This window comes from Arthrobacter sp. NEB 688 (genome assembly GCF_013201035.1).
GTDB lineage: Bacteria > Actinomycetota > Actinomycetes > Actinomycetales > Dermatophilaceae > Phycicoccus.
Genome location: NZ_CP053707.1, coordinates 3573658 through 4035030, shown reverse-complemented (window position 1 = coordinate 4035030; position 461373 = coordinate 3573658). Strand labels below are relative to the sequence as shown.

Annotated in this window: 413 protein-coding genes, 1 tRNA gene, 1 other RNA gene and 1 riboswitch (3 of these 416 running past the window's edge); of the genes, 230 read left to right on the top strand and 185 right to left on the bottom strand. The window is 74.2% G+C overall.

From position 1 onward, the window contains the following. The 9 genes from HL663_RS18915 to HL663_RS18875 form a co-directional block, all read left to right on the top strand. Positions 1-867, top strand: partial view of a pseudouridine-5'-phosphate glycosidase gene (locus HL663_RS18915; RefSeq protein ID WP_173029873.1) — the 3' portion only. Its footprint begins 75 nt before the window's first position; 867 of the gene's 942 nt are visible here — the last part of the coding sequence; the start codon falls outside the window, past its left edge; its stop codon occupies positions 865-867. A gap of 119 nt (positions 868-986) precedes the next feature. After that, positions 987-2276: a phosphopyruvate hydratase gene (eno, locus tag HL663_RS18910; RefSeq protein ID WP_173029872.1), complete on the top strand. Its 1290-nt coding sequence runs from the start codon at positions 987-989 to the stop codon at positions 2274-2276. Positions 2277-2299: 23 nt separating this feature from the next. Beyond that, complete coding sequence (locus tag HL663_RS18905; protein WP_173029871.1) at positions 2300-2914, top strand: FtsB family cell division protein; 615 nt, start codon at positions 2300-2302, stop codon at positions 2912-2914. Next, complete coding sequence (locus HL663_RS18900; protein WP_173029870.1) at positions 2911-3465, top strand: DUF501 domain-containing protein; 555 nt, start codon at positions 2911-2913, stop codon at positions 3463-3465. The genes HL663_RS18905 and HL663_RS18900 overlap by 4 nt, the downstream gene beginning before the upstream one ends. Then, a complete protein-coding gene (locus tag HL663_RS18895) occupies positions 3462-4412 on the top strand; it encodes a Ppx/GppA phosphatase family protein (protein ID WP_173029869.1) in 951 nt (316 codons plus the stop codon). Before HL663_RS18900 ends, HL663_RS18895 begins: the two co-directional genes overlap by 4 nt. Positions 4413-4442: 30 nt before the next feature. Further along, positions 4443-4877, top strand: a complete 435-nt coding sequence (locus HL663_RS18890) for a hypothetical protein (protein ID WP_173029868.1) — start codon at positions 4443-4445, stop codon at positions 4875-4877. 42 nt (positions 4878-4919) lie between these two features. Beyond that, positions 4920-4994: transfer RNA gene (locus tag HL663_RS18885), tRNA-Leu, on the top strand. Between the two features lie 239 nt (positions 4995-5233). Continuing rightward, a complete protein-coding gene (locus HL663_RS18880) occupies positions 5234-6058 on the top strand; it encodes a Bax inhibitor-1/YccA family protein (protein WP_173029867.1) in 825 nt (274 codons plus the stop codon). Between the two features lie 26 nt (positions 6059-6084). After that, positions 6085-6387, top strand: coding sequence for a hypothetical protein (locus tag HL663_RS18875; RefSeq protein WP_173029866.1), 303 nt, complete (start codon positions 6085-6087; stop codon positions 6385-6387). A gap of 12 nt (positions 6388-6399) precedes the next feature. On the opposite strand, the gene HL663_RS18870 is transcribed toward HL663_RS18875, so the two are convergent. Continuing rightward, complete coding sequence (locus tag HL663_RS18870) at positions 6400-7623, bottom strand: acetyl-CoA C-acetyltransferase (protein WP_173029865.1); 1224 nt, start codon at positions 7621-7623, stop codon at positions 6400-6402. A 191-nt stretch (positions 7624-7814) separates the two neighbouring features. Between HL663_RS18870 and HL663_RS18865 the strand changes: the two genes are divergently transcribed. Next, on the top strand, positions 7815-8207 hold the full coding sequence (locus HL663_RS18865; RefSeq protein ID WP_173029864.1) for a RidA family protein: 393 nt from the start codon (positions 7815-7817) through the stop codon (positions 8205-8207). Positions 8208-8231: 24 nt separating this feature from the next. Here HL663_RS18865 and HL663_RS18860 read toward each other — a convergent pair whose 3' ends face one another. Next, complete coding sequence (locus HL663_RS18860; RefSeq protein WP_173029863.1) at positions 8232-9281, bottom strand: SGNH/GDSL hydrolase family protein; 1050 nt, start codon at positions 9279-9281, stop codon at positions 8232-8234. A 212-nt stretch (positions 9282-9493) separates the two neighbouring features. Here HL663_RS18860 and HL663_RS18855 point away from each other — a divergent pair, with 212 nt between their 5' ends. The 3 genes from HL663_RS18855 (at position 9494) to HL663_RS18845 (ending at position 13524) form a co-directional block, all read left to right on the top strand. Next, positions 9494-10870: a cystathionine beta-synthase gene (locus HL663_RS18855; protein ID WP_173029862.1), complete on the top strand. Its 1377-nt coding sequence runs from the start codon at positions 9494-9496 to the stop codon at positions 10868-10870. A gap of 87 nt (positions 10871-10957) precedes the next feature. Further along, a complete protein-coding gene (locus HL663_RS18850) occupies positions 10958-11437 on the top strand; it encodes a DnaJ family domain-containing protein (protein ID WP_173029861.1) in 480 nt (159 codons plus the stop codon). 59 nt (positions 11438-11496) lie between these two features. Next, positions 11497-13524 carry an NADPH-dependent 2,4-dienoyl-CoA reductase gene (locus HL663_RS18845; protein WP_173029860.1) on the top strand — a complete coding sequence of 676 codons (2028 nt, stop codon included), beginning with the start codon at positions 11497-11499 and terminating at the stop codon, positions 13522-13524. Between the two features lie 23 nt (positions 13525-13547). On the opposite strand, the gene HL663_RS18840 is transcribed toward HL663_RS18845, so the two are convergent. Genes HL663_RS18840 through HL663_RS18825 form a run of 4 tightly spaced genes read right to left on the bottom strand, consistent with a single transcriptional unit; the run spans position 13548 to position 17800 of the window. Next, positions 13548-14756, bottom strand: a complete 1209-nt coding sequence (locus tag HL663_RS18840; protein ID WP_173029859.1) for an amidohydrolase — start codon at positions 14754-14756, stop codon at positions 13548-13550. Positions 14757-14797: 41 nt separating this feature from the next. Next, positions 14798-16414 carry a carbohydrate-binding domain-containing protein gene (locus tag HL663_RS18835; RefSeq protein WP_173029858.1) on the bottom strand — a complete coding sequence of 539 codons (1617 nt, stop codon included), beginning with the start codon at positions 16412-16414 and terminating at the stop codon, positions 14798-14800. Between the two features lie 10 nt (positions 16415-16424). Then, complete coding sequence (locus HL663_RS18830; protein ID WP_173029857.1) at positions 16425-17189, bottom strand: VTC domain-containing protein; 765 nt, start codon at positions 17187-17189, stop codon at positions 16425-16427. After that, positions 17186-17800 (bottom strand): DUF4956 domain-containing protein, encoded by a 615-nt coding sequence (locus HL663_RS18825; protein WP_173029856.1) that lies wholly within the window; start codon positions 17798-17800, stop codon positions 17186-17188. The genes HL663_RS18830 and HL663_RS18825 overlap by 4 nt, the downstream gene beginning before the upstream one ends. Positions 17801-18006: 206 nt before the next feature. Between HL663_RS18825 and HL663_RS18820 the strand changes: the two genes are divergently transcribed. Continuing rightward, a complete protein-coding gene (locus HL663_RS18820; protein ID WP_173029855.1) occupies positions 18007-19002 on the top strand; it encodes a phosphodiester glycosidase family protein in 996 nt (331 codons plus the stop codon). An 11-nt stretch (positions 19003-19013) separates the two neighbouring features. Then, positions 19014-20081: a bifunctional glycosyltransferase family 2/GtrA family protein gene (locus HL663_RS18815; protein WP_286175794.1), complete on the top strand. Its 1068-nt coding sequence runs from the start codon at positions 19014-19016 to the stop codon at positions 20079-20081. 65 nt (positions 20082-20146) lie between these two features. Here the strand turns inward: HL663_RS18815 and HL663_RS18810 are convergent, their stop codons facing one another. Further along, positions 20147-20755, bottom strand: coding sequence for a TetR family transcriptional regulator (locus HL663_RS18810; protein WP_173029854.1), 609 nt, complete (start codon positions 20753-20755; stop codon positions 20147-20149). A 73-nt stretch (positions 20756-20828) separates the two neighbouring features. Here HL663_RS18810 and HL663_RS18805 point away from each other — a divergent pair, with 73 nt between their 5' ends. From HL663_RS18805 to HL663_RS18795, 3 genes are all read left to right on the top strand, one after another. Further along, positions 20829-21338, top strand: coding sequence for a MarR family winged helix-turn-helix transcriptional regulator (locus HL663_RS18805; RefSeq protein ID WP_173029853.1), 510 nt, complete (start codon positions 20829-20831; stop codon positions 21336-21338). Then, positions 21335-23035 (top strand): MDR family MFS transporter, encoded by a 1701-nt coding sequence (locus HL663_RS18800; RefSeq protein WP_173029852.1) that lies wholly within the window; start codon positions 21335-21337, stop codon positions 23033-23035. The genes HL663_RS18805 and HL663_RS18800 overlap by 4 nt, the downstream gene beginning before the upstream one ends. Positions 23036-23403: 368 nt before the next feature. Further along, positions 23404-24432 (top strand): hypothetical protein, encoded by a 1029-nt coding sequence (locus HL663_RS18795; RefSeq protein WP_173029851.1) that lies wholly within the window; start codon positions 23404-23406, stop codon positions 24430-24432. 472 nt (positions 24433-24904) lie between these two features. On the opposite strand, the gene msrA is transcribed toward HL663_RS18795, so the two are convergent. Continuing rightward, entirely contained in the window at positions 24905-25603 is a 699-nt protein-coding gene (gene msrA / locus HL663_RS18790) for a peptide-methionine (S)-S-oxide reductase MsrA (RefSeq protein WP_173029850.1), read from the bottom strand. Positions 25604-25640: 37 nt separating this feature from the next. On the opposite strand from msrA, the gene HL663_RS18785 reads away from it, so the two are divergent. From HL663_RS18785 to HL663_RS18755, 7 genes are all read left to right on the top strand, one after another. Continuing rightward, positions 25641-26645, top strand: coding sequence for a GNAT family N-acetyltransferase (locus HL663_RS18785; RefSeq protein ID WP_173029849.1), 1005 nt, complete (start codon positions 25641-25643; stop codon positions 26643-26645). Positions 26646-26694: 49 nt separating this feature from the next. Then, positions 26695-27873, top strand: a complete 1179-nt coding sequence (locus HL663_RS18780) for a cystathionine gamma-synthase (protein ID WP_173029848.1) — start codon at positions 26695-26697, stop codon at positions 27871-27873. 189 nt (positions 27874-28062) lie between these two features. Further along, positions 28063-29010 carry a dioxygenase family protein gene (locus tag HL663_RS18775; protein WP_173029847.1) on the top strand — a complete coding sequence of 316 codons (948 nt, stop codon included), beginning with the start codon at positions 28063-28065 and terminating at the stop codon, positions 29008-29010. Positions 29011-29021: 11 nt separating this feature from the next. After that, complete coding sequence (locus HL663_RS18770; protein WP_173029846.1) at positions 29022-30338, top strand: glutamate mutase L; 1317 nt, start codon at positions 29022-29024, stop codon at positions 30336-30338. A gap of 32 nt (positions 30339-30370) precedes the next feature. Then, positions 30371-31375: an ATP-binding cassette domain-containing protein gene (locus tag HL663_RS18765; RefSeq protein WP_173029845.1), complete on the top strand. Its 1005-nt coding sequence runs from the start codon at positions 30371-30373 to the stop codon at positions 31373-31375. Further along, complete coding sequence (locus tag HL663_RS18760; RefSeq protein WP_173029844.1) at positions 31372-32229, top strand: ABC transporter permease; 858 nt, start codon at positions 31372-31374, stop codon at positions 32227-32229. The genes HL663_RS18765 and HL663_RS18760 overlap by 4 nt, the downstream gene beginning before the upstream one ends. 60 nt (positions 32230-32289) lie before the next feature. Continuing rightward, positions 32290-33132, top strand: coding sequence for a PhzF family phenazine biosynthesis protein (locus HL663_RS18755; protein WP_173029843.1), 843 nt, complete (start codon positions 32290-32292; stop codon positions 33130-33132). A 222-nt stretch (positions 33133-33354) separates the two neighbouring features. Here the strand turns inward: HL663_RS18755 and greA are convergent, their stop codons facing one another. Both greA and HL663_RS18745 read right to left on the bottom strand, forming a co-directional pair. Next, positions 33355-33840 carry a transcription elongation factor GreA gene (greA, locus tag HL663_RS18750; protein WP_173029842.1) on the bottom strand — a complete coding sequence of 162 codons (486 nt, stop codon included), beginning with the start codon at positions 33838-33840 and terminating at the stop codon, positions 33355-33357. 189 nt (positions 33841-34029) lie between these two features. After that, positions 34030-34404, bottom strand: a complete 375-nt coding sequence (locus HL663_RS18745; protein ID WP_173029841.1) for a DUF4307 domain-containing protein — start codon at positions 34402-34404, stop codon at positions 34030-34032. Positions 34405-34496: 92 nt separating this feature from the next. Here HL663_RS18745 and mca point away from each other — a divergent pair, with 92 nt between their 5' ends. Both mca and HL663_RS18735 read left to right on the top strand, forming a co-directional pair. Beyond that, complete coding sequence (gene mca, locus HL663_RS18740) at positions 34497-35435, top strand: mycothiol conjugate amidase Mca (RefSeq protein ID WP_173029840.1); 939 nt, start codon at positions 34497-34499, stop codon at positions 35433-35435. Then, positions 35432-35683: a hypothetical protein gene (locus HL663_RS18735; protein WP_173029839.1), complete on the top strand. Its 252-nt coding sequence runs from the start codon at positions 35432-35434 to the stop codon at positions 35681-35683. The genes mca and HL663_RS18735 overlap by 4 nt, the downstream gene beginning before the upstream one ends. A gap of 66 nt (positions 35684-35749) precedes the next feature. Here the strand turns inward: HL663_RS18735 and trhA are convergent, their stop codons facing one another. Next, entirely contained in the window at positions 35750-36466 is a 717-nt protein-coding gene (gene trhA, locus HL663_RS18730) for a PAQR family membrane homeostasis protein TrhA (RefSeq protein ID WP_173029838.1), read from the bottom strand. Positions 36467-36614: 148 nt separating this feature from the next. Here trhA and HL663_RS18725 point away from each other — a divergent pair, with 148 nt between their 5' ends. From HL663_RS18725 to HL663_RS18715, 3 genes are all read left to right on the top strand, one after another. Beyond that, complete coding sequence (locus HL663_RS18725) at positions 36615-37379, top strand: isoprenyl transferase (protein ID WP_173029837.1); 765 nt, start codon at positions 36615-36617, stop codon at positions 37377-37379. A 224-nt stretch (positions 37380-37603) separates the two neighbouring features. After that, positions 37604-38944, top strand: a complete 1341-nt coding sequence (phoH2, locus tag HL663_RS18720) for an RNA 5'-3' helicase PhoH2 (protein WP_173029836.1) — start codon at positions 37604-37606, stop codon at positions 38942-38944. A 159-nt stretch (positions 38945-39103) separates the two neighbouring features. Then, positions 39104-39829, top strand: a complete 726-nt coding sequence (locus tag HL663_RS18715) for an aggregation-promoting factor C-terminal-like domain-containing protein (protein ID WP_173029835.1) — start codon at positions 39104-39106, stop codon at positions 39827-39829. Between the two features lie 90 nt (positions 39830-39919). Here HL663_RS18715 and coaA read toward each other — a convergent pair whose 3' ends face one another. Then, positions 39920-40921, bottom strand: coding sequence for a type I pantothenate kinase (coaA, locus tag HL663_RS18710; protein ID WP_173029834.1), 1002 nt, complete (start codon positions 40919-40921; stop codon positions 39920-39922). A gap of 117 nt (positions 40922-41038) precedes the next feature. On the opposite strand from coaA, the gene glmS reads away from it, so the two are divergent. From glmS to tsaD, 9 genes are all read left to right on the top strand, one after another. Beyond that, positions 41039-42898 (top strand): glutamine--fructose-6-phosphate transaminase (isomerizing), encoded by a 1860-nt coding sequence (gene glmS, locus HL663_RS18705; protein WP_173029833.1) that lies wholly within the window; start codon positions 41039-41041, stop codon positions 42896-42898. Positions 42899-42931: 33 nt separating this feature from the next. Then, positions 42932-43294: a holo-ACP synthase gene (locus tag HL663_RS18700; RefSeq protein ID WP_173029832.1), complete on the top strand. Its 363-nt coding sequence runs from the start codon at positions 42932-42934 to the stop codon at positions 43292-43294. Next, positions 43291-44745, top strand: coding sequence for a bifunctional ADP-dependent NAD(P)H-hydrate dehydratase/NAD(P)H-hydrate epimerase (locus tag HL663_RS18695; protein WP_173029831.1), 1455 nt, complete (start codon positions 43291-43293; stop codon positions 44743-44745). Before HL663_RS18700 ends, HL663_RS18695 begins: the two co-directional genes overlap by 4 nt. Before the next feature lie 484 nt (positions 44746-45229). Beyond that, entirely contained in the window at positions 45230-46411 is a 1182-nt protein-coding gene (alr, locus tag HL663_RS18690; RefSeq protein WP_173029830.1) for an alanine racemase, read from the top strand. Continuing rightward, on the top strand, positions 46411-47562 hold the full coding sequence (locus tag HL663_RS18685; RefSeq protein ID WP_173029829.1) for an alpha/beta fold hydrolase: 1152 nt from the start codon (positions 46411-46413) through the stop codon (positions 47560-47562). The genes alr and HL663_RS18685 overlap by 1 nt, the downstream gene beginning before the upstream one ends. Beyond that, positions 47559-48059, top strand: a complete 501-nt coding sequence (gene tsaE / locus HL663_RS18680) for a tRNA (adenosine(37)-N6)-threonylcarbamoyltransferase complex ATPase subunit type 1 TsaE (RefSeq protein WP_173029828.1) — start codon at positions 47559-47561, stop codon at positions 48057-48059. Before HL663_RS18685 ends, tsaE begins: the two co-directional genes overlap by 4 nt. Further along, positions 48053-48718 (top strand): tRNA (adenosine(37)-N6)-threonylcarbamoyltransferase complex dimerization subunit type 1 TsaB, encoded by a 666-nt coding sequence (tsaB, locus tag HL663_RS18675; protein ID WP_173029827.1) that lies wholly within the window; start codon positions 48053-48055, stop codon positions 48716-48718. The genes tsaE and tsaB overlap by 7 nt, the downstream gene beginning before the upstream one ends. Continuing rightward, positions 48715-49188, top strand: a complete 474-nt coding sequence (rimI, locus tag HL663_RS18670; protein WP_173029826.1) for a ribosomal protein S18-alanine N-acetyltransferase — start codon at positions 48715-48717, stop codon at positions 49186-49188. Before tsaB ends, rimI begins: the two co-directional genes overlap by 4 nt. Further along, entirely contained in the window at positions 49181-50224 is a 1044-nt protein-coding gene (gene tsaD, locus HL663_RS18665) for a tRNA (adenosine(37)-N6)-threonylcarbamoyltransferase complex transferase subunit TsaD (RefSeq protein WP_173029825.1), read from the top strand. The genes rimI and tsaD overlap by 8 nt, the downstream gene beginning before the upstream one ends. Before the next feature lie 39 nt (positions 50225-50263). Here the strand turns inward: tsaD and HL663_RS18660 are convergent, their stop codons facing one another. From HL663_RS18660 to arr, 3 genes are all read right to left on the bottom strand, one after another. Then, entirely contained in the window at positions 50264-51964 is a 1701-nt protein-coding gene (locus HL663_RS18660; protein WP_173029824.1) for an NAD(P)/FAD-dependent oxidoreductase, read from the bottom strand. A 49-nt stretch (positions 51965-52013) separates the two neighbouring features. Then, a complete protein-coding gene (locus tag HL663_RS18655) occupies positions 52014-53261 on the bottom strand; it encodes a glycoside hydrolase family 3 N-terminal domain-containing protein (protein ID WP_286175791.1) in 1248 nt (415 codons plus the stop codon). Positions 53262-53343: 82 nt separating this feature from the next. Then, positions 53344-54282 (bottom strand): NAD(+)--rifampin ADP-ribosyltransferase, encoded by a 939-nt coding sequence (gene arr / locus HL663_RS19485; protein ID WP_353654106.1) that lies wholly within the window; start codon positions 54280-54282, stop codon positions 53344-53346. 338 nt (positions 54283-54620) lie between these two features. Here arr and HL663_RS18645 point away from each other — a divergent pair, with 338 nt between their 5' ends. The 3 genes from HL663_RS18645 to HL663_RS18635 are packed head-to-tail and all read left to right on the top strand — an operon-like array spanning position 54621 to position 58170. Then, positions 54621-55736: a glycosyltransferase family protein gene (locus HL663_RS18645; RefSeq protein WP_173029823.1), complete on the top strand. Its 1116-nt coding sequence runs from the start codon at positions 54621-54623 to the stop codon at positions 55734-55736. Next, entirely contained in the window at positions 55736-56779 is a 1044-nt protein-coding gene (locus HL663_RS18640; RefSeq protein ID WP_173029822.1) for a glycosyltransferase family protein, read from the top strand. The genes HL663_RS18645 and HL663_RS18640 overlap by 1 nt, the downstream gene beginning before the upstream one ends. Further along, complete coding sequence (locus HL663_RS18635; protein ID WP_173029821.1) at positions 56776-58170, top strand: glycosyltransferase; 1395 nt, start codon at positions 56776-56778, stop codon at positions 58168-58170. The genes HL663_RS18640 and HL663_RS18635 overlap by 4 nt, the downstream gene beginning before the upstream one ends. Here HL663_RS18635 and HL663_RS18630 read toward each other — a convergent pair. From HL663_RS18630 to HL663_RS18620, 3 genes are all read right to left on the bottom strand, one after another. Beyond that, positions 58158-58784, bottom strand: coding sequence for a hypothetical protein (locus HL663_RS18630; RefSeq protein ID WP_173029820.1), 627 nt, complete (start codon positions 58782-58784; stop codon positions 58158-58160). The genes HL663_RS18635 and HL663_RS18630 overlap by 13 nt on opposite strands. A 184-nt stretch (positions 58785-58968) precedes the next feature. Then, positions 58969-59250: a YlcI/YnfO family protein gene (locus tag HL663_RS18625; protein WP_216842634.1), complete on the bottom strand. Its 282-nt coding sequence runs from the start codon at positions 59248-59250 to the stop codon at positions 58969-58971. A gap of 157 nt (positions 59251-59407) precedes the next feature. Next, positions 59408-60280: a tyrosine-type recombinase/integrase gene (locus HL663_RS18620; protein ID WP_173029819.1), complete on the bottom strand. Its 873-nt coding sequence runs from the start codon at positions 60278-60280 to the stop codon at positions 59408-59410. 503 nt (positions 60281-60783) lie between these two features. Here HL663_RS18620 and HL663_RS18615 point away from each other — a divergent pair. After that, positions 60784-61080 (top strand): putative quinol monooxygenase, encoded by a 297-nt coding sequence (locus HL663_RS18615; RefSeq protein WP_173029818.1) that lies wholly within the window; start codon positions 60784-60786, stop codon positions 61078-61080. A 668-nt stretch (positions 61081-61748) separates the two neighbouring features. Here the strand turns inward: HL663_RS18615 and HL663_RS18610 are convergent. Both HL663_RS18610 and HL663_RS18600 read right to left on the bottom strand, forming a co-directional pair. Beyond that, positions 61749-62510: a class I SAM-dependent methyltransferase gene (locus tag HL663_RS18610; RefSeq protein WP_216842633.1), complete on the bottom strand. Its 762-nt coding sequence runs from the start codon at positions 62508-62510 to the stop codon at positions 61749-61751. Positions 62511-63550: 1040 nt separating this feature from the next. Continuing rightward, positions 63551-64441, bottom strand: coding sequence for a LysR family transcriptional regulator ArgP (locus HL663_RS18600; protein WP_173029815.1), 891 nt, complete (start codon positions 64439-64441; stop codon positions 63551-63553). Positions 64442-64510: 69 nt separating this feature from the next. Here HL663_RS18600 and HL663_RS18595 point away from each other — a divergent pair, with 69 nt between their 5' ends. Both HL663_RS18595 and HL663_RS18590 read left to right on the top strand, forming a co-directional pair. Continuing rightward, positions 64511-65275: a LysE/ArgO family amino acid transporter gene (locus HL663_RS18595; protein WP_173029814.1), complete on the top strand. Its 765-nt coding sequence runs from the start codon at positions 64511-64513 to the stop codon at positions 65273-65275. A gap of 66 nt (positions 65276-65341) precedes the next feature. Beyond that, the gene (locus HL663_RS18590; RefSeq protein WP_173029813.1) at positions 65342-65653 is read left to right on the top strand and encodes an antibiotic biosynthesis monooxygenase family protein; all 312 of its coding nucleotides are present in this window, start codon (positions 65342-65344) and stop codon (positions 65651-65653) included. 431 nt (positions 65654-66084) lie between these two features. Here HL663_RS18590 and HL663_RS18585 read toward each other — a convergent pair whose 3' ends face one another. Beyond that, positions 66085-66813, bottom strand: coding sequence for a class I SAM-dependent methyltransferase (locus tag HL663_RS18585; protein WP_173029812.1), 729 nt, complete (start codon positions 66811-66813; stop codon positions 66085-66087). Positions 66814-67011: 198 nt separating this feature from the next. On the opposite strand from HL663_RS18585, the gene HL663_RS18580 reads away from it, so the two are divergent. After that, positions 67012-67239: a hypothetical protein gene (locus tag HL663_RS18580; protein ID WP_173029811.1), complete on the top strand. Its 228-nt coding sequence runs from the start codon at positions 67012-67014 to the stop codon at positions 67237-67239. 115 nt (positions 67240-67354) lie between these two features. Here the strand turns inward: HL663_RS18580 and HL663_RS18575 are convergent, their stop codons facing one another. Next, complete coding sequence (locus tag HL663_RS18575) at positions 67355-67855, bottom strand: hypothetical protein (RefSeq protein ID WP_173029810.1); 501 nt, start codon at positions 67853-67855, stop codon at positions 67355-67357. Between the two features lie 234 nt (positions 67856-68089). On the opposite strand from HL663_RS18575, the gene HL663_RS18570 reads away from it, so the two are divergent. Next, the gene (locus tag HL663_RS18570) at positions 68090-68287 is read left to right on the top strand and encodes a hypothetical protein (RefSeq protein ID WP_173029809.1); all 198 of its coding nucleotides are present in this window, start codon (positions 68090-68092) and stop codon (positions 68285-68287) included. Here HL663_RS18570 and HL663_RS19515 read toward each other — a convergent pair. Next, the gene (locus HL663_RS19515) at positions 68257-69018 is read right to left on the bottom strand and encodes a DUF7002 family protein (RefSeq protein WP_502709035.1); all 762 of its coding nucleotides are present in this window, start codon (positions 69016-69018) and stop codon (positions 68257-68259) included. The two genes, HL663_RS18570 and HL663_RS19515, sit on opposite strands and share 31 nt — an antisense overlap. Positions 69019-69381: 363 nt before the next feature. Then, on the bottom strand, positions 69382-69843 hold the full coding sequence (locus HL663_RS18565; protein WP_286175790.1) for an SGNH/GDSL hydrolase family protein: 462 nt from the start codon (positions 69841-69843) through the stop codon (positions 69382-69384). A gap of 620 nt (positions 69844-70463) precedes the next feature. Between HL663_RS18565 and HL663_RS18560 the strand changes: the two genes are divergently transcribed. Together HL663_RS18560 and HL663_RS18555 are read left to right on the top strand one after the other, a co-directional pair. Next, positions 70464-70742 carry a hypothetical protein gene (locus HL663_RS18560; protein WP_173029807.1) on the top strand — a complete coding sequence of 93 codons (279 nt, stop codon included), beginning with the start codon at positions 70464-70466 and terminating at the stop codon, positions 70740-70742. A gap of 717 nt (positions 70743-71459) precedes the next feature. Further along, positions 71460-72287, top strand: coding sequence for a M23 family metallopeptidase (locus HL663_RS18555; RefSeq protein ID WP_173029806.1), 828 nt, complete (start codon positions 71460-71462; stop codon positions 72285-72287). Between the two features lie 300 nt (positions 72288-72587). Here HL663_RS18555 and HL663_RS18550 read toward each other — a convergent pair whose 3' ends face one another. The 4 genes from HL663_RS18550 to HL663_RS18535 are packed head-to-tail and all read right to left on the bottom strand — an operon-like array spanning position 72588 to position 78893. Continuing rightward, positions 72588-73343, bottom strand: coding sequence for a PP2C family serine/threonine-protein phosphatase (locus HL663_RS18550; RefSeq protein ID WP_173029805.1), 756 nt, complete (start codon positions 73341-73343; stop codon positions 72588-72590). Between the two features lie 5 nt (positions 73344-73348). Then, on the bottom strand, positions 73349-74131 hold the full coding sequence (locus HL663_RS18545; protein WP_173029804.1) for a vWA domain-containing protein: 783 nt from the start codon (positions 74129-74131) through the stop codon (positions 73349-73351). 36 nt (positions 74132-74167) lie between these two features. Next, entirely contained in the window at positions 74168-76390 is a 2223-nt protein-coding gene (locus tag HL663_RS18540; RefSeq protein WP_173029803.1) for a protein kinase domain-containing protein, read from the bottom strand. Between the two features lie 10 nt (positions 76391-76400). Continuing rightward, positions 76401-78893 carry a hypothetical protein gene (locus tag HL663_RS18535; RefSeq protein ID WP_173029802.1) on the bottom strand — a complete coding sequence of 831 codons (2493 nt, stop codon included), beginning with the start codon at positions 78891-78893 and terminating at the stop codon, positions 76401-76403. A 561-nt stretch (positions 78894-79454) separates the two neighbouring features. Between HL663_RS18535 and HL663_RS18530 the strand changes: the two genes are divergently transcribed. Genes HL663_RS18530 through HL663_RS18520 form a run of 3 tightly spaced genes read left to right on the top strand, consistent with a single transcriptional unit; the run spans position 79455 to position 83282 of the window. Then, a complete protein-coding gene (locus tag HL663_RS18530; protein WP_286175788.1) occupies positions 79455-80411 on the top strand; it encodes a nucleoside hydrolase in 957 nt (318 codons plus the stop codon). Beyond that, entirely contained in the window at positions 80408-81238 is an 831-nt protein-coding gene (locus HL663_RS18525) for a PfkB family carbohydrate kinase (RefSeq protein WP_173029800.1), read from the top strand. Before HL663_RS18530 ends, HL663_RS18525 begins: the two co-directional genes overlap by 4 nt. Positions 81239-81296: 58 nt before the next feature. Beyond that, complete coding sequence (locus tag HL663_RS18520) at positions 81297-83282, top strand: acyl-CoA dehydrogenase family protein (protein WP_173029799.1); 1986 nt, start codon at positions 81297-81299, stop codon at positions 83280-83282. 6 nt (positions 83283-83288) lie between these two features. Here the strand turns inward: HL663_RS18520 and HL663_RS18515 are convergent, their stop codons facing one another. Continuing rightward, positions 83289-84551 carry a class I SAM-dependent methyltransferase gene (locus HL663_RS18515; protein ID WP_173029798.1) on the bottom strand — a complete coding sequence of 421 codons (1263 nt, stop codon included), beginning with the start codon at positions 84549-84551 and terminating at the stop codon, positions 83289-83291. A gap of 246 nt (positions 84552-84797) precedes the next feature. On the opposite strand from HL663_RS18515, the gene groES reads away from it, so the two are divergent. From groES to HL663_RS18485, 6 genes are all read left to right on the top strand, one after another. Next, a complete protein-coding gene (gene groES, locus HL663_RS18510; RefSeq protein WP_173029797.1) occupies positions 84798-85091 on the top strand; it encodes a co-chaperone GroES in 294 nt (97 codons plus the stop codon). Between the two features lie 126 nt (positions 85092-85217). Continuing rightward, positions 85218-86834: a chaperonin GroEL gene (gene groL, locus HL663_RS18505; protein ID WP_173029795.1), complete on the top strand. Its 1617-nt coding sequence runs from the start codon at positions 85218-85220 to the stop codon at positions 86832-86834. A gap of 102 nt (positions 86835-86936) precedes the next feature. Further along, on the top strand, positions 86937-87632 hold the full coding sequence (locus HL663_RS18500) for an aspartate/glutamate racemase family protein (RefSeq protein WP_173029794.1): 696 nt from the start codon (positions 86937-86939) through the stop codon (positions 87630-87632). A 66-nt stretch (positions 87633-87698) separates the two neighbouring features. Then, entirely contained in the window at positions 87699-88232 is a 534-nt protein-coding gene (locus HL663_RS18495; RefSeq protein WP_173029793.1) for a PadR family transcriptional regulator, read from the top strand. Continuing rightward, positions 88229-88954: an ABC transporter ATP-binding protein gene (locus HL663_RS18490; RefSeq protein ID WP_173029792.1), complete on the top strand. Its 726-nt coding sequence runs from the start codon at positions 88229-88231 to the stop codon at positions 88952-88954. The genes HL663_RS18495 and HL663_RS18490 overlap by 4 nt, the downstream gene beginning before the upstream one ends. Continuing rightward, complete coding sequence (locus HL663_RS18485; protein ID WP_173029791.1) at positions 88951-90363, top strand: FtsX-like permease family protein; 1413 nt, start codon at positions 88951-88953, stop codon at positions 90361-90363. Before HL663_RS18490 ends, HL663_RS18485 begins: the two co-directional genes overlap by 4 nt. Before the next feature lie 87 nt (positions 90364-90450). On the opposite strand, the gene HL663_RS18480 is transcribed toward HL663_RS18485, so the two are convergent. Continuing rightward, positions 90451-90678 carry an RNA-binding S4 domain-containing protein gene (locus tag HL663_RS18480; protein ID WP_030528816.1) on the bottom strand — a complete coding sequence of 76 codons (228 nt, stop codon included), beginning with the start codon at positions 90676-90678 and terminating at the stop codon, positions 90451-90453. A gap of 234 nt (positions 90679-90912) precedes the next feature. Continuing rightward, positions 90913-91203, bottom strand: coding sequence for a WhiB family transcriptional regulator (locus tag HL663_RS18475; RefSeq protein ID WP_173029790.1), 291 nt, complete (start codon positions 91201-91203; stop codon positions 90913-90915). A 206-nt stretch (positions 91204-91409) separates the two neighbouring features. On the opposite strand from HL663_RS18475, the gene guaB reads away from it, so the two are divergent. Together guaB and HL663_RS18465 are read left to right on the top strand one after the other, a co-directional pair. Continuing rightward, positions 91410-92999 (top strand): IMP dehydrogenase, encoded by a 1590-nt coding sequence (guaB, locus tag HL663_RS18470; RefSeq protein ID WP_286175787.1) that lies wholly within the window; start codon positions 91410-91412, stop codon positions 92997-92999. A 51-nt stretch (positions 93000-93050) separates the two neighbouring features. Beyond that, positions 93051-93977: a serine hydrolase gene (locus tag HL663_RS18465; RefSeq protein ID WP_173029789.1), complete on the top strand. Its 927-nt coding sequence runs from the start codon at positions 93051-93053 to the stop codon at positions 93975-93977. Positions 93978-94179: 202 nt separating this feature from the next. On the opposite strand, the gene HL663_RS18460 is transcribed toward HL663_RS18465, so the two are convergent. Continuing rightward, positions 94180-95238 carry a P1 family peptidase gene (locus HL663_RS18460; protein WP_173029788.1) on the bottom strand — a complete coding sequence of 353 codons (1059 nt, stop codon included), beginning with the start codon at positions 95236-95238 and terminating at the stop codon, positions 94180-94182. A 68-nt stretch (positions 95239-95306) separates the two neighbouring features. Next, entirely contained in the window at positions 95307-96956 is a 1650-nt protein-coding gene (locus tag HL663_RS18455; protein WP_286175786.1) for a DHA2 family efflux MFS transporter permease subunit, read from the bottom strand. A gap of 205 nt (positions 96957-97161) precedes the next feature. Between HL663_RS18455 and HL663_RS18450 the strand changes: the two genes are divergently transcribed. The 6 genes from HL663_RS18450 to HL663_RS18425 all read left to right on the top strand — a co-directional run bounded on the left by HL663_RS18450 (position 97162) and on the right by HL663_RS18425 (position 103344). Continuing rightward, positions 97162-98283: a GuaB3 family IMP dehydrogenase-related protein gene (locus HL663_RS18450; protein ID WP_173029786.1), complete on the top strand. Its 1122-nt coding sequence runs from the start codon at positions 97162-97164 to the stop codon at positions 98281-98283. Between the two features lie 251 nt (positions 98284-98534). Then, positions 98535-100115 (top strand): succinic semialdehyde dehydrogenase, encoded by a 1581-nt coding sequence (locus tag HL663_RS18445; protein ID WP_173029785.1) that lies wholly within the window; start codon positions 98535-98537, stop codon positions 100113-100115. Continuing rightward, positions 100112-101893 carry a GMC family oxidoreductase gene (locus HL663_RS18440; RefSeq protein WP_216842632.1) on the top strand — a complete coding sequence of 594 codons (1782 nt, stop codon included), beginning with the start codon at positions 100112-100114 and terminating at the stop codon, positions 101891-101893. Before HL663_RS18445 ends, HL663_RS18440 begins: the two co-directional genes overlap by 4 nt. Positions 101894-101985: 92 nt before the next feature. Continuing rightward, positions 101986-102177, top strand: a complete 192-nt coding sequence (locus tag HL663_RS18435; protein ID WP_173029784.1) for a hypothetical protein — start codon at positions 101986-101988, stop codon at positions 102175-102177. Between the two features lie 90 nt (positions 102178-102267). Further along, entirely contained in the window at positions 102268-102567 is a 300-nt protein-coding gene (locus tag HL663_RS18430) for a DUF1905 domain-containing protein (protein WP_353654105.1), read from the top strand. A gap of 72 nt (positions 102568-102639) precedes the next feature. Beyond that, a complete protein-coding gene (locus HL663_RS18425) occupies positions 102640-103344 on the top strand; it encodes a DedA family protein (RefSeq protein WP_216842631.1) in 705 nt (234 codons plus the stop codon). An 8-nt stretch (positions 103345-103352) separates the two neighbouring features. Here the strand turns inward: HL663_RS18425 and HL663_RS18420 are convergent, their stop codons facing one another. Genes HL663_RS18420 through HL663_RS18410 form a run of 3 tightly spaced genes read right to left on the bottom strand, consistent with a single transcriptional unit; the run spans position 103353 to position 107425 of the window. Beyond that, positions 103353-105128 carry an ABC transporter ATP-binding protein gene (locus tag HL663_RS18420; protein ID WP_173029783.1) on the bottom strand — a complete coding sequence of 592 codons (1776 nt, stop codon included), beginning with the start codon at positions 105126-105128 and terminating at the stop codon, positions 103353-103355. Then, a complete protein-coding gene (locus tag HL663_RS18415; RefSeq protein ID WP_173029782.1) occupies positions 105128-106843 on the bottom strand; it encodes an ABC transporter transmembrane domain-containing protein in 1716 nt (571 codons plus the stop codon). Before HL663_RS18415 ends, HL663_RS18420 begins: the two co-directional genes overlap by 1 nt. 51 nt (positions 106844-106894) lie before the next feature. Then, positions 106895-107425, bottom strand: coding sequence for an MOSC domain-containing protein (locus HL663_RS18410; protein ID WP_286175784.1), 531 nt, complete (start codon positions 107423-107425; stop codon positions 106895-106897). A gap of 349 nt (positions 107426-107774) precedes the next feature. On the opposite strand from HL663_RS18410, the gene HL663_RS18405 reads away from it, so the two are divergent. The 7 genes from HL663_RS18405 (at position 107775) to HL663_RS18375 (ending at position 115362) form a co-directional block, all read left to right on the top strand. Further along, the gene (locus HL663_RS18405; protein ID WP_173029781.1) at positions 107775-108536 is read left to right on the top strand and encodes an SURF1 family protein; all 762 of its coding nucleotides are present in this window, start codon (positions 107775-107777) and stop codon (positions 108534-108536) included. Positions 108537-108612: 76 nt separating this feature from the next. Next, positions 108613-108903, top strand: coding sequence for a DUF3817 domain-containing protein (locus HL663_RS18400; protein ID WP_286176072.1), 291 nt, complete (start codon positions 108613-108615; stop codon positions 108901-108903). Positions 108904-108970: 67 nt separating this feature from the next. After that, on the top strand, positions 108971-110560 hold the full coding sequence (gene guaA / locus HL663_RS18395; protein WP_173030288.1) for a glutamine-hydrolyzing GMP synthase: 1590 nt from the start codon (positions 108971-108973) through the stop codon (positions 110558-110560). 89 nt (positions 110561-110649) lie between these two features. After that, a complete protein-coding gene (locus HL663_RS18390; protein ID WP_173029780.1) occupies positions 110650-111576 on the top strand; it encodes an alpha/beta hydrolase in 927 nt (308 codons plus the stop codon). Between the two features lie 243 nt (positions 111577-111819). Next, positions 111820-113118, top strand: coding sequence for a Mur ligase family protein (locus tag HL663_RS18385; protein ID WP_286175783.1), 1299 nt, complete (start codon positions 111820-111822; stop codon positions 113116-113118). Then, on the top strand, positions 113115-113879 hold the full coding sequence (locus tag HL663_RS18380; RefSeq protein ID WP_173029778.1) for a type 1 glutamine amidotransferase: 765 nt from the start codon (positions 113115-113117) through the stop codon (positions 113877-113879). The genes HL663_RS18385 and HL663_RS18380 overlap by 4 nt, the downstream gene beginning before the upstream one ends. Positions 113880-114096: 217 nt before the next feature. Beyond that, positions 114097-115362, top strand: a complete 1266-nt coding sequence (locus tag HL663_RS18375) for a M18 family aminopeptidase (RefSeq protein WP_173029777.1) — start codon at positions 114097-114099, stop codon at positions 115360-115362. A 7-nt stretch (positions 115363-115369) separates the two neighbouring features. On the opposite strand, the gene HL663_RS18370 is transcribed toward HL663_RS18375, so the two are convergent. Both HL663_RS18370 and HL663_RS18365 read right to left on the bottom strand, forming a co-directional pair. Then, positions 115370-116443: a lysylphosphatidylglycerol synthase transmembrane domain-containing protein gene (locus HL663_RS18370; RefSeq protein WP_286175782.1), complete on the bottom strand. Its 1074-nt coding sequence runs from the start codon at positions 116441-116443 to the stop codon at positions 115370-115372. Beyond that, the gene (locus HL663_RS18365; RefSeq protein WP_173029776.1) at positions 116440-117297 is read right to left on the bottom strand and encodes a PIG-L deacetylase family protein; all 858 of its coding nucleotides are present in this window, start codon (positions 117295-117297) and stop codon (positions 116440-116442) included. Before HL663_RS18365 ends, HL663_RS18370 begins: the two co-directional genes overlap by 4 nt. A gap of 8 nt (positions 117298-117305) precedes the next feature. On the opposite strand from HL663_RS18365, the gene HL663_RS18360 reads away from it, so the two are divergent. Then, positions 117306-118451: a glycosyltransferase family 4 protein gene (locus HL663_RS18360; protein WP_173029775.1), complete on the top strand. Its 1146-nt coding sequence runs from the start codon at positions 117306-117308 to the stop codon at positions 118449-118451. 14 nt (positions 118452-118465) lie between these two features. Then, complete coding sequence (locus HL663_RS18355; protein WP_286175781.1) at positions 118466-119134, top strand: NUDIX hydrolase; 669 nt, start codon at positions 118466-118468, stop codon at positions 119132-119134. Here the strand turns inward: HL663_RS18355 and HL663_RS18350 are convergent. Both HL663_RS18350 and HL663_RS18345 read right to left on the bottom strand, forming a co-directional pair. Then, positions 119131-119529, bottom strand: coding sequence for a hypothetical protein (locus HL663_RS18350; RefSeq protein WP_173029774.1), 399 nt, complete (start codon positions 119527-119529; stop codon positions 119131-119133). The genes HL663_RS18355 and HL663_RS18350 overlap by 4 nt on opposite strands. Positions 119530-119531: 2 nt before the next feature. Beyond that, the gene (locus tag HL663_RS18345; RefSeq protein ID WP_173029773.1) at positions 119532-120881 is read right to left on the bottom strand and encodes a PspC domain-containing protein; all 1350 of its coding nucleotides are present in this window, start codon (positions 120879-120881) and stop codon (positions 119532-119534) included. Positions 120882-120996: 115 nt separating this feature from the next. Between HL663_RS18345 and HL663_RS18340 the strand changes: the two genes are divergently transcribed. From HL663_RS18340 to HL663_RS18330, 3 genes are all read left to right on the top strand, one after another. Next, entirely contained in the window at positions 120997-122262 is a 1266-nt protein-coding gene (locus HL663_RS18340) for an ATP-binding protein (protein ID WP_286175780.1), read from the top strand. Beyond that, positions 122259-122972, top strand: a complete 714-nt coding sequence (locus HL663_RS18335; RefSeq protein ID WP_173029772.1) for a LuxR C-terminal-related transcriptional regulator — start codon at positions 122259-122261, stop codon at positions 122970-122972. The genes HL663_RS18340 and HL663_RS18335 overlap by 4 nt, the downstream gene beginning before the upstream one ends. Positions 122973-123088: 116 nt before the next feature. After that, complete coding sequence (locus tag HL663_RS18330) at positions 123089-123445, top strand: hypothetical protein (RefSeq protein ID WP_173029771.1); 357 nt, start codon at positions 123089-123091, stop codon at positions 123443-123445. Positions 123446-123564: 119 nt separating this feature from the next. Here the strand turns inward: HL663_RS18330 and HL663_RS18325 are convergent, their stop codons facing one another. The 3 genes from HL663_RS18325 to HL663_RS18315 all read right to left on the bottom strand — a co-directional run bounded on the left by HL663_RS18325 (position 123565) and on the right by HL663_RS18315 (position 126168). Then, positions 123565-124548 carry a quinone oxidoreductase family protein gene (locus HL663_RS18325; protein WP_173029770.1) on the bottom strand — a complete coding sequence of 328 codons (984 nt, stop codon included), beginning with the start codon at positions 124546-124548 and terminating at the stop codon, positions 123565-123567. Positions 124549-124721: 173 nt separating this feature from the next. Beyond that, positions 124722-125294: a GNAT family N-acetyltransferase gene (locus tag HL663_RS18320; RefSeq protein WP_173029769.1), complete on the bottom strand. Its 573-nt coding sequence runs from the start codon at positions 125292-125294 to the stop codon at positions 124722-124724. A gap of 40 nt (positions 125295-125334) precedes the next feature. Beyond that, positions 125335-126168, bottom strand: coding sequence for a uracil-DNA glycosylase (locus HL663_RS18315; RefSeq protein ID WP_173029768.1), 834 nt, complete (start codon positions 126166-126168; stop codon positions 125335-125337). A 76-nt stretch (positions 126169-126244) separates the two neighbouring features. Here HL663_RS18315 and HL663_RS18310 point away from each other — a divergent pair, with 76 nt between their 5' ends. Next, positions 126245-127180 (top strand): NAD(P)/FAD-dependent oxidoreductase, encoded by a 936-nt coding sequence (locus HL663_RS18310; protein WP_216842630.1) that lies wholly within the window; start codon positions 126245-126247, stop codon positions 127178-127180. A gap of 28 nt (positions 127181-127208) precedes the next feature. Here the strand turns inward: HL663_RS18310 and HL663_RS18305 are convergent, their stop codons facing one another. The 3 genes from HL663_RS18305 to ligD all read right to left on the bottom strand — a co-directional run bounded on the left by HL663_RS18305 (position 127209) and on the right by ligD (position 130207). Next, entirely contained in the window at positions 127209-128705 is a 1497-nt protein-coding gene (locus tag HL663_RS18305; RefSeq protein WP_173029767.1) for a peptide MFS transporter, read from the bottom strand. A gap of 69 nt (positions 128706-128774) precedes the next feature. After that, positions 128775-129221: an alternative ribosome rescue aminoacyl-tRNA hydrolase ArfB gene (gene arfB, locus HL663_RS18300; protein WP_173030283.1), complete on the bottom strand. Its 447-nt coding sequence runs from the start codon at positions 129219-129221 to the stop codon at positions 128775-128777. Continuing rightward, entirely contained in the window at positions 129218-130207 is a 990-nt protein-coding gene (gene ligD, locus HL663_RS18295) for a non-homologous end-joining DNA ligase (protein ID WP_173029766.1), read from the bottom strand. The genes arfB and ligD overlap by 4 nt, the downstream gene beginning before the upstream one ends. A gap of 118 nt (positions 130208-130325) precedes the next feature. Between ligD and HL663_RS18290 the strand changes: the two genes are divergently transcribed. The 3 genes from HL663_RS18290 (at position 130326) to pcrA (ending at position 134009) form a co-directional block, all read left to right on the top strand. After that, the gene (locus HL663_RS18290) at positions 130326-130667 is read left to right on the top strand and encodes a PadR family transcriptional regulator (protein WP_216842629.1); all 342 of its coding nucleotides are present in this window, start codon (positions 130326-130328) and stop codon (positions 130665-130667) included. 10 nt (positions 130668-130677) lie between these two features. Then, positions 130678-131391, top strand: coding sequence for a hypothetical protein (locus tag HL663_RS18285; protein ID WP_173029764.1), 714 nt, complete (start codon positions 130678-130680; stop codon positions 131389-131391). A gap of 185 nt (positions 131392-131576) precedes the next feature. Next, complete coding sequence (gene pcrA / locus HL663_RS18280; protein WP_173029763.1) at positions 131577-134009, top strand: DNA helicase PcrA; 2433 nt, start codon at positions 131577-131579, stop codon at positions 134007-134009. A gap of 78 nt (positions 134010-134087) precedes the next feature. Here pcrA and HL663_RS18275 read toward each other — a convergent pair whose 3' ends face one another. Both HL663_RS18275 and HL663_RS18270 read right to left on the bottom strand, forming a co-directional pair. After that, positions 134088-134864, bottom strand: a complete 777-nt coding sequence (locus tag HL663_RS18275; protein ID WP_173029762.1) for a M23 family metallopeptidase — start codon at positions 134862-134864, stop codon at positions 134088-134090. 397 nt (positions 134865-135261) lie between these two features. Beyond that, positions 135262-136191, bottom strand: a complete 930-nt coding sequence (locus HL663_RS18270) for an esterase/lipase family protein (RefSeq protein WP_173029760.1) — start codon at positions 136189-136191, stop codon at positions 135262-135264. A 237-nt stretch (positions 136192-136428) separates the two neighbouring features. On the opposite strand from HL663_RS18270, the gene HL663_RS18265 reads away from it, so the two are divergent. The 3 genes from HL663_RS18265 to sucD all read left to right on the top strand — a co-directional run bounded on the left by HL663_RS18265 (position 136429) and on the right by sucD (position 140805). Then, entirely contained in the window at positions 136429-138486 is a 2058-nt protein-coding gene (locus HL663_RS18265) for a M4 family metallopeptidase (RefSeq protein WP_173029758.1), read from the top strand. 212 nt (positions 138487-138698) lie between these two features. After that, positions 138699-139877 carry an ADP-forming succinate--CoA ligase subunit beta gene (gene sucC / locus HL663_RS18260; RefSeq protein ID WP_173029756.1) on the top strand — a complete coding sequence of 393 codons (1179 nt, stop codon included), beginning with the start codon at positions 138699-138701 and terminating at the stop codon, positions 139875-139877. Between the two features lie 34 nt (positions 139878-139911). Further along, the gene (gene sucD / locus HL663_RS18255; RefSeq protein WP_173029754.1) at positions 139912-140805 is read left to right on the top strand and encodes a succinate--CoA ligase subunit alpha; all 894 of its coding nucleotides are present in this window, start codon (positions 139912-139914) and stop codon (positions 140803-140805) included. A 132-nt stretch (positions 140806-140937) separates the two neighbouring features. Here the strand turns inward: sucD and HL663_RS18250 are convergent, their stop codons facing one another. Then, positions 140938-141726: a hypothetical protein gene (locus tag HL663_RS18250; RefSeq protein WP_173029752.1), complete on the bottom strand. Its 789-nt coding sequence runs from the start codon at positions 141724-141726 to the stop codon at positions 140938-140940. Beyond that, positions 141719-142243 carry an RNA polymerase sigma factor gene (locus HL663_RS18245; RefSeq protein WP_173029750.1) on the bottom strand — a complete coding sequence of 175 codons (525 nt, stop codon included), beginning with the start codon at positions 142241-142243 and terminating at the stop codon, positions 141719-141721. The genes HL663_RS18250 and HL663_RS18245 overlap by 8 nt, the downstream gene beginning before the upstream one ends. A gap of 188 nt (positions 142244-142431) precedes the next feature. On the opposite strand from HL663_RS18245, the gene HL663_RS18240 reads away from it, so the two are divergent. The 4 genes from HL663_RS18240 to purH all read left to right on the top strand — a co-directional run bounded on the left by HL663_RS18240 (position 142432) and on the right by purH (position 146532). Further along, positions 142432-143673, top strand: coding sequence for a cell division protein PerM (locus HL663_RS18240; RefSeq protein WP_173029748.1), 1242 nt, complete (start codon positions 142432-142434; stop codon positions 143671-143673). 20 nt (positions 143674-143693) lie between these two features. Next, entirely contained in the window at positions 143694-144272 is a 579-nt protein-coding gene (gene purN, locus HL663_RS18235) for a phosphoribosylglycinamide formyltransferase (RefSeq protein ID WP_216842778.1), read from the top strand. After that, positions 144263-144688, top strand: a complete 426-nt coding sequence (locus HL663_RS18230; RefSeq protein ID WP_173029746.1) for a pyridoxamine 5'-phosphate oxidase family protein — start codon at positions 144263-144265, stop codon at positions 144686-144688. The genes purN and HL663_RS18230 overlap by 10 nt, the downstream gene beginning before the upstream one ends. 109 nt (positions 144689-144797) lie before the next feature. Continuing rightward, positions 144798-144875, top strand: a riboswitch (ZMP/ZTP riboswitch). Positions 144876-144906: 31 nt separating this feature from the next. Then, positions 144907-146532, top strand: a complete 1626-nt coding sequence (gene purH / locus HL663_RS18225; protein ID WP_173029744.1) for a bifunctional phosphoribosylaminoimidazolecarboxamide formyltransferase/IMP cyclohydrolase — start codon at positions 144907-144909, stop codon at positions 146530-146532. A gap of 28 nt (positions 146533-146560) precedes the next feature. On the opposite strand, the gene HL663_RS18220 is transcribed toward purH, so the two are convergent. From HL663_RS18220 to HL663_RS18195, 6 genes are all read right to left on the bottom strand, one after another. Then, entirely contained in the window at positions 146561-147340 is a 780-nt protein-coding gene (locus HL663_RS18220) for a formate/nitrite transporter family protein (RefSeq protein ID WP_173029742.1), read from the bottom strand. A 114-nt stretch (positions 147341-147454) separates the two neighbouring features. Beyond that, positions 147455-148027, bottom strand: a complete 573-nt coding sequence (locus tag HL663_RS18215; protein WP_173029740.1) for a hypothetical protein — start codon at positions 148025-148027, stop codon at positions 147455-147457. A gap of 149 nt (positions 148028-148176) precedes the next feature. Then, positions 148177-148851, bottom strand: a complete 675-nt coding sequence (locus HL663_RS18210) for a DUF1989 domain-containing protein (protein WP_173029738.1) — start codon at positions 148849-148851, stop codon at positions 148177-148179. Continuing rightward, positions 148848-149606 carry a guanitoxin biosynthesis heme-dependent pre-guanitoxin N-hydroxylase GntA gene (gene gntA / locus HL663_RS18205; RefSeq protein ID WP_216842628.1) on the bottom strand — a complete coding sequence of 253 codons (759 nt, stop codon included), beginning with the start codon at positions 149604-149606 and terminating at the stop codon, positions 148848-148850. Before gntA ends, HL663_RS18210 begins: the two co-directional genes overlap by 4 nt. Positions 149607-149708: 102 nt before the next feature. Beyond that, a complete protein-coding gene (gene bar, locus HL663_RS18200; protein WP_173029736.1) occupies positions 149709-150836 on the bottom strand; it encodes a barbiturase in 1128 nt (375 codons plus the stop codon). Between the two features lie 12 nt (positions 150837-150848). Beyond that, positions 150849-151784, bottom strand: coding sequence for a carbamate kinase (locus tag HL663_RS18195; RefSeq protein WP_173029722.1), 936 nt, complete (start codon positions 151782-151784; stop codon positions 150849-150851). Between the two features lie 202 nt (positions 151785-151986). Here HL663_RS18195 and HL663_RS18190 point away from each other — a divergent pair, with 202 nt between their 5' ends. Further along, positions 151987-152922, top strand: coding sequence for a DMT family transporter (locus tag HL663_RS18190; protein ID WP_173029720.1), 936 nt, complete (start codon positions 151987-151989; stop codon positions 152920-152922). A 260-nt stretch (positions 152923-153182) separates the two neighbouring features. On the opposite strand, the gene HL663_RS18185 is transcribed toward HL663_RS18190, so the two are convergent. Further along, positions 153183-154682 (bottom strand): carboxyl transferase domain-containing protein, encoded by a 1500-nt coding sequence (locus HL663_RS18185; RefSeq protein WP_173029718.1) that lies wholly within the window; start codon positions 154680-154682, stop codon positions 153183-153185. Further along, positions 154679-155887 (bottom strand): CaiB/BaiF CoA transferase family protein, encoded by a 1209-nt coding sequence (locus HL663_RS18180; RefSeq protein WP_286175777.1) that lies wholly within the window; start codon positions 155885-155887, stop codon positions 154679-154681. Before HL663_RS18180 ends, HL663_RS18185 begins: the two co-directional genes overlap by 4 nt. Positions 155888-156220: 333 nt before the next feature. Between HL663_RS18180 and HL663_RS18175 the strand changes: the two genes are divergently transcribed. After that, positions 156221-159133, top strand: coding sequence for a M36 family metallopeptidase (locus HL663_RS18175; protein ID WP_173029714.1), 2913 nt, complete (start codon positions 156221-156223; stop codon positions 159131-159133). 82 nt (positions 159134-159215) lie between these two features. On the opposite strand, the gene HL663_RS18170 is transcribed toward HL663_RS18175, so the two are convergent. The 13 genes from HL663_RS18170 to HL663_RS18110 all read right to left on the bottom strand — a co-directional run bounded on the left by HL663_RS18170 (position 159216) and on the right by HL663_RS18110 (position 174874). Continuing rightward, positions 159216-160058: an SDR family oxidoreductase gene (locus HL663_RS18170; protein WP_173029712.1), complete on the bottom strand. Its 843-nt coding sequence runs from the start codon at positions 160056-160058 to the stop codon at positions 159216-159218. Then, complete coding sequence (locus HL663_RS18165; protein WP_286175776.1) at positions 160058-162049, bottom strand: hydantoinase B/oxoprolinase family protein; 1992 nt, start codon at positions 162047-162049, stop codon at positions 160058-160060. Before HL663_RS18165 ends, HL663_RS18170 begins: the two co-directional genes overlap by 1 nt. Further along, positions 162046-164157, bottom strand: a complete 2112-nt coding sequence (locus HL663_RS18160) for a hydantoinase/oxoprolinase family protein (protein ID WP_173029710.1) — start codon at positions 164155-164157, stop codon at positions 162046-162048. The genes HL663_RS18165 and HL663_RS18160 overlap by 4 nt, the downstream gene beginning before the upstream one ends. 109 nt (positions 164158-164266) lie before the next feature. Further along, a complete protein-coding gene (locus HL663_RS18155; protein ID WP_173029708.1) occupies positions 164267-164971 on the bottom strand; it encodes a GH25 family lysozyme in 705 nt (234 codons plus the stop codon). Positions 164972-165112: 141 nt separating this feature from the next. Beyond that, positions 165113-166666: a flotillin family protein gene (locus HL663_RS18150; RefSeq protein WP_173029707.1), complete on the bottom strand. Its 1554-nt coding sequence runs from the start codon at positions 166664-166666 to the stop codon at positions 165113-165115. A gap of 109 nt (positions 166667-166775) precedes the next feature. Next, complete coding sequence (locus HL663_RS18145; RefSeq protein ID WP_173029705.1) at positions 166776-167273, bottom strand: NfeD C-terminal domain-containing protein; 498 nt, start codon at positions 167271-167273, stop codon at positions 166776-166778. A gap of 311 nt (positions 167274-167584) precedes the next feature. Then, complete coding sequence (locus tag HL663_RS18140) at positions 167585-167809, bottom strand: hypothetical protein (RefSeq protein WP_173029703.1); 225 nt, start codon at positions 167807-167809, stop codon at positions 167585-167587. 82 nt (positions 167810-167891) lie between these two features. After that, on the bottom strand, positions 167892-168791 hold the full coding sequence (locus HL663_RS18135; RefSeq protein ID WP_173029701.1) for a carbon-nitrogen hydrolase family protein: 900 nt from the start codon (positions 168789-168791) through the stop codon (positions 167892-167894). Then, a complete protein-coding gene (locus tag HL663_RS18130; RefSeq protein ID WP_173029699.1) occupies positions 168791-169465 on the bottom strand; it encodes an SRPBCC family protein in 675 nt (224 codons plus the stop codon). Before HL663_RS18130 ends, HL663_RS18135 begins: the two co-directional genes overlap by 1 nt. Continuing rightward, a complete protein-coding gene (cutA, locus tag HL663_RS18125; protein WP_173029697.1) occupies positions 169462-171864 on the bottom strand; it encodes an aerobic carbon-monoxide dehydrogenase large subunit in 2403 nt (800 codons plus the stop codon). The genes HL663_RS18130 and cutA overlap by 4 nt, the downstream gene beginning before the upstream one ends. Then, positions 171861-172373 carry a (2Fe-2S)-binding protein gene (locus HL663_RS18120; RefSeq protein ID WP_173029695.1) on the bottom strand — a complete coding sequence of 171 codons (513 nt, stop codon included), beginning with the start codon at positions 172371-172373 and terminating at the stop codon, positions 171861-171863. The genes cutA and HL663_RS18120 overlap by 4 nt, the downstream gene beginning before the upstream one ends. After that, positions 172370-173239, bottom strand: coding sequence for an FAD binding domain-containing protein (locus HL663_RS18115; protein WP_173029693.1), 870 nt, complete (start codon positions 173237-173239; stop codon positions 172370-172372). Before HL663_RS18115 ends, HL663_RS18120 begins: the two co-directional genes overlap by 4 nt. Positions 173240-173374: 135 nt before the next feature. Continuing rightward, complete coding sequence (locus HL663_RS18110; protein ID WP_173029692.1) at positions 173375-174874, bottom strand: uracil-xanthine permease family protein; 1500 nt, start codon at positions 174872-174874, stop codon at positions 173375-173377. A gap of 223 nt (positions 174875-175097) precedes the next feature. Between HL663_RS18110 and HL663_RS18105 the strand changes: the two genes are divergently transcribed. Continuing rightward, the gene (locus HL663_RS18105) at positions 175098-175634 is read left to right on the top strand and encodes a 2'-5' RNA ligase family protein (RefSeq protein WP_173029690.1); all 537 of its coding nucleotides are present in this window, start codon (positions 175098-175100) and stop codon (positions 175632-175634) included. After that, positions 175631-176020 (top strand): hypothetical protein, encoded by a 390-nt coding sequence (locus tag HL663_RS18100; RefSeq protein WP_173029688.1) that lies wholly within the window; start codon positions 175631-175633, stop codon positions 176018-176020. Before HL663_RS18105 ends, HL663_RS18100 begins: the two co-directional genes overlap by 4 nt. Positions 176021-176110: 90 nt before the next feature. On the opposite strand, the gene HL663_RS18095 is transcribed toward HL663_RS18100, so the two are convergent. Next, entirely contained in the window at positions 176111-177427 is a 1317-nt protein-coding gene (locus HL663_RS18095; protein ID WP_286175775.1) for a PucR family transcriptional regulator, read from the bottom strand. Positions 177428-177503: 76 nt separating this feature from the next. Here HL663_RS18095 and HL663_RS18090 point away from each other — a divergent pair, with 76 nt between their 5' ends. The 5 genes from HL663_RS18090 (at position 177504) to HL663_RS18070 (ending at position 183431) form a co-directional block, all read left to right on the top strand. Then, positions 177504-178313, top strand: coding sequence for an oxamate carbamoyltransferase subunit AllH family protein (locus tag HL663_RS18090; RefSeq protein WP_173029685.1), 810 nt, complete (start codon positions 177504-177506; stop codon positions 178311-178313). Next, positions 178310-179800 (top strand): AllF/FdrA family protein, encoded by a 1491-nt coding sequence (locus HL663_RS18085; protein ID WP_173029683.1) that lies wholly within the window; start codon positions 178310-178312, stop codon positions 179798-179800. Before HL663_RS18090 ends, HL663_RS18085 begins: the two co-directional genes overlap by 4 nt. Continuing rightward, positions 179797-181203: a YlbE family protein gene (locus tag HL663_RS18080; RefSeq protein ID WP_173029681.1), complete on the top strand. Its 1407-nt coding sequence runs from the start codon at positions 179797-179799 to the stop codon at positions 181201-181203. The genes HL663_RS18085 and HL663_RS18080 overlap by 4 nt, the downstream gene beginning before the upstream one ends. Positions 181204-181432: 229 nt before the next feature. Next, positions 181433-182314, top strand: a complete 882-nt coding sequence (locus HL663_RS18075) for a bifunctional methylenetetrahydrofolate dehydrogenase/methenyltetrahydrofolate cyclohydrolase (protein ID WP_173029680.1) — start codon at positions 181433-181435, stop codon at positions 182312-182314. Position 182315: 1 nt separating this feature from the next. After that, complete coding sequence (locus HL663_RS18070; RefSeq protein WP_502709050.1) at positions 182316-183431, top strand: calcium:cation antiporter; 1116 nt, start codon at positions 182316-182318, stop codon at positions 183429-183431. 87 nt (positions 183432-183518) lie between these two features. Here the strand turns inward: HL663_RS18070 and HL663_RS18065 are convergent, their stop codons facing one another. The 3 genes from HL663_RS18065 to HL663_RS18055 form a co-directional block, all read right to left on the bottom strand. Next, a complete protein-coding gene (locus HL663_RS18065; RefSeq protein WP_173029678.1) occupies positions 183519-184508 on the bottom strand; it encodes a malate dehydrogenase in 990 nt (329 codons plus the stop codon). A gap of 119 nt (positions 184509-184627) precedes the next feature. Then, complete coding sequence (gene aqpZ / locus HL663_RS18060) at positions 184628-185443, bottom strand: aquaporin Z (RefSeq protein WP_173029676.1); 816 nt, start codon at positions 185441-185443, stop codon at positions 184628-184630. Between the two features lie 153 nt (positions 185444-185596). Further along, positions 185597-187813: an NADP-dependent isocitrate dehydrogenase gene (locus HL663_RS18055; protein WP_173029675.1), complete on the bottom strand. Its 2217-nt coding sequence runs from the start codon at positions 187811-187813 to the stop codon at positions 185597-185599. A gap of 252 nt (positions 187814-188065) precedes the next feature. On the opposite strand from HL663_RS18055, the gene HL663_RS18050 reads away from it, so the two are divergent. The 3 genes from HL663_RS18050 to HL663_RS18040 are packed head-to-tail and all read left to right on the top strand — an operon-like array spanning position 188066 to position 190729. Then, positions 188066-189223 (top strand): glycosyltransferase family 4 protein, encoded by a 1158-nt coding sequence (locus HL663_RS18050; protein WP_173029673.1) that lies wholly within the window; start codon positions 188066-188068, stop codon positions 189221-189223. After that, positions 189220-190092: a sulfotransferase family protein gene (locus HL663_RS18045; protein ID WP_173029671.1), complete on the top strand. Its 873-nt coding sequence runs from the start codon at positions 189220-189222 to the stop codon at positions 190090-190092. Before HL663_RS18050 ends, HL663_RS18045 begins: the two co-directional genes overlap by 4 nt. Continuing rightward, the gene (locus tag HL663_RS18040) at positions 190085-190729 is read left to right on the top strand and encodes a sugar transferase (RefSeq protein WP_286175774.1); all 645 of its coding nucleotides are present in this window, start codon (positions 190085-190087) and stop codon (positions 190727-190729) included. The genes HL663_RS18045 and HL663_RS18040 overlap by 8 nt, the downstream gene beginning before the upstream one ends. Positions 190730-190736: 7 nt before the next feature. Here HL663_RS18040 and HL663_RS18035 read toward each other — a convergent pair whose 3' ends face one another. The 8 genes from HL663_RS18035 to HL663_RS18000 all read right to left on the bottom strand — a co-directional run bounded on the left by HL663_RS18035 (position 190737) and on the right by HL663_RS18000 (position 200449). Further along, entirely contained in the window at positions 190737-191843 is a 1107-nt protein-coding gene (locus tag HL663_RS18035) for an aminotransferase class I/II-fold pyridoxal phosphate-dependent enzyme (RefSeq protein ID WP_286175772.1), read from the bottom strand. A 50-nt stretch (positions 191844-191893) separates the two neighbouring features. After that, positions 191894-192961 carry a hypothetical protein gene (locus HL663_RS18030; protein ID WP_173029669.1) on the bottom strand — a complete coding sequence of 356 codons (1068 nt, stop codon included), beginning with the start codon at positions 192959-192961 and terminating at the stop codon, positions 191894-191896. Between the two features lie 130 nt (positions 192962-193091). Beyond that, complete coding sequence (locus HL663_RS18025) at positions 193092-194318, bottom strand: hypothetical protein (RefSeq protein ID WP_173029667.1); 1227 nt, start codon at positions 194316-194318, stop codon at positions 193092-193094. After that, positions 194302-195228, bottom strand: coding sequence for a glycosyltransferase (locus HL663_RS18020; RefSeq protein ID WP_173029665.1), 927 nt, complete (start codon positions 195226-195228; stop codon positions 194302-194304). Before HL663_RS18020 ends, HL663_RS18025 begins: the two co-directional genes overlap by 17 nt. A 125-nt stretch (positions 195229-195353) precedes the next feature. Next, entirely contained in the window at positions 195354-196484 is a 1131-nt protein-coding gene (gene wecB / locus HL663_RS18015; protein WP_173029663.1) for a non-hydrolyzing UDP-N-acetylglucosamine 2-epimerase, read from the bottom strand. Further along, the gene (locus HL663_RS18010) at positions 196484-197584 is read right to left on the bottom strand and encodes a polysaccharide biosynthesis C-terminal domain-containing protein (protein ID WP_173029661.1); all 1101 of its coding nucleotides are present in this window, start codon (positions 197582-197584) and stop codon (positions 196484-196486) included. Before HL663_RS18010 ends, wecB begins: the two co-directional genes overlap by 1 nt. Next, positions 197581-198621: an SDR family NAD(P)-dependent oxidoreductase gene (locus HL663_RS18005; RefSeq protein WP_173029659.1), complete on the bottom strand. Its 1041-nt coding sequence runs from the start codon at positions 198619-198621 to the stop codon at positions 197581-197583. The genes HL663_RS18010 and HL663_RS18005 overlap by 4 nt, the downstream gene beginning before the upstream one ends. A gap of 73 nt (positions 198622-198694) precedes the next feature. Continuing rightward, positions 198695-200449 carry a nucleoside-diphosphate sugar epimerase/dehydratase gene (locus HL663_RS18000; RefSeq protein ID WP_286175771.1) on the bottom strand — a complete coding sequence of 585 codons (1755 nt, stop codon included), beginning with the start codon at positions 200447-200449 and terminating at the stop codon, positions 198695-198697. A gap of 187 nt (positions 200450-200636) precedes the next feature. On the opposite strand from HL663_RS18000, the gene HL663_RS17995 reads away from it, so the two are divergent. Then, positions 200637-201230, top strand: coding sequence for an arsenate-mycothiol transferase ArsC (locus HL663_RS17995; RefSeq protein WP_173029656.1), 594 nt, complete (start codon positions 200637-200639; stop codon positions 201228-201230). A 12-nt stretch (positions 201231-201242) separates the two neighbouring features. Here HL663_RS17995 and HL663_RS17990 read toward each other — a convergent pair whose 3' ends face one another. Beyond that, a complete protein-coding gene (locus HL663_RS17990; RefSeq protein WP_173029654.1) occupies positions 201243-202628 on the bottom strand; it encodes a tyrosine-protein kinase domain-containing protein in 1386 nt (461 codons plus the stop codon). Positions 202629-202787: 159 nt separating this feature from the next. On the opposite strand from HL663_RS17990, the gene HL663_RS17985 reads away from it, so the two are divergent. Together HL663_RS17985 and HL663_RS17980 are read left to right on the top strand one after the other, a co-directional pair. Then, positions 202788-203750: a WD40/YVTN/BNR-like repeat-containing protein gene (locus HL663_RS17985; RefSeq protein ID WP_173029653.1), complete on the top strand. Its 963-nt coding sequence runs from the start codon at positions 202788-202790 to the stop codon at positions 203748-203750. A gap of 43 nt (positions 203751-203793) precedes the next feature. Next, positions 203794-204591, top strand: a complete 798-nt coding sequence (locus tag HL663_RS17980) for an exodeoxyribonuclease III (protein ID WP_173029651.1) — start codon at positions 203794-203796, stop codon at positions 204589-204591. A gap of 28 nt (positions 204592-204619) precedes the next feature. On the opposite strand, the gene HL663_RS17975 is transcribed toward HL663_RS17980, so the two are convergent. The 3 genes from HL663_RS17975 to cysC are packed head-to-tail and all read right to left on the bottom strand — an operon-like array spanning position 204620 to position 207523. Then, the gene (locus HL663_RS17975; RefSeq protein ID WP_173029650.1) at positions 204620-205384 is read right to left on the bottom strand and encodes a 3'(2'),5'-bisphosphate nucleotidase CysQ; all 765 of its coding nucleotides are present in this window, start codon (positions 205382-205384) and stop codon (positions 204620-204622) included. Next, positions 205381-206376 carry a sulfite exporter TauE/SafE family protein gene (locus HL663_RS17970; protein WP_216842625.1) on the bottom strand — a complete coding sequence of 332 codons (996 nt, stop codon included), beginning with the start codon at positions 206374-206376 and terminating at the stop codon, positions 205381-205383. Before HL663_RS17970 ends, HL663_RS17975 begins: the two co-directional genes overlap by 4 nt. Next, positions 206369-207523 (bottom strand): adenylyl-sulfate kinase, encoded by a 1155-nt coding sequence (gene cysC, locus HL663_RS19265; RefSeq protein ID WP_216842624.1) that lies wholly within the window; start codon positions 207521-207523, stop codon positions 206369-206371. Before cysC ends, HL663_RS17970 begins: the two co-directional genes overlap by 8 nt. Positions 207524-207632: 109 nt before the next feature. Here cysC and cysD point away from each other — a divergent pair, with 109 nt between their 5' ends. Both cysD and HL663_RS17955 read left to right on the top strand, forming a co-directional pair. Further along, positions 207633-208544, top strand: a complete 912-nt coding sequence (cysD, locus tag HL663_RS17960; RefSeq protein WP_173029649.1) for a sulfate adenylyltransferase subunit CysD — start codon at positions 207633-207635, stop codon at positions 208542-208544. Then, complete coding sequence (locus HL663_RS17955; protein WP_173029647.1) at positions 208544-209785, top strand: sulfate adenylyltransferase subunit 1; 1242 nt, start codon at positions 208544-208546, stop codon at positions 209783-209785. The genes cysD and HL663_RS17955 overlap by 1 nt, the downstream gene beginning before the upstream one ends. An 88-nt stretch (positions 209786-209873) precedes the next feature. Here HL663_RS17955 and galK read toward each other — a convergent pair whose 3' ends face one another. Next, the gene (gene galK / locus HL663_RS17950; protein ID WP_173029646.1) at positions 209874-211031 is read right to left on the bottom strand and encodes a galactokinase; all 1158 of its coding nucleotides are present in this window, start codon (positions 211029-211031) and stop codon (positions 209874-209876) included. A 33-nt stretch (positions 211032-211064) separates the two neighbouring features. Between galK and trpS the strand changes: the two genes are divergently transcribed. Further along, positions 211065-212099 (top strand): tryptophan--tRNA ligase, encoded by a 1035-nt coding sequence (trpS, locus tag HL663_RS17945; protein WP_173029644.1) that lies wholly within the window; start codon positions 211065-211067, stop codon positions 212097-212099. Between the two features lie 9 nt (positions 212100-212108). Further along, complete coding sequence (locus HL663_RS17940) at positions 212109-212621, top strand: 2'-5' RNA ligase family protein (RefSeq protein WP_173029642.1); 513 nt, start codon at positions 212109-212111, stop codon at positions 212619-212621. Between the two features lie 18 nt (positions 212622-212639). Here the strand turns inward: HL663_RS17940 and HL663_RS17935 are convergent, their stop codons facing one another. Beyond that, positions 212640-213821: a glycosyltransferase family 4 protein gene (locus HL663_RS17935; protein WP_216842623.1), complete on the bottom strand. Its 1182-nt coding sequence runs from the start codon at positions 213819-213821 to the stop codon at positions 212640-212642. An 89-nt stretch (positions 213822-213910) separates the two neighbouring features. Between HL663_RS17935 and HL663_RS17930 the strand changes: the two genes are divergently transcribed. Next, positions 213911-214987: a mannose-1-phosphate guanylyltransferase gene (locus HL663_RS17930; RefSeq protein ID WP_173029641.1), complete on the top strand. Its 1077-nt coding sequence runs from the start codon at positions 213911-213913 to the stop codon at positions 214985-214987. Between the two features lie 151 nt (positions 214988-215138). Next, positions 215139-216788 carry a hypothetical protein gene (locus tag HL663_RS17925; protein ID WP_173029639.1) on the top strand — a complete coding sequence of 550 codons (1650 nt, stop codon included), beginning with the start codon at positions 215139-215141 and terminating at the stop codon, positions 216786-216788. Between the two features lie 61 nt (positions 216789-216849). On the opposite strand, the gene HL663_RS17920 is transcribed toward HL663_RS17925, so the two are convergent. Together HL663_RS17920 and HL663_RS17915 are read right to left on the bottom strand one after the other, a co-directional pair. Next, positions 216850-218448 (bottom strand): ABC transporter permease, encoded by a 1599-nt coding sequence (locus tag HL663_RS17920; RefSeq protein WP_173029638.1) that lies wholly within the window; start codon positions 218446-218448, stop codon positions 216850-216852. Next, positions 218445-219359, bottom strand: coding sequence for an ABC transporter ATP-binding protein (locus tag HL663_RS17915; protein WP_173029636.1), 915 nt, complete (start codon positions 219357-219359; stop codon positions 218445-218447). The genes HL663_RS17920 and HL663_RS17915 overlap by 4 nt, the downstream gene beginning before the upstream one ends. 54 nt (positions 219360-219413) lie before the next feature. Between HL663_RS17915 and HL663_RS17910 the strand changes: the two genes are divergently transcribed. The 5 genes from HL663_RS17910 (at position 219414) to HL663_RS17890 (ending at position 224163) form a co-directional block, all read left to right on the top strand. Next, positions 219414-219941: a GbsR/MarR family transcriptional regulator gene (locus HL663_RS17910; protein ID WP_173029635.1), complete on the top strand. Its 528-nt coding sequence runs from the start codon at positions 219414-219416 to the stop codon at positions 219939-219941. Between the two features lie 96 nt (positions 219942-220037). Further along, positions 220038-221255, top strand: a complete 1218-nt coding sequence (locus HL663_RS17905; protein ID WP_216842622.1) for an amidohydrolase — start codon at positions 220038-220040, stop codon at positions 221253-221255. Between the two features lie 50 nt (positions 221256-221305). Then, the gene (locus tag HL663_RS19260) at positions 221306-221662 is read left to right on the top strand and encodes a cytidine deaminase (RefSeq protein ID WP_216842777.1); all 357 of its coding nucleotides are present in this window, start codon (positions 221306-221308) and stop codon (positions 221660-221662) included. A gap of 114 nt (positions 221663-221776) precedes the next feature. Continuing rightward, the gene (locus tag HL663_RS17895; protein ID WP_173029633.1) at positions 221777-223066 is read left to right on the top strand and encodes a thymidine phosphorylase; all 1290 of its coding nucleotides are present in this window, start codon (positions 221777-221779) and stop codon (positions 223064-223066) included. After that, complete coding sequence (locus tag HL663_RS17890; RefSeq protein WP_173029632.1) at positions 223066-224163, top strand: adenosine deaminase; 1098 nt, start codon at positions 223066-223068, stop codon at positions 224161-224163. Before HL663_RS17895 ends, HL663_RS17890 begins: the two co-directional genes overlap by 1 nt. A 95-nt stretch (positions 224164-224258) precedes the next feature. Here the strand turns inward: HL663_RS17890 and HL663_RS17885 are convergent, their stop codons facing one another. Beyond that, the gene (locus tag HL663_RS17885; protein WP_286175769.1) at positions 224259-225092 is read right to left on the bottom strand and encodes an RDD family protein; all 834 of its coding nucleotides are present in this window, start codon (positions 225090-225092) and stop codon (positions 224259-224261) included. Between the two features lie 52 nt (positions 225093-225144). Here HL663_RS17885 and HL663_RS17880 point away from each other — a divergent pair, with 52 nt between their 5' ends. Continuing rightward, positions 225145-226140 carry a stage II sporulation protein M gene (locus HL663_RS17880; RefSeq protein WP_173029630.1) on the top strand — a complete coding sequence of 332 codons (996 nt, stop codon included), beginning with the start codon at positions 225145-225147 and terminating at the stop codon, positions 226138-226140. On the opposite strand, the gene HL663_RS17875 is transcribed toward HL663_RS17880, so the two are convergent. From HL663_RS17875 to HL663_RS17835, 9 genes are all read right to left on the bottom strand, one after another. Beyond that, the gene (locus HL663_RS17875; protein WP_173029629.1) at positions 226044-226841 is read right to left on the bottom strand and encodes a RibD family protein; all 798 of its coding nucleotides are present in this window, start codon (positions 226839-226841) and stop codon (positions 226044-226046) included. The genes HL663_RS17880 and HL663_RS17875 overlap by 97 nt on opposite strands. A 61-nt stretch (positions 226842-226902) precedes the next feature. Further along, the gene (locus HL663_RS17870; protein ID WP_173029627.1) at positions 226903-227358 is read right to left on the bottom strand and encodes an HNH endonuclease signature motif containing protein; all 456 of its coding nucleotides are present in this window, start codon (positions 227356-227358) and stop codon (positions 226903-226905) included. Further along, positions 227247-228404 carry a hypothetical protein gene (locus tag HL663_RS17865; protein WP_173029626.1) on the bottom strand — a complete coding sequence of 386 codons (1158 nt, stop codon included), beginning with the start codon at positions 228402-228404 and terminating at the stop codon, positions 227247-227249. The genes HL663_RS17870 and HL663_RS17865 overlap by 112 nt, the downstream gene beginning before the upstream one ends. Positions 228405-228613: 209 nt before the next feature. Further along, entirely contained in the window at positions 228614-229906 is a 1293-nt protein-coding gene (locus tag HL663_RS17860; RefSeq protein ID WP_173029624.1) for a DUF58 domain-containing protein, read from the bottom strand. After that, positions 229906-230889, bottom strand: coding sequence for an AAA family ATPase (locus tag HL663_RS17855; protein WP_173029622.1), 984 nt, complete (start codon positions 230887-230889; stop codon positions 229906-229908). The genes HL663_RS17860 and HL663_RS17855 overlap by 1 nt, the downstream gene beginning before the upstream one ends. Then, entirely contained in the window at positions 230886-232073 is a 1188-nt protein-coding gene (locus tag HL663_RS17850) for a DUF4350 domain-containing protein (protein ID WP_173029621.1), read from the bottom strand. The genes HL663_RS17855 and HL663_RS17850 overlap by 4 nt, the downstream gene beginning before the upstream one ends. Further along, a complete protein-coding gene (locus HL663_RS17845) occupies positions 232070-232765 on the bottom strand; it encodes a DUF4129 domain-containing protein (RefSeq protein ID WP_173029620.1) in 696 nt (231 codons plus the stop codon). Before HL663_RS17845 ends, HL663_RS17850 begins: the two co-directional genes overlap by 4 nt. Continuing rightward, on the bottom strand, positions 232744-233985 hold the full coding sequence (locus HL663_RS17840) for a DUF7847 domain-containing protein (RefSeq protein WP_173029618.1): 1242 nt from the start codon (positions 233983-233985) through the stop codon (positions 232744-232746). Before HL663_RS17840 ends, HL663_RS17845 begins: the two co-directional genes overlap by 22 nt. A gap of 32 nt (positions 233986-234017) precedes the next feature. Continuing rightward, complete coding sequence (locus HL663_RS17835) at positions 234018-234659, bottom strand: uridine kinase family protein (RefSeq protein WP_173029617.1); 642 nt, start codon at positions 234657-234659, stop codon at positions 234018-234020. A gap of 126 nt (positions 234660-234785) precedes the next feature. Between HL663_RS17835 and HL663_RS17830 the strand changes: the two genes are divergently transcribed. Beyond that, positions 234786-235310 carry a hypothetical protein gene (locus tag HL663_RS17830; protein ID WP_173029616.1) on the top strand — a complete coding sequence of 175 codons (525 nt, stop codon included), beginning with the start codon at positions 234786-234788 and terminating at the stop codon, positions 235308-235310. A gap of 48 nt (positions 235311-235358) precedes the next feature. Here HL663_RS17830 and HL663_RS17825 read toward each other — a convergent pair whose 3' ends face one another. The 6 genes from HL663_RS17825 to HL663_RS17800 form a co-directional block, all read right to left on the bottom strand. Next, complete coding sequence (locus tag HL663_RS17825) at positions 235359-235952, bottom strand: GNAT family N-acetyltransferase (RefSeq protein WP_173029614.1); 594 nt, start codon at positions 235950-235952, stop codon at positions 235359-235361. Between the two features lie 259 nt (positions 235953-236211). Further along, positions 236212-237120: an aldehyde dehydrogenase family protein gene (locus HL663_RS17820; RefSeq protein WP_173029612.1), complete on the bottom strand. Its 909-nt coding sequence runs from the start codon at positions 237118-237120 to the stop codon at positions 236212-236214. After that, positions 237117-238565 carry an aldehyde dehydrogenase family protein gene (locus HL663_RS17815; protein WP_173029610.1) on the bottom strand — a complete coding sequence of 483 codons (1449 nt, stop codon included), beginning with the start codon at positions 238563-238565 and terminating at the stop codon, positions 237117-237119. Before HL663_RS17815 ends, HL663_RS17820 begins: the two co-directional genes overlap by 4 nt. Before the next feature lie 37 nt (positions 238566-238602). Next, entirely contained in the window at positions 238603-239592 is a 990-nt protein-coding gene (deoC, locus tag HL663_RS17810) for a deoxyribose-phosphate aldolase (RefSeq protein ID WP_286175765.1), read from the bottom strand. A gap of 355 nt (positions 239593-239947) precedes the next feature. Next, positions 239948-241621 carry a phospho-sugar mutase gene (locus HL663_RS17805; protein WP_173029607.1) on the bottom strand — a complete coding sequence of 558 codons (1674 nt, stop codon included), beginning with the start codon at positions 241619-241621 and terminating at the stop codon, positions 239948-239950. A 10-nt stretch (positions 241622-241631) separates the two neighbouring features. Next, positions 241632-242471 carry a purine-nucleoside phosphorylase gene (locus HL663_RS17800; RefSeq protein WP_173029606.1) on the bottom strand — a complete coding sequence of 280 codons (840 nt, stop codon included), beginning with the start codon at positions 242469-242471 and terminating at the stop codon, positions 241632-241634. A 148-nt stretch (positions 242472-242619) separates the two neighbouring features. Here HL663_RS17800 and HL663_RS17795 point away from each other — a divergent pair, with 148 nt between their 5' ends. Together HL663_RS17795 and HL663_RS17790 are read left to right on the top strand one after the other, a co-directional pair. Beyond that, positions 242620-243033, top strand: a complete 414-nt coding sequence (locus HL663_RS17795; RefSeq protein WP_173029604.1) for a MarR family winged helix-turn-helix transcriptional regulator — start codon at positions 242620-242622, stop codon at positions 243031-243033. 2 nt (positions 243034-243035) lie between these two features. Then, entirely contained in the window at positions 243036-243521 is a 486-nt protein-coding gene (locus HL663_RS17790) for a DUF2306 domain-containing protein (protein WP_173029602.1), read from the top strand. A 123-nt stretch (positions 243522-243644) separates the two neighbouring features. Here the strand turns inward: HL663_RS17790 and HL663_RS17785 are convergent, their stop codons facing one another. Genes HL663_RS17785 through HL663_RS17770 form a run of 4 tightly spaced genes read right to left on the bottom strand, consistent with a single transcriptional unit; the run spans position 243645 to position 247597 of the window. Further along, positions 243645-244721, bottom strand: a complete 1077-nt coding sequence (locus HL663_RS17785) for an ABC transporter ATP-binding protein (RefSeq protein WP_173029601.1) — start codon at positions 244719-244721, stop codon at positions 243645-243647. Beyond that, complete coding sequence (locus HL663_RS17780; protein WP_173029599.1) at positions 244718-245572, bottom strand: ABC transporter permease; 855 nt, start codon at positions 245570-245572, stop codon at positions 244718-244720. Before HL663_RS17780 ends, HL663_RS17785 begins: the two co-directional genes overlap by 4 nt. Continuing rightward, the gene (locus HL663_RS17775) at positions 245569-246462 is read right to left on the bottom strand and encodes an ABC transporter permease (RefSeq protein WP_286175764.1); all 894 of its coding nucleotides are present in this window, start codon (positions 246460-246462) and stop codon (positions 245569-245571) included. The genes HL663_RS17780 and HL663_RS17775 overlap by 4 nt, the downstream gene beginning before the upstream one ends. Then, complete coding sequence (locus HL663_RS17770) at positions 246455-247597, bottom strand: ABC transporter substrate-binding protein (protein WP_173029598.1); 1143 nt, start codon at positions 247595-247597, stop codon at positions 246455-246457. The genes HL663_RS17775 and HL663_RS17770 overlap by 8 nt, the downstream gene beginning before the upstream one ends. A 145-nt stretch (positions 247598-247742) precedes the next feature. On the opposite strand from HL663_RS17770, the gene HL663_RS17765 reads away from it, so the two are divergent. The 3 genes from HL663_RS17765 to HL663_RS17755 all read left to right on the top strand — a co-directional run bounded on the left by HL663_RS17765 (position 247743) and on the right by HL663_RS17755 (position 249750). Further along, positions 247743-249143: an NAD(P)H-quinone dehydrogenase gene (locus tag HL663_RS17765; RefSeq protein ID WP_173029596.1), complete on the top strand. Its 1401-nt coding sequence runs from the start codon at positions 247743-247745 to the stop codon at positions 249141-249143. A 104-nt stretch (positions 249144-249247) separates the two neighbouring features. Then, on the top strand, positions 249248-249520 hold the full coding sequence (locus HL663_RS17760; protein ID WP_173029595.1) for an antitoxin: 273 nt from the start codon (positions 249248-249250) through the stop codon (positions 249518-249520). A gap of 8 nt (positions 249521-249528) precedes the next feature. After that, positions 249529-249750, top strand: coding sequence for a hypothetical protein (locus tag HL663_RS17755; RefSeq protein WP_173029594.1), 222 nt, complete (start codon positions 249529-249531; stop codon positions 249748-249750). Between the two features lie 114 nt (positions 249751-249864). Here HL663_RS17755 and HL663_RS17750 read toward each other — a convergent pair whose 3' ends face one another. Both HL663_RS17750 and HL663_RS17745 read right to left on the bottom strand, forming a co-directional pair. Beyond that, on the bottom strand, positions 249865-251661 hold the full coding sequence (locus HL663_RS17750; RefSeq protein WP_173029592.1) for an acetyl/propionyl/methylcrotonyl-CoA carboxylase subunit alpha: 1797 nt from the start codon (positions 251659-251661) through the stop codon (positions 249865-249867). 81 nt (positions 251662-251742) lie between these two features. Beyond that, positions 251743-252228 (bottom strand): MarR family winged helix-turn-helix transcriptional regulator, encoded by a 486-nt coding sequence (locus HL663_RS17745; RefSeq protein ID WP_173029590.1) that lies wholly within the window; start codon positions 252226-252228, stop codon positions 251743-251745. A gap of 39 nt (positions 252229-252267) precedes the next feature. On the opposite strand from HL663_RS17745, the gene HL663_RS17740 reads away from it, so the two are divergent. The 3 genes from HL663_RS17740 to HL663_RS17730 all read left to right on the top strand — a co-directional run bounded on the left by HL663_RS17740 (position 252268) and on the right by HL663_RS17730 (position 255185). Next, a complete protein-coding gene (locus HL663_RS17740; RefSeq protein WP_286175763.1) occupies positions 252268-253263 on the top strand; it encodes an EamA family transporter in 996 nt (331 codons plus the stop codon). A 162-nt stretch (positions 253264-253425) separates the two neighbouring features. Further along, entirely contained in the window at positions 253426-254691 is a 1266-nt protein-coding gene (locus tag HL663_RS17735; RefSeq protein WP_173029589.1) for a DUF2157 domain-containing protein, read from the top strand. Then, on the top strand, positions 254688-255185 hold the full coding sequence (locus HL663_RS17730; RefSeq protein WP_173029587.1) for a GDYXXLXY domain-containing protein: 498 nt from the start codon (positions 254688-254690) through the stop codon (positions 255183-255185). The genes HL663_RS17735 and HL663_RS17730 overlap by 4 nt, the downstream gene beginning before the upstream one ends. Positions 255186-255211: 26 nt before the next feature. Here the strand turns inward: HL663_RS17730 and HL663_RS17725 are convergent, their stop codons facing one another. Genes HL663_RS17725 through HL663_RS17715 form a run of 3 tightly spaced genes read right to left on the bottom strand, consistent with a single transcriptional unit; the run spans position 255212 to position 258533 of the window. Next, positions 255212-256582 carry an FGGY-family carbohydrate kinase gene (locus HL663_RS17725; protein WP_173029585.1) on the bottom strand — a complete coding sequence of 457 codons (1371 nt, stop codon included), beginning with the start codon at positions 256580-256582 and terminating at the stop codon, positions 255212-255214. Continuing rightward, positions 256579-257586, bottom strand: a complete 1008-nt coding sequence (locus HL663_RS17720; protein WP_173029584.1) for a LacI family DNA-binding transcriptional regulator — start codon at positions 257584-257586, stop codon at positions 256579-256581. The genes HL663_RS17725 and HL663_RS17720 overlap by 4 nt, the downstream gene beginning before the upstream one ends. Further along, a complete protein-coding gene (locus HL663_RS17715) occupies positions 257583-258533 on the bottom strand; it encodes a 1-phosphofructokinase family hexose kinase (RefSeq protein WP_173029582.1) in 951 nt (316 codons plus the stop codon). Before HL663_RS17715 ends, HL663_RS17720 begins: the two co-directional genes overlap by 4 nt. Positions 258534-258616: 83 nt before the next feature. Between HL663_RS17715 and HL663_RS17710 the strand changes: the two genes are divergently transcribed. The 3 genes from HL663_RS17710 to HL663_RS17700 all read left to right on the top strand — a co-directional run bounded on the left by HL663_RS17710 (position 258617) and on the right by HL663_RS17700 (position 261972). Continuing rightward, positions 258617-259645, top strand: coding sequence for a beta/alpha barrel domain-containing protein (locus HL663_RS17710; protein ID WP_173029581.1), 1029 nt, complete (start codon positions 258617-258619; stop codon positions 259643-259645). 519 nt (positions 259646-260164) lie between these two features. Further along, entirely contained in the window at positions 260165-261025 is an 861-nt protein-coding gene (locus HL663_RS17705) for a tryptophan 2,3-dioxygenase (protein ID WP_173029580.1), read from the top strand. Between the two features lie 29 nt (positions 261026-261054). Further along, positions 261055-261972: a PfkB family carbohydrate kinase gene (locus HL663_RS17700; RefSeq protein ID WP_173029578.1), complete on the top strand. Its 918-nt coding sequence runs from the start codon at positions 261055-261057 to the stop codon at positions 261970-261972. Positions 261973-261981: 9 nt separating this feature from the next. On the opposite strand, the gene HL663_RS17695 is transcribed toward HL663_RS17700, so the two are convergent. After that, positions 261982-262386, bottom strand: coding sequence for a MerR family transcriptional regulator (locus HL663_RS17695; protein WP_173030269.1), 405 nt, complete (start codon positions 262384-262386; stop codon positions 261982-261984). Positions 262387-262525: 139 nt separating this feature from the next. Between HL663_RS17695 and HL663_RS17690 the strand changes: the two genes are divergently transcribed. Continuing rightward, positions 262526-263713, top strand: coding sequence for an acyl-CoA dehydrogenase family protein (locus HL663_RS17690; protein ID WP_173029576.1), 1188 nt, complete (start codon positions 262526-262528; stop codon positions 263711-263713). After that, positions 263710-265287, top strand: coding sequence for an acyl-CoA carboxylase subunit beta (locus HL663_RS17685; RefSeq protein WP_173029575.1), 1578 nt, complete (start codon positions 263710-263712; stop codon positions 265285-265287). Before HL663_RS17690 ends, HL663_RS17685 begins: the two co-directional genes overlap by 4 nt. 129 nt (positions 265288-265416) lie before the next feature. On the opposite strand, the gene HL663_RS17680 is transcribed toward HL663_RS17685, so the two are convergent. The 6 genes from HL663_RS17680 to HL663_RS17655 all read right to left on the bottom strand — a co-directional run bounded on the left by HL663_RS17680 (position 265417) and on the right by HL663_RS17655 (position 271553). Further along, positions 265417-265734 (bottom strand): winged helix-turn-helix domain-containing protein, encoded by a 318-nt coding sequence (locus HL663_RS17680; protein ID WP_173029574.1) that lies wholly within the window; start codon positions 265732-265734, stop codon positions 265417-265419. Next, positions 265731-266222: a hypothetical protein gene (locus HL663_RS17675; protein ID WP_173029572.1), complete on the bottom strand. Its 492-nt coding sequence runs from the start codon at positions 266220-266222 to the stop codon at positions 265731-265733. The genes HL663_RS17680 and HL663_RS17675 overlap by 4 nt, the downstream gene beginning before the upstream one ends. A 221-nt stretch (positions 266223-266443) precedes the next feature. Continuing rightward, positions 266444-267103: a Maf family protein gene (locus tag HL663_RS17670; protein ID WP_173029571.1), complete on the bottom strand. Its 660-nt coding sequence runs from the start codon at positions 267101-267103 to the stop codon at positions 266444-266446. 30 nt (positions 267104-267133) lie between these two features. Continuing rightward, a complete protein-coding gene (locus HL663_RS17665; protein WP_216842621.1) occupies positions 267134-269032 on the bottom strand; it encodes a cation:proton antiporter domain-containing protein in 1899 nt (632 codons plus the stop codon). A 67-nt stretch (positions 269033-269099) separates the two neighbouring features. Further along, positions 269100-269705: a TetR/AcrR family transcriptional regulator gene (locus HL663_RS17660; RefSeq protein WP_173029569.1), complete on the bottom strand. Its 606-nt coding sequence runs from the start codon at positions 269703-269705 to the stop codon at positions 269100-269102. A 159-nt stretch (positions 269706-269864) separates the two neighbouring features. After that, on the bottom strand, positions 269865-271553 hold the full coding sequence (locus HL663_RS17655; RefSeq protein WP_286175762.1) for a DUF885 domain-containing protein: 1689 nt from the start codon (positions 271551-271553) through the stop codon (positions 269865-269867). A 64-nt stretch (positions 271554-271617) separates the two neighbouring features. On the opposite strand from HL663_RS17655, the gene HL663_RS17650 reads away from it, so the two are divergent. Next, positions 271618-272280 (top strand): MOSC domain-containing protein, encoded by a 663-nt coding sequence (locus tag HL663_RS17650; RefSeq protein WP_286175761.1) that lies wholly within the window; start codon positions 271618-271620, stop codon positions 272278-272280. A 250-nt stretch (positions 272281-272530) separates the two neighbouring features. Here the strand turns inward: HL663_RS17650 and HL663_RS17645 are convergent, their stop codons facing one another. The 3 genes from HL663_RS17645 to HL663_RS17635 all read right to left on the bottom strand — a co-directional run bounded on the left by HL663_RS17645 (position 272531) and on the right by HL663_RS17635 (position 275533). Continuing rightward, complete coding sequence (locus HL663_RS17645; protein ID WP_173029567.1) at positions 272531-273457, bottom strand: putative endonuclease domain-containing protein; 927 nt, start codon at positions 273455-273457, stop codon at positions 272531-272533. A 205-nt stretch (positions 273458-273662) separates the two neighbouring features. Then, the gene (locus HL663_RS17640; protein WP_173029565.1) at positions 273663-273905 is read right to left on the bottom strand and encodes an acyl-CoA carboxylase epsilon subunit; all 243 of its coding nucleotides are present in this window, start codon (positions 273903-273905) and stop codon (positions 273663-273665) included. Further along, positions 273905-275533: an acyl-CoA carboxylase subunit beta gene (locus HL663_RS17635; protein ID WP_216842620.1), complete on the bottom strand. Its 1629-nt coding sequence runs from the start codon at positions 275531-275533 to the stop codon at positions 273905-273907. Before HL663_RS17635 ends, HL663_RS17640 begins: the two co-directional genes overlap by 1 nt. A 23-nt stretch (positions 275534-275556) precedes the next feature. Here HL663_RS17635 and HL663_RS17630 point away from each other — a divergent pair, with 23 nt between their 5' ends. From HL663_RS17630 to HL663_RS17615, 4 genes are read left to right on the top strand one after another with little or no spacing between them, the layout of a single operon-like run. Beyond that, a complete protein-coding gene (locus HL663_RS17630) occupies positions 275557-276327 on the top strand; it encodes a biotin--[acetyl-CoA-carboxylase] ligase (RefSeq protein WP_286175760.1) in 771 nt (256 codons plus the stop codon). Positions 276328-276341: 14 nt separating this feature from the next. Then, positions 276342-277448 (top strand): adenylate/guanylate cyclase domain-containing protein, encoded by a 1107-nt coding sequence (locus HL663_RS17625; RefSeq protein ID WP_173029564.1) that lies wholly within the window; start codon positions 276342-276344, stop codon positions 277446-277448. Positions 277449-277461: 13 nt separating this feature from the next. Next, the gene (locus HL663_RS17620) at positions 277462-278142 is read left to right on the top strand and encodes a response regulator transcription factor (protein ID WP_173029563.1); all 681 of its coding nucleotides are present in this window, start codon (positions 277462-277464) and stop codon (positions 278140-278142) included. Between the two features lie 6 nt (positions 278143-278148). Further along, positions 278149-279132: a sensor histidine kinase gene (locus HL663_RS17615; RefSeq protein ID WP_286175759.1), complete on the top strand. Its 984-nt coding sequence runs from the start codon at positions 278149-278151 to the stop codon at positions 279130-279132. A 12-nt stretch (positions 279133-279144) separates the two neighbouring features. Here HL663_RS17615 and HL663_RS17610 read toward each other — a convergent pair whose 3' ends face one another. Continuing rightward, positions 279145-279621: a GtrA family protein gene (locus HL663_RS17610; RefSeq protein ID WP_286175758.1), complete on the bottom strand. Its 477-nt coding sequence runs from the start codon at positions 279619-279621 to the stop codon at positions 279145-279147. A 40-nt stretch (positions 279622-279661) separates the two neighbouring features. On the opposite strand from HL663_RS17610, the gene HL663_RS17605 reads away from it, so the two are divergent. Both HL663_RS17605 and purE read left to right on the top strand, forming a co-directional pair. Continuing rightward, the gene (locus HL663_RS17605; protein WP_173029562.1) at positions 279662-280846 is read left to right on the top strand and encodes a 5-(carboxyamino)imidazole ribonucleotide synthase; all 1185 of its coding nucleotides are present in this window, start codon (positions 279662-279664) and stop codon (positions 280844-280846) included. Continuing rightward, the gene (gene purE, locus HL663_RS17600) at positions 280843-281379 is read left to right on the top strand and encodes a 5-(carboxyamino)imidazole ribonucleotide mutase (protein ID WP_173029561.1); all 537 of its coding nucleotides are present in this window, start codon (positions 280843-280845) and stop codon (positions 281377-281379) included. The genes HL663_RS17605 and purE overlap by 4 nt, the downstream gene beginning before the upstream one ends. Positions 281380-281390: 11 nt before the next feature. On the opposite strand, the gene HL663_RS17595 is transcribed toward purE, so the two are convergent. Further along, positions 281391-281846 carry a CoA-binding protein gene (locus HL663_RS17595; RefSeq protein ID WP_173029560.1) on the bottom strand — a complete coding sequence of 152 codons (456 nt, stop codon included), beginning with the start codon at positions 281844-281846 and terminating at the stop codon, positions 281391-281393. A gap of 61 nt (positions 281847-281907) precedes the next feature. Then, entirely contained in the window at positions 281908-283077 is a 1170-nt protein-coding gene (locus tag HL663_RS17590; RefSeq protein ID WP_286175757.1) for a nucleotide sugar dehydrogenase, read from the bottom strand. Between the two features lie 70 nt (positions 283078-283147). On the opposite strand from HL663_RS17590, the gene HL663_RS17585 reads away from it, so the two are divergent. Together HL663_RS17585 and HL663_RS17580 are read left to right on the top strand one after the other, a co-directional pair. After that, positions 283148-284209 carry an LLM class F420-dependent oxidoreductase gene (locus HL663_RS17585; protein ID WP_173029558.1) on the top strand — a complete coding sequence of 354 codons (1062 nt, stop codon included), beginning with the start codon at positions 283148-283150 and terminating at the stop codon, positions 284207-284209. 19 nt (positions 284210-284228) lie between these two features. Continuing rightward, a complete protein-coding gene (locus HL663_RS17580; RefSeq protein WP_173029557.1) occupies positions 284229-284753 on the top strand; it encodes a putative immunity protein in 525 nt (174 codons plus the stop codon). 109 nt (positions 284754-284862) lie between these two features. Here HL663_RS17580 and HL663_RS17575 read toward each other — a convergent pair whose 3' ends face one another. Both HL663_RS17575 and HL663_RS17570 read right to left on the bottom strand, forming a co-directional pair. Further along, positions 284863-285423, bottom strand: a complete 561-nt coding sequence (locus HL663_RS17575; RefSeq protein WP_173029556.1) for an NYN domain-containing protein — start codon at positions 285421-285423, stop codon at positions 284863-284865. 79 nt (positions 285424-285502) lie between these two features. Further along, positions 285503-286210, bottom strand: a complete 708-nt coding sequence (locus HL663_RS17570; RefSeq protein ID WP_173029555.1) for a TetR family transcriptional regulator — start codon at positions 286208-286210, stop codon at positions 285503-285505. A gap of 92 nt (positions 286211-286302) precedes the next feature. On the opposite strand from HL663_RS17570, the gene HL663_RS17565 reads away from it, so the two are divergent. Next, on the top strand, positions 286303-287466 hold the full coding sequence (locus HL663_RS17565; RefSeq protein ID WP_173029554.1) for an acyl-CoA dehydrogenase family protein: 1164 nt from the start codon (positions 286303-286305) through the stop codon (positions 287464-287466). Between the two features lie 12 nt (positions 287467-287478). On the opposite strand, the gene HL663_RS17560 is transcribed toward HL663_RS17565, so the two are convergent. Continuing rightward, a complete protein-coding gene (locus HL663_RS17560; protein ID WP_173029553.1) occupies positions 287479-288873 on the bottom strand; it encodes a PAS domain-containing sensor histidine kinase in 1395 nt (464 codons plus the stop codon). Positions 288874-289148: 275 nt separating this feature from the next. Between HL663_RS17560 and HL663_RS17555 the strand changes: the two genes are divergently transcribed. Continuing rightward, positions 289149-290387 (top strand): EAL and HDOD domain-containing protein, encoded by a 1239-nt coding sequence (locus tag HL663_RS17555; protein WP_173029552.1) that lies wholly within the window; start codon positions 289149-289151, stop codon positions 290385-290387. Between the two features lie 21 nt (positions 290388-290408). Here HL663_RS17555 and HL663_RS17550 read toward each other — a convergent pair whose 3' ends face one another. The 6 genes from HL663_RS17550 to HL663_RS17525 form a co-directional block, all read right to left on the bottom strand. After that, the gene (locus HL663_RS17550; RefSeq protein ID WP_173030263.1) at positions 290409-291836 is read right to left on the bottom strand and encodes a PepSY-associated TM helix domain-containing protein; all 1428 of its coding nucleotides are present in this window, start codon (positions 291834-291836) and stop codon (positions 290409-290411) included. Positions 291837-292010: 174 nt separating this feature from the next. Then, a complete protein-coding gene (locus tag HL663_RS17545) occupies positions 292011-292595 on the bottom strand; it encodes a hypothetical protein (protein WP_173029551.1) in 585 nt (194 codons plus the stop codon). 34 nt (positions 292596-292629) lie between these two features. After that, positions 292630-293130: a Fur family transcriptional regulator gene (locus HL663_RS17540; protein ID WP_173029550.1), complete on the bottom strand. Its 501-nt coding sequence runs from the start codon at positions 293128-293130 to the stop codon at positions 292630-292632. A gap of 1 nt (position 293131) precedes the next feature. Next, complete coding sequence (gene nicT / locus HL663_RS17535) at positions 293132-294307, bottom strand: Nickel transporter NicT (protein WP_173029549.1); 1176 nt, start codon at positions 294305-294307, stop codon at positions 293132-293134. Positions 294308-294472: 165 nt separating this feature from the next. Next, positions 294473-294742 carry a hypothetical protein gene (locus tag HL663_RS17530; protein ID WP_173029548.1) on the bottom strand — a complete coding sequence of 90 codons (270 nt, stop codon included), beginning with the start codon at positions 294740-294742 and terminating at the stop codon, positions 294473-294475. Then, positions 294739-295362 carry a superoxide dismutase gene (locus HL663_RS17525; RefSeq protein WP_173029547.1) on the bottom strand — a complete coding sequence of 208 codons (624 nt, stop codon included), beginning with the start codon at positions 295360-295362 and terminating at the stop codon, positions 294739-294741. Before HL663_RS17525 ends, HL663_RS17530 begins: the two co-directional genes overlap by 4 nt. 216 nt (positions 295363-295578) lie before the next feature. Here HL663_RS17525 and HL663_RS17520 point away from each other — a divergent pair, with 216 nt between their 5' ends. Further along, positions 295579-296037, top strand: a complete 459-nt coding sequence (locus HL663_RS17520) for an Asp23/Gls24 family envelope stress response protein (RefSeq protein ID WP_173029546.1) — start codon at positions 295579-295581, stop codon at positions 296035-296037. Further along, positions 296034-296768: an aquaporin Z gene (gene aqpZ / locus HL663_RS17515; protein WP_173029545.1), complete on the top strand. Its 735-nt coding sequence runs from the start codon at positions 296034-296036 to the stop codon at positions 296766-296768. Before HL663_RS17520 ends, aqpZ (HL663_RS17515) begins: the two co-directional genes overlap by 4 nt. Before the next feature lie 75 nt (positions 296769-296843). On the opposite strand, the gene HL663_RS17510 is transcribed toward aqpZ (HL663_RS17515), so the two are convergent. Then, entirely contained in the window at positions 296844-298361 is a 1518-nt protein-coding gene (locus tag HL663_RS17510; RefSeq protein WP_286175755.1) for an LCP family protein, read from the bottom strand. A 117-nt stretch (positions 298362-298478) separates the two neighbouring features. Next, entirely contained in the window at positions 298479-299774 is a 1296-nt protein-coding gene (locus HL663_RS17505; protein WP_173029544.1) for an LCP family protein, read from the bottom strand. A gap of 220 nt (positions 299775-299994) precedes the next feature. Here HL663_RS17505 and HL663_RS17500 point away from each other — a divergent pair, with 220 nt between their 5' ends. Together HL663_RS17500 and HL663_RS17495 are read left to right on the top strand one after the other, a co-directional pair. Then, the gene (locus tag HL663_RS17500) at positions 299995-301428 is read left to right on the top strand and encodes an LCP family protein (RefSeq protein WP_216842619.1); all 1434 of its coding nucleotides are present in this window, start codon (positions 299995-299997) and stop codon (positions 301426-301428) included. 8 nt (positions 301429-301436) lie between these two features. Beyond that, positions 301437-302450 (top strand): glycosyltransferase family 2 protein, encoded by a 1014-nt coding sequence (locus HL663_RS17495; RefSeq protein WP_286175754.1) that lies wholly within the window; start codon positions 301437-301439, stop codon positions 302448-302450. Positions 302451-302453: 3 nt separating this feature from the next. On the opposite strand, the gene HL663_RS17490 is transcribed toward HL663_RS17495, so the two are convergent. Together HL663_RS17490 and HL663_RS17485 are read right to left on the bottom strand one after the other, a co-directional pair. Further along, positions 302454-305255, bottom strand: a complete 2802-nt coding sequence (locus tag HL663_RS17490; RefSeq protein ID WP_173029541.1) for a glycosyltransferase family 2 protein — start codon at positions 305253-305255, stop codon at positions 302454-302456. Further along, positions 305252-305614 (bottom strand): hypothetical protein, encoded by a 363-nt coding sequence (locus HL663_RS17485; RefSeq protein ID WP_173029540.1) that lies wholly within the window; start codon positions 305612-305614, stop codon positions 305252-305254. Before HL663_RS17485 ends, HL663_RS17490 begins: the two co-directional genes overlap by 4 nt. Before the next feature lie 27 nt (positions 305615-305641). Here HL663_RS17485 and HL663_RS17480 point away from each other — a divergent pair, with 27 nt between their 5' ends. Next, the gene (locus HL663_RS17480) at positions 305642-307690 is read left to right on the top strand and encodes a glycosyltransferase family 2 protein (protein ID WP_173029539.1); all 2049 of its coding nucleotides are present in this window, start codon (positions 305642-305644) and stop codon (positions 307688-307690) included. Here HL663_RS17480 and HL663_RS17475 read toward each other — a convergent pair. The 4 genes from HL663_RS17475 to HL663_RS17460 are packed head-to-tail and all read right to left on the bottom strand — an operon-like array spanning position 307687 to position 313515. Beyond that, positions 307687-309759: an acyltransferase family protein gene (locus HL663_RS17475; protein WP_173029538.1), complete on the bottom strand. Its 2073-nt coding sequence runs from the start codon at positions 309757-309759 to the stop codon at positions 307687-307689. The two genes, HL663_RS17480 and HL663_RS17475, sit on opposite strands and share 4 nt — an antisense overlap. Then, positions 309756-311840, bottom strand: coding sequence for a glycosyltransferase family protein (locus HL663_RS17470; protein WP_173029537.1), 2085 nt, complete (start codon positions 311838-311840; stop codon positions 309756-309758). Before HL663_RS17470 ends, HL663_RS17475 begins: the two co-directional genes overlap by 4 nt. Beyond that, positions 311837-312430, bottom strand: coding sequence for a hypothetical protein (locus HL663_RS17465; protein WP_173029536.1), 594 nt, complete (start codon positions 312428-312430; stop codon positions 311837-311839). The genes HL663_RS17470 and HL663_RS17465 overlap by 4 nt, the downstream gene beginning before the upstream one ends. Further along, the gene (locus HL663_RS17460) at positions 312427-313515 is read right to left on the bottom strand and encodes a glycosyltransferase (RefSeq protein WP_173029535.1); all 1089 of its coding nucleotides are present in this window, start codon (positions 313513-313515) and stop codon (positions 312427-312429) included. The genes HL663_RS17465 and HL663_RS17460 overlap by 4 nt, the downstream gene beginning before the upstream one ends. 98 nt (positions 313516-313613) lie before the next feature. Between HL663_RS17460 and HL663_RS17455 the strand changes: the two genes are divergently transcribed. From HL663_RS17455 to HL663_RS17445, 3 genes are read left to right on the top strand one after another with little or no spacing between them, the layout of a single operon-like run. Next, a complete protein-coding gene (locus HL663_RS17455; RefSeq protein ID WP_173029534.1) occupies positions 313614-314876 on the top strand; it encodes a nucleotide sugar dehydrogenase in 1263 nt (420 codons plus the stop codon). Continuing rightward, complete coding sequence (locus HL663_RS17450; RefSeq protein WP_286175753.1) at positions 314860-315768, top strand: ABC transporter permease; 909 nt, start codon at positions 314860-314862, stop codon at positions 315766-315768. Before HL663_RS17455 ends, HL663_RS17450 begins: the two co-directional genes overlap by 17 nt. Further along, the gene (locus tag HL663_RS17445) at positions 315755-317485 is read left to right on the top strand and encodes an ATP-binding cassette domain-containing protein (protein ID WP_173029533.1); all 1731 of its coding nucleotides are present in this window, start codon (positions 315755-315757) and stop codon (positions 317483-317485) included. Before HL663_RS17450 ends, HL663_RS17445 begins: the two co-directional genes overlap by 14 nt. An 89-nt stretch (positions 317486-317574) precedes the next feature. Here HL663_RS17445 and HL663_RS17440 read toward each other — a convergent pair whose 3' ends face one another. The 3 genes from HL663_RS17440 to HL663_RS17430 all read right to left on the bottom strand — a co-directional run bounded on the left by HL663_RS17440 (position 317575) and on the right by HL663_RS17430 (position 319955). Continuing rightward, a complete protein-coding gene (locus HL663_RS17440) occupies positions 317575-318447 on the bottom strand; it encodes a glycosyltransferase (protein ID WP_286176070.1) in 873 nt (290 codons plus the stop codon). A gap of 65 nt (positions 318448-318512) precedes the next feature. Beyond that, positions 318513-319172, bottom strand: a complete 660-nt coding sequence (locus HL663_RS17435; protein ID WP_173029532.1) for a CoA transferase subunit B — start codon at positions 319170-319172, stop codon at positions 318513-318515. 3 nt (positions 319173-319175) lie between these two features. Further along, a complete protein-coding gene (locus HL663_RS17430; protein ID WP_173029531.1) occupies positions 319176-319955 on the bottom strand; it encodes a CoA transferase subunit A in 780 nt (259 codons plus the stop codon). Positions 319956-320153: 198 nt separating this feature from the next. Here HL663_RS17430 and HL663_RS17425 point away from each other — a divergent pair, with 198 nt between their 5' ends. The 3 genes from HL663_RS17425 (at position 320154) to HL663_RS17415 (ending at position 326546) form a co-directional block, all read left to right on the top strand. Further along, positions 320154-322529, top strand: a complete 2376-nt coding sequence (locus HL663_RS17425; RefSeq protein WP_173029530.1) for a cell wall-binding repeat-containing protein — start codon at positions 320154-320156, stop codon at positions 322527-322529. Then, positions 322526-324727 carry a cell wall-binding repeat-containing protein gene (locus HL663_RS17420; protein WP_173029529.1) on the top strand — a complete coding sequence of 734 codons (2202 nt, stop codon included), beginning with the start codon at positions 322526-322528 and terminating at the stop codon, positions 324725-324727. The genes HL663_RS17425 and HL663_RS17420 overlap by 4 nt, the downstream gene beginning before the upstream one ends. A gap of 211 nt (positions 324728-324938) precedes the next feature. Next, the gene (locus HL663_RS17415; RefSeq protein ID WP_173029528.1) at positions 324939-326546 is read left to right on the top strand and encodes a peptidoglycan-binding domain-containing protein; all 1608 of its coding nucleotides are present in this window, start codon (positions 324939-324941) and stop codon (positions 326544-326546) included. 55 nt (positions 326547-326601) lie between these two features. Here the strand turns inward: HL663_RS17415 and HL663_RS17410 are convergent, their stop codons facing one another. Continuing rightward, positions 326602-327327, bottom strand: coding sequence for a TIGR03089 family protein (locus HL663_RS17410; RefSeq protein WP_173029527.1), 726 nt, complete (start codon positions 327325-327327; stop codon positions 326602-326604). 44 nt (positions 327328-327371) lie between these two features. Here HL663_RS17410 and HL663_RS17405 point away from each other — a divergent pair, with 44 nt between their 5' ends. Next, on the top strand, positions 327372-329417 hold the full coding sequence (locus HL663_RS17405; RefSeq protein WP_173029526.1) for a thioesterase domain-containing protein: 2046 nt from the start codon (positions 327372-327374) through the stop codon (positions 329415-329417). Between the two features lie 28 nt (positions 329418-329445). Here the strand turns inward: HL663_RS17405 and HL663_RS17400 are convergent, their stop codons facing one another. After that, positions 329446-330240 (bottom strand): inositol monophosphatase family protein, encoded by a 795-nt coding sequence (locus HL663_RS17400; protein ID WP_173029525.1) that lies wholly within the window; start codon positions 330238-330240, stop codon positions 329446-329448. Between the two features lie 200 nt (positions 330241-330440). On the opposite strand from HL663_RS17400, the gene HL663_RS17395 reads away from it, so the two are divergent. The 8 genes from HL663_RS17395 (at position 330441) to HL663_RS17360 (ending at position 338572) form a co-directional block, all read left to right on the top strand. Further along, a complete protein-coding gene (locus HL663_RS17395) occupies positions 330441-330782 on the top strand; it encodes a PadR family transcriptional regulator (protein ID WP_173029524.1) in 342 nt (113 codons plus the stop codon). Positions 330783-330793: 11 nt separating this feature from the next. Continuing rightward, complete coding sequence (locus tag HL663_RS17390) at positions 330794-331531, top strand: hypothetical protein (protein ID WP_173029523.1); 738 nt, start codon at positions 330794-330796, stop codon at positions 331529-331531. 77 nt (positions 331532-331608) lie between these two features. Continuing rightward, positions 331609-332595, top strand: coding sequence for a DNA topoisomerase IB (locus HL663_RS17385; RefSeq protein WP_286175751.1), 987 nt, complete (start codon positions 331609-331611; stop codon positions 332593-332595). A gap of 352 nt (positions 332596-332947) precedes the next feature. After that, positions 332948-334024, top strand: coding sequence for a glycosyltransferase family 2 protein (locus tag HL663_RS17380; RefSeq protein ID WP_216842618.1), 1077 nt, complete (start codon positions 332948-332950; stop codon positions 334022-334024). Continuing rightward, positions 334017-335894 (top strand): glycosyltransferase family 4 protein, encoded by a 1878-nt coding sequence (locus tag HL663_RS17375; protein ID WP_216842617.1) that lies wholly within the window; start codon positions 334017-334019, stop codon positions 335892-335894. Before HL663_RS17380 ends, HL663_RS17375 begins: the two co-directional genes overlap by 8 nt. Positions 335895-335898: 4 nt before the next feature. Continuing rightward, positions 335899-336834 (top strand): lysylphosphatidylglycerol synthase domain-containing protein, encoded by a 936-nt coding sequence (locus HL663_RS17370; protein ID WP_173029521.1) that lies wholly within the window; start codon positions 335899-335901, stop codon positions 336832-336834. Further along, positions 336831-337637: a class I SAM-dependent methyltransferase gene (locus HL663_RS17365; RefSeq protein WP_173029520.1), complete on the top strand. Its 807-nt coding sequence runs from the start codon at positions 336831-336833 to the stop codon at positions 337635-337637. The genes HL663_RS17370 and HL663_RS17365 overlap by 4 nt, the downstream gene beginning before the upstream one ends. Then, positions 337637-338572 (top strand): DNA-3-methyladenine glycosylase family protein, encoded by a 936-nt coding sequence (locus HL663_RS17360; protein WP_173029519.1) that lies wholly within the window; start codon positions 337637-337639, stop codon positions 338570-338572. The genes HL663_RS17365 and HL663_RS17360 overlap by 1 nt, the downstream gene beginning before the upstream one ends. Before the next feature lie 124 nt (positions 338573-338696). Here the strand turns inward: HL663_RS17360 and HL663_RS17355 are convergent, their stop codons facing one another. Together HL663_RS17355 and cofD are read right to left on the bottom strand one after the other, a co-directional pair. Beyond that, positions 338697-339788, bottom strand: coding sequence for a coenzyme F420-0:L-glutamate ligase (locus HL663_RS17355; RefSeq protein WP_173029518.1), 1092 nt, complete (start codon positions 339786-339788; stop codon positions 338697-338699). Then, positions 339785-340759 carry a 2-phospho-L-lactate transferase gene (gene cofD, locus HL663_RS17350; RefSeq protein ID WP_173029517.1) on the bottom strand — a complete coding sequence of 325 codons (975 nt, stop codon included), beginning with the start codon at positions 340757-340759 and terminating at the stop codon, positions 339785-339787. Before cofD ends, HL663_RS17355 begins: the two co-directional genes overlap by 4 nt. Before the next feature lie 247 nt (positions 340760-341006). Between cofD and HL663_RS17345 the strand changes: the two genes are divergently transcribed. From HL663_RS17345 to HL663_RS17335, 3 genes are read left to right on the top strand one after another with little or no spacing between them, the layout of a single operon-like run. Then, entirely contained in the window at positions 341007-341282 is a 276-nt protein-coding gene (locus HL663_RS17345) for a WhiB family transcriptional regulator (protein WP_030527629.1), read from the top strand. A gap of 58 nt (positions 341283-341340) precedes the next feature. Further along, positions 341341-344430 (top strand): glycosyltransferase, encoded by a 3090-nt coding sequence (locus HL663_RS17340; protein WP_173029516.1) that lies wholly within the window; start codon positions 341341-341343, stop codon positions 344428-344430. Next, a complete protein-coding gene (locus HL663_RS17335) occupies positions 344427-345899 on the top strand; it encodes a DUF5719 family protein (protein WP_173029515.1) in 1473 nt (490 codons plus the stop codon). Before HL663_RS17340 ends, HL663_RS17335 begins: the two co-directional genes overlap by 4 nt. 27 nt (positions 345900-345926) lie before the next feature. On the opposite strand, the gene HL663_RS17330 is transcribed toward HL663_RS17335, so the two are convergent. Then, entirely contained in the window at positions 345927-346271 is a 345-nt protein-coding gene (locus HL663_RS17330; RefSeq protein ID WP_173029514.1) for a metallopeptidase family protein, read from the bottom strand. Positions 346272-346402: 131 nt separating this feature from the next. Between HL663_RS17330 and HL663_RS17325 the strand changes: the two genes are divergently transcribed. The 5 genes from HL663_RS17325 to HL663_RS17305 all read left to right on the top strand — a co-directional run bounded on the left by HL663_RS17325 (position 346403) and on the right by HL663_RS17305 (position 351182). Then, on the top strand, positions 346403-346774 hold the full coding sequence (locus HL663_RS17325; RefSeq protein ID WP_173029513.1) for a DUF3499 domain-containing protein: 372 nt from the start codon (positions 346403-346405) through the stop codon (positions 346772-346774). Positions 346775-346920: 146 nt separating this feature from the next. After that, positions 346921-347520 carry a TadE/TadG family type IV pilus assembly protein gene (locus HL663_RS17320; protein ID WP_173029512.1) on the top strand — a complete coding sequence of 200 codons (600 nt, stop codon included), beginning with the start codon at positions 346921-346923 and terminating at the stop codon, positions 347518-347520. A 32-nt stretch (positions 347521-347552) separates the two neighbouring features. Further along, on the top strand, positions 347553-348068 hold the full coding sequence (locus HL663_RS17315; protein WP_216842616.1) for a TadE/TadG family type IV pilus assembly protein: 516 nt from the start codon (positions 347553-347555) through the stop codon (positions 348066-348068). Continuing rightward, complete coding sequence (locus tag HL663_RS17310) at positions 348065-349702, top strand: pilus assembly protein TadG-related protein (protein ID WP_173029510.1); 1638 nt, start codon at positions 348065-348067, stop codon at positions 349700-349702. Before HL663_RS17315 ends, HL663_RS17310 begins: the two co-directional genes overlap by 4 nt. 49 nt (positions 349703-349751) lie before the next feature. Continuing rightward, the gene (locus HL663_RS17305) at positions 349752-351182 is read left to right on the top strand and encodes a phosphomannomutase/phosphoglucomutase (protein ID WP_173029509.1); all 1431 of its coding nucleotides are present in this window, start codon (positions 349752-349754) and stop codon (positions 351180-351182) included. 30 nt (positions 351183-351212) lie between these two features. Here HL663_RS17305 and HL663_RS17300 read toward each other — a convergent pair whose 3' ends face one another. Then, positions 351213-354323 carry an AfsR/SARP family transcriptional regulator gene (locus HL663_RS17300; protein ID WP_173029508.1) on the bottom strand — a complete coding sequence of 1037 codons (3111 nt, stop codon included), beginning with the start codon at positions 354321-354323 and terminating at the stop codon, positions 351213-351215. Between the two features lie 200 nt (positions 354324-354523). Here HL663_RS17300 and HL663_RS17295 point away from each other — a divergent pair, with 200 nt between their 5' ends. After that, the gene (locus HL663_RS17295) at positions 354524-354730 is read left to right on the top strand and encodes a Trm112 family protein (protein ID WP_173029507.1); all 207 of its coding nucleotides are present in this window, start codon (positions 354524-354526) and stop codon (positions 354728-354730) included. A 13-nt stretch (positions 354731-354743) separates the two neighbouring features. Next, the gene (locus tag HL663_RS17290; protein ID WP_173029506.1) at positions 354744-355907 is read left to right on the top strand and encodes an SIS domain-containing protein; all 1164 of its coding nucleotides are present in this window, start codon (positions 354744-354746) and stop codon (positions 355905-355907) included. A gap of 19 nt (positions 355908-355926) precedes the next feature. Here the strand turns inward: HL663_RS17290 and HL663_RS17285 are convergent, their stop codons facing one another. Next, on the bottom strand, positions 355927-356463 hold the full coding sequence (locus HL663_RS17285; RefSeq protein ID WP_173029505.1) for a YbaK/EbsC family protein: 537 nt from the start codon (positions 356461-356463) through the stop codon (positions 355927-355929). Between the two features lie 40 nt (positions 356464-356503). Between HL663_RS17285 and HL663_RS17280 the strand changes: the two genes are divergently transcribed. Beyond that, entirely contained in the window at positions 356504-357577 is a 1074-nt protein-coding gene (locus tag HL663_RS17280) for a cation diffusion facilitator family transporter (protein WP_173029504.1), read from the top strand. Between the two features lie 155 nt (positions 357578-357732). Beyond that, positions 357733-359184: an adenosylhomocysteinase gene (gene ahcY, locus HL663_RS17275; RefSeq protein WP_173029503.1), complete on the top strand. Its 1452-nt coding sequence runs from the start codon at positions 357733-357735 to the stop codon at positions 359182-359184. 88 nt (positions 359185-359272) lie between these two features. Here the strand turns inward: ahcY and HL663_RS17270 are convergent, their stop codons facing one another. From HL663_RS17270 to HL663_RS17250, 5 genes are read right to left on the bottom strand one after another with little or no spacing between them, the layout of a single operon-like run. Continuing rightward, the gene (locus HL663_RS17270; protein WP_173029502.1) at positions 359273-360520 is read right to left on the bottom strand and encodes a lipopolysaccharide biosynthesis protein; all 1248 of its coding nucleotides are present in this window, start codon (positions 360518-360520) and stop codon (positions 359273-359275) included. 14 nt (positions 360521-360534) lie between these two features. Further along, complete coding sequence (locus HL663_RS17265) at positions 360535-361416, bottom strand: glycosyltransferase family protein (RefSeq protein WP_173029501.1); 882 nt, start codon at positions 361414-361416, stop codon at positions 360535-360537. Beyond that, positions 361413-363326, bottom strand: a complete 1914-nt coding sequence (locus HL663_RS17260; protein ID WP_173029500.1) for a bifunctional glycosyltransferase/class I SAM-dependent methyltransferase — start codon at positions 363324-363326, stop codon at positions 361413-361415. The genes HL663_RS17265 and HL663_RS17260 overlap by 4 nt, the downstream gene beginning before the upstream one ends. Further along, positions 363323-364324, bottom strand: coding sequence for a glycosyltransferase family 2 protein (locus HL663_RS17255; protein WP_173029499.1), 1002 nt, complete (start codon positions 364322-364324; stop codon positions 363323-363325). Before HL663_RS17255 ends, HL663_RS17260 begins: the two co-directional genes overlap by 4 nt. Further along, a complete protein-coding gene (locus HL663_RS17250; RefSeq protein WP_286175750.1) occupies positions 364321-365370 on the bottom strand; it encodes a glycosyltransferase in 1050 nt (349 codons plus the stop codon). The genes HL663_RS17255 and HL663_RS17250 overlap by 4 nt, the downstream gene beginning before the upstream one ends. 193 nt (positions 365371-365563) lie before the next feature. Between HL663_RS17250 and HL663_RS17245 the strand changes: the two genes are divergently transcribed. Continuing rightward, positions 365564-367297 (top strand): hypothetical protein, encoded by a 1734-nt coding sequence (locus tag HL663_RS17245; protein ID WP_173029498.1) that lies wholly within the window; start codon positions 365564-365566, stop codon positions 367295-367297. 1 nt (position 367298) lies between these two features. Here HL663_RS17245 and HL663_RS17240 read toward each other — a convergent pair whose 3' ends face one another. Then, complete coding sequence (locus tag HL663_RS17240; protein ID WP_173029497.1) at positions 367299-368807, bottom strand: hypothetical protein; 1509 nt, start codon at positions 368805-368807, stop codon at positions 367299-367301. Between the two features lie 7 nt (positions 368808-368814). Further along, positions 368815-371022, bottom strand: coding sequence for a hypothetical protein (locus HL663_RS17235; RefSeq protein ID WP_173029496.1), 2208 nt, complete (start codon positions 371020-371022; stop codon positions 368815-368817). Between the two features lie 57 nt (positions 371023-371079). On the opposite strand from HL663_RS17235, the gene HL663_RS17230 reads away from it, so the two are divergent. Beyond that, on the top strand, positions 371080-372447 hold the full coding sequence (locus tag HL663_RS17230; RefSeq protein ID WP_173029495.1) for a hypothetical protein: 1368 nt from the start codon (positions 371080-371082) through the stop codon (positions 372445-372447). 1 nt (position 372448) lies between these two features. Here HL663_RS17230 and HL663_RS17225 read toward each other — a convergent pair whose 3' ends face one another. Further along, positions 372449-373852, bottom strand: coding sequence for a hypothetical protein (locus HL663_RS17225; protein WP_173029494.1), 1404 nt, complete (start codon positions 373850-373852; stop codon positions 372449-372451). A 208-nt stretch (positions 373853-374060) separates the two neighbouring features. On the opposite strand from HL663_RS17225, the gene HL663_RS17220 reads away from it, so the two are divergent. The 7 genes from HL663_RS17220 to HL663_RS17190 all read left to right on the top strand — a co-directional run bounded on the left by HL663_RS17220 (position 374061) and on the right by HL663_RS17190 (position 380932). Then, on the top strand, positions 374061-374240 hold the full coding sequence (locus HL663_RS17220) for a Flp family type IVb pilin (protein ID WP_173029493.1): 180 nt from the start codon (positions 374061-374063) through the stop codon (positions 374238-374240). 94 nt (positions 374241-374334) lie between these two features. Then, the gene (locus HL663_RS17215; protein ID WP_286175749.1) at positions 374335-374535 is read left to right on the top strand and encodes a Flp family type IVb pilin; all 201 of its coding nucleotides are present in this window, start codon (positions 374335-374337) and stop codon (positions 374533-374535) included. Between the two features lie 111 nt (positions 374536-374646). After that, a complete protein-coding gene (locus HL663_RS17210; protein ID WP_173029492.1) occupies positions 374647-375426 on the top strand; it encodes an RcpC/CpaB family pilus assembly protein in 780 nt (259 codons plus the stop codon). Next, a complete protein-coding gene (locus HL663_RS17205) occupies positions 375423-376604 on the top strand; it encodes a CpaE/TadZ family protein (protein ID WP_173029491.1) in 1182 nt (393 codons plus the stop codon). The genes HL663_RS17210 and HL663_RS17205 overlap by 4 nt, the downstream gene beginning before the upstream one ends. Continuing rightward, positions 376601-378004 carry a TadA family conjugal transfer-associated ATPase gene (locus HL663_RS17200; protein ID WP_173029490.1) on the top strand — a complete coding sequence of 468 codons (1404 nt, stop codon included), beginning with the start codon at positions 376601-376603 and terminating at the stop codon, positions 378002-378004. Before HL663_RS17205 ends, HL663_RS17200 begins: the two co-directional genes overlap by 4 nt. Then, positions 378001-380019 carry a type II secretion system F family protein gene (locus HL663_RS17195; protein ID WP_286175748.1) on the top strand — a complete coding sequence of 673 codons (2019 nt, stop codon included), beginning with the start codon at positions 378001-378003 and terminating at the stop codon, positions 380017-380019. Before HL663_RS17200 ends, HL663_RS17195 begins: the two co-directional genes overlap by 4 nt. Before the next feature lies 1 nt (position 380020). Beyond that, positions 380021-380932, top strand: coding sequence for a type II secretion system F family protein (locus HL663_RS17190; RefSeq protein WP_286175747.1), 912 nt, complete (start codon positions 380021-380023; stop codon positions 380930-380932). A 224-nt stretch (positions 380933-381156) separates the two neighbouring features. Here HL663_RS17190 and HL663_RS17185 read toward each other — a convergent pair whose 3' ends face one another. Continuing rightward, positions 381157-381813: a response regulator transcription factor gene (locus HL663_RS17185; protein ID WP_216842615.1), complete on the bottom strand. Its 657-nt coding sequence runs from the start codon at positions 381811-381813 to the stop codon at positions 381157-381159. Positions 381814-381832: 19 nt separating this feature from the next. Beyond that, on the bottom strand, positions 381833-383431 hold the full coding sequence (locus HL663_RS17180) for a sensor histidine kinase (RefSeq protein WP_173029489.1): 1599 nt from the start codon (positions 383429-383431) through the stop codon (positions 381833-381835). 113 nt (positions 383432-383544) lie between these two features. On the opposite strand from HL663_RS17180, the gene mtrA reads away from it, so the two are divergent. From mtrA to HL663_RS17145, 7 genes are all read left to right on the top strand, one after another. After that, complete coding sequence (gene mtrA, locus HL663_RS17175) at positions 383545-384222, top strand: MtrAB system response regulator MtrA (RefSeq protein ID WP_173029488.1); 678 nt, start codon at positions 383545-383547, stop codon at positions 384220-384222. 2 nt (positions 384223-384224) lie between these two features. Beyond that, positions 384225-385934: an MtrAB system histidine kinase MtrB gene (gene mtrB, locus HL663_RS17170; RefSeq protein ID WP_286175746.1), complete on the top strand. Its 1710-nt coding sequence runs from the start codon at positions 384225-384227 to the stop codon at positions 385932-385934. Continuing rightward, positions 385931-387679 (top strand): LpqB family beta-propeller domain-containing protein, encoded by a 1749-nt coding sequence (locus tag HL663_RS17165; protein WP_173029487.1) that lies wholly within the window; start codon positions 385931-385933, stop codon positions 387677-387679. Before mtrB ends, HL663_RS17165 begins: the two co-directional genes overlap by 4 nt. Before the next feature lie 148 nt (positions 387680-387827). Further along, positions 387828-388598 (top strand): ComF family protein, encoded by a 771-nt coding sequence (locus tag HL663_RS17160; RefSeq protein WP_216842614.1) that lies wholly within the window; start codon positions 387828-387830, stop codon positions 388596-388598. A gap of 145 nt (positions 388599-388743) precedes the next feature. Next, on the top strand, positions 388744-389370 hold the full coding sequence (hpf, locus tag HL663_RS17155) for a ribosome hibernation-promoting factor, HPF/YfiA family (RefSeq protein WP_173029486.1): 627 nt from the start codon (positions 388744-388746) through the stop codon (positions 389368-389370). 77 nt (positions 389371-389447) lie between these two features. Next, complete coding sequence (locus tag HL663_RS17150; protein WP_286175745.1) at positions 389448-390155, top strand: response regulator; 708 nt, start codon at positions 389448-389450, stop codon at positions 390153-390155. Next, on the top strand, positions 390148-391350 hold the full coding sequence (locus tag HL663_RS17145; protein ID WP_173029484.1) for a winged helix-turn-helix domain-containing protein: 1203 nt from the start codon (positions 390148-390150) through the stop codon (positions 391348-391350). Before HL663_RS17150 ends, HL663_RS17145 begins: the two co-directional genes overlap by 8 nt. Positions 391351-391361: 11 nt before the next feature. Here the strand turns inward: HL663_RS17145 and HL663_RS17140 are convergent, their stop codons facing one another. Continuing rightward, positions 391362-392510: a GNAT family N-acetyltransferase gene (locus tag HL663_RS17140; RefSeq protein WP_173029483.1), complete on the bottom strand. Its 1149-nt coding sequence runs from the start codon at positions 392508-392510 to the stop codon at positions 391362-391364. A 181-nt stretch (positions 392511-392691) separates the two neighbouring features. Between HL663_RS17140 and secA the strand changes: the two genes are divergently transcribed. Further along, entirely contained in the window at positions 392692-395559 is a 2868-nt protein-coding gene (secA, locus tag HL663_RS17135; protein ID WP_173029482.1) for a preprotein translocase subunit SecA, read from the top strand. Positions 395560-395668: 109 nt separating this feature from the next. Here secA and HL663_RS17130 read toward each other — a convergent pair whose 3' ends face one another. Then, a complete protein-coding gene (locus HL663_RS17130) occupies positions 395669-396208 on the bottom strand; it encodes an Rv3235 family protein (protein ID WP_173029481.1) in 540 nt (179 codons plus the stop codon). Continuing rightward, a complete protein-coding gene (locus HL663_RS17125; protein ID WP_173029480.1) occupies positions 396205-396930 on the bottom strand; it encodes a LysM peptidoglycan-binding domain-containing protein in 726 nt (241 codons plus the stop codon). The genes HL663_RS17130 and HL663_RS17125 overlap by 4 nt, the downstream gene beginning before the upstream one ends. 214 nt (positions 396931-397144) lie before the next feature. Here HL663_RS17125 and HL663_RS17120 point away from each other — a divergent pair, with 214 nt between their 5' ends. Further along, positions 397145-397687, top strand: a complete 543-nt coding sequence (locus HL663_RS17120; RefSeq protein WP_173029479.1) for a hypothetical protein — start codon at positions 397145-397147, stop codon at positions 397685-397687. 5 nt (positions 397688-397692) lie between these two features. Here the strand turns inward: HL663_RS17120 and HL663_RS17115 are convergent, their stop codons facing one another. After that, positions 397693-397929 carry a helix-turn-helix domain-containing protein gene (locus HL663_RS17115; RefSeq protein ID WP_173029478.1) on the bottom strand — a complete coding sequence of 79 codons (237 nt, stop codon included), beginning with the start codon at positions 397927-397929 and terminating at the stop codon, positions 397693-397695. Positions 397930-398057: 128 nt separating this feature from the next. Here HL663_RS17115 and HL663_RS17110 point away from each other — a divergent pair, with 128 nt between their 5' ends. The 5 genes from HL663_RS17110 (at position 398058) to pruA (ending at position 403621) form a co-directional block, all read left to right on the top strand. Further along, positions 398058-398720 carry a CpaB family protein gene (locus tag HL663_RS17110; RefSeq protein ID WP_173029477.1) on the top strand — a complete coding sequence of 221 codons (663 nt, stop codon included), beginning with the start codon at positions 398058-398060 and terminating at the stop codon, positions 398718-398720. Then, positions 398717-399982 (top strand): nucleotide-binding protein, encoded by a 1266-nt coding sequence (locus HL663_RS17105; RefSeq protein WP_173029476.1) that lies wholly within the window; start codon positions 398717-398719, stop codon positions 399980-399982. Before HL663_RS17110 ends, HL663_RS17105 begins: the two co-directional genes overlap by 4 nt. 12 nt (positions 399983-399994) lie before the next feature. Further along, positions 399995-401440 (top strand): WS/DGAT/MGAT family O-acyltransferase, encoded by a 1446-nt coding sequence (locus tag HL663_RS17100; RefSeq protein WP_173029475.1) that lies wholly within the window; start codon positions 399995-399997, stop codon positions 401438-401440. Between the two features lie 22 nt (positions 401441-401462). Next, the gene (locus HL663_RS17095; RefSeq protein ID WP_173029474.1) at positions 401463-401891 is read left to right on the top strand and encodes a DUF6912 family protein; all 429 of its coding nucleotides are present in this window, start codon (positions 401463-401465) and stop codon (positions 401889-401891) included. 101 nt (positions 401892-401992) lie between these two features. Next, positions 401993-403621, top strand: a complete 1629-nt coding sequence (gene pruA, locus HL663_RS17090) for an L-glutamate gamma-semialdehyde dehydrogenase (protein WP_173029473.1) — start codon at positions 401993-401995, stop codon at positions 403619-403621. A 176-nt stretch (positions 403622-403797) separates the two neighbouring features. On the opposite strand, the gene HL663_RS17085 is transcribed toward pruA, so the two are convergent. From HL663_RS17085 to HL663_RS17075, 3 genes are all read right to left on the bottom strand, one after another. Then, the gene (locus HL663_RS17085; RefSeq protein ID WP_173029472.1) at positions 403798-404292 is read right to left on the bottom strand and encodes a DUF2505 domain-containing protein; all 495 of its coding nucleotides are present in this window, start codon (positions 404290-404292) and stop codon (positions 403798-403800) included. A 67-nt stretch (positions 404293-404359) separates the two neighbouring features. Further along, a complete protein-coding gene (locus HL663_RS17080) occupies positions 404360-404881 on the bottom strand; it encodes a hypothetical protein (protein WP_173029471.1) in 522 nt (173 codons plus the stop codon). Beyond that, positions 404878-405198 (bottom strand): hypothetical protein, encoded by a 321-nt coding sequence (locus HL663_RS17075; protein ID WP_173029470.1) that lies wholly within the window; start codon positions 405196-405198, stop codon positions 404878-404880. Before HL663_RS17075 ends, HL663_RS17080 begins: the two co-directional genes overlap by 4 nt. 76 nt (positions 405199-405274) lie before the next feature. On the opposite strand from HL663_RS17075, the gene HL663_RS17070 reads away from it, so the two are divergent. From HL663_RS17070 to HL663_RS17055, 4 genes are all read left to right on the top strand, one after another. Then, positions 405275-406447 carry a M20/M25/M40 family metallo-hydrolase gene (locus tag HL663_RS17070; protein ID WP_173029469.1) on the top strand — a complete coding sequence of 391 codons (1173 nt, stop codon included), beginning with the start codon at positions 405275-405277 and terminating at the stop codon, positions 406445-406447. After that, positions 406437-407858 (top strand): aminotransferase class I/II-fold pyridoxal phosphate-dependent enzyme, encoded by a 1422-nt coding sequence (locus HL663_RS17065; protein WP_173029468.1) that lies wholly within the window; start codon positions 406437-406439, stop codon positions 407856-407858. The genes HL663_RS17070 and HL663_RS17065 overlap by 11 nt, the downstream gene beginning before the upstream one ends. A 162-nt stretch (positions 407859-408020) precedes the next feature. Next, complete coding sequence (locus tag HL663_RS17060) at positions 408021-412934, top strand: NAD-glutamate dehydrogenase (protein WP_173029467.1); 4914 nt, start codon at positions 408021-408023, stop codon at positions 412932-412934. Positions 412935-412960: 26 nt separating this feature from the next. Then, on the top strand, positions 412961-414442 hold the full coding sequence (locus tag HL663_RS17055; RefSeq protein ID WP_173029466.1) for a sensor histidine kinase: 1482 nt from the start codon (positions 412961-412963) through the stop codon (positions 414440-414442). Positions 414443-414490: 48 nt separating this feature from the next. On the opposite strand, the gene HL663_RS17050 is transcribed toward HL663_RS17055, so the two are convergent. Further along, on the bottom strand, positions 414491-414739 hold the full coding sequence (locus tag HL663_RS17050) for a WhiB family transcriptional regulator (RefSeq protein ID WP_030527568.1): 249 nt from the start codon (positions 414737-414739) through the stop codon (positions 414491-414493). A 300-nt stretch (positions 414740-415039) separates the two neighbouring features. Between HL663_RS17050 and HL663_RS17045 the strand changes: the two genes are divergently transcribed. After that, entirely contained in the window at positions 415040-415453 is a 414-nt protein-coding gene (locus HL663_RS17045) for a hypothetical protein (RefSeq protein ID WP_173029465.1), read from the top strand. A gap of 143 nt (positions 415454-415596) precedes the next feature. Next, complete coding sequence (locus tag HL663_RS17040; RefSeq protein WP_173029464.1) at positions 415597-418611, top strand: carboxypeptidase-like regulatory domain-containing protein; 3015 nt, start codon at positions 415597-415599, stop codon at positions 418609-418611. Here the strand turns inward: HL663_RS17040 and HL663_RS17035 are convergent. Then, a complete protein-coding gene (locus HL663_RS17035; RefSeq protein ID WP_173029463.1) occupies positions 418595-422671 on the bottom strand; it encodes an FtsK/SpoIIIE domain-containing protein in 4077 nt (1358 codons plus the stop codon). The two genes, HL663_RS17040 and HL663_RS17035, sit on opposite strands and share 17 nt — an antisense overlap. Before the next feature lie 147 nt (positions 422672-422818). Between HL663_RS17035 and HL663_RS17030 the strand changes: the two genes are divergently transcribed. From HL663_RS17030 to HL663_RS16995, 8 genes are all read left to right on the top strand, one after another. Further along, the gene (locus tag HL663_RS17030) at positions 422819-424048 is read left to right on the top strand and encodes a TadA family conjugal transfer-associated ATPase (RefSeq protein WP_173029462.1); all 1230 of its coding nucleotides are present in this window, start codon (positions 422819-422821) and stop codon (positions 424046-424048) included. Then, the gene (locus HL663_RS17025; protein WP_173029461.1) at positions 424045-424914 is read left to right on the top strand and encodes a type II secretion system F family protein; all 870 of its coding nucleotides are present in this window, start codon (positions 424045-424047) and stop codon (positions 424912-424914) included. The genes HL663_RS17030 and HL663_RS17025 overlap by 4 nt, the downstream gene beginning before the upstream one ends. Beyond that, entirely contained in the window at positions 424911-425840 is a 930-nt protein-coding gene (locus tag HL663_RS17020; RefSeq protein WP_173029460.1) for a type II secretion system F family protein, read from the top strand. Before HL663_RS17025 ends, HL663_RS17020 begins: the two co-directional genes overlap by 4 nt. A gap of 17 nt (positions 425841-425857) precedes the next feature. Beyond that, positions 425858-426064 carry a hypothetical protein gene (locus HL663_RS17015; protein WP_173026457.1) on the top strand — a complete coding sequence of 69 codons (207 nt, stop codon included), beginning with the start codon at positions 425858-425860 and terminating at the stop codon, positions 426062-426064. A gap of 11 nt (positions 426065-426075) precedes the next feature. Continuing rightward, the gene (locus tag HL663_RS17010) at positions 426076-426462 is read left to right on the top strand and encodes a TadE family protein (protein ID WP_286175744.1); all 387 of its coding nucleotides are present in this window, start codon (positions 426076-426078) and stop codon (positions 426460-426462) included. A 47-nt stretch (positions 426463-426509) separates the two neighbouring features. Next, positions 426510-426938, top strand: coding sequence for a pilus assembly protein (locus tag HL663_RS17005; RefSeq protein ID WP_173029459.1), 429 nt, complete (start codon positions 426510-426512; stop codon positions 426936-426938). Continuing rightward, positions 426935-427399, top strand: coding sequence for a pilus assembly protein TadG-related protein (locus HL663_RS17000; RefSeq protein WP_173029458.1), 465 nt, complete (start codon positions 426935-426937; stop codon positions 427397-427399). Before HL663_RS17005 ends, HL663_RS17000 begins: the two co-directional genes overlap by 4 nt. 135 nt (positions 427400-427534) lie before the next feature. Beyond that, on the top strand, positions 427535-427879 hold the full coding sequence (locus tag HL663_RS16995; RefSeq protein ID WP_216842612.1) for a hypothetical protein: 345 nt from the start codon (positions 427535-427537) through the stop codon (positions 427877-427879). A 334-nt stretch (positions 427880-428213) separates the two neighbouring features. On the opposite strand, the gene HL663_RS16990 is transcribed toward HL663_RS16995, so the two are convergent. Next, on the bottom strand, positions 428214-428951 hold the full coding sequence (locus tag HL663_RS16990; protein WP_173029457.1) for a FadR/GntR family transcriptional regulator: 738 nt from the start codon (positions 428949-428951) through the stop codon (positions 428214-428216). 156 nt (positions 428952-429107) lie between these two features. Between HL663_RS16990 and HL663_RS16985 the strand changes: the two genes are divergently transcribed. The 4 genes from HL663_RS16985 to HL663_RS16970 all read left to right on the top strand — a co-directional run bounded on the left by HL663_RS16985 (position 429108) and on the right by HL663_RS16970 (position 432776). After that, the gene (locus HL663_RS16985; RefSeq protein ID WP_216842611.1) at positions 429108-429635 is read left to right on the top strand and encodes a gluconokinase; all 528 of its coding nucleotides are present in this window, start codon (positions 429108-429110) and stop codon (positions 429633-429635) included. Next, positions 429632-431035, top strand: a complete 1404-nt coding sequence (locus HL663_RS16980) for a GntP family permease (RefSeq protein ID WP_173029456.1) — start codon at positions 429632-429634, stop codon at positions 431033-431035. Before HL663_RS16985 ends, HL663_RS16980 begins: the two co-directional genes overlap by 4 nt. A gap of 94 nt (positions 431036-431129) precedes the next feature. Next, positions 431130-432248 carry a peptide chain release factor 2 gene (gene prfB, locus HL663_RS16975; protein ID WP_173029455.1) on the top strand — a complete coding sequence of 373 codons (1119 nt, stop codon included), beginning with the start codon at positions 431130-431132 and terminating at the stop codon, positions 432246-432248. Positions 432249-432251: 3 nt separating this feature from the next. Next, on the top strand, positions 432252-432776 hold the full coding sequence (locus HL663_RS16970) for a TY-Chap domain-containing protein (RefSeq protein ID WP_173029454.1): 525 nt from the start codon (positions 432252-432254) through the stop codon (positions 432774-432776). Positions 432777-432789: 13 nt separating this feature from the next. Here HL663_RS16970 and HL663_RS16965 read toward each other — a convergent pair whose 3' ends face one another. Beyond that, a complete protein-coding gene (locus HL663_RS16965) occupies positions 432790-434874 on the bottom strand; it encodes a cell wall-binding repeat-containing protein (RefSeq protein ID WP_173029453.1) in 2085 nt (694 codons plus the stop codon). A 296-nt stretch (positions 434875-435170) separates the two neighbouring features. On the opposite strand from HL663_RS16965, the gene ftsE reads away from it, so the two are divergent. The 5 genes from ftsE to HL663_RS16940 all read left to right on the top strand — a co-directional run bounded on the left by ftsE (position 435171) and on the right by HL663_RS16940 (position 440861). Continuing rightward, on the top strand, positions 435171-435893 hold the full coding sequence (gene ftsE, locus HL663_RS16960; protein ID WP_173029452.1) for a cell division ATP-binding protein FtsE: 723 nt from the start codon (positions 435171-435173) through the stop codon (positions 435891-435893). 1 nt (position 435894) lies between these two features. Further along, positions 435895-436800, top strand: coding sequence for a permease-like cell division protein FtsX (ftsX, locus tag HL663_RS16955; protein ID WP_173029451.1), 906 nt, complete (start codon positions 435895-435897; stop codon positions 436798-436800). Between the two features lie 138 nt (positions 436801-436938). Then, the gene (locus HL663_RS19425; RefSeq protein ID WP_173029450.1) at positions 436939-438330 is read left to right on the top strand and encodes a M23 family metallopeptidase; all 1392 of its coding nucleotides are present in this window, start codon (positions 436939-436941) and stop codon (positions 438328-438330) included. Positions 438331-438399: 69 nt separating this feature from the next. Beyond that, positions 438400-438891: an SsrA-binding protein SmpB gene (gene smpB / locus HL663_RS16945; RefSeq protein WP_173029449.1), complete on the top strand. Its 492-nt coding sequence runs from the start codon at positions 438400-438402 to the stop codon at positions 438889-438891. Positions 438892-438893: 2 nt separating this feature from the next. Then, the gene (locus HL663_RS16940; RefSeq protein WP_173029448.1) at positions 438894-440861 is read left to right on the top strand and encodes a DUF2207 domain-containing protein; all 1968 of its coding nucleotides are present in this window, start codon (positions 438894-438896) and stop codon (positions 440859-440861) included. Between the two features lie 100 nt (positions 440862-440961). Here HL663_RS16940 and HL663_RS16935 read toward each other — a convergent pair whose 3' ends face one another. Together HL663_RS16935 and HL663_RS16930 are read right to left on the bottom strand one after the other, a co-directional pair. Further along, complete coding sequence (locus HL663_RS16935) at positions 440962-441135, bottom strand: CsbD family protein (RefSeq protein WP_173029447.1); 174 nt, start codon at positions 441133-441135, stop codon at positions 440962-440964. Between the two features lie 208 nt (positions 441136-441343). Further along, positions 441344-444727, bottom strand: coding sequence for a pyruvate carboxylase (locus HL663_RS16930; RefSeq protein WP_173029446.1), 3384 nt, complete (start codon positions 444725-444727; stop codon positions 441344-441346). Between the two features lie 162 nt (positions 444728-444889). Between HL663_RS16930 and HL663_RS16925 the strand changes: the two genes are divergently transcribed. Then, the gene (locus HL663_RS16925; protein ID WP_173029445.1) at positions 444890-445456 is read left to right on the top strand and encodes a hypothetical protein; all 567 of its coding nucleotides are present in this window, start codon (positions 444890-444892) and stop codon (positions 445454-445456) included. Between the two features lie 133 nt (positions 445457-445589). After that, positions 445590-445957: a transfer-messenger RNA gene (gene ssrA / locus HL663_RS16920) on the top strand. A 78-nt stretch (positions 445958-446035) separates the two neighbouring features. Here the strand turns inward: ssrA and HL663_RS16915 are convergent. Together HL663_RS16915 and HL663_RS16910 are read right to left on the bottom strand one after the other, a co-directional pair. After that, positions 446036-446650: a YgjV family protein gene (locus HL663_RS16915; protein ID WP_173029444.1), complete on the bottom strand. Its 615-nt coding sequence runs from the start codon at positions 446648-446650 to the stop codon at positions 446036-446038. Then, complete coding sequence (locus tag HL663_RS16910; protein ID WP_173029443.1) at positions 446647-447267, bottom strand: SIMPL domain-containing protein; 621 nt, start codon at positions 447265-447267, stop codon at positions 446647-446649. The genes HL663_RS16915 and HL663_RS16910 overlap by 4 nt, the downstream gene beginning before the upstream one ends. A gap of 83 nt (positions 447268-447350) precedes the next feature. Between HL663_RS16910 and HL663_RS16905 the strand changes: the two genes are divergently transcribed. The 8 genes from HL663_RS16905 to HL663_RS16870 all read left to right on the top strand — a co-directional run bounded on the left by HL663_RS16905 (position 447351) and on the right by HL663_RS16870 (position 457531). Then, the gene (locus HL663_RS16905; protein ID WP_173029442.1) at positions 447351-448778 is read left to right on the top strand and encodes an NAD-dependent malic enzyme; all 1428 of its coding nucleotides are present in this window, start codon (positions 447351-447353) and stop codon (positions 448776-448778) included. Continuing rightward, positions 448775-449155: a VanZ family protein gene (locus HL663_RS16900; protein ID WP_216842610.1), complete on the top strand. Its 381-nt coding sequence runs from the start codon at positions 448775-448777 to the stop codon at positions 449153-449155. Before HL663_RS16905 ends, HL663_RS16900 begins: the two co-directional genes overlap by 4 nt. 217 nt (positions 449156-449372) lie before the next feature. Continuing rightward, positions 449373-451583, top strand: coding sequence for a DEAD/DEAH box helicase (locus tag HL663_RS16895; RefSeq protein ID WP_173029441.1), 2211 nt, complete (start codon positions 449373-449375; stop codon positions 451581-451583). Further along, positions 451580-452137, top strand: coding sequence for a YqgE/AlgH family protein (locus tag HL663_RS16890; RefSeq protein WP_173029440.1), 558 nt, complete (start codon positions 451580-451582; stop codon positions 452135-452137). Before HL663_RS16895 ends, HL663_RS16890 begins: the two co-directional genes overlap by 4 nt. 48 nt (positions 452138-452185) lie before the next feature. Then, positions 452186-452494 (top strand): DUF3039 domain-containing protein, encoded by a 309-nt coding sequence (locus tag HL663_RS16885; RefSeq protein ID WP_173029439.1) that lies wholly within the window; start codon positions 452186-452188, stop codon positions 452492-452494. Between the two features lie 202 nt (positions 452495-452696). Next, entirely contained in the window at positions 452697-453689 is a 993-nt protein-coding gene (locus HL663_RS16880; protein ID WP_173029438.1) for a zinc metalloprotease, read from the top strand. Between the two features lie 95 nt (positions 453690-453784). Further along, the gene (locus tag HL663_RS16875) at positions 453785-455551 is read left to right on the top strand and encodes a DEAD/DEAH box helicase (protein WP_173029437.1); all 1767 of its coding nucleotides are present in this window, start codon (positions 453785-453787) and stop codon (positions 455549-455551) included. 171 nt (positions 455552-455722) lie between these two features. After that, on the top strand, positions 455723-457531 hold the full coding sequence (locus HL663_RS16870; RefSeq protein ID WP_173030248.1) for a bifunctional metallophosphatase/5'-nucleotidase: 1809 nt from the start codon (positions 455723-455725) through the stop codon (positions 457529-457531). A 78-nt stretch (positions 457532-457609) separates the two neighbouring features. Here the strand turns inward: HL663_RS16870 and HL663_RS16865 are convergent, their stop codons facing one another. Next, positions 457610-458104, bottom strand: a complete 495-nt coding sequence (locus HL663_RS16865) for an Lrp/AsnC family transcriptional regulator (protein WP_173029436.1) — start codon at positions 458102-458104, stop codon at positions 457610-457612. Between the two features lie 107 nt (positions 458105-458211). Here HL663_RS16865 and hppD point away from each other — a divergent pair, with 107 nt between their 5' ends. After that, a complete protein-coding gene (hppD, locus tag HL663_RS16860) occupies positions 458212-459450 on the top strand; it encodes a 4-hydroxyphenylpyruvate dioxygenase (RefSeq protein WP_173029435.1) in 1239 nt (412 codons plus the stop codon). A 62-nt stretch (positions 459451-459512) separates the two neighbouring features. Here hppD and HL663_RS16855 read toward each other — a convergent pair whose 3' ends face one another. After that, positions 459513-460346: a DUF427 domain-containing protein gene (locus HL663_RS16855; RefSeq protein WP_216842609.1), complete on the bottom strand. Its 834-nt coding sequence runs from the start codon at positions 460344-460346 to the stop codon at positions 459513-459515. A 52-nt stretch (positions 460347-460398) separates the two neighbouring features. Continuing rightward, positions 460399-461373, bottom strand: the 3' portion of a protein-coding gene (locus HL663_RS16850) for an APC family permease (RefSeq protein ID WP_286176068.1). The gene runs 48 nt beyond the window's last position; the window shows 975 of its 1023 coding nt (coding positions 49-1023); its start codon lies beyond the right edge, outside the window; it ends in the stop codon at positions 460399-460401. Beyond that, positions 461340-461373 carry the end of an amino acid permease gene (locus HL663_RS19420; RefSeq protein WP_286175742.1) on the bottom strand. Its footprint extends 527 nt past the window's final position, so 34 of the gene's 561 nt are visible here — the last part of the coding sequence; its start codon lies beyond the right edge, outside the window; its stop codon occupies positions 461340-461342. The genes HL663_RS16850 and HL663_RS19420 overlap by 82 nt, the downstream gene beginning before the upstream one ends.

Sequence of the window (461373 nt, the reverse complement as noted above, 5' to 3'; positions counted from 1 at the left end):
CGGCCGGTCGTCGCGCTCGAGTCGACGATCATCAGCCACGGGATGCCCTACCCGGCCAACGTGGCGATGGCCCGTGAGGTCGAGCAGATCGTCCGCGACGGCGGCGCGGTGCCGGCGACCATCGCCGTCATCTCGGGCCGCCCCACCGTCGGGCTCTCCGACGAGGAGCTCGAGATGTTCGGCGCCGACGGCGGCATCCGCAAGGTGAGCGTCCGCGACATCCCGCACGTCGTCGCCACCGGCGTCCACGGCGCCACGACGGTCGCGAGCACGATGCGCATCGCGGCGCTCGCCGGCATCCGGACCTTCGTCACCGGCGGCCTCGGCGGCGTCCACCAGGGCGCCGAGACCTCGATGGACGTCTCCGCCGACCTCACCGAGCTTTCCCGCACCGAGGTCGCGGTCATCTCCGCCGGGGTCAAGTCGATCCTCGACATCGGCCGCACCCTCGAGGTCCTCGAGACCCTCGGCGTGCCCGTCGTCGGCATGGGCACCGACGAGTTCCCCTCGTTCTTCTCGCGCTCCAGCGGCATCGCCGTCCCCATGCGCGTCGACACCCCCGAGCAGGTCGCCGAGCTGATGCACGCCTCCTTCGGGCTGGGCCTGGGCGTCGGCATCTCCATCGCCAACCCGGTGCCGGCGGAGCACGAGATGGCGCACGCCGACATCGACGACGTCATCGCCCGGGCCCTGGCCGAGTGCGACGAGCAGGGCGTGACCGGCAAGGACATCACCCCGTTCCTGCTCGGCCGTCTCGTCGAGCTCTCGGACGGCCGCTCGCTCGAGACCAACCTCGCGCTGGTGCGCCACAACGCCCGGGTCGGCACCGCGATCGCCGTCGCGTACGCGGCGGGCGCCACCGCCTGAGGACCCCCTGGGCGCCCCGGCCGGTCCGGGGCGTCCGGGGAGCGGGTCGGTCCCGGGCGACCCGCTCCACCCCGGCTAGGCTCGGGAGGAAACGTGTCCCCACCTCCCCGGGAGTTCCTGTGGCCAGCATCGAGGCAGTAGGCGCGCGCGAGATCCTCGACTCGCGCGGCAACCCCACCGTCGAGGTCGAGGTCGCCCTCGACGACGGCACCGTCGCCCGCGCGGCGGTCCCCAGCGGCGCGTCGACCGGCGCGTTCGAGGCGGTCGAGCGCCGTGACGGCGACAAGGGCCGCTACGGCGGCAAGGGCGTCGAGAAGGCCGTCGACGCCGTCATCGACGAGCTCGGCCCCAAGCTCCTCGGCTTCGAGGCCAGCGAGCAGCGCCTCGTCGACGCCGAGATGCTCGCCATCGACGGCAGCGCGAACAAGGAGAAGGTCGGCGCCAACGCCATCCTCGGCGTCAGCCTCGCGGTCGCCCGGGCGGCCGCCGAGTCCGCCGACCTGCCGCTCTTCCGCTACGTCGGCGGCCCGAACGCGCACGTCCTGCCGGTGCCGATGATGAACATCCTCAACGGCGGCAGCCACGCGGACTCCAACGTCGACATCCAAGAGTTCATGATCGCGCCGATCGGCGCCGAGTCCTTCCGCGAGGCCCTGCGCTGGGGCGCGGAGGTCTACCACGCGCTCAAGGGCGTCCTCAAGGAGAAGGGCCTCGCGACGGGCCTGGGCGACGAGGGCGGTTTCGCGCCGAACCTCGAGTCCAACCGCGCCGCGCTCGACCTCATCCTCGAGGCGATCGAGAAGGCCGGCTACACCCCGGGCACCCAGATCGCGCTCGCGCTCGACGTCGCCGCCTCCGAGTTCTACGCCGACGGCTCGTACACCTTCGAGGGTGGCTCGAAGTCGGCCGACGAGATGGTCGACTACTACGCCGACCTCGTCGCGTCCTACCCGCTGGTGTCCATCGAGGACCCGCTCAACGAGGACGACTGGGACGGCTGGAAGGCGATGACCGACCGCCTCGGCGCCCAGGTCCAGATCGTCGGCGACGACCTCTTCGTCACCAACCCCGAGCGCCTCGACCGCGGCATCAAGAGCGGCACGGCCAACGCGCTCCTGGTCAAGGTCAACCAGATCGGCTCGCTGACCGAGACCCTCGACGCCGTCGACCTCGCGCACCGCAACGGCTACCGCTGCATGATGAGCCACCGCTCCGGCGAGACCGAGGACGTGACGATCGCGGACCTCGCGGTCGCCACGAACTGCGGCCAGATCAAGACCGGCGCCCCGGCCCGGTCCGAGCGCGTCGCGAAGTACAACCAGCTCCTGCGCATCGAGGAGGAGCTCGACGACGCCGCGGTCTACGCCGGCGCGAGCGCCTTCCCGCGGTTCGCCGCCCGCCAGGGCTGAGCGGGGCCGGAGGAACCAGGTCGATGGCCACGAGCCGCAGCACCGGACCCGCGTCGCGCCCGCCGCGACGCGGGTCCGCCGCACGCCCCGCCGCCCGCTCCGGGTCCGCCCGGACGGGGGCGCGGGCGTCCTCGACGCGCTCGAGCTCGGCGGCGCCGCGGCCCTCGACCACCGGCACCACGACCGCGAAGGTGGTGCGCCGCACCCCGACCGGCTGGCGCAGCCAGGTCGGCGGCGCCATGTCGAACCGGATGGTCCGACGCACGGCGGTGCTCGCGAGCATCGCGATCTTCCTCGTCGTGCTGCTCACCTCGTCGGTCGCGGCGTGGCTGCACCAGCAGGGCCAGATCGCCGCGCTGCGCGACAAGGTGAGCACGCAGGAGGCCGACGTCGCCGCGCTGCGCGAGGAGCGCCAGCGCTGGGAGGACCCCGCATACGTCGAGCAGCAGGCCCGCCAGAGACTCAAGTTCGTCCGTCCCGGTGAGCGGGCCTACACCGTCCTCGACCCCGAGGCGACCAAGGACTCCGGCCCCGCCTCGACGGGTCCCGGTGCGGGAGAGGACACCCCGGCGTTGCCCTGGTACGACGGCGTCTGGCAGTCGGTGCGCACGGCCGACGCCCCCGGGGCCCGGCGGTGACCGCCCTCCCGGACCTGCCGCCCGTCGCGCAGGAGGACCTCGACGCGGTCTCGCGCCAGCTCGGCCGTGAGGCCAGAGGCGTCGCCGCCGTCGGGCACCGGTGTCCCTGTGGTGAGCCCGACGTCGTCCGCACCGAGCCGCGGCTGCCCGACGGCACCCCCTTCCCGACATCGTTCTACGCGACCTGCCCCCGCCTGACCGGGGCGATCTCGACGCTCGAGAGCCAGGGCGTCATGCGCGAGATGACCGACCGTCTCGGCACCGACGACGCCCTGCGCGCCGGGTACGAGGCCGCCCACGCCGACTACCTCGCCCGCCGCGCCGAGCTCGGCGACGTGCCCGAGGTCGCCGGCATCTCCGCCGGGGGGATGCCCACCCGCGTCAAGTGCCTCCACGTCCTCGTCGCGCACTCGCTCGCCGCCGGCCCCGGAGTCAACCCGCTCGGCGACGAGGCCCTCGAGCTGCTCGACCCCTGGTGGGAGCGCGGCTCGTGCGCCGCCGACGCGGCTGCTGCCGCCCCGGCGTCCGGCGCCGACGCGGGGTCCGCGTGACCCGTCGGGTCGCCGCCGTCGACTGCGGCACCAACTCGATCCGCCTCCTCGTCGCCGACGTGGGCGAGGACGGCCTGCTGACAGACGTCGTGCGCCGGATGGAGGTCGTCCGGCTCGGCCAGGGCATCGACCGCACCGGCGTCATCGCGCCCGAGGCGATGGAGCGCACGCTCACGGCCGCCGCCGGGTACGCCGCGACCTGCCGCGAGCTCGGCGCGCAACGGGTGCGCTTCGTCGCGACCTCGGCCTCCCGCGACGCCCGCAACGCCGACGACTTCGTCGCCGGGGTGCGTGAGGCCTTCGGCGACCTCGACGTCGCGCCCGAGGTGGTCGCGGGCGAGGTCGAGGCGCGCCTGTCCTTCACCGGCGCCACCGGCGACCTGCGTCGGCTCGGCGTGCCGGGGCCCTACCTCGTCGTCGACCTCGGCGGGGGCTCGACCGAGCTCGTCCGCGGCACCGACGACGTCGAGGCCGGCCGCTCCGTCGACATCGGCTGCGTCCGGATGACCGAGCGCCACCTCGCCGGTGACCCCCCGAGCGCCGAGCAGGCCGAGGCCGCCCGCCACGACGTGCGCGCCGCGCTCGACCTGGCCGAGGAGGCCGTCGACCTGCGAGGGCTCGCCGCCGTCGTCGGGCTCGCCGGCTCCATCACGACCGTCACGGCCCACGCGCTCGGTCTCGGCGGGTACGACCGCGACGCCATCCACCTGGCCGAGGTGCCGCTCGCGACCCACCGCGCGTCGTGCGCCGAGCTCCTGTCGATGCCGCGGGAGCAGCGGGCGGCCCTGCCGTACATGCACCCCGGCCGGGTCGACGTCATCGGCGCCGGCGCCCTCGTGTGGGACGAGGTGCTCGGCCGGGTGGCCGACCGCTCGCCGGGCGTGCGGGTCGTCACGAGCGAGCACGACATCCTCGACGGCATCGCCCTGTCGGTCGCGGACGCCTGACCGGCGCTGCCTGTGGCAGGCTCCCGACCCATGGGCGATGCGGAGCAGGACGACGCGGGGAGGGACGGAGGGCGGCGGCTGCGCCCGAGCCTGCTGCTGGCGCGGCTCATGGCCGCGACGTCCGCCGTGCTGACCCTCGCGCTCGTCGCGGTCGCCGTCCTCGTGCCCGCGTCGTCGGCGGTCGTCGTGCTCGCCGGGGCCGTCGTCGGGCTCGTGGGGGTGGTCGGCTGCGTCATCCTCGCCGCGGGCCTGCGGCGTGGTGACCCCGCGGCGGCCCTGCGGGGCAGCGCCGTCGGCGTGCTCATGCTCCTCGCGGCCGCGGTGCTGCTGGCGCCGGCGGTCGTCTGGCTCGTCGCCGGCGTGAGCGAGGCGTTCACGACGCTCGGGCTGAGCACCGTGGCGCTGCCGGCGGTGGTCGCGGTCGTGGCGGTCCTCGCGGGGCCGGGGCTCGGGCGCGACGGCTGAGGTGCCCCCGGCGCGGCCGCGGGGTCGCGCTACGGTGTGCGCGCCCCCGTAGCCCAACCGGCAGAGGCAGGCGCCTTAAAAGCGCTCCAGGTGCGGGTTCGATTCCCGTCGGGGGCGCGCAGCGCCCCCGAGGGGAATCGGGAGGCGCCCGAACGCAGTGAGGGCGACGGGTCCCGTCGGGGGCGCTTCTGCCTTTCCCCGAACGTGTGTGAAGAGGGGCGGCATCCCGACGTTCTTCGCACACGTTCGCGGCAGGGGCGGCACGCGGTCTCAGCGGGAACTCAGCAAGAGGCTCGGACGTCTAGGCTGGTACGAACGACGGTGACCCCCACCGCCTTGACCAGCACGGAGGAACGATGGCCAACAACCCGGCCTTCAACCGGCTCGAGCAGGATGCCCGCAAGGGGTACGCCGGCTTCGGGTCCGCCCCCGCCCCGCAGCAGGCCGACCCGATGAGCCCCCAGCAGCTGCAGGACATGTACAACGCGCCGTCGGCGCTGCGCCCGGGCACCGACCGCGCCGTGACGATGGACGACGTCATGATGAAGACGCTGGGCCTGTTCGCCCTCGTTCTCGTGACCGGCACCGCCGGCTGGCTGATCGCCGCCGCGAACCCGTCCGTCGGCGCGCTCGTGTGGATCGGCGCGATGGTCGCCACGCTCGTGCTCGGCCTCGTCATCGCCTTCAAGAAGACGCTCAGCGTCCCGCTCATCATCGGGTACGCGCTCTTCGAGGGCCTCTTCGTCGGCGCGGTCAGCCAGTTCTTCGACCAGCGCTACCCGGGCATCGTCGTCCAGGCGGTCCTCGCGACGGTCGCGACCTTCGCCGGCATGCTCATCGCCTACAAGACCGGCCTGATCAAGGTCACCGCGAAGTTCCGCCGCATCATGACGATGGCGCTCATCGGCTACGCGATCTTCGCCCTCGTGAACTTCGTCTACGCGGTCGCGACGAACACCCAGTTCGGCATCGGCGGCTCCGGCGCCCTCGGCATCGGCATCTCGCTCTTCGCGGTCGGCCTGGCGGCGTTCACGCTGGCGCTGGACTTCGACTCGATCGACTACGCCATCCGCACCGGTGCCCCGCAGAAGTACTCGTGGCTCCTCGCGCACGGCCTCATCGTCACCCTCGTGTGGCTGTACATCGAGTTCCTCCGCCTCCTCGGCCGGTTCCGCAACTGACCGGGAGCAGCGACGACGACGCCGGGGTGGCCCACGCCACCCCGGCGTCGTCGTCCCAGGACGTCCTCGCGGGCGCGGCTCGCACCGAGCTCGAGCGCATCCGGCGCCGCTGGTCCGAGCTGCCGCTCACCACGGCGCAGGCGCACGCCCCGCAGGTGCGGGCCGTCGTCGAGCGGCTGGCGGCGGCGACCGCGCCGGGCGCGGAGCTGCCGGACCTCGGCCCGGCCGTCCTGCTCGACCAGCTGGCCGTCGTCGCGTGGGACGCCGCTGCTGCGGGGGCGGCGGACGTCACCGCCGAGCTGTCCGCCCTGCGCCGCGACCTGCCCTGAGGCCCGGGTGGGTCAGGAGAGGCGCTCGACGACGATCGCCATGCCCTGGCCGCCGCCGACGCACATCGTCTCGAGGCCGAACTGGCCGTCACGCGCCCGCAGGCCGTTGAGCAGCGTCGTCATGATGCGGGTCCCGGTCGAGCCGAACGGGTGGCCGAGCGCGATGGCGCCGCCGTGGACGTTGAGCTTGTCGAAGTCCATCCCGAGGTCGTCGGCGCTCGGGAGCACCTGCGCGGCGAAGGCCTCGTTGATCTCGTAGAGGTCCATGTCGTCGATGGTCATCCCGGCGCGGGCGAGCGCCTGGCGGGAGGCCTCGACCGGGCCCAGGCCCATGATCTCGGGGGAGAGGGCCGAGACACCGGTGGAGACGATGCGCGCGAGCGGGGTCAGGCCGAGCTCCCGCGCGCGGGTGTCGCTCATGACGACGACACCGGACGCGCCGTCGTTGAGCGGGCAGCAGTTGCCGGCGGTCACCGTGCCGCCCTCGCGGAAGACCGGCTGCAGGCCCTGGACGCCCTCGAGCGTCACCCCGGCGCGGGGGCCGTCGTCGCTGGAGACGACGGAGCCGTCGGCGAGGGTGACGGGGAGGATCTCGCGGGCGAAGAAGCCGTCGGCGATGGCCTTCTCGGCCCGGTTCTGGCTCGTGACGCCCCACTCGTCCTGCCGCTCGCGGGAGACGCCGCGCAGCGTCGCGACGTTCTCGGCGGTCTGGCCCATCGCGAGGTAGACGTCCGGCAGGCCGCCCTGCTCGCGCGGGTCGGACCACGTCGTGTTGGCGGCGGCCATCGCGGCCGAGCGCTCCATCGCCTCGGCGAAGGCGGGGTTGAGCGCGTCGGGGTCGGACTCGCCGGCGCCGCGGAAGGCCGCGTTCGTCGAGACCGACTCGACGCCGCCGACGACGAACGCGTCGCCCTCGCCCGCCTTGACGGCGTGGAAGGCCATCCGCATCGTCTGGGTCGAGCTGGCGCAGAAGCGGTTGACGGTGGCGCCGGGCAGGCCGTCGAGACCGGCGAGGACGCCGATGACGCGGGCCATGTTGTTGCCGGCCTTGCCGCTGGGGTCGGCGCAGCCCCAGTAGAGGTCGTCGAGGGTCGCCGGGTCCAGGCCGGGGAGCTGCTCGAGCAGGCCGCGGACCACCTGCGCCGACAGGTCGTCCGGGCGGACCTCGCGCAGGGACCCCTTGAACGCGCGGCCGATCGGGGTGCGGGCGGTGGCGACGATGACGGCCTCGGTCACGGGGTCCTCCTGGCGGTGGTCGGCAGGTGGGCCGCGGGCCCACCCGAGGTGGTGAGCGAGCGCTCACCACGGGTCGCACCAGCCTAGGCGCCGACCCGGGCGGAGGGAACCGGGAGGCCGCGTGGGGTGGGTCTCGTCGGCGGCCCTCCGGAGGGGTCGTGCGAGCGGGCGCGGAGGGACATGATGGCTCCATGGGCACCTCGCGCAGCCGGGCATCCTCAGGGTCGCCGTACGAAGCGACGGTCGGGTTCGCCCGGGCCGTGCGCGTCGGCTCCCACGTCGCCGTCTCCGGCACGGCACCGATCGGTGAGAACGGCCAGGTCAGCAAGGACCCCGGCCAGCAGGCCCGCCGCTGCTGGGAGATCGCGCTCGGCGCGCTCGCCGAGCTCGGCGGGCGTCCCGAGGACGTCGTCCGCACCCGCCACTACGTGACCGACCTCGACGTCGTCGACGCCGTGTCGGCCGTGCACGGCGAGATCTTCGGCGACATCCGACCGGCGAGCACGATGGTGCGCGTCGCGGGACTGATCGACGAGCGCTGGCTCGTCGAGGTCGAGCTCGACGCCGTCGTCGACGACGCCTGACCGCCGCCGGACCGGCGCTGCCGGTCAGCCGGAGGTCGGCGTGCCCTCGTCGACGACCGTCGGGACGGGGGCCTCGGCCGGGCCGGCCGCGTCCGGGCGCCGGCGCAGCCGCACGGCCCACCGGCCTCGCGGGCCGCGGTCCTGGCCGGCGATCTCGGTCGGGGCGACCTCGGTGCCGGCCTCGCGGACGGCCTGCCCGGCGGCGACCGCCACGGGCCCGACGCCCTCGCCGCGGCGCGGCTCGGGGGCGCGGTCGCCGGTGTCCTCGCCCCAGACGCGCAGGGCAGCACAGACGCTCGGCAGCAGGTGGGCCGCGGCGCGGGCGTAGCCGGCGGCGGACGGGTGGAACTGGTCGGCGCTGAACATCTCGCGCGGGCGGGCCCGGAACTCCGGCCCGAGGAGGTCGCCGAGCGAGACGGTGCGGCCGCCGGCCTCGACGACGGCGACGGTCTGGGCGGCGGCGAGGTCGCGCGACCAGCGCTTCATGAGGGTGCGCAGCGGCTGCTGGATCGGCTCGATCGTGCCGAGGTCGGGGCAGGTGCCGACGACGACCTCGCAGCCGAGGGCGCGGATGCGGCGCACGGTCTGCTCGAGGTGGCGCACGGCGGCGGCGCGCTCGATCCGGTGGGTCACGTCGTTGGCGCCGACCATGACGAGGACGACGTCGGGGCGCATCACGTCCTCGAGGGCGTTGGCCAGCTGGCGCTCGAGGTCGGCGGACTCCGCGCCGACGACGGCGCGGTTGGTCAGGCGCACCGGGCGGCCGGTGAGGGCCGCCACGCCGTTGGCGACGATCGCGCCGACGGTCTCGTGGGGCTCGTCGGCGCCCATCCCGGCGGCGGAGGAGTCACCGAGGACGACGACCTCCCACGGCGTCCCGTGCCCGGCGCCGTACACCCCGTCGTCGTCCGGGGAGGTGTCGAAGGGGCGGCCGATGAGGCGGCGCGCGATGGCCGCCTCGGTCTTGATGACGCCCCAGCCGAGGGTCCCGAGGGCGGCTCCGGCCACGGCGAGGCCGCCCCCGCCGTACGCGGCGGTGGCGGCGATCCTGCGAGCCCTGCGTGCGCGGCCCATCGATCCTCCTGCCGTGGTGGACGTCCACCGTAGCCCCGGCGGCCGGCCCCACGGGACGGATGGTGCGCGCCGGGGGCACAGCGTGGACGGACGGGTCCTAGGACCGGCCGGACGGCCGAGGGGGAGGACCCGCCGTTGCACCGGGGCGCGGCCCGGGGGAGGTGCCGGCCGGAGGAGACGGCCGGCGGCGCCGGGCGTGACAGGATGGCGCGGTGAAGTACGCCGAGCACATCGCAGACCTCGTCGGGGACACCCCCCTCGTCAAGCTCAACTCCGTCACCGAGGGCATCGGGGCGACCGTCCTGGCCAAGGTCGAGTACCTCAACCCGGGCGGGTCGGTGAAGGACCGCATCGCGCTGAAGATGGTCGAGGCCGCCGAGGCCTCGGGCGAGCTCCAGCCGGGCGGCGTCATCGTCGAGCCGACCTCGGGCAACACCGGTGTCGGGCTCGCGCTGGTCGCCCAGCGCAAGGGCTACACCTGCATCTTCGTCTGCCCGGACAAGGTCTCCGAGGACAAGCGCAACGTGCTGCGCGCGTACGGGGCCGAGGTCGTCGTCTGCCCGACGGCCGTCGCGCCCGAGCACCCCGACTCCTACTACTCCGTCTCGGACCGGCTCGTCCGCGAGACGCCGAAGGCCTGGAAGCCGGACCAGTACTCCAACCCCAACGGCCCGCTCTCGCACTACGAGAGCACCGGCCCGGAGATCTGGCGCGACACCGACGGCGAGCTCACCCACTTCGTCACGGGCGCCGGCACCGGCGGCACGATCAGCGGCGCCGGTCGCTACCTGCGCGAGGTCTCGGCCGAGCGCGCGAGCGGCCGCATCCAGGTCGTCGCGGCCGACCCCGAGGGCTCGGTCTACAGCGGCGGCACGGGCCGCCCCTACCTCGTCGAGGGCGTCGGCGAGGACTTCTGGCCGAGCGCCTACGACCCCGCCCAGGTCGACCGGGTCGAGGCCGTCTCGGACGCCGACTCCTTCGAGATGACCCGCCGCCTGGCCCGCGAGGAGGGCCTGCTCGTCGGCGGCTCCTGCGGGATGGCCGTCGTCGCCGCACTGCGCGTCGCCCGCGAGCTGCCAGACGACGCGGTCGTCGTCGTCCTCCTGCCGGACTCCGGTCGCGGCTACCTCTCGAAGATCTTCAACGACGACTGGATGGCGTCCTACGGCTTCATGAAGGCCGAGAACCAGCGCACCGTCGGCGACGTGCTGCACGCCAAGGCCGGTGACCTGCCGGCGCTCGTGCACACGCACCCGAACGAGACGCTGCGCGACGCCATCGAGATCCTGCGCGAGTACGGCGTCTCGCAGATGCCCGTCGTCAAGGCCGAGCCGCCGGTCGTGTCCGGCGAGGTCGCGGGCGCGGTCTCCGAGCGCGCCCTGCTCGAGGCCCTGTTCACCGGCTCGGCGCATCTCGCCGACCCGGTCGAGAAGCACATGAGCGCGGGCCTTCCGCTCGTCGGGGCCGGCGAGCCGGTCGCCACCGCGCGGCACGAGCTCGAGGCATCCGACGCCGTGCTCGTCGTCGAGGACGGCAAGCCGGTCGGGGTGCTCACCCGCGCCGACCTGCTCTCCTTCCTCGCCGACTGACGGGACCGTTCCTCGCCGGTTCGAGGTGGAACACGACCGTGACGCGGTCGGGTTCCACCTCGACGCGTCTCGGGTGAGACTGGGGTCATGGTGGACCGGCCCCGCTACGAGTCGCCGGTCGAGCGCGCCATCCGCGAGGCCCAGGAGCGCGGCGAGTTCGACGACCTGCCGGGCGCCGGCAAGCCGCTGCGCCTGGAGCACCCGGACGACCCGATGTGGTGGGTGCGGCAGCTCGCGGAGCGGGAGCAGATCGACTTCACCGGCGCGCTGCCACCCGCCGTCGCCCTGCGCAAGGAGGCGGCGACCTTCCCCGCCTCGCTCGTCGACCTGCGCACCGAGGAGTCGGTGCGCGCCGTCCTCGAGGACTTCAACCGCCGCGTGCGCCGCGACCGGCTGCGCCCGCCGGAGCCCCGGATGCCGTCGCTGCTGGCCCCGACCGTCGACGTCGACGACCTCGTCGAGCAGTGGCGGGCGCTGCGAGCATCCTCACAGCGCCCCGAGGTTGACCCGCCGGTAACAACGGGGGAGGCTCGCCCGAGGCGCCGCTGGTGGCGCCGCCGGCGCTGAGCCGCCCACCCCCGCGGTCGGGGCCGCCGCGCTCGCCGGTGCCCGACGAGGAAGGCCCGATGAGCCACTACCCGCACCTGCTCGCCCCGCTCGACCTCGGCCACGTGACGCTGCCCAACCGGGTCGTCATGGGGTCGATGCACACCGGGCTGGAGGACCGCGCGAAGGACTTCCCGAAGCTCGCGGCCTACCTCGCGGAGCGGGCCGAGGGCGGGGCCTCGCTCATCGTCACCGGCGGGTTCGCGCCGAACGTCGAGGGGACGCTCTACCCGGGGGCCTCGAAGCTGAGCAGCCGGCGCGAGGTCGCGCGCCACCGCCTCGTGACGGACGCCGTCCACGCGGCCGATGGGCACATCGCCCTCCAGCTGCTGCACGCCGGCCGCTACGCGTTCACGCCGTGGTGCGTGGCCCCGTCGGCGGTCAAGAGCCCGATCAGCAGGTTCCGTCCGAGGGCTTTGTCCGACAGGGGAGTCCGCCGGCAGATCCGCGCGTTCGCCCGGTCGGCGCGCCTGGCGCGGGAGGCCGGGTACGACGGCGTCGAGGTCATGGGGTCCGAGGGGTACCTGATCAACCAGTTCCTCGCACCGCGCACCAACCGGCGCACCGACCGCTGGGGCGGCAGCCCCGAGAACCGCCGGCGCCTCGCCGTCGAGGTCGTGCGCGCGGTGCGGGAGGCGGCCGGCCCGGACTTCCTGCTCGTCTACCGGATCTCGGTGCTCGACCTCGTCGAGGACGGCCAGACCTGGGACGAGGTGGTGGCCCTGGCCCGGGAGGTCGAGGCGGCCGGCGCGAGCATCCTCAACCTCGGCATCGGCTGGCACGAGGCGCGGGTCCCGACGATCGTCACGTCCGTGCCGCGCGCGGCCTTCGCCGACCACGCGGCCCGGCTGCGCGAGCACGTCGGCATCCCGGTCGTCGCGACCAACCGCATCAACACCCCCGAGGTGGCCGAGCGCGTGCTGGCCGGTGGCGCCGACCTCGTGTCGATGGCCCGCCCGTTCCTCGCCGACCCGCAGTTCGTGCGCAAGGCCGCCGAGGGTCGCGCCGACGAGATCAACACCTGCATCGCCTGCAACCAGGCCTGCCTCGACCACACCTTCGTCAAGCAGCGCGCGACGTGCATGCTCAACCCGCGCGCCGGCCGCGAGACCGAGCTCGTCATCGGCCGGGCCCCGGTGCGCCGCAAGGTCGTCGTCGTCGGCGGCGGTCCGGCGGGGATGGCCGCAGCCGTCACCGCGGCCGAGCGCGGCCACGAGGTCGAGCTCATCGAGGCGCGCGACCACCTGGGCGGCCAGTTCGACATCGCGATGCGCATCCCCGGCAAGGAGGAGTTCTCCGAGACGATCCGCTACTTCACCCGGCGCCTCGAGGTGCTCGGGGTGACGGTGCGCCTCTCGACGTGGGCCGACGCCGACGCGTTGGTGGCCGACGGGGTCGACGACGTCGTCGTGGCGACCGGTGTCACACCCCGGCTGCCCGACATCCCGGGGATCGACCACCCGTCGGTCGTCACCTACGACCGACTGGTGCGCGGTGAGCGCGTGGCCGGCCGGCGCGTGGCGGTCATCGGCGCCGGGGGAGTCGGGGTCGACGTGTGCGAGTTCCTCACGACCGACCGCTCACCCTCGCTCGACGTCGACGCGTGGCGGGCCGAGTGGGGCGTTGGCGACCCCGAGCGCACCCGGGGCGGGGTCGAGCGGCCGCGGCCGGAGGCGAGCCCGCGCGAGGTCGTGCTGCTGCAGCGCAAGGCGACGCCCATCGGCAAGGGGCTCGGGAAGACGACGGGCTGGGTGCACCGGGCGTCGTTGCGCGCCAAGGGGGTCGAGCAGGTGGCCGGCGTCGTCGAGTACGAGCGCATCGACGACGAGGGGCTGCACGTGCGGCTCGGCGAGGACGGGGCGGAGCGCCGAGTCGTCCCCTGCGACACCGTGGTCGTCTGCGCCGGACAGGACTCGGTGCGGACCCTCGCCGACGTGCTCGCCGAGCGCGGCCTGCGCGTGCACGTCGTCGGGGGAGCGGACGTCGCCGCCGAGCTCGACGCGAAGCGCGCCATCCGGCAGGGCACGGAGGTCGCGGCCGCCCTCTGACCTCGCGGTGGGGAGGGGGCGGGTCAGGCGGAGAGCCAGGCGCGCGCGCCTGCGACGAGCGCGGCCACGCCGACCGACAGGGTCGGGTCCGGCACCGGGGCGAAGTGCGGCGAGTGGTTCGAGGGCAGGGTCCCGACGACCCGCACGAGCTCCTCGGGGGTGCTCGCCCCGGCGAAGGCCGCGGGGTCGGCTCCGCCGAGCAGCCAGAAGACGAGCGGGGCGCCGAGGGCCTGCGCCAGCACCCCGACGTCCTCGCTGCCGGTGACGGGACCGGGCTCGACGACGCGGCCCGCCCCCACGACCCCGGCGAGGGCGCTGCGCACGCGCTCGGTGGCGGCGGCGTCGTTGACGACCGCCGGCGCGGACTCGGTCGGGTCGACCTCGGGCTCGCGCGGGGCCCCGGACGCCGCGGCCTCGGCGTGGACGATGCGGGAGACGGCGCCCAGCACGCGCTCGCGCACGGCCTCGTCGTAGGTGCGGACGTTGACGAGCAGCTCGGCGTGGTCCGGGATGATGTTGGGCGCGCTGCCGGCGTGGACCGCCCCGACGGTGACGACGGCGGTCTGGGTGCCGGCGACCTCGCGGGCCACGATGCCCTGCAGCCGCAGGACGGTGGCGGCGGCCATGACGACGGGGTCGACGGTCGTCTCCGGGCGCGAGCCGTGCCCGCCACGGCCCCAGAGGGTCACGCGCAGCGAGTCGCTCGCGGCGAACGCGGCGCCCGCCCGCAGCCCGAGCATGCCGGCCGGGAGCGGGGCCACGTGCTGGCCGAGCACGACGTCGGGGCGGGGGACCCGACCGGCGAGGTCGTCGGCCACCATCGCCCGGGCGCCGGAGACGGTCTCCTCGGCGGGCTGCAGGAGCAGCACGAGCGTGCCGGACCAGGCCGGGTCGGCCGCGAGCTCGGACGCCGCGCCGAGCAGGCAAGTGACGTGGACGTCGTGCCCGCAAGCGTGCATGACCCCGGCGACCTCGCTCGCCCACGCCAGCCCGGTCTCCTCGGCGACGGGGAGGGCATCCATGTCCGCGCGGAGCAGCACGGCCGGGCCCTCGCCCCGCCGCAGGAGGCCGAGGACGCCCGTGCCGCCCACGCCCTCGGTGACGTCGAAGCCGTTCTCCCGCAGCCAGGTCGCGGCGAGGGCCGCGGTGCGGACCTCCTGGCCGGACAGCTCCGGGTGTGCGTGGAGGTCCCGGTAGGTGTCCGTCAGCCGTGCCAGGAGGGACGCATCCATGCTCGTAACCTACTCCCGCTCCACCCGGCCCGGCGACGGGCTCAGGGGCGGCCGCCGCCCTGGCCGCCGGTGTGCACGTCGGCGGTCACCGTCCCGAGCTCGGAGCCTCCGTCGGTCGAGCCGCCGAGGGCGAGCCCGCCGACCGCGGTGCCCGACGGCGTGCCGTCGACCCAGATGTCGTACGACTCGCCCGCGGTGATGGCCGCGGACGAGAAGACGAGCGACGAGAAGGTCTTGCTCGCGGTGAAGGACGCGATGACCGTGCCGTCGTGCACCACCTGGACGACGGTGCCCTCCGCGTACCCGGAGTCGAAGGTCGCGGACACCCAGCCCTGCGCGGAGTCGGTCGACGGCGCCTCGGCCATCCCGGAGGACCCGGCCGCGAGGAGGGTGCCACCCGAGATGCTCAGGCCGCCGTTGGTGTCCAGGGCCCCGTTGCCGTTGCCCGTCGGGCCGCTGACGACGATGGTGCCGCCGGTGATCGACAGGGAGCCGTTGGAGTCCAGCCCGTCGCCCTCGGCGTCCACGAGGAGCGTGCCGCCGCTGACGGTCACCGAGACGCCGTCCTGTGCCGACATGCCGCCTCCGCCCATCCCGCCGCCGGAGCTCGAGCCGTCGGTCGCGTTGACCGCGTCGTCGGAGCTGGTGATGGACAGGGTGCCGCCCGAGACGGTCACGACCTTCCCCTCGAGGCCCTCGCCGGACTTCGTGACGGTGGTGCTCCCGCCACCGACGGTGGCGCTGACGTCGCCGTGGATGCCGTCGCCCTCCGCCGAGATCGTCGTCGTCCCGCCGCCGACCGCCGCGTCCGTGGCGGCGCTGATGCCGTCGTCGCCCGCGGTCAGCGCGAGGGTTCCGCCGAGCACCGCGACGTAGCCGCGGTCGGCGTCCTCGGCGTTGTCGGACTTCAGGGCGTCCCCGCCGCCGGTCGCGGTGAGGGTGCCGCCCTCGACCCGCACGTAGTCCTTCCCGCGCACCGCGTCGTCGACCGCCGTGACGGTGACGGTGCCACCGAGGACGACCAGCCCGTCCTGCGAGCCGATGCCGTCGTCGGTGTTGCCGGTGACCGTGAGGGCGCCGGTGCCGGCGATGGTGAGGTCGGCGGCCGAGTACAGCGCGGCGTCGGGCTCGCCCGCACCGTGGGCGTAGCCCGAGCCGTCCTCGAGGGTGTTGGTCGAGCCGTCGGCGAGCACGACGACGGCCTCGTCGGCCGCGGTGACGGACAGGGCCGGACCGGTCGAGGACGTGACGTGCGCGTCGTCGAGGACGACCTGGACCGTGCCCTCCGCGGAGGAGTCGACGACGACCTGGCCGGCCAGCGTGCCCGTCAGCAGGTAGGTGCCGGGCGCGGTGATCGTCACCGTCGAGCCGTCCACGGTGGCCCCGTCGCCGGAGACCGTGGCGGTGGACCCGGACAGGGTCACCGTGGTGGCGCTCGCGGCGTCGTAGGTCCCGTCGTCGGCCTCGGCGTGGGACTCCTGGTTCGCGGCGAGCACCGCCTCGACCGAGGCCCCGGGCGTGGCCGTGGCGGTGGTCGTGGTCGTCGTGCTGCTGTCGTCGACGGAGGCACCGGTGACGGCCCCCGCGACGCCGCAGCCGGTCAGGGTGGCGGCGAGCAGGGCGGCCGTGACGGCGGCCCGGGCCTTGGTGAGCTTCATCGTGGTCTCCTCAGGGACGGACGTGGTCGCGCAGGGTGCGCGCCCAGCGGTTGGCGGGCAGGGCGGGGTCGAGCGCGGCCAGGCCGGTCGCGTACTTGCTCATCCGCCGGGGGCGGTGGCCGAGCGACCACAGGACGCGGTCGAGGGAGGACGGGCGGCCCGGGCCCTTGGTCTCGACGACGACGAGGTCGGGTCGCTCCAGCACCTGGCCGTCGGGCCGCTCCCAGCGCAGCGCGCGGTCGACGGTGACGCGGGCGCCGTCGCCGGCGAGGTGCAGCGTCGTGCGGTCGTAGCGGATGTCGAGCGCCGGGGCGAGGTCGACGACGGTGCGGTCGTCGATGCCCGCGGCGGCGAGGGCGTCGATGACGAACTGCGCTCCCGCGCAGTCGAGCCGGTCGTGCTCGAGGTGCACGCCCTCCAGCCGAGACTTGACGGTGCGCTCGCCTTCCCGGGTCTTCACCTCGAGGTACGCGGCCCCGGTCAGGTCGTAGCGACGGGACCGGACCTTGAACCGGCGCCGCCGACCGTGGGCGGCCAGGCGCTGGGTCAGCAGCCCGTCGGTGTCGAGGTAGCGCGTGGTGTAGCCGAGGGTGCGGTGCCCGTCGATCTCGAGCACCCGCGTGCCGGCGGGCGCGAGGGCGGTCAGCATCCCCGCCTCGAGCGCGGTGAGGACGTACTTGCGGTCGACCCGGGTCAGCAGGCCGCTCGTCGCGACGAGCTCCTCGAGCCCGACGGCCGGCAGGCCCTCCAGCCGGGGGAGGGTGGCGGTGCTCACGGGACGAGCACCGTCGTGCGGCGGACCGGTCCCGACGCGTCGAGGGCGCCGTCCGCGGGGGTCGGCGCCACCGGCGCCCGGAAGCGCACGTCGACGGTCGTCGAGTCGTTGACGTGGTCGACCTTGAGGACGGACACCCCGATGACCGGTCCGCCGAGCCGCCCTTCCAGGGCGGTGACGACGTCGCGCTCGTCGTCGTACGCCCGGTCGAGCACGACGAGGCGGCGGCGGTGCCGGGGCAGCATCCGCGGGTGGTCGCCGAGCCAGAGGGCGCCGACGACGACCACCATGAGCGCGACGGGCAGCCACACCGGACCCACCGCGAGGCCGCTGAGGAGCCCGAGGGCCAGGGCCGCGAAGTAGTAGGCGACCTCGTGCTGCGCGAGCTCCTCGGAGCGCAGCCGGATGATCGAGAGGACGCCGAAGAGCCCGAGACCGAGGCCGGCGCCGACCGCGCTGTCGAGCAGCGCCGAGGCGACGGCCATCACCCCGATGTTCACGCCGAGGTAGGCGACGACGAGGTCGCGGCGCCCGTGCCGGGGCACGTAGAGGGCGAAGACGAGGAGGCAGATGGCCACGACGTTCGCGGCGTAGACGATCAGGGTGCTCACGGGAGGCTCCTGGGTCGGAGGGAGTGGGTGTCGAGGACCATCAGGCCGGGCGCCGCTGTGGGGTGCCTGTGGCAGGTCGATGCCCCGTCTTTGGGTATCCCGTTGCCGGTCAGCGAGATCCGAGGCTCCCCGCCTCCGTCGCGGTCATCGGGCGCCCACCGGGCGGGGACAGGAGGGGCACAGGGGTGGGCTCGACCGTGGTGCCCATGAACGAGCCCACGAGCACCCTCGCCCCCGACCGCACCCCACCGCCGCCGGCCGCGGGTCCGCCCCGCCGCGTCGGCCGGCGCGCCCTCCTCGGCGGCGGGCTCGGGCTGGCCGCCCTCGCCGCGACCGGGACCGGCTGGGCCCTCGAGCGGTACGTCGTCGACCACGTCGAGGTCGCCTCGGCCAGTGCCTACGAGGCGAGCCAGGGCGTCGCCTCGGCGGCGACGGCCTCGACCGGCGGGAGCGTCTCGGCGACGACGTACACGAGCGACCTCGCGACGGTCGACATCTCGAGGACCGTGGTCGGCAGCGGCGACGACCAGCTCGTCTACTTCACGGCCGACCTGCGGCTGCAGGACGCGACGGTCCTGCGGTCGGCGTTCGCGGACGACGAGTTCGGGCAGAACATCATCGAGGTCCCGAGCGCGATCGCCGCCACCGTCGGCGCGGTGTGGGCCGTCAACGGCGACTACTACGGGTTCCGGGACGACGGGATCGTCGTCCGCAACGGCGTCGCCTACCGCGACGCGGGTGCCCGGCAGGGCCTCGCCTGGTACCGCGACGGCTCGATGCGCCTCTACGACGAGACGGCGACCAGCGCCAGGACCCTCGTCTCCGACGGTGTGTGGCAGACGCTCTCGTTCGGCCCCGGGCTCGTCGACGACGGGGCGGTGGTCGACGGCATCGACTCGGTCGAGGTCGACACGAACTTCGGGAACCACTCGGTGCAGGGCGACCAGCCGCGCACGGGCATCGGGCTCGTCGACACCAACCACCTGCTCGTCATCGTCGCCGACGGCCGGTCCGTCGGCTACAGCCGCGGCATCGGGATGAGCGAGCTCGCGCAGGTCTTCGTCGACCGCGGGGCCCGGGTGGCCTACAACCTCGACGGCGGGGGCTCGAGCGCGATGGTCTTCGACGGCGACCTCGTCAACGACCCGCTGGGCCGGGGCCAGGAGCGCGGCACCTCGGACATCCTCTACGTCGGGGCCTGAGGGGGCGCGTCGTGATCGTCCTCGTCCCCGCCTACGAGCCCGACGGCCGGCTCGGCGCCCTCGTGGCCGACCTGCTGGCCGCGCAGCCGGACCTGCACGTTCTCGTCGTCGACGACGGCAGCGGGCCCGCGTCGGCCGGGGCCTTCGCCGACGCCGCGTCGGCCGGGGCGGTGGTCGTCCACCACGAGGTCAACCGGGGGAAGGGCCGCGCGCTGAAGACGGGCTTCCGCGAGGCGGCCCGGCGCTGGCCGGGTGAGGACGTCGTGTGCGCCGACAGCGACGGCCAGCACACGCCCGGCGACGTGCTCGCGGTCGCCGCCCGGGTCGCCGGCTCACGCCGCGCGATGGTCCTCGGGGTGCGGCGCTTCTCCGGGCCGGTCCCGGGACGCAGCCGGCTCGGCAACGCCGTGACCCGGCGGCTGTTCGTGCTGACGACGGGGATCGACCTGTCCGACACCCAGACCGGGCTGCGCGCCTACCCCTGCGAGATGCTCGGCTGGCTCTGCCGCGTCGAGGGTGAGCGCTTCGAGTACGAGCTCGAGCTGCTCCTGCGGGCGCACGGGGCCGGGCACGCGGTGGTCGAGGTCCCCATCGCGACGGTCTACCTCGAGGGCAACGCGTCGTCGCACTTCCGTCCGGTGCGCGACTCGCTGCGCGTCTACGCGCCGATGGCCCGGTTCGCCGCGTCCTCCCTCCTCGCCGCGGCGGTCGACTACGCGCTGCTCGTCCTGCTCCACGTGCTCTCCGGGAGCCTGCTGCTCTCGGTGGTCGGGGCCCGGGTGGTCAGCGCGAGCGTCAACTACCGGACCAACCGGCGCTTCGTCTTCGGTCGCGGGGGGCGGCACGCGGGGCTGCGCTACGCCGCCCTCGTCGCGGTGGTCCTCGCGGCCAACGCGGCGCTCATGCAGGTCCTCGTCGGCCGGCTCGGCCTGGCGCTGCTCGTCGGCAAGGTCCTCACCGAGGCGGTGCTGCTGACGGTGTCCTTCGTCGTCCAGCGACGGTGCGTGTTCGCCGTCGCTGGCCCGGCGCCGGGAGTGGCGGAGGCGGCACGTGCCCCCGCCCTGCGCGAACGTGTGTGAACCCGCCGGGGATCCCCGGCGGGTTCACACACGTCCGCGGTGGTGAGGCCGCGGGGGAGCGGGGCTCAGCGCAGGCCGACGGCGTCGAACGCGGCCTCGAGCCGGTGCAGGAGCGAGCCCGTCGAGCCCGCCGCCCGGTGCTGGTGGAACGCCGCGCGCAGGGCGGCCATCGCGGTGCGCGCGGCGAGCCCGGTGGCGAGGTCGTCGGCGGCGGTCGTGCCGGCCCGCTCGTGCGCGGCCTCGACGAGCGCGCTCTCGAGGCGGTGCCCCGCCCCGGCGATGCGCGCCTCGAGCTCGGGGACGCGGGCGGCGAGCTCGCTGCGCATCCGCCACAGCTCCGGCTCGTCGGCGAAGCCCCGCACGTGCTCGGTGAGCACGGCGCGCAGAGCCTGCGGCACCGACTCGTCCGCGGGGCGCGCGAGCACCGCCTGGCGCAGCTGCTCGGTGCGGGCCGGGTCGGCGCCGACGAGCGCGGCCTCCTTGGTCGGGAAGTAGTTGAAGAAGGTGCGGGGGGAGACGTCCGCCTCGGCCGCGATCTGCTCGACCGTGACCTCCTGCATCCCGTGGGCGAGGGCCAGCCGCACGGCCGCGGTGTGCAGGCGCTGGCGGGTGGCCTCCTTCTTGCGGTCGCGCAGGGAGGGGGTCGCCTCGGCCGTCGCGGTACCCGGAACCATGCCGCCAGTATGCCGCGTTCCTGCAGGACGAGCAAAGTTGCAGATTCTGCAACAAAGGACATATGCTTGTGTCATGCAAGCAACCGCCGACCCGCTCGTCACCGAGCACCTCTCGGCGATGTTCGGACTCCTCAACAGGGCCCACGTCGTCGAGGGACCGGTGACCCGCCCCGAGTACACCCTCCTGGCGCTGACGGCCAAGCGCGGCCCCGGCCGCGCCTGCGCCCTCGCCGACGCCGTGGGCCTGGACCAGTCGACGACGAGCCGGCGCGTCAGCGCCCTCGTCGACCGCGGCTTCCTCGAGCGCACCCCCGACCCCGACGACGGCCGCGCCCAGCTCGTCGGCCTGACGGACGACGGCCGTGAGGTCCTCGTGCAGGAGCGCCGCCGCCGCGAGGAGCTCGTGGGCGTCGCCCTCGAGGACTGGGACGAGACCGACCGACGCACCCTGGCCGACCTGCTCGGCCGCCTCCAGACCTCCCTCGCGCGCGTCGCGAGGGACACCGACCACCCCGTCCGCAGCGTCGCGGGCCCCACCGACCCCGCCCCCGAGGCGGCCGACCGCGAGAGGACCACTGCATGACCACCGCGACCGCCACGGCTCCCCAGCCGTACAAGCTCAGCCCCGCCTCCCGGCGGGTGTTCCTGGGCCTGATGCTCGGGATGCTCGTCGCCTCCGTCAGCCAGACCATCGTCGGGCCGGCGATGCCGCGCATCGTCTCCGAGCTCGGCGGGATGGACCACTACAGCTGGGTCGCCACCGCCGCCCTCCTCGTCTCGGCGATCACCGTCCCGATCGTCGGCAAGTTCTCCGACCTCTACGGCCGCCGCGGCTTCTACATCGCCGGCCTCGTCGTCTTCATGGTCGGCTCGCTCGTCGCCGGCTTCGCCCAGTCCTTCTGGGTGCTCGTCGCCGCCCGCGCCATCCAGGGCCTCGGCATGGGCACCGTGATGCCGCTGTCGCAGACCATCATCGGCGACATCATCCCGCCGCGGCAGCGCGGCAAGTACCAGGGCCTCATGGGCGCCGTCTTCGGCGTCACGTCCGTCGCGGGGCCGCTCGCCGGCGGGTTCATCACCGACCACTGGGGCTGGCGCTGGCTGTTCTTCGCGGGCATCCCGATCGGCGTCGTCGCCACCGGCTTCATCCTGCGCTTCCTCCACCTGCCGCACGAGCGCCGTGAGGCCAAGGTCGACAGCTGGGGCATCGCCACGCTGGCGGTCGGCCTCACCGCGGTCCTGCTCGCCACCTCGTGGGGCGGCACGTCCTACCCGTGGGGCTCGGCGACCATCATCGGTCTCTACGTGGTCGGCGTCGTGGGCCTCGTCGCCTTCGTCTTCGCCGAGAACCGCGCCGAGGAGCCGGTGATCCCGCTGCGCCTCTTCCGTTCCCGCGTGTTCACGGCGGCCAACATCGCGAGCTTCGGCCTGGCGATGGTGATGTTCGGCTCGATCATCTACATCCCGGTCTTCGCCCAGGGTGTGCTCGGTGTCGACGCCACGAACTCCGGCCTCATCCTCGCGCCGCTCATGGTCGGCCTCATCGTCATGGGCATCCTCACCGGCCTCGCCATCACACGGACCGGCGTCTACAAGCCGTTCATGGTCGTCGGTGTCGTCGTCATGGGCGCCGGCATCTGGCTCCTGACCCGGCTCACCTTCGAGTCGACGCAGACCCAGCTGACGCTGGCGATGGTCGTGCTCGGCATCGGGATCGGGATGGCGATGCAGCAGTACACGCTCGTCGTCCAGAACGCCTCCGAGAAGCGCGACCTCGGGGTCGCGACGGCCTCGAGCCAGTTCTTCCGCAACGTCGGGTCGACGGTCGGCATCGCCGTCTTCGGCACCGTGCTGACCAGCGGGCTCGGCGGCGCCATCGCGTCCCACCTCCCCGCCGGGGCCGCGGCCTCGATGCCCGAGGGCGCCGCCAGCGCGGGGTCCGTGCTCGACCCGGCCGCGCTCGCCCAGCTGCCGCCGGCCGTCGCGACCGCGGTGCGCCAGGGCCTGGCCGACCAGCTGCACGAGGTCTTCCTCATCGGCCTGCCGGTCGTCGCGCTCGTGCTCCTGGCGACCTTCGCCATCAAGGCGCTCCCGCTGCGCGACAGCAACCACGACGACACCCCGGCCGTGGCCGCGGAGCACGCCGGCCACGAGATGCTCGACACGATGTCGCAGTCCAGCCCGGAGCCGGTGACCACCCCGGCCCGCGCGACGGACGTCGACGTCGACACCGACCGCGACGCCGCGGTGGGCCGCCAGCCGGAGCCCGCCGTGCGCTGACCGCCCGGTCCCTCGCACCACACGAGGCCCTCCGCCCGACAGGGACCGGAGGGCCTCGTGCGTGCCCGGTGCACAGGCCCATGTGCCGGAACCCCGCAGGTGCGGGGTTTTCGTGGTCGGGGGTGGGTTCGGGCAGCGATAACCCGGCACGTGCGGGGTTTTCGTGGTCGGGGGTGGCCGGGCAGCGACAACCCCTCACGTGCGGACTTTTCGTGGTCCGGGAGGTGGCCGGGCAGCGATAACCCCTCACGTGCGGGCTTGTCGCGACCGGGGTGCATCTCGGACAGCGATAACCCCGCACGTGCGAGGTTCCGGAGCCTGTGGATGACGCCAGCGGCGACCGGGCTCATCGGGGCAGTCTCGACCCTGTGACCGACGAGCCGCTCGACACCTCCCGCCCGTTCCTCGGCGTCGAGGCGATGGCGCGCGGCCTCGCGACCGAGGCGTCGCTGCGGGGCCCGCGCTTCCGGCGGCTCGTGCACGGCGTGTACGTGGACGCAGGGGCTGCCGTCGACGCCCGCGTCCGGGCCCGGGCGGCGATGCTCGTCGCGCCGGCGGCGACCGTCGTCTCGCGGCACACGGCGGCCGCGCTCTGGGGCGGCATCGCCCCCGATGACTGGCAGACCCACGTGACGACGCTCCGACCGGACGCCGTCGAGCGGATGGCTTCGCGGGAGGCGCGCTCGCGGGCGAGGGGCGGCGGCGCGGGCTGTTCGACGAAGGCCCGTCGGCTGCTCGAGTGGGGCCGGATGGACGTCGACGGCGTCGACGCGCGCGTCTCGTCGGACCGCTCGGGCATCACCACCCGTCACGGCCTGCGGGTCACGACACCGGAACGCACGTTCCTCGACTGCGCCGAAGACCTCGATGTCGTCGAGCTCGTCGTCCTCGGCGACAGCCTCGTGCACGCCGGATCTACGACGCCGGATGCGCTCGTCGCCGCGGCCGCGACGACGGGCCGGCACCGGCGCCTGGCCCGCCGGGCCGCTTCGCTCGTCCGGGTGGGTGTCGACTCGGGGCCCGAGTCCCGCACCCGGATGCTCCTCCTGCTCGCCGGGCTCCCGGAGCCGGAGACCGACCTGCGCTTCCACGACGAGGACGGGGCGTTGCTGCGGCGGGCCGACATGGGCTACCGCGCACGCAAGGTGAGCGTCGAGTACGACGGCCGCCAGCACGCGGAGGACCCCGAGCAGTGGGCGGGCGACATCCGGCGGCGTGAGGAGTTCGACGGCTGGGGCTGGCGGATGGTCGTCGTCACCTCCCCGGGGCTGTGGGTCGAGCCGGAGGCCACCGTGCGTCGGGTCGCCACCGTCCTCACCGAGCGTGGCGAGCGCATCACTCGCCGGTCCGACGAGTGGCGCCGGTACTTCGGGCCACGGCACCTGCGCAGCGCCTGAGGCCGAGCCGACCCCGCACGTGCGGGGTTTGCGCAGTTCGGCAGGTGATCGGACAGCGGTATCCCGGCACGTGCGGGCATTTCGTGGTCCGGGAGGTGGGCGCAGAGCGATGACCCGGCACGTGCGGGCATTTCGTGGTCGGCGCCGGGGGCGGTCCGCGGGGCAAGTCGGCACGTGCGGGGTTTTCGTGGTTGGCGAGGTGAGCGGACAGCGATATCCCGGCACGCGCGGGCTTTTCGTGGTTGGAGAGGTGAGCGGACAGCGATATCCCGGCACGTGCGGGCTTCTCGTGGTTCGGGAGGTGGGTGGACAGCGATAACCCCGCACGTGCGTGCATTGCGGGATCCGGAGTGGGGCCGGACAGCGATAACCCCGCACGTGCGGGCTTGTGGTTCGGCCGCCGGATTCGTCCGAGAGACGACGAAGCCCCCTCCCGGGCGGGTAGGGGGCTTCGTCGAGGTGGCCGGGTGGGTCAGCCGCGCGGGGGCGCGACGTCCGTCTGGGCCGGGAGGTTGGCGACGCCGACGGGGCAGGTCAGCCCGTTCGGGCCGTGGTTGCAGTAGCCGCCGGGGTTCTTGTCGAGGTACTGCTGGTGGTAGTCCTCGGCGTAGTAGAACGGGCCGGCCTGCTCGGCGGTGGCGATGGTCGTCGTGATGGTCCCGCGGCCCACCTTGGTCAGCTCGCCCTGGAACGCCTCGAGCGTCGCCTCGGCGGCCGCGGCCTGGCCGGGGGTCGTCGTGAAGATCGCCGAGCGGTAGGCGGTGCCGACGTCGTTGTACTGCCGGTTGCCCTGCGTCGGGTCGTGGTTCTCCCAGAACGCCTTGAGCAGCAGCTCGGGGGAGGTGGCGGTGGGGTCGTAGGCGACGAGGACGGCCTCGGCGTGGCCGGTGCGCCCCGTGCAGGTCTCCTCGTAGGTCGGGTTGGGGGTGAACCCGCCCATGTAGCCGGCCGCCGTCGTCACGACGCCGGGCAGCTTCCAGAAGATGCGCTCGACGCCCCAGAAGCAGCCCATCGCCACGTACAGCACCTCGGTGCCGTCGGGCCACGGACCCTCCAGGGGGGTGCCGAGCACCGTGTGGGTCGTGGGCACCGGGAAGATGCGGTGCTCGCGGCCCGGCAGGGCCTCCTCGCGGGTGGGGAGGGTGGTCTTCGCACTCGAACCGAAAAGCATGTGGGGTCCAACCGCCGGGGATGGCACGGTGTTCCGCGTGACCTCCCTCGTCCCGGTCTCCGGACTCGACACCGACCCCGCCGAGCGCGCCCGCTTCGATGCCTGGGCCCGTGTCCTCGAGGACGTCGCTTGCGACGAGCAGGGCGAGGACCACGACGCCTGGAGCGCCGAGGAGCTGCGCGGGCTCGAGGGGTCGGCGTCCAAGCGCCGCCTCCAGGTGCTCGCGCTCGACGGCGACGAGCCCGTCGGGGCGGCGGGCGTCATCGCCCCGCTGCTCGACAACGAGGGCACCGCCCAGCTCTTCGTCGCGGTGCTGCCGGCGCACCGGCATCGGGGCGTGGGGGACGCGCTGGTGCGCTGGGCCGTCGGCGAGGCGCACACCCTGGGGCGCACCACGCTGCACGCCGAGACGCAGTGGGGCGCCGACACGGATGACGACCCGTTCGCCGGATGGGTCGAGCGGCACGGCTTCGAGCCGGCGCAGACGGTGCTGCGCTCCGACCTCCCGGTGCACGAGGGCGAGGTGCCGGAGCCCGTCGTGGCCGACGGCTACCGGCTCGAGACGCACGTCGACGCGATGCCCGAGGCCGACCTCGCCGACCGCGCGTTCCTCGCCCGCCGGATGTCGACGGACGTGCCCCTCGGCGACCTCGAGCTGGCCGAGGAGGAGTGGGACGAGGAGCGCGTGCGCGGCGAGGACGAGCGCACCCGGGCGATGGGACGCCGCGTCGTGTCGACCTTCGTGCGCGACCTCGGCAGCGGTCGGCTCGTCGGCTACACGAGCATCCAGTGCCCGCAGGCCACGCCGCACCTCGCCTTCCAGCACGACACCCTCGTCACCCGCGAGCACCGCGGCCACGGGCTCGGGCTGGCGCTCAAGCTGGCCAACCTGCGGGCCCTCGCGCAGGCGCTGCCCGAGGTGCGCACGGTGCGCACCTGGAACGCCGAGGAGAACGCGCACATGCTCGCCGTCAACCGGGCCATGGGCTTCCGGCCCAGCGGCCGCCTGCGCACCTGGCAGCGGCACCTCGACCGAGGGTGAGCGCACCCCGCGGTCCCGCCGGGCCCCCCGCGGCCCCTACGCTCGGAGGATGACTTCCGAGAACCTCGGCTTCTCCTCCCGCGCCATCCACGCCGGGCAGGAGCCGGACCCGCTGACCGGCGCCGTCGTGCCGCCCATCCACCAGGTGAGCACCTACAAGCAGGACGGCGTGGGCGGCCTGCGCGGTGGCTACGAGTACTCGCGCTCGGCCAACCCGACGCGCGCCGCGCTCGAGGAGTGCGTCGCCGCGCTCGAGGGCGGTGAGCGCGGCTTCGCGTTCGCGAGCGGCCTCGCCGGCGAGGACACCGTCCTGCGTGCGCTGCTCGCGCCGGGCGACCACGTCGTCGTCCCGTCCGACGCCTACGGCGGCACCTACCGGCTCTTCAACCGCGTGCTCAAGCCGTGGGGTGTCGACCACTCGATCGCGAAGGTCGCCGACGTCGAGTCGGTGCGCGCCGCGATGCGCCCCGAGACGCGGATGGTGTGGGTCGAGACCCCGACCAACCCGCTGCTCGGCATCGCCGACATCGAGGCCATCGCCACGCTGACGCACGAGGCCGGCGCGCTGCTCGTCGTCGACAACACCTTCGCGTCGCCCTACCTGCAGAGCCCGATCGCGCTCGGCGCCGACGTCGTCGTCCACTCCACGACGAAGTACGCCGGCGGCCACAGCGACGTCGTCGGCGGCGCGGTCGTCGTCGCGCCGGGAGCCACGACGCGCGACGGCGAGTCGGTGGCCGAGCGGGTCGCCTTCCACCAGAACTCGATGGGCGCCGTCGCCGGCCCGTTCGACGCCTGGCTCGTGCTGCGCGGCCTCAAGACGCTCGCCGTCCGGATGGAGCGCCACTGCGACAACGCCGAGGCCGTCGTCGACTTCCTCCGGGGCCACCCCGGCGTCACCGCGGTCCACTACCCGGGCCTGCCCGACCACCCGAACCACGACGTCGCCCGGCGCCAGATGAAGCGCTTCGGCGGGATGGTCGCCTTCCGCGTCAAGGGCGGCGAGGACGTCGCGGCCAAGGTCTGCGGCGAGACGCAGCTGTGGACGCTCGGCGAGTCCCTCGGCGGCGTCGAGTCCCTCATCGAGCACCCCGGCCGGATGACGCACGCGTCCGTCGCGGGCACCGAGCTCGAGGTGCCGGCCGACCTCATCCGCCTGTCGGTGGGCATCGAGGACGTCGAGGACCTCGTCGCCGACCTGCGCCAGGCGCTCGACCGCCTCACCTGACCCGCAGCTCACGGGGCCGAGAACCCCCTCGAGAGAACAGAACACGCCGCGTGCGCCCCTGGCCGCGCGGCGTGTCCTGTTCGCTCGACGGGTGGGAGGCGGTCACAGACGACGCACAGCGAGGACACACGGTGCGGCTCGGTGCGCTTCCTACGGTCGTCGGGACGACACCGACCCGGAGGTACCCCCATGACGCACACCGACGACCGCCCCACCTACGAGGGCCGTCCGCTGCCCCGCCCCGACGACGAGGTCGTCGACCAGGGCCTGGCCTTCGACCTCGGCACGCTCCTCGACCGCCGCCGGATGCTCGCCGTCCTCGGCATCGGCGCCGCCGGCACCGCGCTCGCGGCCTGCGGGGCCTCGACCTCCTCCAGCGGCTCGAGCGCCACGACCTCGTCCGCCGCGACGGCGACCGCCTCCGCTGCGGCCAGCGACGCCGCCGACACGACCCTCACCGAGATCCCCGACGAGACGGCGGGCCCCTACCCCGGCGACGGCTCCAACGGCGCCGACGTCCTCGAGCAGAGCGGCGTGGTCCGCTCCGACATCCGCAGCAGCTTCGGCACCTCGACGACGACGGCCGAGGGCATCCCGATGACGTTGCGGCTGACCGTCCTCGACATCGCCGGGGGCGGCGGCCCGATGGCCGGAGCGGCCGTCTACGTCTGGCACTGCGACCGCGAGGGCCGCTACTCGATGTACACCGACGGCGTGACGCAGGAGAACTACCTGCGCGGCGTCCAGGTGACCGACGACTCCGGCGTCGTCGAGTTCACGAGCATCTTCCCGGCCTGCTACGCGGGGCGCTGGCCGCACATCCACTTCGAGGTCTACCCGGACGAGGCGAGCATCACCGACAGCGCGAACGTCATCGCCACCTCGCAGGTCGCGCTGCCGAAGGCGACCTGCGACACCGTCTACGCGACGAGCGGGTACGAGCAGTCGGTGCCCAACCTCGCGCAGCTCTCGCTGACGAGCGACATGGTGTTCGGCGACGACGGCGGCGTGCACCAGCTCGGCACCGTCTCCGGCGACACGAGCAGCGGCTACACGGTCGCGCTCACCGCGCCGGTCGACACGACGACGCAGCCCACCGGGGGAGGCGCCCCCGGCGGCGGTGCCCCCGGCCACTAGGGTCTCGGAGCGTGGGTGCGGTCCTGTGCGTCGACGTCGGGTCGACCTTCACGAAGGCGTTGCTCGTCGGTGACGACGGCGAGGTGGCGGGGCGCGCGTCGCACCCCACGACGGTCGCGACCGACGTCATGGACGGGGTCGACGCGGTCCGCGCCGCGCTCGCCGACGGGCGCGAGCCGGAGCGCACGCTCCTGTGCTCGAGCGCCGGCGGCGGGCTGCGCGTCGCCGTCGTCGGCTACGAGCGCGAGGTGACGGCGGAGGCCGGCTTCCGGGTCGGCCTCTCGGCGGGCGGACGCGTCGTGCACGTCGCCTCCGGGCCGATGGCCGGCGCCGACGTCGCCGCCCTGCGCGCCGACCGTCCCGACCTCGTCCTGCTCGTCGGCGGCACCGACGGGGGCAACGCCGACGTCCTGCTGCGCAACGCCCGTCGGCTCGCCCGGGCCCGGGTCACCGCCCCGGTCGTCGTCGCCGGCAACGCCGACGCCGCGGACGCCGTCGTCGCCGAGCTCGAGGCGACGGGGCGGCGCTTCACGGTGACCGACAACGTCCTGCCGCGCATCGGCGAGGTCGCCCCCGACGCCGCGCGCGCGGCCATCCGCGAGGTCTTCCTGCGCCACGTCATCGGCGGCAAGGGCCTCTCGCGCGGGCGCGGGTTCGCCGAGCTCGTCCGGGCCGCGACCCCCGATGCCGTCCTGCGGGGCGTCGAGGTGCTGGCCGAGGCGCGCGGCGAGGACGTCCTCGTCGTCGACGTCGGCGGCGCGACGACCGACGTCTACTCCGTCGTCACGCCGCAGGGCGAGGACGCCGCCATCCACCGCGAGGTCGTCGGCCCGGTCTGGCACGCCCGCACCGTCGAGGCCGACCTGGGCATGCGCTGGAACGCCGAGGGCATCGTCGAGGCGGCCGGGCGCGAGCGGATGCCCGTCGCCGCCGAGGTGGCCGCGCACGCCGCGCGGGTCGCGGCCGACACCGGTGCGCTGTCGGGCACGCCGGCCGAGTGGGCCGCCGACGAGGCCCTCGCGACCGCCGCCGTCACCGTCGCCCTGCGCCGCCACGGGCGTCCGGCCGCGGGGGAGCGGCCGCGGCCGCTCGCCGACGTCGGGATGCTCGTCGGCTCCGGCGGCGTCCTGCGGCACGCCCCCGACGGCACCGCCGAGCGCGTGCTCGGGGCCGCGCTCGCCGACCACGGGGGTGGCTGGCGGGTGCCCGACCGGGCCGTCGCCGCCGTCGACCGCGACTACGTCCTCTTCGCCGCCGGGCTCCTCGCCGACGTCGACCCCGCCCGGGCGTCCGCGCTGGTCGGGAGGTTGTCACCGAAAAGGGGGTGACCTCTGTCGGCGGTCACCCCTACGGTCGGTGCATGACGACCAGCGGCGCGGCCATCGAGGCCGTCGACCTCGTGAAGACCTTCGGGGACTTCACGGCCGTCGACGGCGTGAGCTTCTCGGTGCCGGAGGGCACCGTCTTCTCCATGCTGGGCCCCAACGGCGCCGGCAAGACCACCACCGTCCGGATGATGACGACGCTCTCGGTGCCGACGAGCGGCACCGCCCGGGTCGCGGGCCTCGACGTCGTCCGCGACGCCGACGCCGTGCGCCGCCGGATGGGGCTGACGGCGCAGTCGGCGACCGTCGACGAGCTGCTGACCGGCCGCGAGAACCTGCGGCTCGTCGGTGACCTCTACGGCCTCGACCGCCGCACGGTGCGCCGCGTCGCCGACGAGCTGCTCGAGCGGTTCTCGCTGACCGACGCCGCCTCCAAGGTCGTCAAGGAGTACTCCGGCGGGATGCGCCGCCGGCTCGACCTCGCCGCCAGCCTCGTCGCGACCCCGCCGGTCCTCTTCCTCGACGAGCCGACGACGGGCCTGGACCCGCGCAGCCGCGTCGAGCTCTGGGGCGTCCTGCGCGACCTCGTCCGCGAGGGCACGACGCTCTTCCTCACGACGCAGTACCTCGACGAGGCCGACCAGCTGGCCGACCGCATCGTCGTCGTCGACCACGGGCGGGTCATCGCCGACGGCACGCCGCTCGAGCTCAAGGACCGCTCGGGCGCCGCGAGCCTCGTCGTCGCGGTCAGCCGCCCGGCCGAGGTCGAGCGGGCGGCCGACATCGTCCGCCGCGAGGTCGGCGAGATCCACCTCGACCGCGGCGCCCGCCGCATCACGGCTCCCGCCGAGGGGGTCGGGGCGCTGACCCGCATCGCGGCCCGGCTCGACGAGGCCGGCATCGACCTCGACGACATCGGCCTGCAGCGCCCGAGCCTCGACGACGTCTTCCTCACCCTGACCGGGCACCGGGCCGAGTCCGAGGCCCCCGACGCCGGTGGTCCCGCCGCCGACGCGAGCGCCGAGGAGGCCCTCCGATGACCGCACCCACGACGACCTCCGCCGGCCGCCCGTTCCACGCCGAGCACCCGAGCGCGACGGGCACGAGCCCCCTCCGGCAGGTCTCGGCGCTGGTGCGCCGCAACCTGACCCACATCAAGCGCCAGCCCGAGATGCTCACCGACGTCACCATCCAGCCGGTGATGTTCGTGCTGCTCTTCGCCTTCGTCTTCGGCGGCTCGATCGTCGTGCCGGGCGTCGACTACAAGGAGTGGCTGCTGCCGGGGATCATGGCGCAGACGATGACCTTCAGCGCCTTCATCGTCGCGATCGGCCTCAACACCGACCTCGGCAAGGGCATCGTCGACCGGTTCCGGTCGCTCCCGATCGGCCGCTCGTCGGTCGTCGTCGCCCGCAGCGTCTCGAGCCTCATCCACTCCTCGATCGGCATCGTCGTCATGTCCGTCACCGGGCTGTTCGTCGGCTGGGGCATCCACCACGGGGTGCTGCGCGGGCTCGCCGGGTACGGGCTGCTCCTGCTCTTCGGCTTCGCGATGATCTGGGTCGGCATCCTCTTCGGGTCCGCGCTGCGCTCGGTCGAGGCGGTGCAGGGCGTCATGTTCACGACGGTCTTCCCGATCACGTTCCTGTCCAACGCCTTCGCGCGGACCGACGTGATGCCCGACTGGCTGCGCTTCCTCGCCGAGTGGAACCCGATCAGCTCCCTCGTCCAGGCGCTGCGCGAGCTCTGGGGCAACGACGGCATCCCGCTGCCCGCCGACTCGGCGCTGCCGCTGCAGCACCCGGTGCTCACGACGGTCATCTGGTCGGTCGGGCTCTCGGCGGTGCTGGCGCCGCTGGCGGTCCGCTCGTTCGTCAACCGGACCCGCGACTGACCGAGGTCGTCGGCGCCCACGCCGTCACCGGCGGGGGCGGCGACGTGCTTCGATGACGGCATGACCGCCGTGCGCCTCGTCGACGTCTTCTCCGAGCGAGCCTTCCGGGGCAACGCCCTCGCCGTCCTCCACGACGCCGACGGGATGTCCGACGACGAGATGCTCGCCGTCGCCCGGTGGACCAACCTCTCGGAGACGACCTTCCTCACCGCCCCGACAGACCCGCGGGCCGACTACGGCGTGCGGATCTGGACGATCGGCGGGGAGCTGACGTTCGCCGGCCACCCGACGCTCGGTAGTGCGCACGCGTGGCTCGAGGCCGGGGGAGTGCCGCGCACCGAGGGCGTCGTCGTGCAGGAGTGCGCCGCCGGGCTCGTCGAGGTCCGGCGCGGCGCCGACCGGCTGGCCTTCGCGGCCCCGCCGCTCGTGCGGTCCGGGGCGGTCGAGGGCGACGAGCTCGCGCGGGTCGTGGCGGCGCTGGGCGTCGCGCCGGGCGACGTCGTCGACGCCGCCTGGGTCGACAACGGGCCGGGCTGGCTCGCGGTGCTGCTCGCCTCGCCGGAGGCCGTCCTGTCGGCGGCACCCGACCCGGTGCTCGCCCGCGGGATGAAGGTCGGGCTGGCCGCCCGCTACCCGGAGGGCGTGGGCACCGACGGGGTCGACCTCGAGGTGCGGGCCTTCTTCTCCGACGAGCGCGACTTCGGCGAGGACCCGGTCACGGGCAGCCTCAACGCGGGCCTGGGCCAGTGGCTCGTCCCCGCCGGGTACGCGCCCGAGCACTACGTCGCGGCGCAGGGCACCGTCCTCGGCCGCGAGGGCCGGGTCCACGTCGACGTCGAGGACGGCGTCGTCTGGGTCGGCGGGGCGACGCACACCCTCGTCGAGGGCTCCCGCCCCGCCTGACGCACGCAGGCACCGGGCATCCCGCCGGGGTGCCCGGCCGGGGCGACCTCGTCCCGCCGAGGTGGTCTCGCCCGGCCGGGGTGCCATGGCACACCGGCACGACGAGGTGGGGGCGGCACGGCGAGGGCAGGGCGGCACCCCCGGGATGAGGCGTGGACGACGGACGGCCCGGCCCCCACGAGGGGGGCCGGGCCGTCCGTCACGTCGCCGGGGCGGCGGGACTCAGCCGGTGTACGGCGTCGCCTTGAGGATCTTGACCGCGATCTGCTTGCCGTTGGGGGCCTCGTAGGAGACCTCGTCGCCGACCTTGTGGCCGTTGACGGCCGCACCGATCGGGGACTTCTCGGAGAACACCTGCATCGAGGAGTCGGTGATCTCGCGGGAGCCGAGGAGGAACTCCTCCTCGTCGCCGAACATGTCGACGGTGACGATCATCCCGGGCTCGACGACCCCGTCGTCGGCCGGCGTCTCGCCGATGACCGCGTTCTCGAGCAGCTGCGTCAGCTGGCGGATGCGGGCCTCCATCTTGCCCTGCTCCTCCTTGGCCGCGTGGTAGCCACCGTTCTCCTTGAGGTCGCCCTCCTCGCGGGCCGCCTCGATCTTCTTGGCGATCTCGGTGCGGCCGGGGCCGGTCAGCTCGTCGAGCTCGGCGCGGAGGCGGTCGAAGGCCGCCTGCGTGAGGTAGCTCTGGTTCGTCGTCTCGGTCACGGGTCATCAACTCCTGCGAAGGTGCATGGGGCGCCGGACCCTCGCGGGCTCGCCGCGGGGTGCTTACGGCAACGGGCCCGGGCCGACCGCCGATTCTCGGCGCTTGCGTCGGCACGGACCCGAACGTGAAGCCGTCAGTCTAGCAACGTGCGGCGCCGGCGCCACACCCGCGCACCGCGTCGTGCGAGGTCAGCCCGCCGTGAAGCGCACGCAGGACTCGACGACACCGGTCACCGCGCGGGCGCTCGTGCGCACCTCGACGACGCGGTGGACGATCGCCGGCCCGTCGGCGGGGATGGCGTCCTCGACCGTGCCGACGCGCCCCTTGGAGCCGTCGAGGCCGCTGACCCGGCACGTGACGGCCGTGCCCTCCGGCCGGACGAGGTCGTAGCCGACCCGCACGAGGGCGTCGGACTCGACGCGGTACCCGGTGACGGTCGGCCGCACCTGGCCCGCGGTGGCGCTCCATCCGTACCAGGCGATGCCGGCCACGGCGAGGACCACGGCGGCGATCGCGAGGAGGGCGCGACGGCCCGCCGGGTCGTGCGGGTCGGGCAGGCGCACGGCTGCTCCTTCGACGGTCGGCGGGCAGTGAGAGGATGGTCCTCGGTCCATTCTCGGGTACCGCCCGAGCCCACCTGCACGAAGGGTCTCTCATGTCCGAACGGCTCCGGCTCATGTGCGTCCACGCGCACCCTGACGACGAGTCGAGCAAGGGCGCGGCGACGATGGCGAAGTACGTCGACGCCGGCCACGAGGTGCTCGTCGTCTCCTGCACCGGCGGTGAGCGGGGCGACATCCTCAACCCGCGGCTCAAGGAGGACGTGCACATCCTGCGCGACCTCGCCCAGGTGCGCCGCGACGAGATGGCGCGCGCCCAGGAGATCCTCGGCGTCCAGCACACCTGGCTCGGCTTCGTCGACTCCGGCCTGCCGGAGGGCGACCCGCTGCCCCCGCTGCCCGAGGGCTGCTTCGCGCTCGAGCCGCTCGAGGTGACCACCGAGGCCCTCGTCCGCGAGATCCGCCGCTTCCGCCCGCACGTCGTCACGACGTACGACGAGAACGGTGGCTACCCCCACCCCGACCACATCATGTGCCACGACGTGTCGGTCAACGCCTTCGCCGCCGCCGGCGACCCGGACGCCTTCCCCGAGGCCGGTCCGGCGTGGCAGCCGCTCAAGCTCTACTACAACCAGACCTTCAGCCGGGCGCGCATCGAGGCCTTCCACGAGGCGCTGACCGGCCTCGGCCGCGAGAGCCCGTACGCCGAGTGGCTCGAGAACTGGACGCGCACGGAGCGGGTCGTCACGACCCGCGTCGAGTGCTCCGCCTGGTACGACCGGCGCGACGCGGCCCTGCTCGCGCACGCCACGCAGGTCGACCCCGACGGCACCTGGTTCCAGGTGCCGCGCGAGCTCCAGGCGCAGGTGTGGCCGATCGAGGAGTACGAGCTCGCGCTCTCCTTCGTCCCGGTCGCCGACGACGAGGACGACCTCTTCGCCGGTCTGCCGACCGACCTCGCCGAGGCCGACGCCCTCGCGACGAGCCCCGAGCTCGTCCTCGTCCACGACACCGTCACGGAGCGTGCCGCATGAACGACTCCCCGCCCGACGTCTCGACCGGCTTCCTCGCCTTCATCGCGTTCACGTTCCTCGCGCTCGCACTCTGGTTCCTCATGCGGAACATGAACGCGCGGATGCGCCGGATGTCCTACCGCCAGCAGCGGGCCCACCGCGGCAGCGACGAGCCGCAGGCCGGCCCGGCCGAGGTCGAGCCGGAGGCCGACGGCGGGACCACGCCCACCGACGGCCGGCGCGACGACGGGTCTCCCGGACCCGCCTGAGCGCCGCGGCCCGCGCGCTCCGTCCTCGGTCCGCGTGCTCCGTCCCCACCGGGGACGGGCGCGGGCTCAGGCCTGCGGGCCGGTCAGGGCGAGCGAGGCCGCGACGAAGTGCGCGGTGAACGCGAGCACGGTCAGCGCGTGGAACACCTCGTGGAAGCCGAACCAGCGCGGCGAGATGTTGGGCCGCTTGGTGCCGTAGACGATGGCGCCGAGGCTGTAGAGCACGCCGCCGACGACGACCCAGGCCATGACGCCGCTGCCGGCGTGCTGGACGAGGGGGCCGAAGTAGAAGACGGCGACCCAGCCGAGCATGAGGTAGGCCGGCACGTAGAGCCAGCGCGGGGCGCCGGTCCAGAAGACCCGGAAGGCGACCCCGAGCAGGGCGCCGCTCCAGACGATGACGAGCATCCGGCGGGCCTGGTCGGCGGGCAGCATCAGCGCGAAGGGCGTGTAGCTGCCGGCGATGATGAGGAAGATGTTCGAGTGGTCCCAGCGGCGCAGGAACGCGCCGACGCGCGGCGACCAGGTGCCGCGGTGGTAGACCGCCGAGGTGCCGAAGAGCAGGACGGCGGTGCCGGCGAACACGGCGGCCGAGATCTTGCCCTCGGTCGTCGACGCGAGGAGCACGAGGACGACGCCCGCGACGAGCGCCACGGGGGTCATCCCGGCGTGCAGCCAGCCGCGCAGCTTGGGCTTGACGGTGACGAGGGCGGCCTCGACGCGCTGCTCGAGCGCCTCGAGCCGGCGGGGCTCCAGGGCGGGGTCGGGCTGCTCACGGGTCATGCGTCCACGGTAACCTACGCGAGCGTAGGTTAGGAAGCGGAACGACCCGCCCGCGTCGTGAGGTCGGGCACGGCGGCGCGGAGTACCGTGGGCCCGCGACCGCCCCGCCGGGCGGTCGGATCCGGAGCGCACGGGAAGGGCGGCTGGCATGCGGCGGCTCAGCGACGTCCTCTACGCCGCGTACGCCAAGCGGGTGGCCCGTCAGCTCGGGGGAGCGCCGGTGCCGCGCCACGTCGGCGTGCTCGTCGACGGCAACCGGCGCTGGGCCAAGCAGCGCGGCGCCGGGACCGAGGAGGGGCACCGCGCCGGCGCCGACAACATCCTCAACCTGCTCACCTGGTGCGACGAGGTGGGGGTCGAGCTCGTCACCCTGTGGCTGCTCTCGACCGACAACCTCAACCGCCCCGAGGCCGAGCTGCGCCCGCTGCTCGGCATCATCGAGGACTCCGTCGACTCGATCGGGGCGACGCTGCGCTGGCGGGTCAACCCCGTCGGCGCGCTCGACCTGCTGCCGGCCGCGACCGCGCAGCGCCTCAAGGCCGCGGCCGAGCGCACCCGCGAGGTCGACGGGATGCTCGTCAACGTCGCCGTCGGCTACGGCGGCCGGCGCGAGATCGCCGACGCGGTGCGCAGCCTGCTCCACGAGCACGCGACGCGTGGCACGAGCATCGAGGAGCTCGCGGAGGTCATCGACGTCGAGCACATCGCCGAGCACCTCTACACCAAGGGCCAGCCGGACCCGGACCTCGTCATCCGCACCTCGGGCGAGCAGCGGCTCTCGGGGTTCCTGCTGTGGCAGAGCGCGCACAGCGAGTTCTACTTCTGCGAGGCCTACTGGCCCGACTTCCGCAAGGTCGACTTCCTGCGGGCCCTGCGCGCGTACGGGGAGCGTCACCGCCGCTACGGCGCCTGACCCGCGCCCGGCGCCGGGCTGCCACAAGACCGGGTGGACGGTCGGCCGATCCCGTGTGAACCCCGGGTGACCTGCGGGGACGAACGGATGACATTTCGTCCCAGCCGTCACACCGGTCACTGCAGCCACCCCCGCACCGACACGCCGGACCGCTCCTCCCGCCCTCTCCCCGGGGCGGTCGTAGCGTCGAGCCACGATCCTCCGTCGACCACCAGGAGCGAGCCATGACCCCGAGCACCGTGACGGCAGCCAGCACGCGAGCGGGGGAGGACGGGCCGCGCCGCACCTTCGTGCTCGACACCTCGGTCCTGCTGTCGGACCCCCGGGCCATCCTGCGCTTCGCCGAGCACGAGGTCGTGCTCCCCGTCGTCGTCGTCACCGAGCTCGAGGGCAAGCGCCACCACCCCGAGCTCGGCTACTTCGCGCGCCAGGCGCTGCGGATGCTCGACGACCTGCGGATCAAGGCCGGCCGCCTCGACGCCCCGGTGCCCGTCGGCGAGGTCGGCGGCACGCTGCGCGTCGAGCTCAACCACACCGACCCGATGTCCCTGCCCGCCGGCTTCCGGCTCGGCGACAACGACACCCGCATCCTCGCCGTCGCCCGCAACCTCGCGAACGAGGGCCACCTCGTCACGGTCGTCAGCAAGGACCTGCCGATGCGGGTCAAGGCGTCGGCGTGCGGCCTCGAGGCCGAGGAGTACCGCGCCGAGCTGGCCGTCGAGTCGGGCTGGACCGGCATGGCCGAGCTCGACGTCTCGGTCGAGGAGATGGACCACCTCTACGAGTACGGCCGCCTCGAGCACGCCGGCGCCGCCGAGATGCCGTGCCACACCGGCCTCAAGCTGCTCTCGCCGCGGGGCTCGGGCCTCGGGCGCGTCGGCCCGGACAAGCAGGTGCGGATGGTGCGCGGCGACCGCGACGCCTTCGGCCTGCACGGCCGCAGCGCCGAGCAGCGCATCGCCCTCGACCTGCTCCTCGACCCCGATGTCGGCATCGTCAGCCTCGGCGGGCGGGCCGGCACCGGCAAGTCGGCGCTCGCCCTGTGCGCCGGGCTCGAGGCGGTCATGGAGCGGCGCCAGCAGCGCAAGGTCGTCGTCTTCCGCCCCCTCTACGCCGTCGGCGGCCAGGAGCTCGGCTACCTGCCCGGGTCCGAGGCCGAGAAGATGAACCCGTGGGGCCAGGCGGTCTTCGACACCCTCTCGGCGCTCGTGTCGCGCGAGGTCGTCGACGAGATCCTCGACCGGGGGATGCTCGAGGTGCTGCCGCTGACCCACATCCGCGGACGCAGCCTCCACGACGCGTACGTCATCGTCGACGAGGCCCAGAGCCTGGAGCGCAACGTCCTGCTCACCGTGCTGTCGCGGATCGGCCAGAACTCCAAGGTCGTCCTGACCCACGACGTCGCCCAACGCGACAACCTGCGGGTCGGGCGGCACGACGGCGTCGTCGCGGTCGTCGAGGCGCTCAAGGGGCACCCGCTGTTCGCCCACGTGACGCTGACGCGCTCCGAGCGCAGCCCGATCGCGGCCCTCGTGACCGACCTGCTCGAGGGGCTCGAGGTCTGACCGAACGGCCCCTGACCTGCTCGTCTGAGCGGATGCTCAGGGGCCGATTTCGGTCCGGGACCGGTCTGGACCTAGGCTAAGGTCTCGATTCAGTAACGCCGCTCGTGGCTGCACCACGCCCGAGCCGCACCCACCCCTCGGAAGGTCCGCCGGTCCCTCATGGCCCGATACACCCCGCGTCACGCCCCGCGCCACGCCGCTCCCAAGCGGTCGCTCGGGCGGACCGCCGTGTCCGTGGTCGGCCGGCCGCTGGTCTCGACCAGCCTCGTCGCCGCCGTCGTCACGAGCGGCATCGCCCTGAGCGGCACCTTCGAGGACTCGGCCAACGCCGACGCCGTCGGCCTCGCGTTCGACGACTCGGCCACCGCCAGCTCGACGCAGGAGAGCCAGGTCGCCCTCGAGGACGCCGCCCGCGTCGCCTCGGACCGCTCTGCCACGAACGTCCAGAAGTCCGTCGTCGCCGCCAAGGCCGACGCCACGCAGAAGGCCGAGGCCGCCGCGCTCGCCAAGAAGCGCCGCGTCGCCCAGGAGCGCGCCGCCCGCGCCGCCGAGCGCAAGAAGGTCCTCGAGAACGCGCAGGAGGACCCCAAGTCCGTCGCGCGCCTGCTCCTGCCCGAGCACGGCTTCGGCTCCGACCAGTGGGGCTGCCTCGAGCAGCTGTGGATCGGCGAGAGCGACTGGCGCTGGTACGCCGAGAACTCCTCCTCCGGCGCCTACGGCATCCCGCAGTCGCTGCCCGCGAACAAGATGGCCAGCGTCGCGAGCGACTGGCGCACCAACCCGGTCACCCAGATCACCTGGGGCCTGGACTACATCAAGCGCTCGTACGGCACCCCGTGCAACGCGCTCGCGCAGTGGCAGGCGCGCTCGCCGCACTGGTACTGAGCACCCCCGCACGCAGACGAAGGGCCCCGGCGCACGCCGGGGCCCTTCGCGCGTCGCGGCGCGAGGTGCCTCGCCCCGGGGCGTCGCTCGTCAGATCTTGCGCAGCCGGATGTGCGTGACGGCGTGGTCGGCGCCCTTGCCGAGGACGAGCGTCGCGCGCTCGCGGGTGGGCTGGACGTTCTCGACGAGGTTGGGCTCGTTGATCGCCGACCAGATGCCGGCCGCGGTCTCGCGGGCCTGCGCGTCGCTGAGCTCGGCGTAGCGGTGGAAGTAGGACTGGGGGTCGGCGAACGCCGTCTCGCGCAGCCGCAGGAAGCGCTCGACGTACCAGCGCCGCACCTCGTCCAGCGGCGCGTCGACGTAGACCGAGAAGTCGAAGAAGTCCGACACCGCGATCGTGCTCTCGCCGTCGGGCCGGCTGCCGGGCGGCTGGAGCACGTTGAGGCCCTCGATGATGAGGACGTCGGGCTTGCGCACCTCGACCGGCTCGGGCAGCACGTCGTAGGTGAGGTGCGAGTACTGCGGCGCCTGGACGACGGGCATCCCCGACTTGACGTCGGCGACGAAGCGCAGCAGCGCGCGGCGGTCGTAGGACTCGGGGAAACCCTTGCGCTGCAGCAGCCCTCGTCGCTCGAGCTCGGCGTTGGGGTAGAGGAAGCCGTCCGTCGTCACGAGCTCGACGCGCGGGGTGTGCGGCCACCGCGACATCAGCTCGCGCAGGATGCGGGCCGTCGTCGACTTGCCGACCGCGACCGAGCCGGCGACGCCGACGACGAAGGGCACCCGGCTCGGGCGCTCGCCGAGGAACTCGCTCGTCGCCAGGCGCAGCCCGTGTACGGCCTCGACGTAGAAGTGCAGGAGCCGCGAGAGCGGCAGGTAGACGTCCTCGACCTCGCGCAGGTCGAGGCGGTCCCCGAGGCCGCGCAGCCGCGAGATGTCGTCCTGCGTGAGGCTCATGGGGTGCTCCTCGCGCAGCCGCGACCAGGTCCCCCGGTCCAGCTCCACGTACGGGGTCGGCACCCCGGCGGCCCCGGTCACGCCGAGGCGCGCCAGTGCCTGCTCCGTTGCGGTCACTCCTGCATCATTCCGCATCGGCCCACCGTCGCCGCGGAAGCCCCGCCCCCGCGGGCCGTCGGGGCCCTGCGGGCGCCGGTGCGCGGGCCCCGCCGGTGACCGGCTGCGGGGCCGTCAGCGGATAGGCTGCCCGCCATGTGTGGAATCGTCGGCTACGTCGGCCGGAGCATGGACGGGACGGCGCTCGACGTCGTCATGGAGGGCCTGAGCCGCCTCGAGTACCGCGGGTACGACTCGGCGGGCGTCGCCCTCGTCACCGACGACGGCGTGAGCACCGAGAAGCGCGCCGGCAAGCTCGAGAACCTCCGCTCGGCCCTCGAGGCCCACCCCCTCGGCCCGTCGCGCACCGGCATCGGCCACACCCGCTGGGCGACGCACGGCGGCCCGACCGACGGCAACGCGCACCCGCACCGTGGGGGCGAGGGCGAGAAGCTGGCCCTCATCCACAACGGCATCATCGAGAACTTCCACGCGCTGAAGAAGGAGCTCCTCGCCGAGGGCGTCGAGTTCCTCTCCGAGACCGACACCGAGGTCGCGGCCAAGCTCGTCGGGCGTGAGTACGACCGCCTCGGCGACCTCACCGAGGCGATGCGCGCCGTCGTCGGCCGCCTCGAGGGCGCGTTCACCCTCCTCGCCGTCCACGCCGACAGCCCCGGCGTCGTCGTCGGCGCCCGCCGCAACAGCCCGCTCGTCGTCGGCCTCGGCGACGGCGAGAACTTCCTCGGCAGCGACGTCGCGGCGTTCATCGGCTACACCCGCCATGCGCTCGAGCTCGGCCAGGACCAGATCGTCACGATCACCCCGGACGGCCACTCGGTCATCGGCTTCGACGGCTCGCCCGCCGAGGGCAAGTCCTACGAGGTCACCTGGGACGCCGCCGCCGCCGAGAAGGGCGGCTACGCGACGTTCATGGAGAAGGAGATCCACGAGCAGCCGCACGCCGTCGCCGACACGCTGCTCGGGCGCACCGACGAGTCGGGCGCCCTCGTCCTCGACGAGGTCCGCATCTCCGAGGAGCGCCTGCGCCAGGTCCGCCGCATCACGATCGTCGCGTGCGGCACCGCGTCGTACGCCGGCATGGTCGCCAAGTACGCCATCGAGCACTGGACGCGCATCCCCGTCGAGGTCGCCCTCGCCCACGAGTTCCGCTACTGCGACCCGATCGTCGACGAGGACACCCTCGTCGTGTCGATCAGCCAGTCCGGCGAGACGATGGACACGCTCATGGCGGTCAAGCACGCCACCGAGCTCGGCGCGATGACGCTGTCGATCTGCAACACGCACGGCTCGACGATCCCGCGCGAGTCCGACGCCGTGCTCTACACGCACGCCGGCCCCGAGATCGCCGTCGCCTCCACGAAGGCCTTCCTCGCGCAGATCACCGCCTGCTACGTGCTCGGCCTCTACCTCGCTCAGCTGCGCGGGGAGACCTACGCCGACGACGCGAAGGCCGTCATGGCCGAGCTCGGCGAGATCCCCGCGAAGATCGAGGACCTCCTCGGCCGGATGGGCCGCGTGCAGGAGATGGCCGAGTTCATGGCCGACACCCGCACGGTGCTCTTCCTCGGCCGCAACGTCGGCTACCCCGTGGCGATGGAGGGTGCGCTCAAGCTCAAGGAGCTCGCGTACATCCACGCCGAGGGCTTTGCCGCCGGTGAGCTCAAGCACGGCCCGATCGCGCTCATCGAGCCCGGCCAGCCGGTGTTCGTCGTCGTGCCGGGGCCGGACACCCCGCACGAGCTGCACAAGAAGGTCGTCTCCAACATCCAGGAGATCCGGGCCCGCGGTGCGCGCACGCTCGTCATCGCCCACGACGGCGACGAGGACGTCGTGCCGTTCGCGAGCGAGGTCGTCCGCATCCCGCAGTGCTCGCCGATGCTGGCGCCGCTGCTCGCGGTCGTGCCGCTGCAGGTCTTCGCGCTGCACCTGGCCACGGCCAAGGGCCTCGACGTCGACCAGCCGCGCAACCTCGCGAAGTCGGTCACGGTCGAGTGACGTCGGGGACGGCCGCGTGACGCCGGTGGCGCGATGATCGTCGGGGTCGGCATCGACGTCGTCGACGTCGAGCGCTTCGGCGCGACGCTCGAGCGCACGCCGCGCCTCGGCGAGCGGCTGTTCACCGAGGGCGAGCGCGTGCTGCCGCTCAACTCCCGCGCCGCGCGCTTCGCGGCGAAGGAGGCGCTGGCCAAGGCGCTGGGGGCGCCGGTCGGCCTGCAGTGGCACGACGCCGAGGTCGTCCGGGGGCCCGACCGCCGGCCGGCCTTCCGGCTGCGCGGCACCGTCGAGGCGGCGGTCGCCGAGCTCGGCATCACGTCCATCCACGTGTCGCTCTCGCACGACGCCGGGATCGCCTCGGCGGTCGTCGTCGCGGAGCGGGAGGAGCAGCGGTGATCGAGGCCTACGCAACCGATGCGGTGTACGCCGCCGAGGAGGCGCTCATGGCGACCCTCGACGACGGCGAGCTGATGGCGCGGGCCGTCGAGGGGCTGGCGGCGGTGGCGGCGGCGCGGCTCGAGGAGCGCGCGGGCCGGACGGTCGTCGCGCTGGTCGGGCCCGGCAACAACGGGGCGGACGCGCTGTACGCGGCGGCCCTGCTCGCGGAGTCGGGCTACGCGGCGGTGGCGCTCGTTGGTGACGTCGTGCACGACGGGGCGCGGGCGGCGGCCGAGGCGGTGGGCGTCGTCCTGACCGGTGACGTCGCGCTCGTCGCGGAGGCCGACCTCGTCCTCGACGGCGTGCTGGGCATCGGGGCGCGGCCCGGGCTGCCCGCGTGGGCGGCGGAGTGGGTCGCGGCGGTGCCGGAGTCGGCGTACGTGCTGGCCGTCGACCTGCCGTCGGGCCAGGACCCGGCGGGCGAGGTGTTCGACGCCGACGGCGTGCTGGCCGACGAGACGGTGACCTTCTCGGTGGCCAAGCCGGTGCACCTGCTGGCGCCGACCGAGCAGGCGTGCGGGGCGCTGACCGTGGTCGACATCGGGCTCGAGGTGGACGCGACGCCGGCCGTGCGGCGGATCGACCACGACGACGTCGCCGGGATGTGGCCGGTGCCCGGGCCGCGCGACGACAAGTACTCGCGCGGCGTGCTCGGCGTCGTCGCGGGCGGGGAGTCGTACACCGGGGCGGCGCTGCTGTGCACGACCGCCGCGGTCGAGGCGGGCGCGGGGATGGTGCGCTACGTCGGCACCCCGACCCCCGAGGGGCTCGTCCGAGCGCACGTGCCGGAGGTGACGCACGGCGTGGGCCGGGTGCAGGCGTGGGTCGTCGGGCCGGGGCTCGACACGACGTCGCGGGCGGCCGGCTCCAAGGCGCAGCTGGACGTGGCGCGCGACGCGCTGGCGGGGGAGGAGCCGGTGCTCGTCGACGCCGGCGGGCTCGACCTCGTCGTCCCGGCGGTGGTGCGCAAGCGCGCCGGCCGGGTCACGCTGCTGACGCCGCACGCCGGCGAGTGCGCCCGGATGCTCACGCGGCTGACGGGGGAGGACGTGTCCCGCTCGGCCGTCGAGGCCGCGCCGCTGCGGCACGCGCGGCGGCTGGCCGAGGTGGCGGGCGCGACGGTGCTGCTCAAGGGGGCGACGACGCTCGTCGTGCCCCCCGAGCCCGGCGCGCCGGTGTGGTCGCAGGCCGATGCGCCGACGTGGCTGGCGACCGCCGGAGCCGGTGACGTGCTGGCCGGGGTGGTCGGGACGCTGCTGGCGTCCGGGCTGCGGGCGGACGTGGCGGGGGCGCTCGGCGCGCTCGTGCACGGCCTGGCCGCGGAGCGGGCCAACCCGGGCGGGCCGGTGCGGGCGCTCGCGGTGGCGCGGGCGGTGCCGGCCACGGTGGCCGCCCTGCTGCGGCGCTGATTTCTGGGGTCAGGCCGGGCCCGCGCCCGCCCCTCGGACGCCGGCCAAGAGTGTGCTCTCCCGAACTCCACGCGGCACGGGTGGTTTACCTCCCACCGCGGGAGGTTTCCCTCCCGCTGCGCAAGGTCTCGCTCCCGGCGTGACTGGTTTACCCGCCATCCTGGGAGGTTTCCCTCCCGGGGTGGGAGGTCTTGCTGTCACCGCGGGTGGTTTCACTCCCGGGGTGGGGGTGGTGGTCGCGGGGTGGGAGGAATTCCTCCCAAGATGCGTGGAGGCTGGGAGGACACACGTTCTCTCCGCACCGAGTCCCACGCTCCCGCCGGCGGTCGGCGCACGGGGGAGGCCGGCCCGGAGGGTCGGGGGTCTCCGGGGCTCCGGCACACCCGGACGGTCGGTCGTCCGGCCCCGGGTCGGGCGCCGGTCGGCCGCAACTCGTGACCTCCGGGGATGCGGCCCCACCTGCGGTCCTAGACTGGACAGGCTCATGACCGACCACCCCGCCCCCACCGCACCCGCCCGAGCGTCCGCGCCGACGGGTGCGTCCGCGTGGGTCACGGTCGACGCGGCCGCCATCCGCGACAACGTCGCCGAGCTCGTGCGCCGCTCGGCGCCCGCGCAGGTCATGGCCGTCGTCAAGGCCGACGCCTACGGGCACGGCCTCGTCACCGCGGCACGGGCCGCCCTCGCCGGTGGCGCCGCCTGGCTCGGGGTCGCCCAGCTCGCCGAGGCCCTCGCGCTGCGCGCCGCCGGCGTCACCGCCCCCGTCCTCACGTGGATCTACCCGCCGCAGGCCGACCTCGGCGCGGCCCTCGACGCCGGCATCGACCTCACCGTCGGCAGCCGCTGGAACCTCGACGCCGTCGTCGCCGTCGCCCGCGAGCGCGGCACCACGGCCGACGTCCAGGCCAAGGTCGACACCGGCCTCGGCCGCGGTGGGGTCCTCACCGACTGGAGCGAGTTCACCACCGCGCTCGCGGTCGCCGTCGCCGAGGGCGCCGTCCGCGTCACCGGGACGTGGTCGCACTTCGCCTGGGCCGACGCGCCGCAGCATCCCACCGTCCGCGCCCAGCAGGAGCGCTTCGGCGAGGCCGTCTCCGAGCTCGAGGCCGCCGGCGTCGACCCCGGCCTGCGCCACCTCGCCAACTCCGCCGCGACCCTGACCAACCCCTCGGCCCACTTCGACCTCGTGCGTCCCGGCCTCGCGGTCTACGGCCTCTCGCCGGTGCCCGACCTCGGCAGCCCGGCCGACTTCGGGCTGCGCGAGGCGATGCGCGTCACGGCCCGCCTCACGCAGGTCAAGCGCGCCCGGGCCGGCCAGGGCGTCAGCTACGGCCACGAGTACACGACCGACCGCGACACCGTCCTCGGCCTCGTCCCGATGGGCTACGCCGACGGCGTCCCGCGCCACGCCGGCAACGCCGGCCCGCTGCAGGTCCACGGCCGCCGGCACACCATCGCCGGCCGCGTCTGCATGGACCAGGTCGTCCTCGACCTCGGCCCGGACTTCGACGGCGCCCCCGGCGACGAGGTGACCCTCCTCGGCCGCGGCGCCGACGGCGAGCCGACCGCCCAGGACTGGGCCGAGGCCGCCGGCACGATCAACTACGAGGTCATCACCCGGATGGCCCCGCGCCTGCCCCGCGTCGTCGTCGGGGAGGACGCCTGATGCCGACCCGTCCCACCGGGGGTCCGCTCGGGCTGCTCGGCGCCGTCGGCAGCCGGGTCCGGCGCGGCCCGGCGGTGCGCCCCGACCTCGGCGACCCCGCCGAGGGCTGGGGGCACGTGCCGAGCGAGTCCCTCACGGTGCACACCGACGACGGCGTCGACCTGCACGTCGAGATCGACGCCCCGCGCGCCGCGAGCCGGGGCCGGCGCCACCTCGCCGGGCGCACCCCCACCGTCGTCATGGCCCACGGCTTCGCCCTGACGATGCAGTCCTGGGTGCTCCAGCGCCGGGCGCTGCTCGACCAGGGCCTGCGCGTCGTCACCTACGACCAGCGCGGGCACGGCCGCTCGTCCACGCCGGACCTCTCCACCTGCACCGTCGCACGCCTCGGGCTCGACCTCGCCGCCGTCATCGAGGCCACGTGCCCGACCGGGCCGGTCGTCCTCATCGGACACTCGATGGGCGGCATGAGCGTCATGTCCTTCGCCGGGCAGCACCCCGACGTGGTCCGCGACCGGGTCCTCGCCGTGGGCCTCGTCTCGACCTCGCCGGGCGGCCACGAGGTCACCGAGTTCGGCCTCGGCCCGCTCGCGGGCCGCGTCGTCGGCTCCCTCGGCCCGGGCGTCCTCACCCGCCTCTCCCGGCACGCCGGCCCGATCGGTGTCCTGCGCAAGATGGGCAAGGGCGTCCAGGACCTCGCCGTCGCCCGCTGGGCCTTCGACTCCCCGGTGAGCCCCGCGCTCGTCGACCTCGTCGCCGAGATGATCTTCGAGACCTCCTTCGACGTCATGGCCGCGTTCCTCCCCGACATCGACGACCTCGACCTCGTCCCCTCCCTGGATGCGCTGGCCGGGGTCGAGCTCCTCGTCATCAACGGCGCGGGCGACCTCATCACGCCGGCGTCGCACTCCGAGGAGATCGTCCGTCACGTCCCCGGCGCCGAGCACGTCGTCGTCGAGGACGCCGGCCACATCCTCATGCTCGAGCACCCCGACCTCGTGACCGAGCAGCTGCTCGCGCTCATCCAGCGCGCCCGGCGCGCGGTCGCCGAGGGCGTGCCCGTCAGCAGCAAGCCGCGCGTGCGGCGCACCGTCCAGGACATCTCGAAGAAGCGGCGGGCCGCGCGGGCCCGCAGGGAGGCGGCCTCGTGAGCGCCCGTCGGTTCGTGCTGCCCGAGGTCGACGACACCCGGGCCCTCGGCTCGGCCCTCGGCGGCGTGCTGCGCGCCGGGGACCTCGTCGTCCTCACCGGAGGCCTCGGCGCGGGGAAGACCACCCTGACGCGCGGCCTCGGCGAGGCCCTCGGGGTCCGCGGAGCCGTGACCTCCCCGACCTTCGTCATCGCCCGCGTCCACCCCTCGACCGTCGGCGGGCCGGCGCTCGTCCACGTCGACGCCTACCGCCTCGACGGCGCGCTCGAGCTCGACGACCTCGACCTCGACGCGAGCGTCGAGGAGTCCGTCACCGTCGTCGAGTGGGGCCACGGCCTCGCCGAGGGCCTGGCCGAGGACCGCCTCGAGGTCGTCCTCGACGTCGACCTCGGGACCGAGCGCCGCACCGCCACCGTCACCGGGGTCGGCGGCCGCTGGGCCACCGACGGCGACGACGCCCCCGACCCGCTCGCACCCCTCGGAGGAGAGCCGTGCTGACCCTCGCCCTCGACACCTCCACCTCGGCCATCGGCGTCGCCGTGCTGCGTGACGGCGAGGGGCCCGTCGTCGGCGTCGAGATCGATGCCCGCGCCCACACCGAGCTGCTCGCCCCGCTCGTCGAGCGCACCCTGGCGCAGGCCGGCGCGAGCGTCCGCGACGTCACCGACCTCGCCGTCGGCACCGGCCCGGGCCCGTTCACCGGCCTGCGGGTCGGGATGGTCACCGCCGTGACGATGGGTTACGCGCTCGACGTGCCGGTGCACGGCGTCTGCTCGCTCGACGTCCTTGCCGAGCAGGCGCTCGCGGCGACCGACGCCGACGAGGTGCTCGTCGCGACGGATGCCCGGCGCCGCGAGGTCTACTGGGCGCGCTACCGCCGCGGGGCCGACGGCGTGGCCGAGGCCCTGACCGAGCCGGCCGTCGAGGCCCCCGCCGGCCTGCCAGCCGAGGTCCGCGCGCTGCCGACCGCGGGACGCGGACCGCTGCTCTACGCCGACCTGTTCGAGGCCCCGCTGGCCGACGTCCTCGACGTCGACCCCGGCGTGCTCGCCCGGGTCGCGGTGCGCCGCAACGCCGCCGGCACCCCGATGCCCGTCGAGCCCCTCTACCTGCGCCGCCCGGACGCGCTGACCACCGCGGAGCGCGCCGCCCGATGAGCCCCGCGACCCTCCGCGACGCGCGCTGGCCGGACGTCACCGGCCTCGCGGCGCTCGAGGCGTCGCTCTTCCCCGACGACGCCTGGAGCGAGGCCTCGTGGTGGTCCGAGCTCGCGGCGCGACCCCGGCGTGACTACGTCGTCGCGGCCGACGACGCGGGCGCGCTCCTCGGCTACGGCGGCCTCGACCACGGCGGCGAGGTCTCGGACGTCATGACCGTCGCGGTCTCGCCGCAAGCGCGCGGGCAGGGTCTCGGTCGCGTGCTGCTGGCCGACCTCGAGCGACGAGCGCTGGCCCGCGGCGCCGAGCACGTCCTGCTCGAGGTGCGCGCCGACAACGCGCCGGCGGTCGGCCTGTACGAGTCCTCCGGCTACGGCACCATCAGCCGCCGGCGCCGTTACTACCCCGGGGGCGTCGACGCCCTCGTGATGCGAAAGTCCCTCCAGCAGAACGGAGCCGCAGATGGCTGACGAGCCCCTCGTCCTCGGCATCGAGACCTCCTGCGACGAGACCGGCGTCGGGCTCGTGCGCGGCGAGACCCTCCTGTTCGACGCCATCGCGAGCAGCGTCGACGAGCACGCGCGCTTCGGCGGCGTCGTGCCCGAGGTCGCGAGCCGCGCCCACCTCGAGGCGATGGTCCCGACGATCGAGCGCGCGTGCACCGAGGCCGGCGTCACGCTGCGCGACGTCGATGCCGTCGCCGTCACCTCGGGCCCGGGTCTCGCCGGGGCGCTGATGGTCGGGGTCGCCTCCGCGAAGGCGCTGGCCCTCTCGCTCGGCGTCCCGCTGCACGGCGTCAACCACCTGGCGAGCCACGTCGCCGTCGACATCGTCGAGCACGGCCCGCTGCCCGAGCCGACGCTCGCGATGCTCGTCTCCGGCGGGCACTCCTCGCTGCTGCTCGTCCCCGACGTCACGCACGACGTGCGCAGCCTCGGCTCGACGATCGACGACGCCGCGGGGGAGGCGTTCGACAAGGTCGCGCGCGTCCTCGGGCTGCCGTTCCCCGGCGGCCCGCACATCGACCGGGTGGCGCGCGAGGGGCAGGTCGTCATCGACTTCCCGCGCGGCCTCACCGGCGGGCGCGACATGGAGCGCCACCGCTTCGACTTCTCGTTCTCCGGGCTCAAGACCGCCGTCTCGCGCTGGGTCGCCGCGAAGGAGGCTGCGGGAGAGACGGTTCCGGTCGCCGACGTCGCCGCCAGCTTCCAGGAGGCCGTGACCGACGTGCTGACCCGCAAGGCGATCGACGCCTGCCGCGAGCACGGCGTCGGTCACCTGCAGATCGGCGGCGGCGTCGCCGCGAACTCCCGGCTGCGGGCGATGGCCCAGGAGCGCTGCGACACCGCGGGCATCGAGCTGCGCGTACCGCGGCCGAAGCTGTGCACCGACAACGGCGCGATGGTCGCCGCGCTCGGGGCGCAGATGGTGCTCAAGGGCCGGCCGCCGTCGGACCTCGGCATCCCGGCCGACTCCTCGATGCCGGTGACGGTCGTCTCGGCCTGACGCGCGAACCGGGCGTCCGCACCAACAGCGAGGTCGGCGTCAGACCTCGCCGGGGCTCAGCCACGCGTGGACGAGGGGCACGACCGACGCCCCCTCGCCCGTCGCGGCCGCGACCCGCTTCATCGAGCCGGCGCGCACGTCGCCGGCGGCGAAGATGCCGGGCACGCTCGTCGCGAGGTTCTCGGGCGGCAGGCCGTCGACCCAGCGGTCCTTCGGGACGTCGCGGCCGGTGAGGACGAAGCCGCGGCCGTCGAGCGCGACCTCGTCCGGCAGCCAGCCGCAGTGTGGCTCGGCGCCCAGGAGCAGAAAGAGCCCGTACGCCGGACGCTGCCGGGTCTCGCCGGTCGTGGTGTCGCGCAGGGAGACCCACTCGAGCCGCCCCTCGCCACCGGCGTCCACGACCTGGGTGCAGGGCTGCACGGTGATGCGCGGGTTGAACTCGATCTCCCCGACGAGGTAGGCCGACATCGTCTCGGACAACGAGGGCCGGCGGACGACGACGGTGACCGAGCGGGCGAACCGCGCAAGGTGCACGGCGGCCTGCCCGGCGGAGTTGCCGCCCCCGACGACGACGACGTCCTGGTCCTCCATCTCGCGCGAGAGCGACATCGCGGCGCCGTAGTTGACGCCGCGCCCGACGAGGGCCTCGACCGACGGGACGCCGAGGTGGCGGTAGTCCACGCCCGACGCGACGACGACCGAGCGCGCGCTGATCTCGAAGTCGGCGCCGCGCAGCAGATGGGGCTCGTCCCCGGTGCCGGCGACGAGCTCCTCGACCTCCCAGCCGGTGTGGAAGCGCGTGCCGAAGCGCAGCGCCTGGTTGCGCGCCCGCTGGGCCAGCCGCATCCCGGAGACGCCGCGCGGGAAGCCGAGGTAGTTGCGGATCATCGAGCTCGTGCCGGCCTGGCCGCCGATGGCGCTGCCGTCGAGGACGATCGTCGAGAGCCCCTCGGACGCCGCGTAGACCGCGGTCGCGAGCCCGGCCGGGCCGCCGCCGACGACCGCGACGTCGACGACGTCGGCGCCCGCCGCGGCGTCCATCTCGCGCTCGGCCTGGGTGTCGAAGAACGACCGGGCGACGTCGCGCACCGACGTCGCGACGATGGGGTCGCGGTTGGCCGCCCAGACCCGGGGGTAGCCGGCGTCCGCGGGGAAGTGCTCGGCGACGTGCCGGCCGATCTCGCTGTCCGGCTCGACGGACCGGCAGGGGATGCCCATGCGGTCGAAGAAGTCGCGGACCTGCTGAGCCACGACGTCACCGGGCGGCGCGACGATCTTCGCGACGACGACGTCGGGGTCGGTGGCGGTCCAGCCCCACTCGCTGAGCAGCTCGGTGACGGAGTGGTGGAACTCCTCGTCGCGCGTGCCGCGCGGCATGAGCAGGTAGGCGTCGTACTTGCCCTTGGCCATGCCGGAGCGCAGGCGCGGGGCGTCGGAGAGGAATCGGTCATAGGGCGCGACGACGAGCCGGCGCGCCGTCGGCACGAGGTGGCGCCACTCCGCGAACGCGGCGAGCACGTTCTCCTCGTCGGGCAGGCGCGAGTCGGTGACGAACATCGCCACCTGGTGGCCCTGCGCGAGGGCGTCCTCGGTGACGTCACACGCCTCGCGGCACGAGCCGGCGGTGCGCAGGTCGTACTCGCGCGAGTAGCGCCAGAAGACGTCGAGGAGGGTGTCGGTGTGGTCGCCGGACGCCAGGACGATGACCGGGGCCGGTGCGGTGGAGGGGGAGGCCGTCACCCCGTCGAGCCTAGGCCGGTCCGGGCCCGGGCGGGAGGGGGGTCCGGGGTCAGTCCCCGGACTTCGACGACGACGAGCAGGGGAGCAGGCCCATCCGGTCCTTGAGGGTGAGGACGCGCTGCACCGACGCGTCGACCTGCGCGGCGAAGTCGTCGTCCTTCGCCGACTTCGCGGCCAGCGCCTCGAGCATCGCCGGGGCCACGGACGCGTCGCCGGTCAGCACGATGTCGCCGCCGGCCTCGACGAACTTCACGGCGCGCTGCCCGGGCGAGGTCGAGCGCACGGCCTCCGCGTTGACGTCGTCGGTGATGACGACGCCGTCGAAGCCGAGGTCGCCGCGCAGCATGTCGGTGACGACCGTGCGCGAGAACATCGCCGGGACACCGGGGTCGATCTTCGCGTAGTTGGCCGAGCCGACCATGACGAGGCCGGCGCCCGCGTCGACACCGGCCGCGAACGGCGCGAGGTAGGCGTCGTCCCGCGTCGTCGTCGGGTCGGTGATGCCGGTGCTGTTGAAGTCGGTGTTGTTGCGGATGCGCCCGAGGCCCGGGAAGTGCTTGACCGTCGCCTCCACGCCGCCGTCGAGCATCCCCTCGATGAACGCCGTCGACGCCTTCTCCACGGTCTTCGGGTCCGAGCCGTACTCGCGCTCGTACTTCCCGATCGGCTCGTTGGCCCGCCCGATGTCGGCGGGGACGGTGTCGGTGACCGGTGCGAGGTTGACGTTGACGCCGGTGTCCTTGAGCTCCTCGGCCCAGCCGGCGGCCGCCTTGCGCAGCGCGGAGGAGGACATCTGCGCCTGCTCGCTCGCGGTCGGGGGACGGGTGAAGCCCTCGCCGCGCAGCTGGTGCACCTCGCCGCCCTCCTGGTCGGCGGCGATCATCAGGTCGACGCCCGCCGTGGCCTTGCGCGACACGAGCCCCTGGAGGTGCTCGGAGGTGGTCGACACCTTCTCGGCGCCCTCCCAGCCGCCGAGGTAGATGACGTTGCCGACGTGGTCCTTCGCGATCGTCGAGTCCAGCGCGTCGAGCGAGGCGTTGGTGTCGAAGCCGACCATGAGCAGCTGGCCGAGCCGCTGGTCGGCGGTCATCGCCTCGTACGTCGTGTCGGCGCAGGTGGCGGTCTCGCTGGGCGACGGGGTGGCCGAGGCCGACGGCGACGCGGAGGCGCTCGTGGAGGACGCGGTCGTCGGGGCCGCCTCGGGGGTGCCGTCGGAGCAGCCGGCGAGGGTGACGGCGAGCGCCCCGGTGAGGGCGAGCGCGGCGCGGCGGGGGCGGGGACGCGTGGGGGTGGTCACCCGAAAACGCTACGTGACCAGCCTGCGGGCCGGGGAATCGTGCAGGTCGCGGGCCGGAGCGCCGCGGCGGCCGGCGCCGCCGTCAGTCCATCGCCTCGATGCCCAGCTCGGCCAGCTCGCCGGACGAGTCGAGGATCCGCTGCACGAGCGCGGCGTCCGGCGGCTCCCACCCGAGCACCTCCTCGACCACGCGGACGCCTTCGGTGGTGCGGTAGGAGCGGGTCGGGTTGCCCGGGAAGCGCTTGTCGGTGACGTTCGGGTCGTCCTCGAGCGGGCCGAGCGGCTCGACCCGGTAGACGCGGGGAGGGCCGTCGCCCCGCGCGAGCGCGGCCGCCAGGGGAGCGCCGTTCGACGAGGCCGTGACGTAGATGTGCTTGAGCGGGCGACCCGTCCCGTAGTTGGAGCGCCACCCCGGCGTCAGCAGGTCGCCGGGGCTGACGTCGGCGCGGGTGCCGTGGAAGAAGGGGCCGGGGTCGTCGACGACGCGCTTCGGCGGGGGAGGGTCGCGCAGCAGCACGTCGAGCCGGTGCATCAGCGCCGCGACGCGGGTCCGCCCCACAGGCGCCCTCGGGTAGCGGGAGAGGACGTCGAGGACGACCGGGCTCGCCCGCCGGGCCGCGGCGTCGAGGACGTACTCGGCGACCACGGGGTCGTCGCCCCGGTGCAGCTCGGCGGCCCGAGCCGCGTGCACGGCGGCGCCGAGGAGGTGACGCATCTGTGTGGCGTTCGCGAGCGGGTGCAGGTAGGCGGAGGCGGCGGCGTCACCGGCCGCGGTCGCCGCGTGCTTCGCTGCCTCGGTGGATGCCTCCCGGCCGGCGCGGTGGGCCGCGGTCGCGGTGTGCCGCTGGAGGTTCGAACGTGGTGCTCCCTCGGCGAACGCCCGGGCCGCGGCCACGGCGGCACGGGGTCGGTCGTCGTCGGGGTGAGTGCGGCCCCACACCACGAGGGCCGGCTCGGCGCAGTCCGCGGCGTACCCGGCGACCGCGCGCAGCTCGTCCGTCGTCAGCTCGAAGTCGGCCACCCGCTCGAGTCTGGCACCGAGCGGGCGCGCCCGCTGCCGGAGCCGCGCACGACCAACCAGCGCGACGGACGTGGTTGTCGGCCGCGGGCGGGGAAACGGCCCCGTCCTGGACCGACGACCCCGTCCGGGGCGACGGTGATCCCCGAACGGGGACGGCGGGTGCGTGGCTGTCACCGTAGGTGGGTAGGACCGGTGGGATACCGACCGACGAGGCGGGCGTGGTTGCGCCGCCTCGTCCCAACATCCCGGGAGTGACGTCCGTGCCCCTTGCCGTCCGGCCTGATGCAGGCATCCGCACGCTCACCAGGCAGCCCGAACGGGTCCGCACGGTGGCGGTGGTGCCCGGCGGGCACGCGTACTCGCGGACCGTCATGCCCGCCGAGAGCGGGTTCGTCGCGCTGCCGGACCCGCATCCCGACCTGGACGGTCAGGTGGCCGGAACGCGCTGGTGGCCGCCGCGGATGCTGACCCCCGAGTGGGTCGAGCGCTCCGACTTCGACCTCATGCACGTCCACTTCGGGGTGGAGCAGGTGCCGCTGTCGACCCTCGAGCAGACGGTCCGCGCCCTGCGGGAGACCGGGCGACCGCTCGTGCAGACGGTCCACGACCTGGAGAACCCCCACCTGCACGACCAGGCCGGCTACGAGGCGCGCCTGTCCGTCCTCGTCGAGGCCGCCGACGCGGTGCTGACCCTCACCCCCGGGGCCGCGGCCGAGATCGAGCGACGCTGGAACCGACGGGCCGTCGTCGCGCGGCACCCGCACCTCGTCCCGCTGCCGATGATGCGTGCGGTGCGTGAGGCGCGGACGGCCGCCGTACCCGCGGGCCGCCCGGTCGTCGGGACGACGCTGAAGGACCTGCGGGCCGGCACGGACGCCGTCGGCCTGCTGCCCGCGCTCCGCCACCTGGCCCGGGCGATGCCCGAGGCCGACGTCTGCGTGTGGCTGCACGAGCGGACCTGGCGGGACCCTGCGGACGACCGGGCCCGGCGGGCGTGCCGCGCCCTGGCCGAGGCCGCTGACGACGGCGTGCGGCTCGTCGTCCACCCGCCGATGGACGACGACGCCCTGTGGTCGCACCTGGCCTCGCTCGACGTGGCCGTCCTGCCCTACCGGCACGGGACGCACTCGGGCTGGCTGGAGGCGTGCCACGACCTCGGCACGAGCGTGGTCGCGCCGGCCGTCGGGCACCTTGCCGACCAGGGGCCGGAGGGCGTCTACCGGTGGCGCCCGGACGGCGCCGACGAGGCGTCGTTGCTCGACGCCGTCCGGGGTGCGCTCGCGCTGCGCGCCGAGTCCCTTCCGGGGGCGGATGCCGACGCCCGCGCGCGGCAGGCCGCCGAGGTGCGCGCCGTGCACGCGCAGGTGTACGCCGAGCTCCTCGCCCGGGGGATCGCGGAGCGGTGGCCCGACACGGGTGCCTCCACGTCCGGCCGGCGCGAGGGGGCAGCCTGATGAGCGAGGCGGTCGGCGCGCAGGTCGAGGACCTGCCGGTGCACTGGCTCCCCGGTCCGGACCGGCACGGGGTCACGCTGCTGGCCCGCCAGGTGGCTGATGCGGCTGGCGTCCCGGTCGTCCGGGGCCACGAGGTGCCCGCGCGCCTCCACGGCCGCCCGGTCCACCTGCACTTCTCCTCCGGCCTCTTCGACTCCCCGGCGGCGGCGCTGGACGTGGTCGGCGCGTGGGCGGACCGGACCCGGCTGAGCCTCACCCTGCACGACGTCCCGCAGCCGGCCGAGGGGATGCGGTGGGGCCGGCGGGCGGCGGTCTACTCCGACCTGGTGGCGCGCGCGTCCGCGTGGGCGGTCAACAGCCGCTGGGAGGCCACCCTGGCCGCCGCGGCCATCCCCGAGGCGCCCCGCGACCCGGAGGTCATCCCGCTCCCCGTGGTGCTCGAGCCCCGGTCGAGCGGCGCCGCGCACGCCGTGTCCGACGGCCCGACCGTCCTGCCGACCGCCGCAACGAGCGGTCCCCGGGACGGGTGGATCGGGGTGGTCGGCTGGGTCTACCCCGACAAGGGGCACGAGGAGGCCATCGAGCTGGCGCTCGCCATGCGCTCGCGGGGGCACGCCCTCGGCGTGGCCGCGCTCGGGGGAGTGGCCGCCGGCCACGACGAGCTCGCGGACGACCTCGCGCGCCTGGCCAGCAGCCTCGGGGTCCCGTGGCACGTCACCGGGTACCTCGAGGACGACGACCTGCTCCGGGCCATCCGCGAGACCACGGTGCCGGTGGCCGCGCACCGCCATCCCTCGGCGTCGGGGTCGGTCAACAGCTGGCTCGCCGCGGGCCGGCGGCCGCTCCTGCGCGAGCACCCGTCCACGGTCGAGCTCGACGACCTGCGTCCCGGCGCGCACCTCGTCCGTCCGCTCGACGCCTGGCCCGCCGAGGTGGCGCTGGCCCTGGAGGACCCCGCGCGGACCTGGCTGCCCCCCGGCTACCGGCCGCCCCACACGCTGGACGACGTGGTCCGCGCCTACCGGTCGTGGTGGGCGCGGTGAGCCCGCGGCCCCCGTGGGGCGAGCCGGTGCCGGCCAACCGCTGGGACCTGGTGCAGGGGCAGGACGCGCCGGTCCGCACCGTCGGTGTCGTGGTCCTGCACTACCGCCAGCAGCGTGAGCTCGAGCGCACGCTCCACGCGCTCGCCCGCCAGGACTACCCCGCGCACGCGGTCGACGTGGTCGTCACCGACGACGGCACCCAGCCGCCCCCGAGCGTCCCCGACGGCGTGGGGCTGGTGACGCAGGAGGACCTGGGCTTCCGGGCCTCCGCCGCGCGCAACGCCGGGGCCCGGCGGGCCCGAGGGGACGTGCTCGTCTTCCTCGACGCCGACTGCGCGCCCGAGCCGTCGTTCCTGCGCACCATCACCCGGCTCCCGCGGTTGCTGCCGGAGGCCGTCGTCGTCGGGCGGCGCCGGCACGCCGACCTCGCGACCGTCCCGGTGGACGCGCCTGTCGAGACCGGTGGACCCGAGCACGAGCTGACCGAGCCGGCCTGGCTGCGGGAGGCGTACGCCGGCTCGGGCGACCTGCTGCACGCCGACGCGCTCTCCTTCCGCCACGTGATCTCCGCGGCGGTGGCCTGCAGCCGCTGGTGGTTCGACCACGTCGGCGGCTTCGACGAGGGGTTCACGGCCTACGGCGGGGAGGACTGGGAGTGGGCCGCGCGCGCGTGGGAGGCCGGTGGCCTGCTGGCCCATGCCCCCGACGCGACCGTCTGGCACGACGGCCCCGATGCCGGCGTGGAGCCGCGGACCTGGGGAGCCGAGGGCACCGGCCACGCGAAGGACCTGGAGTCGCTCGCCGTCGCCGCGCGCGTCGGCGTCCCCGGGGTCACCACCCGGGCCCTCGACCTGGGCGCGGACGACGTCGTGGTGACGGTGTCACCCGGATTCGACCTCGCGGCCCTCGTCATCGCGCTCGACCCCCTGCTCCAGGCCGCGCCGACCGCGCGGCTGCTCCTCGGTGATGCGCACGCGGCGCTGCTGCCCGACGAGCGCCGCGTGCGTCCTCGCCCCGACGGCGACGGGGACGAGGTCCCCGACGCGGCGCTGCTGGACACGGCCGGGCGCTACCGGCGTCACGTCCACCTCCATGCGCCCGCCCACGCCACGCCCGCGACGTGGCACCGTCTGCTCTCCGACGTGGACCGCGCCGATGCCCCCGCACGGATCACGGTCGAGGACCTCGGCCGGCCGCTCCTCGAGGTGCGGTCGATGCGCGCGCTGCGCCGGGCCTCGCTGTGGGACCAGCCGGATCTTGCTGCCGCACAGCCGTTGTCCGCTGCGGCGATGGACATCACGCCGACCGGTTCCGGCGTGGCGGGCCTTCTGCTCAGGGCCGGGCTCGCGGGAGTGGACGGACCGCCTCGGTCGCGCGGTCAGAACGCGTAGGAGAACCGCTCGAGGTCGGCGGCGTGAGCGGTCTCGACGAGGGCGCGACCGGTGGCGTCGTACGCGCGCCAGTAGGCGCGCTCCCGGTCGGTGACGTTGGTGGGCGCCACCGTGAGGTCGAGGTCGAGGAGGCTGCGGAGGTCGTGCTCGAGGTGCTCCATGCGCAGCACGACGTCGGCCTCCTCGACGTGGCCGCGGTTGACGCGACGCTCGCCGGGTCCGTCGATGGCCAGCGCCAGCCACTCGTTGAACTCGAGCGTCACGGCATCCACGACGCGCCCGACGGCGCCGGGGGTGGAGTAGACCCAGGAGTCCGGCTGCCTCAGCTCGTGCACCCAGCGACGGCGGCTGCGTTCGTACTCCGCGACGTAGAAGTCGAACGGGTTGCGCGTCGTGGTCACCACGCGGAGGCCGTGGTCCGGCGCCAGGAGTCCGGCACCGACCAAGTCGGCGGCGGTCGCGTGCTTGGCGTCGATGCCGTCGACCCGTGTGGCGTCGGTGGCGGGAACCTCCACGACGCCACCCCGGTCGAGCAAGGCCACGCGCAGCGCCGTGCTGGCCGTGCCGGGTGCGGCCGTGAACAGCAGCCCCGACCCCGCGTCGAGCAACGCCATCAGCGGACCACGCCGACGACGAGGGGCAGTATCCGCACGGCAGGAGTCATGAGAACAGTCTCAAGGACGGCGACGGCGTTCTCGCTCGAGTGGGTCACGCGGATCGGCCAGTGATGTCCGACTCTGCGCAGCAGCCTGATGAGGCGCCGCTCGGGCGTGGCCAACAGGCGGCGAGAGCGCTACATCAGGCGGAGCGCTCGCTGTCGAGCCGTTCGAGGATCCATGAGCGGACGAGGGTCGAGGCAGGAAGGTGCTTCGCGGCGGCGACGCGCTGTACCTCGGCTTCCTCTTCGGCGCTGAGCCGCACCGAGTACACCTTCTGCCGGTTCGGCCGTCGGCCGGTCGTGCCGGAAGGGTAGGCGACGTCCTTGGTCTGCTCCGACTCCTCGCGCAGCTTCTCGGCCAGCGCTGGGTCAATCGCGTCCGCCATCATTGTCTCCTTGCTGGTAGAGCGTGAGGTCGCCATCTGCCATGACCTCCTGCATCCAGTCGGGCTCGACCCCCTCGGCATCGGGGTACCTGTCGCCACGTGAGCGGATGTACCGAGTCGCCTCGGGGTCCAACCGGATCTCCTTGGCCGCTCAACCAGTGGACGACGATGTACTACGCGCTGTTCTCTCGACTCAGACGCCGGCGACGTAGGCGGTCAGGAAGTGCACTCCGTGCCGGTCGAGGTTGCCGCGGGCCCGGTCGTAGTGCTCGGTGGTGCGCGGGTCGGCATGCCGGGCCAGGATCTGCGCGTCCCGCAGCGGGACGCCGGCATCCAGGGCGTTGGTGATCGCGGCGTGCCGCAACGAGTGCGGGGAGATGTGCCGAGGGATGCCTGCGGCCTTGGCGATACGGGCGACCATCCGGTACACGTCACGCCGGTCGATCGGGTTCTTGCTCTGCGGTCGCAGGATCAGCGACCCCTTGGTGCGTTGACCGCGGCAGGCCTCGAGGGCCCGCAGCACCGGGACGGTCACCGGCATCGTGGCCGGCGTGTTGCCCTTGCCGACAAGTCGCAACACGCGATGCCCGCGCAGGGTCTCGGCGTAGTCCTCGATCCGCACCGCCGCAGCCTCCGATGCGCGCAGCGCGTTGATCCCGAGCAGGAACGCGAGCGCACCGTGGTGAACGGAGATGGTCTGGGAGACCTGCAGGAAGCGGATCAGCTCGAGCCGGTCCAACCCCTGGGTCCGGGACTCGTCCCGGTGCACCTTCGGCAGCCGCGCGTAGACCGCTGGGTCGGCCGGGACCAGGCCGTCGATCTGCGCGAACCGGAAGAAACCGCGCACCCCGTGCATCATCGTCACGACCGAGGAGTCCATCAGTCCCCGTTCCCCCAGCCCACGGATGTACAGCTCGACGTGGGCGCGTTGGATGCCGACCAGCGGGTCCAGGCCGTGGCTCTCGCACCAGGAGAACCACTCCCGCAGATGGGACGAGTAGAGGCGGTGAGTTCGCCCCGTGTAGCGCGCCAGGAACGACACGGCGGCCAGCTGAGCGGGCGTCATCGACGAGGGTTGGAACGGAAGCAAAGCAGTGGGAGCAGACATGGGACACCTCACGCGGCGACCAGCTTGCGCCCACCCGCCCGCCGCGACAGCGGCCGGGCAATCGAACCCGGCGAAGGCTAGACCCGACACGCCGCTCTGAACAGTCCCGTCAGGCGGCGATGTGACGCACCGCTAGAGGTCCCATTCTGCGGAGGACGCACTTGTGCGCCTCGGCTCGGTGGTAGCAGCGCTCTGGTAATCGACGCGTTGGTGACCCTGGCCGCGTCGTCTGAAGCGGTTCCGGTGGCGCCCCGGGCTCTCGGAGGATTGCCGTCCGGCGGGGGAGTGGACGTCGTGTGTGATCAGCGTCCCCGGGCTCGGCCCCGTCGTGGCATGGACCCGCGCGCTCGGGAGGGGTCTCGTGCCTGCCTTGAGGGCGTACGGTCAGGTTCGCCGAGCCGCGATGCCACACCCGACGTCGCACTGCCGGTTACGCGACATCCCGATGAGAGGACCAAATCATGGCTGTCGACCGAGGACTGCTGGCGACGTTGAAGGCCAAGCCCGGCAAGGGGGATGAGCTGGGAGAGTTCTTGAGGAAGGGCCGGGAGCTGGCAGCTCAGGAGGATGGCACCGTCACTTGGTACGCGTTCCGACTCGACGACACGACGTACGGGATCTTCGACACCTTCGAGAGCGAAGACGCTCGTCAGGCCCACGTCAACGGCCAGATCCCGGCGGCACTTCAGGATGTCGCCTCAGACCTGCTGGCTGAGGATGCGGTGATCTCACCGATCGACGTGCTCGCGGTCAAGTAGAGATTCGCCCGCTCGGCTGGGTCGTCGCCCCTTGGCGGCGATAGACGCACCTAGTTCCTCGAGCCGGCTCGGCCAACCACCGCGACTCGCTAACCTCCCGGCATGAATGCCGCCGAAACCTCACGGTCATGGCCGGAAGAGGTTGACGCCTATCTGCTGAGCCGGAGTTGGATGATCGGAGCGCTCCACGAGTTACCTGCGGGCGTCCTGTGGGGCGCATACGGAGCAACTCCTGGTCAGTGCACAGAGATGATGGAGGGCCTTGAGGAGTTCGCACGACAGTGCGAGCGGCTCGGCCTTGGGGGACCACCGGGACTACATCGAACAGTGCCGATGGCACTTCGATCACTACCCGCATTACCTGAGCCGACGGCGACACTTCACCGACTACGCAACGTTCGTGCAGGATCTGAGTGGGCCCCTCCGAGTTGCCCCACCCTCCATCCCGATCAACATGCTCCGCTTCATCCGGTAACCGATGCGTTGTGACCGGTCGCTGACTAACGCTTGAGGCAGTCGTCTCGCGGCGGAGTGACGCATGTTGAGGCACCTGCTCATGCTGATGTGCGCTCTCTATGGCAGGTCGAGAGCGAGTTCGAGGGCGGTGTGCTGGTCTTCGGGCACGGTCCCGAGCCGGCAGGTCGGCATCGACCACGACGAACAGCGGGTCAGCGCACCGACTCGGAGTTGCCTTCCGCCTTCTCGCGGCACGCGACCACCACGTATCCGTCGCTGTCGGCGTCGAAGGTGGTCGACTGGATCGTGAGCCCAACGCTGTGCAACTGCGCCACAAGGTCTTCGTATCGGTAGGGCCAGATGGACAACCGCTCCGAGCTGGCGCGCACTGCCCCATTTGGCTCGATCTGGGCGACCACGATCTCGAGGAAGTGCTCCTGGTCCCACCGCGGCTCGATCTGCCAGTAGTAGCTAACGACCGCATCGCGGTCGTTGCGGCGGATGAGTCGATCGCGAACGTCCACCCGTGAGCCGGCGGAGCGCACGCGCTCCCAGTTGCGTGACGTGAGCACGAGGCGGCCGCCCGGAGTCAGCAGCCGCGACATGGCCCCCAGCGCGGTCATGCGCCCAGCCGCGCCCTCGGCGTGCCCGAGCGAGTTGCCGACGCAGAAAACCACATCAAACGTTGAGTCCTCCAGGTGGTCGGGCAGCTCCTCCCAGCTCGCGCGGAGGGCTCGAAGCGAGACACCCTGCTCGCTGGCGACCTGCTCGGTCCGACGAACCATCCCATCGCTGGCGTCTGCGGCGACCACATCAAGGCCGAGACTCGCGAGACCGACGGCGAGCTGCCCGGTTCCACACGCGCAGTCGAGGACGCGCGCTTCGGGTGGCAGAGAGCCCACGGCATCGCTGTAGTAGACCGCAGCTGCATCGGCGGGGGTCAGCTTGTCGTCCCCGATCAACCACTCGTACACGTCTGATAGCGCCCCATAACCAGTCACCGCTATCACCTCATCACTTGACGACTCACGGGTCAGATCGCGCCTGCGATTCATACCGTGCGGCCCCGCCCTGTGCCGGGCCCGTGGCAGCCAAGCATTGAACAGGACCCAACCACCGCTGGCCGCAGAAAGTCCACTGATTTCCAGTGCGCGCCACGAACGATGCTCAAGCCTCTGTCCCGTCCGTTCGTTGCTCGCACCGGATCCACGACGTCTTTGTCAGAGGTCATTCCGCCGGCGCTGGCTACGGGTGGACGCACTCATATGCCGCAATGAGCTAGGTCGGCTGGCGGCGATATGCAGCAGGGCCGTCGGCCTCAGAGCTTTCCTGCCTTGCCGATGAGGGGCGTCCAGAGAAGGGGAGGCGTGAGCGTCGGAGCTGGGGGCAACTCGGCAAGCGCGCCCACCTGTTAACCCAGTGGTACGACCCCACTGAGCAGGGTCTGCTCAAAGGCGCTCACTTGGTTCTCTGCCTGCTTGATACTGGCGAACTCAACTTGGAGTTGTCGGTGCATCGGCGTGTTGTACCAACGCTTCTTGCGCCAGTAGATGCGTGCGGCCCAATCCGATGACTGTCGCACTGCTCGCATATAGAAGAGGACGCCGACCGTTGCCTGGAAGAGGCCACCCCACCCGAAGTACATGACGATTCCGCCAAGGCGGACCGGGACCTTGCAGACCATGTACTCACGCGTCCCGATGGTGATCCAGTCACTCTGGGTCGGGCCCTCAGGGTCCTCTCGCTCGAAGGCGGCCGGACGCGCCTCTTCGAACACCTAAACCTCCCACGTCTTGGCCGGATTCACAGGATAGGTCCCCAAGGCCAGTGACCGCCGGCACTCCGCAAGTCATCTGCGTGGCCATCCGATCCGAGAAATCTTAGGTCCGCATGCCGCCCTCGAGCCGGTCGATAGGCGGCGGAGTGGGGCGGATCTCGAAGTGCCGAGGCGTGCCGCAGGTGGTCGGCCTGCGTTCAGCGCTTGGGAGGTGACGGCTGCCCCTCTGTTGGTCGGCTAGTGCAGGGCCCGCGTGGCTTCGGCGTGGATCTCGTGGGCGGCGGCGTCGAGCAGCGTGGAGTGGAGCTTCCACTGGTGCCAGTGCAGGGGGACGTCGAGGTGCTGGCCTGGGGCGAGGTCGACGAGCTGTCCGGCGGCCACGGCCGCGTGGGCGTGTTCCGCCGGGAGCATGGCCCAGCCGAGGCCGAGTCGTGTGGCGACGGCGAAGTCGGCCGAGGCGGGGACGAAGTGTTGGGGCGGGTTCAGGGTGCGGCGGGCGAGGCGGCGGGAGAACCGTTCCTGCAAGGTGTCCTTACGGTCGAAGTCCAGGCGTGGGGCGCGACCCAGTGCGGCGGCGGTCAGTCCGTCGGGGCACCAGCGGGCGGCGTAGGCGGGTGTGGCGTAGGCGCGGTAGCGCATCCGCCCCAAGGGGGTGGAGGTGCACCCCGGCACGGGGTTCGCGTCACCGGCCACGGCTGCCATCACGGCGCCGGAGGCCAGCAGGTCGGCGGTGTGGTCCTGGTCGTCGCGCACGAGGTCGAAGACGACCGGTTCGCGGGCGGCGACCCGCGCGAGCGGGGGGAGGATCCACGTCGCGAGCGAGTCCGCGTTGACGGCGATGGCCAGCGTGGTGGGCCGGTCATGCGTGGTCTCGGTGCCGAGCCGGCGCAGCGTCTCGTCCTCGAGCAGGGTCAGCTGCCGTCCCAGGCGCAGCAGGGCCTCGCCGGCTTCGGTGGCGCGCACCGGCTTGGAGCGGACCACGAGCACTCGGCCTACTCGCTGCTCGAGGGCCTTGATGCGCTGGCTGACCGCACTGGGGGTCAGGTGCAGCGACCGAGCGGCCGCGTCGAACGTGCCGTCCCGGACGACGGCGGTGAGCGTCTCGATCAGCTCGGAGGGGATCATCATCAATCAGCCTAATGGTTCTGAAGAATTCTGAACTGGTCTATGAACTCCCCTCGTCCCTACGCTCGCGTCATGAACTCACCCAACCTTGCCGCTGCTGCCGTGTCAGGCCTCGGGCTCGGCCTGGGTCTGATCGTCGCGATCGGCGCGCAAAACGCGTTCGTGCTGAGGCAGGGCATCCGCCGGGAGCACGTGCTGGTGGTGGTCGTGATCTGCATCGGATCCGACGCGGCCCTCATCGCCGCCGGTGTCGGTGGAGCCGGGGCACTCTTCACTAGCGCGCCGTGGCTGGTCGGTGTCGCGACCTGGGCCGGCGCGCTGTTCCTGCTGGCGTACGCGGCGATGGCGGCCGCGCGCGCGTGGCGAGGTCCCGCCCGCGAGGGGCAGGCACTCCGCGTCGACGCCGGCCCTGACGATCGCCCGATGCCGGACGTGGCGACCGGTGGCGTACCCGCGACGCACGTCGCGGGGGGCGGATCGGTCCCGTCGGCGGCCGCCGGGACGACCCTCACGGCGCAGGTGCCAGCCCCGTCCGCGCGGCGACCGCGCGGTCGCCTGGGTGTCGTGGCGACCACGCTGGCGCTGACCTGGCTCAACCCGCACGTCTACTTGGACACCGTCGTCCTGCTCGGCTCCGTCGGCTCGACCCACGGGCAGGCGCGATGGGCGTTCGCCGCCGGCGCCATCGCCGGGAGCACGCTGTGGTTCTCCAGCCTTGGGCTCGCCGCACGGGTCCTGGCTCCGGTCTTCGCGCGGCCACGCGCGTGGCGCATCCTCGACGGCATCATCGCTGCGGTCATGACGTGCATCGCGATCGCTCTCGTAGCCGGTGCCTGACGTGGTCGGCTTTCCAGCGCATCCACGGGTGGCGTCGCGGCAGCCCCCGAGCGAAGACACCGGCCAATGATCTGCTGCCAGTTCGTCTTCGCTCCCGGCGGGTACGACGAGGAGTTCCACCGCCTCGACCAGGAGATCGACGCCTACGCCCGCGCCCTGCCCGGATTCGTCAGCGCGCAGACGTGGACCGCTCCCGAGCGCGGCCTGGTCAACGCCATCTACTACTTCACCGACACGGCCTCGGTCCGAGAGCTCGCCCGCTTCCCCGCCCACCGAGAAGCCAAGGACCACGTCCACCGCTGGTACCAGGGCTACCAGGTCGTCATCAGCAACGTCACCGCCACCTACGGAGACGACCGACTCACCACCCACCCGTGAGCGCCCGCCGGTCACATCCACCCCACCGGCATCCCCGGACGGCTCGCGGCGGAATGCCGCAGGTAGCAAGGGGCCCTTCCAATCGCGCTGGCGACTTGGGACACTCGGCCATGGGGATGTCCGAGCCTGAGATTGCAGCACTGGTCGGGGTGGCCGTACTCCTGAACGGTCTCGGGGTACTGGCCTGGCGCCGAGGCGTGGTCGGCAGGTGGTTCATGTGGGGGCTCGGCCTTGCGCTGCTCGTGATTCCTGTCGACCCGATGCAACTGCCCGGCGTCAGTACAGCCGGATGCGTCGTCGCGCTTGCCCTCACCCCAGTCGGTCCCGTTGCTCTTCTTCGACATCGCGCGAATCACAAGGCGTTGCCAGCCCGCTAGCCGGGCGCTCTACGCGGCGGATCGACGCACAGGGCTGAGGTCACGGCCGCAGCCTCAAGAGATCCTTTCGAGGGTGAAGAAGATGAAGCCGATGAAGCGGGTCGGGTCGGTCTCGGAGTCCGGCAGCAGCTCGCGCGGGGTGTCCGGGGCCACCGGCGGTTCGCTGATCGCTGCGATCCTGAAGCTGGCGGCGGTGAACGCCTCCGACATCGCGCTCAGCGACCGGTACCAGATGGTCAGGGTGGCCGTGACGCCGTCGAAGTCGTACTCCTCGGCGTTCGGCACGGTCGCGAAGTAGTCGACGTCGGGGTACATCACCGGCGGGATGGTCGGGTGGTTGACCACCACGACCAGGCGACCGCCGGGCGTCAGCACCCGGGCCAGCTCGGACAGCGGCCGCGACCAGTCCTCGAGGTAGTGCAGCACCAGGACGGCCAGCGCGTCGTCGAACGCCCCGGACTCGTACGGGAGCGACTGCGTCAGGTCTGCCACCCGGAGGTCTGCCTCGGCCCCGAGCCGTTGCCGAGCGAGCGCGATCATCGCCGGGCTCGCGTCGAAGCCGGCCACGCGCGCGCCGCGCTTCAGGAGGTCGGCGACCAGCGGCCCGGAACCGCACCCGGCATCGAGGATGCGCCGCCCTGCGACGTCGCCCAGCAGGTCCAGCACGGCAGGGCGGGCGTACCACCGGTTGAACAGTCCGTGGTCGTTCGCCCGCGCGTACGCCTCGGCGAAGGCGTCGTAATGGTCGGGCTGCTGTTCGACGGTCTGGGGTTCGGGCGTCATGCCACGCCACTGTGCCAAACCACGTGGCGGGGGCGCGCACCTGCCGGGCACCAGTACTTGCGTGTCGAGAAGTGAACATGAGGTTCTGACGAGCAGTCGCCCGCGGGTATCCAGCCAATCCCCTAGCCTTCAGGCGGCGGGGAGACGCATCGTCGACTTCCACTCCCGCGAGGAGTCGAGACGACTTACTCTCCGGTCATGGATCCTCTTGATGACCTGCCCGAGGAGTTCCGTTCTGAAGTGATCGCGGCCGTGAGTGCGGCGCTCGAGGTGGACCTCGAGGCGGCAGAACACATCGTCCGGGCCTCGGAACCGATGTGGAACGCTCTCGAAGATGCAGGCGGCTTGGTCGACTCGTGGGGCGGCGGAGAGTTCTGTTATCTCTTCCCGAAGATGTGCGCGGCGCTCAAGGCCACCGCGACCTGACCCCTTCCGTTTGGTCTTGATGCAGACGTCGTAGTCAAGGCAGTCCGGCAGGCGGCGCAGTGACGCAGGCGGAAGCAGCCACTGCAGCTGTCGGCATGCACCCGCAGAGAGGCACCTAGGGCTTCTCGAGCGCCACGTCGTCTGCAATGTCTTCCATAGGAATCTCGACGTTCACCATGACCTGTCGGGCTTGGGCCGACTTGATCTCGTCACGCAGGGTGTCAGGGATGTCGACGACGACCAGTTCGATGCCGAACTGGTCGGCCGCCGAACGCACCCAACCGGTGATCGAGCCGCGAGCCTCTTCGCTGGCGAAGACAGCAATCGCTCGTGAGTTGCTCAATCGAGGGTCACGCTTGAGAAGAGCCAGTTTGAGGATGTCCTGGCTGATCTTCTTGATCTGCGCACCCCTGAGCTTGCCCTGCCTCGCGTACGCCTCAACCAAGATGCTCTCGTCGTCTGAGCAAGCATCCAGTCGGACGAAGCTGCCCCCGAGCACAGTCACTCGCTTTGGCTTCAGGGCGCCCTCGAGGCCGAGCTGTGCCGTCAGGGCTTCGACAATTGCGCTTTCTGCACTCCGCTGGACTGCTGAATCACTCAGGTGCTCACTCGTCATCGGCCGACCCTACGACGAGCCGGGCATCCAGGTGTGTGGTCCCCAGAGCTTCGACTTCGGCGCGGCCACGTCACCGAGGCGACACCTGCTGGCGGCGAAAGGACGCGCACCGCGGCACGGCTCCGCGCGTCAGAGCCGGCTGCGGGCTGAGCGCCCTGGCCAAATCCTTCGCGCATTACCTCGGTCCGACAACGACCTCACGGTTCCCCTCGGATTAGCCTTCCTTGATGACCGATGACGCGATCACAGATGCCGTCTTTCGAGGCGGCCTACGATGGAACGACCAGCTTGAATGACCCTCTTGCGGAGTACCAAGACCTGTCGTTCGACACCGATGCCGTCTTTCGCTACAAGCGGACGGTCGACAAGATCGAGCGCGTCAACGGCAAACTGTCGGTGGTCTACGAGTACCTGGGGCAAGTTGAGCAGTAGCTGGTAACGCGGCGGAAGGACGCCCGTGAGGTTGCTCGGTGGCGCGGCGTCCTCCGCGAGGCTCTGCCCTCCCGACCGCCACCTATGGCGTGTCGGCGCCGTGCGCCTAAGCCAAAGTCGTCCGACTCCCATCGGGATTCCAGACCTCGACTCGTCTCGTGTGTTGAGCGATATCGGGGACAGCGTTGATCACAGCGATCTCGGCGACCTCGCGTTTCGTGTCGAATACCGAGACTCGCTGCAGCGTGTTGCTGCCGCGGGTGTGGTTGACGTGTCGCACGGCGCCAGTGTTGATCGCGGCAAGTCGTTTGGTACCTGTGCTCTGTCAGCAGGGACCGGGTATCGAGGGTCAGCACAAGCCGTGGTTGGTCGGCATAGGCCGCGTGCAGGTCTTTCAAGCGCTTCGGCGTCGGCGCAAAGAAGACATGCCGGTTGAGCTGCTCGAGCCAATCCGGGACGGTCATGTCGGTCAGGGCGCGCTCGAGCATCGTGACGTTCAAGGGGTGTTGGTCGCGTAGGTATGCGACGCCGTACACGGGGTGCCACAAGGGGACGGTCGCCGAGCGGCGCTCACGCAGGAGGCGGTGGCGTTGGCCCAGTGGAACCCCCCATCGCTCGAGGAGGGCAGCGACGCTGAGCAGCCCGTGCTCCTTGATGCTCGGCCAAGCATCCGGTCCGTGGGCCAGGTGGTAGCACCTCGGATAGCGAGATGAGAACTCGTCGTCCTGCATCTGCGCGCCCCCTTCACTTGCCCGCACTGAGTGCCGAGCCTAGGTCCGGGCCGGCTCAGGACCGAAGGGGCTTAGGCCTCTGGCAAGGGCAAGCGAGTAGGTTGCCGGGTTCTCGCGGCGGTAGGACGCGGACCAACGTCGTTCTCATCTGCCGAGCAGAAGACCCTTGTCGGGCAGAGGTCGGAGCTAGCCGGTGCCTGGCGGGACGTGTCCGGTGGGCGGCGGTGAACGCGAGGATGTCGCCGCTGGCCGCAGCGACCTCGGCCTTGTCGCACCCCCCCGCTGTACATCCTTACTTGGATTGCCGGGCGGCGTTGTGGCCACAGCCGACGGATCCGGTTGGGTGGTTCCTGCGCTGTGCGGTCAGGACGCGTCGTCGAAGCCGGCGGCGGCCACGGCTTGCGCGATTCGCTCATGGCCGGCGCGGGTTGGGTGGATTCCACCGATGCTCGATGGTTGGGTGCCGTCAGGCCCGTTGATCGAGGGTAGGAGGTCAACGCAGCGCACCGATCGGGCCTGGGCCAGTACGCAGATCGTCGCATCGAGCTTCCGGATGGCCTTGGAGTAGATCTTGACCATTGCTTGTTCGTTGGCGGAGGTGTCGGCGTAGCCCCACGCCTCCGCGGGTGAGTCCTCGAGCAGGGTGTTGGCGTACGTGACGACCCGGATCCCGTTGGGAGACCCGCCGCGGAGGGTGAGCACCTCGTCAAGAATGGAGCCGAGGTTGTCCTCGACGCGTCCTCGGCCCGCCTCGAGGCACGTGGCGGCGTCAGCGAAGGTGCACGGGCCTTGCCAGTCGTTGTTGCCGACCTGGATGACCACCATGCTCGCCGTGGTGACCAGGTCGCGGGTGGTGGGATGCCCTGCACCTCGCGCAGCAGGTCGGCGCTGGTCACGTTGTCGTTGCTGGCGCGGTTGACCGCCGCGACGGGATGCCCGAGCGCGGTGGTGGCGAGGTCGGCGAGTACCAGCACGTAGCTGCGACAGTTCGGGTCCTGCTGGCACGGGCCACCGGCACCGGGCACGGAGTCGCCCAGCCCCAGGACGAAGGGACCGCTCGGCGCACCGGTGGCACTTGGGGATGCCGCAGTTGCCGCCGTGGTCGTCGAGGCGAGGGCGCCGCTCGTCACCGTGGCCGGGGGCGAGCCGGCCCCGCAGCCGGCGGACGCAACCACCGCGGCGACAGCGGCAGCGGTGCACGCCGCGACGGCGCGGGAGTGAGCCACGGCGAGAATCGTCCTCAACCCCGGAGTGCGCGGTCACTGGCCCGATCGAGCCATTGCCCTGCGGGGATACTCCGAGGTCGGCCGTCCGCGAATCGCCAAGTGGCCGCACTGAAACGTCCGGATCTGCCGCGAGTAGGACGGTCGTCACGCGACGGTGTGACTCAGGCTCGGCGACCGCATCGATGCGACGGCTCGGCGTTGAAGGCAGACTGCGAAAGAGTGGCAACCATTGAGGATGTCTGGCCAAGGATCGAGCGGCACGCTGGTGGCGAGTTCAAGACCGTGACCGGGCTTCGGTTCACCTATCGGGCGCCAGGGCAGTTCATCCGGGTGTCCCGCGAGGGGCGCGAGATCAACCGCGTCCTGTCTCGTACCAACTTCGCGAAGGCGCTGCCGAGCATGCCGGCGAGCAATCCGAGCCAGCTCAAGGGCCGACAAGGATCCGCCTACGTCTGTGCAATCCTCATGGACCCACGCATTCGTCAGTCTGACTGGTGAGCCCTGTTGCGCGGCGAGGGCGGCTCACCACGCGCGGCCGCGACGTCATACGGAGTTGTCCTCATGGAGTGGTCGAGAACCGGGCTGAGGGCGGCGGGATTCGAGGGCTTCGTGACCTTAGAGTCCCTTCCCCAGGCAGCAGTGCCCAGGTCCGCCGGGGTCTACGTCGTGATTCGCGAGAGTGTCGGCGCTCCGCGGTTTCGTGCCACCAGCAGGGCCGGGTGCTTCAAGGGGAAGGGCCCGTCAGTGGATGTGACGACGCTCGAGCGCGCTTGGGTGTCGGGCGCCTCAATCCTCTACATCGGGAAGGCCTCGGCCGGATCTTCCGGGCGTCGCGGACTCGCGAAGCGCCTCAGCGAGTGCAGACGCCACGGTGAGGGCGAGCCGGTGGGACACTGGGGCGGCCGGTACATCTGGCAGCTGCAGGACAGCGACGATCTCCTCGTCGCCTGGCGCGAGACTCCCAATGTCGACCCCGAAGATGTTGAATCAGAGCTCATAACCAGCTTCGGCGCTGAGTGGGGAACCCGGCCGTTCGCCAACCGCAAGGTCGGTCGCACCGTTCGGCCCGGGTAACTCTGCTCGCGGCGAAAAGCAGCACGGACGCCACTGCCGAATGGGGATCCTGCACTACGGCTCCCTGACCCGACCTCTGCACTGACCTGCTTCGCGAGGCACCCCTGTTGCTAGAGGACGTCGTCGGGGTTAGATACGGGGATGGCGAACCTTACGACGGCGATGAAGGACGAGGCCAGCGCGGTCTGGCAAGCGCGAGAAGCTGCCGCCGTCCGCGTCCACTCGATGATCCTCCCTCAGATCAACCGTTTCGAGATCGATCTGGGAGTGCCGATGACACAGATCCCAGCCTGGGGGAACTTTGGTGCGCCAGGCTTCCACATTCAGGCGAGCCCGCTGATTGGACAGTCGTCGGCCGACTATCTAGCCAAACTGGACTACTTCTCCTGGCAAGCGATGAACAACGTTAGCCATTACGTCGACCTCGAACCGACCTTCTTGCCCACCCCGTTTCCGCTCGAAGCGCTTCAGGACTACAACAACTCACCTATCCCCGACATAGATCTCGGGATGGAGGCCTTCACGCTCTATATGCGGGCAAAGAGGGGGCCAGCGAAGGGCACGCTCATCGGTGGCCCAGGTCAGGGAACGCACTCCTACACAGCTCCACCCAACAACTGGCAAAGTGATCATGCAGTGGACATCGGCCTGCCTGAAGGCACTCCAATCCTCGCGGTAGCCGATGGGAAGGTCTGCTCTGGATGCGGGTTTGGCGAGCACGGAGGAGGCCCTCGTTTTCAGGGCGAGCGTCTCACTCTCAACTACGGAACCGGATTAGCCAGAAGCGCCTACTACGCCCACTTAAGCAAGATCATTGTGCGGCCAGGGCAGTCCGTACGACGGGGGCAGGTGCTCGGGTACTCGGGACGTGCCAACGGCGTTGACCACTTGCACTTCGCCACCGACCGTTTTGATCCACTTAAGATCGTCAAGTCCTCTCGCGTCAGGCCGTGGAAGGGCACGCTCTGAGTACACATAGGGTGGGAAACACAGCCAATGCGGGACCCGGAGCGATTCCCATATGGGCCCCAGGCGGACCGATGCTCCCAAAGGGGCGGGAACGCGCGTGGTCACAGCCACCGGCCGACTGCGTCTGCAGGCGGCGGTGTGGGTCACATCTACACACGCCGTTCCGTTTCGATCCACTCCGCGTTGAGGGCGACCTCGTCGGCTCGTGAGGTGTGCAGGTCGGTCGCGAAGTCCGTCCCCGAGGATTGCGTGCCGACAGGTGCAGAAGGACGGATGCGCTCGCTAGGTGTGACTCTGGCGTCAGTCCGTTCTGGCGAGGATGCCAATTGAGCAATCGTCGTCGGTTCCCTCGCGAACCTGAAGGTCCATGATTCGCTTGAGTTCCTTCTTGTGCGCAGGATTGGCGACGGGGTAGATGGGGGCTTCGGATACGATTCGGAGGAGGGTCCTGCAAGCTCTCGCTAAAGCACGGCTCTCGTAGTTGTACAGGCTGTCTGCTGTGCCGTCCGACATCAGGATGAAGCCGGAGTAGTCCTCGATCTCGCCGCTAACGACCTGCATCGAGGAAGCCGCGTCCCTCGACGTAACGAAGGTTGTCACATTGGCAAACTCACCATTGTCGGGGAGGGTGACAACTTCGAGTTCCATGTTGCGCTCGGCTCCAATGACTCCGTCCCCAATCTGCACCGCGACGAAGAAGCGCTCGGTGACAGCCACGCAGAGGAACGTGGATGCGAGATCCTTTATGTCGCATCCCAGTCGAGCCGCCGCCTTCGTTAGTTCCTCGACGAGGTATCCGTGAAGCGCGCCTGCGTCGAGACTCGGAGTCGACGCCTGTCCGGAGCTGAGAAGCTCGATCGCGAAGTTGCACCCCGCATTGACGACTACCTGTGCGCCATGCTCTGAGAACTTGGCCGACCCGGCGCCGTCCGCGATGCATAGAACCTTCACGCCGTTCCGGGACTTATACTGGAACCGATCTTGACCTGGCTTGCCGTCCAGCACATGGCTCTTGCCGCGCACCTGGTAGGCATACTCGCGCCACTTTCCTCGCATCAAGATCAGCCTTGAAACATCTCTTTGTAGTTTCTGTACTTGTCGAGCTTGCCAGGGGAAACGGTGTGCTTGAGGGCCTCGACAGGAACCAGCTCCTCGATGTCCTCGGGCTCAATCTCGGGACCTGCCTCAGACCCCTCGGACGCCGACCTCGACATGGAGTCCGAGAGAACCTTGAAGAACTCGCGGAAGCTCGAAAGGCTCTCCAACTGGAGTGGCGGAATCTCGGGGCTGAAGTCGACGAGGGTTTCCCAGTCAAGTACGCCGTCAACGCCGTCGCCGATTGCGATAGTGATGACGGTCAACTTCTTCTGGTGGGCCATCTCCTGGACCTGCTTGATTACGGCGGGTTGCTCCTCAACCCCGACGTTGGAATCGCCGTCCGTCATCAGGACAAGCGTCGGGCGAGCAGCACGGCGGCCCCCCGCTGCCTGCTTGTAGTACTCGCGCCTCTTTGCCAGCAACTCAAGGGCATCGCGTACCGCGCCGCTGATGTTCGTCCCGTCTCCCGTCAACTCAAGTCGAAAGTCTCGATCGACTCGATCAATGCTGGAGAAGGGCTGGACCACATCGGCCGTGCCACTGAACGCGATCAGGCACAAGTCAGCCCCGTATCGAGTACGCGGGTCGGCCTCAATGTCGCGGTAGAACTTCTTGAGAGCTGTCTCAAGGTCGGGCTTCTTGGTGCCCTCGCCCATGGACCCACTGCGGTCCACGCAGATGGCGATGGGGATCAGCTTCGAGCGATTGTTCGCCATGTCCTCATCGAGGATCTTGGTGCGCGCCATGGGCGTTCCCCTTTCTCGCAGGCCTTCCTGCGCTCGTTACAGATTCTTGAACCATCGCGCGATCCTCTGGCCAAGGGTCTCCGACGGCGTGGTTGGGGCCCGCCTGGTGGTGCCGGTGGACTTCGGCGTGGTCGTTGGCCTAGTGGTCGTGGAGGCTTTGGCCGCTGACTTCGGAACGCATTCCGCGGGGTAGGTTCCTCTAGGGCCCGTCTTGTGGGTTGTGGGGATGCTTATGTGGTTCCGCTCGTGCCACTCGACATTGCCGTGGGTGATGAACGGCTTTCCGCAGCGCTCGCACAGTCGGGTGGGGTCTAGTGACTCCCGCCGCGCACTACGACATGACCAGCAGAGCCCGGCTTCTAGCGATTCTGGCTCTCGTGCCTCGCCGCAGCTCTGGCAGTGCGGGAGACACTCATTGCAGGCCGAAGGGGTGCGGAACTCCTTGTCGGGACCGTCGCCGACGCTGTACTGAGCAATCGACTTCTGCCGGCCGCACTGAGGGCAGCCGAGCAGCTTCGCACCGCCCTCCGCCTTGCGGCGGATGGGGAAGATCTCCAGTGACTGCGGATCGACGTAGCGATTGTTGAGGTTCTTCTTGAAGTCTTCGAACGCACTGATCCATTCCTCAACGGTGACACGCTGGGCGGGTTGATACCGCGATCCATCGCGGTGGAAGGAGTTCCAGAAAAGCCCTTTGAGTTGGTACGAAAGGTGGCTCCACACGTAAAGCCACCGTAGGGGTGGCTGTAGATCTCTCTCGGACTTGCCTTCAAACCCATACGGGAAGAGGCCAGACTTGATGTTCTGGATCGTGTCGTCCGAGCCGCTGTTCTCGTAGGGGAACGTGCCGGTCATCATGATCATGAACAGCATGACCGCGACCGCGAAGTATTCGTGCTCGATGGACCGTAGCCCTTGGACGCCGCCGAGGATTTCCGGCGCCGTGAACTCGTCCCACCCCACGGGGCACGGGTAGCCCTCAATCTGGACTGAGTCGATGTCAATGATCCAGGCGTCCTTCTGGTTGCCCAGCATGACGTTGTTCGGGTTGATGTCACCAATGAGGATGTTGAGGTCGTGCAGCGACTTCACCCTCTTGAGGAAGGACAGGCAGACGTCTATGAGGTCGCGGCGGGTCCAGCCCGGGTACAGGCGGTCGAGCTCTTGGGGGATGAAGATGGTGTCGTTGAGCACATGTGCGTCTTGTGCGCGGCGCATCGTGAAGCCGACGAACTCACCCTCGAAACTCACTGTGGACTCAGGAAAGCAGATGCCAGCGAGCCACACCTTGTGTTGAACCATGAGTTCAACCTTCTGCTTGCGGTGTGTGGTGACCTTGCCCTTCTTGAAGATCTTTGCGACGAGGTGGGGCTCTTCCTCGATCTCGTAAACGCTTCCTTCCTTGCCGCGAGAGATGCGCTCGCCGAGCACCAAGTGACCACTCACTCCGGGACGTTCGAAGCTTGCCTCATCACCTTCGCCCGGGAAACTCCGCACCGCCAAGGCCTCATCCGGCGGCCTGAGTGCAGTGGATGGAGCGAAGGGCGTTGCTGGTGCTTCACGTCTGCGACTGGAAGCCCTCCTGACTTGGGCCGTCCGCTTTGGCTTCGGGTGTACGCCGAAGGCACTCGGCCATTCTTTGAGCACCCCAGACAGTCGGTCGTATTCATCGGCCTTGCCAGGCTTGTCGGCAAGCAACCTCTTCTTGCTCATGCCCTTGGCAAGCATGAATGCAGGGTTCTCAACTTCGACCAGTCCGTCCGAGGTTGCCGCACCAGCAGCGTGAGAACTGTCTTCTCTCTTGCCGAGAAGTCGCACTTCGAGCTTCACGGTGATGTCAGCTGTCAAGAACAGGACTTCCCAGCCCATCTCGGATGCGACCCTGGCGATCGTGGTGAACTCGGGGTCAGCGTCGAAGTCTTTGAAGCCTCCGAAGTCGGTCGTCGCGAACCCATCGCTGACGAGATCCTCAACCAGGTCTTTCGCTTGCTTCGCGCGCTTGGCCAACTCAGGGTCTTTCCGCACACGCCAAGGGGAGGTTTGGTTGGTCAGTTCGTTGAGGACTGCCTTCGGGATCACCAGCGGATTCTTCTCGAGCTTCTCTGCGCAGTTCATCACCAACTGTGGAACGCCGCCCGCGTAGCCCTCCCGGCTCTCCAGGAGCGCCGACGTGTCAACGACGATCCTGCGATTTCCCGTGAGGTACTCCCTCGGATCGAGCATTTGTACATCGAGTGTGCTTTCGCTGCCGTCCGCCATCCCTGAAGACTCAGTTCGTGTTTCCGGGCAGCGGAGTTGCCCACGGCTCATCCAGAGCCCCGGCGCCGCCTGCGTCAAATGGGGACTCGGGCGGAATGTCGATGAGGGGTGGCGTCACGACTGGGGGTGGCTCGGGCTCATGCTCGGACTCCGCGGCGCCCGGGCGAGGCTTCTGCTTGTTCCGCGTGACGACGATCTCCGGTTGCTCCACCGAGTTCCCGCTGACGTCATGCATCGCACTCTTGATCCGGTCGATTAAGTCCTTCTTCTTGCTGTCGATGGCAACGCCCGAGTCCTCACCGAGAATGTAGTCGCGGTACTCCTTGATCAGGCTCCTGATGACGACGTGCTTGAAGTTCTCCTCGTCCTTTCGATACAGGAAGTCGTTGAAGAAGGCAATGCTGACCGAAAGGTATTCGTGGAACCTGTCGTCGTGCTGCAGGAGCGAGCCTCGGATGGCGTCGTTCGCTTCGGTGGCGATACGAGTCAGGTAGTCGCGGAGCCGGCCGAGTTGGTGCTCATAGTTGCCGACCACGCCAAGCACTTCGCGAATGTTCTCCCGCTCCGGATTCTTCGCACCGGGATTGACCAAGAAGGTTTCCCGCGGGTTGGAGAGTTCCTTGAGGTGATTAGAAATCTGCAGGAAGACGTTGTTGCGGAAGCTGAACTTGACGTCCTTCAGAAGCGCAAGTGCTGAGTCCAAGTCGTCGTCCTGAACGGTGCCGGCAAACTCAACGGAAAGGCGGTCAATCACGACATCCGGATCATCATCGGGGGCGACTTGGAGTTTCCTATCTAGGTCACCGGTGTTGTCGAAGAAGATGCGGATGATGTCGTTCTTGAACTGCGTGACTTGATCGTCGTAGAACACGTCCAGCCCGCTGTACTGGGCGATGATCTCCCGCCGAAGCCGCTGGGCCTCGTTGCGGTACCAGTTGTAGTAGTCCTTCTGGCCGCGTGCTGCTGACTCCCACTCGTCTTGCCCCATGAAGAATCCGTCTTGGATCCAAGCGTCTGACTGATCGTGGATCCTGGCGACGTCCGCGTCGAAGGCCACGTACCAGTCGCTGTGCTCGTCGGCTTGGTCGTCCAGTTTCTTCTGGAAGATGTTGTATTCGTGGATCAGGCCGCTAGCGATGCGGTTGATCTGCTTTAGAACTACGGCCGCGGGAATCGGGATCAGGCGGAGGAGGTGTGTCAGTGTGCGGTTCAGTTCCGCCAGCGTTCCGGTCACGTCGGCCTCGCTGGCTTCGCTGGCCAGCGCGTAAGCGAAGACCTCTTGGTCCATCGTCGGCAGTCGATCGCTCACGCGCTGCAAGAGGGAGTCAAATAGGTCTGCCACAGACAAGTCGTCGATGGCCGTGTATTCGAGCACCTCGATGCGGTCCGAGCTTGCGCTGTTGATCTTGCGCTCGAAGTCGTCCTTGAGGGTCTCGACAGTCTCGCTCAGACCCTCGGTGACATTGATGCCAGCGGTGATCAGGTCGCCGCGTCGCTTGATGCCAGGCTGGATGCGTCGGAGATGGTCGATGTTGCTCGCGATGCCTTGCTTTGCATAGCCCTCTGCGTCTGTGGGACGCATGATGGGGAAGATCTGGTCGACGCCGTCCTCAAGACCATGCAGGTGCATGTCGGCAACCGACTCGCCGATCTCGCCAAGCCCGGGGAGGTCGACGAGACCAATCTTTAGGCCTTCGATCCGGGGGAATGGGCAGAAGATCTTCACCGACTTGACCGCGATGTAGGAGCGGTTCGGTGGAGTGCCGGTCGACTTCTGCGCGTCGAGGTCCTCCTTGGTCGGGTATGCAACGTAGCTGCGGAGGTCACCAAGGGCGACCTGCTTCATGCTGCCGGTGAGGAGGGACTCATAGGTGCTGAGGCTCCTCTGCGCGTCGAGCAGTCTGCTCAAACTGTCGGTGCTGACCGAGTCGACGTTTGTCCCGAGCGTCTCGGGGAATTTGGCCGTCCGCAGGCCAGCCAGGGTGTCGACCGCCAGCGGCGTGTCGAGGTGCCTGTTGACGATCTCAAGCAGAGGCTGAACGTACTCAGTGACGAATGTCTTCTGGTCGCGGAACGTCACCTCGGCGCGTTCGTCGGCACTGTTGAAGATCTCCGACCGCACGGCTGTCACGGGGAGGCCCTTGCCGGTGGGGATCTGCGTGTCCGTCAGGCCAGAGAACTTCTGGAGGGTCGTGGACTTGCCTACGCGAGCCTCACCGGACACGCCTATGTTGACGGTGTCCCTGCTGAACCGCACCCGGAGCGCTTCCAGGGCCTCTTCGCGAGTACCGAACGAGGCGAGCAGTCGGTTCAGGTCGTCGATCGCGCCTTCGATGCGCTGGAGGGCGTCCTGGTCCGCCTCCATCTGCTTGAGCTCAGCGAGCAGTGAGAGGAGGTGCTCGACATCGCCCTTGCGGCGTGCGGCGTGGTCGACCTCGCGTTGAACGGCGGGGAGAAGCCCTCGGCGAGTAGCCAAGATGCTGTCGACGCGCTCGACGAGCACGCGCAACTGCTCGCTGTTGGTACTCAAGATGCCTCCCGCTCGAAACGTTGAGGCAAGTCTGGCAGTGAGGTACGACACTTACCGGTTCGACCGGCCCTTATGGCGCCAGGGCCGCGCGAACTGCCTCCGTACGTTGCCATAGGAACTTCCTCTCCACCTAGGCAACTCGGTCCACGGATGACGTACGTGCACGGCCTAGCTCACGCTCAAGTCTATTGATTTCGTGTGCGACCTCGTGTGCGACCTCGGGCCGTCAGTGCGCCTTGACCTGGACTCCCGCCAGAGCCCGCACTTCAGACGCTGAGAAGCGTCGATGCCCTCCCCTCCCAACGTTCGAATCGAGCTCAGCTTCCCCTTGCGGCCAGCACGCACGTGTCGGTCGCTCGACCATTTGCATATTGCGTGGGGAGGAGCCCCTTCTGGGCGGTGTGACGCGGGCTGCGTGCGTCAGGGGAGAGGCAAGACCAGCGTCGCGTGGCCGTTCTCGCTATGAGCTGGGCGGGCCCTGACGGTTGGGGCGGCTGATCGTGGATGATCTGTCCCGTGCAGCGGATTCCGGTGGTGCTCGATGTCGACACGGGCGTCGATGACGCCTGCGCCCTCCTCCTCGCGGCTCTCCATCCGGGGCTCGATGTGCGGGCGGTGACGTGCGTCGGCGGCAACGCGCCGCTGGCCGACGTCGTGCGCAACACCCTGCTCGTCCTCGAGACCGCCAACAGGACCGACGTCCCGGTCGGCGTGGGCGCGTCCCGGCCGCTGCTCGAGCAGCCGGTCGACGCCCGCCACGTCCACGGCTCCGACGGGATGGCCGACCTCGGGATGCCGGCGCCGACCCTGCAGCCGGACGCCCGCATCGCCATCGACCTCCTGCGCGACACCATCGCCGCAACGGCCGACGCCGGCGAGCCGGTCACCCTCGTCCCGCTCGCCCCGATGACGAACATCGCCCTCCTGGCGCGCGTGCATCCCGAGGCCTTCGCGCGGATCGGCCGCATCGTCTTCATGGGCGGCGGCGCGAACGTCAGCAACGCGACGGCCGCCGCCGAGTTCAACGTCTTCCACGACCCCGAGGCCGCCGCCGTCGTCCTCGACGCCTGCGCCGCCCACGAGGTGCCCATCGCGATGTACGGCCTCGACGTCTTCTACGACCCCAAGGTCACCGACGCGGACGTCGAGCGGCTGCGCACCGTCGGCACTCCGGTGGCGCGGCTCGCCGCCGACCTCGTCTCCTTCCACCACCGGCGCTTCGCCAACGACGGCGCGACGATCGGCGACGCCGGTGCGGTGGCGATGCTCCTCGCCCCCGACGCCGTGCGCACCGAGCGGCGGCCCGTCCGCGTCGAGCTGTCGGGCACGTGGACGCGCGGGCGGACCATCGTCGACACCCGCGACTGGAGCGGCGACATGGCGCACGACCCCCACGGCGTCTCGCCCGCGATGGTCGACGTCGCGCTGGCCATCGACGGCCCGCGGGTCGCCCAGCTCTGGCTCGACACCGTGGGAGGGGAGGCCCGATGACCGGCCGCGTGCTCGTCCTCGGCTCGCTCAACGTCGACCTCGTGACCCGGGTCGAGTCCCACCCCCGCCCCGGCGAGACCGTCCTCGGTGAGGGCCTGAGCCGGCTCGCCGGCGGCAAGGGCGCCAACCAGGCCGTCGCCGCTGCGGCAGCCGGCGCCGACGTCGCGATGGTCGGCTGCGTCGGCGACGACGACGGCGGCCGCGCCTACCGCGAGCGGCTCGCCCGCCTCGGTGTCGACGTCGAGGGCGTGCGCGTCGTCGAGGGCGCGACCTCCGGCCACGCGCTGATCCAGGTCTCCGACGACGGCGAGAACTCCATCGTCGTCGTCCCCGGGGCCAACGACGAGGTCGGCGCCGCCGAGGTCGGCGCCATCCGCACGCTCGGCGAGGGCGACGTCCTCGTCCTCCAGCTCGAGGTGCCGGTGCCGGTCGTCTGCGAGGCCGCCCGTGTCGCCGCCGGCCGCGGCGCCCGGGTCGTGCTCAACGTCGCCCCGTGGTCCTCGCTCCCCGCCGACGTCATCGCCCTCGGCGACCCCGTCGTCGCCAACGAGCTCGAGATGCAGGCGCTCGCCGAGGCCGGCGCCGAGCCGGCCTCGCTGCTCGTCACGTTCGGGGCCAACGGCGCCTCGTGGGACGGCGTGACGATGCCGGCCCACCCGGTCGAGGGCGGCGCCGTCGACACGACCGGCGCCGGCGACGCGTTCGTCGGGGCCCTCGCCGCGGCCCTGGCGCGCGGTGCCACGCGCGAGGAGGCGCTCGACGCGGCCCTCGCCGCAGGGTCCGCCGCCGTCGCCCGCGAGGGCGCCCAGCCCGACCCCTACCTGTGAGTAACCTCGCGCGTCACGGAGCCTCCGAACGCTGCTGACGCCGTGTCATGGTGACGCCATGGCCGCCACCGACGCCGTCCGCACCGCCGACCCGACCCGTCGCGTCCCGCCCGCCCTGGACGCCGACCCCGCCGCCCTGCGCGCCGTCCTCGACGGGCCGCACGCGGCCGTCCGCGACGAGGTGCGCGCCGCGCTGGCCGAGCACACCGACCTGCTCGACGAGCAGCGCGACCTGCCCCGCGCCGAGCTGCGCCGCCGGGTGCGCGACCTCGTCGTCGAGATCGGCGAGCGCGGCCAGGCCGCCCACGGCTTCCCCCGCTCGGTGGGCGGCGGCGGCGACATCGGCGCGTCCATCGCCGCCTTCGAGACCCTCGCCTACGGTGACCTGTCCGTCGTCGTGAAGTCCGGGGTGCAGTTCGGCCTCTTCGGCGGCGCGGTGCTCCAGCTCGGTACGCGCGCCCACCACGAGCGCTACCTGCCCGACATCCTCTCGGGCCGCCTGCTCGGCTGCTTCGCGATGACCGAGACCGGCCACGGCAGCAACGTCCAGGCGCTCGGCACCACCGCCACCTACGACCCCGCCGCCGACGAGATCGTCGTCCGCACCCCCGACGACGCCTCGCGCAAGGACTACATCGGCAACGCCGCGGAGGACGGCGAGCTCGCGGTCGTCTTCGCGCAGCTCGAGGTGGGCGGCGAGGCCCACGGCGTCCACGCGGTGCTCGTCCCGATCCGCCGCGACGGCGCGGTCCTGCCCGGCGTGCGGGTCGAGGACTGCGGCACCAAGCTCGGGCTCGAGGGCGTCGACAACGGGCGCCTCTGGTTCGACGACGTGCGCGTCCCGCGCGCCAACCTCCTCGACCGGTTCGCGCAGATCGACGACGACGGCACCTACCGCTCGAGCATCGAGAACCCGAACCGGCGCTTCTTCACGATGCTCGGCACGCTCGTCCAGGGCCGGGTCAGCGTCGGCGGGGGAGCGCTCGCGGCATCCAAGGTGGCCCTCGAGATCGCCGTCCGCTACGGGCTGCGCCGCCGCCAGTTCGAGGCCCCCGGCACCGAGGAGGAGACGCTGCTCCTCGACTACGGGATGCACCAGCGCCGGCTGCTGCCGCTCGTCGCCCGCGCCTACGCGCTGAGCGCCGCGCAGCAGGAGGTCGCGCGGCAGCTGCACGAGGTCTTCTCGCCGGACACCCCCGAGGCGCCCGAGCGCGACGTCCGCGCCCTCGAGTCGCGCGCCGCCGGCCAGAAGGCGCTCGCCACCTGGCACGCGACGGACGCCATCCAGGAGTGCCGCGAGGCCTGCGGTGGCGCCGGCTACCTGTCGGCCAACCGGTTCGCGGCGCTCAAGGCCGACACCGACGTCTTCACGACGTTCGAGGGCGACAACCACGTCCTGCTCCAGCTCGTCGCCAAGGGCCTGCTCACCGACTACTCCTCCTCCTTCGAGGACCTCGACCAGCGCGGGATGGTCCGCTTCGTCGCCGGGCTGGCGGTCGACACCGTCGTCGAGCGCACCGCGGCGCACCAGCTGCTCGAGCGCATCCGGGACGTGCTGCCCGGGAGCCGCGAGGGTGCCGACACCGATGCCGGGCTGCTCGACCCCGACTACCACCTGGCGATGCTGCGCTTCCGCGAGGAGCACCAGGTCTCCGGGGTCGCGCGGCGGCTCAAGGCCGGGGTCGACGCGGGCCGACCTCCGGGCGAGGTCTTCAACGACGTCCAGGACCACGTCATCGCCGCGGCCCGGTCGCACGTCGAGCGGCTCGTCGTCGAGGCCTTCGTCGCGCAGGTGCGGGCCCAGCCGCCCGGGCCGACGCGCGAGGTGCTCGGGGCGCTGTGCGACCTCCACGCGCTCGTGACCATCGAGGCCGACCGCGGCTGGTTCCTCGAGCACGGCCGGCTTTCGGCGCCGCGCTCGAAGGCCATCACGCGCGAGGTGACGGGGCTGCTGCGTCGCCTGCGTCCGGTCGCGCTCGAGCTCGTCGAGGCGTTCGGCATCCCGCCGGAGGTCCTCGGCGCGCGCGACCTCGTCGGCCCCTGACCCGCCTCAGCCGGCGGGCGCTGCGGGCGGGGCGGCTGGCTCGACGACGATCGCCGTCTGCCGTCCCGCGACCCGCGTGAGGACGACGGTCGCCTGCGCCCCGTCGCCGGCGCCGCGCCCGATGCGCAGCTGCCGCCGCAGCTCGTCGTCGTCCAGCCTGACCCCGCGCTTCTTGATCGTCAGCCCGGTCACGCCGTGCTGCTTGATCCAGGCCCGCAGCGTCTTGACGGTGAAGGGCATCGACTCGAGCACCGCGTACCGCCGCGCGTACGGCAGGTCGACCTCGGCGTCCGAGAGGACGTACCCGAGCCCGGTGTCGACCTCGACCCCGAGCGTCGCCCCGGTGACGGCGCCGAGCAGCCCGGCCTGCGTGACGGCGCGGTCGGGCTCGTAGAGCCAGGCGCCGATCGAGCCCGTGCCCTCGGCGGTCGGCGGCTCCGGCTCGGCCATCGTCTCGTCGACGACGACGGGGGAGCGGCCCGGCGCGAGGATGCGCGCGCTGCGGCCCGGCCGGTGCGCCAGCGGCCCCCACCAGACGGCGCACTCGAGCACCTCGCCGGCGTACGACGTCCACTGCGCCTCGGTGCCGAGCGGGATCGCGTCGTGCGGCATCGACGGCGAGAGCTTCGCGCCGGTGGCGGGCACCGCCGTCGCCACCTGGAGGACGAACTGCCACGAAGGGCGGATCTCGTCGAGCCGGAAGACCCGCTTGATGCGCCCGTGCCGGCCGGTCTGCCCCGGGATGCGACGCGCCGGGTCCAGCCAGACGCCGACCCGCGAGCGCAGCGGGTCGCGCGGCGGCTCGAACTCCTCGGCGTAGCCCTCGTGGGCGCGCGAGTCCGGCCACGGCCGCAGGTTGGTGTCGGCGACGGCCGCGGTGACCGGGTCGATGTCGACGGCCTGCACGGTCACGCCGAGCGCCGACATCGCGACGGCGTCGCTGCCGATGCCGCAGCCGAGGTCGTGCACGGTCGCGAGCGAGGCCTCGTAGAAGCGCCCCGCGTGGGTCGCGGCGACCTCCAGGCGCGAGGCCTGCTCGAGGCCGTCGGGGGTGTAGAGCAGGTCGTCGGCGAACTCGCCGAACTTCGCGACGGCCCGGGCGCGCAGGCGCTGCTGGGTGAGCACCGCGGCGACGAAGTCGGGGGCGTGGCCCTCCCGGCGCAGGCGGTCCTGGAGCCCGAAGACCGCGGCCGGGTCGTAGGCCGGGAGGGAGCGCAGGAGCTCCTTGCCGTCGGGCGACCCGAGCGCTCGCACGATGCCGACGTCCACGGCCGGACATCCTGCCACCCGCCGCTGTCGGCCCCCGCGCGAACCCCGGCGGGCCCGGCCGCCGCGCCCGGCTGGCACTCGAGTTGACCGAGTGCTAAGCGCGGCCTAGATTTGCCTCATTGGCACTCGCCCCGTGCGAGTGCCAGCGCACCCCCGGGCCGCGGTCGACCCCCGCGACGGCGAGCACGGCCCGGACGCGCACGTCCCGTCCACTTCGACTCATCCCAGCAAGGGGAGGAGCACACCGTGTCGGTTTCCATCAAGCCGCTCGAGGACCGCATCGTCATCAAGAGCCTCGAGGCCGAGCAGACCACCGCGTCCGGCCTCGTGATCCCGGACACCGCGAAGGAGAAGCCCCAGGAGGGCGAGGTCCTCGCGGTCGGCCCCGGTCGCATCGACGACAAGGGCAACCGGGTCCCGCTCGACGTCCAGGTCGGCGACCGGGTCATCTACAGCAAGTACGGCGGCACCGAGATCAAGCACGCCGGCGAGGAGTACCTCATCCTCTCGGCGCGCGACGTGCTCGCCGTCGTCGGCTGAGCAACCCGCTGACGCCGTGACCGCGTCCCGGCGGCCTCGTGCCGCCGGGACGCGTCCGGCATCCCCCTGACCCACGCGACGGGCCGGGCGCACCGCGCCGCCCGTCACCCCCAGCAAAGGACACCCATGGCCAAGGAACTGGAGTTCAACGACTCCGCCCGCAAGGCGCTCGAGCGGGGCGTCGACGCCCTCGCCAACGCCGTCAAGGTGACGCTCGGCCCGAAGGGCCGCAACGTCGTCATCGACAAGAAGTGGGGCGCCCCCACGATCACGAACGACGGCGTCACGATCGCCCGCGAGGTCGAGCTCGAGGACGCCTACGAGAACCTCGGCGCGCAGCTCGCCAAGGAGGTCGCGACCAAGACCAACGACGTCGCCGGTGACGGGACGACGACCGCCACGGTCCTCGCCCAGGCGATGGTCAAGGAGGGCCTGCGCAACGTCGCGGCCGGCGCCGCCCCCTCGGGCCTCAAGCGCGGGATGGACAAGGCCGTCGACGCCGTCTCCGAGCGCCTGCTCGAGAACGCCCGCGAGATCGAGTCCAAGGACGAGATCGCCCAGGTCGCCTCGCTCTCCGCGCAGGACGCCGAGATCGGCTCGACGATCGCCGACGCGTTCGACAAGGTCGGCAAGGACGGCGTCATCACCGTCGAGGAGTCCTCGACCGCCTCCACCGAGCTCGAGTTCACCGAGGGCATGCAGTTCGACAAGGGCTACATCTCCCCGTACTTCGTCTCCGACCCGGAGCGCATGGAGGCCGTCGTCGAGGACGCCTACGTGCTCATCAACCAGGGCAAGATCTCGGCGATCGCCGACGTCCTGCCGGTGCTCGAGAAGGTCGTCCAGTCGGGCAAGCCGCTCGTCATCATCGCCGAGGACGTCGACGGCGAGGCCCTCTCGACGCTCGTCGTCAACAAGATGCGCGGCACGTTCAACGTCGTCGCCGTCAAGGCCCCCGGCTTCGGCGACCGCCGCAAGGCGATGCTCCAGGACATGGCGGTCCTCACCGGCGGCCAGGTCGTCGCCGAGGAGGTCGGCCTCAAGCTCGACCAGGTCGGTCTCGAGACGCTCGGCCAGGCCCGTCGCGTCGTCGTGACCAAGGACTCGACGGTCATCATCGACGGCGGCGGCGACGCCTCCGACGTCGACGGCCGCGTCGCGCAGATCAAGCAGGAGATCGAGCGCACCGACTCCGACTGGGACCGCGAGAAGCTCCAGGAGCGCCTCGCCAAGCTCGCCGGCGGCGTCTGCGTCATCAAGGTCGGCGCGCACACCGAGGTCGAGCTCAAGGAGAAGAAGCACCGCATCGAGGACGCGATCTCCGCGACGCGCGCCGCGATCGAGGAGGGCATCGTCTCCGGCGGTGGCTCCGCGCTCATCCAGGCCGTCGCCGTCCTCGACACCATCGGGCTCGAGGGTGACGAGGCCGTGGGCGCGAACATCGTGCGCAAGGCCGCGGCCGAGCCGCTGCGCTGGATCGCCGAGAACGCGGGCCTGCAGGGCTACGTCGCGGTGGCGAAGGTCTCCGAGCTCCCCGCGGGCCAGGGCCTCAACGCCGCCACCGGCGAGTACGAGGACCTCGTCAAGGCCGGCGTCATCGACCCGGTCAAGGTCACCCGCTCGGCGCTGCGCAACGCGGCCTCGATCGCCTCGATGGTCCTGACGACCGACACCCTCGTCGTCGAGAAGAAGGAAGAGGAGCCGGCTGCCGCCGGTGGCCAGGGCCACGGCCACGGCCACTGAGCCACACCTCTCGCGACACCGCACGCCGCCCGGTCCCCGTCAGGGGGCCGGGCGGCGTCGTGCGTCCCGGGGGTCGTCGGGCCCCCGGCGTAGGGTCGGCGCATGCGGCTGCTCGGGGTGCTCGGCGGGATGAGCTGGACCTCGACCGAGGCCTACTACCGCGGCCTCAACGCGGGGGTGGCGGCGCGGCTCGGCGGGCTGCACTCGGCGCGCCTCCTGCTGCACTCGGTCGACTTCGCGCCGGTCGCGGCCGCCCAGCACGCCGACGACTGGCCGGGCACGGCGCGGCTGCTGGCCGACGCCGCCCGAGGGCTGGCCGCCGGCGGGGCGCAGGCGCTGCTGCTCGCGACGAACACGATGCACCGGGTGGCCGACGAGATCGAGGACGCCGCCGGGGTGCCGCTGCTGCACATCGCCGACCCCACGGCCGACGCCCTGCTCGCCGGCGGGCACCGCCGGGTCGGCCTCCTCGCGACGCGCTTCACGATGGAGCAGGCCTTCTACGCCGACCGCCTGCGCGCCCATGGCCTCGAGGTGCTCGTGCCCGGCGCCGAGGACCGCGCGCTCGTGCACCGGGTCATCTACGACGAGCTCGTCCGCGACGTCGTCCGCGAGGGGTCGCGCGCGGCCTACCGCGAGGTCGTGGGGCGGCTCGTCGACGCGGGGGCCGAGGCCGTCGTCCTCGGCTGCACCGAGATCGGCCTGCTGCTGCACGACGGCGACGCCGACGTCCCGCTCGTCGACACGACGGCCCTGCACGTCGCCGCGGGCGTCGACTGGCTCTGCGCGACCCCCTGACCTGCGCCTCTGCAGATTCTCGCAACCGCCCTTGCCCTGACTAGTCACACGGTGAATAGTGGACGCATGACGACGGGACACGTGCTGCTGGGGCTGCTGTCGAGGGGGCAGCAGCACGGCTACGACCTCAAGCGGGCGTACGACGCCGCCTTCCCGTCGGCGCGACCCATCGCCGCAGGCCAGGTGTACACGGCCCTCGACCGGGCGGCCGCCCGGGGATGGGTCGAGCTCGCCGCGGTCGAGCGCGACGGCGGCCCGGACCGCCGGGTCTACGCGCTGACCGCGGCGGGCCGGGCGGAGCTCGAGCGCTGGGCCGGGTCCACCGAGCCGCCCGACGCGCTGCTCTCGCACCCGCTCGCGACCCGCGCCACCGTCGCCATGCTGGCCCTCGGCCCCGACGCCGCCCGCTCGTTCCTCGACCGGCAGCGCGTCGCCGTCGTCGACCGGATGCGCGAGCTGACCCGCACCAAGACCGACCCGGCGCTCACCCTCGGCGAGCGCCTCGCCACCGACCACGCCATCGCCCACCTCGACGCGGACGTGCGGTGGCTCGAGGCCGCCGCCGACCGCGTCGTCGACCTCACCGAGGAGATCCGATGACCCCGCAGCCCCACGCCACCACCGACGTCGAGGCACCCCGACCGGCGGTGCCCCGGCTCGCCGCCCGCGGGATCGTCGTGCACCAGGGGCGCACCCGAGCCCTGGCCGGCGTCGACCTCGACGTCGCCGCGGGGGAGCGGGTCGCGATCACGGGCGCATCGGGGTCCGGCAAGTCGACGCTGCTGCTGGCCCTCGGCGGGGTGCTCGTCCCCACGGAGGGCAACGTCGCCCTCGACGGCGCGACCGTGTCGCACCTCGCCGAGGCCGAGCGGGCCCGGCTGCGGCGCACCCGCTTCGGCATCGTGTTCCAGTACGGCCAGCTGGTCCCCGACCTCACGGCGGTCGAGAACGTCGCGCTGCCGCTGCTCCTCCTCGGCCGCTCGCGGCGTGATGCGCTCGAGGCGGCGCGCGCCGTCCTCGCCGAGCTGCGCGTCGACGACGTCGCCGACCGCCGGCCCATCGACATGTCGGGCGGGCAGTCGCAGCGGGTGGCCATCGCCCGGGCCGTCGTGACGGCCCCGGACGTCGTGCTGGCCGACGAGCCGACCGGGTCGCTCGACAGTGTCGGCGGCGAGCGGGTCATGGCGACGCTGCTCGGCTCGGTGCGCGAGCGGGGGGCGACGCTCGTCGTCGTCACCCACGACGCGACCGTCGCCGCGTACTGCGACCGCGAGGTCCGGTTGCGCGACGGGCTCGTCGTCGGGGCGGGGGAGGGGCGATGACCTGGGCGGGGGCCACCTGGCTGGCGTTCCGCGGCGGACGGTCGGACCGGCTGCGCATCGTCCTCACGGTGGCCTCGACGGCGGTCGCGGCCGTCTTCGTCCTGCTCGCCGGGGCCGTCGTCACCTCGCCGGACCCCATGAGCGGCACGGTGTACGCGAACGTCGGGCTGTGGACCGAGCCCGGGCTCCGGGGTGGCACGGTGTTCGCACTGGCGCTGCTCTGCCTGCCCTTCCTCGCCTTCGCGGCGCAGTGCTCGCGGATCGGGGCGCCCGCCCGCGAGCGCCGGTTCGAGGACCTCGCCCGGCTCGGGGCCACGCGACGGGAGCTGCGCCGGGTCATCGCCATCGAGGGTGGCCTGGCGTCGGTGGGCGGGGTGGTCCTCGGGGTGCCGCTCTACGGGCTGTTCGCCCTCGTCGTCGGGACCATCGGGGCGCCGGTCGCCGTCGGGCCCGACAGCGTGTCGGCACCGACCCGCACCGAGTGGATGGCGGACGCCCTCCTCCTGCCGACCGACCGGGTGCCGACCTGGTGGGTCGCCCTGCCCGGCCTCGTCCTGCTGCCCCTGCTCGTGACGGTCTCGGCCTCCGTCGGTGCCGCGCGCCGCGAGGGCCGCGTCCTGCACGAGGGGTCGACGCGCCGCCGGGTGGCGCGCTCCGGAGCGCTCGCCGCGTCGGGCCTGGCCCTCGGCGGGCTGATCATCGGTCTGCTGCGCATCGCGCCCGCGCTGCCGAACATCGTCTGGCCGCTGCTGCTCCTGGCCGCGGTCGTCCTGCTGGCCCTCGGCGCCGCCGGCCTCGCCGGCGAGCTCGCGGTCCTCATCGGCGCCCGACTGGCCGTCGGGGCAGGTCGGGCGGACCTGTTGCTGGCCGGACGCCGGATGGAGGCGCAGCAGCGACGGGGTGCCTCCCGGCTCACCCTGCTGCTCGGGTGCCTCGTCGGTGGAGCGGCGCTGGTGCTCCGTGCGGACACGCTCGCCCAGATGGAACGACAGGGCGACACCGGCGGCTTCTTCGCCCAGACCTACACCCTCGTGCTCGTCGCGCTCGGGCTGGCGACGGCGGCCAGCGCGCTGGGGCTGCTCGTCGCCGAGGTCGAGGGTGTCGTCGAGCGGCGTCGCAGTCTGGCGACGGCCGTCGCCGCCGGGGTGCCGCGGGCGGTCATCGCCCGGGCGGTCGTCGTCGAGGCGGTCCTGCCGGTCGTGCCGGCGGTGGTCGTCACGACGCTCGTCGGTGCGCTCTTCGCCCGGTTCTTCGCCCTCGCCGTGTCTCAGGACGGCGCCGGGCTGCCGGCTGCCGCCCTCACCCTGTTCATCCTCGTGGTGTCGCTCGCGGCCACGGCGGCAGCGGTGGCTGCGACGGCGGCCCTGCCGGCGAGCACCGACGTCTCCGAGGCCCGCGTCCCCGCCTGAGCCTCGACGTCTTGCCCATCCGCCACCTCCGGACTCCCATCCGGGCCCCTCGGAGGTGGCGGACGGGCACTCAGTGGGTTGAGGGGGTCAGGCGGAGGTGACCCGCAGGCTGCCGCCGCCGTCGAGCGCGACGACGTCGCCGACGCGCACCTGGCGGCCGCGGCGGGTGTCGACCTCGCCGTTGACGTAGACGAGCCCGCGCTCGACGACCTCGCGCGCGGTGGCGCCGTCGTCGACGAGACCGCTCAGCTTGAGCAGCTGGCCGAGCCGGATGGACTCGTCACGGATGGGGACCTCGAGGGCGTCGTCGGGCACCGGCTCAGGCTACGCGTGGCCGCGCCCGGACGGCGAGCACGTGTGCCGTCCGGGCGCGATCCCACGGTCGCGGACCACTGGCCGTGGGCTCTCGCCCCCACGAACGGGTCCTGCGGTGGTGAGGAGCGGCGGACCGTGGGCTCTCGCCCCCACGGTCCACCGCTTCCTCGGCCGGCCCCCGGAGGGCCGACGGGTTCCCGCGTGGGGCGGGAACCGGCTTGCGGTGGCGTCCGGTCAGGACGCCAGGTGACGCTGGCGGGCGTAGACGCTCTCGCGCTCGTCCTCGGTCAGACCGCCCCAGACCCCGTAGGGCTCGCGGACGGCCAGGGCGTGCTCACGGCACTGCTGGATGACGGGGCAGGCCAGGCAGATCTCCTTGGCCGCGGTGGCGCGGCGGGAGCGCTTGCTGCCCCGCTCGCCCTCCGGGTGGAAGAACACCTCGGGACCGACCCGGCGGCAGGAGCCCTCGAGCTGCCACTCCCACAGGTCCGCGACAGGGCCCGGGAGCCGGGTGATCTCGGCCATTGCTCCACCTCCACGATGATCGTGTGCCGCCCCCCTCGGGTGGCACGTGTTTCACCGTATGGGGGCTTTGTCGATCTCCGGGCAAGCGCCGGGTAAGGCTTTGGTCAAGGGTTGCGCGGGTCCCTCAAGTCCGCAACCGGAGCGACGACCGCCGGCCGGCGCCCGGCCCGTCCGGCACCGACCGGAGGGGGACGTAGAATCGGGTGATGAGCCTCGGACTCGACGAGACGCGCGACACCACCACCCCCGCTGCGGTCGACACGCCGGCCGTCAGCGCGGCCTCCGCGGAGCCGGTGCCCGCCGGCCCCTTCGCGGCCCTCGGCCTCACCTACGACGACGTCCTGCTCCAGCCGGGCGAGACCGACGTCATCCCCAGCGAGGTCGACACCACCTCGCGCCTGACGCGCGACATCTCGCTGCGCGTCCCGCTCGTGTCCGCCGCGATGGACACCGTCACCGAGGCGCGGATGGCCATCGCCATGGCGCGCAACGGCGGCCTCGGCATCCTCCACCGCAACCTCTCGATCGAGGACCAGGCCTACCAGGTCGACCTCGTCAAACGGACGCAGACCGGGATGATCTCCAACCCCGTGACGATCGGACCGGACGCGACGCTCGAGGAGCTCGACGACATCTGCGGGCGCTACCGCGTCTCCGGGCTGCCGGTCGTCGACCCGGGGGAGCACCTGCTCGGCATCGTCACCAACCGCGACCTGCGCTTCACGCCGGTCGCCGAGTGGGCCGACACCCTCGTGCGCGACGTCATGACGCCGATGCCGCTCATCACCGGCCACGTGGGCATCAGCCACGAGGAGGCGACGAGCCTGCTGCGCCAGCACAAGCGCGAGCGCCTGCCGATCATCGACACCGAGGGTCGCCTGCGCGGGCTCATCACCGTCAAGGACTTCGTCAAGTCAGAGCAGTTCCCGCACGCGAGCAAGGACGCCGACGGCCGCCTGCTCGTCGGTGCCGCGGTCGGCTACTTCGGCGAGGCCTGGGAGCGGGCGGCCACGCTCGTCGACGCCGGTGTCGACGTCCTCGTCGTCGACACCGCGCACGGCCACGCCCGCCTCCTCCTCGAGATGATCGAGCGCGTCAAGAAGGACCCGGCGCTGCGCCACGTCCAGGTCATCGGGGGCAACGTCGCGACCCGCGCCGGGGCGCAGGCGCTCGTCGACGCCGGGGTCGACGCCGTCAAGGTCGGTGTCGGGCCGGGGTCCATCTGCACCACGCGCGTCGTCGCCGGCGTCGGGGTCCCGCAGGTCACCGCCATCTACGAGGCGTCCCTCGCGTGCCGCCCGGCCGGCGTGCCGCTCATCGGCGACGGCGGCCTCCAGTACTCCGGCGACATCGCCAAGGCCCTCGTCGCGGGCGCCGACACCGTCATGGTCGGCTCGCTGCTCGCCGGCTGCGAGGAGAGCCCCGGCGAGCTCGTCTTCATCAACGGCAAGCAGTTCAAGGCCTACCGCGGGATGGGCTCGCTCGGCGCGATGTCCTCGCGCGGCAAGAAGTCCTACTCCAAGGACCGCTACTTCCAGGCCGACGTCACCTCGGACGACAAGATCGTCCCCGAGGGCATCGAGGGCCAGGTCGCCTATCGCGGCCCGGTCGGCGCGGTCGTCCACCAGCTCGTCGGGGGCCTGCACCAGTCGATGTTCTACGTCGGCGCCCGCACCACCCGCGAGCTCAAGGAGCGCGGCCGCTTCATCCGCATCACGACGGCGGGCCTGCGCGAGTCGCACCCGCACGACGTGACCGGCATCGTCGAGGCCCCGAACTACAGCTCCAGCCGCTGACGGCCTCGCCCCGGGTCGTGGGTCCGGGGCGGACGACGTAGGGTGCGGCGGATGCGCCGACTCCTCGTCCTCCTGCCGCTGCTCCTCGCGGCGCTCGCCGGGGGCTGCGGCAGCGCTCCCGGCCCCGTCGAGCCGTCGCGCTCGGCGAGCCGGCCCGACCCGTCGCTGCCCCAGCGGGCCCCCACCCCCTCGCCGGTGCCCGTCGAGGGCGGGGTCGTGAGCGCCGTGCCCCGGCCGACGCCGGCTGCTCCGGCGCCGGTTCCGCCGGCCGGCGAGGGATCGAGCTCCACGGCCGGGTCGGGAGGCGGCGCGAGCCTCGAGGGCGACACCCGCAACCAGGTCGTCTGGGCGCCGCTGTCCGACCCGTCGGCGGTGCGCTCGGAGGGCTCGGTCGGCTCGACGAAGGCGTGGTCGACGTCCAAGGTCCTCGTCGTCGCCGCCTACCTCGACACCGCCGTCGACGGCGACCCCTCGCGCATCCCGTCCGCCGAGCGGGGATGGATCAGGGCCGCGCTGACCGCGAGCGACGGGGACGCCGTCGTCGCCGTCCGCGAGCGCATCCCGGGCAGCCCCGGCGCCGCCATCACCGCCGTGCTGCGCTCGATCGGGGACACGAGCACGGTCGCGCCCGACCGCAGCCAGGGCGCGATGTCGTGGACCCCGCGCGAGCAGGTGCGCTTCATGGCCGCCCTCGCCGCCGGCCGGGTCGTCAGCCCCGAGGCCAGCGCCTTCCTCCTCGAGCAGATGCGGCCGATCCCGCAGCACCGCTGGGGGCTCGGGACGATCGGGGCGTCGACGTTCAAGGGTGGCTGGCTCACCTCGGCGTCCGAGACCCGGCAGATGGGCATCGTCGACGGGTACGCCGTCGCCATCATCACCGTGGGCCAGGGGCCGGCCGTCGTGCAGACCGACGGCGATGCGGCACACGTCGAGCAGATGAACCGGCTCGCCGCTCTCCTCGCGACCCGCCTGCGCTGACCGCAGTCCCGCTCCGGCCGCCTGCCCGCGGGGTGTGCACGAACTGACACTTTCGACGATTGGTGCACGCTCGGACTCGGGCCCGGGGCGCTGGGGTGTGCAGAAATCGTCGCTTTCGTCGATTGGTGCACGGTCGAACTCGGGCTCGGGGCGCTGGGGTGTGCACAAATCGTCGCTTTCGTCGATTGGTGCACGCTCGGGGTCAGGGGGTCGTCAGGGCGTCCCGCCACGAGAGGGCGGCCAGCCCGCCGTCGGCGCTGCGGTCGACGGAGTCCGCGGCGAGCAGCGCGTGGACGATCGCCCGGGTCACGCACCCGGCGGCGGCGTCGTGCAGCTCGACGAGGTCGAGCGGCTCGGGCGCCGGGCGGGCCCCGGTCGCGAGGGAGAAGACGGTGTCGCCGTCGAAGGCCGTGTGCACCGGGGAGAGGGCGCGGGCCATCCCGTCGTGCGCGACGGTGGCGAGGCGGCGGCACGCGGCCTTGGTGAGCCCGGCGTCCGTGGCGACGACCGCGAGGGTCGTGGCGCGGCCGGGGCGCAACGCCTCGGCCCGGCCGGCGCGCTGCGCCTCGACCTCGGCGCGCCGGGCGGCCAGGTGGCGCTCCAGCGCGGTGGGGGACGGGTCCGGCAAGCCGTCGAGCTCGTCACCCAGCCCCCACGCGGCGCCGAGCAGCGACCCGTCGCGGGCCAGCGGCGACCCCACGGCGTTGACGACGACGAGCGCCCCGACGGTGACTCCTGAGTCCAGCACCGCGGACGCCGTCCCGACCCCGCCGCGCAGGCCGCCGGCCCTGGCGCCGGTGCCCGCGCCGACCGACCCCTGGGCCACCGGACCGGTCGATGCGGCCGCGTGCGCCGTCGCGCCGTCGGCGGGGCCGGGGTGGTGGCGCCAGACCCCGGCGCGACCGAGGTCGAAGACGATCGCCGAGGGGACGATCGGCACGCGCTCGTCGGGGCCTGGGCCCACGGGCCAGCCGCGGCCCGCGGCCCACACGGCGTCGGCCACCCCGTCGGCGGCCGCGAGGCCGAACGCGCTGCCGCCGGCGAGGACGACGGCATCGACCGCGTCCACGGCGTTGGCGGGGTCGAGCAGGTCGGTCTCTCGGGTGCCCGGCCCTCCGCCGCGCACGTCGACACCGCCGACCGTCCCCGGCGGTGGCAGCACGACGCTCACCCCGGTCAGCCAGCCGGGCTCGTCACGGGTGGCGTGGCCGACGAGGACGTCCTCGACGTCGGTGATCGCGTTGTGGGTCCCGGGTCGCACGCCCCCAGCATGGCCGATGCCGGCCCCGCGTCAGCGGGACCGGCACCGGTCGGGGGGAGGGAGAGCCCTCAGTGGATGACCACCGGCGGCGCCAGCTCGTCGGCGTCGGCACCCTCGAGGAGGTGCGACTCCTCGTGCTTGCGCGGGAGGAACGCGGCCGAGACCAGCGTCAGGGTGACGAAGCCCGCGGCGAACCAGAAGGTGTGCGCGTAGGCGTCGGCGGCGACGTCGGCCACCCGCGCCCCGAGGGCCGCGACCGCGGCCTGCGGGTCGCCCGCCTGCTGGGCGAGGAACTCCCCGACGAGCGGCACCTGGGCCAGGACGCCCTGCGCCGCCTCCGGTCCCTTGGTCTGGAGGGTCTCGAGGTAGAGACCGCCCTGGCCGACGAGCGGCCGGTCCTTGAACGCGTTCGTGAGGATGACCGAGAAGATCGCGACGCCGATGGAGCTGGCGACCTGCTGGGTGATGTTGAGCAGCGTCGTGCCGCGCGCGACCTCGTGGTGGTTCAGCGTCTTGAGCGCCGAGGTCATGATCGGCATCATCGTGCCGCCCATCCCGAGACCCATGACGAACAGGACCGGGATGATGAAGCCCCAGTGCGAGGAGTCGGCGTCGATCTGGGTCAGCGCGAACATGCCGCCCGTGATGAGCAGCAGCCCGAACGGCACGATCCGGCCGACCGGGAAGCGGTCGACGAGGGCGCCGGCGATCGGCATCGTCAGCATCGCGCCCAGGCCCTGCGGGGCGAGGATCCAGCCCGCCGAGAGCGGCGTCTCGCCCTGCACCTGCTGGAGGAACTGGGGGATGAGCAGCAGCCCGCCGAAGAAGGACGCGGCGAAGATGAACATCGTGATGATCGCGACCGTGAGGTTGCGGTTGCGGAAGAGCCGCAGGTCGAGCAGCGGGTGCTGCGGCCGGAAGCTGTAGATGACGAACGCGACGATGAGCAGGACGCCGACGATGCCGGGCCCGAGGACCTTCGCGTGGGCGACGCCGCCCTGCTCGGGGATCGAGGAGACGCCGTAGAGGAAGAGCGCGAGGCCCGGCGACATCATGAGCACGCCGCGCCAGTCGAGGGACTCGGAGGGGTGCGGACGGTCGGCCGGCAGCGCGAACCAGCTGTACCCGAGGGCCACGAGGCCGATCGGCAGGTTGATGAGGAAGATCCAGTGCCAGCTGAAGTGGTCGATGAGCCAGCCGCCGAGGATCGGGCCGAAGATCGGGCCGAGGAGCATCGGGATGCCGAGGACCGCCATGAGCCGGCCCATCCGCTTCGGGCCCGCGGCGCGGGTCATGATCGTCATGCCGAGCGGCATGAGCATGCCGCCGCCGAGGCCCTGGAGGACGCGGAAGGCGACGAGCATCTCGATGCTCGTCGCGGCGGCGCAGAGCACCGAGCCGGCGGTGAACAGCGCGACGGCCGTCATGTAGAGGCGCTTGGTGCCGAACCGGTCGGCGGCCCAGCCCGAGAGCGGGATGACCGTGGCGAGCGCGAGGGTGTAGCCGGTGACGGTCCACGCGACGGTGGAGTAGTCGAGCGGGACGCCGTCGACGGCGAAGTCCTGCTGCAGCGTGCGCAGCGCGACGTTGACGACGGTGATGTCGAGGATGGACATGATCGCCCCGAGGACGACGACGCCGGCGATCTTGAGGACCGCGGCGTCGATCTTCTCGGGGTACTCCGGGGGCGCCGTGGGGGCGGGTGCTGCTGCTGACACGTGGGCTCCATGTCGGGGGTCGAGAGGCGGATGGCCGCGCCGGGCGGCGAGAGGTCGCCGGACCCGCACGGGCGGGTGGCGACGGTGCCGTGGACCAGTGTGACCCAGCCCACCGACAGGCGGGTAACCAATTCGGGGGCCCCCGTCTTCCCGGTCCGGGGGGAGCGGGCCGAACGGCCGATGCGGACGTCGGTAGGCTGCGCGGGTGACCGAGATCGAGATCGGCCGTGGCAAGCGCGGTCGCCGTGCGTACTCCTTCGACGACATCGCCATCGTGCCCTCGCGGCGCACGCGCGACCCCCAGGAGGTGTCCACCGGCTGGCAGATCGACGCGTACCACTTCGACCTGCCCGTCATCGCGGCCCCGATGGACTCGGTGATGTCCCCCGAGTCGGCCATCGCCTTCGGGCAGCACGGCGGGCTGCCGGTGCTCGACCTCGAGGGCCTGTGGACCCGCTACGAGGACCCCGCGCCCCTCCTCGCCGAGATCGCGACGCTCGACCCGGCTCTCGCGACGCAGCGGATGCAGGAGATCTACCGCGCCGAGATCCAGCCCGAGCTCGTCACCGAACGGCTGCGCGAGATCCGCGCGGCGGGCGTCACCGTGGCCGGCGCCCTCACCCCGCAGCGCACCCAGCAGCTGTGGAAGACCGTCGTCGACGCCGGGGTCGACCTCTTCGTCATCCGCGGCACGACCGTCTCGGCCGAGCACGTCTCCGGGCGCGCCGAGCCGCTCAACCTCAAGCGCTTCATCTACGAGCTCGACGTGCCGGTCATCGTCGGCGGCGCAGCCTCCTACTCGGCCGCCCTGCACCTCATGCGCACCGGCGCGGCCGGCGTTCTTGTCGGCTTCGGCGGCGGCGCGGCGCACACGACCCGCGTGACGCTCGGCATCCACGCCCCGATGGCCTCGGCCATCGCCGACGTCGCGGCCGCCCGCCGCGACTACCTCGACGAGTCCGGGGGCCGCTACGTCCACGTCATCGCCGACGGCGGCGTCGGCACGAGCGGCGACGTCGTCAAGGCCGTCGCCTGCGGTGCGGACGCCGTGATGCTCGGGGCCGCGCTGGCCCGCGCCACGGACGCGCCCGGCCGCGGCTACCACTGGGGCGCCGAGGCCCACCACCCCGAGCTGCCGCGCGGCCACCGCGTGCACGTCGGCGCCGTCGCGCCGCTCGAGGAGGTCCTCTTCGGCCCCAGCCGCGTCGCCGACGGCACGACCAACCTCGTCGGTGCGCTGCGCCGGGCGATGGCGACGTCGGGCTACCTCGAGCTCAAGGAGTTCCAGCGCGTCGAGGTCGTCGTCGCGCCCTACCAGCGCAGCTGACGCCGCTCGGCGGGCCACGTCCGCGCCGCTCGTCCCGTCCGTCCCACGCGTCACCCGCGCCCCCAGCCCCTCGTCCCACGCGCCACCGGCGTATCGGGTGACCCGATACGGGCGCGCCTCACCCCGGAACGGTTCCCCGGCGAGGCGCGTGGTTCTCGGGTGGAGCACCCCGGGGCCGTCGCCGCGGAGCGCTGACCGGGGGCTTCGCCGGAGCAGGTGACGGCGGACCCGCCGGTGGTTACCCTGCGGTAATGCCCGACGTCATCGTGGACCCGGAGACCGACCCCCGCGCCACCTACGCGGTCGACCCGGCGCGGGTGCGCGCCCTCGCCGCGCGCGTCGTCGCCTCGGGGGAGCCGCTGACGACGCACACCCCGATGACGGGTGCGCCCCTGGCGACCTTCCCGACGTCGACCGCCGCCGACGTCACCGTCGCGGTCGCCCGCGCCCGGGCCGCCCAGCGCCGCTGGGCCGGGGTGCCGGTCGCGCAGCGGGCCCGCCTGCTCCTCGCCCTGCACGACCTCGTCCTCGAGCGCCGCACCGAGCTGCTCGACCTCGTCCAGCTCGAGAGCGGCAAGGCGCGCAGCCACGCCTTCGAGGAGGTCGCCGACGTCGCCATCGTCTGCCGCCACTACGCGCGCCGCGGCCCCGGCCACCTCGCCCCCGAGCGCCACCTCGGCGTCTTCCCGCTGCTGACGCGCAGCACCGAGCACCACCGTGCCAAGGGCGTCGTCGGCATCGTCTCGCCGTGGAACTACCCGCTGAGCCTCGCGGTGACCGACGCCCTGCCGGCCCTCCTCGCGGGCAACGCGGTCGTGCTGCGGCCGGACCCGCAGGGCACGCTCACCGCGCTCGCGGCCGTCGCGCTCATGGTCGAGGCCGGCTTCCCCGACGACCTCGTCCAGGTCGTGCTCGGCCCCGGCGAGACCGGCCGCGCCGTCGTCGCCCAGGCCGACTACGTGTGCTTCACCGGCTCGACGGCCACCGGCCGCGAGGTCGCCGCGGCGGCCGGCCGGCGGCTGGTCGGCTCCAGCCTCGAGCTCGGCGGCAAGAACGCCGTCTACGTCGCCGACGACGCCGACCTGCGCCGCGCCGTCCCCGGCATCCTGCGGGCCTGCTTCGCCTCCGCCGGCCAGCTGTGCGTCAGCGCCGAGCGCCTCGTCCTGCACGAGGCGGTCGCCGACGAGTTCCTCGGCCGCTTCCTCGAGGCCGTCGCCGGGCTGCGCCTCTCGACCGCCCTCGACTGGGACGCCGACATGGGCAGCCTCGTCGGGCCGGCCCAGCTCGAGCGGGTGCTCGGCCACGTCGACGACGCCGTCGCCAAGGGCGCCACCGTGCTCGCCGGCGGCCGGGCGCGCCCCGACGTCGGCCCCTACGTCGTCGAGCCGACCGTGCTCGCCGGCGTGACCTCCGCGATGGCCTGCCGCGACGAGGAGACCTTCGGGCCGGTGGTCTCGCTCTACCGGGTCGCCGACGACGACGCCGCGGTCGCCCTCGCGAACGACACCGAGTACGGCCTCAACGCGTCGGTGTGGACGCGCGACGTGCGCCGGGGGCGGGCGCTCGCCGCCCGCATCCAGGCCGGCACGGTCAACGTCAACGAGGGGTACGCCGCCGCCTGGGGGAGCATCGGCTCGCCGATGGGCGGGATGAAGGCCTCCGGGCTCGGGCGCCGGCACGGGCGCGAGGGCATCCTCAAGTACACCGAGGCGCAGAACGTCACCGTCCAGGGCCTGGTCAACGTCGCGGACCTGCCCGGGCTGCGCGGCGCCCGCTACGCCTCGGCGCTGACCGGGGCCCTGCGGGCGATGCGCGCCGCGAGGCTCCCGTGAGCGCCGACGCACCGCGGCCGTCGACGGACACCGAGCCGGACGTCGACCTCGTCGTCATCGGGTCCGGCTTCGGTGGCTCCGTCGCGGCGCTGCGGGCCGCCGAGAAGGGGCACCGGGTGCTCGTGCTCGAGGCCGGCCGGCGCTTCGAGGACGAGGACTTCGCGCGGACGTCGTGGGACCTGCGCCGCTTCCTGTGGGCACCCCGGCTCGGCTGCTACGGCGTCCAGCGCATCCACCGGCTGCCCGACGTCGTCGTCCTCGCGGGGGCCGGGGTCGGGGGCGGCTCGCTCAACTACGCCAACACCCTCTACCGGCCGCCGTCGGCGTTCTACCGCGACCCGCAGTGGCGCGACCTCGCCGACTGGGAGGCCGAGCTCGCCCCGCACTACGACACCGCCAGCCGGATGCTCGGCGTCGTCACCAACCGCTGCGACGGCCCCGTCGAGCGCGCGATGCTCGGGGCCGCGGAGGACCTGGGCGTCGCGGACACGTTCCGGCGCACCCCGGTCGGCGTCTTCTTCGGCAAGCCCGGCGAGACCGTCGACGACCCCTACTTCGGCGGAGCGGGCCCGCGCCGCACGGGCTGCACCGAGTGCGGCAACTGCATGGTGGGCTGCCGGGTCGGCGCGAAGAACACGCTCATGAAGAACTACCTCGCCCTCGCCGAACGGCTCGGCGTGGAGATCCGCCCGCTGCGCACCGTCACCCGGCTCGGGCCCGTCCCGGGGTCGGACGCCGGTGACGGCGAGCCCCTCTACCGCGTCCTGCACGAGCGCACCGGGCCGGTGGGCGGCCGGGACCGGCAGGTCGTGACGGCCCGTCGCGTCGTCGTCGCCGCCGGCACGTGGGGCACCCAGACGCTCCTGCACGCGATGCGCGACGAGGGCGAGCTGCCCTCCCTCTCAGCGCGGTTGGGGCACCTCACGCGCACCAACTCCGAGGCGCTCGTCGGCGCGATGACCGAGCACGCGCCGCGCGACGTCGACCTCACCCGGGGCGTCGCCATCACCACGAGCTTCCACGTCGATGCCGACACCCACGTCGAGAACTGCCGGTACGGCGTCGGCTCCAACGCGATGGGCCTGCTCGCCACCCTCGGGGTGCCCGGCGGCACCGGGCGGCCGCGGTGGCGAGAGTTCCTGGCGATGGTCGCGCGCGACCCGCGCCCGCTCGTGCGGATGCTGCCGACGACGCGACGGTGGAGCGAGCGCATCGTCGTCGGGCTCGTCATGCAGAGCCGCGACAACTCGATCCGCGTCTCGCTGCGGCGCAGCCTCGGCCGTCGCCGACTCACCTCGCAGCAGGGCCACGGCGAGCCGAACCCCACGTACATCCCGCAGGGGCAGCGGGCGATGGAGGCGCTGGCCGGCCGGATCGCCTCGGCGACAGGGGAGTACACGGTGGCCGGCGGGTCGTGGCCCGAGGTGCTCGACGTCCCGATGACCGCCCACTTCCTCGGCGGGGTGCCGATCGGCGGCTCGCCCGACTCCGGTGTGCTCGACCGCTACCAGCGCGTGTGGGGCCACCCGGGCGTCTCCGTGCTCGACGGGTCGGCGATCTCGGCCAACCTCGGGGTCAACCCGTCGCTGACCATCACCGCGCAGGCGGAGCGGGCGATGGCCTTCTGGCCCGGTCGCGGCGAGCCGGACGCGCGGCCGACGCAGGCCGAGCTCCTGGCCGACCCGGGGCGGTCAAGGCGCCACGCCGTGACCGTTCCGCCACGACCGGTGCGCCCGTTCGGGTCGGGGGCTGACCGAACGGCCGGATGCAGCGACTGATCGTCCGTCGTCGACCGCCACGTCGCGCCCCGCGCCGGCGTGCGGTCCTACCGTTGCAGGACCCCGCTGCCCCGTCGTCGGAAGAGGTCCCCGTGCCCGTCCAGCCCCCGCGCCGCACCACCACCCCCGGTGCGCACGGTCGTCTCGGACCCCTCGGTGCGCGCCTGGTCGTGGCGATCGTCGCGACCACGGCGGTCTCGGTGCTGCTCGTCGCGGCACCCGCCGGGGCCGGTGACCTCCCGACCGCCGGGCCCTTCGTCGTGCACGAGGCCCCGTCGCGCTGAGCCGCCGGGGTCGTCGGGCCTGCCGGGTCCGTCGGGGCTGCTGGGCTGTCCGGCCTGCCGTCGTCGGTGGGCCGCGCCATGATGGCCGACGTGGTGACCGACCGGGCCTGGACCTTCGAGGCGACGCTGTGGCGCGACGGCGGGTGGCGCTTCGTCACGGTGCCGGCGCAGGCCAGCGACGAGGTCGACGCGGTGGTCGGCGACGCGACGGGCGGCTTCGGCTCCGTCCGGGTGCGCGTCCAGGTGGGCGCGACCACCTGGCTCACGAGCGTCTTCCCGTCCACGGCGCACGCCGCCTATGTGCTCCCGGTCAAGAAGGCCGTGCGGGCCGCCGAGGCGCTCGACGAGGGCGACACGGTCCGCGTCGTGCTGCGGCTCGAGGGCCGCTGACGACGTCCTGACGGGTCCCACCGCAGGTCACCGTGGCCGGTGCGGGCGCCGACCTCCCGTAGCGTGGTCCCCGTGGAGAGCATCACCGGTCCGGTCGTCGACATCATCGGGTCCGTCGGCGAGGTCGGGGTCGGCGGGCTCATCGCCCTCGAGACCGTCCTGCCGCCGATCCCGTCCGAGGTGATCCTGCCCTTCGCGGGGTTCGCTGCCGCCGACGGGCGCCTCAACGCGCCGCTGGCGTGGGTGTGCGCGACCATCGGCTCGCTCCTCGGCGCCGCCGTCCTCTACTGGGTCGGCTACGCCCTCAGCTACGAGCGGCTCTACCAGCTGGCCGGCAAGCGGTGGTTCCTCCTCTTCGGCCAGCGCGACCTCGACCGCGGCTTCCGGTTCTTCGACCGGCACGGCTCGGTCGTCGTCCTCGTCGGGCGGTTCGTCCCGTTCATCCGCTCGGTCGTGTCCGTCCCGGCCGGGATGGACCGGATGCCCCTGCCGCGCTTCCTCGCGCTGACGGCGCTGGGCAGCGGCATCTGGAACGCCGCGTTCATCGCCCTCGGGTACCGGCTCCAGGAGAACTACGACGTCGTCGAGCAGTACGTCTCGCCGGTCAGCCGCGGGGTCGTCGCCGTCCTCGTGCTCGTGCTCGTGTGGCTCGTCGTGCGGCGCGTGCGCCAGCGCCGAGCCGTCGAGGCGGGCGAGGAGCCGGCGCACTTCCGGCCGACCTACCAGCCGCCGACCGACGACGACGACGCGCAGGAGCCCGCGCCCGCCCGCGACTGACGACGCGCTCAGCCCTCGTCGCGCCAGGAGCGCCACAGGGCCGCGTAATCGCCGTCGGCGGCGACCAGCTCGTCGTGCGTGCCGAGCTCGCGCACCCGCCCGCCGTCGACGACGGCCACCCGGTCGGCGTCGTGCGCCGTGTGCAGCCGGTGGGCGATGGCCACGACGGTCCGGCCTGTGAGCACCGCCCCGAGCGAGCGCTCGAGGTGGCGGGCGGCCCGTGGGTCGAGCAGCGAGGTCGCCTCGTCGAGCACGAGCGTGTGCGGGTCGGCGAGCACCAGCCGGGCCAGCGCGACCTGCTGGGCCTGGGCCTCGGTCAGCGGGTGGCCGCCGGAGCCGACGCGCGTGGCGAGCCCCTCGGGCAGGGCCCGCGCCCAGTCGAGCGCGTCGACGGCGTCCAGCGCGGCGCACAGCTCGGCGTCGTCCGCCGCGGGGCGGGGCAGGCGCAGGTTCTCGGCCAGGGTGCCGACGAAGACGTGGTGCTCCTGGGTCACGAGGGCGACCTCGCCGCGCAGGGCGTCCAGCTCGAGGTCGACGAGCGGCACGCCGCCGACCGTGATGCGCCCTGTCCGGGGACCGTCGACGCCGGCGAGCAGCCGCCCGAGCGTCGACTTGCCGGCGCCGGACGGGCCGACGACGGCCAGCCGCTCGCCGGGGCGCAGGTCGAGCGAGACGCCGTGCAGCACGTCCTGCCCCTCGCGGTAGGCGTACCGGACGTGCTCGACCGACAGGTCCTCGCCGGCCGGGGTCGCGCCGGTGGCGACGCGGTCGGCCGGGACCTCGCCGACGCCGAGGATGCGCGACATCGAGGTCGCCGCGAACTGGATCTCGTCGAGCAGCTCGATGAGCTCCCCGAGGGGGTCGAGGAGCCGCTGGACGTAGAGGACGACCGCGGTCGCGGTGGCGACCGGGACGACGCCCTCCCACGCCAGCCAGCCGCCCCAGAGCAGCGCGCCGGCGACGGGGGCGAAGAAGCCGACCTCGAGCCACGGGAACCAGCGCAGCCGCAGGCCGATCGTGTACCGCTCGGCGTCGTGGGCCTCGGCGAGGGCCTCGTCGAAGCGCTCGCCGCGCTCCGCCTGGAGGCCGAGGGCGTCGACGGTCTCGGCGCCCTCGACGGTCTCGGCGGCGACCCCGTTGAGGCGCGCGTACGAGGCGTGCTCCCAGAGGTAGCCGGGGCCGGCCAGGCGCAGGTAGCGGCGCGTCGGCAGGAACCAGACGAGGGGGGTGAGCAGCAGCGGCAGCGCGGCGAGCGGCGAGGCCACGACGGTCGCGACCCCGGTCACGAGCACCGTCGTCACCGAGACGACCATCGTCGGCACGCCGAAGCGGATGACGTAGCTGATGGCGTCGACGTCGTTCGTCGTGCGCGCGAGGAGGTCGCCGGTGCCCGCCCGCTCGACGGTCGACAGCGGCAGGCGCACGGTGGAGGCGACGAAGTCCTCGCGCAGCCGGGCGAAGACCTGCTCCGAGAGGACGAACGAGCTGCGCCGCGCGACCCAGGTCGTCGCGGTCTGGACGACGAGGGCGGCGGCGAGGAGGCCGACGAGCACGTCGATGCTCGAGATGCTCGCGCGGCCCGTCGTCACGAGCCCGACGACCTGCCCGACGACCCAGGGCGCCGCGAGGCCGACGACGGCCGCCAGCAGGTGCCAGAGGAGGACGAGGCCGAGGGCGCCGCGGTGCTCGCGCAGCAGGACGCGGACGTGCGCGCGGACCACCGGCCCGGCCGCGATGGGCAGGGTGCGGCGGGCGTGGTCGGTGCGCTCGCGCAGCGGCGACATCAGTCCTCCTCCCCGCGGACGACGACCGACCGGTAGGCCGGGCACTCCCGCGAGAGCTGCCGGTGGGTGCCGGTGGCGACGACGACGCCGTCCTCGACGAGGTGCACGACGTCGGCGCGGTCGAGCAGCAGCGGGCTCGCCGTGACGACCACCGTGGTGCGGCCGGCGCGGTGGGCCGCGAGGCGTCCGGCGATGCGCGCCTCCGTGTGCGCGTCGACCGCGCTCGTCGGCTCGACGAGGACGAGGACCTCGGGGTCGCGCAGGAGCGCCCGGGCGAGGGCCAGTCGCTGGCGCTGACCGCCGGAGAGCGAGCGGCCCCGCTCCTGGAGCTCGCCGTCGAGCCCCTCCTCGACGGCGGCGAGCGCATCCGCGGCGTCGGCGACCTCGAGCGCGGTGCGGCGGGCGTGGTCGTCCCGGCCGCCGAGGGCCTCGCGCAGCGGTCCGCTGAACAGGCGCGGGTCGGGCTGCGAGACGAGCACCAGGCGGCGGACGTCGGCGACCGGGAGGTCGTCGAGCGCGGTCGCGCCCCACGTGACGCCGTGCCGCCCCGCGACGGTGCGGCCGAGGCGGGCGGCGACCCCCGCGGTGTCCTCGGGCCGCGCGGCGACGAGGGCCGTCAGGCGGCCGGGCTCGACGACGACACCGGAGGCCGGGTCGACGAGGGGGCCGGCGGGAACGGTTGCGGCAGAGGCCGGCCCGGAAGGGTGGTCGGGCTCGACGGCGAGGATGCGCGAGATGCGGCGCGCCGCGACCCGGGTGGTGATGAGCTTGTCGGCCATCTCGACGGCGGTCTGCAGCGGGATGGTGAGGAAGGCCGTGTAGCCGTAGTACGCGACGAGCTGGCCGGCGCTGATCCGGCCGTCGACGGCGAGGTGCGCGCCGACGCCGGTGACGACGAGGACGAAGATCCCCGGCAGGAGGACCTGGGCGGCGTCGAGGGTCGCCTGGGTGCCGGCGACGCGGACGCCGGCGCGACGGACGGTCTGCGACTGCGCGCGGTAGCGGTCGAGGAAGGTGTCCTCGCCGCCGATGCCGCGCAGCACGCGCAGCCCCGAGACGGTGTCGGCGCCGAGCGCGGTCAGCCGCCCGGCCTCCTCGCGCTGGGCGGTCTGGCGACGCTGGAGCGGCTTCATGACGAAGGCGAGCGACGCGACGAGCAGCGGGCCACCCACGAGCATGACGAGCCCGAGCAGGACGGAGCCGCGCAGGAGGATGACCGCGACGACGACGAACGACACGACGGCCCCCATGAAGCGGGCGAAGACGTCGAAGCTGTGGCCCATCCGGCCGAAGTCGCTCGTGAAGCTGGCCAGCACCTCGCCGGCCGGCATCCGGCGGGTCAGCGCGGGCCCGGCGCGGCGGACGGCGAGGTCGGCGACGGAGCCGGCGCGGAACGCCGCGGTGAGCCAGTTGCGGACCGCGAAGAGGTGGCGCCCGTTGCCCGCCGCGGCGGAGACCAGGCCGAGGCCGACGACGGCCAGCGACCACAGGACGAGTGCGCGCCCGTCGCGCGCGACGATGCCGTCGTCGACGGCGCGGCCGACCGCGGCCGGCACGAGCGCGACGGAGAGCATCCACGGGATGCCGAAGCAGGCTCCGGCGACGAGGGTGCGCCACTGGCGGCGTGCGAGCCAGACGAGGAGGCGGTCGGGGCCGGTGGGCGGCAGGTCGTCGGGTCGCACGCCGTACGACCAGGGGGAGGGGTGCGTCGGCATGGTGACGTCCACGCTAGAGGGCGGGTCGGCCCCCGGGCCAACGGGTTTCGGTCAGGGCAGGCGGCCGGCGCGCGGGGGAGCGGCGGCGGCTCGCGAGCTGGCTGCGCGCTCGGCGGCCTCGGCCGGGTCGAAGGGGAGCTCCTCGTAGGGGTCGCCGACGGCGATGCGCCCGCCCTCCACGACGCGGAAGACGGTGCCGGCCCGGTCGTGCAGCGCGGCCGCGGCGCCGGGAGCCACCTCGTCGTCGAGGATGCGGCACGGGGCGGCGACGCGCACGACCTCGAGGAGGGTCGAGCCGAGCCGGGCGCGGGCGCCCGGCACCGACACGACGCGCCCGCCCGAGACCGTGACGTTGCGCCGGGTGCCCTCCGGCGGGACCGGTGAGCCCAGTCGCTCGGCGGCCTCGGCGAGCTGCTCGGCGGACTGCACCGTCACGTGGCGGTGGCGGGAGCCGTGGTAGCGGTCGCCGACGAGGCCCGCGCCCGCCTCGGCCTCGACCGCCTCGAGCGGGCGCATCGGCAGGCGGCGCCCGGGGGCGACGTGCAGGGCGGTGACGACGCGGACCTGCGGGCTGCTGCTCACACGTGTCCCAACGTCCCCTCGCGCCTCCACATTTCGGGGTCACCCCGACACGCCACCAGACCCGGGTCCGGATCCGGGGTCTCGTGGACGAGCTCGTGCCTCGGGCCGCCGGGGCCCGTCGCCGGACGGCGGGGCGCATCGAGGGCAGGCAACACGCAGGGGACGGCGACCGCCGGCCTGCGTGTCGCCTCCTCTCGCGCAACCCCGACGCCGGCCATGTCCATCGAAGGGAGGCAACACGCAGGGGATGGCGACCGCCGGCCTGCGTGTCGCCTCCCCTCGACGCCAAACCCCGGCGCCGGCCGGCCGCCGGACGGCGCCCCCAGCACGCTCACGTACCCTCGGGAGCGTGCTGCGGACGGCCCTGACCCCGAGGTTCCTCGGGCTGCTCGGGCTCGTCCTCGTCGTGGGCGCCCTGTTCGTCCAGCTCGGCCGGTGGCAGCTCGGGGTGGCCGAGGGCAACGCCGCGCGCGAGGCGGTCGAGGCGGCCCGCGCCGCGAAGCCGGCCGCCCTCACCGAGGTCCTCGGACCGCACGCGCCCTTCCCCGGCGAGCTGTCGTCGCGGCCGGTCACCGTCACCGGGCGCTACCTCGACGGCCAGGTCCTCGTCCCCGACCGCCGCCTCGAGGGCCGGGCCGGCTCCTGGGTCGTCACCCCGTTCCGCGTCGACGCCAACGGCGCGACCCTGCCCGTGCTGCGCGGCTTCGTCACCGACCCCGCGCAGGCCGGCGCGCCCCCCACGGGCACCCTCACCCTCGAGGGCGGCCTCGCCCCGTCGGAGTCGCCGACCGACGCCGTGACCCCCGGCCCCGGCGAGATCGCCTCGGTCGACACCTCGGTGCTCGTCAACACGTGGTCCGGCGACCTCTACAACGCCTTCGTCTTCCTCGCCGCCGAGCGACCGGGCACCGGCCCTCAGCTGACCAAGGTCCCGACCCCGCTCGCTCCGACCGGCGTCACCTGGCGCAACGCCGCCTATGCCGTCCAGTGGTGGGTCTTCGCCGCCTTCGCGCTGTGGCTGTGGTGGCGGATGGTCCGCGAGGCGCACGAGCGGACCGCTGCACCGCTCGTCCCGGCGCGGGGTGACAATGGAGCGCGTGAGCACTCCTGAGGCCGGCCGCGCCGGCACCGCGATCGCCCCCGAGGACGTCGACGCCGTCCGCCCCCGCCTCACCTTCTTCAAGGTGATGGCCTTCATCGTCGGCATCGGGCTGCTCGTGCTCGTCGTCGAGATGGTCCTGTCCTACGGCTTCGGGATGAAGGGCCAGGACAACCCCCTGTACTGGTGGCCGCAGCCGCACGGCTTCATCTACATGGTCTACCTCGTGGCGACGGCGCTGCTCGGCTTCAAGGTCGGCTGGCCGCTCGGCAAGATGGTCCTCGTCATGCTCGCCGGCTGCGTCCCGTTCCTCTCCTTCTGGGTGGAGCGGAAGGTCGCCGGCGAGGTCGAGGCGAGCCTCGTCGCCGCGCGCCGATAGCCTTGCGCTCGTGAGCGACGCCCCGGAGCTGCCCGCCGACCCCTCGCCCGTCGACCCCTCCCACGCCGTGGTCGAGGGTGGTGAGCCCATCCACCTCGCCGACCGGCCGGTGCTCGTCGTCGACTTCGGCGCGCAGTACGCGCAGCTGATCGCCCGCCGCGTGCGCGAGGCCAGCTGCTTCAGCGAGGTCGTCCCGAGCTCGATGCCGGCCGACGAGATGCTCGCGAAGCAGCCGTCGGCGATCATCCTCTCCGGCGGCCCGTCGTCGGTCTACGAGGAGGGCGCCCCGCGCCTCGACCCCGCCGTCCTCCAGGCCGGGGTCCCCGTGTTCGGCATGTGCTACGGCTTCCAGGCGATGGCCCTCGCGCTCGGCGGCAGCGTCGCGCGCACCGGCCTCTCGGAGTTCGGCGCGACGCCCGCGACGATCACCGACACGAGCTCGACGCTCTTCAACGGCCAGCCCTCCGACCAGTCGGTGTGGATGAGCCACGGCGACTCCGTCGAGGAGCCCCCGGCCGGGATGCGCGTCACGGCCACGACGGCCGGCGCCCCCGTCGCCGGCTTCGAGGACGACGAGCGCCGGCTGTACGGCGTCCAGTGGCACCCCGAGGTCATGCACTCGACGTTCGGGCAGCGCGTGCTCGAGAACTTCCTCAGCAAGGGCGCCGGCCTCTCGGGCTCGTGGACGGCGGCCAACGTCGTCGAGGAGCTCGTCGGCGCGGTGCGCGAGCAGATCGGCGACAAGCGGGCCATCTGCGGGCTCTCCGGCGGGGTCGACTCGTCGGTGGCCGCGGCGCTCGTCCAGCGCGCCGTCGGCGACCAGCTGACCTGCGTCTTCGTCGACCACGGCCTGCTGCGCGCGGGCGAGGCCGAGCAGGTGCAGCAGGACTTCGTCGCCGCGACCGGGGTCGACCTCGTGACCGTCGACGCCTCCGAGCAGTTCCTCACCGCGCTCGCCGGGGTCAGCGACCCCGAGGAGAAGCGCAAGATCATCGGCCGCGAGTTCATCCGCGTCTTCGAGCAGGCCGCGCGCGACATCGTCGGCTCCCACGAGGGCGAGCACCCCGTCGAGTTCCTCGTCCAGGGCACGCTCTACCCGGACGTCGTCGAGTCCGGCGGCGGCACCGGCACGGCGAACATCAAGAGCCACCACAACGTCGGTGGCCTCCCGGACGACCTGCACTTCAGCCTCGTCGAGCCGCTGCGGCTGCTCTTCAAGGACGAGGTGCGCCAGGTCGGCCTCGAGCTCGGTGTGCCCGAGGGCATCGTCTGGCGCCAGCCGTTCCCGGGCCCCGGCCTGGGCATCCGCATCGTCGGCGAGGTGACCCGCGAGCGCCTCGACATCCTCCGCGCCGCCGACCAGGTCGCCCGCGAGGAGCTCTCGGCCGCCGGCCTCGACCGCGAGATCTGGCAGTGCCCGGTCGTGCTGCTCGCCGACGTCCGCTCGGTCGGCGTCCAGGGCGACGGCCGCACCTACGGCCATCCGATCGTGCTGCGGCCGGTGTCGTCCGAGGACGCGATGACCGCCGACTGGACCCGCATCCCCTACGACGTGCTCGCGAAGATCTCGACGCGCATCACGAACGAGGTGCGCGAGGTCAACCGGGTCGTCCTCGACGTCACGAGCAAGCCGCCGGGCACCATCGAGTGGGAGTGACCCGCGAGGAGCGCTCCCCGAGCGGGCCGCGGCGTGGCAGGCTGGGACGCAGTACCCGCCGGTAACCCACCCCCCGAGGACGGTCATCCATGGAGAGCTCGACGACGAGCGTCACCGCCACCGACGGCACGGCCGTCTTCGTGCACCGCTGGCTGCCGGACGGCGACCCGCGCGGGGTCGTCGTCGTCGCGCACGGGATGGCCGAGCACTCGGCCCGCTACGCGCGGCTCGCCGAGACGCTGACCGCCGCGGGGTACGCCGTCCACGCCCCGGACCACCGCGGGCACGGGCGCACCGCGTCGGCCGCCGACCACGGCTACTTCGCCGACACGGCCGGCTGGGAGGCCGTCGTCGCCGACCTGCGTGCGGTCATCGCCGACGCCCGCGCCGAGCACCCCGGCCTGCCGGTCTTCCTCCTCGGGCACTCGATGGGCTCCTTCCTCAGCCGCTCGCTCGTCGTCGAGGACTCGCGCGGGCTCGCCGGCCTGATCCTGTCCGGGACCGCGGGCGACCCCGGCCTGCTCGGCAGGGTCGGGGCGGCCGTCGCCGCGGGCGAGGCCCGGCTGCGGGGCCGCCGGCACCAGAGCGCGCTCATGGACAAGCTGACCTTCGGCCAGTACAACGCGGCGTTCAAGCCCACCCGCACGGACTTCGACTGGCTCTCGCGCGACCCCGACGAGGTCGACGCCTACGTCGCGGACCCGCTGTGCGGCAACACCTTCACCTCCGGGTTCTTCGTCGACCTGCTCGGCGGCCTCGGGGGCATCAACGACCCGAAGAAGGTCGCCCGGGTCCGCCGCGACCTGCCGGTGCTGCTGGTCAGCGGCGACGCCGACCCGGTGGGCGCCGGCGGCAAGGGGCCGCGCGCCGTCGCGCAGCAGTACCGCGAGGCCGGGCTGACCGACGTCACCTGCACGCTGTACCCCGAGGCACGGCACGAGCTGTTCAACGAGACCAACCGCGACGAGGTCACCGCCGACGTCGTGCGCTGGCTCGACGCGCACCTGCCGGCCTGACCGGCGCGCGGCATCCGGCATCGGGCGGGCGCCGACCGAGCAGTCCCCTCACCTCCTCGAGGGGAGGCAACACGCAGGGCCCGGGCGCATCCGGTCGGCGTGTTGCCTGCCCTCGCGTCCGTGCCCCCACGAGCTCGGGACTGACGTCTCGGGGTCACCCCGAAAGGTGGAGGCACGAGCGGAGGGAGGGGCGCGAGGGGTCGGATGCGGGGTCGAGCGCCCTCTCTGGCTAGGGTTGGCCGCGTGTTGAGAACGGCCGCCGCCGTCGTCGCGGGCAAGACCGCGCGAGCCCTCGCCCGCCGCCGGGGCGGAGGGTCGGCCTTCCCGGGCCTCGTCGCCGAGCGCATCGACCCGGGCATCCTGCGGCACGCCCTGGCCGACGTGCGCGGCGGCATCGTCGTCGTCAGCGGCACCAACGGCAAGACGACGACGACCAAGATGCTCGTCGCCCTCCTGCGCGCCCACGGCCGCAGCGTCTTCACCAACCCGACGGGCTCGAACTTCACCCGCGGCGTGCTCTCCGAGATGCTCCCGCAGCTGCCGGTCAGCGGCCGCCTGAGGAGCGACCTCGCCGTCGTCGAGCTCGACGAGGCCCACGCGATGCGCTTCATCGCCGAGGTCCCCCCGACCCACTCGCTGCTGCTCAACGTCGCGCGCGACCAGCTCGACCGGTTCGCCGAGATCGACCACACCGCCGACCTCCTGGCCCGGCTCGGCGCCGCGAGCACGCAGGGCGTCGTCGCCAACGCCGACGACCCGTTCATCTCCCGCGCGGCCGGCGCCGTCGACGTGCCGGTGCGGTGGTTCGGCCTCGACGCGTCCATCGCCGACCGGCTGCCGGAGCTGACCGAGCACGACGCCCGCTTCGACGACGAGCCGACGACGCACGAGCCCGGCCCCGGTGACGCCCGCCTGCGCCCGCACGACGAGCGCTCGTTCGACGTGGTCTTCGACGACGTCGTCGTCGGGCCGGTCACCCTCCAGCAGCGCGGCCTCGCGGCGATGATCAACGCCACCGCCGCCACGACGACCGCCCGCCTGCTGCTCGGCGAGGCCTTCGACGCCGCGATAGCCGCCGAGGCGCTCGCGGCGGTCCGGCCGCCGTTCGGCCGCGGCGAGGTCGTCATGGTCGACGGCCAGCCGCTCGAGCTCGTCCTCGTCAAGAACCCGGCGGGCTTCGGCGTCGCCCTCAGCACCTACGGCACGACGCCGGTCGCGACGATGGTCGCCATCAACGACAACGACGCCGACGGCCGCGACGTCTCGTGGCTCTACGACGTCAGCTTCGCCAACCTGCGCGAGCGCGGGGTCGCCCTGACGAGCGGTGTGCGCGCCTACGACATGGCCCTGCGGCTGCACTACGACGACGTCCACACCGACCGCGTCGTCCCCGACCTCGACGAGGCCCTCGACGCCTTCGTCGCCGCCCACCCCGACGAGCCCAAGCGCATCTTCTGCACCTACACGGCGATGATGGCGCTGCGGCGCACGCTCGCCGCCCGCCACGGCCTCGACCGCTTCGGGGAGGAGACGCCCGCATGAGCACGACCGAGCGCTACGAGCCCGAGGGCACGAGCAAGGGGACGATCACCGTCGTCCACCTCTACCCGCGCGAGATGAGCATCTACGGCGACCGCGGCAACACGCACGCGCTCGCCGGGCGCATCCGCCGGCACGGGTACACCGCCGAGGTCGTGCTCCACGACCCGGGCAGCGAGTTCCGGCGCGACGCCCACCTGTTCACCGGCGGCGGCGGCCAGGACTCGGGCCAGGCGCGGGTCGAGGCCGACCTGGTCGCCATCGGCCCGACCCTGAAGTCCCTCGCCGACGACGGCGTCCCGATGCTCATGATCTGCGGGATGTACCAGCTCTTCGGCAACAGCTTCCACACCGTCGGCGGCCAGGTGCTGCCGGGGCTGGGCATCCTCGACGTGACGACCCGCGGCAACGACAAGCGGATGATCGGGCCGGTCTGCCTCGAGACGGAGTTCGGCCGGGTCGTCGGCTACGAGAACCACTCGGGCTCGACGGTGCTCGGCAGCGGGCAGGAGCCGTTCGGGCGGGTGCTGGCCGGCCACGGCAACAACGGCGAGGACGGCACCGAGGGCGCGCGCCGGCTCAACGTCATCGGCAGCTACCTCCACGGGCCGCTGCTGCCGGCCAACCCGATGGTCTCCGACGCCCTCATCGCCGTCGCCGCCGAGCGCGCGACCGGGCGGCCCTTCGAGCCGGCCGACCTCGACGACCCCCTCGCGACCCAGGCCCGGGAGCGCCAGGTCCGCCGCCTCGTCGGTGCCCGCTGACCGTCCGGCACCCCGGCGCGCCCTACACCGCAGTAACCGCTGCCCTGGCGACACCTACTGCGCCGTAGCGTGCGACACCCCCCTGCGGGCTCGGTGCGCGCTACACCGCGGTAACCGCTGTTCTGGCGACGCTGACTGCGGTGTAGCCCGCGATCGGCCGGGGCGTGGGATCACCCCGGGCACGGCGCCGGCGGGGACCGGCTGACAGGATGGCCGGGTGAGCCAGACCAGCCCGGATGCCGTCGCCACCGCCTTCGCCGAGTACGTCACCGCGTCGCCCACGGCCTTCCACGCCGCCGCCGTCGCCCGTGACCACCTCGTGGCGGGCGGGTTCACCGAGCTCGACGAGACGCAGGCCTGGCCGAGCGCCCCGGGCGGCTACGTCGTCGTCCGCGACGGCGCCGTCATCGCCTGGCGGGTCCCGCAGGGCGCCGGCCCGACGACGCCGTTCCGCATCCTCGGCGCGCACACCGACAGCCCGACCTTCCGGCTCAAGCCGAACCCCGTGGTGCGCGAGCACGGCTGGGAGCGGCTCAACGTCGAGGTCTACGGCGGCCCGACCCTCCCCTCGTGGTTCGACCGCGACCTCGCGATCGCCGGCCGGGTCGTCGACGCCGACGGCGCCACCCGGCTCGTGCGCTCGGGCCCGGTGGCCCGCATCCCGCACCTGGCCATCCACCTCGACCGCGCGGTCAACGACGGGTTCGCCCCGGACGTGCAGCGCCAGCTGCTGCCGGTCGTCGGCGCGGCGGACGGCCCCGGCTCCGCCGACCCCGCCCACTGGCTGCGCGAGCTCGTCGGCGACGCCGTGGCCTGGGACCTCTTCCTCGCCGACACCCAGGAGCCGGCGCGCATCGGTGTCCGCGGCGACCTCCTCGCCTCCTGGCGGATGGACAACCTCACGAGCGTCCACGCCGGGCTGCTCGGCCTCCTCGAGGCGCCCGAGGACGGCGGGCACATCCCCGTCCTCGCCGCCTTCGACCACGAGGAGGTCGGCTCGGCCTCGGTGACCGGCGCGGGCGGGCCGTTCCTCGAGGACGTGCTGGGGCGGGTCCTCGAGGGCCTCGGGGCCGGCCGCTCCGACGCGGCGCGCGCCTTCCGGTCCTCGTGGCTGCTCTCCAGCGACGCCGGCCACCTCGTGCACCCCGGCCACCCGGAGAAGCACGACCCGACCAACCGGCCGCGCCCGGGCGGCGGCCCGCTGCTCAAGGTCAACGCGCGCCAGCGCTACACGACCGAGGCCCGCGGCGAGGCGCTCTTCGCGGCGGCGTGCGAGCGGGCCGGCGTGCCCTTCCAGCACTACGTCAACCCGAACACGATCGCCGGCGGCTCGACCATCGGCCCGATCGCGGCGACCCGGCTCGGCATCCCGACCGTCGACATCGGCGTCGGCCTGCTCTCGATGCACTCGACGCGCGAGCTCGTGCACCTCGGCGACCTCGCCGCGCTGCACGGCGCGGTCGCGGCGTTCCTCGCCGGCTGACGAGCGCTCAGGCGGGCCGGGCGAAGACCGGCTCCTCGCCCTCGGCCGGCGGCTCGGCCTTCGGGCTGAGCGACCACAGCAGCCAGCCGAGGCCGCCGAGGGGCACCTCCATGAGGTGGGTGATGATCGAGAAGAGCACGACGCCGGCGGTGGCCTCGGCGTTGCCCGCGCCCCAGCCGACGAGGACGATCGTCGTCGCGGCCTCGGTGACCCCGACCCCGCCCGGCGTGATGCCGACCGCGGTGAGCAGCCGGCCGATGGCGTACGCCGCGAAGAGCAGGTTGAGCGGCAGCATGACGCCGGTCTCGCGCATCACGAGGACGAAGAGGACGTAGTACGCGGCGAAGAAACCGACCATCCCGAGCGTCATCGACCACCAGCGCCAGCGGACGACGTCGATGATCCGGCTGCGCAGGTCGCTCACGAGGTCCTCGACGCTCATCGTCGAGTCCGGCCGGCGCCGCCGCACGAGCGGGCGCAGCGCGCGGTCGAGCAGCGCCCCGGCCCGCTGCGCCACCCGCTCGCTCGCGAGCATCCCCGCGACGGCGCCGATGACGCCGAGGCCGGTCAGCGAGCCCGCGACGGCGAGGTCGGAGAGCGCCTGGGGGAGCGTGACGCCGCCGATGACGAGGACGAGGATCGCGACGACGGGCAGCGCGATGCGGGCGAGGACGTTCCAGACGCCGGTGACGATCGCCGAGGTCGACGTCGCGCGGCGCGAGAAGCCCCACGAGCGGCACATCGCGTAGGTCGCGGCCAGCCCGACCGCTCCGCCCCCGGGCAGCAGGTTCGAGACGGACGAGCCGCAGAGGTTGATGATGAGCGCCTTGCCGTGCGTCAGCCCGCGCAGCGACCCCGTGAAGGTGAACGTGTAGCAGTAGAGCCCGAGGAGCATGAGCACCTGGAAGCCGATGACGTGCAGCGGCGGCACGGTGCGGATGACGCCCCAGATGTCGCCCCACGAGGTCTTCGCGAAGTGCGGCAGGCCCCAGACGAGGAGGACGACGGCCAGGGCCAGCCCGAGCCCGAACTGGAGCAGCTGGCGGCTGCGGCGCTGCGGCTTCACCGCGGGCGCGCTCACGGCAGCCCCTCGAAGACGTCGGTGACCACGGGTCCGCCGGCCGGCCGCGACGGGTCGCGGAACCACTCCCGCCCGAAGACGAGGTCGTAGAGCGGGCGCGGGATGCGCAGGAACGCCTGGAGGGTGCGGTCGCCGGTCTGGCCCCCCTCGCCGACCTCGGCCGCGCCGCCACCGGTCGCCTGCGAGGCGTGCGCGCGCATCGACGCGCGCTTGGCGGCGACGTGCCGGCGGACGTCGACGCGGTGGGTGATGTCGCGCCGGGCCGAGAAGGCCCGCTCGAAGCTCGTGGGGTCGAACTCGGCCGGGAAGCGGTAGACGCGGGCGAGCATCCGGACGGCGCGGGCGATGGTGTCGCGCGGGACGGTCGCCTCGAGGACCCGCGGGGTGCCGGCGACGACCGCGGCCCGGGCCGCGACCTCGTGCACGCGCCGGTGGTCGCGGTGCCCGTAGCCGCCGTTGGCGTCGTAGGAGAGCAGGACGTCGGCGCGCTCGGTGCGCAGGACGGCCGCCAGCCGCTCGGCGGCCTCCTCGAGCGGCGCCCGGCAGAAGCGGGTGAGGCCGGGGGCGTCCGGCTCGGGCTCCGGACCGGAGCCGCTGTCGGCGTAGCCGAGCCACTCGACGCGCGCCACGCCGAGCGCCGCGGCCGAGCGCTCGGCCTCGCGCAGGCGACGGGTGCCGAGGCCGCCGTCGCGGCGCAGGTCGTCGGCGGCCAGGCCCGCGCCCCCGTCGGTGGCGAGCACGAGCACGACGCGATGGCCCTGCGCGGCGGCCTTCGCCATGGTGCCGGCCGTCAGCAGGGCCTCGTCGTCGGGATGGGCGTGGAACGCCACGAGCGTGCGGGACATCGGGCCCATCCTCGCGCATGGCAGGCTGGACCCTCGTGAAGGTCGCCCTCCTGTCGGACTGCTACCCGCCGCGGCTCGGCGGGATCGAGCGCCAGGTGCACGACCTCGCCCACGAGCTGGTGCGGGCCGGGCACGAGGTCGAGGTCTTCACGGCGACCACCGGCCCGGCCGGCGAGCGCGGCGGCGTCATCGAGATCGAGGACGGCGTGACCGTGCACCGCCTCGCCATCCCGCTGCCGAACGGCTTGCCCGTCAACCCCTTCGCGCCGCCCGAGGTGCGCCGGCGGCTCCTCGCCGGCCGGTTCGACGTGGCCCACGCGCACCTCGGCGTCGTCAGCCCGTTCGCGACCGACCTCGTCCGCGTCGCCCTCGGTGTCGGTCTCCCGGTGGCCGCGACGGTGCACTGCGTCCTCGGCCGGTGGGTGCCGGTGATGCGCGCCGCCGGTCACCTGCGCCGCTGGGCCGGGCGTGGCGTGGCGCTCAGCGCGGTCTCGCGGATGGCCGCCGCCCAGGTGCGTGAGGCGGCCGGCGGCGCGCGGGTCGGGGTGCTGAACAACGGGATCGACGCCGCGTGGTGGGCAGCCGGCGAGGCCGGTGCCGCCGACCGCTCGGGCGCCGACGGCATCCACGTCGTCACCGCGATGCGCCTGGTCAGCCGCAAGCGCCCGCTCGCCCTGCTCGGCGCCCTCCACGAGGCACGGCGGCAGCTCGACCCGTCGGTCCCGCTGCGCGCCACCGTGGCCGGCGAGGGGCCGCAGCGCCGGGCGATGGAGGCCTACGTCCGGGCGCGCGACCTCGACTGGGTCTCGATGCCCGGCCGGCTCGACCGCGAGGGCCTGCGCCGGATGCACCACGCGGGCGACCTCTACGTGACGACGGCCCGGCTGGAGGCGTTCGGCATCGCGGCCCTCGAGGCCCGGGCGGCCGGCCTGCCCGTCGTCGCACCGGCCGGCACCGGGGTCGACGACGTCGTCGAGGACGGGGTCGACGGGCTCCTCGTGTCCTCCGACGCCGGGGTCGCGGAGGCCGTCGCCCGGCTCGCCGGCGACGACGCGCTGCGCCGGCGGATGCGCGCGCACCTGCGGCAGGACCCGCCGCGCCAGGACTGGCCCGCGACCGTGGCGGCGACGCTCGACGAGTACCGGCGGGCCGGCGCCCGGTGATCACCGTCCGGGGGGTGCGCGGGGGGCGCGAGGTGGTCTCGTTCGTGCTGGGGCACGGGGAGGACCCGGCGGCCGGGCTGGCCGCGCGCGGCTGGGAGCCGCTGGCGTCGAGCGTCGAGGGGGCGCTGCCCTCGATCGTCCTCACCTTCCGCGTCGAGGCGGTCAGCTCGCGCGTGCCCGGGCCGCCCGGCGGTCCCGGTCTCTCGGAGGCGGACCGGGCGCTCGCCGAGCCGCGCCAGCGCGTCGCCGCCTACGCCGTCGTCGTCGACGCCGACCGGCTCCTGCTGACCCGGCTCGCGCCGCTCACCGGCGCCGAGGGCAGGTGGACCCTCCCCGGCGGCGGGCTCGACCCGGGCGAGAGCCCGCGCGAGGCCGTCGTCCGCGAGGTGCACGAGGAGACCGGCCAGGACGTCGACGACGTCCGCTTCCTCGACGTCATGACGCAGCACTGGGTGGGGCGCTCGGAGCGCGGCGCCGAGGACTACCACGCGGTCCGGCTGCTGCACACCGCCCGCTGCACGCGGCCGACCCGCCCCGTCGTGCACGACGTGGGCGGGTCGACGTCCGAGGCCGCGTGGGTCGACCTCGACCGGCTCGGCGGCTACGACCTCGTGCCCACGGTGACGTGGGCGCTGCGCGTCGCCGGGGTGGTCCCGCGACGCCGGCCGCGGGGGCGGGGCTAGGGCCGGGGGTCCCGGCTGCCGCGCAGCCCGAGCAGCCCGACGAGGACGACGAGCGCGCCGCCGGCGACGACGGTCCACGGCCCGAGGTCGGACCACGGGATGCTCACGTCGGCGACCTCGGTGACGATGACGGCTCCGGCGGTGACGAGGCCGAGGACGCCGAGGATGAGGGCGAACGGCGCCGGGCCGCGACGCCAACGCTGCTCGACCGGCGCCGGGGTGGTCTCGAGGTGGGTGCGGCCGTCGTCGGCGCCGAGAGCCGGGCCCGTCGGGCCGGTCGGGGTGGCCGGGGTGGTCGCGGGGCCGGTGGGCTCCGGGCCGGGGACGCTGGCGCTCGCCCGGTCGTCGTCGAGCCCGAGCTCGGTGCGCAGGGGGCGGGTGGTGTCGTCGCTCATGGTCAGCTCTCCTCGATGATGGTCACGTCGCCCAGGCCGACGTCGGTCGTCACGACGAGCCCGGGGCTCGCGGCGTCGCCGACGGTGAGGGACGGGGACAGGTCGGTGCCCGAGCGGGTCTCGACGGACTCGAGCCCGCCGTCGGAGGTCTCGCGGTCGTGGCGCAGCTCGCCGACGCCGATGCGGGTCTCGAAGCGGACGTCCATCCCGGCGGGGACGCGGACGGTCAGCTCGCCGACGCCCATGGAGACGGCGACCGTCGAGGGGTCGCCGGACCCGGCCGGCAGGGCGACCAGGCCCCCGAGGTCGAGCGTGGCGTCCCCGGCGCCGAGCGAGTAGGACGCCGGCAGCGAGGAGGAGGTCGGGGTCCACACGCGGTCGCCGACCCCGCCGCGGGCGGTGGAGTGCGCCGCCGCGACGGCGAGGACCGTCACGAGCCCGAGGACGATGACGAGGAACCCGCTGAAGCCCGACGCCCGGCCGCTCGCACCGAGCCCGAGGACGATCGCGGAGACCGCGGCGAGGGCGAGGGCCAGGCCGAGGACGACCGGCTCGCCGGTGAAGCCGAGCGGCTGCGCGACGGCGGCGACGAGGCCGACGACGGCGATGACCAGTCCGAGCGACACGAGCCCGACGAAGCCGCTGGGACGGCGACGGCGCGGGGCCGGGGGAGGCGGCGGACCGAGCGGGCGAGGGGGCGCGGGCGGCATCGGCATCCCACCCGAGGGGCCCTGCGGCCGAGGCGGGTACGTCGCGCCGGGCGGGGGCGGCGGTGTGCCGTAGGCGGACTGCGGGCCGGGCGGGTAGCGGTAGGCGGCCGGGGCTCCGGCGGGGGGCGGTGACGTCATCGTCGCTCCTGCGGGGGGAGGGGGCGGGGCCTGGCCGGCCCACGGGGTCGGGGTGGTGCGGCTGCGCGTGGCGACGAACCACACGACGAGGCCGACGGGGACGAGCAGCCAGAGCGAGCCGCCCCAGGCGTTGCCGTCGCCGAGCACCGAGACGGCCCCGACGAGCAGGACGATGCCGGTGAGGACGAGCAGCACGATGGCCCACGCGTCGCTGCCGCGGACCGCGCGCTCGGCGAGGATCTCGCCCCGCACGTCCGGCAGCAGGAGCCACAGGACGAGGTAGAGGGGGATGCCGATGCCGCCGGCGATCGTCAGCGCGATCGCCGCGGCGCGGATGAGGAGCGGGTCGACGTCGAAGCGCGCGGCGACGCCGGCGCACACGCCGCCGAACCAGCGGCGCTCGGTGTCGCGACGGACGCTCGAGCGCCGCAGCCGGGCGAGCCCGTCGTCGAGCGCGGTCGGCGCGCCGGTCGGCGGCATCTGGGAGGTGGAGCTCTCGGTCATGGCACCACTGTGGCCGCGGCAGGGCCGGGGCGGCCATGAGGGTCGACCCTGAGCACCCCCTGACCGGACCCCGGCGGGCGGGTCACGGGCGCGCATCGTGCGTCAGGATGGAGGGGTGCCCACGCCCTACGAGCCCGCCGCGACCCGCGTGCGGACCGACGCCGGCCCCGTCCCCGGGGCCCTGCCGTCGCGTCCGCCGCTCGTGCGCGACCGCTCGGCGGGCTGGACGCCGGGGGTGTGCGACGCCGTGGCGCGCCACCTCGGCGTCTCGCGGCGCCTCGTGCGCGTCGCGATGGTCGTCCTCGCCTTCTCCGGCGGCGCCGGGGTCGCGGCCTACCTCTTCCTCTGGGCGCTGACCCCCGAGGCCGACGGCCCGGCCGGAGGGGCCGGCCCGGTCCAGGCCCGGGCGTGGTCCGAGCGCCGTCGCTGGGCGGTGCTCCTCGTCGCCGGCGTCGTGCTCGTCGCGGCCGGCGCGGCCCTGCTCGTGCCCGGGGTCGGGGTGTCGGCGCGGGGCTCGGTCCTGCTGCCGCTGTTCGTCATCGGTGTCGGCGCGGTCGTCGCCTGGTCCAACCTCGACGCGACCCAGCGCTCGCGCTGGCTCACCGGTGGACCCGACGGGATGGGCTGGGTCCGGGTGCTGCTCGGCTCGGGGCTCGCCCTCGTCGGCGTCCTCGTGCTCGTCACCCGCGGCAGCTCGGTCAGCGTCCTCTGGGACGCCGTGCTCGCGGCGCTCGCGGTCCTCGTCGGCGCGCTCATCCTCGCCGCGCCGTGGGCGCTGCGGCTGTGGGGCGACCTGCGCCGCGAGCAGGACGCCGCCGTCCGCGCGACCGAGCGGGCCGACATCGCCGCGCACCTGCACGACTCCGTGCTCCAGACCCTCGCGCTCATCCAGCGCCAGTCCGCCGACCCCGCCGCCGTGACCCGGCTCGCCCGCGCCCAGGAGCGCGAGCTGCGCAGCTGGCTGTACGACGGCCCGCAGGGGTCGCAGGCCTCGCTCGCGGCCGCGGTCACCGAGGTCGCCCACGAGGTCGAGGACCTCCACGGCGTTCCGGTCGACCTCGTCGTCACGGGCGACCGGCCCTTCGAGCAGCACGGGGTGGCCCTCTCGCGCGCGCTGCGCGAGGCGCTGCTCAACGCCGTGCGGCACGGGGCGCCCCCGGTCACGGCCTACGTCGAGATCGGCCCGAGCGGGGTCGAGGCGTTCGTCCGCGACCGTGGCGAGGGGTTCGACCTCGATGCCGTGCCCGAGGACCGGCTCGGGGTGCGGCAGTCCGTCCTCGGGCGGATGGAACGGCACGGCGGCAGCGCGCGGGTGCGCCGGCGCGACGACGGCACCGAGGTGGAGCTGCGGCTGCCACCGATCGAAGGAGACGACACATGAGCACCGCCAGGACCCCCGCCCCGACCGCGCCCGTCCGGGTCGTCCTCGTCGACGACCACCGGATGTTCCGCACCGGCGTGCGCGCCGAGCTGACCGAGGCGATGGCCGGGGGGACGCCGGTGTGCGAGTTCGTCGGCGAGGCGCCGGACGTCGACAGCGCCATCTCCGTCATCCGGGCCGAGACCCCCGACGTCGTCCTTCTCGACGTGCACCTGCCCGGCGGCTCGGGCAACGGCGGCGGCGACGTCATCCGCGGGTGCGCCGGGGTCGAGACGGCCTCCGGGGCGCCGGTGCGCTTCCTCGCGCTGTCGGTCTCGGACGCCGCCGAGGACGTCATCGCGGTCATCCGCGCCGGCGCTCGGGGCTACGTGACGAAGACGATCGGCGCGCGCGACCTGCTGACCGCGGTGCGGCGCGTGGCCGACGGCGACGCGGTGTTCTCGCCGCGACTGGCCGGGTTCGTGCTCGACGCCTTCGGGGCGGCCGCCGGCGAGATCGCCGAGGTCGACGAGGAGCTCGACCGGCTCTCGGCGCGCGAGCGCGAGGTGATGCGTCTCATCGCGCGCGGCTTCCAGTACAAGGAGGTCGCCAAGGAGCTGTTCATCTCGGTCAAGACGGTCGAGACGCACGTGTCGTCGGTGCTGCGCAAGCTCCAGCTGTCCTCGCGCCACGAGCTGACGGCCTGGGCAATGGGGCGCCGGCTCGTCTGAGCCGGACCTCGGCGGCGGCTGCGGTCGGGGGCCGCGGTCGGCGCGACGACCGGGCCGACGGGGTGGGGGTCGACATCGACGTCGGTGCTCCGGCGGCACCCTCTACGCTGGCGGCCATGGAGTTCGTCGAGCACGTCCTCGTCCTGCTGCACCTCCTCGGCATGGCCGCGATCATCGGCAGCGCCGTGTTCGTCGCCCGGGGCCGGGTGACGCCCGCGCTCGTCTGGGGCGCCCGGGCCCAGCTCGTGACCGGCCTGCTGCTCGTCGGTGTCGTCGAGGCGGGGGACGAGCCGGTCAACCACGCGAAGATCGGCGTCAAGCTGCTCGTCGCGATCGCCGTCGCCGCGTGCGCCGAGATCGCCGCCGCGAAGGAGCGCAAGGGCCAGGGCTCGCGCCCGCAGCTCGTGCAGGCCGCCGGCCTCCTCGCGGTCCTCAACGCGGCGGTCGCCGTCCTCTGGACCAGCGCGTCCTGACCCCAGCCGAGTCCCACGCGTATCGGGTCACCCGATACCGGTGCGCTTGACCCGAGAACCGTTGTCGGGTGGAGCGCGGTCGTATCGGGTGACCCGATACGCATGTGGTCCGGGTGGGGTCAGAGAGTGAGCAGGAGCTTGCCCTGGGTGCGCCGGCCCTCGAGGTCGTCGTAGGCCTGCGCGGCGTCCTCCAGCGGGTAGCGGCCGCCCACGGCGACGTCGAGCGAGCCGTCGGCCACGGCGGCGAGCACCTCGCCGGCCCGCCACTCCAGCTCGTCGCGGCTCGCGAGGTAGTGGCCGAGGCTGGGTCGGGTGACGAAGACCGAGCCCGCCGCGTTGAGGCGCTGCAGGTCGAAGGGCGGCACCTGGCCGCTGGCCGCACCGAAGAGCGCGAGCACCCCACGCGGCCGGAGCGAGGCGAGCGAGGCGTCGAAGGTGTCGCGCCCGACACCGTCGTAGGCGACGTCGACGCCCTGCGGCGCGACCTCCCGCACGGCCGCGGCGAGGTCGTCGACCGCGCGGTAGTCGATGACGTGCTGCGCCCCGAGCCGCGCCGCGGTCGCGCACTTCTCGGCCCCGCCGGCGGTCGCCACGACGACGCCGCCCCGGGCGCGGACCATCTGGACGAGGAGCTGCCCGACGCCGCCCGCCGCCGCGTGGACCAGCGTGGTCGTGCCGTGGCCGACGGGGAAGGTGCTCGTCGTCAGGTAGTGCGCGGTCATCCCTTGGAGCATCACGGCGGCGGCGGTCTCGAGCTCGACGCCGTCGGGTACCGGGACGAGCGTCGACGCGTCGCGCACCGCATACCGGGCCGCGCTGCCGACCGACATCGCCCAGGCGACGCGGTCGCCGACGGCGAGGTCCTCGACCCCCTCGCCGACCGTCACGACCGTGCCGGCGCCCTCGTTGCCGAGGACGTACGGCGTCTGCATCGGGTAGACGCCCTCGCGCTGGTAGACGTCGATGAAGTTGACGCCCACCGCCGCGACCTCGACGACGACCTCGCCGGGCGCAGGGTCGGCCGCCGGGCGGTCCTCGACGGCGAGGACGTCGGAGCCCCCGGCGCGCGTGACGACGAGGGCAGGTCCGTGGAGCTCGCTCATGACGCCACCCTAGGACGGCGTGACCGCCCGTCCGGGTCCGCATCGCACCGCATCCCGGGCTACGCCGCAGTAGGTGTCGTCAGAGCGACACCTACTGCGGTGTAGCCCGCTGTGCAGCGGGGGAGGGGGCGCCGGGGGCGGCACGGCGCGAGGCGCGTGGCCCGCCGGCGCGGTCAGGCGTCGAGGTCGATCCAGTAGCGGCGCATGAGGTGGCGGACGTCCTCGAGGACGCCGCCGCTGGCCTCGATGACCCGTGCCGACGCGAGGTTCTCCTCGGAGCACGTGACGAGCACCTCGTCCAGCCCGAGGTCGCGGCAGAACGGCAGCGAGAGCCGGAGCGCCTCGGTGGCGATCCCGCGCCCGCGCGCCGAGGGCCGCACCGAGTAGCCGATGTGCCCACCGATCTCGATGAGGAACGGCGTCAGCCGGTGCCGGATGGCCAGCGAGCCGAGGTGCTCGTCGGGCCGGGCGTCGTCCACGACCCAGAGGAACGTGCACGGGACGTGCCCCGGCGTGCGCGGGGCGTCCTCGTGGGCCTGCCCGCGGCGGTGCGCGACGAACCGCTCGAACCCCTCCGGCGTCTCGAGCTCCGCCCGGGTGAAGGCGACGCCGGCGAAGTCGCCCTCGGGAGCCTCGACCCAGACGCCGTCGCCGTCGCGGGTGCCCTCGCCGGCGGCGTCGAACTCGTCCTGCGCGGCCAGGTAGGACTCACGGAAGCGGGCATCGGGAGCGACGAGGGCGATCATCCCGGAACGGTAGCCACCGGCACCGCACGGCGCCAACGGGTTACGCGCGCAGGCCGAGCAGGACGTCGTCGAGCATGGCCGGCGTCAGGCGCTTGGTGAAGGTGTTGTGGGGGCTCACGTGGTAGCTGCCGACGAGCCGGATGCTCCGCCCGTCGGGCAGCCCGAGCACAGCCTCGGCCGCGTGCCCGAACCTCGGCTTCGGCGTGGGCACGTCCCACCCGACGGCCCGCGCACCGGCGAGGGCGGCGTCCCAGCCGATCGAGCCGAGGCAGAGGATCGTCCGCAGGTGCGGCGCGGCCAGCTGGAGGTCGCGCTCGAGCCACGGCGAGCAGGTGGCGCGCTCGGCCGGGGTCGGCTTGTTCGCCGGCGGGGCGCAGCGCACGGCGGCGACGATGCGCAGGTCGGTCAGGGCCTGACCGTCGCCGGCCGCCACCGAGGTGGGCTGCGCGGCGAACCCCGTGCGGTGCAGGGCGGCCCAGAGGAAGTCGCCCGAGGAGTCGCCGGTGAACATCCGGCCGGTACGGTTGGTGCCGTTGGCCGCCGGGGCGAGGCCGACGAGCAGCACGCCGGCCCGCGGGTCGCCGAACGACGGGCCCGGGCGCCCCCAGTACGGCTGGTCGGCGAAGGACGCCCGCCGCCCCGTGGTCGCGACGTCCTCGCGCCAGCGCACGAGGCGGGGGCAGGCGCGGCACACCGAGACCCGCGCCTGGAGCTGCGCCACGCCCTCGGCGGAGGTCGCCAGCCGGCGCACGCGTGCGGCGGTCGTCGCCACCGGGGTGTCGGGGTCGGCGGGGTCGCCGGGCCAGCCGGCGCCCGGCGGGACGGGCGAGGGGAGGAGCTCGCCGGTGACCGGGTGCGGGTCGAGGGGCTCCATCCCGCGACTGTACGGGCGGCGACCGGATCGTGGCGGGCTGCCTGCGCGCGGCCACGGGACGGGGGACGATGGGGTCGTGGCATCCGTGAGCGTGGTCGGTGGCGGCGTCGTGGGCCTGACGTCCGCCCTGCTGCTCGCGCGCGCCGGCCACGACGTCCGGTGCGTGCGCGACGTCCCGTCGCCGGGCACGGTGTCGGCGGTCGCCGGCGGCCTGTGGTTCCCGTACCACGTCGAGCCGCGCGACCGCGTCGTCGGCTGGGGCCTGGCGTCGCTGCGGCACTTCACCGCGCTCGCCGCCGACCCCGCGGCCGGGGTGGCGCTGCGCGAGGGCCTGCTCGTCGAGCGCGGCGGCCCTGACCGCTGGTGGACCGAGGGCCTGCGCGGATGGCGCGACGCCACGGCCGCCGAGCTGCCCGAGGGGGCGCCCTCCGGCGTCGTGGCCCGTGTCCCGCTCGTCGCGATGGTCGTCCACCTCGACTGGCTCGAACGAGCCTGTGCCGCAGCCGGTGTGCGCCTCGACAGCGGGCGCGTGGAGAACCTCGACGACGCACCCGGCGACGTCGTCGTCCTCGCCGCCGGCCTGCGCGCGCCCGAGCTGCTCCCCGGCCTGGAGGTCACCCCGTCCCGCGGCCAGGTGGCCCTGCTCGCCAACCCGGGCCTCGACCGGTGGCTCGTCGACGACGGCGCCCCGGGCGGGATGACCTACGTCCTGCCGCACCGCGGCTGGGTCGTCTGCGGCGGGTCCGACGCCCCGGGGGACCTCGACGAGCCCGACCCCGAGGAGCACGCGCAGATCGTCGAGCGGTGCCGGCGCGCGGTCCCCGCCCTGCGTGACGCCGAGGTGCTCGGCTCCCGGGTCGGGCTGCGGCCGGTCGCGCCGGCCGTCGACCTGCGCGTCCACGTCGTCGGCGGCCGCCCGGTCGTGACCAACGTCGGGCACGGGGGCGCCGGCGTCACGCTGTCGTGGGGCTGCGCGGAGGAGGTCGTCGGGCTCGTCGGCACGCTCGGCTGAGCGGCCGGACGCGCCCGACGACGGTGCCTCAGCGGGCGGAGGTGACCTCGGCGCTCGCCATCCGGGTGCGGACCCACGGGACGAGAGCGAGCATGACGGCGGCCACGGCGAGGGTGATCGCGGCGTTGACGAGGTAGTAGGCGGTGTCGCCGAGCCCGCTCATCGCGGTGATGAGCTGCGCGGCGACGGCCTGGCCGGCGGCCGTCGCGAGGAACCACAGCGCCATCGCCTGGCTGGCGAACGCGGTCGGCGCGAGGCGCGTGGTGGCCGAGAGGCCGACGGGGGAGAGGAACAGCTCGGCCACGGTCTGCAGGACGAAGACGCCACCGAGGACCCACACCGGCGAGGTGTTGCCCTCGTAGGTCGCGAAGGCCCAGGCCATCGCGAGCGCCGAGACGCCGATGAGCGTGACGCCGATGGTGAACTTCATCGGCGTCGAGGGGAAGCGGCCGGCCCGCTTGACCCAGAGCAGGCCGAAGAGCGGCGCCAGCGCGATGATCGCGAGCGGGTTGACCGACTGGAACCACTCGGGGTTGACCTGCACGCCACCGACGGAGGTGACGGTGCGCTCCTGCGCGAAGAGGGCCATCTTGCCCGCGGCCTGCTCGAAGATCATCCAGAAGACGACGGCGCCGACCCACAGCGGGATGTAGGCCGCGAGGTGCGTGCGCTCCTGCGCGTCGACCTTGCGGCTGCGGAACATCACGACGAAGTAGGCGACCGGGGTCGCGATCGCGAGGATCGAGATGGCGTCGATGACGGCGAGCAGCACGCTGTCGCGCCACGTCGACGCCAGCGCCACGAGGACGGCGACGGCCACGACCGCGCCGAGCGCGAGCAGCGGCAGCCGGCGTCGCTCGGTCGCGCCGAGCGTGTTCGGGACGTCGTCGCCGGCGCCGCGCAGGGTGCGCCGGCCCACGACGAACCAGACGAGCGCGACGCCCATCCCGACGGCCGCGGCCGAGAAGCCGGCGTGGTAGCCGTAGCGGTCGCGCAGGAAGGCGACGACGAGCGGCGAGAAGAACGCGCCGAGGTTGATCGACATGTAGAAGATCGAGAAGCCGGCGTCGCGGCGCGGGTCGTCCGACGCGTACAGGCGCCCGACGATGGCCGAGATGTTCGGCTTGAGCAGGCCGGTGCCGAGGGCCACGAGGGCGATGCCCAGCCACGCCGTGGGCGTCGCCGGGATCGCGAGGCAGACGTGGCCGGCCATGATGACGAGGCCGCCGTAGAGCGTCGAGCGGCGCGCGCCGACGAGCCGGTCGGCCGCGTAGCCGCCGAGGACCGAGAGCAGGTAGACGGCCGAGCCGTAGATCGCGACGACCGAGGTGCCCGTCGCCTCGTCGATGCCGAGGCCGCCGTTGGCGGCGGTGTCGACGAGGAAGTACAGGAGGATCGCCCGCATGCCGTAGTAGCTGAAGCGCTCCCACAGCTCGACGAAGAACAGCGTCGAGAGTCCCGTCGGGTGGCCGAGGAAACCGCGGTCGCTGCGGCTGCCCTCGGTGGGTCGGGTGGTCACGGACATCGGGTGCCTTCCTCTGGACAAACCCGTCGACCGTAACCCCGGCCCCGCCGGATGGCCGAATCGCGCAGGTCAGCCCTCGGGTCGCTGCCGCCCCCGCGCGGCCTTTGTCAGGGCCCGCCGGCGCTTGGCGTCGAGCCGGCGCTCGACCGAGCCGCGGGTCGGCCGGGTCGCCCGTCGGGCCGGGGGTGGCGGGGCGAGCGCCTCGCGCAGCAGGGCCGCCATCCGCTCCCGCGCGGCGGCCCGGTTGCGCCGCTGCTGGCGGTGCTCGGAGGCGGTGACGACGAGCCGCCCCTCGACGAGCCGGGCCACCAGAGCGCGCGCGAGCCGGCGGCGCTGGGCGTCCGAGAGGCCGGTGAGCACCGCGAGGTCGAGCTCGAGCTCCACCCGGCTGTCGGTGGTGTTGACGCCCTGGCCGCCGGGGCCGGAGGCGCGGGAGAAGCGCTCGACGAGGTCGGCGCCGGGCACCGTGAGGCCCTGCGGCACACCGGGTCCCGGCGGCACGACGAGGTCCATCAGGGCTTCCCGGTGTCGTCCTCGGGCTCCGGGGGAGCCGGCGCGCCGTCCGCCTCGTCTCGTTCCGCCCACTCGAGGAGGGGGGCGATGTCGAAGACGGCGTCGTCGATGCCCGCGTGGAGGTCGCCGAGCTCGGCGTAGCGGGCGGGCATCGTCGCGATGGTGAAGTCGTCGGGCTCGGCGTCGTCGACCTCGCTCCAGCGCAACGGGGCCGACACGGTGCCGATGTGGTTGCCGCGCACCGAGTACGCAGCGGCGATCGTGTGGTCGCGGGCGTTCTGGTTGTAGTCGACGAACACGGCCGAGGGGTCGCGGTCCTTGCGCCACCAGGTCGTCGTCACGTCGTCCGGGATGCGCCGCTCGACCTCGCGGGCGAAGGCCAGCGCGGCGCGGCGGACGTCGGTGAACCCGTGCTCGGGCGCGATGCGGACGTAGACGTGCAGGCCGTGGCCGCCGCTCGTCTTCGGCCAGCCGACCGCCCCGAGCTCGTCGAGGACCTCGTGCGCGACGTGCGCGGCGCGACGCACGCGGGAGAAGGGGGCGTCGGGCATCGGGTCGAGGTCGATGCGCCACTCGTCGGGCTGCTCGGTGTCGGCGCGCCGGCTGTTCCAGGGATGGAACTCGACGGTGCTCATCTGGCAGGCCCAGGCGACGTCGGCGAGGCGGGTGACGCACAGCTCGTCGGCGTGCAGGCCGTAGCGCGGGAAGTGCAGCCGGACGGTCTCGACCCACGGCGGCGCGCCCCGGGGCAGGCGCTTCTGGTGCACCTTCGGCCCCGCCAGGCCGTCGGGGAAGCGGTGGAGCATGCAGGGGCGCTCGCGCAGGGCGTTGACGATGCCCTCGCCCACCGACAGGTAGTACTGCACGAGGTCGAGCTTGGTCTCGCCGCGGGCGGGGAAGTAGACGCGCTCGGGGCTGGACACGCGCACGTCGAACCCGTCGACGTCGAGGACGACGGGCTCCCCGAACTCACCCTTGCGCGAGGCCATGGACCCCACGCTAGGGCCTCGCGCCGACACCCGGGCCGTCCCGCGCGACCTCGGGGTGCGCGACAGTCGCATCACCGACTAGTTGACGGTCCTACCTAGGTCGAGGACGATGTGGCTCGTGGGGCAGTCGCCGCGGCCGGACCGCGAGAGCCAGTGGCTCAAGGGGGTCCTCGACCTCGCGGTCCTCGCCGTGCTCGCGCGCGAGGGGTCGGCCTACGGGTACGCGCTCCTGGGCTCGCTCGCCGAGGCCGGCCTCCCCGGGCTGCGCGGGGGGACCCTCTACCCGCTGCTCGGGCGGCTCGAGGACGACGGCCTCGTGCGCAGCGAGTGGTCGGTGGCCGAGGGGGCGCCGGCGCGGCGCTACTTCGCGCTGACGCCCCGGGGGCACGAGGTCCTCGTGGCGGGCCGGGACGGCTGGACGTCCTTCGCCGACCGGATGACGAGAGCGCTGGAGGTCTGACGTGGAGGGGATGCGACCGGTCGACGGGATGCGCGTCGACGTGCTGGAGTACTGCCGGGTGCTCGCGAGCCAGCTGCGGCTCGCCGGCCTGCCGGAGGCGAGGGTGCGCGTCGTCGTCCAGGACGTCCTCGCCCACGTCGAGGCCACCCACGAGGACCCCGTCGAGGCGTTCGGGCAGCCCACCGACTACGCCGCGCAGTGGGCCCGGCCGCCGGGGGTCCGCCGCGTGCTCGCCCTGGTGCTCGCCAGCGCCGTGGGGTTCCCGGGCTTCTGGCTGGCCGTCGCCGCGTTCACCTCGCCCGTGGCGTGGGCCGGCGCGGTCCCGGTGACCCCGTTCCTCGTGTCGATGGTGATCGGGACGGCGGTGGCCGGCGCGGTGCAGCCGTGGACGGTGGGGCTGTGGCTGGAGCGGCGGGCGGGTCGCCGGGTCGGGAAGCGGCGGTCGCTGCTGGACCCCGCCGTCGACGTGCTCACCTGGGCCGTGCTCATCGTGGTCGTCCTCGTCGTGGTGCAGCGGGTCCTGGGGCCGGACGGCGACGGTCCGGTCCTCTTCCCCGTCCCGCGGTGGCTGATGCTGGCGGTGGGGCTCGGCGGGATGGTGCTGTCCTTCACGCTGCCCTCACCGGGGGCGCAGTCGATGCCGCGCTCGCCGGCCGACCGCCGCTCGTGGTGGGCCCGGGCCCGCTCCGTCCTCGACGGGTCCGGCAACCGTCGGCGGTCCTGAGCGGCGGGATTGTTCCGACCTGCGGAAATCTCCTTGGACAAACCCTAGACGCCGTGCTCCTCGTGGCCCTACGGTGGGGACAAGACCCCCGGGTCGCACCGATCGGAACCCCTGCACCGATCGAGCGCTCCGGGGGTCCACCCATGTCCGCGGTGTCGGCCCCGCGACGTAGGCTGGCTCCCGAGATGAGCACCCTGTTCGACGGCCTCGACTTCGGCCAGTCCCACCCCACCGACCCCGCGACCCACGCGAGCGCCCGGGCGGCCCTCGTCGACGCCGCGGGTGTCCCGACGTGGGCGCAGGCGGCCGCCGAGGGGCGCGGGCCCGACGGCGGCCCCGGCCGCCGCCTCGACGCCGCGGCGCTGCTCGAGGGGCTCAACCCGCAGCAGCGCGAGGCCGTCCTCCACGAGGGCCCGCCCCTGCTCATCGTCGCCGGCGCCGGCTCGGGCAAGACCCGGGTGCTCACCCACCGCATCGCCCACCTCCTGGCCGACCGCGGCGTCCAGCCCGGCCAGGTCCTCGCGATCACCTTCACGAACAAGGCCGCCGCCGAGATGCGCGAGCGGGTCTCCGACCTCGTCGGCCCGCGCGCCAAGGCGATGTGGGTCATGACCTTCCACAGCGCGTGCGTGCGCATCCTGCGCCGTGAGGCCGACAAGGTCGGGATGCGCTCGCAGTTCTCCATCTACGACGCCGCCGACAGCCAGCGGCTCATGGCGATGGTCCTGCGCGACATGGACCTCGACCCCAAGCGCTACAACCCGCGCGCGTTCGGCCACCAGGTGTCCAACCTCAAGAACGAGCTCGTCGACGAGGAGACCTTCGCCAGCCGCGTGGCGCAGGAGGGCACCCACCAGGAGCAGGTCCTCGCCGAGGCCTACAGCGAGTACCAGCGGCGGCTGCGACAGGCCAACGCCATGGACTTCGACGACCTCATCATGACGACGGTCCACATGTTCCAGGCCTTCCCCGACGTCGTCGAGCACTACCGGCGCCGCTTCCGCCACGTGATGGTCGACGAGTACCAGGACACCAACCACGCGCAGTACCAGCTGGTCAAGGAGCTCGTGGGCTCGGACGAGACGCGCACCGAGCACGGCGTCGAGCCGAGCGAGCTCGTCGTCGTCGGTGACGCCGACCAGTCCATCTACGCCTTCCGCGGCGCGACCATCCGCAACATCGAGGAGTTCGAGGAGGACTACCCGCAGGCGCGGACCATCCTCCTCGAGCAGAACTACCGCTCGACCCAGACCATCCTGCGGGCGGCCAACGCGGTCATCGCCCGCAACGAGGGCCGTCGCCCGAAGAACCTCTGGACCGACAGCGGCGACGGCGCGCGGATCATCGGCTACGTCGCCGACAACGAGCACGACGAGGCGTCGTTCGTCGCCCGCACCATCGACCGGCTGACCGACGCGCACGAGGCCCGCCCCGGCGACGTCGCCGTGTTCTACCGCACGAACGCGCAGAGCCGGGCGCTCGAGGAGGTGTTCGTCCGGGTCGGGCTGCCCTACAAGGTGGTCGGCGGCACCCGGTTCTACGAGCGCCGCGAGGTCAAGGACGCGCTCGCCTACCTGCGCGTGCTCTCCAACCCCACCGACACGGTCAACCTGCGCCGAGTCCTCAACGTGCCCAAGCGCGGCATCGGCGACCGCGCCGAGGCGTGCGTCGCGGCCCTCGCCGAGCGCGAGCGCATCCCGTTCGTCGCCGCCCTCGGGCGCCCCGAGGACGCGCCGGGCATCGCCACCCGGTCGGTCGCCGCCATCCGCGGCTTCACCCAGATCCTCGAGGACCTCGGCCGGGTCCGCGACGACGAGGAGAACGGCGTCGCCGACCTCCTCGAGGCGATCCTCGACCGCACCGGCTACCTCACCGAGCTGCGCGACAGCCGCGACCCGCAGGACGAGACCCGGGTCGAGAACCTCGCCGAGCTCGTCGCCGTCGCGCGCGAGTTCGACGACTCACGCCGCGAGACCGGCGAGGTCATCAGCCTCGAGGACTTCCTCGAGCGGGTCTCCCTCGTCGCCGACGCGGACGAGATCCCCGACAGCGCCGAGGCCGAGGAGCAGGGCGTGGTCACCCTCATGACCCTGCACACGGCCAAGGGCCTGGAGTTCCCCGTCGTCTTCCTCACCGGGATGGAGGACGGCACCTTCCCCCACCTGCGCAGCCTCGGCGACGCCAAGGAGCTCGAGGAGGAGCGCCGGCTCGCCTACGTCGGCATCACCCGGGCGCGCGAGCGCCTGCACCTCTCGCGGGCGGCCGTCCGATCCGCTTGGGGCTCACCGCAGTACAACCCGCCCTCGCGCTTCCTCGACGAGATCCCGGCCGAGCTCCTCGAGTGGGAGCGCGAGCTCTCCGGGGCCGCTGCCGTCGGGCGCCGCGACCAGCGGCCCGCCGTCGCGACCCTCGCCGCCCGTCCGGGCGTGCGCTCGCCGGGCAACCGGCCGCTCATCCAGCTCTCGCCCGGTGACAAGGTCACCCACGACACCTACGGGCTCGGCTCGGTCGTGCGCACGCTCGGCGAGGGCGAGAAGACGCAGGCCGAGGTCGACTTCGGCGGCGAGCTCGGGGTCAAGCGGTTCGTCCTGCGCTTCGCGCCCCTCGAGAAGCTGTAGCCGCGGACGCCGCGACCCCGGCGGCATGCGCCGGGGTCGTCGGTCGAGCAGGGGTGCCGCGCAGGGCGGCACCGGGGGTCACCAGAGGCCGTGGTCCTTGAGCCAGGGCACCGGGTCGATCGGGGTGTCGCTGGCGGTCGTCTCCTGGAACTCCAGGTGCAGGTGCGAGCCGAACGAGTGGCCCGTGTTGCCGACGAGGCCGACGCGGTCGCCCGGCATGACCTCCTGGCCGGTCATGACGTCGATGCGGCTCATGTGGCCGTACCAGGAGATGCTGCCGTCCCAGTACTTGATCTCGACCTTGTAGCCGAAGCTGTCCTCCCAGCCGGCCTTGATGACCGTGCCCTTGGACATCGCCGAGAGCGGGGTGCCGGTGGGGGCGCCGAGGTCGATGCCGTCGTGCGTCTTGCCCCAGCGCCAGCCGTACCCGGAGGTGATGTTCCACAGGCCGATCGGGCGGACCCACTTCTTGGCCTGCTTCTCGGCCGCGGCCCGGGCCTTGGCGACCTGCGCCGCCTTGCGCTCGGCGGCGCGCGCCGCGCGGACCTTGGCCTCCGCGCGGCCCTGGAGGGCGGCGGACTGGATGCTCGCGTCCTGGCGGCGGTTGGCCAGCTCGGCGCCGGTCTCGGCGTCGGACGCCTGCTGCGTGCGGACCATGGCCGTCTGCGTGCTCGTCAGCTCGAAGGGCTGCGGCGAGGACTCGGCCATGCTCGCCCCGGTGGCGGTGACCACGAGGCCGGCGGCGGCGACCGTCGGGAGGACGAACCCGGGGCTCAGGGCGCGGGGGGTGCGGGCGCGACGCTGGACGCGGTGGCGTCCGGCGTAGTGACGCCCGGTGTACGACCGGGAACTCACGACGGGGGGGACCTCGGGGGTGTCGACGGCAGGGGCCTGGCGGGGCCGCACCACCGTACCGTGACCATTCCGTGACACAAACTCGGGGGTGTGGACGACGGGAGCCGTGCTGTCGACATCGATGTCAGGTCCGGGTGGCTGACCTGCGCAAACGCTGCCGCGCGGGGCCCCGGACCCTGCTGTGAGCGGTCTCAGGGACCGGTCGACCGGCATCTTCGACGCTGACGACCCCGCACGTGCGAGCTTTTCGTGGCGGGCGGGCCTCCCGGATCGCGACGACCCCGCACGTGCGGGCTTTTCGTGGTCGGACCGCGTCCCGGACCGCGATAACCCGGCACGTGCGGGCTTTTCGTGGTCGGCCCGCGCTCCGGACAGCGACAACCCCGCACGTGCGGGGTCAGCCGCGGCGGGAGAGCGGCACGACCCCCTGCCGCACGGTGCTGCCGTCGGCGTCGAGCTGGGTCAGGGCGCCCGAGATGCCGTGCACGACCTCGCCGAGCATCGGCAGGGTCAGGTGCCCCGCGCCGTGCAGCCGCACCGAGCGGGCCGAGAGGTCCGGGTGGCGCAGGGCGGCCGAGCGCTGCGGCACGATCGCGGCGTCGCTGTCGGACCAGTACGCGAGGAAGCGGGTGCGGCAGCCGCGCACCGGCCGGGCGAGCTCGCGCATCAGGCCGCTGCCCGGGCGCATCTGCCGCATGAGGCGCATCGGCAGCGCGTACGCCGCCCACGTCCCCTCGTGCGGGGTGCCGAGCGTCACGAGGGTGTGCACCCGCTCGTCCCCGCCGAGGCGCGTCACGTAGTAGCGGGCGACGAGGCCGCCGAGGCTGTGGCCGATGACGTGGATGCGCTCGAAGCCGGTCTGCTCGCAGACGGCCTCGACCTCGTCGGCCAGCCGCAGGGCCGCCGTGCGGACGTCGGTCGCCACCGAGGAGTAGTTCATCGCGAAGACGTTCGAGAAGCCGCGGCGGGTGAGCCCGCGCCGCAGCACCGTGAAGACCGACCGGTTGCTGACGATCCCGTGCACGAGCAGGATCGGCGTCCCGGCGGCCTCGACGTCGGCGACGAGCATCCCGCGCTGCACCGGGGGCAGGTGCTCGAGACGGTAGGCCGGGCCGCCGGCGGAGCGGCCGGAGCCGACGAGCCCGAGCGGCCACGTCGTGAGGTGTGCCCCGAGCCAGGCGGTCTCCACGGCCGCACCGGCGAGGACGGCGGGGTCGGCGAGCGCTCGCAGGCCACCGAGCAGCGCGCGGCACGCCTGCGGGGCCCGCGGGGCGGGCTCCGAGGGCTCGGGGGTGGACGCACCGCGCGGCTGCTGGGGGTCGCTCATCGCGGGCTCACTGTAGGCGCGGCGCTACCACGGGGGAAGGTCGCCGGCGACCGGTGGGGGAGCGGGCCTCACAGCCGGGCCCTCGGCTAGGTCAAGGTCCTGCCCCGGACCGGTAAAGAGTTCCGGAGGGATGGTCAATTCTTCGCAAGAGCTCTTGTCTCGCAGGCCAACCGAGTTGGATGTTTCCACCCGTGCCCGAACACGGGTGCACACCCCTCCCCAAGGAGATCCCCGACCGTGAGACGACTCACCACCGGCCTGGCCCTCGGCGCCGCCCTCGCGACGATCGTCGCCGGCAGCACCTCCGCCAGCGCCGTCGGCGCCCCCTCCGCCGCCACCCCGGCCTCCACCTCCGCCGCGGCCGCCGCGGGCTCCGACCACGCCGCCCTCGGGCTCGCCACGGCCGAGAAGCTCGTCCCGCGGTCGGTCGTCACCGACAAGGACGGGACGACGCACACGCGCTACGACCGCACCTGGAACGGCCTGCGCGTCGTCGGCGGCGACCTCGTCGTCGAGAAGAGCGCCAAGGGCTCCCTCGAGGAGGTCCGCTACAACGCCGGCCGCACGTCCGTCGCCGCCCCGTCGACGACCCCGAAGCTCGCGAAGAGCGCGGCGGTCACGACCGGCGCCGAGCGCTCGAAGGCCTCCGGCGAGAAGAGCCAGGGCGAGCTCGTGGTCTGGGCGGGCTCGGGCAGCCCCCGACTCGCCTACGACGTCGTGACGACCGGGGTCAAGGCCGACCAGACCCCGAGCCGCCTGCACACGATCGTCGACGCGAACACCGGCGCGGTCGTCTCCAGCTGGGACGAGATCGTCAACGGCACCGGCAACTCGATGTACTCGGGCACGGTGACGCTCAACACGACGCAGAGCGGGTCCTCGTGGCTGCTCAAGGACAGCCACGGCAACTACACGACCGACCTCAACGGGTCGACGAGCTCGACCGCGGCCGGCACGCAGTTCACCGACGCCGACAACGTCTGGGGCGACGGCACCGCGTCCAACCGCCAGACGGCCGCCGTCGACGCCGAGTACGGCGCCGAGAAGACCTACGACTACTACAACAACGTCCTCGGTCGCGCCGGCATCTGGAACGACGGCCGCGGCGCCCGCAGCCGCGTCCACTACGGCAACGCCTACGTCAACGCCTTCTGGGACGGCACCCAGATGACGTACGGCGACGGCACGGGCAACACCCACCCGCTGACGAGCATCGACGTCGCCGCCCACGAGATGAGCCACGGCGTCACCGAGAACACGGCGGGCCTGGCCTACACGGGCGACGCCGGCGGCCTCAACGAGGCGACCTCGGACATCTTCGGGACCGCCGTCGAGTTCTACGCGAACTCCTCCGCCGACCCGGGCGACTACCTCATCGGCGAGAAGATCAACATCAACGGCAACGGCACCCCGCTGCGCTACATGGACAAGCCGAGCAAGGACGGCGCGAGCCAGGACTGCTGGACGACGAGCACGAAGAACCTCGACCCGCACTACTCCTCGGGCCCGCTCAACCACTGGTTCTTCCTCGCCTCCGAGGGCTCGGGCGCCAAGACCGTCAACGGTGTCTCGTACAACAGCCCCACCTGCAACGGCTCGACCGTGACCGGCGGCGGCCGCTCGAACATCGAGAAGGTCTGGTACCGCACCCTGGCCACCAAGCTGACCTCGACGAGCAACTACGCGGCGGCCCGTGAGGGCGCGATCGCGTCGGCCAAGGAGCTCTTCCCGACCAACACGGCCGTCTGCACCGCCGTCGAGAGCGCCTTCTCGGCCATCTCGGTCCCGGCCGGCACGCAGAGCTGCGGCGGTGGCACGACCACCCCGCCGCCCACGAGCGGCAACCTGCTCCAGAACGCGGGCTTCGAGTCCGGCGCCACGGTGTGGACCGGCACGGCCGGCCCGATCACCAACAACACCGGCCGCCCGGCCCGCACCGGCAGCTGGAAGATGTGGCTCGGCGGCAACGGCGCGACCGGCACCGAGACCGAGCAGCAGACGGTGACCATCCCGTCGACCGCGACCGCCGCGACCCTGTCGTTCTGGGTGCGCATCGACACGGCCGAGACGAGCACCGCGGCCTACGACACGATGAAGCCGCAGGTCGTGGTGGGAGGCGTGACGACGACGCTCGCGACGTACTCCAACGCGAACAAGAACAGCTCGTACGTGCAGAAGTCCTTCAACCTGCTGCCCTACAAGGGCAAGGCGGTGACGGTGAAGTTCACCGCCACCGAGGACTCCTCGCTGCAGACCTCGTTCGTCGTCGACGACACCTCGGTCGCGGTCAGCTGACCCGACGCCACCGACCGACGAGGGCGGTCCGACCACCAGGTCGGGCCGCCCTCGCGGCGTCCACGACGCGGGGGACCGCCGCCGGTCGGCGCGTGAGCGGGCCGCCCGGCGTGAGATTGCCCCCATCGGACGCCTCGGGTTCGGTGTCCCGACGCGGCGCGGATACGCTGCCCTGCGGACCACTTTCGCCGACAGTGAGGACGGATCGCCTCGTGGACCTCTTCGAGTACCAGGCCCGTGACATGTTCGAGAAGCACGGTGTCCCCGTGCTCGCAGGGGCCGTCGCCACCACGCCCGAGGAGGCGAGGGAGGCGGCCGAGCGCATCGGCACCGCGAGCGGCGGCGTCACCGTCGTCAAGGCTCAGGTGAAGACCGGCGGGCGCGGCAAGGCCGGCGGCGTCAAGGTCGCCAAGAGCGCCGACGAGGCGCAGGAGCACGCGCGCGCCATCCTCGGCATGGACATCAAGGGCCACACCGTGCACCGCGTGATGGTCGCGCAGGGCGCCCGGATCGCCGAGGAGTACTACTTCTCGATCCTGCTCGACCGCGCGAACCGCACCTACCTCGCGATGTGCAGCAAGGAGGGCGGGATGGAGATCGAGCAGCTCGCCGTCGAGCGTCCCGAGGCCCTCGCGCGCGTCGCCGTCGACCCCAACGTCGGCATCGACGACGCCAAGGCCCGCGAGATCGTCGAGGCCGCCGGCTTCGAGGGCGAGGTCGCCACGAAGATCGAGCCGGTCCTCAAGACCCTCTGGGCGGTCTACCGCGACGAGGACGCCACGCTCGTCGAGGTCAACCCCCTCGTGCAGACGGAGGACGGCGAGATCGTCGCCCTCGACGGCAAGGTCTCGCTCGACGCGAACGCCGACTTCCGCCACCCCGACCACGAGGCCCTCGAGGACTCCGCCGCCGCCGACCCGCTCGAGGCCGCGGCCAAGGAGAAGGGCCTCAACTACGTCAAGCTCGACGGCTCGGTCGGCATCATCGGCAACGGCGCGGGGCTCGTCATGAGCACCCTCGACGTCGTCGCGTACGCCGGTGAGGAGTTCGGCGGCCAGAAGCCGGCCAACTTCCTCGACATCGGCGGCGGCGCCTCGGCCGAGGTCATGGCCAACGGGCTGCACATCATCCTCGGCGACGAGCAGGTGAAGTCGGTCTTCGTCAACGTCTTCGGCGGCATCACCTCGTGCGACGCGGTCGCCAACGGGATCGTCGGCGCGCTCGACGCCCTCGGCGACGAGGCCACGAAGCCGCTCGTCGTCCGCCTCGACGGCAACAACGTCGAGGAGGGCCGCCGCATCCTCGCCGAGCGCAACCACCCGCTCGTCCTCATCGAGGAGACGATGGACGGCGCGGCGCGCAAGGCCGCCGAGCTGGCCTCCCAGAACTGACCCCGAGCGAGCGAGAAGAGAGAAACAGACACCCATGGCCATCTTCCTCACCGCGGACTCCAAGGTCATCGTCCAGGGCATGACCGGCTCCGAGGGCATGAAGCACACGCAGCGGATGCTGCGCTCCGGCACCGCCGTCGTCGGCGGCGTCAACCCCCGCAAGGCCGGCACCGACGTCGAGTTCGAGGGCGGCGTGTCCGTCCCCGTCTTCGGCACGGTCGCCGAGGCGATGGAGAAGACGGGCGCCGACGTCAGCGTCGCGTTCGTCCCCGCCGCCTTCACCAAGGCCGCAGCCATCGAGGCGATCGACGCGGGCATCCCGCTGCTCGTCGTCATCACCGAGGGCGTCGCGGTCAAGGACACCGCGGAGTTCCACAACTACGCCGCCGACAAGGGCGGCACCCGGATCATCGGCCCGAACTGCCCCGGCCTCATCAGCCCCGGCCAGTCCAACGCCGGCATCATCCCGGCCGACATCTCGGGCGGCGGCCGCATCGGCCTGGTCTCGAAGTCGGGCACGCTGACCTACCAGATGATGTACGAGCTGCGGGACTTCGGCTTCTCGTCCGCCGTCGGCATCGGCGGCGACCCGATCATCGGGACGACGCACATCGACTGCCTCGAGGCCTTCGAGAACGACCCCGAGACCGACGCGATCGTCATGATCGGCGAGATCGGCGGCGACGCCGAGGAGCGCGCGGCGGCGTACATCAAGGACCACGTGACCAAGCCGGTCGTCGGCTACGTCGCGGGCTTCACGGCCCCCGAGGGCAAGACGATGGGCCACGCCGGCGCCATCGTGTCCGGCTCGTCCGGCACGGCGCAGGCGAAGAAGGAGGCCCTCGAGGCCGCCGGGGTCAAGGTCGGCAAGACGCCGTCCGAGGCCGCCCAGCTGATGCGCGAGATCATGGAGTCGCTCGCCGGCTGACGCCCCCACCGCACCACCCCCGCCGACGGGCCCACCCCGTCGAGCGAGCAGGACACGCCGCCCGCGCCCCGTCGCCGGCGGCGTGTCCTGTTCCCTCGACTCCACTTGCCTCGACCGGTGGCCCGGCGGGCGTCAGCGGAAGTACGGGAACGTCGGCGCCATCGGGGGCAGGACGACGACGGCGGACACGGCGCTGCGGTCGAGGAACGACGAGGGGCGCCCGAGCTGCAGGCGCACCCCGCCCTCGAGGTCGAGCAGGTAGACGCTGGAGGTCTCGTCGGTGTGGACCTGACCGGGGAAGGCGTCCTCGAACGCCCCGACCGGCGAGCCCACGCCCAGGCCGCGGATGCGCGCCGTCGCCGGGGCGACCAGCACCGACAGCCGGCCGGTCTCCCGGTCGAAGGTGCCGATGACGTCGCCGTCACCGACACCGGTCTGCGCCCCCTCCTGGAGGAGCACGCGGTCGATGACCCCACCGCCCAGCTCGCGTGCCGCGACCCGGACCGAGTCCTCGAGCCCGGCGGACGCGATGGCCTGCCGGACGGTCGCCTCGTCCATCCCGACGCGGAAGGGGCCGAGCGAGCCGTCGTCGCCGAGGACGTCGGTACCGGTGGTCCGGTCGTCGCCGGACGGGCCCCGCGTGCTCGACGCCGGTGAGGGGGAGCCGGTGACGGCGGGAGAGGGACCGGCCGGCAGCCGGTCGTCGCCGCCGCGCCCGAGGAGGCCGAGCCCCCCGGCGAGCGCGACGAGGAGGAGCGACGCCGCGACGGCCCCGACGACGAGCACCCGGCGCCGGGCGCGGCCGGCCCCGTGCCGCAGCGCGGCCGGCTCCGCGAGGTCGAGCGCGTCGACGTCGGCCGCGAGGAGCAGGAGCGCCCGGCGGACGTCGTCGTGGTCCGGGGTGCGCGGGTGGTCAGCCACGGTCGGCCTCCTGGGCGTGGGGGAGGGCGCCGTCGCCGTCGGGCGCGAGGAGGGCCTCCAGCTGGTGGCGCCCCCGGCGCAGCCGCGCCTTGACGGTGCCGAGCGGGGCGCCGAGCTCGTCGGCCACCTGCTCGACGCTGAGGTCGGCGAGGTAGTACAGGGTGAGCGCCTCCCGCACCGGGGTCGACAGGTGGGCCAGGGCGTCGAGCACCGCGACGCGGTCGGGCGTGGGCGGCGGGGTCGGCGGCGGCGCGCCGTGCCGGGCGAGCGCGCGCTCGTGGGCGCGGTGCCGTCGCCACTGGCTGATGGCCAGCCGCCGCGCCACGGTGCGGACCCACGCGAGCGGGTCGCGCATCGCGGAGACCGAGCGCCACTGCGTCCACGCCCGGGCGTACGCCTCCTGGGTGCAGTCCTGTGCCAGCCCCAGGTCCCCCGTCGAGGCGTAGACGAGGTGCACGACACGGTGCACCGTCCCGCGGTAGAACTCGTCGAACTCGGCCGCCCGGTCCGCGCGCATGACCCCTCCCTCCGGTGCCCTCACCCCACCCGACGCACGAGCACCCCCGGCAGGATGCCCGATCCCGCGACCTCTTCGTGGGCAGGCTCGTCCGGGGGCGACGCCGCGCCCGGGTCGCGCCGTCCACCGGGGTGGCGCCCGGCGCGGCACCACCGATGCCGGTGCGCGGTGCCGCAGACTGGTCCGCGATGACCGTCACGGACCGCTCCACGTCCTCACCGGCCGGCACCGAGCCCGCCGGTGGCCACGCCCACCCGCTGGCGCCCGGCTGGCGGCGCTCGGGGCTGATCGGGGTCGCGACCGGGCTCGTGTCGGCGCTGCTCGTCGTCGGGCCCGTGCTGGCGGCCTGGGCCGCTGACCCGCTCTCGAGCGCCGGCGGCTCGTCCGCGACGGCGGTCGGCGCCTCGTTCTGGCTGCTCGCCGGCGGGGCGCACCTCGGGGTCGGGACGGCGACCATCGCCCTCACCCCCCTCCTGCTCCTCGGCCTGCTCGTCCTCCTCGCCCGGATGGGCGCGCGCGAGGCGATGGTCCGCGTCAGCAGCGAGGGCGAGTGGTGGGCCGGCCTGCTGCCGCGCCCCCTCGCCGCCGCCGTCGGCGCCTGGTGGGCCGGGTACGCGCTCGTCGTCGGGGTCGGCTGGGTGGTGGCCGCCGACGGCCCCCTGCCGCCCCGCCCCTGGACGCTCCTCCTGCCCGCCGTCCTCGTCCCGCTCGTCGGGCTCGGGTACGCGCTGCGCGCGGTCGGCCGCGACGACCCCGACGTCCTCGGCCCCCGCCTGACCCTCCCGCTGCCCGACAGCATCCGCCGCTCGGTCGGCCCCGGCCTCGCGGGCGCGGGCCTGCTCGTCATGGTCGGGATGGTCGCCGTCCTCCTCGCGGTGCTGCTCGCCTGGCCGCGCGTGGTGTCGATCGAGTCCGACCTCGCCCCCTCCGGCGTCGGCTCGGCCGTGCTGCTCGCCGCGCAGCTGGCCGGCCTGGCCAACCTGGGCCTCTGGGTCGTCTCGTTCGTCGCGGGCCCCGGCTTCTCGGTCGTCGAGGGTGCCTCGGTCACCTGGGACGGCTCCGAGACCGGCCTGCTGCCGATGGTCCCCGCCTTCGGCGCGCTGCCCCAGCCGGGGCGCTTCCCCGGCCTCGTCGGGGTCGTCTGCGTGCTCGCCCTCGTCCTCGCCGGGGCGTGGGTGGGCCGCCGGGCGCTCGCGACCGTCGCGCGCCTCGCCCGGCTGCGCACCAAGCTCGTCGTCGCCGTCTCCGCGTGCTGCGTGACGGCGCTGTCCATCGGCCTGCTCGACGCCGTCGGCGGCGGGTCGCTCGGGGCCTACCGGCTCTCGTCGGTCGGCGCCCCGGCCCTCGAGATGGCCCTGTCCGCGCTCGCCTGGCTGGTCGTCGGCGCGGTGCTCTTCGTCCTGCGCGACGCCTGGCGGCTGCGCCGGTGAGCGCGGCGGTGGGGCGCCCGCTGCGGCTGGCGGTCCTCGTCTCCGGGTCGGGCACGAACCTCCAGGCGGTCCTCGACGCCACCGAGGCCGCCGGGGCCGCCGGGGCGTCCTTCGAGGTCGTCGTCGTCGGGGCGGACCGTGACGGCACCCGGGGCGTCGGCCGGGCGCAGGAGCGGGGCATCCCGACCTTCGTCTGCCGTGTCCCCGACCACGACTCGCGCGCCGACTGGGACGCCGACCTGACCCGGCTCGTCGCCGCGCACGAGCCCGACCTCGTCGTCTCGGCCGGCTTCATGAAGGTGCTCGGGCCGGTCTTCCTCGAGGCCTTCCGGGTCGTCAACACCCACCCCGCCCTGCTGCCGAGCTTCCCCGGCGCGCACGGCGTCCGCGACGCGCTGGCCCACGGCGTGGTCGTCACGGGTTGCACCTGCCACTGGGTCGACGCGGGGGTCGACACCGGCCCGATCATCGACCAGCGGGCCGTCCGGGTCGCGCCGGGCGACGACGAGGGGTCGCTGCACGAACGCATCAAGGAGCAGGAGCGCGCCATGCTCGTCGAGGTCCTCACGTCGCTGGCCCGGGACCGCTCGTGGCGCTGACCCCCGACGCGCTCGCGCCCAACGTCCTCGCCTTCCTGCGGGAGCGGCACCTCGCGACGCTGACGACGCTGCGCCGCGACGGCAGCCCGCACACCGTGCCCGTCGGCTTCACGTGGGACGAGGACCTCCTCGTGGCCCGGGTCATCGCCGGCCGCTCGAGCGCCAAGGTGCTCCAGGCGCGCGCGGGCCGGCGGGCGTCCCTCAGCCAGGTCGAGGGGCGTCGGTGGGTCACCTTCGAGGGGGTGACGCGGGTGGTCGAGGACGCCGACGCCGTCCGTGACGCCGAGGAGCGCTACGCCGTCCGCTACCGCCCGCCGCGGCCCAACCCCGAGCGGGTCGTCGTCGTCCTCGAGGTCGACCGGGTGCTCGGCGGGTCCTGGCCCGACCCGCTGCCCCCGTCGCCCTACGCCCGCTGACCGAAGGTCCGTCGGTCGAACGACGAGGACCTGCCGCGCCGGGCCGGCGTCCGACGGCATGTTCTCGTCGTTCGACCGGAGATTTCAGGGGTCGCGCCGTCGTCGCTAGAGTGATGGCGACGACTGGCGCGGGTGGGTCACCACCGGGAAGTCTGCAGTCGGGGCATCGCCCGCCTGGGTGCTCCGGGAACGACACCGTCGACCCCGAGGAGCCCGTCATGGCATCCGTCTCCGCCCCCGGCCCGACCCAGGACGTCCGTCCCGTGCGTCGCGCCCTCGTCTCCGTCTACGACAAGACCGGCCTGCCCGAGCTCGTGCAGGGCCTGCACGACGCCGGCGTCGTCCTCGTCTCGACCGGTGGCAGCGCCGCGCTCATCGAGTCGCTCGGCCTGCCCGTCACCCGCGTCGAGGAGCTGACCGGCTTCCCCGAGTGCCTCGAGGGGCGCGTCAAGACCCTCCACCCGCGCGTGCACGCCGGCCTGCTCGCCGACACCCGCAAGCCCGACCACCTGGCGCAGCTCGAGGACCTCGGGGTCGAGGCCTTCGAGCTCGTCGTCGTCAACCTCTACCCGTTCCTGGAGACCGTGGCCTCCGGCGCGACGCCGGACGAGTGCGTCGAGCAGATCGACATCGGTGGCCCCTCGATGGTGCGCGCCGCGGCGAAGAACCACCCGAGCGTCGCGGTCGTCACCGATCCCGCGGCCTACGGGGTCGCGCTCGAGGCCGTCCGTTCCGGCGGCTTCACCCTGGCCCAGCGCAAGCGCCTCGCGGCGGAGGCGTTCGTGCACACCGCGAGCTACGACGTCGCCGTCGCCTCGTGGATGGGCAACGCCTACGCCGACACCTCCGACGGCACCGGCTTCCCGGCGTGGACCGGCGCGACCTGGGAGAAGTCCGCGGTGCTGCGCTACGGCGAGAACCCGCACCAGCGCGCGGCGCTCTACACGCACTCGCGGCCGGGCCTGGCGCAGTCCGAGCAGCTGGCCGGCAAGGAGATGTCGTACAACAACTACGTCGATGCGGATGCCGCCCTGCGCGCCGCGTACGACCACGGCGACCAGCCGACGGTCGCCATCATCAAGCACGCGAACCCCTGCGGCATCGCCGTCGGCGAGACCGTCGCCGAGGCGTACACCGCCGCCCACGACTGCGACCCGGTGTCGGCCTTCGGCGGCATCATCGCGACGAACCGGCCGGTGACCCGCGAGATGGCGCTCGCGACGAACGACGTCTTCAGCGAGGTCATCGTCGCGCCGTCGTTCGACGACGACGCCCTCGAGATCCTCCGCGAGAAGAAGAACCGTCGCCTGCTGCGCCTGCCCGAGGGCGTCGAGCGCTTCGCCGACCCGGTCGAGCTCCGGGCGGTCTCCGGCGGGCTGCTCGTGCAGGTGCGCGACGCGGTCGACGCCGTGGTCACCGACGACGGGGGCGCCACGACGGGCGGGGACGACGCCGCCCACTGGCGCCTGGTGTCCGGCGACGCCGTCGACGAGCGCACGCTGGCCGACCTGCAGTTCGCCTGGCGGGCCGTGCGGGCGGTCAAGTCCAACGCCATCCTCCTCGCGAAGGACGGCGCGTCGGTCGGTATCGGGATGGGCCAGGTCAACCGGGTCGACTCCTGCCACCTCGCGGTCTCCCGCGCCGGTGCGCAGCGGGCCCGCGGGGCGGTCGCCGCGTCGGACGCGTTCTTCCCGTTCGCCGACGGCCTCCAGGTGCTGCTCGACGCCGGCGTCCGCGCCGTCGTCGCGCCCGGCGGGTCGATGCGCGACCCGGAGGTCGTCGCGGCTGCCCAGGCCGCCGGCGTGACGATGTACTTCACCGGGACCCGCCACTTCGCGCACTGACGGGTCCGCCTCCGGGGGCGGGCGCGGGTCAGGTCGTCGCCGACCGCTCGCGCTCGACCCTCGGCGCGGAGCGCACGAGCCGCAGGAAGGTGACGAAGCCGACGCCGCCGACGATGTTGCCCAGGCTCGCCCAGACGAGGGCGACGAGGAACTGCCCGATGGTGATGTCGGAGCCGGCGATCGCCGCGCCGATGATGAGGATCTGGTCGAGCACGGCGTGGAAGAGCTCGGCGCCGACGAGCACGGCGCTGAAGAGGATGGCCGGCACGATCTTCACGCCCATGCTGTCGGTGCTGTTCTGCATCCGGGTCATGAGCGTGATGACGAGGCCGCCGAGCACGGCGAGCATGAAGCTCTTGGCGCTGACGCCGAGCTCGGCGTAGTGCTCGCCGGTCTCGCGGGTCACCTCCGCGAGGTCGGGCCGCGCGACGAGGATGACCCAGATGATCACCGTGCCCCCGGCGATGTTCGTCACGAGGGTGACGGCCCAGAGGCGCAGCAGCCGGCCCCAGTTGCCCTTCTCGGCGACGGCCGTCGTCACGGGGACGAGGAAGTTCTCGGTGAACAGCTCGCTCTGCGCGAGCAGCAGTGCGACGAAGCCGACCGAGAACGCGAGCGCGGCGAGCAGCTGGTTGCCGGTCTCGTGCTTGACGACGAGGTAGGCGAGGATGCCGACGCCGACGTCGATGCCGCCGAGCAGGCCGGTCGGCAGTAGCGTCCACAGGGGTCGCTCGAGCCGGTCGCGACCCTCCTCGAGCAGCCGCTCGAAGGCCTCGTCGATCTCCTCCTCGGGCTGTTCCTCGTCCATGTCCACGAGCGGAATCTAGCGCGCGGCGACCCCCGTCGACCCCCCCACGAACGTGGGTGAAAACCGTCGGCATGCCGACGTTCTCCACACACGTTCGTGGAAGGGGCGGAGGCGTCAGCGGGGGAGGAGGCCGTCGGTCCGGGCGCCGAGGAGGCCGCTCCACTGGCAGCCGGTCCACAGCTCGAGCCGGGCGGGGTCGCGCGGCGAGGCGTACCACCCCGGGGGGTGCGGCGTCGGAAGGGGCGCGGCCCGGACCTCGCCGGAGGGCCGGAGGAACCAGAGCCCCGCGAGGTCCCAGACGACCGAGCGCCCGCGCTTCGGGCCGTTGCGGAGCCACCACGAGGCCGTCCGCGGTCGCGACGTCGTGTAGCCGAGCTCGATCTCGGCGACGAGCGAGCGTCCCCACCGCCGCAGGAGCAGCACGACGCCGGCGGCCGCGAGGGCCATCGACGCCACCCCGACTGCGGTCCCGGCCGCCGGGGCGAGGGACCGGGTGGCCGCGGGCAGCCCGAGGATGCCCCCGGCGAAGAACGCGAGGACCCCGAGCGCGACGTGGCGCAGGGCCCTCGCGGACGTCGGCCGCACGGCGACCACGGGCGGCACGGTCGGGACCAGCGGGGGCCGGGCGAGGCCCGAGCCGGCCGCGGTGGCGGACGACGGGAGGGGCGCAGGAGGCGGCGGGGTCACGCGGGCCAGCATCGACGCGGGAGGTCCTGCCCCGCAGGCGCTCCGGCCGCGGACGGTCCGTTCGTCCGACCCCCGCTCTCCCGCGAACGTGTGTGAACTCGCCGGGAAAGTCCGGCGAGTTCACACACGTTCGCGGAAGGGGCCGGGGGTCAGCGGGTGGCGCGCTCGACCCGGTAGTCGATCGGGGTGCAGCGGCCGTTGTTGGACTTCTCCGCCGAGCAGGCGGTGACGGCGGCCAGGACCGGCTCGCGGGCCTCGATGGTGAACCGGTCGCCCGGACGCGTCGGCGGCGGGTCGATGTGCAGCTCGCCGCGGCCGTCGGTCCACACGTCCATGAACACGTTGAGCGTCACCCCGACCCGGTCGGCGTCGACGCCGACCGGCGCGAGGGCCCCGACGATGTTCGCGAAGCAGCTGGGGTGCGGCCCGCCGTCGAGGTCGGGGTAGAGGATGTCGAACGTCGCCTGGCTGCACGGCGTGAGCGTGAGGTCGTGGACCCCGACGGTGTCGTCGACGACCTCGGCGAGCACCGTCGAACGGTTGCTCCAGAGCAGCGACCCGGTGGAGACGTAGATGCTGTTGCCGAAGTCGGTCGTCCGCCCGGACGAGAACTGCTCGGCGCGGTCGTCGGAGCGCACGAGGTAGAGGTCGCTCACCTGCTCGCCGAGCGGGTCGAGGAGGGTCAGCCGGTCGCCGGGCGCGAGCTCGACGGCGACCCCGGTCTGCGGGGCGATGCGCAGCCAGCCGTCCGCGGGCCCGTCGGCGCCACCGGCGTAAGGCGGCGCCGCGGTCGCGCGGGGGAAGCGGGTGCGGGCGGGGTTCATGCGGGCTCCTCGGACGGGGCGGGGTGGGCGGTGAAGGGCGGGGTCCAGTCCGGGGGCACCGCGCGACCGGAGTACTGGCGGGCCTCGGACGCCGCGCCGTGGTCGGCGACCATCGGGTTGACGCCGCCCTGCAGGTCGGTGTCGCGCCGTCGGATCGTGTCACGCATCCGCGCGTAGCGCCCGTCCTCGCGCAGCCGCTCGAACTGGTCGTGGAGGTTGAAGACGAGCGTCGGCAGCGGTGCGCGGCGGGCGATGCGCGAGGCGCCGGGGTGCAGGCCGACGACGAAGAACGGCGTGCCCCCGTGGCTGAAGGCGAAGTGCGGGTCGCCCGGGTCGGCCGCGACGTGGCCGGGCCACGGGCGGTCGTCGTGGGCCTGGAGGTGGCGCAGGGCGGCCCACAGCTGCTCCTCGAACCCGCGCTCGTCGGCCCGCGGCGCCCGGAAGCAGGCGACGAACGAGGCGAGGTCGCCCTCGGGGTCGGCGCCGGCCGCGAAGTCGCGCAGCCGGCGGCCGAGCTCGTCGAGCGAGCCCCCGGGGCGCGCGTCCGTCAGGTCGTCGAGGACGTGGGGGGTCACGGCGCCCCGTCGGAACACCGATCGCGCTCCGAGACAGGGGTAGTCGGGATGCGCGACCATCTCGGCCAGTGCGTCGACGACGGCGGCGTCCGGAGCGGTGGCGAGGTCGTGGACCCGCGAGGGGGCGAGGAGGCCGGGCGGCGGTACAGGGGGAGGTGCGGTCAGGGGGGAGAGGCTCACCCTCCTCCCGTACCCACGCCGGGTCAGGTCATGCGGCCCCTGGACGCGCGGGAGCCGACCCTGCGGCAGGGGAGCAGGGCCGGCTCCGGTACGGGGGGTGCGTCAGGCGCGGTAGCCGGTGGGCTCCTCGCCGAGGTCGATGATCGCCGCGACCGGGCCGCCGCCCTCGGGGCCCTGGTGGGCGGCCGAGACGGAGACGAAGACGGCCGGGTCGCCGGTGACCGACGCGGTGACGCCGCCGACGCAGGACTTGATCTGGCGGTGCCAGTGCACGTCCGAGTCGTCGAGCATCGCGTTGCGGCGGCCCTGGACGGTGCCGTCCTGGCTGGCCTCGCACTTGAGGAAGACGTTGACGAGGCGGCCGTCGAGGTCGCTGCGGTGCGGGCGCTCCGGCAGGTCGAGCCCGGCGTCCTTGATGGCGGCCCAGATGCCGTCCTGGTCGAGCGCGTCGGTCATCACGGAGTGACCGATGCGGTAGCGACCGCCGACCCCGCGGGCGTTGCCGACGACGACGACCTGCGCCTGGTCGAGCTCGACGCCCGAGGAGCAGGACGCGACCGAGGAGTACAGGTCGCGGTTGTGCATGACGTCGGCGTCGGTCGGCATCTCGATCTCGCCGAGGGCGACGGCGATGCCGAGCGCGGTGCAGCCGTTGGAGAGGTCCATCGACTCGTGCGTGTGCTCGGTCCAGACCTTCTGGCCGCGGGACTTCGCGTCGCGGATGGTGTGGATGGTCAGAAGCGGCGTCTTGGTCTGGACGTAGTGGACGTCGGCCGGGTCGCTGATGCCGGCCCGCTCCATCGCGACCTCGACCGCGGCGGCGACCTTCTCGACCATCGGCAGGTAGCCGATCTCCTCGGGGGCCAGCTGCTCGCTCATCGCGAAGCCGACGGTGAGGCGCGGCTCGTCGGTCTGCGGCGCCTGCTCGGCGGGGACGGTCGCGAAGACGGTGGCGTGGGGGCTGATGACGCCGTCGGTGCCGCCCGACCAGACGATCGGGATCTCCTTGACCTTCGCCGGGTCGGCGCCCTTCTGCACGAGGATCTCGCGGAAGGCGCGGTCGGCGATGATGCGCGTGTAGTCGTTGACCCCGCCGTTGCCCTCGGTCTTCCCGATGACGGCGATGACGCGGTCGGCCTCCATGACGCCGGCGTCGATGAGCTTGCCGAGCTCGGAGGCGTCGGACACGTTGTGCAGGGGGACCTTGCGGACCTCGATGGCGTCGGGCACGGGATGTTCCTCTCAGTCGGGTTCGACGACGGTGCCGAAGCCGCCGTCGACGGCGTCGGTGATGTGGGTGAGCGAGGTGATGACGCCGCGCGGTCCTCCGGCGGCGACGAAGCGGGCGACGGCCTCGACCTTGGGGCCCATCGAGCCGGACGCGAACTCACCGGTGGCGGCGAGGTCGTGCAGCTCGGAGAGGGTGACCCGGCCGAGGTCGCGCTGCTGCGGGGTGCCGAAGCCGACGGCGGCGTGGTCGACGTCGGTGGCGATGACGAGGACGTCGGCGCCGAGCGAGCGGGCGAGCAGCGCGGCGGTGAGGTCCTTGTCGATGACGGCCTCGACCCCGCGCAGCGTGCCGTCGGCGTCGCGGACGACGGGGATGCCGCCGCCGCCCGCCGTGACGACGACGTAGCCCGCGTCGAGGAGGGTGCGCGCGGCCGGGACGTCGAGGACCTCGAGCGGCTCGGGGCTCGCGACGACCCGTCGCCAGCCGCGCTCGCCGCGGTCCTCCCAGACCTGGCCGTGCTCGACCATGCGCGCGGCGGCGTCGGCGTCGACGTAGCGGCCGACGGGCTTCGTCGGGTGCGTGAAGCCGGGGTCGTCGCGGTCGACGAGGGTCCGGGTGACGAGGGCCGCGACGGGCCTGGGGGTGCCCGCCGCGGCGAGGGCGGCGTCGAGCGCGTCGAGGATCGTGAAGCCGAGGGTCCCCTGCGTCTGGGCGCCGCACCAGTCGAGCGGCACCGGCGGGACGACGTGCGCGGCGAGCTCGTTCTTCACGAGCAGGTTGCCCACCTGCGGGCCGTTGCCGTGGGTGACGACGACCTCGTGGCCGGCCGCGACGAGGCGGGCGGCGGCGCCCATCGCCTCGGTCACCGCGGCGATCTGCGCGGCCGGGGTGGCGCTGCCGTCGGGGCCGGTCATGGCGTTGCCGCCGAGGGCCAGGAGGACCCGCATGCGTCACCTCGCTTCCGTCGTCGGCCGGGCGGGGTGCCCGGGAGACCGACCCTAGGGAGCGGGGAGGCGGCGATGCGTTGGCAGGTTCTGCCCAAGGACCGGCCCGTCGTTGGCAGTCGCGCGCTGGTGGGGTCCGTCTCGCCCCTCGACATCCGCCGGGGCCGGTGGTGGACGCCGGGTGGCGGTGGTCCACGCTGTGTCCATGACCGACCGGACGTCCGACCGCACCTGGCTCGTCGCCCTCGCAGCCTCCCTCTGGGGCCTGTCCTCGCTGTGGCGCGGCCCGCTCGCGCAGGAGTACCCCGCGCTCGCCGTCGTCCTGTGGGAGCACCTCGTCCTCGTCGTGCTCACGCTGCCGTGGCTCGTGCCGGCGGTGCGCCGGCTGCGGGCGGTCTCACGGCGCACGCAGGTGAGCGTCGTCGTCATCGGCGCCGGCTCGTCGGCCCTCGCGACGACGCTGTTCACCGCGGCCTTCCGCACCGGCGACCCCATCACGCCGCAGGTGCTCCAGAAGCTGCAGCCGCTCATCGCCATCGCGCTCGCGGCCGTGCTGCTGGGGGAGCGGCTGCGGCCGGTCTACGCCGTCTTCGCCGTGCCCGCGCTCGTCGGCGCCTGGCTGCTCGCCTTCCCCGACCCGCTGGCCGTCAGCCTCTCGAGCGCCACGGCCGCCCTGCTCGCCGTCGGGGCCGCGGCGCTGTGGGCCGCCGGCACCGTGCTCGGGCGCGCGGCGTCCGCCGAGCTGCGCTTCTCGGACCTCACCGCGCTGCGCTTCGCGTTCGGGCTCGTCACGCTCGCCGCGACGGCTGCGCTGACCGGCACCCCGGTCGCGCTCGGGTCGGACGCCGTCGTCAACATCCTCCTGCTGGCCCTCGTGCCCGGGTTGCTCGCGCTCGTCCTGTACTACCGCGCGCTCGGGCGGACGCCGGCGTCGCGGGCGACCCTCGCCGAGCTCGCCTTCCCGCTGTCGGCGGCGCTCGTCGGCGTCGTGTGGCTCGGCGCGACCCCGAGCCCGACGCAGTGGGTCGGCTTCGGCGTGGTGCTCGCGGCGGTCGTCGGGCTGGCGCTCAACGAGCAGCGCTCGCGCCGACCGTCCGTCGTCGCGCCCGACCGCGCGGAGGACGCCCTCCCCGTCGCCTGACGCCCGGCAGTTCCCGACTGATTGCGAGTTCCGCCGCTCGACCCGCCGTCAACGCGGCGTGTCGGCGGCGGAACTCGCAATCAGTGGAGAGGTCTGGCGGCACTTCTTGCGCATCCGCCACCTGATCCGGCCCGGATCGGGGCTCCCGGGGTGGCGGATGGGCACTCAGTGGATGTCACCAGGCGCCGAGGGGAGGGAACGCGCAGGCGCCGGGCCACGGAGCTCTGCGTGTTCCCTCCTCTCGGAGGGCGACCGGCGGGTCAGAGGGCGCGCCAGCGGGCGTGCCGGGCGGCCAGGCGGTCGGTGTCGTCGAGCGGTGCGAGCTCGGCGAGCTCGTGCCGGACCGCCTGGGCGAGCCGGCGGCAGAACGCCTCGGGCTCGTCCGCGGCATCGGGATGCTCCGCCACGACACGGTCGACGATGCCGGCGGCCAGCAGGTCGAGCGAGCGCACCCGCTGCTGGTCGGCGAGCTCCGGCGCCCGCTCGGTCGTGCGGTGGAGGATGGCGGAGGCGCCCTCGGGCGGCAGCGGCGAGAGCCACGAGTGCTGCGCGGCGAGCACGCGGTCGGCCGGCATGAGCGCGAGCGCCCCACCGCCGGTGCCCTGACCGAGCAGGACGCACACGGTCGGGACCGGGAGGGTGACGAGCTCGGCGATGCACCGGGCGATCTCGCCGGCCATCCCGCCCTCCTCGGCCTCCTTCGACAGGGCCGCGCCGGCGGTGTCGATGAGGCTGACGAGCGGGAGCCCGAGCTCGGTCGCGAGCTTCATCCCGCGGCGGGCGACCCGCAGGCCGGACGGCCCGAGCGGCGCCTCGAGCGCCTCGGCCCGGCGGTCCTGCCCGAGGACGACGCACGTCGCGCCGTCGAAGCGCGCCAGCGCGAGGAAGAGGCTGCGGTCCCACTCGCCGGCACCGGTGCCGAACAGCGGCAGGACGTCGGAGGCGCCGAGCCGCAGCAGGGCGCGGATGCCTGGACGCTCCGGGCGCCGCGAACGCGTCACCGACTCCCAGGCCGGGACGTCGGCCAGCGGCTCCTTCGGCACGTCGGGCACGGGCGTCAGCTCGCGCGGCGCCGCGAGGATGTCGAGGAACCGCGCGGCGATCTCGGTCAGCGCCTCGACCGGCAGCACGGCGTCGAGGAGCCCGTGCGCGTAGAGGTTCTCGGCGACCTGGACGTCCGGCGGGAACGGCTCGCCGTAGAGCGCCTCGTAGACGCGGGCCCCGAGGAAGCCGATGGTCGCGCCCGGCTCGGCGACGGTCACGTGCCCGAGCGAGCCCCACGACGCGAGCACGCCGCCGGTCGTCGGGTGCCGCAGGTAGGTGATGTACGGCAGCCGCGCGGCCTTGAACGCCGCGACGGCGCCGCTGATCTTCACCATCGTCACGAAGGCCGGCGTGCCCTCCTGCATCCGCGTCCCGCCGGACGACGGTGCGGCGAACAGCGGCAGCCGCTCGACGGTGGCGCGCTCGAACGCGGCGGTGACCCGCTCGGCGGCGGCCCGGCCGATGGACCCCGCGAGGAAGCGGAACTCTCCGACGACCACGGCGACCCGGTGGCCCCCGATCCGGCCCTCCCCGGTGACGATGGACTCGTCGGTGCCGGCACGCTCGGCGGCGGCGGCCAGCTCGAGGGCGTACTCGCTGCCGGGCTCGGTGACGGTCACGGGCGCCTCGTCCCACGAGACGAAGCTGCCCTCGTCGAGCACCGCGCCGAGCAGCTCGTGGGCACCGGGGCGGCGCGGCCGCGCCTCGACGGTCATCGACCGTCTCCCGCGGGTGCGTCGTGCGCCGCGTCGGCCTCGTCGGCCTCGTCGAGCCAGGCGCGGACCGAGGCGTCGTGCTCGCCGAGCCCGGGGGGCGGCTGGTGCGTGTCACGACCGCCGGCGAAGGCGTTGTCGTCGAACCGGATCGGTGGGCCGGGCAGCTCGATGCGCCCGAGCACCGGGTGCTCGACGTCGATGACGAGCCCCTGCGAGCGGGTCTGCTCCCAGTCGTAGACCTCGTCGATGGAGCGCACCTTGCCCGACGGGATGCCGAGCTCGGCCAGCCGGGCGAGCAGGTCCTCGGCGCGCCACTGCGCGAACGCCGCGTCGATGACCTCGACGAGGTGCGCGCGGTTGCCGACGCGGACGGAGTTGGTCGCCAGCAGGGGGTCGGCGGGGTCGATGCCGAAGGCCTCGGCGAAGCGCACCCAGAGCCCCTGCGAACCCACGGCCACCTGCACGGGGCCGTCGCTCGCGTGGAAGAGTCCGTAGGGGGCGAGTGACGGGTGGTGGTTGCCCTGCGCCCGGCCGACCTGCCCCGCAACGGTGTACGCGGTGCCCTGGAAGGCGTGGACGCCGACGACGGACGCGAGCAGCGACGTGCGCACGACCCTCCCGCGGCCGGTCAGCTCGCGCTCGCGCAGCGCCGTCGCGACACCGAACGCGCCGTGCAGCCCGGCGAGGAGGTCGCCGATCGGCACCCCGACACGTTGCGGCTCCTCGGGCCCGGTGCCGGTGACCGACATGAGGCCGGCCTCGCCCTGGGCGATCTGGTCGTAGCCGGGGCGGCCGCCCTCCGGCCCGTCGTGCCCGAACCCGCTGATCGCGAGGACGACGAGCCCGGGGTTGAGCCCGTGCAGGCGCTCGACGTCGAAGCCGAGCCGGTCGAGGACACCCGGCCGGAAGTTCTCGATGAGCACGTCCGCGTGCCGCACGAGGCGCGTCAGGGTCTCGCGGCCGTCGTCGGACTTGAGGTCGAGGACGATCGACTCCTTGTTGCGGTTGCACGAGAGGAAGTACGTCGACACGGGGTCGTCCTCGGGGCCGACGAACGGCGGGCCCCATCCCCGTGTGTCGTCACCGGTCGGCGACTCGACCTTGACGACGCGGGCCCCCATGTCGCCGAGGAGCATCGCGGCGTGCGGGCCGGCGAGAGCGCGCGAGAGGTCGACGACGGTGATGCCGTCCAGGGGTCCGGTCACGGGTGGGGCTCCTCGGTGCTCGGGGCGGTGCGCCGCAGGGGTGGCGCGTCGGCGTCTCGTCAACCTAGCCGCCGTCACCGAGGCGCCCATCGTCGTCCTGAGCCCGTGGATCGGCCGATCCGCTGGCACCTTCTGCCAGTCCGGCGACGGGTCGACCCGCGTGCTGACGAAGACTTGACCAAGACTTGGTCTCTCACAGGTTCTTCTCAGGAGCCCCAGCGGGTTGGGTGGACGGCACGCGACGGGGCCGGGCAGGGGCCGTCGTCCGCCGGGACCCGGTGGACCGCGGAACCCGGTGCATCCCGTGGCGACCCCACACCGAGGAGCATCCGGATGAGACGCAGGAACCCAGCGACCCGCGCGGTCGCGACCGGCCTGACCGCCGCCGTCGCGCTGAGCCTGGCGGTGACCGCCCAGCAGGCGGCGGCCGCCGAGGAGGCCCCCGCCGACATCGTGTCGACGCCGCCCGGCGAGAGCGACCACGACCACGGCCTGCCCGACCTCGACACCCGCACCGGGACGGCGGCGCCGTCGTCGGCGCAGCGCTCGTCGGCGCAGCGGTCCACGGACACCGGACGCGCGTCCGGTGCGAAGGCGGTGACCTGGAACCGTTTCGGCGCACCGTCGACCTACGTCCTCGACGGCACCTCACCGGTCGCCCGCGGCCTCGCGAAGGACCCCGAGACCGCTGCCCGCGACTTCCTCGCCGGGGAGCGCGCGGCCTTCGGGCTGACGAGCGCCCAGCTCGAGGACGTCGAGCTGGTCGGCACCAACCGCATCGGCGACGCGACCGTCGTCCTCCTGCGCCAGACCTTCGGCGGCGTCTCCGCCGGCCTCGACGGCATGGTCTCGGTCGCGGTGCAGAACGGGTCGGTCCGCTACGTCAGCTCGACCTTCACCCCCGATGCCGCCGCCCCCGCCGCGGCGAAGGTCTCGAAGGCGGACGCGATCGCGGCCGCCGCCCGCAGCGTCGGCGCCGACGCCGGCGGGCTCGTCTCGGAGCGCACCGAGGAGGTGGCGGTCCCGATACCGGGCAAGGACCCCCGGCGCGCGTTCCGCGTCGAGATGGTCGTCGACGCCGAGACCGCGTACAGCATCCATGTCGACGCGGTGACCGGGAAGGTCATCGCCCGCGAGAACCTCGTCGACGCCGACAGCGACAACCCGCGCTGGAAGGTGTTCACCGGCACGCCGCGCACCGACCGGTCCTCGACCGACACCCGCAGCACCTTCTGCTGGGTCGCCGCCGAGGGCTGCGACGAGGTCGTCGCGAGCCCGGCGTCGCCGAAGGCCTGGGACGTCGACCCCTCGACCGACGTCAGCACCTTCACGACGAACGGCAACAACGCGCTGACGTACGAGCAGTGGCGCACGACGCCCGGGCTCACGGCGACCCCCAAGGCCGACCGCAGCTACGTCTACGACTGGACCAACGTCTGGCAGACGAGCAAGTGCGACCCGGCCGCGTACACGAGCCCGACCCGCAACGACATCGACGCGGCGACGGCCAACCTCTTCGCGATGCACAACCGGATGCACGACTGGTCCTACCGGCTGGGCTTCACCGAGTCGGCGTGGAACCTGCAGCGCGACAACTACGGCAAGGGCGGCACCGGCGGTGACCCGGAGGTCGGCCGCGCGCAGTCCGGTGCCCAGGTCGGCCTGCGCAACAACGCGAACCAGCTGACCCTCGGCGACGGCGGCACCGTGTACTCCAACATGTACATTTGGCAGCCGGTCGCGGGCTCGTTCTACGCCCCGTGCGTCGACGGCTCGTTCGACATGTCGGTCATCGGCCACGAGTACGGCCACGCCATCAGCAACCGGATGGCGGGCGGCCCGGTCCAGGGCCTCTCCGGTCTCCAGGCCGGCGGCATGGGCGAGAGCTGGTCGGACCTCATGGCGATGGAGTACCTGCAGGAGAACGGCTACGCGCCGCTCGGCGGCGAGGCGACCCCGATGGGCGCCTACGTCACCGGCAACGCGCAGCAGGGCATCCGGAACTACAACATGGGGCAGAGCCCGCTCAACTACTCCAACGTCGGCTACGACCTCACCGGCCCGCAGGTCCACGCCGACGGCGAGATCTGGTCCGCGACGAACAACGACATCCGGGCGGCGTTCATCGGTCGCTACGGGCTCGGGGACGCCGCGACGCAGAAGGCCTGTGCCGACGGCGAGCTCGCCGCCACGCAGTGCCCGGGCAACCGACGCTGGATCCAGCTGGTCTTCGACTCGTGGCTGCTCATGCCGAGCGGCGCCGTCTCGATGGTCGACGCCCGTGACCGGATGCTCGCCGCCGACCTGCTGCGCTTCGGCGGGGCCAACCAGGACCTCCTGTGGAACGCCTTCGCCGCGCGCGGCCTCGGCCAGGGGGCGACCTCGGCGGGCTCGAACGACACCCAGCCGGTGCCGAGCTTCGCCTCGGCGTACGCCAAGGACGCGACGCTGCGCTTCAGCCCGGTCGACGAGGAGGGTCGCCCGGTCGTCGGTGCGAAGCTCTACGTCGGCGAGTACACCGCTCGCTCGCGCCCGGTGGCGGACACCGACCCGGCGACGGCGCTCGGTGACACGTTCTCGATCGCCCCGGGCGAGCGGACGTACACCGCGTGGGCCAAGGGTCACGGGCAGGCGCGGGTCAGCCTGACCGCCCGGGCGAACCAGACCCGCAACCTCCCGGTCAAGCTGCGCGACAACCTCGCCAGCTCGACCCGTGGGGCCACGGTGCTCGGCGAGGGCGTCAACCTCGGCAAGCTCGTCGACGACGACGAGGGCACGACCGCGACGACGGTCGACCGCCCCACGGCGGCGCAGAAGGCCTTCACCGTCGACCTCGCCGGGGGCCGCCAGGTCGTCCGTCGGGTCCAGGTGAGCTCGCTGCCGGAGCCGACGGTCGTCGGCCGCTTCCAGGCCCTGCGCCAGTTCCAGGTCCTCGCCTGCGACGCCAGGGGCCGGGTCGACTGCTCGCGCGACGCCGACTACCGCCCGGTGTGGACCTCCCCGGCCGACGCGTTCCCCGCCGGGGTGCCGCGGCCGACGGCGCCCGCGCTCAAGATGCGCTCGTTCGACATCCCGCAGACCGCGGCGACGCACCTGCGCTTCGTGGCCGTCGCGAACCAGTGCCAGGGTGGGCCGGCGTACGCCGGTGAGCAGGACGACGACCCGGCGAACGCCACCGACTGCGCGACGAGCTACAGCGGCGCGGAGAAGGTCGGCATCTCGGAGGTGCAGGTCTTCCGGCGCTGACGCCCCGTCCCACGACCCGCGGGTGCGGGCGTGGCCGGTCCGCCGGTCGCGTCCGCACCCGCGGTCGTCGCCGGCGGGAGGGTCAGCGCGCGGCGGCCCGGAGCGTGTCCGACCACGACGTGGGGCGCCGGCCGAGCAGCGCGGTGAGGTCGGCGGGGTCGCCGACGAGGCCGTCCTCGTCGTAGGCGGCGAACATCGCCGTGAGCGCCTCACGGGCGGCGGTCGGGAGGTCGGCGCCCGGGCCGGCCGCCCACGCGGCGGGCGAACTGACGGTCAGCCCGACCGGGCGGCCCAGCACCCGCTCGGCCTGCGCCACCATCTCGCGGGTGGTGAGGACCTCCGGGCCGACGAGGTCGTGCACCTCACCGTCGCGAGCCGGGTCGAGCAGCACGGTGGCCGCGGCCTCGGCGACGTCCGCGAGGGCGACCGTCGTGAACGGGGTGTCGGCGGAGTAGGGGAGGGCGACCGCGCCGTCGAGGACCTGCGGCAGGAGGTTCTCGTGGTACGCCGACGGCCGCAGCACGACGAGCGTGCCCGGATGCGCCTCGCGCAGAACCTCTTCCGCGGCGAGCTTGTGCAGGTGGTGCGGCATCCGGGCGTCGTCGGGGTGCAGCACCGAGTGGAAGACGAGGTGCGGCAGCCCGACGCCGCGCGCGGCGGCGGCCACCCGCTGGGCCATGCCGACCTCGTCCGGGTGGACGTTGGGCGCCAGGTGGTAGGCGGCCGAGCAGCCGTCGAGCGCGGGGCGCAGACCGTGACCGTCCGCGAGGTCGACCCCCACGGGCTCGGTGCCCGCCGGGGCCGACGCCTCGCGGCCGGGTCGCACGGCCGCCCGCACCTGCGCGCCCCGCGCGAGCAGGGCAGCGCACACGGCCCGGCCCGTCTTGCCGGCGGAGCCGACGACGAGGACCGGGCCGGTGGGCATCAGAGCCAGTCGACGTCCGCCGCGCCGGCGCCGCCGGCCAGCTGCGCGTAGCCGGGGCCGCGGTCGAAGAACGGCTCCTCGCCGCGCGCCGCGCGCCGCTCGGCGCGCAGGGCGTCGGAGGCGGCCACGTCGACGACCGGCTCGTCCTTGGTGCCGGAGGCCACGACGCCGTAGTCGGACCGGGCGCCGTCGAACGACACCTTGCCCCAGCGCAGGTCGCGCTCGACCTCGTCGTACGGGCGCTCGAGCGGGTCGCCCCAGCCGCCGCCACCGGTCGTCCGGATCCGGATCACCTGGCCGGCCTTGACCGGCTCGGCGTCGGCGAGGGCGTCGACGGTGCGCTCGGTCGGGCCACCGAGGTCGATGGTCACCTCGAAGGGCCGGCCGGCCTTGCCGCCCTTGACGCCCCAGCAGGCGAGGATCGAGCGGTCCGCGATGGACATGAAGTGCGCGTCCTGGAGCATCCGGATCTGCTTCTCGTAGCCGAGGCCGCCGCGGTACCGACCGGCGCCGCCGGAGTCGACCGCGAGCCCGAGCCGCTCGACGCGGAAGGGGAAACGGCTCTCGGTGAACTCGGTCGGCAGGTTGCGGCTGTCCGGGACGACGTGGATCGTGTCCTCGCCGTCGGCGTAGTAGCGGCCGCCGGAGCCGCCGCCGAGCACCTCGCGCATGAGGTAGTCGTTGCCGTCGCGGTCCTTGCCGTAGACGCCCGTGTACCGGATGGTCTCCTGGTCGGCGGGCATCCGGCCGTCGACCGCCTTGGCGACGACGCCGGCGAGCACGCCGAGCAGGCGCAGGATGACGAAGGTGCGGGCGTTCGTCGGCGCGGGGTAGACCGGCGTCAGCAGGGTCCCCTTCTCCGGGAAGCGCATCTCGATGAGCGGCACGACGCCCTCGTTGACGTCGAGCTCGGCCATCCGCTCGGGGGTGTCGGCGAGGTTGCGCAGGATCGGCGCCAGCCACTTCTTGAGGAAGTTGCCGCCGACGTAGTCGCCGCAGTGGTTGATCGGGCCCTTGGCCTGGGCGCTCGTGCCGGTGAAGTCGATGATGAGGCGCGGGCCGCCGTCACCGGGGCCGGGGCCGCCGGTGCTGGTCTTGGTCAGCGTGATCCGCTGCGTGTGCAGCATCGGCTCGTCGACGCCGTCGTGCTCGGCGTAGTCCTCCCAGACGTACGAGCCGTCCGGGATCTTGTCGAGGATCTCGCGGCGGTAGGTCTCGGTCGTCGCGTCGAGGATGGCGTCGAACGCGGCCTCGACGGTCTCGCGCCCGTAGCGGGTGAAGAGCTCGCCGAGCCGGCGGGCGCCCATGAGACAGGCGGAGCACTCGGCGTCGAGGTCGGCCGCGAGGCTGTCGGGCATCCGGCTGTTGCGGGTCATGATCCGCAGGGCCGCCTTGTTCGGGACCCCGCTGTCCCACAGCTTGATCGGGGGGACCGACAGGCCCTCCTCGAAGACGCTCTGCGCGCCGCTGGGCATCGAGCCCGGGCAGGCGCCGCCGATGTCGTCGTGGTGGCCGAAGGCCTGGACGAACGCGACGACCTCGCCCTCGTGGAAGACCGGCACGGTGACGCACAGGTCGGGCAGGTGGCCGATGCCGCCCTCCGACTCGTAGACGTCGTTGTGGAAGAAGACGTCGCCCTCGTGCATCTCGTCCAGCGGGAAGTCGCGCACGATCGGATGCACGAGAGCCGAGTACGAGCGACCGGTCAGCTTGCGCAGCTGGCGGTCGTGGATGCCGGCCCGGAAGTCGTGGGCGTCGCGGATCATGGGGGAGCGCGAGGTGCGCGCGATGGCGGTCTCGACCTCCATCTCGACGCTGGCCAGGGTGCCCTGGACGATCTCGACGAGCACCGGGTCGACGGCGCTGCCCTCGGGGGTGAGGCGACCGCCGTGCTCGTAGGTCGTCGGCAGCCCGCCGGGGTTGGCCGGCTCGCTCGCGAGGTAGGCCTCGAGGTCGACGAACGGGTCGGGGGTGGTGGGGACGGCGGTCATCGGGTCGCCTCCTGGGTGATGACGAGGTTGCCCCAGGTGTCGACGCGGACGGCGAAGCCGGGGTGGACGGGGACGGTCGAGCCGAACTCCTCGACGATGGCCGGCCCGCTGAAGGAGTCGCCGGCCCGCAGGTCGGGGCGCCACAGCACCGGGGTGTCGACGTAGCCGGCCTCGGGGTCGAAGCAGACGGGGCGCACCGAGCGCTGGGCGGGCAGCCCGTCACCGCTCGGCTGCGACTCCTCGCGCGCGGCCAGCGGACGCAGCTCGGGGCGAGTGATCGGGCCGACACCGGTGACGCGCAGGTTGACCCACTCGACGTGCTGCGTCGGGTCGTCGCGGAAGTCGTAGCCGTACAGCTGGCGGTGCTCGTCGTGGAAGCGCGTCGCGACCTCCTGGGCCCACGCGTCGTCGACCGGGCCGTTGCCGGCCGGCACGCGCACCTCGTAGGCCTGCCCGAAGTAGCGTAGGTCGGCGGTGCGGACGAACTCGTGCTGCTCGGGCGTGAAGCCCTCGGCCGTCAGCGCGGCGGCGCCCTTGGCGGTCAGCGAGTCGAGCACCCCGGCGACGGAGGAGAGGTCGATGCCGTCGTGGCGGGCCACGTGCGTCTGCACGTAGTCGTTGCGCACGTCGACGGTCAGCAGGCCGAAGGCGCTGAGGTTGCCCGGGTTCTGCGGGACGACGGCCCCGGCGAGGTCGAGGACGTCGACCAGCCGGCACGCGAGGAGCGAGCCCGAGCCGCCGAACGTCGTCAGCATGAAGTCGCGGACGTCGAGGCCGCGCTTGACCGACACCTGGCGCAGCGCGTTGGCCTGGTTCCACGCCGAGATCTCGAGGATGCCCGTCGCGCAGGTCTCGAGGTCGAGCCCGAGCTTGCCGGCGAGGTCGACCAGGCCCGCGCGAGCGGCGTCGACATCGAGGGGGATCTCGCCACCGAGCAGGTGCGGGGGGATGCGCCCGAGCACGACGTGCGCGTCGGTGATCGTCGGCTCGGTGCCGCCGCGGCCGTAGCAGAGCGGGCCCGGGTCGGCGCCGGCCGAGTGGGGGCCGACCTTGAGCGTGCCCTCGGGGGAGACCCAGGCGATCGAGCCGCCGCCCGCCCCGACCGTGACGACGTCGATCATCGGGATCTTGCTGGGGTAGGCCCCGACCGAGCCCTCGGTGGTCAGCGTCGGCTCGCCGTCGAGGACGACCGAGACGTCGGTCGACGTGCCGCCGCCGTCGCAGGTGAGGACCTTGTGGAAGCCCGCCTTCTCGGCGATGAGCGCGGCGCCGAGCGCGCCGGCGGCCGGGCCGGACAGCACCGTCGTGATCGGCTGGTGCACGACCTCGTCGGCCGACAGCACGCCGCCGTTGGACTTCATGACGTAGAACGGCACCGGACGCCCGCCGGTGAACCCGTCGAGGCGCTCGTGGATGTTCGTCACGTAGCGGCTGACGTTCGGCTTGACGGCGGCGTCGACGAGCGTGGTCATCGCCCGTTCGTACTCGCGGTACTCGCGCAGCACCTCGCTGCTGATGGAGACGACGGCCTCGGGGTGCTCGCGGCGCAGGACCTCGCGCATCGCGAGCTCGTGCTCGTCGTTGGCGTAGGCGTGCAGGAAGCAGACGCCGATCGTCGTGATGCCGCGGTCGCGGAAGAAGCGGGCGGCGGCCACGGCGTCCTCCTCCGAGAACGGCCGCACCTCGGCGCCGGTGACGTCGAGGCGTCCCCGGACGGTGCGGACAGCGTCGGCGGGCACGATGCGCGGCGGTTTGACCCAGAAGTAGGAGTTGCCGTAGCCGTCGGGCACGGCCTGGCGGGCGATCTCGAGCATGAACTCGTAGCCCTCGGTCGTGATGAAGCCCAGGCGCTCGACCTTGCCCTCGAGGAGCTTGTTCGTCGCGACCGTCGTGCCGTGCGAGACGGCCGTGAGGTCGTGGCCCGAGGCCCCCATGACCCCGAGGATCTTCTCGATCCCGGAGATGAACCCGTCGGCCGGGTTCGAGGGGGTGCTGGGGGTCTTGGTGGTCACGACCTCCCCGGAGTCCTCGTCCACGGCGACGACGTCGGTGAACGTGCCCCCGGTGTCGATGCCCACCCGGATGCGTCTGCGGTGCCCGTCGGTCATGGGGACGATCAAACCCGTCCGGGGGTGGCCCCCGCGTTGGCAGATGCTGCCGACGGAACGCCGATTCGACGGCCATCCTCGCCAAGCGAGATGGGGGGCCGATGCGGGTTCAGGGACGCGCGGCGACGACGTCGAGGTCGACCGGGCCGTCGATGCCGTCGATGCGCGCCCGGCTGCTCACCTGCCACCAGGCCCAGCCGTCGCTCGAGGGGCGCAGGAGCAGGCGCCGCTCCCACCGCTCGCGCTCGCGCAGGTCCTCCGGCAGCGGGTAGCGGCTCGTGAAGTCGTCGAGGGCGTAGAGGGTGACGCGCTGCCCGGTGTCGCGCTCGAGCGCCACGACGAGGTCGGTCAGCCGCTGCTCGACGACCTCCGGCGCCGGACGGGCGGCGCAGTTGCCGCTCAGCTCGAGGTCGACCACCGGCGGGAGCGCGGTGTCGTCCGCGCCGACCTCGCGCAGGCGGCCCAGGAGGTTGCGCGCCTGCTCGTCGCCGTCCTTGCAGAGCGTGAAGAAGTGGTACGCGCCGACCTCGAGGCCGGCCGCCCGCGCCCCGGCCCAGTTCTCCGCGAAGCGCGGGTCCTCGAACGTGCCGCCCTCGCTGGCCTTGAGGTAGACGGCGTCGACGTCGTCGGCCGCCACCGCGGCCCAGTCGACGGGCCCCTGGTGCGCGGAGACGTCGATGCCGTAGCGCTCGCCCGCCGCCAGGCCGGGCCGGTAGCCGGGGAGCACCCAGCGGAAGCCGGCCCAGCCGGCCACGACGACGAGCGCCAGCACGACGACGACGCCGACCGACCACCGCAGCACCCTCCGCCCCATCCGGGCAGCCTAGGTGCTGCGGACCGGGAGGAATCCGTGCCCGCTCCGCCCGACACCCCGGAACGTCCACGAGACCCCGGCTCGGAGGCGGGGTCTCGTGGACTTCTCGGGGTCACCCCGAGAAGTCGGGGTGCGGATGCATCAGGCCGTCGGGGACGCCTCGCTGCGCACGACCTCGCCGTCGGTCGCGGCGGGAGCCGAGGCGCCTGCCGTCGCCGAGGCCGTGAAGCGCTGGAGCAGCGCCTGGAGGTCGACGCCCGTGGTGTTCTCGAGCATCGCCATCGTCTGGGTCAGGTTGTCCGTCACCTGCTTCGGCAGCGCGGCCGCGCCGTCGGTCGAGACGACGGTCAGCTTGTCGATGGCCGCCATCGGGGCCGCGACCTCGCGGGCCACCTGCGGCAGCACCTCGACGAGCATCTGGAGCACGGCGGCCTCGTTGTACCGGGCGAAGGCGTCGGCGCGCTTGTTCATCGCCTCCGCCTCGGCCTGGCCGGTCGCGAGGATGGCCGAGGCCTGCGCCTCGCCCTCGGCCCGGGTGGCCTCGGCCTGAGCGACACGGAGCGCCTTGTCGGCCTCACCGCGCCGCGAGCCCTCGATGGCGTCGGCGTCGGCGAGGGCGGAGCGTCGGGCCTTCTCGGACTCACCGGTCAGGCGCGCCTTCTCGGCGTCGGCCTGCGCGGCGGCGATGCTCGCGGCCTTGCGGGCCTCGGCCTCGGCGATCGCGGCGTTGCGCGAGGCCTCGGCCTCCTGCTCGACGCGGTAGCGCGCGGCGTCCGCCGGCTTGCGGACCTCGGTGTCGAGCTGGCGCTCCTTGAGCGCGGCCTGCCGGACGGCGACCTTCTCCTGCTCGGTGAGGATGGCCTGGTCGCGGTCGGCCTGCGCGAGCGGCCCGGCCGCGGCGGCCTGCGCCTGCGCGGCGTCCGTCTCGGCCTTGATCTCGGCCTGCTTGAGCGCGAGCTGCCGCTGGCTGACCGCGATCTCCTGCTCGGCGACGATGCGCGCCTGCTCGGCGGCCTGCCGGGCGTTGGCCTCGGCGATGGCCGCGAGCTGTCCGACCTTCGCCGACTCCGGGCGCCCGAGGTCGGAGAGGTAGGTGCCGTCGTCGGTGATGTCCTGGATCTGGAAGGTGTCGAGGACCAGGCCCTGACCGGTCAGCGACGACTCGGCCTCGTCGGCGACCCGCTGCGCGAAGGCGGCGCGGTCGCGGATGATCTGCTCGACGGTGAGCGAGCCGACGATCGAGCGCAGCGAGCCGGCGAGCGTCTCCTGGGTGAAGGTCTCGATCTCGCCCTGCTGGGCGAGGAAGCGCTGCGCCGCGGCGCGGATCGAGTCCTCGTTGCCGCCGACCTTGACGATGGCCACGCCGTCGAGGTTGAGCTTGACGCCCTGTCCCGACACCGCGCCCCGGATCTGGACCATGATGCGGCGGCTCGAGAGGTCGAGGATGTGCAGCCGCTGGACGAACGGGACGACGAAGATGCCGCCGCCCATGACGACCTTCTGGCCCGAGAGGTCGGTGGAGATCTCGCCCGTCTCGGGGTTGCGCACCTCCTTGCCCTTGCGCCCGGTGACGATGAACGCCTCGTTCGGCCCGGCCACGCGGTAGCGCGACGCGATGACGAGACCGGTGAGGACGACGAGGAGGACGAGCCCGAGAACCGAGATGAGCCCGGTCGAGACGTCTAGCCCGAACATGGTGCCTGGCCTTTCCGGGCGCCCACGGCACCCAGGTCTGTGGGGTGACGACATGGACGCGGCGGACGGTCCCCCGGTTCCGGCCGACGCGTGGGTGCGGGGTGGCGGGTCAGTCCGCCCGGCGGGCGACGGTGACGGCCGTGGGGCTGAGGACCCCGGTGACGACGATGGCGGCGCCGCTCGGCAGCGGCTCGCCCGCGCGGGCGTTGAGGCGCGTGATGTGGCCCGCGGCGACGACGCTGACCATCCCGTAGCCCTCGGCCGGGACGGGCTCGACGACGGTGCCGGTCAGCCCGACGAGGCCGGCCGTGCGGACGGTCGCCTCGTCCCCGCCGCGCATCAGGCGGCTGCTGGCCCACCCCGCTCCGCCACCGGCCGCGACGCCCGCGACGACGCCGGCCCCGATGGCGACGCCGCTCGACGCGCCGGCGTCGAGGACGAGCGCCCCGACGAACCCGAAGGCCGCGAGGAACCCCGCGACGGCGAGGCCCGAGAGCGCATCCGGCCCGATGCCGTCGAGGAAGCCGTCGACGAGGTCGCCGAGGACGAGCGAGACGACGAGCAGGAGGATGCCGACCCCTCCGATGACGAGCATCGTGACCTGCATCCGTCGTGTCCTTCCGCCCCCGGGTCCCGCGGCGTCGCGGTGCGCGCCGTCGTGTCCGGCGACCCTATCGGGTTCGGGGAGGGGCCGCCGGGAGGTGCGGGGCGGGGTGGGGACGGTGCGGGGTCGCGCTCCGGCACGGGCGGCCGGCCCCGGCGTGCGCGGGCCGACGGGGGGCTCGAGACCCCGGAACGTCCACGAGACCCCGGTTCGGAACCGGGGTCTCGTGGACGTTCCGGGTCACCCCGACACGTCGAGGCTCGTGAGGCGGGTGGGGCCGGTGGGGCCCGGGGGGAGCGTGGGCTCCCGGGGCGTCAGATCTTCGTGAGGCGCGTGAACGGGCTGGTCACACGGGCGCGCTGCGCGCCGAAGTCGACGAGGACGGCCGCGGACTCCAGGACGATCACCGTGCCCAGCCCGAAGCGGTCGTGCGTGACCCGGTCCCCGACGGCGAAGATCTCCACCGGAGCCTCCACCGCCTGGCGGAAGGGGCTGCGTGCGGAATAGGTGGTCGGGCTCGCGGGGCGTCGTGACGTCACGCCCCCAGTGTCCCCCGGATTCGTCCGCGACACGCCGACGGGGGGTGTCCGGGTCCGGGAGCGCCCGGACCCGGACACCGCGTCAGGCGTGCGGGAAGGAGGACTTCGCGGGGGCCTCGAGGTCCTCGCGGTGGTTGCGGATGAGGTCGAGGTTGCGGTCGCGCAGGTGGTCGAAGCCCTGGCCGATGTTCGAGCCGGGGGTCAGCGAGGCCAGCGCCTCGGCCGGGTCGAGCCGCGCGGAGACCCATCCCTCGTGGGAGGCGGCCTTGGCCGCGATGTGCCCGATCGGCGTCACGACGTGGCTGTTGCCGAAGTAGTGCACGCCGGCGGCGTCGGTGCCGGTCGCGTTGGCGCCGATGACGTAGACGTGGTTGTCGTAGGCGCGGGCCCGGGAGGTCAGCTCCCAGACGTCGGCCGAGCGCAGCAGGGCGGAGGGTCGGGCGATGACCTCGGCGCCCTGCACCGCCTGGATGCGCGAGAGCTCGGGGTAGTCGCCGTCGAAGCAGATGATCATCCCGATGCGGCCGAGCTCGGTGTCGACGACCGTCACGGTGTCGCCCGGGGTCACCCAGCCGCCGCCCGAGACCGACTCCGAGCAGAACGGGTGCGTCTTGCGGTAGACGCCGCGGATCTCGCCGCTGGGGTCGACGAGCACCGACGCGTTGTAGACGACCTCGGGGCTCGGGCCGCGCTCGTAGGTGCCGAACACGAGGTGGACGCCGAGCTCGGCGGCGAGGTCCGCGAGGCGCTGCGTGATCGGGCCGGGGACCTCGGAGACGAGCTCCCACAGCTCCTCGGTCGGGCAGCCGGGGGTGAACCCGGTGGTGCACGACTCGGGGAGGACGACGAGCTCGGCGCCGGTCGCCTCGACGCAGCGACGCGTGTACTCGACGCAGCGGTCGATGTTCGCGGTGACCGTGTCGGCCGTCAGCGGGGCCGCGACGGGCGCGACCTGCACGGCGGCGGCGGTGAAGGCGCGCATCAGCGGGTCCGCCCGATCCGGGCGCCGAGGGCGACGCCGACGAGGGCGACGACCGCGCCGGCCATCCCGGCGAGGACGAGGTCGCGGGCGGAGGCCGCGCCGCCACCCGCACCGCCGCCGGCCGGCGCGGAGGCCGCGCGGCCGACGAAGGTCGTGCCGACGGGGGCCTCGGACGGGACGGCGACGGCCTCGGCGGAGGCGCCGGGCGGGGCGATGACCGGGGTGGCCGGGCCCTCGCCGGCGATGTCGGCGTCGAGGGCGCTGAAGAACTGGCCGGCCATCTTCTTCGTGACGCCGGCGAGCATCCGCTGGCCGACCCCGCCGATCGTGCCGCCGACGGTGGCGTCGGCGTCGTAGGAGAGGTCGGTGCCGCCGTTGGCCGCGGGGGAGAGCGTGACCCGGACGTCGGCGTCGATGGTGCCGGGGGCGCCGGAACCGTTGGCGCGCAACGTGAGCGCCGACGGCTTGTCCATGTCGGTCAGCGCCACCTCGCCCTGGTAGGTGCCCTTGATGGCGGCGACGCCGGCGGTCACCGTCATCGCGTAGCGGTCCTCGCCGACGGTGCGCAGGGCCTCGCAGCCGGGGATGCACCGGGCGAGGACGGCGGGGTCGAGGATGGCGGCCCAGACCTGCTCGACCGGGGACTCGAGGGTGGACGAACCGGAGATCTTCATGACGCACCTTCCAGGGCGACGGGGACGGACGAGTGCTGCCGGCGCAGCTCCCACAGCTCGGCGGGGCTGATCGGCATGGAACGGATGGGGAAGCCCTCGGCGTCCTCGACGGCCGAGGCGATGACGGCGGTGACCGGGATGGTCCCGGCCTCGCCGGCGCCCTTGAGCCCCAGGGGGTTGAGGGGCGAGGGGGTCTCGAGGTGGTCGGTCTCGACGTGCGGGACCTCGGAGGCGTAGGGCACGAGGAAGTCCATGAACGAGGCGTTGAGCAGCTGCCCGCCCTCGTCGTAGACCATCCGCTCGTAGAGCGCGCCACCGACGCCCTGCGCGACACCGCCGTGGACCTGGCCCTCGACGATCATGGGGTTGACCATGACGCCGCAGTCGTGGATGACGCAGTAGCGCAGGATGCGGATCTCGGCGGTGACCGGGTCGGTCTCGACGACGGCCGCGTGCATCCCGTTGGCGAAGGTCGCCTGGGTCGGGGAGTAGAAGTCCTGCCCCTCGAGCCCGGGCTCGTCGTCGTCGGCGACCGGCGGCTTGTCGGGGTCGAACGTGCCGGCGAACTGGGTGGCCGCCTGCGCCGCGGTGTCGAAGGCGTAGCGCAGCGGGTTCGACATGACCGCGATGGTCTTGAGGTCGATGCTCGTGCCGGGCGCACCCTTGACCGAGATGACGCCGTCGACGATCTCGAGGTCGTCGGCGGAGACCTCGAGGGCGTCGGCGGCGATGCGCAGGGCCTTGTCGCGCACCACCTTCGCGGCGAGGGCGACGGCGTTGCCGGACATCACGGCGCCGCGCGATGCGAAGGTGCCGACCGCGTACGCCATCCGCCGGGTGTCACCGGTGGTCACGTGGACGTCCTCGAGGCGCACCCCGAGCTGGTCGGCGACGATCTGCGCGAGCACCGTCTGGTGGCCCTGGCCCTGGGTGGTCAGGCCGGTCGCGACGTTGACCCGGCCGCTCGTCTCGACCTGCACGTGCCCGCCCTCGTAAGGGCCGACGCCGGTGCCCTCGACGTAGCAGCCGATCCCGAGCCCGACCCTGCGGCCCTCGCGGGCGGCCTGCTCGCGGTAGGCGGCGAAGTCGTCCCAGCCGACGAGGTCCTTGAGCTTGGCCAGCGACGCCGGGAAGTCGCCCGAGTCGTACTTGAGCGGGCGACCGTCCTGGAACATCAGGCCCTGGTCGTAGGGCATCTCGTCGGGCTGGATGAAGTTGCGGCTGCGGACCTCGGTGCGGTCCAGGCCGAGGTGCGCGGCGATGGCGTCCATCGTCCGCTCCATCGCGTAGCAGCCCTGGGGGCGGCCGGCGCCCCGGTAGGGCGTCACGAGAACGGTGTTGGTGTAGAGCGACCAGAACTCGACGCGGTAGGCGCCGGGCTTGTACGGCCCGAGCAGCTGCGTCGCCGTGATGATCGGGACGATGATCCCGTAGGGCGTGTAGGCGCCGTTGTCGTGCCAGAAGCGGACGTCGAGGGCGAGCAGGCGGCCGTCGTCGTCGAAGCCGACGGTGACCTCCTGGAGCTGCCCGCGCTCGTGCGCGCTGGAGACGAAGTGCTCGCGGCGGTCCTCGGTCCACTTGACGTCGCGGCCGAGCCGGCGCGCCGCCCACGGCACGAGGACCTCCTCGGGCCACGGGTGCATGATCTTGACGCCGAAGCCGCCGCCGACGTCGGGGGTGACGACCTCGACCTTGGCCAGCGGCATCTCGAGCTTCGCCGCGACGGCGGCCCGGACGCCGGTGCTCGTCTGCGTCGAGGAGTAGATGCGCAACGACGCGTCGTCGGCGTCCCAGCGGGCGTAGACGCCCTTGCCCTCCATCGGCATGCAGGCGCTGCGCTCGATCTCGAGCTCGAGGGTGAGCGTGTTGGGGGCGGCGGCCATCGCGGAGTCGACGTCGCCGACCTCCTGCAGCAGGTTGGCCGCGACGTTGCCCGGGGCGTCGTCGTGCACGAGCCGCGTTGCGGCGCGGGCGTTCTCGAGGCCGACGACGGGCTTGAGGGTCTCGTACGTCACGTGGATGCGACCGCAGGCGTCCTCGGCGACGTAGCGGTCGCGGGCGACGACCATGACGACGGCCTCGCCGACGTGGTTGACCTCGCTCTTCGCGAGGCAGTAGCCGGTGCGCGGGTGGGTCAGGGCGGGGTGGGGGATGAGGACGGGCAGCGGCTCGCCGACGCGTCCGTCGAGGTCCTCCCACGTGTAGATGGCCTCGACGCCGTCGAGCTCCCAGGCGTCGGTGATGTCGATGTCGACGACGCGGGCGTGCGCGTGGGGGCTGCGGACGAACGCGGCCTGCAGCGCACCGAGCCCGAGGTCGTCGAGGTAGCGGCCGTTGCCGGTGAGCAGCCGGGGGTCCTCGCGGCGCTGGACGGGCTCGCCGACCTGGCGGGTGGTCATCGGGTCTCCTCCTCGCGCTCGCGGACGATCTCGGAGGCGCGCACGACCGCCTTGACGATGTTCTGGTAGCCGGTGCAGCGGCAGAGGTTGCCCGAGATCGCCTCGCGCGCCTCCTCGGGCGTCGGCTGGGGGTTCTCGTCGAGGTAGGCGGTGATGGTGGTGATGAACCCCGGTGTGCAGAAGCCGCACTGGAGGGCATGGCACTCTGCGAACGCCTGCTGCACCGGGCTGAGGTTGGCCGGGTCGTGGCCGATGCCCTCGACCGTCGTCACCTCGTGCGCCTGCGCGGTGACCGCGAAGACGAGGCACGCGCGGGCCGGCTCGCCGTCGAGCAGGACGGTGCACGCGCCGCACACCCCGTGCTCGCAGCCGACGTGCGTGCCGGTCAGGCCGAGGTCGTGGCGCAGGAAGTCCGACAGCAGGCGGCGCGCGGGGGCGCTCGCCGTGCGGCGGACCCCGTTGACCCTCAGGGTGATCTCCAGCAGCTGCTCCGTGGCGGCGTCGGTCATGCCGCTCCCTCCGTCGGGGTGGTGGTCGTGGTCAGCACGCGCCGGGTGAGCTCGGCGGCGAGCATCCGCCGGTAGTCGGCGGGGGCGTGGATGTCGGACTCGGGGCCGACGTGGGAGCGGACGAGCTCGGCCACGTCGTCGAGGGGGAGGTCGCCGACCGACCGGCCGGCGAGGGCCGGCCCGAGGTCGAGGACGTCGGGGACGGGGGTGACCGACACGAACGAGGCGGTCGCAGACGTGACCACGTCGCCGTCCATCCCGACGGCGAGGGCGACCCCGGCGAGGGCGTAGTCGCCCGAGCGGCGGGCGGACTCGACGAAGCCCGTGCGCGTGCCGGCCGGCAGGAGCCCGAAGCGGACGGCGACGACGAGCTCGTCCTCGGCGAGGGTGGTCTCGAGCGGGCCGGTGAAGAAGTCGGCGGCGGCGATCTCGCGGCGCCCGCGCGGTCCGGCGGCCTCGACGACGCCACCGGTGAGGACGGTGACGGCCGGCATCTCGCCGGAGGGGTCGGCGTGGGCGATCGAGCCGACCGTCGTGCCGCGGGTCCGGATGGCCGGGTGGGCGACGTTGCGCAGGGCCTGGCGCAGGAGCGGGAGGGCGGCCGCGGCGCCGTCGTGGCGCTCGAGGCCGGCGTGCCGGACGAGGGCGCCGACCCGGACGTGGGTGTCGGTGACCTCGACGGCGTCGAGGCCGGCGACGCCGTTGACGTCGACGAGGTGGGCGGGGGAGGCCAGGCGCATCGAGAGCAGGGGGATGAGGCTCTGGCCGCCCGCGAGCACCTTGCCGTCGTGCCCGACCTCACCGAGGACGGCGACCGCCTCCTCGAGCGTGCGGGGTGCGTGGTGGACGAAGGGGGCGGGCTTCACCTGGTCGATCCTGCCTCTCGGGTGGGCACCGCGGTGGCGGCGGGGCCGGTGGGGTGGGTGGTCGGGGAGGTCATCCGGGAAAAGGAGCGCGCCCCGCCCGGTGCGGTGCCCGGGCGGGGCGCGCTGGGGGACCGGTCAGGGACGGTGGTCGCGCCCGGGGTCGCGCGGGCCGCGGCCGCCGGGGTAGCCGTCCTGGTAGAGGTCGTCGATGCCGTCGCTGTCGCCGTAGACGTGGTCGCCGACCGCGACGAGCGTGCCCTCGGCGTCCTGGCGCAGCTCGGCCGGGGCGAGGGCCCGGGCCAGGTGCCAGCCGGCGACGGTGACGATGGTGCCGAGCGCGATGCCGCCGAGCGAGAAGTCGTCGGTCACCTTGAGCTCGACGTTGCCGATGCCGATGATGATGCCCGCGGCGACCGGGACGAGGTTGATCGGGTTGCCGAAGTCGACCCCGTTCTCCTTCCAGATCTTCGCGCCGAGGAGGCCGATCATCCCGTAGAGGACGACCGTGATGCCGCCGAGCACGCCGCCCGGGACGGACGCGACGAGCGCGCCGAACTTGGGCGAGAGGCCGAAGAGGAGGGCGACGATCGCCGCCACGTAGTACGCGGCCGTCGAGTAGACGCGGGTCGCGGCCATGACGCCGATGTTCTCGGCGTAGGTGGTCGTCGGCGAGCCGCCGACCGAGGTCGCGATGACCGTGCCGATGCCGTCCGCGGCGATGGCGCGGCCCATGACCGGGTCGAGGTCGTGGCCGGTCATCTCGGCGACGGCCTTGACGTGGCCGGTGTTCTCGGCGATGAGGGCGATGACGGCGGGCAGGACGAGCAGGATCGCGGTGGCCGAGAAGCTCGGCAGGTGCCACCCGACGACCTCCTTGCCGTCCGCGCCCATCATCGTCTGGCTCGGGAAGCCGAGCCACGCGGCGTCACCGACGCCCGAGGTGTCCCAGCGCAGGTGCGTCGTCGCCTCGGTGGCGCCGCCGAGGACGGAGGTGATCTGGCCGACGGTGTTGTCGAGGATCCACGAGAGGAGCGTGCCGAAGATCAGCGCGAGGAAGATCGCGACGCGGCCGATGAAGCCCTTGAAGGCGACGGCGACGACGATCGTGAAGAGCATCGTCAGGAAGCCGACCCACTGGTCCTGGGGCCAGTAGATGCCGGCGACGACCGGGGCCAGGTTGAAGCCGATGAGCATGACGACCGCGCCGGTGACGACCGGCGGCAGCACCTCGTGCAGGACGCGCGAGCCGAGGAAGTGGATCGCGACGCCGACGGCCGCGAGGACGAGGCCCGCGACGAGGATCGCACCGGTGACCTCGGCGGAGTCGCCGCCCTGGGCGCGCACGGCGGCGACGCCGCCGACGAACGAGGCGGAGGTGCCGAGGTAGCTCGGGACCTTGCCCGAGACGATGAGGAGGAACGCGATGGTCGCGATGCCGCTCATCATGATCGCCAGCTGGGGGTTCAGCCCCATGACCAGCGGGAAGACGAACGTGGCGCCGAACATGGCGACGACGTGCTGGGCGCCGAGCCCGATGGTGCGACCCCACGAGAGGCGCTCGTCGGGGGCGACGACCTCACCGGGGCCGAGCGACGCGCCGTCGCCCTTGACCTTCCAACCGAGACCGAGGGACATGCGGTGACCTCTTTCGCCGGGGCCGCGTCGGTGACGCCGCTCACAGGGTTTGTGATACCGGGAACCTAGTGACCGGTGTGGGAGGACACCCTCAGCAATCTTTGACAGCCGGATGGCCCGACCGTTGGCAACCTGTCGTTTCGCGGCTCCGGTGTCTCGACCGGGCGTCGGGTGTGTGACGCGCGTGTGTCCGCGGGCGCGTCACGGAGGTGAGGATGGCCGCGTGCACTCGGTCGAGATCCTGCCGGACGCCGCGACCGACGAGGCCGTCGTGGGTGAGTGGCGCGCGCTCGCCGACGGCGGGCTGCCGAGCCAGGCGCGGCACCGGGGTGCGAGCAACCGGCCGCACGTCACGCTCGTGACGAGCGAGGCGTGGCCCGGGGCCGAGGCGGTGCTCGGCGACCTGGCCGGGCTGCCGCTCGTCACGCGGCTCGGGTCGCCGGTGGTCTTCGGCCGCGGGCCGTACGTGCTGGCCCGCCTCGTCGTCGTGACGCCGGGGCTGCTGGCGCTCCACCGGGCGCTCGCGGAGCGCCTGGCGCCGGTGTCCTCCCCGCTCGTCGAGCCCGGACGGTGGGTCCCGCACGTCACGCTCGGCCGGCGACTGTCGGCATCCCAGGTGGGGGAGGCGCTCGCGCTGCTCAGCGACGAGCCGGGCGAGGTGGCGTTCGTCGCCGCCCGGCGCTGGGACTCGGTGGCGCGCGAGACCGAGGAGCTCACCCCGCCCCGCCGCGCGACGGGCGCCCGTAGCGTCGACGGATGACGACCCGCCGCTTCGACTTCGCGTTCGACCCGCGCTACCGCCTCGCCGGCCTGCCCTTCGGCGTGCTGCCGGCGACGACGTGGGTCGAGGTGGGGGACGGCCGGCTGCGGGCGCGGTTCTCGTGGTGGCGCCTGGACACCCCGCTCACGAACGTGGCGGGGGTGGAGCGGTCGGGCGGCTACGCCTTCGTCAAGACCGCCGGCCCGCCGCACCTGTCGCTCACCGACCGCGGCGTCACGTTCGCGACCAACGGCGAGCAGGGGGTCTGCGTGTCGTTCCACGAGCCGGTGCCGGCCATCGACCCGACGGGGACCATCCGCCATCCCGGGGCGACCTTCACCGTCGCGGACCCCGACGGCTTCGTGGCCGCCCTGACGTCGGCCTGACACCGACTTGTTGCGAGTTCCACCGCTCGACGCGCCGACCAGCGGGGTGTCGAGCGGCGGAGCTCGCAATCAGTGGGGAGTGCTGGAGGGTCAGAGGCCCTTCATCCGGTGCACGCGCAGTGCGAGGGCGAGGGTCAGGCGCAGCTGCGGGTCGGTCGTGAACGGGCCGAGCATCCGCTCGAGCTTGGCGATCCGGTAGCGCAGCGTGTTGTAGTGGAAGAACAGCCGGCGGGCGGTCTCGGCGACGTTGAGGTTGGTGTCGATGAGCACCGACAGGGTGTTGCGCAGGTCGGCGTTCTCGGGCACGTCGTCGGTCGCGAGCTCGCCGAGGCTCTCGGTGACGAAGCGCCGCAGGTCGGCCGAGTCCGGGACGAGCGCGAGCAGGCGGTAGATGCCGAGCTCGTCGAAGTGCGCGAGCCCGGAGTCGCCGTGCACCTGCCGCCCGACGTGCACGGCGGTGAGGGCCTCGTCGTATGCCCGGGGCAGGTCGGCCGGCGAGGTGACGAGCCGCGAGACACCCGTCGTGAAGGTGCGCCGACCGCCGCCGCCGTCGCCGCGTACGACGCGGGCCAGCTCGGCGACCGGACGCAGGACGGCCTCGGTGTCGGCGCCCTCGTCGACGGGCAGGAGGACGACGACCTCCTGGCTGAACCCCGCGACCGCCACCGAGGTGTCGCGCGAGCGCACGGCCTGGGTCCAGGCCCGGACGAACCGGTCCTGCAGCCCGCGCACCTCCTCGGCGCCGCGGGTCGTCGCCGAGTCGTCCTCGTCGGTCTCGGCCGCGACGACGACGAGCGGCCGGTCGACCCGCCACCCGAGCGAGGCGGCGTGCGAGGCGACGTCGGCGGGGTCGCCGGCGCGCCCGGCGAGGGCGTCGCGCAGGAACTCGGCGCGGTACTTGCCCTCGACCGCGGCGACCGCCTGCTCCTTCGTGATGGCCAGCGCCGCCACGGTCGCCGCCCGCTCGAGCATGTGGACGTCGGTGCGGGACAGGGCCGGACCGGGGGAGTAGGCGCCGAGCATCCCGAGGTCCGAGGATCCGGCGACGATGCGGACGAAGGCGCGGGTCGGGTCGGCGCCGCGTGCCGGGTCCCGCCAGCCGACGGGCTCGTCCTCGACCATGAGGCGCCCGGTGCGGTCGAAGCAGGCGAGCTGGGTCACGTCGTCGACGCCGTCGAGCGAGCCCGCCTTCGACAGCATCCGCCCGTCGGTCGTCGTCACCGTCGCGGCGCCGCCGAAGAAGCCGGCGACGGCCGCGGCGACCTCGGGCAGCCCGCCGCCGTCGAGGACGACGTGGACGAGGACGCGGTGCACCTCGTCCTCGCGGGCGAGGAGGGCGCGCTGCTGCTCGACGAGGGCGGCGAGCTCGCCGGCGTCCAGGGGCTGCCCGGCCGGGACGGCTGGCAAGGTCTGTGCGCGATCGGGCCCATCGTTGGCAACTCTGACCATCCGGGCACTCTACCGGCGTCACTAGCGTCTCGGTATGCCCTCGGACCGCCACCCCGCCGCACCCCGCGTGCTGGCCGGTGCGGTCTCGCCGCTCACCGCCGACCTCGTCCACGGCCCGCGGCGCACCGCCGAGGTGCTCGCCACCGGCCGCGTCGGCACCTACCTGCGCGTGGGCGAGCGCGTCCTGCCCGTCCTCGGCCCGGACGCCGTCGCCCTCCCCACGGCGCTGCGCGTCGTCGACGCCCTCGACCCCGCGGGTCTGCACGCCGGCGCCGCGGTCCTCGTCGGCGGCGGGGAGGTCGTCCTGCCGTCGGTCACCGTCACCGCCGCGCGCACCTGGCGCCCGGCGCGTGTCCCCACCGGCCGGCTGGGCCCCGACGACGGCCGCGTCGCGTCCCTGCTCGAGGCCGCCACCACCGCCGCACCCGCCTGGCTCGTCGACGGCGTCACGGCCGCGGCGACCGCCACCGACCCGGACCCCGCGACGCGCTCCCTCGTCGGGCGCGGCCCGGGCCTGACCCCCAGCGGGGACGACGCCCTCGCCGGCGCCCTCCTCCTGCGCCGCGCGGCCGGGATGCCGGACGCCGACCTCGCCGCCGCCGTCCGCCGCCGCCTCGGCGCGACCACGGCGGTCTCGGCCGCCCTCCTCGAGGGCGCGCTCGACGGCTGGGCCACCCCCGACGTCGTCGCCCTCGTCACCGCGGTCGCCCGCGCCGACGCGGCCGCCGTCACGACCCTCCTGCCCGCGGTCCTCGCCGTCGGGCACACCTCCGGCCGCGACCTCGTCACCGGGCTCGCCGCCACCCTCGCCGTCCTGGCACCCACCGGAAGGATCGCCGCATGACCGTCCACGTCGAGCTCCGTCGAGGGGCTTACCACGACTCGGTGAGCCTCATGCAGGTCTCCCGCAGCGTCGCCGGCGCCCCGGGGGTGCAGGCCGCCCAGGTCGCGATGGCCACCGAGCTCAACGTCGACGTCCTGGGGCAGATGGGCTTCGAGGTGCCGGCCGACGCCGGGCCGAACGACCTCGTCGTGGCCGTCCGCGCGGACGACGAGGCCGGCGTCGAGAGCGGTCTCGCCGCCGTCGAGGACGCCCTGCGCGCCCTCTCGGCCACCTCCTCCGACACCGGCGCGGCCGACGAGGTGCCGCCGGCGACCCTCGGCTCGGCCGTCCGCCGCTCGGGTGCCGGCCTCGCGGTCGTCTCGGTCCCGGGCGCGCACGCCGTCACCGAGACCTACGACGCGATCTCCGCCGGCGCCTCGGTGATGCTGTTCTCCGACAACGTGTCCGTCGAGGACGAGATCGCGCTCAAGGACGCGGCGGCCGCCGCTGACGTCCTCGTCATGGGCCCCGACTGCGGCACCGCGCTCGTCGGCGGGGTCGCCCTCGGCTTCGCCAACGTCGTGCGCCAGGGCCCCGTCGGCATCGTCGCCGCGTCGGGCACCGGTGCGCAGCAGGCGATGTGCCTGCTCGAGGCCGCGGGGGTCGGCGTCAGCCACTGCCTCGGCGTCGGTGGCCGCGACCTCAAGGCCGCCGTCGGCGGGCGCTCCACCCGGCAGGCCCTGCGCGCCCTCGCCGAGGACGCCTCCACCGAGTGGGTGCTCGTCGTCTCCAAGCCCCCGGACGAAGCCGTCCTCGAGACCGTGCGCGCGGAGGTCGCCGACCTCGGTCTGCGCGTGCACTGGGCGACCCTCGGTGCCGGCCGTCCCGACCTCACCGCCGCCGTCGAGCAGGCCCTGGCCGCCGAGGGCGTCACCGTGCCCGAGTGGCCCGCGACGACCGCGGCACCGGACGACGCCACGCTCCCCGTCGGCCCCTCGCTGCGCGGCCTCTTCTGCGGCGGCACGCTCGCCGAGGAGTCGCTGCTCGTCGCCACCGACGCGCTCGGCCCCATCGCCTCCAACCTCGGCCACGAGCCGGCGCTCGGCGCCGGCCTCACCGACGCGGGCCACGTCGTCGTCGACTTCGGCGCCGACGAGCTCACCCGTGGCCGGGCCCACCCGATGATCGACCCGACCCTGCGGATGGAGCGCATCGCCGCCGAGGCGGCGGACCCGACCTGCGGCGTCCTCCTCCTCGACCTCGTCCTCGGCCACGGCGCCCACCCCGACCCCGCCGGCGAGCTCGCCGACGCGATCCGGTCCGCCCGCGAGACCGCCCACGCCGCCGGCCGCGCGCTCCCGGTCGTCGTCTCCCTCACCGGGACCGACGCCGACCCGCAGGGCCGCAGCCGCTGCGCCGAGGCGCTCGCCGCCGGCGGCGCGTCCGTCTTCCTGTCCAACGCGGCGGCCACCCGGCACGCCGTCACCCTGCTCGGAGGTGCCCGATGACCGCCCCGCTCCGCGGCCTGCTCGCTGCCGACCCGGTCGTCGCGACCTCCGGGGTCGCCCTGTTCGCCGACGCCCTGCGCGACCAGGCGGTGCCCGTCACCGACGCCGGCTGGCACCCGCCGATGCCCGGCACCGAGGACGCCCTCGCCCGGGTCATGGCCGACCCGCGCCGCGAGGAGGCCAACGCCACCGCGCTCGCCCGGATGACCGCCGCCGAGGCCACCCTCGTCGACGTCGCCCCGGCCTCCGAGGCGCTCGGCCTCGAGCGCGGCACCTTCCTGCACGCCGGCCCGCCCATCGAGTGGGACCGCGCGTCCGGCCCGCTGCGCGGCGCGCTCATCGGCGCCGTCCTCCTCGAGGGTCTCGCCGACACCGCCGAGGACGCCGAGCAGCGCCTCGCCGCAGGCGAGTTCGAGCTCGAGCCCTGCCACCACCGCGGCGCCGTCGGCCCGATGGCCGGTGTGGTCAGCCCGTCGATGTGGACCTACGTGCTGCGCGACGAGGTGCACGACAACACCTCGTGGTGCTCGCTCAACGAGGGCCTGGGCAAGGTGCTGCGCTACGGCGCGTACGGCCCCGAGGTCGTCGAGCGCCTGCGCTGGATGGGCGACGTCCTCGGCCCGATCCTGCGCCAGGCCGTCCGCAGCACGGGCCCCATCGACATCCGCGCGATCGTCGCCCAGATGCTCCAGATGGGCGACGAGGGCCACAACCGCAACCGGGCCGGCTCGCTCATGCTCCTGCGCGAGCTGCTGCCCGGGATGATCACCGCCGACGCCTCCCCGACCGAGGTCGCCGAGGCCGTGCGCTTCTCCGGCGCGAACGAGCACTTCTTCCTCAACCTCGGGATGCCCGCCTGCAAGCTGGCGACCCTCGCGGCCGAGGGCATCCCCGGCTCGACCGTCGTCACGACGATGGCGCGCAACGGCACCGACTTCGGCATCCGCGTCTCCGGCACCGGCGAGCGCTGGTTCACCGGGCCGGCGAACACCCCGCAGGGGCTCTTCCTCGGCGAGTACGGACCCGACGACGCCAACCCCGACATCGGCGACTCGGCGATCACCGAGACCGGCGGCATCGGCGGCTTCGCGATGGCCGCGGCGCCCGCCATCGTCCGCTTCGTCGGGGGCGACGTGCCGTTCGCCCTGGCCGCGACCCGCCGGATGTACGAGGTGACCGTCGGCGAGCACCCGATCTACCAGGTGCCCGTGCTCGGCTTCCGCGGGACGCCGGTCGGCATCGACGTGACCAAGGTCGTCCGCACCGGCGAGCTGCCCCAGATCAACACGGGGATGGCCGGCCGCGTCGCGGGCACCGGGCAGGTCGGCGCCGGGCTCGTCACGCCGCCGGAGCAGTGCTTCACGCAGGCCGTCGAGGCCCTCGCGGAGGCCGTCCCGCGCTGAACGGGCTCCTCCCGTCCCGCGGAAAGTTCGGGCCGGGGCCCATCCGGTGACGCGCATCCCTCCGAACCCCCGACCGTGCCCGGCTCCTGACAGAGGAGGGCCGGGCCCGGGGGTCGGTGGGGCGGCGTAGCAGAGGGGCCGCCCCGCCGACCGTCCCGACCTCGCACCGGCCGTGCACCCGCTCGGGACGCCGTGGCCGACCACCCCGTGTCGATGGGAGACTGGGCGGGTGACCGCCACGACACTCGACGGCAAGGCCATCCTCGCGACGATCAAGGAGGAGCTGCGCGCGCGCGTGGCCGCCCTCGCGGAACGGGGGGTCGTGCCCGGTCTGGGCACGGTGCTCGTCGGGGAGGACCCCGGCAGCCAGTGGTACGTCGGCGCCAAGCACCGCGACTGCGCCGAGATCGGCATCCACTCGATCCGCCGCGACCTGCCGGCGACCTCCTCCCTCGACGACGTCCTCGCGGTCGTGCGCGAGCTCAACGAGGACCCCGCGTGCACGGGCTTCATCGTCCAGCAGCCGACCGGCCTGGACGAGAACGCGATCCTGTCCGCGGTCGACCCGGCCAAGGACGTCGACGGCCTGCATCCGACCAACCTCGGCTGGCTCGTCCTCGGCGAGCCCGCGCCGCTGCCCTGCACCCCGGTCGGGTGCATCGAGCTCCTGCGCCGCTACGACGTGCCGATCGCCGGCGCCAAGGTCGTCGTCGTCGGGCGCGGCCTGACCGTCGGCCGCCCGCTCGGGCTCATCCTCACGCGGCGCTCCGAGAACGCCACCGTCACCCTGTGCCACACCGGCACCCGCGACCTCGCCGCCGAGGTCCGCCAGGCCGACGTCGTCATCGCGGCAGCCGGCGTGCCCGGCATCATCACGGCCGCGATGGTCAAGCCCGGCGCGGCCGTGCTCGACGTCGGCGTCTCGCGGATCGTCGACGAGGAGACCGGCAAGGGCAAGGTCGCCGGCGACGTCGCCGACGACGTGTGGGACGTCGCGGGCTTCGTCAGCCCCAACCCCGGCGGGGTCGGGCCGATGACCCGCGCGATGCTCCTCTCCAACGTCGTCGAGGCCGCCGAGCGCGCCGCCGGCGTGCACCCCGGGGGTGGCTGAGGTGGCCGCCGCCGGCACCCACCCGATGGCCGCGAGGACGTGGACGGCCGCCCCGGTCGTCGCGCTCGTCGCCCTCGCCCTGACGTGGGGCCGCGACATCGGCCCCGTCGTCGTCGTCCTCGTCGCGATCCTCCTGGCCCTCGCGGTGCTCGCCGCCGTGCACCACGCCGAGGTGGTCGCCCACCGGGTCGGGGAGCCGTTCGGCTCGCTCGTCCTCGCGGTGGCCGTCACCGTCATCGAGGTCTCGCTCATCGTCACGCTCATGCTCAGCGGGGGTGACGAGGCGGCGACGCTGGCCCGCGACACCGTCTTCGCGGCGGTGATGATCACCGTCAACGGGATCATGGGCCTGTCCATCATCATCGGCGCCCGCCAGTTCGGGTTCGCCCGCTTCAACGCCGAGGGCACCGGCGGGGCGCTGGCCACGGTGGCCGCCCTCGCCGCGACGTGTCTCGTGCTGCCGACGTTCACCACGGGGCAGCCCGGGCCCGAGTTCACCGGCCCGCAGCTCGTCTTCGCTGCGGTCGCCTCGCTCAGCCTCTACGCGGCGTTCGTCGTCACCCAGACCGTCCGCCACCGCGACTTCTTCCTCCCGGTCTCCCAGCAGGGCAAGCCGGTCCAGCTGTCCGCGGACGACGAGGACCACGCAGACCCGCCCACGGACCGCGAGGCGCTGACCGCGCTCGTGCTGCTGCTGGTCTCGCTCGTCGGCGTCGTGGGGCTCGCGAAGATCGAGTCGCCGGCCATCGAGTCGGCGGTGCTGGCCGCGGGGCTGCCGGTGTCGTTCGTCGGTGTCGTCATCGCGCTGCTCGTGCTCCTGCCCGAGACGATCGCGGCGGCCAACGCGGCCCGGCGCGGGCGCATCCAGGTCTCGCTCAACCTGGCGATGGGCTCGGCCATGGCCTCGATCGGCCTGACCATCCCGACCCTCGCGGTGGCGTCCATCTGGGTGCCGACCCCGCTGCACCTCGGGCTGGGGCCGACCCAGATCGTCCTGCTGTCGATCACGATGGTCGCGGCCGTGCTGACCGTCGTCCCGGGGCGGGCGACGCGCCTGCAGGGCACGGTGCACCTGACGCTGCTCGCGGCCTTCCTCTTCCTCTCGATGTCCCCGTAGCGGCACCCCTCACGCAGAAGATCCCGCCCCGCCGCGACACGTCGCGGAGGGGCGGGATCTTCTGCGTGGTGGCCGGGCGGCCCGGGCTCAGATGAGGCCGAGCTCCTTGACGGCGTCGCGCTCGCCGACGAGCTCGGCGACCGAGGCGTCGATGCGCCCGCGCGAGAACTCGTCGATCTCGAGGCCCTGGACGATCTCCCAGCGGCCGTTGCTGACGGTGACGGGGAAGGAGGAGATGATCCCCTCCTGCACGCCGTAGGAGCCGTCGGAGCGGACGGCCATCGACACCCAGTCGCCGTCGGGCGTGCCCTGCACCCAGGTGCGGGCGTGGTCGATGGTGGCCGACGCGGCGGAGGCGGCCGAGGAGGCGCCCCGGGCGTCGATGATGGCCGCGCCGCGCTTGGCGACGGTCGGGATGAAGGTGTTCTCGAGCCAGTCGTGGTCACCGACGGCCTCGGCGGCGTTGCGGCCACCGACCTCGGCGTGGAAGAGGTCGGGGTACTGCGTCGCGGAGTGGTTGCCCCAGATCGTCATCTTCTTGATCTCGGTGACCGGGACGCCGAGCTTCGCCGACAGCTGCGAGATGGCGCGGTTGTGGTCCAGGCGGGTCAGCGCCGAGAAGCGCTCCGTGGGGATGTCGGGGGCGTTGCTCATCGCGATGAGGGCGTTGGTGTTCGCCGGGTTGCCGGTGACGGTGATGCGGATGTCGTCGGCCGCGACGTCGTTGAGGGCCTTGCCCTGCGGGGCGAAGATGCCGCCGTTGGCCTCGAGCAGGTCGCCGCGCTCCATGCCGGGGCCGCGCGGGCGGGCGCCGACGAGGAGGGCGTGGTTGACGCCGTCGAAGACCTTCGTCGCGTCGTCGCCGATCTCGACCTTCGCGAGGGTCGGGAAGGCGCAGTCGTCGAGCTCCATGACGACGCCCTCGAGGGCCTTGAGCGCGGGCGTGATCTCGAGCAGGCGCAGCTCGACGGGCGTGTCCGGCCCGAGCAGCGCACCGCTCGCGATGCGGAACAGGAGGCTGTAGCCGATCTGGCCGGCGGCGCCGGTGACGGCCACCTTGACGGGCGTGGTGCTCACGGATGTAACCCCTTCGGACGAGCGAGTCTCAATGTCGGTTCGACGCTATCAGCGCGACCCCCACGGCCCGCAGGCGCGGCCGGGTGGGGTTGGCCACTCCCGCCCGGCCGCCGTCGGGGTCAGCGGGCGGCGTCGGGGTCGACGCCGTCGGCGACGCGGACGTCCTCGGCCTCGATCTCGCCGGAGATGTCGCGGTCGCGGCGGTCGACGCCGGTGATGAGGTGGAAGGTCGCTCCGGCGATGGCCGCGCCGAAGATCGGCGCCAGCCAGAACACCCACAGCTGCCCGGGGGCGCCGGCGCCGTTGAAGAACGCGACGCCGGTGGAGCGGGCCGGGTTGACCGAGGTGTTGGAGATCGGGATGGAGATGAGGTGGATCAGCGTGAGCGCCAGCCCGATCGCGATGGGCGCGAAGCCCTCGGGCGCGCGCGAGTCGGTGGCGCCGAGGATGACGTAGACGAACACAGCGGTGAGCAGGGCCTCGGCGACGAACACCGCGACGAGCGAGTAGCCGCCGGGGGAGTGCTCGCCGAAGCCGTTGGCGGCGAGGTTGCCCTCGGCGCTGAAGCCGTCCTTGCCGCGGGCGATGCCCCAGACGGCGAGCCCGCCGAGGAGGCCGCCGACCACCTGGGTGACGACGTAGGCCGGCACGTCGCGCCACTCGAAGCGCCGCGCGACGGCGACGCCGATCGTCACGGCCGGGTTGAAGTGCGCGCCCGAGACGTGGCCGACGGCGTAGGCCATCGTCATCACGGTGAGGCCGAAGGCGAGCGCGACCCCGACGAAGCCGATGCCGAGCTGCACGCTCTGGCCGGCGACGACGTTGGGGGCGAGGTAGGTCGCCGCGAAGACGGCCGACCCGCAGCCGCCGAACACGAGCCAGAACGTGCCGAGCAGCTCGGCGCCGAGCCGCTGCACCATCGTGGGAGAGGTCATGGCGCCCAGTGTGGCGCGTGACGGGCCGCGGCGCACCGGTCCGTCGAGGGTCGGGCGGGACGTGTCGCGCGGGTGGTACGACCCGCCCCGGGGACGACGGAGGCCGGGCCCACCGTCGTGGTGGACCCGGCCTCCGGCGTGACGTGCCTGCGGTCAGCGCTTGAGCGCGTCGAGGATGCCGTTGAGCGTCGTGCTCGGGCGCATGACGGCCGCGGCCTTCTCCGGGTCCGGGCGGTAGTAGCCGCCGATGTCGGCCGGCTTGCCCTGCACCGCGAGGAGCTCGGCCTCGATGGTGTCGGTCTGCGCGACGAGCTGCTCGGCCACCGGCGCGAACACCTGCGCGAGCTCGGCGTCCTCGGTCTGCGCCGCGAGCTCCTGGGCCCAGTAGCGGGCGAGCCAGAAGTGGCTGCCGCGGTTGTCGATCGAGCCGACGCGACGGGCCGGGGACTTGTTCTCGTCGAGCAGGCTCTCCGTCGCGCGGTCGAGCGTGTTGCCGAGGACGCCGGCGCGGGCGTTGCCGCGGTCGGCCTCGTGGCGCAGGGACTCGGCCAGCGCGAGGAACTCGCCGAGGCTGTCCCAGCGCAGGTAGTCCTCGGCCACGAGCTGCTGGACGTGCTTGGGCGCGGAGCCGCCGGCCCCGGTCTCGAAGAGGCCGCCACCGTTCATCAGCGGGACGACCGAGAGCATCTTGGCCGAGGTGCCGAGCTCGAGGATCGGGAAGAGGTCGGTGTTGTAGTCGCGCAGGACGTTGCCGGTGACCGAGATGGTGTCCTCGCCGCGGCGGATGCGCTCCACCGACAGCTTCGCGGCCTCGACGGGGGAGAGGACGCGGATGTCGAGGCCCTCGGTGTCGTGCTCCGGGAGGTACGCCTCGACCTTGGCGATGAGGTTGCGGTCGTGGGCGCGGGTCTCGTCGAGCCAGAAGACGGCCGGCGTCTGCGACGCGCGGGCGCGGGTGACGGCGAGCTTGACCCAGTCGCGGACCGGGGCGTCCTTGGTCTGGCAGGCGCGCCAGATGTCGCCGGCCTCGACGTCGTGGCCCATGAGGACGGCGCCGGAGGCGTCGAGCACCTCGACGCGGCCGGCGGCCTCGATCTCGAAGGTCTTGTCGTGGCTGCCGTACTCCTCGGCCTTCTGCGCCATGAGGCCGACGTTGGGCACCGAGCCCATCGTCGTCGGGTCGAAGGCGCCGTTTGCCTGGCAGTCCTCGATGACGGCCTGGTACACACCGGCGTACGAGGAGTCGGGGATGACCGCGAGGGTGTCGGCCTCCTCGCCGTCCGGGCCCCACATGTGGCCGGAGGTGCGGATCATCGCCGGCATCGAGGCGTCGACGATGACGTCGCTGGGGACGTGGAGGTTGGTGATGCCCTTGTCGGAGTTGACCATCGCCAGGCGCGGGCCGTCGGCGAGGCCCTGCTCGAAGGCGGCGCGGATCTCGGCGCCGTTGGGGAGGGCATCGAGGCCGTCGAGGATGCCGCCGAGGCCGTTGTTCGGCGAGAGCCCGGCGGCCGCGAGGTCGGCGCCGTACCGCTCGAAGACCTCGGGGAAGAAGGCAGTGACGACGTGGCCGAAGACGATCGGGTCGCTGACCTTCATCATCGTCGCCTTGAGGTGCACGGAGAAGAGGACGCCGTCGGCCTTGGCCTGCGCCACCTGCTCGCGCAGGAAGGCGTCGAGCGCGGCGGCCCGCAGGACCGTGGCGTCGACGATCTCGCCCTCGAGGACCTTCAGGCCGTCCTTGAGCACGGTCTCGGTGCCGTCGGCGGCGGTGTGGCGGATGGTCAGGGTGTCGGCGGCCGGGAGGACGACCGACTGCTCGTTGCTGCGGAAGTCGTCGGCGCCCATCGTCGCGACGCGGGTGCGGCTGTCGGCGGACCAGGCGCCCATCGAGTGCGGGTGCTTGCGCGCGTAGTTCTTGACGGCCGCGGGGGCGCGGCGGTCGGAGTTGCCCTCGCGCAGGACCGGGTTGACGGCGCTGCCCTTGACCTTGTCGTAGCGGGCCCTGACGTCGCGCTCCTCGTCGGTCTGCGGGTTGTCCGGGTAGTCGGGGAGGGCGTAGCCCTGCGACTGCAGCTCCTTGACGGCCGCCTTGAGCTGCGGCATCGACGCGGAGACGTTCGGGAGCTTGATGATGTTCGCCTCGGGCGTCGTCGCGAGCTCGCCGAGCTCGGTCAGGGCGTCGCCGATGCGCTGGTCCTCGGTCAGGTGCTGGGGGAAGAGGGCGAGGATGCGGCCGGCCAGCGAGATGTCGCGCGTCTCGACGTCGACGCCGGCGGAGGAGGCGAAGGCCTCGATCACCGGGAGGAAGGAGTACGTGGCCAGCATGGGGGCCTCGTCGGTCAGGGTGTAGATGATCTTCGTGGCCATGGTCGTCGTCGACGCTCCTCGGTGATGGCGGTTATCTTGACGTCAAGACAAATCCTAGCGGAGTCGGTCGGGGGTGGCCAGCGCCCGCCACGGCCCGCCCGGACGGCCGACCGGGCGCGGCTATGCTCGGTCCCCGACGCTGTCGCCCACGACAGTGCGTCGTCACGGAGGGGTTGGTCAGGCGTGCGGATCCGCGCGGTCCATCGCTACTTCTGGCCGGACACCCCTCCCTACGCCACCTTCCTGAGGGAGATGGCGACCGACTGGGTCTCCCGGGGCCACGAGGTCGAGGTCGTCACGGCCCGCACGACCGGTACGGACGGGCGGGGTGGTCGGACCGTCGGGGGCGTGCGCGTCTCGCGCGTCCCCGTCGTCGCGGAGGGGGGACCGCTGCCGGCGCAACCGGCGAACCTCGTGGTCTTCCCGCTCGGGGTGGCGCTGCGTCTGCTGCGCGGCGAGCGGCCGGACGTGATCACGTGCTCGACGGCGCCCCAGGTGACCCTCGGCGTCGCCGTCTCGCTGGTCGCCCGGTGGCGGCGGGCCGCGTTCGTCTACCACTGCATGGACCTCCACCCCGAGATCGGACGCCTGTCCGGTGAGTTCGCCCGACCGTGGGTCTACCGCCTGCTGCTGCGCCTCGACACCGCGACGATGCGTCGGGCCTCCCGGGTGGTCGTCCTCAGCGAGGACATGCGGCGAGCCGTCGAGGCGCGCGACCCGCGCCTCGCCGATCGGACCTCGGTGCTCAACAACTTCTCGCTGGGGGACGACGACGGTCAGCCCAGTCCGCTCCCCGAGCCGGCGAGCGGACGGCTGCGGGTCGTGTTCACCGGCAACTTCGGGCGCTTCCAGGGGCTGGCCGACCTGGTCGCCAGCGTGGGCCGCCTCCCGTCCCACGTCGACGCCGAGCTGGTGCTGATGGGGGAGGGGCGGGCCCGGACCGAGGTCGACCGCGCCGTCTCGGCGCTCCCGACCGACCGGCAGGACCGGGTGCTGGTCCTTCCGCCTGGGCCCCCGAGCGCTGCGCGCGCCCTCATGCGCAGCGCCCACGTGGGCGTGGTGTCCCTCGCTCCCGAGGTGGCGCGTTACGCCTACCCGAGCAAGACGGCGACGTACGCCGAGCAGGGACTCCCCCTGCTGGTCGTCTGCGAGGGCGACACCGAGCTGGGCTCGTCGACCGTGACCGAGGGTCTGGGCTGGGCGGTGGAACCGGGTGACGTCGAGGGGCTGGCGTCCGCGATGGCCCAAGCCTTCGACGAGCTGGCGTCCGGGAGGCACGAGGCCCGGTGCCGACGGGTCCGGGAGCACTACGAGAGGACGTTCGCCAAGGACCGGCTCCTCGAGCGGTGGAGTGGCCTGCTGGGCGAGGTCGCGGCGGCTCGACGGGTCGAGCAGGAGCGGACGGCATGAGCGAGTACGTCATCATCGTCGGGGCACCGAGGTCCGGGACGAACATGCTGCGGGACCTGCTCACCAGCGCCCCGGGGTTGGGAACCTGGGACTGCGACGAGGTCAACCTCCTCTGGAAGCACGGGAACCTGGACGTGCCCCACGACGAGATCGGCATCGACCGGGCGACACCCGACCTCTCGGCCTTCATGCGCAGGGCCTTCGACCGGGTCGGGCGCCGTACCCGGAGCGAGATCGTCGTCGAGAAGACGTGCGCGGTGTCCCTGCGCGTGCCCTTCACGCGGGCGCTGTTCCCGGATGCTCGGTACATCTTCATCCGTCGGGACGGCATCGATGCGACGGCCTCGACGATGCAACGCTGGAACGCACCGTTCGAGCTCGGGTACACCCTGCGCAAGGCCCGGTACGTCCCGCCGCTGGACCTTCCCCGGCACGCGGCCGCGCTCGTGCGCAAGCGGGTCACCCAGCGCCTGCGGGGCGAGGTGCGGCAGGACGAGAGCGACCTGCGGGTGGGGACGTGGTGGGGGCCGCGGCCGCACGACCACCGCCGGCTCCAACGTGAGCACCCGCTCGAGGAGCTCGCCTTCATCCAGTGGCAGCGCTGCGTCGAGCAGGCGGCCGCCGGGCTGGACGGGCTGCCGGACGACCGGCTCATCGAGGTCGTGTACGAGGACTTCGTGACGGACCCGCGGGCGGGGACCGCACGCCTGCTCGACTTCCTGGAGCGGCCGCAGCTGCTCGCGGACATCGACACCGGCGCGGTCTCGGCGAGGAGCGTCGGCAAGGGTCGCCAGCGCCTGGGTGCGGAGGCGGTGGCTCGGCTCGAGAAGCTCGGCGGTGAGACCTTGGCGAAGTACGGCCGTGCCTGACCTCGCAGTGGGAGGCCTGACTACGCGGCAGGCTGCCGGCAAGCGCGCGATGGACATCGTGGTCGGCGGGGTCGCGCTCGTCGTCACCGCGCCCCTCTCGGCAGCGGCGATCGTGGTGGCCCGTCGTGACACGGGGGAGTCGGGCGTCTTCGCGCAAGAACGCGTGGGGCGGCACGGGCGGATCGTCCGGGTCCACAAGATCCGCACCATGCGGTCCTCCACCACGGTGACGACCTCGGTCACCACCAGCGGGGATCCCCGGATCACGCCGTGGGGGCGCCGTTTCCGTGCGTGGAAGATCGACGAGCTCCCGCAGCTCGTGGACGTCCTCCGGGGCCGGATGAGCCTGGTCGGCCCGAGGCCGGACGTGATGGGATGGGCGGACCGGCTGACGGGAGCGGACCGGCTGGTCCTGAGCGTCCGTCCGGGCATCACGGGACCGGCCTCCCTCGCCTTCCGCCACGAGGAGGAGCTGCTCGCGGCGGCCGAGGACCCCGAGGCCTTCAACCGCGACGTCATCTGGCCGGAGAAGGTGCGGATCAACCGGGAGTACGTCGAGACGTGGTCCCTCCGCGGCGACGTGCGCTACCTGGCCCTGACCGCCCTCGCCGTCTTCAGGCGGGACCCCGGGGCCTGAGCCGGCCTCACCCGGCGAGCGCCTCCGTGAAGACCTCGACCACGCGCTCGATGTCGTCGTCGGCGAGCGCGGAGCCGCTGGGCAGCGTGACGCCCCGGGCGAACAGGTCCGCGCAGGTTCCCGTGTCGGCCATCTGCGCGTCGCGGTACATCGGCTGCAGGTGCATGGGCTTCCACAGGTGCCGTGCCTCGACGTCGGCCGCCCCGAGGTGTGCGACGACGGAGTCGGCCGTGGCCCTCGTGGCCTCCGGGTCGAGCACCACGCACGTGAGCCAGCAGTTGTCCTCGTCGTCGCTGCGCGCGGCGTCACGGCCGAGGACGGACACGCCGGGCAGGTCGGCGAAGGCCTCGACGTACCGGTCCCGGATGGTGCGTCGGCGCGCGATCATCTCGTCCAGGCGGGAGAGCTGGCCGACGCCGAGGGCGGCGAGGAGGTTGGACATCCGGTAGTTGTATCCGGCCTCGGTGTGCTCGTACCACGGCGCCGGCTGACGGGCCTGGGTCGCCAGGTAGCGCGCCCGCTCGACGAGTCCGGGGTCGTCCGACAGCAGCATCCCGCCGCCGGACGTCGTCATGATCTTGTTGCCGTTGAAGGACAGCGCGGCGGACTGACCGAACGAGCCGGCCGCCCGGCCACGCAGCCCGGCGCCGAGCGCCTCGGCGGCGTCCTCGACGTGCGGCACGCCGAGGTCCGCGAGGCCGGGGTCGATGACGTCGTGGTCCGCGGCCCGACCGAAGAGGTCGACGGTCACCACGGCCGCGACGTCGCGCCCGTCCCGGAGCAGCCGGGCCACCGTCTCGAGCAGCAGGGCGGGGTCGACGTTCGCGTCATCACGACGGGAGTCGACGAAGACCGGCTCGGCCCCCGTGTAGAGCACGGCGTTCGCGGTGGCGGCGAACGTCATCGAGGGCAGGACGACGACGCGGCCGGGGCTGGCGCCGGCGTGCAGGAGGGCCAGGTGGAGGGCGGCCGTCCCCGACGACAGCGCGACCGCGGACCGGACCCCGACCCGTGCGGCGACCTCGGACTCGAAGCGGTCGACGAACGGTCCGAGAGGAGCGACCCACCCGGACCGGAGGGCCTCGACGACGAGCGACTCCTCCACCTCGGTCACGTGGGCCTGTGAGAGGAGGATCCGTCGAGGGCCGGGCCCGCTGCGCGAAGTCACAGGGATCGATCATAGGTGGGGCCGTGAGGCGCTCGCACCAGCGCGATCCCGATGACGCCGACCGCGGCCGCCACGCACTGGAGAAGCTGGAGTCCGTACGCGGAGCCCGTCATCGCCGGCGACGCGATCGAGAGTGCCGAGAGGAGGACCGTCGTCAGCATGACACCTTGGTACGCGCGGGTCGTCGGTCGGCCCAAGAGGCTCAGGTAGCACGCCATGGTCAGCAGCCGGGCCGGCATGACGGCTGCTTCCGCGATGACGAAACCCGTGAGCGACCAGCTGTCCGTCGTCAACGCCGGCAGCGTGCCCAGCCCCGCGGCGGCGAGTCCCACGACCACGAACAGACCCCGTGCCGTCCGGGAGCGCAGCCGTCGCGTGACGAGGCCGGTCAGCCGACGAGGCTGGGAGGCCAGCGCCATGTAGGCGACCTGGTACGCGAGCTCGGTCACCCGGAGCACGCCGAAGCTGCCGGACGCCGCGCCGTCACCCTGTCCCGCGGCCCACACCTCTCGGAACTGGTAGGCCACGGCCACGCTGGACGCATTGAGCACGCCCACGCGGGCGAACTGGCTCTCGTCCTTCGTCCCGGGGCCGACGGACGCCGAGCCACCGGTCGAGTCGAGCCGTCGGAGAACGCGCACCAGGAGCACGGGGCCGAGAACCTGGGGCGCGACCCACAGCAGGGTGAGCGCCAGGGGACTGTCCTGGCCCCACGCGAGCCCCATCGCGGCGATCGCGATCGTGGTGAGCACGACGACGGGAGCGAACGCCGCGGCTCCACCCCGACGGACGACGATGATGCCCTGGAGGAGCCCGCTGAGGCTCGCGCCGGCCGAACCCAGTGACAGTGCCGCGATGACCCACGATCCGTGGGCCCCCGGGCCGTCGACCAGCACGGTGCCGAGGACCCAGGCGCCGATGGCTCCCAGCAGGACGAACGTGACGAAGGGCCGGACCACGGACCCGGTGTGCGCCCCGGACGCTGCCAGGTGTGCCCCTCGCGCGTAGGCGGATGCCGAGAGAAGAGCAGTCAGGCCGCCCTGGAGGAACAGGAGCTGGAACATCCGCGCGGCGTCGTCGGACCCGAGCCCGACGACGATCGCGCCCGTGAACACGAGACCGATCGCGACCCGCACACCGGACCCGGCAACCATGGCCATCCAGTCGACCTTGGTCTGGCGGCGGTCGTCGTGCTCAGCGTCCATCCGCTGCCTGCCGTCGGAGCTTCCTCAGCGGCGAGACGTACAGCAGGGCGACGGTCGCGAGAGCCCAGTCGAGCGAGATGGCGATCTGCATGTTGGCCGAGCTGTACACCCAGAACATGGTGACCAGCAGGATCCCGGCCGCGGCACGCGGGTCCCGGCCCGAGCGCCACCCCGCCAGGCAGCGGGCCAGAACGATCCCGAGGAAGGCGGTGTACAGGGGCACCAGCCAGAACGAGAGGTCGTTCGCCAGGACCGGGAAGGCCGTGGTCCACCGCGCGCTGGTGTCCCAGCCGAAGGTCGTCAACGCCGACTGGTAGTCGGCCGTGCTGCACAACGTCTCCGAGGCACTGCAGAGCACGCGCTTCACGGGTGGGAGGTGGCCCAGACCGAAGTTCGGGGTCCACGGCAGGGAGAAGGCGTAGGCCAGGCCTTGGTACCCGTTGGTCAGGTAGTTCGTGCCGAAGACGGAGAAGATCTCCGCGCGCGCACCCAGGGCCTGCGCCACCTGGCTCCCGTAGTCGAAGCACGCCGACGACTCCGGCAGACAGGTCGGGAGGGAACCGTCGAAGCGCCCGAGCCGGCGGGTGACGAACAGTGCTCCTGCCAGGGGGACGAGCGCGAGGGTGGCGACGGACTTCCACGTGAGGAGGCGGTAGCAGAACATCGCCACCAGGAGGAGCAGGAGGATGTCGAGGACCTCCTTGTCGGTCCCGCGGAAGATGCTCGAGACGGCCATGGGCGCGAGGAACCCGACGACGACCACCTTGTCGCGGCGGAAACGGTCGAAGAAGGTCACCAGGGCGAAAGGGAAGACGACGGCCTTGAGCAGCGTGACGACCTGGACGGCCTGCGAGGCCGTCCGTGTCGACAGGTTCGCCCCGTAGTCCGCGTACACGGCACCGAAGTCCAGGCTGTAGGCGCTGGGGGACAGGACGTTTCGCCCCGTCGTCGAGTACAGGTAGATGACGGTGAGCACTGCGTAGCCGAGGATGAGGGCGCGGGCGCCTCGGGTCGAGCGAGGGGCCCACCGTGCGCCCGCGAAGGTCGAGGTCGCGTGAGTGCGCCGGCGGGCGAGCAGGTAGGCGACGTCGAAGGAGACCAAGCAGAGGAGGACGTACAGGCCGACGTCCGCACTGCGGGCGCCGTCCCACTGGATGGGCCCCCGGTAGAAGAGCGCGAGGGAGAGCAGGACCCACGCGTTATAGAAGACGATCAACGTGGCTCCACTGCTCGTCCAAGGCCCGCAGATGGGCCCGACGCGCGACCGGGTAGCGCTCGAAGAGCTGCGCGAGCGACGCGATCGTCAGTCCTCCGCTGGACGCGACGCCGCCGATCCCGGCCTCGGTCAGGACACGCTCGAGGGCCGGCATGCGCCGCCCGACGTAGAGCACCGGCAGCCCGGCGCTCAGGTAGGCGGCGATCTTGGACGGGAAGGCGGGCAGGTCGAACGCCGGGTCGAGGGTGACCAGGCCCAGGTGGTGCGTGGTCAGCTCCGTCTCGAGCTCTCGTGCCCCCATGAACCCGTGGTGCACCACCGACAGTCGACGATCACTCTCGGCCATCTGCTCGAGGACGTCCGGGGTCGGGTCCTTCGAGTAGATGTGCAGCTGCACCCCGACGCCCTCGGGCGCCGACTCGAGCGTCTGGCGCACCGCCCCGTCCAGGCCGCGGATGCCGTTGATCTGTCCTGCGAACGCGACCGACAGCACGGGGACCGGCCAGTCCCGCACGGACGTCTCGCCCGTCATCGGCCCGGTGGGCCAGAGCGGGTAGAGGAGGGCTCGGGACCGCGCAGCTCGGGGGAGGAAGGGCAGGTAGTCCTCCGACGGGACGAGAAGACGAGTCGCCGAGCGCGTCGCCGCGCGTTCCATGACGTCGTACATCCGCAGCAGCACCGGGTTGCGGATGTTGCCCGCGATGCGGGTGGATGCGGGGTAGATGTCCCACACGAAGGCGACCACCGGCCGCTTGAGGAGGCGGGCTGCGACGATCGCGACGAGGGACAGCGAGAGCGCGGTGTGGACGACCAGGACGTCCGACCGCCAGAGCCGGCGAAGGTTCTGCAGCTCCGTGCGCGGTAGCGCGACGAGCTTCGAGCGGACCCCTCGAGGGAAGGCTCGCAGCACGAGCTCGACATCGTGACCCTGGTCGCGCCACCGGTCCGCGAGGGCGCTGAACAGGCGAGCCGTCCCCTGCTCCGAGGATCCGTTGCAGAGCAGGAGGACACGCCTGGGTCGTGGGTGCTGCTCACTCATCGACGGATGCCGGCCCAGGCGTGGTGGCGCCGGGCCGTCGACAGGATGAAGTTGACCGTGCGCTCGCTCGTGTTGTCGATGAGGTAGTCGTCGGGGGTCAGGTGCCCGACCCCGTCGCGGGTGTGCCCGGAGGCCATCGCCACGGCGACCGCCTCGACCACGTCGTGCGCGTCGAGGCCGGTCATGAGGATGCCGCCCGTGTCGAGGGCCTCGGGGCGCTCGATCGAGTCGCGCAGGGTGACGGCCGGGAAGCCGAGCAGCGTCGACTCCTCGGCGATCGTCCCGCTGTCGGACAGGCAGCAGGCGGCCTTGAGCTGGAGGTGGTTGTAGTCGTGGAAGCCCAGCGGGTCGCTGAACGTGACGCCCTCCGGCTCCGACCACTCGGGGAGCGCCTCCAGCCGCTTGCGCGTGCGCGGGTGGGTCGAGACGAAGACCGGCAGCCCGAAGCGCTCGCGGACGGCGACGAGGCAGTCGAGGAGGGCTCGCAGCCGCTCGGGGGAGTCGACGTTCTCCTCGCGGTGCGCGCTCACGAGGAAGTAGCCGCCCTCCTCCAGGCCGAGGCGTGTCAGCACGTCGGAGGCGAGGACCTGGTCGCGGTAGGCGTCGAGCACCTCGCGCATGGGCGACCCCGTCTTGATGATGCGACGGGGGTGCAGGCCCTCGGCGAGCAGGTTGCGCCGGGCGTGCTCGGTGTAGACGAGGTTGAAGTCGGCGACGTGGTCGACGAGCCGGCGGTTGGTCTCCTCGGGCACGTTCTCGTCGAAGCACCGGTTGCCGGCTTCCATGTGGTACACGGGGATTCGCAGGCGCTTGGCCATGACGGCGGCGATGCACGAGTTGGTGTCGCCGAGGACGACCACGGCATCGGGACGCTCCTCGAGCATCACCCTCTCCGCCGCCACGAGCGTGCCACCGAGGACCGCGCCGAGGGACGAGGTGTCGACGCCGAGCATGTGGTCCGGCTCGCGGATGCCGAGGTCGCGGAAGAACACCTCGTTCAGCGAGTAGTCGTAGTTCTGCCCCGTGTGCACGAGCACGTGCTCCACGGTGGCGTCGAGCCGTGCGATCACCCTCGAGAGCCGGATGAGCTCGGGTCGCGTGCCGACGACGGTCATGACCTTGAGCATCAGGCGTCGTTCTCCTGCGTGACGGGGTGGGGGAAGGTGTCGGGCGCGTCCGGGCGGAAGAGCTCGTGCGACCAGAACTGGGTGAGGAGCACATCATCCCCGGTGTTCGTGATGTTGTGCGCCCAGCCGGTCGGCATGTCGACCGCGCACGGGGCGTCGCCCGAGACGGCGAACTCCACGACCTCGTCGTGGAACATCCGGCGCAGGGCGATGGTCGCGCTGCCCTGGACGACGGCGAAGCGCTCGATCTTGGACAGGTGGTAGTGCTCGCCGCGGGTGATGCCCGGAACCGTGGTCGAGATGCTCGACTGGCCCTCGCCGCCGCGGCTGCGCACCGTCTCGACGAAGGTGCCCCGGGCATCCGCGTGGGGGATCAGGGGCAGCGGGTAGCGCTGGGGGAAGAGCGCCGCACGGTAGGTGTTGAACAGCGAGATCCGGAAGGCAGTGGACAGGTCCGGGAACTCGCCGGTCGAGTAGCTCGCCTCGAACTCGTGGAGGAGGGCGAGGACATCGGCCACCCCGACCTGCGTCCCGCGGGGGTCCAGCCGGTCTGCGTCCGTCGTGAGGCCGTCCAGCATCGCCTGTGCGGCGTCCTGGACGTGGAGCAGCTCGACCGGTCGGTCGGTGACCTCGGGGGACTCGCCGGCAGCGACCGCGTGGACGAAGGTCGCGACGAAGCTGTTGTACCGGGGCCGGCCGTGCTCGCCGAAGATGTTGGGGAGGCGGACGTCGACGACGGTGTGCCCGTCGGCCCTCAGCGACGTCAGGGTGGAGGCCGCCGTCGCCTTGCCGGTGCCGTACGGGGTGCCGTTCCCGTCCTGGATGGAGTTGGCGTACACGACACGCACGGGACGGTCGGCGGCGCGCACCGCTGCGACGACGTCGCGCGCGAGGTCGATGTTGCCCTGCTCGACCTCCTCGTCGGTCCCGCGGTTGACCCCGGCGACGTGGATGACGGCATCGGCGTCGGCCACGAGGCAAGGGAGCTCCGACCAGGTGTCCCGGGAGACCGCCACGACCTCGTGCACGCCCTGGGCGTGCGCACGCACGCGGGTGTGCCAGCCGAGGAAGCCGGCTGCGCCGGTCAGGACGACCTTCACGCGCGCGACTCCTCGAGGAGCGCCCGGATCTCCGGCAGGGTGAGCAGGAGAGCCTCGGTCTCGTCCACGCCCATCTGCTCGGTGGTCGTCGAGTCGTACTCCTCGACGACGCCGCTGCCCGGCTCGCCGCGGTCCTCGTAGATGCCGTAGTCGAGGGCGCGCGCATCGAGCGAGATGCGGAAGTAGTCGCCCTGGTCCTCCGAGCGCGACATCTCCTCGCGGGTCAGGAGCGTCTCGTACATCTTCTCCCCGTGACGCACGCCGATGACCTGGATGTCCGGCTCGCCGTAGCCGAGGACACGCGCGGTGGCGCGGGCGAGGGTCTCGACGGTGCACGCCGGCGCCTTCTTGACGAAGAGGTCGCCGGGGTTGGCGTGGAGGAAGGCGTGCTCGACGAGGTCGACCGACTCCTGCAGGGACATGAGGAAGCGCGTCATAGAGGGCGCGGTGAGGGTGAGCGGCTTGCCGGCCCGGAGCAGCTTGACGAAGAGCGGGATCACCGACCCCCGCGAGTAGAGGACGTTGCCGTAGCGGGTGACCGAGACGGTGGTGGAGGACTCGGGGTGGTTGCGGGCGAACGCCTGGGCGGTCTTCTCCATCAGCGCCTTGGACATCCCCATCGCGTTGACGGGGTAGACGGCCTTGTCCGTGCTCAGGCAGACGACCGAACGCACGCCCGCCCGGTGCGACGCCTGGATGACGTTCTGGCTGCCGAGCACGTTGGTCTTGACGGCCTGGTCCGGGAAGAACTCGCACGAGGGGACCTGCTTGAGGGCCGCGGCGTGGAAGACGAAGTCTGCTCCCGTGACCGCGTTGTTGACGCTCTCGTAGTCACGGACGTCACCGACGAAGAACTTGACGCGGGCGTCGCCCAGGCGCTGGCGCATGTCGTCCTGCTTGGCCTCGTCGCGGCTGAGGACGTTGACGCGTGCCACGCCCCGCTCGAGCAGGTGGTTCACCATCGTCGAGCCGAACGAGCCCGTCCCTCCGGTGATGGTCACGGTCGCTCCGGCGGCGGTGGAGGCAAGGTCAGTCATCAAGTCCTTCTTCGGTGGGGGCGCAGGGGCAGGCCGGTGTTCGGGTACCCGGACATCGGTGAGGGCGGTCGGGTCAGGGCTGGGTGGTCACGGAGTGGGCGCCCGAGTACGCGATGAGCCACGCGCGCACGTCGTGCGACGCGGGTGCGTCCAGACCGTCCCGATCGAGCCCGGGGACGCGGACGGCCGTGATGAGTGGGTGGGAGGAGGAGCGGATCTCCTCGCCGGGGGTGAAGAGCTCCTCGGAGAGCTTCTCGCCCGGGCGCAGCCCGGTGTACACGATCTCGACGTCGGTGCGACCCGACATGTGGATCATCGTGCGCGCCATGTCCGTGATCTTCACGGGAGTCCCCATGTCGAGCACCATGACCTCGCCGCCGTCGCCGATGCTCGCCGCCTGGAGGACCAGCTGGCAGGCCTCGGGGATGAGCATGAAGTAGCGCTCGACGTCCGGGTGGGTGATGGTCACCGGACGCCCGGACCGGATCTGCTCGGTGAACGCGATGACCACCGAGCCCCGCGACCCGAGGACGTTGCCGAACCGGACGCTGATGTACCGCGCCTCGGGCTCCTCGGCGTCGGCGGCGGCGGTCAGGCGCTCGGCGACCCGCTTCGACCAGCCGAGCACGCACTGCGGGTTGGCCGCCTTGTCGGTGGAGATGTTGACGAACGTGCTCACGCCGACCCGGCGCGCAGCGTCGAGGACGTTGCGCGTCCCGACGACGTTCGTCTTCAGCGCCTCCGACGGGTGCCGCTCGAGCATCGTCAGGTGCTTGAGCGCCGCAGCGTGGAACACGACGTCGGGGCGGGTCCGCTCGAAGACCGCGCGCAGGCTGTCGGCGTCCCGGATGTCGCACAGGACGAGGGAGTCGGAGTCGAGGAGGGCATGCCCCTCGATCGACATCTGGGTGGCGTGCAGTCCCGACTCGTCGTGGTCGAGCATGAACAGCTGGCCGGGGAAGAAGCGGGCGATCTGCCGGCACAGCTCCGACCCGATCGACCCGCCCGCACCCGTCACGAGAACCCGGCGGCCGGAGAGCTGCTCGGAGATGGCGGCCATGTCGAGCTCGATCGGCTGGCGTCCGAGGAGGTCGGCGACGTCGAGGTCACGCAGGTCCGACGCCGTGGGCCGACCGCCGAAGATCTCACGCACAGCCGGGAGGACCAGGACGCTCAGCCCGGCGGCCGTGGCGGCCGTCGAGAGCTCGCGGACCAGGTCGGCGGGAGCCGTCGGGACGGCGATGACGAGCGTGTCGGCATCCATGCGGCGTGCGACCTCGGTCAGGTCCTCGCGGCGGCCCCGGACCTTCACCCCCGCGATCGTGAGCCGCTGTTTCGTGTGGTCGTCGTCGAGGAGGGCGACCGGGCGGATGCCGCTGTCCGGGTCGCTGACGAGGCTGCGGACGAGCATCCGGCCGCCGCCGCCGGCGCCGAAGACGACGGCCCGGCGGCTGTCCCGGCCCACGTAGACACGACGGGTGGCGCGTGCCCGGACGACGAAGCGCGCGGCGAACATCCCCCCGAGAGCCAGCACGGTCGCGGTGACCGGCACGCTGCGGGGAAGGTCGATCGCGTCCAGCCCGACGACCGCCGTCGCGAGCACGATCCCCGTGAGGGCGGTGGCCCGCGCGAGCTCACCCACCTCCTCGAAGGAGCCGAGCTCGTGGCGGACGGCGTAGGGTCCCCAGACCCACCCGATGGCGACCTGGACGCACAGGGCGACCGCCGTGGCCAGGACGAGGCCCCGGTAGTACTCGGTCGGAATGCCGAAGTCGAGCCGGAGCGACGTCGCGACCGTGAGGGCGGCCGCCCACACGAACGCGTCCACGGAGGTCCAGCGCAGGCGCGTGATCAACCGGCTCTCCGGAGTGGGCGGCGCACTTTGAGCGGACATGGCAGTTCCCCGATCGACATAGAGTGGGCGCCCGCGCCGACCTCATGGCACCTCGGGACCCTCAGTCGACGCACCCCCCTGCCGGATCGCGACCGGGACGAACGATACCAAGGAGACAGGTGTGACGAACAGTGGGACCGTGCTCGTGGTGTGCACCGGCAACGTGTGCCGGTCGCCCTACCTGGAGCGGCGGCTGCGCCAGGAGCTGGTCGGCACCGGCATCACCGTCTCGGGGGCCGGCACCCGGGCGCTGACGGGGCGGGGCATGGATCCCGGCACGCGCGAGCGGCTGCTCGCCGTCGGGGCGGACGTCGACGGCTTCGCCGCCCGGGACCTGACGCCTCAGCTGATGCGGGAGGCGGACCTGGTCGTCACCGCCGCGCGCGAGCACCGTGCCGCCGCCACCCGGCTCTTCCCCGGGGCCCTGCGCCGGACGATCACGCTCCGCGACCTCGCCGACCTGCTCGACGGGGTGGCCCCCGCGGACCTGCTCCAGCCACCCCCTGCCGACGGCGCCTCGTGGGTGCGGCACGTCGCCGACCGCGCCCTGCTGCGGCGGGGCACGGTGCCGGCGCGGCAGGACGGCGTCGACGTGCACGACCCCATCGGTGAGGGCGCCGAGGGCTTCGCCCTCATGGCCCGGCAGATCGACGACGCGCTCGGCCCGGTGGTCGCGGCGCTGCGTGCCGGTGGCACGGCGCCCCGCACGCCCTGACCCGTAGCGCCCTCAGCCGGCGACCCGCGCGCGGTCCCGCCGGGTGGCGTCGTCCTCGGGGGTGTCGTAGGCGTAGCGGCCGTAGGTGCCGAGGCTGCGGACCGGGACGCGGTTGAGGACGATGCCGAGGACCCGCCCCCCGACCGACGCGAGGGTGTCGAGGGTCTGGGCGAGCTGGTCGCGGTCGACGAGGCCGGAGCCGGCCACGACGATCGCCCCGTCGGTGAGCTTCGCGAGGACCACCGCGTCGGTGACCGGCAGCGTCGGGGGAGCATCGACGATGACGTAGTCGAAGCGACCGGCGAGGTTCTGCAGGAGCGCACGCATCGCCGACGAACCGAGCAGCTCGGACGGGTTCGGGGGGATGCGTCCGGCGCCGAGCACCCACAGGTTGGTGCCGCCGTAGGGCTGGATGACGTCGATGACGTCGGCGCGGTCGATGAGGGCGTCGGTGAGCCCCACCGCACCTTCGAGGCCCATGTACTCGAGGACCTTCGGGCGGCGCAGGTCGGCCTCGATGAGGCAGACCCGGGCCCCGGCCTGGGCCATCGTCAGGGCGAGGTTGGCCGTCATCGTGCTCTTGCCCTCGCCCGCGAGAGAGGAGGTGACGACGATCGTGCGGGGGTGGTTGGCGACGTCGACGAACTGGAGGTTGGTCCGCAGCGACCGGAAGGCCTCGGCCCGCGGGGAACGCGGGTCGACCTCGACGATCAGCGGTCGCTTGCTCGTCTCGGGGTCGTGCGCGATGGCCCCCAGGATCGGTGCCTCGGTGACGCGCTTGACGTCGTCGGTGGTCTTGACCCCGCGGTCGAGCATCTCGCGCAGGACCGCGGCCCCGAGGCCGAGGAGGAGCCCGAGGACGACTCCGAGGGCGATGTTGCGGACCGGGTTGGGGCTGACCGGCGCCGTCGGGACGCTGGGCGACTGGACGACCGTCACCTTGACGGGACTGCTCTTGGCGCCCTCGGGGCTCTCGAGCTCGGTGACCGCGGACGGGAACTCGGTGGCGATGGCCTTCCCGATCGCCTCGGCCCGGGAGGGGTCGGCATCGCGGACCGCGACCTGGATGAGGACGGTGTCGGGTGGCGTCGTGGCCGTGACCTGCCGCGCGATGGCGTCGGAGGAGCCGCCCACCTCCTGAGCCACGGGCTCGAGGATGCGGGGCGTCGTGAGGAGCTGCGTGTACGACTTCACGCGCTGCTGCGTGAAGGTGCTGCCCTGGAGGAGCGAGACGCTGTCCTCGGACCCCGTGGTGGAGACGAAGAACTGCGAGGTCGACTCGTAGACCTTCGTCGAGGCGAGGGTCGCGGCGGCCGCGAGCATCACGGTCGTGAGGACGACGAGGGCGATCAGCCGCCAGCGCTTGCGCACGACGAGCAGGTAGTCCTGGAGTTCCACGGTGCGTCCTCAGAGGTTCGGCGCCGACGGCCGCTGCCCCCGGTCGGACGAATGATAGCCGCGTCGCCGCAGGTCGGCATCGTGGCGCGGGCGGGTACGGTCGGCCGGTCTTCGTCGAACGCGTTGTGACTGGAGGGACTCTCGGGAATGCTGGGACCCATGGACCGCCGGAGCCTTCTCACCGCGGGGCTGGTGGCGTTCCTCGTCGTCGACCTCGTCCTCGTCGTGCTCGCACTGCGCTCCGTCGCCGTTCCCGCCTCCGGCACGCCTGCCCCGTCCGGCGGCTCCGAGAGCCGGACGGTCGAGCCGTCGCAGACCCCGAGCCGTCGCCCGACGCCGTCCCCGTCGACCGAGACGACCGAGGCGTCGCGTCCTGCGGTCGCCCCCGCCGTGCGCGTCATCGCGGGGGTGGACGGCGCCGTCGTCTGGGCCCTCGACGTCGGACGCTGCGGCGACCCGGGCGCGGTGCACGTCAGCACCGACGGCGGTCGGCGGTGGTCGACGGAGACGGCCCCGGGCGGCCTGACCCGCCTGCGGCCCGCCGACGCCGAGCGGGCGTTCGCCGTCGGCGGCGACGACGACTGCGCCTTCCGGCTCTGGGACACCGCGGACTCCGCCGCGTCCTGGTCCGAGCCGCGCTCCGCGGCCACGGCCTGGGGTCGGGACCCGGAGGACCCGACGCTCGTCCACGTCCCGGGGGGTGAGACCGGGACCCCGTGCCGCAGGTCCGCCGAGGTCCTCGACCTCGCCGGTCTGGGCAATGGTGTGGCGTCGGTGGCCTGCTCGGACGGGACCCTGCGCTCGACCGACGACGGCGGCGCCTCGTGGCGCACCGCCGGCTCGGTCGACGGTCTGGCCGCCCTGGCCCTGACCGGCCCCGGGGTCGGCGCGCTCGCCGCGCTCGACGACGGGTGCGACGGGGTGCGCGTGCTCGTGGTGGCCGACGGCGAGATCGGTGACGGTCAGTGCGTGGGGGACGAACGGCCCCGGGCCGGCCGGGTCGGTCTCTCGCTGGACGCCGAGGGCGCCTGGCTGGTCGCCGGGGACTCGGTGCTGCGCGCGGGCACGACCGACCTCGCCACCGCTGACTTCGCCGTGACGGGGCAGTGGCCGCGGGACTGACCCCCTGCCGTCGGACCGGTCCCCGGATGGTGGACTGGTGGGCATGATCGTCGCCTCCGTCAACGTCAACGGCATCCGGGCCGCGCACCGCCGTGGCGGCGTCGACTGGCTCGCCACGAGCGGGGCCGAGGTCCTCACGCTCCAGGAGGTGCGGGCCGACGACGACCAGCTGCGGGCGGCCCTCGCCGGGACGCCGCTCGCCGCGTGGGAGGTCGCGCACAGCCCGTCGAGCGCGAAGGGGCGCGCGGGCGTGGCCGTGCTCTCGCGGCACCCGGTCAAAGAGGTGCGCACCGACGTCGGCAAGGAGTTCGACGGGGCGGGGCGCTGGGTCGAGGCGGACGTCGTCGTCGGCGGCGAGGTCGTCACCGTGGCGTCGGCCTACGTCCACACCGGGCAGGCCGGCACCCCGCGCCAGGACGAGAAGTACCGCTTCCTCGAGGCCGTCGGCACCCGCGTCGAGGGCTGGGCCGCCGACGGGCGCCTGGCCGTGCTGACCGGCGACCTCAACGTCGCCCACACCGCGGACGACCTCAAGAACTGGAAGGGCAACCGCGGCAAGGCCGGCTTCCTCCCCGACGAGCAGGCGCACCTGACACGGTGGGCGCAGGAGCACGGGCTCGTCGACGTCACCCGCCGCCTCCACGGGCCCGGCCCCGGGCCGTACACGTGGTGGTCGTGGCGCGGGCAGGCCTTCGACAACGACGCCGGGTGGCGCATCGACTACCAGCTGGCCACCGCGCCCCTGGCCGAGCGCGCGGTCGCCGCGTCGGTCGGTCGCGCGGCGACGTACGCCGAGCGCTGGAGCGACCACGCGGCCGTGCTCGTCGAGTACGCCATCTGACCTCCGGCCCGTCGACCGGAGCGGGCGCTCAGGCCAGCCGGTCGAGCGCCTCGCGCACCTCGGCGAGCACCTCGGGCCGGGCCACGACGAGGTCGGGCAGCCACGGGTTCTCGCGGTTGTAGACCAGGGGCGAGCCGTCGACGCGCGTCGGCGCGAGACCGTGGCCGAGGGCCACGGCCACCGGTGCGGCGGAGTCCCACTCGTACTGGCCGCCCGCGTGGACGTAGGCGTCGACCGTGCCGTCGACGACGGCCATCGCCTTGACGCCGGCCGAGCCCATCCCGACGAGCTCGGCGCCGAGGGACTCGGCGAGCGCGACGACGAAGGCCGGCGGGCGGCTGCGGCTCACCGCGAGCCGCACCGGGCCGTCGGGGCGCGCCGGCAGCTCGGCGGGGCGGTCCATACGGTGCACGACCCCGCGCGCGGGGATGCCGACGGCGCCCGCGACGAGCTCGCCGTCCTGCCAGAGGGCGACGTGCACGGCCCAGTCGTCGCGCGGGCGCTCGGAGAACTCCCGGGTGCCGTCGAGCGGGTCGACGATCCAGACGCGCGACGCGGCGAGGCGCACCGGGTCGTCGGCGCCCTCCTCGCTGAGGACGGCGTCGTCGGGGCGCAGCTCGTGCAGCAGGCGGACCATCAGCTCGTGCGAGCGGCGGTCGCCGAGGTCCTTGAGCTCCTGGCCCTCGAGGTCGGCGTGCTCCGCGCGCAGGGCGAGGAGGAGCTCGCCCGCCTGCTCGGCGACGTGGGCGGCGACGTCGTGGTCGTCACGGTCGGGGTGCTCGGCGGTGGTCACCGGGTGCTCTTCTCGTCGGAGGGGTGGTCGGGACGGCCCGGGGGTGGGTCGTCCCCGGGCAGGGGAGAGGTCTGGATGTCGGGGCTGCTCGACCCGGAGCCGCGGAAGGCGGGCATCCCGTGACCGACGCGCAGCAGCGCCCACGCGAGCGGGCCGAGGACGAGCAGGGCCGCACCGGCGGCGCCGACGCCCTGCGGCGGGACGCGCAGCAGGCTGAGGCCGGTCAGCGTGAGGACGATGACGATGCCGCGGCGCACCGCCTGCGACGGGACGCGGGCGGCCAGGCGCGCCCCGACGAACGTGCCGGGGGCGCCGCCGACGACGAGGGGGACGAGGACGGACCAGTCGACGCCCGTGACGACGACGTGCCCGATGGCCGCGGCGATGACGAGCGGCACGGCCTGGACGAGGTCGGTGCCGACGAGCCGCTTGACGGACATGCCGGGGTTGAGCAGGAGCAGCGAGATCATGATGATCGAGCCCGACCCGACGCTCGTCAGGCCGACGAGGAACCCGCCGACGGCGCCGACGATGATCGTCGGCACCAGCTTGGCCGTGCGGCCGGAGTCGCTGCGTCCGCCCCAGTCCAGGAACGTCGTGCCGTAGACCCGCGCCGTGTACGTGGCCGCGGTGAACAGCAGCGTGACGCCGATGGCCAGCCGCAGCGTCTCCTGGGCCTCCTCGCCGGAGCCGAGCTGCCCGACGAGCCAGGCCCCGACGAGGGCGCTCGGGACCGAGCCCACGACGAGCATCCCGGCCAGGCGCAGGTCGGGGGAGCCCTGCCGGGTGTGGACCGCGGCCCCGATCGACTTGTTGATGGCGGCCGCGACGAGGTCGTTGGCGACCGCGGCGGTCGGCGGGATGCCGAGGAAGACGAGCGCCGGCGTCATGAGGGCGCCACCGCCCATCCCCGTCAGGCCGACGACCACGCCGACGCCGAGGGCGACGACGAGGACGGCCAGGGCGTCGGTGGTGAACAGGGCGTCAAGCACGGTGGCTCCCCTCGGAGGGACGCAGGAGGGCGAGGACCTGCTCCGCGCACTCCTGCACCTCCCGGCCGGTGGTGTCGAGCCGCAGGTCGGGCTCGGCTGGAACGTCGTACGGGGCGGAGATGCCGGTGAAGTCCGGGATGTCGCCCCGGCGGGCGGCGGCGTACAGGCCCTTGCGGTCGCGGCGCTCGCACTCCTCGATCGGGGTCGAGACGTGGACGAGGACGAAGCGCCCGCCGCGCTCGCGGACGCGCTCCGCGACCTGGCGGCGCACCTCGTCCTCGGGGGCGATCGGGCTGCAGACGGCGAGGCCGCCGTGGTGCGCGACCTCGGCGGCGACCCAGCCGATGCGCAGGACGTTGGTGCGGCGGTCGGCCGCGCTGAAGCCGAGGCCGGCGGTCAGGCTGCGCCGGACGACGTCGCCGTCGAGGAGGGTGAGCGCGCGACCGTCCTCGACCAGGTGGGTCGCGACGGCCCGGGCGACGGTGGACTTGCCGGACCCGGAGAAGCCGGTGAGGAAGAGGACGACGCCGCCGTGGCCGTCGGGGTCCTCGGAGGGGCCGGAACGGTCGTCGCCGTGGGCCGCGTCCGCGGGGGTGGCCCCGGGCGCGTCGTCGACGCCGAGGGTCGCGAGCAGCCGGCGGCGGCGGTCCGCGTCACCGGGGGGCAGGGGGAGGACCAGCACCCGGGAGCGGTCGCCCGTCGCGGCGACGGCCGCCCGGACGGTGTCGACCGCGTCGGCCGGCCCGTCGAGCGAGGTCGAGACGAGGGCGAGGACGACGGCGCCGTCCGGGACGGTGGCGGGGACGTCGGCCGGGCCCGCGACCAGCACGACCTCGGTGTGCGACAGGTCGGTCGGCGCGTCGGGGTGCAGCGCTTCGAAGGGGCGGCTCGAGGGCCACCCGAGCCAGTGCGGCTCGCCGAGGACGACGCCGTCGCCGGCCGGCTCGAGGGTCTCCAGCCGCACGACGGGGACGCCCTCGGGGTCGACGACGACCAGCCCGCCGGCGGCCAGCGCGGCGTCCCGGACCTCGTCGGGGACGGGCAGGGGACGGAGCCGGGCATCGCTGCCGTACAGGCCCCGACGCAGGAGGACGAGGTCGTCGAGGTCGGCCCGCGGGGGGCAGATCGTCGGCAGCGCGGCGGTCACCGGGACAGTCTGCCCCGAGGGAGGTGTCCGACGTGCAGGATCCGCCCACGGCGGACAGGGGCCCGCGGGTAGGGTCGGCCGGGTGCCCGTGACGGAAGGTTCCCCACCCGTGCAGACCCATGCCGACTACCGGCTGTCCCAGCTCGACGAGCTCGAGTCCGAGTCCATCCACATCTTCCGCGAGGTCGTCGCGGAACTCGAGCGCCCCGTGCTCATGTTCTCGGGCGGCAAGGACTCGATCGTCATGCTCCGGCTGGCGGAGAAGGCCTTCTACCCGGCGCGGCTGCCGTTCCCGCTGCTTCAGGTCGACACCGGCCTGGACTTCCCCGAGGTGCTGGCCACCCGCGACAGCTGGGTCGAGCGGCTCGGCGCGCAGATGATCGTCGCCTCGGTCGACGACGCGATCGCGAAGGGCGTCGTCGTCGACGACGGTCGCACCAGCCGCAACCGCCTGCAGACCGGCACGCTCCTCGACGCCATCGAGTCCTACGGCTTCACCGCGGCGTTCGGCGGCGGCCGGCGCGACGAGGAGAAGGCCCGCGCCAAGGAGCGCGTGTACTCGCACCGCGACGAGTTCGGGCAGTGGGACCCCAAGAACCAGCGCCCCGAGCTGTGGTCGCTCTACAACGGCCGCCTGCACGCCGGCGAGCACATGCGGATCTTCCCGCTGTCGAACTGGACCGAGCTCGACATCTGGCACTACCTGCAGCAGGAGGAGGTCGAGATCCCCTCGATCTACTTCGCGCACCGGCGCCGCGTCTTCGAGCGCGACGGGATGCTCCTCAGCGAGCACCCGGCCAACCCCTGCCGTGACGGCGAGGTCGTCACGGAGCGCACCGTCCGGTTCCGCACCGTCGGCGACCTCAGCCTCACCGGCTGCGTCGAGAGCGAGGCGAGCACGCTCGCCGAGATCGTCGAGGAGGTGTCGGTCGCCCGCGTCACCGAGCGCGGCGCCACCCGCGGCGACGACCGGTTCTCGGAGGCCGCCATGGAGGACCGCAAGAAGGAGGGCTACTTCTGATGGACCTGCTCAGGTTCGCCACCGCCGGCTCCGTCGACGACGGCAAGTCGACCCTCATCGGTCGCCTGCTGCTCGACTCCAAGGCCATCTTCGAGGACCAGCTCGAGGCCGTCGAGGCCACGTCGAAGACCAAGGGCTTCGACTACACCGACCTCGCGCTGCTCACCGACGGCCTGCGCTCCGAGCGCGAGCAGGGCATCACGATCGACGTCGCCTACCGCTACTTCGCCACCCCGCAGCGGAAGTTCATCATCGCGGACACCCCGGGGCACGTGCAGTACACGCGCAACATGGTGACCGGCGCCTCGACCGCCGACCTCGGCCTCGTGCTCGTCGACGCCCGCCAGGGCCTGACCGAGCAGTCGCGCCGGCACGCGGTCATCCTCTCGCTGCTGCGGGTCCCGCACCTCGTCCTCGCGGTCAACAAGATGGACCTCGTCGACTGGGACGAGGAGACCTTCAACCGCATCCGCCAGGAGTTCGTGCAGTTCGCGCAGCGGCTCAACGTGCCCGACCTCGCGGTCATCCCGATCTCGGCGCTCCAGGGCGACAACGTCGTGACTCGCAGCGAGAACATGCCGTGGTTCGAGGGCTCCTCGCTCATGCACCACCTCGAGAACGTGCACATCGCCTCGGACCGTGACCTGCGCGACGTCCGGTTCCCGGTGCAGTACGTCGTGCGCCCGAAGTCCGACGACCACCACGACTACCGCGGCTACGCGGGCCGGGTGGCCAGCGGCGTCCTCAAGCCGGGTGACGAGGTGCTCGTCCTGCCGAGCGGGCTGACGAGCCGCATCGCCGGGATCGACCTGTACGACAAGGAGGTCGACGAGGCCTTCCCGCCGATGTCCGTGGTGGTCCGGCTCGAGGACGACCTCGACGTCTCGCGCGGCGACATGATCTGCCGCGTCCGCAACGCGCCCGAGCCCACCCAGGACGTCGACGCGATGGTCTGCTGGATGACCCGCGAGCCGCTGCGCCCCGGCCAGAAGCTGGCCATCAAGCACACGACGCGGTCGGCGCGGGCGCTCGTCAAGGACGTGCAGTACCGCCTCGACATCAACACGCTGCACCGCGACCAGGAGGCGGGTGAGCTCGGGCTCAACGAGATCGGGCGCATCCGGCTGCGGACGACCCAGCAGCTGTTCGTCGACCCGTACGAGCAGAACCGCACGACGGGCTCGTTCATCCTCATCGACGAGGCCACCGGCTCGACCGTCGGCGCGGGGATGACGAACTAGGGCCCACCACGCACGCGAGGGCGCCCCACGGTCGTGGGGCGCCCTCCGTCGTGTCCGGCGTCGTGGGGTGTCGGTCGCCCCGGGGACGTCAGGCGTCGCGCGCGGCCGGCCCCCCGGCGGTGACGGTGAAGCACACGGGCTCCGTCCACCCGCGGGCCCCGAACGCCGCGCGCACGGCGGTGACGGCGTCGTCGGCCGCGTCGACCGGGACGAGGGCGATGGACGAGCCGCCGAAGCCGCCGCCGGTCATCCGCGCCCCGAGGGCGCCGGCCCCCTCGGCCGCCTCGACGGCGACGTCGAGCTCGTCGCAGCTGACCTCGTAGTCGTGGCGCAGCGACGCGTGCGAGGTGGCGAAGAGGCGGCCGACCTCGTCGAGGTCACCGGCCCGCAGGGCCGCGACGGTCCCGCGCACCCGCTCGATCTCGGTGACGACGTGGCGCGTGCGCTTGCGGAGCTCGTCGGTGGACAGGCGGGCCAGGGCCGCGTCGAGCCCGGCCGGGTCGACCTCGCGCAGGGTGTCGACCCCGAGCTCGGCCGCCGCGGCCTCGCAGGCCCGCCGGCGCTTCTCGTACTGGCCGTCGTTGAGCGCGTGCGCGGCCCGGGTGTCGGTGACGAGCAGGACCATCCCGGCGGCCTCGAGGTCGAAGGGCACGTGCTCGGTCGAGCCGTCGCGGCAGTCGAGCAGCAGCGCGGAGCCGGGGCGGCAGAGCAGGGCGGCCGACTGGTCCATCCCGCCGGTGGCGGCGCCGGCCACCTCGTTCTCGGCGCGGACGCAGGCGGTGGCGAGGCGGGCCCGGGCGGCGTCGTCGCCGAGGAGGTCGAGGCCGAAGAGGTCGCTCGCCGCGGCGCCGACGGCGCACTCCAGCGCGGCCGAGCTCGACAGGCCGGCGCCGAGCGGCACCTCGCTCGTGACCGTGACGTCCATCCCGCGGACGGCGTGGCCGGCCTCGCGCAGGGCCCAGAGGACGCCCGCGACGTACGCCGCCCAGCCGTCGGGGGAGCCCGGCCCGACCGTGCCCAGGTCGACCTCGACGGTCTCTCCGGTCTGCACCGAGTGCACCCGCAGGAGGTCGTCGGCGCGGGCCGACGCCGCGGCGGTCGTGCGCTGCGGCAGCGCGATCGGCAGGGCGAGGCCACCGTTGTAGTCGGTGTGCTCACCGATGAGGTTGACCCGTCCCGGAGCCGACCAGACGCCCTCCGGCGCCGAGCCGTGGACGTCGCGGTGGGTGGTGGCGGCACTGGTCATGCGGGTGAGTCTAGGGAGGAGGGGCAGGGCACAATGGGGGCCATGCCCACCCAGCCCCCCTCCGATGCCGCACGCCCCCGGATCCTCTCCGGGATGCAGCCGACGAGCGACTCGCTCCACCTCGGCAACTACCTCGGGGCGCTCGTCAACTGGGTGGGGCTGCAGGACGACTTCGACGCCTACTACTTCGTCGCGGACCTCCACGCGCTGACCGTCCCGACCGACCCCGAGGTGCTGCGCCGCCGCACCCGCACCACCGCCGCGCAGTTCATCGCCGGCGGGGTCGACCCGGAGCGCTCGGCCGTCTTCTGCCAGAGCCACGTCACCGCGCACGCCGAGCTCGGCTGGGTCATGAACTGCCTGACCGCCTTCGGCGAGGCCAGCCGGATGACGCAGTTCAAGGACAAGACCGCCAAGGGGCAGAACGCCAACGTCGGGCTGTTCACCTACCCGATGCTCATGGCCGCCGACATCCTCATGTACGACGCCGCGTTCGTGCCGGTCGGCGAGGACCAGCGCCAGCACCTCGAGATCACCCGTGACCTCGCGGAGCGCTTCAACACCCGCTTCGGCGACACGCTCGTCGTCCCCGAGCCGTACATCGTCAAGGGCTCCGCGAAGATCCAGGACCTCCAGGACCCGACGGCGAAGATGAGCAAGACCGGCTCGTCGGCCAAGGGGCTCATCGACCTCATGGAGGACCCGGCGCGGATCGCGAAGAACATCCGCTCGGCCGTGACCGACACCGAGGCCGAGGTCCGCTACGACCCGGAGCACAAGCCGGGTGTCTCGAACCTGCTCGTCATCCACTCGGTCCTGTCCGGGACGCCGGTCGAGGAGGTCGCCGCGTCGTTCGCCGGTCGTGGCTACGGCGACCTCAAGAAGGAGGTCGCCGACGTCGTCGTCGCGGCGCTCACCCCCTTCCAGGAGCGGATGCGCGAGCTGCTCGACGACCCCGCCGAGCTCGACCGCATCCTCGCCCGCGGCGCCGAGCGCGCCGCGGTCGTCGCCGCCGCGACGATGACCCGCGTCCGCGACGCCGTCGGCCTGCTGCCGGCCGCGCGCTGAGGCCGGCTCGTGCCCGTCCACGGTGTCGCCGTCACCATCCCGGAGCCGTGGGGTGAGCAGCTGCAGTCCGCCCGAGCGGGGTTCGGCGACCCGATGGCCGACGCCATCCCGCCGCACGTCACCCTGCTGCCGCCCACGGCCGTGCCCCCGGAGCACCACGCGGCGTTCGTCGCGCACCTCGAGGACGTGTGCCGTGCGGTGCAGCCGTTCGAGGTGGTGCTCTCCGGCACCGGGACCTTCCGGCCGGTCTCGCCCGTCGTGTTCGTGCAGGTGTCCAAGGGCATCGGCTCGTGCGAGCAGCTGGAGCGCGCCGTGCGCGGTGGGCCCGTCGAGCGGACGCTGGACTTCCCGTACCATCCGCACGTGACGATCGCCCACCACCTCGACGACGCCTCGCTCGACCGGGCCTTCGAGGGGCTCGCCGGTTTCCGGTGCTCCTTCACCGTCGCGAGCATCGAGCTCTACCACCACGACCCGGACGGCGTCTGGCGCGTCATCCGGTCGATCCCGCTCGGCGGCTGACCGGTCGGTCGGCCGCGGTCAGGCGGCGCGGCGGGAGCCGGGGGTGCGGCTGCGCCGGCGGATCTCGACGGCGTTCTCGTAGTGGCTGACGAGCTCGGCGGTGACGCCGGCCCAGGTGCGCCCCTCGACGGACGCGCGCCCGGCCCGTCCCATCCGCTCGCGCAGCGGTGCGTCGGCGACGAGGGAGGCGACGGCGGCGGCGAGGTCGGCGGGTCGGTCGGGGTCGGCGAGCAGCCCGGTGCGCCCGTGGTCGACGAGGTCGAGCGGCCCGCCGCGCGCGGGGGCGACCACCGGCAGGCCGCTCGCGTGCGCCTCCTGCAGGGTCTGGCCGAAGGTCTCGCGGGTGCCCGTGTGCACGAAGACGTCGAGCAGCGCGTAGGCGTCGGCCAGCGCCTCGCCCGAGCGGGCCCCGAGGAAGACGGGCGGGCGGACGGCGCGACCCGGCGCGCTCGCGACCGCCTCGGCCAGCAGCGTCTCGGTCCGCGCGCGGTCGGGGCCGTCGCCGACGACGACCAGGCGCGTCCCGGGGACCCGCGCGACGGCGGCGAGCCGGTCGAGCTCCTTCTCGGGCGCCAGCCGGCCCACGTACCCGACGAGCACCTCGCCGTCGGGCGCCAGCTCGCGCCGCGCTGCCGTGACCGCGGCGCGCCGGCCCGGGTGGAAGAGCCGGGCGTCCACGCCGCGCCCCCACCGGGCGGTGCGCGGCACCCCGTGCGCGGCGAGCTCGGACATCGTCTGCCGTGACGGGGCGAGCGTGAGGTCGGCCAGCCCGTGGACGCGCCGCACCCAGCGCCAGGCGGCCTGCGAGGCACCGGCCCCGACCGGTCCGGGCGCGTGCTGCGCGAGGTAGCTCGGCATGTCGGTCTGGTAGACCGCGACCGACGGGATGCCGAGCCGCGCCGTCTCGCGCAGCGCCCGGGCACCGAGGACGAACGGCGAGGCGACGTGGACGACGTCGGGCGCGACCTCCTCGAGGACGTCGCGCACGGCGCCTGACGGCAGCCCGGTCGGGAAGGCGCGGACCGGCAGCGACGGGACGGCGTGCACCGGCACGCCGGCGTGCTCGGCCGGCGCGGGCCGCGGGCAGACGACCGAGACGCGGTGGCCCTGCGCGGCGAGGCACTCGACGACCCGGCAGACCGAGGTCGTGACGCCGTTGAGCGTCGGGAGGAAGGACTCGGTGACGACGACGATGCGCACGACCCCCAGCGTCCGCCGCCCGGGCGACGGGCCGGCGACGGGCGGGTTCGTGTCCGGTGACCGTCGGGTGACGGGATAGCCTCGGCGCCATGGATGGGATCCCCGGGTTCTGGGCCGTCGTCCCCGCGGGAGGGGCCGGGACCCGGCTCTGGCCGCTGAGCCGCGCCGGCCACCCGAAGTTCCTGCTCGACCTGACCGGCGGCGGGCGCTCGCTGCTCCAGGCGACCCTCGACCGCCTCGCCCCGCTGACCGGTGACCGCTCGGTCGTCGTCACGGGCGCCGCGCACGCCGACGCCGTCCGCGCGCAGCTGCCCGACCTGCCCGCCGGTCGGGTCCTCGCCGAGCCGGCGCCGCGCGACTCGATGGCCGCCATCGGCCTCGCCGCCGCCGTCGTCGAGCGCACCGACCCCGACGCCGTCATCGGCTCCTTCGCCGCCGACCACGTCATCCCGGACGCCGACGCCTTCCGGGCCGCCGTGCGCGAGGCCGTCGACGTCGCCCGCGAGGGCCACCTCGTGACGCTGGGGGTCGAGCCGACCCACCCCGCCACCGGGTTCGGCTACATCCGCGCCGGCGCGCCGCTCGAGGGCTTCCCGACCGCGCTGCACGCCGTCGAGTTCGTCGAGAAGCCGGATGCCGACCGCGCCCGTGCCTACGTCGACTCCGGTGAGTTCCGGTGGAACGCAGGGATGTTCGTCGTCCGCGCGTCGGTCCTGCTCGACCTCCTCGCGCAGTGGCACCCCGACCTCGCCGCGGGCCTGCGCGAGGTCGCGGCCGAGCCCGACCGCCTCGACGAGGTGTGGCCGGGGCTGACGCGGATCGCCATCGACCACGCCGTGGCCGAGCCGGCCGCCGCGGCCGGCCGGGTCGTCGTCGTGCCGGCGCCGTTCGGCTGGGACGACGTGGGCGACTTCGCGAGCCTGTCGGGGCTTCTCCCGGTGCAGGACGGCACGGCGGTGCTCGGCGACCGCGCCGAGGTCACCGTCCTCGACGGCTCGGGCGTCGTCGTGCCCGGCAGCGGCCGGCGGGTCGCCGTCGTGGGCCTCGACGACGTCGTCGTCGTCGACACCCCCGACGCGCTGCTCGTGACGACGCGGGCCCGGGCCCAGGAGGTCAAGGCGGTCGTCGACGCACTGCGGGCGCAGGGCCGCACCGACCTGCTCTGACCTCGGTCGTCACCCGTTCGGCCGACCCGGGGCCCGGACCCCTACCGCCCGTCGCCACCCGTGGATAGGGTGCGCTCCGGCGCGGCCGCCTGGGGGCGGTCGCGCCACCGAGCCCGCACCCCGCGAGGGGTGCCCACCGAGGGGGAGTCCCATGTCGTCGTCCGTCCCACCGTCCGGCCCGCTCCGCGGCCCCGAGCGGTCCTTCGGCCTGCCCGCGCACGAGACCTTCGACGGTCAGCCCGCGGAGGCCGGCGCACCGTCCGAGCCGGTCGTCACCGAGCAGCCCGGCCCGCGCCGGGGCCTCGGCCGCGGCCTCGCGATCGGCGGGGTCGCCGCGCTCGTCGCCGTCGGGGGAGCCGGCGCCTGGGCCTGGACGGCCCTCGGCGGGGGCGGCGACCGCCCGGCCGACGTCCTGCCCGGCACGACCTTCGCCTACGCCGCCGTCGACCTCGACCCGGGGGCCGGGCAGAAGGTCGAGGCGCTGCGCACGCTCTCGAAGTTCCCGGGCCTGACCTCGAAGGGCGTCTCGGAGAAGTCCGACCTGGGGACCACGCTCACCGACCTCGTCCTCTCCGACGACGAGTGCGCCAACCTCGACCCCGCCCGCGACGTCACGCCGTGGCTCGGGCAGCGCGCCGCGGTCGCCGGCGTCACGATCGGGGAGGACTCCGTGCCGGTCGGCGTCGTCCAGGTGTCCGACGACGAGGCCGCGGGCCGCGGGATGCTCAAGCTCCTCGCCTGCGCCGAGAACGACGACGCGGCGAAGACCGACGGGCTGACGCCCACCTGGGTCGTCCGCGACGGCTGGGCCTACGTGGCGAAGGACGCCGACACGGCGACCCGCGTCGCCGACGCCGCCGCGAAGACGACGCTCGCCGGCTCTCGCGACTTCACCGAGTGGACCGGCGCCGTCGGCGACCAGGGCCTCGTGACCATGTACCTCGCGCCCAAGCCCGGCAGCCAGATCCGCTCGCTCGTCGAGTCGCTCGACCTCGGCGAGGACCTGGGTGGGCTAGACGCCGCCACCGCGCAGTACGACGAGTTCACCGGTGGCGCGATGACGCTCCGCTTCGCCGGCGGCGGCCTCGAGCTCGAGGGCGCGAGCGGTGTCGACGGCGCGACCCGCGCGATGCTCGGCACCGGTGCGGGGGCCTCGATGGCCGCCCTGCCGGACGACACCCTCGCGGCCTTCGCGGTGAGCCCGGGCACCGGGTGGTTCGAGTCGCAGGCGGCGCAGATGTCGGCCCAGTCCGGCATGGACGTCGAGGAGCTCTACTCCACCATCGAGATGGCGACCGGCCTCGACGCGCCCGGTGACCTCGAGACGCTCTTCGGCACGAGCACGGTCCTCTCGCTCGGTGGCGGTTTCGACCCGGCGACGCTCGACACCGCCGGACCGGCCGCCCTTCCGGTCGCGGCGAAGGTGACCGGCGACCCCACCGGCATCCAGGACGTGCTCTCGCGGCTGGGGGCGCTCGACCCGAGCATCGGCGAGCTCCTCGCGACGACGCAGGCGGGCCACGACACCGTCGTCGTCGGGCCGAACGCCGACTACCGCACGAGCGTCGCCACGGGCGGCCGGCTGGGCTCGCAGGAGGCCTTCCGCTCGGTCGTCCCGCACGCCGACACCGCGGTCGCCGCGTTCTACCTCGACGTCGACGGGCGCGACAACTGGCTCGCGAAGCTCGCCGAGAGCGACCCCGAGGCCGCGAAGAACCTCGAGCCGCTCGCCGCGGTCGGGATGTCGGTGTGGCCCGAGGGCGACACGCTGCACACCCGCCTGCGCGTCACGACCGACTGACCCGGTCCGAGCGCACGACCGCACGACCCCGTCCGGCAGCCGCCGGGCGGGGTCGCGTGCGTCAGGCGACGTCGCGCCGGTCGTAGGCGAGCGCCCCGGCGGCCGCGAGGCCCGCCCCGAGGAGGGTCATGACCACCGCGGCGAGGGCGGCGAACTCGCCGCCGGGCAGCTGGCCGAGGTGGGCGAAGGGGGAGGCGTCGACGAGCCAGCCGGGCAGGTCCATCGTCGGGCCGAGCTCGCCGACGACGAAGCCGACGAGGAGCAGGCCCCAGGCCAGGGGCGCCGTCCGGGGTCGCGCCCCGACGAGGAGGGCCGCGACGCCCACGAGCACCCAGACCGCCGGCAGCGTCGACACGAACGCGCCGAGCGCCGCCCAGAACCCCGGCGCCGTGCTGCTGGCGCGGGCCCCGACGAGCCCGACGGTCGCGCCGACGACGACGAGGAAGAGCGTCGTCGCGAGGACCGCGACGAGGACGTGCGCGGCGTACCAGCGCAGCCGGCTGGTGCCCGTCGAGAGCACCGACTCGCCGATCCCCGAGCGCTCGGCCGCGCCGAGGCGCAGGACGAGGGCCACCCCGGCCGCGGCGACGGCGACCGCGAGGAAGCGGGTCTCGCTCGCGAGGTAGACGTCCTCGATGGTGCCCGCGGACCCCCCGAGCGCCTCGAGGAAGCGGGCCATCGCGGGGTTGGCCGTGAGGTCGCCGACCGCGCCGAGCAGCGAGCCGAGCACGACGCCGCCGACGAGCATCCCGACGACCCACCCGACGACGGTGCCGGTGGCGAGCCGGGCGACGAGCGCGACCGGCCCCGAGAGGCGACGCGCGGCGCGGGCCGGGCCGAGGCGCGGCGGCAGCACGCCGGCGCCGAGGTCGCGACGCCCGAGCACCGCCAGACCGGCCGCGACGCCGACGACGAGCACGCCGAGCCCGAGCAGGAGGACCCAGGCGCGGTCGCGGCCGTAGGGCTCGACGCGGCCGGACCACCCGAGCGGCGAGAGCCAGCCGAGCGCGTGGACGACCCCGCCGTCGACGGAGTCCGCGGCGGCGCGCAGCACGAACGCGGCGCCGAGCGCGCCGAAGGCCAGGCCTCCCGCGCCCCGGGTGGTCGACGCCAGCTGCACGGCGGTGGCCGTGATGCCGACCCACGCGAGACCCGCTGTCGCCCAGGCGACCCCGAAGGCCAGCGACCCGGCGGGGTCCATCCCCAGGGCGACGAGGCCGAGGGCGGACAGGCCGCTGGCCGCGACGACGCCGAGCAGGGCGACGACGACGGCCGCCGCGAGCGGAGCCCACCGCCCGACCGCGCCGGCGCCGACGAGCTCGAGGCGGCCCTCCTCCTCCTCGGTGCGCGTGTGCCGGCGCACGAGGACGACGGCGAGCACGGCGACGAGGACGGCGCCCATCATCACGGTCTTGAAGACGGCGAGGGCGTCGGCGTCGGCCGCACTGATCGGGCCGTACATCGCGACGACGGCGGGGTTGCCGACGACGTCGGCGAGGCCCGCGACCGCGGAGGCGTCGTCGGGGAAGAGGGCGAGCGTCGCCTGCGCCGACCCGACCGACAGCAGGACCAGGCCGAGGACGCTGGCCGGCAGGATGACGCGGTCGCGGCGCAGGGCCAGCCGCAGGAGCCGGTCGAGCCCGGCGAGCCGGGTGCTCACGCCGGCACCTCCTCCGGGTGCGGGTCGGCCCGGTAGCGGGCGAGGAAGAGCTCCTCGAGGGTCGGTGGCCGGCAGGTCAGCCCCGTGACCCCGCGCGGGGCGAGGGCGGCGACGAGGGCGTCGAGGTGGTCGGGGTCGACCGTCAGCCGCAGCGACGTGCCCTCGACGACGACGTCGTGGGTGCCGGGCCAGCGCCCGACCTCCGCGGCCGTCGGCGCGTCGCGCAGCTCGGCCTCGACGGAGGTCCGGGTCAGGTGGCGCAGCTCGGCGAGGGTGCCGGCGTCGACGACCCGCCCGGCGCGCACGATGCTCACCCGCTCGCACGCGCGCTCGACCTCGCTGAGGACGTGGCTCGAGAGCAGCACGGTCCCCCCGCGCTCGCGCAGCCCCTCGAGCTCGTGCTGGAAGACCTGCTCCATCAACGGGTCGAGGCCGGCGGTGGGCTCGTCGAGCACGAGGAGGGGGGCGTCGCTCGCGAGGGCCGCGACGAGCGCCACCTTCTGGCGGTTGCCCTTGCTGTAGGCCTTGCCCTTCTTCGTCTCGTCGAGCTCGAAGGCGCTGACGAGCCGGCGCCGCCGGTCCTCGTCGAGGCCGCCGCGCAGCCGCCCGAGGAGGTCGATGGTCTCGCCGCCGGTCAGTGTCGGCCAGAGCACGACGTCACCGGGGACGTAGGCCAGGCGGCGGTGCAGGTCGGTGCTGTCGCGCCACGGGTCGCGGCCCAGCACCTCGACCCGTCCGCCGTCGGCCCGCAGCAGCCCGAGGAGGATGCGCAGCGTCGTCGACTTGCCCGAGCCGTTGGGCCCGAGGAAGCCGTGGACCTCGCCCTCGCGCACGGTGAGGTCGAGGCCGTCGAGAGCGGTGGTGCGGCCGAAGGACTTCCGGAGGCCGGTGACGGCGATGGCGGTGGTCACCTCGACCACGCTACCCCGGTTTCAGAAGTATGTGAATGTTGTAATGTTCCACGCATGGCGACCCCCGACCCCTCCGCTGCGGCCCCGCCGGACGCCGCGCTCGTGGAGGCCGCACTCCCGGACGCCGCGGTCGCCGAGCGCATCGGCGCGACGCTCGCCGAGCTGGGGATGCAGCTGCAGCCCGCCCGCGTCTTCGCGGCCCTCCTCGCCACCGAGGACGGCCGGCTGACCTCCGCCCAGCTCGTCGCGCTGCTCGGCATCAGCCCCGCGGCGGTCTCGGGCGCCGTCCGCTTCCTCACGCAGGTCCGGATGGTCCGCCGCGAGCGCGAGCGGGGCGGCCGCCGCGACGTCTACGTCGTCCAGGACGACGCGTGGCACGACGTCATGGTGCAGAAGGAGAGCGTCTACGGGCCGCTCGTCCTCGCCCTCGCCGCCGGCCGCGACGCCGTCGGTGCGGGCACGCGCGCGGGGGAGCGCCTCCAGCTCTCGGTCGAGTTCCTCGAGTTCGTCATGGCGGAGATGGAGCAGATGGCCGAGCGCTGGGAGCGGCACAAGGCCGGTCGGGCGGCCGTCCGCGGCTGACCGCGCGCCGCCGCGTCCCGGAGGGCGGGACCGACACGGCGGTTCGGCGGGTTCGGGCCGGGCGGGGTGCCGCGCGGCGGTACAGTCGGTCCTCTGATGAACGACGATGCCCTCCTCGCCGCCCTCGGCGAACGCATCACCTCGCTGGCACCCGAGCTCATCGCCCTGCGGCGGGACCTCCACGCCCACCCCGAGCTGTCCCGCGAGGAGACGCGCACGACCCAGTCCGTGGCGCGACGGCTCGACGCCGCCGGCGTCGCCGTCCGGCTGCTCCCGGGCACCGGCGTCCTCGCCGACCTCGGGGCGCCCGAGCCCGTGCACCGCATCGCGCTGCGCGCCGACATGGACGCCCTGCCGGTCCGCGAGCGCTCCGGGCTGGAGTGGAGCTCGCGCACGGAGGGCGTCTGCCACGCCTGCGGCCACGACGTGCACACCGCCGCCCTCGTCGGCGCGGTGCTCGCGCTGCACGAAGTCGAGGACGCGCTGACCGACCGCGGCATCGCGGTCCGGGCGGTCTTCCAGGCCGCCGAGGAGGTCATGCCCGGCGGCGCGCTCGACGCGATCACCGCCGGCGCGCTCGAGGGCGTCGACTCGGTCTTCGCCGTCCACTGCGACCCCAGCATCGACGTGGGCCAGGTGGGCCTGCGCGAGGGTGCGCTCACCGCCGCCGCCGACCAGGTGCACATCACGCTGCACGGGCGGGGTGGCCACACCTCGCGCCCGCAGCTGACCGAGGACCTCGTCTTCGCGCTCGCCAAGGTCATCACCGACGTGCCGGCCGTGCTCGGCCGCCGCCTCGACCCGCGCACCGGCGCCGCCCTCGTCTGGGGCAGCGTGCAGGCCGGCCGGGTCGCCAACGTCATCCCGTCCTCGGGGGAGTGCCGCGGCACGCTGCGGATGCTCGACGCCGAGTCCTGGCACAGCGTCGGGCCGCTGCTCGAGGAGATCGTCCACGGCGTCGTCCAGCCCTACGGCGTGCAGGCCAAGGTCGAGCGGGTCAAGGGGGTGCCCCCGGTCGTCAACACCGCGGACGGCATCTCGGCCCTGCGGCGCGGCGCGCTCGCGGGTCGGCTGACCCCGGTGCCGACCGCGCAGTCGCTCGGCGGCGAGGACTTCGCGTGGTACCTCGACCACTGCGCCGGCGCGATGGCGCGCCTGGGCACCCGCACGCCGGGCGGCCCCACGTACGACCTGCACCAGGGCGACCTCGTCGTCGACGAGCGGGCCGTCGCCCTCGGGGCGCGGCTGCTCGCGACCGCCGCGGTGGTCCGTGGGCTCGACGCGCGCCGCCAGGACATGAAGGAGGAGTCGTGACCGCTGCTGCCGAGGTCGACTGGGAGGCGCTGCGCGTCGAGGCGGTCCGGATGACCACCCTCGCGTACTGCCCCTACAGCGAGTTCCCCGTCGGCGTCGCCGGCTGGGTCGACGACGGCCGGATGGTCTCCGGCTGCAACGTCGAGAACGCCGGCTACGGCGTCACGCTCTGCGCCGAGTGCGGCATGGTCTCGACCCTGCACGCCACGGGCGGCGGCAAGCTGACCGCCGTCTGGTGCGTCGACGGCCGCGGCGACACCCTCATGCCGTGCGGCCGCTGCCGACAGCTGCTGTGGGAGAACGGGACCGCGAGCACGCTGCTGCAGACGCCCGAGGGCATCCACACCCTCGAGCAGGTGCTGCCGCAGGCCTTCGGCCCGGACGACCTGGCGACCCGCCGCCCCTGACCGTCGACGGTCCACCGGACCCGCGCGGGTCGGCAGATCTCGACGAGACGACGGCCCTGCAGCGGTCACCCGGGGCCGTTCTGGAGGGCCCCGCCCGCCTGCCATGATGGGCGGATGACCGAAGCCTTCGACGCCGTCGACGTCATCGTCCACAAGCGTGACCGCCGCGAGCTCTCCGACGACGAGATCCGCTGGGTCGTCGACGCCTACACCCGCGGGGTCGTCGCCGAGGAGCAGATGAGCTCGCTCGCGATGGCCATCCTCCTCAACGGGATGAGCCGCCGCGAGATCTCCACCTGGACCGCCGCGATGATCGCGAGCGGCGAGCGGATGGACTTCTCCTCCCTCTCGCGCCCGACGGCCGACAAGCACTCGACCGGTGGCGTCGGCGACAAGATCACCCTCCCGCTCGCGCCCCTCGTCGCCGTCTTCGACGTCGCCGTGCCGCAGCTGTCGGGCCGCGGCCTCGGCCACACCGGCGGCACCCTCGACAAGCTCGAGTCGGTCGCCGGCTGGCAGGCGGGCCTGGGCAACGAGGCGATGATGCGCCAGCTCGACGAGGTCGGCGCCGTCATCTGCGCCGCCGGCTCGGGCCTGGCCCCCGCCGACAAGAAGCTGTACGCGCTGCGCGACGTCACCGGCACCGTCGAGGCCATCCCGCTCATCGCCTCCTCGATCATGAGCAAGAAGATCGCCGAGGGCACCGGCGCGCTCGTCCTCGACGTCAAGGTCGGCTCCGGCGCCTTCATGAAGACCCGCGAGAACGCGACCGAGCTCGCCCGCACGATGGTCGACCTCGGCACCGACGCCGGTGTCACGACCGTCGCGCTGCTCACCGACATGTCGACGCCGCTCGGCCTCACCGCCGGCAACGCGCTCGAGGTCCGCGAGTCGGTCGAGGTGCTCGCCGGCGGCGGCCCCGAGGACGTCGTCGAGCTGACCGTGCGCCTGGCCGAGGAGATGCTCGAGGCGGCCGGCCGCGGTGGCCAGGACGTGCGAGCGGCCCTCACCGACGGGCGCGCGATGGACGTCTGGCGCCGGATGATCGCGGCCCAGGGCGGCGACCCCGACGCACCGCTGCCGACCGCCGCGCACACCCACGAGGTGAAGGCCACCGCGTCCGGCACGCTGACCCGCCTGGACGCCTACGCCGTCGGCGTCGCGGCCTGGCGCCTCGGCGCCGGTCGCGCCCGCAAGGAGGACCCGGTGCAGGCCGGCGCCGGCATCGAGATCCACGCCAAGCCCGGCGACACCGTCCGCGAGGGCGACGTGCTGCTCACGCTGCACACCGACACCCCGGAGCGCTTCGCCCGCGCCGAGGAGGCGCTCGACGGCGGCATCGACGTCGTCGAGGGTGGCACCGCGCAGACCCCCGGGTCCGTCGTCATCGACCGGATCGCCTGATGGCCACCGCTGCCGCCGCGCCGACCGCCGAGGTCGTCCGCCGCGCCCCGAAGGCCCTCCTGCACGACCACCTCGACGGCGGCCTGCGCCCCGCGACGGTCGTCGAGCTCGCGGCCGCGTCCGGCTACGACGGCCTGCCGACGACCGACCCCGAGGCGCTCGGTGCCTGGTTCCGCGACGCCGCCGACTCGGGCTCGCTCGAGCGCTACCTCGAGACGTTCTCGCACACCGTCGCCGTCATGCAGACGCGCGAGCAGCTGACGCGCGTCGCCCGTGAGTGCGCGCTCGACCTCGCGGCCGACGGGGTCGTCTACGCCGAGTCGCGCTTCGCGCCCGAGCTGCACATCGAGGGCGGGCTCGCGCTCGAGGAGGTCGTGCAGGCGGTGCTCGCCGGCTTCCGCGAGGGTGAGGCGGAGGCCGCGGCCGCCGGCACGCCCATCCGGATGGTCGCGCTGCTCACGGCGATGCGGCACGCCGCGCGCTCGCGCGAGATCGCCGAGCTGGCCGTCACGCACCGTGACGACGGCGTCGGCGGCTTCGACATCGCCGGGGCCGAGGCGGGGTTCCCTCCCACCCGGCACCTCGACGCCTTCGAGTACCTGCGCCGCGAGAACGCCCACTTCACGATCCACGCGGGCGAGGCCTTCGGGCTGCCGTCGATCTGGGAGGCCATCCAGTGGTGCGGCGCCGACCGGCTCGGGCACGGCGTGCGCATCGTCGACGACGTGGAGGTGGGTGGCGACGGCTCGGTCTCGCTCGGTCGCCTCGCCGCCTACGTGCGCGACCGGCGCATCCCGCTGGAGATGTGCCCCTCCTCGAACCTGCAGACCGGGGCGGCGGAGTCGATCGCCGCGCACCCCATCACGCTGCTCAAGGGCCTGCGCTTCCGGGTCACGGTCAACACCGACAACCGGCTCATGAGCGGCACGTCGATGTCGCGCGAGATGCAGCTCCTCGTCGACGAGGCCGGCTGGACGCTCGCGGACCTGCGCTGGGCGACCATCAACGCCCTGAAGTCCTCGTTCCTGCCGTTCGACGAGCGGCTCGAGCTGATCGAGCACGTCGTCAAGCCGGGCTACGCGGCACTCGGCGCCTGACCGACCCCCACTCATTGCGAGCTCCGCCGCCCGACGCGCCGCAGGATGGTGCGTCGGGCGGCGGAACTCGCAGTCAGTCGGGTGGCTGGAGTGCGTCAGGCGAGGGGGTCGGCGCCGACGACGCGCCGGCGCAGGGTGTCCTCGCGGGCCAGGCGCTCGCCGTCGCGGCGGCGCCGCTCGGCGATGACCGCCGCGAGCACGTACTCCGGGTGGAACCCCGGCGGCGGCGCGGGCGCGACGTGGCGCAGGACGTCAGCGAGCAGCTCGCGGCCCATCGGCTCGCGCGAGGCCGGGGTGAGGCTGCCCGAGCGGGCGAGGAACTGGCGCACCGCGACGGTCAGCCCGGCGGGCAGCGCGGCGACGTCGGCGGAGCCCGCCCACGCGGCCAGCGGCGGAGGCATCTCGGGCGGGGGCAGCAGCTGCATCCGGCTGCGCTGCGTCACGACGTAGGTGCCGGCCGCGAAGTCGCCGAGGCGCTTGCTGCGGGCGCTGACGACCGAGGAGACGAGGGCAGGGACGCCGAGGAAGGGCGGGGTCCAGAGCTCGACGACGCCGACGAGCGCGCGGGTCAGGGCGTGGCGCACGGTGATGGGCCCGCCGTCGTCGCGCACGGTGCGCAGGCCGAGGGCGAGCTTGCCGAGCGTGCGGCCGCGGGTGAGGGTCTCCATCGCCGTCGGGAAGCCGACGAGCACGCCGACCGTGGCGACGAGGCCGACGGCGGTGGCGACGGCCGTGCTGGAGTTCGCGACGAGCCAGCCGACACCGAAGCCGATGCCGACGAGCAGCACGATCGTCACGACGACGTCGATGAGGCCGCTGGCCGCCCGGACCAGCGTGCCGGCGACGGGCAGCTCGACGGCGACGCCCTCGCCCGTCACGACGTCCTCGCTCGCGTAGGCGCGGTAGCTCGTCCCCTCGCTGCTGCTCACGGGCACAGGCTAACCGGGCTGGCCGGGCGGCGTGGTCGCCTACGCTGGGCCCGTGGACCTCGACGCCTACGTGGCCGCCCACCAGGCGCAGTGGAACCGGCTCGAGACGCTCGTGGGGCAGCGCCGGCACACCGGCGCCGAGGCCGACGAGCTGCTCGACCTCTACCAGCGCGTCTCGACGCACCTCTCGGTCGTGCGCTCGGCGAGCCCGGACCCCTCGCTCGTCGCCCACCTCTCCTCGCTCGTCGCGCGCGCCCGGTTCGCGACCTCGAGCCGCCGCGGCGCCTGGTGGCGCACGCCCGTCACCTTCTTCACGACGACCTTCCCGGCCGCTCTGTACCGGCTGCGCTGGTGGTGGGTGACGACGGCGCTGGTCAACGTCGGCATCGCGTTCCTCGTCGGCTGGTACGCCTACCGTCACCCGCAGGTGTGGACGCAGACGATGACGCCCCAGGAGATCTCGCAGTTCGTCGACACCGACTTCGAGAACTACTACAGCGAGTACGCGCACCTCGACTTCACGGGGCTCGTCTGGACGAACAACGCGTGGGTGTCGGCGCTGGTCATCGCGCTCGGGGTCCTCGGGCTGCCGGTCATCTACATCCTCGCCAACAACGTGCTCAACGTCGGCATCTCGGGGGCGCTCATGGCGTACCACGACCGCACCGGGCTGTTCTTCGGGCTGATCCTCCCGCACGGGCTGCTCGAGCTGACGGCCGTCTTCGTGGCGGGGGCGGTGGGGCTGCGCATCTTCTGGTCGTGGGTCAGCCCCGGCGGGCTGCCCCGGGGACAGTCGTTGGCGCGCGAGGCGCGAACGGGGACCGGGGTGGCCCTCGGGCTCGTCGCGGTGCTCTTCGTCAGCGGCGTCATCGAGGGGTTCGTCACCCCCTCGGGGCTGCCGACGTGGGCGCGCATCGCCATCGGCCTGCTCGCCGAGACCGCGTTCGTGCTCTACGTGTTCGTCGTCGGGCGGGCCGCGGCCGCGCGCGGTGCGACGGGTGACGTCGCGGCGCGGGACGCCGGCGACACCGTCCGCGTCGCCTCCTGATCGGAGCCGCACAGGCGGTAGCGCAGGACCACGACGCCACCGTCGAGGGTGGTGACGTCGTCCAGGTCCAGCAGTGCCGCCTCTGCGGGGAGCCGTCGGGTGAGCTCGACGAGCGTCCGCCCGGTCGGGCTCTCGCACAGCGACGGCGCGACCATGACGACGAGCTCGTCGACGAGGCCGGCCGCGAGGAGTGCCCCCGTCAGCCGGCCGCCGCCGTCGGTCCGGACGCGCCGGACCCCGTGCTCGTCGTGGAGGCGGCGCAGGGCCTCGCCGAGGTCGACGCGGTCCCGGCCGCAGCGGATGACCTCGACGCCTCGCCGATCGAGGTGGTCGAGGTGCCCGGTCGGGGTGCGCTCGCTGGCCAGGCTGACGTACCCGGAGTACCAGGGCGCGGCCTGCGCGTGCCGCCAGCTGCGCACCCTTCCGGAGCCGTCGACGACGACGAGCAGAGGGCGGGGCCCGGCGACCGCCTCCTCGAAACCCGGTGGGACGGGATCCGGAGAGACGTCGGGGCCGGGGCCGCGTGCCTCCTCGTCGGTCTCGCGCGGACCGAAGGCCTGCGCCGTGGTGCTGCCCATGAGGATCGCGTCGCGGGGCCACGAGAAGCCGTGCGCGTAGTAGCGCACGCCGTCCCCGGCGAAGTCGGTGATGCGCCCGTCGACGCTCATCTCGTTGTAGACGGTCACGAACGGTCTCGTCATCCAGCGGACGGTAGGTGCCGGGTCCGACAGGGGCCGGTGCACGCGGGCGCCGGGCGGGGCGTCAGGCGGCGGGGGAGGCGCGGTCGTCGGGTGGGTGGCGGAGGGTGTCGAGGTGGCGGTCGTAGGAGTGGGGGGTGAGGTCCCAGGTGACGTGGGTGCCGTGGTCGTCGGGGTGTTCTCGGACGGTTGCCCAGAGGCGGCGTCGGTGAACGAGGGTGTGGTGGCGTTCGCAGAGGAGGGCGGCGTTGGTGATGTCGGTGGGGCCGCCGTCGGCCCAGTCGTGGACGTGGTGGGCGCGGGTCCAGGCGGCGGGGGCGGTGCAGCCGGGGTAGGTGCAGCCGCGGTCTCGCAACAGGAGGTGGCGGCGTTGTCCGCGGGTGAACAGGCGCAGGATGCGGGTGAGGGTCAGGGGTTCGCCGCGGGTGCCGAGGAGGTGGACCAGGAGGGCGGCGTCGCAGCCGAGGCGTCTGACGTTCTCGGGGGTGAGGAGGGTGCCGTCGGCGGTGGTGGCGAGCACGGTCCCGGCGCCGCGGGCGGGTGTGCCGGTGGGGGTGGTGCTCGACGAGTCCGTGGTGGTTGGCGTGGTCGCGGGAGGGGGCCGGCTGGCCGCGTGGTCGCCGGCGGTCGGAAGGTGCCGGTGAGGGTGGTGAGCAGTCCGGCGGGGGTGGCGGTGTCTGTGGTGGTGAGGTCGGCGAGGGGGATGGTGAGGTGGAGGGTGGTGTCGGGGCCGCGGTCGGTGTCGTGGGCGCCGGTGGTGTGGGCGGTGGCGGTGGCGCAGACGACGGTGAGGGCTTCGACGCGGCGTTGGCCGGCGGGTCGCAGGTCGGCCTCGCCGGTGTCGTCGTTCGGCGCGGGCGCGGACGGCGGCCCGATGGCGGCTTCGAGGGTGGCGGCCTGTGCGGGGGTCATCCAGAGCTGGTACTCGGTGAGGTCTCCGGACTCCATGTGGGGCATGGACAGGTGGGCTGCGGCGGCCAGGCGGGTGTGGAGGTCGTCGAGGGCGCCGTCGTGGCCGTGCTCGGCGAGGAGCCGGGGCCGCAGCCGGCGCATCACGGACGCCCCGTACTCGGCGGCCAGGGCGAGGAGCCCCGAGGTGGCGGTGGGCAGCGCGGCGGACTCCAGCAGTGGGGCGAGGCGGGTGGCTTCGCGCAGGACGGCGCACCCGGTGCCGGCCTCGACCTGGCCGGTGCGCACGGCGGTCCAGACGACGCCGAGGGGGGTGTCGGGGCCGGGGTCGTTGCGGTGGGTGGGGGTGTCGCCGGCGGCGACGTCGAGGGCGAGGCGGGTGACGGCGGCGGCGCCGGACTGTCGCAGGGAGGGGGCGTGGGTGCGGACCCAGGCGTGGGTGGCGGGGCCGGCGACCTCGCCGCGGCGGACGGCTTCGAGGGTGACCTGGACGCGGGCGGCGGACGCGCGGGCGGCGAGGGTGTCGAGCAGCTCCATCAGGTCGCCGAGGTCGTCAGCCGGTGCGGCGGCCAAGGCCTCGTCGAGGTCGGTCAGGGCGTCGGTGGCAGCCTTCAGCAGGGAGCGTCGCTCTGCGAGTTCGCCTGTCCCCGTTGCCATGTGACCATTCTGACCGGGGCCACCGATAGTCCCTCAGGTGCGACAGGACGCCTGTGGACAAGCCGCGTCGAGTACCAAGGCTGTGGAAAACCGCTCTCCCACAGACGAGGCGGCCAGCTCTGGCAAGGGAAGGGCGAGCCTGGCACGGACTCACCAGCGCCCGAGTCTGAGCTGCTGTCGGCCAGCGGCAGAGACCGGGCTCGGACCCGTCAGAGCAGGCCCTCGCGCTTGAGCGCGAGGTAGTGGTCGGCCAGGCGCACCGGCAGGTCCTCCGGCGTCGCGTCGAGCACGTCGACCCCGAGCCGGCCCAGGGCATCCGACGTCTGCCGCCGCAGCGCGACGGTGCGCTCGGCGGCCACCGCGCCCCAGACCTCCTCGGACCCGTCGCGCGCCGTGCGCATCGCGTCGAGGGCCGGGTCGGCGACCGATGCCAGCACCACCCGGTGGTGCGCCACGAGCGCGGGCAGCACCGGGATGAGCCCCTCCTCGATCGCCGCCTGCTCGAGCGGGGTGAGCAGCACGACGAGCGAGCGGTGGGTCGAGCGGGTGACCTCGGCGGCGAGCACGCCCCAGTCGGTCTCGACGACCTCGGGGTCGACGGGTGTCAGGGCGGAGATGACGTCGTGCAGCAGGCCCGCACGGTCGGCGCCGCTGACCCGCGTCCGGATGCGCCGGTCGCCGGCGACGACCTGCACCCGGTCGCGCGCGTGTCCGGCGAGGGCCGTCAGCAGGAGCGCGGCATCCATCGCGGCGTCGAGGCGCGGGGCCTCACCGACGCGCCCGGCGCTCGTGCGCCCGGTGTCGACGACGATGACGATGCGCCGGTGCTGCTCGGGCTGCCACGTGCGCACGACGAGGTGCTGGCGGCGCGCGGTGGCCCGCCAGTCGATGGACCGGACGTCGTCGCCGTCGACGTACTCGCGCAGGCTGTCGAACTCGGTGCCCTGCCCGCGGGTGCGGACCGCGGCCCGGCCGTCGAGCTCGCGCAGCACGGCCAGCCGGCTCGGCAGGTGCTTGCGCGACGGGAAGGCGTGCAGCGCACGGAGCCGCGCGGGGACCTCGACCGAGCGCTGGCGCCCCGCGAGCCCCAACGGCCCGAGGAGCCGCACGGTGACGCGGTCGGCCGTGCGGTCGCCGCGACGCGTCGGGGTCAGCCGAGTCGACACCCGCCGCACCTCGCCGGACGGGACGTCGAGCGCGTGCCGGGACGGCGACGACCCGGCCGAGGGCGGCCAGCCGTCGCGCACCAGCCCGCGCGCCCGGCGGCCACCGGTGTTCTCGACGAGCACCCCGGTCGACGTCGACTCACCGAGCCGCACCTGGAGCGAGGGGTCCTCGCGGGTCAGCCGCAGGGCCTTCGGCGGCGCGGCCAGCGCGAGGTCGACGCCGACGAGCACGAGCCACACGATCGCCCAGAGCACGACCGTCGACCCCTCGGGCCGCAGCCCGACGGGGACCAGGCCGAGGAGGAGCAGCGCGGCGGCGCGCGTCGTCAGGGCCATCAGCGCGGGACGGGCACCGACGCGAGGACGCTGTGCAGGACCGAGGTGACCGACGTGCCCTCGAGCTCGGCCTCCGGGCGCAGCATGAGGCGGTGCGCGAGGGTCGCGACGGCCAGCGCCTTGACGTCGTCCGGCGTCACGTAGCCGCGGCCGCTCAGCCACGCCCACGCGCGCGCCGTCGCGAGCAGCGCGGTCGCGCCACGCGGCGAGACGCCGAGGGCGAGCGAGGGGGAGGTGCGGGTGGCCCGGGCGATGTCGACGACGTACCCGAGCACCTCGTCCGACACCTCGACCTCGCGGACGGCGGCGGCGCCGGCCTCGACGTCGGCGGCCGTGGCGACCGGGCGCAGGCCGGCCCCGGCGAGGTCGCGCGGGTCGAAGCCCGACGCGTGCCGGCGCAGCACCGACACCTCGTCGGCGCGCTCCGGCACCGGGAGGACGACCTTGAGCAGGAAGCGGTCGAGCTGTGCCTCGGGCAGGGGGTAGGTGCCCTCGTACTCGACGGGGTTCTGCGTCGCGGCGACGAGGAACGGCGAGGGCAGCGGGTGCGGCGTGCCGTCGACCGTCACCTGCCGCTCCTCCATCGCCTCGAGGAGGGCGGACTGGGTCTTCGGGGGCGTCCGGTTGATCTCGTCGGCGAGCAGCAGGTTGGTGAAGACCGGGCCGGCGCGGAACTCGAAGTCGCTGGCGCGGCTGTCGTAGACGAGCGAGCCGGTGAGGTCACCGGGCATGAGGTCGGGGGTGAACTGCACGCGCTTGGTGCCGACGTCGAGGGAGGCGGCGAGGCTGCGCACGAGGAGGGTCTTGGCGACCCCGGGGACGCCCTCGAGGAGGATGTGCCCGCGGCAGAGCAGCGCGACGAGCATCCCCGCGACCGCGGCGTCCTGCCCGACGACGGCCTTGGCGACCTCCTCGCGGACCCGGACGAGGGCGGCGCGCGCGTCGGCGGCCTGCGGGGCGGGCGTGCTGGGGGTGTCTGTCATGACGTGCGGACCTTCTCCTCGAGATGGGCGAGCTGCTGGGCGAGGGCGACGAGGCCGGCCTCGTCGAGCGGGGCGGGGGAGCGCAGGATGCGGTCGACCTCGGTGGCCGGGAGGCCGGACGCAGTGGCGACGGCGGGGACGAGCTCGTCGGCCGGGGTGCGGGCGGGCAGCCCGAGGCGGACGGCCAGCCGCCCGGTGGTGGCCGCGCGCAGGACGCGGGCGGCGCGCACCCGGTCGCCCGAGGCGCGGTAGAGCTCGGCGCGGCTCTCGGTCGTCTCGGCGGCGCGCACGACGACGGGCAGGGGCTCCGGGACGAGCCGGCCGAGGCGACGCCCGCGGGCCAGGGCGAAGGCGACGAAGGCCAGTCCGGCCAGGACGAGCCCGGGCCCGACCCACTCCGGCCAGACCGACGAGTCCTCGCTCGGCGGGTTGACGGTCGCGTCCTCCGGGCCGGGGTGGAACCAGACGAGGCGCGGCGCGGCGCCGAGGAGGCGGACCATGAGCCCGGCGTCGTCGTCCTCGGTGACGAACCGGTTGGTCGCCGCGTCGGGGAAGCCGACGACGGTGACGGATGCGTGTGAGTCCGTGGCGGGGACGTCGACCGCGGCATACGCGGTGGGGCCGTCGCCGTCGCGCGTCGGCCAGCAGCCGACGACGCCGGAGGGCAGCTCGGGGCCGTCGACGGGCACGAGCGCCCACGAGGTCCGGCTGACCCGGTCGGCGCGGCCGACCCACGGCAGCGAGCACTCCGGCCCGGTGGCGGGGCCGTTGGCGGGACGGACGGTGACGCCGAGCCCCAGCGCGTCGAGGACACCCGGGGCGGTGTCGAGGAGGACGACACGGCCGGCCGAGCGGGTCCCCTCGAGCAGCCGGCGCGCGGCGGTGTCGGTCAGCAGGTCGGAGTTGCCGACGACGACCGTGCTGCCCTCGTCGGTGGCGTCGACCGCCTCCTGCGAGGTGGTGACCACCTCGACGTCGATGCCCTGGTCGCGCAGCACCTCGACGAGCGCGCGGGTGCCGCCCTGGCCCGTGCCGTCGGGGTGGAGGCGGTCCTCGGGCGGGGGTCCGCCGGCCGCGACGGCCAGCAGGGCGCCGCCGACGACGACGGCCAGCACCCACAGGACGACGTCGCGGGTGCGCCGGACCGCGCGGCCGGCGTCGACGCCGGCGGGGGCGACGCTCATCGCACCGGCTCCGGGGCGGGTGCGGCGGGTCCCGTGGGTGCCGCAGGTCCGGCCGGCGTCGAGGGGCGCTCGGGCCGGGCGGCGGCGAGGCGGCCGTCGAGGTCGACGACCGCGCGCGCCTGCTCCGGTGTGGCCCGGCGGTCCCCGTACCGGACGGCGTCGAAGGCGTCCGCGGCCTCGGCGAGGGCCCGGTGCTCGAGGGGGAAGGCGACGGCCAGCAGCTGGGACACCTCGTGCGCCGTGCGCCCCGGGGCGTCGTCGAGCACGACGCGCTCGACCCCGGCCCGGGCGATGGCGCGCACAGCGTCGAGCACGGCGGTGTCGAGGTCCCCGCGCTGGAGGGCGGCGCGGGCGGAGGCCCGCAGCGTCGCGGCCGGCACGTCCGGGACGTCGAGGGCCCGCGAGGTGCCCCCGTCGGCGGTGCGCCCGATGTCGCGGCGCAGCACGCGCCACAGGACCAGGGCCAGCACCGCGACGACGAGGCCGATGGCGATCGGGACGGCGACGCCCGGCAGCCCGCCCTCGGGACGGGCGTTGAGGAGGCGGTCGAGCAGCTCGTTGAGCCGCTCGAGGAGGCTCGGCTGCGCGTGGTACCGGGAGGCGGTCAGCTCCTCCTCGAGCCAGCGCCGGGCCTGCTCGTTCGTCGGGTCCAGCGGGGCGTCGGCCGGGGTCACGGCGAGGTGGGCGGCCACGGCGGGGCGGCGGCACCCTGCGCGCTCTGGATGAGCTGGATGTCGAGCCCCTCGCGGCGCATCCGCCCGTCGACGTAGAGGAGCGCGTCGACGCCGGCGCTGAACGGTGTGGTCAGCGCCCCGGTCAGGAGGGCCGCGAGACCGGCGACGAGCGTCTGCGCGACGAGCAGCGCACCGCCGTCGGACGACCCCGAGCCGATGGTCGTCGCCGTGACGACGCCGAGCAGCAGCAGCGTGATGGGGAAGGTGATGACCGTCGACGCGACCCAGGTGATGATCCCGGTGAGCAGCCGGATGCCGAACACCCGCCAGAACGGGCCCTTGGCCGGGCTGCCCACGAGGCCCCAGGAGCGGCGCAGCGACTGCATGACGCCGACCCGTTCGAGGACGACGGCCGGTGCGGCGTAGGCCCATCGGGTCGAGAGCAGTGCGAGGACGGCGACCGTCACGAGGACGACGAGGAGGACGACCCCGATCGCGAGGAGAATGCCGCCGATGTCGTTCGGGCCGATGGCCACGACGAGCGCGACGGAGGCGGCGACCCCGACGACGAGGACGACGAGGAGCAGCAGGCCGGTGAGGAGCACGACCCCGACGAGCGGGAGCACCCGGCCCCGGGTCGAGCGCCAGATCTCGCCCATCCCGACCTTGCGGCCGAGCACGGCCTGCCCGACGACCTGCGCGAGGAAGCCCGCGAGGAGGATCGCCGAGAGGATCTGGCCGAGGCTCGGGAGGTACTGGCCGACGAGGGAGATCCCGGCGTTGTCGGGCACCGTGTCGGTCGTGGCGAACGAGCCGAGGGGGTCGCTCGCGGCCTGGCCGGCGAGGACCGCGCCGAGGGCGGTCGTCGGCAGGAGCAGCGCGAAGCACGTGAGCGCGGCGAGGCCGATCGTCGCGGCGGGGTTGCCGCGGATGGCCTTGAGGACGCCGCCGTAGAGGTCGCCGAGCCCGAGCGGACGCAGCGGCACGATGCCCGGCCGGATGTCGACGGTGCGGTACGCGGGCGGCTGCCAACCGGGCTGGGGGCCGGGCCCGGCGGTCGGCGGGTAGCCGGGGGGAGGCGGGTAGCCCGCGCCGGGAGGGGGCGGGTAGCCGGCGCCGGGCGGCGGGGGACCGGGAGGCGGGGGGCCGGTCGGCGGCGTCCATCCGTCGGGCGGAGGGGCCGTCGGGTCGGGTCGCTGCGCACCGGACCCGGGCGCCACCCAGGGCTGGTCGGTCATCCTCGGGCCCCCTCGACGCTCACGGCGCCACCCTAGCCGAGGAGCGTGCGCTCCACGGCGAGTGCGCGGGAGCCCACGGCGCCGAGTGCGGTCTGCCGCTGGACGATCCCCGGCTCCTCGCGCATCAGCCGCCACCCGCGGCGCAGGAGGACCGTCGGCGGCTTGCGGCGCTCGCCGAGGTCGCGCAGGAGCCGCCGGACGAAGGTGACGGAGGGTCGGTGGTGGACGCACCAGGCGCTGTGGAGCATCCCCTCCTCCTCGAGGCGGGCGACCACCTCGGCGGCGAAGATGCCCTCGGCGAGGACGAGGTCGGAGGGGCGCGCGGTCACCTCGTGCGCGCCGGCGGCGCGGCTCGTCGCGATGTCGTAGACGGGCAGGAGGGTGCGCCCGGTGTCGACGAGCTCGCGCAGGGCGGCGACGGCGCGGTCGGCGTCCCAGCTGTCCGGGTGGTCCCAGTCGACGATGCCGAGGGTGGGGTGGCGGGGCGCCGCGGGGTCGTCGCCGTCGCGGTAGAAGTCGTCGAGCCGGAAGACCGGCCACCCGCGGCGGGCGTGGAGGCGCTCGGCGAGGCGGGACTTGCCGGCCCCGCTCGGCCCGGCGAGGACGACGACCCGCCGCCGGTCGCGGGGAGGGGTGCCCGCCGTGTCGCGCTCGTCCGTGTCCTGCTCAGCCACGGGTCACCATTCTAGGGCCGGGGTGCGGGGGCCCCGTCCGGCGGGAGGCGTCCCGTCGGGTGGACCTCCTGCGCGGTGTCCGGGGCGGGCGGTACGGTCGGTGACGAACGCAGGGGAAGGGGCGACATGGGTCGGCGCGCAGTGGTTCTCGGGATGTCGGCGGCGCTGCTGCTGGCGGGGTGCACCTCGACGGAGACCTCGCCGTCGCCGTCCTCGAGCGGCTCGTCCAGCGGCTCGGGCGCCGCGAGCGGCGCTCCCTCGGCGACCGCCGCGACGCCCGCCTCGCCGACGCCGGTCGTCACCGGGTCCCTCGACTCCGACGGTCCCGACGAGGCCACGGCCCGCCGCCTGCTCACCGGCTACCTCGCCGCCTGGCGCGACAAGGGTCCGGTGCTCGCGAGCACGACGTACCTCACGGCGGACGAGCAGTCCACGACGTCCGACGACTCGCCGCGCCTGACGACCGGGACGCTCGTCTCGCTCGAGGACCCCGAGCGCACCGCCGACGGCCGCCGCTACCGCGTCACCCTCGACCTCGCCTTCGCCGGCGACCCGGGGGCGTGGTCCAAGGGCACGAACGAGCGCTACGTCACCTTCGTCCCGCGGGCCGAGCCGGACTCGTGGGAGATGACCTTCGCCACCGGTCGCTGAGCCCCGCGAACGGGTGACCCTCGGTGGTCCGGCGTGGGTGGCCCGGTGTCAGTGGTCCGGCGTCGGCGCTCCGGGGCCGGCGGTGGGCCCGGCCTCGCGGTCGCGGCGCAGCAGGCCGAGGACCCAGGTGTCCGAGACCTCGCCGTCGACGACGCAGTCCTCGCGCAGGGTGCCCTCGTGGACGAACCCGAGCTTCTCCATCACGCGCCGCGAGGCGGGGTTGCGGGTGTCGGCCTCGCCCTGCACGCGGTTGAGGTCGAGGGTCGCGAAGCCCCAGTCGAGCAGGGCGCGGACGGCCTCGGTCGCGTGGCCCCGGCCCCACGCGTCCTGCCGCAGGACGTAGGTGACGGTGGCGCTGCGGTACCCGGCGTCGTACCCGGCCAGCGCGCACCAGCCGAGGAAGGCCGCGTCGGTGCGGCGCTCGACGACGAGCCGCGCGCCGGTGCCCTCGTCGGCGAGCCGCTGGCAGGCCCGGACGAACGCCGGCGCCCGGTCGGCGTCCCGCCACGGCGGGGCGTCCCAGTAGCGCAGGACGACCGGGTCGCGCATCAGCGCGAGCAGCGGGTCGGCATCCGCCGCGGTGAAGGGACGCAGCCGCAGCCGGGCGGTCTCGAGGGTCGGGGTCGGCAGCGGCGTCGGCACCGTCGCAGGCTAGGCGGGCCGTTACGCCCGGGCCATCGGGTTTCCGGGCGGACGGGGAGGGGTGCGGGACGCGGGGACGGCGCGGGGCGGCGCGACGGCCGGGCCGACGTGAGCCGGTGGTCGGCCCCGGGCGGGTCGAGACCCCGGAACGACCACGAGACCCCGGACCGGATCCGGGGTCTCGTGGACTTCTCGGGGTGACCCCGAGAAGTGGAGGTGCGTGGGGCGGGGGAGGCGCCGGGCGGGGAGGCGCCGGGGGTCAGCGGCCCTTGGGGTGCCAGACCGTCTTGGTCTCGAGGAACGCCGTGAGGCGGCGCAGGTCGGGCACCGCGTCGAAGTCGGGCTCGACCGCCTCGGGGCCGGACCCGCCGGGGCGCAGCACCCGCTTGAGGTTCTCGGCGGCGGCGAGCTCGAGGTCGCCCCACTCGACACCCGCCGCGTCGGCCGCGCCGGTCAGGTCGATGGCGTTGACGTCGCGGTGCGAGGCGAGCCACGGCGCCACCTCGGCGGTGCGCCCGGTGACGACGTTGACGACGCCGCCCGGCACGTCGGAGGTCGCGAGGCACTCGGCGAGGTCGATGGCCGGCAGCGGCCGCTCCTCCGACGCGAGCACGACGCAGGTGTTGCCGGACACGACGACCGGCGCCACGACCGACACGAGGCCGAGCAGCGAGGACGCCTGCGGCGCGAGCACCGCGACGACGCCGGTCGGCTCGGGCGCGGAGATGTCGAAGTACGGCCCGGCGACGGGGTTGAGCCCGCCGAGGACCTGCGCGTACTTGTCGGCCCAGCCGGCGTACCAGACCCACCGGTCGATGGCGGCGGAGACGACGGCCTCGGCGCGCGCCGGGGTCAGGCCCTCGGAGTCGCGCACGTCCTGGACGAGCTGCGCGCGGCGGCCCTCCATCACCTCGGCGACGCGGTAGAGCACCTGGCCGCGGTTGTACGCGGTCGCGCCGGCCCAGCCGGGCTGCGCCTTGCGGGCGGCGACGACGGCGTCGCGGGCGTCCTTGCGCGAGCCCATCGCCGCGTTGGCGAGGAAGCGCGGGGTGGCGCGGCGGCCGGTCGGCGCGGCCAGCACCTCGTACGAGCGGCCGCTCTCGGAGCGGGGGAACTTGCCGCCGATGTAGAGCTTGTACGTCTTGCGGACGTCCACGCGCGCGCTCACTGCTCACTCCCGGTCTTGACGTAGGCCTCGAGGCCGTGGCGGCCACCCTCCCGGCCGTAGCCGGACTCCTTGTAGCCACCGAAGGGCGAGGTCGGGTCGAACTTGTTGAACGTGTTGGCCCACACGACGCCGGCGCGCAGCTGGTCGGCCATCCAGAGGATGCGGCTGCCCTTCTCGGTCCAGATGCCGGCCGACAGGCCGTACGGCGTGTTGTTCGCCTTGGCGACCGCCTCGCCGGGGGTGCGGAAGGTCAGCACCGAGACGACCGGCCCGAAGATCTCCTCCTGGGCGATGCGGTGCGACTGCGACACGTCGGTGAAGACGGTCGGGCGGAACCAGTAGCCGGTGCTCGGCAGCTCGCAGCCGGAGTCCCAGCGCTCGGCGCCCTCCTGCGACCCGGCGGCCGTCATCTCCTCGATGCGCTGCAGCTGCGCGCGGCTGTTGATGGCGCCCACGTCGGTGTTCTTGTCCATCGGGTCGCCGATGCGCAGCGTCGTGAGGCGGCGCTTGAGGCGGCGGACGACCTCGTCGGCGACGTTCTCCTGCACCAGGATCCGGCTGCCGGCGCAGCAGACGTGGCCCTGGTTGAAGAAGATGCCGTTGACGATGCCCTCGACGGCCTGGTCGACCGGGGCGTCGTCGAAGATGATGTTCGCGCCTTTGCCGCCGAGCTCGAGCGTGGCCTTCTTGCGGGTGCCGGCGATCGAGCGGGCGATCATCTTGCCGACGCCCGTGGAGCCGGTGAACGCGAGCTTGTCGATGCCGGGGTGGTCGACGATGGCCTGCCCGGTGGTGCCGGCGCCCGTGACGATGTTGACGACGCCCGGGGGCAGCTCGGCCTGCTGGCAGATCTCGGCGAAGAGCAGCGCGGTCAGCGGTGTGGTCTCGGCCGGCTTGAGCACGACCGTGTTGCCGCACGCGAGGGCCGGGGCGACCTTCCAGGCGAGCATGAGCAGCGGGAAGTTCCAGGGGATGACCTGGCCGACGACGCCGACCGGGCGGGGGTTCTCGCCGAGCGCGGCGTACGACAGCTTGTCGGCCCAGCCCGCGTGGTAGAAGAAGTGCGCGGCGACGAGGGGGATGTCGACGTCGCGGCTCTCCTTGATCGGCTTGCCGTTGTCGAGCGTCTCGAGGACGGCGAGCTCGCGGGCGCGCTCCTGGATGATCCGGGCGATCCGGTAGAGGTACTTGCCGCGGTCGGCTCCGCTCATCCGCGACCAGACGCGGGTGTAGGCGGTGCGGGCCGCGCGGACGGCGGCGTCGACGTCGTCCGCGCTCGCCTCGGAGACCTCGGAGAGGACCTCCTCGGTCGCGGGGTTGAGCGTCTTGAAGGGCTTGCCGCCGGTGGCCTCGACGAACTCGCCGCCGATGAACAGCCCGTGGCTGCTGGCGATGTCGACGACGGCCCGGGACTCCGGGGCCGGCGCGTACTCGAAGGTGGGCATTCGCTGCTGTCCTTGGGGGGTCGGTCGGGGTGGCGGGTCAGTAGCCGCTGGGGGCGTCGTCGGCGACGTAGTCGGCGCCGGAGTAGGCGCCGGTCGTCATCTTCTGGCGCTGCAGGACGAGGTCGTTGAGCAGGCTCGAGGCGCCGAAGCGGAACCAGTCGTTGCTCAGCCACGCCTCGCCGGCGACCTCGTTGACGGTGACGAGGAACTTGATGGCGTCCTTGCTCGTGCGGATGCCGCCGGCCGGCTTGACGCCGACCTGCTCGCCGGTGGCCTCGTGCCAGTCGCGGACGGCCTCGAGCATGACGAGCGTGACCGGCAGGGTCGCGGCCGGCGAGATCTTGCCGGTCGAGGTCTTGATGAAGTCGCCGCCGGCGAGCATCGAGAGCCACGAGGCGCGGCGGACGTTGTCGTAGGTGACGAGCTCGCCGGTCTCCATGATGACCTTGAGGCGCGCGTCGCCGCAGGCCTCCTTGGTCTCGGCGATCTCGCGGAAGACCGACAGGTAGTCGCCCGTGAGGAAGGCCCCGCGGTCGATGACCATGTCGATCTCGTCGGCGCCGTTCTGCACGGCGTCACGGGTGTCGGCGAGCTTGACGGCGCGGCTCGCGCGGCCGCTCGGGAAGGCGGTCGCGACGGCGGCGATGCGCACGTCGCGCTCGCCGATGACCTCGCGGGCGTAGGGGACCATGTCGCCGTAGACGCAGACCGCGGCCGGGCTCGGGGTGCTCGGGTCGCTGGGGTCCGGGACGAGGGCGCGCGTCGCGAGGCCGCGGACCTTGCCGGGGGTGTCGGCGCCCTCGAGGGTGGTCAGGTCGATCATCGAGATGGCGGTGTCGATGGCCCACGCCTTGCTCGAGGTCTTGACCGACCGGGTCGAGAGGGCCGCCGCGCGCGCCTCGCAACCGACCTGGTCGACGCCCGGCAGGCCGTGCAGCCAGCCGGTGAGGGCGGAGTTGGTCAGGCGGGAGACCCCGAGGATGTCGCGGGCTCGCGTCGTCGGGTCGACCTCGGTGCTCGTGCTCACCCCGGGAGTGTACGGGGGTCGACGGGGCCCGGTCACCGCCGGACGGGGGCAGCGTGGGACGACGTGGACGCCCCCGGGCTGGCACATCTCGCCACCCGTGGGCGCTGACCTCGGACGATGCCCGGAGCCGACGCCGGTGTGCTCACCGGCACCTCGGCCCCGCGCTCCGAGGCGCCGGCCCGCGGCGTGAGGCGGGTGGTCGAGGCGTCATCGTCGATGGGTCGTGGCGCGGCCGATGGCGTGTGAACGGGGGTGACCACCCCCGTTCCGACGCCACGGGGCACGCCACGGCGAGCGCCATCGGGTTCGCGGGGGACGGTCGCCGCCGCACACCGACGCGCCGGGTCCGTCGAGGTCAGAGGGCGGTCGCGGCCTCGAGGTCGGCGCGGACGGCCGCGAGCCGCTGCGCCGCGCGCTCGCGGGCGCCGCGCAGGTCGTCACCGGTGACCGGCTCGACGACCTCGAGGTAGACCTTGAGCTTCGGCTCGGTGCCCGAGGGGCGCACGATGATGCGCGAGTCGTCGGCCAGGAGGTAGCGCAGGCCCTCGGTCGGCGGCAGGCCGCCGTCCCCGCGGGCGAGGTCGTCGGTGCGGGCCACCTCGACGCCGGCGACCGTCGTCGGCGGCGTCGCGCGCAGCCGGTCCATGATCCTGCCGATGAGCGAGAGGTCCTCGACGCGCACGGAGAACGAGTCGGTCGCGTGCACGCCGTGGGCGCGCGCGAGGTCGTCGAGGCGGTCGACGAGGGTGCGGCCCTGCTGCTTGAGCGTGGCGGCGAGCTCGGCGACGAGCAGCGCGGCCGAGACGCCGTCCTTGTCGCGGACGTGGCCGGGGTCGACGCAGTAGCCGAGCGCCTCCTCGTAGCCGTAGCGCAGCCCGGGCACGCGACCGATCCACTTGAAGCCGGTCAGCGTCTCCTCGTGGCGGACGCCGGCGGCCCGGCACATCGCCGCGAGCAGGCGCGAGGACACGATCGAGTTGGCGAACACCGCGTCGGGGGAGTCGGTCGCGACGCCGCGCTCGAGGACGTACGAGCCGAGCAGCGCCCCGACCTCGTCGCCGCGCAGCATCCGCCAGCCGCCCGGGCCGGGCACCGCGACGGCGCAGCGGTCCGCGTCGGGGTCGTTGGCCACGACGAGGTCCGGGCCGGTCTGCTCGGCGAGCTCGAGGGCGGCGTCCATCGCGCCGGGCTCCTCGGGGTTGGGGAAGGAGACGGTGGGGAACATCGGGTCCGGCTCCGACTGCGACGGCACCGGCAGCGGCTCGGCGAAGCCCGCGGCGAGGAAGGCCCGCCGCACGGTCTCGGAGCCGACCCCGTGCAGCGCCGTGTGGACGACGGTCAGCTCGCGGGGCGCGTCGGGGGAGACGACCGTGACGACGTCGTCGAGGTAGGCCTCGAGCACGTCGTCACCGAGGGTGTCCCAGCCGTCGTCGGCGCGCGGCACCGAGGCGACGGACTCGACCCGGGCGATCTCGGCCGCGATGAGCCCGTCGACCGGCGGCACGATCTGCGAGCCGTCGCCGACGTAGACCTTGTAGCCGTTGTCCTGCGGCGGGTTGTGCGACGCCGTGACCATGACGCCGGCGTCGGCGCCGAGGTGGCGGATCGCGTACGCCAGCACCGGGGTCGGCAGCGGGTGGGGGAGGACGACGGCGCGGCCGCCCATCCCGGTGACGACGGCGCAGGTGTCGTGCGCGAAGACGTCCGAGTTGGTGCGCGCGTCGTAGCCGACGACGACGAACGGCTCGCTGGTGACGGTGCGCAGGTACGCCGTGAGGCCGGCCGCGGCCCGGATGACGACGGCCCGGTTCATCCGGTTCGGCCCGCCGCCGAGCCTCCCGCGCAGGCCGGCCGTGCCGAACTCGAGCATCCCCGACATCGCGTCGGCGAGCTCCTCGCGGGCGGCGTCGTCGCTGCCGGCGCGGTCGGCCAGGCCCTCGAGCTCGGCGCGCGTGGCGGGGTCGGGGTCGTCGGCCGCCCAGGCGCGGGCGGCGGCGAGGAGGGTGTCGAGGTCGGGCGTCGTGCTCACGGCGGCGGCCTCAGATGCGGCCGACGACGTCGGCGAGGAGGCGTCCGCAGCGCTCGGCCGCGGCCCGGCCGGCCTCGAGGACCTCCTCGTGGCTCAGCGGGTTCGGCGAGATGCCGGCCGCCGCGTTCGTCACGAGCGAGACACCGAGCACCTCGAGGCCGCTCTGCCGCGCGGCGATGGCCTCGAGCGAGGTCGACATCCCGACGAGGTCGCCGCCGAGGACCTTGGCCATCCGCACCTCCGCCGGGGTCTCGTAGTGCGGCCCGCGGAACTGGACGTAGACGCCCTCGTCGAGCGTGGGGTCGACCTCCTGCGCGACCGCGCGCAGCCGGGGGCTGTAGAGGTCGGTGAGGTCGACGAAGTTCGCGCCCTCGATGGGGGAGTGCGCGGTGAGGTTGATGTGGTCGCTGATGAGCACCGGCGTGCCGGGCGCCCACTCGGGGCGCAGCCCGCCGCAGCCGTTGGTGATGACGATCGTCGTGCAGCCGGCGGCGGCCGCGGTGCGCACGCCGTGGACGACCGCGCGGATGCCGCGGCCCTCGTAGAAGTGGGTGCGGGTGCCGTAGACGAGCGCGCGGCGGCCGGTGTCGCCGATGGCGACCGAGCGCATCGAGCCGCTGTGCCCGGCGACCGCGGCCTTGCCGAACCCGGGGACGTCGGTGTTCTCGATCGTCGTCATCGTCTCGCCGACGAGATCGCCCGCCTGACCCCAGCCGCTGCCGAGGACGAGGGCGACGTCGTGGCGCTCCACCCCCGTGCGCTCGCGGATGACGGCGGCGGCGGCCTCCGCGACCCCGAACGGGTCGGTGGCGGGGTCGGTGAGGTCGTGGGCGGCGGCGGTGTCGGTCACGGCGGCAGCCTAGCGACGCGGCCCCGCCCGCCCCAGTGCCGGGCTACACCGCAGCAGTGGTTGCTGTGGCGACGGTGACTGCGGTGTAGGTCGCGCTCGGGCGGCTGATGTACTTGCGGGTGCAAGTTGCATGTGCAAGTCTTGATGCATGGCCACCCTCGCCCACGAGCTCCACGTCCTCGTCGCCCTGATGGACCGGCGCGCCGAGACCCTCCTGGCGCGCTCGGGCAGCGGCCTCACCTACCGGCGCTACCTCGTGCTGCTCCACGTCTCGCGGCTCGACCGCCCGACCCAGCGCGAGCTCGCCGACGGCCTCGGCTCGAGCGAGGCCGCGACGAGCCGGATGGTCGCCGGCCTCGCGGCCGACGGGCTCCTCGAGGTCGGACGGGGCCACGGCAACCGGCGCGAGCTGGCGGTCACCGCCGAGGGCGTCACCCGCCTCACCGCCGCCACCGAGGTGCTCGGCGACCGGTTCGACGACGCCGTCCGTGCGGTCGGCGCCGACCCGGTCGACCTGCTGCACACCGTCACCACCCTCGTCACCGTTCTCCGGAAGGACTGACCGTGCACGCCTGGACCCTCCTCATCACCTCCCACGTCGCCGCCGCGCTGGTCTCCGTCACGCTCGGCGTCGTCCAGCTCGCCCGCCGCAAGGGGGATGCCCGCCACCGCCACCTGGGCCGCGTCTGGGTCGTCCTCATGCTGTGGACCGCGGTGTCCTCGTTCTGGATCCGCCACCTGCGCGACGGCGCGTTCAGCTGGCTGCACATCCTCAGCCTCGTGACGCTCGTGACGGTCACGCTCGGCGTCGTCGGCATCCGCCGGGGTGACCTGCGGGCCCATCGCGCGAACATGACCGGCAGCTGGATCGGCTCCGCCATCGCGATGGTCTTCGCGCTCGCCCTGCCCACGCGGATGATCCCGACCTTCGCGGTCGACGAGCCGCTCGGGGCCGCCGGGGCGCTGGTCGTCCTCGCGCTCACCGTCGCTGCGGTCGTGGCCGTCGGCGACCGCCTCGCCCGCCGCAGCGCCGTCGCCCTCCCCGGCTGAGCTCCGGCCCACGAAAAGCCCGCACGTGCGGGGTTGTCGCTGTCGGGACGGGCTCCGGCCCACGACAAGCCGGCACGTGCGGGGTCGTCGCGGGCCCAGTGCGCCTGGGTGCGGACCCCCCGGTCAGTCGGCGGCGACGGCCAGGGCGGCGTCGCCGCGCGGCGACAGGACGACGGGGTCGCCCGGCCGGTAGCGCGTGACGTCGGTGTTCGGCACCTGCACGGTGACGAGCTCGTCGGCCGGGGTGCGGACGATGACCCGCCCGTGGCCACCGAGGAAGCTCGCGCTGACGACGCTCGCCCCGGAGACCCCCGTGCCGTCGCCGCCCGGGGACACGGTCACGCCCTCGGGGCGCACGAGCACGACGGCGTCGCCATCGGCCGAGCCCGGCAGCACCGGGATGCTGCCGCCGAGGACGTGCGCGCGCCCGCCCTCGACCTTCGCCCGCAGCCGGTTGGTCAGCCCGACGAAGTCGGCGACGAACGGGGTGCGCGGGGCCGAGTAGAGCTCGGCCGGAGCCGCGAGCTGCTCGAGCCGGCCGACCGACATGACGCCGACGCGGTCGGCGACGGCGAGCGCCTCCTCCTGGTCGTGCGTGACGAACAGCGTCGTCGTCCCGACCTCGAGCTGGATGCGCCGGATCTCGTCGCGCAGCTGCGTGCGGACCTTCGCGTCGAGCGCCGACAGCGGCTCGTCGAGGAGCAGCACCTGCGGCTCGATGGCCAGGGCGCGGGCGAGGGCGACGCGCTGCTGCTGGCCACCCGACATCTGGTGTGCGTACTTGTCGGCGTGCTGCTGCAGCCCGACGAGGTCGAGCATCTCGCCGGCCCGCGCCCGTCGCGCCGCCCGGTCGCGCCCGCGCAGCTCGAGGCCGAACTCGACGTTCTGCCGGGCCGTCATGTGGGGGAAGAGGCTGTACGCCTGGAAGACCATCCCCATGTCGCGCTTGTTCGTCGGGATGCGGGTGACGTCGCGGCCACCGACCTCGATGGTGCCGCTGTCGGGGTCCTCGAGGCCCGCGAGGCAGCGCAGGGCCGTCGTCTTGCCGCAGCCGGACGGGCCGAGGAGCGCGACGAGCTCGCCCGGCTCGAGGTGGAGCGTCAGCCCGTCGAGGGCGGCGACCCCGCCGTAGACGCGACGCAGATCGGTCAGCTGGACGGGCGTGCCGCGGGTCGTCGCGGTGGCGGGGGCGGAGGTCACGGGGTCTCCTTGGCAGGACGGGGACGACGCAGGCGGGCGACGCGGCCGGCGCCGGCCGGCCGGGTGCCGACGAACGACATGGCGAAGAGGACGACGAAGCCGAAGACGAGGGAGGCCAGGCCGACGGCGACCGAGATCTTCGCGTCGGACTTGCCGAGCTCGTACATCGCCACCTGGAGGTTCTTCTTGCTGAAGAGGCTGGCGATGGTGAACTCGCCGAGGACGAGGGCCACGGAGAGGAAGGACGCCGACAGCACGGCCGTGCGCAGGTTCGGCAGGACGACGCGCCACATGACCGTGAACCACGAGGCGCCGAGCGAGCGGGCGGCCTCCGAGAGCGTGCGGACGTCGATGGCGCGCAGGCCGGCGTCGAGCGAGCGGTAGGCGTAGGGCAGGACGAGCACGACGTAGGCCAGCGCCAGCCACATCGTCGAGGAGCCGACGAGGTAGTAGACCCACGCGTACACCGGGGTGAGGCCGACGACGAGCACGATGGCCGGCACGGTGAGCGGCAGCAGGCAGACGAACTCGACGGTGCGCGAGAGCCCGGGCAGCCGCAGCCGTACCCACGTCATCGTCGGGACGAGCAGCACGAGCATGACGAGCGGCGTGATGACGGCCAGCCCGACCGAGGCGAGGAAGCCCTCCTTGAGGGCCGGGTACTCGAGCGAGATCTGCGAGACGTCGGCCAGCGTGCGCCACGTGTCGAGCGTGCGCCCGTTGCCGCCGGGGCCCTGGAGGGTGAACTCGAGCATGCCGAGCAGCGGCAGGAGGAAGAAGACCATGAGCAGGGTGAGGGTCACCCAGCGGAAGACGCGCTGGCGGCGGCGGAACGCCGAGCGGCCGCTCATCGCGACATCCAGCGGCCGGAGCGCTTGTCGAGCCAGGCGTACAGGGCCATGACGACCGCGACGACGACGACCATCTCGAAGGCCATCGCCTTGCCGATGTTCTCCTGGCCGAGGATGACCTCGGACGAGAGCGAGCTGCCGATCTGCAGCGGCAGCAGCGGGTTCGCCTGCGGCACGAGGGCCTTGGCGGTCGAGTACGCCGAGAAGGCGTTGGTGAACAGGAGCAGCGTCGCGCCGACGAAGGACGGCAGGAGGATCGGCCCGGCGACGCGGCGCCAGTACGTCCACGTCGTCCCGCCGAGGGTCTCGGTCGCCTCGCGCCACTGCGGCCGCAGCCCCTCGACCGCGGGCAGGAAGACGATGAGCATGAGCGGGATCTGGAAGTAGAGGTAGACGAGCATCAGGCCGCGGTCCCACTCGTAGAGCCACAGACCGCCGCCGGTGGACATCCCGACCTCGGAGAGCAGCACGCTGAGCAGGCCCTGTGCGCTGAACGACGCGATGAACGCGAACGCCAGTGCGACACCGCCGAACTGGGCGAGCACGCCGCAGAGCGAGGTGAAGAACCGCTGGGTGACCGAGCCCGGCCGCGCGGTGCTCACGGCGTACGCGAGGACGCCCCCGATGACGGCGCCCCCGAGCGCGGTGACCGCCGAGAGGACGACCGACTGCACGAGCCCGCGGACGACCGCCGGCTGGGTGAGCGCCGAGACGTTGCCGAGCGTCGGCCGGTTGTCGCCGTCGAGGAAGGCCCCGATGACGACGACGAGCGTCGGGATCAGGAGGAAGACGGTCGTGTAGGCGAAGAACGGCACGACCCCCGCGAGGGCGCCGGACGGCCGCAGCCGTCGCAGCGCCCCCGCAGGGCGGACGCTCGCCGTGTCAGCCAACCGCGTTGGCCCAGTTGTCGGCCAGGTACTTCTTGCCGCTGTCGGAGTCGGCCTGCGTGGGCACGACCGGGGTGCCCTCGACGGCGGGCAGCTTCGCCGCGGCGTCGGCGTCGAGCGTGTTGGCGGTCTTCATCGCGTCGAAGCGGACGGGGCGGGCCCCACCCTTGAGCCAGAGGTTCTGGCCCTCGTCGCTGTAGAGGAACTCCTGCCACAGGCGGGCGGCCGCCGGGTGCGGCGCCTCGGCGTTGATCGCCTGGTAGTAGTAGCCGGCGACGACGGCCTCCTTGGGCACGAACACCTTCCACGTCGGGACCTTGGCGCTCAGCGAGGCGTTGAGGTAGTCCCAGTCGATGACGACCGGCGTCTGGCCGGACTCGACGGTGGCGGGCGTCGGGTCGACCGGCAGGAAGTTGCCGGCCGCCTTGAGCTGCTTGAAGAAGTCGACGCCCTTGGTCAGGTCGCCGGCGCTGCCGCCCTCGGCGATCGAGACCATCTGGACGCCCGCGAAGGCGGCGCCGGCCTCGGTCGGGTTGCCGTTGAGCGCGACCTTGCCCTTGAAGTCCGCGCCGAGGAGGTCCTTGACGCTCGTGGGGGCTGGGACCTTGGCCGAGTCGTAGCCGATGCTCATGTAGCCGCCGTAGTCGTTGACCCACGTCCCGTCGGCGTCCTTGAAGTCGGCCGGGATGTCGTCGAACGTCGCGACCTTGTACTTGGCGTACATGTCGGTGTTCGCGAGCGCGACGGCCGCGCCGAGGTCGAAGACGTCGGGGGCGCCGGACTGGCCCTTGAGGCGCTTGGCCGTGGCGATCTCGTCGGCGCTGCTCGCGTCCGGCTGGTCGCTCGTGATCTTGATCTCCGGGTACTTGGCCTGGAAGGCCTTGATGACCTCGCCGTAGTTGGCCCAGTCCGGCGGCAGCGCGATGACGTTGAGCGCCCCCTCCTTCTTGGCGGCCGCGACGAGGGCGTCCATCCCGCCGAGGTCCGCGGCCGAGGTGGCCGTCGCGGCGGAGGAGCCGCCGGAGGACGCGGTGTCGCCGGATCCCCCCTCGGAGGGCGGGGAGCAGGCGGCGAGGGCGAGGGCGGTGACGCCGACGGCGGCGAGCGCACCCGCGCGGCGACCGAGGGGACGGGACATGGAGACCTCCAACAACGGGGGACGGCGGGGGCCGGGGACCGGCGGGGGTCCCGCTGGCACTCTAGGGACAATCGCTTCGGTACGGAACAGGACCTTTGCCACGATCTCGCGGGGTCCCACGGGTCGAACGAGCCCGGGTGGTTGGATGGTGGCCGTGAACGCACGGTCGAGCAGAGTCGTCATCCTCGGCGGTGGACCGGGTGGCTACGAGGCCGCCCTCGTCGCCGCCCACGTCGGCGCGGAGGTCACCGTCGTCGAGCGCACCGGCATCGGGGGCGCCGCGGTGCTCACCGACTGCGTGCCGAGCAAGGCCCTCATCTCCACCGCCGACTACATGAGCGACTTCGGGACGGTCGCCGACCTCGGCGTCCACCTCGAGGACCACGAGGGCGACGAGGTCTCGGCCGCGGTCGCGAACCTCGCCGAGGTCAACCGCCGCGTCGTGCGCCTCGCCCGCGCGCAGAGCGACGACATCCGCGCCCGCCTCGTCGAGGTCGGCGTGCGGGTCGTCGAGGGCGAGGGGTCGCTCGTGTCGCCCACCGCCGTGCGCGTCGGCGACGAGCAGCTCGACGCCGACGTCGTCCTCGTCGCCACCGGCGCCTCCCCCCGGGTGATGGACACCGCCGTGCCCGACGGCGAGCGCATCCTCACCTGGCAGCAGATCTACGACCTGCCCGAGCTGCCGCAGCGCCTCGTCGTCGTCGGCTCGGGCGTCACCGGCGCCGAGCTCGCGCAGGCCTACCTCGGGCTCGGGTCCGAGGTCGTCCTCGTCTCCTCGCGCGACCGCGTCCTGCCCGGCGAGGACCCCGACGCCGCCTCGGTCATCGAGGAGGTCTTCCGCAAGCGCGGGATGGAGGTGCTCGGGCGCTCGCGGATGGCGGCGGTCGAGCGCACCACCGACGGCGTGCTCGTGCGCCTCGAGGACGGCCGCGAGGTCACCGGCACCCACGCGCTGCTCGCCGTCGGGTCGGTGTCGTCGACGCGGGGCATCGGCCTCGAGGAGGTCGGCGTCGACCTCACGCCGTCCGGCCACGTCGCGGTCGACCGGGTGTCGCGCACGTCGGTCCGGGGCGTCTACGCCGCCGGCGACTGCACCGGCGTGCTGCCGCTGGCGTCCGTCGCGGCGATGCAGGGGCGCATCGCCATCGCCCATGCCCTCGGCGACGCCGTGGCGCCGCTCAACCTCGGCGTCGTGTCGGCCAACATCTTCACCGACCCCGAGATCGCGACGGTCGGCATCTCGCAGAAGGACGTCGACGAGGAGCGCGTCGACGCCGAGGTCCTCATGCTGCCGCTCTCGCGCAACCCCCGCGCGAAGATGCTCGGCATCACCGACGGCTTCGTCAAGCTGTTCGCGCAGAAGGGGTCCGGGGCCGTCGTGGGCGGCGTCGTCGTGGCGCCGCGCGCGTCCGAGCTGATCTTCCCCGTCACGCTGGCCGTGCAGCACCGGCTCAACGTCGACCAGGTCGCCTCGACCTTCACCGTGTACCCGTCGCTGTCGGGCTCGGTCGCCGAGGCGGCCCGCCGGCTGCACCCCATCGCCTGACCTGCGGCGACGCGCGGTCCCGTGCGTCGCTCGCAGCCGGACGGGAACTCCGCTCGGGCAGGATGGGTTGTCCCTTCAGACACCCCATCTCCGAGGAGGACGACATGGCCAAGGGTCGCGCCGCGGCGCTCATCGCCGCCGTCACGAAGGTCAAGGACTACGCCCGCAACAACCCCCAGAAGGCGGACGACGCCATCGGCAAGGTCGAGGGCTTCGTGCGCTCCAAGACCGGGCCGACGCACTCGGCGAAGGTCGACAAGGGTGGCGACGCGCTGCGCAAGGGCCTCGGCCTGCCGCCGCACGGCACGTCGGGCGGCCGGGCCGCCGGTGGCCAGGTGCCCCCGCCGCCCCCGCCCTCCGCGGGCCCCACGCACTGAGGGCGGCGATGAGCACCGAGCCCGGGCCGGACGTCCCCGACCTGCCCGGCGAGGACCTGCCGGTCGCGCCCGAGGCCCCGGAGCCCGTCGACCCCGACGCGCCGGACACCCTCGACCCCGACCCGGTGGAGCCGTGGCACCCCCACGACCCGGCGGACCCGTCGCCGGTCGCGCCCAACCCCGCGCCGGGGACGGGCGACGACCCGCAGCCCCGGCGGGACCTCTCCTGACCGACCCCGGGCACGGCGCCGGCCACCACCGGTCGAGAGACGAGAACATGCCGTGCGGATCGTCGTCCGCACGGCATGTTCTCGTCGTTCGTCGGGAGGTGCTCCCGGTACGGGTCAGGCGTCGGCCGGGGCCTCGGCGTCCTTGATGTCGCAGATGACGGCGCCGTTCGTCACGGTCCCGCCGACCTCGGCCTTCAGCCCGGTGACGACGCCGGCCTTGTGCGCGGTGATCGGCTGCTCCATCTTCATCGCCTCGAGGACGACGACCTGGTCGCCCACGGCGACGGTCGCGCCCTCCTCGACGCTCACCTTGACGATCGTGCCCTGCATCGGCGCGGTGAGGGAGTCGCCGGACGCCGCGGCGCCGCCGGACCCGCCACCGGAGCGCCGGGGGGCCTTCTTCTTCGCGGCGTGGCCGGCGCCACCGCCTCCGCCGAAGGAGAGGCCGCCGGGCACCGAGACCTCGAGCCGCTTGCCGCCGACCTCGACGACGACCGTCTGGCGCTCCTGCGCCTCGGGGGCGTCGGCGACCGGGCCGGCGTAGGCCTCGATGTCGTTGACGAACTCGGTCTCGATCCAGCGGGTGTGGACGGTGAACTTCTCGTCCGGGTCGGCCGGGGCGAACGCGGGGTCGGCGACGACCTTGCGGTGGAAGGGGACGACGGTCGGCATCCCCTCGACGACGAGCTCGTCCAGGGCGCGCCGGGCCCGCTCGAGGGCCTGCTGGCGGGTGCGGCCGGTGACGACGAGCTTGGCGATCATCGAGTCGAACGCACCGGCGACGGTGTCGCCCTCGACGATGCCGGCGTCCCAGCGCACGCCCGGGCCCTGCGGCACGACCATCCGCGACACGGTGCCGGGGGCCGGGAGGAAGCCCCGGCCGGCGTCCTCGCCGTTGATGCGGAACTCGAGGGAGTGCGCGTGCGGCTCGGGGTCCGGGTAGTCGAGGGCCTCGCCGTTCGCGATGCGCAGCTGCTCGCGGACGAGGTCGATGCCGGTGACCTCCTCGGAGACCGGGTGCTCGACCTGGAGGCGGGTGTTGACCTCGAGGAAGCTGATGTCGCCCTGCGGCCCGACGAGGAACTCGCACGTGCCGGCGCCGACGTAGCCGGCCCGACGGAGGATCTCCTTGCTCGCGCGCAGGAGCTCGGTGTGCTGCTCCTCGGTGAGGAACGGGGCCGGCGCCTCCTCGACGAGCTTCTGGTTGCGGCGCTGGAGCGAGCAGTCGCGCGTCGAGACGACGACGACGTTGCCGTGCTGGTCCGCGAGGCACTGGGTCTCGACGTGGCGGGGGTGGTCGAGGAAGCGCTCGACGAAGCACTCGCCGCGGCCGAAGGCGGTGACCGCCTCGCGGACGGCGGAGTCGAACAGCTCGGGGATCTCCTCGAGGGTGCGGGCGACCTTGAGGCCGCGTCCACCGCCGCCGTAGGCCGCCTTGATGGCGACCGGGAGGCCGTGCTCCTGCGCGAAGGCGACGACCTCGTCGGGGCCCTCGACGGGGTCCTTGGTGCCGGGGACGAGCGGGGCGTCGGCGGCCAGAGCGATGTGCCGGGCCTTGACCTTGTCGCCGAGGGAGTCGATGGCCTCGGGGCCGGGGCCGATCCACGTCAGGCCGGCGTCGATGACCTTCTGCGCGAAGTCGGCGTTCTCGGCGAGGAAGCCGTAGCCGGGGTGGACCGCGTCGGCGCCGGACGCCCTGGCCACCTCGATGAGCTTGTCCTGCAGGAGGTACGAGTCACCGGGCGTCGTGCCGCCGAGGGCGTGGGCCTCGTCGGCGACCTTGACGTGGAGGGCGTCCCGGTCGGGCTCGGCGTAGACCGCGACGGACGCGACCCCGGAGTCCTTGCAGGCTCGGGCGATGCGCACCGCGATCTCGCCCCGGTTCGCGATGAGGACCTTGCTGATCGGCATGTCTCGGACTCTATCGGTCCGGGTGGTCGCCCACCCGGGGGCACGGCGAGGTCTGCCTCACACGGGCGGAGGGCCCCGGGGTCACGCGCCGAGGGACTCCGCGAGGCGTGCGAGGAGGCGGGCGAGGGTGTCGCGGTCGCGGGCGCCGAGGGCCCCGAGCAGCCGCGCCTCGTTCGCCACGTGGGCGGCCATCGCCTCGTCGATGAGCGACCGGCCGTCGGGGGTGAGGACGACGGTGCGCGCCCGCCCGTCGCTCGCGTCGGCCCGTCGCTCCACGAGGCCACGCGCCTGGAGCCGGTCGAGGCGCTTGCTCACCGCGCCGGAGGTGACCATCGTGCGCTCGGCGAGCTCGCCGGGGGAGAGAGAGAACGGTGCGCCGTGGCGCCGGAGCGTGGCGAGCACGTCGAACTCGCCCTCGCCGAGCCCGAACTGCGCGTAGACGGCGGTCAGCTCGGGCGTCAGTGCGGCCGCGATGCGGTGGACGCGGGCGATGACGAGGAGCGGGGTCGTGTCGAGGTCGGGGCGCTCGGTGCGCCATTGCTCGTGGACGGTGGCGACGTGGTCCATCCCTCGACAATATCTTCCGTGGAAGGTAATGTCTCTTCCGTGGAAGACAGATCCGGGATGCGCACGGTGCTCGTGACGGCGGTCGCGCCGGTGGTGTGGGGGTCGACGTACGCCGTGACCCAGCTCTGGCTGCCGCCCGGTCGCCCGCTCTTCTCGGCGGTCATGCGCATCCTGCCGGCGGGCCTGCTGCTCCTGCTCTGGGTGCGGCGGCTGCCTCGCGGCTCCTGGTGGGGGCGGGCCGCGGTGCTCGGCGTCCTCAACCACGCCGTCTTCTTCGGGCTCGTGTACGTCGCGGCCTACCGGCTGCCGAGCGGCCTCGCGTCGACCCTGACCGCGGTCTCGCCGCTCGTCGTCATGGCCGTCGCGTGGATGCTCCTCGGGGAGCGGCAGCCGTGGGTCGCGGTGGCCGCGGCGGTGGCGGGCATCGGGGGCGTGGTCGTGCTGGTCTCCGCCGGGGGCGGGGCGTCGGGCTCGGTCGACCCGGTCGGGGTGGCGGCGTCGGTCGGGGCGGTCGTGTCGGCCTCCATCGGGTTCGTCCTCGTGCGGCGCTGGACCCCGCGGGACGCGGTGCTCGCGACGACGGCGTGGCAGCTCGTGGCCGGCGGGCTGGTGCTCGTGCCGGTCGCGCTGGTCGTCGAGGGGGCGCCGCCCGCGCTGGACGGGGCGGCGGTGCTCGCGCTGGTCTGGCTGGGGCTCGTCGGGTCGGTCGTCGGGTACGTCGTGTGGTTCCGCGGGCTGACGCGGATGGACGCGGGGGCGGTCGCGGTGGTCGGGCTGCTCAACCCGGTCGTGGGGACGGTGCTGGGCGTCGTCCTGTTGGGGGAGGGCTTCGGGTGGGTCCAGCTCGGGGCGATGCTCGTCGTCCTCGGCGGGGTGCTCGTGGCCCAGGCGCCGGTACGGGAGGCGCTGGGCCGGCGGGTGCGGCCCGCCGATCGGGCGGGGAGTGCGCTCGGTCCGGCCCGCGACCTTCCCGACGACAACGGTCGCGAGGGCGGCGGTCCCCGGCGCTCCGAGGCCGTCGGTGGGCGGCGCTGACCGGTCGGTCCCGACGGCGGGTCGCGGTCGCTGCGGGCCGGGGCGGCGCGACGTGGCCGACGAGACACCTCCTGAGCACGAGTGTCCATGGTGCCGACGGGCGGTGCGCGGGAGACTGGCGGTGAACCCGGACCCGGGCCTGCTCTCGCCGAGGAGCACGCGATGACCTCGCCCCCCACGACCGCCGCCGCGACCGACCCGGGCCCGGACGGCGTCCCCGTCCTGCGGCACCCGGCCACCCCCCGCCAGCTGGCCTGGCTCGAGGAGCAGCTCGGCGCCTGGCGCGCCGAGGGCGTCGTCGACGCCCCGACCGCCGAGCGCATCCGGCAGCGCTACGTCGCCCACCGCCGTCTGACCCTCGCCCGGATCGTCCTCACGCTCGGCGCCGCGTTCGTCGGCATCGGCCTCGTGTGGACGGTCGCCGCCAACCTCGACGGGCTCTCGCCCCTCCTGCGCTTCGGGCTCGTCGCCCTCGTCTGGCTCGCCCTCGTCGTCGTCGCCGAGGTCCTCCAGCGCCGCCGGGAGGCCCTCGGCGACGTGGCCTCCCCGGTCGTCGGTGCCGTGCGCCTGCTCGCCGCGGCGGCCTTCGGGGCCGTCGTCTTCCAGGCCGCGCAGAGCCTCCAGGTGCCCGCCGGGCAGCCGGCGCTCGTCGGCGTGTGGGCGGCCGGGACCCTGCTCTACGGCTACGCCGTCGTCGGCGTCGCCCCCGTCGTGCTCGGCGTCGTGCTCGCCGCGGTCTGGACGGTCTGGGTCTCGGCCGACGCCGGTCGGACCGTCCTCGGGGTCACCCTCACCGTCGCGGCCGCGGCGCTCGCCGCCGTCGCCGTCGGCGTCCTCCACGCGCGCCTCGCCGACCGGGTGCCTGCCTGGCGTGCGCTGGGGGAGCCGTGGCGCGAGCTCGGCGCGGTGCTCGCCCTCGGCGCCCTGTTCTTCGCGGCCCTGCCGGTGGACGACAGCGGCGAGCGCACCGGTGGCGCCTTCTGGGTCGCGCTCGGCGTCGCCGTCGTCCTCGCCGCGGTCGCGGCCCTGCGGGCGGACCGGCTGGGCCGCGCCGAGGTCGCGCTCGCGGCCGCCACCCTCGCCGGCGTCGTCGTCCTCGGGCTGTGGCGGGTGTCGGCCGGGCTCGGCGGCGTCGCGGACCCAACGCCCTCGGACTGGGTGCGGGCGGTCGTCGCGGTCCTCGTCTACCTCGGCGTGACGAGCGGCTACGCGGTCCTCGGGGGGATGCGGGACGCCGAGCGGCTCACCTGGGCGGCCACCGCGGCCCTCGTGCTCTTCACGACCGTGCAGGCCTTCGCCGTCTTCGCGCCGGTGCTCTCGGGCGCCGTCCTCTTCCTCGCCGTGGGCGTCGTGCTCATCGGCACCGGCGTCGTCGCGGACCGCGGCCGCCGCCGGCTCGTGGCCGAGGGGCGGGAGGCGCGGTCATGACCGGGCGCACCGGACGCGTCGTCGCCGCGACGCTCGCGCAGCTCGTCCTCGTCGGCGTCGTCGCGTGGGCGCCCCTGTCCGCCAGGCTGACCGGCGAGGAGGTGCGCCTGCGCGTCGCGCCCGTCGACCCGTACGACCCCTTCCGTGGTGCGTACGCCGACCTCACCTACCCCGACCTCCCGGACTCCGCCGGGCGAGTCGGTGATCCGGGCTCGGGTGCGGTCGCCGACCGCGGGACGGCGTTCGTGCCCCTCACCCGCTCCGGGGACGTGTGGGTCGGAGGGCCCGTGCAGCGCGCCGCGCCCGATGACGGACTGTTCCTCCGGTGCGACGACGCAGGATGGCGGCTGGAGTGCGGCATCGAGAGCTGGTTCCTCCCGCAGGACGACGCGGCCGCCCTCGGGGCAGCCGTGCGCGACGGACGCGCCGTCGCGACGGTGCGTGTCGACGGCGGGGGCCACGCCGCGCTCGTCGACGTCTCGGCCACGCCCTGAGGCGGGCCCCTCCGGCCCGTGGGATCTCAGTGCTCGAACCACGCCGCCGGCGGTCGCGGGTCGGTGCCGGTGGATGCCGTGCCGGTCGCGGCCCAGGCGCCGAACCTCGCGGCACCCCACGTGCCGGGCTGCTCGACGTCCCCGACCTCGACGAGCGCCGCGAGGTCCTCGCGGGCGGCGACGACGGAGCGCATCCGGGCCCACCCACCGGCCACGACGATCCGCTCGACGGGCACGCCGGCGCGGGCCAGGGTGGCGAGGACCGCGCGGCCGCGGGCGGTGCCGCCGTCGAGGGCCGCCCGCCAGACGTGGGCCGGCGTGTGGTGGTCGGAGCCGAGGTGCACGACGACCTCGCGGTCCTCCATCCCGAAGCCGGAGACGCGGACGTCCGCCGTGTCGCCGGGGGCGAGCAGGAGGGCCGCGGCGTCGAGCGCCGAGCGGGCGGGGTCCTCGGTCGCGCCGAGGATGCGTTGGACCCGCTTGAGCACCAGCCCGGTCCGCGTCCCACCGATGAGCGCGGTGCTGCCGCGCACGACGTGCGGGTAGACGGAGATGCCCTCGTTCGACAGGCGGCCGACGACCTCCGGCTCGGGCACGTGGTCGGACGCGGCGAGCCACGCCTCTGCGGTGCCGAAGCTGTCGAGGGCCGATCCCGGTGTGCCGCAACCCGTCGCGGCCGCCGCGACCGCGTGGTCGTGCCCGGCCATCGTGAGGACGGCGCCGCGCAGGGGGACGACGGGGTGGTCCGCGCGCACGGTGCCGACCGGCTCGCCGGCGCCGACGGCGTCGGGCACGAGGGAGCCGTCGACCCCGAGGAGGTCCAGCGCCGGCCGCCACCGGCCCCCGGTGTGGACGTCGAGCAGGCCGGTCCGGCCGAGCAGCGAGCGCTCGGCGACGCGCCGGCCGCCGAGGCGGTGCAGCACGAGCTCAGGGGCGCCGAGCCACTGCAGCCCGCGCAGGTCGAGGCCCTCCTCGCGCAGCCAGAGCAGCTTGAAGAGGGTCGCGACGTGGCCGACCGGCAGCCCCGTGCGCTCGGGGAAGGCCCGGGCGAGGTGCTCGGGGAAGGCGGCCGCCTGGTCGTCGCCGCGCGGGTCGTGCCACGCCATGACGGGGGAGCGGGCGGCGCCGGACGCGTCGAGCAGGGTGCCGGCCTCGGCCATCGACGTGATGCCGACGGAGCGGACGGTCGTGCCGTGGGGCAGCCCGGCCACGACCTCGTCGAGCAGCCGCTCGACGGCCTCGACGACCGACTCCGGCGTGCGCTCGGCCCGTCCGTCGCCGGGCTCGCTCCACGCGGTGGCGACGGCGGCGCTGCCGACGACCGTCCCGGCGTCGTCGACCGCGGCGACCTTGGTCATCGTCGTCCCGAGGTCGATGCCGAGGTCGACGGCGTTCACGACGCACCCCCGGGCCGCAGTTCGCCGGACCCGCGGCGCACGAGCCGGGTCGGCAGGACGCTGTCCAGCGGCTCCGCCGACGGCTCGCGCAGCCGCCGTTCGAGGAGGTCGAACGCGGTGTCCGCCAAGGCATCCGGCTGCTGGTCGACGACCGTCGTCGGTGGCGTCATCAGCTCGGCGCCCGGGAGGTCGCCGAAGACGACGAGCGCGACGTCGCGCCGGTCGAGCCGCTGCTGGGCGGTGAGGACGGCGAGGCCGGTCATCGGGGTCGCGGCGAAGACGGCGGTCGGTGCGTCGGGGCCGGTGAGCATCGCGGTCACGAGGGGCAGCGCCTCGTCGGTCGTCCACGCGCGCGTCTCGACGAGGGCCGGGTCGACCTCGACCCCGGCCTCGTGGAGCGCCCGCTCGTACCCGCGATAACGGTCGGCGAGCGTCGCGAACTGCCCTGTGCGGCCGACGAACCCGATGCGGAGGTGGCCGTGGTCGAGGAGGTGGTGGACGGCCTCGTGGGCGCCCGGCTCGTCCGTGACCCGGACGGCGTCGGCACCCACCGACGCGTAGGGCCGGTCCACGACGACCACCGGCAGGTCGGACGGCAGGGCAGCCGCGACCGAGGCCGCGTCGCCGAACGGCGCGACGACCAGCCCCGCCACCCCGCGCCGCGCCAGCCGCTCGACCTGGGTGCGCAGCCGGTCCTCGTCGAGGCCGGTCGACGCGATGAGCACGTCCATCCCCACCGCCGTCGCGCGGGCCTCGACGACGGCCGCGAACCGGGCGAAGAAGGGGTCGGCGATGGAGTCGACGACGACACCGACCGTCGGCAGGCGCCCGCCACCGAGCCGCTGCGCCGCCGGGTCGGGCTGGTAGCCGAGCAGGTCGATCGCGCTGCGCACACGGGCGAGGGTGGCGGGGCGGACGTTGGGGGCGTCGTTGATGACGCGCGAGACGGTCTTGATGGACACCCCGGACTCGCGGGCGACGTCGTAGATGGTCGGCCGGCTCACGCGGGCACCGCCTCGGGCAGGGCCGCGAGGGCCGGGGCGACGAGCGCCGCGTCGAGCATCCCGCCGGACGGGTGCTGGACCGCGGCGGCGGCGACCGCCGTCCCGTGGCGGACGGCGTCGGTGTCGGACGCCCCGGACAGGAGGGCGTGGGCCGTGCCGGCGAGGAAGGAGTCGCCGGCGCCGATCGGGTTGGCGACGGGCACCCGGGTGGCGCCGAGCCACCACGCGCCGGCGGCCGTCACGAGGGCGGCGCCGTGCGAGCCGGCGGTGACGACGGCCCGGCGGGCGCCGCGCCCGTGGAGCTCGCGGGCGGCCGCGACGCAGCGGTCGACGAGGTCGTCGCCCGACTCCTCGACGGCCTCGTCGGCGCGACCGTGCAGGAGCGCCTCGGCCTCACCGACGTTGGGGCACACCAGGTCCGGCTCGAAGGGGAGCGCGGCGCCGAGCACCGCCGGGCCGCCGTCGACCCAGGCCTCGACCCCGCGGGAGTGGGCGAGCTCGACGACCCGTCCGTAGGTGTCGTCCGGCAGCCCAGGCGGCAGGGAGCCGGAGCAGGCCACGGCCGGAGCGCCGTCGAGGGCGGACGCGACGGCCGGCAGGAGGGCCTCGGGGTCCCACGCACCGGGGTCGGGACCGAGGCCGTTGACGACGGTCGCGCGACCCCCGTCCTCGAGGAAGATGAGCGAGAGCCGGCCCTGGCCGTCGTGGGGGACCGGGACGAAGGCGCAGCCCTCGGCGGCGAGGAGGGTGGCGAGGCGGTCGTCGTCGCGCGGGGCCAGGCCGAGCAGGCGGTGCTCGCGCCCGAGGACGCGCAGCGTGCGGCAGACGTTGACCCCCTTGCCGCCGGCCACGGTGACGGTGCGCGTGGACCGCGACACCGTGCCGGGGACCAGCGCACCGAGCCACGTCGTGACGTCGAGGCACGTGTTGGGGGTGACGACGAGCACGGAGGTCCTCCCGGGGCGACGGCGGTGTCTGGGTGCGCGAGGGGTCTTGTCGGAGCGCCTCGCTCCGCGTACGGTAGGGCGCTATGACAGCGCTGTCAACGCCTCGCGTCCCGACCCCCTCGACCATCGGCCTGCACCGCCGCCTCGCCCGCATCTGCGACGCCGCCGGCCACATCCGCACGATGGCCATCGACCACCCGCAGAACTACCTGCGCCTCTTCGACGCCGACCTCGACGCCGTGTCGTTCGAGGAGGTCGTCGAGTCCAAGCTCGACATGCTGCGGGTGCTCTCGCGGCACGCGACCTCGGTGCTCGTCGACCCGGTGTGGAGCTTCGGACAGTCCGTCGCCGCCGGCGTCGTGCCCGGTGACGTGGGCGTCATCAGCGGCATCGAGGACCTCTACTACCGGCCGGACAGCGCGGTCGGCTTCGACACCGGGCTGCACCTCAAGGAGGGCTGGGGGCCTCAGGTGCTCGCGACCCTCGGCGCCGACGCGGCCAAGCTCGTCGTCTTCCACCGCGAGGACCAGCCGGCCGACGTCGTCGAGCAGCAGCACGCCGTCGTGGCCGAGGCCGCCGCGCAGTGCCGGGCGCTGCAGATGCCGCTCGTCGTCGAGCCGCTGTGGTTCCCGACGGGCGAGGAGGACACGGCCGACCCGGCGGTGCAGCGCGTGCGCCGCAGCAGCGTCCTCGCGTCGGCGCGCTCCTTCCGCGAGGCCGGCGCCGACATCATGAAGGTCGAGTTCCCCGTGCTCGACCTCGACGACCTCGACGCCGCCCACGAGGCGTGCGCCGCGCTCGACGAGGCCGTCTCCGGGCCGTGGGTGCTGCTCTCGGCGGGCGTGACCTACGAGGGCTTCCGGACCCAGCTCGACGTCGCGGCCGACCACGGCTGCAGCGGCTTCATGGCCGGGCGCGCGATCTGGGGCGACGCCGTCGGCCGGATGGACGCCCCGGCGCGCGCCGCCGGCGCCGACCTGGCCGCCCGGCGCCTCGACGAGCTCGCCGAGGTCCTGGAGGGGCGGGGCGCACCGGCCTTCACCCCGGTCGACCCGGCCGAGGTCGCCGCGCTCGTCGGGCCGGACTGGTACCGGAGCGCCGTCACCGCCTGACGCCGAGCCGGCACCCGCGGCGACCCCGCACGTGCGGGCTCTTCGTGACTCCGGGACGGTGGCCGGGCGCGATAACCCCGAACGTGCGGGCTTTCCGCGAGCCCGGGCCGGACCCGGCAGCGATAAGCACGCACGTGCGGGCTTTCCGTGGTCGGGGATGGTGGCCGGGCGCGACAACCCGGCACGTGCGGGCCTTTCGTGACTCCGGGCCGGACCGGGCAGCGATGACCCCGCACGTGCGGGCTTTTCGTGACCACGGGCCGGACCCGGCAGCAATGACCGCGTACGTGCGGGCTTTTCGTGACCTCGGGCCGGACCGGGCAGCAATGACCCCGCACGTGCGGGCTGTCCGTGGTCCGGGATGGAGCCCGGGCGCGATGACCCGGCACGTGCGGGCTTTTCGTGACTTCGGGCCGGACCTGGCATCGATGACCGCGCACGTGCGGGGGTCCCGTGGTCCGGATCGGGCGGGGCGAGGCCTGCCGCGGGGACCGGGCGCGCGGTGGCACGATGTGCCCCATGAGCGACGACGCGGTCGACCGGGCCCAGCGGGCACTCGAGGAGGGCATCTCGCGCGACTTCAGCACCGCGATGTCCTACGGCGCCTACCTCGACCTCGACACGCTGCTGTCGGCGCAGCACCCGCGCAGCGAGCCGCCGCAGCACGACGAGCTGCTCTTCATCGTCCAGCACCAGGTCTCGGAGCTCTGGCTCAAGCTGCTCCTCCACGAGCTGCGTTCCGCCCGAGGCCTGCTCGCGGCCGACGAGCTGGGGCCCGCGCTCAAGCGGCTGGCGCGCGTCAAGCACGTCCAGCGGCAGCTCGTGGACATGTGGGACGTGCTCGCGACGCTCACGCCGAGCGAGTACGCGCAGATCCGTCCCTTCCTCGCGACGAGCTCGGGGTTCCAGAGCGACCAGTACCGGGCGGTCGAGTTCCTGCTCGGCAACAAGAACGCCGACATGGTCCGGGTGTTCGAGCACGACGCCCGGGCGCGGACCGCCCTCGAGCAGCTCCTCGACGAGCCGACGCTCTACGACGAGTTCCTCCGCCACCTCGCACGCCGCGGGTACGCCGTCCCCGACGCGGTGCTGGCGCGCGACGTGCGCGAGCCCTACCGGCTCGACCCCGACCTCGTGGCGGTCATCGCCGCCGTCTACGCCGCCCCGGACGAGCACTGGGGCGTGTACGAGACGTGCGAGGAGCTCGTCGACATCGAGGACCTGTTCCAGCAGTGGCGTTTCCGTCATCTCCAGGTCGTGACGCGCACGATCGGGCACAAGGTCGGCACCGGCGGCTCCAGCGGCGTCGACTTCCTGCGGCGTGCGCTCGACCTCACGTTCTTCCCCGAGCTCTACGAGGTGCGCACGCAGGTCGGCTGAGCGGCCGCTCCCTCACTAGGGTCGGGGGCATGCCGACCCGGGTCATCCACACCGCGCAGGCCCTCGTCGACGCCGTGATGGAGGTGCCCGCCCTCCCGCGCGGTGGCGGCAACGTCATGGCGACGTCCTACCGCCGCTACGCCGGTGGCGCCGTGACGATCCTGCTCGCCGCCGCCCGCGCCGGGGCGCACGCCGTCCACGCCGGGGCGGTCGGGACCGGCCCCAACGGCGACCTCGTGCGGGCCGCGCTCGCCGCCGACGGCGTGGAGGTCTCGGCGCCGCCGGTCGAGGGGTCGGACACCGGGGTGTGCGTCGTGCTCGTCGAGCCCAGCGCCGAGCGCAGCTTCGTGACGACGCAGGGCGCCGAGCGCGAGATCACCGCCGCGTCGCTCGCCACGAGCGCGCCGGCCCCCGGCGACTTCGTCTGCGTCAGCGGGTACTCGCTCGTCGGGCGCACGCGTGGCCCGCTCCTGGAGTGGCTCGGCACGCTCGAGGACCGGGTGCACGTGGTCCTCGACCCGGGGGCGGCCTTCGCCGACGTGCCGCCGGCCGTCCGCGACGCGATGCTCGCGCGGACCGACGTGTGGACCGGCAACGCCGAGGAGTCCGAGGCGCTGGCCGGGCTGCGCGGACTGCAGGAGGCGGCGCAGGTCGTGGCCGGCATCCTCGGGCCGGATGCCGTGACGGTCGTGCGGGACGGACCGCGGGGATGCCTCGTCCGGGCCGAGGGCCGGGTCGACGAGCTGCCCGGCCACCCGCAGCGGCCCGTCGACACCAACGGCGCCGGCGACACCCACACCGGGGTGCTGCTGGCGGAGCGCGCGGCCGGGCTGTCCTGGCCGGACGCGGCGGTCCGGGCCAACGCCGCGGCTGCGCTCAAGGTCACGCGGCGCGGCCCGGACACGGCCCCGACGCGCGCCGAGGTCGACGCCTTCCTCGCCGGCTGAGCCGGGCGCTCAGCGCATCCGGTCGAGGTCCGTGCGGCAGCGGCGCTCGAAGCCGTCGAGCTCGGCGAGGGCGGCCTCCAGGTCGCGCCGGCGCTGCTCGAGGTCGGCCCGGCGCTCGTCGATCTGCGCGAGGACGTACTCGAGCTGGCTGCGGCGGCCGCGGGGCGCGTCGTAGAGGTCGATGATCGTGCGGATCTCCTCGAGCGGGAACCCGAGGCGCTTGCCGCGCAGGACGAGGCCGAGCCGCGTGCGGTCGCGGCGGTGGTAGACGCGGGTCGTGCCGCGGCGCTCGGGGGAGATGAGCCCGAGGTCCTCGTAGTGGCGCACGGTGCGGTGGGTGACGCCGAACTCGTCGGCGACCTCGGCGATGCTCCACGTGGGGGAGTCGCCGCCGGGATCGTCCGCGTCCGGCAGGACGCCCGTCGTGCCGGAGGAGGTGCGCTGGCTTGTCACGGGGGCGAGTATTGCTTTACGTTGACGTCAACGTCAAGAACGTGACCACCGCCGGCCGCCGTGACCCGGGGCCGTGCACCTCGAGCGCGAAGGGGCGCCCATGTACGAGCTCAGCAAGGACCACGAGGACTTCCGGGCGGTCGTCCGCGAGTTCGCGACCGACGCCGTCGAGCCGCACGTGGCCCAGTGGGACCGCGACCACCACTTCCCGGCCGACCTCGTGCCGCGGATGGGCGACCTCGGCCTCTTCGGGCTCGTCGTCCCCGAGGCCTTCGGCGGCTCGCTCGAGGACGCCGACGGGGGAGCGTTCACGAGCCTGTGCATCGCCATCGAGGAGCTCGGCCGTGTCGACCAGTCGATCGGCATCACGCTCTCGGCCGGGGTGGGCCTGGGCATCAACCCGATCCTCACCTACGGCAGCGAGGAGCAGAAGGAGCGCTTCCTGCCCGACCTCGTCGCCGGGCGCGCGCTCGCCGGCTTCGGCCTCACCGAGCCCGACGCCGGGTCGGACGCCGGCGCCACCCGTACCAAGGCCGTGCTCGACGGCGGCGACTGGGTGGTCGACGGGTCGAAGGCGTTCATCACGAACTCCGGCACCGACATCACGTCGGTCGTCACCGTGACGGCGCGCACCGGCACGCTGGACAACGGCCGTCCCGAGATCAGCGCCATCATGATCCCTTCCGGCACAGCCGGATTCACCGTCGAGCCGGCATACCACAAGATGGGGTGGAACATCTCGGACACCCACGGGCTGTCGTTCGCCGGCTGCCGCGTGCCCGAGGAGAACCTCCTGGGCGAGCGCGGCCGCGGCTTCCACCAGTTCCTCAAGACCCTCGACGACGGGCGCATCGCGATCAGCGCGCTCGCGCTCGGGCTCATCACCCGGATGCGCGAGGAGGCCGCGGCCTACGCCAAGACGCGCACCGCCTTCGGCCGCCCGATCGGCGTCAACCAGGGCGTCGCCTTCCCCGTCGCGGACCTCGCCGTCATGGAGGACGCCGCCCGACTGCTCACCTACCGGGCCGCGTGGCTCAAGGACGAGCACGAGGCCGGCCGGCGCTCGGTCGAGGAGGTCAAGCAGGCCGCCGCGAAGGCGAAGCTCTACACCTCCGAGGCCGCGGTCACCGCGACGCGCATCGCGACGCAGGTCTTCGGTGGCAACGGCTTCATGGAGGAGTACCCGGTGGCGCGCTTCTACCGCGACGCGAAGATCCTCGAGATCGGCGAGGGCACCTCGGAGGTCCAGCGGATGGTCCTCGCGAAGGGCCTCGGCCTCCCGGCATGAGCGACACCGCAGCCCCCGCGCCCGGGTCCGACCCGCGGGTCGCCGACGTCCGCGCCCGCCTCGAGGCGGCGCACGCGGCGTCGGCCGCCCCGCTCGAGAAGGCCGCGGCCAAGCTCGCGAGCCAGGGCAAGCTCTACGTCCGCGACCGCATCGCGCTGCTGCTCGACGAGGGGTCCTTCGTCGAGGACGGCCGCTACGCCAACTCCCGGGCCGCCGGGCTGCCGGCCGACGGCGTCGTCACCGGGCGCGGCACGGTCGACGACCGGCCCGTCGTCGTCATCGCCAACGACCCCACGGTCAAGGCCGGCTCGTGGGGCGCGCGGACCGTCGAGAAGATCGTCCGCGCCACCGAGACCGCGCTGCGCGAGGAGCTGCCGGTCTTCTGGCTCGTCGACTCCGCCGGGGCGCGGATCACCGACCAGGTCGAGATGTTCCCGGGCCGTCGGGGTGCGGGTCGCATCTTCCACAACCAGGTCGCGCTCTCGGGCCGGGTCCCGCAGATCTGCTGCCTCTTCGGCCCCTCGGCCGCGGGCGGCGCGTACATCCCGAGCTTCTGCGACGTCATCATCATGGTCGAGGGCAACGCGTCGATGTACCTCGGCAGCCCGCGGATGGCCGAGATGGTCGTCGGCGAGAAGGTCTCGCTCGAGGAGATGGGCGGCGCGCGGATGCACTGCACCGTCTCGGGCGTCGGCGACCTGCTGGCCTCCGACGACACCGAGGCCATCGAGCTCGCGCGCCTGTACTTCTCGTACGTGCCGGACTCGTGGCGCGTCTCCCCGCCGAGCTACCACGCCGAGGAGCCGACCGCGCCGCTGACGCGGGCCAGCGTGCCCGAGCGCGAGAGCCAGCCGTTCGACGTCCACGAGCTGATCGACGGACTCGTCGACGACGACAGCTTCTTCGAGGTCAAGCCGCTCTTCGCCCCCGAGCTCGTCGTCGGCTTCGGCCGGATGAACGGCGAGAGCGTCGGCGTCGTCGCGAACAACTCGGCCGTCAAGGGCGGGGTGCTGTTCACCGACTCCGCCGACAAGGCCGCCCGGTTCATCTGGCTCTGCGACGCGTTCTCGATCCCGCTCGTCTACCTCGCCGACGTCCCCGGCTTCATGATCGGCTCCGAGGTCGAGCGCGGCGGCATCATCCGCCACGGCGCGAAGATGGTCTCGGCCGTCGCCTCCGCCACGGTGCCGCAGTTCTGCGTCGTCGTCCGGAAGGCCTACGGCGCAGGGCTGTACGCGATGGGCGGCCCCGGGTTCGGCCCGGACGCCACGATCGCGCTGCCCACGGCGCGGATCGCCGTCATGGGTCCCGAGGCCGCGGTCAACGCGGTGTACGCCAACAAGATCGCCGAGGTCGAGGCGTCCGAGGGCGTGGAGGCCCGCGACGCGTTCGTCGAGGCGCGACGGGCCGAGTACCTCGAGGACGTCGACCTCGAGCGGCTGGCCGCCGACCTCGTCGTCGACCAGGTCGTCGAGGCCGACGAGCTGCGCGCGGAGCTGCTGCACCGGCTGCGCTACGCCGCCCGGCGCGACCGGCACTTCTCGACCAGGCGCCGGGACGTCCCGCCGGTCTGACCCGGACGGGCCGGGTGACCGCTGGGCCAGCCACCGGTCGAGCGAACAGGACACGCCGCGTGGACCTCGGTCCGGACGGCGTGTCCTGTTCGCTCGACGGGGTGCTCGCGGGGGTGCTCCGGGGTCGGGTCAGCCGCCGGCGATCTCGCGGAGCGCCGCGAGGTGGCCCTCGTAGGCCGTGCGGCCGGGGCGGGTCAGCGAGAGCCAGGTGCGAGGACGCTTGCCGACGTACCCCTTGCGGACCTTGACGTAGCCGGCCTGCTCCAGCGTCGAGACCTGCTTGGAGAGGACGGAGTCCGAGACCTCGACCTCGTCGCGGACGAGGGCGAACTCGGCCTCGTCGACGCCGGCGAGCGTCGCGACGATGCTGAACCGGACCGGGGCGTGGATGACGTCGTCGAGCCGGTGCCGGGCGTGCGCCGGGCGGGTCGCGCCGTCGGTGCTCACCGCTGGTCCCCGCGGCGGATACGCAGCCCGGCGAGCACCATCGGCGCGGCGACGAGGAGCCCGGCGAGCACGAGCAGGCCGATGTTCTCGGTCTGCGGCAGGCCGGCCCGCTCCTGCTGCATCTCGCGGACGTTGAAGACCATGACCGCGGCGAGGAAGAGGACCATCGTGGTGCCGAGCCCGACCCAGCTGGTGCGGCGGGCGTGCCGCGGCCAGGCCCGGGCGCCGCGGGTCTGCCACGTGGTGAGCGCCACCAGCGCGAGGGCGTAGAAGGCGATGACCACCGACTCGTAGCGCGTGTCCTCCGAGATGCGCGAGACGGCGAGGAAGACGCCGATGAGGAGGCCGAAGGCAGCGGTGGCCAGGGCGTGCACGCGGCGCTCGGCGTCGCGGCGGCCGGTGGCGGCCTCGGCGTGGGCCAGCTGCTCGCGGGCCTGCTGGGGCGTGATGTCGTTCATCGTGGGTCCCTCCCGAGTGGTGTCGTTCATGGGACCACCGTACGAAAGTACTTTCCGCTCTGTCAAGTACTTGCCCGCGCTGACGCGCCCGCTTCCGGCGAGGGCGAGGACCGGGCTGCACCGCAGTAAGCGTCGCTGGTGCGACGGGTACTGCGGTGTAGCCCGCGACGACGCGACGACGCGACGACGTGACGACACGACGACGCGACGACGCGAGGGGAGCGAGAGAGGGGGGAGGTGGCGGGGAGGCGTCAGCGGGTGCGCAGGTCGTGCCAGGCGAGGCCGAGCTCGCCGACGAGCTCGCGCAGCAGCGGCAGCGAGACGCCGACGACGGTGCCGGGGTCGCCCTCGATGCCGGCGACGTACGGGCCACCGAGGCCGTCGAGGGTGAACGCGCCGGCGACGCGCAGCGGCTCGCCGGTCGCGACGTAGTCGTCGATCTCCTCGTCGGAGAGGTCGGCGAAGTGCACGGTCGTCGTGGCGGTGCCGCCGAGCTGGCCGCCGGTGCCGCCGTCGCCGGGGTCGCGCAGGTCGACGAGCCAGTGGCCGGTGTGCAGCACGCCGGAGCGGCCGCGCATCCGGCGCCACCGGGCGACGGCCTCCTCGGCGTCGGCGGGCTTGCCGTGGATCTCGCCGTCGAGCTCGAGCATCGAGTCGCACCCGAGGACGAGCTCGACCTGGAGGTCCTCGCCCGAGTCCTCGAGGGTCGCGACGACGTCCTCGGCCTTGGCGCGGGCGAGCAGCAGGGTGACGTCCTCGGCGGCGAGGGTGCCGTGCTCCTCCTCGGCCGCGGCGACGGCAGCGGGCTCGTCGACGTCGGACACCCGGACGACGGGCTCGACGCCCGCCGAGCGCAGGGTCGCGAGGCGGGCGGGACTGGCGGAGGCGAGGACGAGGGTGACGTCTGGCATGGCGCACACGCTAGACGGCGCCCGCCGGCCTCAGCCCAGCACCTCGTCGACGAAGCACCAGCGCCACGCCTCGCCGGGCTCGATCGAGCGCATGACGGGGTGCCCCGAGGTGTGGAAGTGCCGGCTCGCGTGCTGTCCGACGGAGGAGTCGCAGCAGCCGACGTGGCCGCACTCGGTGCACGAGCGCAGGTGCACCCAGGTGAGGCCCTCGGCGCGGCACTCCGGGCATCCCTCGGTGTCGGACGGCGGATGGGGGGCGCTGTCGTCGGCGAGGTGCTCGCACGCACCGGCGACCCGGTCCGGCGGGCGCAGCTCGGAGGCGCGCACCCCGGCGGTGCGGGTGGCGTTCCACCCGAGGGCGGTCTCCTCGGCGTCGAGCTGGCCGAGGACGCTCGTGAGCACCGCGTGGTCGACCTCGCCGTTCCCGCGGATGCGCAGCAGCTCCTCGCGCTCGGCGCGGATCATCTCGGCCCGCAGCCGGGCCCGGGCCTCGGCGGGGCTCTCGCGGTCGGTGGGGCCGAGCGTGCCGAGCCGTTCCCAGCTGCGGTTGACCCGGTCGGCGGCCTGCTGGCGGATGACCTCGAGCACGTCCTGGTCGATGTCCGGGTCGGCCTCGAGGTGGCGCAGCCCGGCGCCGGTCGTCGCCCCGAGGACGGTCGCCTCCTGGAGCGCGTCCTCGCGCGGGTCGGGGCCGCGGACGTCGAGGGCGCGGGCCAGCGCCGGCAGGGTCGTGCCCTGGAGGACGAGGGTGCCGACGGTGACGACGAGCGCGATGAGCACGAGCTCGGGGCGCATCGGCGTCTCCTCGGGGAGGGTCAGCGCGGCCGCGAGCGTGACGACGCCCCGCATCCCGGCCCAGCCGCTGACGAGCGACCACCCGAGGACCTGGCGGCGGTCGGCCCGCCCGCGCAGCACCTGGACGGCGGCCTGCCCGAGCAGCCACAGCGGCCGCAGCAGCAGCACGGTGACGAGCACGGCGCCCGCGACGGCCAGCGTGCGGCCGGTGCCGAGCTCGCCGGTGCGCGTGTCGCGGATGAGCGTCCAGACCTGCAGGCCGATGAGGAGGAACACCGCGTTCTCGAGGACGAAGGTCACGCTGCCCCAGTTGATGCGTTCCGCGAGGCGCGAGGGGGCGGACTGGAGGATCGGCGCCCGGTACGCCAGCAGCAGGCCGGCGGTGACGACGGCGAGCACCCCGGACGCGCCCACGGCCTCGGCGGGCGCGTAGGCCACGAAGGGCGCGATGAAGGACAGGGCGGTGTCGGCCGCGACCTCGGTCAGCCGGCGGCGCAGCCAGCCGATGACGACGAACGCGACGACCCCGACGGCCACGCCGCCGACCGCCGCGACGAGCAGGTCGAGGGTGACCGTCGCGAACGTGACCTGCGTGATCTCCGCGCCGTGCGCGGCGAGGCCGGCCGCCGCGAGCGCGGTGCGCAGCGTGACGAGGGCGGTCGCGTCGTTGAGCAGCGACTCGCCCTCGAGGATCGTCGTGATCTTGCGCGGCAGGCCGATCCGGCGGGCGACGGCGGTGGCCGCGACGGCGTCCGGCGGGGCGACGATCGCCCCGAGGGCCAGGGCCAGCGCGAACGAGACGCCCGGCAGCAGGGCCCACACGACGAGCGCGACCCCGAAGGCCGTGAAGAGCACGAGGCCGACCGACAGGCTGAGGATCTTCGAGCGGAAGGTCCGGATGTCGACGAGCGAGCTCGACAGCGCGGCCGAGTACAGCAACGGCGGCAGCAGCCCGAAGAGCGCGACCTCGGGGGAGAGGCGGATCTCGGGGACCTGGGGGACGGCGGACAGCACGGCGCCCACGACGAGCAGCGCGATCGGCGCCGGGACCCGGAGGGGCGCGGCGAGACGGCTGACGACGATGACGACGAGGATGATGGCGACGACGAGCGCGGCGGGCTCCACGGCGGTCATCCTCTCGCGTCGCGACGCCGGAGGGGAGGGCGGGGGCCCACGGGCTCACGGGTCGGGACGCGGGGCGTCAGCGGGGGACGGCCTCCTCGAGGGCCCCGGTCAGGTAGTGCTGCAGCACGGGTCCGACGGCGGCCGCGAGCCGGTCGGGGTCCTCGTCGGGGATGCCCGGCAGCGACAGGACGTACCGCGAGAAGATGTAGCCGACGAGCTGGCTGCCGATGAGCGAGGCCCGCAGCTCGGGCTCGTCCTCGCCGAGGAGGCGGGCCAGCGGGGTGAGCATCCGCTCGGACAGCACGTCACGGACGAGCAGCGCGGCGTCGTCCTCCGAGGCGGCGGCGCGCACGAGGCCGGTCATCGACTGACGGGTGCCGGGGTCGTCGAACATCCGCACGACGACCTGGGCGAGGCGGTACCCGGCGCGGTCGGGTCCCTCGGACAGGACGGCACCGGCGAGCTGGTCGGGGTCGAACGGGAAGTCGACGACGGCGACGAAGAGGTTCTGCTTGGTGCCGAAGTAGTGGGTGACCAGCCGCGTGTCGACGTCGGCCTCGCGGGCGATGGCCCGCAGCGTCGTCCCCGGGTACCCGTGCTCGCCGAAGAGGTGCGTGGCGGCCGCGAGGATGTCCTCGCGGGTGGTGCTGCCCGCGGGGCGTCTCCCTCGTGATCTCGGCATCGGCCCTCCTCCGTGTCCGGGTGTCCCACGGTGGATGGCGAGGACACGACCCGGCCGTCGGCCCCACCCCCCGGTGGTCGACCAGCGTAGGGGACGCGGGGGCACCGGTGTCCACCCCTGGGGCCGCCCGGTTTCGGGGCACGGCCCCCGGGGGCGGCGTCAGGCGCCGACGACGGCGGTGCGCAGGACGTCGAGCCCGACCGACCCGACGTCGAGGGCGCGGCGGTGGAAGTCCTTGAGCGAGAACGCGTCCCCTTCGCGGGCGGCGACCTCGTCGCGCATCTGGAGCCACAGGCGCTCGCCGACCTTGTAGCTCGGGGCCTGGCCCGGCCAGCCGAGGTAGCGGTCGAGCTCGAAGCGCAGCGACGCCTCGTCGTTCCGGGCGTGGCGGCTGAGCATCGTCCAGGCCTTCTCGTACGTCCAGGCGCCGCCGCCGACCTCGGCCGGGGCGTCGAAGCCGCAGTGCACCCCGATGTCGATGACGACCCGGACCGCCCGCAGCGACTGGGCGTCGAGCATCCCGAGGTACATCCCCGGGTCCTCGAGGTACCCGAGCTCGGCCATGAGGCGCTCGGCGTACAGGGCCCAGCCCTCGCCGTGGCCGCTGACCCAGCACATCATCCGGCGCCACTTGTTGAGCAGCTCGCGGCGGTACACCGTCTGCGCGACCTGGAGGTGGTGCCCCGGGACGCCCTCGTGGTAGACGGTCGTCAGCTCCTTCCAGGTGCCGAACTCGGTGACGCCCTTCGGCACCGACCACCACATCCGGCCGGGGCGCGCGAAGTCGTCGCTCGGGCCGGTGTAGTAGATGCCGCCGGTCTGCGTCGGGGCGATGCGGCACTCGATGGTGCGCACCGGCTCCGGGATGTCGAAGTGCGTGCCGGCCAGGGCCCCGATCGCCTCGTCGGCGCGCACCTGCATCCACGCCTGGAGCGCGTCCGTGCCGTGCAGGCGGTAGGTCTCGTCACGGTCGAGGTGCGCGACCGCGTCGTCGACGGTCCCGCCGGGGACGATGCGGCGCGCCGTGCGCTCCATGTCGGCGGTGATGCGGGCGAGCTCCTCCTGGCCCCAGGCGTAGGTCTCCTCGAGGTCGACGCTCGCCCCGAGGAAGGAGCGCGAGGCGAGGGCGTAGCGGTCGCGGCCCGCGGCGTCGGACTCGGGGGCGCGGTCGAGCAGGTACGTCGCGAGGTCCTCGCCGGCGCGACGGTAGGCGGCGGCCGCCCCCTCGACGGCGCGGCGCAGGTCGGCGGCGACGGCGTCGTCGAGCGGCTGGTCCCCGACCCGGGCGCTCGCGAGGAAGGTCGCGAAGTAGCCGTCCGGTGCCACGAGGTCCTCGCACTGGCGGATGCACGCCTCGACCTGGCGGCGCGGCGTCACGAGGCCGCGGTCGGCCGACTCGCGCAGCGTCCCGGTGTACTGCTCGAGCGCGCGCGGGACCTGGGCGACGCGGGCGGCCATCGTGGCCCAGTCGTCGCGGGTGTCGGTCGCCATGAGGTCGAGGACGTCGCGCACGCCCTGCAGCGGCGAGGCGATGACGTCGAGCTGCATCCGGTCCAGGCCCGCCTCGTGCGTCTCGAGCGCGAGGCCGAGGCGCTCGCGCATCGCGGCGACGGTGACCCGGTCGACGTCGTCGACGGGCTCGGTAACCTCCAGCCGGGCGAGGGTGGAGCGGGCGAGGTCGGCGTGCGCCGCGTAGCCCTCCGGGGAGAGGTCGTCGAGCTCGTGCTCGTGCCCGGGGACGCCGAGGTAGGTGGCCTCCATCGGGCTGAGGGCGACGGCGGCGTCGAAGTGCGCGTCGGCGACGGCGTCGACGGCGGTGGGGGTGCGGACGGTGGTGGGCTCGCTCACCCGCGGGACGCTACCCGAGGCGACCGGCTCCGGCCCCTCGGTTTCCCGGCCTAGGCTCGGGGCCGTGACAGCACGCATCCGCTCGGTCAACGTCGGCGCCTCCCGGGACGGCGTGGGGAGCCGGGGCCGGGCCAGCGCCATCGACAAGCAGCCGGTCGCCTCGGTCGAGGTTCGCGACCCCGGGCCGAAGCGCGGCGGGCTGGGTAGCGGTGTCGTCGGCGACGACGTCGTGTCGCGCCGGCACCACGGCGGGTCCTCGCAGGCGGTCTACGCGGTGGCCCGCGAGGAGCTCGACCACTGGGGCGGCGTGCTCGAGCGCGTGCTGCCCGACGGGCAGTTCGGCGAGAACCTCACGACGCAGGGTCTCGACGTCGACGGCGCGGTCGTCGGGGAGCGCTGGCGGGTCGGGTCGGCGCTGCTCGAGGTGACCGGGCCGCGCATCCCGTGCGCCACGTTCGGGGCGTGGATGGGCGAGCGCGGCTGGGTGCGGCGCTTCACCGAGCGCGGCCGGACCGGTGCCTACCTCGCGGTGGTCGAGCCGGGGACGGTGTCGACCGGCGACGTCGTCGAGGTGCTCGAGCGGCCGGCGCACGGCATCGTCGTCCCGCGGGTGTTCCGGGCGCTGTGCGGCGACCTCGAGGCCGCCGACGAGGTGCTCGGGGCGCGGGTGCTCGACGCGCAGCACCACGCCGAGCTCGAGCGCTCGGTCGCCCGCCGCACCCCCTGACGCACTGCCCGTCCTCCGCGGACGTCGGTGACGGCGGCATGTGCATCAATCGTCGAAAGTGTCGATCGGTGCACGCCCGCCTCCTCCCGGGTGGGCAGAAATCGTCGAAAGTGTCGATTGGTGCACGCCCGCCTCGCCCTGGGCGTGCATCAATCGTCGAAAGTGTCGATCGGTGCACGCCCGCCTCCTCCCGGGTGGGCAGAAATCGTCGAAAGTGTCGATCGGTGCACGGCGACCCACCCGGCAGCGGTCACGCGGCGATCCGCGCGACGCGGAAGTACTGGCGCCAGGCGTCGTCAGGCCGTGGGGGGACGGGGACGCCGAGGGCTCTCAGCTCGGAGTGCAGCCGGTCGACGAGGTCCTCGGTAGCGGAGAACAGCTCGTCCGGGGTGACGACGACGAACGTCCAGCGTTCCTGCGCGGCCAGGCCCTCACGCCGGGACGAGTCCCGCACCCGCTGGGCCGGCTCCTCGTGCCAGCGCCCGTCGTACTCGATCGCGGCCCGCTGCTCCTCGTACGCGAGCTCGATGCGGTAGCGGATCGAGCCGTCGTCGCGGTACACCGTGACGTTGATCCGAGGCTCCGGCAGCCCCGAGAGCACCATGAGCAGCCGCAACGTCGTCTCGGGCGACGAGTCCACCCCGTCACGGACGAGGCGGGCGGCCTCGATGGCCTCGGCGCGGTGCTGCCCCACCCATCCTTCGGCGGAGGCGCAGAGATCATGCGGCGTGATGTGCCCGCGGCGGACGAGGCTGTCCCCGAGCGCCACGAGGTCGACCAGCCCCAGGAACGCAGCGAGGAGGCAGAACGTGGCGGCGGGTGTCGTCACGGGAAGGCCGTGGCGTCGGGCGGTGGCCAGTCGATGGATGTAGCAGTGGGGCTTGACGCCGCGCAGCCGCCAGCGGACGCGCCGTGAGAACGACACGTGGACGGAGTCGTTCTCCGGCACGCGTCCACCCCAGAGTCGCGCGGCCGTCCAGTGGCTCAGGACAGCCCCGTCGGGCGCGACGAGGAGGGCCGCTCGGGAGCGGACGACCACGGTGTCCGGGACCCGCGCGTCGATGAACACCGCGCGCACGACCGGCCGATAGCGCCCACCGTGGAGAGCTCGTCGTGAGATGCCCATGGCGGCGGCGTCCGTCGCGAGGAACGGGCTCCGGGGGTCATCGGCGTCCATCGGCCGAGCCTGTCATCCGGCGGAGCGCGAAAACGGTCGTCCACAGGCCGGATCGCTCGCCCGACGGCAGCGGTGTGCATCAATCGACACTTTCGTCAGTTTGTGCACGGTCCGGGGGTCGGGGGGTGTGCATCAATCGACACATTCGTCAGTTCGGGCACGCCGCTTGCCGTGGGTCCCGCACGTTCGCGAGGGGGCGGGTGGGTCAGCGGCGGAAGGCCGTGTGCCAGGCGCCGGGGCCGTGGCCGACCGGCCGGCGCACGGCGGCGTCGTGCGCGGCCCAGGTCGAGGTGCGCCCGGTCGGCGCCGGCTGCTCGCCCGCGCCGGCCGCCGCGAGCACGGCGACGACCGCCGCGACGTCCTCGGCGGTCGCGGGGCCGTGGACGACGATCGCCGGCGGCGCGTCGGCGGCCTGCGCGGTCTCGGGGCTCGAGGGGGAGGCAGCCATCACAGGGGGATGTTCCCGTGCTTCTTCGGCGGCAGCGTCTCGCGCTTGGTGCGCAGCGCCCGCAGCGCCTTCGTGACGTTCATCCGCGTGTTCGACGGGGTGATGACGGTGTCGACGTACCCGCGCTCGGCGGCGACGTAGGGGTTGGCCAGCGCGTCCTCGTACTGCTTGATGAACGTGGCGCGCGCCTCCTCGACCGACTCGCCCTTCTCGGCGGCCTTCGCGAGCTCCTTGCGGTAGAGGATGTTCACCGCGCCCTGCGCGCCCATGACGGCGATCTGCGCGGTCGGCCACGCGAGGTTGATGTCGGCCCCGAGGTGCTTGGACCCCATGACGTCGTACGCGCCGCCGTACGCCTTGCGGGTGATGACGGTGACGAGCGGGACGGTGGCCTCGGCGTAGGCGTAGATGAGCTTGGCGCCGCGGCGGATGATGCCGTCCCACTCCTGGTCGGTGCCGGGGAGGAAGCCGGGCACGTCGACGAGGGTCAGCACGGGCACGTTGAAGGCGTCGCAGGTGCGCACGAAGCGCGCGGCCTTCTCGGAGGCGTCGATGTCGAGGGTGCCGGCGAACTGCATCGGGTTGTTCGCGACGACACCGACCGAGCGGCCCTCGACCCGGCCGAACCCGGTGATGATGTTCGGCGCGAACAGCGGTGAGACCTCGAGGAACTCGCCGTCGTCGAGGATCTTCTCGATGACCTGGTGCATGTCGTAGGGGACGTTCGGGCTGTCCGGGACGATCGTGTCGAGGAAGCGGTCGTCGTCGGTGACCTCGAGGTCGAGCTCGTCGCCGAAGACCGGCGGGTCCTCCATGTTGTTGCTCGGCAGGTACGACAGGAGCGCCTTGACGTACTCGACGGCGTCCTCCTCGTCGGTGCCCATGTAGTGCGCCACACCGGACTTCGTGTTGTGGGTGCGCGCGCCGCCGAGCTCCTCGAAGCCGACGTCCTCGCCGGTGACGGTCTTGATGACGTCGGGGCCGGTGATGAACATGTGCGAGGTCTGGTCGACCATCACGGTGAAGTCGGTGACCGCGGGGGAGTAGACGGCCCCGCCGGCGCACGGGCCCATGACGAGCGAGATCTGCGGGACGACCCCCGACGCGTGGACGTTGCGGCGGAAGATCTCGCCGTACAGGCCGAGGGAGACGACGCCCTCCTGGATGCGCGCGCCGCCCGAGTCGTTGAGCCCGACCACGGGGCAGCCGACCTTCATCGCGAAGTCCATGACCTTGCAGATCTTCTCGCCGAAGACCTCGCCGAGCGAGCCGCCGAACACCGTGAAGTCCTGCGCGAAGACCGCGACCGTGCGGCCGTCGACCGTGCCGTAGCCGGTGACGACGCCGTCGCCGTAGGGCCGGTTCCTGTCCTGGCCGAAGGAGACCGAGCGGTGGCGCGCGTACTTGTCCATCTCGACGAACGAACCCTCGTCGAGGAGCATCTCGAGGCGCTCGCGGGCGGTCTTCTTGCCGCGCGCGTGCTGCTTCTCGACCGCGCGCTCGGACCCCGCACCCGCGACCTCGGCGACCCGCCGCTTGAGGTCGGCCAGCTTCCCCGCGGTCGTCGTGGTGTCGATGTCGGTCGGGACGTCAGTACCGCCCATGGAGTGGTGGTCGCTCTTCGACATGACCCGAGCCTAGCCTTGGCGCCGTGAGCGAGAACCCCCTGAACGCGGCGCTGGACGCGGCGTCCGTCACACCCGGCGACCCGTGGCTGCCCGTCGAGGTCCGCGAGCGCGTCGGGTCGACGAACGACGAGGTCCGGGCCGACCCCCGGCCGTGGCGCGTGCTCGTCGCCGAGGTGCAGGAGAGCGGCCGCGGACGGCTCGGCCGGGCCTGGACGACGACCCCGGGCACGGCGCTCGCGGTGTCGGTCTGCGTCCCCGTGCCCGTGTCGGGCGCCGGATGGGTGCCGCTGCTCGCCGGGCTCGCGCTGCACCGCGCCGTCGCCGAGGTGGCCGGGGTCACGACGAGCCTCAAGTGGCCCAACGACGTCCTCGTCCCCGGCGACGACGACCGCAAGCTCGCCGGTCTCCTCTGCGAGTGGGTGCCGCCGGCCGGCGTCGTCGTCGGCTGCGGCGTCAACGTCGACACGGCCCGCGAGGAGCTGCCGCTCGACACCGCGACCTCCCTGCGTGCCGCCGGGGCGCCCGGGGTCGACCGTGCCGCCCTGCTCACCGCCTACCTGCGCCACCTCGCCGCCGTGCTGCGCGAGGACACCGGGCCCGCCGGCGCCTCCGTCGCCGCCTACCGCGACGCGTGCGGCACCGTCGGGCGCGACGTCGAGGTCCACCAGCCGGACGGGGCGGTCCGGCGGGGCAGGGCGACAGGCGTCGACGCGGAGGGCAGACTGGCCGTGCGCACCGAGGCCGGGACGACCACCGTCTCGGCCGGCGACGTCGTCCACGTCCGGTCGCGCTGACCGAGGGAGGTGGGATGACGCACGAGCCGCCGGGGGAGGAGACCGTCCTCCCCGTCCCGCCGCCGGAGCCGGCCGCCGACGACCTCGCCGAGCGCGTCGAGCGCTCGCTGCTCGGCCGGTCCGCGTCGATGGCCCGGGCCGAGGTCAGCGCCGCCGCCGGGGTCGACCCCGCGGAGGCGCGCCGCTTCTGGCACGCGATGGGCTTCCAGGTCGTCGAGGACGACGAGGCGATGTTCACCGAGGCCGACCGGGCCGCGCTGCGCCGGGTCAGCGACCTCGTCCAGAGCGGGGCCGTCAGCGAGGAGCTCGCGCTCGGGATGACCCGCGCCTTCGCGCGCACCGCCGACCGGCTCGCGGTGTGGCAGACCCAGCTCGTCGCCGAGTCGTTCACCCCCGAGGTGTCGGACCAGCTGGAGGGCAAGGACACCCGCTCGGTCCCCGAGCCGCGCATCGCCGCCGACGCGGCGAACCTGCTCTCGCGCACCATCGACGACATCGAGCCGCTGCTCGTCTACGTCTGGCGCCGGCACCTGACCAACGCCATCCAGCGCATGCTCGCCGACGCCGACCCCGCGGTGCGCTCCGACCCCTCGGCGCCCGTGCGGGCCGTCGGGTTCGCCGACCTCGTGTCGTTCACGTCCTTCGTGCGCCGGATGAGCGAGCGACAGCTGGCCCGCCTCGTGCAGCACTTCGAGCTGCTGGCCAGCGACGTCGTCGCCGAGCACGGCGGGCGCGTCATCAAGACCGTGGGCGACGAGGTCCTGTTCGTGCACACCGACATCGCCGCCGCCTCCGCCATCGCCCTCGACCTCGTCGACGCGATGGCCGGTGACGAGCTGCTGCCCCCGGTGCGGGTCGGGATGGCCCACGGCCGGGTCGTGTCGCGGCTCGGCGACGTCTTCGGGGTGACGGTCAACAAGGCGAGCCGGATCACCGCGGTCACGCCGTCCGGGACGGTGTTCGTCGACGAGGACATGGCCCGTGCGCTGGGCTCCGTGTCGGGCTTCACCGCCGTCGAGCGGCGGCGGCGGATGCTGCGCGGCATCGGCGTCGTGACCCTCCACGAGCTGCAGCGCGCGCCGGGCGGTCGGCGCCCTGCCGTGCCGAACGGCTCTGCGTGACTACGATCCCCCCATGACGAAGGTGTTGCTCGCCGAGGACGACCCGGCCATCTCCGACCCGCTCGCCCGCGCCCTGCGGCGCGAGGGCTACGACGTCGAGGTGTGCTCCGACGGCGAGTCGGCCCTGGCGGCGGCCCTGCGCCAGCCCGACCTCGTCGTGCTCGACCTCGGCCTGCCGAAGATGGACGGCCTCGAGGTCTGCCGCCGGCTGCGCCAGGAGGGCAGCGGCGTCCCCGTGCTCATCCTCACCGCGCGCGCCGACGAGGTCGACACCGTCGTCGGGCTCGACGCCGGAGCCGACGACTACGTGACCAAGCCGTTCCGGCTCGCCGAGCTCCTGGCCCGCGCCCGGGCGCTGCTGCGCCGCGGCGTCGTCGAGGCCACCGAGGACGAGGGCCAGCAGCTCATCGACATCGACCCCGACGGCCGCCGGGTGTTCCTGCGCGGCGAGGAGGTGCAGCTGACCGGCAAGGAGTTCGAGCTGCTGCGGGTCCTCGTCGCCAACGAGGGCAAGGTCGTCTCCCGCGAGAAGCTCATGCGCGACGTCTGGGACAGCGCCTGGTACGGCTCGACGAAGACCCTCGACATGCACATCTCGGTGCTGCGCCGCAAGCTCGGCGACGACGCCGCGAGCCCGCGCTACATCACGACGATCCGTGGCCTCGGCTTCCGGTTCGACTCCCCGGAGGACTGACGCCGCGTGCGCCGCATCGCGCTGACCGTCGTCCTCCAGGCGTTCGGGCTGACGACCGTCGCGGCCGTCGCGGCGGTCGCCGGGGTCGCCGCCGAGGGCGTGCCCACGACCGACGACCCGGGGTCGTGGGTCGCGCCGGGCCTCACCGTCCTCGCCGCGCTCGCCGTGGCGGTGCTCGGCGCGATGTGGCTCGCCGAGCGCAGCGCCGCGCGGGTCTCGACGCTGCTCGAGACGCTGAGACAGCGGGTCGACCGGCTCAACGCCGGTGACCGCCCGGTGCCGCTGGACTCCGGCATCGTCGAGGTCGACAAGCTCGACGCCGCGCTCGTCCGGGGCGCCGCACAGGGCGCCCGCCGCCTGGCCTCCGAGCGGGACTTCGCGGCCGACGCGTCGCACCAGCTGCGCACGCCGCTGACCGCGCTGCTCATGCGCCTCGAGGAGATCAACCTCACCGACGACCTGACCGTCGTCGCGGAGGAGTCGACGATCGCCATCGGGCAGGTCGAGCGGCTGAGCAAGGTCGTCGACGACCTCATGACGCGTACCCGCCACGGCGCCGAGGTCAACCCGTCGGTGTCGCTCGACTCCGTGCTCGCCTCGCTCCAGCGCGAGTGGCAGCCGGCCTTCGCGCAGGCGCGGCGCAGCATCAAGGTCAGCGGGGAGCGCGGGCTCGTCGTGCGCGCGACGCCGGTGTCGCTCGGGCAGATCCTCACGACCCTGCTCGAGAACTCGCTGGCCTACGGGCGCGGGACGGTCGAGGTCAACGCCCGGCGCGCCGGGCCGTCGGTCGTCATCGAGGTGAGCGACCAGGGCGACGGCGTGCCGCCGTCGATGGCGCCGCACATCTTCGAGCGGTCCGTGTCGTCGTCGGGGTCCGGGCTCGGGCTGTCGCTGGCGCGCGACCTCGCCGAGGGCGCCGGGGGCCGGCTCGAGCTGGCCCGGGCCACTCCGCCGGTGTTCGCGCTGTTCCTGTCGCTCAGCACCGACTGAACGGCGGGGGCCTCAGATCGGCTCGTGCGAGAACACGAGCCGGCGGTAGGCCCAGAACCGGAAGAGCGTGCCGAGACCGATGCCGACGATCGTCGCGACGTTGTCGGCCAGGCGCGAGGTGAAGCCCAGGCCGTAGTGCGACACGGCCAGCACGACGGCCGAGATGCCGAGCGCGACGAGGTTGACCCCGAAGAAGAGGATCACCTCGTGGTGGACCGGCCGGCTGCGTCGGTGCCGGAAGGTCCACTGCCGGTTGCCGATCCACGCGACGAGCGTGGCGACCGCGCCGGAGATGATCTTCGCCGTCGTGATCTTGTCGGCGAGCACCGTGTGCCACAGGAGGTTGGCCCCGCCGAGGTCGATGACGAAGGCGATGGCCCCCACCACGCCGAACTTGATCATCTCGCGGTAGAGGACGTCGACCGCGCCGCGCGCCGAGGCGACGACACGGGAGACGGGGCCTCGCGAGGGGGCGTCCTGGGCAGTCACCCGTGCAGCCTACTGAGTGCGGGTCGCTATCCTCGTCCGGGTGACCACCCCACGTCGTGCCCCCGGAGGGTTCCCCGTCGTCGGCATCGTCGGGGGTGGTCAGCTGGCACGGATGTGCGCCGGCCCCGCCGCCGAGCTGGGGGTCACCCTCAGCGTGCTGGCCGAGGCCGAGGACGCCAGCGCGGCCCTCGTCGTCCCGAGCTCGCCGGTCGGCCACCACACCGACGCCGAGGCCGTCCTCGCCTTCGCGCAGGCCTGCGACGTCGTGACCTTCGACCACGAGCACGTCCCGCCGGAGGTGCTCGAGCAGCTCGTCGCGACCGGCGTGCCCGTGCACCCGACGCCCGACGCGCTGCGCTTCGCCCAGGACAAGCTCGCGATGCGCGAGCGGCTGACCGCGCTCGGGGTGCCCTGCCCGCGCTGGGCGCGCGCCGACACCGCGGCCGACGTCGAGGCCTTCGCCGCCGAGGTCGGGTGGCCGCTGGTCGCCAAGACCCCGCGCGGCGGCTACGACGGCAAGGGCGTGGCGGTCGTGTCGTCGGCGGACGAGCTGCGGGACTGGCTGGCGCGGGCGCAGGAGGCCGGCACCGGGCTGCTCCTCGAGGAGAAGGTGCCCTTCCGCCGCGAGCTGGCCGTCCTGCTGGCCCGCAGCCCGTCCGGGCAGGCGGCCGCGTGGCCCGTCGTCGAGACCGTCCAGACCGACGGCATCTGCACCGAGGTGCTCGCGCCCGCGCCGACGCTCGACGCCGACCTCTCGGCCCGCGCCGTCGAGGCCGGGCTGCGGGTGGCCGGCGAGCTCGGCGTGACGGGCGTGCTCGCCGTCGAGCTGTTCGAGGTGGAGGGTGAGGGCGGCGAGCCCGGCTTCGTCGTCAACGAGCTCGCGATGCGCCCGCACAACTCCGGGCACTGGTCGATGGACGGCGCCGTCACCGGGCAGTTCGAGCAGCACCTGCGGGCCGTGCTCGACCTGCCGCTCGGCTCGCCCCGGCCGCGGGCGCCGTGGACCGTCATGGCCAACGTCCTCGGCGGCGACTACCCCGAGCTCTACCCCGCCTACCGGCACGTCATGGCCCGCGACCCCGAGGCCAAGGTCCACCTCTACGGCAAGGGCGTGCGCCCGGGCCGCAAGATCGGGCACGTCAACGTCTCCGGCGACGACCTCGCCGACCTGCGCGAGCGGGCCGGCCACGCCGCCGACTACCTCCAGGGAGTGGTCACCGAATGAGCACCACGCAGGACGCGCCCACCGGGGCGCCGGTCGTCGGCGTCGTCATGGGCTCGGACTCCGACTGGCCCGTCATGGAGGCCGCCGTCGCCGCGCTCGAGGAGTTCGGGGTGGCGTGCGAGGTCGACGTGGTCTCGGCGCACCGGATGCCCGAGGAGATGCTCGAGTACGGCCGCTCCGCCGAGGAGCGTGGCCTGCGGGTCCTCGTCGCGGGGGCCGGCGGCGCCGCGCACCTGCCCGGGATGCTCGCGTCGGTCACGTCGCTGCCCGTCATCGGCGTGCCCGTGCCCCTCAAGTACCTCGACGGGATGGACTCGCTGCTCTCCATCGTCCAGATGCCCGCCGGGGTGCCCGTCGCGACCGTGTCGGTCGGCGGCGCCCGCAACGCCGGGCTGCTCGCGGCCCGCATCCTCGGGGCCGGCGAGGGCGCCGAGGCGCAGCGGCTGCGCGCGGCGATGGGGGAGTTCCGCGCCGCGCTGCGCGACCAGGCACACGCCAAGGGCGCGGCCCTGCGCGAGCGCCGGCAGGGCTGACGCCGCGCGCGTCAGCGCTGCATGCCGTCCCGGCGGACCTTCGGCCACTCGATCTTCGGGCAGGTGTCCATGACGACGCCGAGCCCGGCGCGGCGGGCCCGCTCGGCCGCGGCCGTGTCGACGACGCCGACCTGCATCCAGATCGCGTCGAGCTGCAGGCGGTCCTTGTGCTCGATGGCCTGGTCCACGACGGCGCCGACCCGCGAGGAGTTGACGAAGCAGTCGACGACCTTGAGGTCCTGGTCCGGGATGTCGGCCAGGCTCGCGTAGCCCCGGGCGCCGTGCACCGTCTCGGCCTTGGGGTGCACCGGGATGATCGGCGTCCCGAGCTCGACGGTCATCCACCGCGAGACCGACCACGCGGCCCGGGCCGGGTTGTCCGAGAGCCCCACGACGACCCAGATGCCGGGGTCCATGAGCAGCTCGCGGATCAGGTCGGGGTCGTTCTGGTGCCTCAGTGCGCCCATCCGCCCATCATGCTCCGGGCGCGGCGCCGACGGGGGGCGCCGCGCGGGCGGGTCGTGCGGGTCAGTCGTTGCCGAAGAGGTCGCGCGTGTAGACGCGGTCGGCGACGTCGGCCAGCTCGTCGACGAGGCGGTTGGCGACGATGACGTCCGAGCGCTCCTTGAGCTCCTCGAGCGAGACGATCGGCGAGCCGTAGAAGGCGTCCTCGTGCAGCTCGGGCTCGTGGACGATGACCTCGACGCCCTTGGCCTTGAGCCGCTTCATGACGCCCTGGACGCTGCTGCTGCGGAAGTTGTCGGACCCGGACTTCATGATGAGCCGGTGGATGCCGACGACCTTCGGGCGGCGGGCGAGGATGTCGGTCGCCACGAAGTCCTTGCGGGTCGTGTTGGCGTCGACGATCGCCTGGATGAGCGTCTGCGGCACGTCCGCGTAGTTCGCGAGCAGCTGCTTGGTGTCCTTGGGGAGGCAGTAGCCGCCGTAGCCGAAGCTCGGGTTGTTGTAGTGCGTCCCGATCCGCGGGTCGAGGCCGACGCCGTCGATGATCTGGCGGGTGTCGAGCCCGTGGGTGGCCGCGTAGGTGTCGAGCTCGTTGAAGTAGGCGACGCGCATCGCGAGGTAGGTGTTGGCGAAGAGCTTGATCGCCTCGGCCTCGGTGCTGTCGGTGAGCAGCACCGGCACGTCGGGGTCGAGCGAGGCCTCGGCGAGCAGCCGCGCGAAGAGCTCGCCGCGCTCGCTGCGGTCGCCGACGACGATGCGCGAGGGGTGGAGGTTGTCGTGCAGGGCCTTGCCCTCGCGGAGGAACTCGGGGCTGAAGACGATCTGGTCGGTGCCGAGCCGCTCGCGCAGGCCGCGGGTGAAGCCGACGGGGACGGTCGACTTGACGACGGCCGTGGCCTCCGGCGCGATGCGCCGCACGTCGCCGACGACCTGCTCGACGCTGCTCGTGTCGAAGTAGTTCGTGCGCTCGTCGTAGTTCGTGGGGGTGGCCACGACGACGAACTCGGCGCCCCGGTAGGCCTCCTCCTTGTCCGTGGTCACGGTGAGGTTCAGCCCGCCGGCGGCGAGGTGGCTCTCGATGTCGGGGTCCGAGATGGGGCTGCGCCCCGCGCGCAGCGCCTCCACCCGGGACTCGTCGATGTCGAACGCGACGACCTCGTGGTGGCGCGCGAGGAGGACGGCGAGCGAGAGGCCGACGTAGGAGGTGCCGACGACGCAGATCCGGTGGGTCACGGCCGACAGCCTACGGGCGCTGCGGACTGGGGCATGATCGAGGTCCACGACACCTCGAGGAGACCCCACGATGAAGTTCGGACTGTTCGTCCCGCAGGGCTGGCGCCACGACCTCGTCGGCATCGACCCGTCCCAGCACTGGGGGGTGATGGCCGGCCTCGCCCGCCGGGCCGACGGCATCGAGGACTGGACCTCGATCTGGGTCTACGACCACTTCCACCCGGTGCCGCGGCCCACGGAGGCCGGCGTGCACGAGGCGTGGACGCTCATGGCGGCCTTCGCCGGGGTCACCGGCCGGGTGCGCCTGGGCCAGATGTGCACCTGCCTGGGCTACCGCGAGCCGACCTACCTCGCGAAGGTCGCGGCCACCGTCGACGCCGTGTCCGAGGGCCGGGTCGAGATGGGCATCGGCGCGGGCTGGTACGAGCACGAGTGGCGCGCCTACGGCTACGGCTTCCCGGGCGCGGGGGAGCGGCTGGCCCGCCTGCGCGAGGGCGTCGAGATCATGCGCCAGATGTGGACCACCGGCCGGGCGTCGCTCGACGGCGACCACTACCAGGTCGACGGCGCGATGTGCTTCCCGCAGCCGCTGCAGGGCACGTCGATGCCGGGCTCGCGCGCGAACGGCATCCCGATGTGGGTCGCCGGCGGCGGGGAGCGCAAGACGCTGCGCATCGCGGCCGAGTACGCCGACTACACGAACTTCGACGGCTCGCCCGAGGGCTTCAGCGCCAAGAGCGCGATCCTCGAGCAGCACTGCCGCGACATCGGCCGTGACTTCGGCGAGATCGTCCGCAGCGCCAACTACAACGTCGTCATCGGGCGCGACGAGCGCGAGGTGCAGGAGCGCCTCGCGTGGATCCGCGACCACTACGAGTCCGCCGGGCTGCCGGCCGACGTCGTCGAGGACACCGTCCGCTCCTTCGAGACCGGGCCGCTCGTCGGCACCCCGGAGCAGGTCGTCGAGAAGCTGAAGGACCTGCAGTCGCGCGGGATGACGTACGCCATCACCTACTTCGTCGAGCAGGCCTACGACCTCTCCGGCGTCGAGCTGTTCGAGCGCGAGGTCATGCCCGAGCTGGTCGACCGCGAGCACCACGGTCACCTCTGGCACCTGCTGCGCGGCGAGTGACGCCGGGCGGCCGGCGCCGGTGATCCTGCCGCCGCAGCGCGACCCACGGCTGACGACGGTCCGCCGCGGGGGCACGCTCACCGACGCCGACCACCGGCTGCTGGCCCTGTGGGCGGCGGCCTGCGCCGAGCACGTCCTGCCGCTCGTCGAGGCCGAGCGGCCCGACGACCACCGCCCGCGGGCCGCCCTCGAGGCGGTCCGCGGCTGGGTGCGGGGCGAGGTCGGGATGATGGCCTCGCGTGCGGCCGGCGGTCACGCGATGGGCGCCGCGCGGGACCTGCGCGGCGCGCCCCGGTGGGCGGCCTACGCCTGCGGGCAGGCCGCCTGCGTCGCGCACGTGGCGGCGCACGACCTCGGTGCGGCCGCGTACGCGCTCAAGGCGGTCCGGGCCGCGGCCGGGCCGCAGGGGTCGCAGGCCGCGGAGGCCGCCGGGCGGGCCGAGTGCGCCTGGCAGCGCGCGCGGCTGCCCGAGGCCGTCCGCGAGCTCGTCCTCGCCGACCAGGAGCGCCGCAACCCGCTCTGCTGGGACCTCTTCCACACCTGACCCGCGCCCACGAACCAGCGCGGACGAACCCGACTGGTTGCGAGCTCCGCCGCTCGCCGCGCCGTCCGACGGCGTGTCGGGCGGCAGAACTGGCAATAAGTCGGGTCGGTCAGAGGAAGAACAGCGGGTCGAACTCGTCGATCGGGATGATCCGCACGCGCGGCAGCGGCTCCTTGAAGGCCCGGACGTCGTGCTCGAGGTCGAGCGCCTCGAGGCCGCGGCCGGTCAGCGCGTTGAAGGCCTGGTTGCGGAACTCGTCGAAGCCCGCGACCGCGACCTTGCGCCCGTCGAGGAGGCCCTCGACCTGCGGCAGGAAGTCGCCGTCGTTGCTCACGAGCATGACGTCGGCCGAGCGCGCCTGCAGGGCCTCGAGGGTGCGCTGGATGGCGACGTCGACGACCTTGACGCCGGGGTCGCCCGACAGCGGCACCGGGCGGTAGCCGATGGCCAGCAGGGCCTGGACGAACGACATCGGCAGCTCGGAGTTGGCCGCGAGGAAGAACAGGCCGCGGACCTCCTGCTGCCAGTGCTCCTCGGCGAACTTGAGCACCCGCTCCCAGCGCGGGCGCTCCTCGGGGCGGGGCCGTCGGGCCAGGATCGCGTTGCCCAGGGTGGCGTCGATGTTCTCGCCGTCCACCAGCACGTAGGTCAGCCGGCCGCTCTCGTCCATGAGGGCAGGCTAGGGGTCGCCGGCGTTCGCGTCGCCCCCGGGGGCCGTGGAGACGCGACCGGGTGGTCCGGCGCCGGCCTCAGGCGGTGCTGCCCGGCGCGTGCGCGGCGCCCGGCTCGGCGGCGGCGGCGCGCAGGGCGGGCAGGAGCTCGTCGACGGGTCGGGTCGAGCGCACGACGACGATCGCCGTCTCCTGCACCGGCGCCAGGTCGGTGGGAGCAGAGGGGGTGGCCCAGAGGGCGACCTCGGCCATCGCCCGACCGAGCTCGGCGCGCGCGGCGTCGGCCTCCGTGTGGCCGCGCAGCCACCGGCGCAGGACGTGGTTGTGGGCGGTGACGACGGCGCCGGCGAGGAGCTCGGCGCGCAGGTCCGAGGCCTCGCTCTCGCCGGTCAGGTCGCGCAGGAAGACCCGGAAGGCGCGGTGGTAGGGGAGCTGGCTGGCGGCCTCGCGGTCGCGCAGGGCGGCGACCTGCCGGGTGATGCGGTAGCGCAGCCGGGCGCGGTCGCCCTCGGCGAGGTAGTGCTCGAGCACGAGGCCGGCGGCGTCCGACGCGGCCGCCAGGGCCGGGGCGTCGGACGACGCCGCGAGGCGCTCCTGCACCTGCGCGACGAGCGCCTCGTGGTCGGGGAAGATCACGTCCTCCTTGGCGCTGAAGGCGCGGAAGAAGGTCGTGCGGCCGACCCCGGCCCGCGCGACGACGTCGTCGACCGTCGTCTCGTGGAAGCCGCGCTCGGCGAAGAGCGCGAACGCGGCGTCGGTCAGCCGCTCGCGGGGGGTGGACGTCACACCGCCCACGATAGACGCCGGAGGCGGTACTGAGTATCGTGAGGTGGAACTCAGTACCACTGCGGCCGCGGCCGCCGACGGAAGAGGCACCCATGAGCGGCAACCCCGACTTCGACACCTACCGGCTCTCGGAGGACCACGAGGCCATCCGGGAGGCGGTGCGCGCCGTCGCCGAGGACAAGATCGCGCCGTTCGCGGCCGCCGTCGACGAGGAGTCGCGCTACCCGCAGGAGGCGCACGACGCGCTCGTCGCCTCGGACTTCTTCGCGCCGCACGTGGCCGAGGAGTACGGCGGCGTCGGCGCCGACGCCCTCGCCACCTGCCTCGTCATCGAGGAGGTCGCCCGCGCGTGCGCGTCGTCCTCGCTCATCCCCGCGGTCAACAAGCTCGGCTCGATGCCGCTGGTCCTCGCGGCGGACGACGACGTCAAGAAGCGCTACCTCACCCCGCTCGCCGCCGGGGAGTCGACGTTCTCCTACGGCCTCTCGGAGCGCGAGGCGGGCTCGGACACTGCCGCCATGAAGTGCAAGGCCGTGCGCGACGGTGACGACTGGGTGCTGACCGGGCAGAAGTCGTGGATCACCAACGCCGGTGTCTCCGAGTACTACACGGTCCTGGCCGTCACCGACCCCGACGGCCCCCGTGGCAACAACATCACGGCGTTCGTCGTCGAGAAGTCGGACGAGGGGTTCTCCTTCGGCGAGAAGGAGCGCAAGCTCGGCATCAAGGGCAGCCCGACGCGCGAGCTGCACTTCGACCGCTGCCGCATCCCCGGCGACCGCGTCGTCGGCGAGGTGGGGGCGGGGCTGAAGATCGCGCTCGCGACGCTCGACCACACCCGCGTGACGATCGGCGCGCAGGCCGTCGGCATCGCGCAGGGCGCGCTCGACCACGCCGTCGCGTACGTCAAGGAGCGCCGGCAGTTCGGCAAGAGGGTCGCCGAGTTCCAGGGCGTGCAGTTCATGCTCGCCGACATGGCGATGCAGCTCGAGGCCGCGCGCCAGCTCGTGTACGTGGCGGCGGCCAAGTCCGAGCGCGGCGACGCCGACCTCCCGTTCTTCGGCGCCGCCGCCAAGGCGTACGCCTCGGACGTCGCGATGCAGGTGACGACGGACGCCGTCCAGCTGCTCGGCGGGGCCGGCTACACCCGCGACTTCCCGCTCGAGCGGATGATGCGCGACGCGAAGATCACCCAGATCTACGAAGGCACCAACCAGGTCCAGCGGATCGTCATGGCGCGCCAGCTCCTGCGCTGACGCCCGCGGAGGTCAGCGGGGTGCGGGCGGGTCCGATGGCGGGTCGAGCGGCACGCTGAGCGTCACGGTGGTCCCGCCGTCGGGCGGGCTGTCGACGGTCAGGGTGCCGCCCATGCCCTCGGCCCGGGAGTACATCGAGGTCATCCCGAGGTGGCCGGGCTCCGAGCTGGGGTGGGCGCCACCGACCCCGTCGTCGGCGACCGTGAGGACGACCGCGTCGCCCTCGTGCGCCAGCCGCACGACGACGTGCTCGGCCCGGGCGTGCCGGCGGGCGTTGACGAGGGCCTCGCGGGCGATGCGGAACGCCCCGTTCTCCGCGTCCGGCCGCAGGGGCAGGCGAGCGGGCCCGGCGACCTCCACCTCGGTGCCCGACCCCGCGAAGACGCCCTGGGCGAGCGCCCGGAGCCCGTCGGCGAGGCCGTGCCCCAGGACGGGTGGGCTGAGGACGACGACGAGGTCGCGCAGCCGCTCGACGGTCTGGCGCAGGAGCTCGATCACGTGCTCCAACGGCTCGGAGAACGCCGGCGGCAGCTGCGGCTCGAGACCGTCGAGGCGCAGCATCGCGGCGACGATGAGCTGGAGCGGCGCGTCGTGCACGGCCTCGGCGAGCAGGGTGCGCTCCCGGGTCTCGATGCGGTCCTCGGCCTCGCGCCGCCGGTGCTCGGCGTCGCGCTGCTCGGTGATGTCCTCCACGAAGCCGCGGTAGCTCGTCACCTCGCCGGTGGGCGAGCGCCGGGGGGTGAGCGTCGACCGGACCCACACGGGGGTGCCGTCGCGGCGGCGCATCTGGGCCTCGATCATGCGGGGCCGGCCGTCGGACTCGCTCTGCAGTCCGCGCGCGCGGTCCTCGGGGTCGACGTACAGCTCGTTCGCGGAGGACACGCTCGCCATCAGCTGGTTCGCGTCGTCGTACCCGAGCATCGTCGCCAGCGCCTCGTTGACGACGATGAGGGCCCCGTCCGGGGTCGTCTCCTTCCACCCGTCCGCCATCGAGTCCAGGACGTCGCGGTAGCGCCGCTCGGCGTTGCGCGCCCGCTCGAGCGCGTGCCGGAGCCGGTTCGGCTCGTCCTCGACGCGGCCCAGGCCGCCCTCGTCGACGAGCACGGTGACCGAGTCGGGGCCGGGGAAGATCCGTCGCCGGAGCCACCGGCCGACCCGTGGCGAGAACTCCTCGAGCTCCTGCACCTCACCCGACTCCATCGCGAGCGTGAGGTGCCGCTCGATCTCGGTGCCGCGCGCGTACGGGAAGAGGTCGTAGAAGTTGCGCCCCACGGCCTCCTCGAAACGCAGGCCGACCGTGCGCTGCAGCGCGTCGTTGACGAAGAGGATCGTGCCGTCGGGAGCCATCGAGAAGACCCCGCCCGCGAGGTTGTCCAGCGCCTGGATGGCCGAGGCGCCTCGCTGCACGGGCTCGTGCATTGTCTGGGACACGTGGTCTCCCCCCACGGATGTTCCGGTGCTGCGTTCCGCGACAGCCTAGGGCGAGAGCGGCGTGCGCGACCAGAGGGCGGGGCGGGTCGTCCCGACGACCTCGTGCGGGCACGCGGTGCACGCACGTCCGGCAGATGTCCATGGGGACAGGGGTTGGTGACCGATCGGCCAGTTCCGCCGCCGTCGTGCACGTCGACGCCCCCGTCCGGGGCACGATCAGGGTCGGGGGTGACACGAGTGGAGGATCGAACGTGGCTGCAGGGAAGCCGATGACGTCGACGGCTGCCCCGGCGGTGGCCGTGGGCCGTCAACCCATCGTCGACCGCACCGGCGCGGTGGTGGGCTACGAGCTGCTGTACCGGGCCGCCCGGGCGGACGCCCCGCTGCCGTCGGGCGAGCAGATGACCGCCGACGTGGTGCTGGGGGCGCTCACCATCGGGGTGGGCCAGCTCGTCGGCGACAAGGTGATCTTCTGCAACGCGGAGCGGGGCGTGCTCACGGGCGAGACCCCGGTGAGCCTCCCGCCCGCGCGCACGGTCATCGAGGTGCTGGAGACCGTGGCCGTCGACGACGAGTCGGTGCGTGGGTGCCGCGACCTCGTCGGGCGCGGCTACCAGCTCGCCCTCGACGACTTCGTGTGGGTCGACGGCGCCGAGCGGCTGCTGGAGCTCGCCACCATCGTCAAGCTCGACGTGCTGGCCCTCGGCCGGGAGGGCTCGCTCGCGCTGGCCGCCCGGTGCCGGCCCTACGGCGTCCGCCTCCTCGCCGAGAAGCTCGAGACGCTCGACGACCTCGACTGGGCGATGCAGGCCGGGTTCGAGCTGTTCCAGGGCTACGCCATCGAGAAGCCGCGCGTCGTGCGCGGGCAGGCGATCCCCGCGGCCGCGCTGGCCCACACGCAGCTCGCGACGACCCTGCTCACGGAGGACGTCGACTTCGACGCGCTGGAGTCGATCCTGCGCCGCGAGCCCGGGCTGGTGCTCCAGGTGCTCCAGCTCGCGTCGGTCGGGGCCCACCACGGGCTGCGCCGGGAGGTGCGCAGCATCCGTGACGCGCTCGTCATCCTGGGTACGGGCCGCATCCGCCAGTGGGTGGCGCTGACCCTCCTCTCCGGTCGGCCGGGGTCGGGCGCCGACGGGCTGGCGACCGCGCTGGTCCGGGCCCGCACCTGCGAGCTGCTCGCCGCCGAGCGCTCCGTCTGCGACCCGGACTTCGCCTTCACCGTCGGCCTGCTGTCGACCCTCGACCTGCTGCTCGGCCTCCCGCTCGAGGACGTGTCGGGGATGCTCGACGTCCCGCCGGCGGTGGCCGACGCCGCCTTCCGCCGGTCCACCGCCGCCGGCGAGCTGGTCACCGAGGTCGAGGCCTTCCAGCACGGCGTCGTCGAGGGACTCCCGGCGGCCACCGCCGTGGACCTCGACGCCGCCGCCGCCCGCGCGTTCGCCTGGGCGATGCCCTACGTCAACGGGATGTCCGGCTCCGTGGCCTGAGCCCGCCCACGGTCCTCCCGCTCACGGGGTGAGGGCGAGGACCCGTCGGGCGCGGGCCGAGCGGCGCAGCAGCCGTTCGGCGACGAGGACGACGACGACCGAGGCGCCGAAGACCGGCAGGACGACGCAGAGCAGCACGAGCACGACGGCGAGCACGGGGCTCGTCGCGACGGGCATCCGGCCCCGCGGGGCGCCGAGGCTGCCGGAGCGGGCGGGGCGGCGGCGCCACCACATCGCCGGCCCGGTGACGCAGGAGGCGATGACGGCGAGGCAGAACAGCGTCGTCAGGGTCATGTTGACGACGCCGAAGTGTCGGCCCTCGTGCAGGGCGATGCCGTGGCTGACGGTCTTGGCCAGGGGGCTGTAGTCGTCGTACCCGTACTCGGAGACGGCCGTGCCCCCGTACCGGTCGACGTGGACGGTGCGCTCGGCGCCGGGGTCGTCGAAGGCGTAGCCGATGGCGGAGTAGACGCCGGTGTCGTCGCTCGGGAGGACCACGGTCATCGGGTGGGCGAGGCCTCGCTGCTCGCCGACGGTGACGGCGGTGTCGACGTTCGCGACGGAGCGTGCCGGGTCGCCGGTCGAGCGGGGGACGCTGCTCTTCTCCTGCGCCCACGGGATGACGCCGTGGCTGTGGGGAAGGGACTCGTCGAGGGTGGAGGTGGGGTCGGACAGGGCTCCGTGGTCCTCGCCCCAGAACGAGGTGCCGGTGGCGGCGGCGAGCTTCTGGGCCTGGGCACCCCAGACCCCGGTCCACGGCAGCCCGGAGACGACGAGGGTCAGCAGGCCGGCACCGACGAAGAAGCCCGTCCAGGCGTGGGTCGAGCGCAGGCGCGCCGCCGCGGGGTCCTTGCGGCGCAGCCTGAGGCGGGCGCGGCGGCCGCGGAAGAAGAGGTAGTAGCCGGTGACCGCCATGACGATGGCCCAGCAGGCGCCCAGCTCGAGGAAGAGGTCCCCGACCGGCCCGGCCATGAGGTCGGCGTGGAGACGGACCGCGGTGCCGCTGATGGTGGTGTCGGGGTCGAGCGAGCCGAGGACGCTGCCGGAGTACGGGTCGACGAACACGTCCCGGGTCGCCTCGTCCGGGGTGGTGACGGTGAAGCGGGTGCTCTGGTCCGGGGCGGCCGGTTCGGTCATCGAGACGACCGTGTCGGCCGGGCGGGCCCGGCGGACGGCCTCGAGCTGCTCCTCGTAGGTGACCGGTGTCGCGCCGGCCGGGGCGCTGACGCGCAGGAGGTCGGCGTGCACCACCGGCTCGATCTGGAACCGGAACAGGTAGACCAGCCCCGTGACGGCGAGGACGAAGACGGTGGGGATCACGACGACGGAGGCGTAGAAGTGCCAGCGCCAGAACGCGCGGAACAGGCCGGTGCCACGGCGGTCGCGCGCCGGGCTCGGTGCCGGGCGGGAGGGCTCCGGCGCGGTGTCGGGGGTGGGGTCCTTGAGCATGGACACGCGAGGTCTCCTGGGGGTCGGGCGGCGTGCGGGCGTGGCGGCGCGTCGGCGCACCGGGCCGCGGCGCGCACGGCGGGGCCGTGCGGCGGGCGGCCCGCGGGCGCGGGGCCGTGGACGTCGGGCGACGTCGGGGTCGGCGAGGTCGGCCGACCCGGGGCCCGGGACGGCTCAGACCAGCAGGAGAGGCGGCGCCCGCCCACCGAGCGGGCCGACGACGCGCCCGTCCGGCACCCGGACCTCGACGAGGTCGACGGGACGCCCCAGCGGGCCGGTGCCCGGGGACGCGGGGCGCGCGAGCCGCAGCAGCGCGAGGGCCAGCAGCTCGAGGGCGTCCGCGCCGCGGGTCAGCAGCACGGCGGCCAGGAGGGTCGCGACGGCGTGCGCCGCGAGCATCCCGCCGGTGAGGGAGGAGGCGGACGCCGAGCCGGTGGTCGGCATCGCCATGGCCACCGCCTCGTGGGCGTGCAGCCGCCGGCCGGTGCCGGCGGCCGCCGGTGTCATCGCGGTGAGGAGCAGGTGGGTGAGGAGCTGGCCGAGGGCGGTGGCCAGCACCATCCGGGCCAGGGAGGTCCGACGACGGACGACCAGGTGCACCACGGGGGCGACGACGACGAGGAGGACGACGACGGGGACCGGCTGGAGCGGTGCCCCGCCGGCCATGGCGTGGGCGGCGGCCCCCAGCCCGATGACGACGAGCGTCGCCACGAGGGCGCGCATCAGGCGCACCCCGTCACCTGCCGCTCGCGTGCCCACGAGCGCAGACCCTAGCGGGCACCACCTTGGGGTGTCATCGGGCTCTCGGCGCGTCGGTCGCGCCCGGCCCGGCCGGGACAGGTCCGCGTGGCCGACGACGGCAGGCCGGGCAGATGCCGTGCAGGACGATGGTGTCACCCTCGAAGCTCAGACGGCCGACCTTGCTGACCTGCGCGAGGGCGGCGTGCAGGGTGGTGGTGGGCAGGGGGTGGACGACGCCGCAGAGCGTGCAGGCGACGTGGTGGTGCGGGGCGAGCACGATGCCGTGGCTCGCGGTTCCGTCGGAGTCGTGCAGCGTGTGGGCGAGCCCGGCGTCGGTCAGGATGCGCAGCTCCCGCAGGACGGTCGCCGCAGGAACGTCGGGATCGTCGGCGCGCAGCCGTTGGTGGATCTGGGCGGCGGTGAGGTGGTGATGGTCGTGGGTCCGGGCGAGGACGCGCAGAACGGCGAGGCCGGCGGGGGTGGCGCGCAGCCGCTTGTCGTGGAGGAGGCGGCGGAGGTCGGCGTCACCGACCGCCTGCCCCGGGTCGGGCATCTCAGGCGGGGTCGCCGCTCGGTGGGGCATGCCGGTCCAGGTCGGCGCTCCAGCGTTCCTCGATGCGCCCGACGCGCCAGACCACCACGGCCAGGGCCCAGGCGAGCAGGAACAGCCCGACGATGGCGTAGCCGGCGTCGTCGAGGGGGATGGCGGCGATGTCGGCCAGGACCCCCGTGGTGATGTGGGCCTCGTCGGCGATGACGCCGACGAGCTCGACGGTGCCGATGACCAGGGCGACCGTGACGGAGATGGCGGTGATGGTCAGGTTGTAGAAGACCTTGCGCACGGGCTTGAGGAAGGCCCACCCGTAGGCGCCGTTCATGAGGACACCGTCGGTGGTGTCGAGGAGGCACATCCCGGCGGCGAAGAGGACCGGCAGGACGAGGACGGCGTAGAAGGGCAGGTCGAACGCGGCGGCGCCGCCGGCCAGGACGAGCAGGCCGACCTCGGTGGCGGTGTCGAACCCGAGCCCGAAGAGGACGCCGACGGGGTAGATGTGCCAGGGCTTGCGCACGGAGCGGGTGAGGCCCCCGAGGAAGCGGTTCATCAGGCCGCGGTTGTTCAGGTGCTCCTCGAGCTCCGCCTCGTCGAACTCGCCGTGGCGCATCCGGCGGAAGACCCGCAGGATGCCGACGAGGGCCACGAGGTTGAGCAGGCCGAGCACCCAGAGGAAGACGCCGGAGACCGAGGCGCCGACGACGCCGGTGACCGCGTGGAGGAGGGAGGTGTCGTCCTCGACCTGCCCGGCCAGGGCCTTGACGCCGACCGAGAGCAGGAACGCGAGGAGGAAGACGATCGTGGAGTGGCCGAGGGAGAACCAGAACCCGACCGAGAGGGGCCGGTGCCGGTGGCCCTGCTCGGCGCGGTCGGTGAGCAGCTTGCGGGTGGTGTTGTCGACGGCCGCGATGTGGTCGGCGTCGAAGGCGTGCCGCATGCCGAAGGTGTAGGCCAGCACCCCCACGCCGACGGTGTACACCGGGGTGCTGCCGCCCAGGCTGTAGTGGTGGGGCACCACGAACGCCAGGAGGACCCCGAAGCCGAGCACGTGCAGGAGGGCGATGAAGGCGTACATCCCCGCCAGGGACCGCTTGTCGGCGCGGTCCAGCGTGCGCACGAAGTGGACCGCGCGCGAGCGCAGGGAGGCCGTGGCCGTGGGGAGCTCGGTCGTGTCCATGTGGTGCGGCTCCTGACCCGAGGGGCCGGGGACGGGGCTCTTGCCCTGTCCGGGGCCGGGTGACTGTTGCGAAGAGATCGCAACAACGGCCTCAGTAGAGCACGCGGCGCCCGGCCTCGTCGCCCGTCCGGCCGGAGGGTTCACGTCGTCCTTCACAGGCCGCCCTCAGCCGCGCAGCGCACCCTCCATGTCCAGACACAGCTCGTGCAGGCACTCCTGCGGGGTCCGTCCGGTGGCGGCCGCCGACTGGTGCACCGCGAGCTCGGCGAGCAGCAGCGAGCCGGAGGCCAGGAGCTCATGGTCCTCGAACGAGGCGAGCAGGGTTCCGGCGCCGTCGCGGTCGCCGCGCTCGCGGGCGGCCAGGACGCCGGCCGAGCGCTGCGCGGCGTCGACGACGCGCAGCAGCTCGGTCCGGCGGTCGGTGGCGTCGGTCACGGCACGATGAGCCCGGGGGTCTGGGTCCGGGCCCGCTCGTAGCGGGCCTGGACGTCGGCCCAGTTGACGACGTTCCACCACTGCTGCACGAAGGTGGCCTTGTCGTTCTTGTACTGCAGGTAGTAGGCGTGCTCCCACATGTCGAGGAAGAGCAGCGGCACCATGCAGACGGGGACGTTGCCCTGGTGGTCGTACAGCTGCACGACGAACAGCCGCTGCGAGACGACGTCCCAGGTGAGGATCGACCAGCCCGAGCCCTGGACCGCGAGGGCGTTGGCCTGGAAGTGCTCGCGGAAGGCGTCGAAGGACCCGAAGTGCTCGTCGATGGCCGCCGCCAGCTCGCCGGTCGGCTGGTCGCCGCCGTCGGGTGACATGTTGCCCCAGAAGACGGTGTGGTTGACGTGCCCGCCGAGGTGGAAGGCGAGGTTCTTCTCCAAGGTGCCCAGCCAGGTGAAGGTCCGGCCGTCGCGGGCCTCGGCCAGCTGCTCGACGGCGGTGTTGGCGCCCTTGACGTAGGTCTGGTGGTGCTTGGAGTGGTGCAGCTCCATGATCTCGCCGGAGATGTACGGCTCGAGAGCGCCGTAGTCGTAGGGCAGGTCGGGCAGGGCGTAGTCGGTCATCTGGCTCCCTCGTCCTTGTTGCGAACGGTTCGCAATAACGAACGTACCCGTCGCAGATCCCGCGCGCCAGCGATGACGCCGGCCGTGGCGGGGAGAGGGGGCTGGCCGACGTGCCCGGCGCGTGTGGCGCGCGTCACGTTCGACAGCGCGTGCGGTCCGCGGCACCGCGGCGACTGACCGGGTGAACCACCACCGAGAGAGAAGGAGTCGTCCACCATGGCAGTCCTCGGCACGACGGCCGGGACCGTCGAGACCGCCCCCAGCACCCGGGGGCGCACCCGCATCGCCGACTCGGTCGTCGGCACCATCGCCGCGCTCGCGGCCCGTGACGTGCCCGGCGTGGCGCACGTCGGCACCGGCGCCGAGCGCCTGGCCGGCGCGGTCGTCCACCGCCTGACCGGCAGCGCCACCTCGACCGCCGGCGTCACCGTCGTCGTCGACGAGCGCGTGGCCTCGCTCGAGGTCGAGCTCGTCGTCACCGCGTCCCGCCCCGTCCTCGCGACGGCGGCCGACGTGCGGCTGCACGTCGTCGAGGCGGTCGAGGGCATGACCGGGCTGGCCGTCGCGCGCGTCGACGTCACCGTCGCCGACCTCGCGGACGACACCGCCGTGGCCGACCCCCGCACCACGTCCACCACTCCCACCTCCACCACCCCCGAAGGGACCGCCCGATGAGCACCGCCACCGAGACCCCGTCCACCACCCGCCGGCTGGGCGCCGAGCTCGTCGGCACGTTCTGGCTGGTGCTCGCCGGCTGCGGGACCGCCGTCCTCGCGGCCACCGCGATGACGCAGGCCGACGGCCGGCCCGTCCTCGTCGGCGTCGGCTACCTCGGCGTCGCGCTGGCCTTCGGCCTGGCCGTGACGACCGCCGCCTACGGCGTCGGGCACCTGTCGGGCGGTCACTTCAACCCCGCCGTCAGCGTCGGCCTCGCCGTCGCGGGCCGCTTCTCCTGGCGCGAGGTGCCGTCCTACGTGGCGGCCCAGCTCGTCGGTGCCGTGGCCGGTGCGGCGGTGCTCTTCGGCATCGCCTCCGGCCGTCCGGGCTTCACGACGGCCGACGGCTTCGCGACGAACGGCTTCGGCGACCGCTCGCCCCAGCAGTACGGCCTCGTCGCGGCCCTGCTCGTCGAGGTCGTCCTCACGGCGGTCTTCGTCCTCGTCATCGTCGGCGCCACCGGCGAGCGCGCCCCGAAGGGCTTCGCGCCGCTCGCGATCGGCCTGACGCTGACGCTCATCCACCTCGTGTCCATCCCCGTGACGAACACCTCGGTCAACCCGGCCCGCTCCATCGCGCCCGCGCTCTTCGCCGGCGGCGCCGCGCTCGGCCAGGTGTGGCTCTTCGTCCTCGCCCCGCTCGTCGGCGGCGTGCTCGGCGGGCTGGTCGCCTCGCGGCTGCGCCCCTGACCGGTCCCCGACGCCGGACGGCGGCCCCGGTTCTCTCGCGCCGGGGCCGCCGTCCGTGTGCGGGGTCGACCCGGGTCAGGCCGTCTTGCAGATGGACTGGCTGGCCGGGCGGGTCTCGATCGTCGGGGTCGCGCTCGGCGCGGGCGAGGCCGCGGTGAGCGAGGGCGAGGGGAGGGGCTTGCTGCCGACGCGGTTCTCGACCTCGACGGGGTTCTCGGCGCCCGGGCCGAGCGTGACCCGGACGGTGCGGCCGAGCCCGGTCGCCTCCTCGACCTCGGCGCCGGGGAAGGCGGCGGCCACCGTGCGGGCGGCCTCCTCCTGGCCCTTGGAGTACTCGACGAGCGTGCCGGTGCGCGCGTCCGGGGCGTTGCCCGTGCCCGACACGGTGAAGCCCTGCGCCTCGAGGATGGCGGCGTCCTGGCCGGCGAGCCCGGAGGTGCCGGCGCCGTTGAGCACCTGGACGGTGACCTCGTCGGGCGAGACGGTGAGCGGCGACGCGGACGGAGAGGGCGTCGAGCCCTTCGTCGGCTTGCCGTTGACCGGGTGGTCCTCGCGGATCGACTCCCAGATGAGGTCGGCCGAGTCCTGCCACTGCACCCGGTTCGGGTCGTTGGGGTACACCTCGTTCGGGACGGTGATGAACTGGATGTTCTTCAGCCCGATGCCGCGGATGCTCTCGGCGAGGTCCTTCATCGTGCCGAGCCCGAAGTCGGGGTCGGTCGTCAGCGACTTCGTCGCGGCGCTGAGGAAGGAGTACAGGTGCGTCGGCTGGAAGAGCAGCTTGCTCGAGGTCGCCTCCTGGGCCACCGACGACAGGAACGCCTGCTGGCGCTTGATCCGGCCGAGGTCCGACCCGTCACCGACGGACTTGCGGGTGCGCACGTACGCGAGCGCCTGCTCCCCGTCGAGGGTGTGCTTGCCCGCCGTGAGCTTGAGGTGCGAGTTCGGGTCGTCGATCGGCTCCGTCGTGCAGACCTCGACGCCGTCGAGCGCGTCGACCATCGACTTGAAGCCGCGGAAGTCGACGACCGCGTAGTGGTCGACGAGGACGCCGGTGTTGCCCTCGAGCGTGCGGATGAGGCAGCCGGTGCCGCCGATCTTGTAGTTGTGGTTCCACTGCCGCATGACCCACTGGTCCTTCGGCGCGCTCTTGGAGCACTCCGGCGGGGCCTTGGTCATCGAGTCGCGGGGGATGGAGACGACGGTCGCCCACGTGCGGTCGGCCGAGAGGTGGACCAGGAGGTTGGTGTCGGAGTGCTGGCCCGGGTCGTCGACGACCTTGCCGTAGGTGTCGTTGCCCTCGCCGGTGCGGTTGTCCGAGCCGAGGAGCAGGAGGTTGACCGCGCCGCGGGCCTCGGGGGCGCGCGTCGGGCGGTCGGTGCCGACCGCCTCGGACACGTCGACCTTGGTGATGTTGGCGTTGAGCTTCCAGGCCGCGACCGCCACCCCGGTGCCGCCGACCGCGAGGGCGACGACGAGGGCGATGACCGTGCGCTTCACCCACGGGCTGCGGGTGCGGCCGTGCACCTCGCGCCGGCTGGGCAGCACCTCCGGGGTCTCCTCGGGGGCGTCGTCGGGTCGCGCGCCGTCCACCGGTCCTCCTGCGCTCGGGGTCTCCCGCGGCACCTGACGGCGCGCGGCGTCCCGGGGCACGGGACCGGTGGAGTGTACCGAGCGGTGCTGGACGCAGCCTGAGAACCGCGGCGCGGCTCAGCCCCCGGTGGGCTTGCCGTCGGTCCCGGGCGGCGGGGCCTCGAGCGGGGTGCCGTCGTTGAGCATCCCGAACAGCTCCTTCGCCCGCTGCGCGTCCCAGACGACCGAGGAGCCGGCCGAGGTCGTGACGTTCGCGTTCCCGATCGGCACGACGAGGCTCAGCGCGCCGTCGGACGACACCTTCCGCATCGTCGAGAGGATCCGGTAGGCGTCGAGCAGGCTCGTCTCCCGCCCGACGTAGACGCTCGAGGCGGCGGCGTGGGTGAAGGACCACCAGCGCCACGGCACGAGGACGGTCGAGGGCGTGGCCGCCTCCTTCATCACGGCGCCGAGGAACTGCCGCTGCCGCTTGGCCCGGCCGATGTCGCCCTCGGGGTCGGAGTAGCGGGCGCGCACGTAGCCGAGCGCGGTCGGTCCGTCGAGGGTCTGGCAGCCCTTCGCGAGGTCGATGTGCGCCTTCTCGTCCTTGATCGCCCGCGGGACGCACAGGTCGACGCCGCCGAGGCTGTCGACGACGGTGGAGAACCCGCCGAAGCCGATCTCGACGTAGCCGTCGATGCGCAGGCCGGTGGCCTGCTCGAGGGTCTGCACGAGCAGCTTCGGCCCCCCGATCGCGAACGCCGCGTTGACCTTGTTCTCGCCGTGGCCCGGGATGGGCAGGAAGCTGTCGCGCGGCACCGAGACGAGCGCCGGCTTGCCCGCGCCCGACGGGGTGTGGACGAGGATGATCGAGTCGGTGCGCCGGCCCTCCGCGGTGCCGGTGCCGAGCTTGCGGCGCTCCTCGCGGCTGAGGCCCTCGCGGCTGTCGGACCCGACGAGCAGGTAGGTGTGGCCGTCACCCGCGGTCGGGCGCTCGCCGGAGGGCACGTCGTCGACCCGCGAGACGCTCGACCACGCGTGCCACGGCGCGAAGGCCGTGAAGCCCACCCACGCGACGAGGGCGAGCACGAGGAGGGAGGCGACCCGCCGCCCGCGGCCCGGCCGGCGGGTGCGCGGCTCGCGGGGAGGACGGGGCTCTCGCGGGGGACGGGGCTCCCGCGGCGGCCGGGCGCCGCGGTCGGCGGGGGCCCGGCCCGGGACGGCGCCGCGGCCGGGGGCGGCGACGGGCCGGCCGTACTCGTCGTAGCCCGCGGCGTCGGCGGGTGCGGCGGCCGGGGGAGGCGGCGTCGCGCGGCGCGCGCTGCCGGGGGAGGGGGCGCCGCGGCGGCGCCGGGTGTCGACGACGTAGACGTCGTCGTCGCCGCTCCCGGGCGCGGGACGGCGCGGGATCGGGCGGGCGTGGTCGTCGGACATCCGGGTCCTCTCGGGAAGGGGCCGACCACCCAGTGTGCCCGTCCGGGCCGTGAGGCCGCGCCGTCGACGCCCCGAAACAGGGGTCGGCGCCCCCGGCGCGCCTCGCGCGGACGGCTGCGGGCCGCGCGAATACTGGGCGGCTATGGGACAGGCAGGGACCGGTGTGATCGAGCGCGCCCGAGGCACGGGCGCGCGCCCGGGGCCGGGTCGCGACGGCACGGTGGGCCGTCGCCACCACCGCCGGCGGGCCGTGACGCTGCTCCTGCTCACCCTCGTGCTCCCGGGCTCGGCGCAGCTCGTCGCCGGGCGCCGCGAGGTGGGCCGGCTCGCGCTGCGGGTCTGGCTCTCCCTCGTCGGGGTGCTCGTCCTCGGCGGGCTCCTCGCCCTGGTCAGCCGGCCCGCCGTCCTCTGGCTGCTGACCCGCGGGTGGATGCTCCTCCTCGCGCAGGTCGTGCTCGTCGTCGTCGCCGTCGGCTGGGCCGCGCTGCTCGTCGACGCGTGGCGGCTCGGGCGCCCGGACCGGTTGCCGATGGGCGACCGTCGCGGGCTGCTCGGCGGCCTCGTCGTCCTCCTCCTCGTGCCGGGCCTCGTCGGCTGGACCGGGGTCGGCGTCGGCCAGGCGCGCGGCGCCCTCACCTCGCTCTTCGGCACCGGCGAGGCCGCGGCCGCCGCCCACGGCCGCTACAACGTCCTCCTGCTCGGCGGCGACAGCGGCAAGGGCCGCGTCGGCCTGCGCCCGGACTCCATCCAGCTCGCGAGCGTCGACGCGCAGACCGGCCGCTCGGTGCTCTTCGGCTTCAGCCGCGAGACCGAGGACATCCACTTCCGCCCCGGCTCGACGATGGCCCGCCTCATGCCCGAGGGCTGGGCGTGCGGCGACGACTGCCTGCTCAACGGCCTCTACACGTGGGGCCAGGACCACGCGAAGCTCTTCCCGGCGGGCACGAAGGACCCCGGCCTCGTCGCGACCAAGGAGGCCGTCGAGGGCCTGACCGGGCTCGACGTCCAGTACTACGTCATGGTCGACCTGCGCGGGTTCGCGAGCATCATCAACGCGGTCGGCGGGCTCGACGTCGAGGTGCAGCGGCGCACCCCCATCGGCGGCAACGGGTCCCCGATCAGCGGCTACATCGAGCCGGGCCCGCAGCACCTCGACGGCTACCACGCGCTCTGGTACGCCCGCAGCCGCGTCGGGTCGACGAACTACGAGCGGATGGCCCGCCAGCGCTGCGTGACGACCGCCCTCGTCAAGGAGCTCGACCCCCAGACGCTGCTCCTGCGCTTCGGGCGCATCGCCGAGGCCACGACCGGGCTCATCCGCACCGACATCCCGCAGGACGCCCTGGCCGACCTGGCCGACGTGGCGGTCAGGACCAAGCAGGAGAAGATCACCTCGGTCAACTTCGTCCCGCCGCTCATCAAGCCGTGGGACTACGACCCCCAGGTGGTCCGCTCGACGGTCGCCAAGGCCATCGCCCGCAGCGAGGACGCCCCGACCCCCAAGCCGGCGGCGGCGAGCCCGAAGCCGTCGGCGGCCGCGTCCGCCACGAGCTCGGCCACCGCCACGCCGAAGACGCCCGCCGTCATGGAGCGCCCCGGCACCGACCCCGACGCCGACACCGGTGACCTCGCGAGCGTGTGCTCCGCGGGATGATGTCCCCGATGAGCACCGAGCCCGCCCGACCCGCCCCGCAGCCCCTGCCGACGAACCCGTCGGTCAGCGTCGTCATCCCCGTCCTCGACGAGGAGCGCCACCTCGAGGACGCCGTCCGGATGGTCCTCGGCCAGGACTGGTCGGGCCCGCTCGAGGTCGTCCTGGCCCTCGGCCCCTCGCGCGACCGCACCGACGAGGTCGCGGAGCGGCTGGCGGCCTCCGACGAGCGGGTCCGGTTGGTGCGCAACCCGACCGGGCGCACGCCGGACGGCCTCAACGCGGCCGTCGCGGCCGCCACGGGTGACGTCGTCGTCCGGGTCGACGGGCACGCCGAGATCCCGCGCGGGTACGTCTCGACGGCCGTCGCGGCGCTCGCCGAGACCGGCGCCGACAACGTCGGCGGCACGATGGACGCGCGCGGCCGGACGGCCTTCGAGCGGGCCGTCGCCGCCGCGATGCGCAGCCCGCTGGGCGTGGGCTCGTCGCGCTTCCACACCGGTGGCGGGGCCGGCGAGGTCGACACCGTCTACCTCGGCTGCTTCCGCCGGACGGCGCTGGAGCGGGTGGGCGGCTACGACCCGCGCTTCACCCGCACCCAGGACTGGGAGCTCAACCACCGCATCCGCGAGAGCGGCGGCACCGTGTGGTTCACGCCCGACCTCGTCGTCACCTACCGCCCGCGCTCGGGCTTCCGCGGGCTCGCGCGCCAGTACCGCGACTACGGCCGCTGGCGCCGGGTCGTCGCCGGGCTGCACGGGGGCACGCTCACCGCCCGCTACCTCGCCGCCCCGACGATGGTGGTCGGCACGACCGCCGCGACCCTCGTCGGTCTCGCGTGGTGGCCGGCGCTCGCCGTGCCGGCCGGGTACGCCCTGGCCGTCGGCGCCGGCGGGGTCGCCATCACGGCCGGAGAGCCGGCGCGCACCCGGCTGCTCGCGGGGCCGGTGCTCGCGACGATGCACTGGGCGTGGGGATGGGGCTTCCTCACCTCGCGCCCGCGCCGCCTGCTCGGCGGACGCTGAGGCTCAGGCCGGCTCGGGCGCCGGCTCGAGCACCACGCCGTCGCGTCGCACGACGACGGCCTCGACCCCGAGATCGGCTGCGCCGGAGGCGAGCACGGCATCCAGCTGCGAGTCGGCGGTGTCACGGACCGTGGCGAGGAGCCACGCCGCCACGCGGCCGGCGTCGGCGTCGTCGGCCAGGACGAGCGCGACGTGGTCGGCCCGCTCGCCGTCGGCCGCGCTGCGCACCGGCAGGGTGAGGACGCGTCGGCCGGCGTGCACGCCGGGGAGCCACGCGGGGGCGCCGAGCATCGGGTCGGGGTCGACGGACGCCGGCGGCCGGGCGGGTCCGAGCAGGGTGCGGACGTCGGCGAGGAAGCGCTCGTGGCCGAAGGCGGCGCGCACCATCGTGAGGGTCTGCGCGACGCGCGCGTGGAAGACCGTCGGGTCGCGGTAGCGCTCGACGAGGGCCGGCACCTCGTGCGGCAGGGCGTAGTCGAGCGCCGCCCCGAAGGTGGGCTCGTGCTTGGGATGGGTGATGACGACGCAGCCGCTCGCGGCGGCCTCGAGGAGCACCCGCCCGAAGGCCTCGTGGGCGTCCGGGTTGTCGAGGTAGACGAAGACGTCGAGGTCGGCGAGGAAGTCGCGGGTGTCCAGCGCCCGGTGGGGCAGCACCTCCCACTGCGCCGGGTAGCGGTCGGGGCCGCTGCCGGCGGCCTCCGAGAGCCGCTTGAGCTGAGCGCGCGCGCCCATCATCCGGACCCGGTGGCCGGGGCCGAGGTCGTACGCCGCGAGCACGTCGGCCCAGGTCGAGGGGAACTTGATGACGTCGTCGCGCGAGTAGCGGCCGACGACGAGCTCGCCGCCGGCGGCGGGGTCGCGCCCGTCCTCGCGCACGTGCCAGTCGTCGACGTCGATGAGGCCGAGGTCGTCGGTCGGGAGGAGCTCGATCGTGGGGTCCTGGGTGAGGAGCAGCTCGCGGACCGTCGGGCCCTGGGGCCACCAGAGCGGCCGCTGCCCGAAGAGCTCCTCGGTGCGCTCGGTGACGTCGCGCACGACGTAGCGCTGGTCGGAGCCGTCGAGCTCGAGCGGGGCCTGGTTGGCGACGACGACGACGCGACGCGGCCGGAAGGCGGCCGGCGCGTGCGGCGGGTACTGGAGGATCAGCGGGTAGCGCACGACGAGCACGTCGACGTCGACGTCGTCGTCGACCTGCAGCTGCGACACCGCTCCCGAGCGCAGCAGGTCGACGAGCGGGGCGCACAGGGGCGGGTCGTCGGTCGACATGAAGCGCAGCGCCTCGAGGTGCAGCACCCCGACGCTCAGGCCCCCCTCGAGGCAGGCGCGGATCTCCTCGAGCATCGAGCGCTGCGGGCCGCCGAAGCGCCGCCAGTCACCGCCGAAGACGACGTCGTAGCGGCGCGGGCCGGCGGCCGGGCGGGTGTTCCAGCGCAGCGGCTGCGGGAACGCGCGCGGCGCGGTCGGGTCCAGCCACGGGTCCTCGGTGCCGGCCCGGACGCCCTGGTGCCACGCCGCGTAGACGCTCTTGTACTCATGGCGCGACCCGTGCCGCCACCCGCGCGAGAACTCCTCCGCCGAGAGCGAGCCGGCGAGGGTGCGGTTGAAGGTCATGACGTGCGGGAGCGTCGGGACGCGCTGCCCGAAGGCGGCCTCGATGCGGCGCGCGTACTCGGTGTCGGCCCCCTTGCGGGTGGGGTCGAAGAAGCCGACGCGGGCCATCGTCGGGTGCACCGGCACCATGAGCGAGGCCGCCGACGGGTAGCGCGGCGCGTAGCCGGGTCGGCTCAGGCGCAGGTCCTCGGAGATGCGGACGCCCTGCGAGCGCACCGCGACCCGGCCGGGGTTCTCGAGCAGGTGGCGGACGGCGACCTCGACCATCTGGGGGTGCACCCAGTCGTCGGAGTCGACGACGGTGAACCAGTCGCCGGTCATCAGCCGCAGGGCGGTGTTGCGGGCCCGGTAGGTGCCGCCGTTGACGGCCTTGCGGACGACGGTGACGCGCGGGTCGAGGGCCTCGACCTCGTCGAGCAGGGCGGCGGTGCCCGGCCCGGAGGCGTCGTCGACGACGAACAGCTCGAGGTTGCTCCACGTCTGCGCGAGGACCGAGCGCACGGCCGTCAGGAGGTCGGAGCGCCGCGGGCGGAAGGTGCTCATGAGGACCGTGACGCGGCCGGGGTGCTCGACGCGCGGGGCGTCGGCGGCCAGCCGGTCGAACGGCGTGCCGGTGCCGGGCGCGAGGCGGACCGGTGCGGTCCCGCCCCCGACGGCCTCGGCGAAGGCCGCGGCCCAGGCGCGCTCGTCGGCGTCGGGGCCGCCGGCGAAGGGGTTGAGGGCGTCGGCCAGGCCGGCGAGGCGGACGTCGTCACGGACCTCGGGGCGCTCGAGGAGCCGCAGTGCGCCGCGGACGTCACCCGCCGCGAGCCGGACCTGCCCGAGGGCCTCGACGGCGCGGTCGGGCACGCGGCCGAGCGCGTGGTCGGCCTCGAGGACGTCGGCGAGCGCGAGCACCGTGGCGCTCGCCTCCGGGCCGGGGAGCTGCAGGCCGAGGACCATCGCGTAGCGCGCCAGCATGTCGGCGTCCATGCCGGGCTCAAGGCGCGCGGGCCGGGCGTCGGCCCAGGCCGTCAGCTGCGCCGGGGTGTGGCCGGGCCACGCGTGCTCGGCGAGCACCTCACGGGCGTGGACCGAGCGCGTGCGCAGCGTCGTCGTCAGCACCTTGTCCGGGGCGCGGTTGCCCCGGCGCAGCGTGTCGCGGGCGACGGTGCGCCGGGAGGCGGACGGGGTGGCGGCCCCGCGACCGGTCACGACTCGGAGCGGTCGGCGCCGTCGTGACCGGCGGCCAGCTTCTCGACGGTGCCCTGGAGGCGGTCCAGCCGGGCGGTGTACTGGGCCTGGAGCAGGCGCACGGTGCCGAGGACGTCGGCGGCGGTGGCCGGGGGAGGGGTCGGGGCCGCGTCGGGGAGGCCGCGCGCACCCTTCTCGAGGCGCCGCTCCAGGCGCCGGACGCGCACGTTGGTGTCGGCGGCGAGGGCGATGAGCACGGCGGCGAACCCGGCTCCGGTGAGGGCCAGCAGCCACGGCAGCCCGAGCACCGCACCCACGAGGAGCAGCACGGCGAGGCCCGCCCCGGCGAGGAGGCTGACCTGTACGATTCGGGACTTCATGGAACTCCTCGTGCGACGCGAACAGCGATGACAGCATATCCGCGCCCCACCGCGCCCGGACCGGGGCTCCTCGAGCCTGCTCCGGCCCACCTCTACGCCGGGGTCGCGACGACGGTCGCCGAGGCCGGCGGCCCCGGCGCGTGGACGGCCGCCCACCTCGTCGAGGCCGTGGACCGGGCACCGGACGCCTTGGCGCAGTACGCGACCCGCGTGCGGTCCGGGGCGGTGCGCGAGGTGCTGGCGCGCCGCGCGAGCTCCGGGCGGTCCGGCTGGGCCGACGTCCTCGCCGGCGCCCCGACCCACGGCGAGCCCGGCGTGCGGGCCGCGCTCGCGCTGGCGCTCGCCGCCGAGCCCGACGGCTCGGGGCTGCGCGTCGCCGCCGACCTCTACGCCGACCTCGCGCGCACCGCCGACGTCGCGCGCCTCGCGCCCGTCCACCACCTCGTCGCGCTCCAGTCGCGCTACCTCGCCGGGCCGCGCAGCGCCGTCGCCGACCTGCTGCCCCGCTGGCGGCGCGCACCGGCGATCGTCCGCGACAGCCTCGCCCTCGACCTCTCGCGCCCCGCGGCGTGGGACGTGGGGTCGGCGGGCACCGCCGACGAGGAGCGGCGCTGGGGCGAGGCGCTGCGCCGGATGGTCTTCGCGCACCACCCCGGCGTCGCCGTCGGGGTCGCGGCCGGGGTCGCCGACGTCGCCCCCTTCGACCGCCTCGCGGCGTCGGGCCACCGGCCGGCCTCGGTCTCCGGCGAGCTCGTCACCGTCATCGTCCCCAGCTGGCGCCCGGACGCGCCGGGCATGCGGGTCGCGGTGCGCTCGATCCTCGAGCAGACCTGGGCCGACCTCGAGGTGCTCGTCGTCGACGACGCCTCCGGGCCCGACTTCGACGACCTGTACGCCGAGGTCGCCGCGATGGACGAGCGCGTGCGCGTCGTGCGGATGGAACGCAACGGCGGCAGCTACGTCGGGCGCAACGCCGCCTTCCGGCTCGCGCGCGGCACGGCGGTCACCTTCCAGGACAGCGACGACTGGTCGCACCCCGAGCGGATCGCCGACCAGGTCGCGGCCCTCGCCGAGGCCCCCGAGGTCGGGGCGAGCCGCAGCGACGCCCTGCGCGCCCGGGAGGACCTCAGCCACCAGTGGCTCGGGTACCGGCCGGTGCGGGCCAACGCGAGCTCGCTCATGCTGCGGCGCAGCGCGGTCGACACCCTCGGCGACTTCCTGCCCGTCCGCCGCGGCGCCGACTCGGAGTACGCCGAGCGCATCACCGCGGCCGAGGGCGCCATCGTCGACACCGGCACCGTGCTCGCGATCACGCGGCTTCGCTCGGGGTCGCTCTCGCGCGGTGACTTCTCCTACCAGTGGACGACGCCGCAGCGGCTCGCCTTCAAGGGTCTCTTCCGGTCCTGGCACCGGGCCGCCGGGCCCGCCGGCCTCCACGTCGACGCCGCCGCCGGCCTGCCGCTGCGCGTGCCGTCGGCCTTCGAGGTCGCCGCGCCCCGGCACCGCCTCGACCTCGTCGTCATGGCCGACCTGTCCCTGCCCGTCGACGAGGTCCTCGCCGGGGCGCTCGAGCCGGGCCGGCGGGTGCCGCCGACCGACGCCCTCACCCTCGACGCCGCCCACGCCGCGCTGCGGGCCGAGGCGCTGCGCGAGGCGCTCGCCGCCGCACGCGCCGGACGCCCGGTCGGGGTCTGGCACGTCGAGGCACCCCACCGCCGCGGCGGCCGGACCGAGATGCACGACTCGTGGTTCGACCTCGTGACCGACGGGACGCTCGCCGTGGCGCTCAGCCCGGACGAGCCGGCCGACGTCGACCGGCTGGTCGTCGCCGACCCGCGCCTGCTCGCGGTGGACCCGCACACGACCGTCGCGCTCGTCGCCGCGCGGGTCGAGGTGCTCGCGCCGGTGCCGCCCGTGGCGGCGTCCGACCTGCTCGCCGACCTCGTGGCGGGCGACGTCGACCCGCTCGTCGTCGACGACGCGCTAAGGGTGGCCCGCCGCCTGCTCGGGACGGCCACGCTCGTGCACCGCCCGGTCGACGTGCGCCCGGAGCGCCAGGAGCGCCAGGAGCGCTAGGAGCCCTTGACGACCGCCGCGAGGCGCTCCTCGAGCGGCGCCTGGAGGATGCGCACGAACGTCCCGGTGATGTGCGAGCCCTGGCGGTAGGTGAGGACGTTGCGGTAGACGCCGGCGCACTCGCCCCCGGGGCAGACCCACGGGTCCATGTCGACCCACGACGCACCGGCGCTCTTCGCGGCCGCCTCGAGGGCGGCGCTGCCCGGGCTCTGCTCGTATGGCCAGGAGCAGGCGGCGCGGTCGTCCGGGTGCTGGGCGACGCACTCGTAGACGGGCGTGAGGTCGCTCGGCGGGTTCGGGGTGTTGGACAGGGCCACGACGCGGACGCCGGCGTCCTCGAGGGCCTTCCACGTGGCGACGAGCCCGGCGCGGTAGGCGTCGGGGGTGGCCTCGCCGGAGGCGTCGTAGGCCGTGCTGTAGACCGACGAGGTGATGACGACGTCCGGCTTGTCCGGGCCGGTCAGGCGCGTCAGCACCTCCTGGCCCCAGGTGCGGCAGGCGTCGTAGGGCTTGTCCTGGTAGGGCACGGTGGCGTCGACGAAGGGGCACGAGCTCTTGGTCCAGCTCGTGACCTCCCAGCCGCGCTCCTGACCGATGGCGTCGACGGCGGGCACCCACTGGGCGACCTTGGAGTCGCCGACGACGGCGACCGAGAGCGAGCCCTCGGGGTCGCCCCCGGCGCACGGCTTCGGGGTGCTGACCTCGACCTCGGTCTGGCAGCCCTGCGCGTAGAGGGACGGGACGTCGGCCGTCGCGCCCTCCGCCGTCGGGGTGAGGGTGCTGAAGAAGGGCTCGGCGTCGTAGGAGTCGCGCCCCGGCGGCGTCGTGAGCGAGGTGAACCCGGCGTCGGTGCGGGCGCCGCGGTCGTCGGCCTGCGAGCTCGTGGCGGCCCACATCCCGAGGCCGACGACGAGGCCGGCGACCGAGATCGCGGCGCCGACCCCGAGGGCGCGGCGCGGGTGCTCGCCGAGCCACGGGTTGCGGCGCAGCGGGTTCTCGACGAGGCGGAAGGAGAGGTACGCGGGCACGAACGACACGAGGACGGCGAGCGTGCCGGTCACGGCGGAGAGGGGGCCGAGCACCCACTCGAACGCCCGCAGCACCGGCCAGTGCCAGAGGTAGAGCGAGTACGACAGGCCACCGACCCAGCGCAGCGGGCGGGTGCCGAGGAGGACCTCGGGGCCGGTGCGGTGGGCCCGGAACCCGGCGACGATGACGACGGCGGTCGCGACGGTCGGCAGCACCGCGGCGTAGCCGGGCCAGGCCAGGGACCCGTCGTAGGTGACGGCGGCCAGGCCCAGCGCCGCGAGGCCGACCCAGCCCAGGACGGCCGCGAGCCGCTCGGGCAGGCGCGCCCACCGGTTCGCGCCGAGCGCGACGAAGGCGCCCAGGCCCATCTCCCAGAGGCGGGTCGTCGTGACGAAGAACGCGCGGGCCGGGTCCTCGGCGGTGAGCACGAGCGACCACACGAAGGTCGGCAGGATGATGAGCAGCCCGAGCCCGACGGCCAGGGCGAGGCGGGTGCTGCTCCAGCCGAAACGCCGGCGCAGGAGCAGCACGAGGATGATCGCGAGCGGCCAGACGATGTAGAACTGCTCCTCGACCGCCAGCGACCAGAAGTGCAGGACGGGGGAGGGCTCGAGGTCCTCGGCGAGGTAGTCGACCGAGCGGCCGGCGAAGACCCAGTTGACGACGTACCCGGCGGCGCCGGCGATGTCGAGGCCGAAGGTGCCGCGCTGCGTGCGCGGCGCGAGGAACCACGTGAGCACGGCGGTCGTGAGCAGCACGAGACCGGCCGCCGGCAGCAGCCGCTTGGCGCGGCGGGCGTAGAAGCCGACGAGCGAGAGCCCGCCGGTGCGCTCGACCTCGCGGACGACCTGGGTCGTGATGACGAAGCCGGAGACGACGAAGAAGACGTCGACGCCGATGAAGCCGCCGGAGGGGCCCAGGCCCGCGTGGTAGGCGAGGACGAGACCGACGGCGACGGCGCGCAGGCCCTCGACGTCACCGCGCCAGCGGCGGGGGGTGGCGGCGGGCGTGGGGGCCGGGCGGGACTGCGTCGTCGTCACGGGGCGCTCCCGAGGACGACCTCCACGTAGGTCGCGTCGGCGTCCGAGCCGTCGAAGAGCTCGGCCGCGCGGGCGGCGGTCGCGGTGACCGCCGCGGGCCAGGTGTCGGGGTGGGTCACGGCGACCAGTCTCTCAGCCGCCTGCTCGACGGTGGTCACGACCCACGCGTCGTCGACGAGGCCGTGCGGGCCGCCGCGGCTCGCGAGCAGCGGCCAGTCGCGCACGACGGGCACGGCACCGGAGCCGGCTCCCTCGATGAGGCCGCGGTGGCAGCCCTCGCTGCGGCTCGTGCTGAGGATGACGCCGATGCCCTGGAGGACGGCCGGAACGTCGTCGGTCCAGCCGATGACCTCGACGCGGTCGCCGAGCTCGGCCAGCCGCCGGTCGACCTCGGCGTGGTAGGCCCGGCCCGCGACGGTCGGCACGGCGGCGCCGTTCGGGGGCGCCCCGACGCAGACCAGCGTGTAGCCGGGGCAGCGCTCGAGCAGGTCGAAGGCCCACAGCGGGTCCTTCGGCCGGCGGCTCCAGCCGATGAGGCCCAGGCGGGTGCGGGCCTGCGGCGGCTTGGGCCGGGCCAGGCCCTCGATGCTCCCGAAGCTGGGGACGACGCGCACGGGCACGTCGTGGCCGAGGACCGCGAGGAGGGCGCGGGCGAGGTCGCGGAAGGCCGGGCTGACGACGACGAGCTCGCTGACGCGGGTCCAGTCGGTGAGGACGAACCACGGGTCGAAGGCGTCGACGCGGTGCACCCGCATCGACAGGCGCGGTCCCGGGGCGAGCGCGTGGCTGAGGAACGCCGTCGACTTGTCGGCCCAGTCCGAGAAGACCGCCCGGCGGTCGTGGCCGACGGCCGCGAGGTCGCGCAGGAGATCGGTCTCGGTGCGCCGCAGCCGCTCCCGGTCGGGGACGCCCGGCCCGGCGGGCCACCGCCGCAGGAGGGTGAGCGCCGCGAGGCTGTCGGCCGTCAGCGGCTTGCCGGAGAAGGTCTGGCGCCGGGCGAGGTCGACGACCTCGACCTCGAGGCCGCCCACGGTCTCGAGCGCGGCGACGACCTCCGGGTGGAAGGTGCCGTAGGCCCCGGTGACGACCGCGATCGGAGCGCGCTCCTGCGGGTCCCGGTCGCGCACGAGCGGCCCGCGACCTCCGGTGGTGACGGCCCGGAAGGTCGTGCTCGCGACGAGGTCGGCGAGGAAGCGCTCGGGGGCGTCGACGAGGGGGGACCCGGCGGCGTCCGCGTGCAGCTCGCGGTGGAAGAGCAGGAGCAGGGCGTCGGACAGCAGGGCGAGCGCGACCTGGCCCCGGCCCGCCTCGAGCGCGGCGTCCGCTGCGGCGAGGGTGCCCCGGGCGACGGCCCCCAGCCGGTCGAGGTCGGTCGACGCGGGGTCGGCCTCGAGGACGAGGTCGGCCGCGGCGTCCTGGGCGGCGAGGCCGCTCGCGAGGTCGCTCGCGTCGTCGGCCGGCAGGACGCGCCCGCCCAGCCGGGCGGCGCGGCCCCCGAGCGTGCGCGAGCGGCCGGCCAGCCGCCGGGTGAGGTCGGCGACGAGGAGGGCGACCGGGGCGCCGGGCACGGGCGCGAGCGGGGGCGGGGCCAGCTCGGCGTCGGCGACGGCGAGGGGGTCGCCGGCGGCCTCGACGACGGCCTCGAGGCGCTCCGCCCAGCGCGTGAGGTCCGCGAGGAGCGTGCGCAGGGCGGGCACGTCGGCCGAGCGCACGAGGGGCAGGCCGTGCAGCACCGCGGGGACGCCGTCGAGGGCCGCGTCGAGGGTCGGGTCGGCCGACACGACGAGGTCGACGCCGCCGGTCACCGCCCGGCGCAGGTCGGCCGAGCGCTTGAGGTCGTGGACGACGCGGGCCACGGCGGGGCGCCCGCGCGCCGCCGCGAGCGACGCGGCCCGGACGCGGGCCTCGCGCAGCGCGGGGAGGGCGTCGGTGGGGGGCTCGAGCACCAAGGGGCGGACGCCGACGGACGTGGCGCCCGGGTCGAGGGCCGGCGGCTCGGTGCCCGGCCGGTGCAGGACGAGCACGCGCACGAGCGGGTCGGTCGCCGCGGCGAACCATCCCGGGTGCAGCGGTGCCGTCACCGGAAGCGTCCCGCCGTGCGGCCGGACTCGATCGCCGGCCGGACGGCCCGCAGCAGCCGCGCGTCGGCCGCGGGGACCTCGCCGTCGGGCCCGAGGTGCACGAGGTGCCAGGTGCGGAAGCCGTCGACGACCGAGACCAGGCGCCGCCCGACGTAGGCGTCGTGGTCGGCGGCGTCGCCGGTCCAGGCGTCGCGGGGCACGACGTGGTCGACGACGAGGCCGCGCCCGCGGACCGCCCCGAGGTCGGGCCGGTCGACGACGAGCACGGGGCGGAAGGCGCCGGTCTCGTCGCGCAGCGCGCACACGGCGTCGAGGGCCCGGGCGAACGTGGCGTCGTCGGCGCCGAGGAGGACGAAGGCGACGACCGGCAGCAGCTCGGCGTCGGGGTCCGCGCCGGCGGAGCGGAACGGGCGCCGGGCGACGCCGAGGCCGTGGTCGGGGTCGAAGACCCGCCAGACGAGGTCGGTCAGCGTGCGGTTCGCGCGCAGCCGGGGGAGGACCCGGTCGCTCGCGAGGCGGAAGCCGGGGGCGCGCCGGGCCGCCGCGGCGAGGCGCTGGCGCCGGTCGGCGCCCTCGTCGACGGGGCTCACCGGCGGGCCCCCGTCCCGGCGAGGGAGGCGAGGAGCTCGGCCGCCGCGGCCGCGCCGTTGCCGGGGTCGGCGGCCCGGGCGGCCTCGGCGAGGGCCGGCCCGCGCTCGAGCAGCGCGTCGACCGCGGCGTCGACCTGCCCGTCGGCGAGGGTGCGTGCCGAGAGCGCCCAGCCGCGCGCGGCCGCGTGCTCGGCCCGGGCGACCTGGTCGTCGAGCGAGGTGGCGTCGTTGGGGACGAAGAGCGTCGGCAGCCCGAGGCGCAGGTGCTCGTGGAAGGAGTTGTAGCCGGCGGCGGCGACGGCGACGTCGAAGGCGGCGAGGTGCTCGCTGATGGGGAAGTGGCGCACGAGGTGCACGTCGTCGCGGCCGGCGGCCTGCTCGGCGATGCCGGCCTGCGTGACGCAGACACCGACGCCGCGCGAGGACAGGGCCCGCACGGCGGCGCCCACCTCGTCGGCGGTGTCGTTGATGTTGCCGGCGCCGAGCGAGACGAGCGCGAGCGGGCCGTCGGCGGGCAGGCCGAGGGCGCGCCGGGCGCTCGCGCGGTCCGAGCACTCCGCCGGGTCGACGAGCGTCACCGGGCCGACGCGGTGCGCGTCGGTGCCGACGGTCGCCCCCCGGTCGGCGTCGGCGGCGAGGTCGCCGGGCTCGAGGACCGCGTCGAACCACGAGGCCTTGGCGAGCTGGTGGGTGTTGCGCCCCGGCTTCCACATCGCCCGGCGCGACCACACGGCGCGCGTCCCGGGGGAGGAGGCGAGCGCGGCGTCGAGGCCGGCGTAGGGGTGGGTCCCGTCGAAGACGAGGACGGCCGGCCGCAGCCGCTGCACCGCCTCGCGCATCCGCTCCGCGAAGAGCCAGCGCCACTCGCCCGAGTCCATCCCCGTCGCGTCCTTGCTCGGCAGGTACTCCCAGGGGACGCCGTAGCCGCCGACGACGGGGACGGCCTGGCTCAGCGAGAGGACGTGGGGGCGCAGGCCCTCGGGGAGGCGGCGGCCGTACGCGAGCAGCCGCGTCAGGTGGCCCATCCCCGCGCCGTTGCTGGAGACGAGCAGCACGACGTGGTCCGTCCCCGGCGAGCGCGACATGGTGCCCGATCATGCCACGCGGCGGGGGGCCCCCTGCGCTGGGATAGAGTGTCGGACGCTCTGGACCCGGAGCTCCCCCGACCTCTCAGGAGATCTGCATGTCCGTGGACGTCACCGTCATCGGCCTTGGCTACGTGGGCCTGCCCCTCGTCCAGGAGGCGGTGCGCGCCGGGCTCACCGTGCGCGGCTACGACATCAACCAGGGGGTCGTCGACGCGCTCAACGGGGGCACCTCCCACATCGACGACATCAGCGACGCCGAGCTCGGCGAGATCCTCGCCGGCGGCTTCCGCGCCGCGACGACCGAGGACGTCATCGCCGAGGCGCAGACGGTCGTCATCTGCGTCCCGACGCCGCTCGGCGAGGACGGCGGCCCGGACCTCGGCGCCGTCGAGGGCGCGGTCCACGCGATCGCCCGCAACCTCACCGCCGGCAAGCTCGTCATCCTCGAGTCCACGACCTACCCGGGCACGACCGACGAGGTCGTCCGCCCCATCCTCGAGGCCGGCGGGATGACCGCGGGCCAGGACTTCCACCTCGCGTTCTCGCCCGAGCGCATCGACCCGGGCAACGAGAAGTTCGGCGCGAAGAACACCCCCAAGGTCGTCGGCGGGTTCACCCCCGAGTGCGGTGACAAGGCGGCCGCGTTCTACGGGCAGTTCGTCGACACCGTCGTGCGCGCCAAGGGCACCCGCGAGGCCGAGACGGCCAAGCTGCTCGAGAACACCTACCGCCACATCAACATCGCGCTCGTCAACGAGATGGCGCGCTTCTGCCACGACCTCGGCATCGACCTCTGGGACGTCATCGACGCCGCCAAGACCAAGCCCTTCGGCTTCCAGGCCTTCTACCCGGGCCCGGGCGTCGGCGGCCACTGCATCCCGATCGACCCGAACTACCTCTCCTACAACGTGCGCGCGAAGCTCGGCTACCCCTTCCGCTTCGTCGAGCTGGCCCAGGAGATCAACGCGACGATGCCGGCGTACGTCGTCCAGCGCGCCCAGGACCTCCTCAACGAGGACGGCAAGGCCATCCGCGGTGCCTCCGTGCTCCTGCTCGGTGTCACCTACAAGCCGAACATCGCCGACCAGCGCGAGTCGCCGGCCGTGCCGGTCGCCCGCCACATGCTCGACAAGGGCGCGAAGGTCAGCTTCCACGACCCGCACGTCGACATGTGGAAGCACTTCGGTGACGCCGTCCCGGCCGCCGCCGACCTCGACGCCGCCGTCGCCGAGGCCGACCTCGTCGTCCTGCTGCAGAACCACCGCGGCTACGACGTCGACGTCCTCGCCGGCGCCTCGAAGCGCTTCTTCGACACCCGCGGCGTCGTGACGCCGAGGGACCGTGCCCACCGCCTCTGACGAGGCCCGCCGCCCGGCACCCGTGGCGGGTGCCCTGAGCGACGCGGACGCCGAGGCCCTCGCCCGCAGCCACGGGCTGTCGCTGCTCACCGCACGGCCCCCGTTCGGCGAGTACGTCCGCGACCTCTGGCAGCGGCGCGCCTTCGTGCTGACCCTCTCGCAGGGCCGCACGGAGGCGCGCTACCAGAACAACCGGCTCGGCCGGCTCTGGTCGGTGTTCAACCCGATGCTGCTCATCCTCAGCTACTTCCTCATCTTCGGGGTGCTGCTGGGGACCCGGCGCGGGGTCGACAACTTCATCGGCTTCCTCTCGATCGGCGTCATCGTCTTCGGCGTCAGCGGCTCGGTCATCTCGAGCGGGGCCCGGGCGATCACCGGCAACACCGGGCTCGTGCGCGCGCTGCGCTTCCCGCGGGCGGTCCTGCCGGTCTCGGTCGGCGTCACCGAGGTGCTCGCGGCGCTCCCGGCGTTCGGGGTGCTCGTCGTCCTCATGCTCGTGAGCGGGGAGCGGCCGACGTGGACCTGGCTGCTGCTACCGCTGGCGGTCGCGCTGCAGCTGGTCCAGGTCATCGGGCTCGCGCTCATCGCCGCCCGCATCACCCACGGCTCGCGCGACCTCGCCAACCTCATCCCGCTGCTCCTGCGCCTCCTGCGCTACACGAGCGGCGTCTTCTTCTCGATCTCGCACTACACGGCGCGCGCCCCCTCGGTCGGGCACGTCCTCGAGTACCAGCCCTTCGCGCTGCAGCTCGAGACCGTGCGCCAGTCGCTGCTCGCCGAGACCCCGCTCGAGCTCATGCCGTGGATCGCCTCGGCGATCTGGGCGGTCGTGCTGCTCGGGGGCGGGCTCGTCTTCTTCTGGCGTGGGGAGGCCACCTATGGGCGCGGCTGAGCGCACCCCCTCCGTCGTCGTCTCGCACGTCGACATCGTCTACCGCGTCTTCGGCAGCCGGGCCCGCACCGGCGAGCGGCCACCGGGCCTGCGCGGGATGCTCTCGCGCGGCGACCGCGCCCCGCGGCAGGTGCACGCCGTCAAGGACGTGTCGTTCGTCGGCTACCACGGCCAGTCGATCGGCATCATCGGGCGCAACGGGTCGGGCAAGTCGACCATCCTGCGCGCCATCGCCGGGCTCATCCCGCCGACGAGCGGGCACGTGTGGGCCGACGGCTCGCCGGCCCTGCTCGGCGTCAACGCCGTCCTCGAGAAGTCGCTCTCGGGCGCGCGCAACGTCTACATCGGCGCGCAGGCGCTCGGCCTGAGCAAGGCCGAGGTCGACGCGAAGTTCGACGAGATCGCCGACTTCGCCGACATCGGCGACGCCATCCACCTCCCGATGTCGACCTACTCGTCGGGGATGGCGGCGCGGCTGCGCTTCGCCATCTCGACCGCGGCGCGCCCCGGGGTGCTCATCATCGACGAGGCGCTCTCGACCGGTGACGCCGCCTTCCGCGAGCGCAGCGCCCAGCGCATCGAGGAGCTGCGCGGCGAGGCCGGCACGGTCTTCCTCGTCTCGCACTCGGCGAACACGATCCGCGAGATGTGCGACCGCGCGATCTGGCTCGACCGCGGTGAGCTGATCGCCGACGGTCCCGTCGACGACGTCGTCGACGCCTACGAGGAGGCCGGGCGCCGCGGGACGATCGGGCCGATCGAGATCGAGCAGGAGGTCGCCGGCGTCGAGCGCTGGGCCGGCCGCGACCGCTACGCCGTCTCGGCCACGACGTCGGCGCGCGCCGTCGAGCCGCGCCCCGAGCGCGTCCTCGTCGCCGGGGGCACCGACCTCGCCGTCGCGCTGGCCGCCGTCCCCACCGCCGTGCGCTCCAACTCCCCGCTGCTGCTCGTCCGCAGCCGGTCCGTGCCGCCCGTCGTCCTCGCCGAGCTGCGCCGCCTCGCGCCCGACGAGGTCGTCGTCGTCGGCGACCCGCAGGGCGTCGGCGACTCCGTCGTCGAGGCGCTCGAGAAGGCGGGCCTGGACACCCGGCGCGTCCCGGGGGTCGACGCGCAGACCGTCGTCGCGACCCTGGCGCGCGACGAGGCCCCCACCGGCCGACCGGTGTTCGTCGTGCCGGCCCGTGACGAGGCCGCGGCCCTCTCGGCCGCCCTGCGGGCCGTCGAGGTCGGGGGCACCGTCCTCGTCGTCGGCACCGACGGGGTCGACCCCGAGGTCCTCGACACGCTGCGGGCCCTGCGCCCCTCGGAGGTCCACCTGCTCGTCGAGCGGGCCGACCTCGCGGCGTCGGTCACCGACGTCCTCGCCGAGGCGGCGGGGGTGCGCGTGCAGCGCCACCTCAGCCCGTCGCCGGCCGAGGTCGCCGTCGCGGCGTCCGAGCACCACCGCGAGAACGTCGACGTCGTCTACGTCGCGTCGGCCCCGGCCGACGCCGTCACCGGAACGCTCGTCGCCGCGCAGAGCGGGATGCCGCTGCTGCTCGTCGACCGCGACGCCGTGCCCGAGCCGGTCCACGACGCCCTCAAGCGGCTGCGGCCCGCGCACGTCGTCGTGCTCGGCGGGGTGCCGTCGGTCTCGACCGCCGTGCGCCAGCAGCTCGTCGACTACGTCGTCGACGAGGACGGCGACGAGGCCTCGCGCCTCGAGGACTCCTTCTGACGGCAGCCTCGCGCCCCGCCTCGTCGGAGCTTCCGCGCCACCACCGTGACGGCGCGGGTGGTCGCGCGCCGGGCGCGACCGGGCGGCGCTCAGACCGAGTCGGCCCGGCGGTACTCCTCGTAGTTGTGCCCGAGCAGCCCGGCGAGCGTGCCGACCCCGGAGGCGACCCGGCGTACCGCGAGCGAGCGCAGGGCCGGGCGGGCGAGGGCGACGGGGAGCAGGACGACCCCGTGGCCGGTGCGCAGGACGGCGCGCGCGAGCACCTCGAGGGTGGTCCGCGGCCCGGGCGCCAGCAGGCGGCGCGCGACGGTGTCGCCGGCGCCCGAGCGGTAGGCCCGGCGCACGTACCAGCCCCACGTGAGGCGGGCGCCGCCGATGGTCTCCTCGACGACGGCCTCCTCGCACCACTCGACGACGAAGCCCTCGCGGACCGCGCGCAGGAAGAAGTGCAGGTCGCTGGACCCGGTGTGCCGGAACGCGTCGTCGAAGGGCACGTCGAGCCGGTCGAGGACGGCCCGCGAGACGAGCGCGTTGCCGGTGTACCCCTTCGGCATCCGCGTGCCGGTGACGTGCCGGCCGGTGGGGTCGAAGAGGTCGCTCGAGCGCGCCCAGGCCGGGGCGTCCGCCGGCAGTCGCCGGCGGACCGGCCCGGTCACGGCGTCGGCGCCGGAGCGCCGCCAGTGCCCGACGAGGGTGGCGAGCCAGTGCGGTGGCGCCTGCTCGTCGTCGTCGACGAAGACGAGCGCGTCGGCGTCAGCAGCCAGGGCGAGCGCGACGATCCGGCGGCGCACCGCCGGGATGCCGGGGTCGGGCTCGACCTCGTAGGTCACCGGCCAGCCGAGGGAGCCGGCGAGCGCGTCGGCGACCTCCCGGGCGCTGCCGGCGGGGTCGTTGTCGACGACGACGAGCCGCGGCTCGACCCCGTCGAGCCCGGTCTGCGCGGCGAGGCTCTCGCCGAGCAGGCGCAGGCCGTCGGGCCGCAGCCGGGTGGCGACCCCGACGACGACCCGCAGCGGCGGCGGCTGCGTCAGCGCGTGCTCCCGGGGGCGGGCTGCAGGTCGACGGCCAGCGGCGCGCCGGTGGCCTCGCGGACCTGCTCCTCGGTGACGTCCGGGGCGAGCTCGCGCAGGACGAGCCCGTCGGCGGTGACGTCGATGACGGCGAGGTCGGTGATGATCCGCTGGACGACGGCCTTGCCGGTCAGCGGCAGCGAGCACTCGCCGACGATCTTGTGCGAGCCGTCCTTGGCGACGTGCTCCATGAGGACGACGACCTTCTTCGCGCCGTGGACGAGGTCCATCGCGCCGCCCATCCCCTTGACCATCTTGCCGGGGATCATCCAGTTGGCGATGTCGCCGGTGGCCGAGACCTGCATCGCGCCGAGGATGGCCGCGTCGACCTTGCCGCCGCGGATCATCCCGAAGGAGAGGGCGGAGTCGAAGTACGAGGCGCCGCGGCGGACCGTGACGGTCTCCTTGCCGGCGTTGATGAGGTCGGGGTCGACCGCGTCCTCGGCGGGGTAGGCGCCGACGCCGAGGATGCCGTTCTCGGACTGCAGGACGATCTCGACGTCGTCGGGCACGTAGTTGGGCACGAGGGTCGGCAGGCCGATGCCGAGGTTGACGTAGGCGCCGTCCTCGAGCTCGGCGGCGGCGCGGGCGGCCATCTGCTCACGGGTCAGCGGCATGGCTCAGGCCTCCTGGGTGGCGCGGACGGTGCGCTTCTCGATGTGCTTGTCGGCGGCCTGCTCCGGGGTGAGCGGCAGGACGCGCTGGACGTAGATGCCGGGCAGGTGCACCTCGTCGGGGTCGAGCTCGCCGGGCTCGACGAGCTCCTCGACCTCGGCGACGGTGATCCGGCCGGCCATGGCGGCCAGCGGGTTGAAGTTGCGCGAGGACTTGTTGAAGACGAGGTTGCCGTGGCGGTCGCCCTTCCAGGCGCGCACGAGGCCGAAGTCGGCGACGATCGCGTGCTCGAGGACGTACTCGCGCTCCTCGCCGTCGCGCTCGAAGACGCGGACCTCCTTGGCGGGGGAGGCCTTCTCGACCCCGCCGGAGCCGTCGTACTTCCACGGCAGGCCGCCGTCGGCGACCTGGCTGCCGACGCCGGTGGGCGTGAAGAAGGCGGGGATGCCGGCGCCGCCGGCGCGCAGCCGCTCGGCGAGCGTGCCCTGCGGGGTCAGCTCGACCTCCAGCTCGCCCTCGAGGTACTGCCGCGCGAACTCCTTGTTCTCCCCGACGTAGGAGGAGACCATCCGGCGGATCTGCTTGCTCTGCAGGAGGATGCCGAGCCCCCAGTCGTCGACCCCGCAGTTGTTGGAGACGACCTCGAGGTCGCTCGTGCCGGCGCGGTGGAGCTCGGCGATGAGGACCGACGGGATGCCGCAGAGCCCGAACCCGCCGACGGCGAGGGTGGCCCCGTCGGAGATCCCGGCCACGGCCTCGGCAGGAGTGGCGACGACTTTGTCCATGGCGGGCACTCTAGTGCGGGGTGACGGGGGGCCCACGAGCGGTCCCGGCCACACCGACCGACGGGTTCGACGGTGCCGCGCACCACCTCCGCGCGACCCGGGCCGTCCGTTCGGTCACGATCTCCTGTGACGCCAGTGAACGGTGGGGTCCACTGTGGCACCCTGACTGCGTCCGACCCCCTGCCTCTGGACCCCCTCATGACCTCTGCTGCCCTTCGGCGTCCCCTGTCCCTCGTCGTGGCCGTGGCCGTGGCGACCGTCGTCCCCGTCCTCACCTCGGGTGGGACCGGGGCGGCGGCCGCCCCGAAGCCCGTCCCCGCCGCCCTGCGCTCCTACGACCTCGCCCCGACGGCGCCCGTGGCCGCGGCGACGACGTCGTCGGCGCAGGAGCGCTCCACCGCCGCCTCGACGGCTCCCGCGGCCCAGTCGCGGCAGGTCGACATCGGGGGCCGCGCCCACGTCGTCGGCGTGACCTGGCCGGACGGCGCGGTCGCGGCGAACGCCCGCGTCGAGATCCGCGAGGAGCGGGCCGGCGCCTGGGGCGCCTGGCAGTCCCTCGAGGCCGAGTCCGACGACGGCCCCGACGCCGGCAGCACCGAGCAGCGCGGCCAGCGCGGCGGCACCGCGCCCTGGATCTCGACCGCGGACGCCGTCCAGGCCCGGGTCCTCGGCGACGCGAAGGGCGGCGCCCGCGCCCGCCTCGACGTCGTCGACGCGACGACGACCGCCGCCGACGAGGCCGTCACCTCCGCCCCCGCCGGCAGCGCCTCGGCGGCCGGGGTCGTGCCGACCATCCGCACCCGCCAGGACTGGGGCGCCGACGAGAGCATCCGTCACGCGACCCTCGGCTACGGGGAGGTCAAGGCGGCCGTCGTCCACCACACGGTCGGCTCGAACACCTACTCCTCCGCGGAGGTCCCGAGCATCATCCGCGGCATCTACGTCTTCCACACCAACGGCCGCGACTGGGGCGACATCGGCTACAACTTCCTCGTCGACCGGTTCGGCCGCACGTGGGAGGGCCGCTACGGCGGGATGGACCGGCCGGTCATCGGCGCCCACGCGATCGGCGTCAACAGCCAGAGCTTCGGCACCTCGGTCATGGGCGACTTCACCTCCGCGTCCGTGCCCTCGGCCGTCGTCACCGCGCAGGCCAAGCTCATCGCCTGGAAGCTCGGGCTGGCCCACGTCGACCCCACGGGGACGACGACCCTCGACGGCTTCGGGACGCACCCCACGGTCATCGGCCACCGGGACGTCTACGCGACGTCCTGCCCGGGCGCGCAGCTCTACGCCAAGCTCCCGCAGATCCGCACGCTCGCCCGCCAGTACGAGGGGACGATGCTCTTCGCCCCCTCGATCAGCCGGGACACGTGGTCCTACGGCGGCTCGGGGGCGGACGTCTCCGCGAAGGCGAGCGAGGCCATGTCGTGGACGATCACGGTGACGAGCCCCTGCGCCGGCACCGTCGCCACCCTCACGGGCCGGCGCAGCGCCGGCGGTGGGTTCTCCGTCCGCTGGGACGGGCGCGACTCCACGGGTGACCTCGCGCTGCCCGGCGACTACCTCGTGACGATGACCGGCACGACCGGCTCGGGGGCGACCTCGACCTCGTCGGCCGCGTGGCCCGTGACCATCGCCGCGACGAGCGGTGCGCCGCAGGGCGCCTGCCCCCCGCGGCTGGAGGGCTCCGACCGCTTCGGCGTCGCCGTGGCCGCCTCGAAGGTCCGGGACGCCGCGACGCGCAAGGTGGTCCTCACCAACGGTCAGGCCAACGCGATGGCCGACGCCCTCGTCGCGGCGCCGCTGGCCAGGAAGCAGGGCGCGGTGCTCCTGCTGACCAACGCCGCCAAGCTGCCGTCGGCCACCCGGGCCGAGATCGTCCGGCGCAAGGTCACCCAGGTGACCGTCGTCGGCGGCGAGCCCTCGGTGTCGTCGGCCGTCGTGCGCGAGCTGACCTCGCTCGGCGCCACGGTGACCCGCATCGGCGGGGCCAACCGGTACGAGGTGGCGGCCAACGTCGCCCGGACGATGACCGGGGGAGCCGCCACGCCGGACGTCCTCGTCGCGAGCGGCCGGCAGACCGCCCTCGCCGACGGTCTCGCGCTCTCCGGCCCGGCCACCGCCCTCGGGCGCCCGATCCTCCTCGTGGACGCGACCGTCCCGGCCGCCACCCGCGCCGTCCTCACCACCCTCAAGGTGCGACGGACCGTCGTGGCCGGTGGCGCCGTCACCGTGCCCGACACGGTGCTCACCGCGCTGCCCTCGGCCACGCGCGTCGCCGGGGCGAACCGGTACGACCTGTCGGCGAACATCGCGACGTGGGCCCGTGGGGCCGGCGTGCCCACGACCGACGTCCTCGTGGCGTCGGGGGAGACCACCGGGCTCGCCGACACCCTCTCCGGCGGCCAGCTCGGCCGGCCGACCCTCTACGTGCGCCAGGACGCGACGAGCCCCTCGGTCGTGGCGTGGCTGCGCGCCGACGCCGCCCCGACCTCGCTCACCGTGCTCGGCGCCCCCGTCACGGTCTCGTTGCGCACCGGCGGCTACCTGCGCGCGGCGGTGACCCCGTGAGCCGCCGGCTCCTGCGGCCGCTCGTCGCGGCCACGGCCGCGCTGGCCCTGACCGGCGGCCTGGCCCCGGCGGCGCTCGCCGGCACCGTGCCGTGGGGCGTGGACCAGGCCCGTCCGGCGCCCACCGCGCCGGACGGCGCGGCCCCCGCCGTCGCCGCCCCGGCGGCCCGCACGGCCGCGGCCTCCTCCACGTGGACGCTCTCGGGCTCCGGCTGGGGGCACGGCGTCGGGATGAGCCAGTACGGCGCGATGGAGATGGCGCGCGACGGCTACAGCGCCGCGCAGATCCTTCGCCACTACTACTCGGGCACGGACTACACGACCGTCGACGACACCGCGCAGGTCCTCGTCAACCTCCAGCACCAGACCTCGTCGAGCACCTTCTCGACCTCCGCGCTCGCGGCCGGTGGCGGCACGATGACCGTCGTCGCCGGCGGCACCTCCCTCACCGCGCCCGCCGGCACGACCGCGACGGTCACCGCGTCGGGCAGCGGGGTCGCCGTCTCGTGCGCCGGGTGCAGCCCCACGACGACCGCGACGGGCACGACGGCCACCGTCTACTGGGACGACACCAGGACGCTCGTCTCGACCGGCGGGGCGCGCTACAAGGACGGCAGCATCGCCGTCAGCCGGACGCCCGGCTCCTCGACGCTCGAGGTCGTCGGCCGGATGCGCCTGCACGACCAGTACCTCGACTACATCCGCGAGGTCCCGTGGTCGTGGCCCGCGGCCACGCTCCAGGCCCAGGCCGCCGCGGCCCGCGGCTACGCCCTGACCGCCGTGCGCGGCGGCGTGCGCAGCTCGTGCGCCTGCCACGTCTACGACACCGTCCAGAGCCAGGTGTTCGGCGGCTACCCGGGCTCCGGGGACCTGCCGTACTGGAAGAGCTGGCAGGCCGCGGTCCGCGCGGCGGGCTCGGGCACCCAGGGCTACGTCGTCACCTACAAGGGGTCGGTCATCGAGGCGTTCTACGCCTCCTCGACCGGTGGCCGCACCCAGAACAGCGAGGACGTGTGGTCCTCGGCGGTGCCCTACCTGCGCAGCGTCGACGACCACTGGAGCCTGCGCTCGAGCAACCCCCGGCGCGCGTGGGTGACGCGCCCGGCCACCTCGACGCTCGGGTCCGTCTTCGGCCTGGCCGACGTCGCCTCCCTCGACCTCTCCTCGCGCTACGCCTCGGGCGCGGTGCGCACCGCGACGGCCACCTCGTCCTCCGGGGCGCGGGCGAGCATCAGCGGGGCCTCGCTCCAGGCGCGGCTCGGCCTGTACTCCAGCTACGTCGCGCGCCCGACCGAGCGCATCGACGGCAGCAACCGCTACGCCGTGGCCGAGGCCCTCGCCGCGACGCACGACCAGGGCGCGAGCACGGTCGTCATCGCCAGCGGTGAGGACGCCGGCCGCGCGGACGCCGCCGTCGCCGGGCCGCTGGCCCAGGCGCTCGGGGCCCCGCTGCTGCTGACCCAGCAGGGGAAGCTGCCGACCCAGACGCGGGCGGAGCTCGCGCGGCGGGCCGGCTCGCTGACCCGGGCCGTCGTCGTCGGGGGCTCGCCCACCGTCGACGACGCCGTCCTCACCGAGCTGCGCGACCGCGGCCTCGCGGTGACCCGCCTCGGCGGCCGGGACCGCTTCGAGGTCTCGGCGGCGGTGGCCCGCCGGGTCGCGGCCGAGCGCCCCGTCGGCGCGGTCGTCGTGGCCTCGGGCTGGGCCCTGGCCGACGCGCTCGGGGCCGGGGGACCGGCCGGGGCCGTCGGCGAGCCCGTCCTGCTGACCCGCGGGGACCGGCTGCCGGACGCCGCCGTCGCGGCCCTGACCGACCTGCGCGTGCCGGCCGCCCGGATCGTCGGGGGCACCCCGTCGGTGGGCGCGGCCGTCGAGAGCGACCTGCGCTCGCGGCTGTCGTCGGTGCGCCGCCTGGACGGCGCGGACCGCTACGAGGTCGCCGCGGCCGTCGCCGCGTACTACCTCCCGCGCCTGGGCGCCGTCACCGCGGTGTCGCTCTCGAGCGGCGAGGACCGCGCCCTGACCGACGCGCTGACCGCCGGTTCGCTGGGCCGGCCGATCCTCCTCACCCGCGGCACGGCGCTGCCGCCGGCGACCGTCGCGGCCCTGCAGTCGATGCCGGGCCTCGAGCGGGTCGTCGGGCTCGGCGGCACGGTGTCGGTGTCCGCGGGCGTCCTCGACGCCGCGGGCGACGCGTGAGCGCGCACCCGGCGCCGGTCGGCCGTTCGGGTCCGCGGCCGCAAGTACACGCTTGTAATTCAGCGGAACCGCTTGCACCACCCCCGTGCCCAATGGGAGAACAGATGTGCCCGGTGATCCGGCGGTGACGGATGTGACTCCTGTGACCACGGATCGCCGAGTGCGCCCGGCCCCCTGCCCCGGGCGCCCTCATTCCGGATGGAGCCCCTGCGTGTCCCTGCCCAGCCCTGACTCCCCGGCGCCCCGGCGCCTTCCCACGCGTGCCCTCGGCGCCCTCTCGGCGTCCGTCATCGCGTTCCCGCTCGTCGCGGGCTCGGCCCAGGCCGCGAGCATCCCCTACCCCAAGCCGTCCAAGCCGCTGCCGAGCGCCCTCGACGTCGCGCCGCCGTACCAGCCGGGCACGCTCTGCCTCACCGAGGACCAGCCGGGCCCGGTCGCGTTCGCCAAGCTCCTCAACGCGACCTACGGCGCCCACGTCTACGGCGTCCTGCGCAAGTGCGACCAGGAGCACGGCGAGGGCCGCGCGCTCGACTGGATGCTCAACGCGAAGAACGCGAACGACCTCGCCCTCGGCAACGCCGTGACCCGGTGGCTCGCGATGGCCGACTCCGAGGGCCGCTCGGGCGCGAACGCCCGGCGCCTCGGCATCAACTACATCATCTGGAACAAGCGCATCTGGAAGGCCTGGGCGCCGGACCGCGGCTGGCAGGCCTACACCGGCTCCTCGCCGCACACCGACCACATCCACCTGTCCTTCACGTGGGACGGCGCCGTCAAGACCACGTCGTGGTGGACCGGCAAGGCCGTGACGACCTACCTGACGGGCCCTCCCGGCGGCTCGCAGCCGACGTCGCGCGACCCCAAGGACTACGTCAACGTCACCCTGCGCAAGGGCTCGCGCGGCATCGCGGTCGAGGTCCTGCAGAAGGCGATCGGCGGCCTGACGGTCGACGGCTCGTTCGGCCCCGCCACGGAGGCCCGCGTCCTCGCCTACCAGAAGAGCAAGGGGCTGACGCAGAACGGCATCGTCGACAGCCGCGTCTGGAACGCGCTGATCGGCGCGCCGACGAGCGGCTCCGGCACGCCGGCGCCGTCCACCTCGCCCCTGGACAAGTACGCCAAGGTCACCCTGCGGCTGTGGTCGCGCGGCGAGGCCGTCTCGGCGATGCAGAAGGCGATCGGCGGGCTGACCGTCGACGGGTCCTTCGGCCCGAAGACGCTGGCCCGCGTCACGGCCTGGCAGAAGTCCAAGGGCCTGACCGTCGACGGCGTCATCGACGCCAAGGACTGGAAGGTCCTCGCCGGGGGCTCCTCCACCGGTGGGTCGGGCAGCACCGCCCCCGTGACCACCCGGCCGCCGTCGAGCGCGCCGACCTCGACGACGCCGGCCACCGAGCTGACCGCCTACAAGGGGTCCACCCTGCGCCTGGGCTCGAGCGGCAGCGCCGTCCGCGCCCTCCAGAAGGCCCTCGGCGGGCTCTCGACCGACGGCCGCTTCGGCCCGGCCACCCAGGCGCGGGTCGTCTCGTTCCAGCGCTCGGCGACGCTGTCGGCCACCGGGGTCGTCGACCGCCGCACCTGGGACGCCATCGAGCGCGCCGAGCACCCGCTGCTGCGCTACTGGAACACCGTGCTCCGCCGGGGTGCGCACGGCAGCTCCGTCGTCGCGCTGCAGAAGGCGCTGCGGATCACCGCCGACGGGTCCTTCGGCCCGAAGACGGAAGCGGCCGTCCGCGCGGCCCAGAAGTCGGCGCGCCTCGCGCAGACCGGGGTCGTCGCGACGCTCACCTGGAAGGCCGTCGAGGCCCGCATGCGCTGAGCCGTCCTCGCACGGCGGCCCCGGTGGGCCGTCGTGCGGCGACGGGCGCCCGGGCTCAGCGGCGGCCGGTCACGCCCTCGGCGGCGAGACGGCTCGCGAGCACGTCGTCGGCCGGCGTGCCCCGGGTCAGGACGACCGAGCCGTCGCCGGCGAGCAGCTCGAGGGCCAGGGCGAGGAAGCGGCCCGTGTCGTCGGTCCCCGTGTGCGCGCGCTGCACGGTCGCGGCGTCAGCGGGCACGAGGTCGCCAAGAGGCGTCTCGCCCGTGGCGGTCCGCAGGCCGGGGGCGCCGGGCTCCGGCTCCTCCCAGGGCTCGAACACGTCGCCGTGCGTGGCGATCTCGCGCGCCTCGTCGACGGCGCCGGAGGGCACGTCGACCGCGGCCGTCCGCGCGAGCGCGGCGAGGGTGACGACGACGACGTGCTCGGCGTCGTCGAGGTCCGCCACGCCCGCGGGCTCGTCGGTGACGACGACGTCCGCCGGACCGGGGGCGTCCGGCAGCAGCACGCACGCCCCGACCGACCACGCCGCGAGGGCCCAGTAGAGGGTGCGCCAGTGGGGCGGCAGCGCGAGCCGCACCGTCGTTCCCGGCGCCGCGTCGAGCTCGTCCTGGAGGAGGTTGGCCGCCTTGGCCACCCAGTTGGCGAGGACGCGCGCCGAGAGCTCGATGCGCTCGCCGCGGGTCGGGCCGTCGGTGTCGTCGTAGACCGTGATGCGCGGGCGGCCCGGGTCGCTCGCGACGAGGCGGGCGAGCAGGGCGGCGGGGGTCGGGTCGTGGGCCATCGCCCGCACGGTAGCAACGGGGACGCGGTCTAGGCTCATGGCCCATGACCGACCCCGCCCCGGAGCCCGGCCGCCTGCTGACCCGGGGGGCCCTGGCCGCCGGCCTGTGGGTCGTCGTGGTCACGTCGCTCGGCGGCCTGGCCGCCGCGGTGGGGCTCTGGTCGCCGTGGGTCGGCTGGCCGGTGGCGGTCCTCGCGGCCGCCGGCTCGTGGGTCGCCGTGCGCGGCCTGCCGGGCGTGCGGACCGGTGTCGGGCCGGCGGCGGCGCTCGTGGCCGTCGTCCTCGGCTTCGCGGTCTACGCCGGCGTCACCCACTCCGAGCACGTCCTGCCGCGCCGCGACGCCGCGAGCAACCTGCAGGCGGCGATCAGCCTCGCGCGGACGGGGGAGCGGGTCGTCCCCGTCGACCCGTCCGTCATCGGGGGCCCGCGGGCACTCGAGGCCGGCGAGGTCACGGTCGCCAGCGCGGCGTTCTACCAGGTGGGGTCGGCGGACGACCCGGCCGTGCAGCCGCAGTTCCTCATGGCGCCGGCCGTCGTCTACGGGTACGGGGTCTGGGCCGGGGGGCCGCCCGTCGCGCAGGTGCTGCCGGCGCTCGTCATGGCGCTCGTCCTGCTCGTCCTCGGGCTCTTCGCCGCGCACCTCGCCGGGCCGTGGTGGGGCGTGGCCGCGGCCGTGCTGACCGCGGTGCTCTTCCCCGTGCTCAACGTCGCGCGGGGGACCTACTCGGAGCAGCTGGCGCTGCTCACCCTCGTCGGCGGGCTGCTCGCGCTGACCCTGGCCGTCGGGCGCGAGGACCCGCGGGTGCCACGGCTCGCGCTCGTCGCCGGCGTCCTCGTCGGCGGCACCGGCCTCGCCCGCGTCGACGCCCTGCGCGAGGTCCTCCTGCTCGTGCCCTTCCTCGCCGTCGGCGCCGCGCTCGGGCAGCGCTGGGTGCGGCCGGCCGCCCTCGGGCTCGTCGCCTCGAGCGTCGTCGCGTGGGGGCTCGCGCTGCTGCTGTCCTACCGCTACCTCGGCGACATCCACGCCAGCCTGCTCCCGTTGGCGGCCATCGCCGTCGTCGTCCTCGTCGCCTCGCTCGGGGGCCTGTGGCTGTGGCGGCGCGGCCGGCGGCTGCCCGGCGCGGTCGTGCGCCGGGCGCCCGACGCGCTCGCCGTGCTCACCGTCGTCGTCGGGGTCGGCCTGTGGACCCGCCCGTGGTGGATGACGGTGCGCCAGGACCCGAACGACCCCGGCGCCCGCTACGTCGCCGGGATGCAGCGCCGCCAGGGCCTGCCCGTCGACGGCGGCCGCACCTACGCCGAGCACACCGTCGACTGGCTCTCCTGGTACGTCGGCTGGGTCGCGCTCGTCGTCGCGCTCGTCGCCCTCGCGCTGCTGCTGCGGCGGGCCCTGCGCTCGCTCGGCGAGGGGCGGCTCGCGCCCTGGGCGCCGGTGCTCGTCGTCGCCGCCGGCTCGACCGTCCTCACGCTGCTGCGGCCCGGCATCACCCCGGACCACCCGTGGGCCGACCGCCGGCTGCTCGTCGCGCTCCCGTTCGTCGTCGTCCTCGTCGTCGTCGCGGCGGCCTGGTCCTCACGGCGGCTCGCGTCGTCCGGGCGGGCCTGGGGCACACCGGTGGTCGCGCTGGTGACCGTGCTCGCGCTCGGCGTCCCGGCGGTGCTGGCCAGCTGGCCGTTCCGCGGCGTCGGGGTCGAGCGCGGCTCGCTCGAGGCCGCGGACCGCGTGTGCGCGGCGCTGGCGCCCGACGACGTCGTCCTCGGCATCGACGGCCGGGCGTCGTCGGAGTGGCCGCAGACGGTGCGCGGGATGTGCGGCCGCCCGTTCTTCGTCGCGACCACCCCCGTGCGCCAGGACCCGCAGCGGCTCGCGGCCCTCGTCGAGGAGCTGGCCCGCGGGGCGTCCTCGAGCGGCCACCGGCTCGTCGTGCTCGCCGCCGACGGACCCGAGGCCATCGAGGGGCTCGGCCTGACGCCGCGCTCCGTCGCGGACCTGCGCTTCCCGGAGGAGGAGCACGCGCTCGACCGTCCGCCGCGCCGCACCGACCTCGGCGGGGTCCGGGTCTCGGTCGCCGAGGTCCCCGTGCGCTGACGCCCGCCGTCGTGGCGGGCGCCGGGGATCAGCGGGTGAAGTGCTCCGCGGCGCGCCGGCGCACGGCCCCGCAGGTCGTCGCGTCGACGGCGACGACGAGGCCCGGCCGCAGCGAGCGCGGGCCGTACGGCGTGCCGTCCGGGTGGACGACGGCGCCGCCGGCCTCGGTGACGAGGAGGGTGCCCGGGGCGTGGTCCCACGGGTTGGAGCGCGAGTAGACGATGTAGTCGGTCGCGCCCTCGACGAGCTTCGTGTAGTCGACGCCGCAGCAGACCCACGACAGGCGCATCGGCGCGAGGCCGGCGAAGGCGTGGTCGCGCAGGCTCCACATCGAGGTGACGCCCTGCGGCTCGCGGTCGTCGGGGACGGGGGCGCAGGTCATCCGCTCGCCGTCGCGGAAGGTGCCGGCGCCCTTCTCCGCGACCCAGGTCCGGCCGTGCTCGGGCTGGTGGATCCACGCCCGGACGGTCTCGCCGCCGACGGTCTCGGCCACCATGACGGCGTGGTCGGGGGAGCCGTGGACGAAGTTCTTCGTGCCGTCGACCGGGTCGACGGTGAACGCGTGGTCGGCCGCGAGGTAGCGGTCCATCAGCGTGTGGTCGCCGGCGAAGGCCTCCTCGCCGAGCACGACGGCGTCGGGGTAGGCCTCGTGGAGCCGGGCGGAGATGATCACCTCGGCCTCGCGGTCGGCGACCGTCACGAGGTCACCGGGGTTCTTCTCCATCACCTCGCCCTCGCCGAGCGAGCGGAACCGGGGCGTGATGACCTCCGCGGCGACCTCGCGCAGGAGGTCGGCGACGGCGTCGGTCGAGAGGCCGGACATGGGGGCCACGGTTCCACACGGGAGGGACACCGGCCAAAACGACCCCGCGCCGGCGCACGTCTCGGGGTGGCCCAGAGACGTCCACGAGACCCCGGCTCGGAGCCCGGGTCCCGTGGACGAACCGGGGTCCCGGATGCGGAGATCTAGATGGCCTGCCGTCATAGGTAGACAGACCATCTAAGTAGTGACACGATGTAGCCATGACGACGGAGGAGTGGCCCACCGAGTGGCTGCGGGCGGTGCTCGGTCTCGCGGTCCTCGGCGTGCTCGACGGCGCGCCCGCCCACGGCTACGCGGTCGCGCAGCGGCTGGCCGAGCGGGGCCTGGGCGAGGTGCGCGGGGGGACGCTCTACCCGCTGCTCGGCCGGCTGCAGGACGCCGGCTGGGTCGAGGGCGAGTGGGAGCCCGGCACCGCCGGCCCCGGCCGCAAGGTCTTCCGCGTGACCCCCGCCGGTCACCTCCACCTCGCCGAGCAGGGCGAGCGGTGGGCCGCCTTCTGCCGCACCACCGGTCCCGTGCTGTCCCCGTCCACCGCCCCCTGAGAGGACCCCCGATGAGCGAGAACCCGTCCACGCGCCACCCCCGCGAGCTCGCCCCGGCGGCGGACCCGGCCTGGGTCGACGCCTTCGTCGTCGAGCTGCGCCTGCTCGGTGTCCCCGGCGACGAGATCGGCGACCACCTCGTCGTCCTCGACACGCACCTGCGGGAGTCGGGGGAGTCCGTCGACGAGGCGTTCGGGGACCCCCGCGAGTACGCCCGCTCGCTCGCGCCGAGCGGCGGACCGGCCGCTGCCGTCGACCGCTCGACGGTCGTGCTCGCCGTGCTCGCGCTCGTCGGTGTCGTCCTGGTGCCGGCGGCCCTCGGGGCGCTGCTCGACGGCACCCGCGTCACCGTGACGCTCGGCGGCCTGCTCGTCGCGGTGCTGCTCGGCGGGGCGGTGGCGGGCCTCGTCGCGCCGGGTGCACCGGTGCTCGCGCTGCTCGTCCGTCGCCGGTGGGTGGCGTTCGTGCTCACGCCGGCGCTCGTCGCCGTCGGGGCCGCGCTCGTGCTGCTGCTCCCGCAGGTCCTCGTGCGGGTGCCGGCGCCCGTCGTCGGGGTGGCCGGCCTGGTCGCGGTGCTCGCCGGGTCGGTGCTGCTCGGACGCGCCCCCGCCGACCTCGTCACCGCGCCCGGCGAGCGGGCGACCGGCTCCGCGACGGGCGGTGGCGGGCGGCTGCTCGGGGTGAGCGTGCTGCCGGCGTGCGCGCTCGTCGCCTGCGTGCCCGTGCTGATGACGCGCCTCCTCGGCTGAGCGGCACGTCCGCGCAGGTCACCCGCATGCCCGGGGTCCTGCGTGGGTAGGGTCCCGGCATGGCGAGGTTGCGGCGGGTGTCCCCGCGGTCGGTGGGGTGGACGCGCAAGCGCGCCGGCAAGGGCTTCTCGTACCGCGACGCCGCCGGCGAGTCCCTGCCGAAGGAGGCCGTCGAGCGCATCCGGGCCCTCGCCATCCCACCGGCGTGGCAGGACGTGTGGATCTGCCCGCGCGAGAACGGCCACATCCAGGCCGTCGGCACCGACGCCGCGGGCCGGCGCCAGTACCTCTACCACCCGGACTGGCGCACCGCCCGGGACGAGCTGAAGTTCGACCGGGTCAAGGTCGCCGGGACCCGGCTGGCCAAGGCCCGCGAGTCGATCGTCGGCGACCTCGCCGCCGAGGGGATGCCCCTGGCGCGCGCGGCGGCCACGGCCACGCGGCTGCTCGACCTCGGGTACTTCCGGATCGGGTCGGACGCCTACACCGACGCCAACGGCTCGTTCGGGCTGACGACCCTGGAGCGCCGGCACGTGCGCCGGCGCGGCGACGACCTCGTGTTCAGCTTCGTCGGGAAGTCGGGGATCGAGCACTCGATCTCGGTCAGCGACCCGCAGGTCATCGCGTCGCTCAACTACATGCGCCAGCGGCGGGGTGGCTCCAAGCGGCTGCTCGCCTACCGCGGCGAGGCGAAGTGGGCCGACCTGCAGGCGGCCGCGGTCAACGAGTACATCTCGACGATGGTCGCCGAGGACCTGACGGCCAAGGACTTCCGGACGTGGCACGCCACGGTGCTCGCGGCCGTCGCGCTCGCCGAGACGCCGGAGAAGGGCGACACCGCCGCCTCCCGCCGGCGGGCCGTCAAGGCCGCCGTCGAGGACGTGTCGGCCTACCTCGGCAACACCCCGACGATCGCCCGGAAGTCCTACATCGACCCGCGCGTCATCGACCAGTACGAGGACGGCGTGACGATCGCCGCGACGCTACGGCGCTCCTTCCCCGACGACACCAAGCGGCAGGCGGCCGTCGAGAAGGCCGTCGCGCGGCTCATCGACGGCGCCTGACCCCCACCGCCGCGCCGGGGCGTCCTCGCCCCGCCGGGGTGTCGTGGCAGGTCGGCACGGCGGAGTCGGGGTGACCTCGCGTGGCCGGGGTGGTCTCGTCGTGGCGGGTCGGCAGGACGGGGTCGGGGCGGCAGGACGGGGTCGGGGTGACCTCGCGTAGCCGGGGTGGCCTCGCCGCGCCGGGGCGTCGTGGCGGGTCGGCACGGTGGGGTCGGGGCGGCGGGACGAGGTCGGGGTGACCTCGCGGAGCCGGGGTGGTCTCGCCTCGGCGGGGGCCCGCCAGAGACCCTCCGCAGGACCCCGGGAGCGCCGTGACGACCGCAGCCGCGCCGCGCCGGTAGGCTCGCGGGCGATGAACGAGCACCCCGCGGCGCCCCAGGGCGACCCCACCCACGACGTCCTCCACGCGGCCCCCACCGAGCAGATCGACGTCCGGACCGGTGAGATGGCCGGCCGGAGCAACGACCCCGCGGCCGGCGGCCGGTCCACGCGGACCAGCGGCGGCTACGTCATCGAGGACGGGCCCGACGGCCCCGGCCCGACGCCGTACGTCACGGTCGTCCTGCCCTGCTACAACGAGGGCGCGCACGTGCTCGAGGAGATCGACCGCATCTCCGCCGTGCTCGAGGACTCCGAGCACACCTACGAGATCCTCTGCATCGACGACGCCAGCACCGACGACACCCTCGAGGTGCTGCGCGGCGCCCAGCGGCGCTACCCGCACATCCGCGTCCTGCCCTTCCGCCGCAACGGTGGCTCGGGCACGGCCCGGCGCATCGGCACCCAGCAGTCCCGCGGCGAGATCGTCGTGTGGACCGACGCCGACATGACCTACGAGAACGAGCGCATCCCCGAGCTCGTCCGGATCCTGCGCGACGACCTCACCTACGACCAGGTCGTCGGCGCGCGCACGACCGAGGAGGGCACGCACAAGTGGGCCCGCGTGCCCGCGAAGTGGCTCATCCGCAAGATCGCCGAGTGGCTGACCAAGACCCGCATCCCCGACCTCAACTCGGGCCTGCGCGCGTTCCGCCGCGAGGTCTCGCTGCCCTACCTGCGCCTGCTGCCGGCCGGCTTCTCGTGCGTCACGACGATCACCATCGCGTTCCTGTCCAACCAGCACGACATCAAGTACGTCGAGACGAGCTACGCCAAGCGCGCCGGCGTCAGCAAGTTCCACTTCGTCGGCGACGCCTACCGCTACATCCTCCAGGTGCTGCGGATGGTCATGTACTTCGACCCGCTCAAGGTCCTCATGCCGCCCGCGCTGTGGATGGTGGCGCTCGGGCTGGTCAAGGCCGTCGTCGACATGGTGCGCCACCCGTTCTACTTCCCCGCGAGCACCGTGCTCCTCGTCGTCAGCGGCATCATGATCGCCTCCCTGGCCCTCCTGTCCGACCTCGTCGTGCGCTCGCGCGACGGTGTCTGAGGTGTCGGAGGCCGCGCTGCGGGTCGCCCTCGTCGGGCCGACGCACCCCTTCAAGGGCGGCGTGGCGGCGCACACGACGAGCCTCGCGCACGAGCTCGCCGACGCCGGCCACGAGGTCACGCTCGTCTCGTGGAGCCATCTCTACCCGGCCTTCCTCTACCCGGGGGAGCAGGCCGTGCCCGGCGGCGCCCCCGACGTCGAGCCGTTCCCGCGGACCCTGCGCGTCCTGTCCTGGGCCCGCCCGGACACATGGCTGCGCGCCGGGCGCCGGCTGCGCGACGTCGACGTCATCGTCGTCGTCCACGTCGTCCCCGCGGTCGTGCCGGCCCACCTCGCCCTGCTGCGCGCCGCCGGCGCCGGGAGCGGCCGCGGCCCGCGCGTCGTCGTCATCGCCCACAACGTCCTGCCGCACGAGCCCGGCCCGGGGGACCGGCCGCTCGTCGCGTCCCTCGTGCGCCGGGCCGACGCCGTCCTCGTCCACTCCGACGAGCAGGCCGCCCTCGCGGCCGAGCTCGGCGCGCCCCGCGTGCGGGAGGTCGACCTCCCGCCGCACCTGCCCGGTGGCCCGCCGGAGCCCCGGCCCGAGCACGACGGCCCCGTGCGCCTGCTCTCGCTCGGCATCGTGCGCGACTACAAGGGCATCGACCTGCTCCTCGAGGCCCTGCGCGAGGTCGACGGGCCGACGCTCACCGTCGCCGGCGAGCTCTGGGGGGATGCCGGCCGCCGTGTGCGCGAGCTGGCCGCCGACCCGCGGCTGCGCGGCCGCGTCGAGGTCCACGGCGGCTACGTGCCGGCCGACCGCATCGCCGGCCTGATGGCCCGCCACGACGTCGTCGTCCTGCCCTACCGGTCGGCGACGGCCTCGCAGAACGTCCTGCTCGCCCGCGCCCACGGCCGGCCGGTGCTCGCGACGAGCGTCGGCACCTTCCCGGGGCAGGTGCGTGACGGGGTCGACGGCCTCCTCGTGCCGCCGGCCGACCGCGACGCCCTCGTCGCGGCGCTGCGCACCCTCGCTGAACCCGGCGTGGCCGACCGGCTCGCGGCCGAGGTCCGCCAGCCCGACCTCTCCGGCCCGTGGGCCCACTACGTCGGCGCCCTCGAGGCGCTCGCCGCCCCGCCGGCCGTCCCGGTCGACGAGCCGGAGCCGTCGGCCGTGCCCGTCGGGCCGGTCGCCCGGGCCCGGGCCCTCGTGGCCGGGCTGCGCGCGCGCCGGCAGCCGGTCCTCACCATCGGCCCGCTCGACCTGCCCGAGGACGTCCGCGCCACCGACGTGCTCGCCGTCGACGCAGACGCCGTCCGGGCCGCCGAGGTCGCTCGCGACCTCGGCCTGCCGCGGGCCAAGGACCCCGTCGCGGCCTGGGCCGCGCTCGGCGCCGTCGCCGCGCTCGTCCGGGTCCTCGACGACCGCTCGCGCACCGCCGTCATCGTCGACGAGTCGGGCTCGAGCAGCCCGTTCTCGCGCTGGGCGCGGGCCCTGGGCTTCGCCCCCGTCGAGCTCGAGCTGACCGGCCGCCGGGCCGCCGTCGAGGCCCTCGACGTCGACACCGCGAGCCTCGACGTCGTGGCCCGCCTGCACCCCGGCGGCTGCACCGCGGCCGACGTCCAGCACGTCGTCGGCCAGGCCTCGTGGTCGCTGCGCTCCGGCGGCCTGCTGCTCCTCACCCTGCCCATCGGTGACGACGACCCCGACTTCGCGGTGCGCGCCGCCGACGTCCGCGGCATCCTCGCGCGGGCCGACGACCTCGGCCTCGCCCTCGTCGGGGACGCGGACGGCGACGTCCTCGCGCAGATGCGGGACGCGCGGGTCGCGTTCGGCGACAACGGAGCCCCCGCCTACGCGGTGCTGCGCCTGACGTTCCGACGGAAGTGACCCGGTGAGCCGCGCCAAGGTCCTCCTCGTCGTCCGCTACGGGCTGCTGGTCCTCGTCCTCGCCGCCGTCGTCTGGGCGCTGGCCGGCAGCTGGGACGAGGTCTCGCGCGAGCTCGGCCGGATGAGCTGGCCCGCCGTCGTGCTGGCGCTCGTCCTCACCCTCGGCGCGCCCCTCTTCACGCTCGTCGGGTGGCGCGTCCTGCTCGCCGACCTCGGCACCCGGCTGCCGCTCGCCCCCGCGGCCAGCGTCTTCTTCGTCGGCCAGCTCGGCAAGTACCTGCCGGGCTCGGTGTGGACGGTCCTCGCGCAGGCCGAGATGGGCGCCAAGCTCGGCGTGCCGCGCCGCCGGATGGCGATCACGGGGCTGCTGTCCATCGGCCTGGCCATCCTCTGCGGCAGCCTCCTCGGCGTCGTCGCGCTGCCCCGCCTGCTCGCGCGGGGGAGCTCGCCGGTCACGGCCTGGGTCGTCGTCGCGGCGGTGCTCGTCGGCGCGGTCCTCTTCTGGCCGCGGCTGCTCAACGCGATGGTGGCGCTCGGCCTGCGGGTGCTGCGCCGCGAGCCGCTCGAGCACCGGCTCGGCGGCCGCGCGGTCCTCTCGACCGCCGCGTGGTTCACCGCCGCGTGGGTCTCGGCCGGGCTCGGGGTCGCGGTGCTCGTCCGCTCGCTCCAGCCCGCCGCGACCCTCACCGACCTCGCGGTCGCCGGGGTCTGCGGCTTCGCGCTCGCCTCGGCCGCCGGCCAGCTGTCCGTGCTCGTCCCCGCGGGGGTCGGCGTGCGCGACGGCGTGCTGGCCCTGCTGCTCGTCACCTTCATGCCGCTCTCGGCCGCGACGGCGGTCGTCGTCGTCGCCCGCTTCCTCGCCATCGTCGGCGACCTCCTCGTGGCCGGCGGCGGCTGGGCGTGGGGACGTCGGCACCACCTCCTAGGATCTGCGGGATGAGCGAGCGACCGGACCGCGAGGAGCAGCTCGCCTACTCGGAGTCGATGGCGAAGATGCTCGACGAGCGGGCGCGCCGCCAGAAGGCGGCCAAGCTGATCGCCGTCGTGCGCCACGCCCTCGGCGTCGACACGCTCGACGGGCTGCGGGCCGTCGACGTCGGCTGCTCGGCCGGCTTCATCGCCGACGAGCTCGCCCTCGCGGGGGCCACGACGAGCGGCGTCGACATCGACGAGCCCGGCCTCGAGAAGGCGCGCGCCCGCTTCGGCGAGCGCGTCGACTTCCGCGTCGCCCGCGGCGAGGACCTGCCCTTCGAGGACGCCTCGGTCGACGTCGTCGTCCTCAACCACATCTACGAGCACGTCGTCGACCCCGAGGCCGTCGTCGCCGACATCCACCGGGTCCTGCGCCCCGGCGGGCTGCTCTACCTCGGCGTCGGCCACCGCTGGCAGGTCATCGAGCCGCACCACCGGCTGCCGTTCCTCTCGTGGCTGCCGCAGCGCGCCGCCGACCGCTACATGCGGCTGACCGGCAAGGGCGAGACGTACTACGAGCACTACTACTCGCCGGCCGGTCTGCGCCGCCTCTTCGCCGCCTACGACGTCTGGGACTACACGCTGCCGGTCCTCGCCGACCCCGCCGCGTTCTCCGCCGGCGACAACGTGCCCGGATGGGCGGCCCGCGTCCCCGAGCCGGTCCTCGCGGCCGCCCTGCCGGTCGTCCCGACGTACGTCTGGGCGGCGTTCAAGGGCGCGTCGCGCCCCGCGGGCCCCGCGCTGCGGGTGGCCCCGCGCCACGTGGGCTGATGGCCGCCGAGGGTGTGCTCCGGGTCGTGCGCACCGCGCGGCCGGTGCCGCTCGGCGCGGTCGTCGGCATCTTCCGGCGCGGCGCCGGCGACCCCACGAGCCGCCGCGACGACGCCGGCTGGTGGTTCGCCTGGCGCACCCCCGACGGCCCGGTCACGCTGCGGCTCACCGTCCTTGGTGTCGCCGCTGACGAGGTCACGGCCAGCGCGTGGGGGAGCGGCGCGGCCTGGATGCTCGAGCAGGTGCCGGCGCTGCTCGGCGAGGACGACGACCCCAGCGGCTTCGACGCCTCGCTGCACCCCCTCGTCGCCGACGAGTGGCGACGGCGGCCCGGCTGGCGCGTCCCTCGCTCCGGGCTCGTCGTCCAGAACCTCGTGCCGTCGGTCATCGAGCAGAAGGTCACCGGCAAGGAGGCGTTCGCCGGCTACCGGCGCCTCGTGCGGCGCTTCGGCGAGCCGGCGCCCGGCCCGGGGGAGGACCTCGGGCTCGTCGTCGCGCCGACGCCGGCCGGCTGGGCGTCGGTCCCGTCGTGGGAGTGGCTGGCCGCCGGCGTCGACCCGCAGCGCTCGCGGACCGTCTCGGCCGCCGTCCGGTACGCGGGGCGGCTCGAGGAGTGCGTCGGGATGAGCGCCGAGGCGGCGCGGGCGCGCATCACCGCGCTGCCGGGCATCGGGCGGTGGACGTGGGCCGAGGTCGCCCAGCGCGCGCTCGGCCTCCCCGACGAGGTGAGCTTCGGCGACTACCACGTGGCCAAGGACATGACGTGGGCGCTGACCGGCACCCCGCAGGACGACGACGCCCTCGCCGAGCTCCTCGAGCCCTGGCGCGGGCACCGCTACCGGGTGCAGCGCCTCCTCGAGCTCGGCGGCCACCACCGGCCGCGGCGCGGCCCGCGGATGACGTTGCCGACGCACCTGCCCACCCGCGGCCGCTGACCCCTCCCCTCGGCGCGGAGGCATCCCGGACGTCGAGAGGAGGCAACGCGCAGGCGTCGGGCCCGGATCCTCTGCGTGTTGCCTGATCTCGAGGGGGCCCGGGTGGGCTCGGGCGCCCCGTGGGTCAGGAGAGGTGCAGGGTGACCGAGGCGGGCCCGCGCTCGCCGAGCACGGCCGTGAGGTCCTCGGAGGCGGCGGCCACCTGCGCGCGCACGACGAGCCGGCCGAGGTCGTAGGGGTCGGGCGCGGAGAGCACCAGCACGGCGGCCCCGTCACGGACCTCGAGGTCGACCGACCCGTCCTCGACGTCGTGCAGCGCGAGCGCGACCACGCGGCCGACCCGGTCGAGCAGCGGCTCGGGGGCGACGGAGCGCAGCCCGACCTCGTCCGAGTCCGGCGAGCCGGGGGCGACGCCCAGCGCGGCCCGCACGGCCTCGACGTGCCCGAGCGCGAACCAGTCGCCCGGGCCGGTCCGCACGAGCGCGGCCGCCCCGTCGGTGCCCTCGACGTGTCCGCCTCCGCCGGCGTCCCCGGCGGCCGGGACGAACCACGCCGCCGGCAGGCCGCGCACGAGCGCCGCGGGCACCCCGTCGGCCTTGCCCTTGACGAGGTCGGCGGCGGCGGCGACCTCGTCGGCCACGGCCCGCGCGGTGACGGCCAGCGGGCGGCCGTCGTGGTCGACGCCGCCCCGCAGGTCGTCGAGGACGGCGAGGCCGGCGGCGCCGAGCGCGAAGTCGGTCTGGCCGGCGCGCCAGGGGCGCCCGGCGGTGTCGGAGAGGACGACGGCCAGCATCCGGCGGGGGAGGGCGTCGGCCGCGGCCGCGAGCAGCGCCTCGCGCAGCCGGCCCGCCTCGACGTCCGGGCGCTCCGGCAGCATCAGCACCGCGCCGCTCGGCCCGGTGTTGGAGGCGTCGACCCCGGCGGCGGCCATCACCGGCCCAGCGACGGACTCGACGACGCGGGTGGCGCCGGTGCTCCCGGCGCGCTCGGCGACCACGCGCACGGTGTGGGCGGCCACGGCGTCGACGCGCTCGCCGGGCCACGTGAGGCCGGCGGCCTTGGAGACGACCTTGCTCGAGACGACGAGGCAGTCGCCGTCGCGCAGCGCCTGCCCGTCGGACGCGAGGGCCGCGAGCAGCAGCGCCGCGAGGTCGTCCCCGGCCCCGACCTCGGGCAGGCCGGCGAGCGGGCGGACCTCGACGACGCCCTCGCTCACGCGGTGACCGCGGTCGCCAGGCGCAGGGCATGCGCCGCGATGCGCGCCGTCGCCTCGACGTCGGACATGAGCAGCGGGCCGTCGAAGGCCTCGACCCGGGCCCGCGCCAGCGTGGTGTCGGCGTCGGCGGGGTCGACGAGCCAGGCGTCGAGGAAGTCCTCGTACAGCCCGCCGACGGCGGCCGCGGTGGCGGGCACGCCGATGGCCTCGAGGCACGCGTCGGCGTGCCCGCGGACCGGGCGCCCGGAGATGAGCGGAGAGACGCCCACGACGGGAGCCGTCGTGCCGCGCAGGGCGTCCCGGACGCCGGGGACGCCGAGGACGATGCCGATGGACACGACGGGGTTGCTCGGCGGCAGCAGCACGACATCGGCCTGCCGGATCGCGTCGAGGACCCCCGGGGCGGCCGCCGCGCGGTCCAGCCCCGCGACGACGAAGCGCCGCGCCGGGATCGCGGCCTGGTGGCGGACCCACCACTCCTGGAAGTGGATCGCGCGCTCGCCGTCGCCGTCGTCGACGACCACGTGGGTCTCGACGGGGGTGTCGGTCATCGGCAGGAGCGTGATGCGCTGCTCGGGCAGCCCCCAGCGCGCCGCGAGGCGGGCGGTCACCTCCGAGAGGCCCACGCCCTGGCCGAGCCACTGCGAGCGCACGACGTGCGTCCCCACGTCGCGGTCGCCGAGCGCGAACCACTGCGGCTGCGCGCCGTAGGCGGCGAGCTCGGACTGCACGCGGTGGCTCTCGTCGGCGCGGCCCCAGCCCTGGGACTCGTCGATGCCGCCGCCGAGCGTGTAGAGCAGCGTGTCGACGTCGGGGGAGACCCGCAGGCCGAACAGGGTGATGTCGTCACCGGTGTTGGCCACGACGGTGACCTCGGTGTCCTCGAGGCCGGGCGTGGTGTCGAGGTGGTGCCGCAGGCCCCGGACGAACCGGGCCCCGCCGACGCCACCGGCGAGAGCCGTGATGCGCATGGGCGCCAGTCTCTCAGCCGGGAGCGGCCCCGGGGGAGGCGGTGCACCCCCGGGGCGGCGGACCGGGCGCCACCCGCGCCCCGTGGCCCGCCGGAGCCCCACCCGTACCACAGTCACCGGATCACGGGAAATCTCGTCGATAACACCGTTTGGCTTGACGAGCGTGGCATGACACGCGTGTAATTCCCTGCATGTACTCCGGGGTGACCGTCCGGGGTGCACGGGTCGAGGTCGAGGAGGAAGCATCATGCACGAGCTCTTTCTGGTCGAGGGGATGCTCGGCTCACCGGAGCCGGACGAGGGGGCCCTGTCCTGGCAGGAGCGGTCGCTCTGCGCGCAGACCGACCCCGAGGCGTTCTTCCCCGAGAAGGGCGGCTCCACCCGCGAGGCCAAGAAGGTCTGCGTCTCGTGCGAGGTGCGCTCCGAGTGCCTCGAGTACGCCCTCGGCAACGACGAGCGCTTCGGCATCTGGGGCGGCCTGTCCGAGCGCGAGCGGCGCAAGCTGAAGAAGCGCGCCGTCTGACGAGGGGTCTCCCCTCGTCGAAGGCCTCGTCCGGATGACGCTCGCCCCACCCCGTCCCGTGGACACGGCACCGGCCACCACCGCCGCGGTGCGCCCCGTCGTCACGGCGGTCGTCGTGACCCACCGCGACCCCGCCGGGCTCGCCCGACTCCTCGACGCCGTCCTCGCGCAGACCCAGCGCCCGGACGACCTGCTCGTCCTCGACCGCACCGACGGTGCCGCCGTCCCCGACCCGGACGGCGTCGGCGAGGTGACGGTCGCCTCGCTCGTCGAGCGGATGCGCGCCCACCACGACGTCGTCGTGCGCGTCGTCGCGGCCGACCACCGCCGGCCCCTGCGCCGGGCCGTGCACCGCGCCGTCCTCGACCTCCCGGAGGACCGCACGAGCCTCCTGTGGCTCCTCCCGGTCGGGACGACCCCCGAGCCCGCGGCGCTCGTGCGCCTCGTCGACGCCTGGCGCCGCTCGCCCTCGACCGGCATCGTCGGCCCCAAGCACGTCGACGCCGAGGCGCCGCACCGCCTGCGTGCCCTCTCGATCCGCACCACCCGCGGCGGTCGCCTCCTGGCCCGCCCGCTGCCCGGGGAGCCGGACCAGGGGCAGTACGACACGACGAGCGACGTCCTCGCCGTCCCGTTCGCCGGCTCGCTGCTCGAGCGCGACCTGCTCCTCGCCCTGCGCGGCTGGGAGACCTCCTTCGGCGACGTCGGCGCCGACCTCGACCTCGGCTGGCGCGCCCAGCTGAGCGGCCGGCGCGTCGTCGTCGTCCCCTCCTCGCGGATGCGCTCCGCCCCCGGTGTCGCCACCGCGTCCGCCACGACCGCCGCCCGCCGCCGGGCCGCGCGCCGCGTCGCCCTCGCCCGGGCGCCGTGGTGGTGGTCGCCGGTCCTCGTCGTGTGGGTGGCCCTGACCTCCGTCGTCGCCGCGCTCGGGCTGCTGCTCCTCAAGCGCCCGCGGAGCGCCTGGGCCGAGATCGGCGCCCTCACCTCCCTCGACCCCGTCCGCGGGCTGCGCTCGCGCTGGCGCACCCGGCACCGCGCGACCGTGCGCCGCCGCGACCTCGCCGCCGTGTTCGAGCCGCGGCGGGCGGTCCTCACCTCGTGGGGCGACAGCGTCCACCACGCCCTCCTGCCCCCGCAGGCGCCGATCGGTGACGCCGCGGCCGACCTCAACCCGCGCTCCTGGCTGGTCCGCGTCGTGCGCCACCCGGCCGTCGTCGCCGTCCTCGCCGCGCTCGCGGTCACCGTCGCCGCGGGCCGCACGCTCGGGTTCGGGGTCGTCACCGGGCTCGGTGGCGGCCTCCAGGGCGGCGAGCTCGTCGGTGCCCGCACGACCGCCGCCGGGCTCTGGCACGGATGGCGCGACGGCTGGACCGGTGCCGGGCTCGGCGGCCCCGAGCAGGCGGGCCCCGCCCACGTGCTGCTCGCCGGGCCCGCCTGGCTCGTGACCCACCTGCCCCTCGTGCCGGTGCCGTCCTCGCCCGCGGGGCTCGTCGTCGGGCTCCTGCTGCTCCTCGCGATGCCGCTCGGGGCCCTGTCCGCCTACCTGATGCTCCGCGCGCTCACCCCGCGCCGCTGGCTGCGCACCCTCGGCGCCCTCGCCTGGGCCACCTCCGGCCCGGCGGTCGCGGGCGTCGCCCAGGGCCGCCTCGGCGCCGCCGTCGCGCTCGTCCTCCTGCCGGCCGTCGCCGCGGGCCTGATGCTCCTGGCCGCCCGGCGCGCCACGGCCACGAGCGCCTTCGCGACGTCCCTGGCGCTCGTCGTCCTCGGGTCCTTCGCCCCGGTCCTCGCCGCGCTCGGCGTGCTCGTCGCGCTCGTCCTCCTCCTCGTGCGCCGGGGCTCGCGCACCGCGGCCCTCGTGACGGCGCTCGTGCCGTCGGCGGTGCTCGCCCCGTGGGTGGTCCGGGCGGGGGAGGTCTCGTGGCCGGCGCTCGTCGCGGGCTCGGGCCTGGCCGACTGGGGCGGCGACCCGCTGCCCGCGTGGCGCACCGCCCTCCTCGACGTCGGCGGCGCCGGCGCGCCGCTGTGGTGGACCGCCCTGCCGTTCGTCACGGTCGCCGTCCTCGCCCTCGGGGCCGGTCGACGCCGCCGGGGCGGCGCGAGCACCCTCGCCCTCCTCGTGCCGCTCCTGCTCGCCGCGGCCCTCGCCGCGCCGCGCGTGCGGCTCGGCACCGTCCCGGCGGGGCTGCCCGAGGCCGGGGCGCCCGTCACCCCCTGGGTGGGGACGCTCCTCCTCCCGCTCGTGCTCGTCCTCGTCCTCGCCCTCGTGCGCGGCCTCGACGGGCTGCCGGTCCGCGGCCTGCGCGGGGCCCGCCGCGTCGGGTCCTGGACCGTCCTCGGCGCCGGTGTCGCGGCCGTCGCCGTCCTCGCCGGCGGCGTCGTCGCCGGTGGCCTCGGGCGCCTCCTCGCCCCGTGGAGCGACCCCCGCCCCGCCGTCGCCGTCGACCAGTCCGAGGGGGCGTTCGCCACCCGCTCGCTCTTCGTCGTGCCCGGCGACCGCGGCGCGGGCTACCGCGTCCTCGGCCGCGAGGACGCGACCCTCGTGCGCGGGCTGCCGGCCCCCGCGGGCGCCGACGCCGCCATCGCCGGGGACGTCACCGCCCTCCTCGGCGCCGAGCCCGGCAGCGAGGCCCTCGTCCGCGACACCGCCGCCGACCTCCTCGCCGTCCGCGGCGAGCAGGTCCCCGAGGTCGTCCGACGCCTCGACGCCACCGACGGGCTGCAGCGCATCTCGCCCCGCGCGGGCTGGGAGCTGTGGCGCCTGAGCCCCTCCGGCGCCGACTCCGAGGCGCTCGTCGCCTCGCCGCGCCTGCGGATGGAGACGCCCGACGAGGTCCGCCTCGTCGTGACGACCGGTCAGCACGGCGCCACGGTGACGACCGTCGACGCGCCGGCCGACAGCCGCCTCGTCGTCGCCGAGCCGGCCGCCTGGGCCGAGCACGCGGTCGTCGAGGTCGACGGTCGCGTGCTGTCGGCCGTGCCCGGCGAGCCCACCCCCACCTACGAGCTGCCGCGCGGCCCCGGAGAGCTGACCATCACCCTCACCGACCCCCAGCGCTGGTGGCACCTCGGCCAGCTCCTCGCCGTCGCCGTCCTGTGCTTCCTCGCCGTCCCGTTCGGCCGCCGCGAGAGCCGGGTGGGGGAGCGATGAGCCGCCTCGCCGCCGTGCGCCCCGCCCTCCCGGGCGCGGCTCGCGTCCTCCTCGCCGGCGGGGTGGCCGCCGGCCTCGTCTGGGGCGCCACCACGCGCCTCGAGACGCTCGACCTCGCCGCGGCGAGCGGTGTCACGCAGGCGCCGGTCGCGCCGACGAGCCTCGCGACGAGCGTCGACGCGATGTGCCCCGGCCCCGAGCTGACCGGCATCGCGGGCGTCGACGACGTCCGCACCGGCGGCCGGGTGGCCGCGGCCACCGGACCCTCCGAGCTGCTGCCCGTCCCCGCCGCCGGCGCGGGCAGCGCGCGCGCGAGCGCCGGCTCCACCCCCCTCGTCACCCTCTCGGGCCGCCCGGCCGACGGCGTCGGCGACCTCCCGCGCACCGGCCCGGTCACCCTGCGGGCGCAGGGTGCCCTGGCCCCGGCCGTCACCGCGACGCAGGAGTGGTCGAGCACGGCGCCCGACCTGCGCGGCCTCGTGACGACCCCGTGCCGCGGCGCGGCGACCGACCTGTGGCTCCTCGGCGGGGGCGACGGCCCGGGCCGCCTCGAGCGCCTCGTCCTCACCAACCCCGGCGGCAACCCGGTCACCGCCGACGTCACCGTCCACGGCGCCGACGGGCCGGTCGCGCCCGCCCGCACCGAGACCGTGCCCCCGGGCGGCCGCACCACCCTGCTCCTCGACGCCGTCGCCGCCGACGAGAAGACCCCCGCCGTGCACGTCGTCGCCGACGGGGGCGGGCTGACCGCCTTCCTGTCCGACACTTGGATCGAGGGCACGACGCCCCAGGGCGCCGAGACCACCGTCCCCGCGGCCGACCCCGCCACCGTGCAGGTCGTGCCGGCCACGCTGCTCGGCGGCCGCTCGACCCTGCGGGTGCTCGCGCCGGGCGGCGACGAGGCCGTGGCGAGCGTGACCCTGCTCGGCCGCGACGGGCCGGTCACGACGACCGACGACACCGTCCTCACGGTCGGCGCCGAGGGCGTCGGCGAGCTCGCGCTCCCGTCGGTCCCGGCGGGCACCTACTCCGTCGTCGTGCGCTCCGACGTGCCCGTCGTCGCCGGGGTCCTCACCCGTGTCGGCGACGCCCGCGGCGCCGGTGACATCGGCTGGGCGGTCTCGGCGCCCGTCGTCGACGAGGTCGCCGGGTCCGCGCTGCCCCCGACCCCGGGCGTCACGCGCACCCTGCACCTCGTGAGCACCGGCGGCGCGAGCACGGCCGAGGTCACCGTCGTCGTCGACGGCGAGGCCCGCACCCGCACGGTGGCCCTGCTGTCCGACCGCGCCGCCGACGTCGACCTCGGCGGCGCGCAGTCGGTGTGGGTCGAGCGCACGGACGGCTCGGGCGCGTTGCGCGGCGGCCTCGTGTCGACGTCGGGCTCCGGGGCGCAGCAGCTGCTCTCGGAGGCCCCGCTCGCGCCGACGGCCGTCACCTCGCCCGTCAGCCGCGCCTTCCCGCTGCCCTGAGGCCGCGCCGGCCCCGCACCGGCGCGCTCAGTCCTCGGGCTCGGCGTCCGGGTCGAGCTCGTGGGCCGGGACGCCGAGGAGGGCCGCCACCTGCTCGGTGACGACCTCGCGGACGATGTCGGCGAGGTCGAGGTCGTCGTGCGCCCGGGCCTCGACAGGGCGCCGGTAGACGACGACCCGGTCGGTGCGGGCGGCCGTGGCCCGCAGCAGCCGCCCGAGGGGCGCGACCTGCTCGTCCCACGGCGCCGGGTCGGTCGGGGGGACCTCCTGGACCGCGAACTCCGTTGCCGCGTACCGGTTCCCCAGGTGAGGACGCAGGCGGTCGGCGGCATCGAGGACGAGGTCGTCGAAGCGCTCGCGGCGGGTGGCCATCACCGGGACGGTGGGCCAGGCGAGCGGTCCCCGGGGACCCCGCCCGTGGCGGTCGCGACGGCGTGGGCTCACCCGGCCGATGCTACGGCGTGCCTCCGCGGAGGGGTGGCAGGCGCGGTTAGAGTCTCGGTGTGAACCTGTCGCGGAAGTGCACGAGGACCGGCTGCCGCCAGCCCGCGGTCGCGACCCTCACCTACGCGTACTCCGACCGCGCGGCCGTCCTCGGCCCGCTCGCGACCTACGCCGAGCCGCACACCTACGACCTGTGCGCCGAGCACGCGACCCGCCTCACCGCCCCGCGGGGCTGGGAGGTCCTGCGCCTCGTGACGGAGTACCCGGACCCGGAACCCTCGTCCGACGACCTCCTCGCGCTCGCCGACGCGGTCCGCGAGGCGGGCCGTCCGCGGCCGGCGGCCGCCCCCACGACGCCCGAGCCGCCGGTCACCGGCGAGGTCGCCCGCCGCGGCCACCTGCGCATGCTGCGCGGCAGCGCCGAGGCCTGAGCGTCCCCGTCGGCGCCGGCCCCTCACCCGGCCGGTCCGACCTGCTCGGCCGTTCGGCCCCTCCACCCCCCGCGCCCCTCCCGGTCCGGGGCGCACGCACCTAGCGTCGGCAGCGCCCACACCGCTCGCAGGGAAAGGGTCCCTCTGTGGCACGCCCGCGCCTCCGCCTCGTCCGGGGCTGCCCCGTGCCCGCCGACGGGGTGCGCGACGAGCGGGGGGCGGTGGCCCTCGAGGCCGCGATCGTCTTCCTCTTCCTCTTCTCGATGCTCGCCGGCGTCATCGACCTGTCGATGTACTTCAAGGACTCCTACTCGGTCTCGACGGCGGCCCGCGCCGGGGCACGGATGGCCGCCGCCGACCCGCTCAACGCGACCTTCACGCGGTCCGCGGCCACGCAGGCCGCCTCCGCGATGACGGACCTGCGCTGGCAGGACGTCAAGGAGATCTGGGTCTACAAGGCCAACGTCGGCACGACATCGGTCCTGGTGACGCCCCTCGCCTGTGGCGTCAACTGCGTCAAGTTCACCCTCACCGGCCCGGGCACGCCGAGCGCCGGCTCCGGCGTGTGGCTCTCCCGCAACGCGTGCTCGAGCGGGCTCGTCGCCGTCGACAGCGTGGGGGTGCGGGTCGTCTACCAGCACAAGGCGACGGTGATGTTCGCCAACAACGCCCTGATCACCGAGGACGTCGTCATGCGCCTGGAGCAGATCCCCTCGACCCAGCCCTGCATCGGGACCGGGTCGTGATGGGGCGGCGCCGGCGTGGCGAGCGTGGGGCGGTGGCGGTCGAGGCCGCCCTCGTCACGCCGATGTTCATCCTCCTCGTCGTCGGCATCATCGAGTTCGGGATGTTCTTCAAGGACTACCTCTCGGTCGCCAGCGCGGTGCGGGCGGGGGTTCGCACCGCCTCGGCCGAGCCCCGGATCAGCACCTACGCGCAGGACGCGGCCGACAGCGTCGCCGCCGAGGGGACGGCCTTCAACCGGGGCCAGGTGCAGGAGCTGTGGGTCTACAAGGCCAACCTCGCCGACCAGTTCCCGACCGGCACGAGCAGCTTCAGCGGCTGCACGACGTGCGTGAAGTTCTCGTGGAACGGCACCCGGTTCACCCCCACCTACTCGAACTGGAAGGCCATCGACCAGAAGGCGTGCTCGTACAGCCCGCCCGACCGCATCGGCGTCTACGTCAAGACGCGGCACAACGCGTTCACGAAGTTCGTCTTCAGCTCGATCACCATCCAGGAGTCGGCCGTGCTGCGCTTCGAGCCCATGCCCCAGACGCAGGGGTGCCAGTGAGGCCCCGCCGGCAGCCGGAGCAGCGCGACGAGCGCGGCTACGTCGCCGTCGTCTCGGGCCTGCTGCTCATCGTGCTCCTCGGGTTCTCCGCGTTCGCCGTCGACGTGGGGCACTGGTACCTCGAGGGCCAGCGGGCCCAGCGCGCCGCCGACGCCGCGGCCCTCGCGGGCGTCACCAAGCTGCCCGACGACCGGTTCGGCGCCTACTCGGAGGCCCAGCGCTACGCCTCGACGAACGGCTTCACGAACGGGGCGAACAACGCCGTCGTGTCCCCGTCCCTGGCCGGCGGCTCGACGCGGCTGCGGGTCGACATCAGCTCGCGGGTGACCAACTTCTTCGGCGGCTTCCTCGGCCAGAGCAGCACCCTCGTCTCCCGCCACGCCATCGCGGAGTTCGCCGGCCCCGTGCCGCTCGGCAGCCCGTGCAACCACTTCGGCGACGACCCGGAGGTCGGCACCACCGCGAGCAGCAACTGCGACAACACCGGCGCGTTCTGGGCCAACGTCGGGAGCATCCCCGCGAACAAGCAGAGCGGCGACGCCTTCCAGAACGACTACTGCACGAACGCCACCTCGGACGGGTGCGTCAACGGGGACAACGCCGACTACGAACCGAACGGGCACGTCTTCACCGTCACCGTGCGCCAGGCGGTCACCAACCTGACCATCGAGGCCTTCGACCCGGCCTTCGTCGCCGTCGGCGACCTGTGCAACCTCGGGACGGCCAAGCTCACCCAGGCCAGCGCCCTCGCGCCGGCCGACACCGAGGTGAGCAACCCGTCCGTCCGCTACGCACAGGGCAACTCCTCCCCGTACTGCACGGGTGACCAGCCGTTCACGACCGGCGCCAAGCCCAAGACCGAGTTCCTCTTCAAGGGCCCGGCCGGCAACCCCTGGGAGCCGACCAACTGGCCGACGCTCAACACGGCGAGCTGCCGACCGCGCACCTTCGGGGGCTACAACGAGGACCTGTCCCTCGCCCTCAAGAAGGGGACGCCCCAGTACACCGCCAGCCCGGAGATCGCGGAGACCTTCCGCCGCTGGGTCAAGGTCTGCACCATCCCGGGCACCGTCCAGCCGGGCACCTACTCCATCCAGGTGCACACCAACGGGCTGGGCGCCGACGCCCAGAGCGGCCACAACCGCTTCTCGCTGCGGGCCTACGGCACCGGGAGCTCGGACAAGGACAACATCGCCGTCGCGGGCTACTCGCAGATGGTCCTCTACGCCAACATCCCGAGCACCACCTCGAAGTTCTTCCTCGCCCGCGTGCCGAGCAACTCCAGCGGCCAGTTCTTCAACGTCAACCTCTTCGACATCGGCGACGGCGCCGTGGCCGGCAGCACGGTCAAGGTGGTGCCGCCGAGCGAGACCGGCGGGAGCTTCGCCGGGTGCAAGGGCAAGGGCATCACCAACGGTCCGCTGGTCGACTGCACCATCGCCGTGAGCAGCATCTACAACGGGCGCTGGCAGACGATCACCGTCCCGATCCCGTCGACGTACGGGTGCAACGACTCCTCGCCCAGCGGCTGCTGGGTGCGCCTGGAGTTCAACTACGGCGCCGGGTCGCAGCCCGCCGACACCACGTCGTGGAGCGCCACGCTCGACGGCGACCCCATCCGCCTCGTCGAGTGACCTCGCCCCCGGGACCGGCGCGGGAGGCGCTCGCGTAGGCTCGGGCGCCGTGACCACGCGATCCCTCAGCGACGTCGTCAAGGCCTACGACGTGCGCGGAACCGTCCCCGACCAGCTCGACCCGGACGTCGCGCGCGCCCTCGGGGCCGCCTTCGCCGAGGTCGTCCTCGCCTCCGACGACGCGCCGGCCTGCGTCGTCGGGCACGACATGCGCGACAGCGGCCCCGCCCTCGTCGCGGCGTTCGCCGAGGGCGTCCGCAGCCGGGGCCACGACGTCGTGCTCATCGGCCTGTGCAGCACCGACGGCCTCTACTACGCCAGCGGGGCGCTCGACCGTCCGGGCGCGATGTTCACCGCGAGCCACAACCCGGCGCAGTACAACGGGATCAAGCTCTGCCGCAGCGCGGCCCGGCCGGTCGGTCAGGACTCCGGCCTCGCCGACGTCCGGGTCCTCGCCGAGCGGATCCTCGCCGGGGAGGTCCCCGACCCCGACGTCGAGCCGGGCTCGCTCACCGAGCGCGACCTGCTCGCCGACTACGCCGGCTTCCTGCGCGGGCTCGTCGACCTGTCCGCCTCCCGGCCGCTGCGCGTCGTCGTCGACGCCGGCAACGGGATGGGTGGCTTCACCGTGCCGGCCGTCCTCGGGACCGAGGCCGGCCTGCCGGCCCTGCCGGTCGAGGTCGAGCCGCTCTACTTCGAGCTCGACGGCACCTTCCCGAACCACGAGGCGAACCCGCTGGAGCCGGAGAACCTGCGCGACCTGCAGGCGGCCGTCGTCGCCCACGGGGCCGACCTGGGTCTCGCCTTCGACGGCGACGCCGACCGCTGCTTCGTCGTCGACGAGCGCGGGGAGCCGGTGAGCCCGAGTGCGATCACCGCCCTCATCGCCCGTCGCGAGGTCGCCCGTGCCGTCGCCGAGGGCGCCGACGCCGGTGACGTCGCCGTCGTCCACAACGTCATCACCTCGGCGCAGGTCCCCGAGGTCATCGCGCAGACCGGCGCCCGGGCCGTGCGCACGCGCGTCGGGCACTCGTTCATCAAGGCCGAGATGGCCCGCCACGGCGCGGTCTTCGGCGGCGAGCACAGCGCGCACTACTACTTCCGCGACTTCTGGTTCGCCGACACGGGGATGCTCGCGGCGCTGCACACCCTCGCGGCGCTGGGGGAGCAGGAGCAGCCCCTCAGCGTGCTCATGGCCGACCTCTCGCGCTACAGCGCCTCCGGAGAGGTCAACTCGACCGTCGCCGACGCCGGCGCCGCCACCGAGCGCGTGCTCGCGTGGGGCGAGCAGCAGGGCGTCGAGGTCGACCGGCTCGACGGGCTGACGCTGACGCACGCGGGGGGAGACGGCGACCCGATGTGGTGGCTCAACCTGCGGGCGTCGAACACCGAGCCGCTCCTGCGGCTCAACGTCGAGGCGGCCGACGCCCCGACGATGGCCCGCGTGCGCGACGCGGTCCTCGGCATCGTCCGAGGCTGAGCGGCCGCCCGGGACGGCAGTCGGCGCCGGTCAGGCCGGTCCGGGGCTGCGGCGGCGCGGCGCCGCCGGGCGCGACTCCGTCGCCCGCCGGTAGGCGTACTGCTCGAGGCGCAGGGCCTCGCTCGCACCGACCCGGTCGCCGGTGGCGTCGAGCACCGCCGCGAGCACCTGGTAGGCGAACGCGACGCTCAGCGGGCGATCGAGGGCGGTGAACTCCTCGACGACGGTGCGCAGGTCCGACTCCGCGCCGGGCAGGTCGCCGAGGGCGAGGCGGGCCCGGGCCCGGGTGCGGCGGGAGCGGGCCGCGAGGAAGGCGTCGCGGGAGGCGGTCGCGCGGTCGAGGGCCGTCTGCGCGTCGTCGAGGGCCTCGTGGGGACGGGCGGTCGCCAGCGCGACCTCGGCGCGCGCGTCGAGCGCATACGAGTACATGTGCACGGCCTCGATGGAGGAGAGGACGTCGAGCGACTCGTCGACGAGCAGCACCGCGGGGGCGAGCTCGCCGGTCCGCCGCCGGACCCGGGAGAGCTCGAGGGTGGCGAGCGCGTAGGCGACGGTGCGGGGCGACCCCTCGAGGATCTCGCGGGCCCGGGTGAACTCGCGGGCCGCGGCGCCGAGCTCGTCGTAGTCGTTGTGCAGCGTGCCCCGCACGATCGCCGACCAGCCGGCGAGGGTCGGGTCGCCGCTGCGCCCGATGGAGGCCTCCGCGGCGAGCACGGCGCGCTCGGCGTCCGGCCGCCGGCCGAGCGAGACCGACGCGAGGGCGCTGACGACGGACGCACCCGCCGCCGCCTCGTGCGCCCCGAGGAGGTGCAGCCGCCGCCGCGCCGTCTCGGCGAGGTCACGCGCACCGGCGGAGTCCGAGAGCCGGTCCTGCAGCAGCCAGGCTCGGCAGAGGACGAGGTGGGCGACACCGAGCCGGCTGTCGTCGTCGGCGCCGACGAGGGCCTCGCGCACCTCGTGCTCGGCCTCGAACCACGCGTGCAGGTCGGTCGCGGCGTCGGTGCCGAGCGCCGTCTCGACGAGCAGCCGCCACGCGACGTCGGGCCGGGTGCGGACGAGGGAGCGTGACACGGCGACGAACAGCGGTGTCTCGGTGCGGAAGAAGCGACGTGACCGGCGACGCACGACGGGGGCCGGGTCCGGGCGGACGACGTCGGCGGGCAGCTCCGGGACGGGCAGCAGGCGGTAGGGGCGGTCGACGAGGAAGGCGTCGGCCCGGGCCAGCGCGCCGGTGCCGAGGCGCTCCGCCTCGGCGGTCGTCAGGTCGCCGGTCGCGCCCGCCGCCGGCGGCCGGTGGACGTGGGGGGCGCCCGCGGCCGGGCCGTGCCCGTGCCCGTGTTCGTGCCCGTGCGGGTGCGCGTGCCCCGGGGCGTGCGTGGGCCCGGTCCGGCCGGCGCCGCTGCGGACGTGCCCGCGCACGAGGCCGTGCAGGCGGTACTGGGTGTCGTGGTCCTCCCGGACGACCGGCTCGACGAGGCTGGCCTCGACGAGCGCGTCGAGCGCGGTCTCGCCGGCGCCCGCGTCGCCGAGGAGGCTGCCGACGACCCATCCGCTGAAGGCGTCGACGGGCAGGTGGGCCAGGGCCTCGAGCGCAGCCCGCGACGAGGGCGTCAGGCCCTCGACCAGGCCCTCGAGGCTCTCGTGGACGACGGCGAGGTCGTTGCCCGCGCGCCCGGTGCCGCGCAGCCGGGCGGCGAGGTCGTCGAGGCCGAGGTCGGGGCGCTGCGCGAGCCGGCCCGCGGCCAGCCGCAGCGCGAGGGGCAGGCCGCCCGTCAGCCGGACGACCTCCTCGGTGGCCTCGGGGGCCTCCTCGGTGCGCTGGGCGCCGACGAGCTCCGCGAGCAGCCGGTGCGACGAGGTCGGGTCGAGGCTGCCCAGCCGGATGCGGTGGCCCGCGACGAGCCCCGGCAGCGGCCGGCGCGAGGTGACCAGGGCCATCGAGCCGGGCCCGGCGGGCAGGAGGTCCGACAGCCGCGCCGCGTCCTCCTCTCCGGCGACGTTGTCGAGGACGAGGAGCACCCGCCGGGCGTCGAGGAGGGAGCGCAGCAGCCCCACCCGCGCCGGGGTCGAGGACGGCACGGCCTCCGGGTGCACCCCGAGGAGGGGGAGGAACGTCGTCACGAGGGTCTCGACGGGGGTCCCCCCGGGCAGGTTGGCGCCGTCGTGGTGGAGGGTGCCGTCCGGGAAGCGCTCGCGCAGGGCGTGCCCGACCTCGAGGGCCAGCGTCGACTTGCCCGTGCCGGGCAGCCCCGTGACGGAGACGACGACGGCTCCGTGCTCGAGCCCCTCGGCCGCCCGCAGGACCGCGTCGACCTCGCTCGCCCGGCCGACGAGGACGTCCGGGCGGCGGGGGAGGGTGCGCGGCACCGGGAGGGTGGGCACGGGCTCGCGCCCCTCGAGGGCCGCCCGCCGCGGGGCCACCCGGCCGGTGCCGGTGAGGACGGCCTGGAGCGCGCCGGCCAGCGCGTCGGACGGTCGGACGCCGAGCTCGCGGTCGAGCCGCTCGCGGGCGGCGTGGAACACCTGGAGGGCCCGCCGCTGCTGCCCGGTGGCCGCGAGGGCCTGGACGAGGAGTGCGGTGAACCCCTCGTGGAAGGGGTGGCGGGCCGAGAGGGCGTCGAGGTCGGCGACGAGGCCCTGGAGGACCCCCGCGCGCAGCGCCGTCGCGTGGCGCTCCTCGAGCACCGAGAGGCGCTCCTGGACGAGCCGGTTGCGCTCGACCTCGACGGCGGCGGTGCCGGGCGCCCCGAGGAGGGGCTCGCGGGCGAAGGTCGTCAGGGCGCGGTCGTAGTGGCGCAGGGCCGTCCCGGGGTCGGCGTCGCGGACCCGGCGGGCCGCGGCCACCCGCTCGCCCCACACCGCGAGGTCCCGGTCGACCCGGTCCGCGAGGCGGTAGCCGCGCCCGTCGGTCACGAGCACCTGGGTGCCCTCGGCCTTGCGCCGGATGCCGGAGACGAGGGCCTGGACCCGGTTGCGGGCCGACGCCGGGGGCTCGCCGTCCCAGAGCCACGACCCGAGGGAGTCGACGTCGACGTGGTCGTGCAGGGCCGCGAGACCGAGCAGCCCGGCCTCGAGCTCGGTGAGGCGCAGCGGCCCGGACGGGCCGGTGAGGCGCAGCCGGCCGAGGATCTCCAGGTACACGGCGCCTCCCTCCACGCGTCGTCTCCGCGGCGTCGTGCCACCGAGCCTATGGACCGTCCCCGCAGGTCACAACACCGGACACGCCCCGGGGTGTCACCGACCGCGACCGGCCCCGCCGGCGGGCCCGCGGCGGCCGGTCCCGGGCGAGCCGGGTGTGGGAGGATCGGCGGCGAGCACCAGCCACCCCCGGAGAGGACCCCATGAGCGAGCCGGCCGCCACCAGCGCCCACCTCGAGCCCTGGCTGCGCGAGATCCTGCGCTGCCCGTCCTGCCGGGCCGAGCTGCGCGACGACACCGGCCCCACCGGTCCCGAGCTCGTCTGCACGAACGGCGCCTGCGGCCTCGCCTACCGCATCGACGAGGGCGTCCCCGTGCTCCTCGTCGACGAGGCCCGGCACCCGGCCTGAGCCGGGGCGCGCGATGGTCTGGGTCGACGAGGCACGGCTCGACGACGTCGAGGCGCTCGCGGCGCTCGACTCCCGCGACACCCTGCGCGCGCTCGCGCAGGCCGGCGCCCAGGTGCGCCGCTCCCTCGTCGCCGCCGAGGAGGCCGGCATCGAGCGGGTCGCCGGCGGTGAGCGGCCACGCTCCGTGCTCGTCGCGGCCCTCGGCGGCTCGGCCGTCGTCGGCGACGTCCTCGACTGCCTGACCGACCCGGGCTCGCCGGTGCCGGTGATGCTGCGCGGCGACGGCCCGCTCCCGGGCTGGGTCGGGCCCCTCGACCTCGTCGTCGCCGTGTCGCAGTCCGGCCGCGCCGCGGGGCCGCTCGGGCTCGCGGCCGAGGCCGGCCGCCGTGGCGCGAGCCTCCTGACCGTCGGGGCGGCGCAGTCACCGCTCGCCGACGTGACGGCCCGCGCCCGCGGCGTCCACGTCGAGGTCGCCCTGCCGGCGCCGTCCTCGCGCACCGCGCTCTGGTCCCTCCTCACCCCGGTCCTCGTCGCGGCCGACCGGCTCGGACTCGCCGACGCCCCCGACGACGCGCTCCAGCGGGTCGCCCGGGTCCTCGACGAGGTCGCCGAGGAGTGCCGCCCCTCGTCCGACGCGTTCGTCAACCCGGCGAAGGTCGTCGCCACGACGCTCGACGGCACGGTGCCGGTCGTCCTCGGCGACGGCGCCCTGACCGGCGTGGCCGCGGCCCGCGCCGCGCAGATGCTCTCGCGCACGGCCCGCGTCCCCGCGACGCACGGGCGCCTGCCGGACGCCGCGAGCGCCGCGGTCGCCGCTCTCGACGGCCCCTTCGCCGCCGGCCTCGGGGCGCGCGGCACCGGGGGAGCCGGCGGTGGGCGCGACATCTTCGCCGACCCCTACCTCGACGGCCCGGCGGCTCCGCGGCTCGGCCTGCTCGTGCTGCGCGACCCCACGCTCGGCCGGGAGGCGGCCGGGCTCGCCGACGCGGTCGTCGCGTCGGCCGAGGACGCGGGCGCCGTCGTGCTCCAGCAGCAGGCCCGGGCCGGGCACGCGCTCGAGCGGCTGGCGTCGCTGGTCGGCCTCGTGGACTTCGCGGCGACCTACCTCGCGCTCGGCCTCGGCTTCGACCCGTCCGTCTCGCGGCACGTGACGGACCTGCGCGACCGCACGTCCTGACCGCCCGGCGGGCCGCCGGTCAGTCCCGGGGCAGGGCCAGCGACAGCCGCTGCGCCCCGGGCAGGGCCAGCAGGTCGACCCCGGTGACGAGCAGCTTGCCGCCGCGGATGCCGCTGCCGACGACGACCTCGCCGGCCTCGACCACGGCGTCGTCGACGAGCACCGGCCAGCCCGCGGGCAGGCCGACCGGGGTGATGCCGCCGAACTCCATCCCGGTCAGGCCGACCGCCTCGTCGTGAGGCGCGAACGAGATCTTGCGGGCGTCGAGGTGGCGCCGCACGACGCCGTTGACGTCGGCCCGGTCGGTCGCGAGCACCATGACCGCGGCGTACCGGGTCTCGCCCCCGCGCCGGCCGGCGACGACGACGCAGTTCGCGCTCGCGGCGGGCGCGACGTCGTAGGCGTCGCAGAAGGCGGCGGTGTCGGCGAGCTCGGCGTCGATGGCGGCGACGAGGGCGCCCTCCACGGCGCCGACGGCCGCCGCGACCGGCGGGGCGAGCAGCTCCGGGTGGTCGGCGGCGGGCATCCAGTCGAGGGTTCCACGTGCGCTGGGCATGCGACGACGGTACGGGGCCGGGCGTCCCTAGGATCGGCCCATGAGCGAGACGACGAGCGACGCACCCGCCGGCGAGCCCTCGGGCGGGTCGGGCGGGTCGTCCGGCGAGAGCTCGGCGGCGGTCCTCGCGGCGCTGCTCGCCAACCTCGGGGTGGCGGTGACGAAGTTCGTCGCCTTCCTCCTGACCGGCTTCTCCTCGATGCTCGCCGAGTCCATCCACTCGGTCGCCGACACCGGCAACCAGGTGCTCCTGCTCGTCGGCAGCAAGCGCGCCGGTCGCGCCCCCGACCAGGAGCACCCCTTCGGGTTCGGGCAGCAGCGCTACGTCTACTCCTTCCTCGTCGCGATCATGCTCTTCGTCCTCGGTGGGCTCTTCGCCCTCTTCGAGTCCTACGAGAAGATCCGTGAGTCCCTCGGCGAGGAGGACTACGACCCGTTCGAGTCGCGGTGGTGGTGGGTGCCGCTCGCGGTGCTCGTCGCGGCCATGGTCATGGAGGGCCTCAGCTTCCGCACCGCGATCCGCGAGTCGAACAAGGTCCGCCGCGGCCGCGGCTGGGTCAGCTTCATCCGCACGACGAAGTCGCCCGAGCTGCCCGTCGTGCTCCTCGAGGACTTCGGCGCCCTCATCGGCCTCGGCTTCGCGATGGCCGGCGTCGGGCTGACGCTCGTCACCGCCAACCCCGTCTGGGACGGCATCGGCTCCGGCGCGATCGGCATCCTGCTCGTCGTCTTCGCGGCCGTGCTCGCCGTCGAGATGGGCAGCCTGCTCGTCGGGGAGGCCGCCTCGCCGCGCGCCCGCGAGCGCATCCTCGCCGCGCTGGTCTCGCCCGAGGCCGTCGACCGGGTCATCAACAGCCGCACCCTCCACCTCGGCCCGGACCAGGTGCTCGTCGCGGCCAAGCTCGCCGTCGGCGAGACCGACAGCGCGGCCGAGGTCATCGCGGCCATCAACGAGGCCGAGCAGGCCGCCCGCGACAGCGTGCCCGAGGTGCGCCTGGTCATCTACCTCGAGCCGGACGTCGACACCGCGCCCGGCAGCCCGGACGTCGACGGCCCGGGGCCGGTCTCCGCCGACCCCCGCGAGTCGGCCGTCGAGAACGCCTCGCGCGGCTGATCCGTCGAAGGAGCACGCAGGCACCACCGGGCACACCGCGCGCTGCGGTATCCTGAGAGACGCTGTACCGGCCCGGGTGATGACCCTCGCACTGCGCGGCCCAGATGGGCGATGCCGGTCAACCGAATCGCAACGACCTCCTGAGGAGCTCACGCATGTCCGTTGACCACAAGGTCCGCGACCTCTCGCTCGCCGAGTCCGGCCGCCACCAGATCCGCCTCGCCGAGCACGAGATGCCCGGCCTGATGTCCCTGCGCGCCGAGTTCGGCGACGCCCAGCCGCTCAAGGGCGCCCGCATCGCCGGCTCCCTGCACATGACCGTCCAGACGGCGGTCCTCATCGAGACGCTCACCGCGCTCGGCGCCGAGGTCCGCTGGGCCTCCTGCAACATCTACTCCACCCAGGACGAGGCCGCCGCGGCCATCGTCGTCGGCCCGCACGGCACCCCCGAGGACCCGCAGGGCGTCCCGGTCTTCGCCTGGAAGGGCGAGACGCTCGAGGAGTACTGGGACTGCACCGAGCAGATCCTCACCTGGCCGGGCGGCCAGGGTGCCAACATGATCCTCGACGACGGTGGCGACGCCACGATGCTCGTCCACAAGGGCAAGGAGTGGGAGACCGCCGGCCAGGTGCCCCCCACGACCGAGGAGGACACCGAGGAGTTCGGTGTCTTCAAGGCGCTGGTCCGCCGCACGATGGGCCAGGACCCGCAGAAGTGGACGAAGGTCGCCGCCGAGATCAAGGGCGTCACCGAGGAGACCACGACCGGCGTCCACCGCCTCTACCAGCTGGCCGAGGCCGGCGAGCTGCTCTTCCCGGCGATCAACGTCAACGACTCGGTCACCAAGAGCAAGTTCGACAACAAGTACGGCTGCCGCCACTCGCTCATCGATGGCCTCAACCGCGCCACCGACGTCCTCATCGGCGGCAAGGTCGCCGTCGTCGCCGGATACGGCGACGTGGGCAAGGGCTGCGCCGAGTCGCTCCGCGGCCAGGGCGCGCGCGTCATCGTCACCGAGATCGACCCCATCTGCGCGCTCCAGGCCGCGATGGACGGCTACCAGGTCGCCAAGCTCGAGAACGTCGTCGCGCAGGCCGACATCGTCGTCACCTCGACGGGCTGCTTCAACGTCGTCACCGCCGAGCACATGCAGCAGATGAAGAACAAGGCGATCCTCGCCAACATCGGCCACTTCGACAACGAGATCGACATGGCCGGCCTGGCGAAGGTCCCCGGCATCCAGAAGCAGGAGATCAAGCCGCAGGTCCACGAGTGGACCTTCGACGACGGCGACTCGATCATCGTCCTGTCCGAGGGCCGCCTCATGAACCTCGGCAACGCCACCGGCCACCCGAGCTTCGTCATGTCGAACTCGTTCTCGAACCAGACGATCGCCCAGATCGAGCTGTTCGGCAAGACCGACGAGTACGTCGACGAGGAGGGCAAGCCGGAGGTCAAGACCCTCCCGAAGCACCTCGACGAGAAGGTCGCCGAGCTGCACCTCGAGGCGCTCGGGGTCGAGCTCACCGAGCTGACCAAGGAGCAGGCCGAGTACCTCGGCGTCGACGTCGCCGGCCCGTACAAGCCGGAGCACTACCGCTACTGAGGTCACCCGACCGGGTCCGCCCGGTCACCGACCCCTTCGAGGGCCGTCCGGACACCGTCCGGGCGGCCCTCGCCGCGTCCCGGGGGCCTCAGCCCGCGTACCCGGCCCGCCGGGTGCCGTAAGCGACGAACCACAGCGACCAGGCGGTCACCGACACCCCGGTGGACAGCGGGACGAGCCACGGTTGCCGGAGCCCCACGGCCACTCCCCAGCCGAGCAGCGTGCACGCGAGGGCCGGCGCGGCGTAGTAGAGCTCGCGCTGGGGATGCCCCGTGCCGATGGAGGCGAAGGTGGTGGGTGCGGTGAGCCCGTTGGCTCCCGACCAGACGATCGCCAGCGCGAGGAGACCGACCGTCGTCGCGTCGAGCGGCAGGGCCCCGGCGAGGGCGAGCCCGACGACCAGCAGCACGTCGCCCAGGGTCAGGACGGCGAGGACGACCCCCACGCGGCGGGTGGCGACCCGCACGAGCCGGCGGCGCGCGTCCTCCCCGCGGGTGGACGCCGCCTCGGAGGTGAGCCCGGCGAACAGGGCGGCGGCGACGCCGAGCGGCAGCTGCGCGAAGCGCAGCGCGAGGTCGTAGTCGGCGAGGAACGCCGGTGAGGCGACGAGCGCCAGGACCCACCGGTCAGCCTGGGACCCCGTCACCGCGAGCAGGGTGGACGCCGTGCGGTACCCCGCGAAGCGCCCGAGGGCGATGTGCCCGTCGGCGGGAGGGACGCGCTCGGGGGTCAGGGCCAGGCCGACGTGGGCGGCGAGCAGCGCGAGCAGCGAGCCCGCGAGGATGCCGACAGCGAGCGACCAGACGCCGAGGCCCTGGGCCAGGGACACCCAGCACCCCACCACCTGCGCGACCGCGTGGACCGCGGCCACACATGCCCGCAGGCGGAAGCGCAGGCTGATCTGGAGGCGCGCCATGACGACGAGGACGGCGCTGCGGGTGGCGGCCGCGAGCCCGGTCAGGAGCAGGATGAGGGTGGGGTGCGGACCCAGGCCCTCGCCGGCGGCCGTCGTCGAGACCCACGGCGCCGCGAGGAGCGCCAGGCCGGTGACCGACAGGGCCCCTCCCGTGGCGAGCGCCAGGGCAAGGACGTACTGCCGTGGGGTGGCGCGACGTCCGAAGCCGAGGGACTGCACGGTGTAGGCGGCGCCGAGGTCGAACAGGCCCGCGGCCGTCACGACGGTGAGGAGCAGGGCCCAGCCGGCGTACCCGGCGTCGTCGAGGTACTGCCGGGCGACCACCGGCACGACGACGAGGGTCGCGCTGGAGAGCACGAGGGGCAGACCGGTGCCGAGCAGCCGACCGCGGGGGGTGCCCGCGCCGAGAGCGCGGTCCACGCCGGCGCGCAGCCTCACGGCTGCGGCCGCCGGTGACGTCCGAGGGCGAGGGCCGTGGCCCTTCGAGCGGCGCGCAGCTCGAGCGCCGCCGACGGGGTGGTGCGCACCCGCACGGCGATGAGGGCCACCCCCACCCAGCGGCGGGCGGCGAGCCAGGCACGGTCGCCCGGGGTCCCGAGCTGGTCGGCCAGGCGCTCCTCGGTGGTGAGGATCGCCGCCAGCCGCTCCCGGGGGAGCGTCGCGCGGTCGAGGAGGGAGAGCCGGTGCTCGAGCGTGGACCCCAGGAGCCAGGCCCGCAGGCCGGCTCGTCGCAGGGACGCGGCGATCGCGTGGTCGAGGCCGTCGAGCGGGTAGCCCTCGGGGATCCCACCGGCCGCCTCCAGCGCCTCCAGCCGCAGCACGCTGCCCGAGTTGAGGTGGGACACCCATCCCGTGGCCGGTCCCGGGCGGGGGTCGTCGACGGCCCGGGTGCGCAGCCGGACGCGTCGGTGCGGCGAGAGCACCCGCCCCCGGTCGGTCAGCCGGGGGAGGAGCACCGCGACGTCCGCGGGGACCTGCTGTCGTCCGTCGACGATGGCGAGCACCTCCTCGACGTAGGCGCGGTCGACCACGGTGTCCTGGTCGAGCACGACCATCCACGCCACACCCTCGGACCGCAGCCGGCGAGCGGTCTCGGCGTAGGCGACCGCCAGCCCGGGGTTGTCCGGCCGCTGGACGTACGTGGTCACCCCGTCGGGCATGGACGGCCGGGAGGTGCGCCCCTCGGTGTTGTCCTGCACGAGGAGCGCCGCGACCTCACCGGGCCTCAGCACGGACACCAGCGAGGACAGCGCCGGGCTCGCCGTCGGCTCCGTCCCGTGGAGCACGACGAGCACGCCCGGCCCGGACGACGTCACCGGTCCGTGGCGGGGCGCCGGGCGACCGCCCGCAGCAGCTCGTGGCGCGAGGGGTGCACGAGGCGCGGGGTGCGCAGGGCGACCGCGTCGTAGCCCGCGTGGAGGAGGCGGCGGGGGAGGGTGCGGCTGAACCGGCGGATGCTGAAGGTCTCGACGCGCTCGACCTCCAGCCCGGCGCCGCCGAGCAGCGACGCGAGCGTCCGCGGCGTGTAGTGACCGACATGGGCTCCGGGGTCGAGGTGCGCCCAGCGCACCGTGTTCCGCTGCGCGGCGACGCTCCCGATGTTGGGCAGCTCGAGGGCCAGCACACCGCCGGGCCGGAGCAGGCCGCGCATCTGCTCGAGCGCCGCCCGCGGCTCGGGGAGGTGCTCCAGCACGTGCCAGGCGCAGAGGACGTCGAAGGTGTCGCCGCCCGCGGCGATGTCGGCCAGGGTGCCGCTCCGCACGGGGATCCCGCGTGCCGTGGCGCCCTCGGCCTGCTCCGTGGAGGGCTCGACCCCCTGCGCGTCGAACCCGGCCGCTGCGGCCGCCGCGACGAAGTAGCCGGAGGCGGCACCGACCTCGAGGAGCCGGGCCGGCGGGGACACGGTGCCGCGGAGAAACTCCACGCGCACGCGGGCCTCGCTCTGTCGCTGGGCGGTCGCCACGTCGTAGTGCCCCTCGGTGCGTCGGCCACCGGTGCGCTGGTCGTAGCCCTCGAAGTACTCGCCGTCGTACATGCGGGCCTCATCCTCTGCGGAGGCCCGGTGCGCCTGGAAGAGGAAGCCGCACGCGGTGCACCGGACGTAGCCGGCCGGGGCGAAGGCGGTCTCGGTGCTCGTCGGCGCGTCGCACAGCCAGCAGGTGCCGGCGGGGGCGTCCGTGTCCATCGTGTGTCTCCTGGGGTCGGTGCCAGCCTGCCGGGCCCGCGGACGCGATCGGCGCAGGCTCGCCACGGACTCCCGGGGCAGACCGGCGACGAGGGTCAGCGCGGTGCCCGTCGCGACCTGGCGCGAGGCGATGCCGCGCGCGACGGTGGCCGAGGTCGCACGCACCCCCGGTCGCCCCAGGGCGGCGTCGAGGCACGCGACCGCCGGGGAGCCGGGCAGCCGGTGGCGCAGGGTCTCCACCATCGTGCGGCGCCACCCGATGCCCGTCGCGTGGGCCACGGCGGCGAGCCCGCCCGGACGAGGGAGCCCCGGGTGCGCCTCCCTCAGGTGGTGCAGGGTGCGGACCACACCCCACGGGGTCCGCGGGTGCCTGTGGTCCGTCTCGCCGACGAGGTTGCGGCCGTGCTGGAGGTAGTCCTGCACGGGCGCGTCGAGCACGACGTAGCCGCCGGTGACCGACGCGCAGACCCCCAGCCAGTGGTCGTGCAGCTGCGTGACCGTGGCGAAGCGCGGGAAGGGCAGGGCGACGTCCAGGAGGTCGCGGCGGAGCACGGAGAAGCATCCCGTCACCTGGTTGCCGAGCAGGAGCGCGACGGGGGAGACGACCCGACGAGCCGTGACCGGTGGGGCGGTCGCGGTCCGCGGCCACGTGACGACGCGGGCCTGCCCGAGCGCCAGCGCGGCGTCGTCGAGCAGCGGGACGAGCCGCTCGAGCTTGTCGGGGTACCAGCGGTCGTCCTGGTCGCAGAGGGCGACCCAGCCGACCTCGGCCGGGACGGCCGCGAGCAGCCGTTCGAAGTTGAGGTAGAAGCCGACGTTGTCGTCCCAGCCGACGACCTCGAAGCGCGGGTCGTCACCCACCGCGTCGGTCACGAGCCGGCGGACCTCGTCCTGCCCGCCGTCCGCCCCGACGAGGCACCGGAAGTCGGAGCGCGTCTGGTCCCGGATCGAGCGCAGCTGGACGGCGAAGAGGTCGGGGTCCGGGCGGTACGCCGCCAGCACGACCGCGCCGGTGCGCTGCGAGACGCGGGCGGTGCTCACGACGTGGCCGGCCGGGGGCGGGCGAGCCGCCAGTAGCCGCGGAGCGCGCCGTTGAGGAGCCCGAGGGCCCCCGGGCGCTCGAGCTGGCTCTGCGTGATGGCGGGGGTGAGGAGTGCGTCGAGGGCGTGCGGCGCGACGACGGCGGCCTGCACCCGGCGGCGCCGGCGGACGACGTGGGCGGCGTTGCGCACCAGCCACATCCACGCCCGGACCTTCTCGCGCCCCCATCCGTCGCGCAGTGCGATCACGAGGTAGAGCGGCTCGAGGAGGAGGAGCACCGGCAGGACGCGCAGCAGGAGGTGGCGGGGGTAGTCGCCGAGGACCGTGAGGACCCGGTTGCGCTCCAGGTGGAACATCTTGAGCGGGTTGCGCCCGAACTCGTACGCGTGCACGGCGACGGCGTCGGGGCGGTAGGCGACCTCGTACCCGGCGAGGTGCGCGCGCAGGCTGAGGTCGGTGTCCTCGTGGTACATGAAGTACGTCGCGTCCATCCCGCCCAGCTCCTGCCACACCTCGCGGCGGCAGGCGAACAGCGCCCCGGCCACGGAGGTGAGGGCCCGCGGCCGCAGGTGTCGCGCGACGGGGTCGCCGTAGCCGTCGCACCAGCTGAGTCCGCTGAGGTGCACCGGGAGCCCGGCCGAGTTGACGACACCCTCGCCGCCGGGCAGCAGCACGAGCCCGCCGACGAGGCCGACCGCAGGCCGCGCGGCCTCGCGCGCCAGCACCGCGAGCGCCCCGGGACGCAGGACGGCGTCCGAGTTGACGAAGACCAGGACGTCGCCGTCGGTGGCGTCGACCCCTGCGGCACAGCCCGACCCGAAGCCACCGTTGGTCGGCGGGACGACGACCCGGACGCCGCTGACGTCGGGGAGCGCCCGCACGCCGTGGTCGACGAGCACGACGTCGTCGCCCTCGCCGAGCTGGCCGACGACGGACCGCAGGCACGCGTCGAGGACGGGCTCGTCCCCGAACCCGACGACGACGACGCTCGTGGTCACGCCGGCTGGCCCGCGCGGGGGACGGGAACGTCCTCGACCGCGACGCGGGTGGGTTCGACGGGTCGTCCCGGGGCGTGGGTCACCGTCCGAGGCACGACGAGCCGTGGGGGAGCGGGCACGCTCATGTAGGCGATCCGCGTCGTCTCCTGGCGGACCTTGCGCAGGCCGTCGAGCAGGATGCCGACGACGAGGACGATGAAGCCGACGATGACGAGCGACGCCGCGAGGAACGCCGTCGGGAACCGGCCGACCATGCCGGTCGCGAGGTACTCCCGCACGACGGGGACGCCGAGGCCCACGGCGGTGAGGACGGTGAGGGCGGACAGCACCGAGTAGAGGGCGAGCGGCCGCTCGTGGTGGAGGAGGCGGGTGATCATCCGCGCGATGCGGAATCCGTCGTGGTAGGTCCGCAGCTTGCTCTCGGACCCGGCGGGCCGGTCGCGGAAGCCGACCGGCACCTCCGCCTGCGGCACCCGCGTGTTGATGGCGTGCACCGTCAGCTCGGTCTCGATCTCGAAGGCCCGCGACGTGGCCGGGAACGACTTGACGAAGCGCCGCGAGAAGACGCGGTACCCGCTGAGGAGGTCGGTGACCGGCCGGCGGAAGATCGTGGAGACCACCCGGTTGAAGGCCCGGTTGCCGAGCTCGTGCCCGGCCCGGTAGGCCCCGTGGTGGTCGGCGACCCGGACCCCCGTCACGTGGTCGTAGGGCCCCTCGAGCAGGGTGCGGATCATCAGGGGCAGCGCGGAGGCGTCGTAGGTGTCGTCCCCGTCGACCATGACGTACACGTCGGCGTCGATGTCCGCGAGCGCGCGGCGGATGACGTTGCCCTTGCCGGGGCAGCCCTCGACGCGCACCTCCGCGCCCGCCGCGGCCGCGACGTCGGCGGTCCGGTCCGTGCTGCGGTTGTCGTAGACGTAGACGGCGATGCCGGGGACGGCCTCGAGCAGGTCGGAGACGACCTTGCCCACGGCCCGCTCCTCGTCGTGGCACGGCACGATGGCCGCGACACGCAGGGGAAGGGACTCGTCCGGGGGCACGGGCACGCTCCGCTCGATGGGGCCTGGGGTCCCGGTCGACGCTAGTCCCGGCCCGCGGACGTCGTACAGGACGCGGTCCGCGGACCGGGCCGGATGTCGGGGAGGACTGGCCGAACGGTCGAGGCGGGCCCGACCGCCGGGTCCCGGACCCGCCGCGCGCGGCCTGCGGAGGGGGCCTGCTCGTGCGATGCTCGCCGCGATGAGCACGCCCACGGCCGCCGTGGCCCCCTCGACCGCCCGGTCGTCGCGGCCGCTCCCGCGCGACGCCGCAGGCCCCGTCGCGGACGCCCTCGTGCTCGTCGTCCTCCTCCTGGCCTGCGGTGTCGTCGTCGCCACGGCGGCGGACCTGCTCGGCCTGCGCCCGTTCGTCTCCCGCGGACCGGCGGTCGGGGCGACCCTCGTCGTGCTGGCGCCGGTCCTCGCCGTCGCCGCCCACCTGCGTCGGGCGAGAGCGGGCGACCGCCCGGCCGGCCGGACCGGACGCCGGGGCGAGGTCGGCCGGGCGCTCCTCGTGGCCGCCCCCGCCCTGCTCCTCGTGGCGGTCCTCGTGTGGTCGCTGTCCCTGCCGACGGCCCAGCGCCTGGAGTGGTTCATCGGCGGGGACCACGTCCGGCACGTCGTCCTCGTCGCCGACGAGCGGGCCCGCGGCGCCCTCGACTACTCGCAGCGCAACTACCCGCGCGCCTGGCACACCACCGTCGCGCTCGGGTGGTCGCTCACCGGCCCACCGTCCGGCCGGGCGGACCTGGTGGGCCTCCTCGGACTGATGTCCGCCCTCGTCTGGATGCTCTCCGCCGCTCTCGCCCTCGCCACCTCCTCCCTCACCTCGGCCGCCGCCCGACGCGTCCGGCTCGGCCCCTGGACGGCGGCCGCGGCGGCGGCGGCCGCGGGGGCCGCCACCCTGTGGCCGGCGTTCCTGGCCAACTACCAGGCGCTCGGCTTCGAGGGCTCGCTCACCGCGGCGCTCGTCGTCGCGGTGGCGCTGCGCGAGGTCCTCGTCCGCCCCGCGTCCCTCGTCGCGTCGCTCACCGCGTGGGCCGGGCTGCTCGTCATGGCCAACACCTGGCAGCTGCTGCTGCCGGTGTCCGGGCTGCTCGCGCTGGCCGCCACGGTGGCCCGCGTCCGCGCCGCAGGGCCCGGCGGTCGCCGGCGGCGGCTCGCCGAGGCGGCAGCCCTCGTCTCGGTCACGGCGCTCTCCTCGGTCCCGGCGATGACCGCCGTCGTCGGCACGGTCGGGGTCGGCCACGCGGTCGTCGCCGACGTCGAGGCCCCGGTGCCGCTGTGGCTCCTCGGCGTCGGCCTGGCCGCCCTCGGGGTCCTCGCGGCGCGGTACCGCCACGACCGGGGCATGCTCCTCGTGCTCGCCGTGTCGGTCCTGCCCGCCCTCACCGCACTCGGGCTCGCCGTCCGGCTGGGCATCCCGGTCACCCGCTACTACCCGGCGAAGCTCCTCTGGCACACCACCGTCCTCGGGCTGGCGTGGACGGCCGTCGTGGCCGGCGGCGCGTGGGCCGGAGCGGGCGCGCGCGCCCTGCCCGGCCTCCTCGGTCGCGCGGTCCTCGGGACGGCCGCGGGTGCGGTCGCCCTCGGAGCCGTCGTCACCCCCCTCGGGGCCTTCTCCCGGGAGTGGTCCACGGTCGACGCCGCCACCGTCCTGCGGCTCCTCGAGGTGCCCGGGGCCGAGCGCGCCCAGGTCGTGTGGTCCTCGGGGCCGCTCGTGACGGATGCCGCGACGCGCATCCTCCTCGACGGCTACCGGCCGGAGGCCGGACGGGTCGACACGCCCCAGGGGGGCCTGACGGTCGCCCAGGAGTGCGACCTGCTCCGGGCGGCGACCGACCCCACCGTGCTGAGCGACCACCCGCAGGACGAGGTCCGCGCCCGGTACGCCTGCGTCGCCGGGCTCACGGTGCTGGGACCCGGAGCCGGCTGACTCAGCGGCGCACCCAGACCCGCAGGCCGTCGCCGCCGCCCGCCGTCCGCCACCCGGGGTCGGCGTCCAGCGCGGCCGCGAGGGGGCCCGTCGGGACGTCCGTCGACGACAGCAGCGCGCAGTCGGCGCGGGCGAGCGCGGGGACCGACGTGTCGTCGCCGGTGAGGACGTCCAGGGCCTCCCGGTTGCGGTCGCGCCCCCAGTAGTCGGCGCGGGTGTCGATCCACACGCGCACGTCGGGGCGCATGAGGAGCACCGGGCCCGCCGACCCGGGGTCGGACACGAGCCGGCACCCGCGGGGGAGCAGGTCGACGACGGCGGCCTCCGGCGGGCGGGCCGCCGTGGCCCCCGCGAGGAGGACGAGCGGCGAGAGGAGCACGAGCACGGACGTGCCGACGACCCGCCAGGGCCGGCCCACCGACCACCGGCGCACCGCGGCGCTGCGGAAGACCCCCGTCGGGCGCGGGGCCGTGGCCCGTCGCACGACGCGGGTGGCGAGGACCGTCGCCAGCAGGGCGGCGGCGGGGGCGAGCGTGAGGAGCGCGACGCCGACGAAGCGCACGCCGCCGAGCCCGGCGACGGAGGCCGGCGCGCCGAGGACGACGAGAGCCGCGAGGACGCCGACGCGGTCGTCCGCGGCCCGGGCGCCCCACCGCCGGACGACGAGGACGAGGCTCGCACCCGCCAGGCCGAGCGCGGCGACGACCGTCGGGACCCACCGCGCGGCGAGTCCGTCGGCGGTGGGCGGCAGCCACTCGAGGACCGACCCGGAGGCCGCCTCCTGGACGGCGCGCGTGAGCCCCCACGCGTCGAGGCCGTAGGGGCCGACGAGCACCCCGGCGCCGAGGCCGACCCCGGTCCCGAGGCCCACGGCGAGCCGCCGGGCCCGGTCCACCCTCGGCGCCGCGAGGCACAGGACGACGACCGCGAGCCAGGCGGCGGGGGCCAGGAGCAGCCACGACAGGTGCAGCCACGAGCCGGCCCACCCGACCGCCAGCCCGGCGAGGCCGGACCCCGCGGCCACGACGACGGGACGGGTGGTCGACCGGCGCACCGCCCGGTCGGCCCCGAGCACGACCGCCAGCCACAGCGACTGCGCGACGAGGGTCGCGCGCGGCGAGACCATCGGCAGGGCCAGGAGCAGGACGACGAGGATCCCCGCGAGGGCGGGGAGCGGACGCGCGCCGAGGCGGCGCGCGAGCGCGAGCACCACCGTGGTGAACACGAGCATGGACGCCAGCCCGACGGCGAACAGCCCCGCGAACCCCGCGGTGCGCCAGCCCAGGCCGAGGACGTCGTTCCACGCGGGCGAGGTCTGGGTGAAGAGCGTCGCCACCGGGTCCCAGCTCCACGTGTCGGCCCGCCGCAGGGGAGCGCCGGCGAGGTTCTCGAGTCCCGCCCGGGCCTGCCAGTACGGGTCGCGCTCGTCGACCACCCCGGCCCGCACGACGGCCAGGGCGGCGAGGGCCAGCCAGGGCAGCAGCCACGCGCGCCCGGCCGGCCGGCTCACGACCGGCTCACGGCAGGACCCAGCCGGTCGCGGTGCGGTCGGTCAGGGCCACGGCGCGTCGCCCGTCCGGCGCGCTGACGGTGAGGTCGGTGGCGAATGCCGTCGTCACGCGCTCGGTGCGGATGTCCTTCTCCGTCGGCCCCGTGACGCGCACCGACAGCTCGGTCGCCCCGCGAGCGGCCCGGACGGTGAACGAGAGGCGGGATGTCGTGGAGTCGGTCACGGTGACGCGGGCGACCTCGCGGGACCCGTCGGTCACGACGATCTCGCGGCGCTCGTCGCCGACGCCCCGCACCGACATCGACACCGAGACCTGCGTGGGGGCGCCCGGGTTGGCCAGCGACACACCGGCGTACGGACCGAGGTACTGGCCGTACACGTCCTCGACGGTCTCGGGTTCGAAGGCGTCGACCGCGACGACGACGGGGGCCAGCACCTGGGCGCGGCGCGCGGCGTCGCCCTCGCCGGAGGCGCCCGCGGCCCGCAGGTCCCACGCGACGAAGGTGCCGTCGGCCGTGCGCGCGGCGGGGGCGCCCCACGCGGCGGTCAGCCGGGCCGAGGGTTCCTGCTCGGGGGAGAAGCCCTGCGTGTCGACCTCGAGCGCGCAGAACCCCGCCGAGCGCAGGTCGGCCGCCAGCGCCCCGAGGTCGGAGGGGTCGACGGCCGACTGCCACGTCGCGGCCTCGGTGCCGCGCATCGCGGCGGCGCTGAAGCGCAGGTCGTCGGAGGCGAGGTACGGCTTGAGCTGGTCGTAGCCCTGCATGTCGCCCGGCCCGAGCGTCTCGGGGTAGGGCAGGACCGGGACCTGGAAGACCCCGCAGCCGGCCCCGACCCGCTCCTGGAGCGTCGTCGTGTAGGTGCGCAGCCCGGCCATCTCGCGGGCGATGCCCCGGTGGTCGGGCGCGACGGCGGGGTTGGTCTGGTCGAGGCTGCCGACGACGACGAGGGCCCCGGCGACCAGGCCGGCGGTCAGCAGCCCCCGGCGCCGCTCGAGGCGCGTGAGCCAGGCGCCCACGGCGAGCAGCGCGAGGGTGAGCAGGTAGAGCGAGATGCGCGACCAGGTGCGCACCTGCGGCGTCGCGAAGACGGCGACGAACGACCCGAGCCCGCCGACCGTGAAGAAGAGGAACGAGACGAGCATGAGCCCCGACCAGCGGGCGTGCTCCGGGTCCGGCCGCCGCCCGGAGAGCAGCGCGAGCAGCCCGATGACGGCGAGGCCCGTCATCCCCGCGACCCCGACGACGCCGAGCGCGGAGGTCTCGACGGTCGCCCGTGTCGCGGAGCGGTAGGCGAAGGTCAGGTACTGCAGCGCGCCGACGCGGTGGTCGGGCCACGGCAGCAGCAGGTCCATCAGCTTGCCGGCGAACAGCTCCGACTCCGCAGGGTTGCGGCCGGCCGGGACGCGCCCGGTCACGAGGACGCCGCGCATCCCGAGGCGGGCCGCCGCGAGCGGCACGGCGATGACCAGGCCGATGCCGACCATCACCGCGAGACCGCGCAGGAGGTCGGCCGGGACCCCGCCCACCCGGCGGGCGAGGGCCGCGACGGCGAGCAGGACGAGCGTGAAGGCCACGTAGTAGACGCCGCTGCCCCCGACGACGACGACCGCCGCGACCGTGACGAGCGTCCGGCCACCCCGCCACCGGGGCACCGGGCCGCCGCGCGGGGAGAGCAGCGCCCGGCCGCGCGCCACCTCGAGGACCAGCCACAGCGCGACCGGGACGACCCAGTACTGCGCGAGGTAGAGGTGTCCGAAGCGCTCGGCGTGCCCGGGGGCGTTGGCCAGGAGGACGCCGAGGACCAGCCCGGCGGGGCGCCCGAGGCCCTGGCTGCGCGCGAGGAGGTAGCCGGTCGCGCCGGTCAGCGGGAAGGACAGGACGAAGTACAGGCCGCCGGCCGTGTAGACGCCGGGGACGACGAGGTCGATCGCCGTGATCGCGAGGACGTGCAGCACGTTGAGCTCGGGGAAGAACGAGGCGTCCTGCCCGAACGGGAACCCGAGGTCGGGGTTGTGCCAGTACCAGCCGTGGTCGTGGATGTCGCGCAGCGAGGAGAGGATCTGCGTGTGGTCCCACCCGAGGTCGAGGGGGTTCGCGGGGTCCCACTGCCACAGCCGCAGCGACCACGCGCCGACGACGAGGGCGACGAGCACCGTCGCGGCCAGCCAGGGGGCCTCACGGGCGCGTCGGGATCGTGTCGTGCTCCCGGTGGCCATGAGCGTCGATTATGGTCGAGCCCCCGCCCAGACCCCGGCAGCTCGAGGAATCCCGTCATGTCGCAGGCCGATCCAGTCCGGACGGCCGATGCGCGCCGCGGTCTCCCGGTCGCCTCCCTCGCCGTCGCCGCGTGGGTGGTCGCGCTCGCGTTCTTCGTCCTCCTCGGGTCCGACCTGCTCTGGGTCGTCGCCCTCGGGGACGCCGTGCGCGCGACCGGGACCGTCCCCGACGGCGTCCCCTTCGCCACCGCCCCGCAGGAGGGCTGGCACGACCCGGTCGTCCTCGCCCAGCTGCTCCTGTCGCTCGTCGACGGGCTCGGCACCCCGGCGCTCGCCGCGCTCCAGCTCGTGGTGGTCGCCGCCACCCTCCTCGTCGTCCTCGCCGACGGCCGTCGGGCGGGTGGGCCCGAGGGGCGTGGCGCCCTCGTCGTCTCCCTCGTCGTCGTCGGCGCCGCGGCGACCTTCGCCGTCACCCGGCTCCCGTCGCTCTCGCTCGTGCCCTTCGTGCTCGCGGTGGCCCTGATGCGGCGTCAGCACGTGCGCCCGGACCGCGGCCTGTGGTGGATGGTGCCGCTCGTCGCCCTCTGGGGGAACCTCCACGGCGCGGTCCTCGTCGGGCTCGCCGTCCTCGGGGTCTTCCTCGTCCTCTCGCCGGGGGGCGGGCCGTGGCGGCGGCGGGTCGGGGTGGGCGCGGGGTCGGCCCTCGCCGCCCTCGTGCTGACCTCCGCGGGCACCTCCACCCCGGCCTACTACCTGCAGGCCCTCGACAACGAGGCCGCCGCCCGGGGCACCGACCTCTGGGCCCGGCCGAGCCTCGGGCACCCCCTCGACGTCGCGATGCTCCTCGCCGCCGCGGTCCTCCTCGTCCTCGCCGCCCGTGGCCGGATGCCGCTGTGGGAGTGGGCGGCCACGGTCGGTCTGGCGGTGGGGACGGCCTCCGCCGCGCGCAACGGGGTGTGGCTCCTGCTCTTCCTCGCGGCCGCGGCGATGCGCCCGCGCCGTCCGCACCCGACCGGCGGCGTGCCGCGTCGCTCCGTCGTGCCGGTCGTGGCCCTCGCCGCCGCCGCGCTCGTCGCCGGCGGTGTGCTCGTGGCGCGCGGCCCGGCCGTCGGGGCCCCGGGGGAGGCGGCCGTCGGTGCCGTGCGCGAGGTCGCCGCCGGCCGCCCGGTGCTCGCCGTCCAGCCGCTCGCCGAGACCCTCGCCCGCGACGGCGTGCGGGTCTGGGCCGCCAACCCGATCGACGCCTTCCCCCGCTCGGTGCAGGCCGGCTTCCTCGACTTCCTCCACGACGGCACAGTGCCACCGGGAGCCGACGTCGACGTGGTCGTCGTCGAGCGCGGGGACGCCGCGGCGCTGGTCGGGTCCGGCGGCTGGCGCCTCGCGCGCGAGGCCGACGGCTACGCCGTGCTCGAGCGCGCCGGCTGACTCATCCGGTCAGGGTCCAGAGGACCCAGTCGCCCTCGGCGGCGGCCCGCGTCCATCCCGCCTCGCCGGCGAGGCCGCGGTCGAGGGGCTCCCCGCGGCGGGTGAGCACGGCCCGCACGTCGTGCCGCCGGGCGTAGTCCTGCCAGCCGGAGCGCGTGGCCGAGAAGTCCTCGTAGGCCGCGGCGGTCGCCGGGGTGTAGACCTCGGCCCGCAGGTCGCGCAGCACCCGGGGGCCCGGGTGCGCCCAGAGGACCCAGCCGGAGGCGTAGGCGTCGGCGACCGTGGGCGTCCCGGCCGGGAGCGCCCCCACGGCGGCGTCGACCGTGCGCGGCAGCGGACCCCGCTCGGGGCCGCCGACGACCACACCGGGCACGACGAGGAGCGCCGCGGCCGCGACGAGGCCCGGGACCCGCTCGCGCCAGGGGTGGGCGGGATCGGGGGCGGGGCGCAGGGTGCGGGCCAGGGCGGGCGCGAGGAGGAGGGCGCCGGTGGCGATGGTGCGCACGGACGTCGCCGCGAGCGCGACGCCGGCGACGGCGAGGAGGACGGCCGGCAGGTCGGCCCGCCGGGCCCGCACCAGGCGCACGACGACGACGAGCGCGAGGAGGACGACGAGGACCAGGAGCGGGTTCGACGGCGCCGGCGGCTTCCACTCGTTGACCGTCGAGCGGGCCGCGACACCGACCGCGAACGGCTCGACGAGGGCCAGCGGGCCGAGCGGGCCGAGGACGGGGACGAGCGCCGTGCCGACGAGGAGCGCGCCCAGTCGCCCCCAGCGGACCGGCGGCCGGGGCCGGGCGACGGCCAGCGCGACGAGGGCGAGCGCCCCGAGCGCCACGCCGACCGGCCAGGACCCGTGCACCGCCGACCACAGCCAGGCGACGCCGAGCAGCGCCCACCGCGGGCGCCCGTCGACGAGCGTGCCGGTCCACAGGTGCAGGGCGAGCGCGGCGAGGACGAGGCCGAGGAGCTGGGGCCGCTCGCCCCAGGCGGCCGAGGTGCCGACGAGCACGGCGGCGGCCACCCCGACGGAGGCGAGCGGGCCCGCCCACCGACGGGCGCTCGCGTGCGCGAGGCCGGCCAGCGCGAGCAGCAGCAGGGCCCGCACGGCGTGCAGCCCGGTGACGCCGGCGAGGTCGTCGACGACGCTCATCCCGACCTGCGCGAGCCACTGCGTGGGGACGTAGGGCCGGTCGGCGAGGCTCGTCAGGGGGTCGGGCAGGGCCTGGAACCGGTCGCCGTCGCGCAGCGCACGCCCGATCCGCAGGTGCAGCCAGAGGTCGACGTCGGGGGCCGTGCGCAGCCGCAGGAGCAGGGCGACGAGGAGGGCGCAGCCGAGCCACGCGGCGGCCAGAACGCCTCTGCCACTGCGGTTTTCGGTATCGCTCGGAACGCTGGTCGACATCCTGCTCGCCTCGGGCCGGTGGGGGGTCGTGGACGAGCATGGCACGGGGGCCGGAGCCGGCCGGGTGGCGATCGGCCGAACGGTTGACCCGTCAGCACCGTACGGGCGGGCCGGTTCGGGCCCATCGGTCCATGCCGCTCGACGCCCCGGAATGACAGCGTTGGGACTGCTCGACAGCACCCCTCCGTACCGAAAGGCAAGACCCGTCATGACCAAGGCCCTCATCAAGCTCCAGCACAAGCTCAGCGACCTGCGCTCCGAGAAGGGTGCGACCGCCGTCGAGTACGGCCTCATGGTCGCCCTCATCGCGGTCGTCATCATCGTCGCCGTCGCGCTGCTCGGCACCCGCCTGAGCACCATGTTCAACTCGGTCGCCAACAGCGTCTGACCACCGGACTCCACTGGTCGGGGCGTCGGTCGCCGTCGGGGCACCGACGGCGGCCGACGCCCCGACCCACATCCGACAGGACCAGGTGACTCGCATGACCCACCTCATGATCCGGGGCGCTGCCCGGGTTCGCTCGTTCCTCGAGCGACCGGGCGCCGGCCGGTCCGAGCGCGGCGCGACCGCCGTCGAGTACGCACTGATGCTGGGGCTCGTGGCCATCGTCATCATCGCGTCCGTGACGATCCTCGGCCGCAACCTGTCCACGCTGTTCCGCGCCGCGGCCGTCAGCCTCTGACGCCCGCGGGACCGGCCGGGCTCGACCGCCCGGCCGGTCCCCGGGCCCCGCACCACCGCCCGCCACGCGGGTGCCTGCACCTGACTAAACCTCTGTAAGGACACCGTTCCCATGGGTCGTCGTATCCTCGCCATCCTCGCGGCCGCCGTGATCGCGCTCGTCGGGGCCGTCCTCGTCCTCGTCTACGCGAGAGGCGCGGACGCCCGCGCCGTCGCGGCCGCCAGCCCCTCGAAGGTCTACGTGTCGAACACGGTGGTCCCCGCGGGCACCAGCCTCCGGGACGCCGTGCGCCTCGGTCAGATCGTCCAGACCGACGTCGCCGCCCGGGCCAAGCCGCTCGGCGCCCTCGAGAAGGTGGACGAGGAGAACAGCGACCTCGTCGCCCTCACCGACGTCCAGCCCGGGCAGTACGTGCTGGGAGCCGGCTTCGGAGACACGCCGGTCGGCGAGAAGAAGCTCGAGATCGGGGCCGGCAAGCTCGCGGTCTCGGTGCAGCTGCAGGACCCGGCGCGGGTGGGCAACTTCGTCACCCCGGGTTCCTTCCTCACGATCTTCATGACCTACCAGGCCAAGGACTACTCGGGCAACGAGGACTCGGTCCTCGCCAAGAACGACGTCCAGGCCACCTCGGTCCTCCTCGACAACGTCAAGGTCATCGCGATGGGCGACGCCTCGCTCACCCCGGTCAACGGCACCGAGGGCGCGGACGCGGCCCAGGCCTCCAGCGCCAGCTTCCTCGTGACCCTCGAGGTGACGCCGGAGCAGGCGGTCCGCCTGGTCCACGCGATCAACGGCAAGACCCTCTACGCCGGCCTGCGCGGCTCGGAGCTGAAGATCAGCCCGACCCTCGAGGCCGACGACCTCAACCTCCTGAAGGACCCGACCCGGTGAACGTCCTCTGGGATCCGGACCCCGTCGCCGTCGAGCGCTACCGCTTCGCGCTCGGCCCGGACACGACGCCGCTCGACTCCGCCGTCCTCGTGGCGCGCTTCCTCCACGACAACGCGCAGGTCGACCAGGTCGTCATCGGGGCCGACGTCGCGCTCGACGAGGCCTGCAGCCTCTCCGAGACCGTCCGCCTCGAGCGGCCCGAGCTCGGGGTCATCCTCCTGCGCTCGCGGATCGACGTCACGACGCTCTCGCAGGCCCTGCGCTCGGGCATCCGCGAGGTCGTCGGGGCCGACGACCACACCGGCCTGGCCGACGCGCTGCGCCGCAGCCGCGAGCTGACCACCCGCCTCGTCGGCGCGGCCGGCGGCGCCGCGTCGCACGACGGCAAGATCGTCACGGTCTTCTCGGCCAAGGGCGGCGTCGGCAAGACGACCGTCTCGACGAACACCGCGTGCCAGCTGGCGCGGCTGGGCCACAAGACCCTCCTCATCGACCTCGACCTCTCCTTCGGCGACGTCGCGATCAGCCTCCAGCTCGTGCCCGACCGCTCGGTCTTCGACGCGGTGGCCATGGCCGGCACGATCGACGACGAGGGCATCCGCAGCCTCGTGACGACCCACGAGGCGAGCGGCCTCGAGGTCATCTGCGCGCCCAACGACCCGGGCGACGCCGACCGCATCCCGGTGGCGACGGTCGCCGAGCTGATCAAGGTCGCCCGGCGCAGCTACGACTTCGTCGTCGTCGACACCCCGCCGAGCTTCACCGAGCACGTGCTGGCGGCCGTCGACCTCTCCGACGTCCTCGTCCTCATCGCGACGCTCGACATCCCGGCGGTCAAGAACCTCCGCGTCGCCATCGACACCCTCGACATGATCGGGAGCCCGAAGGACGCCCGCGTCATCGTCCTCAACCGCGCCGACGCCAAGGTCGGGCTGCGGCCCGAGGACGTCGAGTCCGCCATCAAGACCGCGATCGCGGTCAACATCCCGAGCTCGCTGACCGTCCCGGCGTCGGTCAACCGCGGGGTGCCGATCGTCCTCGACGAGCCCAAGCTGCCCGTCAGCGTGGCCATCCGCGACCTCGTGGACTCCCACATCCGCCCCCACTCCTCCGGTGTCGTGGACGTCGAGCCGGTCGACGTCCACGCCCGCCGTGGCCTCTTCAGGAGCCGTCGATGAGCCTCGCCGACCGTCTCGACAGCGTCCGTCGCGCCCAGGCGGCCGTCACCCAGCAGCAGCAGCCGACGAACGCCGCCGGCTCCGGCACGCGCCCGGGGGCGGTCGCCCGCCGCCGCGTCGTCGACCCGTTCGGCGAGGTCAAGGGGCGCGTGCACCAGGCGCTCATCGACAGCCTCGGCCCGCGCCTGTACGACCCGCACCTGCCCGAGGCCGAGCTGGCCCAGCAGGTCCGCACGACCCTCCAGCAGACCATCGACGCCGAGCAGACGCCGCTCTCGCACGCGGACCGCACCCGCATCGCGCAGGAGGTGTCCGACGAGATCCTCGGGCACGGCCCGCTCGAGCCGCTGCTGCGCGACCCGGACATCTCCGAGATCATGGTCAACGGCCCGGACAGCATCTACGTCGAGCGCAGCGGCAAGCTGTACGGCGTCGAGACGCACTTTTCCAACGAGGCGCACCTGCGTCGGGTCATCGACAAGATCGTCGGCCGCGTCGGCCGCCGCGTCGACGAGGCGAGCCCCCTGTGCGACGCCCGCCTGCCCGACGGCTCGCGCGTCAACGCCGTCATCTCGCCGATCGCCCTCGACGGCGCGATGCTCACCATCCGCAAGTTCTCGCAGGACCCGTACACCGACGCCGACCTCATCGCGTTCGGGACGATCACCGCGAGCGTGCGCGACTTCCTCAAGGCCTGCGTCATGGGCCGGCGCAACATCGTCATCTCCGGCGGCACCGGCTCGGGCAAGACGACGACGCTCAACGTCATCTCGTCGTTCATCCCCGAGGACGAGCGCATCGTGACCATCGAGGACGCCGCCGAGCTCCAGCTGCACCAGGACCACGTCCTGCGCCTGGAGTCGCGCCCGGCGAACATCGAGGGCAAGGGCGCGATCGCCATCCGCGACCTCGTGAAGAACTCCCTCCGCATGCGGCCCGACCGCATCGTCGTCGGCGAGGTCCGCGACGGCGCCGCCCTCGACATGCTCCAGGCGATGAACACCGGCCACGACGGGTCGATCACGACCGTCCACGCCAACACCCCGCGCGACTCGCTCTCCCGCCTCGAGACGATGGTCCTCATGGCCGGCGTCGACCTGCCGGTCCGGGCCATCCGCGAGCAGGTGGCCGGCGCGGTCAACCTCATCGTCCAGCAGTCCCGCCTCAAGGACGGCTCGCGGCGCATCGTCGCCATCACCGAGGTCGTCGGGATGGAGGGCGACGTCGTGACGCTCCAGGACATCTTCACCTTCGACTGGAGCGCCGGCCGCGACGAGAACGGCCGCTTCAAGGGCACGCTCGTGTCGACGGGCCTGCGGCCGAAGTTCCTCACCGAGCTGCAGGACCTCGGCATCGAGGTCGCCCCGCAGCTGTTCATCAACGGGGCGCGGCTGACGTGAGCCCCCACCTGCTGCCCTCGCGCCACCGCACGGCCGTGCTCCCCGTGGCCGTCGCGGCGCTCGTGGTGCTGCTCGCGCTCCTCGTGCCGGTGCTCGCGGCGCCCCGCGCCCACGCCGCCGACAGCATCCCCTCGACGCTGTCCGACGTCCGCGTCCAGGGCGACAAGGTCACCGCGACCCTGGTGCTGCGCCCGGACGCCAAGGTCGACGTCGACTGGAAGAGCGTCACCGCGACCTTCGGCTCGCGCATCGTGCCGGTCACCGTCTCGGCGCCGACGAAGCAGCCCCGCTCGACGATGCTCGTCATCGACACGAGCGGCTCGATGGGCGCCTCCGGGATGGCCGTCGTCCGCGACGGCGTCGCCCGCTTCCTCGCCGCCGTGCCGCCGGACGTCAAGGTCGGCGTCGTGTCCTTCGCCTCGACCTCCGGCATCGACGTGGCGCCGACGACGGACCGCGCCGCCGTGCGCAAGGCCGTCGGCGCGCTGCGGGCGAACGGGGAGACCGCGCTGTACAAGTCCGTCCAGGACGCCGTCCGCGGCCTGGGCACCGACGGCGAGCGCAGCATCCTGCTCCTCAGCGACGGTGGCGACACCGTCGCCGGCCTCTCCGGGGGGGACGCGGCGGACGCCGCCGCGCAGGCCGCGGCGCTGCGCGCCCTCGAGCGCGCCAAGGTCCGCGCCGAGGTCGTCTCGTTCAACTCCGGCGAGGCGAACGTCCAGGTGCTGCGCCAGTTCGCCGCCGCGGGAGGCGGTTCCGTCGCCGACGCGGCCGACCGGGCCGCCGTCGCGGCGGCCTTCGACGCCGCCGCCGTCGCGCTCGACTCGCAGGTCGTGCTCACCGTCACCAAGCCCGCCCACGTCGGGGGCGACCAGCTCCTGACCATCGACGGCACCGCCGGCGGCCGCAGCTTCATCAACAGCTCGCGCCTCGACCTCGGCGACGTCGCCCCCGTCGAGGTGCCGGAGGACGACGGGCCGCTCGTCGCGCCCGTGGCCGCCACGGACCCCGCCGCGCTGACGGCCATCACCGCGCTGTCCCCGACCCTGCTCGTGCCCGCGATCGCCGTCGTCTTCCTCGGCGTCTTCGGCCTGGCGATCGGGTTCGCCGCGCCGGCCTTCCGCAGCCGGCGCTCCGAGCGCATCGAGGCGATCGAGGGCTACGGCATCGGCCGGGCCCGCGCCCAGGCGCGCCAGGCGCCGAGCGCGGCCGCCATCAGCGAGTCGATCGTCTCGATGGGCGAGTCCTTCATGGAGGGCCGCGACTCCACGACCCGCACGATGGAGCTCCTCGTGCGCGCCGACCTGCCCTGGCGGGCGGGGGAGTGGCTCGTGCTGCGCCTGGTCTCCGTCGTCGTCGGCGTGGCCGGCGGCATCCTCCTCGTGAGCGGCATCCCGCTGCTCGGCGGCGGGCTCGGCGCCCTCATCGGCCTCCTCGCGCCGCCGATGGTGCTGCGCTTCCTCGCCAAGCGGCGCGCCCGCAAGTTCGAGTCGCTCCTGCCCGACGTCATGATGCTGGTGGCGACCTCGCTCGCCTCGGGCTTCAGCCTCCTCCAGGCGCTGGACTCGGTGGCCCAGGACGCGGGGGAGCCCGCGGCCAAGGAGTTCAGCCGGGCGCTCGCCGAGGCCCGCATCGGCTCCGACGTCAGCGACGCCCTCGACAAGATGGCCGCCCGGATGGACAGCCCGAACATGCGCTGGACGACGATGGCCATCCGCATCCAGCGCGAGGTCGGCGGCAACCTCGCCGAGACGCTGCGCACGACGGCCGCGACCCTGCGCGAGCGCGAGATGCTCCGCCGGCAGGTCAAGGCGCTCTCGGCCGAGGGTCGCCTGTCGGCCTACGCCCTCATCTGCCTGCCCATCGGCCTGTTCCTCTACAGCACGGTCGCCAACCGCGCCTACGTCAGCCTCCTGTGGACCCGACCGCTCGGCTGGCTGATGCTGGCCGCCGGCCTGGTCGCCATGGGGCTCGGCGTGGTGTGGATGCGCAAGATCGTCCAGATCGAGGTGTGACGTGATCCTCCTGCTCGGTGCCGCCGGCTTCATCGCCCTGGCCCTCGTCCTGCTCGTCCTCGCCGTGGGGATGGGTGCCTCCTCGACGACGGGCGTCGCCCGCTCGCTCGAGCTGCTCGACCACAAGCCGACGACGCGCGACGTCGCGTCCAACGAGCTCGGGGTGCAGGAGCGGCTGCTCGCGCCCACGCTCGACCGGCTGCGCGGCATCGCCGACCGGCTCTCTCCCGCCGGGACCGGGGGACGGATCGCCCGCAACCTCGAGCGCGCCGGCAACCCGAAGATGTGGACCGTCGAGCGCGTCATGGGGGCCAAGGGCCTCGGGCTCATCCTCGGCGTGCTCGTCGTGCTCGTCGTCGTCGGCCTGTCCGTCACCGGCCTCCTCGGGGCCCTCGCGGCCGGCGCGGCGGGCTTCTTCGTCCCCGACCTGCTCGTCTACAACGCCGGCCTCAAGCGCCAGCAGGAGATGCGCAAGGGCCTGGCCGACTCGCTCGACATGCTCACCGTCTGCGTCGAGGCGGGCCAGGGTTTCGACGCCGCGATCCTCCAGGTCGCGCGCACCGTCCACGGCCCGATCGCCGGCGAGTTCGCCCGCGTCCTGTCCGAGATGCAGATCGGCAAGTCCCGCGGCGAGGCGTTCTCCTCGCTCGGCGAGCGCACGACGGCGCCCGAGATGAAGAACTTCGTCAGCACCCTCGTCCAGGCCGACCGGCTCGGCCTGCCGATCGCCGCGGTCCTGCGCGAGCAGACCAAGGAGATGCGCGTCGTGCGCCGTCAGCGGGCCGAGGAGCAGGCGCAGAAGGTCACGGTGAAGATCCTCTTCCCGCTGCTGCTGTGCATCTTCCCGGCGCTGTTCATCGTCATCATCGGCCCCGGAGTCATCACGATCATCGACTCCTTCAGCGCGCTGTGAGCCCGTCGGCGGGGCGACCCTCGTGGTCGCTCCGCCGCCACGGCCCGACGGCGGTCGTACAGGCTGAACGTCGCCGACCCGCCCCTCGCGGGACGGCCACCACCCTCCGCGCCGCCACAGGGGTGACGCGGAAACCGGCTGGTGGCGGGGACGCATCCCCGCCACCAGCCGGTTTCCCCGCCCTCACCGGGACGACGCGGAACCGCGCCGCCCCGCGCCGGGCGTCAGGTGCGGTCGACGTCCGCGACGAGCCCGAGGCGCACGGCCGCGATGACCGCGCTGGCCCGGTTGTGGGCGCCCAGCTTCTCGTAGATCTTGCCGATGTGCGTCTTGACGGTCGACGGGCTCATGAAGAGCTGACGGCCGACCTGCGCCACCGACGCGCCCTCGACGAGCAGCTTGAGGACCTCGGTCTCGCGGGTCGTCAGCGTCGTCTGGGGCGCCTCGTGCTGGCGACGCATCGCCTCGGCGAGACCGCTGGCCGAGAACTCCAGAGGGAAGTCCGCGGCCCGGCGCACCGCCGAGAGCACCTGGTCGGCCGGCGCGCTCTTGCGCACGAGGGCCGACGCACCCGCGTCGAGCGCCTCGAGCAGGGTGGAGTCGTCGTTGAGCATCGTCAGGACGACGAGGCCGATGTCCTTGGCGCGCTCGCGGACCGCGCGCACGAGCGAGAGGCCGCTCCCGTCGGGCATCGTCACGTCGATGACGGCGACGACGCGCCCGGGCGGCGGTGTGCGCAGGAGGCGGTCGAAGAGGGCCCGGCCCTCGGCGAGCGAGCCGGCCTGGCCGACGACGCTCACCTCGTCCTGGGCGTTGAGCATCCCCGCCACCGCCTCGCGCACCACCGCGTGGTCGTCGACGAGCACCACGCTGATCGTCACGGTCTCTCCCTCGGTTGTCTCAGCTCGCAGGATGGAGCGTGCCGGCAGGCGACGGCTCCTCGACGGTCAGGTTAACGGTGGTGCGACCGTTCGGCTCGTTGCGCACGACGAGTGTCCCGGTCAGCTCGTCGAGCGTCGTGTTCCGGTAGGACCGCCGGGCGCGTCGCGGGTCGCCGTCGTGGGAGACGTCGACGACGGCCGGGCCGACGACCGAGGTGGACAGGCTGACCCAGGCGTTGCGCGCCCCGGAGGCCTGCGCGTCGGCGAGGACGTCCATGACGAGCCGGTGCACGAACATCTCGACCCGCGGGTCCAGGCGGCGCCGGCCCTCGCTGACGGTGATGGTCGTGCGGACGCCCGTCATGCTGCCGAAGCTCTGGACGGCGGCGCCGAGGACGGCGCCGAGGCCGCTGCCCGGGCGCTCCGCGACGCGCAGGTCGGTGATGTGCGTGCGCAGGTCGGCCATCGCGTCGCTCAGCTGCTCGCGCAGGGCGTCGAGGGAGTCGCGCATCCCCTGGCCGGGCGGGCCGGCCTGCATCCGCAGCGCGTCGACCGCGTAGCCGAGGGCCGCGAGCTCCTGCGCGATGCCGTCGTGGATGTCGCGGGCGATGCGGTTGCGCTCCTCGAGGCTCGCGTACTGCCGCAGGTTGCCGAAGAGCAGACCGGCCTGCACGGTCGGGGCGAGGCGGCGGGTCACCTCGGAGACGGCCCGGCGCTCGTCGTGGCTGAAGGGGTGGTCGATGCCGCGCTCGACGACGACGACCGTCGTCGGGCCCACGCCGTAGGCGAAGGGGACGACGAGCGCGCTGCGCTGGCCGAGCTCGTCCGCGAAGGGGATCTCGGTGGGGCGCCAGCTCGCCGGGTTCTGCGCGAGGAGGTCGGAGAGGGCGTCGGCGAGGTACCAGGGGGCGCGGGTCGAGCCGCGCAGGGCCACCGGCACGAGGTGCTCGGAGTCGGAGGCGACGAGCACCGCGCTGCGGGAGGAGGGGACCTCGGCCGAGAGCAGGTCGAGCGCGAGCGTCGCGCCGGCCGGGGCGTCGAGTCCGGTCGCCATCTCCTCGGAGAGGTCGTGCAGGCGCTGGATGAGCTGGATGGCCTCGCGCGCAGCGGGATCGGCGGTCTCGGGGTCGTTCTCGCTCGAGAGGCGCTGGTTCCACGCGCCCAGCGCGCCGAGGACCAGGGCGGCGGCGACCCAGGCGACGAGCCCGATGCGGAAGCCCTTGTCGTCGTTGTGCCCCACCGAGGTCAGGAGGTAGACGGCGCTGCCGACGACACAGGTGCCGAGGTAGCCGACCCTCCCGAAGCGCGATCCCGCGTGGTAGGCCGGCACGAGGATGAGCAACGAACCCGACTGCAGCGCAGCGTTGTAGCCCGCACCCGCGGCGCCCGCCGAGAGGCACAGGAGGGTGAGCACGACGGTGTCGAGGAGGCCCTGTCGCGAGATGGGCAGCCGGTCGAGCGCGGTGACGACGAGGTCGAGCACGAGGACCGCGAGGAGCCACGGCGCGAGCTCGATCATCTTGCTCGCCAGGACGGCGAGGAAGATGCTGAGCACCGCGAACGCGAGGCGGATGGTGGCGGACGCGTCGATGCGCGCCAGCCGCAGCAGGCGGACCACGGTTCACAGGGTACGTGCGCGACGCCGATCCCTCCTGTCTTTCGGAGTTCTCCCGGGGCGCTGTGTGATCATGGGGGCCGGAGTCAACGCTCGGGGAAGGACGGGGACGTCTGGTGAAGGGTCGTGTGCTCGTCGTCGACGACGACCTGGCGCTCGCGGAGATGCTCGGGATCGTGCTGCGCTCCGAGGGGCTCGAGGTCGAGCACGTCGCGGAGGGGAGCGGCGCCCTCGAGGTGTTCCGCCAGTACCGCCCCGACCTCGTCCTGCTCGACGTCATGCTGCCCGGCATCGACGGCCTCGAGGTCTGCCGGCAGATCCGCGGCGAGTCCGGCGTGCCCATCGTCATGCTCACCGCGAAGACCGACACGGTCGACGTCGTCCTCGGGCTGGAGTCCGGCGCCGACGACTACGTCGTGAAGCCGTTCAAGCCGCAGGAGCTCATCGCCCGCGTCAAGGCGCGGCTGCGCCGCGGTGACGAGCCGGCCCCCGAGCGCCTGACCATCGGCGACCTCGTCATCGACGTCGCCGGGCACACGGTCGTGCGCGACGGCCGCCCCCTCGGGCTGACGCCGCTGGAGTTCGACCTCCTCGTCGCCCTCGCCCGCAAGCCGTGGCAGGTCTTCACCCGCGAGGTCCTCCTCGAGCAGGTCTGGGGCTACCGCCACGCCGGCGACACCCGCCTGGTCAACGTCCACGTGCAGCGGCTGCGCAGCAAGATCGAGCACGACCCGGAGCACCCCGAGATCGTCGTGACGGTCCGCGGCGTCGGCTACAAGGCCGGTCGGGCCTGACGGTGTCCGGGGCCGCCGACGTCGGCGTGGGCCGCGACGCGAGCACCCGCGAGCCGGTCCGCGGCACCGTCGTGTCGCCCACCCCGGCGGGCGGGACGTCCGGTGCGGAGCGCCGCGCCGCCGTGCTGCGCCGGCTCTCGGCCGGGGCGGGTCGTCGGCTGCGGGGGCTGCGCGGTCGCTGGCGGCAGTCGCTGCGGCTGCGGGTCGTCGCGACGACGATGCTCCTCGGCCTCGTCGTCGTCACGGTCCTCGGCTCGGTGCTCCACGAGCAGATCGCGACCGGCCTCGAGCGCAGCCGGGTCACCAACTCCGAGTACGAGGCCCTCTCGCTCACCTCGCGCGCGCAGGGCCAGTGGAACGCCTCGACCTCGGCCTCGGTCGACGAGCTCAACCGTTCGGCGACCGACATCATGACCCGCATCCTCAGCGCGCCGGGGCCGGACCCCAGCCGCTACGTCGTCATGAACCGCTCGGCGAACAACGACAGCGACATCGTCCTCGTCGAGGCCCGCAGCAACCGCGGCGTCGGCATCGACGCGGTGAGCCCGCAGCTGCGCGCCGCGGTGGCCGCCGACCCGAGCCGGCAGCACACCCAGCTCGGCGAGCTGCGGCTCGGGGGCCGCGAGGTGCCCGCGGTCGTCGTCGGCAGCGTCGTCACCATCACGAACGCCGGTGTCTACGACCTCTACTTCATCTTCCCGATGGAGCAGGAGGTCGCGACGATGGACCTCATCGGCAACGCCTTCCTCGTCGCCGGTGTCATCCTCACCCTCCTCGTGGGTGCCGTCGCGTGGGTCGTCACCCGCCAGGTCGTCACCCCGGTGCGGCGGGCCGGGCAGGTCGCCCAGCGGCTCTCGGCCGGCCGCCTCAACGAGCGGATGCCGGCGCGCGGCGAGGACGACCTCGCGCTGCTCGCGACCTCGTTCAACAACATGGCCGACAGCCTCCAGAGCCAGATCCGCCAGCTCGAGGGCCTCTCGGCCGTGCAGCAGCGGTTCGTGTCAGACGTCTCCCACGAGCTGCGCACCCCGCTGACGACCATCCGGATGGCCGTCGACGTCCTCCACGACTCGCGCGAGGAGTTCCAGCCGCCGGTCGCCCGGTCCGCCGAGCTGCTCGCCGGCGAGCTCGACCGCTTCGAGGCGCTGCTCGCCGACCTGCTCGAGATCAGCCGGTTCGACGCCGGCGGCGCGGTGCTCGACCTCGAGCCGGTCGACCTGCGCGGCACGGTCGCCAAGGTCGTCGCGGCGGCGCGCCCGCTCGCCGAGCGGCGGGGGAGCGTCGTCACCGTCCACGCGCCCGACGGCCCCGCCGAGGCCGAGGTCGACGAGCGACGGGTCGAGCGGATCCTGCGCAACCTCGTCGTCAACGCCGTCGAGCACGGCGAGGGGCGGCCGGTCGAGGTCCGCATCGGGGTCGACGACCACGCGGTCGCCGTGGTCGTCGAGGACCACGGCGTCGGGCTGCGCCCCGGCGACGCCGCCAACGTCTTCACCCGCTTCTGGCGGGCCGACCCCGCCCGTGCCCGCACCACCGGCGGCACCGGTCTCGGGCTGTCGATCTCGCTCGAGGACGCCCGGCTGCACGACGGCTGGCTCCAGGCCTGGGGCGAGCCGGGGGAGGGGTCGCGCTTCCGCCTCACGCTGCCCGCCCACGCGGGCAGCACCCTGCACTCCTCGCCGCTGCCGCTCAGCCCCCGGGACGAGCAGTGAGGTCGCCGCGCGTCCTCGCGGCCCTCGTCGCCGCCGTGCTCCTCGCGGGCTGCAGCGGGCTGAGCCGCAGCGGCCCGGTCGAGTCCGGTCTCGACGTCACCGCCCCGATCGGCCCGGACGTCGGGCTGGTCTTCCCGGGCCCGGCGGCCCGGGCCACCCAGGAGGGCATCGTCAGCGGGTTCCTGCGGGCGGGGGCCTCCAGCGACGGCAAGTACGACAACGCCCGCAAGTTCCTCACCTCGCGGATGGCCGAGCGCTGGCAGCCCGACGAGCAGATCGTCCTCCTCTCCGGCGACGCCTCGCCGACGACCCGGGTGCTCGACCCCGCGACCGTCGAGGTGACGGCCCCGGCGTCGGGCACGGTCGACGCCGACGGACGCTTCAAGGCGGCCCGGCCGGGCCGCACGGTCTCGGCCCGCTTCTCGCTCACCTCGGTCGGCGGCCAGTGGCGCATCGACGGGATGCCGCAGGGCTTCGGCCGGTGGATCGCCGACAACGACGTGCCGCGCCTCGTCCAGCCCTTCGCCGTCCACTACGTCTCGGCGAGCCACCGCGCCACCGTCCCCGACGTGCGCTGGTTCCCCCTCGACCGCCTCGTGACCCGGCTGGCCCGCGCCCAGCTCGACCCCGTGCCCGACCACCTGCTCGGCGCCGCGACGACGGCGGTCCCCGCGGGGGCCCGGCTCCTCGGGGACGCCGTGTCCATCGACCCCTCGGGCGTGGTGTCGGTCAACCTCATCGCGAGCCGGCTGGCGCCCGGGGAGTCCACCCGCGAGAACATCTGGGCGCAGTTCCTCACGACGCTCACCCAGGACCCCACCGTCACCGCGGTCACGCTCCAGGTCGACGGCGTGCCCGTGGACCTCGACGGCGTCGACGGGCCGGTGTCCTCGCTGGAGCGGATCGGCTTCCCGGCCGAGTCCAGCACCGACAGCACCGCCCCCGTCGTGCGCCGGGGAGCGACGGTCGCCGTCTTCGACCCCACGGGCAGCGCCCGGCAGAAGGGCGCGCCGCGCACCTACCCGGACGTGCCCGCGGACTTCACCCACCTCGCCCTGTCGGTCGACGGCGCCGAGACGGCCGCCGTCGACCCGTCGGGGGACGGCCTGTCGCGCTGGCGCGGCACCAACCGGTACGAGGTGCCGCCGTTCGGCAGCGACGTCGGGGCCCCCGCCTACGACCGCCGCGGGTTCCTCTGGGCCGGCGCGGTGGGCTCCGGTGCCTCGCGCCTGTTCACGGTCGACACCCGCGTCTCGCCCGCCGACCTCGTCGCCGCGCGCGCCCAGCCGGTCCAGGCCTCCTGGCTCGCGGGCCGGCGGGTCCTCGAGGCCCGGGTGGCCGCCGACGGCGACCGCGTCGTCGTCCTGTCCGCCCGCCCGGACGGCTCCGGCGTCCGGCTCGACCTCGCCGGGGTCGTGCGCGGCGGCGGCCAGCGGCCCGAGCGGCTGTCGGCGCCGATGCGGCTCGGCACGTGGGTCACCGCGGCGAGCGGGCTCACGTGGGTCGACCCCCAGCAGGTGGCGACCGTCGCCTCGGTCGGTGGCGCGCCGGCCCGGCCGGTGCTCGTCAGCGTGGACGCCGCCGTCGCGGACCTCCCCGAGGCCGACGGTGCCCGGCTCGTCGCGACGACCGGTGGCGAGCGCGACCTCTACCTCGTGACCCGGGGGGACCGGCTGCTCTCGCGCTCCGGCCTGCGCTGGGTCGACAGCGGGGAGGCCTCCGACCTCGCGACGCCGGCGGGCTGAGCGCCTCCTCGTCCCCCTCCTGCGGTCGTCCACAGGTCGGGGCCCGCGCGGCGCCCGTCCACAGCTCGTCCCGGCGGGGTGTCGCCGGTGGCCCGCGGGGTCGAGGCTGGTCCGGGCTCGGCGCGTCGCCGACGGGAGGGGAGGCGGTGTGGCCCGGCGGGGAGAGCAGTGGGGGCAGATGAGCGCGGCGGGCGGGCTGACGGGTGTGGTCGCGGCCGGGGTCCGCGACGCGGTCGGGCTCGTGCTGCCCGTCCGGTGCGGCGGGTGCGCGGCGCCCGGGGCGGCGTGGTGCCCGGGCTGCCGACGGGCGGCCCGCACCCCGCCCCCGGACGTCGTCGTCCCCGCCGGCGGGCCGGCCGCGTGGGCGGCCACCGCCTGCGCCGGGCCGGTGCGGGTGCTCGTGACCGTGCACAAGGACGCCGGGCGGGCGGACCTGCGCCCGGAGCTCGCCGTGCTCCTCGCCGAGGCGATGCACCGCGCGCTGGCCACCGACCCCGTCCTGCGCACCGCCCGGACGCGGGGAGGGGTGCTGGTCGTGCCGGTGCCCACGGCGCGTCGCGCCGGCCGCCGCCGCGGCGAGGACGCCGTCGGGGCCCTCGCGACGGACGCCACCGCACGTCTCGGTGACCCGCGGGTCGGCTGCCGGCGGGTGCTGCGGCACACCCGGGCGGTCGCCGACCAGACCGGTCTCGGGCGGGCCGCGCGGGCGGTCAACCTCGCGGGCTCGATGGGCGTGCGGGCCGCTGACCTGCGGATCGTCGAGGGAGCGGTCTGCCTGCTCGTCGACGACGTCGTGACGACGGGGGCGACGCTCGCCGAGGCGGCCCGGGCCGTGCGGGCCGCCGGGGCGCGCCACGTCGCGGCAGCAGTGGTCGCGGCCACCCCGCCGACGCGCGCCCGGCCCCGGTCCGACCAGTGACCGAGACGACGAGACCGGTTCTCCCGTCGTGGTTGTGAGGCCCCCCGGTGAGGGCTAGCGTCTGTGCATGGACCCCGTGTTCCGGAGGTGGTGCCCCTGTCGCTGAGTGTTCGGCCCCCACACCATCGAGCACGAGGAGGACCACGTGGACATCGTCGTCACCGGACGGCACCTGACCGTCTCCGACCGATTCCGGGACCACATCGAGGAGAAGCTGGCCAAGATCACCCAGCTCGCCCCACGCACCCGGCGGGTCGAGGTCATGGTCAGTCATGAGGCCAACCGCTCCCAGGCCAAGGCCTGCGACCGGGTGGAGGTCACCTGCTACGCGAAGGGGCCCGTCGTGCGCGCGGAGGCGTGTGCCGACGACAAGTACGCCGCCCTCGACGTGGTGATCGACAAGCTCATGGAGCGCCTGAGGCGTCAGAGCGACCGCAAGCGGGTGCACCGCGGTCGTCGCACGCCGGAGTCCGTGGCGATGGCGACCTCGCGGATCCAGGCGCCCGACGTGGCGCCGAGCGAGGGTGAGGACCTGCCCGAGGACCCCTTCGGCGACTCCCCGATCGAGGTGCGCGAGAAGGTGCACCGCTCCACCCCGATGACGCTGACCGATGCCCTCGCCCAGATGGAGGCCGTCGGTCACGACTTCTACCTCTTCCACGACGTCGAGACCGACCGCGCGAGCGTCGTCTACCGGCGGCGCGGGTGGTCCTACGGCGTCCTGCACCTCGACCTCGACGAGACCGGCGGCGTCGAGGAGGCGGCCTCCTGACGCCCGCCCGGGCGTGGGGGCCGCACGGCGGCCGGTTGACCTGACACGATGACGACGTGACGGACGAGGTGAGTGGGGTGCCAGAGGCGCACGGGACCGACGAGGTCTCCGACGCGCGCCCCGGCCCCATCCGCGTCGTCATCGCCGACGACCACGCCCTCTACCGCCAGGGGATGGCCATCGTCGTCGAGCTCGACGGCGCGGCCGTCGTCGTCGGGCAGGCCGGCAACGGCGGCGAGGTCGTCGACCTCTGCGCCCGGCTGCACCCCGACGTCGTGCTCATGGACGTGCGGATGCCCGTGGTCGGCGGCATCGAGGCGACCTCTCGCCTCCATGCCGCCGACCCGCGCATCCGCATCCTCATGCTGACGATGAGCGACGACGAGAGCGACCTCTTCGAGGCCATCAAGGCCGGGGCCAGCGGGTACCTGCTCAAGGACCTGCCCGGCGAGGAGGTCGCCGACGCCATCCGCCGGGTCCACGACGGCCAGGCGATCATCCCGCCGGGGATGGCGGCCACCCTGCTCCAGGAGTTCAGCCGGCTCAGCCAGGCCGGCAGCGTGCCCGAGGGGCCGGAGCCGACGACGCTGACCGACCGCGAGGTCGAGGTGCTGCGGCACGTCGCCCGCGGGATGGTCAACCGCGAGGTCGCCGACGCGCTCGGCATCGCCGAGAACACCGTGAAGAACCACGTCCGCAGCATCCTCGAGAAGCTGCACCTCCACTCGCGCGTCGAGGCGGCGGTGTACGCCCACCAGCAGCGCCTCGTCCCGCCGGATGCCTGAGCCGGCTCCCCTCCGGCTCACCCGCCCCGCGGCCCGGCGCATCGCGCTCGCGGCCCAGGGCTTCGCCCGCCCGCGCCCGCCGGCGCCGGGCACGCGCGACGTGCAGCGGGTGATCGACACGGTCGGGGTCGTCCAGATCGACAGCGTCAACGTCGTGGTGCGCAGCCAGTACCTGCCGTTCTTCTCGCGCCTCGGGCCCTACGACACGGCCCTGCTGGACCGCGCCCGGGACCGCGCGCCCCGCCGGCTCGTCGAGTACTGGGCGCACGAGGCCTCGCTCGTCCCGCCCGCGACGTGGCCGCTGCTGGACTTCCGGATGCGCCGGGCCCGCGAGGACGCCTGGGGCGGGATGCAGCGCGTCGCGCGGGACCACCCCGGGCTCGTCGAGACCGTCCTCGCCGAGGTGACGGCGCACGGGCCGATGACCAGCCGGGAGGTCGAGGCGGCGCTCGCGCACGACCTGCCCCGCGAGCGCGAGCACTGGGGCTGGAACTGGTCGCTCGTCAAGAACGCCCTCGAGCACCTCTTCTGGGCCGGGCGCCTGGGCAGCGCCGGCCGCACGCCGCAGTTCGAGCGGCGCTACGCGCACCCCGCCCGCGTCCTGCCCCCCGCGTTGCGCGAGGCCGCGCTCGACCCGGCGGCGCGGCCGCCCGACGACGAGGCGTTCCGGCGGCTCGTCGAGATCGCCGCCCGCGCCCACGGCGTCGGCAGCGAGCAGTGCCTGCGCGACTACTTCCGCCTGCGCCCCGAGCAGGCCCGCCCGGCGCTCGCCGCGCTCGTCGCGGACGGAACGCTGCTGCCCGCGACCGTCGACGGCTGGCGGCGCCCGGTCTACCTCCACCGTGACGCCCGCCGGCCGCGCCGCGTCCGGGCCCGCGCGCTGCTCTCGCCGTTCGACTCGCTCGTGTGGCAGCGCGAGCGCGTCGCGGCGCTCTTCGGCTTCGACTACCGGCTCGAGATCTACGTGCCCGAGGAGCTGCGTGTCCACGGCTACTACGTCCTGCCCTTCCTGCTCGGTGACGAGCTCGTCGCCCGGCTCGACCTCAAGAGCGACCGCGCCGCCGGCCTGCTCCGGGTGCGGCGCACGACGTGGGAGCCCGGGCGCGGTGGCGCGTCGGACGCGGCCGAGCTCGGCGAGGAGCTGGCCCTCATGGCGGGCTGGCTCGGCCTGGGGGGCGTCGCCACCGAGGGGTGAGCCGCGCCCGGTCAGGGCGCCCAGGGGCGCAGCCGCTCCCAGTGCAGCGACTCGACCGTCCGGCCACCGGGCAGCACGTCGGCCTCGGTCTCGCGGCCCCAGATCTCGAACCCGGCCGCGTCGAGCACCGCGTTGCTGGCGATGTTGTCCTCCGCGGTCTGCGCCACGAGGCGGCGCAGCCCGAGGCCGCCGTCAGCGCGCGGGGCGAGCGCGTGGGCGGCGACGAGCCGGGCCGCCGCCGTCGCGACGCCGCGGCGTCGGGCGCTCGGCAGCACCTGGTAGCCGAGCTCGGCGGTGTCGTCGTCGAGCGTCCCCTCGTGGACGAACACGAGCGCCTCGCCGAGCGCCTTCCCGGTGCGCGCGTCGGCGACGCACCAGCTGAGCGTCGTCCCCAGGGCCATCTTCTCGCGGCGGGTCAGGAGCCACTCGGGGAAGGTGTCGGGCTCGAGGATGCCGCGCGCCGGCATGTGGTGGGCCGGCTGGTCGCGCGGCTCGAGCGCGTCGACGTCCTCGTCGAGCCACGGCCGCAGCACGAGGCCGCCGCCCTCGTCGGTCCGCAGCACCGGCGGCTCCGGCCACGGCGTGCGCGCCTCGAGGACGTCGACCGGGCCGATGCTGCCCTGCCACGCGTCGACCGGCGGGCCGCCGTCGACCGCCGCCAGGGAGCCGGGCAACGTCCCGTGGTGGGCGAACCCGCAGGCCCACGCGACCCGCCAGGAGGCGAAGTTGCCGCGCTCGGCCTTCCAGTGCACACGGGTGCCGCCCTGCTCGAGGAACCACGCGACGGCGAGCCGGACCGCGCCGGCCATGAAGCCGGAGCCGCGGGCATCGGGGTGCAGGACGAAGCCGAGCTCGGCGACGCTCCCCCCGAGGCGGGGGCGGAGGTCGACCGTGCCGAGGTAGCCACGGTCGGGGTCGGCGGCGTCCTCGAGCGCCCAGAGCCGGTCGCCGTCGGCGTCGTTCCAGCCGGCCTCGACGAGGGAGAGGAAGGAGCGCGCATCGCCCTCGTCGTAGGGGCGGGGGACGGTCGTCCAGCGGACGACCTCCGGGTCCCGGCACTGCTCGACGATCCGGGGCACGTCGGCGCGGCGGTGGGCGCGCAGGCGGACGTGCCCGTCGTCGAGCACCGGCACGCAGTCGGGGAAGACGGGCTCGGTCATGGGCCCCACCCAACCACCGGGACCCCGTGGGCGGGAACCGGGGCGCGCCGACCGGCCGTTGGGACCCTCGGGTGCGCCGCCGCGGGACGGCCGCGGGGGCCTCGACTACCCTAGGCGGGTCCGGCGCTCGGGCACCGCCTCGCCCACGCCGCCGTCGTCCGTCTACCAGGGAGTCCCACTCGTGAAGATCGTCGAGAAGCTGCTGCGTGCCGGTGAGGGACGCATCCTCAAGAAGCTCGACAGCATCGCCGCGCAGGTCAACGCGATCGAGGAGGACTTCGAGAAGCTCACCGACGCCGAGCTGCGCGCCGAGACCGACACCTTCCGCAAGCGCCTCGCCGACGGCGAGACCCTCGACGACATCCTGCCCGAGGCGTTCGCGGCGGTCCGCGAGGCGGGCAAGCGGACCATCGGCAAGCGGCACTTCGACGTCCAGCTCATGGGTGGGGCCGCGCTCCACCTCGGCAACGTCGCCGAGATGCGCACCGGTGAGGGCAAGACGCTCGTCGCGACCCTCCCGAGCTACCTCAACGCCCTGAGCGGCAAGGGCGTCCACGTCATCACGGTCAACGACTACCTCGCCGAGTACCAGTCCGAGCTCATGGGTCGCGTCCACCGCTTCCTCGGCCTCGAGACCGGCTGCATCCTCTCCTCGATGACGCCCGAGCAGCGGCGCGTCGAGTACGCCAAGGACATCACCTACGGCACGAACAACGAGTTCGGCTTCGACTACCTGCGCGACAACATGGCGTGGTCGACCGACGAGCTCGTCCAGCGCGGCCACAACTTCTGCATCGTCGACGAGGTCGACTCGATCCTCATCGACGAGGCGCGCACGCCGCTCATCATCTCGGGCCCGGCCGACGCGCCGACCAAGTGGTACACCGAGTTCGCGCGCATCGTGCAGCGGCTCGAGCGCGGCGAGCTCGAGTCCGGTCGCGGCGACTACGAGGTCGACGAGAAGAAGAAGACCGTCGGCGTCCTCGAGCGCGGCATCGACAAGGTCGAGGACCACCTCGGGATCGACAACCTCTACGAGAGCTCCAACACGCCGCTCATCGGCTACCTCAACAACGCGATCAAGGCCAAGGAGCTCTTCCAGCGCGACAAGGACTACGTCGTGATGAACGGCGAGGTCCTCATCGTCGACGAGCACACCGGGCGCATGCTCGCCGGCCGCCGCTACAACGAGGGCATGCACCAGGCCATCGAGGCCAAGGAGGGGGTGGAGATCAAGAACGAGAACCAGACCCTCGCGACGATCACCCTCCAGAACTACTTCCGCATGTACGACAAGCTCTCGGGCATGACCGGTACGGCGATGACCGAGGCCGCCGAGCTCAACTCGATCTACAAGCTCGGCGTCGTGCCGATCCCGACCAACCGCCCGATGGTGCGCCAGGACCAGGCCGACCTCGTCTACCGGACCGAGGAGGCCAAGTACAAGTCGGTCGTCGACGACATCGCCGAGAAGCACGAGGCCGGCCAGCCGGTCCTCGTCGGCACCGTGTCGGTCGAGAAGTCGGAGTACCTCTCCGAGCAGCTGCGCCGTCGCGGCATCCGGCACGAGGTCCTCAACGCCAAGCACCACGAGCGCGAGGCCTCGATCGTCGCCGACGCCGGCCGCAAGGGCGCCGTGACCGTCGCGACGAACATGGCCGGTCGAGGCACCGACATCATGCTCGGCGGCAACCCCGAGTTCCGCGCCGTCGCCACGCTCAAGGACCGCGGCCTGGACCCGCACGAGACGCCCGAGGAGTACGAGGCGGCCTGGGACGCCGCGCTCGAGCAGGCCGAGCGGGAGGTCGAGGCCGAGCACGCGGAGGTCACCGAGCTCGGCGGCCTCTACGTCCTCGGCACCGAGCGCCACGAGTCGCGCCGCATCGACAACCAGCTGCGCGGTCGCTCCGGCCGCCAGGGCGACCCGGGCGAGTCGCGGTTCTACCTCTCGCTCGAGGACCACCTCATGCGGCTGTTCAACGCCGGCCTCGTCGACCGCGTCATGACGACCGCCAAGCTCGACGACGACCAGCCGATCGAGTCCAAGCTCGTCTCGCGCTCGATCCAGTCGGCGCAGGCGCAGGTCGAGGCGCAGAACTTCGAGATCCGCAAGAACGTCCTCAAGTACGACGACGTCCTCAACCGCCAGCGCACCGTCATCTACGAGGAGCGTCGCCGCGTCCTCGAGGGCGAGGACCTCCACGAGCAGCTGCGCTTCTTCGTCAACGACGTCGTCGAGGGCTACATCGACGCCGAGACCGGGGAGGGCTTCGCCGAGGACTGGAACCTCGAGCGGCTCTGGACCGCGCTACGCGCGCTCTACCCGATCTCGGTCACCCCGGAGCAGCTCGAGGAGGCGGCCGGCGGCCGCTCCGGGCTGACGACGGAGATCCTCAAGGAGGAGCTGCTCTCGGACGCGCACCGGGCCTACGACGAGCGCGAGGCGGCGCTCGGGTCCGAGGTCATGCGCGAGGTCGAGCGCCGCGTCATGCTCTCGGTCCTGGACCGCAAGTGGCGTGAGCACCTCTACGAGATGGACTACCTCCAGGAGGGCATCGGCCTGCGCGCGATGGCCCAGCGCGACCCGCTCGTCGAGTACCAGCGCGAGGGCTTCCAGCTCTGGCAGGCGATGAACGAGGCCGTCAAGGAGGAGTCGGTCGGGCTGCTCTTCCACGTCGACGTCAGCGTCGACGAGGCGCAGCAGGCGCCGGCCGTCGAGCCGGTCCACGTCTCGCAGATGCTCGGCGCGATGGCCGGGGGCGGCGGTGGCGCGGCCACCGAGGAGGCCCCGGCCGAGGCGGCCGAGGGTGGCGAGCCCGCGCACGACGAGGCCCCGCACGTCGAGGTCTCGGGTGTCGGCGTCGGCCGTCCCCGCACGGGGGCGCTGCACTACTCGGCGCCCACCGAGACCGGCGAGGTCGAGGTGCGCGACGACGCCGCCGGCACCGGCGCGACGCTCACCGAGGAGCAGCTCGCGACGACCCGCAAGAACGACCCGTGCCCCTGCGGCTCGGGCAAGAAGTTCAAGATGTGCCACGGGCGCCGCTGACCGGCTGCCCCTGCACGACCGCCGACCGGGCCGGTCCCCTCACCGGGGGACCGGCCCGGTCGCCGTTCGGGGGCGTCGCCGCCGGGCGACGCCGCGCGAGGTCGCCGGCTCAGCCGACCTGGAGCGCGGCGACGCGCCACTTGCCGTCCTGCCCGACGAGCCGCAGCGCGACGGCGCGCACGCGCGGCCCGTGCTGGACGACGACCGCGACCTCGGCGACGCCGTCGGCGGGCTCGCAGACCCGGACCCGCCGGACGTGGGTGCGGTGGGCGGGGGAGCGGCGGCCGTCGGCCGCTCGACGCGCGACGCGGGCCCCGCGGCGGGCGACGACCGCGTAGACCTCGGGGGTGGTCCAGCGCAGCACCTGGGGGGCGGGGCGCTGCCCGCTCATCACCTCGAGGAGCGCCTGGACGATGTAGGCGGCCCACGCAGCCGGCTCGGGGAGGTCGGAACGCGTCGTGCGCTGCGGGCCGAAGACCTGCTCGTCGGAGGCGCAGGAGAGGTCGACGGCGAGGGCGTCCTGGACGTACCCGGGGACGCGAGGGGCCGGCGCCCGTGCGGCGCGTGCCCGGCGCAGCGCCTCGCCGAGGGGCAGGGCGGGTGGTAGCGGGCGCGCGGGGAGCAGCACCGGCAGGGCGACGCGCGTCACGACGCGTCCACCGTCGGGGCGCGCAGGACCTGGCCGGGCAGGAGGAGGTCGGGGTCGGCGCCGATGAGCGCCCGGTTCGCGGCGTACCAGCGCGGCCAAGCCCTCGCGATCTCGGCGTCGGTGGCCCCGGACCCCAGGTGGCGGGCGGCCAGCGTCCAGAGCGAGTCGCCCCGGTGCACGACGACGGTGTCGCGGTCGGCGCCCGTCACGCGCCCGCTGACGACGGAGACGTCGGGCTGCCGCCGCACGACCGGGGCGTCGGGCGTCCAGCCGGGGTCGGGGGCGACGACGCCACCCGGTCCCCAGCCCGGGTCGGGCAGGCCGGTGTCCGTGGCGGCCGTGCCGTGGACGGCCGGCGTCACCGTCGGCCGCGCCATGGCCCCGGGCAGGGGGTCGGCGCTCGCCGTCCCGAGGCCGCCGCCCGTGACGACCCCCGCGCCGAGGACGAGCGCGGCCAGCCGTCGGGCGGCCCGCGGCGCGAGCCTCGCCGAGAGGAGGGCGGCGTGACGGCCGACCACACCGGGCACCCCGGCCAGGGCCTCGAGCACCATCGCGAGGACCAGCCAGCCGAGGACCACCGCGGCCAGCGCGGCGAGCGCCGCCACGAGGGCGTCGTCGGCCGTGACGGGGACCCCGGCGGAGGCAGCCCGGGCGGTGCGCAGGGCGAGGACGCCCAGCGCCCCGGTCGTCGCGGCGGCGACGGCCGTGCCCAGCATCGCCACGGAAAGGCGCGTTGGGTGTCGTTTGGTGTCGTTTGGTGCTCCCTGCATGCCGTGGACGGTAGACGACGGTGCTGACGCCGGCAAGGGGTCGTGGCTAGCCTGTGGACATCGAGAAGCGCGTGGACACCGAGAGGCGCGTGGCCATCGACGAGCGTGTGCCCATCGACGTGCGGACGTGCGCGGGCCGGTGGACGCGCGGAGCGAGGGGGAGACCATGAGGTGGGAGGGGCTGTTCGCGGACCTCGAGGGGCAGCTGGCCGCGGAGGAGCGCCGCGAGCTCGACAGCGAGGTGGCCGAGCGGACCCGGCGCGAGCGCGCCCTGGTCGACCTCACCGCCCGGCTCGTCGCGGCCCTGGGCGCGCCGGTCTCCGTCCTCCTCGAGGGTGGGCGCTCGCTCGCCGGGACGCTGGCCGACGTCGGCGACGGCTGGCTGCTGCTCGGCGACAGGGGCCGCGAGTGGCTCGTGCCGCAGCACGCCGTGCTCTCGGTCGCCGGACTGCCCGCGCACGCCGACCCGGGGCGCACCGCGCGGCGCTTCGGGCTCGGTCACGCCCTGCGCGTCCTGGCCCGCGACCGCACGACTGTCGCCGTCGGGCTGGCCGGCGGCCCCGTGCTCGTCGGGACCCTCGACGTCGTCGGGTCCGACCACGTCCTGCTCGCCGAGCACCCCGAGGGCGAGCCGCGACGCCCCGAGAACGTGCGCCGGGTCAGCGCCCTGCCGTTCGCGGGGCTGCGCGTCGTCGAGTCGCGCCGGTGAGGGCCTCAGCCCTGCGCCGGGCCGCCCTCGGGGGTCTCGCCGCGCGTGGCCACGAAGTCGCGCGTCTGGGCGTACATCCGCTCGATGTAGGCCTCGAGCTCGCTCGTCTCGACCCGCCACTGCCCGCGGCCGCCCACCTTGATGGCCGGCAGGTCGCCGCTGCGCACGAGGGCGTACGCCTGGGCCGCGGAGACGTCGAGGATCTCGGAGACCTCGGTCAACGGGATGAAGCGCTTCGGCACGCGGCCAGTGTGCCACCGTCGTCGAGCCGCCCGGCACCCTCCTCCACAGGGCGGCGCGCGGGCCGCCGTCGTCCACAGGTCGCGGCGACGCGCGAGCGCGACGGCGCTCGCTCGGGCAGGATCCCGGCATGACCGACCTCCCCACGCCCTCCGCCTCGCGCCTGCGGGCGCCGTCGTGGCGTGACTCCCGGCTGCTCGTCGGCGTCCTCCTCGTGCTCGTCTCGACGGTCGTCGGCGCCCTCGTCGTGGCGCGCGCCGACGACCGCGTCCCCGTGTGGGCGGCGGCGCGGGCCATCACCCCGGGGCAGCGCCTCGCGGCGTCCGACCTCACCGTGGTGCAGGTCCAGCTCGGTGACAGCGCCGCGGGGTACGTCGCCGCCGACCGGCCGCTCGACGCCGAGGCCTACGCCCTGCGCGAGCTGCGGGTGGGCGAGCTCCTGCCGCGCAGCGCCGTGGGGTCCGCCGCCGCCGTCGGGGTGCAGCAGGTCGCCCTGCGGGTCGAGGGCACCTCGGCCGCCGCGCTGCGCCGCGGCTCGCTCGTCGACGTGTACGTCAACCGGCCGGAGGAGGGTTCGGCAGGGGTGGGCGTCACCCGGTTCGCGGGCCCGGAGCGGGTGCTCGAGCGCGTCGCGGTCGCCGCCGTCGCCGAGGACGACGGGGTCCTCTCCGGGGCCGAGCAGACCCGTCCGGTGCAGGTCATGGTGCCGAGCGACGACGTGCGCGACCTCGTCGCGGCCGTCGACGACGGGGCCCGCATCACGCTCGTGCCCGTCGCCGGCGGGGCGTCGTGACGACGCTCCTCACCGCCCTCACCCACCGGCACGAGGCGCACTTCGTCGAGGTCCTCGGCGCGGCCCGCGGCCTGACCCTCGTGCGTCGCTGCGCCGACCTCGCCGAGCTGCTCTCCGCGGGCGCGGCCGGGGTCGCCCGGGTCGCCGTCGTCTCGCCCGACCTGCGCGGGCTCGACCGCGACGCGCTGCGCCACCTCGCCGGCCACGGGGTCCGGGTCGCCGCGCTCGTCGCCCCGGACGACGAGGACGGCGAGCGGCGGCTGCGCCAGCTCGGTGTCGCCACCCTGCTCCGGCCGGACGACCCGCCCGACGCCGTCGACGCCGCCCTCACCGCCCTCGCCGACGCCACGACCTCGCGCCGCCCGGACGACGACGCCCCCGACGAGCCCGTGCCCGAGCCGCCCGCTCCCGGTCGACCGACGCCGGTGACGGTGGTCTGGGGCCCGACCGGTGCCCCGGGGCGCACGACGGTGGCCGTGACGGTGGCGGCCGCGCTCGCCGCCGACGGGGTGCGCACGCTGCTCGTCGACCTCGACACCTGGGGCGCGTCCGTGGCCCAGGTGCTCGGCCTCGTCGACGAGGCGCCGGGGGTCGCGGCCGCCGCCCGGGCCTCCGAGCAGGGCACCCTCGACGTCCCCGTGCTGGCGCGCCTCGCGCCCGAGGCCCTGCCGGGCCTGCGGGTCCTCACCGGCCTGCCCCGGGCCGACCGCTGGCCCGAGCTGCGCGCGGCCGCGGTCGAGGACGTCCTGCGCCTGGCCCGCGGCATCGTCGACCACGTCGTCGTCGATGCCGGCTTCGCCCTGGAGGACGACGAGGAGCTGAGCTACGACACCGCCGCCCCGCGCCGCAACGCCGCGACGCTCACCGCCCTCGAGGCCGCCGACGCCCTCGTCGTCGTCGGTGCGGCCGACCCGGTCGGGCTGCAGCGCCTCGTCCGGGCGGTGCAGGAGGTCGCGCTCGTCGCCGCCCCGGCGCCGCTCGTCGTCGTCAACAAGGTCCGGGCCTCGGCCGCCGGGCCCCGCCCCGAGCGGACGATCCGCGAGGTCCTCTCGCGCTTCGCCGGCCTCGAGGACCTCCGGATGCTGCCCTGGGCCCCGGACGACTGCGACGAGGCCGTCCTCACCGGCCGCGCCCTGACCGAGGTGCGCCCGCGGGGCGCGCTCACCCTGGCCCTCACCGCGCTGGCCGCCGCGCTCGACCCGCGCTGCGCCGACACGTCCCCGACCGGCCGCCACGGCCGCCGTCGTCGCGCGGCGGTCTGACACGATAGGGCCGTGGCCGACCGACTCAGCGCGCTCGACGCGTCCTTCCTGCGCCTGGAGGACGCGACCACGCCGATGCACGTCGGCTCGGTCATGGTCTTCGACGTGCCGGCGGAGGGCTTCGACTACGAGACCCTCGTCGACCTCATCAGCGAGCGCATCGCCCACGTCCCGCGCTACCGCCAGCGGATCAAGACCGTCCCGGCCGGGCTCGGCAACCCCGTGTGGGTCGACGACCGCTCCTTCGACCTCAGCTACCACGTGCGCCGCAGCGCGCTGCCCCGCCCGGGGTCCGACGAGCAGCTCGAGGAGCTCGTGGCGCGCATCCTGCCGCGCCCCCTCGACCGCTCGCGCCCGCTGTGGGAGGTCTACCTCGTCGAGGGCCTGGCCGACGGCCGCTTCGCGATCATCACCAAGAGCCACCACAGCCTCGTCGACGGCGTCAACGGCGTCGACATCGGCGGGGTCATCGTCGACGGCCGCCCCGGCGGCGGCGACGGCGTCCTCGCGACGTGGCGCCCCCGCCCCGAGCCCACGTCGGCGGAGCTCCTCGTCGGCGCGCTGGCCGAGGTCGTGCGCACCCCGAGCCAGCTCGTCGACACGCTGCGCAGCGGCGCCCACGACGTCGCCCGGACGGCCGGCAAGGTGGCCTCGGTCGCCGGCGAGGTCGTCTCGACCCTGGCGCGCGTCTCCGCGCGCCCGGCGCCGGACTCGCCCCTGAACGCCTCCGTGGGCCGCGCCCGCCGCTACGTCATGGTCGGCACCGACCTCGACGACTACCGCACGGTGCGCACCCGCCTCGGCCACGGCGCCTTCGCCGACGAGGTGACCGTCAACGACGTCGTCCTCGCGACGGTCGCCGGGGCCTTCCGCTCGTGGCTGCTGACCCGCGGCGAGCCGGTCTACCCGGGCACGACCGTGCGCGCCCTCGTGCCGGTGTCGGTCCGCCCGGCCGACGACGCCCCGGCCCACGTCGGCGCCGAGGTCACCGCGTGCTTCGTCGACCTGCCCGTCGGCGAGCCCAAGGCCTCGATGCGCCTGCACCAGATCGCCTTCTCGATGCGCCAGCAGACCGAGGGCGGCGGGCGCCGCGCGGTGTCGGCCGAGGCCCTCGCCGGGGTCGGCGGGTTCGCCCCGCCGACGTTGCACGCCCTCGGCGCTCGGCTCGGCGGGATGGTCTCGCGCCGCCTGCACAACGTCGTCATCACCAACGTGCCCGGCCCGCAGACGCCCCTGTACGCCGACGGCGCGCAGATGGTCGCGACCTACCCGGTGACGCCGCTCGGCGCCGGGCAGGCCCTCTCCATCGGGCTGACCTCCTACGACGGCGGCGTCTACTACGGCCTGTACGCCGACCGCGACGCGATGCCCGACGCCGACGTCCTCGGCCGCGGCATCGTCGACTCGCTCCAGGAGCTGCTCGACGCCCCCCGCCCGCGCGGCCGCCGGCGCGCGTGAGCGACCCCACGAGGAGGACCCGATGGCCCTGACCCGCGTCTACCTGCCGCTCACCGCGGCCGACCTCGAGGCGCTCGCCGACGGCCGCGACCTCGGCACGCCGCCCGTGGCCGCGCACGGCGTGACCCCGGCGCTCGGCACCCCGGGCCTGGTCACCGACGAGGAGGAGCTCGAGCACCTCGCGTGGGAGGCCGCGGCCGACGAGGCCGAGGCGCTGCGCGAGGCCGACGAGCGCCGCGTCATCGCCTCCGCCGACCTCGACGAGGGCCTGGTCTCCGTCCCGGCCCGCGCCGACGTGCCCTCGCGCGTCGAGCTGCTCGCCGTCGTGCCGCGCTCGCGGGTCGTCTCGTTCCACGTCGACGAGGCGCGCGGCGACAGCGGGACCGCCGACCTGCTGTGGTTCGACGTGACCGAGCTCGGCGCGGTCCTGGACCACCTCGCCCGCGACTGACGCGCCGCCGGCGGGACGCCCGGGGCGAGTTGCGTCGGGCCGAGCCCGGGCGCGAGAGTGGGGCGTCCCGACATCGTGACCCGAACGAGGTGCCCCACCCCATGGACGCTGTGACCCAGGTCCCCGCCCCCACCAACGAGCCCGTCCGCGACTACGCGCCGGGCAGCCCCGAGCGCGCGGCCGTCGAGAAGGCCCTCGTCGAGCTCGCCGCCGAGCGCCACGAGCTGCCGCACACCATCGGTGGCCGGCGCGTCATGGGCGGGGGCAAGAAGTTCGAGGTGCGGCAGCCGCACAACCGGCGCCACGTCCTCGGTGTCTCCAAGGGCGCCACGAAGGCCGACGCGCTCGCCGCCGTCGACGCCGCCCGCGCCGCGGCCCCCGGCTGGCGCGACCTGTCCTTCGACGACCGCGCCGCCATCCTCCTCAAGGCCGCCGACCTGCTCGCCGGCCCGTGGCGCGCCCGCCTCAACGCGGCGACGATGCTCGGCCAGAGCAAGACCGCCTACCAGGCCGAGATCGACGCCGCCTGCGAGCTCGTCGACTTCTGGCGCTTCAACGTGCACTTCGCCCGCCAGATCATGGCCGAGCAGCCGCCGGCCAACAGCCCGGGCGTCTGGAACCGCAGCGACCACCGCTCGCTCGAGGGCTTCGTCTACGCGGTCACCCCCTTCAACTTCACCGCCATCGCCGGCAACCTCCCGACCGCCCCGGCGCTCATGGGCAACACCGTCGTCTGGAAGCCGTCGCCGACCCAGCAGCTCGCCGCCCAGCTGACGATGGAGCTGCTCGAGGAGGCGGGGATGCCTCCGGGCGTCATCAACCTCGTCACCGGTGACGGCGTCGCGGTCTCGGACGTCGTCCTGTCGCACCCGGACTTCGCCGGCCTGCACTTCACCGGCTCGACCGCGACCTTCCAGTCGCTGTGGCGCACCATCGGCGAGAACCTCACGACCTACCGCCACTACCCGCGAATCGTCGGCGAGACCGGCGGCAAGGACTTCGTCCTCGCCCACCCGAGCGCCGACGTCGACGTCCTGCGCACCGCCCTCATCCGCGGCGCGTTCGAGTTCCAGGGCCAGAAGTGCTCCGCCGCCTCGCGCGCCTACGTGCCGCGCTCGCTGTGGAAGAAGATGCGCGACGACCTCGTGCAGCTGACCGACGGCATCCCGATGGGCGACGTCACCGATTTGTCGAACTTCATGGGCGCCGTCATCGACGAGCGGGCCTACGCCAAGCACGTCGCGGCGATCGACCGGGCACACGCCACGAGCCACCTCGACGTCGTGGCCGGCGGCACCTACGACGACGCGCAGGGCTGGTTCGTCCGGCCGACGATCGTCGAGAGCAGCGACCCGACCGACGAGATGTTCACGACCGAGTACTTCGGCCCGATCCTCGCCGTCCACGTCTACCCGGACCGCCAGTACGACAAGGTCCTCGACCAGATGGAGTCCGCGGCGCCCTACGCGCTGACCGGCGCCGTCATCGCCCAGGACCGTGCGGCCGTCGCCGACGCGATGCACCGGCTGCGCTTCGCCGCCGGCAACTTCTACGTCAACGACAAGCCGACCGGCGCCGTCGTGGGCCAGCAGCCGTTCGGTGGCGGGCGCGCGTCCGGCACGAACGACAAGGCGGGCTCGGCGGCCAACCTCATGCGCTGGACCTCGACGCGCTCGATCAAGGAGACCTTCGTCCCGCCGACGGACCACCGCTACCCGCACATGGGCTGACCGCCTCCCGCACCCCCGCACGTGTCGGGGTGACCCCGAGAAGTCCACGAGACCCCGGCTCCGAGCCGGGGTCTCGTGGAGGTTCCGGGGTGTCGGGGTGCCCCACGACGCCGGTGGCGCGCTACACCGCAGTAACGGCCGTGATCACGACCCTGACTGCGGTGTAGCGCGCGGCGTCATCGGCCCAGGCGCTCCCGGAGCAGGCCGACCTCGACGTCGACCGCCGCGTTGATGGGGTCCGCCGCCGCCTTCTCGATCTTGCCGCCGACGAAGGGGACGTTCGCCTTGAGCTCGGTGTCGAGCACCTCGACCGACCCCGAGCCCTCCGGCTCGATGCGCAGCGTCCCCTTGAGCGTCAGGGGCGCGCCCTTGACGTGCAGGTCGACGACGGCCTCGCGGGATCCGTCGGCGGCCGGTGCGCCCCAGTCGTAGCTCTCGATGACGGTGAGCGTCGCGCCGACGAAGGAGCGCGCGACGTCGGGCAGGCCGTCGGCCGGCAGCTCACGGGTCGTCGCGACCCGGTGCCCGACGGCGCTCGTCGTGACGTCCGCGCTCCAGGCGCCGCCCCCGGTCGTGGCCTCGCACTTGGCCTCCTGGAACCCCCGGTCGGTGAGCAGGGCGTAGACCTCCTCGGGGGTCGCGTCCAGCCGCTCTCGCCTCGTCAGTCGCACTCGGTCCGTCCTCGCCGCTCGCAGGAGGGCGGGCCGCACCGGGCCCGCCTGGGGTCCGGCGATCCTCTCACCCGCGCCGCAGCGTGTGGGAGAGCGCGGCGAGGCGGTCGGTGGAGGCACGCAGGTCGGCGAGCAGCAGGTCGCGGCGCCGCCGGTGCTGGTGCAGCACGAGCGTCAGCTCGGCCCCGATGCGTTCGGCGGCCACCGTCCCGTCGGCCACCGCCCCGGCGTCGGCCTCGCCGCGCACCCCCCAGGCGGGCACGACGCGCCCGTCGCGGACGGCGAGCCCCGCGGCCGCCGCGCGCTCCTCGACCATCCGGCCCCGGGCGACGAGGTCGGCGAGGTCGGTCGCCCGGTCCTGCAGCTCGCGGCCCAGGCGCTCGAGCTCCTCGGCGGCGGCCACGGCTCCCGCGGCGAGCTCGGCGCCGCGCCGGCGGGCGGTCACGGAGGCGCGGCCGGGCCAGCCGTCGCCGAGCGCCTCCATCGCCGGGGCCAGGGCCGTGCCGGATGCCTCGAGCCGGCGCGCGACGTCGGCCGCGGCGGCCGCGCAGGCCGAGAGCGACCCCGGGTCGCCGGGGACCACGCTCACCGCCGGGCCTCGTCGGGCCACGTCGGCAGCGGGACGACCGGTGCGAGCGGGGCGGTGCCCGGCGTCGCGACGCCACCGTCGGACGGCGCGGCGTGCGGTGCGAGCACGGCGGCGACCTCGTCGGCGACCTCGCCGAGCGCCCGCAGGGTGTCGGCGGCCTGGTCCAGCCAGTCGTCGAGGACGCGCTGCGGCCGGGGCTCGCCCGTCACGACGAGGCAGGCGAGCAGGTCGTCCTCGGCCGCGGGCAGCAGGTCGCGCAGCGCGTCGAGCCGGTCGAGCGCGGTCCGCGCGAGCGAGGGGTCGGGGCCGAGGGGCACGACGCCACCGTAGCCACATCCGTCACGCGCGCCGCGAGGTTGCCCACAGGCCTGCGCGGGCCAGTAGCGTCGCGGCGTGCGCACCACCGACATCGGCGAGGCCGCCGCAGCCCTGGCCGTCGAGCTCGTCGCCACCGACTCGGTCAACCCCGGGCTCGTGCCCGGCGCCGCCGGGGAGGCCGCGGTCGTCGCCCTCCTCGCCCGGCGCCTCGAGGCCTCGGGCTTCGCGACGCACCACGTCACCCCGCCCGGGCACCCCGACCGGCCGAGCCTGCTCGCCGTCGGCCCGGGCCAGGACGGGATGCCGTGCCTCGTCCTCACCGGCCACGTCGACACGGTCGGGACCGACGGGATGGACGACCCGTTCACGCCGACGCTGGACGGCGACCGGCTCGTCGGCCGCGGGGCCTGCGACATGAAGGGCGGCGTCGCCGCGCTCGTCGTCGCCGCCGAGGAGCTGGCCCGTCGGGGCGCCCCGGTGCGGGTCGTCCTCGCGCTCGTCGCCGACGAGGAGGACCTCAGCCTCGGTACCGAGGCGGTGCTCGCGGCGCTCCCGGGCCTGGGCCTCGCCCCGGCCGCCGCGCTCGTCGCCGAACCGACGTGGCTCGCGCGCACGGCGTCCCTGCGCGGGTACGCCGTGGTCGAGATCGGGCTGACCGGTCGTGCGGCCCACTCCTCGCAGCCGGAGCAGGGCGTCAACGCGGTCGCGCACCTCGGCCGCCTGCTCACCGCCGTCGAGGAGCGCGGGCGCCACGTCGCCACCTCCGGCGGCTCGCTCATGGTCACGGTCGCGTCCGGCGGAGAGTCGCCGTTCGTCCTCGGCCGCACCGCCCGCGCCGTCGTCGAGCGGCGGACGGTCCCGGGGGAGGACGCCGCCACGGCGCTCGCCGAGGTCGAGGAGGTCCTCGACGGGATGCGCGCCGAAGACCCCGCCGTTGACGCCCACGCGACCCTCGTCGTGGCGCGCGAGGCCTGGCGCCTCGATGCCACCGGCCCGGCGGCCGGGCTCGCCGACGCCCTCGATGACGCGCTCGCCGCCGAGGGCGTCGAGCAGCCGCCACCGCTCGACGCGCCGTACTGGATGGAGGCGCCGCTCTGGCAGGCGGCCGGCGTGCCGGCCCTCGTCTGCGGCCCCGCCGGCGGTGGCCTGCACGCCGCCGACGAGTGGCTCGACCTCGACCAGGTCCGCCGCTTCACCCGAGCGCTCGTGGCCGCCGCCGAGGTGTGGGGGAGCCGGCGTGCCGACTGACCCGCGCGGGCTGCGTTCGGACGCATCGCTGCTCGACGCCTGGCTGCGCTTCCACGAGGACGCGCCCACGCCGTTCACCATCCCCGGGCACAAGCAGCGCCACGACCTCGTCGGCGACGTCGTCGCCGGGGACGTGCCGCTCTACGCCGGGCTCGACACGATGAAGCTCTCCCGCGGCGTCCTCGCGGAGGCCGAGCGACGGGCCGCCGCGGCGTGGGGCGTCGACCTCTGCCGGTTCTCCACCGGCGGCTCGACCCACGGCAACCAGGCCGTCGCGCTGGCGCTCGGCCGCCCCGGCGACGAGGTCGTCGTCTCCCGCACCCTGCACCGCTCGATGCTCCTCGGCCTCGTCCTCGCCGGCCTCGTGCCCGTCTGGGTGCGCCCCGAGGTCGGCCCCGGGCACGGGCTGCCGCTCGGGGTCGCGCCGTCAACCGTCGACGCCGCCCTGCGCGAGCACCCCCGCGCCGTCGCGGTGCTCGTCGGCGACCCCTCCTACGTCGGGACGGTCGGCGACGTCGCCGGCCTCGCCGAGGTCGCCCACGCGCACGACGTGCCGCTCGTCGTCGACGCCGCCTGGGGCGCGCACCTCGGCTTCCACCCCGACCTGCCGCCGCACGCCCTCGCCCTCGGCGCCGACGCCGTCGTCACGAGCGCGCACAAGGCGCTGCCCGCGGTCTCGCAGGGCGCTCTCGTCCTCGCGCGCTCCGGTCGCATCGACCCGCGTCGCCTCGACGCCGGGGTCGAGGCGACCGCCACGACGAGCCCGGCGGGCGGCATCCTCGCGTCGGTGGACGCCGCGCGGGCGCTGCTGGAGCGCGACGGCGCCGCCCTCCTCGGGCCCGTCCTCGACGCCGTCGTCGGGGCCCGGGCGCGGCTGGCCGCCGTCGAGGGGCTCGTCGTCCTCGACGGTCCCGGCACCGACCCCCTCCGGCTCACGCTCGTCCTGCCCGGCACCGGTGTCGACGGGAACGCCGTCGAGGCCGACCTGCTCCGCCGCGGGATGCCGCTCGAGATGGCCGACCGCGACACGCTCTGCGCGATGGTGACCCTCGCCGACACGCCCACCGGCGTGAGCGCCCTCGCCGACGCGCTCCTGGACTCCCTCGCCCGCCACCACGGCCCGGCCCGGGCGCTCGCCGCGAGCGGCGTCTGGTCGGTCGACCCGGTGGCGGCGACGACCCCCCGGGAGGCCTTCTTCGCCCCGCGCGAGAGCGTCCCGGTCGAGGCCGCCGTCGGGCGCGTCTGCGCCGAGCTCGTCGCCCCCTACCCGCCCGGCGTCCCCGTGCTGGCGCCCGGCGAGCTGGTGACCGCGGAGGCCCTCGACGCGCTGCGCACGGCCCGTGCCGCGGGCAGCCGCATCGCCTACGCCGCCGACCCGACGCTGACGACGCTCGACGTCGTCGCGGGCTGACCGACCTCGTCCCGCGCCCCACGAACCGTCCCGCCCACGAGACACCCTCCCGGCCACCCCGGGCGGCCACGGAGGCCCGGGGTGGATAGGCTCGGTGGCACCCACGAGGACGTGGCCACCGCTCCTGCGGTGCCACCCGCGACGAAGGAGTGCCACCGCACCATGTCGACCGCCCCGGCCACCACCCGCGAGGAGATCCTCGCGCCGATCGCGGCAGCGTACGAGGCGCTGGCCCCCGACGGCTGGGGGCGCGACTTCCTCGAGCGGTACTTCCGCCACACCCCCCTCGACGAGCTCACCTCGCGTGCGCCCGACGTCTTCGCCGGCGTGGCCCACAGCCACCTGCGTCTCGCGCGCACCCGCCCGCCGGGCACCGCGAACGTGCGCGTCTACAACCCGAGCAGCGACACCGACGGGTGGTCCAACCCCCGCACGATCGTCCAGGTCGTCACCGACGACATGCCCTTCCTCGTCGACTCCGTCACCGGCGCGCTCGTCCAGGCCGGCATCGACATCCACCTCATCGTCCACCCGCAGCTGGTCGTCGTCCGCGACGCCGTGGGCGAGCTGACCTCGGTCGCCGACCGCGACATCACCAAGGGCTTCCGGAGCGGCGCCGTGGGCGAGCTCGCCGAGTCCTGGATGCTCCTGTCCATCGACCGCGAGAGCGACGAGGAGCGCCGCGCCGAGATCGAGCGCACCATCCGCGAGGTCCTCGAGGACGTGCGCCAGTCGGTCGAGGACTGGCCGAAGATGCGCAGCCGCTGCCTCGTCCTCGCCGCCGAGCTCGAGGGCGGGCAGGCCGCCGGCGTCGACCCCGAGGAGGTCGCGCTCGCCGTCCGCTTCCTGCGCTGGATGGCCGACGACCACTTCACCTTCCTCGGCTACCGCGAGTACACGCTCGACGAGCTCAGCGGTGGCGAGGTCATCGCCCCGGTCACCGGCACGGGTCTCGGTCTCCTGAGGGCCGACCCGCCGCAGGGCGCCGACCCCGACCTCCTGAGCCCCGAGGCGTCGAGCATCGCCCACGCCCGCGAGCTGCTCGTCCTCACGAAGGCCAACTCCAAGTCGACCGTGCACCGCGTCGCCCACCTCGACTACGTCGGCGTCAAGACGCTCGACGAGCGCGGCGAGGTCGTGGGCGAGCGTCGCTTCCTCGGCCTCTACGCCTCCACCGCGTACACCGAGTCGGTCATGCGGGTGCCGCTCGTCGCCGAGAAGGTGCAGGCGGTCATCGACCGATCGGGCCTCGCCGCCGACAGCCACACCGGCAAGGACCTCCTCGAGGTCCTCGAGAACTACCCGCGCGACGAGCTCTTCCAGGCGGGCGTCGAGAACCTCTACGAGACCGCCCTCGCGGTCACGCAGCTGCAGGAGCGACGCCGCACCAAGCTGTTCATCCGCGAGGACGACTTCGGCCGCTACGCCTCGTGCCTCGTCTTCATCCCGCGCGACCGCTACAACACGGCCGTGCGCCTGCGGATGGCCGACATCCTCAAGGACACCTTCGGCGGGGTCGAGGTCGAGTTCTCCGCGCGGGTCAGCGAGTCCGCCCTCGCCCGACTGCAGTTCGTCGTCCGGGTCGAGAAGGGGCAGCGCATCCGCACCCTCGACCGCACCGAGCGCGACGCCCTCGAGCAGCGGCTCGTCGAGACCAGCCGCACGTGGACCGACCGCCTCGGTGACGCCCTCGTGACGAAGTACGGCGAGGAGGACGGCGACCGGCTGATGAGCCGCTTCGGCCGGGCGTTCCCCAACGCCTACGAGGAGTCGTTCTCGGTCGTCCAGGGCATCGCCGACATCAGCCACCTCGACCGGCTCGGCGCCGACCGGGGCACGAGCGTCGCGCTCTACCGGCCGCTCGGGGCGCCCGACGACATCCGTCGCTTCAAGCTCTTCCGGGTCGAGCCGTTGTCGCTCACCGACATCCTGCCGATCTTCACGCACATGGGCGTCGAGGTCGTCGACGAGCAGCCCTTCCAGGTCGAGCGCGGCGACGGCTCGTCGCTGCACGTGTACGACTTCGGCCTGCGCGTCCCGGACCACGCGATGTGGGACGCCTGCTCGCACGACCGCCTGCGCGACCTCTTCGAGGAGGCCGTCGCCGCCGTCTGGGACGGCCGGGCCGAGTCCGACGGCTTCAACAAGCTCGTCCTGGGCGCGCAGCTGACCTGGCGCCAGGTCGTCGTGCTGCGCACCGTCGCGAAGTACCTGCGCCAGACCCGCGCCACGTACTCGCAGGACTACCTCGAGGACGCGCTCGTCGCCCACCCGGGCATCGCGCGCGACCTCGTCGAGCTGTGGGAGACCCGCTTCGACCCGGACGCGTTCACCGCGGACGAGGTCGGCGCGATGGCGCGCGACGAGGCCGAGGAGCAGGTCGTCGGGCGCATCACCGAGGCCCTCGACGACGTCTCGAGCCTCGACCACGACCGCATCGTGCGGGCCTTCCTCGGGGTCATCCGCGCCGGGCTGCGCACGAACTTCTACCAGCGCGGCCGCGACGGCGCCGACCACCACGCGTACGTGTCGGTCAAGCTCGACCCGCGCGCCGTGCCCGACCTGCCCGCTCCGCGACCGCAGTTCGAGATCTTCGTCTACAGCCCGCGGGTCGAGGGCGTGCACCTGCGCTTCGGCCCGGTGGCCCGCGGCGGCCTGCGCTGGTCGGACCGGCGCGAGGACTTCCGCACCGAGGTGCTCGGCCTGGTCAAGGCGCAGATGGTCAAGAACGCCGTCATCGTGCCGACCGGCTCCAAGGGCGGCTTCTACGCCAAGCAGCTGCCCGACCCCGCGGTCGACCGCGAGGCGTGGCTCGAGGAGGGCAAGGCGGCCTACCGCCTGTTCATCTCCGGCCTGCTCGACGTCACCGACAACCGCGTCGCCGGCGCGGCCGTCCCGCCCGAGCGCGTCGTGCGCCACGACGGCGACGACACCTACCTCGTCGTCGCGGCCGACAAGGGCACCGCGACCTTCTCCGACATCGCCAACGGCGTCGCGCAGTCGTACGGGTTCTGGCTCGACGACGCCTTCGCGTCCGGCGGCTCGGCCGGCTACGACCACAAGGCGATGGGCATCACCGCCCGCGGTGCGTGGGAGTCGGTCAAGCGTCACTTCCGCGAGATGGGCCACGACACCCAGACCGAGGACTTCACGGTCGTCGGCGTCGGCGACATGAGCGGCGACGTCTTCGGCAACGGGATGCTCCTCTCGGAGCACATCCGCCTCGTCGCGGCCTTCGACCACCGCCACGTCTTCGTCGACCCGGACCCCGACGCGGCCACCTCCTTCGCCGAGCGCCGGCGCCTGTTCGACCTGCCGCGCTCGTCGTGGGGCGACTACGACCACACCCTCGTCTCCGGGGGCGGCGGCATCTTCCCGCGCACCCTCAAGTCGGTCCCGGTCTCGCCGCAGATGCGCGCGGCGCTCGGGCTCGCCGACGGCGTGACGTCGATGACGCCGGCCGAGCTCATCCACGCGATCCTCCTCGCGCCGGTCGACCTGCTGTGGAACGGCGGCATCGGCACCTACGTCAAGGCCTCCACCGAGGACCACCTCGAGATCGGCGACCGCGCCAACGACGCCATCCGCGTCGACGGCGACGAGCTGCGGGTCAAGGTCGTCGGCGAGGGCGGCAACCTCGGTCTCTCGCAGCTGGGTCGGATCGAGGCGGCGTTCCACGGCGTCCGCGTCAACACCGACGCGATCGACAACTCCGCGGGCGTCGACACCTCCGACCACGAGGTCAACATCAAGATCCTCCTCGGCGAGGTCGTCCGCGACGGCGGGATGGACATCGCGCAGCGCAACGAGCTGCTCGCGTCGATGACCGACGACGTCGCCGAGCACGTGCTGCGCGACAACTACGAGCAGAACGTCCTGCTGGGCAACGCCCGCGCGCAGGAGCACGGGATGGTCAGCGTCCACGAGCGCTTCATGCACTGGCTCGAGGACCGCGGGCTGCTCGACCGGGGGCTGGAGTTCCTCCCCGTCGACAGCGAGCTCGAGAAGCGGTCGAACGCCGGCCTGGGCCTCAAGAGCCCGGAGTTCTCGGTGCTCGTCGCCTACGCGAAGCTCGCGCTCAAGGAGGACATCCTCGCGAGCTCGATCCCCGACGACCCGTACTTCGAGGCGACGCTGGCGGAGTACTTCCCGCCGCCGATCCGCAAGCGGTTCTCGGGCCAGCTCGGCGAGCACCCGCTGCGCCGCGAGATCGTCACCAACTCGGTGGTCAACTCGATGGTCAACCGCGGCGGCATCACCTTCGCCTACCGGGCGCAGGAGGAGGCCGGCGCGACGCCGGAGCAGGTGACGCGGGCGTTCGTCGTGGCGCGCGAGGTGTTCGGCCTGGCCGAGTTCGTGCGGCGCGTCGAGGCCCTCGACAACGTCGTGCCGACGAAGGCGCAGACCGCGCTCTACCTCGAGTTCCGTCGGCTGCTCGACCGCACCGTGCGCTGGTTCCTGTCGGCGCGGCCCTCGCAGCTCGACATCGGCGCCGAGGTCGAGCGGTTCGCCGGGGTCGTCCAGGAGCTCGCTCCCGCGGTGCCCGACCTGCTGCGCGGTACCGAGCGGGCCCGGTTGGACGAGAACGCGGCCCGCCTCGAGAAGGCCGGTGTGCCCGAGGACCTCGCGCTCCACGCGGCGTCGCTGCTCGACCAGTTCTCGCTGCTCGACATCACCGACATCGCCGCCGACACCGGCCGCGAGCCGACCGACGTGGCGCCGCTGTACTACCTCGTGTCCGAGCGGTTCGGCATCGACGGGATGCTCGGCAAGGTCACCCGCCTGCCGCGCGAGGACAGCTGGGACGCCCTGGCCCGTGGCGCGCTGCGCGACGACCTGTACGCCGTGCTCGAGTCGCTGACCCGCTCGGTCATCGAGACCTCGGGGGCGGCGGGCGTCGACGCGCACGACCCGGCGGCGCAGTACGAGGCGTGGCGCGAGGCCAATGACGAGTCCGTGGAGCGGGCGACGTCCGCGCTGTCGGGCATCGTGCGGCTGGAGCAGCCGAACATCGCGGCCCTCTCGGTCGCGCTGCGGACCCTGCGCTCCGTCATCCGGGTGGGCGCGTCGAGCTGACCCCCGCGTGACCTAGGCTCGGCGGCGTGAGCACGCTGGCCGAGATGCTGCGGACGACGTCGGACCTCGAGCCGATGGAGTCCGAGTGGCTGCACCTCCTCGCGGGGGACTGGCAGCTCGTCGCCGACCTGTCGTTCGCCGACCTCGTCCTGTGGGTGCGGGGCGGCCTCGACGGCTGGCGCGCGGTCGCGCACGTGCGCCCGAACACCGGCCCGATGGTCTTCTACGACGACATCGTCGGGCGCGGCTCCACCCGGCAGCGGGCGGCGATGCTCGACAACGCCGCCCGCGAGCGCCGGCTCGTCGCCGCTCCGGTGCCGACCGTGCGCGAGGACATGTCGATCCGCGAGGACGCCGTGCCCGTGCTGTGCGGCGAGCGGGTCATCGCGGTCGTCACCCGGCACACCAACCTCACCGGCGGGCGCACCCCGAGCCGTCTCGAGCTGACCTACCGCGACCTCGCTGACTCGCTCCTGCGCATGGTCGCGACGGGCGAGTTCCCCTCGCCGTCGGCGCCGACCGGGCTGCGCCGCGGCGCCCCGCGGGTCGGCGACGGCGTCATCCACCTCGACCCCGACGGCGTCGTCCGCTACGCCAGCCCCAACGCGGTCTCGGCCGTGCACCGGATGGGCCACGTCGGCGACGTCATGGGCGAGACCCTCGCCAAGGTCGTCACCGACCTCGTCGCGGCGGGGGAGCGGGCGGTCGACGAGTCGCTGGCCGTCGTCGTCATGGGCCGCGCGTCGTGGCGCACCGAGGTCGAGACGGCGAGCGCGACGGTGACGATGCGCGCCATCCCGCTGACCCTCAACGGGGTGCGCACCGGCGCGATGATCCTCCTGCGCGACGTCTCGGAGCTGCGCCGGCGCGAGCAGGAGCTGCTGACCAAGGACGCGACGATCCGCGAGATCCACCACCGCGTGAAGAACAACCTCCAGACGGTCGCGGCGCTGCTGCGCCTGCAGGCCCGACGGGTGCCCGAGGCCGATGCCCGCGCCGCGCTCGACGAGGCCGTGCGCCGGGTCGCGGTCATCGCCACGGTGCACGAGACCCTGTCGTCGGGCTTCGACGAGACGGTGTCGTTCGACGAGATCGCGCTGCGGGGCCTGCGCGCGGTCGTCGAGGTCGCGGTGCGCGAGCACCACGTCGACAGCCGCTTCGAGGGCTCGTTCGGGCGGGTGCGCGCCGAGGACGCGACGGCCCTGGCGATGGTCATCTCCGAGCTGGTGCAGAACGCCATCGAGCACGGCCTCGAGGACCGGGACGGGTCGGTCGTGGTCAAGGTCGACCGTCAGCCGGCCGACGGCGGCGACCACCTCACCGTGTCGGTCACCGACGACGGCACCGGCCTTCCCGCGGGCTTCCGCCCGGGGATGGCCGGCCTCGGCACGAAGATCGTCACCTCGTTCGTCCAGGACCTGCGTGGCCGCATCCGCTGGGAGAACATCGAGCCGCACGGGACGAAGGTGGAGTTCGTCGCACGGCTGCGCCCGCTCGGCGGCCGCTGAGTCGCGGCGCCGGGCGGGCGCGGTCGGGTGGTGGTGTGGGGGCTGCCGTCAGCCGGCGCGGCGCGCGCGGGCGTTGCGACGCTTGAGCGCTCGGCGCTCGTCCTCGGACATGCCGCCCCAGACTCCGGCGTCCTGCCCGGACTCGATCGCCCACTTGAGGCACGTGTCGAGCACCTCGCAGCGACGGCAGACGGCCTTGGCCTCCTCGATCTGAGCGATCGCCGGGCCGGTGTTCCCGATCGGGAAGAACAGCTCGGGGTCCTCGTCGAGGCAGGCAGCGCGGTCGCGCCAATCCATGGATGGGGCTCCTTGGTCGGGGTCACAGAGGTCGGTCGAGCACCGGCAGTGAAGGGGTGGGCTGCAGGGTTCGTCATGCGGTGGGATGCGCCCTTGCAGCCCTGTGGCGGACGTGTTACGCACAGACGTCCGTGGCGTTACTCTACCGTGACGTACCCAATCGCGGCTAGTGGATACCCCCGGTCGTTCCCGGTGTCGGTGCTCACTCGGGCTCAACGGGTGGACGGGGGCCGCGTGTTCCCGCAGGGGTGGGGTAGGACCACGCGACGCCCGAGCGTAGCGCTCGCCTAGGCTGCAGCGGTGCCTCCGCAACCGCCTTTCGACGCGGCCCCGGCGCCCACGCCCGGGCCCCGGCGCGTCGCAGCCGCCCTCTGCGGTGTGCAGTCCTTGGCCCTGCTCGCGTTCGCCGCGTTCTACCTCTACGAGCTCGCGGTGGGCGAGGGCAGCGACGCCGGGCGGGTCGTCATGTCGGCCCTGCTCATCCTCCTCGGCGCCGTCGGTCTCGGGCTGCTCGCCCGGGGCTGGCTCGGCGAGAGGCGCTGGCCGCGGACGCCCACCGTCGTCTGGGACCTGCTGCTCCTGCCGGTCGGCGCGAGCATCCTCCAGGCCGGGCGCACCGGCCTCGGCTGGGCGGTCCTCGGCCTGGCCCTGGCGACTCTGGGTGCGGCGCTGCTGGCGCGCGTCCCCGACGTCGACTTCGACGAGCCGGCCTGACCCGAGACCCTCGCCGGGGCGGCGCCGGCTGCACGTTCTCGCAACACCGGTGACAGGGGGCCCCGCGGGGTGCCACGATGCCGCGATGGTCCCGTCGGAGGGCCGTGCGCGGGGAGGTCGTCGTGGGTCGTTCGGGTCGTGTCGTGCTGGGGGTCGGGATCGCCGTGGGGGCGCTGCTCGGGCCGTTGGCGGTGAGCTCCTCGGCCGGCGTGGCGTCCTCGACGCAGCAGGCGGTGCCGCGCGCCACTGCAGTGCGGGCGTCCGCCGGGACGGTGACCGGCGTCGTCCGGGGCCCGGACGGCCGGCCCGCGCCGCGCGTGCTCGTGACGGTCACCACCCCGGACGCCCTGCCGGGCCGGACCTGGAGCGGGCGCACCGGGGCGGACGGGCGCTACGCGATCCACGGCATCCCCGGCACCGGCATCGGCGGCGAGTGGTGCGCCGACACCTCCGCGCAGTCGCGGCCGCTCGCGAGCCGGTGCGCGTCCCAGCAGTCGCTCGCCTTCGACGCGTCGCGGCGGGCGACGATGGACGTCTGGCTGCGCACCGGGCGTGAGGTCCGTGGCGTCGTCCGGGGGAGCGACGGCCGTGCGGTCGGTGGCGCGAGCGTCGTGCTCGACCGGCTGGGTCCGGACGGCCTCGGGCCGGAGCCGGCCGCTCGCCTCACCGCCCGGCGCGACGGCACGTTCCGGACCTTCGTCGAGGACCGGGTCCGCGTCTGTGCCTGGGCGCCGGACGTGCGGCGGCCGGGCGCCCCGCAGGGCTGGGCCCCGGCGTGCGGGCCCGACGTCCGGCCCGGCGGCCCGGTCGAGACGCTCGTGCTGTCGCCCGGCGCCGGGGCGAGCGGGCGGGTGACGGACGCGTCGGGGGCTCCGCTGGCGGGCGTCCGGGTGGCCGCCACGTCCACGGAGGGCGGGATCGTGCCGCACGCGGTCACGCGCGCCGACGGCCGGTGGACGCTGCGCGGGCTCGGGGCCTGGCAGGGCGTCCTCGTCGTCGACCCGGGCGCGGTGCCCGGGCGGCACGGTACCGGCTTCGTCTGGCAGCCCCACACCGATCCGGTGAGCGGGAGGCAGGTGGAGCTCTCGCTCGTCGTCGGCGCCGTCGTCCCGGGGGTGGACGACGTCCTCGCCGAGGGCGCCGCGATCCGCGGCCGCGCCCTGGACCCCCGGGGCCGCCCGGCGCCCGGGGTGCTCGTCACCGCCGGGCAGACGCGCTACGCCGGCGAACCGACCCGAACCGCCGTCACCGCGCGCGACGGCGGCTACCGGGTCCTCGGCATCCGCCCCGGCTACGGGTTCGCGTGCGTCGACCCGCGCGGGATGGCGCCCACCGACGCGAACCTGCTCGCCGAGTGCTGGAAGGACCAGACGGACGGCAGCTCCACGGCCCTGACGCTCACCGCCGGGAAGACCCTCTCGGGCATCAACCCCCGTCTCGACCAGGCCGGCGCCGTCGCCGTCAGGGTCGTCGACGACACGGGGAAGGCGCTCGGCGGGGCGACTGTCGGCGTCGCCGACGGCTCGAACCAGCGGCTGGTCACCGGGGTCGACGGACGCGCGACCTTCCGCCACGTGCGACCCGGTGACCAGGCGGTCATCCTGCGCGAGGGCACGGTGACGCCCGAGGCGTCGCCGACCGGCATCATCGACTCCCTCGAGCTGCCGGGGGTCACCGTGGTCGCGGGGAGGACGGCGAGGCTGACGGTCACGGCCCGGCGGGGGGCCGCTGTCGCCGGACGGGTGACCGACGCCCGGGGCCGGCCGCTCGACGGTGTCGAGGTCGGCCAGTACACCGGGGCGGCGACGACCGGTGCCGACGGGCGCTACGTCCTGCGCGGCCTCGACGCCGGCTCCGGCCCGACGGTGGTCTGCTTCTACCCGCGGTTCGCCCGCGGCCCGGCCGCCGACGGCTACGCCCAGGAGTGCTTCCAGGACGAGCCCGACGTGTTCTCCGCCGACCCGGTCGCGGTGACCAACGGCCGCACGACGCGGTTGGCGACGACGGTGCTCGGCGCGGCCGGCTCGATCGGCGGCCGCGTCACCCTCCCGGACGGCTCCCCGGCGGAGTCCGTCGGGGTCTCCGTGTCGACCCTCGACGGACGGTCCGTCGGGGCCCCGAACTTTCCCTCGACGGACGCCGACGGCCGCTTCCGCGTCGGCGGCATCCCGGAGGGGGAGTACCGGGTCTGCTTCAGCCCGAACGTCGGGTACGACCACGAGTGCTGGGACGACGCCGAGGGAGCCGACACCGCGACGACCGTCGTCCTCGGCGACGGTCAGGCGCGGACCGGCATCGACGCCGTCCTCGACCCGCTGGCGTCGATCAGCGGGTCGGTGACCGACCCCGACGGGGTCCCCGTGGCCGGCGCCGAGGTGAGCGTGTCGGGGTCGACCGAGCTCCTCACGACGACGGTCGACGACGGCTCGTTCACCGTCTCGGACGTCCCGCGCGGCAGCTGGACCGTCTGCGTGCGCCCGGTCGGCGAGCTCGTCGGCGAGTGCTGGCGCGACGCCGAGCCCGGCGGTGACGTCACGCCCGTCGTCGTGCGCTCGCAGCCGGTCACCGGGATCGCCCTGACGCCGCCGCGCGGTGGGGTGGTCAGCGGCACGGTGACGGGCTCGGGTGCTGCGGTGCCGGGTGCTCTCGTGACCGTCCGCCCGAGCGGTGGGGGCGAGACGCGGTCGGCCACCGTCTCGCCGGACGACGGCTCCTACCGGGTCGGCGGGCTCGCGACCGGCTCCTACGTCGTGTGCGCGCAGGCCGAGGGGGCGTGGCTGCCGACGTGCTGGCAGGACGCCGCCGACGAGTGGTCGGCGACACCCGTCCAGGCGAGCGTCGGCTCGACGACGTCGGGCATCGACCTCCGCCTCCGCGAGGCGGCGCAGGTCTCCGGCGTCGTGCGCTCGGCCGACGGCGCGCCCGCCCCGGACGTGTTCGTCCTCGTGTCGGACGACGTGAACGGTCGCTACGGCTATGGCATCACGGACGGCTCGGGGCGCTACACGGTCGGCTCGCTCGCCCCGGGCGACTACTCGGTGTGTGCCGACGGACCGACCGGCTCGACGTGCTTCGGTGCTCCCGACGGTGGGGTCCCCCCGACACTGCCGCTGCCCGGCGGCACGACCGACGGCATCGACATCACGCTGCGCCCGTAGCGTCCTCGCCCCGACCGGCGGGGAGCGACCCGGTCTCGACCGCGCCGTCGTCGATGACCTGCAGCGGCGTGCTCTCACCGTCGACGACGAGGAGACCGCGGCCGGGCGGACCGCCGACGGCACGCGTCACGGCGGCGCGGGAGGCGCCGACGAGCGCGGCGTCGTCCGGCCCCGGCCGGAGGAGCAGCGCGGTCCCGCGGCGTGCGGCGACGACGTCGAGCCCCCGGACCCGCGCGGCGAGCGTGCGGGCCGGCGAGGTCACGGCGAGCGCGCCGGCGTCCCGGTCGACGAGCGAGGCGATCTCCTCGAGCGCCGGCCGGACGGGTGCGTCGTCGAGCAGGTGGGCGTCGTCGACGAGGACCAGCAGGTCCGGGTGACGGGTGCGCAGCGCGACGAGCCGGTCGGTGTCGTCCGGGCCCAGCACCTCCCAGGACCGGGTGCCCGGGTCGGTCCGGGCGCAGGCGACCCGCGGGTCCGCCACGACGAGGACGACGGGACGTCCGGCGTCCGTGGCCGACCGGGCGAGGACCCGCAGGCAGCCGGAGCGTCCGGAGCGCACCCGCCCGGTCACGAGGAGGAGGCGCCCGTGGTGCCCGGGCCGCCAGCCCCACGGGAGGGCCTGCGCCCCGGCCAGCCCGAGGAGCAGCGCGTCGGGCTCTGCCGCCTCGACCCGGTCGAGGACCGCCGTCCGGGTGACGCTCGGCGGGAAGGGGCGGTAGGTCCACGGTGGGGTCAGGCCGGACGACCGGCCGGCTGCCGCCGCGACGTCGGCGGGGGCGGCCAGCAGGACCTGGGCCTCCCGCTGCTCCCGGGGCCGGCACCCCCGACCGGCCGGAGGGGTGGAGGAGACGGGCACGACCGGGAGCCCGAGCAGCGCGGCGTCCAGCACGTCGGGCCGACCGAGCAGCAGGGTCTCGCCCCCGAGCGCCGACCACGTCGGCCGGAGCAGCTCGCGTCCACCGGAGAGCAGCCCCGTGACCGGGGTGTCGCGCAGCAGGCGGAGCAGGCGCTCGCGCGCCGAGGCCGTGCTCGCGTCGTCGTCGAGCCGGTCGACCCCGTCGACGACGAGGAGGACCCGGCGACCGCGCTCACCGCGGGTGGAATCCTCGAGGTGCGTCAGCAGCGCATCCACAGCGCTCGGGTCGCCGGGATCGACGACCGACCCCACCGCGGGCAGCATCATGAGGTCCTCGAGCCCCGGCGGTGCGATCACCTGGACCTCGGTCAGCGCCGGCTCGGCGGCCAGGGCGGCGAGCACGAGCGTGCGCAGGGCGGTCGTCCGCCCGCTGCCGGAGGCCCCCGTGACCCGCCACCCCGCGACGTCGGCGGACCATCCCCAGGTGCTGCGACGTTGACGGTCGGGCTCGTCGACGAGGGCGACGACGCCGTGGGGGTGGTGCGCGAGGGGCGCCACGGCCGGGAGGGGTGGGAGCCAGGGACGTCGGGGCGGGGCGGACCCGAGGGCCTGCGCCGCGCGCCGGACGAGGTCGACGACGGCGCGGACCTCGTCGTCGCGGGTCGTCGTCGACGGCTGCGTCCGGAGCCCGCCCGGCGGGTGAGCAGGGAGCGCTCCGTCCCCGTCGCCGTGGTGCCCGTGGGCGCCGCCCGACGACGGGTCGACGGCATGGACCTCGACCACCGGGGCAGTGGTCCGCGCCGGCGCGACCAGCGCCGCCTGGAAGGGACGCAGGACCCCGTCGCCCCCGCGCCGCACACCGCGCCCCGGGAGGCTCGCGGGGATGAGGGCCGCGTCGTCGGACTCCACGACGAGGGAGGAGTCCCCGCGGTCGCGGACCCGGAAGGCGATGCGCAGGGAGACGTTGGCCTGCACCTCCGAGCCCAGCGTGCCCGTCGGACGCTGCGTCGCGAGGACGAGGTGGATGCCGAGCGAGCGGCCCTGCGCGGCGAGCCGGACGAGGGCGGCGACCGCGTCGGGATGCTCGTCGACGAGGGCGCGTACCTCGTCGACCACCACGACGAGCCTCGGGAGCGGCTCGCCCGACGAGGGCCGGCCCCGCCGCGCCGTGTCGAGGTCGGCCGCACCGAGCTCGGCGAGGACGCGTTCACGGCGGCGCAGCTCCGCGGACAGCGAGAGGAGCATGCGGTCGACCAGCTGCGCGTCGAGGTCGGTCACGAGCCCGACGACGTGGGGCAGGTCGATGCACGGGCCGAAGGCTGCGCCGCCCTTGAAGTCGACGAGGATCATCGTCAGGTCGTCGGGCGGGGAGTCGAGGGCGAGGCCCGTCACGAGGGTGCGCAGCAGCTCGGACTTGCCCGAGCCCGTCGTCCCGCCGACGAGCACGTGCGGTCCGTCGCGGCGCAGGTCGAGGCGCCACGGGCCGTCGGCGTCCAGCCCGAGGGTGGCCGTCGGTGCCGTGGACGTCGCCCAGCGCCGCAGGACCGTGTCCGGGTCGCCGTCGAGGCCGGTGAGCTCCGCGAGCGTCACGGTCGACGGGAGCAGCGAGGCCCCGGCGCCGTCCTCGCGCAGGGGGGCGAGCGCGCGCACGACGCGGTCGAGCCATCCGGCGCAGGTGCCGTCCGGGACGAGGTCGGTGCCGACCTCCGGCTCGGACGGTTCTCGTGCGAGCCGGAAGCGCCCGCCGCCGCGGTGGCTCAGCACCGCTCCGGCCCCGGGGGCGACGGGCCCGGCGGACAGGCACATCCCGCCGTCCTGCACCGTGCTGCCGGCGGCCTCGGCGGCGCCGGGAGCGGTCGCATCGGGGATGACGAGCAGCGTTCTGCCACAGCCCTGGGCGTGCGGGAGGAGCCCGAGCGAGGTCCAGTCGGTGCCGTCCGCCGCGAGGACCCGGACGGACACCGACCGCGGTCCGTGGCCCGTGACGACCTGGCCGACGAGGTGTCTGAGGACCGGCGCGGTGTCCTCCGGGGCTCCGACCACGTGGAGCGAACCGACGCTCCCGAGGTCCAGCCGCACCGGCGTGGCCTCGAGCCCGGGGTGGCTCTCCTGGCCCTCGGGTCCGACCACGGTCAGGTCCGCCTCGACGCGACCGAGCCCCAGGCGCAGCACGGGGCCCTCGACCCGGCTCCACAACCCCGGGCCACCCTGCTCGGCCGTCTGGAGGACTTCATGGGCGTCCGGGTGCTCGGCCAGGCGGAGCCTTCGCTCGGCGGCGATCGCGGCGGCGACCGTGTCGCGGTGGCGGGCCAGGGCGAGGTCGTGATCCGCGAGGGCATGACGGTGGCGTCGTCTCCCTCCCACCCGGTCCCCGAGGCCGGTGCTCAGGAGCACGACGGGGCCGAGCAGCGCGAAGGCGAGGACCTGCGGCCCGACGACGACGGCGAGGACGAGGACGATCGGCAGGGGCGCGAGGGCCGCGACCCACGGCAGGCGGGCGCGTGGGGGAGCCGTGGGGGCTGGTGGCGCCGTGAGCGTCGGGGCGCGACGGCGGGGCGCGGGCGCCGTCGCCGGGACGACGCGGGCGGTCCCGTCACCTGGGTGCCGTCGCGGTGGCCCCGGCGGAGCGGCTCGCCGCAGGCGCAGGACCGAGGCGCCGATGCCGATCTCGGAGGTGGTGTCGACCTCGACGGCTCCCTCGACCCGCCGCCCGTCGACGGTCAGGCCGTTGGTCGACCCGACGTCGCGGACGCGGACGCCCGAGGGGTCGGCCTCGATCCGGCAGTGCACGCGGCTGAGGGACGCGTCGGCGAGCTGCAGGTCGGCCCCTGCGGAGCGTCCGATGCTCAGGCCCGGTGGTCGGAGCGGGACGGATCGTCCGGCGTCGGGCCCGGCCACGGTCGCGAGGAGCACGGCGGCCGGGGCCGCAGCGCGGAGAGGGCCGGGAGGCCGGGGGAGCGAGGCGTCCGGTGGTGCCGAGGGGTCGGCGACGACGAGCGAGGCCCCGTGCAGCAGCGGGGGCGAGCCCACCCGCGCCGTCGTGGCCACGGGCGCTCCGTCGTGGAGCAGGCCGGGGACGGACACCCCGAGGCACCGCGCGACGGCGTCCTCCAGGTCGCCCGCTGTCGCCGCCCCGCTCCAGCGGACGGCGACCTCGACGGCCTCGGCGCGCCGGGGCACGTGGACGGTGGCCCTGATCTCCATGGCGCGGACGCTAGACGTCTCCCCCGCCATGCCGGTCGGGTTATCCACAGGACCATCTGAGGGGTCGCGCGCGGCGGCCCGGCGGTGTTGGGTGTACCCAGGACGTGGGCCGGACGGGCGGCCACGGGGAAGGGGGAGGTGCCGGGGATGGACGCCGTCCGAGCGCTCGAGACCGAGGTCCGCGAGCTGATCCGCCGCTCCAACCTCGACCCGGCACGCGACGAGCCGGCCGTGCGTCGCCTCGTCCAGGACGCCGTCAGCGACTACGACGAGCGGTCGATGCACGGAGGGATGGCGGTGATCCCCGACCTCGCCGCGGCGTCGAAAGCGGTGTGGGACAGCGTCGCCGGCTTCGGTCCTCTGCAGCAGTACTTCGACGACCCGCACGTCGAGGAGATCTGGGTCAACGAGCCCTCACGGGTGTTCGTGGCCCGCGACGGCATCGCCGAGCTGACGACCACCCTGCTGACCCAGGAGCAGGTGCGTGACCTCGTCGAGCGGATGCTCAAGTCCTCCGGGCGCCGCGTCGACCTCAGCTCCCCCTTCGTCGACGCCGTCCTGCCCGACGGCAGCCGGTTGCACGTCGTCATCCCCGACATCACCCGGGAGCACTGGTACGTCAACGTCCGCAAGTTCGTCGTCAAGGCCGACTCGATGGACGACCTCGTGCGGCTGGGCAGCCTCACGCCGCAGGCGGCCCGCTTCCTCGAGGCCGCCGTCGCGGCCGGGCTGAACATCCTGGTCTCCGGAGGAACCCAGGCCGGCAAGACGACCCTCCTCAACTGCCTCGCCTCCGCCGTGCCGGCGCGCGAGCGGGTGGTCACCTGCGAGGAGGTCTTCGAGCTGCGCATCCCGCACCGCGACGTCGCCTCGATGCAGTGCCGCCAGCCGTCCCTCGAGGGCACCGGCGAGGTCCCTCTGCGACGCCTCGTCAAGGAGGCGCTGCGGATGCGGCCGTCGCGGATCATCGTCGGTGAGGTGCGTCAGGCCGAGAGCCTCGACCTGCTCATCGCGCTCAACTCCGGGCTGCCGGGCATGTGCACGATCCACGCCAACAGCGCTCGCGAGGCGGTGACCAAGATGTGCACGCTCCCGCTGCTCGCGGGCGAGAACGTCTCGGCCCGCTTCGTCGTGCCGACGGTCGCCTCGTCCATCGACCTCGTCGTGCACGCGGCGCTCGAGCGGGACGGCCGCCGGACCGTCCGTGAGATCGCCGCCGTCCCCGGGCGGGCCGAGGAGGACGTCGTCGAGATCGCCGACCTCTTCGTGCGCCGGCGCGGCGAGCTCGTGCGGGCGGACGGGTTCCCGCCCCACGAGGACCGGTTCGAGCGCGCGGGGCACGACCTTGCCGCCCTGCTGGCACCGGCGACGTCGTGACCGGCCTGCTGCCGGGGCTGGCCTTCGGGGTCGGGGTGTTCCTCGTGTGGTGGAGCTGCTGGGTCCCCGAGCCGGGCGAACGCCGGCGCGCGAGCACGGTGGGTCCGCTCGAGGTGCTGCGTGACGAGGTGGTGCAGGCCGGGTTCCGGGGCCTGCGCGTCGGCACCCTGCTCGCCGCGTGCGGCGTCGCGTTCGTCCTCGTCCTCGCGCTCGGCTGGTTCGTCGTCGGTGTGCTGCCGATCGCCGTCTGCTTCGCGGCGATGGCCGGGGCGCTGCCGCTGCTCCTCGTCCGACGCCGTGCGCGCCGTCGCCGTGCGGTGCTCCGTGACCTGTGGCCCGAAGCGGTCGACAACATCGTCTCGGCCGTCCGCGCCGGGATGGCCCTGCCGGAGGCCCTCGCCCAGCTGGGCGATCGCGGACCCGAGGAGCTGCGCGAGCCGTTCCGTCGGTTCGCGGAGGACTACCGGCTGACCGGTCGGTTCTCCGACTGCCTCGACCGCCTCAGGGAGCGGCTCAGCGACCCCGTCGGCGACCGCCTGATCGAAAGCCTGCGCATCGCGCGGGAGGTCGGCGGCAGCGACCTCGGACGCCTCCTGCGGACCCTCTCGGGCTTCCTGCGCGAGGATGCCCGCACGCGCGCCGAGCTCGAGACCAGGCAGTCGTGGACGGTCAACGCGGCCCGGCTCGCCGTGGCCGCGCCGTGGGCCGTCCTCGCGATGATGTCGACGCGACCCGAGTCGGTCCAGGCCTACGCCACGAGCCTGGGGGCCGCGGTCCTCGCGGTCGGTGCAGCGGTCACCGCGCTCGCGTACTGGGTGATGATGCGCATCGGGCGCCTGCCCGAGGACCAGCGGGTGCTGCGATGAGCGACCTCGCCCGGACCGGTGCGCTCCTGGGGCTCGTCGCCGGGCTGGGGCTGCTGCTCGTGTGGGTCCGGCTGCCGCGCAACCGGCGTCGTGGGCTGTCCGACCGCGTGCTGCCCTACCTGCGTGACACGCCCCGGCCGTCGCGGCTGCTCGAGGACCGGCCGGTGGGTGGCGCCCTCGCCACCGTCGCGGCGCCGGTCCTGCGCGACCTCGGTCGTGGGGTCGACCGGGTGCTCGGGGGAGCTGCCTCCGTGAGGAGTCGGCAGCTGCGGGCGGGAGGAGCCGCGGACGTCGACCGGTTCCGCGCGGAGCAGGTGCTCTGGGGTATCGGGGCGGCGGTCGTCGCGGCCACCTCCAGCATCCTGCTGGCCGTCGCCCGCGGCGGCTCGGTCGTGACGGTCCTCCTTCTGACGGCCATCGGGTTCGGCCTCGGCGTCACCGGCGCCGACTACCTGCTCACGCTGCGCGCCGAACGGCGGGAGAGGCGGATGCTGGCCGAGTTCCCCACCGTCGCAGAGCTGCTCGCCCTCGCGGTCGGTGCCGGCGAGGGTGCGGTCGGTGCGCTCGAACGGGTCTGTCGCCTCTCGCAGGGAGAGCTGGCGGCGGAGCTGCGCCGCTGCCTCGCCGACGCGCGCGCCGGCGCGAACCTGCCGACCGCGCTCCAGGGGCTCGCCGACCGCTCCGGGCTCCCGAGCCTGCGTCGCTTCGTCGACGGCATCGTCGTCGCGGTCCAGCGCGGCACCCCCCTCGCCGACGTGCTGCGCGCCCAGGCGCAGGACGTCCGCGAGGAGGGACGGCGCTCGCTGATGGAGGCCGGGGGGAAGAAGGAGATCGCGATGATGGTCCCCGTCGTCTTTCTCATCCTCCCCGTCACGGTCCTGTTCCTCGTCTTCCCCGGCTACACCTTCTTCCGCTTCACGATCTGACCCACGAGAGGACGACCATGAGCACCTCCCACCTCGCCGCCCGACTGCAGGGCGTCGTGTTCCACACCCTCGGCCGGGCCGAGCGCCGCGCCGAACGCGGCGACGTCCCCGGCTGGGTGCTCATCACTCTCATGACCGCCGGCCTCGTCACCGTGCTGTGGGCCGTCGCGCGCGAACAGCTCGTGGCCCTGTTCAAGAGCGCGCTGTCGTCGGTGACCGGCTGACCCTCGTCGCCGTGTCCGGAACCCCACGGGCCGAGCGGGGAGCGGCCGTCGTCGACTTCGTCCTGGTGTCCGTGCTCCTCACCGCGATCTTCCTCGCACTGGTCCAGCTGGGACTCGTGCTCCACGTGCGCAACACGCTCATCTCGTGCGCCTCGGAGGGGGCCCGTGCGGGGGCACGCGCCGATGCGCTCCCCGGGGAGGCCGAGGCCCGCACCAGGTCGCTCGTCGGCGCCTCGCTCTCGGAGCGCTACGCCCGGTCGGTGCGGGCCCGCGAGTCGACCGTCTCCGGCGTCCGCGTCGTCGAGGTGGAGGTCGTCGCACCGCTCCCCGTGCTCGGGCTCCTCGGCCCCGAGGGGCGCCTCGGCGTCGTGGGTCGCGCCTTCCGGGAGGACCAGTGAGCCCCGCAGGTGGTGCGAGGACCGCACGACCTCGACATGGCGGCCGGGTGCAGCGCGCGGAGTCGGGCAGCGCCGTCGTCGAGCTCGTCATGCTCGGGGTGCTGCTGCTCCTGCCGCTCGTCTACCTCGTCTTCATGCTCGCCCGCGTGCAGGCCGGTGCCTTCACCGTCAGCCAGGCGGCCCGGGAGGCCGGGCGGGCGTACGTGACGAGCGACGTGGGGGAGGACGCCCTCGCCCGGGCCCGGGCCGCTGCCCGGATCTCCTTCCTCGACCAGCGCTTCGAGGACACGGGCACCCTGACCATCGCCTGCGACGGCTCACCCTGCCTGCGGCCCGACGGTCGGGTCGAGACGACGGCCACGGTGCGCGTCCCGCTCCCGCTCGTCCCCGCGTTCCTCGAGGACGCGCTGCCGCTCAGCGTCCCGGTCTCGGCCTCGCAGGTCTCGACCGTGGACCGCTTCCGGGTGCTGCCGTGAGACCGCCGCCGCGGGAGGTCCGCGACGAGCGCGGCACGATCACCGTCTACTTCCTCGGTCTCGTCGTCGTCGCGGTGACGCTCGTCGCCGGGACGGTCGCCGTCACGTCCGCGCACCTCGTACGCATCCGCCTGCTCGACGCCGCGGACGGTGCCTCGCTGGCCGCGGCCGGCGCCCTCGACGAGGGGGCTTACCGCGACGGGGTCGGCGACTCCGTCCCCCTGAGCACGGGCTCGGTGCGGGCGCGGGCCGCGGCCTACCTCGACTCCGTCGAGCGGCCGACCGGGGTCACTGCCTGGCGCCTCGGCCGGGCGACCGGCAGTCCCGACGGACGGACCGCCGTCGTCGACCTCAGCGGAGAGGCCGAGCTGCCGCTCGTCGGCGGAGTCCTGCGCGAGCTCGGCGTGAGCATCACGGTCCACGTCACCTCACGCGCCCGCTCGGACCTCGTCGTCCCCTGACGTCGTTCGCCGTGCCCGACGCTCGGGGCGCCGTCGGGCGGCGACGTCGCTCGCTGCGGGCCGTCGCGCCCGGCGTCGCGAGGTCGGGGGCCGAGGCCCTGCGCAGCAGAGGCCGACCGGCGTAGCGTCGGGCACGTGCCCGACCTCCCCGCCCGGCTGCGCGGCCGGTGGTGCATCCGCTCCACCGACAGCTTCCTGTCCATCGGCTCCCGCGGCAGCATCCTGTCCGTCGGCAGCGTCGGTTCGGTGCTGAGCATCGCCAGCGTCGGCAGCTTCGCCTCCGTGCTCAGCCTCGGGTCGTCGATGAGCGTGGCCTCGGCGTTCTCGAGCATGTCGATGTTCTCGGCCCTCTCCGACCGCAGCGACCGCTGCCTGCTCTCCAGCCGCAGCCGGCGCAGCGTCCTGTCCGACCGGAGCAGCGACGCCGTGCGCGGCCACCGCGAGGCGGGGGAGCGCCACCACCTGCTGCCGCTCGACTGACCGCGGGCACGACGCAGCGGGGCGGCCGGGCCCTGCTCCCGACCACCCCGCCCGTCCACGACGCCGGCGCCCCTGCGCACCGATGCGGTGGACCACGTCGAACGCCCCTGCCCGTCTCCCGGACCCTGCGAGCGGCCGACCGGCGAGCCCCTGCTGCCCGCCGTCGAGGGGAAGGAGAGGCCCCCGCCAGCCCTGATACATCCCCCCGCAGAAAACTTTCCCGCCCCTCCTCCAGCCCACTGATTGCGGGTTCCGCCGCTCGACACGCCTGGCTGCGGCGCGTCGAGCGGCGAAACTCGCAATCAGTCGGGAAACCGCTCCGCGGGAGGGGTGGTCAGGCGTCGGGGGTGGTGGCGCGCAGGGCGGCGCTGGCCTCGTCGATGATGGCCGCCATCGCCGAGGACGCGGCCACCGCATCGCCGGCGCCGATGGCCTGCGCGACCTCGGAGTGCAGCCGGATCGCGTCGGGGTTCGGGCGGGCCGGCATGAGGTCGTGGTGGGTGCGCCCGGCGAGCACCTCGTCGACGACACCGGCGAGCGCGGCGAGCATCTCGTTGCCGGAGGCCTCGAGCATCGCCCGGTGGAAGTCCTGGTCGGCGGCGAGGTAGGCGACGAGGTCCCGCGCCTTGGCCTGCACCTGCATCTCCATGACGGCGGCGGCCATCCGGGCGCACTGCTCGCCCGTCGCGCGCTGCGCCGCCAGCCCTGCCGCCACCGGCTCGACGCCGCGCCTCAGCTCCCCGAGCGAGAGCAGCTGCTCCTCGCGCCCCGGTCCGTCCAGGCGCCAGCGGATCACGGTGGGGTCGAACACGTTCCACGCCGAGCGCGGCTGCACGAGCACCCCGACCCGGCGCCGCGTCTCGACCAGGCCCATCGCCGACAGCACCCGCACGGCCTCGCGGACGACCGAGCGCGAGACGCCGAAGCGCTCGTCGAGCCGGTCGATCCGCAGCACCGAGCCCTCGGGCGCCGCGCCGGAGACGATCTCGGCGCCGAGGGCGTCGAGGACCCCGGCGTGCAGGCCCGGGGTGGGCGGGCGGCGGCCCGGCGCGGAGCGGGGAGGCGTGGCCATGCGGGCAAGGGTGCCAGACGCCGATGTAAGCCTCTGCTGGACGTGACTCATGAGACTTTCTCAGGCTCAGGGGTTGATAAAGCAGATTTATGGGTCCATCCTGTGTGACGACCCGCCCTCGACGCCGAGGGCCCGCCGACACAGGAGTCGCGCAGCATGACCACCACCAGCCAGTCCCCCCTCGTCGTCGTGATGGGGGTGTCCGGATCCGGCAAGACGACCGTGGGTGCTGCGCTCGCCCAGCGGCTCCGGGTGCCCTTCGCGGACGCCGACGACTTCCACCCGCCGGAGAACGTCACGAAGATGTCCGCCGGCATCCCGCTGACCGACGACGACCGCGAGCCCTGGCTGCGGACCATCGCCTCGTGGCTCGACGCGCACACCGCCGGCGGGGGAGTCGTCTCCTGCTCGGCGCTCAAGCGGTCCTACCGCGACCTGCTGCGCGAGCACGCGACCCACGCGTACTTCATCCACCTCCACGGCGACCGCGACGTCATCGCCGCCCGGATGGCCGGCCGGCCCGGCCACTTCATGCCGACGGCCCTCGTCGACAGCCAGTTCGCCACGCTCGAGCCGCTCCAGGCCGACGAGCTCGGCACCGCGCTCGACGTCAGCGCCCCCGTCGACGACCTCGTCGAGCACTCCCTCCAGATCCTCGCCCCGAAGGACGGCTCCCTCCGATGACGACCACCGACCTCCACGGGCTGCTCTTCCCGGCCCTCACCGCCGCCGACGAGGCCGCGCAGAGCATCCCCGCGAGCCGCCTCGTCCCGGCCGCGCTGCTCGGCATCGCGGTCATCGTCGTGCTCATCACGCGCTTCCGCATCCACCCCTTCCTCGGCCTGACGCTCGGCTCGCTCACCGTCGGCGCCGTCGCCGGGGTCGCGATGAGCGACGTCGTCGACTCCTTCACCAAGGGCTTCGGCTCCACCGCGGCCGGCGTCGGCACCCTCATCGCCCTCGGCGCGATGTTCGGCAAGCTCCTCGCCGACTCCGGCGGCGCCGACGAGATCGTCGACACCCTCATCGGCCGCTCCACCGAGCGGACCCTCCCGTGGGCGATGGCCGGCGTCGGCGCGATCATCGGCCTGCCGATGTTCTTCGAGATCGGCCTCGTCCTCCTGATGCCGGTCATCTTCCTCGTCGCCCGCCGGGCCCAGGTCTCCATCGTCAAGGTCGGCATCCCGGCCCTGGCCGGCCTCTCGGCGATGCACGGCCTCGTGCCGCCGCACCCCGGCCCCCTCGTCGCCATCGACGCGCTCAAGGCCAACCTCGGCATCACCCTCGGCCTCGGCGTGCTCGTCGCCATCCCGGTCATCGCCGTCTCCGGCCCGCTCTTCGCCAAGGTCGCCGGCCGCTGGGTCGACGTGCCCGCCCCCGCCCTCTTCGAGACCGAGGAGCGCGAGACCCGCGCGCAGCGGCCCTCCTTCGGCACGACGATGCTCGCCGTCCTCACCCCCGTCGTCCTCATGATGGGCAAGGCGCTCGCCGACATCTTCGCCGCCGAGGGCACCGCCGTCCGCTCCGCGCTCGACTTCGTCGGCACCCCGCTCGTCGCCCTGCTCATCGCCGTCCTCGTCGGGATGGCCACCCTCGGCCGCGGCGCCGGCATGGACCTCAAGGAGATGGGCAAGTCCCTCGAGGCCTCGCTCCCGCCGATCGCCGGCATCCTCCTCATCGTCGCCGCCGGCGGTGGCTTCAAGCAGACCCTCGTCGACACCGGCATCGGCGAGCTCGTCGCCGACTGGGTGCGCAGCAGCGGCATCTCGGTGCTGCTCCTCGCGTGGGTCGTCGCCGTGCTCATCCGCCTCGCGACCGGCTCGGCCACCGTCGCCACCGTCACCGCGTCGGGCATCCTCGCGCCCCTGGCCACCGGGATGCCGACCGCCGAGGTCTCGCTCCTCGTCCTCGCGATCGGCGCCGGCTCGGTGTTCTTCAGCCACGTCAACGACGCCGGCTTCTGGCTCGTCAAGGAGTACTTCGGCCTCTCGGTCGGCCAGACCTTCAAGTCCTGGTCCGCGATGGAGACGCTGCTCTCGGTCACCGGCCTCGTCGCCGTCCTGCTCCTGGGCCTCGTCGTCTGACGCACCCGCACGCCCGCGACGCGGCCCGCACCCCTCGGTGCGGGCCGCGTCCTGCGTCCGGGCCACGGGAGCCGCTCGCGTAGGCTGACCCCTCGTGGCCACCGACTTCACCCAGGAGATCAAGGACCTGCGCGGCACGATGGCGTCGGTCCGCGAGGTCACCGACCTCGCCACCCTCGAGCGGCAGATCGCCGAGTACGAGCAGCAGGCCGCCGAGCCCTCGCTCTGGGACGACCAGGAGCGCGCCCAGCAGGTGACCTCGGGCCTCTCGCGGGCCAAGGCCGAGCACGACCGCGTCACGAGCATGGACGCGCGGATCGACGACCTCGAGGCCCTCGTCGAGATGGGCCAGGAGGAGAACGACGCCGAGACCCTCGCCGAGGCCGAGAAGGAGCTCGTCTCCGTGCGCAAGGCCGTCGGCGAGCTCGAGGTCCGCACCCTGCTCTCCGGCGAGTACGACGAGCGCGCCGCCGTCGTCACCATCCGCGCGGGCGCCGGGGGCGTCGACGCCGCCGACTTCGCCGAGATGCTCATGCGGATGTACCTGCGCTGGGCCGAGCGCCACCACTACCCCGTCAAGGTCCTCGACACCTCCTACGCCGAGGAGGCGGGGCTGAAGTCGGCCACCTTCGAGGTCGACGTGCCCTACGCCTACGGCAACCTCAGCGTCGAGGGCGGCACGCACCGCCTCGTGCGGATCAGCCCGTTCGACAACCAGGGCCGCCGCCAGACCAGCTTCGCCGCCGTCGAGGTCGTGCCGCTCATCGAGCAGACCGACACCATCGAGATCCCCGAGAACGACCTGAAGATCGACGTCTTCCGCTCCAGCGGGCCCGGTGGCCAGTCGGTCAACACCACCGACTCCGCCGTGCGCATGACGCACCTGCCCACCGGCACCGTCGTGTCGATGCAGAACGAGAAGAGCCAGATCCAGAACCGCGCCGCGGCCCTGCGGGTCATGCAGTCGCGGCTCCTCCTGCTCAAGAAGGCCGAGGAGGCCGCCGAGCGCAAGGAGCTCGCCGGCGACGTCAAGGCCAGCTGGGGCGAGCAGATGCGCTCCTACGTCCTGCACCCGTACCAGATGGTCAAGGACCTGCGGACGAACTTCGAGGTCGGCAACACCTCGGGCGTCTTCGACGGCGACATCGACGGCTTCATCGAGGCCGGCATCCGGTGGCAGATCGCCCAGGACAAGGCCGCCGCCGAGGGCTGAGCGATGACCGCCGAGCACGCCGCGCCGTCCGGGGCCGCCGGGCCCACCACGTGGTCGACCTGGGAGGACGCGCTCGTCGTCGCCGTGCGCGGCCTGGCCGACGGCGCGTCCCTCACCGTCACGGCCCCGCCCGGGCACGAGCGGATGGCCCGCAGCGGCTCGCGGCTGCGCTGGCTGCTCGGCGGCGGACGTCGCCCGGTCGCGCCCTTCGTCCGGCTCGTGCGCGCCGAGGACCACCTGCGCGGTCACTGGGTCGGCTCGCCGCGGGCCGGCGGGTCCTTCCCGTGGACCCGCGAGGAGGAGGAGCGGCTCCTCGCCGACGGGTGGCACGTGCCGACCGCCACCGACGGCAAGGACTTCGTGCGCTTCTGGCCCGACGACGTCCCCAGCGGGCCCTTCCTGCCCGAGGGCGACGCCCGCCGCGCGGCCGCCGCCGTGGGGGCCAGCTTCCGGGACGTGCTCGGCGTGACGCCGGACGGCGGGTCGCCCGCCTCCGGGCTCCCCGCCGTCCGTCCCGACACCGCCTGAGGCGGCCGCCCGGCTACTGCGTGCTCGTGAAGTTCGGCCCGTAGTACGAGGTCTGGCTGCCGGCCAGGCGCTGCCCGGCGTCCATCGCGCCCTGCGGCACCGACGGGAGCCCGCCGAAGACGAGCACGCTGTCGATCGACTCCTCGGTCTGGCGGATCTGCGCCTCGGTGCCGGCGGGCAGCGTCGACTTGCCGTTGGTCAGGAGGATCGGCTGGCCGTACAGGCCCATGAACGCCCCGGCGGAGGCCGCGTCGGGCCAGTTGCGGCCGTCGGCGAGGGCGAGGATCCACCACCCGGCGAAGAAGCGCTGCGCCACGTTGGCGGCGACCTCGTAGCGGTTGGCGCCGTCGACGACCTCGGTGCGCGGGTCCCGGACGACCGCGTCCTTGCCCGAGCCACCGATCGCGAAGATCTGCGCGCTCTGGCCGAGCGAGTCGAGGTAGGCCTTCGTCACGTCGGGCAGCTTCGCCCCGTTGGTCAGGAGGATCGGGGCGTCGTAGGCGGTCGCGGGCGGGCCGGCCACCAGCGCGTCGGCGAAGGCCCAGCCGGAGGAGACGAAGGCCGCCGTCGGCAGCGTCGGTCCGCCGGTGCCGCCGCGCAGCCGGTCCATCTCCTTGGCGACGTTGACCGCGACCTCGAAGCGGTTCGCGCCGCCGATCCGCTTGGTGGGGTAGCCAAGGGTGCGGATGGCGGTCTCGACCGAGGCCGGGACGGTGACGGTGCCGCCGAGGATGTAGACGGTCTTGCCCTTGGCCAGGCTGCCGACGAGGGCCTGGGCCGTCTCGGGGCGCAGCGCCCGCGAGTCGGTGAGCAGGAGCGGCCCCTGGTTCTCGGTCGCGAGCGGGCCGCCGGAGAGCGCGTCGGCCTCGGCGTAGGCGCCCGCGACGACCGCGGCCTCGCTCGTCGTCGGGTCGTAGTACGCGGCGGTGTTCGCCGAGACCTCGTACCGGTTCGCGCCGTCGATGCGCTGGGGGTCGGCCGCCGGGTTCCTCGGCTCGAAGGACAGCAGCGTCGGCTTCGTGGTCCGGGAGGCGAGCAGCACGTCCACGCCGTCGGTCGAGTACCGGCTGCTCGAGTCGGCCTTGTGCAGGCGCACCTCGAAGGCGGAGCACTCGCTGCCGACCGGGCCGCTCGGCCGGACGTACGCCAGCCAGCGGCGGTCCGGCGAGAAGACCGGGGCCGCGACCCCGCAGAGGGTCGGGCCGAGGTCGGCGACGGCGACGGGGGTGCCGTAGCCGGTGCCGTCCGACCCGGGGGTGTCCTGGTGGTCGACGTAGAGGCGGGCCCCCGCGCCGGCGGGGACGACGCCCTCGAAGGCGAGGTAGGTCGCGCCGTCGTCGACCCCCGGGACGATGCCCGTGCCCGGCTCCTGGCCGAGGCCGGGGCCCTCCGGCTGGTACGCGGTCAGGCCGAGCGCGTACGTGCCGACCCCGCCGTAGGTGCCGATGAACGGTGCGGCCGTCCCGGTGATGTCGGCCGTGGCCCCGGAGCCGGTGTGCACGAACAGCTCGCCGCCGTAGGGGCTGACCGCGGGCTGCGTGCCGTCGACCGGGCTCTCGAACGGCAGGCGGTAGTCGGGGTTGGTCGACTGGGCGAAGAGCCCCGCGTCGGTCGTCAGCGCGAACCCGTCGCCTGCGGGCCCCCAGGCGGCCGGGACGTCGGAGGCGGGGTGGTCGACGACCGTCCCGCTGCCGAGCGGCAGGGGCTCGACGTGGACGACGCCGCCGGCGCGGTAGGCCATCGTGTCGCCGGCCGGCCCCACGGCGACGTCGGTGCGGTCGGTCCGGGGCGAGATCGTCCCGACCTCGCCGGCGGCGTTCTTGAACGACACCCGGGCGGTGCCGACCCCGTCCGAGACCCAGAGGGCCGCGGGGGCCGGGGGAGCGGTGAGCGCGGCCGCGAGGCCGGCCTGCGCGCCCTCGCCCCGGGCCCGGCGCAGGGCCTGGGCGAAGGCGTGGTGGTCGGCGGACGCGGCGCTGACGGGGGCAGGGGCATCGCGCTCGACCGTCGGCTCGACGGCGGAGGCCGTCGTCGCCGAGGTGGCGACGAGAGCGGTCAGCGCCGCGACGGCGACGGCGGGGAAGAGGGTGCGGGGCATGGTGACGTCCTCACTGACGACAGAGGAAGGGTCCGCATCCGGCACCCCTGCGCTCGGACCCGTGTCCCGGGGTCAGGAGGCCCGGGACACGGGGACTGTAACCCCGGACGGGCGCGCGGGTCCGACGAACGGGGGGATTCCGGCCCGACGCCGGACGCGCCGCGGCCCCGGTCGGCGGGCCGGTGACCCGCCGAGGGGCGTGGGCTGACCGGCTCGCGCGGGGAGTCGACCTATCCTCGAGAGTGCCGTGGCGCCCCACGGTCCCCGCCCCCGAGCCGTGAGGCCCTCTGCTCCGCATGATCCGCTTCGAGAACGTCACGAAGGTCTACCCGCGCTCCACGCGGCCGGCCCTGGACAAGGTCGACGTCGACATCGACCGCGGCGAGTTCGTCTTCGTCGTCGGGCCCTCCGGCTCCGGCAAGTCGACGATGCTGCGCCTCGCGCTGCGCGAGGAGGCCGCCACCGAGGGCGTCGTGCTCGTCGCCGGCCACGACCTGCGCAAGCTGTCGACCCGCCAGGTGCCCCGGCTGCGCCGCGAGATGGGCGCGGTCTTCCAGGACTTCCGGCTGCTGCCGAACAAGACCGTCCACGAGAACGTCGCGTACGCCCTCCAGGTCATCGGCAAGCCGCGCCACGCCATCCGCCAGCTCGTGCCCGAGACCCTCGAGATGGTCGGGCTCGCCGGCAAGGAGAAGCGCTTCCCGCACCAGCTCTCCGGTGGTGAGCAGCAGCGCGTCGCCATCGCCCGCGCCGTCGTCAACCGCCCGCAGATCCTCCTGTGCGACGAGCCGACCGGCAACCTCGACCAGGCCATCAGCCTCGAGATCGTGCGCCTCCTCGACCGCATCAACCGCACCGGGACGACGATCATCATGGCCACGCACGACCACGACATCGTCAACGACCTGCGCCGCCGGGTCCTCCAGCTCGCCGACGGCCACGTCGTGCGCGACGAGCAGGACGCGAGCTACCACCCCACCGAGGAGATCCCCGTGGTGACGACGGACGGGGAGGCCTGAGATGCAGATGCGCTTCCTCGCCTCCGAGGTCGGGTCCGGCCTGCGCCGCAACATCTCGATGGCCGTCTCGGTCGTGCTCGTGACGATGGTCGCGATGTTCCTCCTCGGCCTCGGGCTGCTCGCCCAGCGCCAGGCGGACACGATGAAGGGCTACTGGTACGACCGCATCCAGGTGTCGATCTACCTGTGCAACGCCAACGCCCTGGCGCCCAACTGCGAGGGCAAGGCCGCGACCGACGCCCAGCGCACCGCCCTGCAGGACCAGCTCGAGGCGCTGCCCGAGGTCAAGCAGGTCTTCTACGAGTCCGAGCAGGACGCGTTCCAGCGCTTCAAGGAGCAGTTCCGCAACAGCCCGATCGCCGGCAACGTCCAGGTCGGTGACCTGCCACCGAGCCTGCGGGTGCAGCTCGACGACCCGACGAAGTTCAAGAACGTCACGACGCAGTTCGAGGACGCGCCGGGGGTGGCGACCGTCCAGGACCAGGAGAAGGTCCTCTCGAAGTTCTTCACGATCATCAACTGGATCACCGTCTTCGCGGTCTTCCTCGCGGCGCTCATGGCGGCCTGCGCGGCCCTCCTCATGGCGACGACGATCCGGCAGGCGGCGTTCATCCGGCGCCGCGAGATCGGCATCATGCGGCTGGTCGGCGCCTCGAACTGGACCATCCGGGCCCCGTTCATCTCCGAGATGGTCATCGTCTCGGCGGTCGGGGTGCTGCTCGCCGTCGGGCTGCTCATCGGGCTGACCCAGTACGTCTTCACCGAGGGCGCGAGCCAGATCGCGCTGTCGCAGGCGTTCATCGGCACCTCCGACGTGTGGCTGCTCGCCCCGTGGATGCTCGGCGGCGTCGTCCTCATCGCCGTCGGGACGAGTGTCGTCACGCTGCGCCGCTACCTGCGGGTCTGACCCGTCCTGACCTGCGCGGACGCCGCCCGGCGGCGTCCGCGCGCTGAGAGAGTCCTGATGCCGGGCCGTCCTCCGGTCGGCCGACGGTGTGCCTGTCGGCTGTGCACGGAGGTGTGGTTCGTGTTACCAATGGTGATCATGGGACGACCTGACCGCCTGCGCGGCCCCGCCTCGCGACGGCTCCTCGGGCTCGCCGCGGCGATGACCTGCTCCACCGCGCTCGTGCTCGCGGTCGCCCCCGCGGCCCCGGCCGCCCCGGACCCGGGCACCCAGAAGCGACAGGTCGACGCCAAGGTCGACGACCTCGAGAACCAGGTCGAGGACTCGACCGACTCCCTGCGCGCGGCCTACAAGAAGCTGCACGCCACCGAGGACAAGCTGCCGGCCGCCCGCGGCGCCCTCGACAAGGCCCGCTCGGCCGCCGACGCCGCCGACGCCGCCGAGGCCAAGGCGACCCAGGACCTCGAGGTCGCGAAGGCCAACGAGGCCAAGGCCGCCGCCGACCTCCAGGCCTCGACCAAGGCCGTGGCCGCCGGGCGCAAGCGCCTGGCGCAGTTCGCCTCGCAGGTCTACCAGCAGCAGGGCTTCGGCCAGCTCGACGTCGCCCTCTCCAGCACCCAGCCGCAGCAGTTCGCCGACCGGCTCGCGATGGTCGACACCGTCCTCGACGTGCAGAACGCGACGATGCAGCGCCTGACGACCGAGCAGGCCGGCCTCACCGCGCTCGAGGACCACGTGAGCGCCCTGCGGGTCGACTCGGTACGCAAGCAGAAGGCGGCGGCCGCCGCGCTGAAGCGGGCCGAGGCCGCCCGGGCCACGGCGCAGCAGGCCCAGCTCGACCTCGAGTCGCTCGTCACCGCCCAGCGGGGCCAGGCGACGGACTTCCGCGAGGCGCTCGCGCAGGACAAGAAGCAGCTCGACGAGATGAAGGCCGAGCAGGACCGCCTGAGCGCCGTGCTCGCCCGCCGGGCCGCCGAGGCGCGCGCCCGCGCCGCGGCCGAGGCCAAGAAGCGCGCCGAGCAGAACAAGGGCGGCAGCGGGTCCTCGGGAGGGTCCTCCTCCGGGGGCTCCTCCTCCGGCGGGACCTCCGGCGGCGGGGGCGGCGGCGGGTCCTCGACCGGGTCGGGTGTCCTCTCCCGTCCCGTGCGCACCGGCTGGGTCAGCTCCGAGTTCGGCCAGCGCTTCCACCCGATCTACCACTACTGGAAGCTGCACTCGGGCCGCGACTACGCGGTGGGCTGCGGCACGCCGGTCTACGCGGCGGCCTCCGGCACGATCGTCTCGGCCGGCTGGGGCGGCGGCTACGGCAACCGCATCGTCATCGACCACGGCCTCGAGCGCGGGGTCGGGCTCGCCTCGACGTACAACCACCTCACCTCGTTCGTCGTGAACGGCGGCTCGGTCAGCCGCGGCCAGCTCATCGCCTACAGCGGGACCACCGGCACCTCGACCGGCTGCCACCTGCACTTCGAGACGCTGCAGGACGGCGCGTTCGTCGACCCCCGCAAGTGGCTCAACACCCTCGGCTGAGCACGCGACGGCGGGCCGCGGCGGGAATCGCCGTGAGCCGACCCGGCCCGGGCGGGTAGCCTCCTGACCGTGGCGAAGGACAAGGGGCGGACCCCCGGCACGAAGCTCGTGGCGAGCAACCGCAAGGCGCGCCACGACTACCTCGTCGAGGACACCTACGAGGCCGGGATGGTCCTCATGGGCACCGAGGTCAAGGCCCTGCGGATGGGCCGGGCCTCGCTCATCGACGGCTGGGCCGGGTTCGACCGCGACGAGGACCTCTGGCTCGAGGGCGTCCACATCCCCGAGTACGTCAACGGCACGTGGACCAACCACACGCCGCGCCGCCGCCGCAAGCTCCTGCTGCACCGCCGCGAGCTCGACAAGATCGCGCAGGCGACGCGCGAGTCCGGGTACTCGGTCGTGCCGCTCAGCCTCTACTTCAAGGACGGCCGCGCCAAGGTCGAGATCGCCGTCGTCAAGGGCAAGAAGGCCTACGACAAGCGCCAGGCGCTGCGCGAGCGGCAGGACCGCCGCGAGGCCGACCGGGCCATCTCCGCCCGGCGGCGCGGCGAGGACTGAGGATGCCCCGCCGGGGCGGCGCCCGCGTCGCCGTCCTCGTCCTGCTCGCCTGCCTCGCCGCCCTGACCGGTGCGGCGCCCGCGTCGGCCACGGCCGAGCGCAGCGCCGGGGCGGGCGTCGGCGCCTGGGGCGGCTCCGTGCCCTCCGCGCTCACGGCCGAGGAACAGGCCGACTCGCTGCACACGAGCATCGAGGCCCAGGAGGACGGCAGCGTCGTCGTCACCGAGGACATCACCTGGCGCTTCCCCGAGGGCGAGGACCGGCACGGCATCTACCGCCTGGTCCGGGTCCGGGCGGGCTACCAGGACAGCGAGACGCAGTACCGCTACTACGAGCTGTCCGGCATCGAGGTCACCTCGCCGACCGGCGCCCCGACCGACATCACCGTCGAGGACTACGGCGCGGACCGGCGGATCCGGATCGGCAGCCCGTCCGAGACCGTCAGCGGCACCGCGCGCTACGTCGTGCGCTACCGCCTGGCGCACCTCGTCAACGACATCGGCGACGGGACGGCCGAGGTCTACTTCGACGTCGTGAGCACGGCGAGCTCCTTCCCGCAGCACGACGTGCGGGCCACGGTGAGCGGTCCGGCCGAGGTGACCCGCGCCGCCTGCTTCCACGGGCCCTACGGCTCGACCGACCCCTGCGAGGCGACCCCAGGGGCGAGCGCCGAGTACACCGTGCCCGACCTCGCGGCGGAGGAGGGCGCCTCGGTCGTGGCCTCCTTCCCCCGCGACGCCTTCGGCGACCTCGCGCCCGACCTGCGCGAGGGCGACGTCACGAGCAGCGGGGGCAGCTCCGTGACGCCGGCGACGGCGCGCGCCCTCGGGCTCCTCGCGACCGGGGGCGGCCTCCTCGTCCCCGTCGCCGCCGGCACCCTCATGGGCCTGCTCGTCTGGCGGCGCGGGCGCGACGAGCGCTACGCCGGCCTGACGCCCGGGCTCGCGCCCGGAGCCGGCGAGAGCGCGCCGGTCGTCGTCGGCGGACCCGCCCCGACGGTCGCCGTGCGCTTCACCCCGCCGGACGGCGTCCAGCCGGGCCTCGTCGGCACCGTGCTCGACGAGGAGGCCGGCCTCGTCGACGTGACGGCGACGATCATCGACCTCGCGGTGCGCGGCCACCTGCGGATCAGCCGCGCGGAGGCCGGCGGCTTCCGCAAGGACGACTGGCTCCTCACCCGCACGACGCCGCCTGCGGGCAGCGCGCCCCTCTCCTCCTACGAGCAGCTCCTCCACGAGTCGCTCTTCGCCGCGGGTGACCAGGTCTCGCTGTCCTCGCTCAAGAACCGCTTCAAGCCGACCCTCGACGCCGTCCAGCGGCTCATGTACGAGGAGGTCGTCGAGCGCGGCTGGTTCCGCCGCAGCCCGCAGGCCCAGCGCTCGGGCTGGATGGCCCTCGGCAGCGTCCTCGTGGGCCTCGGCGTGCTCGGCGGCTTCTTCCTCGCCGGCCCCGCCTCGGGGGTCTTCGCCGACTCCGGGCTGCCGGTCGACCCGGTGTGGGTGCTCGCCGGCGGGCTCGTCGTCGGGGGCCTCGTGACGCGCGCCCTGGGCCGCCGGATGGCCGCCCGCACCGCGGAGGGCTCGGCGGTCCTCGCCCAGAGCAAGGGCTTCGAGCGCTACCTCGCGACGGCCGAGGCCGGGCAGATCCGGTGGGAGGAGGCGCAGGACCTCTTCAGCCGCTTCCTGCCCTACGCCATCGTCTTCGGCCTCGCCGACCGCTGGGCCGGCGTGTTCGAGGAGGTCGCGGCCGCGGCGACCGCCGCCGGGCACAGCGTCGTGAGCCCGTTCTGGTACGTCGGCTCGTGGGGCGACGGCGGGTTCCGCGACGTCGCCTCGAGCATGGACTCGTTCTCGACGGTGGCGGCCGGCACCTTCGTCTCGACCCCGGGCTCGTCCGGCTCGTCGGGGTTCAGCGGCGGGGGAGGCTTCTCCGGCGGTGGAGGCGGCGGCTCCTCCGGCGGCAGCTGGTAGGCCCGGCGAGGGCCGGGCCCCGTGGACGACGGACGGGCCGCTCCCCGGTGGGGGAGCGGCCCGTCGTGGTTCCCCGACGCGGCGGGTCGGGAGTCCGGTGTCAGTGCTTGAAGGCGTCCTTGACGTTCTCGCCGGCCTGCTTGACGTCCGACTTCGTCTGGTCCGCGCGGCCCTCGGCCTCGAGGCGCTCGTTGTCGGTCGCCTTGCCGGTGGCCTCCTTGGCCTTGCCGACGACGTCGTCCTTGATGTTCTCGATCTTGTCTCCGAGACCCATGGGGTGCTCCCTTCGCTGGGGGTGCAGCACGCCCCGCCAGGAACGCACCGCGCTGATGGATCCCACGCTATGCACCCGGCCCGGCCGACGGGGGTTTCGGTGCACCCAACTTTCGACGAACATTCGACGTCGCAGGTCCGCGGGTCGTCCGGCCCCGGCCCGCGCACCCCGCGGGGGGCGCTGCGGGAGGGTCCGCGGCCACGCGCGCTCAGCCGGCGGAGACGACGAGGACGAGGTCGCCGCCCTCGACCTGCTGGTGCCCCGAGATCGCCAGGCGCTCGACGGTGCCGCCGGTCGGCGAGGTGATGCTCGCCTCCATCTTCATCGCCTCGATCGTCGCGACGACGCCGCCGGCCTCGACCGTGTCGCCCTCCGCGACGACCGGCGTCACGACACCGGCGAACGGGGCCGCGACGTGACCGGGCGTGCCCGGGTCGGCCTTCTCGGCGGCCTTGGTCGCCACCTCGACCGAGCGGTCACGGACCTGGACCGGCCGGAACTGGCCGTTGAGCGTGCACATGACGGTGCGCATCCCCTGCCGGTCGGGGTCGCCGACCGAGCTGATGCCGAGCAGCAGCCGCTTGCCGGCCTCGATCTCGGCCTCGTACTCCCGCCCGTGCTCCAGGCCGTGGAGGAACTCGATGGTGCCGAGCACCGAGAGGTCGCCGTAGAGCTCGCGGGTCTCCTCGAACTCCTTCGTCGGCCCCGGGAAGAGCAGCTGGTTGAGGGTGCGGCGGGTGTCGGTGACGAGCGACTCCTCCTGCTCCGGCGTCAGCTCGGTGACCCGGGGCTTGGGCGTGCGGCCCTGCAGCGCCTTGGTGCGGAACGGCTCGGGCCATCCGCCGGGCGGGTCGCCGAGCTCGCCGCCGAGGAAGCCGATGACGGAGTCGGGGATGTCGTACCTCGTCGGGTTCTCCTCGAAGTCCGCCGGGTCGGCTCCGGCCCCGACGAGCGCGAGCGCGAGGTCGCCGACGACCTTGCTGCTCGGGGTGACCTTGACGAGGTGCCCGAGGATCCGGTCGGCGGCGGCGTACATGTCCTCGACGTCCTCGAAGCGGTCGCCGAGGCCGAGCGCGATGGCCTGCTGGCGCAGGTTCGAGAGCTGCCCGCCGGGGATCTCGTGGAAGTAGACGCGGCCGGTGGGGGAGGCGAGCCCGGACTCGAACGGCGCGTAGAGGCGGCGCACGGCCTCCCAGTAGGGCTCGAGCGCGAAGACGGCGTCGATGTCGAGGCCGGTCTCGCGTTCGGTGCCGTCGGTGGCGGCGACGAGGGCCGACAGGCTCGGCTGGCTCGTCGTGCCCGACATCGTGGCCGTCGCGGCGTCGACCGCGTCGACCCCGGCGTCGATGGCCGCGAGCAGCGTGCCGACCTGGCCCCCGGCGGTGTCGTGGGTGTGCAGGTGCACCGGCAGGTCGAAGTTCTCGCGCAGCGCCGTGACGAGCCGGCGGGCGGCCGGCGCCCGCAGCAGCCCGGCCATGTCCTTGATGGCGAGGACGTGCGCGCCGGTGCCGACGATCTCCTCGGCGAGGCGCAGGTAGTAGTCGAGCGTGTAGAGCCGCTCGCCGGGGTCCATGAGGTTGCCGGTGTAGCAGAGGGCGACCTCGGCGACGGCGGTCCCGGTGTCGAGGACGGCCTCGACGGCGGGGCGCATCTGCGAGACGTCGTTGAGCGAGTCGAAGATCCGGAAGACGTCCAGGCCCGTGCGGGCCGCCTCGTGGACGAAGGCATCGGTGACCTTCGTCGGGTACGGCGTGTAGCCGACGGTGTTGCGCCCGCGCAGGAGCATCTGGAGCGGGATGTTCGGCATCGCCTCGCGCAGCAGGGCCAGGCGCTCCCACGGGTCCTCGTGGAGGAAGCGCAGCGCGACGTCGTACGTGGCGCCGCCCCAGGCCTCCATCGACAGCAGCTGCGGGGTCGTGCGCGCCACGTGGCCGGCGACGTGCAGCAGGTCCCGGGTGCGCATCCGCGTGGCCAGGAGCGACTGGTGGGCGTCGCGGAAGGTGGTGTCGGTGACGGGGACGTCGGTGCGCTCGCGCAGCTGCCGGGCGAACTCGGCCGGCCCGACGCGGAGGAGGAGGTCGCGGGTGCCGGGGGGCAGGGGCGCGTCGGTGTCGAGCACGGGCAGCTTGGTGCGCGGCTTGAGGTGCGTCGTCGCGGGGCCGTGGGGCTGGTTGACGCTCACGTCGGCGAGGTACTGCAGCAGCTTGGTGCCGCGGTCGCCGCCCATCCGCGCCTCGAGCAGCTCGGGCCGCTCGTCGATGAAGCCGGTCGTCGCCTCCCCGCGCTGGAAGACGGGGTCGGCGATGACCGCCTCGAGGAACGGGATGTTCGTCGAGACGCCGCGGATCCGGAACTCCGCCAACGCCCGTCGCGCGCGCCGCACGGCCACGCCGAAGTCGCTGCCCCGGCAGGTGAGCTTGACGAGCATGGAGTCGAAGTGGGGGCTGACCTGCGCGCCGACGAAGACCGTGCCGCCGTCCAGGCGCACGCCGCCGCCACCCGCCGAGCGGTAGACGGTGATCTGGCCGGCGTCCGGCCGGAAGCCGTTGGCCGGGTCCTCGGTCGTGATCCGGCACTGGAGCGCGGCCCCGCGGGTGCGGATGTCCTCCTGGCGCAGCCCGAGGTCCTCGAGGGTCTCGCCGGCCGCGATCCGCATCTGCGAGACGACGAGGTCGATGTCGGTGACCTCCTCGGTCACGGTGTGCTCGACCTGGATCCGCGGGTTCATCTCGATGAAGACGTAGCGGCCGTCCTCGCCGAGGAGGAACTCGACGGTGCCGGCGTTGCGGTAGCCGATGGTCTCGGCGAAGCGCACGGCGTCGGCGCACATGCTCGCCCGCACCTCGGGGTCGAGGTTCGGGGCCGGGGCGATCTCGACGACCTTCTGGTGGCGGCGCTGCACCGAGCAGTCGCGCTCGAAGAGGTGCAGCACGGTGCCGGTCGCGTCCGCGAGGACCTGGACCTCGATGTGCCGCGGCCGGACGACCGCCTCCTCGAGGTAGAGGGTCGGGTCGCCGAACGCGGCGTCGGCCTCGCGCTGGGCGGCCTCGAGCGAGTCGCGCAGCTGCGAGCGCTCGTCGACGCGGCGCATCCCGCGCCCGCCGCCGCCGGAGACGGCCTTGACGAAGACGGGGAAGCCGATCTCCTCCGCGGCGGCCGCGAGGGCGTCGAGGTCGGTCGTCGGGTCCGCGCCGCGCAGGGTCGGCAGGCCCGCCTCGCGGGCCGCGGCGATGGCCCGTGCCTTGTTGCCGGCGAGGTGGAGCGCGGAGGCCGGCGGGCCGATGAAGGTGATGCCGGCCGCCTCGCACGCCTCGGCGAGGTCGGGGTTCTCCGACAGGAAGCCGTAGCCCGGGTAGACGGCGTCGGCGCCGCAGTCGACGGCGACCCGCACGATGTTCGCGTGGTCGAGGTAGGCGCGGACGGGGTGGCCCACCTCGCCGATCTCGTAGGACTCGTCCGCCTTGAGCCGGTGCTCGGAGGTGCGGTCCTCGTGCGGGAAGACGGCGACGGTCTTGGCCCCCAGCTCGGTGGCGGCGCGGAACGCCCGGACGGCGATCTCCCCGCGGTTGGCGACGAGGATCTTCTGGAACACGGCGGACCTCCGGACGGGGGCGGGCGACGCTCCCCACCCTAGTGACGAGCGCCACACCGGGGCCGTGACGTCCGCGATGGCGGGCCCTGCACGTCGACACGGTCCGCGCATCGACCGTTCGGTTGTCCCGGATGCGTTCTGGTTGCGCTTAGCCTGTGTGACGTGCAGGGGTACCGCAGGGGTGCACCCGCCTCGGCGCGCGTCGGCGTGCTGCAGGTGGTCGCTGCCGCCTGCGTGGGTGTCGCCGCCGTCGTCGGGATGGTCGCGCTGCAGCCGGGGGGCCTCGCCGCCATCGACGGCACCCCCGCGCCGACCACGTCGGAGCAGCCGCGCTCGCCGCAGCCCTCGGCCACGCCCACCCCGACGCCCGAGGTCCCGTCGACCCCCACGCCGTCGTCCACGTCCGGCCCCGCGCTGCCGGCCACCCCGGCCCCGCTGCCGTCCCCGGCGGTCAGCACCCCCTCGACGCCGTCGCCCACCGCGACCTCGACGGCCCTGCCGCCCCCGCCGTTCGTCAACCGCACGAACCCGTGGACGCGCCCGGCCCCCGTGCGCACGCCCGTGCCGTCGGGCAGCCCCACGCCGAGCCCGTCGCCCACGCCCTCGACGGACCCCGTCACCCCGGAGCCGTCGCCCACGGAGTCCGTCGACCCGTCCTCGGGCGCGCCGACCTCCGACACCACCACCTCGAGCCCCGCGCCCGCCGAGGCGCCGGTCCCCGCGACCTGACCCCGGGGCCGCGGGTCCCCGGTGGGGCGCGCCCGGAATCGGGTTGGGGGCTGTCGGTGTTGCACGGCATACTGGCGGTGCGGTGACCCCGGTCGCCGGTGACAACTCAACAGCGTGGGAGTGCTCCCTTCAGGGGGGTGATCGGTTTCGACATTGGTCGGATGTCCAGTGGGAAGCGGGTCGAGGATGCACGGTCATCTCGTCAAACGCTCCGTGCAAACCAATAGGTGCCGATTCCAAGCGCACCGACTTCGCCCTCGCCGCCTGAGCGAGCTCGAAGTCCGTTGGCCTAAGCATGATCTCGGCTTAGTCACCAGCGTCATCTAGAGGTCTTGCTGCGTCGTCATGTCGAGGGACGGCGCGGGACTGCTACTCGGCTGGGCCTGTCGGGGAACGTGTGCGCGCGAGCCCCGGGGCCGAGAAAATCCACAGCGCACTGCACCCGGAGAAGCCCTGGTCTCCCGTCAGTGGACGCGGGTTCGATTCCCGCCACCTCCACCACGGCGCACTCCCACGCCTGCCCCGCAGACGACCCGGGCCCTCCTCGCGAGGGCCCGGGTCGTCGACGTCCGGGGCCGCTCAGCCGACGTCGAGCCGGTAGCGGTCGCCGTCGCGGGCGAACCCGAGCCGGTCGTAGTACGGCGCGACCATCCCGGGGGCGGTGAGGACGCGGCGCACGCCGAGCTCGTGGAGGAGCCCCGAGCGCCGGAAGACGAACTCGCCGGGGGAGAAGTCCCGGAAGCGCGGGGTCACGTAGTCGAGCTCGACCTGCGCGGTCCCGTCCCCGACGTCGCGCACGACGATGACGCCGGCCGTCTCGTCCCCGTGCTGGACCAGCCACGTCGAGCGGGCGGGGTCGGCGCCCGGGACGAACCCGGGGAAGAAGCGGGCGACGTCGGCCTGCCACAGCCCCAGGACGTGGAGGAGGTAGCCGTCGTCCTCGCGCACCGGGACCACCGCGAACGCCTGCTCGTCGCCGCGCTCGCGCAGCATCCGGGCGATGAACCAGAGGTTGACGGCGGCGAGGACGACGTTCATCGCGACCATCGGCCAGACGCCGAGCACCGCGTTGAAGACGACGAGGATGACGCACGCGACCGTGTTGAGCAGCCGCAGCCGCAGGATGCGGGCCTGGAGCAGCGAGAAGACGAGCAGCGCCGACCCGAACCAGCCGAGGGCGTCGACCCAGGTCACGGCTCGCCCAGCGCGAAGCGGACCCGCACCTCCACGGAGACCGCCGACTCGCCGCCCACGAGCGGGACCGAGGCGTCGGCGGAGGCGAAGCGGGCCTTGGGCATCGGCGCGACGCCGCCCGCCGGGACCTCGCGCACGCGCACGACCGGGCCGAGCGGCCGGCCGGCCAGGTAGGCCCACTGCTGCGCCCGGGCCCGCGCGTCGGCGAAGGCCGCGTCGCGCGCGCGGACGAGCAGGGGAGCGGGGTCGGCCACCTCGAGCGAGACCCCGTCGACCCCGAGCGCGTCGCCGGCGGCCCCGGCGAGGGCCGCGATGACGGCGCCGGCGCGGTCCCGGTCGTGCACCTGCAGGCGCAGCGACTGGTGCGCGGTGTAGCCGACGACCCCCTGGCCCTCGCGGTCCCACCGGGGTGAGACGCCCATCCCGGTCGTGCGCCGGTCCGCCTCGCGCACCCCGTGGTCGTCGGACGCGGCGAGCGCGGCCGTGAGCCGGTCGGCGAGCCCACCGAGGGCCGAGGCGACGTCCGGCCCGTCGACGTGCACGCGCACGTCGAGGACGACGACGTCGGGCGGTGCACCGGCGCTGCCGGTGCCGGTCACGTCCACGTGGTCCGACATGCGGGTCACGCTAGCGCCGCCCGGGCGCCCGCACCACGGACCCCGATTCGGGATACCTGCCGGTACGCGGTTGAATCGACCGCATGCCCGCCGCGCCCTCCATCGCCAACAGCGTCACCGTCCGCCTCGTCCTCCCCGCGCGGCCCACCGCGGTCAGCGAGATGACGAGCCTCATCGAGAAGGCGGGCGGGGTCGTCACCGGCCTCGACGTCACCGGGTCGGGGCACGCGCGGATGCGGGTCGACCTGACGATGCTCACCCGCGACGTCGACCACGCCGACGAGATCGTCGCGGTCATGCGCACGGTCGAGGGCGTCGAGATCGGCAAGGTCTCGGACCGCACGTTCCTCATGCACCTCGGCGGCAAGCTGACGGTCGAGTCCAAGGTGCCGATCCGCACCCGTGACGACCTCTCGCTCATCTACACCCCCGGTGTCGCCCGCGTCTGCATGGCCATCGCCGAGAACCCCGCCGACGCGCGCCGGCTGACGATCAAGCGCAACACCGTCGCGGTCGTCACCGACGGCACCGCGGTGCTCGGGCTCGGCGACATCGGCCCGCTCGCGGCGCTGCCCGTCATGGAGGGCAAGGCGGCCCTCTTCAAGCGCTTCGCCGACATCGACGCCTTCCCGATCTGCCTCGACACCACCGACGTCGACGAGATCATCCGCACGGTCAAGGCCATCGCCCCCGGGTTCGCCGGCATCAACCTCGAGGACATCTCGGCGCCGCGCTGCTTCGAGGTCGAGGCCCGGCTGCGCGAGGAGCTCGACATCCCGGTCTTCCACGACGACCAGCACGGCACGGCCATCGTCGCGCTCGCGGCGCTGCGCAACGCCCTGCGCGTCGTCGGCAAGCGCCTCGAGGACGTCCGCCTCGTCATGAGCGGCGCGGGCGCGGCCGGTACCGCCATCCTCAAGCTGATGCTCCACGCCGGGGCCCGCCACGTGGTGGTGGCCGACGTCGACGGGATCGTGCACCGCGACCGCGCCGACGTGCTCTCCGGTCAGCACCCGAACCACGCCTGGATCGCCGAGCACACCAACCCCGAGAACATCAGCGGGTCGCTCGCCGACGCGGTGCGCGACGCCGACGTCTTCCTCGGCGTCTCGGCCCCGAACATCCTCTCGGAGGAGGCGGTGGCCTCGATGGCGCCCGGCTCGGTCGTCTTCGCGATGGCCAACCCGGTGCCCGAGATCGACCCCGAGATCGCCGCCCGCCACGCTGCGGTCGTCGCGACCGGGCGCTCGGACTTCGCGAACCAGATCAACAACGTCCTCGTCTTCCCGGGCGTCTTCCGCGGCCTCATCGACGCCGCGAGCCGCCACGTGACGATGGACGTGCTGCTCGCCGCGGCCGACGCCCTCGCGGGGGTCGTCACCGAGGAGGAGCTCAACGCGACCTACATCATCCCGAGCGTGTTCCACCCCGACGTCACGAGCACCGTCGCCAACGCCGTGCGCCGGGCGGTCGAGGTCGTCGAGGGCGTCCACGACGACGACGACGCGTGACCCCGGCGCCCTCGCGCCCCGGCCGGGTGGCCGGGGCGCTCGCGCTGGCCGCGACCCTCGTCCAGCTCGTCGTGCTCTACGTGCCGCGTGCGCCGGGGGTGGACCCGTTCCCGCACGCGGACAAGGTGGTCCACCTCACGGTCTTCCTCGTGCCCGTGGCCCTCGCCGTGCTCGCGGGGGTGCGGGCCCGGTGGGCCGCAGGGGTGTTCGCGACGCACGCCGTCCTCAGCGAGGTCGTGCAGGCCACGCTCCTGCCGGCCCGCAGCGGTGACCCCCTCGACGCGCTCGCCGACCTGACCGGCGTGGCGCTCGGGGTGCTCCTCGCCGTGGCCCTCGGGCGCCGCCGCGTGGCCGGGGCGACCCCCGCGCGCTGGTAGACTGGACCCTTCACCGAGGTGGTCCGGCGCCTGGCCGCGCCGACGCCCGCAGAGTGCGGGCCCGCTCCACTCCCACCCGGTACGCCGGTGACATCGACAGGTCGAACCGGCCACCCAGGGCCACAGACGGCCCCGAGGCTCGTTGTCCGTGCTGGTTCGCCACCGGTTGACGACGTGTCTGTCAACCGAACCGACGAACCACGAAGGTGACTCACGCATGCCCAAGAAGGTGACCGGGCCCAAGGCCCGATGGACCGCTGCCCAGAAGGCCGAGGCCCAGAAGGGCCCCAAGAAGCCGCACCGTGGCCAGCCCGCCCGCAGCACCGACACCGCCGACCGCCCCAAGCGTCCCCGCGCCGAGCGCTCGCCGCGCTGGGACCGCGAGGACCCGCGCCGCGGTGACCGCCCGGCCCGCAGCGACCGCCGCGAGGGCCTCCAGCGCGAGGACCGCCCCCGGCGCTTCGAGCGCGACGAGCGCCCGGCGCGCTTCCAGCGCGACGACCGCCCCCGCCGCGACGACCGCGGCCCGCGCGACGAGCGCCCTGCGCGCTTCCAGCGCGAGGACCGCCCGGCGCGGTTCGAGCGTGACGACCGCCCGCGGCGTGACGACCGCGGCCCGCGCGACGAGCGCCCGGCGCGCTTCCAGCGGGACGAGCGTCCCGCCCGCTTCCAGCGCGAGGACCGCCCGGCGCGCTTCGAGCGTGACGACCGTCCGCGTCGTGACGACCGTGGCCAGCGCGACGAGCGCCCGCAGCGCTTCGAGCGCGACGACCGCCCGCGCCGCGACGACCGCTTCCAGCGCGACGAACGCCCGCAGCGCGACGACCGCCCCCGACGCTGGGTCTCCGGTGACGGCGAGGAGCGCCGCGTGCACCGCCCCCACGACGAGCGCCCCCGCCGCGAGCGGGGCGACCGCCCCTTCCGCGAGCGCTCGCCGCGCGTCGCCGACCCCGTGCGCCGTGACCGCCACGAGGGCCGCCACGTCGAGCAGCCCCGCTCGTTCGAGGACGCCGAGGCCGAGCGCGCCGAGGCCGACACCTGGACCGCGTACCGCTCGGTCGCGGCCGGTGGCCCGCGCGAGGTGACCGAGGACAACGGCTTCGCCGCCCTCGGCCTGCCGGAGCGCCTCGTCGAGCGCCTCGCTCGCGACGGCATCGCCGAGCCCTTCCCGATCCAGGCCGCGACGATCCCCGACGCGCTCGCCGGCCGGGACGTCCTCGGCCGCGGTCGCACCGGCTCGGGCAAGACCCTCGCCTTCGGCCTGCCGACCATCGCGCGCCTCTCCGACGGCGTGCGCCCCGAGCCGCGCCGCCCCCGGGCGCTCGTGCTCGTGCCGACGCGTGAGCTCGCCATGCAGGTGAGCGACGCGCTCGAGCCGTTCATCCACGTCACCGGGCTCAAGCACCGCCTCGTCGCCGGCGGCCTCTCGTACGAGGGCCAGATCTCAGCGCTCAACCGCGGCGTGCACCTGCTCGTCGCGACGCCGGGCCGCCTCGTCGACCTCATGGAGCGCGGCGCCGTCGAGCTCGGCGCCATCGAGGTCGCCATCCTCGACGAGGCCGACCACATGGCCGACATGGGCTTCGTCCCCGAGGTCACCGCGATCCTCGACGCCGTCCCCGAGGGCGGGCAGCGCCTGCTCTTCTCGGCGACCCTCGACCGCGGGGTCGACTCCCTCGTGGAGAAGTACCTCGTCGACCCGGTGACGCACTCGACCGACGACGCGCAGGCCGCGGTGACGACGATGAGCCACCACGTGCTCCTCATCGACCCGCAGGACAAGAAGGCGCTGACCGCCGAGCTGTGCTCCCGCCCGGGCCGAACGGTCGTCTTCGCCCGCACCCAGCTCGGGGCCGAGCGCATCGCCCGTGAGCTGCGCGAGCGCGGCGTCCTCGCCGCGGCGCTGCACGGTGGTCTCTCGCAGGGCGTGCGCAACCGCGTCCTCGGGGCCTTCCGCGACGGCCGCGTGCCCGTCCTCGTCGCCACCGACGTCGCCGCCCGCGGCATCCACGTCGACGACATCGGGATGGTCGTCCAGGTCGACCCGCCGACCGACCACAAGGACTACCTGCACCGCGCCGGCCGCACCGCCCGTGCGGGCGAGGAGGGCGCCGTCGTCATGCTCGCCCTCCCGCACCAGCGCAAGATGGTCACCCGCATCATCGAGGGGGCCGGCGCCGAGGCGCAGGTCGCCAAGGTGGCCCCGGGCGACGCGACCGTCACCGCGCTCGGCGGCGTCGCGCCGACCGGCGTGCCGGTGCCCGACGAGGTCTGGCGCCCGCTGCTCGAGGCCAAGCCCCAGGGCCGCGGCCGTGGTGGCCCGCACCGTGGCGGTCCGCACCGCGGTGGCCCTCGCGGCGGCCGCCCGCAGGGTGGTGCCCGCAGCGGCGGACGTCCGTCGGGCCGCGGGGGCAGAATGGGCGCGTGAGCGCCACCACCACCGGGCGCCTCCTCGTCGCCACCCCGCAGATCGAGGAGGGCGTCTTCCACCGCAGCGTCGTCCTCGTGCTGCACCACGGCGACGACGGGGCGCAGGGCCTCGTGCTCAACCGCCCCGTCGACGCCGGCATCGACTCCGTCCTGCCCGGCTGGGAGGAGCACGCGAGCCGGCCGGCCACCCTCTTCCAGGGCGGCCCGGTGCAGCTGGACTCCGCGCTCGGGCTGGTCGCCGTCCCCGGCGACTCGCCCGAGCCCACGGGCGTGCGCCGGCTCTTCGGGGCCGTCGCGCTGGTCGACCTCGACACCCCGCCGCCGCTCGTCGTCCCCGAGCTGTCGGGGCTGCGCATCTTCGCGGGCTACGCCGGGTGGTCGCCCGGGCAGCTCGAGGAGGAGGTCGCGACGGGCTCCTGGTTCGTCGTCGACACCGAGAGCGCCGACGCCTTCACCGACCAGCCGGCCGACCTGTGGCAGCGGGTGCTGCGCCGCCAGCCCGAGCCGCTGCGCTGGATGGCGCTCTACCCGCCGGACCCCTCGCTCAACTGACGTCCGGGCCGGGCGGGACCCGCAGGTCCAGCGCGTACCCTCGTGCCCATGAGCGAGACGATGCCTCCGCCCAGCGACCCGAACGCGCCCCAGCCGCAGCCCGGCGGTCCGCAGACGCAGACGGCCGTCCTCGAGCGCACCGAGACCGTCCCGGAGGTCGCCGAGCCCGGCGACCACGAGCGCTTCGCGCACTACGTGCGCAAGGAGAAGATCCTCGAGAGCGCGCTGTCGGGGGAGCCGGTGACCGCCCTCTGCGGCAAGGTCTGGATCCCCGGGCGCAACCCCGACCGCTTCCCGGTCTGCCCGACCTGCAAGGAGATCTTCGACGGCCTCCGGCCGCCGGAGGACGGCGACTGAGAGCGACCTGAGGGCCGGGTCGCGGAGTTGACGGAGTCCTGACGTGCGCCTGACCCGCAGCAGTCATCCGGCGCGTATCGCGGGAGGGTGAGGTCTTACCCAACCCTGACCCCGGGCTGACCCCCGCGACCCGAACGCGCGCCTAGCGTCCTGCGGGTGCCCCGGTCGACCCGGCCGGGCGTGACCTTCCGGAAGGACGCCCATGCGTACTCGTCCCCTCACGGCCCTCGCCGCCCTCACCCTCGGCGTCGCCGGCTCGCTCGTGCCCCTCTCGTCCGCCCAGGCCCGTCCGATGACCGCGGACACCGCCCAGTCGGCCCAGTGCGCCGTGCACAGCGACGTCGTGGGCGGCCGTCACGCCGCCGGCCCGAACCGGGCCGACCCGCACGAGCTGACCCCGGCGCAGACCAAGGCGAACGACGCCGCGCTCGCCAAGGCGCTCGCGGCCAAGGGCTACGACACCCGCACCGACGGCAAGGCCGTCACCGACTCGGCGCAGCGCTCCGCCACCGCCTCCAACAAGAAGCCCTCCGCGGCCTTCGCCGGTGGCATCGTCGACGTCTACGTGCACGTCATCACCGACGGCACGAACGGCAAGCTGACGAGCACCCAGATCAGCAACCAGATCTCGGTCCTCAACAACGCCTACTCCTCGGCCGGGTTCTCCTTCCGCCTCGCGGGCACGGACACGACGACCAACGCGTCCTGGTACCAGGGCCTGACCGACGGCACGACCCAGGAGCGCCAGATGAAGACCGCCCTGCGCAAGGGCAACATGGGCGACCTCAACCTCTACACCGCCAACCTCGGGGGCGGCCTCCTCGGCTGGGCGACCTTCCCCAAGTCCAGCCTCGACGTCATGGACGGCGTCGTCATCCTCGACCAGTCCGTGCCCGGCGGGACCGCCGCGCCGTACAACCTGGGCGACACCGGCACCCACGAGGTCGGCCACTGGATGAACCTCTACCACACCTTCCAGGGCGGCTGCTCGGGCAGCGGGGACTCGGTCTCCGACACCCCGGCCGAGGCCTCGCCGGCCTACGGCTGCCCGACGGGCCGCGACACCTGCGGCACCGCCGGCGCCGACCCGATCACCAACTTCATGGACTACTCGGACGACGCGTGCATGAACACCTTCACGACCGGCCAGGCCACCCGGATGCAGAACGCCTGGCTCGCCTACCGCAACGTCTGACCACCCATCACCGCTAGCACAGACCGAGGGCCCCGGCGCAATCCGCCGGGGCCTTCGGTGTGTCGTCCGGTGGGCGGTTATCGTGGCGCTCGCCCATGAGTACCTCTGCTGCCGGACACCTGCCCCCCGCCTATCCCGAGCGGGCCGCGTGGGGTACCGCGTCGAAGCTGCGCGCGTGGCAGGAGGAGGCGCTGGCCGCCTACCTGGCCCGCCACGAGAAGGACTTCCTGGCGGTCGCGACGCCGGGCGCCGGCAAGACGACGTACGCCCTGCGCATCGCCACCGAGCTGCTCGACCGCGGCATCGTGCGCGCGATCACCGTCGTCGCCCCGACCGAGCACCTCAAGACGCAGTGGGCCGACGCCGCGGGCCGCGTGGGCATCCAGCTCAACCCCTCGTTCTCCAACGGCGCCGGCGTGCAGTCCAGCGAGTACCACGGTGTGGCGCTGACCTACGCGCAGGTGGCCGCCAACCCGGGGCTGCACAAGCGGCGCACCGAGGCCGAGCCGACGCTCATCATCCTCGACGAGATCCACCACGGCGGCGACGCCCGCTCCTGGGGCGACGGCATCCGCGAGGCCTTCACGCCGGCCGCGCGCCGCCTCTCGCTGACCGGGACCCCGTTCCGGTCCGACACCAACCCCATCCCGTTCGTGCGCTACGAGATGGACGCCCAGGGCATCCTGCGCTCCGGCTCGGACTACACCTACGGGTACGCGGCCGCGTTGCGCGACGGCGTCGTGCGCCCCGTGCTCTTCCTCGCGTACGGCGGGGCGATGCGCTGGCGCACCAAGGCCGGTGACGAGGTGGCGGCCCGGCTCGGGGAGCCCCTGACCAAGGACATCACCGCCCACGCCTGGCGCACCGCGCTCGACCCCAAGGGCGAGTGGATCCCGGCGGTGCTCAGCGCCGCCGACAAGCGTCTGTCCGAGGTGCGCCGGCACGTGCCGGACGCCGGGGGCCTGGTCATCGCCTCGAACCAGACCGTCGCCCGCGCCTACGCCCGCATCCTCACCGACATCACCGGCGAGAAGACGACCGTCGTGCTCTCCGACGACGCCGGCGCCAGCTCGCGGATCGAGGAGTTCGGGCAGAGCGAGACGCGGTGGATGGTCGCGGTGCGCATGGTGTCCGAGGGCGTCGACGTCCCGCGCCTGGCCGTCGGCGTCTACGCCACCTCGACCTCGACCCCGCTGTTCTTCGCCCAGGCCGTCGGCCGCTTCGTGCGGGCCCGCCGCCGCGGAGAGACCGCCTCGGTCTTCCTGCCGTCGGTGCCGATCATCCTCCAGCTCGCCGCGTCGATGGAGGAGGAGCGCGACCACGCGCTCGACCGCCCGCGCAGCGACGAGGACGAGGCGTCCCTGTGGGCCGAGGAGGAGGGGATGCTCGCCGCCGCCAACCGGACCGAGAAGACGCTCGGCCTCGACGAGTCCCGCTTCGAGGCGCTGGAGTCGGACGCGCACTTCGACCACGTCCTCTTCGACGCCAAGCAGTTCGGCCTGCACGCGGAGGTCGGCTCCGAGGAGGAGCAGGACTACCTCGGCCTGCCCGGGCTCCTCGAGCCGGACCAGGTGGCGACGCTCCTGCACGAGCGGCAGGCGAGGCAGGCCAAGGGGAGCGCCGGCCGGGCGCAGCCGGACCGGGGGCCGACGCCCGTCGCGCAGCACCGGGCCCTCGCCGCCCAGCGCAAGGAGCTCAACAAGCTCGTCGCGGCGTACTCGAGCAAGACCGGGGCGCCCCACGCGAACATCCACATGGAGCTGCGGCGGGCCTGTGGCGGGCCCGAGCTCGCGTCCGCGACGAGCGAGCAGGTGACCGAGCGGATCGCGAAGATCCGCCACTGGTTCGTCGGCCGCCGCTGACCCGTCGGGCCTCGCCACCGTCGCCACACCCCGGCGACCTCGGCGTTCACCGGATGCTCAGCGCATCCTGAGAGAACGGCCACGCGCTCGTCGCGCACCGGTCGCCCCGACGGGCTAACGTGCCGCCCCGTGACCGACAACACCTCTGCATCCCGCCGTCAGCTGCTCACCATGGCCGTCGTCGGTGGCGCCGGCCTCTGGGCGGCCCCCGCGGCCTCCGCCGACCCCCACCACGGGCGCGACCACGACCACCACCACCACGGCTCGAAGACCTTCCGCCTCACCGTGCTCGGCACGACCGACCTGCACGGCAACGTCTTCAACTGGAACTACTTCGCCAACGCCGCGTACTCCGACAAGGCCGGCAACCAGATCGGCATCGCCAAGGCCGCGACGCTCATCAAGGCCGTGCGGGCCGAGCGTGGCGCCTCCACCTGCCTGACGCTCGACGCGGGCGACACCATCCAGGGCACGCCGCTCGCGTACTACTACGCGAAGATCGACCCGATCACCGGCGGCTCCAAGCACCCGATGGCCCTGGCGATGAACGCCGTCGGCTACGACGCGGCCGCGCTCGGCAACCACGAGTACAACTACGGCCTCGACACGCTGCGGGCCTTCCAGAAGCAGTGCCGCTTCCCGCTCCTGTCCGCCAACTCGGTCGACTGGAACAGCGGCCGACCGGTCTTCCCGCCGTACGTGCTCAAGCGCGTCAAGGTCAAGGGCGGCAAGGACGTCACGGTCGGCATCCTCGGCCTCGTGACGCCCGGTGTCGCGATCTGGGACAAGGCCAACGTCGAGGGCAAGGTGAGGTTCCCCGGCATCGTCGAGCAGGCCAAGGTGATGGTCCCGCGCCTCAAGGCGATGGGCGCCGACGTCGTCGTCGTGTCCTGCCACTCCGGCCCGGTCCCGGGCTCGAGCTACGGCGACGCCCTGCCCTTCCCCGAGAACGCCAGCACCCAGCTCGCCGAGGAGGTCGCCGGCATCGACGCGATCCTCGTCGGGCACGCGCACCTCGAGGTCCCGCAGAAGCTCGTGACGAACAAGGTCACCGGCCGCCAGGTGCTGCTCAGCGAGCCGTACTACTGGGGGATGCGCGTCTCGGTCATGGACCTCGACCTGCGCTTCGAGCGCGGCCGTTGGTCCGTGTGCTCGTCGTCGGCGACGCTGCTCAACGCGAACACGGCCCCCGAGGACGCGAAGATCGCCGCCCTCGTCAAGCCCGCGCACGAGAAGGTCCTCGCCTACGTCAACGGCGTCGTCGGCACGTGCACCCAGGCGATGTCGGCGGCCACCTCGCGCTACGAGGACACCGCCGCGATGGACTTCATCAACCTCGTCCAGGGCCAGGCGGTCAAGGACGCCCTGGCCGGCACCCCGCAGGCCGGCCTGCCCGTGCTCTCGATCGCCGCGCCGTTCAACAAGGACGCCGCCATCCCGGCGGGCGAGGTGACCGTCCGCGACGTCGCGGGGCTGTACATCTTCGACAACACGCTGCTCGGCATCACGCTCACGGGTGCACAGGTCAAGGCCTACCTCGAGCAGTCGGCGACCTACTTCCAGCAGGTGACCTCGGCCGGTCCGTTCACCCCGGAGCAGGTGACGAACGCGAAGACCTCGACCGCGCCGAACGGCACCCCCGACTACAACTACGACATCATGGGCGGCCTCGACGCGCCCCTCACCTACGAGATCGACATCGCGAAGGACCCGGGCTCGCGCATCACGGACCTGCAGTACGCCGGCGCCCCGATCGACCCGGCGCAGGAGTTCGTCATCGCGATCAACAACTACCGGCAGTCCGGCGGCGGCGGCTTCCCCGGCGTCACGACGGCCCCGGTGGTCTACAACCGCCAGGTCGAGATCCGGCAGCTGCTCATCGACTGGGTCACGGCCAACAAGCAGATCGACCCGCCGACCTTCGCCTCGACCGACTGGCGCCTCGTCGCGAACGGCACCCCGGTGGTCATCACCGCCTGAGCCCCACCCCGCCGGGCCCCGACCCGTCGACCGAACAGAACACGCCGTGCCCGTTCCCTCGGGCACGGCGTGTCCTGCTCACTCGACGGGTGAGCGGGTGGCCGCGGAGGCGACGAGCGGGCCGGTGCGGTGGGGGAGGTGGGTCACGAGGCAGATGGCCGTGTTGGCCCGCAGCACGTGGACGTCGTCGATGATCGCGTCGATGACCCGCCCGAGGTCGGCGTTGTCGCGGGCGGCGACCCGCACGACGAGGTCGCCGACGCCGGTGATCGAGTGGATCTCGAGCACCTCGGGGATGGCGGCGAGGTGGGCGACGACCGGCTCGTGGCCCTGCCGCTGGCTGATCTCGAGGGTGCAGAACGCGGTGACGGGGTAGCCGAGGGCGTCGGGGTCGACCTGCGGCGCGAAGCTGCGGATGACCCCGCGCTCCTGCAGCCGGTCCAGGCGCGCCTGCACCGTGCCGCGCGCCACCCCGAGCCGACGGGAGGCGCCGAGCACGCCGACGTGCGGGTCCTCGGTGAAGAGGGCGATGATCCGGGCGTCGAGCGCGTCCACGCCGTCCTTGATGGCCATGGTCACATCGTCCAGCAGGAGGGGGTGCGAGGGCAACAGCATGCACATCGTGTGCACCGTGTCGGCGAGTGGTTGCACATCGCGACCAGCAGCCGGACAGTGGCGGGATGACTGACACGACGACGACGTCCGCCAGCCGCCTCGACCTCACCGACCAGGAGCGCGCGGCCGAGCTCGACCTCGACCAGCTCAAGCAGCTCGTGGGCCTGGTCGACTACGACGAGAGCACCGACCCCTTCCCGGTCACCGGCTGGGACGCCATCGTCTTCGTCGTGGGCAACGCGACCCAGACCGCGCACTACTACCAGAGCGCCTGGGGCATGGAGCTCGTCGGCTACACCGGCCCCGAGAACGGCACCCGCGACCACAAGGCGTTCGTCCTGAAGTCCGGCTCGATCCGCTTCGTCGTCAAGGGCGCCGTCACCCCCGACAGCCCGCTCATCGAGCACCACGCGAAGCACGGCGACGGCGTCGTCGACATCTCCCTCGAGGTGCCGGACGTCGACAAGTGCGTCGAGCAGGCCCGCCGCGCCGGCGCCACCGTCCTCCAGGAGCCCGAGGACCTCACCGACGAGCACGGCACCGTGCGCGTCGCCGCCATCGCGACCTACGGCGAGACCCGGCACAGCCTCGTCCAGCGCGTCGTCGACGGCGCCACCTACGCCGGCCCGTACCTGCCCGGCTACGTCGCCGCGTCCTCGTCCTTCGTCAAGCGCGACGGCGCCCCCAAGCGCCTCTTCCAGGCACTCGACCACATCGTCGGCAACGTCGAGCTCGGCAAGATGGACGAGTGGGTCGGCTTCTACAACAAGGTCATGGGCTTCGTGAACATGGCCGAGTTCATCGGTGACGACATCGCCACCGACTACTCGGCGCTCATGTCCAAGGTCGTCGCCAACGGCAACCACCGCGTGAAGTTCCCGCTCAACGAGCCGGCGATCGCGAAGAAGAAGAGCCAGATCGACGAGTACCTCGAGTTCTACGCCGGCCCCGGTGCCCAGCACCTCGCCCTGGCGACGAACGACATCCTGCGCACGGTCGACGAGCTGCGCAAGGAGGGCGTCGAGTTCCTCGACACCCCCGACGCGTACTACACCGACCCGGTGATGCGCGAGCGCATCGGCGAGGTCCGCGTGCCGATCGAGGAGCTGAAGTCCCGCAAGATCCTCGTCGACCGCGACGAGGACGGCTACCTCCTCCAGATCTTCACCAAGCCCCTCGGCGACCGCCCGACCGTCTTCTTCGAGATCATCGAGCGCCACGGCTCCCTCGGCTTCGGCAAGGGCAACTTCAAGGCGCTCTTCGAGTCCATCGAGCGCGAGCAGGACAAGCGCGGCAACCTCTGACGCACGCGCTGGGGCACGCTCGACGCCGCCGGATTCCGAGGGGGTCCGGCGGCGTCGCCGCGTCAGGAGCGTTCGTGCTCCGCGGGGGAGGACCACGGCGTCACCGGCCGGGGGACGGGTGACCCGTCCACGACGAGGTCGGTGCGCTCGGCGTAGAAGCAGACGTGGTCGCGCACGGCCGCCGCCTCCGGCAGCGGGTCGGGGTAGGACCAGGCCAGGTCCTCGACCGCCGGGCGCCCGTCGCGGGACGGCAGCGACCAGTACCGGGCGTGCCCCTTGTAGGCGCACGTCGTCGTCGAGGTGCTCGGGGCGAGCAGGTCGAGGCGGACGTCCTCCGGCGGGAGGTACCACCGCGTCGGGACGAGCGTCTCGTGGAGGGCCACGGGGTGGTGGGTGTCCGCGAGGACCACACCGTCGACGGACACGACGACGTGGCGGTCGGCGGCGAGCAGGTCGAGCCGCTTGAACGGGTCGTGCGGGTGGCCGACGACCGGCGTGGCCTCCTCGAGCCAGTCGAACGGCGCCCACTCGACCACGACCCGGCCGCCGAGGTCGGGGTCGTCCGGCGCGAAGGCGCTGTCCGGCACCCGGGCTCCCGCGACGACGAGGTCGAAGGAACGGCCGGGGGTCGTGTGGAGGCCGAAGTTCACGGGGCCGAGCACCGGCGGGAGGACGGACGGTGCCGGGGCCGGTGGGCGTGGCTCGAGCACACCCGCGAGGTCCCCGGGCGGGACGGCGTACATCGGTACGACCCGGCGGGGCTCCCAGACGAGCGCCGCGTCGAGGGTGTCGAGGTCGGTGGCGCCGTCGAGGGTGGCCCGCACCCGCCGCTCGACCGGCTCCCACAGCAGCTGGGAGTGCAGGGCCATGAGGTGGGTGCCGAGCCGGGTCGCCATCACCCGATGGTCCGCCGGGTGGCCCCCGGGGTCAACGGCCCGGGGTCGCCCCTCAGGCCGAGGAGGCGTCGGTGCGGGTGTTGAGCCGCGCGTGCCGGCGGCCGTAGAAGAAGTACACGAGGAACCCGAGCACCATCCACACCGCGAAGCGCAGCCAGGTCTCGACCGAGAGGTTGGTCATGAGGTAGACGCAGGCGAGCGCGGAGAGCGCCGGCACGACGGGCGAGAACGGGGTGCGGAAGGGGCGGGGGAGGTCGGGCTTGGTGCGCCGCAGGACGGGCACGGCGATCGAGACGACGACGAAGGCGAAGAGCGTCCCGATCGACACGAGGTCGGCGAGCGCGGTCAGCGGGATGAACCCGGCGAGCACCGCGACGAGCACGATCGTCATGATCGTGATCTTCCAGGGGGTGCCCCACTTCGGGTGCACCTCGGCGACCGAGCGGGGGATGAGGCCGTCACGGCCCATCGAGAAGCCGATCCGGCCCATGGCGACGATGTCGACGAGGATGACCGACGTCAGGCCCGCCACCGCGGCGATGGAGACGAGGATCGCGGCCCAGCCGGCGCCGACGGCGTCGAAGGCGCTCGCGATCGGGGCGCCGACGTTGAGCTGCGAGTAGGGCACCATCCCGGTGATGACGAACGAGACGCCGACGTAGAGCAGCGTGCAGATGCCGAGGGTCCCGAGCAGTCCGAGCGGGAGGTCGCGGCTCGGCTTCTTCGTCTCCTCGCCGAGGTTGGCCACCGCCTCGAAGCCGGTGTACGCGAAGAAGACCACGGCTGCCGCGGTGAGCACACCGGCGAAACCGAAGGCCGTCGGCTCGATGCCGAACAGGGCCTGGCTCACCGGCTGCTTGAGGCCCGACGTGCCCTCCTTCACCGGCTGCGCCGGCGGGATGAACGGCGTGAGGTTGGCGGCCTTGACGTAGAACGCGCCGGCGACGATGACGAAGACGCAGACCGCGACCTTGACGATGACGAGCGAGTTCGTCACGCGCGCGCTCTCGCGGATGCCGACGACGGC

Coding starts and splice junctions, on each gene's coding strand:
- HL663_RS18905 (WP_173029871.1), top strand. CDS start 2,300: ATGGCCACGAGCCGCAGCACCGGACCCGCGTCGCGCCCGCCGCGACGC.
- HL663_RS18890 (WP_173029868.1), top strand. CDS start 4,443: ATGGGCGATGCGGAGCAGGACGACGCGGGGAGGGACGGAGGGCGGCGG.
- HL663_RS18880 (WP_173029867.1), top strand. CDS start 5,234: ATGGCCAACAACCCGGCCTTCAACCGGCTCGAGCAGGATGCCCGCAAG.
- HL663_RS18865 (WP_173029864.1), top strand. CDS start 7,815: ATGGGCACCTCGCGCAGCCGGGCATCCTCAGGGTCGCCGTACGAAGCG.
- HL663_RS18860 (WP_173029863.1), bottom strand. CDS start 9,281: ATGGGCCGCGCACGCAGGGCTCGCAGGATCGCCGCCACCGCCGCGTAC.
- HL663_RS18850 (WP_173029861.1), top strand. CDS start 10,958: ATGGTGGACCGGCCCCGCTACGAGTCGCCGGTCGAGCGCGCCATCCGC.
- HL663_RS18845 (WP_173029860.1), top strand. CDS start 11,497: ATGAGCCACTACCCGCACCTGCTCGCCCCGCTCGACCTCGGCCACGTG.
- HL663_RS18840 (WP_173029859.1), bottom strand. CDS start 14,756: ATGGATGCGTCCCTCCTGGCACGGCTGACGGACACCTACCGGGACCTC.
- HL663_RS18835 (WP_173029858.1), bottom strand. CDS start 16,414: ATGAAGCTCACCAAGGCCCGGGCCGCCGTCACGGCCGCCCTGCTCGCC.
- HL663_RS18820 (WP_173029855.1), top strand. CDS start 18,007: ATGAACGAGCCCACGAGCACCCTCGCCCCCGACCGCACCCCACCGCCG.
- HL663_RS18810 (WP_173029854.1), bottom strand. CDS start 20,755: ATGGTTCCGGGTACCGCGACGGCCGAGGCGACCCCCTCCCTGCGCGAC.
- HL663_RS18805 (WP_173029853.1), top strand. CDS start 20,829: ATGCAAGCAACCGCCGACCCGCTCGTCACCGAGCACCTCTCGGCGATG.
- HL663_RS18800 (WP_173029852.1), top strand. CDS start 21,335: ATGACCACCGCGACCGCCACGGCTCCCCAGCCGTACAAGCTCAGCCCC.
- msrA (WP_173029850.1), bottom strand. CDS start 25,603: ATGCTTTTCGGTTCGAGTGCGAAGACCACCCTCCCCACCCGCGAGGAG.
- HL663_RS18780 (WP_173029848.1), top strand. CDS start 26,695: ATGACTTCCGAGAACCTCGGCTTCTCCTCCCGCGCCATCCACGCCGGG.
- HL663_RS18775 (WP_173029847.1), top strand. CDS start 28,063: ATGACGCACACCGACGACCGCCCCACCTACGAGGGCCGTCCGCTGCCC.
- HL663_RS18765 (WP_173029845.1), top strand. CDS start 30,371: ATGACGACCAGCGGCGCGGCCATCGAGGCCGTCGACCTCGTGAAGACC.
- HL663_RS18760 (WP_173029844.1), top strand. CDS start 31,372: ATGACCGCACCCACGACGACCTCCGCCGGCCGCCCGTTCCACGCCGAG.
- HL663_RS18755 (WP_173029843.1), top strand. CDS start 32,290: ATGACCGCCGTGCGCCTCGTCGACGTCTTCTCCGAGCGAGCCTTCCGG.
- mca (WP_173029840.1), top strand. CDS start 34,497: ATGTCCGAACGGCTCCGGCTCATGTGCGTCCACGCGCACCCTGACGAC.
- HL663_RS18735 (WP_173029839.1), top strand. CDS start 35,432: ATGAACGACTCCCCGCCCGACGTCTCGACCGGCTTCCTCGCCTTCATC.
- trhA (WP_173029838.1), bottom strand. CDS start 36,466: ATGACCCGTGAGCAGCCCGACCCCGCCCTGGAGCCCCGCCGGCTCGAG.
- HL663_RS18725 (WP_173029837.1), top strand. CDS start 36,615: ATGCGGCGGCTCAGCGACGTCCTCTACGCCGCGTACGCCAAGCGGGTG.
- phoH2 (WP_173029836.1), top strand. CDS start 37,604: ATGACCCCGAGCACCGTGACGGCAGCCAGCACGCGAGCGGGGGAGGAC.
- HL663_RS18715 (WP_173029835.1), top strand. CDS start 39,104: ATGGCCCGATACACCCCGCGTCACGCCCCGCGCCACGCCGCTCCCAAG.
- coaA (WP_173029834.1), bottom strand. CDS start 40,921: ATGCGGAATGATGCAGGAGTGACCGCAACGGAGCAGGCACTGGCGCGC.
- glmS (WP_173029833.1), top strand. CDS start 41,039: ATGTGTGGAATCGTCGGCTACGTCGGCCGGAGCATGGACGGGACGGCG.
- HL663_RS18700 (WP_173029832.1), top strand. CDS start 42,932: ATGATCGTCGGGGTCGGCATCGACGTCGTCGACGTCGAGCGCTTCGGC.
- alr (WP_173029830.1), top strand. CDS start 45,230: ATGACCGACCACCCCGCCCCCACCGCACCCGCCCGAGCGTCCGCGCCG.
- HL663_RS18685 (WP_173029829.1), top strand. CDS start 46,411: ATGCCGACCCGTCCCACCGGGGGTCCGCTCGGGCTGCTCGGCGCCGTC.
- rimI (WP_173029826.1), top strand. CDS start 48,715: ATGAGCCCCGCGACCCTCCGCGACGCGCGCTGGCCGGACGTCACCGGC.
- tsaD (WP_173029825.1), top strand. CDS start 49,181: ATGGCTGACGAGCCCCTCGTCCTCGGCATCGAGACCTCCTGCGACGAG.
- HL663_RS18640 (WP_173029822.1), top strand. CDS start 55,736: ATGAGCGAGGCGGTCGGCGCGCAGGTCGAGGACCTGCCGGTGCACTGG.
- HL663_RS18630 (WP_173029820.1), bottom strand. CDS start 58,784: ATGGCGTTGCTCGACGCGGGGTCGGGGCTGCTGTTCACGGCCGCACCC.
- HL663_RS18625 (WP_216842634.1), bottom strand. CDS start 59,250: ATGGCGACCTCACGCTCTACCAGCAAGGAGACAATGATGGCGGACGCG.
- HL663_RS18620 (WP_173029819.1), bottom strand. CDS start 60,280: ATGACGCCCGCTCAGCTGGCCGCCGTGTCGTTCCTGGCGCGCTACACG.
- HL663_RS18615 (WP_173029818.1), top strand. CDS start 60,784: ATGGCTGTCGACCGAGGACTGCTGGCGACGTTGAAGGCCAAGCCCGGC.
- HL663_RS18600 (WP_173029815.1), bottom strand. CDS start 64,441: ATGATGATCCCCTCCGAGCTGATCGAGACGCTCACCGCCGTCGTCCGG.
- HL663_RS18595 (WP_173029814.1), top strand. CDS start 64,511: ATGAACTCACCCAACCTTGCCGCTGCTGCCGTGTCAGGCCTCGGGCTC.
- HL663_RS18590 (WP_173029813.1), top strand. CDS start 65,342: ATGATCTGCTGCCAGTTCGTCTTCGCTCCCGGCGGGTACGACGAGGAG.
- HL663_RS18585 (WP_173029812.1), bottom strand. CDS start 66,813: ATGACGCCCGAACCCCAGACCGTCGAACAGCAGCCCGACCATTACGAC.
- HL663_RS18580 (WP_173029811.1), top strand. CDS start 67,012: ATGGATCCTCTTGATGACCTGCCCGAGGAGTTCCGTTCTGAAGTGATC.
- HL663_RS18575 (WP_173029810.1), bottom strand. CDS start 67,855: ATGACGAGTGAGCACCTGAGTGATTCAGCAGTCCAGCGGAGTGCAGAA.
- HL663_RS18570 (WP_173029809.1), top strand. CDS start 68,090: ATGACGCGATCACAGATGCCGTCTTTCGAGGCGGCCTACGATGGAACG.
- HL663_RS19515 (WP_502709035.1), bottom strand. CDS start 69,018: ATGCAGGACGACGAGTTCTCATCTCGCTATCCGAGGTGCTACCACCTG.
- HL663_RS18565 (WP_286175790.1), bottom strand. CDS start 69,843: ATGGTGGTCATCCAGGTCGGCAACAACGACTGGCAAGGCCCGTGCACC.
- HL663_RS18555 (WP_173029806.1), top strand. CDS start 71,460: ATGGCGAACCTTACGACGGCGATGAAGGACGAGGCCAGCGCGGTCTGG.
- HL663_RS18550 (WP_173029805.1), bottom strand. CDS start 73,343: ATGCGAGGAAAGTGGCGCGAGTATGCCTACCAGGTGCGCGGCAAGAGC.
- HL663_RS18545 (WP_173029804.1), bottom strand. CDS start 74,131: ATGGCGCGCACCAAGATCCTCGATGAGGACATGGCGAACAATCGCTCG.
- HL663_RS18540 (WP_173029803.1), bottom strand. CDS start 76,390: ATGGCGGACGGCAGCGAAAGCACACTCGATGTACAAATGCTCGATCCG.
- HL663_RS18525 (WP_173029800.1), top strand. CDS start 80,408: ATGACCGGCCGCGTGCTCGTCCTCGGCTCGCTCAACGTCGACCTCGTG.
- HL663_RS18520 (WP_173029799.1), top strand. CDS start 81,297: ATGGCCGCCACCGACGCCGTCCGCACCGCCGACCCGACCCGTCGCGTC.
- groL (WP_173029795.1), top strand. CDS start 85,218: ATGGCCAAGGAACTGGAGTTCAACGACTCCGCCCGCAAGGCGCTCGAG.
- HL663_RS18500 (WP_173029794.1), top strand. CDS start 86,937: ATGCGGCTGCTCGGGGTGCTCGGCGGGATGAGCTGGACCTCGACCGAG.
- HL663_RS18495 (WP_173029793.1), top strand. CDS start 87,699: ATGACGACGGGACACGTGCTGCTGGGGCTGCTGTCGAGGGGGCAGCAG.
- HL663_RS18490 (WP_173029792.1), top strand. CDS start 88,229: ATGACCCCGCAGCCCCACGCCACCACCGACGTCGAGGCACCCCGACCG.
- HL663_RS18485 (WP_173029791.1), top strand. CDS start 88,951: ATGACCTGGGCGGGGGCCACCTGGCTGGCGTTCCGCGGCGGACGGTCG.
- HL663_RS18475 (WP_173029790.1), bottom strand. CDS start 91,203: ATGGCCGAGATCACCCGGCTCCCGGGCCCTGTCGCGGACCTGTGGGAG.
- guaB (WP_286175787.1), top strand. CDS start 91,410: ATGAGCCTCGGACTCGACGAGACGCGCGACACCACCACCCCCGCTGCG.
- HL663_RS18465 (WP_173029789.1), top strand. CDS start 93,051: ATGCGCCGACTCCTCGTCCTCCTGCCGCTGCTCCTCGCGGCGCTCGCC.
- HL663_RS18445 (WP_173029785.1), top strand. CDS start 98,535: ATGCCCGACGTCATCGTGGACCCGGAGACCGACCCCCGCGCCACCTAC.
- HL663_RS18420 (WP_173029783.1), bottom strand. CDS start 105,128: ATGTCGCCGCTGCGCGAGCGCACCGACCACGCCCGCCGCACCCTGCCC.
- HL663_RS18415 (WP_173029782.1), bottom strand. CDS start 106,843: ATGCCGACGCACCCCTCCCCCTGGTCGTACGGCGTGCGACCCGACGAC.
- HL663_RS18400 (WP_286176072.1), top strand. CDS start 108,613: ATGGCCTTCATCGTCGGCATCGGGCTGCTCGTGCTCGTCGTCGAGATG.
- HL663_RS18390 (WP_173029780.1), top strand. CDS start 110,650: ATGGAGAGCTCGACGACGAGCGTCACCGCCACCGACGGCACGGCCGTC.
- HL663_RS18380 (WP_173029778.1), top strand. CDS start 113,115: ATGAGCACGACCGAGCGCTACGAGCCCGAGGGCACGAGCAAGGGGACG.
- HL663_RS18365 (WP_173029776.1), bottom strand. CDS start 117,297: ATGGGCCCGATGTCCCGCACGCTCGTGGCGTTCCACGCCCATCCCGAC.
- HL663_RS18360 (WP_173029775.1), top strand. CDS start 117,306: ATGGCAGGCTGGACCCTCGTGAAGGTCGCCCTCCTGTCGGACTGCTAC.
- HL663_RS18350 (WP_173029774.1), bottom strand. CDS start 119,529: ATGAGCGACGACACCACCCGCCCCCTGCGCACCGAGCTCGGGCTCGAC.
- HL663_RS18345 (WP_173029773.1), bottom strand. CDS start 120,881: ATGACCGAGAGCTCCACCTCCCAGATGCCGCCGACCGGCGCGCCGACC.
- HL663_RS18335 (WP_173029772.1), top strand. CDS start 122,259: ATGAGCACCGCCAGGACCCCCGCCCCGACCGCGCCCGTCCGGGTCGTC.
- HL663_RS18330 (WP_173029771.1), top strand. CDS start 123,089: ATGGAGTTCGTCGAGCACGTCCTCGTCCTGCTGCACCTCCTCGGCATG.
- HL663_RS18325 (WP_173029770.1), bottom strand. CDS start 124,548: ATGAGCGAGCTCCACGGACCTGCCCTCGTCGTCACGCGCGCCGGGGGC.
- HL663_RS18320 (WP_173029769.1), bottom strand. CDS start 125,294: ATGATCGCCCTCGTCGCTCCCGATGCCCGCTTCCGTGAGTCCTACCTG.
- HL663_RS18315 (WP_173029768.1), bottom strand. CDS start 126,168: ATGGAGCCCCTCGACCCGCACCCGGTCACCGGCGAGCTCCTCCCCTCG.
- HL663_RS18305 (WP_173029767.1), bottom strand. CDS start 128,705: ATGTCCGTGACCACCCGACCCACCGAGGGCAGCCGCAGCGACCGCGGT.
- ligD (WP_173029766.1), bottom strand. CDS start 130,207: ATGGCCTCGCGCAAGGGTGAGTTCGGGGAGCCCGTCGTCCTCGACGTC.
- HL663_RS18285 (WP_173029764.1), top strand. CDS start 130,678: ATGCGACCGGTCGACGGGATGCGCGTCGACGTGCTGGAGTACTGCCGG.
- pcrA (WP_173029763.1), top strand. CDS start 131,577: ATGAGCACCCTGTTCGACGGCCTCGACTTCGGCCAGTCCCACCCCACC.
- HL663_RS18270 (WP_173029760.1), bottom strand. CDS start 136,191: ATGAGCGACCCCCAGCAGCCGCGCGGTGCGTCCACCCCCGAGCCCTCG.
- sucD (WP_173029754.1), top strand. CDS start 139,912: ATGGCCATCTTCCTCACCGCGGACTCCAAGGTCATCGTCCAGGGCATG.
- HL663_RS18245 (WP_173029750.1), bottom strand. CDS start 142,243: ATGCGCGCGGACCGGGCGGCCGAGTTCGACGAGTTCTACCGCGGGACG.
- HL663_RS18240 (WP_173029748.1), top strand. CDS start 142,432: ATGACCGTCACGGACCGCTCCACGTCCTCACCGGCCGGCACCGAGCCC.
- purH (WP_173029744.1), top strand. CDS start 144,907: ATGGCATCCGTCTCCGCCCCCGGCCCGACCCAGGACGTCCGTCCCGTG.
- HL663_RS18220 (WP_173029742.1), bottom strand. CDS start 147,340: ATGGACGAGGAACAGCCCGAGGAGGAGATCGACGAGGCCTTCGAGCGG.
- HL663_RS18210 (WP_173029738.1), bottom strand. CDS start 148,851: ATGAACCCCGCCCGCACCCGCTTCCCCCGCGCGACCGCGGCGCCGCCT.
- HL663_RS18195 (WP_173029722.1), bottom strand. CDS start 151,784: ATGCGGGTCCTCCTGGCCCTCGGCGGCAACGCCATGACCGGCCCCGAC.
- HL663_RS18190 (WP_173029720.1), top strand. CDS start 151,987: ATGACCGACCGGACGTCCGACCGCACCTGGCTCGTCGCCCTCGCAGCC.
- HL663_RS18185 (WP_173029718.1), bottom strand. CDS start 154,682: ATGACCGTCGAGGCGCGGCCGCGCCGCCCCGGTGCCCACGAGCTGCTC.
- HL663_RS18175 (WP_173029714.1), top strand. CDS start 156,221: ATGAGACGCAGGAACCCAGCGACCCGCGCGGTCGCGACCGGCCTGACC.
- HL663_RS18170 (WP_173029712.1), bottom strand. CDS start 160,058: ATGCCCACCGGCCCGGTCCTCGTCGTCGGCTCCGCCGGCAAGACGGGC.
- HL663_RS18165 (WP_286175776.1), bottom strand. CDS start 162,049: ATGACCGCCGTCCCCACCACCCCCGACCCGTTCGTCGACCTCGAGGCC.
- HL663_RS18160 (WP_173029710.1), bottom strand. CDS start 164,157: ATGACCGACGGGCACCGCAGACGCATCCGGGTGGGCATCGACACCGGG.
- HL663_RS18155 (WP_173029708.1), bottom strand. CDS start 164,971: ATGGGGCGGAGGGTGCTGCGGTGGTCGGTCGGCGTCGTCGTCGTGCTG.
- HL663_RS18150 (WP_173029707.1), bottom strand. CDS start 166,666: ATGTTCGGGCTAGACGTCTCGACCGGGCTCATCTCGGTTCTCGGGCTC.
- HL663_RS18145 (WP_173029705.1), bottom strand. CDS start 167,273: ATGCAGGTCACGATGCTCGTCATCGGAGGGGTCGGCATCCTCCTGCTC.
- HL663_RS18135 (WP_173029701.1), bottom strand. CDS start 168,791: ATGCGCGCCTTCACCGCCGCCGCCGTGCAGGTCGCGCCCGTCGCGGCC.
- HL663_RS18130 (WP_173029699.1), bottom strand. CDS start 169,465: ATGAAGATCTCCGGTTCGTCCACCCTCGAGTCCCCGGTCGAGCAGGTC.
- cutA (WP_173029697.1), bottom strand. CDS start 171,864: ATGACCACCCGCCAGGTCGGCGAGCCCGTCCAGCGCCGCGAGGACCCC.
- HL663_RS18120 (WP_173029695.1), bottom strand. CDS start 172,373: ATGACCGACGCCGCCACGGAGCAGCTGCTGGAGATCACCCTGAGGGTC.
- HL663_RS18110 (WP_173029692.1), bottom strand. CDS start 174,874: ATGTCCCTCGGTCTCGGTTGGAAGGTCAAGGGCGACGGCGCGTCGCTC.
- HL663_RS18100 (WP_173029688.1), top strand. CDS start 175,631: ATGACGACCCGCCGCTTCGACTTCGCGTTCGACCCGCGCTACCGCCTC.
- HL663_RS18090 (WP_173029685.1), top strand. CDS start 177,504: ATGCCCTCGGACCGCCACCCCGCCGCACCCCGCGTGCTGGCCGGTGCG.
- HL663_RS18085 (WP_173029683.1), top strand. CDS start 178,310: ATGACCGTCCACGTCGAGCTCCGTCGAGGGGCTTACCACGACTCGGTG.
- HL663_RS18080 (WP_173029681.1), top strand. CDS start 179,797: ATGACCGCCCCGCTCCGCGGCCTGCTCGCTGCCGACCCGGTCGTCGCG.
- aqpZ (WP_173029676.1), bottom strand. CDS start 185,443: ATGACCTCTCCCACGATGGTGCAGCGGCTCGGCGCCGAGCTGCTCGGC.
- HL663_RS18055 (WP_173029675.1), bottom strand. CDS start 187,813: ATGGCCACGAAGATCATCTACACCCTGACCGACGAGGCCCCCATGCTG.
- HL663_RS18050 (WP_173029673.1), top strand. CDS start 188,066: ATGGCGACCGACTGGGTCTCCCGGGGCCACGAGGTCGAGGTCGTCACG.
- HL663_RS18045 (WP_173029671.1), top strand. CDS start 189,220: ATGAGCGAGTACGTCATCATCGTCGGGGCACCGAGGTCCGGGACGAAC.
- HL663_RS18030 (WP_173029669.1), bottom strand. CDS start 192,961: ATGTTCCAGCTCCTGTTCCTCCAGGGCGGCCTGACTGCTCTTCTCTCG.
- wecB (WP_173029663.1), bottom strand. CDS start 196,484: ATGCTCAAGGTCATGACCGTCGTCGGCACGCGACCCGAGCTCATCCGG.
- HL663_RS18005 (WP_173029659.1), bottom strand. CDS start 198,621: ATGACTGACCTTGCCTCCACCGCCGCCGGAGCGACCGTGACCATCACC.
- HL663_RS17985 (WP_173029653.1), top strand. CDS start 202,788: ATGGACCGCCGGAGCCTTCTCACCGCGGGGCTGGTGGCGTTCCTCGTC.
- HL663_RS17980 (WP_173029651.1), top strand. CDS start 203,794: ATGATCGTCGCCTCCGTCAACGTCAACGGCATCCGGGCCGCGCACCGC.
- HL663_RS17955 (WP_173029647.1), top strand. CDS start 208,544: ATGGACCTGCTCAGGTTCGCCACCGCCGGCTCCGTCGACGACGGCAAG.
- galK (WP_173029646.1), bottom strand. CDS start 211,031: ATGACCAGTGCCGCCACCACCCACCGCGACGTCCACGGCTCGGCGCCG.
- trpS (WP_173029644.1), top strand. CDS start 211,065: ATGGGGGCCATGCCCACCCAGCCCCCCTCCGATGCCGCACGCCCCCGG.
- HL663_RS17930 (WP_173029641.1), top strand. CDS start 213,911: ATGGATGGGATCCCCGGGTTCTGGGCCGTCGTCCCCGCGGGAGGGGCC.
- HL663_RS17925 (WP_173029639.1), top strand. CDS start 215,139: ATGTCGTCGTCCGTCCCACCGTCCGGCCCGCTCCGCGGCCCCGAGCGG.
- HL663_RS17910 (WP_173029635.1), top strand. CDS start 219,414: ATGGCGACCCCCGACCCCTCCGCTGCGGCCCCGCCGGACGCCGCGCTC.
- HL663_RS17905 (WP_216842622.1), top strand. CDS start 220,038: ATGAACGACGATGCCCTCCTCGCCGCCCTCGGCGAACGCATCACCTCG.
- HL663_RS19260 (WP_216842777.1), top strand. CDS start 221,306: ATGACCACCCTCGCGTACTGCCCCTACAGCGAGTTCCCCGTCGGCGTC.
- HL663_RS17895 (WP_173029633.1), top strand. CDS start 221,777: ATGACCGAAGCCTTCGACGCCGTCGACGTCATCGTCCACAAGCGTGAC.
- HL663_RS17890 (WP_173029632.1), top strand. CDS start 223,066: ATGGCCACCGCTGCCGCCGCGCCGACCGCCGAGGTCGTCCGCCGCGCC.
- HL663_RS17875 (WP_173029629.1), bottom strand. CDS start 226,841: ATGACGAGACCGTTCGTGACCGTCTACAACGAGATGAGCGTCGACGGG.
- HL663_RS17865 (WP_173029626.1), bottom strand. CDS start 228,404: ATGGCAACGGGGACAGGCGAACTCGCAGAGCGACGCTCCCTGCTGAAG.
- HL663_RS17860 (WP_173029624.1), bottom strand. CDS start 229,906: ATGGCCCTGACGACGCGCGCCGCCGCGCTGCTCCTCCTCGGCCTGGTC.
- HL663_RS17855 (WP_173029622.1), bottom strand. CDS start 230,889: ATGACAGACACCCCCAGCACGCCCGCCCCGCAGGCCGCCGACGCGCGC.
- HL663_RS17850 (WP_173029621.1), bottom strand. CDS start 232,073: ATGAGCGTCGCCCCCGCCGGCGTCGACGCCGGCCGCGCGGTCCGGCGC.
- HL663_RS17840 (WP_173029618.1), bottom strand. CDS start 233,985: ATGACCGACCAGCCCTGGGTGGCGCCCGGGTCCGGTGCGCAGCGACCC.
- HL663_RS17830 (WP_173029616.1), top strand. CDS start 234,786: ATGGGTCGGCGCGCAGTGGTTCTCGGGATGTCGGCGGCGCTGCTGCTG.
- HL663_RS17815 (WP_173029610.1), bottom strand. CDS start 238,565: ATGCCCACCTTCGAGTACGCGCCGGCCCCGGAGTCCCGGGCCGTCGTC.
- HL663_RS17795 (WP_173029604.1), top strand. CDS start 242,620: ATGGCCACCCTCGCCCACGAGCTCCACGTCCTCGTCGCCCTGATGGAC.
- HL663_RS17780 (WP_173029599.1), bottom strand. CDS start 245,572: ATGAGCGGCCGCTCGGCGTTCCGCCGCCGCCAGCGCGTCTTCCGCTGG.
- HL663_RS17770 (WP_173029598.1), bottom strand. CDS start 247,597: ATGTCCCGTCCCCTCGGTCGCCGCGCGGGTGCGCTCGCCGCCGTCGGC.
- HL663_RS17765 (WP_173029596.1), top strand. CDS start 247,743: ATGGTGGCCGTGAACGCACGGTCGAGCAGAGTCGTCATCCTCGGCGGT.
- HL663_RS17760 (WP_173029595.1), top strand. CDS start 249,248: ATGGCCAAGGGTCGCGCCGCGGCGCTCATCGCCGCCGTCACGAAGGTC.
- HL663_RS17755 (WP_173029594.1), top strand. CDS start 249,529: ATGAGCACCGAGCCCGGGCCGGACGTCCCCGACCTGCCCGGCGAGGAC.
- HL663_RS17750 (WP_173029592.1), bottom strand. CDS start 251,661: ATGCCGATCAGCAAGGTCCTCATCGCGAACCGGGGCGAGATCGCGGTG.
- HL663_RS17745 (WP_173029590.1), bottom strand. CDS start 252,228: ATGGACCACGTCGCCACCGTCCACGAGCAATGGCGCACCGAGCGCCCC.
- HL663_RS17735 (WP_173029589.1), top strand. CDS start 253,426: ATGACCTCGCCCCCCACGACCGCCGCCGCGACCGACCCGGGCCCGGAC.
- HL663_RS17730 (WP_173029587.1), top strand. CDS start 254,688: ATGACCGGGCGCACCGGACGCGTCGTCGCCGCGACGCTCGCGCAGCTC.
- HL663_RS17710 (WP_173029581.1), top strand. CDS start 258,617: ATGACAGCGCTGTCAACGCCTCGCGTCCCGACCCCCTCGACCATCGGC.
- HL663_RS17705 (WP_173029580.1), top strand. CDS start 260,165: ATGAGCGACGACGCGGTCGACCGGGCCCAGCGGGCACTCGAGGAGGGC.
- HL663_RS17700 (WP_173029578.1), top strand. CDS start 261,055: ATGCCGACCCGGGTCATCCACACCGCGCAGGCCCTCGTCGACGCCGTG.
- HL663_RS17690 (WP_173029576.1), top strand. CDS start 262,526: ATGTACGAGCTCAGCAAGGACCACGAGGACTTCCGGGCGGTCGTCCGC.
- HL663_RS17685 (WP_173029575.1), top strand. CDS start 263,710: ATGAGCGACACCGCAGCCCCCGCGCCCGGGTCCGACCCGCGGGTCGCC.
- HL663_RS17675 (WP_173029572.1), bottom strand. CDS start 266,222: ATGAACGACACCACTCGGGAGGGACCCACGATGAACGACATCACGCCC.
- HL663_RS17670 (WP_173029571.1), bottom strand. CDS start 267,103: ATGCCAGACGTCACCCTCGTCCTCGCCTCCGCCAGTCCCGCCCGCCTC.
- HL663_RS17665 (WP_216842621.1), bottom strand. CDS start 269,032: ATGACCGCCGTGGAGCCCGCCGCGCTCGTCGTCGCCATCATCCTCGTC.
- HL663_RS17660 (WP_173029569.1), bottom strand. CDS start 269,705: ATGCCGAGATCACGAGGGAGACGCCCCGCGGGCAGCACCACCCGCGAG.
- HL663_RS17645 (WP_173029567.1), bottom strand. CDS start 273,457: ATGGACGCCGATGACCCCCGGAGCCCGTTCCTCGCGACGGACGCCGCC.
- HL663_RS17640 (WP_173029565.1), bottom strand. CDS start 273,905: ATGGCTGCCTCCCCCTCGAGCCCCGAGACCGCGCAGGCCGCCGACGCG.
- HL663_RS17635 (WP_216842620.1), bottom strand. CDS start 275,533: ATGTCGAAGAGCGACCACCACTCCATGGGCGGTACTGACGTCCCGACC.
- HL663_RS17625 (WP_173029564.1), top strand. CDS start 276,342: ATGACGCACGAGCCGCCGGGGGAGGAGACCGTCCTCCCCGTCCCGCCG.
- HL663_RS17620 (WP_173029563.1), top strand. CDS start 277,462: ATGACGAAGGTGTTGCTCGCCGAGGACGACCCGGCCATCTCCGACCCG.
- purE (WP_173029561.1), top strand. CDS start 280,843: ATGAGCACCACGCAGGACGCGCCCACCGGGGCGCCGGTCGTCGGCGTC.
- HL663_RS17595 (WP_173029560.1), bottom strand. CDS start 281,846: ATGGGCGCACTGAGGCACCAGAACGACCCCGACCTGATCCGCGAGCTG.
- HL663_RS17585 (WP_173029558.1), top strand. CDS start 283,148: ATGAAGTTCGGACTGTTCGTCCCGCAGGGCTGGCGCCACGACCTCGTC.
- HL663_RS17575 (WP_173029556.1), bottom strand. CDS start 285,423: ATGGACGAGAGCGGCCGGCTGACCTACGTGCTGGTGGACGGCGAGAAC.
- HL663_RS17565 (WP_173029554.1), top strand. CDS start 286,303: ATGAGCGGCAACCCCGACTTCGACACCTACCGGCTCTCGGAGGACCAC.
- HL663_RS17550 (WP_173030263.1), bottom strand. CDS start 291,836: ATGCTCAAGGACCCCACCCCCGACACCGCGCCGGAGCCCTCCCGCCCG.
- HL663_RS17540 (WP_173029550.1), bottom strand. CDS start 293,130: ATGCCCGACCCGGGGCAGGCGGTCGGTGACGCCGACCTCCGCCGCCTC.
- nicT (WP_173029549.1), bottom strand. CDS start 294,307: ATGGACACGACCGAGCTCCCCACGGCCACGGCCTCCCTGCGCTCGCGC.
- HL663_RS17525 (WP_173029547.1), bottom strand. CDS start 295,362: ATGACCGACTACGCCCTGCCCGACCTGCCCTACGACTACGGCGCTCTC.
- HL663_RS17520 (WP_173029546.1), top strand. CDS start 295,579: ATGGCAGTCCTCGGCACGACGGCCGGGACCGTCGAGACCGCCCCCAGC.
- aqpZ (WP_173029545.1), top strand. CDS start 296,034: ATGAGCACCGCCACCGAGACCCCGTCCACCACCCGCCGGCTGGGCGCC.
- HL663_RS17505 (WP_173029544.1), bottom strand. CDS start 299,774: ATGTCCGACGACCACGCCCGCCCGATCCCGCGCCGTCCCGCGCCCGGG.
- HL663_RS17495 (WP_286175754.1), top strand. CDS start 301,437: ATGAGCACCGAGCCCGCCCGACCCGCCCCGCAGCCCCTGCCGACGAAC.
- HL663_RS17485 (WP_173029540.1), bottom strand. CDS start 305,614: ATGAAGTCCCGAATCGTACAGGTCAGCCTCCTCGCCGGGGCGGGCCTC.
- HL663_RS17480 (WP_173029539.1), top strand. CDS start 305,642: ATGACAGCATATCCGCGCCCCACCGCGCCCGGACCGGGGCTCCTCGAG.
- HL663_RS17460 (WP_173029535.1), bottom strand. CDS start 313,515: ATGTCGCGCTCGCCGGGGACGGACCACGTCGTGCTGCTCGTCTCCAGC.
- HL663_RS17455 (WP_173029534.1), top strand. CDS start 313,614: ATGTCCGTGGACGTCACCGTCATCGGCCTTGGCTACGTGGGCCTGCCC.
- HL663_RS17445 (WP_173029533.1), top strand. CDS start 315,755: ATGGGCGCGGCTGAGCGCACCCCCTCCGTCGTCGTCTCGCACGTCGAC.
- HL663_RS17435 (WP_173029532.1), bottom strand. CDS start 319,172: ATGCCGCTGACCCGTGAGCAGATGGCCGCCCGCGCCGCCGCCGAGCTC.
- HL663_RS17430 (WP_173029531.1), bottom strand. CDS start 319,955: ATGGACAAAGTCGTCGCCACTCCTGCCGAGGCCGTGGCCGGGATCTCC.
- HL663_RS17425 (WP_173029530.1), top strand. CDS start 320,154: ATGACCTCTGCTGCCCTTCGGCGTCCCCTGTCCCTCGTCGTGGCCGTG.
- HL663_RS17410 (WP_173029527.1), bottom strand. CDS start 327,327: ATGGCCCACGACCCGACCCCCGCCGCCCTGCTCGCCCGCCTCGTCGCG.
- HL663_RS17405 (WP_173029526.1), top strand. CDS start 327,372: ATGACCGACCCCGCCCCGGAGCCCGGCCGCCTGCTGACCCGGGGGGCC.
- HL663_RS17400 (WP_173029525.1), bottom strand. CDS start 330,240: ATGTCCGGCCTCTCGACCGACGCCGTCGCCGACCTCCTGCGCGAGGTC.
- HL663_RS17395 (WP_173029524.1), top strand. CDS start 330,441: ATGACGACGGAGGAGTGGCCCACCGAGTGGCTGCGGGCGGTGCTCGGT.
- HL663_RS17390 (WP_173029523.1), top strand. CDS start 330,794: ATGAGCGAGAACCCGTCCACGCGCCACCCCCGCGAGCTCGCCCCGGCG.
- HL663_RS17380 (WP_216842618.1), top strand. CDS start 332,948: ATGAACGAGCACCCCGCGGCGCCCCAGGGCGACCCCACCCACGACGTC.
- HL663_RS17365 (WP_173029520.1), top strand. CDS start 336,831: ATGAGCGAGCGACCGGACCGCGAGGAGCAGCTCGCCTACTCGGAGTCG.
- HL663_RS17360 (WP_173029519.1), top strand. CDS start 337,637: ATGGCCGCCGAGGGTGTGCTCCGGGTCGTGCGCACCGCGCGGCCGGTG.
- cofD (WP_173029517.1), bottom strand. CDS start 340,759: ATGCGCATCACGGCTCTCGCCGGTGGCGTCGGCGGGGCCCGGTTCGTC.
- HL663_RS17345 (WP_030527629.1), top strand. CDS start 341,007: ATGCACGAGCTCTTTCTGGTCGAGGGGATGCTCGGCTCACCGGAGCCG.
- HL663_RS17335 (WP_173029515.1), top strand. CDS start 344,427: ATGAGCCGCCTCGCCGCCGTGCGCCCCGCCCTCCCGGGCGCGGCTCGC.
- HL663_RS17330 (WP_173029514.1), bottom strand. CDS start 346,271: ATGGCCACCCGCCGCGAGCGCTTCGACGACCTCGTCCTCGATGCCGCC.
- HL663_RS17295 (WP_173029507.1), top strand. CDS start 354,524: ATGAGCGAGCCGGCCGCCACCAGCGCCCACCTCGAGCCCTGGCTGCGC.
- HL663_RS17290 (WP_173029506.1), top strand. CDS start 354,744: ATGGTCTGGGTCGACGAGGCACGGCTCGACGACGTCGAGGCGCTCGCG.
- HL663_RS17285 (WP_173029505.1), bottom strand. CDS start 356,463: ATGCCCAGCGCACGTGGAACCCTCGACTGGATGCCCGCCGCCGACCAC.
- HL663_RS17280 (WP_173029504.1), top strand. CDS start 356,504: ATGAGCGAGACGACGAGCGACGCACCCGCCGGCGAGCCCTCGGGCGGG.
- ahcY (WP_173029503.1), top strand. CDS start 357,733: ATGTCCGTTGACCACAAGGTCCGCGACCTCTCGCTCGCCGAGTCCGGC.
- HL663_RS17245 (WP_173029498.1), top strand. CDS start 365,564: ATGAGCACGCCCACGGCCGCCGTGGCCCCCTCGACCGCCCGGTCGTCG.
- HL663_RS17235 (WP_173029496.1), bottom strand. CDS start 371,022: ATGGCCACCGGGAGCACGACACGATCCCGACGCGCCCGTGAGGCCCCC.
- HL663_RS17230 (WP_173029495.1), top strand. CDS start 371,080: ATGTCGCAGGCCGATCCAGTCCGGACGGCCGATGCGCGCCGCGGTCTC.
- HL663_RS17225 (WP_173029494.1), bottom strand. CDS start 373,852: ATGTCGACCAGCGTTCCGAGCGATACCGAAAACCGCAGTGGCAGAGGC.
- HL663_RS17220 (WP_173029493.1), top strand. CDS start 374,061: ATGACCAAGGCCCTCATCAAGCTCCAGCACAAGCTCAGCGACCTGCGC.
- HL663_RS17215 (WP_286175749.1), top strand. CDS start 374,335: ATGACCCACCTCATGATCCGGGGCGCTGCCCGGGTTCGCTCGTTCCTC.
- HL663_RS17210 (WP_173029492.1), top strand. CDS start 374,647: ATGGGTCGTCGTATCCTCGCCATCCTCGCGGCCGCCGTGATCGCGCTC.
- HL663_RS17200 (WP_173029490.1), top strand. CDS start 376,601: ATGAGCCTCGCCGACCGTCTCGACAGCGTCCGTCGCGCCCAGGCGGCC.
- HL663_RS17145 (WP_173029484.1), top strand. CDS start 390,148: ATGCCTGAGCCGGCTCCCCTCCGGCTCACCCGCCCCGCGGCCCGGCGC.
- HL663_RS17140 (WP_173029483.1), bottom strand. CDS start 392,510: ATGACCGAGCCCGTCTTCCCCGACTGCGTGCCGGTGCTCGACGACGGG.
- HL663_RS17120 (WP_173029479.1), top strand. CDS start 397,145: ATGAGGTGGGAGGGGCTGTTCGCGGACCTCGAGGGGCAGCTGGCCGCG.
- HL663_RS17110 (WP_173029477.1), top strand. CDS start 398,058: ATGACCGACCTCCCCACGCCCTCCGCCTCGCGCCTGCGGGCGCCGTCG.
- HL663_RS17095 (WP_173029474.1), top strand. CDS start 401,463: ATGGCCCTGACCCGCGTCTACCTGCCGCTCACCGCGGCCGACCTCGAG.
- pruA (WP_173029473.1), top strand. CDS start 401,993: ATGGACGCTGTGACCCAGGTCCCCGCCCCCACCAACGAGCCCGTCCGC.
- HL663_RS17060 (WP_173029467.1), top strand. CDS start 408,021: ATGTCGACCGCCCCGGCCACCACCCGCGAGGAGATCCTCGCGCCGATC.
- HL663_RS17050 (WP_030527568.1), bottom strand. CDS start 414,739: ATGGATTGGCGCGACCGCGCTGCCTGCCTCGACGAGGACCCCGAGCTG.
- HL663_RS17035 (WP_173029463.1), bottom strand. CDS start 422,671: ATGGAGATCAGGGCCACCGTCCACGTGCCCCGGCGCGCCGAGGCCGTC.
- HL663_RS17030 (WP_173029462.1), top strand. CDS start 422,819: ATGGACGCCGTCCGAGCGCTCGAGACCGAGGTCCGCGAGCTGATCCGC.
- HL663_RS17020 (WP_173029460.1), top strand. CDS start 424,911: ATGAGCGACCTCGCCCGGACCGGTGCGCTCCTGGGGCTCGTCGCCGGG.
- HL663_RS17015 (WP_173026457.1), top strand. CDS start 425,858: ATGAGCACCTCCCACCTCGCCGCCCGACTGCAGGGCGTCGTGTTCCAC.
- HL663_RS16990 (WP_173029457.1), bottom strand. CDS start 428,951: ATGGCCACGCCTCCCCGCTCCGCGCCGGGCCGCCGCCCGCCCACCCCG.
- HL663_RS16985 (WP_216842611.1), top strand. CDS start 429,108: ATGACCACCACCAGCCAGTCCCCCCTCGTCGTCGTGATGGGGGTGTCC.
- HL663_RS16980 (WP_173029456.1), top strand. CDS start 429,632: ATGACGACCACCGACCTCCACGGGCTGCTCTTCCCGGCCCTCACCGCC.
- HL663_RS16970 (WP_173029454.1), top strand. CDS start 432,252: ATGACCGCCGAGCACGCCGCGCCGTCCGGGGCCGCCGGGCCCACCACG.
- HL663_RS16965 (WP_173029453.1), bottom strand. CDS start 434,874: ATGCCCCGCACCCTCTTCCCCGCCGTCGCCGTCGCGGCGCTGACCGCT.
- ftsE (WP_173029452.1), top strand. CDS start 435,171: ATGATCCGCTTCGAGAACGTCACGAAGGTCTACCCGCGCTCCACGCGG.
- ftsX (WP_173029451.1), top strand. CDS start 435,895: ATGCAGATGCGCTTCCTCGCCTCCGAGGTCGGGTCCGGCCTGCGCCGC.
- HL663_RS19425 (WP_173029450.1), top strand. CDS start 436,939: ATGGGACGACCTGACCGCCTGCGCGGCCCCGCCTCGCGACGGCTCCTC.
- HL663_RS16940 (WP_173029448.1), top strand. CDS start 438,894: ATGCCCCGCCGGGGCGGCGCCCGCGTCGCCGTCCTCGTCCTGCTCGCC.
- HL663_RS16935 (WP_173029447.1), bottom strand. CDS start 441,135: ATGGGTCTCGGAGACAAGATCGAGAACATCAAGGACGACGTCGTCGGC.
- HL663_RS16910 (WP_173029443.1), bottom strand. CDS start 447,267: ATGTCGGACCACGTGGACGTGACCGGCACCGGCAGCGCCGGTGCACCG.
- HL663_RS16905 (WP_173029442.1), top strand. CDS start 447,351: ATGCCCGCCGCGCCCTCCATCGCCAACAGCGTCACCGTCCGCCTCGTC.
- HL663_RS16895 (WP_173029441.1), top strand. CDS start 449,373: ATGCCCAAGAAGGTGACCGGGCCCAAGGCCCGATGGACCGCTGCCCAG.
- HL663_RS16885 (WP_173029439.1), top strand. CDS start 452,186: ATGAGCGAGACGATGCCTCCGCCCAGCGACCCGAACGCGCCCCAGCCG.
- HL663_RS16880 (WP_173029438.1), top strand. CDS start 452,697: ATGCGTACTCGTCCCCTCACGGCCCTCGCCGCCCTCACCCTCGGCGTC.
- HL663_RS16875 (WP_173029437.1), top strand. CDS start 453,785: ATGAGTACCTCTGCTGCCGGACACCTGCCCCCCGCCTATCCCGAGCGG.
- HL663_RS16870 (WP_173030248.1), top strand. CDS start 455,723: ATGGCCGTCGTCGGTGGCGCCGGCCTCTGGGCGGCCCCCGCGGCCTCC.
- HL663_RS16865 (WP_173029436.1), bottom strand. CDS start 458,104: ATGGCCATCAAGGACGGCGTGGACGCGCTCGACGCCCGGATCATCGCC.
- hppD (WP_173029435.1), top strand. CDS start 458,212: ATGACTGACACGACGACGACGTCCGCCAGCCGCCTCGACCTCACCGAC.
- HL663_RS16855 (WP_216842609.1), bottom strand. CDS start 460,346: ATGGCGACCCGGCTCGGCACCCACCTCATGGCCCTGCACTCCCAGCTG.